Source organism: Nocardia sp. NPDC003183, assembly GCF_053590715.1.
Genome location: NZ_JBSFTG010000002.1, coordinates 57,672 through 515,101, shown reverse-complemented (window position 1 = coordinate 515,101; position 457,430 = coordinate 57,672). Strand labels below are relative to the sequence as shown.

Sequence of the window (457,430 nt, the reverse complement as noted above, 5' to 3'; positions counted from 1 at the left end):
GTGATGCGCGTGAAGTCGGCGGGTTCCCAGTCGACGAAATCGAGGTCGGCGCCCGCTCCCGAGATCCGCAGCGTCGCGACCTGTCCGGGCGCGGTGAGCACTTCGGCGCCGGTGAGGACCGAGACCGGAAATTCGTAGACCGCCCACGCGGACACGAACAGCAGGCGCAGCGTGGTGATCGCGACCAGGCCGGGAGCGCCCTGGTGGCCCGCCTGGGCCAGTTCGAGAACGTACTCGTCGGGCCGGGCGCAGCCGTGCAGGATGTCGATCTCGCGTAAGGAGTTGCCCGCGTGCCGCATTCGGCGCGCGGCCGCCGTGACATCGGGGCGCTGCGGGCCGTTCGAACCCGGCACCGAGTGCGGTGGAACAAGATTCGGGCGGGGCGGGAACACCCTGCGTAGGCTGACCAAGTCGCGTTCGACCGCCCTGATCAGCGCCTGCGCCTGTTCGCGTAGGCCGGTTTCGAGGAACACCGGCACCGGATGACGATCCGTCGGCGCACCGTTCACCACGAACTGCGCCGACCGGAAGAACAGCAGCAACGCCATCTGCCCGTCGTCGGTGTTCGCGAGCGCGATCCTGCCCAGTTCGGCCACCCCGACGTCGAGCGCGATCTCGTTGTCGGCGCGCAGCGGCGTCGTCACCAACCGCCCGTCCGCGTACCGGACCGCGACTCGCGCACCCCATACTTCGATCAAAGCCACGTCCCTCCTGGCCTGCCCCGCATCGGTGGATCCTACCGAGGGGCCGTCGCGGGCGGGGCGATGGTCCTGCCGATGGTGTTCGAAGCCGCGCCGAGGTGGCAGGCTGTACGCATGCCCGATGAACAGGAAGTCTCCGCCGAACAGTCCGCGGACGCGATCGAAACCCCGGCGGAGGCGACGAAGCGGAGGTTCCGCGAGGCGCTCGAGCGGAAGAACGGCCACTCCTCCGCGGGTGGAGCCGCCCAGAATTCCGCCAAAGTGCGTGAGACGCACGCACAGGCGGGCGGGAAGCGCACCTTCCGCCGTCGCGCCGGCGGATAGTTTCGCGCCGGACGCGACTGTCCTTCCGTGATCAGCCCTGCTCCGCTGGCAATAATTCTGCGGCGCAGGGCTTTTCGGTGGAGTGGGAGCTACTGCAAGCGGGAGGTATCTGCGTCCGCTTCGGTTCGGACAGCGTTCTCGAAGATGGCGCCGCTGTCGGCTTCGCTGAAAACCAGCCAGCAGCCCCGGATGGCGCCCAGTAGGTCCTCGAGCAGATCGATGGCGGGGCGAGTGGGGTCGAGGCGGCAGATGCGGTAGCCGTCGGTCCAGTCGTCGAGATCGTCGTCCTCGTCGTCACGTTCCTCGATTTCCTGCGCGGCTTCGATGATGCCGTCCAGGTCGCGGACCTTGCCCTCGGAGACCGCGATGGCATCGGCGATCAGGTCGACCACCACCTGGGTGGGCGTCTCCCCCGCACCGAGCCGTTCCAGGACCACGGTCGGCGTTTCGACCTGGAGTGCTTCGATGTCGTCCGCCTCGGCGACCACGTCCACCGGCTCGAGGCCCGTGACCTCGCCTGCCACCGTCGCCGCGGCCCGCAGCCAGTGCGCGGCGGCGACCGAGGCGGCGGCGGGGTCCAGTTCGGTGAACAGGTCGATGGTGCCCAAGGGATTGGCCCGGAGCAGGGTGTCCGCCGCGTGCACCTGCACCGGGGAGATCTCCGGGCGGGTGAGTTCGACGGCCTGCCTGGCTCGACCTGCCAGATCGCCCAGTTCCGCGGCCGTGATCGCCGCCTGCTCGGTGAGCACCTCGTTCACCACCCGGTCGACCAGGCTCGCGTCACCGATCGCATGGAGCACACGGCCCACATGGTGCGCGGATTCCTCGATGGGGCTGTAGAAGACCAGCATGCATCCGTCGTCGTCGGGCAGATTGGGGGTGCGCAGCGCGGCTTCGACCTTCGCGAAGCGATTGCGCTCCTCCGCCCGCCGCCACGCTTCCCCGTTCACGACATCGGGATCACCGGCGGCGGTCGCCGGATGGGTGTAGGTCCGCCACTGGAACCGCGCCAGACTCGCCAACGCCGCGGCCAGCTCCACACCGTGCTCGGCGCCTGGCACCTCGGCGATCGTCTCGGCGACATCACCGCGACCGGTCCCCCAGGTGGCGACCAGCGTTCCCGCCCCCGAGTCGTATGCATACCGCGTCATTCGCTCAGTTCTACGTGGCCCACCCGCACCACCCGTCACCAGGGTCTACCGGATCAGAGTGGAGCCCGTCCGAGGCCGGGGACGAACCGTCCCGTCGCCGCGAGGTAGGCACGGTAGTTCGCGCCGTGGACCCGCGCCAGATAGGGCTCTTCGACCGCCCGTACCTGCAGCTCGATCGTCACCAGCAACAGTGCGAACGCGACGATCGCGACAGCGTTCGGGATGATCAGCGTGACGCCCCCCGCGAAGACGAGCATCGCGGTGAAGATCGGGTTGCGAACCAGACCGAACACCCCGGTGTCGACCAAGGTCGTCGTCTCGCTGGGATCAACTCCGATGCGCCACGATTCGCCCATCTCGATCTGCGCGTACAGCGTTGCCGCGATACCCACGACGGCGAGCACGAATCCGGCGGTCTGAATCGGCATCGCGGACAGCGCCCCGATCGGGGCTACGACACCGGCCAGCTGCAGCACCGGCGATGCCGTGCCGACCACGATCGCGGCGACGAAACCGACGCCGGCGAGCCATTCGATCGAGCCGGGCCGTCCGCTGATGCCGTGGAAACCGGTCGAACCCGTGGCCTGATACTGACGCCAACTGCGCCAGCCGAAGCCGAGCAGGCCGAAAACCAGGTACAGAACCAGTGCGCAGATCGCCATCATCATGGGTTTCCTCGATCGTCGTTGTCACAGCAGCCGCGGTGACCGACATCGGTGGACATCGTCGCGCAGCAGGTTTCGCCCTTCCAGGCGTTGATTCCTTCTTTGACCGCGATCACCGCGATCACCAGCGCCGCGAGCGGATCAGCCCACGACCAGCCGAACAGGCTGTTGAGCAGCAGGCCGACCAGCAACACGGCCGAGAGATAGGTGCACAGCAGGGTTTGCTTGGAATCGGCCACGGCGGAGGCGGACCCGAGCTCGCGCCCCGCCCTCCGTTGCGCGGCGGACAGCACCGGCATGATCACCAGACTCGCGGCCGCCAGCCCGATTCCGACCGTCGAATGCCGTGCCTCGCCGACCCCGAGCAGCGAACGGACGGCGTCGACAGCGACATAGCCGGCCAAGGCGAAGAACGAGAACGCGATGACCCGCAGCGCCACCTTCTCCCGCGCCTGCGGATCGCGCCCGGCGAACTGCCACGCCACCGCGGCCGCCGAGGACACCTCGATCACCGAGTCGAGACCGAACCCGATCAGCGCGGACGAGGACACCCGCGCGCCTTCGCTCAGCGCGACGACCGCCTCGACCACGTTGTAGCTGATCGTCGCCGCGACCAACCACCGAATCCGCGTCGTCAGCACCGCCTCGCGCACCGAACTCGGCGCGATCAGCGCGGGCATCCCGATCGACTCCATCAGCAGCAGCCCTCCGATTCCGCCGCCGGGCAGCAGGCCGGATCAACGGCGAGCACCAGGCCGACCAGATCGTCCAACGCCCGCCCGATCCGCGGATCCGCCAGCTCATACCGGCTGCGCCGCCCCTCTGGAACCGCGACGACCAAGCCACATCCACGCAGGCAGGCCAAGTGATTGGACAGAATCTGCCGCGAGACACCGATCGCTTCGGCCAGCTCCGACGGGTAGCCGGGTTCCTTCCGCAGACTCAGCAGGATCTTGGTTCTGGTCGAGTCCGAGAGGGCGTAGCCGAATCGGGACAGCCCGTCGGTCTGCACCGTGGATTCCATACCTCAGACGATACATCAGAATCTGTATTCAGAATAGGATGTACTGATGGTGCCGCTGAGCGGACACGAAAAGGACCCCCACCTGTTGTCAGGTGGGGGCCTCTAGTGGAGCTACCGGAAATCAAACCCGGGCCCCTCCGCCGCGTCACACATCCGCCAACTTTCTGACCTGCGGTTGCTTTCCGATCGGGGTGGCTTCACAGCCGTGCTTCCATCGCCCGGCGGATGAGCAACCGGGCATGGTCCCCCGTGGCGGCCTGGCGGGCGAGCGCGTCGAACGCGCGAAGGTAGATCAGGATCTCGCGGGGCTGGGTCACCCGCAGTTCCGCCGTGATCGCTTCGACCGTGGCGAGTCGCTGATCGAACAGGACGAAGTTCGTTGCCTGGATCGGCATCTCGGCTGTCGCGGGGATGATGCCCAGCAGAACCCTGGACAAGCCCGCGACAGCAAGCAGGCGGTCCAGTTGTCCGACCATGACCGCGTCGTCGCCGACCGTGGTGTGCAGCGCCTGTTCGGCGATGAGAATGTGGAACTTCCGCCGACCCGAGTACAAGAGCTGTTGGCGTTCGATGCGGGCGGCGACGCCCTGGTCTACGTCGTCGGGGGTCCGGTAGAACTCGACGTAGCGGCGCAGAACGGCGGTCGCGTAGTCCGCTGTTTGCAAAATGCCAGGCATGATCTGCGGTTGGTAGATCCGGATCATCTCGGCCGACTCGGCTAGGCGGATGTTCGCCTTCTGCTGCCGTTGGGTGCCAGTGCCCAGGACCTTGCGCCACTCGGTGTACGCGGTCTCGAGGTTGTGCAGAGACGCGAGGAGGTCGGCGAGTTGATCGGGGGTGCCAGTGTGGGCGCAATATGCGCGCAGGTCGTCGGATGACGGTGTCTGTCGGCCGTTCTCGATCTTCGAGACCTTCGCCTCGCCCCAACCGGCGAGGTCAGCCAGGGCGCGGCCAGTAATGCCTGCTGTACGGCGAAGCTCCCGGAGCCTGGCCCCGAGAGCTTCCCGCGCGTCTGCCGGATTGGTCACCCGGCGAACTCGCCGAACGGAACAGCCACGTTCCACAGCCGGTCACGAGTCGCGACGAAATGATCGACTACGGCCGAGTCGGTGGTGACCGCCAAGCCTGCCGGGGCTCCGCGTTCGTCGGACAGGTTGTAGACGACCCGCTCGTCATCGAACAGCCACGCATCATCCGGCGGGATCTCTCCGGCGTCGTGACGTGGCACGTACCGGATGTTTTCGCCCGCTTCGACGTTGTGGCCGGTGACCGACAGCAACCATCGCTGATAGTCCGACAGCGGTGTGGTGACCACCCGGACACGGCTCACGCTCACGCCGCGTTCGGTCGTTTCCCGCATAAGCGCCTGCCACGGTGTCGCGGTGTAGGGCGCTGGCTCACCAGCGAGGAACGCACGCAGACGTTCGTCCTCGTCGGCGACGAAATAGGTGTCTCGGCACTCGAAATGGAACGCTGACCGCTTGGTTTCCCGGAACAGTCCGGGCCACAGGTCAGGCTCGTCGTTGGGCCGATAGCGCACCGTAAAAGGTCCTTTCGAGCTTGGGGACCTCGATAGCCGACTCGTCGGCGGCGAGGTTCATCTGTGCGAGCGTTTCCGGGTCGGTAATCGGTCGGCCGGTCAGGGTGAACGTGCCCCTACCGCTGTCGGCCATCGGTACCCCGACGTAGGTATCTGGTTGGGCGAAACCTAGGAGCAAGTGCGGGATTTCGACGGTTTCCGGTGAGTCCGTCTGCCATCCCTGCACCGCGTAGGTGCCGCTGTCGGTGGCGAACAGTGTCGGGCAGCCGCCCGAGTCGCTGCCGCCGTTGCCGAGGAACGTTAGGCGCATATCGCTACCCCCTGGTGAGAACTTGCGTGAGCTTTCCCGTACTCCCACATCGTCCCACCGTGTCACACAGGTTGTCGCCTGTTCAGACCACTTGGAGCAAGTTCAAGAAAGTTCCTGTCCAGGCGGTTGTACAAACCCATACCGTCAGCTCCAACGCTCCCGGCGGGTTTGAACTAAGAGTCCCCGCCGGGAGTGAATCCCGAAGCGCACCAGGAGGCCGCGATGCTCCCGCAGTGGACACCCAGAACCGAACGCCCGCACCCGATCAACGTTGCGCCACCGAGCGTGATCGGGCGACTGCTCGCAGCGCTCGAGGCGTGGCCGACGAACAAGCAGCCCTCATGACCAGCCAGACGAAGGCCCAGCTTGCCGACCTGACCGAACGCGCCGCACGCCGGTCGATGACCATCACATCCACCCCGGAAGGCTGGCAACTCGCCTCGGCTTGGAGAGTGGTTGTTGTGGGTGACGTGGACGCCGTCGCCGCATGGTTGAGCGCCGCAGAAACCTACGACCGCCGCCCCCGGCAGTACTTCCCGGCCGGATGCCAGGCGGACACGTGATCGTGATCGGGTGGGCGATCGTGATCGGCCTACCAGCCATCGTGTTCGTCGCAGCCGTGTGGCCAAAGCGCGACCAGTGAACATAGGTCTTGTTCGGCCACCCGAAGCGTGTGTGCGCCGATACCCTGAGCACTCAGTATCAGGGGAGTGATCGTCACCGTGGATAACAGCCGTCGCCCTACCGATCCTTACGGTCTCTACTTCGATGAGCTGCGCCAGACAGCCGAGTGCGTGATTCTCGCCGTGGTGCTGGAGAGACTTACTGCCGCAGGATGTGGGCAAAGTGTGGACAGCAGGCCGAATCTGCCCGTAATCAGCGCATAAAAAAAAGTCCCTGACCTGCGTTAACAGGCCAGAGACTCTTTGGTGGAGCTGCCGGGAATCGAACCCGGGTCCTCCGCCGCGTCTTCAGGGCTTCTCCGTGTGCAGTTCGCTGTGTCTCTGCTCGGATCTCCAAGTCTCGCGAACAAGCCTGGATGACGATCCCAGTCGCTGTTAGATGTCCCATCCGACTCCGCGACCGAGCCGAACGGTAATTCCCTCTAGCTGATGCCAGTACCCGGGTCGAGGGACGAACCCGGACTGACAGAGACGACCTGGCTACTTAGGCAGCGAGGGCGTACTCGCGCTGATTGGAATCGGCGCTTAATTGGTTGCAGCGACGCTTACGGTGGTCTCTTGCCTGCACCGACACGCTTCCCCTGAATCAACGTACGCAGTCGAAACCGTTCAGCCCCGTACGTGCCCGCACCGTGCGGGCTAGTCATATTAACACCGGCGCGACGTGAGATCTTCCCATTATTTCTGCCAGCTCGCGGTGTCGCCGGAGTGATCTTGTAGCGAACCCCACCAGATGGCCTCGGCGAATCCGGGTGGGGCTGCCGGTGGTGACGGGTACTGTTCTCGTTCGGCCGCCCCGGAACGGTCAAATGTCCTGGGCGACTGGAGCAAGGAGTTATCTCATGGCATTCACCAGTCACCGTGGACTGCGCCGATTCGCGGCGATCCCGGCTGTTGCGAGTCTCGTGCTGGCCGCGGCCTGCTCGTCGGGCGAGTCCACCGCCGCGCCGGGCGTCACCAGCACGCCCTGTCCCGGTTCGCCGAACACCGATAACGGCTGCATCTATCTCGGGGTGCTCTCGGATCTGGCGAACGGGCCGTTCACCCCGCTCGGTGCCTCGATGAACGACGGTCAGATGGCGTTCTGGAAGCAGGTGAACGCGGCGGGCGGCATCGGCGGCTACGACATCGACATCAGCACCTACACCCGCAACACCTCCTACGATCCGCGCACCCATCGCAGCGCGTACGAGGAGATCGAGCCGAACGTGCTCGCGTTGTCGATGAGTTTCGGGACCGCGCAAACCGTCGCGATGCTGAACCAGATGGACGCCGACGACATGGTGAGCACCGCGGCCACCCAGTGGTCGGGCTGGAACTATCGCAGCGCCGACCGCAATCTGGTGCTCAGCGCGGGCTACTCCTACTGCACCGAAGCGGTGACCGGCCTCGACTGGTTCGCCGAAACCCATTACGCGCCGCGCAATATCGCCGTGGTCGCCTATCGCGGCAACTACGGCGGCGACTACGCCAGCGGCGCGCTGAAGTGGGCGCTGGCCAACGACGCCACCATCGCCGATCGCATCGACACCGGACCCAATGCCGAGGTCGGCAACCAGGACGGTCCCGTGGCGGAGATCCTGGCCGCCGCGCCGGACCTGGTGATGCTGGCCACCGGACCCGCCGAGACCGCGGAGATCGTGGGCAAGCTGGTGAAGTCGGGTTTCACCGGGCGATTCCTCGGCTCGCTACCCACCTGGAACGCGGCACTGCTGCAATCGGCGGCCGCGCCGGCGCTGACCGCGCTCTACAACTACACGACCCCGGTCGACAGCTGGGCCGGCGACAGCGTGGGCGCCAAGCACGCCCGCGACGCGATCACCGGCGAACCGGCCAACTTCGGCTATTCGCTGGGCTGGGCGATCACCTATCCACTCAAAGCCCTGCTCACCGCCGCGGCGGCGAACGGCGAACTCACCCGCGCCGGCCTGCGCCGCAGCGTCGGCGCGATGAAACCCGACGGTGAGGGCATGGTCGTGATCCATCCGGCGGGGGCGGCCGAACCGGATCTGGAGACGGAGTGGTCGGCGGTGTTCGAACCGGACCGGGAGGCGCCGATGGGCGCCAGAGCGGTGAGTGTCGGCTACCAGGGCAAGACGCTGGGTCGACTCAACCTGCACGAGCCCTGCACCCGGTTGTAGGGAATCAGCTCGCGGCGATCATGGCGACCGCCGTGAGCGCGAGCACCATACCGACCTTCTGGGTGGCGCTGATGCGCTCGCCGAGCAGGACCATCGCCAGCAACACGGTCGCCGCCGGATACAGCGAGCCGATCACGCTCACCACCGACAGCATCGCGCCGTGGAAGGCGTAGAGCAGCGCGGCATTGGCGATCACATCGAGCACGCCGACCGCCAGTGCCAGGCGCAGTGGTTCACCGTGCAGTCCGCGGAATTCGCCTGCCGCCAGCGCCGATGTCCACACGACCGCGGTTGCCGCCACCCGCTGGGCGAGCAGGGGCCACAGTCCCGCGCTCGCACTGGTTTCGTGCAGGAAGTAGAACGCGAAACCGAACGCGGCACCCGACCCGATCGTGAGGAGCGCGACCCGGCGGGTGAAACGCAGTTGCCTGCCGCCGGTGATCTCCTCGGTGGTTTCGTCGGGTGCCTCCCGGCTCACGAGCACCACCGCGACCAGGGCGACGGCGATGCCCGCGATCGCGATCGCGCCGGGCCGTTCGCCGAGAAAGAACCCGGCGATCACCGGGATGCCCGCGACCAGCACCGCGGTCAGCGGCGACACCACCGACATGGGACCGTCGGCGAGCGCGGCGTAGAACCACCACACCGCCAGGCCACTGGCCACACCGGCGGCCAGGCCCCACAGCACGGACGCGGTGTCGGCATGCCCGCCCACCAGTGGCGCGATCAGCAAGACCAGCAGCACGGAAAACGGATACGACACCACAACCACACGCAGCGCCGTGACCCTGCGCGCGGCGATCCCGCCGAAGAAGTCGCTGACTCCGTAGCCCGCCGCCGCGACGAGGGCGAGCACTACGGAGATCAACGCATGCCTTTGACCCGCCGACCTATTTCACGGGTGACCTCACGCTCGGCCTGCTTGCGGGCCAGATCCTGACGCTTGTCGTAGTCCTGCTTGCCCTTGGCGAGGGCGAGCTCCACCTTCACCTTGCCGTCGGAGAAGTACATCGACAGCGGCACCAGCGTCTGGTTGCCCTCGCGCGACTTGCCGACCAGGTGCTCGATCTCACGCTTGTGCAGCAGCAGCTTGCGGGTGCGGCGCGGGGAATGATTGGTCCAGGTGCCGTGGCTGAACTCCGGGATGTGCAGCCCGCGCAACCAGACCTCGCCGTGGTCGACGGTCGCGAAGGCGTCGACCAGCGAAGCCTTGCCCTCACGCAGGCTCTTCACCTCGGTGCCGACCAGCGCGATCCCCGCCTCATAGACGTCGAGGATCGTGTAGTTGTGCCGCGCCCGGCGGTTGGTCGCGATGACCTTGCGCCCCTTTTCCTTCATAACGGTCAACTGTAAGTGACGGCGCCAGCCCTTTATTCCATGGCCGACTCAGACCCTGGCGGCTGCCCTGGCCAGTGCGCGGTCGCGCTGCTCCTCGAAACGAGCCGCCTTGACCTCGAGGTCGAGCAGGTAGGTGTGCAGCTCGTCGCGGGCGATCTCGCCTTCGGGGCCGAAATCGGTGCGCTCGAAGATTCGCCAGATCCGCAGGGTCGGGCGCAGGACGACATCGAGGTGCTGGCGCAGGTCGTACACGCCGTGCTTGGCGAGCAGCACCGCGTTGCGGCGGAAGTTGGGCTGGTTGAGGCCGGGCATCTGGAAACGCAGGATCACGTCGGTGATGGCCCGCATGGCCTCGTCGGGGGTGAGGTCGAGAGCCGCCGCGCAGAGCTTGCGGTAGAAGATCATGTGCAGGTTCTCGTCGGCGGCGATCCGGGCCAGCATGCGATCGGCGACCGGGTCGTCGCACAGGGCGCCGGTGTTGCGATGGCTGATTCTGGTCGCGAGCTCCTGCAACGTGACGTAGGCGACGCCCTTGAGGAACTGCGAACCCTTCTCCGGCTTGGCGATGCCCGCGGTCATGTGCGACATCCTGGCCTCTTCGAGCGCGACCGGGTCGACCGCACGGGTCACGACGAGGTAGTCACGCAGGACGATGCCGTGGCGGTTCTCCTCGGCGGTCCACCGGCCGACCCAGGTGCCCCAGGCGTTGTCGAAGCCGAAGGTGTCGGCGAGTTCGCGGTGGTAGGAGGGCAGGTTGTCTTCGGTGAGCAGGTTGGTGATCATCGCCGCCTTGGCGACCTCGCTCAGCCGCGACTGCTCGGGATCCCAGTCGTCGCCGCCCATGGCCGCGAAGTTGCGGCCCTCGTCCCACGGCACGTAGTCGTGGGGGTGCCACATCTTGGCCTTGGACAGGTGGTCGTTGAGATTGGCTTCGGCCGTCGGCTCGAGCTCGGCGAGGATGTCGCTGTCGGACAGGTGGAGCGTCATGGGTCGACGCTACGAGGCGAGGGGCGGGTTCTCGGGGTTATTGCCGAGATTTCCGCGACTACTCATCACAACGGCCGACGTGCGGCGATGATCGGTCACAGCGGTGCGGGGCCGAAGCTGCCGACGTGCAGTGGCACCGAATCCCACTGAGCGCGGTCGGGCGTGAGGTCGCCGACAACCAGCACGCCCGCGTCGGCGAAAGCGCCTCTGGCCCGGGCGATGTGGTCCTCGGAGGTGACGAGAACGACCGAGCGCAAGCCCCTGTCGGCGAGCATGGCCGCGGTGTTGCGAGCGTTGGCCACCGTCGAGTCGGCCTCGGATTCGCGCAGGACCCGGCTCTCGTCGATGCCGGCGCCGACCAGCCACTCGGCCATGGCGTCGGCTTCGGACAGACCGGCTTGCGGGTTGCCGCCGGTGACGATGATCGGCGACCACGGCGCGAAGACGGCTTGGGCCAGGCCCGCGCGCAGTCGTCGCACGAGTTCCTCGCGCATCGTCCCCTCCGGCGTCAGGCCGTAACCGAGGACCACGACGGCGGTGTCGGGGCCGTAGATGCCGGGCAGGGTCGGTGTGCCCAGCGCCCGCGCGAAGTCGAGACCGGGCGGGGCCGGAAAGTCGGCACCGGCGGGTACCGGCACGCAGGCCAATCCCGTGACCGCTATCGCCGCGCACACCACACGCTTGCCCCAAGTCCACCGCACCATTGCCGTCGCCTCCTCGAGCTCGGGCCGATCTCCGTGATCGGTCCCGCTCGGCAACGGTGCGCCGGGTCGTCGACGTCAGGTATCCCTTTGACCTGCGCCTACGACAACTCACATGCGCATGTCGGCCACCGCTGGTGCGTGGCATCGCAAAATTTCCGGAATCGGACGTCGGGGCATACGAGGACTTGGCGAGCACGCGATCGATCGGCGGGCAGCGAGGGCGATCGCCGGAACACGACCGTCAGTGACACAGCACCGGATCCGACAGCGGCGTGTGGGAAATTGTCGAACGCGGCCGATCGGGCGGTGCGGACGGAACGTCAGCCTGGGCTCAGTACGAGGTAGAGGACCAAGGCGGCGGTGAAGATGGCGATCAGTGCGAGGGTCGACCAGCGTGGCCTGCCGCGGTGGATCACGCCGTGGTGAACGCCCAGCAGGGACGGCGCGACGACTGGATCGATGTGGCGGTGCGGCATCGGGGGTGTCGGGGTATCGGCTCCCGCACTCGGGCTGCTGCCCGACGTATCGTCGTCCGAGCCTTCACCGTTCGCCATGACTCGACAGTAACTCGGTGTCGTCCGATTCGGTGCGGTTCCTCGCCGCCGCGCGTGTACGCCCTGCTGGGCGGGGAGGCGCGGGTGCACCGCTACTCCCCGGCCAGCGTGGTCAGCACCCCCTCGCCATAGCGAGCCAGTTTGTTCTCGCCGACGCCGGCGACGGTGCCGAGGGCGGCGAGGTCGGCGGGTTTGCGCGCGGCGATCTCGCGCAGGGTGGCGTCGTGGAACACCACGTAGGCGGGCACGCCCTGTTCCTTCGCCGTCGCGGCACGCCAGGCCCGCAGGCGCTCGAACACTCCGACGTCGGCGGCGGGCAGGTCGGCGGTCGCCTTGGCCGATTTCGCGCTGCGCGCGGGGCGGGCGGCGCGTTCGGGCTCGCGCCGCATCGGCACCTTCCTGCCCTCGAACAGCACCTCGTTGCTCTCGTCGGTCAGTGCCAGGACACCGTATTCGCCCTGTACCGCCAGCAGGCCGCCCGCGAGCAGCTGCCGCACCACCCCGCGCCATTCGGTATCGCGCAGATCGGTGCCGATGCCGAACACCGAGAGCTCGTTGTGCCGATGCTGGGTGATCTTCTGGTTGGTCTTGCCGAGCAGGATGTCGACGAGGTGGCCCGCGCCGAACGATTGTCCGCGTTCGCGTTTGAGCCGCAGCACCGTGGACAGCAGCTTCTGCGCGGGCACCGTGCCGTCCCAGGTTTCGGGCGGATTCAGGCACACATCGCAGTTGCCGCAGGCGCCACCGGTCTGACCGAAATAGTTGAGCAGCCGCGCGCGACGGCAGCCGACGGTCTCGCACAGGGCGAGCATGGCGTCGAGGTGCAGTTGCAGCTGTCGGCGATGTGCCGCGTCGCCCTCGCTGGAGTCGATCATCTTGCGTTGCTGCACAACATCATTGAGGCCGTAGACCATCCAGGCCGTCGACGGCAGGCCGTCGCGGCCCGCGCGGCCGGTCTCCTGGTAGTAGCCCTCGACCGATTTCGGCAGGTCGAGGTGGGCCACGAATCGCACGTCGGGTTTGTCGATACCCATACCGAAAGCGATGGTGGCGACGACGATCAGGCCGTCCTCGCGCAGGAATCTGGACTGGTTCTCGGCACGGGTCCGGAAATCCAGGCCCGCGTGATAGGGCACCGCGCGAATGCCGTTCTCGTTGAGCATGGCCGCGGTCTTCTCCACCGAATTGCGCGAGAGGGTGTAGACGATGCCCGCGTCGCCGGGGTGTTCGGCGCGGATGAAGTCGAGCAGCTGACGGTCGGCGCGGTTCTTCGATTCGATCCGGTATTGGATGTTGGGCCGGTCGAAGCTGGAGATGAACTGTTTCGCGGCGCCGAGATCCAGGCGTTCGACGATCTCGGCGGCGGTCTTCTCGGTGGCGGTCGCGGTGAGCGCGATGCGCGGGACATCGGGCCAGCGTTCGTGCACCAGCGACAGCGCGAGGTAGTCGGGCCGGAAGTCGTGGCCCCACTGGGAGACGCAGTGCGCCTCGTCGATGGCGAACAGGGCGATCTTGCCGCGGTCGAGCAGCCGCAGCGTGGCTTCCAGCCGTAGGCGTTCCGGCGCCAGATAGAGCAGGTCCAGATCGCCCGAGACGAACTGTGCCTCCACCGTCCGCCGCTGATCCGGCGACTGGGTGGAGTTGAGGAATCCGGCCCGCACGCCGAGGGCGCTCAGCGCGTCGACCTGGTCCTGCATGAGGGCGATCAGCGGTGAGACCACCACGCCGACACCCTCGCGGACCAGCGAGGGAACCTGGTAGCAGAGGGATTTGCCGCCACCGGTCGGCATCAGTACCAGCGCGTCGCCACCGCCGACGACCTGTTCGACGATGGCCGCCTGGTCACCGCGGAAGCTGTCGTAGCCGAAGACGCGGCGTAATACCTCGTCGGCTGTCTCAGCGCGATCGGGAGCCGCGACCCGGCCCGGGGTGGCCGGGGCGAGATCGTCGAAGTGGAAGTCGCCGGTGTCGGCGAAATCGTGTTCGGAGACGTACCCGCCGTCGGACGGGTACGCGTCGTCGGGTGGGAAGTCCTCGGGCGGGAAGTCGTCGACATCGGGGGCTGTGGCGCCGGAATTGCTCACCGGGCCATCCTACGAGCGAGCGCCGGTCGCGCAGCCCGTCGACCGGAGCCGACGGCGGCGGATGCCGAAGTTGCGCACCTGTGGATAACTTCGATTCACCCGCGCAAACGGCCGAGGACCTCGTCGTGGAGCAGGCCGTTGGAAGCCACGGCGTCGCCGCCGTGCGGACCGGAGCGTCCGTCCAGGGAGGTGAACGCGCCACCCGCCTCGCGGACCAGGATGTCGAGAGCGGCCAGGTCCCACAGGGAGACCTCCGGCTCGGCGGCGATATCGACCGCACCCTCCGCGACCAGGCAATAGTTGAAGAAGTCGCCGTAACCGCGGACTCGCCAGACGGCGTCGGTGAGGTCGATGAACTTCTCGCGCAGACCGCGCTCGTGCCAGCCGGACAGACTGGAGAAGGCCAGGCTCGCGGCGTCGAGGTCGGCGACCGCGGATACCGAGATCGGCTTGGGCGCTCCGGGGTGGACCTGCACCCATGCGCCCGAACCGGCGGCGGCCCACCAGCGCCTGCCCAGCGCGGGCGCGCTCACCACGCCGACCACCGGGACACCGTCCTCCAGCAGGGAGATCAGGCTGGCCCACACCGGTACGCCTCGGACGAAGTTCTTGGTGCCGTCGATCGGGTCGACCACCCACTGCCTGCCGCTGAACTCGGCGTCGCCGCCGAACTCCTCGCCGAGCACGGCGTCGGCGGGGCGTTCGTCGGCGAGTACGCGGCGGATCAGCTGTTCTACCGCGAGATCGGCGTCCGAGACCGGAGTGAGGTCCGGTTTCGAGTCGACTTTGAGGTCGACAGCGCCGAAGCGCTCGAGGGAGATGGCGTCGGCCTGGTCGGCCAGTCGCAGGGCAAGGTCCAGGTCAGCGGAGTAGGCAGCCACGGTGGGAGTGTATTCGCCGAGCCGGCGCGCTCGAGTTCGCGGCGCGGTGAACATCGCTGCCGTTCCCCGCCCCGGCTCAGCGGCTCCGGCCGGGTGTGTGAGAACGCGCGAAAGCCGCCTGGTCAGGCCACGACCTGGGCTGTTTTCGCTGCGACCAGAGCACTTGTCCACCAGTGCAACTGGTCGAGGAGGGCCGTGGCGGCGGCTTCTGGTTCCTGCGGGTCGTGGAGTTGGCCGGTCTCGTCGAAGAGCATGTAGTAGCGCGGGAACGAGACGTAGTTGCGCACGGTGTGGGCGTTGAGTTCGTTGAACACCTGGCGCAGGTGTTCGATGGCCAGGAGTCCGCCGGAGCCGCCGCTGTAACCGACGAAGCCGATCGCCTTGGCGTCCCACTGGGTGAAGTGCCAGTCGATGGCGGCTTTGAGGGCGGCCGGGTAGCTGCGGTTGTAGTCGGGGGTGACGATGACGTAGGCGTCGGCCGCGGCCAAGCGGCCGGTGAGGTCGCGCATGCCGGCGGGGCGGACCGGGTCGGGGTCGAGGGCGGGCGGCACGGCGGGCAGGGCGGGCAGGGTGGTGTCGGCGAGGTCGATGATGTCGACCTCGAAACGGTCGTCGACCTGCTGGGCGAACCAGTTCGCGACAACGGGGCCGAATCGTCCGTCACGGACACTGCCGATGATGATCGCGAGCTTCAGCGTGGACACGATGTTCTCCTGTTCGTCGTACCGGCTCGATCAGCCGGTACGACCAAATCTCGCGGACCGCGAGCGTCGCAGGGAGACCACGCTGAGAGTGGTAGTGGCACGGCCACTCTCCGATGCGCCGAGCTGGGTACCGTCGACGAGGTGAGCGACAACGAACTCGGGCTGTTCCTGCGGACCCGCCGCGAAGCGGTCTCCCCCGCCGAGGTCGGGCTGCCCGCCGGACAACGCAGACGCACGCCGGGTCTGCGTCGCGCCGAGGTCGCGCTGCTGGCGGGCGTCAGTGTGGAATATCTGATCCGGCTCGAGCAGGGCCGCGACAGCCATCCCTCCGCTCAGGTGTTGTCCGCGCTGGCCGAGACGTTGCGGCTGAGTCCTCGCGAACGCGTCCACCTGCATCAACTCAGCAAAGGCGTGTCCGGGTTCAGTTGCGGCGCTGCCGAGAACGGTCCCAATCGCACGGTGCGTCCGACGATCCTGGCGATTCTCGCCCAGCTGGAACCGGCGCCCGCCGCGATCACCAACCGCTTCACCGAGATCCTGGCCTGCACCGAGGGCTACCGGAAGTTGATGGCGCCCGCGGGGCTGTTCGAGCAGGGCGAGCCCGCCAACGTCGCCCGTTTCGTGTTCACCCACCCCGGCGCCCGCGAGCTGTACCCGGAGTGGGACTCGGCCGCCGACAAGCTGGTCGCTTCGCTCAAGCAGGGCCCGTTCCGCGCCGATCCGATGGTCGCCGCCCTGGTCGACGAACTCACCGTGACGGCGGGCAGCGTCTTCACCGATCGCCTCGCGACGCTGCCCGGACTGCCGCCGTCGGGCGGGATCAACCGCCTCGATCATCCCGAGGCGGGCACGCTGCGGCTGGCCTACGAATCGCTGGATCTGTCCATCGACGACGACCAGTCGCTCTACGTCCTGCTCCCGGCCGACGAGGCCAGCGCGAACGCCCTCGACCAGCTGGTCGGACGCCGCCCAGGGGGCTTGCGGTCCATCGCAAGCTGACCGAATAGGCACTGTGTCGGACGGGACCGGTAGCCTAGGACATCGTGCATCCTGACGTTATCGCCGACCTCGCAGAACTCGACACCACGCTCAAGACGGTCGAGTCGGTCCTCGATGTCGAGGAACTACGCCGCCGCATCGATGAACTCGAGCACCAGGCCGCCGATCCCGAGCTGTGGAACAACCAGGAGCACGCCCAGCAGGTGACCAGTGAGCTCTCGCACGCGCAGAGCGAATTGCGCCGGGTCGAGGATCTGCGCCAGCGGCTCGAGGACCTGCCGGTGCTCTACGAACTGGCCGAGGCCGAAGAAGACGCGGCCGCCGCCGAGGCCACCGCCGACGCCGATGCCGAGCGCGCCGCACTGCGCGTGGACGTCGAGGCGATGGAAGTGCGCACCCTGCTCTCGGGCGAGTACGACAAGCGTGACGCGCTGGTCAACATCCGTTCCGGCGCCGGCGGCGTCGACGCCGCCGACTGGGCGATGATGCTGATGCGCATGTACATCCGCTGGGCCGAGCGGCACAAGTTCCCCGTCGAGGTCTACGACACCTCCTACGCCGAAGAGGCCGGCCTCAAGAGCGCCACCTTCGCGGTGAAGGCGCCCTACGCCTACGGCACGCTGTCGGTGGAGATGGGCACGCATCGCCTGGTCCGGATCAGCCCGTTCGACAACCAGGGCCGTCGCCAGACCTCCTTCGCCGAGGTCGAGGTCCTGCCCGTGGTGGAGACGACCGACCACATCGAGATTCCCGAGGGCGAGATCCGGGTCGACGTGTACCGCTCGTCGGGCCCCGGCGGCCAGTCGGTCAACACCACCGACTCCGCGGTGCGCCTGACCCACATTCCCACCGGCATCGTCGTGACCTGCCAGAACGAGAAGTCGCAGCTGCAGAACAAGATCTCGGCCATGCGCGTGCTGCAGGCCAAGCTGCTCGAGCGCAAGCGCCAGGAGGAGCGCGCCACGATGGACGCGCTCAAGACCAACGAGGGCGCGTCGTGGGGCAATCAGATGCGTTCCTACGTGCTGCACCCGTACCAGATGGTCAAGGACCTGCGCACCAACCACGAAGTCAACAATCCGACCGCGGTCCTCGACGGCGACATCGACGGTTTCATCGAGTCCGGAATCCGTTGGCGTATGCGCGATCAGGACGACGCGTAGCCAGCTGTTCGCTCACAAACCGTGCGCTTCAGCACGTTTGACCGCACGCCGTGACCGACCTGTAACCTTTCTGGTGTGCGTTCGACCGAACCGAAACTGTGCCTGTGCAGGTCCATGAAGGAGACGCGATGACCGACGTCCTCGCGGCCAACAGCGGACCCGAGATCAGCGACTGGATGCGTTCCAGTGGGCTGGAAATCGTCCTGCTGATCGTCGGCGCGATGCTGTTCGGCCGGTTCGCGGCGTTCCTGCGCGACCGGGTGACCACCAAGATCGACTCGGGTTTCCAGACCAGTGACGCCTTGGTCCGCACCGAGGCGGCCAAGCACCGTCACGCGCTGGCGCAGGTGGTCACGTGGGTGGTGCTGACCATCGTGTACGTGCTGGTCGGCATGGAGGTGTTGCGTCGGCTGGGCTTCGCGGTGACGGGACTGGTCGCGCCCGCGGCGGTGCTCGGTGCCGCGCTCGGTTTCGGCGCGCAACGCATCGTCCAGGACATTCTGGCCGGGTTCTTCCTGATCACCGAGCGCCAATACGGCTTCGGTGACGTGGTGCAGATCTCGGTCACCGGCTCCGCCGACCCGGCCGAGGGCACCGTCGAGGACGTGACGCTGCGCATCACCACGCTGCGCAACTCCGACGGCGAGGTGATCATCGTCCCCAACGGGCAGATCGTGAAAGTCACCAATCTGTCCAAGGATTGGGCGCGCGCCGCGATCGACGTCCCGGTCTCCGCGCAAGCAGATATCACCAAGATCAACGAGATCCTGCACGCGGTGTGCACCAAGGCCTACGAGGATCGCCGCCTCAAACCGCTGCTGCTCGACGAGCCGTCGGTGATGGGTGTCGAAGATCTCTCGCTCGACGTGATGAACATCCGGATGGTTGCCCGCACATTGCCAGGCAAACAATTCGAAGTGGGTCGCGAACTGCGCGTGCGCGTCGCCGCGGCCCTGCGTAAGGAGGGAATCAGTGAAACCACGTAAGTCCACAGCGATCCTGATGGCGGCGTGGCTGTCGACGTTTGTCGTGTACCTGTTCGTCAAACCCACCGATACCGCTGCCGAGGGCCCGACGACGTTCCTCAACGCCGTACCGACCTGGGTGAATGCCGACCCCCAACCCTGATCGACGCGCCGCGTCCCGCTGAGGCGGTTGGTTCGCTGGTTACACTGGCTCCCCGTGATCACCATGCGCAACGTGACCAAGTCGTACGAGACCTCGACGCGACCGGCGCTGGACAACGTTTCCGTCGATGTGGAAAAAGGCGAGTTCGTCTTCATCATCGGCCCGTCCGGTTCGGGCAAGTCGACCTTCATGCGACTCCTGCTCAAGGAAGAGGCGCCGACATCGGGCGAGATCCGGGTCGCGGATTTCCGCGTCGACCGCTTGCCCGGCCGGAAGGTGCCCAAGTTGCGGCAGCGGATCGGCTGCGTGTTCCAGGACTTCCGGCTGTTGCAGCAGAAGACCGTGGAACAGAACGTCGCGTTCGCGCTGGAGGTGATCGGTAAGCGGCGCCAGTTCATCGACCGGACGGTGCCCGAGGTCCTCGACATGGTCGGGCTCGGCGGTAAGGGGCAGCGGTTGCCGTCGGAGCTGTCCGGTGGTGAGCAGCAGCGGGTCGCGATCGCGCGCGCGTTCGTCAACCGGCCGCTGGTCCTGCTCGCCGACGAGCCGACCGGCAACCTCGACCCCGACACCAGCGCCGACATCATGGCGCTGCTGGAACGGATCAATCGCGTCGGCACCACGGTGCTGATGGCCACCCACGACAATCACATCGTCGACGCCATGCGAAGGCGGGTGGTGGAACTCGACCACGGCAGACTCGTGCGCGACGAAGCGACCGGCGTCTACGGGGTGGGTCGATAATGCGACTGAGTTTCCTGTTCACCGAGGTCGTCGACGGCCTGCGCCGCAATCTCACGATGACCATCGCGATGATCCTGACCACGGCCGTGTCACTGATGATGCTCGGCGGCGGCATGCTGTCGGTGCGGATGGCCGACAAGACCGAGAACTTCTTCATCGGCCGCCTCGAGGTGCGCTTCTATCTCGACGACGCGGTCTCCGACACCGATCCCGACTGCGCCGCCGACCCGTGCAAGTCGCTGCTGGCCGACCTCAAGCAGACCTCGGGTGTGGAGAGCGTGCAGTTCCTCAACCGCGCCGACGCGCTGGAGGAGGCGAAGAAGCTGTTCGCGGATCAGCCGGAAATGGTGCAGTACATCTCCGACTCGCCGCTGCCTGCCTCGTTGCGGGTGAAGATGACCGACGCCGACCAGTATCAGCACATCTACGACGGCTTCGCGACGCGGCCGGGTGTGCGGATCGTGGCCAACGACAAGGAGTTCGTCGACCGGCTGACCAGCCTGTTCGACGGACTACGCAATGCCGCGTTCGGTTTGGCGCTGGTGATGGCGCTGGCCGCGATGCTGCTGGTGCTGAACATGGTGCAGATCGCCGCGTTCACGCGGCGCACGGAAGTCGGCATCATGCGCCTGGTGGGAGCGACCCGCTGGTACACCCAGCTACCGTTCCTGCTCGAAGCGGTCGCGGCCGCCTTCGTCGGTTCGGTACTCGCGATCCTCGGCCTGGTGATCGCCCGGCCGCTGGTGATCGACCGGGCGCTGGGGCCGCTGTTCGACAGCAATGTGTTCCCGCGCATCACCGGCGACGACATCGCGGTGGTTGCCCTGACGATCGCGCCTGTCGGCATCGTCTTCGCCGCCGTCACCGCCTACCTGACCCTGCGCTACTACGTGCGCGAATAAGGTTTGTGCGCGGCGGGGCCGGCTCGATCGGTCCCGCCGCGTCGACGGCAGCCGACGCCGAGCGTGCTGGTTACTCCAGGCCCGTCGACGGCCGCTGCCCGGCGTGGGCGAGGCTGGCGCCGAGTTGAGCGACGAGTTGGGATCGCTGGCGGTCGAGGTCTGCGATGCGCCGGTCCAGTTCGGCGGTTCTGTCGGCCATGATTCGCACCGATATCTCGCAGGCTTGGACCGGTCCCGCGTCCTCGGCGCACGGCATCAGCAGGGCGATGTCATCGGTGTTCAGTCCTGCGGCCAGCAGTTCCCTGATCCGGGCGACCGTCGCTGCCGCCGATGCGGGATAACTGCGGTAACCGTTGCTGTCGCGGTGTGGATGCAGCAGACCCTGCTCCTCGTAGTAGCGCAGCAGCCGGGTGGCGACCCCGGTGCGTCGTGCCAATTCGCCGATCAGCATGTGACCACCGGCACCGTCGGCTTGACCTTCACACCCATGTCAATCCCTAACGTCGCCGCCATGACCACGATTCCCCTGCACACCACCGTCCATGGCTCCGGCCCCGGCATCGTCCTCGCGCACGGCGCGGGCGGCGGGATCGAGAGCAACTTCGGCACCGTGATTCCGGCGCTCGCCGACGGTCACACCGTGGTCGCCTCGGACTATCCGGGCGACGACACCCCCTTGAACCTCGACGACCTCGCCGACGCGCTCGTGTCGGCCGCCGTCGACGCGGGCGTCGAGACCTTCACCATCATCGGATTCTCCCTCGGCACCGCGGTGGCCGTGCGCGCCGCCACCCGCCACCCCGACCGCGTCACCGGCCTCCTGCTGACGGCCGGCCTGGCCGCCCCCGACAGTCGCGCCCAGCTCATCGTGCGGTTCTGGCAGGACCTCCTGGATCGAGGCGACCACGAATCCTTCGCCCGTCTCGTCGTGCTCACCGGTTTCTCCACCGGGTTCGTCAGCACGCTGCCCGTGGCCGCGATCGACGACATCGTTCGCCAGACGGCCGCCTCGATTCCCGGCGGCACCCGGCAACAGGCGGCGCTGGTCGAGTCGGTCGACACCACCCCCGACCTGGCCGCCGTCGCGGTGCCCACCCTGGTCGTGGCCACCACCGCCGACCTGCTGGTCGATCCCGCGAACTCGCGGGCGCTGGCCGCGGCGATTCCCGGCGCCGACTACACCGAGATCGAGGCAGGCCACGTGGTGATGGTCGAGCGCCCCGACGAGTGGCGCAAACTGCTGACCGAATTCCTCGACCGCCACGGGCTGTAGCACTCCCCTGCCATCACCCGGGCCCACCACGACGAAACGTAGCCGCGGCGATGGCGTGCAGTCTCATGACACATAACGAATCAGGATCGACCGCAGCCATGAGTCTGGCCAGAAACGGCGACAACGGCGGCTGATCGGGGTAAGACCAGTCCAGTCGCCGACCAGCGTGGCGAAGGTCGGCAATCCCACTTTGGGTCGGCACACATCTTACTCTGGAGTAAGATAGACTTACCGAAGAGTAAGATGGTGGGGTCGAAGGCACCCCGACAGCCGAGGAAATCAGGTGATGATGAGCACTCGAGACAGCGCGACGAAGCGACGTCCGAACGACACGTCCGCGGTCGGCCTCAGCCAGCCCAAACGGGACTGGATGGGCGCCGCGATGCGCGCTTTGACGACCATTACCGGGTCGGAGCTCGCGGGCAAGTACAACCTGCGCAAGCCGATCGAGCGCGTCACCTACGAGGGCACCAAGACCGGGTTCCGCACCCTGGGCGCGGCCACTCGTACGTTCGCCAAGGTCGCGGGCGGCGGTGAGCCCAAGCGTCTGGTCGACAACGAGTCCAAGACCAAGGACTACTTCGATCTCACCCCGTCCGACGAGCAGCAGATGATCGTCGAGACGGTGCGTGATTTCGCGGGCGAGATCCTGCGTCCCGCGGCCTACGACGCCGACAATGCCGCCAAGGCCCCGCGCGACCTGCTCGAGCGCGCCGCCGAACTCGGCATCACCCTGATCAACGTGCCCGAGGAGCTGGAAGGCGCGGCCTCCGAGCGCGGCGCCGTCACCAACTCCCTGGTCGCCGAGGCGCTGGCGCACGGCGACATGGGCCTGGCGCTGCCGATCCTGGCGCCGAGCGGTGTCACCGTCGCACTGTCGCAGTGGGGCACCGACGCCCAGCAGCAGACCTACCTGCCCGCCTTCACCGGCGAGAGTGTGCCGCAGGCGTCCGTGGTGATCAACGAGCCGCGCGCCCTGTTCGACCCGTTCGCGCTGCAGACCAAGGCCGTGCGCTCCCCCAGCGGCTACAAGCTCAACGGTGTGAAGAGCCTGGTCCCGGCCGCGGCCGACGCGGAACTGTTCATCGTGGCCGCCGAGCTCGACGGGCGCCCCGCGCTGTTCATCGTCGAGTCCGACACCGCCGGGCTGTCGGTGGAAGCCGACCCGAGCATGGGTCTGCGCGCCGCGGGCCTGGGCCGGCTGATCCTGGACAACGTGGCCGTCGGCGCCGACGCCGTCCTCGGCGACAGCGACGCCAAGACCCGTGCCGCCGAGTACGGCGACGCGGTGCAGCTCGCCCGCCTGGGTTGGGCCTCGCTGGCCATCGGCACCGGCCAGGCCGTGCTCGACTACGTGATCCCGTACGTGAACGAGCGTGAGGCGTTCGGCGAGCCGATCTCGCACCGCCAGGCGGTGGCCTTCATGGTCGCCAACATGGCGATCGAGCTCGACGGCCTGCGCCTGGTCACCCTGCGTGGTGCTTCGCGCGCCGAGCAGGGCCTGTCGTTCGCCCGTGAGGCGGCGCTGGCGCGCAAGCTGGCCACCGACAAGGGCATGCAGATCGGCCTGGACGGCGTGCAGCTGCTCGGCGGCCACGGCTTCACCAAGGAACACCCGGTCGAGCGGTGGTACCGCGACCTTCGTTCCGTCGGTGTCGCCGAAGGCATCGTGCTGGTCTAGGCCCGTTTCTCACCTTCCAGGAGCCCCCTCATGATCAATCTCGAACTCCCCAAGAAGCTGAAGGCGAGCGCCAACCAGGCCCACCAGGTCGCCTCGCAGATCTTCCGTCCCATTTCCCGCAAGTACGACCTCGCCGAGCACGAGTACCCGGTCGAGCTCGACACGATGGCCGCCATGATCGAAGGGCTCGCCGACTCCGGCACCCAGAAGATCGGTGGCGCCGCGGGCGGCCGTAACGACGAGGCCGCCGCGGACCTGACCGCGAATGCCAACGGCGGCAACATGTCCGCGCTGCTCAACGCCCTCGAGACCTCGTGGGGCGATGTCGGCCTGATGCTCACCATCCCCTACCAGGGACTGGGCAACGCCGCGATCGCCGCCGTCGCGACCGACGAGCAGCTCTCGCGTTTCGGCAAGGTGTGGGCCGCGATGGCGATCACCGAGCCGTCCTTCGGTTCCGACTCCGCCGCCGTCACCACCACCGCCACCCTCGACGGTGACGAGTGGGTCCTCAACGGCGAGAAGATCTTCGTCACCTGCGGTGAGCGCGCCACCCACATCGTGGTGTGGGCCTCGGTCGACAAGAGCCTGGGTCGCGCCGCGATCAAGTCCTTCGTCGTCCCGCGCGACGCTCCGGGTCTGTCGGTGGCGCGGCTCGAGCACAAGCTCGGCATCAAGGCCTCCGACACCGCGGTGCTGCTGCTGCAGGACTGCCGCATCCCCGCCGACAACATCCTCGGTTCGCCGGAAGTCAACGTGGAGAAGGGCTTTGCCGGGGTCATGCAGACCTTCGACAACACCCGCCCCCTCGTGGCGGCCATGGCCGTGGGCGTCACCCGCGCCGCGCTCGAGGAACTGCGTACCGTCCTCACCGAGGCGGGTGTCGAGATCTCCTACGACACCCCCGCGATGAACCAGTCCGCGGCGGCCGCCGAGTTCCTGCGCATGGAAGCCGACTACGAATCGGCCTACCTGCTCTCCCTGCGCGCCGCCTGGATGGCCGACAACAAGAAGCCGAACTCCCTCGAGGCCTCGATGTCCAAGGCCAAGGCGGGCCGCACCGGCACCGACGTCACCCTCAAGGCAGTGGAGCTGGCCGGCACCATCGGCTACTCCCAGCGCACCCTGCTCGAGAAGTGGGCCCGCGACTCGAAGATCTTGGACATCTTCGAAGGCACCCAGCAGATCCAGCAGCTGATCGTGGCTCGCCGCGTGCTCGGAAAGACCAGCTCCGAGCTGAAGTGAGCTGGTAGACAACGAAATCCGGTGCGAGTCGTCCGACTCGCACCGGATTTTCGTCTCCGGGAGGAGGCCGGCGTTTGCCGGATCGGCCCGGATGGGTTCTGCGCGGCGTTACGGTGATGGTCGAATTGTTCCGCGCTGTCACGAACATCGCTGGATTGCACACGACGGTGATGGGACGCGCGTCTTGAAGATCGACACCACGCTGACCGGCGGGCTCGCCACGATGGGCAAGGATGCCGCCGCCGCGGAGGCCGCGGGGTACGCGGGCATCTGGACGTTCGAAGGCGCGCACGACCCGTTTCTGCCGCTGTTGCTCGCCGCCGAGCACACCGAGCGGGTCGAGCTCGGTACCTCGATCGCGGTGGCGTTCGCCCGCAATCCGCTGTTGCTCGCCACCATCGCCTGGGATCTGCAGGCCTTCTCCCGTGGCCGGTTCGTACTCGGTCTCGGGAGCCAGATCCGCGCGCACATCACCCGGCGCTACTCGATGCCGTGGAGCCGACCGGCCGACCGGATGCGCGACATGGTGCTGGCGGTGCGTGCCATCTGGGCGAGTTGGGAGCAGGGCGGGCGGCTCGATTACCAGGGCGAGTTCTATCAGCACACCCTGATGCCGCCACTGTTTCGCCCCGCGGCCGACGAGGTGGCCGGGTTCGGACCGCCGCCGATCTATCTCGCGGGGGTGGGCCCGGGCATGACCGCGGTGGCGGGCGAGGTCGCCGACGGATTCATGTCGCACCCGTTCTGCACGCCGAGATTTCTGCGCGAGGTGACCCTGCCCGCCCTGGCGCACGGCGCGGCGCGCGCACGGAAACCCGTGGACGACATCGTGATCCACCATTCGGCGATGGTCGCGACAGGCAGATCCGCGAGCGAGCTCGCCGCGGCCAGGCAGGCCGTCCGAAAGCAGCTGGCGTTCTACGGATCGACACCGGCCTACTGGCCGATTCTCCAGTTGCACGATCGGGCCGAACTCGGACCCCGCCTGAAAGCGATGTCCAAGAACGGGGAATGGGATCGGATGGCCGACCTCGTCGACGACGATTTCCTCGATGCCGTCGCGATCACAGCCACCGACCCCGCCCGCGCGGCGGCGCAACTGCACGAGCGCTACGACGGAATCGTCGAACGGCTCGGGTTCAACACGCCCTATCGGGTCGACCCCGCGCTGCTGACAGAGCTGTTGCGGGAGATGTGATGTCGCGCAGGATGTCGACGGGTCAGAGCGCCGTCGTGTCGTCGACGTGGAGTCGGCGATCGAGGCGGTGGGGATCGACGTCGAGCAGCGGTCGATCCCAGTGGGCCAGGTCGGCCGCGGAAGCGTAGGTGGTGTCGAGGAAGTGCAGCAGGGTGGCGTCGGGGTCGGGGGAATTGCGGACCACGTCGTACGGGAGGACGAATTCGCCGAGGGTGGTGTCCCACTGGGCGCCGTCGGGGCCCGCGGGACGAGCGGAGTAACCGTCCGGAGCCGGGTAGGAATAGGCGTAGAAGGTGCCTTCGGCGCCACCGGGCCAGAAGCCCGCGCTCGCGCATTCGCGGGAGTAGGCCTCCTCCATCACCCAATCGGCGCAGTTGGGGGCACCGCCGGGGTGCAGGGGCGCGGGGCGGCCGGAGAAGCGGGTGCAGGCCAGGTCGAAGGAACCCCAGAAGAATTGCACCGGACTGGATTTCCCGGCGAAACCGGCGCGCCAGAGCTGGAATACTCGCTCGATCTGGACGAGCTGTTGCCAGAACAGGTGGACGGCGTCGGCGTCATAGGAGTGGTGGGTGGTGTCCTCGGCGAAGGGGATGGCCGGGTCGACCTCGTTGGGTGAGGCTTCGATATCGACCACGATGTCCAGCCGGCCGAGCACATGGCCGAGTTCGGCGTAGAAGTCGGCGACCGTGCGCGGTCGCAGGGCGATCGTGGCGCGGCGGGCGTCGCTGCTGCGCAGGACGAGTTCGTGGTCGACGAAGTCGAATTCGATGTCGAGCAGGCGGCCGTCGACGGAAATCGCACCGGTCGTCATCCCGCGCGCGCTGACCGCGAACGTGATATTCCACCAGTGGTTCACCAGCGGAGTGCCCGCCATTGTCAGCTTGCCGATGATCTGTGACCACATGTGCAGGGTGTCGCGCGTGTCGGACCAGGAGTCGACGCGTAGGGCCGGCCATACGGCCTTGGCGGGAGTCGAACGTGCCATCGGGATCCTCGCTCTCTCGGTGCGCGACCCCGTGGGCCCGCCCGTTCACAGCCAGGTGCGCTGGCTGATTGGTCAACCGTTCGGCGTGTCCTGCGACGTTTCATCGTACGTCGGCGCTGGTAGATCGCGCCGCAAGGACGAATCCGACCATCAGAGGGGTTGTGTGGGACTCTGAGTCTCATATAACGTAGGAGTCGCGCCACACCGAAGGAGACACCGCTGATGCTGTCGACAATCAAGAACACCGCCACCGATCCCGAGTACCACGAGATCCTGCGCAACCTGTCCGAAGGTTCGGTCAACCGGCACTTCGACCCCTACGTCGACATCGACTGGGAATCCCCCGAGTTCGCCGTGCACAGCGACGACCCGCGCTGGATCATGCCCGAAGAGGACCCGCTGGGCCGTCACCCCTGGTACAAGGCCCAGCCGATCGAGAAGCAGATCGCCATCGGCATGTGGCGCCAGGCCGGCATCGCCAAGGTGGGCCTGGATTTCGAGCAGCTGCTGATCCGCGGGCTGATGCAGTACCTGGTGTCGGTCCCCAACGGCGACCCGGAATTCCGGTACATCACCCACGAGGCTGCCGAAGAGTGCAACCACACGATGATGTTCCAGGAGATGATCAACCGCATCGGCTACCGCGATGTGATCGGCATGGGCACCATCGATCGCAAGCTGACGATGGCCATCTGGCCCGCGGTGAAGTACTTCCCCGAACTGTTCTTCACGATGATCCTCGGCGGCGAGGAGCCGATCGATCACCTGCAGAAGTCGCTGCTGCGCGCCGGCGTCGATCTGCACCCGATGGTGCAGCGGGTGATGCAGATCCACGTGGCCGAGGAAGCCCGGCACATCTCCTTCGCCCACGAATACCTGCGCCGCAACGTGCCCGGCATGAACCCGATCACGAAATCGGTGCTCTCCGTGGCCTTCCCGATCGCCATGCGGGTGATGCTCGACATGATCATGACCCCGCCCAAGGAATTCGTCGAGAAGTTCGACATTCCGGCGGAGGTCATGCGCGACGCCTACTGGGGCAGCGAGGAATCGCAGACCACGATGCGCAATATCTTCGGCGATGTGCGTGCCCTCGCCACCAACAGCGGTCTGATGAACCCGGTCGCCAAGCTGACCTGGCGCCTACTCGGCATCGACGGCCCGGTGACCCGCTACCGCAGCGAACCGGCCCGCAAGGTCGCCTGAGCGATCAGGTGAGCACGACGTCCCACCGGAACACCGTTCGGCCATAGTCAACTGTACACAGCGATGTACAGTTGACTATGGCCGATTACGACAGTGTGCCGCTGACCGAGTTACGTGGTCAGCTGGGTAGTGTTTTCGACGGGGTGTCCGCGAGCGGACGGCCCGTGATCGTGACGCGGGAGGGGAAAGAATTGGTCGCGGTGGTACCCGCTGAGGTGTTGCGGCACGGGGCACTGCCCCCCGCGTACTTCAACGATGACCTGCGGGAGCAGATCCTGGGCAAGCTCGACGCCAGGATCACCCAGCATTCGGCGGAAGACATCGCCGAGGCGGAAGCCAAACTGAGCAAGCTGATGGGCGCGCTGGACAGCCGCCAGTGAGCGTCGCCGACCACACCGCGCTCACCTCGCTGGCCCTGTCGCCGCTGTTCGGGCAGGTGATCATGCGCCAGTTCACCCAGCAGCGCCGAATCCTGGTGGTGCCCACCGTGAGTCTGATGGCCGCGATGCGCGCCGTGGACAACATCGATGAACTCGGGCGCCTGCTCGACAATCGCGTCGCCGTGCGCTGGGCCGAACTCGACGCCCCGACCGCGATCCGCATCGGCACCACGGTGCCGATCGTCGACGACCATCTCGACTGGCCACTGATCGCGCCCGTGGTGTTCACCGCGCAGAATCTGGACATGCCGGTCCTCACCGCCAAACCCGAGCTCTATCGCGGCTACAAAGTGGAGATCGCGAACATGCCGTAACCGACCTTCGAGGTCCTGAACTCGGCTTTCCCCGGGGTAGTGACAGATCCCACATCGGCTGTCGGTACCGTGCACAGGTGGTCGGCGGCTGATAGCCCAACCGACCCGCACAGCGGACGAATTACCAGGGAAAGCAGTACCAGGAACACTCGAGGAGAGCTGGTTATGCATCATCTGAGTTTCATACGTCGCTTCACCACCGCGGTAGCCGCCACCTCGGCCGCCGTCGCCATCGTCTTCGCGAGCCCCGCGGTCGCGGAACCGACGACACAGACTGTCGATGTGGCCGCGGCCGTTTCGCAGCTGCGCACGTCGGTGGCGAACAATCCGGGCGCACTCGCCGCCCTCGACAAGCTCGCCGCCGACGGCACGGTCGATGTCGCGCTGCCTGCACAGCCGTTCCAGATCCCGGCGACCTCCGATATCGGCCAGAACGGCGGCGGGTCCGGGGTGTACGGCTCCGGCATCGCCCTCGATATCGACGGCTTCCGCCTCGGCTTCTTCGGCGGGCCCGGCACCATCTCGCCCAACCAGGGCAACGCCAAGCTCGAGGTCATGTGGCTGAATCTGTCCAGCGGGCAGAGCGGCACCGCGGTCCTGAACGAACACCAGGACGTGCCGGTCGACACCACCATCCGCACCGCGGCGCTGAACACCGGCGCCGGGCTGGTCGTGGCGGCGGTGTACGGCAACCTGTGGCACCGCTGGCCGGTACCGGTCGACGAGGCGCACCCGGACGGGTTCGCTTACCAGCTCGGCACCATCCAGCAGCCCTCGTTCGGTGCTGTCACGCGCTGACGTTCGTCCACTGCGCACCCCGGGTCCACCGGATCCGGGGTGCGCTGTCGTTTCGATGAAGCAGCGCAACAGCTTCGGTGTGGCGTAGGTTGACCGGCGTGGAGGATCTGGTCGACCGACTCGAAGAACTGGAACGCCGTGTTGCCGCGCTGGAGAGCGCGCAGCCCGAGCACGCGCAACTGCCGTGGGCGGTGGCGCGCCTGCGGCAGGAATTCGCCGATGCCGGGAAACGCACCGGCGGGGTGCTGCTGGCGGGCGCGTTGCAACTGCCCACCGGTGAGCGCTTCGATTGGCAGGCCCAGTACCCCACCGATGCCATAGTCGGTGATGTCTGGACCATCGAAGCTGCCAATTGCCTTGCCGCGCTGGCTGATCCGGTCCGGCTGCGACTACTTCAGGAAATCGTCTACGGGCGCAGAACCGCCGCCGATCTCGCCGCCATCGCGGAACTGGGCACCTCACCCGAGATCTACCAGCACTTGCGCCAGCTGGCCGCCGTCGGCTGGTTGCAGACCGCGGGATTGGGCCGTTTCGAGGTGCCGGAAGGCAGGCTTGTCCCGCTCCTCGCGGTGCTGGCGGCGGCCCAGCGCTGATCTTGTGGAGATGTCCCAAATGCCCGGTTAGACTACTGTGATGCACAGCACATCGACTGCTACGGTGAGCGTCGAGTGATCCAAGCTGCGGAGGTAGTCGAGTGAACCTGTCACATCTGCTCGAAAGCGTGAAGGCGATCGGTGTACTGCGCGCGCGCGGAGTCTCCGATCCCAAAACACCGCTCGAGACCCTGCGGACGATGAAGGAATCCAAGATCTACGGCCCGCAGGCCACCCTCGTGCGCCATTCGGCCCGCGTCGCCCCCGCCCAGGTGGCCCTCGTGGATGAGCGCGGTGAGCTGACCTATCGCGAGCTCGACGAGCAGTCCACCGCCATCGCCCGCGGGTTACGCGAAGCGGGCATCGGCGAGGGCACGGTCATCGCCGTGCTGGCCCGCGATCACCGCGGCCTGATCATGTCGATGATCGCGGCGGGCAAGCTGGGCGCGCGCATCGCGCTGATGAACACCGGCTTCGCCAAACCACAGTTCGCGGAGGTCTGCGAACGCGAGAACGTGCGCGCGGTGCTGCACGACAGCGAGTTCCTCGGCCTGCTCGACGCACTGCCCGCCGACCTGCCGCGCTACCTCACCTGGGTCGACGAAGGCACCGAACTCCCGGCGGGCGCCACGACATTCGACGACCTCGTCGCGAACAACTCCACCGAGGATCTGCCCGCGCCGAGCAAGCCGGGCGGCTTCATCATCCTCACCAGTGGCACCACCGGCCTGCCCAAGGGCGCACCGCGCACCAAGGTCACGCCGATGGCGACCGCGCAGTTCGTCGACCGCGTACCGTTCCCGAAGCGCGGTACAGCGATGATCGTGTCGCCGATCTTCCACAGCACGGGCCTGGGCACCTGGCTGGTCAACACGATCCTGTCGAACAAGATCGTCATGCGCCGCCGATTCGATGCCGAGGCCACCCTCGCCGCGATCGCCGAGCACAAGGTCGAGATGCTGGTGTGCGTGCCGACGATGCTGCACCGGATGACCGAGCTGCCCGCCGACGTCCGCGCGAAATACGACCTGTCCTCACTGAAGGTCATCCTCTTCGCCGGCTCCGCGCTCACCCCGGAGCTGTGCATCAAGGCCACCGAGGCCTTCGGACCGGTGCTCTACAACCTCTACGGGTCGACCGAGGTCGCCATCGCGACCATCGCGAACCCGGCCGAGCTGGCGGAAGCGCCGGGCACGGTCGGCCGTTCGCCGATCACCTGCGAGGTCCGCCTCTACGACGACGAGGATCAGCAGGTCAAGACGCCGGGCGCGCGTGGCCGGATCTTCGTGCGCAGTGGCGCGCCGTTCGAGGGCTACACCGACGGCAGGCACAAGCAGATCATCGACGGCTTCATGTCCAGCGGCGACATGGGCCATTTCACCGACACCGGGCTGCTCATGGTCGACGGCCGCGATGACGACATGATCGTCTCCGGCGGCGAGAACGTGTACCCGCAGGAAGTCGAGAACCTGCTGGTCGAGCGGCCCGAGATCTTCGACGTGGCGGTGATCGGCGTCGACGATCCGGAGTTCGGAAAACGCCTGCGCGCCTTCGTCGTCCTGGAAGAAGGTCACACCCTCGACGCCGCCGAACTCCAGGCGCACGTCAAGGCGAATCTGGCCAGGTTCAAGGTGCCGCGCGAGGTGATCTTCCTCGACGAACTGCCCCGCAACGCCACCGGCAAGATCGTGCGCCGCACCCTCATCGACTATGAGGTCTCACAGGGATAGGCCCTGGCTACTACGGAGTAGACAGCGCGGCCGGATCGCTTGCTAGTGTTAGCGACAGCACTGGATCTCGAAGACGCGGTCCGGCCTGCGGTTCTGCGTGGGCTCGGTCTGCCGGAAGGCTGTTCGATGTCTCTGTCTCTGCCCGCGCTAGGTACTACCGCCCGACGTGCCGGTGACTTCGCGCTCGGCGTCAAGGTCATGGTCGATCGCAAGCTGTTCAATCCGCTGCGCCTCGACCACGCTGCTCGTTCGTTCCGCAATGTCTCGAAGTTCGGCCCGTTCGCCGGCGTCGTCATGCACGCCGCGCAGAGCAGGCCGCAGGCGGGCGCGATCGTCGACGAGCTGGGCGAGATCACCTTCGGCGAACTCGACGCACAGTCCAACGCCTTCGCCCGCGGCCTGCGCGCCAGTGGGATCAGCGAGGGCGACGTGATCGCGGTGCTGGCCCGTGACCATCGCGGCATGGTGTTGAGCCTGCTCGCGGCGGGCAAGCTCGGTGTGCGCGCGGTGCTGATGAACACCGGGTTCGCCAAGCCGCAGTTCGCTGATGTCGCCGCCCGCGAGAAGGTCAAGGCGGTGCTGCACGACAGCGAGTTCCTCGACCTGATGAGCGCCATCCCCACCGAGATCCCGCGGGTGCTCACCTGGGTCGACGAAGCGCACGGGGCCGACCCGTCGATCCCGACCGTGGCCTCGCTGTCGGCGGATCGTTCGACCGCCGCGATCACCGCGCCGAGCAAGCCCGGCGGCATGGTGATCCTGACCAGCGGCACCACCGGCACCCCCAAGGGCGCACCGCGCGACAAGGTGAGCCCGTTCGCGTCGGCGCAGTTCGTGGATCGGGTGCCGCTGCCCAACAACGGCACCATGATCATGGCGGCGCCGATCTTCCACGGCACCGGCCTGTCGCAGTTCACCCTCGGGCTCGCCCTGGGAAACCGGGTCATCTTCCAGCAGCGCCGGTTCGACCCGGAGCAGACGCTCGCCAATGTGGTGAAGTACCAGGCGGATTCGCTGGTCGTGGTGCCGACGATGCTGCAGCGCATCCTCGATCTGGACGAGCAGGTGCTGGCGAAGTACGACCCGTCGACGATGAAGGTCATCTTCGCCGCGGGCTCGGCGATCGCCCCCGACGTGGTGACCCGCACCCTCGACTACTTCGGCGACTCGCTCTACAACCTCTACGGCTCCACCGAATGCGCGGTGATGACCGTGGCCACCCCGGAAGATCTGCGCAAGGCGCCGACCACGGCGGGCAAGGCACCGGTCGGCATCCGGATCGTGCTGCTCGACGAGAACCGCAAGCCGATCACCGCGCCGAATGTCACCGGAACGATCTTCGTGGACAACGGGTTCGCGTTCACCGGTTACACCGACGGCCGGACCAAGGAAATGGTCGACGGCATGATGTCGAGCGGCGACGTCGGCCATTTCGATGCCGACGGTCTGCTCTACATCGACGGCCGCGACGACGACATGATCGTCTCCGGCGGCGAGAACGTCTTCCCGCTGGAGGTGGAGAACCTCATCGCGGGCCGCGCCGATGTGTTCGAGGCCGCGGTGGTCGGCGTCGACGACCACGACTACGGCAAACGGCTGCGCGCGATCGTGGTGCCCGGCCCGGAGTCCAAGCGCGACGCCAAGGAGATCAAGGAATACGTCCGCGAGAACCTGGCCCGCTACAAGGTGCCGCGCGAGGTGATCTTCGTCGACGAGCTGCCGCGCAACGCGACGGGCAAGCTGCTGCGCAAGCCGCTGATCGAGATGCCGGTCGAGTCCGACTGAGAACGGCTGGACGTAGCCCGCTCTATTGCCGCCGAGCGGGCCTCGTCCGTCGACTATCATCAGCGCGTGATCATCGGGTTCGAGCAGGCGTCCGCGCCGTCGCGTGCGGTCGGCGCGCGGCTGCGTGGCGCCTGCGCGGGCTCGATGTCGGGCGCGCTGTCGTTGGCCGCGCACGGGCTGGCCGCCGGTGGGGCGCTGCCGGGCAGCACCGCGATCGTGTTGCTGGCGGCGGCCTCGGCGGTTGTCGGCGCACTGGTCGCCGGGATCGGACCACTGCGTCACGGTGCGCTGGGTTTGGCGGCGGTGCTGCTGGGTGGTCAGCTGGTCGGCCACACCACGATGAGCTGGTCGGGGCACTCGCACTCGGCTGACGATTCGCTCGGACTCGGCATGCTCACCGCCCACACCGTCGCCGCGCTGCTCACGGCCGTCGTCATCGTCGGCGCCGAGGCCGCCTACCGGGTCGGCGGCGCTGTGCTGGCGCGCATCCTGCCGCTGCGCTACCGCACTCCCCGCATCCCCGACCCGGCGCCGTTGCGGCTGGCCCACCGCGACCGCGTCATCCTGCGAATCTTCGCCACGTCGTCGCTGCGAACCCGCGCTCCCCCGCTCGCTGTTCCTTTCTGACCTTTCCCTCACCCGGTGCACGGGCTCGTCGTGCGCTGTCCCCGTGTCGAACACGCGCCTCGTTGTCGCCTCCCGACGCTGACGTCACCCGTTCTCTCGACGTGAGCGTGGTGCTCGACGTCCGGCTCCGGTCGGCCGTGTTCGTCCGGCTCCGCTCGGACGAAGACCGCGCCCAGCGATCGGCAGGCTCCACGCCGCACCAGGTCGACGGCCTTCGCGCGCCGTCGTCGATGCGGGTGCCGAGCCGTGCCTTGTCCGCGCGCACCGGGTTCCAGTACTCCAGAAATGAATCAGCATGAGCATCACGGACACTCGTCCGGCCGAGGAGAACTCCCCCTCGGCACCACCGATCGCCGGTGACAGTCCACGTTCCGGCGCACGCCGGGGCTTACGCCTGTCTCCGCTGGCCCTGCGCCTGCACTTCTACGCGGGGTTCTTCGTCGCCCCGTTCATCCTGATCGCCGCGCTCACCGGCGCGCTGTACGCGATCGCGCCGACGATCGAAGGGTTCGTCTCGCGCGATCTGCTGCAGGTCGACACCACCGGGCCCGACCAGGCCCTGTCCGCCCAGGTCGGCGCGGCGGTCGCGGCGCGCCCCGACCTGGCTCTGGTCGCGGTCGCCCCCGCCCCGAACGAGGGTGACACCACGCGCGTGCTGTTCAACGATCCGGCGCTCGGCGACTCCGAGCGGCTGTCGGTGTTCGTCGACCCGCACACCGCCCAGCCGGTCGGCGAGTCCGTGGTCTATGGAAGTGGTGGCGCGCTGCCACTGCGCACCTGGCTCAGCGAGTTCCATCGCAGCCTGCACCTGGGCGAGCCCGGCAGGCTCTACAGCGAGCTGGCCGCGTCGTGGCTGTGGGTGATCGCGCTGTTCGGGCTGGTGCTGTGGGTGCACCGGGTGCGCAAGCGGCGCGACCGCAGGTCGGCGCAGTGGCTGCTCAAGCCGGATCTGTCCCAGACCAGGCGTCGAAAGATGAACTGGCACGGTGCGATCGGCGTCTGGATCCTGCCCGTGGTGCTGCTGCTCTCGGCCACCGGCATGACGTGGTCCACCTATGCCGGTGAGAACGTCACGACGCTGCGCGAAGAACTCAGCTGGACCACCCCCGCGGTGAGTGTGAAACTGCCGGGCACCGCCGGTCCCGCCCAGTCCTCGGGCGGCGACCACCACAGCGGGGGGCAGACCGGCCCGGCCCCGGTCGACGCCTCGGCGCGGATCGCGCAACTCGATCGCATCTACGAGGTCGCTCGTGCCGAGGGCATCACCCAGGGCGCCGAAATCGCCATCCCGGCGACACCGGAGAAGGCGTTCGGCATCAAGGAACTGCGCCTGCCCGGCACCTACACCGTCGACTCGCTCGCCGTCGACGGCGCGACCGGCACGGTCACCGACCGGCTGGCGTTCGCCGACTGGCCGCTGATGGCCAAGCTCACCAACTGGGGCATCGCCTTCCACATGGGTCTGCTGTTCGGCCTGGTCAACCAGCTGTTGCTGCTCGCGATCATGGTCGGCCTCGTCACCGTGATCGTGCTCGGTTACCGCATGTGGTGGCAGCGTCGACCCACCCGCAGGACTGCTCTGCCCGTCCCGCCACGGCGTGGGGTGCTGCGCCGCACGTCGCCGTGGATCACCGTTCCGCTGGTCGGCGCGGCGGTCGCCGTCGGCTGGTTCCTCCCGCTCATCGGCGTGAGCTTGATCGTTTTCCTGCTCATCGATGTCGCATTGGGCCTGGCCGCTCGCGCGGACACGGTGTAACGCATGGCTAACTATCGAGGAAACATCCCATGTAACCCATGACCCTCGATGATCGGAGCTTGCCCATGAGAACCTCAGCTCGCGCAGTAGCGATGTGCTTGGCCGCTCCGGCCATCGCGGTCGCCTTGACCGGTGTCGCCGCGGGGACGGCCGCCGCTGATCCCGGCTGCCAGGGGTCGATGAACGGCCCGTGGGCGTTCAATGGTGGGTGTTACGGCGGCGAGGGCACCTACCGGCTCGAGGTCGACTGCATCGGCTACAACATCGCGCCCTTCGCCGTCGGGCCGTACACGATCCGCCAGGACCTGCCGGTCGGCCAGGCGGGCACCGTGGCGTGCTTCGGTCCGAACTGGTCCAGCGCGGGGTGGGCCGTCGGCTCGCGGATCTTCCGGCTCTGACACCCGCATCGCGACGCCGAACCCGACACGATCGGTGGCTGGTTCGGATCCGCGGTGAAAGGATCAGCGGATGACGCTGTCTCGCCGACAACTCCTGCACGGCGGCATCGGCGGTTCGATCGCCGCTGTCGTGGGGGTATCCGCGGTGAGCAGTGCGCGGTTCGCCGCGCCACGGCGGCTCGGCGAACCGTTCTCGCTCGGGGTCGCGTCCGGCGAACCGACCCCGGACGGAGTGGTGCTGTGGACGCGACTCGCCCCCGATCCGCTCGCACCCGACGGGTACGGCGGGATGACGGTCGCCCCGGTGACCGTCGACTACGAGGTCGCCGAGGACGAACGATTCACGAAAGTCGTGGTCACCGGCTCAGCGGTGGCGACCCGCGAGCTCGGGCACAGTGTGCATCCCGAGGTCGCCGGGCTGGCGCCGGATCGGTGGTACTACTACCGGTTCCGGGCCGGTTCGGCGATCTCGCCGGTCGGGCGCACCCGCACCGCGCCCGCGCTCGACAGCCCGACCGCGCGGCTCCGGTTCGCCTTCGCGTCGTGCCAGTCGTGGAGTTCGGGGTACTACACCGCCTACGAACACCTCAGCGCCGAAGATCTCGACCTCGTCGTGCATCTCGGCGACTACATCTACGAATCCTCCTGGGTGCTGGCCCGCCACGGTGCGCACCTGCCGCCGCAACTCGCCGGCGAGGCAGTGGATCTGGCGGGCTACCGACTGCGCTATGCCCAGGCCAAAGGCGAAGCGCCGCTCCAGGCCGCGCACTCGGCGTTCCCCTGGCTGGTCACCCTCGACGATCACGAGCTCGACAACAACTGGGCCGGTGACAGTCCCGGCCTCGGCTTCGACGTGTACCGCCTCGCACCGCTGTTCCGCCGCCGCAAGGCCGCTGCGTTCCAGGCCATGTACGAGCATCAGCCGATGCGCTTGGCGCAGCTGCCCGCAGGCCCGTCGATGCACCTGCACCGCCGCTACCGGTTCGGCGATCTCGCCGAATTCACCATGATCGACACCAGGCAGTACCGCACCCAGCAGGCGTGCGGTGACGGCTCGGCGGTCGTCGGATGCGCCGACCGCTTCGCCACCGACCGCACGATTCTCGGTGCGGCCCAACGTGACTGGCTCGTCGACGGCTTCGCCACCTCGCCCGCCCGCTGGCAGGTGCTCGGCAATCAGGTCGCCATGGCCCAGTCCGATTACGACCCCGGCCCCGACCTGCTGCTCGGCACCGATGCCTGGGACGGCTATGTCGCAGACCGCAATACGGTGCTGGCCGCAGCCACCGACCACGCGGTCGACAACCTGGTCGTGATCACCGGCGACCGCCACGAGAACTACGTCGCCGACCTACGCCGCGACTACGCCGATCCCGAATCACCGGTCGTGGCAACGGAATTCACTGGCACATCGATCAGCACCGGCAGCGACGGCGCGGATCTCACCGACGCGGGTCGTACGCTGCTGGCCGCCAACCCGGACCTGAAGTTCTACAACCGGCAACGCGGCTATGTTCGCGTCGACCTCGACCATCGCCAGTGGCGCAACGACTTCCGCGTGATCCCCTACGTGAGCCGTCCGGGTGCCCCGATCAGCACGCGGGCGAGTTTCGTTGTCGAGGACGGGATCCCCGGCGCGGTCAGGTCAGCCTGAGGACAGTTTTCCCTTCGGCGGCACCGGTCAGCAACGCGCGCATCGTGGTCGCCATAGCCTCGACGCTACCCGCGCCCGCACACCGACCCGGGCGCGCACGCGTCACGGATCCGGGGTGAATTCCTCCATCGTCATCGCCGCACCCTCGGGGACCTGGACCGGGCGTAGCAGCGCCCAGCCGATGAACACGACGGCGAACCCGATCATGCCGAGCCCCGCCCAGAGATTCACATCGATCCCGCCGGTCTTGACCTCCTGGGCCGCGCTGTCCTGCACCAGCGAGGTGATCACCAGGACGACGCCGTAGCTGCCGAGCAGCGCACCGACAATGGTGCGGATATCGAAAAGCATGGTGCTGACTCCTTATCCGACGATGATGTTGAGGGCGATCACCAGTACGAGGGCGATCCCGGCGAGCAGGGTCGGCCGCTGGTACCAGGGCAGCGAGTCGGCATCGGCGTCGGTGCGCATCGCCTTCGGTGTCTCGGAATACACCAGGCCGACCAGTTCGGCGGGCGGCTTCGGCCTGGTCACCAGGGTGACCGCGACGCTGACGGCGATGTCGACCACGAACGCGGCGCCCGCGGCGACGAAGCTGGCGCCCTGCCCGGACAGGTTCGTCACCCCGGTCTCGTTGAGCAGGAACACGAACACGGCGGCGAGCGTGCCACTGACCAGGCCGACCCAGCCCGCGGTCGGCGACATCCGCTTCCACAGCATGCCGAGGATGAACGTCGCGAACAGCGGTGCGTTGAAGAAACTGAACAGGGTCTGCAGGTAGTCCATCATGTTGCTGAACCCGCCCGCGATGAACGCGGTGAAGATCGCCGCCACCGTCGCACCGACCGTGGCCAACCTGCCGACCTTCAGGTAGTACCCGTCGGGACGACCCTTACGGACGTACTGCTGCCACAGATCGAAGCTGAACACGGTGTTGAACGCCGAGACATTGGCCGCCATTCCGGCCATGAACGCCGCCAGCAGACCCGCGAGCCCGACACCGAGAAGGCCGTTCGGCAGCACCTCTTTCATCAAGAACAACAGCGCCTGGTTGTAGGTGACATCGCCCTCGAAATCGGGATTCGCGGTGACCTGCTGCTTGTACTCGATCATCTGTGGCACCAGGACCGCGCTGATCATGCCGGGGATCACCACGATCAGCGGGATGAACATCTTCGGATAGGCGCCGATGATGGGGGTGCGCTGCGCGGCCGAGATCGAGTGAGTGGCCAAGGCACGCTGCACTTCTACGAAGTTGGTTGTCCAATACCCGAAGGAGAGAACGAATCCCAGACCGAACACGATGCCGATGATCGAGGCGAAGTTGTCGGTGAATCCGCTCATCGCGTTGCCCGGCCAGGTCTGCAACTGGTCGGCGCCACCCGGTGAGCCGGACACCTTGTCCTGCAAGCCGTCCCAGCCGCCGACACGGTGCAGGCCGACCAGGGTCAGCGGCAGCAGTGCGGCCACGATCACGAAGAACTGCAGCACCTCGTTGTAGATCGCGGCCGAGAGCCCGCCGAGGGTGACGTAGGACAGCACGATCACCGCGGCCACGACCACCGAGATCCACAGCGGCCAGCCCAGCAGCACATTCACGATGGTGCCGAGCAGATAGAGGTTCACCCCCGCGATCAGCACCTGGGCCACCGCGAAGCTCAACGCGTTCACCAGGTGCGCGCCGGTACCGAAGCGCCTGCGCATGAATTCCGGCACCGACCGCACCTTGGAGCCGTAGTAGAACGGCATCATCACCACACCGAGGAACAGCATCGCGGGCACGGCGCCGATCCAGAAGTAGTTGAAGGTGGGGAAGCCGTATTGGGCACCGTTGGCCGACATGCCCATGATCTCCACCGCGCCGAGATTGGCGGAGATGAACGCGAGACCGGTGACCCACGCGGGCAGCGAGCGCCCCGACAGGAAGAAGTCGATACTCGACGACACCCGGCGCCGGGCGATGAGGCCGATGCCGAGGACGAAGACGAAGTACAGGGCGACCAGCGCGTAGTCGACGGGGGCGGCGTCGAGCCGCAGTGTCGACGAGGCTTCTAGGGTGGCGGGCGAAAAGGCAAGCGGCACAGCGTGTCCCTCCTGACCTGGAGCCGGACGGCACACGAGCGTCGTTCACACGGCGCGGGTCGCGTCGTCCGTCGAACTGTTTCGGGTGCTTCCCACTGTGCGCGCCCGTCCTGCGCCGCACAGCGAAATCGCACAGAACAAAATGGACAACTGTTCACTCCAGTCTGCGCGCACCCGCGGCAGGCTCGACGGCGAAGACGCGGGGCGGGGCGAACCCAGTGGTAGCGAACCGGTTCATGATGTTCTCGGCCACCCGGTCGGCGTGCTCGACCAGGGCGATGATGCTGCCGCCGAAGCCACCGCCGACCATGCGCGCACCGTGTGCGCCCGCGTCGAGTGCCGCGTCGACCGCGAGATCCAGCGCGGGTGCGGAAACCTCGAAGTCCTCGCGCAGCGAGTGGTGCGAGGCCGTGAGCAGCGCACCGATCGACCGCGGGTCCGCACCGGCGCGCAGCCGGTCGACGACCGCGAGCACCCGCGCGTTCTCGGTGACCACGTGCCGCGCGCGACGCCGCAGCACTCGATCCTGTAAGCGTGGCAGGTCTTCGGAGGTGGCATCGCGCAGGGCGGACAGCTTCAGCGCGGCGGCGGCGGCTTCGCACTGGGCTCTCCGCTCGGCATATCCGCCGTCTGCCAGATCGTGCGGGTGGCCGGTGTCGGCGACGATCAACGCCAGCCCGGCAGCGGCGAGATCGAACGGAATCTGCTCGGCGGCAGCCGATTCCGAGGCGGTGAAGGCGCGGATGTCGAGGAACAGGGCGTGGCCCTCGGTACACAGGATCGAGGCGGACTGGTCGAGCAGGCCCGTCGGCACTCCGGCGAAGCTGTTCTCCGCCGCCCTGGCGATCTCGACCATGCGCCGATCGGTGAGCGCGGGCGCGAACAGGTCGCGCAGCGCGATCGTCACCGCGCAGCACAGGGCCGCCGACGAGGACAGGCCCGCGCCGATCGGCACCGCACCGTCGAGTTCGAGGTCCACCCCGCTGACGCGATGACCACCGCGGATGAATTCGTTGACGACGCCGAGCGGATAGCGGGCCCAACCGGGCAGCCGATCCCGTTGTGCCGCAAGAGCATCTACGCCCACCTCGACGACCTCACCGGGCCGCTGCGCCGAGGTGAGCCGCACCAGCCCGTCACCGCGCGGTCCGGCCGCGCAGACGACGCCGAGCGGCAGGGCGATCGGCAAGACGAACCCGTCGTTGTAGTCGGTGTGCTCGCCGATGAGGTTCACCCGGCCCGGCGCGATCCACTTCTCCACCCGTACTTCCCTTCCGCTTCCTGCGACGATGTCATCACCGAACACCGCGGCGGGCAACTGTCGAGCACCGGGTGCCGAATCGGTATGCGGCAATGCTCTCAACGCATCGACAGCAGGGCCGTGGACGTGTCATGATCGACTGAGTTGTAAAGGTTTTGAGCGTCGGCACTGCCGGCTGGGGATCGTGCTCGGACAACAACACTCGGTGCTCTCGGCCGATACTTCGAGTGATTCACCGGCCTCACATTCGAATCGACGCTCGTCGCGTGCGCAGCAAGATCGAGGGGGGCTGATGACCATCAGCGAGACACGCTACGGGAGCCTGCGACGGTGCGCGGTATCGCTCGGCGCGGCGGGGGCCGTGCTGATCGCGCCGCTGGCGGGCGGCCGGGCGCTGCCGTTTCTGCTGCTCATCGTGATCGTCGCGGGATCGCTGGCGATGATCGGGTACGGCATGTACCGCCATCGGCCCGCGCACCGGCTGCCCTGGTACCTGCTGGCCGCGTCGGTGCCGCTGTTCGCCACGGGCACCGCGATACGCGCGCTCGGACTGCACCCGAGCTGGCACCCGGTCGACGATCTGTGTACGTTGGCGGCCTCGCTGTGCCTCGGCGTGGCCGCCGTCGGCTGGTTGCAGCCGCACCGACTGCGCAATGCCCGCGACCTCTGGCTGGACTCGACGCTCATCGGGCTCAGCGCGCTGCTGGCCTCGTGGACATTCCTGATCTCGCCGATCCTGCGGCACAGCACCGGGTTCGTCGATACCGCACTGGCCGCGAGCTATCCGCTGATCCACGCGCTGCTGGCTACCGTGCTCGCGCATTCGCTGGCGACGGTGGTCCGCTCGGAGACATCGCTGCGGTTGTTGCAGGCCGCATTGATCGCCGTACTCATCGGTGGGTTGATCGAAAGCCTCACTGCCGCAGGCACGATCGCGGTCGATCCCGAAGTCGCGCTGGTGCCGCAGCAGTGGGCGTACCTGCTGGCCGGGCTGGCCGCGGTGCAGCCGACGATGGGCGGGTTGCGCGACGCCGAGAGTGTGGGACCGCATCGATCGCGGCAGCGGGCCGGGATGATCGCGGTGGCACTGGTGGCGGCCTCGCTGGTGAGTGTGGTCGGCGCCGACCTCGGGGTGGTCGACCGCGTGGTGATCTGCGCGCTGCTCACGTTGCTGTTGGCCGGTGTCCTGGTGCGCAGCGAACGCGCCATCGCGCGCAGCACGCGCAGCGAACGCCGCGCCCAGTACCAGGCCGACCACGACCTGCTCACCGGGCTGTTCAACCGGGCCGCGCTGCTGCGCGCACCACACCGCTATCGCGAGCAGTGGGCCGGAAAACCACTGTGTCTGCTGTTCATCGACCTCGACGGCTTCAAAATGGTGAACGACAGCTACGGTCACGCCGTCGGCGACGAACTCATCGCCAACGCCGCGTCCCGCATCCGCCGCACCACCGCCAGCGCCGACCTCACGGCCCGCTACGGCGGCGACGAATTCGTGGTCCTGGCACCACGCAGCCGCACCGAAGCCGCCGTGCTGGCCGAACACATCCTCGGCGCCTTCATCCGCCCCTTCGAACTGAGCTGCGGTGAAATCCCCATCACCGCCAGCATCGGCGTCGCCTGCCTGACCACCCGCCCCACCGAAACAACCATCTACGACCTGATCCGCACCGCCGACGCCGCCATGTATCACGCCAAGGAATATCGCCTCGGTCTCAGCTTCCACGACGAACTGAGAAAGCCGTCGACACGGCGGCGCATCTCCGCCTCCCCGCGGATTCAGCGGGTGGCCCAGTAGGTCAGTCCCCCAACTCCTCCAACAGCTTCCGAGCCGCCTCCAGCTCGGCTTGCAACTGCGCGACCTTCGCCTGCTGAGCCCCCCGAGCAGCCTCCAGAATTCCGGCCACCACTTCCTCTACCTCGGGGTGCAGGATCTTCGCGGCCTGAGCGACGGCCGCACTGCTGACCGCCAACCCCTTCACACTGCGCTTCTTACCGTTGATCACATCGACAGTCCACTCACCGTCGGCGGTTCCGGTGAGGGTCACGGTCACCTCGGCCACCTTGGCCTTGCGCACCGCGGGAGCCTTCGCCGGCCGCGGCGCTGCCGGGGCGGGCTTGGGATCATCGGCTACCGGGGCGAGCGACCTCGGCGCGGGCGTAGCAGCGCTCGGCAGGGTCGACGGCTGGGTCACAGTGTTGTCCTTTCGGTTGCTCGGCGCGGGGGCACTGTCCGGGCGGGTCCGTGCGGATCCGCCCGGCGCTACGGTAGTCCCGCGGGCCGGCTTGGTCAGCGTCACCTCGCTCGGGCCGAACGAGAGCACATCTTTGGAACCGGTGGGCCGCACCTGCAGGAAGTCGCCCGCGGACGGATCGTCGAGCGCGACAACCTTGCCCGACTTCCCCTCGGCGACACCGACAGCGGCGGCGGTGAACCACACCATCGGCGGTTTGCCCTCGGCGAGCTCGCCTGCGATACGCGCGAGCTCGGCGTCGGATAGTACCGGCGGTGCTGATCGGCGGGATGCGGACTTGGTGCTCGGCGAGGACATCGTGGACTCCGGGGGTTGGTGCTACAGCGTGGTCTTCGCACCGATGATGCCGCACAGCACCGACAAGTTCTCCCCCGAGCCGCCCACACGGCCCGAAACACCCTCCTGCGCGAGGATTCCGGGCCGCGCCACTCTCAGCCGAGAGTGGCGTTGCCGCGCGTCGTCGGCCGGATGTTCTCGCGCATCGCGGCCACATCGCGATAGCCGTTGACCGCCATCAGCAGGTCCGCTTCAGCCGCGTAGCTGCGCAGCAGATGCACCAGGCCGCGCACTCCACCCAGTGCGAGCGCGTACACGTACGGCCTGCCGAGCCCGACCATCGTCGCGCCGAGTCCGAGCGCCTTCACTACATCGGCGCCCGAGCGCACCCCGGAGTCGAACAGCACCGGCACCCGATCGTCACAGGCGGCCACGACCGCGGGCAAGGTCTCCAGCGCACTCAGCCCGCCGTTGGCCTGGCGCCCACCGTGATTGGAGCAGTAGATGCCGTCGGCGCCGAAGTCGATCGCCTTGCGCGCGTCCTCGGGATGGGAGATGCCTTTGAGGATCAGCGGCAGATCGGTGATCGACCGCAGCCAGCCGAGGTCATCCCAGGTCAGCGAATTGCCGAAGGTCGCGATCCAGTGCAGGACAATCAGTTTGGGATCGTCGGAGCCGACCATCTGCTGGAAGACCGGGTCGCTGGTGTAGTTCTTCAGCACGTGCCCACGCAGCTGCGGGAAGTTCCCACTGGCCAGGTCGCGCGGACGCCAACCGGGCACCCAGGTGTCGAGGGTGACCGTGATCCCCGCGTACCCCGCGGCCTCGGCGCGGTGCACCAGGCTCTCGGCGAGCTCACGGTTCTTCGGTGTGTACAGCTGGAAGAACGAGGGCGTGTCGCCCGCGTGCGGGCGGACGTCCTCGAGCGGATCCTCCATCAGCGTCGAATACATCGCGGGCACACCGGTCTGCGCCGACGCCTCGGCCACCGCGATGTCACCGTGGCCCTTCTCGCCGACCAGACCGATCACCCCGACCGGCGCGAGGAACAGCGGGTTGGCGAAGGTGTGACCGAAGGCGGTGACGGCGAGGTCGCGCTCGGTGGCGCCGACCAGCATTCGCGGCACCAGACCCCAATCGGCGAACGCTTCGGCGTTGCGCCGCTGCGTGAGCTCGTCGCCCGCCCCGCCTGCGATATAGTTCAGCAACGAATCCGGCAGTGCCGCAGTGGCTTTGCGCTCGAGCGTCGCGTAATCCATGGGAAATTCGGGCTGGATCCCACCGAGCGCGGCCAGGTAGATCTCGTTCTGATAGTCGGCGAACTGACTCATTGCTGCACTTTCGCACGCCGACCGGGGTTCACGGACCGCAGGGTGGATGTAAGGTGCGTCATACTCGAAAATACGAGATTGTGAGTGCCCCTGCCGTGACCGTCGTCGAACACTCGGCCGCGCCCGCCGACCCGGACGCTCTACTCGCCGACCTCTTCCATTGCGATGCCATCCGTCACCTGACCCGCCTCGCGCTCGGGCTGTCCCAGGATTCGATGGATCTGCTGACCTCGGTCACCGATCGTCTGCGGGCCGCCGAGGGCGCCCTACGCGATCCGCTCACCAGCGACCTCGGCTTCGACTGAACGTCACTGTCGCCGCGCGGTGAGCACCGCCAGATCGGCGAGCCGATGCGCGCGGGCGATCTCCGCGGGGGTGAACGGTTCGTCGGGGCGTACGAAACCCCAGCGACGATCGTCACGGTCCAGTTCCAGCAGCGTGCCCTCGCCCGGTTCGCTCACCTGGGGCGTACCGGGCGCGAGATAGCGCGCGCCCAGCAGCTCGGCGACGGCCAAGGGTAATTCGTCCGGATCGCCGACGATGCGGGCGGCGATGGCCAGTGCCTTGGTCTGACCATCGATCAGCGACAGCACGGTCGCGGGCCAGACCCGCACTCCGGACCCTCCCGCGTGTTCCGCGGCGGAGGTGATCGCGTGCGCGGTGACCTCGGCGGGCGCGGCGACGACGAGTTCGTCGAGGACGGCGTCCTCCAGCTGGTGCACGTGCACGGTGAGAATGTTGGCGTCGCGGTGGGCCAGATGTTTGGCCAGCGTCTCGAGCGCGCCGGGACGGTCGGCCAGGCGCACCCGGATCCGCCAGAGCGCGGGCGCGGAGTCGATGCGGTCGCGGTGCCGTAGTTCCGGGCTGTGCAGCCAGCCGCCGAGCATGCGCATCGCCGACGGCTCCACCACCCAGATCACCAGGATCGTGGTGGTGACCGTGAGCAGGGCGACGGTCAGCAGGTACGGCGGGTGCGCATGGACGACCAACGCGTGCAGCGCCAGCTCCACCGGGAACACCGCCGCGAGTTTGGCCAGCGTGAGCCTGGTCCGGCCGGGATGCGGCAGTCTGCCGCATACCTCGCAGGCCAGGACCGTGACACGGGGTCGCACTGCGAATCGCCACATGGGGTCAGCGTCTCCGGCCTTCGTGTCGATCTTGGACGAGGTGCGTAACAGCGACGTGAAAGCGCGCGCCAAAGCTGTTGACCTGCACCGATTTCCGCAGTGATGTCGAGCACCCACGCTGTTCGGGTGTGACTGCCGGCACCATTGCGTCGATAGTCGGAGGGCAACGGTTGTGACTCGGCTCACCAAAATCCATTGACAAACCCACATAAATGGGCATAAAACAACATAAGTAAAGATTCACCGAGACCGGAGGAACTCCATGTACGCCGAGGAACGGCAGCAGGCGATCGCGACCCTGATCGGGCATCGCGGGCGCGTCTCCGTCGCCGAACTCGCCGACCAGTACGGGGTCACCACCGAAACCGTGCGTCGCGATCTGGCGGTGCTCGACCGACTCGGGGTGATCCGGCGGGTGCACGGGGGCGCGGTCGGTTCCGGCGCGCTCACGACCTTCGAACCGGGCACCGCCGAGCGCGACAGCACGCGCGCCGCGGAGAAGGACCGGATCGCCGAACTCGCGCAGCGGTACCTGCCGCGAGCGGGCGGCAGCGTGCTGTTCGACGCGGGCACGACGACCGTGCGGGTGGCCGCGGCCATGCCGGCCGACCTCGACCTGGTCACCGTCACCAACTCGCTGCCGGTCGCCGCGCGCCTCACCGGGTTCACGGGTGTGCGGTTGCACCTGCTCGGTGGGCGGGTTCGCGGCGTCACCCAGGCCGCCGTCGGCGCCGAGACCTTGCGACTGCTCGGCGAACTGCGGGTCGACGTCGCGTTTCTGGGCACCAACGCGCTGACCGTGCGACACGGGCTGTCCACCCCCGATCCGGAGGAAGCCGCCGTGAAACGCGCGATGATCGCCGCCGCCGACCGGGTCGTCGTGGTCGCCGACGCGAGCAAGATCGGGCGCGAGGACTTCGTGCGCTTCGGCAGTGCCGCCGAGGTCGACGTCCTGGTCACCGATACCGACATCCCGGCCACCGCACACGCGGAACTGGTCGCCGAAGGAATCGAGGTGGTGCTCGCATGATCGTCACGCTGACCGCGAACCCGAGTGTCGACCGCACGATCACCCTCACCGAGCCGTTGCGGCGCGGGCAGGTGCATCGCGCGGCGAGTGTCACGTCGCACCCCGGCGGCAAGGGAGTCAATGTCGCGCGGGTGGTGTCCGGGGGCGGGGCGGCGGTCACGGCGGTGCTGCCGGGGGCCGACGACGACCCCGTGCTGCACGGATTACGCACGGCGGGAATCGAATTCCGCGCGGTGCAGGTGACCGGTGGGCCGAGGGTGAATCTGACCATCGCCGAATCCGACGGCACCACGACCAAGATCAACGAGCCCGGCCGTCCCTTGACTGCGCGCGATCTGGCCGAGCTCACGGCGCTGCTCGTGGAGGTGGCCACGGGAGCCGAGTGGATCGTGCTGTCCGGATCACTACCGCCGGGCGTGCCCGTCGACTGGTACGCGCAGCTCGTCGCGACGTTGTCCACAGCGTGCCCGTCGCCGAACAGAACGCGTGGCCCCCGCGTCGCCGTCGATACCTCCGATGCTCCCCTGCTCGCCCTGTTCGCCGAATCAGTCGGCGCCACACCGGATCTCATCAAACCCAACTCGGAAGAGCTGGCTCAGCTCACCGGTCTCGACGCCGTCGACCTCGAAAACCCCACGGCCGCAGCCGAAGCCGCCGTGAAACTGATCGACCGTGGCGTCGGCGCGGTGCTGGCAACCCTGGGCGCGGCGGGCGCAGTCCTGGTCACCGCCGAGGACGCGTGGTTCGCCGCCGCCCCGCCGATCGTCGCGCGCAGCACTGTCGGCGCGGGCGACTCGGCCCTGGCCGGCTACCTGCTCGCCGACCTCGCGGGCGAATCCCCCGCCGACCGCCTGCGCACCGCCGTCGCCTACGGCAGTGCCGCCACCGCGCTCCCCGGCACCGGACTACCCGGCCCCGCTGACATCGTCCTCGAAGCCGTCACCGCGCACCCACTCACCGCCGACCGACCATCGGCCCCGGCATGAACGTCCCCACGATCGGCGCCCGGCGCCTTCGCCCATCGCCGCACTCGAACCGCTGCGACTTGCGCGTTCGTCCGCCGCTGATCCGAGATCCGGCCGCAGACGGCGAACACCACCGCCACACATCCATGACCGAGCGCTACCCCACCGGCCGACGCCGATAACCGCGCCGATCGACACCCCTGGACCCGACAAGCTCCTGCTCCACCCCCACTCCGGAAAGACACGACGATGGCCGATTCGATCATCACCCCAGACCTGATCGCGCTCGACGCCGATCTCGGCGCCGACAAGAGCACCGTGATCACCGCGCTCGCGGACAAGCTCGCCATCACGGGCCGCGCGACCGACGTCGCCGCGGTGGCCGAAGCCGCCCTCGCCAGGGAGTCGCAATCGGCCACCGGGCTACCCGGCGGCATCGCGATCCCGCACTGCCGATCGGCCGCCGTCACCACCGCCTCGCTGGTTTTCGCCCGACTCGCACCCGCCGTCGATTTCGGCGCTCCCGACGGGCCCGCCGATCTGGTCTTCCTGATCGCCGCTCCGGAAGGCGCGGGCGCGGAGCACATGAAATTGTTGTCGTCGCTGGCTCGCGCACTGGTCCGGCCTGCCTTCGTCGCCGACCTACGCGCCGCCGCGACACCGGCAGACGTGGTCGCCCTGGTCGACGGCGTCATCAATCCCCCACCGGCCGCGACCACGCCTTCCCCCGGTGGCACAGCGGCGACGGGATCGGCTGGTGCGGCCGGGTCCGGTTCGCCCGCCGACGGCGGAACGGGGACCTCCTCCGCTGCGGGCGAGAGGGACGCGACTCCCGTCTCCGAGTCATCGGCCGCCGGAGTCGGCGCGGCGGCAGCCGGTACCGCCGCAGTGGGCGTGGCTGGTTCCGGCGCGACAACCGATGGCGCGACGACGGCCCCCACCGGACACCCGGGCGACAACCCAGCGTCAACTGGCGGCGATGCACCGGCCGTCGGCACGGCGAAGTCCGGTGCGCCGAAGAGGATCGTCGCGGTCACCGCCTGCCCGACCGGCATCGCCCACACCTACATGGCCGCTGACGCCCTGGTCGCCGCGGGCGAACGCGCCGGCGTCGACGTGGCGGTGGAAACCCAGGGCTCGAGCGGGGGCGACACGCTCGACCCGGCCACGATCGCCGACGCCGACGCCGTCATCTTCGCCACCGATGTCGGGGTGAAGGACCGAAGCCGGTTCGCGGGCAAGCCGGTGGTCGAGTCCGGCGTCAAACGTGCCATCAACGAGCCCGACACGATGATCGCGGAGGCCGTCGCGGCGAGTACCACCGCGAGTGCCGCCACCGTCGGCGGTACCGCGCCCGCGCCCTCGCAGGCGGCGGCCAAGGGCATCGGCTGGGGCACCCGCCTGCGCCAGATCCTGCTCACCGGCGTCAGTTACATGATCCCGTTCGTCGCCGCGGGTGGTCTGCTGATCGCCCTGAGCTTCCTGCTCGGCGGCTACGAGATCTCCGACAGCGCGAAGACGATCGTGCTCGACAACTCGATCACCGACCTGCCCGACGGCGGTCTGGCCACCTATGTCGGCGCCGTGCTCTTCCAGATCGGCTCGCTCGCCTTCAGCTTCCTGGTCCCGGCGCTGGCCGGGTACATCGCCTTCGCGATCGCCGACCGTCCCGGCCTGGCGCCGGGTTTCACCGCGGGCGCGATCGCGGTCTTCGTCGGCGCGGGATTCCTCGGCGGTCTGGTCGGCGGTCTGGTGGCCGGATTCGCGGCGCTGTGGGTGAGCAAGCTGGCGGTGCCCACGTGGGCGCGCGGGCTCATGCCGGTGGTGGTCATCCCGCTGCTGGCGTCGGCGATCGTCGGCATCTTGATGTTCGTCCTGCTCGGCAAGCCCCTGGCCGCCGTGACCAACGGGCTCACCGACTGGCTCAACGGCCTGTCCGGTACCTCCGCCATCGCGCTCGGCGTCATCCTGGGCGTGATGATGTGCTTCGACCTGGGTGGTCCGGTCAACAAGGCCGCCTACTCGTTCGCCGCCGCCGGACTCTCGGTCACCGATACCGCGACCCTGCGGATCATGGCCGCGGTGATGGCCGCGGGCATGGTGCCGCCGCTGGCGATGGCCTTGTCGACCGTGTTGCGCCCGCGCCTCTACACCGAGGCCGAACGCGAGAACGGCAAGGCGGCCTGGCTGCTCGGCGCCTCGTTCATCTCCGAGGGCGCGATCCCGTTCGCCGCCGCCGACCCGCTGCGGGTGCTGCCGTCGATGATGGTCGGCGGCGCGGTGACCGGCGGACTGATCATGGCCACCGACGTCACCTCGAGCGCACCGCACGGCGGCATCTTCGTGTTCTTCGCGATCGGGCACCTCGGCTGGTTCCTGGTGTCGCTGGTCGCCGGCACGCTCGTTGCCGCGGCCTGCGTCACCCTCGCCAAGGAACTCACCGGTAAGCAGTCCGTCGCCCCCGTTCTCACCACCGCGTAATCCATTCGCACACAAGGAGATATCCCATGGCAAGCACCACCGTCACCGTCGGCTCCTCGGTCGGCCTGCACGCCCGCCCCGCGGCCCTCATCGCCGAAGCGGTCGGCGCGGCAGGCGTTCCCGTCACCATCGCGGTCACGGGCGGCGACCCGGTAGACGCGGGCTCCGCGCTGATGATCATGACCCTCGGCGCGGGCCAGGGCGCCGAGGTGGTGATCACCAGCGACGATCAGCCGACTCTGGACAAGATCGCCGAGCTCGTCGCCAGCGACCTCGACGCCTGAACCGACCCGGAGAAACGGAAAAGGCCCGGAACCACTGGTTCCGGGCCTTTTCTTTGTAGCGGGGACAGGATTTGAACCTGCGACCTCTGGGTTATGAGCCCAGCGAGCTACCGAGCTGCTCCACCCCGCGTCGGTGTGAACACAACATTACACACAGGTTCACGCAGGCGCCAAATCGCGAGGTCAACACGGGTTTTATCACCAAAAAGCCCAATCATCGACGGGCAACACCGCATATCGAACCCCGCGACTGTGGCAGCCATCACACGTTCCGGCAATCGCCCGCGGCGAGGCCGAGTTTCAGTGAGTGGCGTCACTATCACCTCGTGATCCCGAACACATAACGACCCAATAACAGACTGACCGGAATCTAGGTATTCCCACTGGTTATGCAGTGTAAACATCGAAAAGACGACTATTCCATTCATAGAATCCGCCCGTTATCAAGATGTGATCGGCGTCGATTCTTTGGTTAGCGTCTCCCCCATGACTGAGACCCGGAAATTCAGCACCCGCGCCCTTGGCGTCGCCGCCATCGCCGGCGCCCTTGTTGCCGTTCCGTTCGGCCTCGCCACCGGCACCGCCTCCGCCGCCGCCTACAACTGGGACGGCGTCGCCCAGTGCGAGAGCGGTGGCAACTGGGGCATCAACACCGGCAACGGTTACTACGGCGGCCTGCAGTTCTCGCAGAGCACCTGGGCGGCCAACGGCGGCCAGGGTTCGGCGCACAACGCCAGCAAGGAAGAGCAGATCCGCGTCGCGGAGAACGTGCTCGCCAGCCAGGGCGTCGGCGCCTGGCCGCACTGCGGCCAGTTCCTCCAGTCGGGCGCATCCGAGCCCGAGGTGGTCGAGGAGCCCGCCGTCGAACTGCCGGTCGAACTGCCCGCCGAGGCCAAGACCGACGTCCAGGCTGCCGTCGACCAGGCCAAGGCCACGGGCAAGGCGCTGGCCGACCAGTACGGTGTCGCGGGTCAGTACCAAGCCCTGCTCGACGCCAACGCTCCGCTGATCGCCTCGATCGGCGGCTGATCCACCGTTCCCCCTGCACAAGAAAGGCCCCGTCGACCAGACGGGGCCTTTCTTGCTGCTATGCGGCGGTCGGCTACCGGCCGCCTGCGTCCTGATACGCCTTCACCGCGGCGTCCAGCTCTTCCAGCGCCTTACCGAAATCGGTGAAGTTGCCCGTCCGCATCGCCGTGCGCACCGCCTCGATCTTGCGGCTCAGCTCGGCGGCCGCGGCCTCCTGCGTCGATCCAGCGGGCGGCGTAGTCCCCGGCTGCGGCGTGCTGCCGTTACCGGGCGGAGTGACCGTGCCCTGGTCGACCGGCGGGATCGCCCCCGGTTTCGGCTTCACCGACGGATCGCCACCGAACGGCGTCGCCAGCGAACCCGCACCCGGCATCACCTGGTTCAGCGCCTCGGCCAGCGTCGGCGCGTAGCCCACCTTCACGCTGCCCGCCGCGTCGCGATAGCTCACCAGCACGCGAAGCAGCTGCGGGAAGGTCGACGAACCGGTGTTGCGCTCGTTGTAGAACGGCTCCACGTAGAGGATGCCGCCGTCGGCCACCGGCAGCGTGAGCAAGTTGCCGTAGCGGATCTTGTTCGAGTTCGACAGCAGGGTTTTCTCTCGGGAGACCGCGTCGGCGGTGGTCATCGAGTTCTGTGTCTGCTGCGGGCCCTGCGTCTGCGTTTCCACCGGCAGCTGCAACACGGTGAACTTGCCGTACCCGTCGGGGTCCGACCGCACCGAGATGTAGGCCGAGAGGAACTGCCGGTTGTAGCCGACCATCGCCGAGGTCAGGTTGAACACCGGCTTGTTGGTCTTCGGGTCACCCAGCAACACGTAATACGGGGGCTGGTTGAACGTGCCGCCCTCGATGGTCGGATCACTGGGCACCGACCAGAACGCGTTGTTGGTGAAGAACTCACGCGGGTTGTCCACGTGGTACTTCGTGAGCATGTCGCGCTGGACCTTGAACAGGTCCTCCGGGTAGCGGAAGTGCGCGCGCAGCTCGGGCGAGATCTCGCTCTGCGGCTTCACCGCATCGGGGAACACGCCGCGCCAGGCCTTGAGCACCGGGTCGGTGGTGTCGGTCTCGTACAGGGTGACGGTGCCGTCGTACGCGTCGACGGTGGCCTTCACCGAGTTGCGGATGTAGCTGACCTCCTTGCGCGGGATGACCCGCCCGGTCTTCTTGTCGATGCTGTCCTCGACCGCGCCGTCGAGCGACGTCGGCTGGGCGTAGGGGTACTTGTCCAGCGTGGTGTAGGCGTCGACGATCCAGACCACGCGCTCGCCGACGACCGCGGGGTAGGCGTTGCCGTCGGTGGTCAACCACGGCGCGACCTTCTGCACCCGGTCGCGCGGACCGCGGTTGAACAGGATCTTGGAGTCCTCGCTGATCGCCGACGAGAACAAGATGTTGCGCTCGGCGTACTTGGCCGCGAAGGCCAACCGGTTGAACCAGTTCCCGATCGGCACGCCACCGCTGCCGTCATAGGTGAACTGCGCCTGATCGGAGTCGTACTCCCGCGGCGCCTGGCCCTCCGCGGTGCCGACGATGGCGTAGTCGGGATCGGTCTGCGCGATCAGCTCGCCGTAGTAGATCCGCGGCTGCTCGACCTTAATCTGCTGGTCTTCGACCTTGGTGAACAGGTCGCTCACCATGAACAGCGGATAGCCCGAATCACTGCCGCCCGTGGCACTCTGGGCCTCGGACTGCGGCTTGTTGACCCGGTTGGCGGGCGCGGCGACGAAGCCGTTGCCGTGGGTGTAGACGGTGTGCTGGTTGATCCAGTCCTTCTGGTTGCCCGACAGCGCGGCCGGATGCAGCTCGCGCGCGGCCACGATGTAGTCCTGGACGTCGCCGTTGAGGCTGTAGCGGTCGATGTCGAGCGACTCGGGGAAGCCGTAGAAGTTCTTGCGCTGCTGGAGCTGGGTGAAGGTCGGCGAGAGGATATTCGGGTCGAGCAGTCGGGCGTTGCCGATGGTGGCCGCGTCGGCAGGCACCTCGAGCGGGCTCTTCCTGCTCTCACCCTGGTAGTTCTGATACTCGACCTTGTCGTCGGTGATCCCGTACGCCTCGCGAGTCGCCTGGATATTGCGCTCGATATACGGACTTTCCTTCTCCGCGGCGTTGGGGCGCACCGAGAACTGCTCGACCACCATCGGCCACACCGCACCGACCAGGATCGACGACAGCACCAGCAGCGCGGCCGCCATCGCGGGAACCCGCAGATCGCGCAGCACGATCCCGGCGAAGAACGCCATCGCGCAGATCACCGCGATCGACAGCAGGATCAGCTTGGCGGGCAGCACCGCGTTGATATCGGTGAACGACGGACCGCCGAACGTCGGCTCCTTACGCGTACTCGACAACAGGTCGTACCGGTCGAACCAGTACGCCACCGCCTTGAGCAGCACGAAGATTCCCGCGATCACCGCGAGCTGCACGCGCGCGGCCCTGGTGAGAGTGCCTTCACGCCCGGCCAGCCGCAGGCCACCGAACACATAGTGGGTCACCAGATTCGCGAAGAACGCGATCACCACGGCGACGAACAGCCAGTTCAGCACCATCCGGTAGAACGGCAGATCGAAGGTGTAGAAGCCGATGTCGAGATGGAACTGCGGGTCCTGCTGACCGAACTCGCCACCGTGCAGGAACAGCTGCACCGTCGCCCAGTTCGACTGCGCGACCAAACCCGACAGTACGCCGAGCAGCACCGGGATACCGACGCCGAACAGCCGCAGCTTGCTCATCACGGTCGTGCGGTAGCGCGCGATCGGATCGTTGGGCCCCGCGACCGGCACGAAGACCGGACGTGACCGATAGGCCAGCAGCAGCGCCGCCCAGACCACCAGGCCGACGAGCAACGCGACGACCACGAACAGCATCAGCCTCGTGCGCAACACGCCGAGATACACACTGCGATAACCGACCTCACCGAACCACAACCAATTGGTATAGGCATCGGTGAAGCGGGGCCCGAGCAGCAGCAGCGCCGCGAGGACGACTGCTGTCACCAGCAGCACACGGCTGCGTCGGGACAACGAAGGTAAGCCGGTGGGGGGCCGCATGCCCACGGTGCCACTCTCCATGCTCCGGCGGTTCCACACCGTGATCGGCGCAGTCACCGCAGTCCGAATATTGCGGGTGATCCGTTGCCGGACCGTTTGCGCCCACTCTACGGAAATCGGACACCGTGCAAGCGTCTGGGCCGAAAATGATTGGATGTGCGGGTGACCGAAGACGAGCACGCCGAAGTTCTCCTCGCCCGCTGTGTGCGCGAGGTCGTCGAGTTCGCCGACGCCGAGGGCTGGGGAAACCCGCCGCAGATGTTCGCGTTGGTGCCGACCGCCGACCTGGCCGCGGCCGAACCGGACCTGCAAGACCAGCTCGACGACGGCAGCGAGCTGACCCCCGTGGCCCAGGAAGCCTTCCCCGACGACATCACCGGCGGGTCGATGGCGCTGGACGAGTTCCTGGCCACCACCACCTGGCCGCCCGCGGTCGAAGGCTGCGTGCTGGTGCAGGAGATCGTGGTGCTGCCGCCCGACGCCGAGAGCGATCTCGACGAAGCGCTGGTTCCGCTGCTCGCCGATGACGAGGCCGCCGACGCGGCCGGGCGCGCCGCCGCGCACGCGCACCCGGGTCGGCGCGACGCCCGGCTCATCGCGGGTGTGCTGCGCCAGGGCGCCACCCTGTGCCTGCTGCAGATCCGTCCCGAGGACGACGACGGCTTCGGCGACCTCGACCTGCGCACCTACCCCAACCTGGCACCGGGCCTGGTCGAGGCCCTGCATCACACGCTGGAGTGACTACTTGCAGCCGATCGGCTCGCGACCCGCGTTGATCTCGGCCAGTCCGGCGATCGCGCTGTCGAGGGTGTCGACCTTCACCAAGCGCAGGCCCTCCGGAGCACGCTGACCGGCCTCGTTGCAGTTGTCGGCGGGGACCAGGAAGGTTTCCGCGCCTGCCTCGCGCGCCGCGATCATCTTGTACTGGATGCCACCGATCGGACCGACCTTGCCGTCCTGGTCGATGGTGCCGGTGCCCGCGACGAACTTGCCGCCGTTGAGTTCGCCCGGCGAGAGCTTGTCGATCAGCGAGAGGCTGAACATCAGGCCGGCCGACGGTCCGCCGATATCGGCGAGGTTGAACTCGACCTGCAACGGCGGACGTCCGCCTTCGCCCGGGGTGATGCCGAGGTAGCCCTTCGCCTCGTCGCCGGGACGAGCCGCCAGGGTGATCGGACTGGTCAGCTCGAGATCGCCGCGACGGTGGACGACGGTGATGGTGGCGCCGGGCGCCTTGGTGCCGACGATGTCGATCACGTCCTTGGGCGCGGTGATCGGGGCGCCGTCGATGCTGATCAGCTCGTCACCGACCTCGAGCACGCCGTTGGCCGGGCCTTGCTCGCCGAGTCCGCGGACCAGCACGACCGTCGGCATCTTCAGGTAGTGCAGCGCGGCGACCTCGGCATCGCTCTCGGAATCCTTGAAGTCCTGCTGGTTGGACTTGTCGACCTCCTCGCGTGACACGCCGGGCGGGTACACCTCGGCGCGTGGGACAAGGCCGTGCTCACCGCTGGCCCAGAACCCGAACGCCTCGAACAGGTTCAGCCCGTCGCGCACCGACACGGTCGTCATGTTCAGGTGCCCGCTCGTGGGATCCAGTGGCGCGCCGGTGACATCGACCACCTGCTTGCCCTCGACCTGGCCGAGGGTGTCGAAGGTGGGGCCGGGGCCCAGCGCGACGAACGGCACGGTGACCACGCTGCCTGCCACACCGAGCACGAGGACAGGGACGAGGGCGACGATCAGGGTGAGGATCCGACGATTCACTCGGACCACAGTAGTGATCAACGCCCGTGACCGACGGCAGTGGCACGCTTTACGGCGTGGGCGTCGTCGCGCGATTTCGCGATGCGCGAACACCGTGGGCCCGGGGGTCCCGCGTAACGTAAGAGGTATGAGCGATCTCCCCTTCGGCTTCTCGACCGGCGACGACGACGATTCCGGCAAGCGTCGCGACGAGGGCAACGGACCCGGCGGAAACGATCCGTTCGGGTTCGGAACGGGCGGCGCCGGCGGTGCGGGCGGCTTCGATCCGTCGCAGCTGGGCCAGATGCTGAGCCAGCTCGGGCAGATGATCAGCGGCATGGGCCAGGGCATGGGTCCCGGCGGCGCGCAGTCCGGCCCGGTCAACTACGACGTCGCCAAGCGACTGGCCCGCCAGCAGCTCGGCTCCACCATCGCCCCGATCGCGTCGGGGACCACGACCGCGGTGACCGACGCGGCGCACCTGGCCGAACTGTGGCTCGACGGCGCCACGGTGCTGCCCGCGGGCGCCACCAAGACGGTCGCGTGGACCCCGAACGACTGGATCGAGGAGACGCTGCCCACCTGGAAGCGCCTGTGCGATCCGGTGGCCGAGCAGATCTCGGGCATGTGGACGGCGCAGTTGCCCGAGGAGGCCAAGCAGTTCGCCGGGCCGATGGTCGGCATGCTCGGCCAGATGGGCGGGCTGGCGTTCGGCTCCCAGCTCGGTCAGGCGCTCGGCCAGCTGGCCAAGGAGGTGCTGACCTCCACCGATATCGGTCTGCCGCTGGGCCCGGCCGGTACCGCCGCGCTACTGCCGACCGCGATCTCGGCGTTCAGCGAGGGGCTCGAGCAGCCCGAGAGCGAGATCATGGTCTTCCTGGCCGCCCGCGAGGCCGCCCACCAGCGGCTCTTCGCGCACGTGCCGTGGCTGCGTCAGCAGGTGCTCGGCGCCGTGGAGGACTACGCGCGCGGCATCAAGATGGACTTCTCCGCGATCGAGGAAGCCGCGCAGGGCATCGACCCGATGTCGCTGAGCGACCCCTCCAAGCTGGAGGAACTGCTCTCCCAGGGCACGTTCGAACCGCAGACCACGCCCGAGCAGAAGCAGGCGCTCGAGCGTCTGGAGACCCTGCTCGCGCTGATCGAGGGCTGGGTCGATGTCGTGGTCAGCGACGCGGTGGGTGAGCGTCTGCCGGGCGCGAACGCGCTGTCGGAGACACTGCGCCGCCGCCGGGCGACGGGCGGACCCGCCGAACAGACATTCGCCACGCTCGTCGGCTTGGAGTTGCGGCCGCGCAAGGTGCGTGAGGCCTCGGCGCTGTGGCGGCGGCTCACCACCGACGCGGGGATGGAGCGGCGCGACAAGGTGTGGGAACACCCCGATCTGCTGCCCGATTCCACTGATCTCGACTCGCCCGCCGGGTTCATCGACTCCATCATCGGTGGCAGCACCGGCGCATTCGACGACCCGCTGGCCCAGCTGGCCGCGACCGAGGCGCGGGAGCGCGACGCGGCCGGTCTCGGCAAAGCCGAGGCCGAAGAGTCCGATTCCGACGAAACCCCGCGCGACGAGGGTGATTCCGACTCGGATTCCGGCAAGGCCTGATCCACCTCGCCGCCGAGGTCGGTGAGAAACTTCCGATCTCGGTGGCGCAACACGGTTCCGAGGCTAACGTTCGTCGCGAAACGCGGCGACGACCCGCGGTACAGCGGTTGTTCACACTGCGGAATCCGTCGGCCGACACGCCGAAAGCCTGTGGATAACTGCACTTTCGGCGCACCTCGCGCCGCTGTCGGATGCCGATACTTCTGGCATGACGACCACTTCCCCACTGCGCGGGCCGATGCTCAACCCGCGAGTGACCACCCTGGTTCGCCCGTCCGGCACGGTCCAGCTCGGCTGGGACCCCGAACGCGCACTGCTGCTGGAAACCACCGATCACGACACCGGTACCGTTCTCGCCTTCCTCCGCCTGCTCGACGGCTTGCAATCGCGGCCCCAGATCATCTGGCGGGCAGGTGAATTCGGCATCAGCCCCGATCGCACCATGGGCATGCTCACCGCGATCGAGCGTGCGGGCCTGCTGCTCGAGCCCGAACCCGCGCTGGGCAAGATCCGCGGTATCACCGTGCACGGCCTCGGCCCGCTCTCGGACGCCGTAGCGATCGGATTGCGGCGCATGGGTTTTCGCCCCACCCGCTCGCGCGCGTACCGACCCGACAGTCCGCCAGGTACCGCCACGGGCGATCTGGTGGTACTCACCGACGCGTTGATGATCGACCCCGGACTGTCGGTGGATCTGGTGTTGCGACGGGTGCCGCACCTGCAGGTACGAGTTCGCGACGGGGTCGGCGTGGTCGGCCCGCTCGTGCTGCCCGGCGAGACCAGCTGCCTGCGCTGTGCCGACCTGACCCGGGCCGGATTCGATCACGACTGGCCGCATCTGGCCGCCCAGCTACTGGGCCGCACCGGGCACGCATCCCCGGCGGGCATCGCGGCGACGACCGCGCTGGCGCTCGGCGAACTGGAGGCGATCGTCGCCTGTTCACCGCGGCGTCCACCGCGCACTCTCGACGCCACCGTGGAATTGAACCTCGACACCCACGAGATCCAGCGCCGGCCGTGGCTGCCGCATCAGGAATGCGGGTGCCGGAACATGACCTCCCGCGCGCCGGAAACCGCTCGGTGACGGGCGTCGCATCAGCCGGTGTGAGCATTCTTATGGCACACACCCCGCGAGTTCGGCCATGATGGGTACCGTGTCCGAGATCGTGCGCCGCAGTTCCAGCCGCAATGCCAAGTTGGCCAAGATTCCGCTCGGCATCGCCGGACGAGCCGCTGTCGGGTTCGGCAAGAAGCTCGTCGGTGGTGACAAGAAGCAGATCAACGCGAACCTGAACCAGAAAGCAGCCGAGCAGCTGTTCACCGTGCTCGGTGAGCTCAAGGGCGGCGCGATGAAGTTCGGGCAGGCGCTGAGCGTGATGGAGGCCGCGGTCCCGGAGGAGTTCGGCGAGCACTATCGCGAGGCGCTGACCAAGCTCCAGGCCGCCGCACCGCCGATGCCCGCCGAGACGGTGCACCGCGTGCTCGACCAGCAGCTGGGCACCAAGTGGCGGGAACGCTTCGCGTCCTTCGACGACACCCCGGCCGCCTCGGCCAGCATCGGCCAGGTGCATCGCGCGGTCTGGTCCGACGGCCGCGCGGTGGCGGTGAAGGTGCAGTATCCGGGCGCCGACGACGCGCTGCGCGCCGACCTGAAGACGCTGTCGCGGATGACCGGGCTGCTCTCGTCGGTGATCCCCGGCGCCGATGTGAAGCCGCTGCTCGCCGAGATCACCGAACGCACCGAGGAAGAACTCGACTACCGCATCGAGGCCGCCAACCAGCGCCGCTTCGCCGCCGCGTTCGATGGCCACCCCACCATCGCGATCCCGAAGGTGGTGGCGGGCGCGCCGAAGGTGATCGTCACCGAATGGCTCGACGGCACTCCGGTGTCGGCGCTGATCAAGGCAGGCGCGGAGGATCCCGAGGGCACCCGGGCACAGCGCAACCGGATCGCCGAGCTGATGGGAACCTTCCACTTCAGCTCGCCCGAACTGGTCGGCCTGCTGCACGGCGACCCGCACCCCGGCAATTTCCTGGTGCGGGCCGACGGCACCTTGGCCGTGCTCGACTTCGGCGCGTGTGCGCCGATGCCGGACGGCTTCCCGGAGATCCTGGGCCGCATGCTGGCCCTCGCTGTCGCCGACGAGCACGCGGCCCTCACCGAGTTGCTCTACGAGCACGGCTGGGTCATTCCCGGCCGGGTGGTGACCCACGAGGAGATCGAGGCGTACCTGCGCCCGTTCAGCGACCCGATTCGCACCGACACGTTCCACTTCACCCGCTCGTGGATGCAGCGGGTGGCGGGCAAGGCCTCCGAGTTCTCCAGCCCGGAGATGAAAACCGCTCGCGCCCTGCAACTTCCGGCCGAGTACCTCACTGTCTTCCGGGTGCTCGGTGGCTCGGTCGGCATCCTGGCCCAGCTCGACGCGGAACTCGGCTTCATGAACCTGGTCCGCACCTGGGTGCCGGGCTTCCGCGCCGAACAGGCGTCGTAGGCGCACCCTCACCCGGGGCGTCTCAGTCGACGGAAGCCCTGGACGAGCGTCGGCCCACCGTGCACAGCACGTGCACCGCGATGCCGACCACGGCGGCCATGGTGACTCCGCTGCCGAGTAGCAGCTTCAGATCGGCGGGGAAGCCGCGATAGAGGGCGGGAACCAGAATCGGCAGCAGGCCCGCGGTGAGGGCCGCGGTGGTGGTGAGCAGGGCCGCGTCGTCGTTCAGGTCGACGTCGCGGAACAGGCCGATCGCGGAAGCGATGATCGTGGCGAACACGATGGCCGCCGTCGCGCCGACGACAGGGCCGGGTAGCGAATTCACGATCCGGCCGACCGGCGCGACGAACGCGGCCAGGATCAGCATCAGGCCGGTCAGCGCGGTGACGTAGCGACTGCGAACACCGGTGAGCCGGATCAGCCCGATGTTCTCACCGCTGGTCACCATGGTCGGTCCACCGAACAGCCCGGAGAACAGGGAGGTGACAGCGTCACCGCGGATCGTGCGCCCGACCGTCGGCGCGGTGTCGATCTGCTTGCCGACGACCTGCGCGTTGAGCACCGTTTGCCCGGTGGCCTCGGCCATCGAGCCGATGCTGAACACCAGCAGCGGCACGGCCGCCAGCAGGTCGAAATGCGGTGCACCGAACAGCAGCGGCTCCGGCAGTTGCACCAGCGCGTCACCCGGGGCGAGCGTGAATCGGCCGAGCGCGGCCGCCACCGCGGTCCCGACCCCCATCCCGATCAGCACCGACACGCGTCGCCAACCGGGAGGCAGGAAACGGTGTGCCAGCACTGTCGCCGCGATCGTCACCCCGGCGATGGTCACCGACCTGACCGGGGTGGGGTCGTCGGCGGAGGTGATCAGATTCGCGCCGACCTTCACCAGGTTCACCCCGATCACCAGGATCATGCTCGCGATCACGACCATCGGCAGGAACCGCACCAGCTTGCGCGCGATCGGCACCAGCGCGATGCCCGCGACCGCGGTGATCAGTACCGCGCCGGTGGCGGTGGCGGGGTCGTAGGTCTGCGCGGTCTGGATGAACAGCACCACCGCCGCGCCACCGGGCAGCATGACGAACGGCAGCCCGGCTCCGAGACCGTATCGGCCCCCGGACTGCAGGATGGTGCCGATACCGCTGAAAAGCAGTGCGCCACAGAGCAGGGCGCGGGCCGCCTCGTCGTCCAGGTGCAGGCTGCGGCTGATCAGCAGCACCGAGGTGAGCGGCATCGCGATCATCACCACCAGGTGCTGTAGCGCACCGGCGAAAGCCCGTCCCGCGGGCGGAATCTCGTCGACCGGCGCCACCATCGGTTCGGTCACCGTAGCCATGGGAGTTCCTCGGCGCGGTAACGGTAGGCACGGAAGATCGCGTTGGAGATGCCCGGAAACACCTGGGCGGTATCGGGATCGGGGTATTCGGTGAACGAGGGCACCACGTACTCCCAGCAGATCTCCCGTTCCGGGGTCACCTCGAAGATCCGGCCGAACGCCGCCTCGGTGATCAGCGTGTTGCCGTTGGGCAGCCGCTGCGCGCCACCCATGAAGGGAGTGAAGAACGCCTCACGCGGGGAGTCCTGATAGGTCCACCCGACTTCGCCGGTAGCAACGTCTATTTCGATGACGCGGCTGTAGGTGACCGACTCTCCGGTGCGGAAGGTGCCGTTGTCGAACACCAGGATCTGGCCGTCGCCGAGCGGGGTGGCGTGATGCTGTTGGGCGACGGTGCCGCGGTCGGCGAGCTCGGTGACCGCGCCGGTGCGCCGATCGATCAGGATCACCGCGGAGACACTGCGCAGACTGGCCACCACCGTGTGCTCGTCGAGCGGGTACACGCTGTTGATCAGCGGCCAGTGCTCACGCCAATAGTGCGGCTGCAGCGCGAATTGCGCGGGATCGAGATGCTCGACCGCGCGCCACTCCCAGATCGGCGCGCCGTCGGGGCCCACCTCGCGGATCACATCGGACCAGACGATCCCGTCGGCTTCGGTGCCGGGCACACCGCCCTGGATCCGTGCCGCGTCGGCGCCGGTGAGCGGCTGCACGGCGGCGTAGAGCATGCGCCCGTCGTCGTAGTGGTGGGCGTCGTGGTGGGCCAGATCGTCGCGGATCTCGGACAGTTGGGCACCGGTGTGGTCGTAGCGGGCCATCGAACCGCCGGAGTACTTGCGCCACATGGCGAACAGGGGTGCACGGGCCAGGGTCGCACCGTTGTAGGCGAGGGAGCCGTCGGCGAGGATGCGGGCGTGTCTGCCCGGGCGGTAGGGCAGGTGCCACTGGTGGACGATCGCGCCGTCGAGGCTGACCAGGTCGACTCGACCGTTGCCCGCCAGCGGCGCGTAGAGCGTGAAGCCGGGCGAGGCCAGCTCGGCATCGCTGCCGATCAGCCCGATGCCCCGGCGCTTGAGGGTGTTCTGTTCCATGCCGCCTCTTCCTGAATATTCGACCCCACTGAATATTCAGTAGAATCGCGCACACGGGAACCGTTCCGATCATGGTGCGCGAAACCGGCTCACCCCCTGGTCGGACACCGAAACAGCGGACCAGCACCGGTTGCGGGCACTGAAAATTCACTACAGTCACACGCACAGCCAGGACCGAGGACACGGAGGCGATCAGTGGCCAGTGAGCACATCCGGAATCGGCAACTCGGCACCGTGATCCGCGATCGGCGCCTCGCCGCCGAATACACCCTCGCCCGCCTTGCCACCGAAACCGGTCTGTCCCAGTCATTTCTGAGCCAACTCGAGAACGGCCGGACCAACACCAGCCTGCGCTCGCTCCAGCTGATCGCCGACGCCCTCTCGACCACCGCGACTGCCCTGCTGGCCGCGGCCGACGACACCGCGCCCGCGGCCGTGGTCCGCGCCGCCGACGACACCGCCCTGCCCCAAACCGAGCCCGGTGCGGGCACCGTCCGGTCCCTCGTCCACGGTGACCGCGACCTGCGCGCCCTGGAATTCACCGGCGGCACCGATCGCGGTGACCGCGATTTCGTCCACCGATCCGACGAGATCATCCACGTGATCCGCGGCCGGATCTCCCTGATCGCCGACGGCACCGAACACGACCTCGGCGCCGGTGACACCTATTACTGCCGCGCGGGTGAGAAGCACAGGTGGTGGGCGCACTCCCCGGACACCACCACATTGGTCCTCGCCGTCGCCGACGGTCGCACCGTCAAACGCGCATCCCGCATATAGCAAAACGAACCGCTCACCATGACGAGGTGAGCGGTTCGCTTGCGGTACAACCCTTTTCCCGGGTTCATGCCACGATCGCGACCTTGCGCGGGCGACCGCGGGGGCGCTTGCGGGCGATCACGACACCCTGGTCGAAGATCTCACCGCCCCACACGCCCCACGGCTCGGCACGATCGATGGCCGCGGTCAGGCAGCCCTTGCGGATCGGGCAGGCCGCGCACAGTTCCTTGGCCTGCTCGAGATCGGTGGGGCTCTCGGCGAACCACAGATCGGGGTTTCCGCCCCTACAGGGCAGAGTCTTGGTGACCTCACGGACGCGAGGGGTCTGCGCCACGGTTCGGCATGTCACGTCAGTAGTGGCCGTCGGCCAGTCCTGGGCGGTGAACACGTCGTTCTCCTTCAGCTCGTTTGCAGCGGTCGAATGTTCGGTGTGCGAACCCGGTGCCAACGGCTGAGGAGCCGAAATAAAGATGGCCACGGTTTTCGCTTCTCGCGATCCGTGGCCAGGAGGTCTGGGAGGTGTTCCCTACCTAGTTCGACATTTCTGTCGAGACCTGATCACGGTCGCTGGGTGGACGCGGAGGCGGATTGCGCCGGTGAACTCCGGTGCGTAACCGGCTTCCTCGGCGATTGCTGCCGGTGCCGCGACGGCGGTCGGCTGCCAACCCACGTTGGGCTTGTCCTGGAGACGAATCGGAGTGTGCTGATGAACGACAGTCATCGGCACAGCTTTGGCATCGACGCCGGACAGGCCGGTCCCCTGCAGAGCGAGGACCCCCCGGGAGGCGGACATGACAAATCCGTTCACCAGGACGCGATTGCTCATCGCATCGAACGTGGTGTTCGTGTTCGTGTTCATGTGTCTGCCTCCCTCCTGAACTCGTGTGTGAACAATTACCGCGCACCGGGATCACTCTCGGTGCGTGTTCTCCACCATAGGCAATGATCGAGAACCGAACAACTTATTTTCTACCTGGGGTTTTGTGCTGTTGCCCGCAAACGTGACGCAACGATGGCGAGCACATCGGCACCGTACTGTTCGATCTTCTTCGCGCCGATGCCGGCGATGGCCGCCAGCGCGGCGTCGTCGGCGGGCAGCTGTTCGGCGATGGCGGTGAGGGTGGTGTCGGTGAACACCACGAAGTCGCGCCGCTGCAACGCTTCGGCCTTCTCGGCTCGCCATTCCTTCAGTGCCTCGAGCAGCTGCGGGTCGACCTCGCCCGGGCAGCGCCTGCACCGGCCGAGCATAGTGGCATAGGTGCCGATCAGCGGCTTGAGGCACACCCGGCACAGTGGACGCGGGGTGTCGGCCTTGACCGGGACTTCCACGGCGATCCGCGAGGCCGCCGAACTGTCCGGAATCAACCCGTTGAGGAACCGCGACCGGGTCACCGGCCGATAGTCACCGCTCGCTTGCAGCCGCCTTTGGGTCCACGACAGGCTCAGATGTTCGCGTGCCCGCGTGACGCCGACGTAGAGCAGCCGGCGCTCCTCCTCCAGCCCCGCTTCGTCGACGGGCGCGTTCTTCCGGCCGAGCACATGGAAGATCGGCAGCGTGCCGTCGGTGAGCCCGGCCAGGAACACCGCGTCCCATTCCAGGCCCTTCGCCGCGTGCAGCGAAGCCAGAGTGACACCGTCGACGATCGGCGGATGCTTGGCCTCCGCGCGGGTCGCGAGCTCGCGCAGCAGCGCGGTGAGATCCATGTCGTCGTCGTGGCTGACCAGTTCCTCGGTGAGCTGCACCAGCGCCAGCAGCGCCGACCAGCGTTCCTTCGCCTGCGCACCGGCCGGTTCCTCCGCGGTCAGCCCGACCGGCGCCAGCGCGGCCCGCACCAGCGTGATCAGCGACGACCCACTGCGCGCCGCGTCGGGCAGATCGTCGCGGGCGTCGACCTGGCGCAGCGCCGACACCGCCTGCCGCACTTCCTGACGCTGGAAGAACCCCTCGCCGCCGCGCACCTGGAACGGGATCTCCCGCGCCCCGAGCACCTGTTCGAACGGTTCCGACAGCGCGTTGGTCCGGTACAGCACCGCGATCTCGGACGCCGGTGTTCCGGCGGCGATCAGCTTCTCGATCCGTCCGGCGACCGCGACGGCCTCGGCCTGCGCGTCGGCGTACTCGGCGAATTCCGGCTCGGGCCCGTCGGGCCGCTGACCGATCAGGGCAAGGCGGGTGCCCGCGATGCGTCCGCGCGCCGCACCGATGACCTGGTTGGCCAGCGACACCACCTGGGGTGTCGACCGGTAGTCGCGTTCGAGCCGCACCACGGTGGCGTCGGGGAAGCGCCGGGAGAAATCGAGCAGGTAGGACGGGGTGGCCCCGGTGAACGAGTAGATGGTCTGGTTCGCGTCGCCGACCACGGTCAGGTCGTCGCGCTCGCCCAGCCACGCGTCGAGCACTCGCTGCTGTAGCGGCGTCACGTCCTGGTATTCGTCGACGACGAAACTGCGATAGCGACCGCGGAATTCGTCGGCGACGGCCGGATAGTCCTCGAGTGCGGCCGCGGTGTGCAGGAGCAGGTCGTCGAAGTCGAGCAGCAGGCCGTCGGCGGAGGCTTTCGCGGATTCGTAGCCCTGGTACACCTCGGCGACCTTGGCGACGTCGACCGGCGCGTCACGATGATGTCTGGCGGCAGCGGCCGGATAGTCCTCCGGGGCGATCAGCGACGCCTTGGCCCATTCGATCTCGCTGAGCAGGTCGCGCACCATTTCGGTGGAGGCACGCAGCCCCGCCCGCTGCGCGGCCTGCGAGACGATGGGGAACTTGCTGTCGATCAACCGCCACGGCACATCCCCCACCACCTGCGGCCAGAAATACCGCAACTGCCGCAGCGCCGCGGCGTGGAAGGTGCGCGCCTGCACCTGCCCGGCATCGCCCCCGAGTCCCATCGTGCGCAGCCGATTGCGCATCTCCCCCGCCGCGCGTGCGGTGAACGTCACCGCCAGCACCTGGTCGGCCTTCACATGCCCGCCCGCGATCAGGTGCGCGATCCGATGCGTGATCGTCCTGGTCTTACCGGTCCCCGCCCCCGCGAGAACACAGACCGGCCCCCTCGGTGCCCGCACCGCGGCGGCCTGTTCCGGGTCGAGGGCGGTGAGATCGAGTGCTGGCACGCGCACCATCATGACAGCGCCCACCGACAACATGCCGCGACGCCCGCGGATGCAGGGGCAAGGAACACAGCGCCACCTCGCGACGTTGCACATCGCGTGACTGAAGCAAACCCAGATCTGACGATGTACTCGACCACCTGGTGCGGCTACTGCCGGCGCCTGCGGACCCAGCTCGACGAGGCGGGCATCACCTACTCGGTGATCGATATCGAGGACGATCCCGCTTCGGCCGAGTTCGTCGGCAGCGTCAACAACGGCAACCACGTCGTGCCGACGATCAAGTACCGCGACGGCTCCACCGCGACCAACCCGTCACTGGCCGCCGTCAAGCAGGCATTGGCCGCCCAGCAGGCCTGATTCGCCGCGTCAGTCCGCCCAGGACTCGATGATCGAGCGCGCGATCGAGATGGACCCGGGGACGAGCAGCCGGGCGCCGGGTTCGCGCGCCGACCAGTCGCCGAGCCGCAGTGCCGCGCGCACCTCCTCGCGGGTGAACCAGTGCGCCTCGGCGATCTCGCCATCGGAGAACACGAGTTCCTGGGCGGGGTCGCCGACCGCGGCGAAGCCGACCATCAGCGAGCGCGGGAACGGCCACGGCTGGCTGCCGAGATACTCGATCTCGCGCAGGTCGACACCGACCTCCTCGCGGACCTCGCGTTCCACGCAGTGCTCCAGCGATTCACCGGCTTCGACGAAGCCTGCCAGCAGTGAGAACATCGTCTCCGGCCAGCTCTGCTGACGGGCCAGCAGCACCCGATCGGCGCCGTCGTGGACCAGGCAGATCACGGCGGGGTCGATCCGTGGGAACTCTTCCTCGCCTGCCGCGGTCAGCCGCGACCAACCGCCGCGCGCCGTCGTGGTCGCCGTGCCGTCGCCGCCGTGATACCCGGCCCGATCGTGCCAGTTGAGCAGCGCGTACGCGGTGGACAGCAGTTCCGCGGTGAAATCGTCGACAGCGCCGAGGGTTCGCAGATCCTTCAGGGTGCCGTCCAGATCGTTCGCTCGCACCGCCCACAGGTGGCTGCCATCGGCGGCACCGAGGAACACCGCGCCCTCACCGGGCTCCTGCGCCACCGAGACGGCAGCGTCGAGGACGATCTTGCCGTCCTCGACCCGCACTTTCCCCCGCGCGTCGATACGCAGAATCTTCGCTTTCCCCCACCCTTCGCGCAGGGCGCCGGGATCGAGCCGGGCGTGCTCGGCCCGGTCGATGGTGGAACGTGACAGCAGCGGAACGTTTTTCAGCCGGAACGACACGATCCGAGCATAGAGCGAAGGCGCGGGTGCGGGTGCGCCCGGGCGGCCGACTACTTTCCGGCGCGACGGATGTAGAGCAGTTTGTCGCCGGTGTCGAGGGCATCGACCTCGGGTTCGCCGACCCTGATCAGCGCGCCGTTGCGCACCACACCGAGCACGATATCGCTGAGATGGCGCGGCGATCCGCCCACTTCGCTCGTCTCCACCTCGCGTTCGGCGACGGCGAAGCCCTGCTCGGGTGTGAGCAGGTCCTCCATCATCTCCACGACCGTCGGCGTGGTGGTGGCGATACCGAGCAGCCTGCCCGCGGTCTCCGAGGACACCACCACCGAGTCGGCGCCGGACTGGCGGACCAGGTGGGTGTTCTCCGCTTCGCGGATGGCCACCGAGATCTTGGCCGTCTTGTTCAGTTCGCGCGCGGTGAGCGTCACCAGCACGGCGGTGTCGTCGCGATTGGTGGCGACGACGACCGCGGCGGCACGCTGCACACCGGTCAGTCGCAGCACATCGGACTTGGTCGCCGAACCGTGCACGGTCACCAGGCCCGCCGCGGCAGCGGCCTCGAGCGCGATGGGATCGGTGTCGACCACCACGATGTCGGACACCTGGATCCCGTCACCGACCATCGCATCGATCGCGGTCCGGCCCTTGGTGCCGTAGCCGACGACGACGGTGTGATTACGCACGGTGTGCCTCCATCGCTGAATCTTGAATGCCTGCCGCGACCGTTCGGTCAGCACGCCGAGAGTGGTACCGACCAACACGATGAGGAACAGGACGCGCAGGGGGGTGATGACGATGATGTTCACCAACCGCGCCGACGGGGTCACCGGGGCGATATCGCCGTAGCCGGTGGTCGACAGCGACACCGTGGCGTAGTACATCGCGTCCAGGAACGACAGCTCGTCGCCGGTGTTGTCGCTGTAGCCGTGGCGGCCGACGTAGACCACTGTCGCGGCGGTGAACAGCAGTGCGATCGCGAACAACACGCGACGGGTGAGCGAAACCCACGGGCTGGACTGCGCCGCCGGGATCCGCAACAGACCGACCAGGGCGTAGTCGGGACTGCTGCTCAACCCGACCGGGTTGCGCGTGTCACCGAACATGCCTGCTCCTGTATTTCTGGCGGCTGGCGCCGCGGGTTTTCGGCCTGGGTACCTTGGTCTTCCCTCCCGCCGGGCACTCCTTCGTCGCACCCTCTGGTCAGTCCAGATCAAGGCGGCCGAAAACCCGGCGGCAACCGCAACACTATCGGCTCAGTGAACCTCGTGTGGATCGGTGTCGGCGTTTTCCGGTGCGGCGTCGCGGATGAGGCGCTCCAGCTCGGCGGGGCCCGCCAGTCGCGCGGGGGCGATGGTGCGGCCGGAGCGGATGTAATGGAATGCGGCGCCGACACGTTGGAGCATCCGGTCCTCGGTCTCGCCGGTGCGCGCGGCCATCAGGCGGGCCCAGGCGAGGCGGTAGACGGCCAGCTGCACGGCGACGGCGGGCTCGTCGGCGGGGCCGGGTTCGGCGCCGGTCTTCCAGTCGACCACGATCCAGCGGCCGCCGGGTTCGGCGAAGACGGCATCCATGCGACCGCGAATCACCGTGCCCGCGATGCTGGTTTCGAAGGGCACTTCCACGTCGACCGGATTGCGGTGCGCCCACGGTGAGCGGCGGAAGGCGGACTGCATGGCGGCGAGTTCCTGGTCGGCGCGTCCCATTTCGGTGGTGCTGTCGGCGGCGCCGGGCAGTTCGTCGAGGCCGAGCAGCTGTTCGGTGCCGAACCAGGATTGCACCCAGGCGTGAAAGGCGGTGCCGCGCCGGGCCATCGGGTTCGGGGGGTACGGGAGCGGGCGGCGCAGACGGGCGGCCAGCCGGGTCGGGTCGGCGCGGAGTTCGACGAGGGCGGTGGCGGGGAGTTGGCCGGGGAGTTCCACCTGCTGTTCGGCGAGCTCGGCGGCGGTGAATTCGGCGAGGAGGGCGTCGACATCGTTGACCCAGCCCTCGGGGTCGTCGATCTCGGCCTGATCGTCGGCGGTGCTGTGGGCCACCGATGTGCCGCTGCGCAATTCGTCGAGTGCTTCGCGGACGAGGGCGGCGCCCTGTTCGATGGGATCGCGACGGTTGCCCAGTGGGTCGCGTGGCCACGGGGCGGTCGGCGGGTTGTCGGCGAACGGGTTCACCGCGTCCGGTGGTGGCTTGTCGTCCCAGCGGGCGACGGTGGCGACGCCGTAGGCCTCGCTGCCCAGGTTCTCGTTCGCCTCCTTGAGCTCGAGCAGGAAATCCGACGGACCCTTCTGCGAGGTCCCCGTCTCGGGCCAGTAGTAGGCCGAAACCAGCAGCACCCGTTCGGTTCTGGTGAGCGCCACATAGAACAGGCGCCGTTCCTCGTCGAGCCGGCGGCTCTTGAGCGCGTCCTTGTGGTCGGCGATCGCGTGTTCGAGTTCGGAGCGGTCACCCACGGCGCTCAAGTCCAGGACGGGCACGCCCTCGGACGCGTCCGGCTGGGCGCGGTCGCCGCGCAGCGTGGTGGGGAGTTCGGTGAGCGCGCCGAGCCAGGTGCTCAGTGCGGTGGTCGACGGGAACACCGTGGCACTCACGTGCGGCACGGCGACGACTTCCCATTCCAGACCCTTGGCGGCGTGCACGGTGAGCACCTGCACCCGGTCGCGCGCGACCTCGACTTCGCCTGGCTCCAAACCGTTTTCGACCGATTCCGCCGCGGTGAAGAAGGCGAGCAGGCCGCTCAGCGATGCCCGGGAATCGGCCGCGTACCCGGCGACCACCTCGGCGAAGGCATCGAGGTGCTCGCGTCCGGCGCCGCCACCGGCGATCGCCCGCCTGGCCTGGGTCTCCACCCCGACGCCGATCGTCCGTTCGACATCGGCGACGAGTTCCACCAGCGGCTGCCCACTGCGTTCGCGCAGTGCGGCCAGTTCCTCGCTCAGGGCAGCGATCCGCGCGAACCCGGCCTCCGAATACTGGTCCGCCGCACCGGGGTCGGCGATGGCGTCGGCGAGACCGGCTTTCTCGGTCGGTTCGGGCGCGACCTCGCGCAACGCCGTCGCGAGTCCGGCCGCGTCGGTGATGGTGTCGGTGGCACCCGACCCGCTGCTGATGGACAGCATCTGCGCTCGCCGCGCCAGTGCGGCCAGGTCCGCCACCCCGATCCGCCACCGGGCCCCGGTGAGAATGCGGACCGCCGCGCTTCCGGTCCCCGGCTCGGCGATCAAGCGCAGAGTGGCGACGATATCGGCGACCTCCGGCGTCGCCAGCAACCCACCGAGCCCGACGATCTCCACCGGCAATCCCTGCTCGCGCAGTGCCTCTGCCAGCGGCGCCGCATCGGCATTGCGCCGGATGAGCACCGCCGAGGTGGGCGGCGGACCCTCGTTCTCCCGCGCCGTCGCCCACTCGCGCGCGATCCGCTCGGCGATCCAGTCCCGCTCCTGCGCGATGGTTTCGGTGAGCGCGAACTCGACGACCCCCGTCTGCGATTGCGGCTTGGCCCGCAACGCGTCCACGGTCGCCCCACCGGCCGCCCGCGCCACCGCCCGCAGCGGATCGGCCACCAGGTTCGCCAGCGCCAGCGCTTCGGGCGGGTTCCGCCAGCTGGTCAGCAGCGGCAACACCGGCGCGGGCACCCCTGGCGCAGCGGGGAAGTCCGTGGCGAATCGCGGCAGGTTGGCCGCCGAGGCGCCACGCCACCCGTAGATGGATTGCATCGGGTCACCCACCGCCGTCACCGCGAGCGCACGCGAGAGCGGGGCGGATTCCCCCGGCACGGTGCGACTGCTGCCATCGCGGGCCGGCCGTTCGCCGCCACGCGCACCGGCGCTCGATATCCGCGCGCCAGGGTGATCGGCCGGCGACCGGGTGCCCGCGATGGCATCTTCGCGCTCATCCATCGCGAACAACGTGTCGGCTTCGCGTGTTCGAGGCGGGTGCTCCTCACCCCGGATCCGCACCGGCTCTCGCTGCCGATCTCGTTGTACCGCTTCGGCATTGCCGAACAGCGCCGACAACAGCACCCGTTGCGCGTGTCCGGTGTCCTGGTATTCGTCGAGCAGGACCAGTTTGAACCGCGCGCGTTCGGCGGCGGCGACTTCCGGATGGTCGACAGCCAATTGCGCGGCCAGCGACATCTGGGAGCCGAAATCCAGTGCGCCACGGCGGTTCAGCGCGTCGGCGAGCTGGCGAACCAGCGGGAGCAGGGCCACGCGCTCACGTTGCGCGGTCACCACGCCGACCAGTGCCTGGCTCGGTCCGCCGCGTTGCCGGGGGCCCGCGGGCAGCGTGTAGACGAGTTTCTCCAGCTCCGCGTGTGCCTCGGCCAACTGCTCCGGTTCCACCAGATGTTCGGCGAGCTGCCCGGACAGGGCGAGCACCGCCTCGGTCACCGAGACCGGCGTGCGATCGGTGTCGAGATCGCCGTCCCAGGAACGCACCACCTCGTGCGCGAGCTGCCACAACTGGGTCTGGGTGAGCAGCGCCGCCGAGGGCTCCACCGGCAACAACAGTCCGTGCGCGGTGAGCAGCCTGCCCGCGTACGAGTGGTAGGTGCTGATCTCGGGCTCGGCACCGGCGACGATCGTGCGCAACGCGCCACTGGGATCGATCTCACGCAGCAGCGGCGCACCCGCCAACCGGGCGAGCCGGGTCCGGATCCGGGAGGTCAACTGCTGGGCGGCTTTTCGGGTGAAGGTCAACCCGAGTACTTCGTCCGGAGCGACCAGCTGGTTGGCCACCATCCACACCACGCGCGCGGCCATCGTCTCGGTCTTGCCCGCGCCCGCACCCGCGACGACCAGCGTCGGCTCCGGCGGCGCGGCGATGACCGCCGACTGCTCATCGGTCGGGGGCGGCAGGCCGAGCGCGTCGGCCAACCGTTGCGGGGTGACGCGCACACCGCTCACTCGTCGGTCACCTGCCGTCCGGTGTCCTGCACCGGGCAACTGCCCGCGACCGGGCAGTGCCTGCACCCGTCGTTGCGCACCGCCAGATAGCCGGGCCCGCGCGTCGCGTCGGCCGCGTCGTGAATGGTGGTGCGCCACTGCTCTAGGCCGTCGCCGTCGAGCGCGCTCTGTGTCCGTTCGGCCGCGCCGGTCTTGCGGTTCGGCTTGGCGACATAGACCAACCGCGCGCCACCGGGGTCGGCCACGGGGGCAGGTTCGTCGGACTCGTCCTCGTCCAGCGCCCCGTGCGCGGCGGCCACCTGGTAGGTCGCCAGCTGCGCGTGATCGGCCACCGCCTTCTCGCTGACCGGCGTCTTGCCCGTCTTCACGTCGACGATGACGAAGCGTCCCTGCGCATCTCGTTCGAGCCGATCGATGCGCCCCCGAATGCGCACGGCCCGTGCGCCTTCCGTGCGCGCGGGCAGCACACAGTCCACCGGCACCTCCACCCCGGCCTGGGTGAGCTCGCCGCGCGTGGTGCGCACCCAGGCGAGGAAGGTCTCCAGCATCGTCTCGGTGCGGCGTAGTTCCTGGCGCGAATGCCAGCCGTCGGCCGGGTCGACCGTTTTCCACGCCTGATCCAGCGCCGCCCGCACCTGCGCCTCGGGGACATCGCCCGCCAGCGCCTGCACGAGCGTGTGCACGAGATTGCCCTTCACGGCGTGCGGGTTGTCACCGTCGGTGCCACCGTGGCGTTCCAGCGCCCATCGCAGCGGGCAGGTGCGCAGCAGTTCGACCGTCGACGGTGACAACCCGATCGGGGAATCGTCGTCGTCCCAGAGTTCGCGCTGCGAGCTGAGTTCGGCGGTGCCGTACCAGTCGCCGGGGTCGGTACCTGGCACGCCCGCGTCGGCCAGCCGCGCCAGCTGCCGTGCGGCGCGGTCACGCCGTTCGGGGTCGGCACCGGGATCACACACCACCCCGCGCAGTTCGGCGACGAGCGCGTGCATCACCAGCGCCCGTCCGGGATCGGCGACCGGCAGCGCGCCGGGTTCGCCACTGTCGTCGTCGCCGACGAGTTCGGTGAGAAACCGCGAGGGCACCAGATCCTGGTCTCCCGCAGCGGATTCGACGGCGGTCACCAGCAACGACCGTCGCGCGCGGCTGCACGCCACCAGCAGCAGCCTGCGTTCCTCGGCCAGGATCGGCGCGGCGCGGCTCACGGTCGCGCTCGGATCGACCCCGGCGACCAGGTCGACGAGATCCTCGGTGTGCAGCAGCGTGCCCCGCGAGCGCGGGTTGGGCCAGATGCCCTCCTGCACGGCCGCGACCGCCACCACATCCCATTCCCGGCCCGCCGCGGCGTGCGCGCTGAGCAGGGTCACCGCCTCACCCTCGGCGGTCAGCGGCCTACCCTGTTGCGCGAGTTGCTGGTGCAGCAGATATTCGACGAAACCGTCGATACTCGCCTTGGGCAACCGGTCGACGTAAGCGGCAGCGGCATCGAACAATTCGACAGCCGCGTCGAGGTCGCGGTCGGCCTGCATGCCCGGCGCCCCGCCACGTCGCGACTGCCGGAACCAGCGTCGCTCCAGCCGCGAATTCGTCCACAACGTCCACAGCACGTCTTCGAGCCCCTGCCCCCTGGCCTGGGTCTGTTTCGCCTTCGCCACCGCGCGCAACACGCGGCGCAGTGGCGCCGCCTCGACCTCGGTGAGCCCGTCGAGCAGCCGTTCCTCGCCGATACCGACGATCAGGTCGCGCAGCACCTCGGCCGAGGACTGATCGACCAGCGGCACCGCGGGCGACTCCGGGCGCACGGTTTCCACGACAGTGTGCGCGGCGGGCGGGTTTTCGGCATCGAGGAGGTCGATATCGTCGGGCAGCCGTTCGGCGATGTCCCAGTCCGGTTCGGGTTCCGGGCGCAGCGGATCCTCGGGGTCCGGGGGCGGCAACCATTCGTCGTCGATCGGATCCGGTTCGGGTTCAGCGATTTCCGGCGCGGGCACGGCTTCGTCCCAGAGCAGGAACTGGTCGGCTCCATCGACCAAGGGCTCGGCGAGCGCACCCGTGCGTTCCAGGTCGAGCACGCTGCGCCGCACACCGCGCCGCAACCGACGCAGGGCGATCTGGTCGGCCCCGCCGAGCGGCCCGGACAGCAGATCCATCGCGTCGTCCGACGAGAACATCGCATCGATCGCCCGGCGCGAGCCCGGCCGCGACGCATCCCCCGCCAGCAACACCCGCAGCGCCAGCACCATCCACGCCGCCCCGCGCCGGCGTGCCAACGGCTCGGCCACCGCGGGCCTGCGCACCGGCACCCCGGCTGCCAGCAGGGCCCGCCGTAACGGCGCCAGCGACAACGGCACCGACCGCACGATCACTGCCATCGCCGACCACGGCACACCATCGGTGAGGTGCGCGCGGCGCAGATGGTCGGCGATCAGCGCCGCCTCCTTCGCCGGCGTCGACAACACCCGCACCCGCACACTCGACTCGTCGGCGGGAGGCAGATCGGCCGGGGGCGTCCACGCGTCCTCGGGCGGCGGTTCGTCCTCGGGCGGCAGGTCCTGCGGCACCGGCCACAGATCTGGTTCGGCGCTCGGACCGGCGTGGGCGAACAGATCGACGGCGCCCTCGAGTGCCGGGTCCTGGCCGACGACGGGCTGCCCCATGGGCTCGGGTGGTTCGTTCTCCTGTCCCGGCAGTACCCGGTGCCGCGCGCTCCCCGGCAACCTCGCCGCGATGCGCGCATTCGCCAAGCGGATCGGCGCGCCACTGCGATGGTTGTGACGCAGGATGATTCGCCGCTGCGCGACGGTGTCGAGGTCGGTGAGGAAGTGCGAATCCGCGCCGCGGAAGGTGAAGACGGCCTGGTCCGGGTCGCCGGTGACAACGGTGCTCGCGCTGCCGCTGCCGATGGCGCGCACGAGTGTCGCGGCCTGCGGGTCGAGGTGCTGGGCGTCGTCGACGAGCAGGTAGCGGATCCGATCCCGTTCGGCGGCGAGCAGATTCCGGTCGCCGGCCAGGGCATCGAGCGCCGCGCCGACCAGTTCCGCGGCGTCGAGCGCGGGCGCGGTGGCCTCCGGCGCGGCGACACCGACCGACCACCGCAGCATCGAGGCCTGTTCGTACCGCTGGAAGAAGCGCCCGGCCGCCACCCACGCGTCGTTGTCGTGCTCGCGACCGAGCGCCATCAGGTCTTCCGGGCCGAGCCCGCGCTCGGTCGCGCGCAGCATCAGGTCACGCAGTTGCTCGGCGAACCCGCCCAGTGCCAGTGCGGGCTGTAATCGCGGCGGCCACAAACCGCCCGCCCCGGCTTCGATGTCGGCGAGATCGCCGCGCAGCATCTCCCGCAGCACCGCGTCCTGTTCGGCGCCGGTGAGCAGCCGCGGCGGCGGATTGCCGTGCAGATCCGCGTGCCGGCGCAGCACCGAGAACGCGTAGGAGTGCAGCGTGCGCACCATCGGTTCCCGGCTCGCGCCCGGAATACCACCCGCGGCGGGCCCCAGCTGGTGGGTGATCGCATCCCGCAACGCCGCGGCCGCGTGCTTGGTGTGTGTGAGGACCAGCACCGACGCCGGGTCGGCACCGTCGGCGATCCGCGCGGTCACCAGGTCGACCAGCAGCGCGGTCTTGCCCGTCCCCGGCCCGCCCATCACCTGCCAGGGTCGCCACCCGGGGCGCGGCGGCGCGGGCTGGGCCTGCTCGGCGAACAGCGCGCGAACGGACGCGCCCCAGGCCCGCGGCCGGGGCGCCCGCGTTGTCCGGCGCACGAGTCGCACCGAGCTATCCGATCGCACCACATCGGCTATTGCAACAGACCAGTCCGACACACCGGCGCACCCCTACCGCGAGGGCCGTACTGCGAGACCGCGCGCGACCGGCCAGAATGGCAGTCGTGTCGTCGCTTCATGTGCACCGATTCGGCCCCGCCGACGGTCCCGCCGTCCTCGCCCTGCACGGTCTCACCGGCCATGGCAACCGGTGGGAGACCCTCGCCACCGAGCATCTGCCCCAGGCCAGGATCATCGCCCCGGACCTGCGCGGACACGGCCGCTCCACCTCGCTGCCGCCCTGGGATCTGGAAACGATCGTCGCCGATCTCGCGCAGCTGCTGCGCGCCGAGACCGACGGCCCGGTCGTCGTGGTCGGCCACTCCTTCGGCGGCGCCGCAGGTATCTATCTGGCCCGGCAGCACCCCGACCTCGTGCGGGCGCTCGTCCTGCTCGATCCCGCCATCGGCATCGACGCGAAGCTGATCGAGCAGGTCGCCCTCGCCAACCTGGCCTCCCCCGATTACACCGATCTCGCCGAAGCCCGCTCCGACAAGCAGGTCAGCGCGTGGGGACCCGACGAGGTCGATCCCGAGGTGCTGGAACGGGAGTTGGCCGAGCACCTCGTGCCGACCGAGGGCGGCCGGGTCGGCTGGCGCATCTTCCAACCGGCGATCACCTCGTACTGGGGTCAGCTGGCGCGACCGTTCGTGTTGCCGCCCGCCGACCTGCCGACGGTGCTGGTGCGCGCCGCCAAGGTGCAGCCGCCGTATGTCACCGCGGAGTTCCTCGACGCCCTCACCGCCCACCTCGACACGTTCACCGCCGAGGTCTGGGACTGCGACCACATGGTCGCCCAGGCCCGCCCCGCCGACACGGCCGCGCTGATCGCCGCGGTGCTGTAGCCCGATGGCCGTCACGACGGAGGAACAGGTGGAGAAGGTCCGCGAACTGGTCGCCGCGATTCCGCCCGGCCGGGTCGCCACCTACGGCGATATCGCCGCCGCGGCCGGGCTGTCCTCGGCCCGCACCGTCGGCTGGATCATGCGCACCGATTCCGCCGACCTCCCGTGGCACCGTGTCATCGGCGCGTCCGGACGTCCCGCCGCCCACCTGGCCGCTCGTCAGCTCCGGCTTCTCGGCGAGGAGGGCGTGCCGATCGTCGACGGCCGGGTCGTTCTGCGGACGGCGCGTCTCTGAGCACGCCGATCGTTGCTCCGCATCCGCCACGGACTTCCCGGCGGGAGCGGCCCGCGCAGCTGCGGGGTCTCGAGCATCGGGGCCGCGCCTACTAGCATGACTTTCGTGCCGATCACCCGATTCCGAGTCAGCCGATGACCGCCGATGCGATCGTGCTCGCCGGTGGGCGAGCCAGTCGGATGGGTGGGGTCGACAAACCGGCGATCATGATCGGTGGGCGGTCGATGCTCGATGCCGCGCTGGATGCCGTGCGCGACTGTGCCGAGGTCGTCGTGGTCGGTCCGCATCGCCCCGAACTCGATGCGCGGTTCGGGCAGGTTCGTGAGGTGCCACCGGGTTCCGGCCCGGTCGCGGCGATCGGCACCGGGCTCACCGCACTCGGCTCCACCGCGCCCTTGGTCGTCGTGCTCGCGGCCGACATGCCCTTCCTGACCGATGCGACCGTCCACGAACTGCTGCGCAGCGCAACCGAGTCCACCGCTGACGCCGTTTTCGCGATCGATGCTTCCGGTCGCCCGCAATACCTCGTCGGTGTCTGGCGACGCAGTGCGCTGGTGGCGGCACTGGCCGGACTGGATTCACTGGTGAACCAGCCCATGAAGGCCATCGTGCCCGCCGAGACCGTCCTGGTCGAGCTGCCCGACATCGCCGACTGCGATACCGAGGAAGAGGTCCGGCGCGCACGCGAATCCTTGGCCACCGACCGCGCGTCGGACCGCCTCGATCTCACCGAAGCGCGCGAGCGTATCGGTTCCGGCCTGACACCCCTGGTCACCTACGAGGCCGCGCTGGACGAGGTCTCCGGTGCCGCGCTGGCCGCCGCGATCACCGCCGCGGGACCACTTCCCCGCTTCGATGTCTCGGCGATGGACGGTTACGCCGTGTGTGGCGACGGCCCGTGGCAGTTGCGCCGCGACGTCGGATTCGCGGGTGGGGCGCGGCCGGCGGGCCTGCTCCCCGGCGAGGCGGTGCGCATCGCCACCGGCGCCCACGTTCCGGACGGCACCACGTCGGTGGTGCGCGACGAATTCGCCGCGATCACCGGCGACGAGCTGGCCCGCCTGCCCGACAGCCCGATCCGCGGCGATGTCCGAAAAAGCGGTGAGGACAGGAAGATCGGCGACCTCGTGGCACCGGCGGGCACCCGGGTCACCGCCGCCCTGCGTTCGGCAGCGGCCTCGGTGGAGGTCACCACGGGTACGGTTCGCGGACCGGTGCGTGCGCGAATTGTCATGACCGGCGACGAGATTCGCAGCACCGGCCCGCTCCAGACCGGCCAGACCCGCGACTCGATCGGGCCCGTCCTGCCGGATCTGCTCGCGGGCTGCGGCGTTCGCGTCACCGACCGAGTCCATCTGCGCGACACCGCCCATGGCTTCGACGACATGCTCACCGGCACCTCGGATTTCGACCTGCTGGTCGTGGTCGGCGCCACCGGCGGCGGCGCGGCCGATCAACTCCGTACCGCCATCGCCCGAGCCGAAGCCCGCGTCCTGGTTCCCCGACTCGCCCTGCGCCCAGGCGGTTCCACCGTCGTCGCCGAACTCCCCACCGGCCAGACCGTCCTCGGCCTTCCCGGCAACCCTTTCGCCGCCATCGCCGTCCTCCTCGCCCTCACCCCCGCGATCGTCGCCGCCCGCACCGGCTCCGCCCTCCCCCGAAGAATCCTCGGCTCGCTCCACAACGCCGCCGACATCACCGCCCCGGTCCAGCGCATCACCCCCGCCCGCTACGCCCCCGACGGCGGCTGGCTCGGCGACCCCACGGTCCGCACCGCCCACCTCGCCGGCCTGATCGACCGCGACGGCCTGGTCATCGTCCCCCCGAATGCCACCGACGGCTCGATCGTCGAATTCATCCCGCTCCCCTCCTGACCGCGACTCCTGACAATGGCCGAGGTCGAATCTCGCGCACTCGCCGCAATTCTCGCATTGTCACAGAACGGCGAAGTCCGGATTAATTGGCCGGAGCACGTCCGCACATGCTTGACACGCCGCATTCACACAGGTCAGAAACCTATTTTTGCCGCAGGTCTATCCTCGCGCCGTAATGGTGCTTATTGTTGGACGGGTCAGGCGTGGGACGCCCCGCACGCGAGGTGGATTGCGTCGGACAGTGCGTTGAAGGCTTAATCACTTATCCCTCGGAAAGGACCGTGTGGAGATGGCTGACAAGTCTAAAAAAGCACCGAAGAAAATGCCCAAGCAGATGCCGCGCCAGCAGCAGGAGCAGCGGCAGGAGCAGGGGCAGGACTCGCAAGGGATGACGCGAGCAGGCCAGGACGATCGGCGTGAACAGCGCCGCCCCGGCCATCACTGAAATACGTGAGTCGACGAGCCGCCGGTATCGCTACCGGCGGCTCGTCCACGTCATGCCCCGATGCTCAGTAGCGCGCCTGCCCCGGATCCGTCCCGCCCACGCCGAGCCGTCGACGGATCGGGAACGGGTACCGCGTCGACCAGGCGGCGGGTGTACTCCTGAGCCGGTGCGGCGAATACCGCGCGCGCCTCGCCGGTTTCGACGATCCGGCCCTGCCGCAGCACCACAACCCGGTCGGCGACCTGGTGCACCACGGCCAGATCGTGACTGATGAACAAGCTGGCGAAGCCGTACTCGGCACGGAGGTCGGCGAAGAGGTCGAGCACCTGCGCCTGCACCGACACATCGAGCGCGCTGGTCGGCTCATCGGCCACCAGCAGGCGCGGCGCCAAGGCCAGCGCGCGAGCCAGCGCCACCCGCTGACGCTGCCCGCCGGACAACTCCCCCGGCCTGCGCTGCGCGTAATCCCTCGGTAGTCGCACCGATTCGAGCAGGTTCTCGACCTTGGCCTGCAACAGAGTCCCCGATGCCGCCCGATGCACCTGCAACGGTTCGCCGATCGAGTCGGCGACAGTGCGTCGCGGATCGAGGGAGGCACTCACATCCTGATGCACCAGCGCGACATGCTTGCGCAGTCCACGCAGTTCGCGCCGCGACAATCCGGCCAACGGAACACCCTGCAGCTCAACCCGTCCCGAGGTCGCAGGGACGAGCCCGAGCGCAGTGCGGCCCAGCGTGCTCTTGCCCGACCCGGACTCACCGACCAGCCCGAGGACTTCACGGGGCCCGAGAGTGATCGAAATATCCTGTAGCGCGGGGAAAGACGCACCGCCGTGGCGGCCCGGGTACACCACCGACAGATCGTCGATCCGGAGCACGTCGCGGTATTCGGATTCCCCTCGCCCGCCACCCTTTTCCGCGACGACGGCAGGCCCACGCACGACGACCCGCCGCAGGATCCGGCGAACACCGCGTTCCGAAGGTTCTGCCGTGGCGTTGTCGTCCGGTTCGTCCGCGAGAGCCTCCGTCTCGGGGTCGACGCGATCGGACGCGTCGACCACATCGGCAACCTCACCAGCTTCGCCGTTGTCCGCGGCCGCACGCCGAACCGTCGACCGACCGTCACCCGTCGCACCGGCACCGGCACTTGCATCGGCATCGGCATCGACATCGACTGCAGCCTCGCTGACCTCAGCATTCCCTGCGGCAACCCGATTCTCACCATCCGCATCGGCTGCAGGTTCCGGATCTCCCTCCCGCGACGACACCGCGGGCAACCGCGGCACCGCCGCCAGCAGCGTCCGCGTGTAGTCCTCGCCCGGTTCGGCGAACAACCCGAACACCGTCTGCTCTTCGACCACCCGCCCCTCGCGCATCACCACGACCCGGTCGGCGATCTCCGCGACCACCCCGAGATTGTGGGTGATGAACAGGATCGCCGTCCCGCGCTGACGTTGCAGGGTGCGCAGCAGTGCGAGGATCTCGGCCTGCACGGTGACATCGAGTGCGGTGGTCGGTTCGTCGGCGATGAGCAGTGCGGGCTCCCCGGACAGGGCGAGCGCGATGACCACGCGCTGTTTCTGCCCGCCGGAGAGCTGATGCGGGTACCAGTCGAGGCGCTTGTCCGGCTCCGGAATGTCCACGGCCGTCAGCAGTTCGATCGCGCGGGTTCGCGCGGCGGCCTTGTCGGTCACGCCGTGCGCGCGCAGCGCCTGCGCGATCTGGGTGCCGATCTTCTGCACCGGGTTCAGCGCGGTCTGCGGTTCCTGAAAGACCATAACGGCCTTGGTTCCCCGCAGGTCCCGCAACGCCGATTCGGCGGCCCCGACGACCTGCGTGCCCGCGAGCCGGATCGACCCGCCTGCGCGCGCGGTCTCCGGCAGCAACCCGAGCACCGATCGCGCGGTGAGCGACTTGCCCGAGCCGGACTCCCCGACGAGGGCGACGACTTCACCCCGGCGAACCCGCAAGCTCACCCGGTCGACAACCGTCCGGTCGCCGAAACTCACCGTCAACTCGTCGATGTCGAGCACGGGGTCGAGCTGGTCGGATGGTGTGCTCATGCCAATCTCCTTGCCCGGCCCAATGCTTGGGCGATCAACAGGAATCCCAGGGTCAACGCGGCCACCACGATCAGCGGTCCGATCGCGATCCATGGGTTGGCGTCGAGGTTGGCGATCGAGCCTGCGATCAGCGAACCCAGCGATGGCTGCGGCGGCAGCACACCGATCCCGATGAAACTCATCGCGCCTTCGATGAACACCGCCACCGACAGCGACAGCGCGAACTGCACGCCGAGCGGTTCGATCACATTGGGCAGCACATGCTTTCGCAGGGTCCACCAGGTGTCGGCGCCGATCACCTCCGAGGCTTCCACGAACGGTTGTTCGCGTACGGCCAGTACCGCCGTGCGGATCTGCCTGCCGAAGATCGGGATCTCGGCGGCGATGATCACGATGACCACCGCGTGCCAGCCGGGCCCGGTGATCGCGGCGAGCGTGATCCCCAAGATCAGGGTGGGGAAGGCCAGGATCAGATCGAACACCCGCTGGACGGTCACGTCCGCGATCGGGTGGACGGTGGCGGCCAGCCCGACCAGCGCACCGACCAGGGCGCCGATCGGCACGGCGAGCAGCGCGATCAGCAGATCGATCCGGATACCGGCCAGCACCCTGGCGGCCACGTCACGGTTGAGGTGGTCGGTGCCGAGCCAGTGCTGCGCGCTGGGGCCGAGCAGGTTGGCGCCGGGGATCTGGGTGAGTGGATCGTAGGAGCTGAGCAGCCCGGCGAACACCCCGGCCAGTGCCACCACGGCGACCAGCAGTACCCCGGCCAGTCCCTGCCCACGGCGCAGCGCGCGCAAAGGTCCCTCGTGCCGTGGTGATTCATCCACAGCCACAGTGGTTTTGGTGACGGTCACGAGCGTCCTCCGATGCGAATCCGCGGGTCCAGCCACGCGTGCGCGACATCGGTGATCAGCTGGATCACCACGAACACCGCCACCGACAGCAGCAACAGCACCTGCACGAGCGGATAGTCGCGACGACTGATCCCCTGCTCGATGAGCTGCCCGATCCCCGGCCACACGAAGGCCGCCTCCACCAGCACCGCACCGCCGAGCAGCTGCCCGGTCTGGATGCCGAGCACGGTGAGCATGGTCGGCAGCGCGTTGCGCAGTGCGCCACGGGTGACGATCTCGCGATATCCGACCCCGAGTGAACGTGCCGTCAGCACATACTGTTTCGCGAGTTCGGTGCGCAGCGCTTCGGTGAGGAAGCGGGTGAGCGCCGCCGAGACCGGCAACGCCAGGCAGATCGCGGGTAGCAGCAGGTACTGCACGGCGATATCGGGCCGGGCGATGAAGCCGTCCGGTGGCACCCCGCCGGCGGGCAACACCGGAATCGCGACGGCGAACACCAGCACCAGCAGCGGCCCCACCACGAACGTCGGCAGCGCCACCGCGATCGTATTGGCCGCGGCGACAACAGTATTGAGCCAGCGGCTCGGCCACAGCACCGACGCCACCGACACGACCAGACTCACCAGCACGGCCAGCAGCAGTGCGGTCACCGTGAGCACCAGCGTGTTGGTGAGCCCGCGGCCGACCAGGTCGGTGATCTCGCCGCCGATGATGTAGGAGCGACCGAGATCGAGGGTGAACACGTCGCCGAGCCACTGCAGATACTGCACCGGGATGGATCGATCGAGGCCCAGCTGGTGGCGGATCACCTCGATGGTCTGCGGTGTCGCGTCGTTGCCCGCCAGGATGGTGGCGGGGTCGCCCGGAACCAGCCGCAGCAGCAGGAAGATCAGCACCGAGGCGCCGAACAGCACCAGCAGCGCCGAGGGGAGCCGGTGCAGCAGGTAGCGCGTCATGACAGGAAGGTGTCGGTGAGGACGGGCTCGCGCCGCTTGGTCCAGGCGAACCCGTGCACCTTGTTGACGGTGGAGTACTGCTGGAAACGCACGCCGATCTCGATCAGGAACAGCCCTTCGAGCAGCTGGTCGGTGACGGCCTGATAGGCGCGGACCGCTTCGGGCCCGGTGCCCTGTGCCAGCTGCCAGGCGGTGTCGGCGGCCGCGGTGTAGGCGGGCGATTCGTAGCGTGAGGCATTGCGGCGGGCGTTGAACGGGTAGGCGCTCACCGTGAGAGTCGACGGGACGAACTGGGCCCACGAATGGTCGGTGACCCACAGACCACGGAACTGCTGGCCGGTGAGCTGCTTGACGAAGGTGGCGGCGTCGACCGGGTCGAGGTCGACCTCGATGCCCACGTCGGCGAGGTTGGCCTGCACGATCTGGGCGACCTCGCCGTAACCGGGGGCGAAGGTCAGCGGCAGCTTCGGCGGCCTCGCCGACTGGTCGAGGAGCTGTTTGGCCTTGCCGATGTCACGGTTGTACTTGGTGTTGCGGGATTCGTCGAAGGCGGGCGAGTTCTTGGGCCACGGCACGTTCAGCGGATATCCCGCGCCCCGGAACACCTCGTTGATGATGCGTTCGCGGTCGAGGGAGTAGGCGATGGCCTGGCGCACCCGGACATCGGCCAGCGCGGGTTCGGTCACATTGACGCCGACATAGGCTTGCAGCTCGGCGCCTTCGAGATCGTGCACCGTGAATCCGCCGCTCTTGCCGAGGTTTTCGGCATCGCGGTAGCCGAGTTCGCGCGCCGCGGCGATCTGACCGGACTTCAACGCGTTCAGCAGCGCGTTCGGGTCGGGGATGATCGAGACCTCGACCCGGTCGAGGTACGGGCGCTCGGGCACCCAGTAGTTCGGGTTCTTCTCGAAGATCAACTGCGAGTTCGGCACGCGCTGGACATATTTGAAGGGACCGGTGCCGATATAGGTGTCGCCGGTGCCGAGCTTGTCGGCGGTTTCGCTGTCCAGGATCGGCACGGTGTCGAGCAGGTCGTAGATGTTGCTCAGTGGATGGGCGAGCTGCAACACGATCCGCGTCGGCGAGACGATGTCGAACCCGGTGACGGCGGCGGCCGAACTACGCAGCTGCGCCGACCATTTGGCGTCGGCGTAGGTGCGCAGCGAGAACTCCACGTCCTTGGCGGTGAAGGGACGCCCGGAATGGAACTTCACGTCGTCGCGCAGGTCCAGGCTCAGCGAACGGCCGTCGGCGGCGAGCTGCCACGACGTGGCCAGTAATGGTTGCGGTTCCAGCTTGTCGTTCGGGTAGCGGATCAGCGACTCGTAGACCAGGCCGATCACGACCGGGGTCGCGGCGGTGTTGGTGAGCAGGTTCGCCGGCACCAGGTCCTCACGGATGCCGACCTTCAGGGTGCCGCCACGCACCGGTGTCGCGCCGTCCCCGCCCGCTTTCTGTTCCGAGACCGCCGAGGTGCAGGCCGCCAGCGCGGCACCGCCGAAGATGGCCGCGGCGGCGATGCCGCTGGTGCGCAGAAAGTTTCGGCGGCCGAAGCCACTGGGCGTTGAACTCATCGTGAAGATCCTCGAAGACGCATCGACCCGCGCGGCGGGCCGAGGAGGGTGCACAGCGCACCGCGGGAAAGGGAACACATCGGATCGGCCGCGAACGTCGTGGGCGTTCGTCAGCCGCGCAGGACGCGACACGAACAGCAGCAGGGTGGCTGATTCGTGGGCACGGCAGTGACGCTAACAAGTTGCGGCGGACCGGTCACCGATTCCACGCACACTGCACATAACCATGGTGACCAGCGGATACGTCGCCTTTACTGCCAGAATGCCTGTTCCACCCCATGCTCGCGGTTACGCATCCTTCGGCGGCTCGGCCGGTCGCACGTCCGCGGAGTCGACCCCCGATTGGACGTATCCCCCCACCGCGCCCGCCGGCGCGCCGAACATCATCGTCGTGCTCGTGGACGACATGGGTTACAGCGATATCGGCCCGTTCGGTTCCGAGATCGAGACGCCGACCCTGGACCGGCTCGCGGCCCGGGGTGTTCGACTCTCGAACTACCACACCACGCCACTGTGCTCGCCCTCACGCGCGGCGCTGCTGACCGGAATCAACAGCCACCGAGCGGGTTTCGGCTTCGTGGCCAACGCCGACCCCGGCTACCCCGGCCTGCGCCTGGAACTGGCCGACGATGTGCTCACACTCCCGGAGATCCTGCGCGGCAACGGCTACGCCACCTACGCGGTGGGCAAATGGCATCTGGTGCGCGACGCCACGATGAACCCGTCGGCGCATCGGGACTCCTGGCCGACCCAGCGCGGATTCGACCGCTACTACGGGTCTTTGGAGGGTCTGAACTCCTTCTACTATCCCAACCAGCTGGTCTCGGACAGCTCGGTGGTCGACGTGGAGGAGTACCCGGAGGGTTATTACCTCACCGACGATCTCACCGACAAGGCGCTGTCCTACATCAAGGATCTGCGCGCGCACGATGCGGAGAAACCGTTCTTCCTGTACTTCGCGCACGTGGCGATGCACGGGCCGTTGCAGGCCAAGGCCGAGGATCAGGCCAAGTATCGGGGTCGCTACGACCAGGGCTGGGACGAACTGCGCAGGCGACGCTTCGCCGAACAGCTGGCCCAGGGCTTGTTCCCGCCGGGCACCGAGCAGAAGCCGCGCAACACCGAGCCGGGTTACGAAGCGGCGGAGTGGGATTCGCTGTCGGCCGACGAGCAGCGGCGCTACGCCAAGTACATGGAGGTGTACGCGGGCATGGTCGACAGCATCGACCAGAGCCTGGGTCGGATCGTCGACCTGCTCGACGATCTCGGCGAACTGGACAACACCATCATCGTGTTCACCTCCGACAACGGCGGCACCGCCGAGGGCGGACCGGAGGGCACGCGCTCCTATTTCGCCGAGTTCGCCCACGTCGACGATCCCGACTGGGTGGGCGATGTCCCGCACGACGAGGACCTGATCGGCACCGCGAAGCTGGGCGTGCACTACCCGCGCGGCTGGGGTCAGGCGTCCAACACGCCGTTCCGGTTCTACAAGGGCCAGACCTTCGCCGGTGGCGTGCGAGTGCCACTGGTGGTGTCGTGGCCGAAGGGGTTGCCGCGCACCGGCACCGATTCCGGTATCCGCCACGAATACGCCTACGTCACCGATCTCGCGCCGACCCTGCTCGACCTGGCGGGCCTGGACCGCCCTTCTGTGCGTAACGGGCTGCCCGCCAAGGACTTCGACGGAATCTCGGCGGCCGAGCTGCTGCGCGATCCGGCAGCCCCGACGCGCCACACCGAGCAGTACTCGGAGATGACCGGTCATCGTGGCTTCTACCGCGACGGCTGGAAGCTGCTGTCGCTGCACGAGGCCGACGCCGACATCGACGCGCCGAACTGGCAACTGTTCGATGTGCGCGCCGATCCCACAGAGCTGCACGATCTTTCGGCGCAGTACCCGGACAAGGCCGCCGAACTCGCCACCGCATGGGACGAGTCGGCCTGGGCCAACACAGTCTTTCCACTGCTGACGCGCGCCGACCTGCATCACCGCCGCCCCGAGGAAGCCCGGTTCGCCGCGCCGGTCCGCCTCCTCCCTGGCACCCCCACCCTCGAGCGCTACCGCTCCCAGCGCCTCATCGCCTACCGCGACTTCACCATCACCGCCGACCTGACGGGGGCCCGACCGCCCGCCGCCGCGACGGCGCCCACGACATCGCGAGCTTCGGACGCAGCGCCCGATGTCGCGGAGCGGGCCGAGGTGGCCGGATTCCGGCTCGGTGACGAGGGCGTACTCGTGGCGCACGGTGACCCGCTCGGCGGGTACCTGCTCTACATCGAGGACGGCGAAGTAGTGCTCGGCGTGAACAGCTATGGGCGGTACGCGTCGGTGGGCGTGCCGCTGCCCATCGGGACGCGCGAGATCACCGTACGAGCCACCATCGAGCCGCGTCTGCGCTGGGACTTCACCATCCAGGTCGACGGCACGCCGCTCGCGGAGCTCACCGATCAGGTGCAACTGGTCGGCATGGCACCGTGGACCGGGATCTCCGTCGGCGTCGACGCGCGCGGTCCGGTCTCGTGGGATCTGCGCGAGCGCCGCGGACCGTTCCGCTATACCGGGAGCCTGCGCGCGATCACCTACACGCCCGGCCCCGTGCAGGTCCCGCAGCGCACGATCGACGCGGTGGAGCGCGAGGCCGAGTACGCCGCGGAGTAACGGACCGCCGCCCATTCGCCGGGCGCCGCTGCGCGCGGGCCCCGAGGATCGAGTCGCGACCAGGTCGGATACCGTTTATCAGCCAGAATCGCCACGCAGACAGGACGCCGGAGATGGACGACAGTTCCCTGATCTGGGACGACGGTGCGCTCGTCACCATCGACCAGCGCGGACTGCCGCACGAGGTGCGGCAACTGCGCCTGCGCACCGTCGACGAGATCATCGAGGCGATCACCACCCTCGCCATTCGCGGCGCTCCGGCGATCGGGATCGCGGGCGCGTTCGGCGTGGTCATCGCCACCAGGGCGCACACTCACGGCGGCTCGGTGGACTCGCCGAGTCATTCGCCCGGCGAGGCAGGTGGTCGCGCCGGTGACGTGGTCGACGTGGCGGCTGTGCAGGCCGAGGCCGACCGGATCGCCGCGGCCCGGCCGACCGCTGTCAACCTGGCATGGGCGGTCGACCGGGTGCGAGCCCGGATCGCCGAGGGCGCCGACGCGGTGCTGGCCGAGACCCTCGACATGCTCGCCGAGGACGGGCGGGTCAACCTGGCCGCCGCCACCCACGCCGCCGATCTGGTGCAACGCCTGTGCGGTGGGCAGCCGCTGCGCTTGCTCACCCACTGCAATACCGGGCGCCTGGCCACCAGCGCGGTGGGGACCGCGATCGGCGCCTTGCGGGTGCTGCACGAGCGCGGCGCCGTCGCGGACGTGATCGTCGACGAGACCCGCCCGCTGCTGCAGGGCGCGCGGCTCACCGCGTGGGAACTGGCCGAGGCGGGCATTCCACATCGCCTGACCATCGACTCCGCCGCCGCCTGGGCGATGGCGACCGGTCAGGTCGACGCCGTGCTGGTCGGCGCGGACCGGATCACCGCCAACGGCGACGTCGCCAACAAGATCGGCACCTTCACTCTGGCGCTGGCCGCCCGCCACCACGGCATTCCGTTCATCGTGGTCGCGCCGGAGTCCACCCGCGACACCGCGATGGCGACCGGCGCGCAGATCGTGGTGGAACAGCGGGCCGCGGCCGAGGTCACCGGATTCGGTGGCGTCGCCACCGCACCGACGGACACCGCGGTATTCAACCCCGCCTTCGATGTGACACCCACCGACCTCGTCACCGCCGTGGTCACGGAAAACGGTGTGGTCTACCGCAATTCGGATTCCTTCGACGAGCAGGGCCGGGCGATCGCCACGGACGGACCCGGCAGCGGATCGCGGATCGCGGATCGCGACGATCCGTCGGACGCCGGGAGCACCGTGGCTTTCACCGAACAAGGCCTGGCGATCGCCGGCACCGCGCGTCAGCTCTATGGCCGGGGGTGGATGCCGGGGACGGCCGGCAACATCTCGGTGCGGATCGAGGCGCCCACGTCACCATCGGGGCCCGTGGCGGCCGGCGCTGCCCTCGACAGCCTCGGCACATGGCCCGCGTTGCTCATCACCGCCAGCGGATTGTCCAAAGGTGAACTGAGCGCCGACGATTGCGTGCTCGTCGGGATCTCGGACACCACCGCGCATTCGGGCCAGAGCCGGAAACCGTCCGCGGAGACCAGCATTCACACCGCCGTGTACCGCACCCGCCCCGCAGGCGCGGTCGTGCACGTGCATTCCCCTTTCGCCACCGCGCTGGCAACCACTGCCGCGCGACCCGGCGAGACGGTGACCCCGTTGCGGATCAGCGGTTTCGAGCTGCTCAAGGGGTTCGGCCTCGCGGACCCGTCGACTGTGGTGGTCCCGGTGTTCGCGAACTGGCCCGATGTAGCACGGATCGGCGCCGACATCGAGCTCCACCTCCGCGAAAACCCCTCTGCGCCACCGATTCTGTTCATCACCGGGCACGGGATCACCACCTGGGGTGACACTCTTGCCCAGGCGCGCGATCGCGCCGAATGCCTGGAAGCCCTGTGCGAGTTGATCGCCCGCACCGGACGAACCGACGCCACGCCCCTCGAGATCGGACCGACATGACCCTGCTGCAAGTGATGGCCGCCGACAACGCCGCCGACGTCCGGGTGCGCACCACCGACCCCACCGAGATCGGCGCCGAGCTCGCTCAGCACGGCATCGCGTACTCGCACTGGGAGGTGCTCGCCGACGCCGCCGCCACGGACTCCGATACCCTGCTCGCCCACTACGGCCCGCAGATCGCCGAACTCAACGCCTCGGGCCGCTACCAGCACATCGATGTCGCCCGCATCCACCCGGACGCCGACAACCCGGAGTGGCCTGCCACGGCCGCCGGTGCGCGCGCGAAGTTCCTCGACGAGCACCGCCACGCCGAGGACGAGGTGCGCTTCTTCGCCGCGGGCCGTGGCTGCTTCTACCTGCACGTGGGCGACGCGGTGCTCGCGACCGTCTGCGAAGCGGGCGACCTGCTCTCGGTCCCCGCGGGCACGCTGCACTGGTTCGACATGGGCACCACCCCCGACTTCATCGCCCTGCGCTTCTTCGAGGAGGCCGACGGCTGGGTGGGCGACTTCACCGGCGACAAGATCAGCGCGGGCTTCCCGACGCTCGACGAACTGCTCGCGTGACCCGCGCGATCGTCCTCGACATCGAGGGCACCACCAGCCCCACCGACGCGGTCCGCACCGACCTCTACGGCTACACCTCCGCTCACCTGCCCGCCTGGCTGTCCGAGAACACCGATGGCACAGCCGAATCGGTGCTCACCGCGACCCGCGAGCTCGCCGGTGAACCCGATGCGGGGCCCGACCGCGTCGCCGAGATCCTGCGCGGCTGGCTGGAATCCGACGTCAAAGCCGAGCCGCTCAAGACAGCACAGGGCGCGATCTGCGCCCAGGGCTTCCGCGCGGGCGCACTGCGCGGCCGCTTCTTCGGCGATGTGGCACCCGCCTTGAAAGCATGGCACGCCAACGGCTGCCAGCTCTTCGTCTACTCCTCGGGATCCGAACGCAACCAACGCGATTGGTTCACCTTCGCCGACGCGGGCGATCTGTCCGGCCTCATCACCGACCACTTCGACCTGGTGACCGCGGGCCCCAAACGCGCACCCGCCTCCTACGAATCCATCGCCGACCGCATCGGGGTCCCCCCACAGGACATTCTGTTCCTCTCCGACCACCCGGACGAACTCGACGCCGCCGTCGCCGCGGGCTGGCAAGTCGTCGGCGTACACCGCCCCGACGAGCCCAACCCCGCACGCCCACCCCACCGCTGGGTGAGTTCCTTCGCTGACATAGATCCACAGCTCCCGACCGACTAGTCGGCATACACGGTGCGCTGCCGGCATTTGTTCCCGCCGGAAATCTGGCACCGCCTACGCGAGCTCGGCGTCACCGTCGTCGAGCGCTGACTCAGCCGACCTGAGCTCGAAGCGCCCCTAACGACCCCCGCTGCACCGCCCCGAACACCCGTCGCGCGTGGACCGCGACCGGACTGGTCGACCATGGTGCCAGCGTGGTGGTGAACATCAGTTCGCACCAGGACAGGGCGGGGATCTCGCCGGCGGCGAGGGTGGCGATGAGGGAGAGTTCGGTGTCGTGGCCGAGCCAGGCCGCGACCAGCCAGGAGGCATCGAGGCGGCCGAGGAATTCCTCGGCGTCCTCGGGCGGGCCATGGGGGGTGTCGACGGCGAGGTGGACGACGGCGGCGATGGCGTGGCGCATCTTGGCATCCATGCCGATAGCGTCGTGCAGCAGCAGACTTTCCAGTGCCGAGCGCAGTTCCATCGAGGGATCGAGTGCTAGTTCGTGCATGACGAGCCTTTCCTGTGGTTCGGTCTGCTGGTCGAGGCCGCCGGTGATCGCCCGAAGTGCCGGAATCGTCTGTGGCGTTTCCGGATCGACCAGACCGGTCAACGGCTCCGACGACCAGTCGAGCCTGCCGAACGCCTGGCACCAGTCCAGTGCCGGATTGTCGTCGGTGACAACCAGATCCAGTGCGAGCCCGGCCATCGACGCGGTGCAGGCCAGGGTGATGGCGTCGAGCCCCTCTTCGCTGACCGCCAGGTGCAACGTCACCTTCTCGACCCCGGTGTCCTCGCGTGCTCGCCCCGCGAGCCAGATCGCGCGGCCCGCGGCCCCCATCGTGGCCGCTAGTTGGTCGCCGCGCGGATGGTCGGCGTCGGCGTCGATGAACGGGCCGTACCAGATCGCCCTGCCCTCCGCATCGCAGACCGCGAATGTCGCCGAGACACTGTCGCCCGCGGCGGCCAGACTTATATGAGCGTCCAGCCCCTGCTCCGTCACCCTCATCAAAATCCCCATTTTCCGATTCGAGCCGAATATCGGTACGCCCCCTATCCAATCGGCCATGAACACACATGTCCACAGGGCGCGCACAAATATTTGTCCCCGGTGAGGTACATACACTCGCCAGTGAATTCACAGGACCGGCGCTACCCCGGACGGGAGTACCGCATTCAGTCCGCAACCAGGCGAAAACGACCGGATGGCTTGTATGTTTCGACAATGCCCTTCGTACACTCCGATTCTGTGAACGTCCATTTCCGCACCGATGCCGTCCACGGGCCGACGCTGCTGCTGGCCCATGGATTCCTCATGGACGAATCGATGTTCGACGCGATCCGGAAAGTCTTGGCGCACACCGATATCAATGTCGTGGCCTGGGATGCCCGGGGTCACGGCCGCACCGGATACGGCGACGACCCGCGCTTCGACTACTGGGATCTGGCCACCGACGGCCTGCGTGTTCTCGACGCGCTGGGCATCGAGCACGCGATTGTCGGCGGCATGAGCCAGGGCGGATACACCGCATTGCGAATGGCTTTGCTGGCTCCCGAACGCGTGACCGGACTGGCACTGCTCGATACCGAGGCCGACGCGTGCACCAGGGACGAGGAAACCTATTACGAGAACTTCTTCGACGAATGGTGTGGGGCGGGTCCATTGCGGCCGCTGGCCGAAGACCTCGCACCACGATTGATCGGCGGCACCGACCCGCAGATCTGGCAGACCTGGATCACCCGCTGGCTGGCCGGCGATCGCAGCGCCATTCGCCCGGCGGCAGACTGCCTGATCGGCCGCGATTCGGTCCATGGGCGGCTCGGGGAGATCACCGTGCCCGCGCTCGTGCTGCGCGGCGAACACGACCACAACAGCACCGCGGACAAGTGCGCGCGGTTGGCGGCCGGGCTGTCGGGGGCGGGCGAGGTACGCACGGTGGCAGGCGCGGGACACGGCTGCGCGCTGACCCATCCCGAGCAGGTCGCCGCGGCGCTGGCCGGACTGGTCACGGCCTGCACCCCGTACGCCGTCGAGTCGGTGGCGGCCGCCGGGATCTAACGGTCGGGACCGCGAACACCCAGGTAGTACTGAATGCGGCCGGGGTAGGCGACGGAGTCGAGCCGGAACAGCTGGACGTCGACGGTGTAGTTCTCGCCGGTGTGCAGATCGCACAGCCGCATGGCGGTGTGCTCGCGGCCGTAGACGGTGTCGCCATCGTCCCAGATGCGGCGGAAGTCTCGATACTGCGCCAATTCGTCGAGCAGTTCGGTGGCCCAGTCGCCGCCGCCCTGCTGGCCGATCAGACCGCGCAGCCAGTGCACGGTGAGCGTGGACTCCGTCTCCCATTCGACCATTACTTTGCGCGACAACGGGTTGCCGAAGAACCAGCGCAGAATATTGACGTCCTCGACCAGTCCGGGAAACGCGCGATCATAGGATTCGTTGACCGCCAGCACGTTCCAGCGGGTGTCGACGTACGCCGCGAGATCGGGTTCCTGGAGCGCCAATGTTCGGCGCATCTCGGTGCTGATCTCGGCTCGCAGATCCTCGACGGTCGGGTTGTCGACCGGGGCGAGCCCGGCAAGATCGAAAAGATGCCTGCGCTCGATATCGGTCACCGGCGCGATCCGGTCGAGGTAGCGCACGAGCGCCTCGATCACCGCGTGCGTGGGCCGGTCCCGGTCCCCACTCTCCAAATGGGTGATGTAACTGGAGCTGACTCCCGCCGCGAAGGCGAGCTTTTCCCTCGAAATCCGCCGATCGTCGCGAAGTCGCCGCAGCAACCCGCCGAGCGTCGGCGGTTTCGGCGGCCCGTCAGGCCCGTCGAACGATGGCTTCGGTATCACCCCAACCCTCCCTGTCTGCACGGGCTCATCCTGGATGACTATTCAACCTCGAGCCAACCGCCGACCGGAAAAGATGCCGTTTCTTTATATTGGCGCCCCGTCATTTGGGTAGTTACCGGCGGGCAACTGTGCGCGTGGTCACGAAACGCGGTGTGCCGAACCGAATTAAAAGGATTCTGATTCGTTCCGTTCAGCAGTGCTATAAGATTCCGCACCGCTCGACCACGACCGTCACGATCCCCACCCCGCCTCCGACCGGACGGCCCCGGTCACCGCGGATCGCCCCGGAAACGCCTCCCGCCGAGCGCGGCGCCCGTAGGGCACCGGTGGATTCAGCCGCCACCGTCGACCGTCCCGAGCACCGCGTCGAGGTGGGCCCGACCCGGCCATAGTTGTGTGTGGCGTCACATCAGCGCTGTTCAGCGGGCACACCGGGTGTGTAAACAAATGTAAACCGCGGGAGAACCAGTCGTTTCCGAAGCATCACCGCCCGCCTGTCGACGCACCCCCCGATCACCGCGTTCGGCCAGCTCGCGGCCCGTTCACCCTGGTGAGCCCTCGATCGCGGGCGTCGTCGCGAACCTCCCCCGTGACCACGACATTGCGCCGACCTCACAGCTCACCGCGGCCCGAATCCGGATGTGAAAAGTTCGTTTTGCCGAAGGAGCCTGCCTCCTTACAGTTTTCCCCAACAGCCCGATTTCACAGCTCGAAGGGGGCGTCGTGGTTAATTCGCGCACGCAAGGTCCGTCGCCCGCCGATTTCGGCGACACATTGCTGAACCTCGGTAAGTATTTCCAGCGGGGCGAGGTATCGCCCGACAACCGGTCCGTCTACAAGGTCGGTGGTCGCGATGCCGACGAGTTCTACCGCGACCGCTGGTCGCACGACAAGGTGGTGCGCTCCACCCACGGCGTGAACTGCACCGGCTCGTGCTCCTGGAAGATCTACGTCAAGGACGGCGTGATCACCTGGGAGTCCCAGCAGACCGACTACCCGTCGGTGGGTTCGGACAAGCCCGAGTACGAGCCGCGCGGCTGCCCCCGTGGCGCCTCCTTCTCCTGGTACACCTACTCCCCGGCCCGCGTGCGCTACCCGTATGTGCGTGGCACACTGCTCGACCTGTACCGCAAGGCCAAGGCCGAGCTCAAGGACCCGGTGCTGGCGTGGGAGTCCATCGTCGAGGACCCGGCCAAGGCCAAGGCCTACAAGACCGCGCGCGGCAAGGGTGGTTTCGTCCGCGCCGAATGGTGGGAAGCCGCCGAAATCGCCGCCGCCGCGCATGTTTACACGATCAAGCAGTACGGCCCCGACCGGGTGGCCGGCTTCTCGCCGATCCCGGCGATGTCGATGGTCAGCCATGCCACGGGCGCGCGCTTCGTGTCGCTGATCGGCGGCTACATGCTGTCGTTCTACGACTGGTACGCCGACCTGCCGGTGGCCTCGCCGCAGGTCTTCGGTGACCAGACCGACGTGCCGGAGTCGGCCGACTGGTTCGACGCGGGCTACCTCATCATGTGGGGCTCCAACGTCCCGGTGACCCGAACCCCCGACGCGCACTACATGACCGAGGCGCGCTACCGCGGCCAGAAGGTCGTGGTGGTCTCCCCCGACTACGCCGACAACACCAAGTTCGCCGACGAATGGGTGGCCGCGCGGCCCGGTACCGATGCCGCGCTGGCGATGTCGATGGGCCACGTGGTGCTCAAGGAGTTCTTCATCGAGAAGCAGACTCCGATGTTCACCGACTACATCAAGTCCTTCACCGATCTGCCGTACCTGATCTGCCTCGACGAGGCGGCGGATCAGGACGGCGCCCTTCCCGGCAAGTTCCTCACCGCCGCCGATCTCGGGCATACCGGCGAAGGCGTCGAACACAAGCCGGTCCTGCTCGACCAGGCGGGCAACCCGGTGGTGCCCAACGGCTCGCTGGGGCACCGCTTCGGCGAGGGCGACGCGGGCAAGTGGAACCTCGACCTCGAGGGTGTCGACCCACTGCTCACGCTGCTCGGTCATTCCGACGACGCACCGGCCACGATCGCGCTGCCGCGTTTCGACACCGACGTCGCCGGGTCGATCATTCGTGGGGTTCCGACGAAGATCGTCGCGGGCAAGCGCGTCACCACGGTCTTCGACCTGCTGCTCGCCCAGTACGGTGTCGGCCGCGACGGTCTGCCGGGCGAGTGGGCGAAGGGTTATGACGACGCCGAGTCGCCGTACACCCCGGCCTGGCAGGAGGCCATCACCGGCGTTCCCGCCGTGCAGGCCGCTCGCATCGGCCGCGAATTCGCCGACAACGCCGAACGTTCCGGCGGTCGCTCGATGATCCTGATGGGCGCGGGCACCAACCACTGGTTCCACTCCGATCAGATCTACCGCGCCTTCTTCACCCTGACGCTGCTCACCGGCTGTCAGGGTAAGAACGGTGGTGGCTGGGCCCACTACGTCGGCCAGGAGAAGTGCCGTCCCGTCACCGGTTGGGCCACTTTGGCGTCGGCGAGTGACTGGCAGCGCCCGCCGCGTCAGATGCAGGGCACCGTGTTCTGGTACCTCACCAATGATCAGTGGCGCTACGACCCGTTCACCTCGGACTCGTTCGCCTCGCCGCTGGGCAAGGGCAAGTTCGCCGGTCGCACCGCGGCCGACAACATCGCCCTGGCGAGTCGTCTCGGCTGGATGCCCAGCTACCCGACGTTCAACCGCAACCCCCTCGACCTCGCCGACGAGGCTGCCGAAGCGGGCAAGACCCCCGCCGAGCACGTCGTCGACGGTTTGAAATCCGGCGACCTGCGCTTCGCCTGTGAGGACCCCGACGCACCGGAGAACTTCCCGCGCGTGCTCACCGTGTGGCGCGCGAACCTGCTCGGTTCCTCGGGCAAGGGCAACGAGTACTTCCAGAAGCATCTGCTCGGCTGCGGCTCCAACCTGCAGACCACCGACGCGACCGGGGTGCGCCCGCAGGAACTGGAATGGCGCGAGGAAGGCGCCGAGGGCAAGCTGGATCTGCTGCTCGCACTGGACTTCCGGATGACCAGCACCACGCTGTTCGCCGACATCGTGCTCCCCGCCGCCACCTGGTACGAGAAGCACGACCTGTCCTCGACCGACATGCACCCGTTCGTGCACGCGTTCTCCCCCGCCATCTCCCCGCCGTGGGAGGCCAAGACCGACTTCGAGGCGTTCCACCGGATCGCGCGTGGTTTCTCCTGGCTGGCCGAGAAGCACCTCGGCACCCGCAAGGACATCGTCGCGGTGCCGTTGCAGCACGACTCCCCCGATGCGCTCGCGCAGGCCGGCGGCAAGGTGCTGGACTGGAAAGCCGGTGAGTGCGAACCGATTCCGGGCAAGACCATGCCCAAGATCGTGGAGATCGAACGCGACTACACCAAGATCGCGGAGAAGCTGGCCGCGCTCGGGCCGCTGGTGGAGAAGCTCGGTCTGACGACCAAGGGCGTCACCACCTTCCCCGAGGAAGAAGTGGCGTACCTGGCCGGACAGAACGGCACCATCGTCTCCGGCATCGCCGCGGGCAGGCCGTCGCTGGCCAAGGACACCCACGCCGCCGAGGCCATCCTGTCGCTGTCGGGCACCACCAACGGCCGCCTGGCCGTCGAAGGATTCGAGGCGCTCGAGCGGCGTACCGGCACCGAACTGGTCGACCTCGCGAAAGAGGCCGAGGGCAAGCGGATCACCTTCGCCGACACCCAGGCTCGCCCGGTGCCGGTGATCACCTCGGCGGAATGGTCGGGCTCGGAATCCGGGGGACGCCGGTACTCGCCGTTCACCATCAACGTCGAGCGGCACAAGCCGTGGCACACCCTCACCGGTCGCCAGCACTTCTACCTCGACCACGACTGGATGATCGAACTCGGCGAGCAACTGCCGATCTTCCGTCCACCGCTCGACATGTCGGCGCTGTTCGCGGAGCCGAGCATCGGCAACGTGAGCGGCAACGGACTGACGGTGCGGTACCTGACCCCGCACTCCAAGTGGTCGATCCACTCCGCCTACCAGGACAACCTGCACATGCTGACGCTCTCGCGCGGCGGTCAGACGATCTGGATGTCGGACGTCGACGCCAAGAAGATCGGGGTGGCCGACAACGACTGGATCGAGGCGATCAACCGCAACGGCGTGGTCGTGGCCCGCGCGATCGTCTCGCACCGCATGCCCGAGGGCACGATCTTCATGTACCACGCCCAGGACCGCGCGGTCGACGTGCCGCGCATCGAAGGCGCCGAGGACACCACCAAGGAGGCCAAGGGCAAGCGCGGCGGTATCCACAACGCGCTCACCCGGGTGCTGATCAAGCCCTCGCACCTGATCGGCGGCTACGCCCAGCAGTCGTTCGCCCTGAACTACCACGGCCCCACCGGAAACCAGCGTGACGAAGTAACCACGATCCGTCGCCGCAACCAGAACGTGGAGTACTGACATGCGCGTAATGGCACAGCTCGCCATGGTCATGAACCTGGACAAGTGCATCGGCTGCCACACCTGTTCGGTCACCTGCAAGCAGGCGTGGACCAACCGTGGCGGTACCGAGTACGTCTGGTTCAACAATGTGGAAACCCGGCCGGGACAGGGTTATCCGCGCCAGTACGAGGACCAGGAGAAGTGGAAGGGCGGCTGGACGCTCAACAAGCGCGGCAAGCTGACCCTGAAGTCGGGCTCGCGGTTCAAGCGCCTGATGAACATCTTCGCCAACCCGGATCTGCCCACGGTCGCCGACTACTACGAGCCGTGGAGCTACGACTACGACAACCTGCTGTCGTCGCCGCCCATGGACACCACCCCGGTGGCGCGGCCCAAGTCGCTGATCACCGGTGAGGACACCAAGGTCACCTGGGGCGCGAACTGGGACGACGATCTGGGTTCGGGTCCGGAGCAGGTCGCCAAGGACCCCTTGCTCGGCAAGCTCGAGACCAAGGTGAAACTGGAGTTCGAAGAGACCTTCATGTTCTACCTGCCGCGCATCTGCGAGCACTGCCTGAACCCCTCGTGCGCCGCGTCGTGCCCCTCGGGCGCGATCTACAAGCGCGAGGAAGACGGCATCGTGCTCGTCGACCAGGACAAGTGCCGTGGTTGGCGCCAGTGCATCACCGGCTGCCCGTACAAGAAGATCTACTTCAACCACAAGACGGGCAAGGCGGAGAAGTGCACCTTCTGCTACCCGCGCGTGGAGGTCGGCATCCCGACCGTGTGCTCGGAGACCTGCGTCGGGCGGCTGCGCTACATCGGCGTGATGCTCTACGACGCCGACGCGGTGCTCGAAGCGGCCCAGGTCACCGATCCGCAGGACCTCTACACCTCGCAGCTGGGCGTGTTCCTCAACCCGCACGACCCGCGCGTGATCGCCGAAGCCGAGAAGGCCGGGATCTCCCCGGAATGGATTCAGGCCGCCCAGGATTCGCCGGTCTACAAGCTGATCGTGGACTACCAGCTGGCGCTGCCGCTGCATCCGGAATACCGCACCATGCCGATGGTCTGGTACGTGCCGCCGCTGTCGCCGGTGGTGGACGTGCTCAGCGAGACCGGCCACGACGGCGAGGACGCGGGCAACCTGTTCGGCGCCATCGACGCGCTGCGCATCCCGATCGAGTACCTGGCCGAGCTGTTCACCGCCGGTGAGATCGGCCCGGTGCGCTCGTCGCTGCAACGGCTGGCCGGGATGCGGGCGTTCATGCGGTCGGTCAACCTCGGCGAGGAACCCGAGGCCGGTATCGCGCCGTCGATCGGGCTCGAGCCCGAGGAGATCGAGGCCATGTACCGGCTGCTCGCCATCGCCAAGTACGAGCACCGGTACGTGATCCCGATGGGCGCGACATCCAAGGCGCACGAACTGGATTCGCTGGCCACCGGGTGCAGTCTCGACACCGACGGCGGACCGGGCATGACCGCGTTCGACCAGGTCGTCGAGAAGTTCTCGCTCTCCGACACCAATCAGGCCGCGCCAGAGGAGAAGTCGGGCCGGATCAACCTGCTCAACTGGGACGGGCGCAGCACCAGTGGACTCGTGCCGACCACGAACGGCAACGGGGGTACCGGCAACGGCGCCGGTAACGGCAACGGCAGCAACGGCGCTGCCGTCGCCGACTCGCCCGTGAGCGGTGTCGCGCCATGAGTCTGCTCTCCATCCGCAAACGGCCCGAACCGGTGACGGCGATGCCCGAGCACGACCGCAGGGTCGTGTGGCGGCTGGCCGCGCTGCTGCTGGACTACCCGGGCGAGCAGACCTTCGCGATGCTCGACCAATTGTCCGGCGCCGCAGCGCAATTGCCCGACGAGGTGCAGGCGCACTTCGCCGCGCTGCTGGCCTATCTGCGCGATACCCCGGCGATCGAGGTGGCGCAGAGCTACGTCGAGACCTTCGACATGCGCCGCCGCGCCAGCCTGCACCTGACGTTCTACGCCTTCGGCGACACCCGCAAACGCGGCATGGCACTGCTGCGGTTCAAGCACGCCTACCGCCAGGCCGGGGTGGAACTCGGCGACGAGGAACTGCCCGACCACCTGCCGGTGCTGCTGGAATTCGCCGCCACCATCGACCCGATCGGCGGCGAACGCCTGCTCGGCGAGCACGTCCCGGTCATGGAGCTGCTGCGACTGTCGCTGGGCGACAACAACTCTCCCTACAGCGGCGTCCTCGCCGCGGTGCTCACCACCTTGCCGCCGGTGACCACCGCCGACCGCAGGCGCATCGCCGAACTCGCCGCCCAGGGTCCGCCCGAGGAAGAGGTCGGCCTAGAACCCTTCGCCATGGACCCCGCCCTCTTCGAAGCAACAGAAGGCCGCCGATGAACGCAACCATCCCCCTGCCCGAAGGCCTGTGGCTGATCCTGCCCTATATCGCGGCGACGTCCTTTGTGCTGGGCCATGTCTGGCGCTACCGCTTCGACCAGTTCGGCTGGACCACCCGGTCCTCGCAGATCTATGAGTCCAAGCTGCTGCAACTGGGCAGCCCGCTGTTCCACTTCGGCATGCTCGGGGTGTTCGGCGGGCACGTGATGGGTCTGCTGATTCCCGAATCCTGGACCTCGGCGATCGGCATCTCCGAGCACGCCTACCACATCGTCGCGGTCGGCGCGGGGTCGATCGCGGGCCTGATGGTCGTGCTCGGCGTGGCCATCCTGTGCTACCGCCGCATCGCCATCCCCGCCGTGCGCAAGAACACCAGCCGCAACGACGTCATGATGTACACGCTGCTGACCTTGGCCCTGGTCACCGGGCTGCTCAATACCTGGGGTTCCAACCTGCTGTGGGGCACCTACAACTACCGCACCACGGTCTCCCCCTGGTTCCGCAGGCTGTTCTCGATCAACCCCGAACCGGGTCTGATGGTCGGCGTCCCCTGGACCTTCCAACTCCACGGCCTCGTCGTTCTCGCACTGATCGCGGCGTGGCCCTACACCCGGCTGGTCCACATGTTCAGCGCCCCCATCGGCTACCTCACCCGCCCCTACATCGTCTACCGCCGCAAGGAAGTGGACACCAAGGACAAGACCCGCTTCGCGAAGGCTTGGGACGCCCCGGTCACACCCGACCGCTGGTAGTTCACAGTGCCCGTGTCACCGGCCCGCCCGCTCTCCACGCAGGCGGGCCGTTTGCCGTTTCGGCCCATTCAGCGGGAGATCCCCCATTGCCCGCAGGACTGTAACGTGTTTCACTTTTGCACATGAGCGATGTCCTCGCACCCGCCACTCTCGGTCCGCTCACCCTGCGTAACCGGGTGATCAAAGCCGCCACCTTCGAGGGGCGGACACCCGACGCACTCGTCACCGACGACCTGGTGGAGTTCCACCGGGAGGTCGCCGAAGGCGGGGTGGGGATGACGACGGTCGCCTACTGCGCGGTCGCGCCGGGCGGGCGAACCGACCGGCATCAGATCTGGATGCGCGACGAGGCCGTTCCCGGCCTGCGCAGGCTCACCGACGCGGTGCACGCCGAGGGCGCGGCGGTGAGCGCGCAACTGGGGCACGCTGGACCGGTCGCGAACGCCAAATCGAATCAGGCGCCCGCGCTGGCGCCGAGCCGGATGTTCAATCCGCTCGGGATGCGGTTCACGAAGGTGCCGGACGCGCTCGGGATCGCCGAGGTCGTCGCGGCGCACGCGCGGGCGGCGCGATTCGCGCGCGAGTCCGGGTTCGACGCCGTCGAGGTGCATCTCGGACACAACTATCTGGCGAGCTCGTTCCTGAGTCCGATGCTCAATCGGCGCAAGGACGATTACGGTGGGTCGCTGGTCAACCGGGCGCGGGTGGCCAGGGAACTGGTCAAGGCCGTGCGTGACGCCGTCGGCGACACGATGGCCGTGACGGCCAAGCTCACCATGGAAGACGGTGTGCGCGGCGGGTTCTCGATCGAGGAGTCGCTACAGGTGGCGACCTGGTTGCAGGACGACGGCGCGATCGACGCCCTCGAACTCACCGCGGGCAGCTCCCTGCTCAATCCGATGGCGATCTTCCGCGGTGACGCGCCGCGCAAGAACTTCGCGAAGACGCTGCCGGTGCCGACCCGGTGGGGATTCCAGCTCGTCGGCAAGGGCTTCCTGCGCGAATACCCGTATCGCCCGGCCTATCTCGCCGACAAGGCGCGCCGGTTCCGCGAGGAGCTGACGCTGCCGATCATCCTGCTCGGCGGCATCACCGACCGCCCGACCGCACAGCAGGCCATCGACGACGGTTTCGATTTCGTCGCCATGGGCCGCGCGCTCCTGCGCGAACCGGACCTGATCCGCCGCTGGCACACCGACGCGACGACCCGGTCCCTGTGCACGCACTGCAACGAATGCGTGCCGACCATCTACTCGCGCACGGAATGCGTGCTCCGCACCTAGCCCACGACGCGAGCTAGGCGAGGGCTTTGCGCACCGCGTCGAACCAGGCCTGGGTGTCGACGAGGCCCTTCTCGTTGTCCTTGCGGCCACCGACGAAGCCGAACAGGTCGGCGGCGTAGCGGCTCAGGACGGTGCTCTCGTTCTCTTCGAGTTCGGCGAGAACGTCGGCGTCGCCCAGCACATAGGCGACCACAGCCACCTGACCGGCGGGCCATTCGGCGCGGTGGTCGGCCCAGCCGTCGCCGCGCACCGCGCGTGCTTTGGCGAGCAGGTCCTCGCGGAGGGCGTCGCGGTCGGCGTCGGTGGGATGACGCGGTTTACCCCAGGCGATCCGTTTCGCGTCCGACATATCGAGTCCTCTCGCTGATGTGAGGTAGTCCAGCGGCGACGACCGGGTTCGGGTCGACCGCCGCCCGGTCATCAGGTGAGGGTCGCAGATCGGGGCTGGGTCGTCGCGCACCGGGTCAGGATGCGCGACGACCCAGCGGCGAGTACCCGGACGCGCGGCGAGCGCCGGGCGGCGGTCCTACTCCGCGCGCAGGAAGGCTCCCACTCGTTCGGTGCCGAGTACGGGATCCGCTTCGCCCTCGCCGAAGACGTAGCGGCCGTTGACGAAGACCGCGGTGACCGTGTCGTCGTTGCGGTTGACCATGCGCGACAGGTTGCCGAAGATCGCGAGGGGACTCTCCGCGTAGGCGTCCAGGGTTTCGTCGAGGTGGGCGGGGTCGATGACGACCGCGTCGGCGCGATCACCCACGCGCAGGTGGCCGGTGTCCAGGCCGTACCAGTCGGCCAGTTCGCCGGTGAGGCGGTGCACCGCGTGCTCGACCGTCATGAACGGCTTGCCGCTGGTCGCGGCGTCGTTGACGCGACGGAGCAGGCGCAGACCGAAGTTGTAGAAGGCCATATTGCGCAGGTGCGCGCCCGCGTCGGAGAAGCCGAGCTGGACCGACGGGTCGGCGGCCAGGACGTCGGCCACCTCGGGTCGGTGGTTGGAGATGGTGGTGCGCCAGCGCAGCTTGTCGCCGTGTTCGACGACGAGGTCGAGGAACGCGTCGACCGGATGCAGACCCCCACGGTCGACACCGACCTCACCGAAGGTCTTGCCGATGACGGTCTCGTCGGGGCATTCGACGATGTCGGCGTCGAAGAAGTCGCGGTGCCACGCGCGCGGGCCGTACTTGTTGTCGTAGTCCTTGCGGAAGGTGCGGCGGTACTCCTCGTCCTGCATGAGGTGACGCTGCTCGTCGATGTGGTCGGACAGGTGCAGAGCCGCCGCGCCGGAACCGAACTCCTCGAACACCGGCAGCGAGATGCCGTCGGAGTACACCTCGAACGGCACCGGCAGATGCTGCCAGCGGAAATTGCCGTCGAGCCCGTTGATGATCTTGCCGACGGCCGGGAACATCTTGGACGCGCCCGGCACCGCCTTCACATCGGCCGCCGACAGCAGGCTCACCTTGAGCGCGTTGCGCCACAGACCGATGCTCGACACCGCCATCGACACCAGGCTCTTGGGGTTGGTGATGTCGGGTCCGCCCTGCAACGCGCGACCGCGCTTGCGCAGGATCGTGTTGAGCCGGTGGCGTTCCTTGCTCTTGGCGTAGGTGGACGGCAACGTCCGCGAACGGCAGGTCTCGCCGTCGAGCTTGTCGAAAAGCAGCTGCTGCGAGGACATTCCGACGAAGCCGACGTCGAGCGCGTCGGTGAGCATGCGCTCGATCTCGGCCAGCTCCGCCTCGGACGGTTTCACGTCCTTGCGGGTGGAGCGGTCCAGCCCCATCACCGCGGCCCGGATATCGGAGTGGCCGATGAAGCCGGCCAGGTTGGGCCCGAGCGGCAACTGTTCGAGCGCGTCGACGTATTCGCCTGCGGTACTCCAGGTCTGGACGTCGTTCATCGCGCCGACCACGTACTGGCGCGGGATGGCCTCGACCCTGCCGAACAGGTCGCCCGCGGTCTCGCCGTCGACGTGCACGGTCGAGAGCGAACACGAACCGAGCAGCACGGTGGTGACGCCGTGCCGCACCGACTCCGACAGCGACGGGTCGAGCAGGACTTCGACGTCGTAGTGGGTGTGGATGTCGATGATGCCGGGGATCACCCATTTGCCGGTCGCGTCGACGACGCGGGAGCAGCCGGTCTCGTCGAGCGGGGTCTCCGAGATCTCGGCGATCTTGCCGTCGGTGATGCCGAGGTGACGAACCGCGGACGGGGCGCCGGTGCCGTCGAACCAACGGGCACCCTTGATGATGCTGTCGAACATGGTGTGACCCCTCTTAGATCGCGAGCTCGCGCCTGGTGACTTTACCGGTCGCGTTGCGCGGCAGCGCGTCCGAAGTGATCCGCCACCGGGCGGGCACCTTGAAATAGGCGAGGCGATCGGCGACGAAGGCGCTCAGTTCCGCCGGGTCCACCGCCCCGGGTTCGGCGACGACGATCGCCGCCACTTCCTGGCCGAGATCGGGGTGGGCGACGCCGAAGACCGCGCAGTCGCTGACGGCCGGATGTTCGACGAGCACGTTCTCGATCTCGGTGGGATACACGTTCTCGCCGCCGCGCAGGATCAGGTCGGTGCGCCTGCCCGACACGGTGAGTCTGCCGTTGTCCATCGTGCCGAAATCACCGGAGCGCAACCAGCGTTGGTCGTCGATCGAGGCCGCTGTCGCCGCGTCGTCGTTCCAGTAGCCGAGCATGACGTAGGGACTGCGGATGCAGATCTCGCCCTCCGCACCCTCGCCTAGCGCGTTGCCCTCGGCGTCGCGGATCTCCACTGCCACCCCGATGATCGGCCTGCCGACCGAGGCGTCGTCCGCGGCCAGGTCCAGCGGGGTGGCGACCGTCGCCGCGGTGCCGCTCTCGGTGAGGCCGTAGCTGGTGGTCAGCGAGAACTGCAGGGCCGGGATCTTCTCGCGCAGGCTGGCGAGCAGCGCGGGCGAGGACGGCGCGGAGTTCAGCGAGAGCGCGCTCAGCGAGGACAGATCGTGCTGGGCCACATCGTGTTCCAGCAGGCGCGACGCCATGGTCGGCACCGCGGCCCAGTTGGTGACCTTCTCGCGCTCGACCAGGCTCAGGACGCGGCCGACCTCGAACGCCCCGTGGGGGAACACCGCCGCCGCACCGGTCAGCAGGCGCGGGATGACGAGGTTGTGCAGGCTGGCGATGTGGAACAGCGGCGCGGTGACCAGGTAGCGGCGATCGCTGGGAGCATCCCCGGGCTCCTGACCCATGAACGCGGCCATCATGGCGTCGGTGAAACGGTGGTAGTCACTGATCGCCACCATGTTTCGCTGCGAATGGACAACACCCTTGGGCCTGCCGCTGGTCCCGCTGGTGTAGAGGATCACGGCCGGATCGTCTTCGTCGACCGGTGTGCTGGGGATCTCGCCGCCGCCGAACTCGGCGATCAGGGCGGGCAGATCCTCGTCCATGGTCAGGACGGGCAGGTCGGTGCCGGTCTCGGCCAGCAGCGCAGCCCTTTTCGCGTCGGCGATGACGACGGTCGGAGTGGTGTGGCCGAGCCCGTAGGCGATCTCCGGCGGCGCCCACCAGGCGTTGTAGCCGACCGGGATCGCGCCGAGACACTGCGCGGCCCAGAACGCGATCACCCAGTCCGGGCCGTTGGCGGCCAGGATGCCCACGCGATCGCCCTTGCCGACGCCGTACCTGGCGGCCAGGGCGGTGGCCAGCGCGCCCGCGGCCGCGGCGTGCTCGGTGAAGGAGATCCGGCGGTCCTCGGTGACGAGGTAGTCGCGCTCGCCCCACTTGCGCGAGTGCTCCAAGAGTTCGCGCAGGTTGGCACGGCGATGGGCGAGGACCGGAATCGGCACGCCGAGAACGGGTTCGACGGTCATCTCGAACGGCGCGCCCGGCGCGGTCAGGCCCGCAGCCACCTTGGCCACGAATTCCTGTGGGTCTACAGCGTTGGTCATGTTCTTCTCCATCAAGGAATGAGGACGGCGCGGCCGCGGATCGCGCCGGAGTCGAGTCGGTCGAAGGCGGTGCGGGCATCGGCCAGGTCGAACCGCTCGACCTGGGCGCGGAGCTTGCCCGCGGCGGCCAAGGCCACAGAATCTATGAGGTCGGACCTGGTGCCGCCGTAGGACTTTCGTACCGTGGCACCCCAGGGCAGACCGGGTCCGCCCGCCGGGCCCGAGTCGATGCCGGTGGCGCCGCCGCCGAGACCCACCAGCCGGACAGCACCGTTGGGGGCTACGGATTCGACGGCGACCTTGACGGTGGGGTCGGCGCCGACGAAGTCGAACACCGCCTCCGCACCGCGTCCGCCGGTGAGCTCCAAGATCGTGGCCGCGGTGTTCTCGTCGGCCTTGAGCACGATGTCGGCGCCGCATTCGGTGGCCAGGGCGAGCTTGTCGGCGTCCACGTCGACGGCGATCACGGTGGTTTCGGTGAGTGCCTTCAACAACTGCACCGCCACGTGACCCAGTCCACCGATCCCGATGGCGACCGCGGTGGCGCCGGGCCACAGCTGGTCCATGGCGCCGCGAATGGCGTGCATCGGCGTCAGGGCCGCGTCAGCGAGCGGCGCGGCGTGGGCGAAGTCGAGTTCGTCGGCGATCGGCACGAACGAGCGCACCGGGATGCGGACGTACTCGGCCATGCCACCGTCGGGGCCGAGGCCGGGGCACGGCGGCATCGCGGTGCGACCGGCAGCCAGGCAGACATTCTCGTTGCCGCGCAGGCACTCCCGGCATTCACCGCACGACCAGCACAGGTACACGATCCCGCGGTCGCCGACGCTACGACCTTCCACCGCCGAGCCGACGGCCTCGATCGTGCCCGCGATCTCGTGGCCCAACGTCAGGGGTTTCTCACTCATCGGGAACAGCAGGCTCAGCACGAACGAATCCGAGTGGCAGATCCCCGCCGCGCCGACCCGCAGCAGCAGATCGTCGGGGCCGAGTTCGGGTACGGGCACCGTCCGTAGTTCGAGAGTGCCCGGCGCCGTCAACTGCATCGCGCGCATGGTCATCGGGCGTCTCCTACCGCGTCGAACGTGGCCTTCAGATAACTGTCGCACCGATCGGAACCGATCAGTCCGGTCGCCATGCGATTCATGGTGTAGGCGAAGGTGATTCGGCGATCCAGGTCGTTGACGACCATCGAGCCGCCGTACCCGGCCCACCAGCAGACCCGCCCGTCGGGGATGTGCGGGAACGTCTCCGGTCGTGGCAGCCCGTAGCCGATGCCGAAACGCAGCGGAGCCAGCAGCGCCAGGTCGATGCCGTCGGCCTGCTCGCGGAAGATCAGCTCGATCGTCGCGGGCGAGAGGAACTGCCTGCCGCTCAGCTCGCCGCCGTTGGCGATCAGCGACTGGATGCGGGCCACCGAGCGCGCGTTGCCGTGCCCGTTGGTGCCGCCGATCTCGGCCTCTCGCCAGGCCGGCGTGGCGGTTTCGGAAACCTCGAGCCAGGGACTGGTGAGCGTCTTGATCAGGACACTGTCCTGATCGAGGATCGACAGGTCGAAGTCCGGCAGCTCCGGCGGGACCAGGGTGGCGATCCGGTCGGCGTGCTCGGGACCGGTGCCGATGTGGAAATCGGCGCCCAAGGGCCCGGCCAGCTCGTCGGCGAAGAACGTGCCCAGTGAACGACCGGTGATGCGGCGCACGAGTTCGCCGACGAGATGGCCGTAGTTGATGGCGTGATAGCCCGAGGCGGTGCCCGGCTCCCACCAGGGCGCCTGCGTCGCCAGCCGGGCGGCGGCGGCATCGGTGTCGTAGATGTCGGACAGTTCGATCGGCTTGTCCCAGCCCGAGACGCCGGAGGTGTGCGAGAGCAGGTGGCGAACTTCGATGTCGGCCTTGCCGTTCGCCGCGAATTCGGGCCAGTAGTGGGCCACCCGCTGGTCGACATCGAGTTCACCACGGTCGACCAGCAGCAGGGCACACAGCGCCGTCATCGTCTTGGTGACCGAGAAGACGTTCACCAGGGTGTCGGCCGCCCACGCGGTGGTCTGCTCCGGGTCGGCGTAGCCACCCCACAGGTCGAGCACCGGATCACCGTCGACGGTGACGCACAGGGCGGCGCCCAGTTCGGCGCCGGAGGCGAGGTGTTCGTCGAAGGCCGCACGCACACCGGCGAATTCGTCACGGCAGAAGCCCGAAGAAGTGCTCATCGCGCCACCTCGGCGCTCACCCGAGCGGGCACCGGCAACGTATTGCCCGCGGCGGCGGCACGTTTCGCGCCGCGCTCGAGCTCCTTGGTCATCGAGCGCACGTACGGCTCGAATTCGGTCTGGATGGTGTGGCGGGGCGAATCGTAATAGCGTCCGGTGCGTTTGGCCTCCTGCGCGCCGAGCACCTCGTCGATCTGCTCGCGCGGGGGAAGGTGATAGCGGCCGGTCAGGTAAGCCGCCACCAGCTTGCTCTGTTGCTCGGCGAAGTTCACCAGCGTCGGCATCGGCTGGGCCAGACCGAGATAGAACAGGTTGTCCACGCCGGGCTTCATCATCATCTGGTACAGCGGGAACCGATTGGCCGCATCGGGCACCAACTCGGCGTCGGCGAAGAACGGAAAACTGATGTGGTAGCCGGTGGCACACACGATCACGTCGGCCTGCTCGCTGGTGCCGTCGGCGAAATACACGGTGTCGCCGTCCAATCGGGTGATCGCGGGCTTGCACTCCACGTCACCGCAGCCGGCCCGGTGCAGGAATTCCTCACTCGCCGACGGATGCGCCTCGAACGGCTCGTGATCCGGCGTCGGCAGTCCATAGGTCGACATCTCGCCGCGGTTCTTGCGCACGAAGCGCTGTTTGAGTTTGAGCGCGATCCTGTCGGGAATCCACGCGGGCATCGACGCACGGTCGCCCACTTGCCCGTTGACGTACTTGGGCAGCACCCACACGCCGCGACGGGCGGAGACGAACAGCTTCGAGGCGATGAATCGCTGGGACAGTTCCGAGGCGATATCGAGCCCGGAGTTGCCCATGCCCACCACGACGATCCGCTTGCCGCGCATGTCGATCGGGTCGAACGGGTCGTTGTAGGCGTGGCTGTGCATGAGCACGCCGTCGAATTCGCCGGGGTAGTCCGGGAATCGGGGGTTCCAGTGGTGGCCGTTGCACACGATCAGCGCGTCGTAGATTTCGGTGTCGCCCGCCGCTGTCGTGACCCGCCACAGGCCCGCGTCGTCACGCTCGGCCGAGGTGACCAGGCTGTTGAACCGAATACTGTCGCGCAGGCCGAAGTGGTCGACGTAGTCCTTGAAGTACTGCAGCAGCTGCGAGTGATGCGGGAAGTGTGGCCAATCCGCCGGGGCCGGGAAGTCCTCGAACTGCAGGCGGTACTTCGAGGTATCGATGTGCAGGCTCTGATAGCACGCCGACATGCCGTTGGGATTCTTGAAGTACCAGTTGCCACCGACCTCGTCGGACGCCTCGTAGCAGTCGAACGGAATTCCTTTCTCGGCAAGCCGTTTGGCGGCGGTGATACCCGAAGGTCCGGCGCCGATGACGCAGACCTTGGGTAATTCGCGTGTATCCATGCACAACTCCTCCAGCGGCCTCGGTCATCGATGACCATGCCGTGACGTGGACCACAGGATAACGTCTCACTAGACATGATGTCCAGTGAATGGGCTGATCGTCTAAGATGACCTCATGACGACCGAACCCGCCCGCCGTGGCTCGCTCCGCGAGGAACAGAAGCGCCTGACGAAGGCCCGGATCGTCGAGACCGCACGCACCCTGTTCGAGACGCAGGGCTACTCCGATGTCCGCGTCGACGACATCGCCGCCGCCGTCGGCTGCAGCCGGGCGACCTTCTACCTGCACTTCACGAGCAAAGGCGAGGTGCTGCGCGCCATCGCCCAGGAAGGCACCCTCGCCAGCGTCCGGGATTTCTACGCCGACCTGGACCGAGTACTCACCATCGGCTCCCGAGAGTCGTTCGCGGACTGGATGACTCGCGCGATCGACTGGTTCTTCACTAACAAGGACATGCTCCCGGCCTGGGACGAAGCCACCGCGCTCGAACCGGAATTCCGCGCGGTGGCGCGCGAGGGCATCATGACCCTGGCCGACACCATGCCCGCCTATCTCGCCCGCTGGCCCGAGCACCGCCGCGACGAGGCCCGGCTGCGGATCGAACTGCTCGTCGCCCAGCTCGAGCGGTTCTTCACCCGCTGGGCGATGCAGGGCACCATCGACGTCTCGGCCACGCAGGCCGCGGCGGTGCTCACCGATGTCTGGTTTCCGGCCCTCCAGGCGCCGGACTGAGATCAGAGCAGGCCGAGCACGCGAGCCTGGGCGATCGCTTCGGCGCGCGCGTTCACCGCGAGCTTCTGGTAGATGCCGCGCAGGTGCGTTTTGACGGTGTTCACCGAGACGCCGAGGTCGGTGGCGATATTGCCCGCGGTCATGCCAGAGGGAAGTTGGCGCAGCACCACCAGTTCGGTGTCGGTGAGCTGCGGTGCGCCCGCGGTGGCGCCGCGGTGGGCACGGATCCGGTCCACGAGCGCCGCGTACTGGCCGAAGCGCGCGCCGATCCGGGCGAGCAGTTCGGCCGCCTCCGGCACGTCGAGGAACGGGCGCGTCAGTTGTTCGGCCGCCGCCTGCGCGAGAGCCTGTTCGCAGGCATCGTCGACCTTGCGGGGACGATCGAGGCGGTCGGCGGCGACCGCGACCAGCAGCCACGCCGCGACCAGCGAGCGCGAGGAACAGCGCGGGGTGGCGAGCAGGGGTTCCAGCACCGTCAGCACGACGGCCGGGCGATGGGCGTAGAGCGCCAGTCCCGCTTCGGCGACAGCCATCTCGGGAGTCCGGCCGAGCACGCGCGTTGCGTGGTCGACCAACTGCTGCGCGTCGGCCCTGGCCTGCACGCGCAGCAGCAGCCACAGCACGTCGGTGACCAGTTCACCGGTGCCGTACAGCGTCGGCGATTCGTCGAGCAGGCGGTGCAGTTGCTTGGCGAGTGCGACCCCGGCGGCCGACCGATCCGCGGCGTCGGCGAACATCAGCACCCCGGTCATGATCGCTACCTGACGCACCGGCGCGGGCACCACGGTCTCGTCGGCCGCGACCCAGGGCAGACCCGGCAGCGGCCGCTCGAAATCCGCGCCCTGCTGGTATGCGCCGTAGGCCGCGAGCACCCTGGCCGGAGCGGCATCGGCCGAGCCTGCCAGTTCGTAGCGTTCGGCGCAGTCGATCGCCTGGACCGCCAGCGCGCGTAATTCACCGAGCCGGCCCGCCATCCCGGCCGCCCCGGCCGTCGCGGTTCTGGCACGGACCGCGACGCGACCCAGTCCGGCCTGCTCGGAGTGCACGATCGCGTGGCGCACAGACGCCGCGCCGCTGTCGATCTCGCCCCCGTAGATCTCGGCGATGCCGCAGTGCAGCGCGGCATAGCAGTCGAGGTCGGGCTGACCGGTCACCGGCGGCAGCGGCCAGCGCATCGAGGACGAATCACCCACCAGGACAGCCACTCCCGCGCTCACAGCGCGGTCGAGAGCGGCCACCCACTCGGCGGGCACCACCGGCGCGGCCGATTCGGGGCCCACATGGGCGGCTTCGAGATAGACCTCCGCGGCGGCGATATCGCCCGACTCCACCGCGACGGCCGCGCGCAGCAGGCGAACGAAAGTGTCGTGTTCGGGGAGGTTTTCAAGGGCGGCGAGCAGGGCGTGACCCGTGCCGTCCAAGACCATGCGCAACCCCCAGTCGCGCAGGAAGGGCACCAGCCCGGGGGTGCCGGGCTCGGCCAGGACATGGCCGAGCGCGGGCCCCGGCATCGCGGCCGCGGTGAACCAAGCCGCCACCCGGCGATGACAGTCGGGCAGGCGCTCCGGCCTGGTGTACGCGGCCTCGGCGAGCAGGTAGGCGCGCAGGAGCGGATGGTAGGTGTGCCAGAGTTCGCCCGCGTGGGCGACGGTGTGCAGCGGGAAGTTCGCGCGCAGCAGTTCGTCGAGGATGCGGGCGGCGTCGTCACCGACCAGATCCTCGGCCATCGGCAGGCAGAATTGCTCGGGAACCGCGGTGGCGAGCAGGAATTCGAGCGTGGGCGCGGGCAGGGCGGCGAGCAGTTCGGCGACCAGGAAGTCGGCGACGGCGTGTGAGGGGCGGGCCAGCGCGGCGAGGGCGGTGTCGCGGTCGGTGCCGCCGGCCGACAGGCAGATCGCCGCGATGCGGACCAGCGCGGCCCAGCCACGGGTCAGGTTCTGGACCACGGCGAGTTCGGCGTCGTCGAGCCGGCACCCGTGCTGGGCGAGCAGTTGAGCGACCCGATCCGGGGACAACGCGAGTTCGGGCACTCCGATCCGGGTGAGCCTGCCCGCCAGGTCGAGGGCGTGCCACCGCAGCGGCGGGTCGAATCGGCTCGCGATCACCGCGGTGACCTGGCCGGGCAGGTGTGTGAGCAGGTATTCGAGGCCGGCGAGTTGCAGCGGGTCGGTGAGCAGGTGGGCGTTGTCGATCACCAGCACGGTCGGCTCGACGCCGGCCAGCGCGGCGACGAGGTCCACGGCGCGGTCCATCGGCGTGTGCAGCATCCCGGTCGGGACGAAATCCGCGATCGGCTCGAGTGTTCGGGCGATGTCGGCAAGCAGATCGGATCCGTGCTGTTCGGCGACGGTGGACCACGCGACGCGTGCCGAACACCGCCGGCGCACCCAGTCGACCAGCACGACGGTTTTCCCACTGCCCGCGGGCCCGCACAGCAGCACCGTCTGCCCGGCGGCGGCCTGCGCCCGATCCAGGCGCGCGAACGCCTCGTTGCATCGAACCGGGGCGAAGGACAGCTCGGGGAGACCGGCAGGCCGACCCGACACAGCTATCACCGAGCCGCCACCGTGAAAGTCCAGAGAACCCGACGACGAAGCCATCTTCACCCTCCTGAACACGCTGTTCACCGCGCGGCGGCCGACCTCCGCCGAGATCGACGGTAGGCGAATCAGCGGCTGCGCGGTTGCTGGCGAGGGGAAGTGAGGGCGCTCGTTATCAGATCGACGTCGACTCGTCGGCGGATGCTCAGTCGGGCAACTGGGACATACTCAGCAGCGTGAGGCCGAGGGTGTCGATGCGGGCCATCACGCCACGCATGGCCGTACTGTCGGCGACCAGACCGAAGAGGGTGGTGGTTCCGGTGGGCGAATGCGAGCTGGGGCGCAGCTCGGGGAAGGCCGCGAGGACACGCTCGGACAGCTCGCCCTCGATGACGAACTGATAGCGCAGCGGGCCCGACGTCGACATGGTTCCAGCGTCGCGGCCGGTCGCCGAGGGCGCCTCATCCGCTCCGGGTGAATTCGGTCGCCACCTGCGACGTCACCGGCCGAAACATTTTTAAACATGGTTATTTCAGTTTCTGGGACGCGGTGCCGCTCCGGTGGCTAATGTCGCGCTCAACATCAGCGCGAACAGGAGAACATCATGAAGATCTACCAGGCGCGGCGTGCCGGTTTCGGACTCACGGCATTCACCGCGGTGGCCGCGGCCGCCGTGCTGGCAGCACCCCAGGCATCCGCGCTCGTGCAGGGGATCGCGGTGAGCGGCAGCACGCACTACGTGGATACCGCCTACACCGTGACCGCCGATGTCACGGCCACCTCGTTCCTGTTCAAGGTGACCTTCACCGACAACGGCACCCAGATCGGCGAGCCGGTCTCGGTGGCCGACGGCAAGGCCACCATCACCTGGACGCCGAAGACCACCGGCGCGCACGAGATCAAGGCGGTGCAGGAGCTCATCAGCTCGAAGACCGTCACGATCACCGTCGCCCCGAAGCCGACCAACCCCGGCGGCGGCACGAGTACCGGGTCCGCTGATCTGGGTGGGCTGCTGTCGGGCTCGGCCGGCTAGCCCACCCGCGACGACGGCCGCCGCGAACCTCTCCCCGCGGCGGCCGTTCGCGCGTTCAGGCCTGGTCGTAGGCCTGTTGCAGAGCGGCGATGTCGAGCTTGGACATCGAGCGCAGCGCCGTGCCGACGGCGATGACGCGATCGGTCTCGCCACCCATCAACTTGGGCAGCACCGCCGGGACGACCTGCCAGGACACCCCGAAGCGGTCGGTGAGCCACCCGCACGGGCCGGGCGCGCCGCCGCCACTCGTCAACGCCTCCCAGAGCCGATCGATCTCGTCCTGGGTATCCACGATCACCTGCAGCGAGGCGGCATCACTGTGCGGGTGGCCCGGGCCGCCGTTCATCAGCGTGACGGCCTGGCCGTCGAGGTCAAGGGTCACGATGAAGGCCGAACCGTCGCCCTGGCGGGTGACCTCGACGACGCGCGAGTTCGGGACGGTCGCGGCATAGAGTTCGCCCGCCGCTTCGGCGTCGGCATCGAACCAGAGGAATGTGTTGACGGACATGATGTGCTCCTTGGGGTGAGTGGCTTGCTTCACCCACTGGTCGGAGCCGCACACCACCCTTCGACACATCCACCGAACTTATTTTCGCGGCAAGGTCTGCGCGAACCCCACTCCGCGTTCGACCCATTCCCGCAGTGCGGTGTCGTCGTCGACCGTCTCGGGGGCCACGCGCAGCCAGCCGTGCAGTTCGCGCCCGCCCATCACCATCGGCGTGATCGTCGATCCGTCGAGCAGGGCATCGCCTTCGGCCGGGGCGACCCGCACCAGCAGCCCGCCCTTGCCGCTGGCGGCCACGGCCATGTTGCCGCCGATCAGAAAGGCGAGACCGCCGAACATCTTCCGCTCGTCGAGATCGGGCCGTGGGTAGACGATCTCCCGGATCCGCTCGGCGAGCTCCTCGTCGTATGCCATCGACTCAGTGTGCGCCGAGCCACCGACAAGAAGGCTCAGATGCCGAGGGCGGCGGCGAACATCGGCCAGGAATCGTGAACGTCGTCCTGCCAGTACGGCCAGGCATGGGTGCCCCCGGCGCGGAAGCGGACGTCCGCAGGGATGCCGAGCTGGGCCAGGCGTCCCGCGAGTGGGCTCGAGCAGCTGCCGACCACGGCTTCCATGGTGCCGCCGACCAGCAGCCGGTCGAGCAGGACGCCGACGTTGCCCGCGATGCTCGGATCGTTGAACGCCTCGTGCGGGCCGGGGGCGCCGTTGCCCGAGGACAGGTAGATGGCGGTGCCGCGCAGGCGGTCGGCGTGCAGGGTCGGGTCGTTGGCCGCCCACGCCGGGTCGCCGGGGGCGCCCCACATGTTGGTCGCGTCGGCGCCGAACGTGGCCAGCTGGGACCGGACCAGCGTCTCGGCGAGCGGATTGCTGGTCTGCGTGCACCCGCTGAAGGCGCCGACCGCGCGATACAGGCCGGGCGCCGCGATCGCCAGGTTCAAGGCCGAGGTGGCCGACATCGACAGGCCCGCGACGCCGTTGGCGCCGGTCATGCCGAAGCGATCGTTGAGCAGCGGGGGAAGTTCGTCGGTCAGGAAGGTGGACCACTTGTTGCGACCCAGCGCACCGTCGTCGCGCTGCCAGTCGGTGTACATGCTGGCGCGGCCACCGATCGGGACGATCACGTTCACCGGCTTGTCGGCGAAGAAGTCGACCACATCGGTGCGCCGCATCCACGGCCCGCCGCCCTCGCCACCGTCGACCGCGTTCAGCAGATACAGCGCGGGCGCACCGGACCCGGGATGCGACATCCAGAGGGTGATCGGGCGGTTCATCGCCGCGGAGTACACGACCACCTCGAATTGCCGGCCGCCGAGCGGGCGAACATCGAGGATCCCCGATTCCGCCGACGCCGCGGGCGAGACGACGATTCCACAGCCGAGCAGGACGAGCAGACAGCACACAAGCCGACGCATGCGACGTAGTGTGCCGCATGACCCCGCTAATGTCCGGCATTGGGCGGTTCGTGTCCCTATTGTGCGTGTTCATCCGGAAAATGCGCCCGCAGCCCGGTGATCGAGGCGGGTCCCGCGTCGGGGACGTGCATCCGGTCCGCAATCGCGGCACGGAGCTTGCGCGGGAGTCCGGGCGCGTGCCGGGCGAGGTAGGCCGAGAGCCATTGCGGTTCGCCGACGAGGAACGGGAAATCGGTGTTCATCATCGGGCGGATCACCAGCATCGGCAGCGGGGCGTGCAGCGGGCGGTAGTCGCGATTCCACAGGCCCGCCACCGGGCAGCCGGGATAGAACTGGCCGAGCATGGCGCCCGCGCGCACGATGTCGCTCTTTCGCGTGGCGTGGGCGGCGTCGATGCGGGTGGTGTCGTCGAGGTCGGGGAAGACGGTCAGGACGGCTGGGGTGTGGTCGAGGGTGCGGTAGAGGTCGAAGGCGTCGTCGACGGCCTCGGCGATCGAGCCGGTGTCGGCCAGTTCGGCGATCCACAGGGTGTGTTGTGCGGCAGCGGGTTTGACGAACGGGCAGACGGGGCCCGGCCTGCCCTGCACGGGATCCGGTCGCATCAGGGTGTCGGCGAACCACTCCAGCAACGGCGCCGTTCGAGGATGTTCGGCGGACCAGCGGACGGGGTCGTCGTAAACGCACCACCAGGTGGCGGTGGTACGCCTGCCGGTCGTCGAGCGCAGGGTGGTCATGGTGTGGCCGTCGCGGTTTCGGCCGCACGCAGGTGGCGGTCGAGGATCGGGCCGATGTGGGCGACGACGTCGGCGTTGGTGAGCTGGGCGTGGGTGGTGTCGACCGGATGTTCGATGAGACGACCCGTGACGAAAGGACGCCACATCTGGGCGTCGAGGAAGGCGGTCATGCCCTGGGTGGCGCAGAAGTAGAGGAGGTCGCCGTCGAACCGGTCGGGGCGGTAGCCGTGTGAGAGACGAACACCGTCGGCGTAGGCCTCGTGCAGTCGGGTCAGCTGGGCAGCGGCGAGTCCGGACCCGAGAGATGCTCCGGCGGCGGCCAATTCGGCGGCGGCTTGCTCCGCCGAGAGGTCGGGAAGGGCGTCTGCGTCGTCGGGTTCGTCGCCGAGCAGGTGGGTGAGGAGGTCGCGCATGCGGGGGCGCGGGGGTGGGTCGGCGTGATCGGGGATGACGACACTGTCGAGCATGGCGAGGGTGGCCACGTCACGACCTCCGGCGCGCAGCCGGACGGCGGTGGCGTGGGCGAGTTGGCCGCCGAGGGACCAGCCGAGGAGGTGGAGGGGGCCGTCGGGTTGCAGGCGGGTGATCTCGGTGGCGTAGGTCCTCGCGAGGAAGTCGACGGTCAGGGCGTCGGGTCGCGCGGTCACGTGCGCACCTGACGCGGCCTGGCCCGACCGTGTTCCGGACAAGGTCGGTGCCTGCAATCCGTACACAGGACGGTCCGTGATGTGGCGTGCCAGGCCGGTGTAGCACCAGGCGAGCGGGACGGCGGAGTGGACACAGAACAGCGGTGGACGGGTTCCGCCGGTGCGCAAGGGCAGCACGGTGGCGAGGGCGTCGGCGCCCGGGTCGGCGTCGGCGCGGTAGGTCTCGATGCGGTGGGCCAGGGCGGCGACGGTCGGTGCGGTGTAGAGCCAGCGGACCGTGATCGGGGTGTCCGTCGACTGGGCCAGCTGCGCCGAAACACTCACGCCGGTCAGCGAATTGCCGCCGATCGCGAAGAAGTCGTCGTCGGCGCCGACCGTGTCGAGATGGCAGGCGGTGGCGAAAGTGGTGGCGATCAGGTGTTGGAGCGAGGTTTGTGGCGATCGGTAAGGAGTGGAGGACGGCGTGGGAAGTGCCGCGCGGTCGAGTTTGCCGTTGGCTGTCAGTGGGAGGCGGTCGAGGGTGACCAACGCGGCGGGGACCATGGCCGCGGGCAGGACCGTGCGTAAACGAGCGAGGGTTGCGGTGGCATCGAATGTGATACCCGAGGAGAACACATGTTCCGGCCCACGGCGGGCCAGGGCCGGGGCACTGTCGAAGGTGGCGTCCGGCGCCGACGGATCGGCCGAGCCCCAGACCGGGACCGAGGCACCGTCGGCTGCGGTGCCCGACGCGGAGAGATCGGCCGAGCCACGGACCGGGACGGAGGCACTGTCGGCCGCGGTGTTCGGCGCGAAGGGGTGCTGCGGACCGGCGCGGACGGACGCTCGGGTCGGGACGACGTAGCCGATGAGACGGGCGGCTGGGGTGCCCGCGTCGGCGATGTCGACTGCGGCGTGGGCGATGGCAGGGTCGGTGAGCAGGGCTGCTTCGACTTCGGCCGGTTCGATGCGGCGGCCGCGGACGGCCAGCTGGGAATCGATGCGGCCGAGGAACTCGTAGCCGCCGCCGGGGCGTGGTCCGACGAGATCGCCGGTGCGGTAGACACGTTCGCCGCTACCTCTGGGATCTGCCACGAAACGGGCCGCGGTGGTCGCGGGATCGCCGAGGTAGCCCTGCGCTACGCACGGTCCACCGAGGTACAGCTCGGCCCGCGCACCGGCGGGGACAGCTCGCAGGCGTGGATCCAGGAGCAGCGCGACCACTGTCGGTAGCGGTGCGCCGATCGTCACGGGCTCCCCCGCTACCAGGGGCGCCGATTGGGTGGCCATCACCGTGGCCTCGGTGGGGCCGTAGCCGTTGTGCAAGCGGACTCGGGATGCCCAGGTGGCGACCAGTTCCGGCGGGCAGGCCTCGCCGCCGACGACCACCACCGTCAGACTCGGCACATCGGCGGGGCGCAGTGTCGCCAGCACGGCGGGCGTGGTGAGCAGATGTGTGACGCGATGCTGGGCGATCAGCCCGGTCAGCTCCGCGCCCGCCACCACCGTGGGCGGTTCGATCACCAGACGCGCGCCCGCGGCGAACGCGGCGAGGAGTTCGAGCAGGTGCGCGTCGAAGGCGGGTGAATGCGCGTGCAGCACTACCGAATCCGGCGTGGTGCGGTAGCGGTCGAGCAGGTGGCCGGTCAAGGGAGCGAGGCCGCGATGCGTCACCGCGACGCCTTTGGGTGCCCCGGTTGTCCCCGAAGTATGGATCAGGTAGGCGAGGTGCGCGCAGGTCAGCCGGTCGCGACGATCCGCGTCGGTGACCGGGTCCGATCGCTGATCGGCCACGTGGGCCAGGGTTTCCGCGTCATCGAGCAGCAGCCAGGTGACCCCGGCGGAATCGCCGGATCGCCCGGGGCGAGCAGCCCGTGTCGTCAACCCCAGCACCGCACCGGATCCGGCGATGATCCGGGCGACCCGCTCACCCGGATCACCCACATCGATCGGTGTCAGGCAGGCACCGGCCGCCGCGATCGCGCGCACTGCCAGCACCGACTCGAGCGACCTCGGAATCGCGGTCAGTACCGGACTCCCCGGCGTGGCCCCGTACGCGATGAGTACCCTGGCCCAACGCGCCACCGACTCGCCGAGCTCCCGGTAGGTCATCGACCGGCCACCGTCCACCACCGCGACGGCGCCTGCCTCATCGAATCCGCCGAACAGTTCCGGCAACGTCGAAGTCGTTGCCGCGCAGACGACTCGGTGCGAGAGGGTCGGGACCGATTCCGCGACAGGCCGGAGCAGCGGTCGCTGCGCGAGGTCACCCACGTCCTCGCTGTCGCCTGGTTTCACGGCTGCGTCCTCGGCGGGGGATCGCGCAGGGCGCGGGGTGGTGAATTCAGTAGTCAGGTCGTGGATCTGCCGGGCGGGTTCGGCGGCCAGGAAGCTGGCGAACCAGTCGAGGAACAGGCGGTGGTACCAGGACAGGGTGGCGGCGTCGTAGCGGGCCGGGTTGGCTTGGAAGTCGATCGTCGCGGTGGTGTCGTCGGGACCGAGTTGATAGCCGTTGACGAGGAGGTCTTCGACGGGGCCGAGGCTCAGCAGGTGGGCCCGGCCGTCAGCCGCACCGAGGGTCAGCGGAGCGGTGAAACCGAGGAGATTGATCACGGGGCCGAATCCGCCTCGGGCCAAGTGGGTTTCGCCACGGTCGCGTTGAATGTCCTCATAGCGGTAGCACTGGTGACGCAGGGCCCCGATCACCCGCAGGCGCACCTGATCGATCAGTTCTTCGACTGTCGCCGTACCGAGGTCGCGCAGCCGCAAGGGCACGACATTGGAGACCGACCCGGCCGAGCGTCGCAGGGCAGCGGTGGGCCGAGCGGCCACGGGCAGTGAGAGGACGATCTGATCGGAGCCCGACATTCTGGCGAGGAACGCGGCGAAGGCAGCGGCGGTCAGCTCCGGAAAGCTGGCCGCGTAACGCCGGCGCGCGACGGCCAGCAGATTCGCGGTGCGCTCGTCGAGGCAGGCCGACACCCGGTGCGGACAGGCCGACGCGGGCGCGGCGACACCGGCCATCCCGATCGGATCCGGCAGCCCCGCAGTCTCTTTCGCCCAGAACGCCCGATCCGCCACCGCGCGAGAGGAATGCCGATAGACCCGGTCCGCCTCGACCAGGTCCTCGATCGACAACACCTCGGTCCGGTCGAGATCTCTTTCCCGCGAATAGTTTTCGGCAGCCAGCCGGAGCAGCGCCGCCGCACCGACACCATCGAGCACCAGATGATGACTGCGCAGGTAGAGAAAACACCGCTCGGGTCCCACCCGGTACAACGTCGCGACAGTGATCGCGTCCGTGCACAGATCCAGCCGAGCCCGCCGATCCGCCTCCATCCGCGACAGCGCTTCGACCACCGCCGCACCATGATCCACACCGCCACCCGGCGGCCCCTTCGCAGCAGCGGTGAGATCGACCTCGGCGAGTTCGCCGAAGACGGCCGGGTCGAGGAGTTGGTGCGGTGTGCCGTCGACGAGGCGTATGCGCACATGCGGTGACTCCAGCCGCACCGCCGCCGAGCGGATCGCGGTGCGCAGGCGCGCGATGTCCAGTGGCCCACGCAGATCCAGATACAGGGCGATCGTGGCGGGCACACCGGGTGCGAGCTGATGAGCTACCCACCAGCGTAATTGCCCGGGAGACAGGGGAATCGGCACAGCTTCTGCCGCCATCACGGCATCTACCGCGCCGATACCATCCTCGCCTTGCCGCACCGGGCCTCCCGGGATTCGGAGCAACCGTTGACTGGTTCCCCGGCAAACCTACGGCATCTACCCCGCGTCGGGCACGGATAGCCGTGCGGCCGCGTCGGCGGCGACCACCTCGGCGAGCACCTCGTCCAGCTTCGACGCGGTGGTGCCGAAGGTGGTCCGCAGCGCCGAATCGTCGACGACGAACTCGCGATGGGACATGTGTTTCGTCTCGAACAGTTCGGTCCAGAACGGGTCCTGCTGAGCGAATTCGGTGATCTCCGCGTCGGTGAGCACCGCGAGTTCGGGTGTCGCGACGCCGGCCAGCTCGGCGAGCCGGTTCGCGATCTCGCGCACGGTCGTGGTGATCACCGGGGCGTGCCAGGCCCTCCCCCACGATCGGTCGTCACGCGCGACCGCCACCAGCGCGGCCGCGGCATCACCGATCGCGGTGTAGGAGTGCGGGAGGTCGAGTTCCTGCGGGACCTTGGCCGGGGTTTTCGCCAGAACCGCGGCCTGGACGAACAGGGTGAAGACCGAGACAGCGGCCGCGCCGAGGAATTGGCCCGCGCGCACTTCGGTGACGCGCAGCCGGCCTGCCTCGTGCGCGGCGAGCGCATCGGCCCACATCCTGGCCCTGACCGCGCCCTTACTGCCGGTCGCGGCGAGCGGGGTGTGCTCGGACACCACACCGTCGACCGGACCGTAGCCGTACAGGTTCCCCAGCATGACCAGGTCGGCGCCGACGGTTTCGGTGGCCGACAGGATCGAGCCGAACAGGGGCGGAACCGTTTCCGGCCAGGTGTGATACGCGGGCATCGCCATGTTGAAGACGGTGCTCGCACCGGTCGCGATCTCGATCAGAGCGGTGGTATCGAGCGCGTCGAGGGCGATCAGTTCCACGTCGGGATGGGTGGGGCCGAGCCCGGTCCGGCTCACCATCCGTACGCGATCCCCGGCGTCGACCAGCGACAGCGCGGTGGCGGTGGCGGTGCCGCCATGGCCGATCACAACATGAGTGGACATGTGAATTCCCTTTCACAACAACATATTTCGATGCGAGCGACGTGGTCGCGCCCGCGCCTTCCACGATGCCGCTCGCGAGACGGCTAAACTAGTGGCCGCACTGCCAGCTATCCCAAGGATCAGGCCATGAAGACCATTGCCGTGGTTGCTGTCCCACCGGTGAAGTCCTTCGATCTGTCGATGCCGGAAACGCTGATGGGCTCGATCACGGTCGACGGCGAGCCCGGTTATCGCGTGGTGGTCTGCACCGCCGCGCCGGGGGCGCTGCCCTCGATGTCGCCCGGTGGGTTCGACGTCGTGATCCGGCACGGGCTCGAGGTACTCGACACCGCCGACGCGGTGATCGTGCCGAGCACCGGCAGTCGCGCCGACGCGGATCCGGTGACGCTGAAGGCGCTGCGCGCGGCCGTCGACCGCGGCATCCTGGTCACCTCGATCTGCAGCGGCGCGTTCGTGCTCGCCCAAGCCGGACTGCTCGACGGGCGCACCGCGACCACGCACTGGGCACTGGCCGAGGAACTGGCCCGCGACCATCCGCTCGTCCAGGTGCGCAGCGACGCACTGTTCATCGAGGACGGACCGGTGACCACCGCGGCAGGCGCGGCAGCCGGAATCGACCTGTGCCTGCACCTGATTCGCGCCGACTACGGCGCCACCGCGGCGAACGCCGCCGCGCGGGCCGCGGTGGTGACGCCCGTGCGGCCCGGCGGACAGGCCCAGTTCGTCGACACGCCACTACCCGCCGACGACGACCTGTCCCTCTCCGCTACCCGGACGTGGGCGCTACAACGCCTCGACACCCCTGTGTCCCTGCGCGAGCTGGCCGAACACGCGCGAATCAGCGTGCGCACCCTGAGCCGCCGATTCCACGAGGAGACCGGCCTCAGCCCGCAGAAATGGCTGCTGAGTCAGCGCATCCACCGCGCCAGGGAACTACTGGAATCGACTACCTTGCCGATCGAACAGGTCGCGCGGCACAGCGGCATCGGCTCGGCGGAGTCGTTGCGCCAGCACATGGTTCGCCAGGTCGGCGTCTCCCCCAGTACCTACCGCGCGAATTTCAGTACGGCGCGATAGGCGGATAGCCGGGGTAGGGCTGGTAGCCCTGCGGCGCCGGAGCCGCGAAGAAGGGCGAGGACGTCCGGTTCCACAGCAGGATCACCGCGGCGAGCCCGATCGCCAGGGTGACCGTGCTGAACACCAGCGCGATCCCCGCCGTCGAGGTGACGAACGCCGTCACCGTGCCTGCGGCATAGAGCAGCGCGTTGATCCCGAACAAGACCGTCCCCGTGATCCGGCCCCAGTTCTTTCCGGCCCGGCAGACGAACGCCATCCACACCCACAGCCCCACCGTCACCAGCGAGCTCAGGAGGGCCCCGCCGACGCTCGCGTACACCAGAAGATCGAGGTCGTCGCCCCGCAACACCCCACCCGAAGCGTCGAGCGCGGCACTGCGTGTCTCGTCGAGCATGGTGAGCGAGTAGGCCATGCCGAGCAGCGTGACCACCGCCCCCGCCAGCATCACGTAGAACGCGATCTGCACACTCTGCGGAACGACCCGAGGCCCGGCGTCCACCGGCGCACTACCCGGCCCGGGATACGGAGCACCCGGCCCATAGGGCGGCGGCGGCGCGTAGGGCGGTGGCGATCCCACCGCACCCGGCACCGGGCCGTGCGTCGGCGGGTGCGGAACGGCCGAGCTCGGCGGTGGCGGATAGGTGCCGGGAACCAGTGGATTCACGGGCCCACGTGCCGCCGACTCGTCCGGATACGCCGTCAGCCCGTCATCCTGCGATGAATAGCCCTGACCTGCGGACGAATCTGACATCGAGCGGTGCCCCCTTGTTGTGAAGTCGGCCCAACTCTAGTCGCAGCCGCCCGCACCGGCTGCCTGTGCGATCGGCGTCAGCGAACGCCGACCAGCTCCCTGGCCGCGCTCCGGTACCGATCGACGATCAACCGGACAACCCCCGGGTGCACACCGATCGGCTCGGCCACCCCATCGGCACCGGCCTCGTGCAACCGCTGATGAAACAGCCCGTGCGCCAGCAGATACGACGCGATGAACACCCGGTGCGCACCCGATTCGCGCAGCGCGGCAACGACTTCGGGCACACGCGGAGTCCCGGTCGCCACGTACGCGATCTTCACCGGCGCGTCCAGCTGCTCGGCCATCATGCCCGCAGCCCGCCGAACATCCTGGCGCGCACGCGAATCCGAAGAACCCGCGGCCGCGAACACCACCGCGTCACCGGGCTTCCACCCGGCCGCGCGCAACCGCACCGCCATGATCCGGGTCAGCGCCGGATCCGGTCCCATCGCCTCGGTCACGGCCACCGCGCAGTGCCCACTCTCGGCAACCTCACGCGGAACGTCCTGGTACACGTGATAGCCGGAAGCGAGGAACGCCGGAACAACGACAGCGGGCCCATCGAGATCCCGCAGCACCTCCGACGGCGACGGACCGAGCACGTCGACGAACGCTGTCCGCAGCGCGGTATTCGGCGCCGAGACGCCGAGTTCGGCGGCCACCGCGTCGGCCAGCGCCGCGATCATCTCCACCCCGCGCGCACTGCGAGTGCCGTGCGCGACCAGCACCAGAGCCGGATCACCCGGCTGCCCGGCGCTCACCACACTCCGATCGCTTGAGCCGGCCGGGGCGAGCGGGCGGGCGTTCCGATCCCCGCGGCGTGCGGTGCCTGAACAGCCGCGCGCACGGGCGGCGTATCGGAGCAGTCGGCCGCGTCCAGCGCCAGCCGGTACCCGCGCTTCACCACGGTCTGAATCGCCTTGGGAGTGCCCAAACCGGCCCGCAATCGCGCGATCGCGGTCTCCACCGCATGGGTGTCGTCACCGCCACCCGGCAACGCGGCCAGCAGGTCTTCGCGCGACACGACCCGACCGGGCTGACGAGCCAGCGATCGCATCAACGCCATCGGGGCGGGCGCCAGCTGGCGCACCTCACCGTCGACGACAACACATCCACCACGCACGCTGATCAGATGACCGGCCGCGTAGATGCGGCTGGCGCGACGCGGAAGTTCCTCTGCCACATGGCGAGCCAGCGCGCCCAGCCGGGCGCGACCGGGCATCGTCGTCGGCACGCCGAGTTCTTCCAGCGGGGCCGCGGTGATCGGCCCGACACAGGCGGCGAGCACCCGGCCGCGGAACGCGTGCAGCACCGACTCCAGGAGTCCGGTTTCCTTGGCGCGCATCAGCAGTGACGCCACGGCGGGCGCACTGGTGAAGGTGACGCAGTCCAGGCTGCCGGAGATGATCGATTCGATCATGTTGTCCATCGGCCCACGATCGGCCGGCGGCTCCCAGCGGTACACCGGGACCGGGACCACGTCGGCGCCCGCGCAGCGCAGCACCTCACAGAAGTCGGGAACCGGCTCCCATTCGGTGGTCGCGCCGTGCAGCTGCACCGCGATGCGGACGCCTTCGACGCCCTCGGCGAGCAGATGGTCGAGCACCTCGGCCGAGGACTCCGAGGCAGGCGACCATTCCTCACGCAGTTCGGCGGCGCGGATCGCGCCCTTGGCCTTGGGGCCGCGGGCCAGCATCCGGGTGGACGCGAGGGTGTCGCGCAGGACCTCGGCCAGGCCCCAGCCCTCCGCCGCTTCCATCCAGCCGCGGAAACCGATGCCGGTGGTGGCGACGGTGATCTGCGGGGGATCGGCGATCAGCAGTTCGGTGACCCGTTCGAGCTCGGTGTCATCGGCCAGCGGGATGATGCGAATGGCGGGGGCGGACACCACGCTCGCGCCCTTGCGGGTGAGCAGGGTGCTGAATTCCTCGGCGCGGCGGGCCGCGGTGACGCCGATGGTGAAGCCGGCAAGGCACGGGCCACTGTCGGTGGGAGAGGTCATGGGGTCTGCACCGGCTCGTTGGAGACCGCGACGACGCCGCCGTCGAGTTGGACGGCGTACACCGGCAGGGACTGGGACTCGTCGTCGAGACAACGGCCGTCGATCAGCGAGAAGGCCTGCTTGAGCAGCGGCGACGCGACGACAGGAACACCGCCGCGATCACCGATGATGCCGCGAGACATCACCGCGGCCCGGCCGAACGGATCGATGTTGCCGACGGCGGCGAGCGTGCCGTCGGTGAGTAGGAACAGAGCCGCCTGACGGCCGCCCTTCAACAGGACAGCCACGCCGCGCCCCGGGATCAGGAAATCGAGCCGGCAAGCCTGGGTCCAGGTCACGGTCTCAGTGGTGATGGTGGGTGTGTCGATAACGGTCATCGGTTCCTCCTCCGAACGCCTTACCTATTGGTACAGGCGCCCTGTTTCCGCAGCGTTAAGGGCTTATTTCCCGGCCGGTGCTGTGTCCGAAGCAACACCGACGGGCATGCCGGGAAGACCGAGGAGCACTGGTACCTTGCGTTCGCCGCTGTCGTCGAACGAAATCGTCGGATCGGCTTCGTCAGGGGCATTGACGAAGGAGACGAAGCGCGAAAGCTTGTTCTCGTCCTCGAGCACGGCCGCCCACTCGTCCTTGTAGCCCTCGACGTGCTTGGCCATGGCGGCCTCGAGGTCACCGGCGATGCCGAGGCTGTCGTCACAAACGACGGCCTTGAGGTAGTCGAAGCCACCCTCGAGGGCCTCCTGCCACGGCGCGGTGCGCTGCAGGCGGTCGGCGGTGCGGATGTAGAACATCAGGTAGCGGTCGATGTAGCTGATCAGGGTCTCGTCGTCGAGGTCACCGGCCAGCAGCACCGCGTGCTTGGGGGTCAGACCGCCGTTGCCGCCGACGTAGAGGTTCCAGCCGTGCTCGGTGGCGATCACTCCGACGTCCTTGCCACGGGCCTCGGCGCACTCACGCGCGCAACCCGACACGGCCAGCTTGATCTTGTGCGGCGAACGAAGGCCGCGGTAGCGCTTCTCCAGCAGCACGGCCATGCCGACCGAGTCCTGCTGGCCGTAGCGGCACCAGGTGGAACCGACGCAGCTCTTCACGGTGCGCAGCGACTTGCCGTAGGCGTGGCCGGACTCCATGCCGACGTCGACCAGGCGCTTCCAGATCAGCGGCAGCTGCTCCACGCGGGCGCCGAACAGGTCGATGCGCTGACCACCGGTGACCTTGACGTAGAGGCCGAACTCCTTGGCCACCTCGCCGATCACGATCAGCTGGTCGGCGGTGACCTCGCCACCGGGCATCCGCGGGACGACCGAGTAGGTGCCGTTCTTCTGCAGGTTGGCCAGGAAGTGGTCGTTGGTGTCCTGCAGCGCGGCCTGCTCGCCCTCGAGGATGTGCTCGCTCGAGGTCGAGGCCAGGATCGAGGCGACGGTCGGCTTGCAGATATCGCAGCCCGAGCCCTTGCCGTGCTTGGCGATCAGCTCGGAGAAGGTGCGGATGCCGGTGACGGCGACCACGTCGTAGAGCTCGGCCCGCGACTGGGTGAAGTGCTCACACAGCGACTTCGACAGCGCCACGCCGGACTGCTCGAGCAGCTTCTTGATCATCGGCACACAGCCACCGCAGGAGGTACCCGCGTTGGTGCAGCTCTTGACGGCCGGGATGTCGCAGGCGCCCTCGGCGATCGCGCCGCAGATGGCGCCCTTGCTGACGTTGTTGCAGGAGCAGATCTGGGCGTCGTCGGGCAGTGCGTCGGCACCGAGTTCGGCGCCGGCCGGGGAGATCAGCGCGGCGGCGTCGGCGGGCAGCGGGCGCCCGACCAGCGGGCGCAGGGCCGCGTACTGGCTGGCGTCACCGACCAGGATGCCGCCGAGCAGGGTCTGCGCGTCGTCGGAGACGACCAGCTTGGCGTAGGTGCCCTTGGCCGCGTCGTGCAGCACGACCTCGAGGGCGCCCTCGGTGGTGCCGTGCGCGTCACCGAAGGACGCCACGTCGACGCCCATCAGCTTCAGCTTGGTGGACATGTCGGCACCGGGGAACTCGCCCGCCCCGCCCAGCAGCCGGTCGGCGACGATCTCGGCGGTGGTGTAACCGGGGGCGACGAGGCCGTAGCAGACGCCCTCGATCGCGGCGCACTCACCGATCGCGTAGACGCTCGGGTCGGAGGTCTGCAGGGTGAGGTCGGTGAGGATGCCGCCGCGGGCGCCGATCTCGAGGCCGGAGGCCTTGGCGAGGGCGTCCTGCGGGCGGACACCGGCGGAGAACACCACCAGCGAGGCCTTGATCTCGGCATCGTCGGACAGGTGCACGGTGACCTTGTCGGCGCCCTCTTCCTCGATCGAGACGATCTTGGCGGTGCCGACACCGGTGTGCACGTTGAGGCCGATATCGGTGACAAGCTTCTCCAGGATCGCGCCACCACCGGCGTCGACCTGGGCGGGCATCAGGCGACCGTTGTATTCGATGACGTGCGGGGTCATGCCGAGCAGGCGCAGCGCGTTGGCCGCTTCCAGGCCGAGCAGACCGCCGCCGACGACCACACCGTGCGCGCCGGGACCGGCCGCTTCGGCGGCGGCGCGGATGCCGTCGAGGTCGTCGATGGTGCGGTAGACGAAGCACTCGGGCAGGTCGTGGCCGGGGACCGGCGGCACGAACGGGTAGGAACCGGTCGCCATGACCAGGGCGTCGTAGGAAATGACGTCGCCGCTGGTGCTGGTGACGGTCTTGGCTTCGAGGTCGATAGCCTCGCCGCGCTGGCCCAGTCGCAGGTCGACCAGGTCGTCGCCGTCGTACATGTTGCCGGGCAGGGCCAGGTCGTCGGCGTTCCAGTTGCCGACGTAGTAGGACAGGCCGACGCGGTCGTACGCGGGCAGCTTCTCCTCCGACAGGATGATGACCTGCCACTGGCCTGCCTCGTCGCGCGAACGAAGGGCTTCGACGAAACGGTGTCCGACCATGCCGTGGCCGACCACGACCGCTGTTTTACGAGTGCTGTTCATGAGAGTGACCTCCTTGGTAGTGGTCGGTTGTCAGCGAGCCGACGAATTGGCCGACGAAGCGTTGGTTTCGGCCTCGAGGACCATGTGCTCGGCCTCGACCACCACTGCGGAGTCGGAGGTGAGACGGGGACGGCGCAGGAAGACCGTCCAGGTAACGGCGGCGCAGACCACGTAGAAGGCGAGGAACACCCAGAACGCGGTGGTGGCCGAAGCGGTGCTGGCGTAGGAGCTGCGCAGCACCATGTTGATGCCGACGCCGCCGAGGGCGCCGATGGCGCCGACGAAGCCGATCAGGGCGCCGGAGGTGTTCTGCGACCAGGCCGCCTGCTCGACCCGCGAGACCGGCAGGCTCTTGGACTTGGCCTCGAACACCGACGGGATGATCTTGGTGACGGCTCCGTTGCCGAAACCGGACAGGACGAACAGGGCGATGAAGCCCGCGACCAGCAGGGTCATGGTGGCACCGGTGGCAACGCCCTTGTTGCCGTCGGCCATCGTCGAGGCGGTGATCACGAGCAGCGCCGCGAGCATCATGGCGCTGAAGGTGGCGATGGTGACCTTGCTGCCACCGATCCGGTCGGCCATCTTGCCGCCGTAGGGGCGGGCCAGCGAACCGAGCAGCGGGCCGATGAAGGCGATCGACGCGGCGTGGATGGCGGCCTGAGCGGCGGTGTCGCCACCGGCCTTGAAGCTGATCTGCAGGATCTGGGCGAAGGCGAAGCTGTAACCGATGAACGAACCGAACGTGCCGATGTAGAGGAAGGCGATCGCCCAGGACTGCGGCACCCGCAGGGCCTTGACCATGTAGGACAGGTCGGCCTTCTGGTTGGTCAGGTTGTCCATGTAGAACGCGGCGCCCACGGCGGTGACACCGACCAGGACGAGGTAGACGGCACAGATCACCGTGGCGTAGTCGCCGCCGAGGGTGACCAGCACCAGCAGGCCGAGCAGCTGGATCACCGGGACGCCGATGTTGCCGCCACCGGCGTTCATGCCCAGTGCCCAGCCCTTGAGGCGCTGCGGGTAGAAGGCGTTGATGTTGGTCATCGACGACGCGAAGTTGCCGCCACCGAAGCCGGCGAACGCGGCCACGATCAGGAACGTGGTGTACGACGTGCCGGGCTGGTTGACGAAGTACGCGGTCAGCGCCAGCGGGACGAGCAGCATGAACGCGGAGAAGATTGTCCAGTTGCGGCCGCCGAAGCGGGCGGTGGCGACGGTGTAGGGGATGCGAAGGAACGCGCCGACCAGGGTGGGCATGGCGACGAGGAAGAACTTGCCCGCCGCGTCGATGCCGTACTTGTCGGTGGGCATGAACAGCACCATCACCGACCAGATCGACCACACCGAGAATCCGATGTGCTCGGCGATCACAGACCAGATCAGGTTGCGCTTGGCGACATCCTTGCCACCGGCTTCCCAGGCCGCGACGTCCTCGGCATCCCAGTCATCGATGTCGTGGTTCCGCTTCAGCGTGCTCAAGATTGGGCCTCCCAAAAGTGCGATGGCCCAACGGTAGGAAATGGGTATTGCCGAAATGCTGCGGGAAATGTCGCTTGAATCAACGGTTTCTCACCTTCCCCCGATCAGGGAGGTGAGATCAGCCCTTTTGTTTCCGGCATGTGTCGCAACGATTTCCGCGCGTAAGGAAGCAGCAAGAAATCATCGGAAACGCCCGTGAGGGTGTGATCTACACAGCATTACTCCGAACGCACCGGTTCGCAACTCGAACGGTGAGATCAATTCCAGCTGTCTTCGAGCATGCGCGGCTTGCAGGCTTGCCAGGCGCCCGCGAGGAGCACACCGAGGGCGACGAAGAGCATGGCGAACGGGACGAGCCAGCCGCCGGTCCAGGTGTGCAGCATGCCGAACAGCAGCGGGCCGGTGCAGGCGATCGCGTACCCGACGCCCTGAGTGAAGCCGGACAGGGCCGCCGAGCCATGGGGGGTGCGGGTGCGCAGGTTGATCAGCGTCAGCGCCATCGGGAAGGTGGACGGGCCGAGACCCAGCAGCACAACCCACAGCAGGGGCGCCTGCATCGGCGCCACCAGCAGGCCGATGAAAGCGGTCGCGAACAGCACCATGCAGCCGACGACGACGGGGAACGGATTGCGCATCCGCGAGACCACGGTGGGCGCGCCCAGCGCCGGGATCAGCCCGATCAGCGCGAACAAGCCGACCATGCTGCCGCCGAAACCGGCGCTCGCGCCCGCGTCGGACAGGATCTTGGGCAGCCAGGCGAACATGGCGTAGGTGGTCAGCGAGGTCATGCCGAACATGCCCGCCATCCCCCACGCCACCGGCGAACGCCAGACTCTGCCGGTCTCGGGCGCCTCGGCGGGCAGCGCGGTGGTGTCGACCGTGTCGCGACCACGCCGATCACGCAGCACGACGAACCACGGGATCGCGGCGGCGAAACCGACCAGCGCCCACACCCCCATCGAGATCCGCCAGCCGTGCGCCTGCGCCACCGGCACGGCGATGAACGCCGGAATGACGGTGCTGAGCTGCACCATCACGATGTAGAGCGAGCTGATCGCGGCCAGATGATCGCCGAAATACCGCTTCACCAGCGGCGGAATCACCACATTGCCGATGCCCATACCGAGCAGCGCCACCCCGGAGAACGCCAGCAGTCCACCGGTCCCGGTGGCGAACACCCGCACCAGCGACCCGGCGCCGGCCAGCAGCATCGCCACGAACACGGTCCGCTCGAGCCCGAACCGGCGCACGAACAGCGGCGCGATGAGCCCGGCGAGACCGAACATCGCGGTCGGCAACATGCCGAACACCCCGACGATCCCCGTCCCGTACCCGACCTCGGCGCCGATCGTCTCGGCGAGCGGACTGAACGCGGTGACAGCGGCGCGCAAGGTGAGCGCCGACATGATGATGGCCGCCAGAACGAGCAGCCGACCTTCGATCAGCGACCGCTCGGTGATCTCGGGGGACGGGTCGACGCGACCACGCCGGTCGTCCTCGAGGGTCGACCCGGCGCCGGAAGCTGGCTGGAAATCACGGAGCGGCGGCACCCGGAAATCATAGGATGACCCGATGACTACTGCCAAGCGACTGTGAGCGATCTCCCGCGAGAACACGGGAACTCGCCGGAACGGGCTGACGCACCGCCGGCCGCCCGCGCTGGTCGAGTCCGGCCTGAAGTCCCGGCGAGGCGGAACAGCCCAGTACCCTTGCTGACGTGCAACCCGTCCGGCGTACCAGCCTCATCGCCCAGGTCACCGAACAGCTTCGGGCCGAGATCCGTTCCGGCCGTTGGCCAGTGGGCCAACGGATCCCCACCGAACCAGAGCTCACCGAGCTCACCGGGACCGGCCGCAATACCGTCCGCGAAGCCGTCCAGGCGCTCGTGCACGCGGGCATGCTCGAACGCCGCCAGGGCTCGGGCACCTATGTGATCGCCACCTCCGAGGTCGGCGGCACGCTGGGCAAGTACTTCGCCGACGCGCACGAACGCGACATCCTCGAACTGCGCCAAGCTCTCGACACCACCGCGGCGGGCCTGGCCGCGCGCCGCCGCGACGACGCCGATATCGCCACTCTCCAGCGCTTGCTCGCCGAACGCAGCAACCGGAATTGGGCCGAGGCCGACCCGGTGGCCATCGCCGCCGACGTCGAATTGCACCGCGCGATCGTCGTCGCCAGCCACAACGCGGTATATCTGGAGTTCTACGATTCGCTGCTGCCGATCATCGAGCAGGTGATCCACGCGCGGACCGCGAAATCCGACGACGCGTACGACACCGAGCACGCCGAACTTGTCCAGGCCGTCATCGACGGTGACGCCGAGCGGGCCGTGCAGGCGGCCAACTGCTTCCTCGGCTCGCTCATCGCCGAATATCCGGACCGCTGAGCAGCGCAGAGAGACGCTTCCTAAATCCAGGTAACCGGGCTGTCACCACCAGCGAATTCGCACGGTGAGCCCTAGTTGCCTGGAACGTCACCTGAGGCCATTGTCACGCAACAACCGGCTCCTACCTTTATCTCGACACCGCAGGGAGCATCGTCGAACACCAGGCGAGCTGCTCCTATCGAGCCCGATCGAGAGGAAGCCGATGACCGCGATAGCCGCCACCGGCCATGAGACGGAAGCCCCGTCCTTCGAATACCAGAAGAAGGGCCGCTGGATCTCCCATTGGGATCCCGACAACAAGGGGTTCTGGGAATCCGGCGGCGCGAAGACCGCCAAGAAGAATCTGTACTTCTCCGTATTCGCCGAAAATCTCGGCTTCAGCATGTGGGTCATCTGGGGCTCCATCGTCACCGCGATGGGCCCGGCCGGCTTCGAGTTCCTGCAGGGTCTCGGCAAGGGCAACGCGGTCGCCGTGAGCAACGCGCTGCTGCTCACCTCGATCCCGACCTTGGTCGGCGCGGCCCTGCGAGTTCCGTACACCTTCGCGGTTCCGCGGTTCGGTGGGCGCGCGTTCACCGCGTTCAGCGCCGCGTTGCTGTTCCTGCCCGCGCTCGGCATCATCTACTTCGTCAACCAGCCGAGCACACCCATGTGGGTGTTCCTGGTGCTGGCCTCCCTCGCCGGTGTCGGTGGCGGCAACTTCTCCTCGTCGATGTCGAACATCTCGTTCTTCTTCCCCGAGGGCAAGAAGGGCGCCGCGCTCGGCCTCAACGCCGCGGGCGGCAACCTCGGTGTCGCGCAGACCCAGCTGATCGTGCCGCTGCTGATCACCTTCGGCACCCACATCATGGCCAAGGACGCGGGCGGCTATCGCTTCGGCATCACCCTCGCCGTGCTGTTCTGGCTGCCGTTCATCGCGGTCGCGACCCTCGGCGCGCTGTACTTCATGGACTCGCTGGCCGAGGCCAAGTCCGACGGCAAGTCCTACAAGCTGGCGCTGACCAACCGGCACACGTGGATCATGTCGTTCCTCTACATCGGCACGTTCGGCTCGTTCATCGGCTTCTCGTTCGCCTTCCCGACACTGATCAAGGCCACCTTCCCCGACCTCGCCAAGATCGGCTGGATCACCACCCTGGGTAACCTGGCCTTCCTCGGCGCCCTGGTCGGTTCGTTCAGCCGCCCGTTCGGTGGTTGGGTCTCCGACAAGATCGGCGGCGGCGCCAAGATCACGGTGTTCGTCTTCGGCGGAATGTCGATCGCGGTGGCCTGCATCGTGGCCGCCGTCGACATGAAGAGCTTCCCGCTCTACCTGACCGCATTCCTGGCCCTGTTCATCCTGGCCGGTATCGGCAACGGCTCCACCTACCGGATGATCCCGTCGATCTTCAACGCCACCGCCAAGAAGTACGCCTCCGAGCACGGCATGGACCTGACCGAGGCGGCCACCTCCGCCAAGCGCCAGGCCGGCGCCGCGATCGGCGTCATCGGCGCGGTCGGCGCCGCGGGTGGATTCGTCGTCCAGCAGGCCCTTCGCCTGTCCAACGTCCACCTGAAGACCATGGCCCCCGCCTTCTGGGCCTACGCCGCCGTCTTCCTCGTGATGGCCGCCGTCACCTGGTGGTGCTACCTGCGCACCTCCTTCGCCACCGACAAGGTTCCCTCCCTGGCCTACGCCAGCGTCTGATCCATCCCCACCCACCCGAAAGCCACGTTCGGTCCCCTCCCGAACGTGGCTTTCGGCTGCAGCGGGTCGTCTTGCCGACGAACCGAAAGATGCTGCGCCAGTTCGCAATACACATCGTCGAGCGTTGCTCGAAACATATTACGGCTCAACCGAGGACAAGGACGCGGTCCACCGTTCACACTGAGGTGCAGTTGTACGGAGGGGCAACGATGAGAATCCGACCGCGGCAACAACTTCTGGATCTCTGGCGCGCACACCTGCGCACCTCGTTCCGCGATGACCGGTGGGTCTGGGGCGGACGTGACGGACGCAATTCGATCAGCGACGCCGAACAGCTGATGTGCCTGCTGTATCCGTCGACCGAGCTGGCGAGTTTCGCCCTCGACCCGGACAGCATCGCGACCGCCGATGATATCGCCGCGGTGATGGCAGTGCTCGGCGAAGACATTTGGGTCGGCGGCACCCTGGTGACGAAGATCGAGGAGTTCTTCGACGCCTATACCGATGCCGACGGGGAGCCGATGTTTGCGGGCGGCAGCTACTTTCGCGACGTAGGCTTCGGGGAACCGTCGGCGGCGCAACGTGAGCTCGAGGTGGTCGACTCATATTCGATGTCGTCGAGGCGTATACGAATCTGGCTCGGCGGCTGACCGATTCGGCGACGTGGGACACGAGCAGATGAGTTCACCGATCTATCGGGAAGCTTCCGAGGATGCCTCTATCACGCCGCTGCCCATGGCCCACCTGTCGATCGAGGTCTGTCACTTCCGGCACGAGGAGATCATCGACGACACCGACATGGTCCGAGCGCAATTCCGGCGCGCAGTCCCGCTGGTCGCCGCGTTCATCGAGTCGGCGAAGGTCGAGTTCGGCCCGGACACGCGAGTGAGTACCTGCTATCTCACCGACGACTACTTCCAACCCCGTTTCGAACCCACAAAGGTGCTCGACCGGCTGTTGGGTGCCGCCGACGATGCAGGCCTGACCATCGACTACCTGGCCAGGCAGTCGGGCTGCCACCAAGCACCGGTGTTTTCGGGCGGGATCGCCCTCGGAGCGCCGATACCGATCGCTGAGATGGTGGTGGCCCGGCTCATCAACCAGCCGGAGGACGAGGAGGTCGCCACCGGTGGCCGACCGCCGACGACCGAACTCGGTTGGCTGTGCAACGGACGTCGGCAACAGAACGGCTCGTCGCGTGCGACCATGCATCCGCAACCTTGTCGGCCACCTCAGGAGTACGGCCGCGGCGAGCACTCGATCTTCCTCGACGTAGAACTGTGGCACGACCGCGATGCGGCGCGACGCTGGTCCTGTCCATTCCTGGCTGCGGTGTGGCAGTTGTTGCGGCTGGGCATGTTGCGCTATAAGGGTGCGCCCGTGGTTGTTCCACAGCTGTGGTCCGCCGACCGAGATCGGCCCGATCAATGGCACGACCTTCCACCTGTCCTGCAGCTCAATGCGGATGCGGCTCCGTTCACTGCGTACCGGACGCTGTCGATGCTGCCCAAGCGGTATCTGCTGATCGAGTCGGCTGTACGGGTAATTCTCGACCATCTCGCACCGGATGACGATGTCGCCGCCCAGGTGGCAGCCCAAGGCGCTGCCGAGCAGTTGCTGGTGCCACCCAAAATTGCTGAACGCGTAGGACATCTGCTGCTCGACGGGACATGACCATGACGAACCCTGAGTCGGGCACCCCGGTCGCGGCATCATCCCGAAGGCCGCCGCGCAGTGTGTCACGACCACCGACGCCAATTGTGGCGCTCGGCGAGATCCGCACCTGCCTGCTACCGCATTCAGTGACGCTGCACGGCCAGGCCACCGAGGAACTACTGGCCACAGTCATCGGCGCGACCGTACTGCGCCGTGAACGTCCTGGGCCACTAGCCTTTTCACCGCGTCGCGCGACTGGCGTCGACTGTCACCTCGGTTGGGGTACGACCGCGACTGTACGCGCGGTGGGGACGGTCGAGTCGACCGCGGTTCTGGGACGACCTGAACAGAGCCCTACAGGTCACCGTGCGGGAAGCTACGAATCTGCCTGATGCCCTGCGCTTCTGCCAGGACGTAGCCGTACACGACTGGTTGCTGACCGTCATCGATGCGAAAGTGCGGGCGGCCGAAGGATTCGATAACGGACGGCAGGTCGCAGTGCTCGCGCCCGTGTTCGAACATCTCGCGCACCTATGGATGCCGGGCGCCCAGGTTCCCGCCGCGATGCGAGCACCGTGGCGGGATCTGCAGGCAGCGGCCGGCTTCTCCAAACAGTGGGCCGCCCGCGTCGAGCAAGTGAAGCGCCGGATCGATGTGGCAACGTACTACGCCGCGCGGGCCGAAAACCTGCCTCGTCACTGGTGACAACCCGGGACCAGCAGCGCATAGAACACCGACATCGGCATTGCGCCCAACCACGCCTCGGCTGCGAAAGGGCCCGTCCCCGCGGCGCCGTGCCGATCCGCCCGTGGACCGTCGTCCACACCAGATCACTGATCTCCCGCGAGTCTCGGTGCGCAACACACTATTTCGTATGCCGTCTGCGCCGCAGTCGGGTGCGGACTCCATATGTCTTCCGCTGCAAGGGAGTTGCTCTACTCTGGATGGTGGGCGCATCAGGCAACGGGGGTCGCGTTTTGGACAGTTCGAGCGAGAACGGCGCCGCCGAGCCCGATTTCCGCCCCGCCGACGTCGATGATCTGACGGCGATCGCAGCGCTGGAATCCCAGGAGTTCTCCTCGCTGTCCTACCCGTACTTCGTGTTACGGCAATTGTTCGAGGTGCACGGATCACACTGGGTAGTAGCGGAAATCGAACGCGAGATCTGCGGATACGCGCTCGTCGCGGTCGATCAGGAAGGGTCCGCCTGGGTGATCGGCCTCGCGGTCGCGGGTAGCCATCAGGGTCTCGGACTGGGTAGAGAGTTGCTGGTGCGCGCGGTCGAGCGCTGCCGTGGTGCGCGGATCGACACGGTCTTCATCACGGTGCGCCCCTCGAACACCCCTGCGGTCAACCTGTACAAGAAGTCTGGATTCGTCTGGGTCGACCACGACGAACACTACTTCGGCCCAGAAGAACCGCGAGACCTCCTCGTGCATCGACTGGACGATTCCGCGGGGTATTGGTGGGATGCCGGACCGCAGGACCGTCGATGGTCCAAGGGTGACGGGCCGCGGGGATAGCTTGTGTTCAGGGAGGATGACCCTACTGACCAGCTGTCACCGTTCGTCGCCTCGAAGATCACTCTCATCGAACGCCACGCCGATGCCTATCTGGAGACCCTGGCAGCGCCGGAGAGCGGCAGCGAGCAGGACAATCTGGATCAGCTCGATCGCCGGGTCGAACGTGTCCTGGCCGAATACGATCCCCCTTCGACTCGGCGTGCGGGCGACAGTCTGGTTTTCGCTCGTGTATACGCACCGATCGACGATATTCTCGAGCACCCGACCCCCTCGGACCACACGCTGCGGGTGCTGGCGATGGCGATGCTGGCCGCGGAAATCGAGGCAAGAGGACCGCTTCGGCTGAGCCGAAGGCAGAACCGCATGCTGGCATTGATCTACGAGGATCTCGGAGCGCGATTACTCGACGTCGACCTGCCCGCCCATGCCTGCGTAGCCTTTCGGCAGGCACGTGATCTTCATGCGATCAATGCCGACCTCGACGATCAGGACCGGTGCGGGCTCGCATTGGCCCGAGCCCGCACTCGAGCGCAACGTCGGGGAATGCGTCGCACGCCGGGCTTCGTCGCAAACATTCTGTGCGGCTATGGGTATCGACCATTCAGGCTGCTGGGCTGGATCGCCTGCGAACTGGCGCTGTTCGCGGGCGCCCTGATGCTGGTGACCGATGTTGCGGCTACCACAGCGGCACATCTGTCCCTGATCGAATTCCTCAACCCACTCGGACTCGGTGACCTCGACGCCATGGACCTCGAACCAACGGCGCGGGTGCTGTTGATCGTCGAGTCCTACCTCGGCAGCGTGACAACCTCGGTCTTCTTCGCTCTGCTCGTGCGACGATGGTTCCGGCTCTAGTCGCTACCACTGACGCACTTGCGCGGAGGTTCGGTGCAGCGCGGCCAAGGTCGCGACGGCGACGCGGTCGCGCAATTGTCCGATCCTGGCATTCCATTGACGGGAGAAGCCGGGATCATTCTCCAGTTGCTCCCACAGACAGCGGAGCAACGGTGGGGTGTGAGCACTGGGCATCCACAGATGGGCGAGATGCTGCAGTGCCGGCGCCAGCACCGATTCCGGTGTGCTGCCTGAGGTTTGGGCGAATTCAGCATCCTCGATGACATCGATGACAGCGGTGAGCAACCAATCGTGCACTGCCAGATCCTGGCAGTATCGACGAACCTCGGGCAGGTCGTCGGCGGAACCGACCGTCACCAACGCGGTGCGGGTTCGATCCTGATGCAAGCCGAAGAGCACCGATGCCTGCGCACCGGGGACGACGCGGGCGGCCCACCGCAGCCGTGTGGGTTCGACCAACAGCGGTGGCTGCCGGTCGAGCCGAACATCGCTATGCACCTTCGTCAGCAGTCGAGTGCTGATGGCAGTGATATCCAGGACCGGGTCGGCGGCGCGGGCAGTGCTGAGAAAGCCGACCACCAGACGATCGGCAATCGTGGCCGATGCCCCCGTCAACAGTTCGACGGTGCCCACACGACCTAGATAGTGCGCCCACGTCTGCCGCCGCCCCGACGACGTCGCGGCAGGCGCGACAATGGCGTGCGCCGAGCTCTGCAGCACCCGGCCGCCGATGACCAGCGCGTTCGTGGCGACCGTACCGACACCGCGGGATCGGACATGCGGTACCAACTGACAGTCGATGCCGACCGCGAGACGCGGAGATTCGGCCCAATCCAAGGGACGTTCGCGAGACAGACCCGGTCGACCCAACACCACGTCGAGAAGGTCGACCGCCGCATCGCGGCTCAGCGCGGCGGAGTTCGGCAGCAGGCAGGTGCGCACTTCACCCAACGCCACCAAGGGGCGCCCGTCTATCGGCATGGGAAAAGTGTAGGCAACCGGAGGACATTATACGCCATTGACACCTGAATGTCTTGTGTCAGTTACCCATCAGGACCCGTCGAACAGCACGTGCCCGATCCGTTCGCTCACCCGCCCGGGCAGGGCGAGGCCTTCGCCGCGCGCCCGATCGACAACCGAACTCACCACTCGCTCATCGAGATCGAGGTGATCGAGAATCACCCGAACCGCGTGTTCGATGCCGATATACCGCTGCGGCATCAGCGACAAGGAGCGATACGCGGTGAACGGCTGCGCGTTCGGATTCAGTTGCATCACCGCGGGCAAGTCCCGCCAGTCGCTCGGCCACACGAATCCTTCGACGTCGGGATGCACGGCGACCGGCGTCACCGCTACCTCGTCCTGATACCGAAGCATGCCGAGACGAAGCAGATGCCACACAGAGGCCAGGAACGGACAGGACCAGAGTCGCCCATCCGCCGAATCCGAATCCGCACGCCACATCTCGATATCGGCGAAAATAGACAGACTTCGCTGCCGCCCGAATTCCCGCGGTGGCATGTAAGGGCGGATATCCATCGCAGGACCCGCTTCACTCTCACTGGAACGGCGACCATTGGCCAGCCAGCCGAGATCTTGCGCAGGGGGACGCTGACCGGTGGTGTGCTCGATCGGCTCCTCCACCAACATGTCGGCAACAGCCTTCGCCAGCGGGATCACTTCACCCACCCGCGGTGCCTCATGGCAGCCGGCCTCGCGCGCGAGGTAGTCGATCGGCACACCACATCCGGCGGCCGCGCTTCGCAGCTTGGGGATAATCTCCCGTGGGTCGGTATCGGCGCGAAAGTAGTCATCCAGCAGGAAACATGTGCTCACCCGAAACGGAACCTCCCCTCCCTTGCGCGACCATGCCACGGATTCGAGAGCCACCAAGGCATCGAGCATCGCCCTGACCCGTTCGAATTGGGCTTCGATCCGCTCGACTCCGTTGAGCAGATCCTCCATATAGAAGTGCCCGACTTCGATCGACAGGTGAGACATATCGGTGCCTGGCACCGTGGCCATCTCCCCGGCCTCGACGTAGCCTGTGAATTCCTCGCTCGTGTGCATCAGACCTCCTGCCATTCGTCTCTACTCACCAGCTTTCGCGCCAGTTCCTGGAACGCGGTCACCGTGGCGGCATTGGCGATCCCGGCGCTGACGTCGACGTCGAGAATCAGCTGCTCGCGCCACTGCAGCACGGGTTCGACCGGGGTGGCGCCGATCAGCACCGTCTCACCGATCCGCTCCGTCGACGCCAGCGCACGCAGCGCGGATTCCTGCTTGTTCTGCCACGCTGCCTGCGGTGCGGTAGCAGCCGAGGTCGGGGTGTTCAACTGTGGTACCGCCGTGCGAACGAAGCGCATATTGCGGCGCAATTCCTCCGCGTCGTGACCGGCGGCCGCACCGCCGCGCAGCAACCCGTTCGGACCGAGCATCAAGCCGCCCGCAGCGAGAATGTGCTGGCGTGTCCACCGATGAAAGACCAACCACCGCACCGTTGTCGCCCGCATCTGCGGCGTAGCGGCGGCTCGCAGCGCCAGCTCGAGCGCCACCGATCTGCCTGCGCTCAGATCCACGATCACTACCTTGTTGGCGGCGGCGAGCCCGAGCAACAATTCGACGCACCGGGTGACGATCCCGGGGTAGTCCGCCAACTTGGTCAGCTCACCGCCACCCTCGTCGCCGGGCAGCAATGTCAGCTTCGCCAACCTGGTCCGGTGTTTGCGGAGGTCCTGACGATCGGTCTGCTTGTGCACATCGACGCTGTGCACAACGCTGTTACGCCCGGTCAAAAAGGAATGGGTCCCGGTACCCGGCGCTGTTCCCCGCTCGATGGTGCCGATCTCGAACACCGCGCCCGCAGTCGGCGATCCGAAGTCGAAATCGACATACACGGTGCTCCGTCCACTGGCACACAGGCGATGGGCGATATTGCAACTGGTGACGGACCGCCCTGTTCCGCCTTTGTCTGAAGTCGCGAACACGATCATCGGTCAGCTGCTCCTGGTCGCGTCTTGGGTCGCGAACGCCAACCGGTTCAGCGCTACCAGCGCCGCCGAGGCGAGTGTGAACGCGGTACCGGGCTGCACGTTCACCAGTTTCCTGGCGCGTTCGAGCTTGTCCTCGACGTCATCGAGTTCGATCCGGTTGGGTGATTTGTCCTCGATGCTGACGTTGAGCATTCCCTGGTTGAGCAGATGTTCGGCCTCGTTGAGCAACTCGACAGCGCGAGTCACCATCGCGGGTGAACGCAGTGGCGCTTCCCGATAGGTCCTGTCGGCCGCGACCAGACATTCCACGATGCGCTCAGTCATGTACCAGGAGGGTGCGGTCACCGGTTTCGTTGTGTCCGTACCGAATACGGCACCGGGGTCGTCCCACAGCCCTGTCGCCGGACCTTCCTGGATCATCCTCCGGTCGAGGTGGTCCATGATCGCCTTGGCCAATTCCATCAGCTGATCACGTGCGGTGATGTTGCCGGACAACCGAGCCGCCTGGAGACTTCTTTTCAGCAACACCGCGGCGAAATCCGAGACCGCCCACGCCAATCTCGGACCGTTGTCGACCTTTTCACTGCCGCGCAGCACCATCCGAACGCCGGGATCGTGCAGTTCGACAGCGGGATCGCCACTGGTCGCGCGCCGAAGGATCCGTCCACGTCTGGCCAGCTCGTCGAAGATGTCTACAGCCCGGGTGAGATCGTCGTCGGATGCTGTGCGGGCGACGAGTTCCTGGATCAGCACCGCCGAGACGATGAGACTGAAGTAGTCCGATTCCTCACCGTCGGAGGTCCGCCACGGAATGTCTTCCAATGGCCAACGGCCGGAACCGAATCGAGCGACCGTTGCCCAATAGCGCTGGGTCAGATCCCAGCGGATCCGCAACGCCTCGGCCAGTCGATACTGGTCGTCGTTGAAGAGGTCGAGTTCACGGGTGCGCTGTGAGAGGACGTCGTTGATGCCGTCCAACGCGATCACGGTGAAATACAGGTACGGGCGGGCCTCGGCGACACCATCACCTGTGCCGTTCGCCGCGTCGATGAATTCGACGTCGTCGGCGCCGGCCACGATTCCCCAGCTCCAGCCGCATTCGAACAACATTCCCTCGTCGTCCAGCGCGGCGCCCGGGGCTTTGCCGAGCTTGACATCGGTGCGCAGCCTGGTCCGAACCCGCTCCAGGCTCGTCGCGAACTCCTCGACTACGGCCCGATCCGGCAGGTCCTGCTGGTTGAGCATTCTGAGCATGGCCTTGCCCTCGTCTGAGGTCGGTGCCACGGCATTGACGACGAAGCTGCGCACCAGTCCGGTCATCGCGGCCGTCAAGCGAGCGCTCAACTTCTCGGTAGTCGCCGTGACGCGGTCGATCTCGCCACGCCGCTCCGCGCGGATCCAATTCTCGAAGACCCGAAGAAAGCCCAGGCCCGCGATGCACAGCGTCACCGACATGGAGTATCCGTCCACCACTTCGATCTTCTGCTGATCGTCGGTGGGCGGTCGATCGGGTTCGGTGGACTGCAGATAACTCCCTGCGTCGAAGAGCGGTTCACCGGTCGTCACGTCGGTGTTGCGAATCAGGTAGTCCTCCATCACCTCGAGGACTTTCAGCCCGATCACCTTCGGTCCACCCAGCGGCGAGAGCACCCCCTTGACATCGTCGGACATGTCGTCGGGGCGATCGAGCGTGAATCCGACGATCTCAGTGGCCGGATACAGCAGGCAGAGCAACTGTTCGGAGTCGCTGATCGAATTGGCGCCACGAATACCGCCCCACTGCCAGGCACCGTCGTCGTAGCACGACCCGACAAGCGCACGCCAGATCTCCAGAATCTGTTTCCTGGGCTGAATCCTCATCTGCCGCCGACCTCATTCAGTCATCGAAGCCCCCTGGCCCATGGGAGATCCCCACAGGTAGCGGCTTGAATTTACCTCGACCGGAAGCGAGAAGCTACCGAATCCGATTGTCCGGCACTACATCTCAACCGGATGGTCGGTGGGATAAATCCGACATCACAATGCGAGTCGCACCATATCCGCTGTTCTCGCCAACCCAGGGAACGCTTCGGGGGTCGAACGCGGGTGCAGGGCGTGGACTGCCAGCCGGAACATCAACGCCCGTAACAACATCTGGGGCCATTCGGGCAGGGTGGCCCAGCGGTCGAGTAAACCGTCATCGCCCCCACCCCACGCCAGCGCGTCGACCACGACGACCCCCGCGGCCCAGGTGGCGGGGCGCCAGTAGGGGGTGATGTCGGTGAGGCCGGGGGTGTGGGCGCCGGTGAACAGAACCGTGCCGAAGAGGTCGCCGTGGACGAGTTGGTCGGGGCTGCGGACGGGTTTGCGCAGCGTGGCGAGCTGGCCGATCAGTTCGAGGGAACGCTGGCCGTCGGGGGTGGCGGCGATGGGGACGCCGCCCGCGCGCAGGGTGCGCAGCGGGACCGATTCCCAGGCGGCCCGGTCGGCGGCGACGAACACGTCCACGTCGACCCACGGGGCGACGGGCGGCTGGACCAGGAAGCGGGGGCGTTCCAATTCCGCTGTCGCCTTGTGCAACCGCAGGGAGACCGAGACGACCTCGTCGTGGCGGGGCTCGGGGGCACCGTCCACGAAGGTGTCGGCACGCCAACCGGAGACTACATAGCGTCCGTCGGTGGCGCGGACGGGGCGGGCCACCCGCAGCCCGTCGACCGCCAGGTGTTCACGTACTTTCGCCGACCACGCGGCCCTGGCGTGATCGGCGACGGGGCTGAGCACCACGTCGCCCATGCGCCAGCCACCGTCCCAGTCTCCGAGGGAAACCGGCGTCACTTCGCGAAGCCCGAATGTGGCTCGCACATGCTCGGGAGGTTCGACTGAGGTCACGGCCGTACCGTAACCCCGCGATCACCGCAGGCGACCCAAGGCACGCTGTGATAGTCCACTTTGCGACCTCACCGCAATATGCGATGAGGTCGCAAACCGGCAGCTATCGGGTCAGTAGACCGGAAGCGACGGATCCACCTGCTTGGCCCAGGCCACCACGCCGCCCTGCAGATGCGTCGCGTCGGCGAAACCGGCGCGCTTCAACGCGGCCAGCGCCTCCGCCGACCGGATGCCGGTCTTGCAGTGCAGCACGATCGGCTTGTTCTGCGGCAGTTCGGACAGGGCCTCGCCGGACAGGATGCGGTCCTTGGGGATCAGGGTCGCGCCCGCGATGTGGACGATGTCCCACTCCACCGGCTCGCGCACGTCGATCAGCTCGACCTTGTCGGCATCGAGGAGATCCTTGAGCTCGGCGGCGGTGATGGTCGACCCGGCCGCGGCCGCGGTGCCTTCCTCCGACACCACACCGCAGAACGCGTCGTAGTCGATCAGTTCGGTGATCGGCTCACGCTGCGGATCGCGGCGCAGCTTGATGGTGCGGTAGTTCATGTCCAGTGCGTCGTAGACCATCAGGCGACCGAGCAGCGTCTCACCGATGCCGGTGATCAGCTTGATCGCCTCGGTCACCATCACCGATCCGATCGACGCGCACAGCACGCCCAGCACGCCACCCTCGGCGCAGGAGGGGACCATTCCCGGCGGCGGGGCCTCCGGGTACAGGTCGCGGTAGTTGATGCCGCGCCCGTCGGGGGCGTCTTCCCAGAACACCGAGACCTGGCCCTCGAAGCGGTAGATCGAGCCCCACACGTAGGGCTTGCCCGCGAGGACGGCGGCGTCGTTGACGAGGTAGCGGGTGGCGAAGTTGTCGGTGCCGTCGACGATCAGGTCGTACTCGGCGAACAGCTCCACGGCGTTCTCGGGCTCCAGGCGGATCTTGTGCAGCCGCACGTCGATCCCGGAGTTGATCTCCAGGATGGAATCGCGGGCGCTGTCGGCCTTGGGACGGCCGATGTCGGATTCACCGTGGATGATCTGGCGCTGCAGGTTGGAGGCGTCGACCTCGTCGAACTCGACGATGCCGAGCGTGCCGACACCGGCCGCGGCCAGATAGAGCAGGGCAGGCGAGCCGAGGCCGCCCGCGCCGATCACGAGGACCTTGGCGTTCTTCAACCGCTTCTGACCGTCGACACCGAGATCGGGGATGATCAGGTGCCTGCTGTAGCGAGCGATTTCGTCCTTGGTCAGTTCCGCGGCCGGTTCAACCAGCGGCGGCAACGTCCCTGTGAGAGACACGTGAGAACTCCTGTATCTGAAGGCGGCTGGGCCTGGTGGCCGTTCTGCTGTCTACAACAAGACCCGCCGCGCTGTTCTTCCCGTCCATGGTCCCGCATGGGCGAGGCCACTAGCCGCGCGGGTACGGCCAGGGGTTGAAGCGGCAGGTCTTGCCGTCGGCGGGGACCACGCCGTGGGGGTCGAGCAGGGCGATGTCGTTGTTCTTGGTGCCGAAGGTCTGCTGCATCATGATCGGCGCGAGGCCGCCGTCGGTCTCGCACGGCTGATGGCCGTGATAGCCGATGGCGTGGCCGACCTCGTGGTTGATCTGGTATTGCCGGTAGGAACCGATGTCGCCGTCGAAGGCCAGCGCGCCGCGGACCCAGCGGACCTCCGAGAGCACGACCCGGTCGAGGTCGGCGTTGTAGCACGACGAGTCGATCGGAATCTCGAAGCCGCACGCGGCGCGGGTGCTTTCGCGAGAGGTGAGCGAGAGCCGGAAGTCGGCCGGGCCCGCGTCGATGCGCTGGAAGCCGAACTTGGGGTCGTTGGTCCAGCTCTTCGGGTTGGCCAGGGTGGTCTCCACCATCTTCGCCACGGCGGCGTCGCCACCGAACGGTGCGGTGTCGATGCCGTCCTCGACTTCGACGGTGTAGCGGAACACGCGCTCGGTGCCGGCGCCGACCTGGGCGCTGGTGCCCGGCACCACATGCCAGGTGCCCGCCGCGCGCTCGACGTAGTCGCCGCCCTCCGGCAGCGCGCCCAGCGGCAGATCGGCGGGGAACTTGCCGTCGCCGGGAGGTGCCCCGATGATGCCGGACTGCGCCACCTTGGGACTCAGCGCGCCGAAGCCGGGATCGCTCGGCGGCGGGATCGGCCCGGTGCGCACCGCGTCGACGACGACCAGCACGGTGATGGCGAGCAGCACCGGCAGCGCGTAGGCACGCCACCCGTAGGCGGACACGAATCGACCGAGCGCGCTCTGCTTCTTCGCCTCCCGCTGCGGGCTGCGCGGGCGGCCGTTGTCGTGGTCGGTGGGATCCCAGCGGGCACGCAGCGGCTGGCGGGATCGGTCGGCGGGCTGATAGAGCCCGAGCGGGTCGTAGACCTGCAACTCCCGCCCCTCCTGCGCCGACGTGACAGCACCGGACTCGGAGGGTTGCGTGGAGCGAGCGACATCGCGCCCGCCGTCGGCATGGTCATCCGTCCGGTCGGTCACCCCATCAGATTCTCACAGTGCGCAAATCCGCCGTACGGGCGGCCGGAGGAGATCGCGCGGTTACGGCCCGGCGAACTCCGTGGACTGGTACTACATTTCCAGGGCGAGACGCAGGGCGAACACCGTGCGAGTATCGTTCGTGGGATACCCGACCGCACACCCGGCGGCCCGGGGAATCGACTATAGAGAGCCGAGATGACTGACCTCGTGGACCGCATGCCCTCGCGCCGATCGGTGCCGGAGACGGTCCCGGCCAAACGCGGCACCCGCCTGCCTCGCGACGAGCGCCGCCAGCAGCTGCTGCTCGCCGCCAGCGAGGTCTTCGTCCAGCGCGGCTACCACGCGGCGGGCATGGACGAGATCTCCCAGGTAGCCGGGGTCAGCAAGCCGGTGCTGTACCAGCACTTCGCCAGCAAGCTGGAGCTGTACCTGGCGGTGCTGCAGAACTACGTCGACATCCTGGTGTCGAGCGTGCGCCAGGCGCTGCGCTCCACCACCGACAACAAGCAGCGCGTGCGGGCCGCGGTCGCCGCGTACTTCGATTTCGTCGACAACGAGATGCAGGGCTTCCGCCTCGTCTTCGAATCCGACCTCACCAGCGAACCGCAGGTGCAGCGCCGGGTCGAGCAGGCCACCGAAGCCTGTGTCGACGCGGTGTTCGATCTGGTCGCCCACGACTCGGGTCTCGACCCGTACCGCGCGCGCATCCTTGCCGTCGGCCTCGTCGGCGCCAGCCAGTTCTCGGCGCGCTACTGGCTCGAAGCCGACCGCCCGGTCCCCAAGGACGAAGCCGTCGACACCACGGTGTCGCTGGCCTGGGGTGGCCTCAAGCACGTGCCGCTGACCGCCGCCCAGCGTGCCTACTCCCAGGACCTCTGAGTCCGCAACGACGAAAAATGCCCCGCCATCGGAAATGGCGGGGCATTTTTGTGTTCGCAGCTCAGATCGTGGCGAAGCCGACTCGGCCGACGGCCGGGGAACCGATTTCCACGTAGGCGACCTTCGCGGCCTGGATCAGGAACTTGCGGCCCTTCTCGTCGGTGAGTGACACGACACCGGCGGAGCCGCTCAGCGCATCGGACACCAGCGCCTCGATCTCATCAGGGCTCTGCGCACTGTTGATCACGAGCTCGCGCGGGCTATCCGAAATACCGATCTTGACCTCCACGGCCAACCTCCGAACGTAAGAGTCCTGTGTTGTCAGGTCCCAGGCTAGTGCAGCCCGAACACCACCGCTCCCACACCTGGTGCGCTGTCAGCGAACGGGATCAGGCGGGCTCGATCAGTTCGATCTCGAGTTCGATCTTCACGGTGTCCGACAGCATGCCCGGCATAGCGACGCCGACGCCGAAGTCGGTGCGCTTGATGGCGCCGGTGGCGGAGAAACCCGCGTGCCGGGTGCCGTCGGGGAAGTCGGCGATGCCGCCCCATTCGACGTCGAGGGTCAGCGGCTGGGTGATCGCGCCCAGGGTGGCCTCGCCGGTGACGGTGAAGGTTTCGGCGACCCGGACCGGCTGGGTGGCACGGAAGCTCAGGGTCGGGCGGTTGGCGACGTCGAGGAAGTCGGCCTGGCGGATGTGAGCGTCGCGGTCGGCGTTGCTGGTGTCGAAGGAATCGAGTTCGATGGTGGCGCCGAGGGTGGCCGCGCCCGTTTCATCCACGACGAACTCGGTCTGGAAGCGGGTGAATCCGCCGCGCACCTTGGCGATCCCGAGGTGGCGAATGGTGAACGCGACCGAGGAGTGGGCGGTGTCGAGGGCCCAGGACCCGGTCTTCAGCTGCTGGGTCTGTGTCGAGGAAGTCATACCTCCACCCTGACCGGACTGCGGTCCGTTAACCAGACCGCGGTTATCCTGGTCCTGGCAGGGCGTGGCTGACAGCGCCATGACCGGGCACCATCGAGACATGGTAGGCGCAGATATGGCAGATCATCCCGGCGCTCGTTCGGCATTCGCGGAACTTCTCGTCGCCCGTCGAGCCGAGCTGAATCCGGCCGACGTGGGCCTGCCCGGCGGCGGCAGGCGTCGCACCCCTGGTCTTCGCCGTGAAGAGGTCGCGGTACTGGCCGGTGTCAGTGCCGACTATCTGGCCCGGCTCGAGCAGGGCCGCGACACCAATCCGTCGATGGCGGTCGTCGACGCACTCGCCACCGCCCTGCGGTTCAACGACACCGAGCGTGGCCATTTCGCCTGGCTGGCCCTGACCACCAGCAGCGACGCCCGGTGCCCGAGTACCGCTTTCGATCCCGCCCTCGATCAGGTGCCCCCCGCCCTGCGCGGCGTGCTCGACTCGCTCGACCCCACCCCGGCGTTCGCTCTCGGCCCCCGGGCCACCGTGCTCGCCTGGAACAACGCGTGGTCGGACCTGGCCGCCCCGCTCGGCCTGCTCGACAATCCCGACCTGGTCAACCTGGCCCTGTGGACGTTCCGCCATCCGCTCGCCCGCACCACGGTCACCGACTGGGCCCAGTTCGCCGACCAACTCGCCGACCAGCTCGCCAGAACGCGCCTGCGTCGCCCCGATGACGAACGCGTCGCCGAACTCATCGCCGACCTGTGCGAGGAACCCGAGTTCGCCCGCCGCTGGCAACCCCACCGTCTCGCGGAGGATCTGCCCACCCTGCTCGGCTTCGAACATCCCACCCGAGGCACCATCACCTACACGGTGCAGACGCTGGCGGCCGACAACGATCAACAGGTCGTGATCTGGCTGCCCCGCGAAACCGTCTCCCGCACACCGGAATTGCGCCTCGTCCAGCACCACGCGATCGGCGGCTGATCACCCCCGATCGGCCGGGTACCCGAGTGCCGAACAGCTACAGCCCGAGTTCTGCCATGCGGGCCGCGTGCCGCTGCTGCATGCGGTCGAACAGGGTCGCGATGCCGTTGAGATCGCCGGTGGCGGCGAGGACCAGTTCGGCCAGCTCGTCGCGCTGGGCCATCACGAACTGCGCCTGGGTGATCGCCTCGCCGAGCAGCCTGCGCCCCCACAGCGTGAGGCGGTCGCGCTCGGAGCGGCTGGCCGCCACCGCGCTGCGGACCTCGTCGACCACGAACTGCGAGTGACCGGTCTCGGCGAGGACATCGCGCACCACATCGGAGACCTCGGTGGGTAGCGCGCCCGCGATCTCGGTGTAGAAGTCGGCGGCCAGGCCGTCGGCGACGTAGAACTTCACCATCGACTCGAGCCAGGTCGACGGGTCGGTGGAGGCGTGGTACGAGTCCAGCGCGCCCTGGTACTGCGCCATCGCGGCCTCGGCGTCGGCGCCGCGCTCGGTGAGCGCCGCTTCCAGGGTCTCGAAGTGCGCGAGCTCGGCGGCGGCCATCTTGGCGACGCCGATCCGGCCGCGCAGCGACGGCGCCTGCTTCGCCTCTTCGGCGAGCCGGTAGAACGCGGACAGCTCGCCGTAGGCGAGGACCGCGAACAGCTCCGTCACCCCCGCGTGGTCCGCGGCGAGCGGCTCGGTCGAGAAGAATTCCGGCGCGCTAGAGGTCTGGGCTCCCATGACCGTCAACAATACAGCGTGTCCGAATGCTCTGACCGCCTCCAGACACCGCCCTTCTCGGGCGTCCTCAGCTCATGCCACTAACGTGGTTCGGGCTTCGGTTTCCGCGTCAACCAGACCGGTTTCACCAACACTCACAGAGTGTCGGTCAGATCCGGTCTGTCGGCGGACTTTGGTGACCCGGCCTCCTGCTCGGGGGTCCGGGGATCGTGAGAAGTCTTGGTGAATCATCGGCCATTGCGCGAGGTTGACCGCCGCGTTGTGATCACGATCGCCGCGAAACCCGCACTCGCAGAAGAACACCCGATCCGCCAACGTCAGCGTCGAGTTGATCGCCGTGCAGGCCGAGCATCGTTTACTCGATGGGAACCAACGGTCGGCGACCGTGATCACGCCATCCCGCCATGCTTGCTTGTAGGTCAGCATCCGGGCGAAATCCGCCCATCCAGCATCACTGATCGCCCGCGCCAGCCGACGGTTTCGCACCATCCCCGCCACATGCAGGTCTTCGATTACGAGCCGGTCGTGGGTCTTGACCAGCGTGTTGGCGACCTGATGGGCGAAGTGACGACGAATATTGGCAACCCCGTGATGGTGACGGGCCAGTCTGGTGGTGGCTTGCCGGTGATTATGTGAACCTTTCTGTTTGCGTGATACCGACTTCGCCAGGTGGCGTTGCCTGTCCAGGGCGGCGGCCAAGGGTTTGGGCGCGATGATGCGGGTGACTTCGGCCCCGCCAGCGGTCGCGGCAACAGCGAACACACTCAACCCACGATCTATCCCGACCCAACCATCGTGATCGCCCAGTTCTCGCGGCTGATGACGGTGAGCCGGGTGCAGATCGGAAGCTTCGCAGGTCAGGCTGATCCACCACCGCGCCGCCCGATACGAAACGGTGGCATACAGGATTCTCGCGCGGTCTTTCGTAAGCAGACGCCGCAACCGGCGAGTGTCTGCACGCACCCGGATCGCACCGATCCCGGACAATGTCACCGACCGGGGACTGTCGTTGTCACCGACTCGGATCTTCGTTCGCCCGGTCTTGGAGTGCTTGTTCCGGATCCGGAACGACGGGATGGTCTTGTCCTTCTTCTTGAAACGAGGAAACCCGACCCGCGCACCCGCACGTTTCCCGGCCCTGGAGTCCGAGAACGCTTTCAGGGCATGTCCGCAGTCGACAGCTGCTTCTTCGAACACCTGCTGACAGACCTCAGTCCGCCACGCCAGCCCGGTCACCACCACCTCGGCTGTTCCGCCCGCGTCGACCGCGATCACTCGTCCGGCGGCTTCGGTCCTCTTCCAGGTGTTGAACGCGTTGATCAGATCGAACCCGGTCCACGGCACCCGATGATCCGGTGAGCTCTTACGGAGGCGGAGGGCCGTTGTGACAACATCGAGGCTGCGGTTGAACGCAAACCGAGCAGCTCCTGCATGACGAGCGAGCACCGCGGTTTGCTCGACCGTGGGGTCGAGTTGATACCGGAAGCTCGTATGGCGGCTCATCATCGGCGAGTGTGACACAGAACACCGACATCGAATTGCTCGAGGCCAACCCGACCTAGCTCAGATTCCCCTTGAACTTGGTCCGATCAGTGCTCAGTCGCGTTCGGCCAGGAATTTGTCCAGGTGCGCCCACGTGGTTTCGCGGGCCTCCGGTCCCGTGAGAATGCCGAGGTGACTGCCTGGAACGACCTCGTAGGTGACCGATGACGAGCCCGACAGCGTGCGCAAACCGGCCTCGACAGCGGCCTTGGGGGTGATCACGTCGGACTTGCCGCCGATCAGCAGCACGGGCACGCGCACGTCGGCGAGTTCGATGGTCCGGTCGCGCAGTTCGAGCCTGCCGTTGCCGATGTCGTTGGCCAGCATCATCCGGCCCCACAGCTGGTTGTAGAAGCGGCCGGGGTAGCCGGGCATGGCGGCCTGGAAACGGTCGATGGATTCCATCTTGGCCAGGGTCCCGGTATTCGCGATATTGCTGGCGATGAACCTCGGACGCGCCAGTTCACGGTCGTAGGCGGCGAGCCGGTAGGCCAGTTTGGTCAGCGGTGCCGGAATGCCGCCCGCGGCACGGACAACCGTGGTGGAGCCCCAGCCGCCGGTGAGGCCGGCGACCGCGCGCAGCTGCGGAATTCCGAGCATCTTGTCGTAGTCGAGCGGCGGGCCGACACCGGTGACCGAGCGGATCGGCAGTTCCGGGTTCGCGGCTGCGGTGAGCAGCGAGAACATGCCGCCGACGGACCAGCCGATCAGGTCGACCGGGGCGCCGCCGCGATCGGCGCTCACGCGCAGGATCGCCTCGGGCAGGATGTCGAGGACCCAGTCCTCGAAGCCCATCCGGCGATCGGCGAAAGAGATGTCGCCGTAGTCGATCAGGTAGGGCGCACGGCCGGTCTCCACCAGGTACCGGGCCAGGCTCTGGTCGCGACGCAGGTCGAAGCAGGTGGCGGGCGCGGCCAGCGGCGGCACCAGCAACACCGCGGAATCGCTTGCCGCAGACTGGAATTCGGTATCGTAGCGACGCAGCAGACGATGCGGCTCGTCCCACAGCACGGTCGAGGGCGCCGGGTCGACGGGCTCGATGCCTGCGCCGAAGCTCAGCGCCCACGCGTTGCGCGCGGCAGTGGTGACGGTGTCGGTGATACTCACGACTAGAAATGTCTCACACACAGTACCGCCGGTACCAGTGAGCTCGATTACACCGGTGGACACGCGCGAAATCCGGCACCGATGAATTGCGCTGCGACACACCACCGGTGCTGAGGTAATCCCGTGGCGAGCCCGTTTTCGCGCGGCATTCAACCACGTCGAAATTCGGATTCCGCAGAATATCACGCTACAATCTCCGTGGACAACGCTAGTTTCGACGCCCGGACATACTCCGCGGCGTGGCACTCCACCGGCGCACAGCGCGGGCGGACAGCGGCGTTGCCCAGACAGCAATGTCGAAGAAAATGTGCGCGCAACGAATCCGCATCACCGCAGCGCCGCGCCGATGACACCGTCTCGACGACCACGCATAACGCCTGGTCGGCGATGGTTATCCGGCGCCGGCCCGGTGAATATCACAGGCGGGTATGTGGTCGTCGCGGGCCGACCGGCCCGCCCCACCTCGTGCGTGCGAGATGCAATGACGAGGAAGGCACGAACACTGAGCAAGATCACTGTCGAACAGGAACCCGGTTTGGCCGACACACTCCTGACGGCCGAACTGGACAACACCCACATCCCGCCGAGTTTCGCCGAATTGGGCGTGCGCGAAGAAATCGTGCGCGCACTCGGTGAGATCGGGATCGAACGCACCTTCGCGATTCAGGAACTGACCCTGCCGCTGGCACTGGCCGGCGAGGATCTCATCGGCCAGGCCCGCACCGGCATGGGCAAGACCTTCGGTTTCGGCGTGCCGCTGCTGCACCGCATCGCCACCGCCGACACCGGCACCACCCCGCTCGACGGCACCCCGCGCGCGCTGGTGATCGTGCCGACGCGCGAGCTGTGCATCCAGGTCACCAAGGACCTGGAGAACGCGAGCAAGTACCTGACCAACCACCAGGGTTCGCTGAAGGTCGCCGCCATCTACGGTGGCCGCCCGTACGACACCCAGATCGCCGCACTGCGCGACGGCGTCGACGTGGTCGTCGGCACCCCCGGTCGCCTGCTGGATCTGGCGAACCAGAACCACCTGATCCTGGGCAAGATCGGCGTGCTCGTCCTCGACGAGGCCGACGAGATGCTCGACCTGGGCTTCCTGCCCGATATCGAGCGCATCCTGTCGATGGTGCCGGACAAGCGTCAGACGATGCTGTTCTCGGCCACCATGCCCGGCCCGATCATCACCCTCGCCCGCACCTTCCTGACCAGGCCGACCCACATCCGCGCCGAGCTCGCCAACGACTCCGCCGTGCACGATCGCACCGCGCAGTTCGTCTACCGGGCCCACGCGATGGACAAGGCCGAACTGGTCGCGCGCGTGCTGCAGGCGGAGTCCCGCGGCGCGACGATGATCTTCACCCGCACCAAGCGCACCGCGCAGAAGGTGGCCGACGATCTCGCCGAGCGTGGTTTCAATGTCGGCGCCGTGCACGGCGACCTCGGTCAGATCGCCCGCGAGAAGGCGCTGACCAAGTTCCGCAAGGGCGCCATCGACGTGCTCGTCGCCACCGATGTCGCCGCGCGCGGTATCGACATCGACGACGTCACCCACGTCATCAACTACCAGTGCCCCGAGGACGAGAAGACCTACGTGCACCGGATCGGCCGCACCGGCCGCGCCGGCCGCACCGGTGTCGCGATCACCCTCATCGATTGGGACGAACTGCACCGCTGGGAGTCGATCAACAAGGCGCTCGGCCTGAACATGGCCGACCCCGCCGAGACCTACTCGCGCTCCCCCCACCTCTACAGCGACCTCGGCATCCCCGAGGGCATCACCGGTGTGATCCGCAAGCCCGCGGCCCCCACCCGTGACGACGACGCCGTAGTCGAGGAGCGCACCGAGCGCCCCAAGTCCTCCCGCAGCCGCCGCCGCACCCGCGGTGGCAAAGCCGACACCGAGGGCACCGAGTCGACCACGACCACCGAGCCGGCCGACAACGCCGACGAAGCGTCCGACGGCGACAAGCCCGCCCGCCGCAGGCGCCGCCGCCGCAAGCCCGCCGAGGCCGGCGAAGCAGCGACCACCGAGTCGAGCGAGCCCGCCACCGACGCCCCCGAATCGGCCCCGGCCGACAACGACGGCGACGACACGGCCAAGCCGGCCCGCCGCAGGCGCCGCCGCAAGCCCGCGGAACCCACCGTCTCCGACGCGGCCGCCACCGTAGACGCCTGACCCGACCCCGGGGAGGGCGCTTCACCCCGCCCTCCCACGGCCACAGCCATGGCACCCCGAATCCGCCATGACAGCACTCCCAGCCCCGCCCCCGCGACCCCTAGGGAGCGGCGGCCACCCCTCAGGGCCGCGGACACGCGCGCGCCAGCGCGCCGACAAACACAGTCGAACCGACCTGGGACTACCGAAGCCCGATTCCCCACCCCAGAACCCGTCACCCCCGCACACGACGGCGAACTCGGCCCAGTGATGCCGATCGGCTAGTGTCGCCTTCGTGCTCGCACCCGAACGGCGGACGCGCGCCGATATCTTCGTAGCAGTCGCGATCGCCGTCACCCTCGTGGTGGCGGCGTTCGTCGTATGGGCGCGCGCCGATGCCACCGGAACGGATTCGGTGACGGCGGCCTCCCCCGCCCCCACCGTCACCGCGGCCACCCAGCTGCCCACCACCTTGCGCGAGCAGTGGCACGCCGCCGACGAGTCGAGCAGGCGCGCGCTCACGTCGGGCAATGTGGTGGTGACCGGCGATCACGGCACCGTGAGTGGGCGCGATCCGCTCACCGGCAATCAGCTGTGGTGGTATCGCCGGGATATGCCGCTGTGCGGGGTCGAGTCGCAGTTCGGGACCGTGATCGCGACCTATCGCGATCAGCGTGGGTGCAGCCAGTCCGTGATGCTCGAGGCCGATACCGGTGCGCGCCGGGTCGCGCGCAGCAGCTACATGGACGACGAGATCCGTGTCAGCGGTGACGGCACCTACCTGCTGGCGCTCGGCGCGAACCGGCTGGAGATGTGGCGTTCAGATCTGGTACGCACGCTCGAGTACGGCTACGTGGATGCCCCGGTGAATCCGAACACCCAGCCGCGCAACGGATGTGCCCTGCGGTCGGCCGCGTCGAGTTCTTCGCGACTGGCCGTGCTCGAGCGCTGCCCGGGTGACGCGACCGACCGGCTGACCGTGCTCAACCCGGCGCCGAAGGAATCGACCGCCCCCGAGGAATACGGCTCGCGGGTGCTCACCGCACCGGGTGCCGACGCGCCGCAGATGCGGGTGATCGCGGTGTCGGACAACAAGATCGCGGTCTACTACCCGCCGACGCCCGCGACCGCCACCGGCCTCGGGCTGCCGGCCAGGATCGCCGTGCACGACGGCACCGGCAACGAGATCGCGACCTACCAGCTCGCCGCCCCGTGGGACGAGCGCACCACGGTGACCCGCCTCGGCTCGGCCATCTACGTCTTCACCGGCAACAGCCTGATCGCCTTGAGCTCCAGCTCATTACAGCCGGTCTGGACGGTGCGCGACGCTCTCGGCACCCCCGCCCTGATGGCGGGCAGGCTGCTGGTCCCGGTCCCCGACGGGCAGCTCGCGGTGGACAGCGGCAACGGCGCGACCGTCGCCCAGATCCCGCTCGCGCGCACCGACTACCGCGGCGACACCATCTCCACCGCCGTCCTGGGCAACACGGTCTTCGAACGCCGCGGCGGACAGCTCTACGCGCTCGGCTGAACCCGCACTGCCATGATGGAACCATGTCCACACCCGATGCCCGCCTGGTCCTGCTGCGCCACGGCGAAACCGAGTGGTCGAGTCAGCGCAAGCACACCAGCTTCACCGACTTGCCGCTGACCGAGCTGGGCGAAACCCAGGCCGTCGCGGCCGGGCTGGTGCTGAAATCCCTCGACCTGCGCGATCCGCTGTGCTTCACCAGTCCGCGGCTGAGGGCGAGACACACCGCCGAACTGGCAGGTCTGTCGCCGATCGAGGTCGACGACGATCTGGTCGAGTGGAACTACGGCGAGTACGAGGGCATCACGACCGCGCAGATCCGCGAGACCGTCCCCGGCTGGACGGTGTGGACCGCGCCCGTGCCCGGCGGGGAGACGGCCGAACAGGTGGGCGCCAGGGCCGATCGGGTACTCGCCCGGGCGGAGCCGGAGCTGGCGCGGCGCGACGTGGTCCTGGTCGGTCACGGGCACTTCTCGCGGGTGCTGATCGCGCGCTGGGCGGAGTTCGCGGTGCGTGAGGGACGCCGCTTCGCGATGTCGACCGGTGCGGTGAGTGTGCTCGGCTTCGACCACGACGCCCGCTCCATCTGGGGCCACAACCTGACGACCCGCACCGAGCCGATCGAAGGAGTCCACCGATGAGCGCATTCGTCCGCCGCGCCACCCCCGCCGACGTGCCGGCGATGGTCGGGCTCGTCCACGATCTGGCCGAGTACGAGAAGGCTCCCGCCGAGTGCACGCTCACCCCGGAGCAGTTGCGGTCCGCGCTGTTCGGGCCTGCCCCCGCGCTCTTCGCGCATGTCGCCGAGAACGATGGTGACGTGGTCGGCTGTGCCATCTGGTTCCTGAACTACTCCACCTGGGACGGCGTGCACGGCATCTACCTGGAGGACCTGTACGTGCGACCCGAGACCCGCGGTACGGGGCTCGGCCGCGCCTTGATCGCGGCGCTGGCCGCCGAAGCGGTCGAACACGGCTACAGCCGGGTGTCGTGGTCGGTGCTCACCTGGAACACACCGTCGATCGAGTTCTACCGATCTCTCGGCGCCGCACCGCAAGACGAGTGGATCGGCTATCGACTCGCCGGTGCCGAACTGTCGGCGCTGGCCGCCACCGCGAGCTGAACCGTGCGCATCGCGTTGCCCCACGATTGGCCACGGACACCCGACGAGGCGATCGCCCTCCAGGACGAACTCCGCCCTTCGGTATCCACCGAAAACCCCGCGCCGCCGCAATTTTCGACGGCGGCCGGAATTGATTCGGCGTATGCCGACGACGGCACCGTCGCGACGGCCGCGGTAATTATCGACATCGCCACCATGGAAACGGTGGAATCAGCAGTAGCACACGGCATTTCGGAATTCCCTTATGTGCCTGGGCTACTCGCGTTCCGGGAGCTGCCCGCAACGGTTGCCGCATTGGAAAAGCTCACTGTCACACCGGATCTACTCGTGTGTGACGCACAGGGTGTGGCGCATCCCCGGCGTTTCGGATTGGCGTGTCACGTCGGATTGCTCACCGGAATTCCGACCATCGGTGTCGCCAAATCGGTGTGGGGCGAATACCGCGCGCCGGGGCCGCGCCGCGGTGACGCCAGCGACGTGACGATCGACGGCGAGGTCGTCGGTCGCGCGCTGCGCACGCGCGACGAGGTGAAGCCACTGTTCGTCTCGGTCGGCCACCGCATCGACCTCGACACCGCCTGCGACCGGGTACTTGCCCTCACGCGGGGTTTCCGGCAACCCGAGACCACCCGCCGAGCCGACCACCTGTGCCGCCAGGCACTGCGCGCGGCCACGGCCTGACCTACGGACGCTCGTCGTCCTCGGGGATCTCGCCGTAGTCCTGGGCCATGAATCGACTCGTGGCGGGGGCGAACAGCGCGGCCAATCCGGCGACCGCCACGAGCCCGAGCAAGCTTCCCCACAGCGGCTGATGTGAGTCGGTCAGCAACGACCAGGCCACCGGCAACAGCAACACGTTCGCGATGACCGCGATGGCCCGCCCCCAGCGTTTGCCGCGCAGCAGCCCGATGCCCGCGGCGAGCACCCCGCCGAACAGCACCCCGAACCAGATCGCGGTGCCGACCCCGCTGGCCGCGGACTGATCGTGTCCGGTCAGCGCCCGCACGATCAGCACGATCGCGGTCACCACCCCGGCCAGCCCCTCCAGCGAAACCAGCCCACCGGCCACCCGCACTGTCGTCGGGATACCGGTCGGCACCTGGTCGCCGCCCTCGCGCTGGTCACCGTCTGTCACGTCCTGCTCTGCCACGTGCCCAGCCTACGACGACGTGTCGTGGCGCCCGGCGCGCGCCGGGTGTTCGCCCGCGCGCACTACCCTCGGCACTGTGCGGACGTTGCTCATTGTCAATCCCAATGCCACCTCGACGACCCCGGCCACCCGGGATCTGCTCGCTCACGCCTTGGAGAGCCGAACGCAGCTGACCGTTGCGCACACCCAGCATCGCGGCCACGCGGCCGAACTGGCCCAGTGGGCATCGACGCAGGAGATGGACCTGATCGTCGTGCACGGTGGCGATGGGACGGTCAACGAGACCATCAACGGCTTCCTGCCGGTGCCCCAGGTCGGCGACGACCAGGTGTGGCTCCCACGTCTCGGGATCATCCCGGGCGGCTCGGCGAACGTCTTCGCCCGCGCGCTCGGCATCTCCCCCGATCCGGTGACAGCAACCAACCAGCTCATCGATCTGCTGGCGCGCGATGCCGACCGCCGGATCGGGCTCGGTCTCGCCGACGACCGATGGTTCACCTTCAGCGCGGGCGTCGGCCTCGACGCCGATGTGTGCGAGTCGATCGACACCGCGCGCGCCAAGGGCCGCAAGGCGACGCCCGCGCGCTATCTGCGTACCACGGTCCGGCAGTTCTTCCGGGCTCGGCGGCAGGATCCGAGCGTCACCCTCGAGGTAACAGGACGGGATCCGGTCGAGGAGGTCTATTACGCCTTCGTCACGAATTCGAGTCCGTGGACCTATCTCGAGGACCGCCCGATTCGCACGAATCCCACCACCACCTTCGAATCGGGCCTCGGCGTGTTCGCGGTGCGGTCGATGAGTGTGACCCGCACACTGCTGCTTGCGCGGCAGTTGCTGGCCGAGAATGGAAACCCCAAGTCGCCCATACTTTTCCGCGCCGACGACGTGCCGTCCGTGCGAATCGAGACGGGCCAGGAGATCGGCCTGCAAATCGATGGCGACTTCATCGGAAAACGCAAGATGGTGCATTTCACATCCGTCCCCAGCGTGCTCGACGTGGTGGCACCCAAGCCGTCCTGACCACCGGACGGCAAGAAAAATCTCCTGGTTGCGCTGCGAAAACCCGGAGACGCGAGTACAAAGGACCGGGCAGGTTCCCCTTGTGGGGGCCTAGAGCGTGATCTCCCCCACGGTGCGCCGGAGACCTATTGACATCTACGGTGATCGTGAAAGCATTCACAAGCAACCGTGCGGAAACATTCGAGTCGCACAAGTGAACGATCCACTAACTACAGGCGCCCTTTGTGGCGCCCTCGCAAAGGAGCAGAGGAATGGACTGGCGCCACAAGGCCATCTGTCGCGATGAGGACCCCGAACTGTTCTTCCCGGTGGGTAACAGTGGTCCTGCGCTCGCGCAGATTGCCGATGCCAAGCTGGTCTGCGCCCGCTGCCCCGTCACGGCCGATTGCCTGTCATGGGCCCTCAAGTCCGGACAGGATGCCGGCGTGTGGGGTGGAATGAGCGAAGACGAGCGTCGCGCGCTCAAGCGGCGCAACGCGCGCACCCGTACGCGTACCTCCGTCTGAATCGACGGACCTGGCGTTGCCGGGCCATCAGCCCCGGTCCGGTAACGCATGTGTGAGAACCCGGCACCTTCACGGTGCCGGGTTTATTGTTGCCCACCTGAGGTTTCCGTAGCCTCAGCGCCCGGAACGGCGGCCGAGCGGAACCCGCAACACCGCGTCGGTGCCCACATCGGCACCCGGATGCAAGCCGATCGAGCCACCCAGTTCCGAGGTCACCAGGGTGCGCACGATCTGCAAACCCAACCGGTCGGAACCTTCCAGACTGAACCCTGACGGCAGGCCACGGCCGTCGTCGGAGATGATCACGTCGAGCCAGCGAGCCGACCGTTCCGAGCGAATCGTCACGGTACCGTTCTCCCCCGCGTCGAAGGCGTGCTCGATCGCGTTCTGCACCAGTTCCGTCAAGACCATCACCAGCGGCGTCGCCCGTTCGGCGGAGAACACCCCGAGCGAACCCGCGCGGCGCACCTTGATCCGCGCGGTGTGCACCGTCGCCACATCGGCCATGATCGGCAGCAGCCGGTCGATGACCTCGTCGAGGTCGACTTCCTCGTCCACCGACATCGACAGCATCTCGTGCACCGAGGCGATGGAGGTGACCCGTCGCACCGATTCCGTCAGTGCCACTTGAGCTTCCGGGTTCTCGGTGCGGCGCGCCTGTAATCGCAGCAGCGCCGCCACGGTCTGCAGATTGTTCTTCACCCGGTGGTGGATCTCACGGATCGTGGCGTCCTTGCTCAACAGCGCGCGATCGCGCCGCTTCACCTCGGTGACATCGCGCACCAGCACCGCGGGCCCGGCCAGTTCCCCGCCCGGACGCAGCACCAGGGTGCGCAACAGCACCGTCGCCCCGCGCGCCTCGACCTCCATCCGGCGCCCGGTTCGCCCGGCGAGCGCGGCCTGGATATCGGCCACCACTTCCTGGGCGTCGAACGGATCGGTGATCAGCGAGCGGGTGGTCACCGCGAGATCCTGGCCGACGAGATCGGCCTGCATCCCCATCCGGTGATAGGCCGAGAGCGCGTTCGGGCTCGCGTAGACGACGATGCCGTCGGTATCGAGGCGGATGAATCCGTCGCCCGCGCGCGGGCTGGAATGCGTGGCCGCCCGATCCTCGGGCGTCGGGAAACTGCCGTCGGCGATCATCTGGCACAGATCGTCGGCGCACGACACATACGCCGTTTCGAGGGTGCTGCGGACCCGCGAGCGCGCCAGGTCGGAATCGCGGCTGAGCACGGCGATCACATCGTCGCCGCAGCGCACCGGAATCGCTTCGCGCACCGCGTGCACCGGGCTCGGGTGATAGACCCCGCTCACCTCGACCTCGGTGTCGGTGCGCACCGTGTGTCCGCTGAGCAGGGCATCGAAGACCTGCGGGAAGTCGGTGCGCGAGGCGGTGGTGTCGACCTTGTCGTCGAGATGCACGGTCGGCGCGGTCGTGGGCCGGATCTGGGCCACACACACCACATCGGAACCGTCGACGACCGGGCCCGCGCCCACCCACAGCAGCAGATCGGAGAACGAGAGGTCGGCGAGCAACTGCCAATCGCCCACCACCCGTTGCAGATGGTCCACGGCGATGCCGGGAAGGTCGGTGTGTTCGGCCAGGAGCTCGCTCAGTGTTGCCACGCTGGATCTACCGCTTCGTTGCTCGGGTGAGTTACGCGATGGTGGCGATGAGGTCGCCCGCCTGGAGAACCTGGCCCGGGCTGACGTCGACCGACGTGATGTCGCCCTCGACCTCGGTGAGCACCGGGATCTCCATCTTCATCGATTCCAGCAGCACCAGTGTCTGGTCGACCCGGACGTGTTCGCCCACGGTGACCTCGACAGCGAGCACGGTCGAGACCATCTCCGCGCGCACTTCTTCAGGCATGGCACCCCTTCGTTAGTATCCGCCGAAGCTACAGCCAACCACACGTGAAACAATGGCTCTCGACCAGACAGAGAAGGGAGCTCCCATGGGTAAGCGTGGACGTAAGAAGCGCAGCCGCAAGGGCAACGCCGCAAACCACGGCAAGCGTCCTAACGCTTGAGTCGTGCCGCTGCGCACAGACGACAACAGCACGCTCTCAGAAGCTACTGAGAGCGTGCTGTTTCCGTATCCGGGCTGATCAGCCTTCGGTGGTCTCGATCCTGGTCACCGAGATCGTCCGGTGGATCTCCAGCTTCAGCCGGTCGCGCAGGCCTTCGGGAGCGTGCTCGCCACCGCATTTGCGGCTGAGCAGACCCTTGATCTTCTCCTCGATGCCATAGGCCTCGATGCACGGGCTGCAGTGGTCCATGTGCTCCTGCAAGCGCTGCCGAGTGGCCTGATCGCACTCGTTGTCGAGCATGAGCCACACATCCGCGAGGACCGCGGTGCAGTCCATGTCGAGATCGGGATCGTCACTCACTTGACTACCTCCTGGCGTTCCCCACGGTCGAATCCACGTTCGCGCGCCACATCGGCGAGCAGGCCCTTGAGCTGCTTGCGTCCACGGTGCAGCCGAGACATCACGGTACCGATGGGGGTGCCCATGATGTCGGCGATTTCCTTGTACGGGAAGCCTTCGACATCGGCGTAGTACACCGCCATCCGGAATTCCTCCGGCAGCTGCTGTAGCGCGGACTTGATCTGGTCGTCGGGCAGGGCGTCCAGCGCCTCCACCTCGGCCGAGCGCAGACCCACCGAGGAGTGCTCGGCGGTGGCCGCCAGCTGCCAGTCGGTGATCTCGTCGGTCGGGTACTGCGCGGGCTGGCGCTGCTTCTTGCGGTAGGAGTTGATGTAGGTGTTGGTCAGGATCCGGTACAGCCAGGCACGCAGATTGGTGCCTTCCCGGAACGACTTGAACCCCTGGAACGCCTTCACGAACGTCTCCTGCACCAGGTCCTCGGCATCGGCCGGGTTCCTGGTCATCCGCAGGGCGGCGCCGTAGAGCTGGTCGATCATCGGGAGCGCATCGCGCTCGAACCGGGCCGCCAGCTCGGCTTCGTCGACTTCCGTGCCGGACGCACCGTCGGACACCACGTCGTCGTCGCTCGTCACACCAATCCCTTCGATCGCCGTAGTAGCCGAATCTACCGGCACGACGGAATCGACTGGCAATCGCGCACCCCGTGGCAGGACAGGACGCTCCTCGAGCAGCAGTGTCACTATCTCTCCTTCACGTCGTCTCTGGCCGCGTTGGCTTGTCACTTGTGTGCAACATGCACCCCCGCATTCGTGTTCCCACACCGGCGGAAATCTGGTTGCCGGACCGGGCGTGGCCGCGATTAAGGTGACCGCTTATGTCGACTCCCGCGATCAAGGCCCTCAGCGGTATCGCGCACACGGTGCATTCCTATTCCCACGATCCACGCGCCGACTCCTATGGCGACGAGGCCGTCGACGCACTCGGCGACGAACTGGGAGTGCGAGCCGAGCAGATCTTCAAGACACTGGTGATCGAACTCTCATCCGGCACGCTCGCGGTGGCCGTTCTGCCGGTGCCCGCGCGGCTGTCGTTGAAGGCGGCGGCCGCCGCGCTCGGCGCGCCGAAGGCGAGCATGGCCGACAAGACCAAGGCCGAGCGCACCACCGGCTATGTGCTGGGCGGGGTTTCGCCGCTGGGTCAGCGCAAGAAGTTGCCCACTGTTGTCGACGCCTCCGCGCTCGACTGGGATCGGGTGCTGTGCAGCGCGGGCAAACGCGGGCTCGAAATCGAGTTGGCGCCCGCGGATCTGGTGCGTGCCTGCGCGGCCGTCACCGCCCCGATCACCAGCTGAGGCAATCCGGTCGGCGCCTCGTTCCGAATCACTTCGACGCATTCTGCGCCCGGTACGACCGATTCGACCCGAGGATGTGATGCGAAAATGTCCGCTCGTTCGACGATCGCCGCCCTGTCCGGTGCCCTGGTAATCACTTTCGGCGCTGCCGCTATAGCTCCGGCCACCGCGGTTCCGCAGGTGGTTCCGCCGTCGCAGGCCGAGCCCGGCGACTATCCGCTCAACGGCCAGGGCACCACGCCGAAGAGTTCGCCGAAGACCGCACCCGAGACCGACGAGAAGGCCGAGAAGGCCGAAAAGCTCGGCGGTGGGGTCGCCACCGAGGTGATCGATCTGATCACGGGAGTCATCAAGTGCGGGTTGAACATCGCCACCGACTCGGTGCCCTGCTCGCTCTGAGGAACTGCTACCCGAGGCCGGGCACGATCACAACACTGTGGTCTGCCCGGCCTTGTCGTCTCATGACCCGTCGGGCACCAGGAGTTCGGGCCCGTTGTTGCGCACATTGTTGACCAGGGTGGAGACCGGGCGCGCCACGATCGTCGCCAGCTCCGCCTGCGAGGGCGGTCGCAGCAGATCGGCGGGCGCCGGGTGATCCGGGTCGAGCCAGGCGTCCCAGTGTTCGCGCGGCATCGGCAACGGCATCCGGTCGTGGATGCCGGCCAGCTCGCCGCTCGCGTCGGTGGTCAGGATCGTGCACGACATGAGCGGCTCGGCATCGGGCAGGCTGCGGTCCCGCCAGACCGACCAGAGCCCGGCCATATAGAGCAGGGAACCGTCACTGTGCGACATATAGAAGGGCCGCTTCACCGCCTTGCCCTTGCCGGTCGGTGACGGCTCGACCAGCCACTCGTACCAGCCGTCCATCGGCACGAGGCAGCGCTTGTGCTTGGCCGAATCGCGGAACGAGGGCGCGGTGGTCGCCTTGTCGGCGCGCGCGTTGAACAGCGGTTTCCCCTTGGCGGGCACGCCGGGTTCGGCCGCCTTGGTCCAGTGCGGGATCAGGCCCCAGCGCATCCGCCGGATCCGCAGCCGCGGATCGTCGTCGGGTTCGCCGTGCGCGTGCCGCTCCACGACCGTGAGCACCTGCGTGGTCGGCGCGACGTTGTAGCTGACGGCGGCGTCCGGCTCGTCGAGCCCCGTCTCGTCGACAGCGTCCAGTTCGGCCGCCAACCGGCCCGGATTCGTGGTCGTCGCATATCGTCCACACATAAAGGTCAAGATACGCGCGGGCACCGACATCAGGCGCCGCCGACGACGCCACCCCACGCCGAAAAAGCGCACCACCGGTGCGTCCGAACCGCACATAAGCGAAGATGGGGACGTGAGTTTCTGGCCTGCGCCCCATATCGAGGTCCCCGTCCACGCGACCGTGACCCTGCCCGGATCGAAGTCCATCACCAACCGCGCGCTCATCCTGGCCGCACTGGCCGATGGGCCGTCCACGCTCACCGGCGCCCTGCGCAGCCGCGACACCGATCTGATGATCGGGGCCCTGCGCGCCCTCGGCACCGAGATCACCGGCGACGCCGAGATCCTCGAGATCACCCCGGCGCCCCTGCGCAGTGCCGCTGTCGACTGCGGGCTGGCGGGCACCATCATGCGATTCCTGCCGCCCGCCGCCGCACTCGCCACGGGCGATGTCGCGTTCTTCGGCGACGAGCAGGCGAAGTTGCGCCCGCTGTCCACCATTCTCGACGCCCTGCGCAAGCTCGGTCTCGATGTCGACGGTGACGCGCTGCCCTTCGTCGTACACGGCACCGGCGCGCTGCGCGGCGGCACCGTCACCATCGACGCGTCGGGTTCCTCGCAGTTCGTGTCGGGGCTGCTGCTCTCGGCCGCCCGCTTCGACGAGGGCATCACCGTCCACCACGACGGCAAGGCACTGCCGTCGATGCCGCACATCGAGATGACGGTCGAGATGCTGCGCCGCGCCGATGTGGCCGTGCAGACCCCGGCCGATTCCGGCAACGCCCAGACCTGGACCGTGGCGCCCGGCCCGATCCGCGCGGTCGACTGGGACATCGAGCCCGACCTGTCCAACGCCACCCCGTTCCTGGCGGCGGCCGCGGTGACCGGCGGCGAGGTGAGCATCCCGATGTGGCCGCGCGGCACCACCCAGCCCGGTGACGTGATCCGCGAGATCCTCGTCCGGATGGGCGCCGAGGCCCGCATCTTCGACGGCATCCTCACCGTGCACGGTCCGGAACGCCTGGCGGGCATCGACATCGACCTGCACGATGTCGGCGAACTCACCCCCACCGTCGCCGCGCTGGCCGCACTGGCCGATTCTCCCTCGCGGCTGCGTGGCATCGCCCACCTGCGCGGACACGAAACAGACCGGCTCGCAGCACTTTCCGCCGAGATCAATCGTCTCGGCGGCAATGTCACCGAGACCGAGGACGGCCTCGAGATCGTGCCCACCCCGCTGCACGGCGGACAGTGGCACTCCTACGCCGATCACCGGATGGCCACCGCCGGCGCGATTCTGGGCCTGCGCGTGCCGGGGGTGGAGATCGAGGACATCGGCACCACCGCCAAGACCCTGCCGACCTTCGTCGCACTGTGGGAGCAGATGCTGGCTCCCGCGTTATCCAGTGACGGAGTGGCGCGCTGAGCCGCCAGGGGCGATCCTCAGCCAGCTACGACGAATCCGACGTCCGGGTACGCCCGGGTAAGGCGTCGTCGCGTCCCCGCACCAAGACCCGTCCCCAGCACGCCGACGCCGAGCCCGCCATGGTGGTGGCCGTCGACCGCGGCCGCTGGGGTTGCGTGCTCGACGGGGACGCCGACCGGCGCATCGTCGCCATGCGCGCCCGTGAACTGGGCCGCACCCCGATCGTCGTGGGCGATCAGGTCGACGTGGTCGGCGACCTCACCGGCAGGCCCGACAGCCTGGCCAGGATCGTGCGGGTGAGCGAGCGCAGCACCGTGCTGCGCCGCACCGCCGACGACACCGATCCGTTCGAACGCATCGTCGTCGCCAATGCCCAGCAGTTGTTCATCGTGGTGGCGCTGGCCGATCCGCCGCCGCGCACCGGTTTCGTCGAGCGGGCGATGGTGGCCGCCTACGCCGGTGGGCTGGAACCGATTCTGGTGCTCACCAAACGCGACCTGGTCTCGGAATCCGAATTCGCTTCCGCCTTCGACGGTCTCGATCTGAAGATCCTCTACGCGGGCATCGACGATCCGATGGAGCCGGTGCTGGAGATCTTGAACGACCGGCTCACCGCGCTGATCGGGCACTCCGGTGTCGGTAAGTCGACGATGGTGAATCGTCTGGTGCCCGATGCCTATCGGGCGGTGGGCGAGGTGTCCGGCGTCGGCAAGGGCAAGCACACCTCCACCCAGTCGGTGGCGCTACCGCTACCCGAAGGCGGCTGGGTGATCGACACCCCGGGCGTGCGTTCGTTCGGCCTCGCCCACATCACGCCCGACGATGTGATCGCCTCGTTCACCGACCTCGCCGGTGCCATCGAGGACTGTCCGCGCGGCTGTACCCATCTCGGGCCGCCTGCCGATCCGGAATGCGCGCTCGATCAGCTGCCCGGCACGGAACGGCGGGTCGCCGCGATTCGCACGCTGCTGACCGCCCTGATCGCCAACGATGCTTGGTAGCAACCGATTCCGTGCCGGGTGACGCTCAGAAGCTGAACGACCCCGTGTCGACCCCGCCGCCACCGCCGCCACCGTCGGTCGGCACCTCGGCCACGGTCACCGTCGCGGTGCTCGACGAACCCGCCACTCCGCTGCGCCCGGAGAAGGCCGCGCCGATGCTGTAGGCACCCGGGGCGCCCGGCGTCCAGACGATGCTCGCCTTGCCGTTCGCGCCGACCGGGATGTCGCCGAGCACGTTGTCGCCCGCCTTGAACTGGATCGTGCCGCCCGCCGCGGCCGGGGTCACGCTCGCTTCCAGCGTGACGGCTTTGCCGACCTGCGCACCCGACACCGCGGTGATGGCGGTGCTGGACACGGCGTCGCCCGACACTGTGATGGCCGGTCCCTTGGCCTGGTAGATGCCGTCGCCGAGAGACCCGCCGTAGTGCATCGAGGTCGGCAGCGGGGTGTCGCGGGCGCAGTTCACGCCGACCTTGTACTGGATCTCGAAGGTCTGCGACTTCGGCGAGATATTCGGGTACACCGGGTATTTGGTGATGCCGAACTCGGCGCGGATCCAGTCCGACGACGACGTGTCGATCGAGACCGCGTCACCCGACATCTTCGCCGAGCCCGCGACCGGCGTCAGGCACGCCGGGTGCAGGTCCTTGATCGAGTAGATGTATTCCACCGGGATGCCGGTACGTTCGAACTTCGTGGTCACGGTGACCGTGTCGCCGACCACCGGGTTGGTGTTCGATACCGTTCGGGTGAAATGGCTGTTGCCGTCATCCCAGGTGATCGATCCCGGAGCGGCTACGGCCGAGCCGGGAAACGCCGTCATCGCCAGCCCCGCCGCGGCGGCGAAAACGGCCGCGCGCTGCACTCTTCTGTCCACCATCATCTGTCTCCAACTACGTGCCGGACGCCCTCGACGTCGTCGAGGCGCTGATACGCCCGAGTGGCGAGCAGTAGATCACGCCATGGTCCCCGGCGGATCCAAATCCGAAATAGATCTCGTTCAGATTTCGAATTCGACTCGCGTTCGCTCGCGTTCACAACCACGACACTGTCCGCCGGTACCGTCATCCCCATGAAGCCACCGGCGATCGGTTACCTGCGCCGCGACATCTCGGGTGTCGCCCAGTCCTGGGACGAAACGCAGATCCGTTCCCTAGCCGAACGCCTGGGCTACCGCTTCACCAAGACCGTCGTCTTCAGTGACCGCACCGCCGACCCGATCGGCCGCCTGCTCGACGTGGTCACCACCACCGAAGCCGCCGCGATCGTCACCCCCAGCCTCACCCACCTCGGCTCCGACCTCCCCCACCGCATCGTCGCCGCCTGCGACATCATCACCGTCACCCCCGAGATCACCCACACGAGAACCCTCCCCGCCCTCCCTGCCTGAGCCGGCGAGGCGCCCAGCGAACTCGCTGGGCGCCGAGGCTATTTCGCGGACGCGGAGTGAATACGGCTCCCGGAACACGACTATCGGGGTGTCGTGCGGGAAAATGAGGGGGTGACCACCGAGAACGAGCGTCCTGGACCGCCGGCTATGAGCCCGAGCATTTCGGTGATCACGATGTCGCGGCGAGTGGAGGCGGCGTTGGGGGTCGAGTTGGGGGCGCTGGATTTGACGGTGGCTCGGCTGGGGTTGCTCGGGCATATCAATGGGGTGCCCGGGGCCTCGTTCAGCGAGTTGGCGCGGATGTCGGGGACGAGCGTGCAGAGTGTGCACGCCGCGGTAAAGGGGCTGGTGGGGGCGGGATTGGTGCAGGATCGGACGGCGCGGGCGGGGTCGGCGTCGGCGATCGAGCTGACGGAGGCGGGCGCGGAGCTGCTCGCGCAGGCGCGTCAAGCGGTGGCGCGGGTGGACACCCAGCTGTTCGGGGCGGAATCGGATCCGATTCTGCGGCGGGTCGGAGCGGCGATCGTCGACGCGTTCGCCGGGACGATTCCCCCTCGACCCGAGGCGTGACGAATCCGACCTTCAATGTGGCTGAAACTCGAGCTAGGCTTCAAGCGCATTGAAGGTCGGAGGGAGTCGGTAGTTGGAACACGTCTTGTTGTCCGTGCATGTGCTCGCGGGCATCGTCTTCGTCGGCGGCTCAGCGGTCGCCACCAGTCTTTTTCCCCGGTACGCGCCGGTCGCGGGCGCGCCCGATCCGGAATCGGTGCGCAGCAGGCCGGTCGCGGCCGCCATGCACCGGATCACCGGGAACTACGCGAAACTCGCCATCATCGTGCCGGTGATCGGCATCGTGCTGGCCACGATCCAGGGCCGGATGAACGAAATCTGGATCACCACCGCGATGGTGACGACCGCGGTGGCAGGCGGGCTGCTCGCCGTGCAGATCGTTCCGATGCAGCGCGAAGCCCTCGACCAGCCCGACGACGGCAAGCGCCTGCGGGTGCTGTCGATGCTCGCGGGTATCTACAACCTGCTGTGGACGGCCGTGGTCGTTCTCATGATCGTCCGTCCCGGATCCGCCGCGTGACCGAACAGGAGCTCCCCATGACCGACCAGGGTGTCACTTTCATCAATGTGATCGAGGTTTCCGCCGACGACATCGAGGGATTCGTCGCGCAGTGGCGCGAACGAGCAGCGCACATGCGCACCGCCCCCGGTTTCCGCGATGTCCGCCTGCACCGTGCCTTGCTGCCCGATTCGCGATTCCAGCTGGTGAACATCGCGCACTGGGACAGTGCCGAGGCCTGCGAGGCCGCCGGACTCAACCCGACGGTCGTCGCCTCGGTCGACCAGGCGCGTCAGGTCGCTCGCGCCAACCCCGCCCTGTACGAGGTGGTCGCCGAGTTCTCCTGAGCGACAAGCATTCACCATGCGCCGGAACCCCGCGACGGCCCTGCCGAGGCGGGTTCCGGCGCGGCCGAATCCTGCGAGCAGTGGATTCTCGACGTCAGTGCTTCGCGCCGATGGTGTGGAGAATTTCGTGGATGATCGGGTCGGTGAGCCGGTTGGTGACCGATCGGCCTTCGCGACTCGAGGTGACGCACCCCTCGTGCCGCAGCACGCGTAGCGCCTGGGAGATCGCATTCTCGTTGCGGCCGACCGCGGCGGCCAGTTCGCCGACGCTGATGCCCGGCGAGCGGTGCAGACACAGCAGGATTTCCAGGCGGCCGGGGTCCGACAGCAGGTCGAAGCGCTGCGCCCATTCCCTGATCTCGACGTCGCCGATCGCGCGACGGCCGAGTTCGACCGGCGACCCGTGCAGTGTGCGTGGCTCTCCCATGGCGGTGCCCAGCTTAATCGCCGAGTGGACAGGACGGCGCCGCCCGCGACTATTATCTGTTCATCTGTTCAGATAAACATGTAGGGATGATGGATGCGCACTCGGCCGCTGTTCGCTGTAGGAGCCGCGCTGGCGGTCGTGCTGACATCGTGCGGAGCGCCCGACAGCGGGTCCACCGACTCGCTCGTGCTCGCCGACGCGTATGAGCTGGGCGGGTACAACCCCGTCGCCGGGTACGGCGCGGCCGGCGAGGCCAAGGTCTACGACGGATTGCTGCGCCTCACCGGCGGCACCGGCCTGCCCGGTTTCGAGCCCGCCCTGGCAACGGCATTGCCGACGCCCGACGCCGACGCGACTGTCTGGACGGCGCCGCTGCGCCCCGGCGTGCGGTTCAGTGACGGGTCGGCGTTCGACGCCGCCGACGTGGTGGCGACCTACCGGGCGATTCTGGATCCGGCGTCGGCCTCGGAGGTACGGTCGTCGTTTTCGATGATCGACCGGGTCGACGCCGTCGATCCGCTGTCGGTGCGGTTCACCCTGCGTCATCCCTATGCCGCGTTCCCGACCAAGCTGCTGATCGGGATCGTGCCGTCGGAGTCCGTCTCGACACCGGGACCCGCGACCGAATCACCGCTCAATACCGCCCCTATCGGCACCGGCCCCTATCGGCTCACAACACTGGAGCCGACGAGAGCGGTATTCGAAGCGAACGAAAGCTATTGGGGTGGTGCGCCTTCGGTCAAGCGGCTGACTGTGCTCTACGTGCCCGACGACAACACCCGCGCGCAGCGGATGGCCGGCGGTGAACTCGACGGAACGTCACTGCCGCCCCTGCTGGCCGCCACCTTCGAACAACGGATGTCGGTGCAGGCCAACACTTCCGCGGATTGGCGCGGTGTGTCGATGCCCGAGCGCGATCCGGTCGCCGGCGACCCGGCCGTCCGGCTGGCACTGAACTACGCGGTGGACCGGCAAGCGATGATCGACAACATCCTCGGCGGCTACGGTCGCCCGGCCTACACGCCTTTCGCCGAGGTCTACGGCGAATCCCACAACCCGGCGGTCGCTTTCGCCTTCGATCGCGCGCATGCCGAGCAGATCCTCGACGGTGCGCGATGGCGGGCCGGCGCCGACGGCGTGCGCGCGAAAGACGGCGTGCGCGCGCGATTCACCGTGATGTACAACTCCACCGACACGTTGCGCCGTGACCTCGCACTGGCTTTCGCCTCCGATGCGCGGCGGGTGGGTATCGAGGTCGATCTCGAGGCGCTGTCCTGGGATCGGATCGAGCCGCGCATCGCACAGGCCGGGATCCTGCTCGGCGGCGGGAGCGAGCCCTACGATCCCGACACCCAGGCCTACAACACCCTGCACTCGCCGCTGCTCGACCCGAGTGCGGGTAGCCCGTACGACAATGCGAGCAGGCACGCGGATCCCGCGATCGACGCGCGACTCGACACCGCGAGGCGCAGTGTCGATCCCGCGGTGCGCGCCGCCGCGTACCGGGAGGTACAGAGCCGGTATGCCCAGGATCCGAGCCACGTCTTCCTGGTCCATCTCGATCACACCTATGTGGTGAAGGATTCTTCCTGGACGATGTCGGGGCCGATTCTCGAGCCGCACGCGCACGGCGTCACCTGGGGACCGTGGTGGTCGCTGCAGACCTGGACCCGCTGATGGGGCGCAGTCGCGTTCGCGGACGCGGCCTCCGAGCCATGGTCGGGTGGCGACTGGCGGCGTTGATTCCGGTGCTCGCCGCGGTGTCGGCCGCGCTCTTCGCCGCGGCGGCGGTGTCGCCGTTCGACCCGCTGGTCGGCTATCTCGGCGCCCGCTACGAGACGACGAGTGCGTCGGATCGGGCGATGCTCACGGATCAGCTCGGGCTGGACGCGTCGTGGTACCAGCTGTACGGACGCTGGATCGGCGACCTGTTCAGCGGCGACCTCGGCGTTTCCCGCGGGTTCGCCCAGCCGGTGAGTACCCTGCTCGCCCAACGGATTCCGTGGACAGTCCTGCTGGTCGTGATCGCGATGAGCGTGGCGATCGCCGTCGCGCTCGGCGCGGGCGTCTGGGCGGGCATGCATCGCGGTGGGGTGATCGATCGGCTGGTCACCACGTCGTGTGTGGTGATGCAGGGGCTACCGCCGTTCGTGGTGTCGCTGGCCTCGATCGGCGTGTTCGCGGTCGGACTCGGCTGGTTGCCGCCTGCCGGGCTCACCGACGCCGGGGCCGAGGCCGGAGTCGGCCAGGTGGCACGACATCTCGTGCTGCCCGCTGCCGCGTTGGCCGTCTCACAGGTGCCGTGGCTCCTGCTGGCCGTGCGGGAATCGGTGTCGGGCAATCGCGGTGAGGATTTCGTGGTCGGTGCCGCCACGCGCGGCATCGACCCCGCGACGATCACCCGCAAGCACATCCTGCCTGCCTCGCTGGCCCCGTTCGTGACGATCCTCGGCGCGCGACTGCCGGAGGTCGTGGTCGGGGCGGTGCTGGTGGAGGAGATCTTCTCGTGGCCGGGGATCGCCGGTGCGTTCGTGCAATCCGCGAAGGATCTGGACATGGCGCTGCTTGCCGTGCTGACTGTCGGCACGACCTGCGCGGTGATGCTCGGCTCGCTGCTCGCCGATGTCGCGGTGGTGCTGCTCGATCCGAGGGTGCGCGCCGATGGGTGAGCGGTATCGCCTGCGCGTTCGTGCACGCGACGTCCCGCGCGAAGCTGCCGAGGGGCGGCGCGGTGCCTGCTGGGCGTCAGCGGGCGGTGAGCGGCGGCTTTGTGTCGCGCTGGCGGTGCTGGCCGCGGTGGTGCTGTACGCGGTGACGGTGCCGTGGATCGGTGGGGTCGACGATCGGCTGACCGACTTCGCGAGCGCACGGCAGGCACCGTCCGGACAGTGGTGGTTCGGGACCGACTCTGCCGGGCGGTCGCTGTTCGTGCGAATCGCGGCGGCATTGCGGACCTCGCTGGTGGTCGCGGCGTGTGCGGCTGCGGTGTCGACGGTGATCGGGGTGCTGGTCGGTGCTGTCTCCGCGCTGGCCGGTGGGTGGGTGGATCGGGTGATCATGCGCTTCGCCGATACCGCGAACGCGCTGCCGCATCTGCTGCTCGGAATCGTGATCGTGGCGCTGTTCCGGGGAAACGCGCTGGCGGTGGTGTTGTCGATCGGACTCACGCACTGGGTGCAGGTGGCGCGGATCGTGCGGGCGGAGAGCTTGAGTCTGCGCGAGCGCGAGTACGTGTCCGCGGCGGTGCTCGCAGGTGCGAGTCGCGCTCACCTGCTGGTCAGACATCTGCTGCCCGCCGTCGCCCCGCAGGCGTTGATCGCGGTGGTTCTGCTTCTCCCGCACGCGATTTGGCACGAGTCGACCTTGTCGTTCCTCGGGTTCGGACTGCCGCCGCACGAGCCGAGCCTGGGCACACTGCTGGAGGAAGCGCGCACGTCGCTGCTGCTGGGCGGGTGGTGGACGCTGGTCTTCCCCGCTGGATTCCTGGTGCTGACGACGGTGGCGGTCGCTGTCTCGGGATCGTCACTCCGCGGGTTGCTGGCCCCACCGAAACCTGCACGGATGCCGCGATGAACCGAGCACGGCAAGACCCGCCGATGCCGGGATGCCATGGCCGACGTCGCGCTGCGGCGACCGCCGAGGAGGCCACATGAACAGCGCGAGATCGCCCGAGTCAGGTACCTGCCTGTCCATCGACGCGCTGACCGTCCGCATTCCGGTGAGCCGCGGTGGCGTGGTGCACGCGGTGACCGAACTGTCTCTCGACATCGCGGCAGGCGCGATCACCGCGCTCGTCGGCGAATCCGGTTGCGGGAAGTCGATTGTCGCGAGTGCCGTGATGGGTGTGCTACCACGCGAAGCCATCACCACCGGGTCCGTTCGCCTGCAACTCGGTGGCGCGGACCCGGCCCCCGAACCGATCGACATCCTCGCCGCCCACCTGCCGTATCGCGGCCGTCACATCGCCCTGGTCCCCCAGTCGCCGAGCACTTACTTCTCCCCCGTACGGACCGTCGGATCTCAGCTCGCGGAAGCGATCACCGCGCTCGGCACCGCACACACCCCCGCCGACCTCGTCGAGCGCGCCGAGCTCTCCGTCGCCGCGCTCGACCTGTATCCGCACGAGCTCTCGGGCGGCATGGCCCAGCGGGCAGCCGTAGCGGCCGCCTTGGCGGGTGACCCCGAGGTGATCATCGCCGACGAACCCACTTCCGGACTCGATCGCACACGCACCGACCAGATCGGAAAACTGTTGCGTGAGTGCGCCGATGACGGTGCGGCGGTCCTGCTGATCACGCACGATCTCGGGCATCTGATCCGCGCGGGCATCGCCGACACTGTCGCGGTGATGTACGCGTCACGCCTGATGGAGGTCGGCCCCGGGGCGCACGTGCTCGGCGATCCGTGGCACGACTACACGCGCGACCTGCTCGCCGCCCTGCCCGAACACGGCCTGCACCCGCTCCCCCATCCCCCGCGAGCGCTGACGAACCTGTCCGAGATCTGCCCTTACGCGGGTGGCCCGACGCACTTGGTTCCCCAACTGCCGCGCATGATTCGCCGACCGAGGTCCTGATGCTGATCGCCGACTCCATCACCGCGGGCTACAGCTCGGAATCCGTCATCCGCGGGGTCGACCTGCGGATCACTCCGGGCGAGATCGTCGGAATCACCGGCGACTCGGGATCGGGGAAAACCACGCTGGCGCGAACCATGGCCGGGCTACTGACGCCCACCTCCGGCACTGTCACCGTCGACGGGCAGGCACCCCGCCGGGCTCGCGGCGCCATCGCCATGGTCTTTCAATCCCCCCGTGCCGCGACCAATCCCCACTTCACTCTCGCCCGGATCATCGCCGAGCCCGCCCGCATCCGCGGCGCCACGGTCCCCGATCTCACCGCGCTGGCCACCGCTGTCGGTCTCACCCCCGACCTGCTCGACCGCCGCCCCCACGCCCTCAGCGACGGCCAGCTCCAACGCGCCTGCCTGGCCCGCGCCCTCGCCCAGAACCCCCGCTACCTCATCCTCGACGAAGCCACCGCCATGCTCGACGCGGCCACCACCGCCACCATCATCCGGCTGGTCATGACGCGCGCCGACGACAACCTCGGCGTCCTGCTGATCAGCCACGACGAGCCCCTCCTCGCGGCCGCCTGCACCCGCATCACCACGATGCACGACGGCACCCTCGGCCCGCGGCAGGCATCTCCGCAATAACCGCACGATTACCTCAGGCTGCGCACAGGAACCCGTTTTAGCGTGAGCCCCTGTGACATTCACGCAACCGAATCCAGTCAGCGCGTGCCGCAGCCTCAGCGGATGGGCCCGCACCGCACCGACCGTCGCCGAAGTGCTGCGCACTCCCGACATCGCGGTGATCGCCGAACGGGTGCGGACCGCGGGACCGCGCGGGGTGATCGCGCGCGGGCTCGGGCGTAGTTACGGGGATCCGGCGCAGAACGCGGGCGGACTGGTGGTCGACATGACCGCGCTGGACCGCATCCACAGCATCGATCCCGACAGCGGGATCGTCGAGGTCGACGCGGGCATCAGCCTGGACACGCTCATGCGGGCGGCGCTACCGTTCGGGCTGTGGGTCCCGGTGCTGCCGGGTACCCGGCAGGTGACGGTCGGTGGGGCGATCGGCGCGGATATCCATGGTAAGAACCATCATTCGCAGGGCAGCTTCGGCAATCACGTGGTGTCGATGGATCTGCTGACCGCCGACGGAACGGTACGTACCTTGGCCCCGGAGGGGCCCGACTCGGCACTGTTCTGGGCGACGGTCGGCGGGATGGGGCTCACCGGCATCATCATCGGCGCGCGAGTTCGGTTGAAGCACACCGAGACCGCGTATTTCCTCGTCGACAACGACCGCACACGCGATCTCGACGAGACGATGGAATTGCTGACCGGCGGTTCCGATGACGGGTACGACTACTCGATGGCGGTGCCGGACACCATTTCCACCGGGGCGAAACTCGGGCGGGCCGGATTCAGCCGGGGCTCGCTGGCCACGGTCGATCAGTTGCCGTCGAGACTGCGTAGCAAACCCTTGAATTTCGATGCCCCACAATTGTTCACAGTGCCCGATATCTTTCCGAACGGGATGGTCAATTCGGTGACCACCCGGATTGCCGCCGAGGCCGCTCATCGCCTGTTTCCCCGGCGATCGCGAGGGCGCATCCAGAATCTGACGCAGTTCTATCACCCGCTCGACCTGCTCGGCGAATGGAATCGGGCGTACGGCAAGCGCGGGTTCTTGCAGTATCAGTTCTCGATGCCGTTCGGGGCCGAGCAGCAGCTGGCCGACGCGGTGCGCACCATCGCCGAATCAGGGCACCACTCGTTCCTCAACGTCTTCAAGCGCATGGGGGCGAGCAATCCGGCGCCGCTGTCGTGGCCGCATCCCGGATACATGCTGAGCTTGGATTTCGCGCTCTCCAGCGGACTCGACCGATTCTGCGCCGACCTCGACGAGCGGGTGCGGACGGCGGGTGGACGGCTGTACCTCGCGAAGGAATCACGGACCACCCCCGAGATGATCGCGACGATGTATCCACGGCTCGACGAATGGCGCCGGGTCAGGGACCGAGTCGACCCCGAACGGGTATTCGCCTCCGACCTCGCACGACGGTTGCGGCTGGTGACAGGACTTCGACATTGATGTGCTTCAGATCACGGCCGGTGAATTGCGAGCGAAAGCTGTTCACAGTTAATCGAATTCACCGGCAATGACGCACGTCACTGTCCGTTTTGAACTCTTAAGACTTTTTAAGTTACATTTCAGCAACAAACAGTTGGACACTTGATCATGGGTGCTCGATCGAGGGCCTGCGCTCCCCAGGGAGCATCGCCATTGAGGGAAAGACTGCATTCATGAACATCAGCAAGGTTGCCGCAACCTCCGCACTCGTCATCGCCGCGCTCGGCGTTGCCACCGGCACGTCGCACGCCGCTCCGGCGCCTGCTCCCGCGCCCGTCGCGGCCTTCCTCGACGGCGTGAACCAGGGTGTGAACCAGGTGCTGCCCGGCATCAATTGGAAGACCGGCATCGAGGGCGACGCGGTCGTCGTCGAGACCGACGCGGGCTCGCTCACCACCGAGAACAACCAGTTCCAGGTGCGCGACAACCAGGGCAACATCGTCGCCGCCCTGCCGCTGGCCTACACGCTCGACGACCTCGAGTACCCGATCGACGCCGCCGTCGACGGCACCCGCGCCACCCTGACCCCGCGCACCGACGTGGCCTCGGCCCGCCCGTCGACCCTGCTGAAGGACGTCGTCCGGCAGGACGCCTTCGACGACGCCGTCAGCGCCGCGGCCACCCAGTTCGGCATCATCACCGCCATCGGCACTCTCGTCGGCACCCTCACCGGTGGCCTCGCGGGCTGCGCCATCGGCGGCGTCGGCGGCCTGGTTCTCGGCGTCCCGGTGCTCGCCCTCGGCGGCGCCACCGGCCTCGCGGGTTGCCTCGCCGGTGCGGCCGTCGGCATCCCGCTGGGTGCGGCCGCGGGCCTGGTGCTGACCGGCGTCCCCGCCGCGATCGCCATCGGCATCGGCTTCAGCAACCGGATCAACGCGCCGGAAAACCAGTAGTCGTCGCCGGAAAGGCCCCGTCCACCCGGACGGGGCCTTTCGTGCTGTTCAGCGCGCGAGGCGGATGCGCAGCGCCTCGTAGGTGGGGATGAAAACCTTTCTGCGGTAGCGGCGTTCGACGATCTCCCACGGGCGTCCGGCCGCGGTCAACGCTTCGAGGAGCGCGGTGAGTTCGGAGTGGACGAGCTGGGCGCCGAGGCAGAGGTGGCGGCCGCCGCCGAACCAGAGCTGGCGGGTTTCGGGGTTGTAGTCCCGGTCGACGCGGAACTCGCCCGCGGCGTTGTTGATGGTCCAGGTGAGGATCTTGACGTGTTCGCCGGCGCGCAGGTCGCGGTCGGCGATGCGGACGTCCGCGGTGACCGAACGGCCGACGAGGTAGGCCGGGCTCGTGACGCGCAGGGTCTCGCGGACCGCGTCGGGAAGGCGATCAGGAGCGGCGAGCAGGGCGCGGTGCTGGTCGGTGTCGTGCATGATCGCGACCATTCTGGTCATGGCGCTGGCGAGCGTGTCGGTGCCCGCGACGGCCATCAGGATCGCCAGGCCGCCCGCGTGCTCGACGTCGAGGCCCAGTTCGCGGCAGCGGCCGAGGGTGGTGTCGGGATCGGCGCGGGCGTACGCGTCGGGAACGTTGACGGCGAGCTGGGTGGCCAGCTCCCGCGCGCGGGCCAGCGCCACCGGGTCGAGCGTGGTCGAGGCCATCGTGCCGAAACCCAGGTTGACCAGTTCTTCGACGTGATGGAACAGGCGCAGGAACAGCGCGTCCTGATCGTCGGTGTAGTCGCCGCCGATGGCCGCGGCGATGTCTTCGGGGCGCATGCCGACCAGGTCGGAGACGCTGCGCCCGACCAGGATCTGCGCGCGGGCGGCGATATCGACGGTCTCCCCCGCCGCCAGGCGTTCGCGCAGGTCACGCAGGTCGGGGCCGATCACGCGCTCGACCAGGGCATCGGTGTGGCTGAGGGTGAACAGGTCGCGCACCTTGGTCCGCAGGTCGGTATGGCCGGGACCCTCGAACAGATCCTCGACCCAGTCGCCGATGACCTGCGCCCACCAGTGCCCGGCCGCGCCCTCGGACACGATGCTGAAATGGGTGCTGTCGTTGTAGATCTGGCGGGCCACCAGCGGATCGGCGACGAACCAGCCGAGTTCGGGCACCTTGCGGATGGGCCGCGCGAACCGTCCCAGCAGCAATAATCCAGGCAACCAGGGTTGACCAGCGGCGAGTAGGGTTAGTTCATGGCGTCGGGCGGAGCTCCACACCCCGGCAGAATCTAATCGAGCACGCCCGATTAGTGAAGGTCTGTGGCTAGGATCGACGAGATGCGCTGGTGGTGATCTGTGCATCACGCGATATCTGGAAGTGAACAAGCATGGTGAGTTCGACAATCGAAGCCGTCGGCGCGTATCTGCCGGCCAGAGAAGGACCACGGCGGAGTTGCTGGCGCAGCTGGCCGTCGACGCGCCGCTGGATCTGGAGAAGGTCAGCGGAGTCAGGGCGCGCAGGGTACGCGGCGAATCCGAGGACTCCTTCACCATCGCCTCGGCCGCCGCCCGCAGCGCACTGGGCAATTCGCGCTACGAGGCCGCCGATCTGGATGTGATCATCTCCTGCTCGATCACCCGGACCCGGGGCGAGGACTTCTGTCTGGAACCGTCGTTCGCTCTGATGCTGCGCACCGCACTCGGGGCGAACAGGGCGATCCATTTCGACGTGTCCAACGCGTGCGCCGGGATGATGACCGGAGTTCTCCTGCTGGACAGGATGATTCGATCCGGTGCGGTGCGTCGCGGCATGGTGGTGTCCGGGGAGTGCATCACGCCGATCGCCGACACCGCGGTGCGGGAGATCTCGCAGAAGTACGACCCGCAGTTCGCCTCGCTCACCGTCGGCGACGCCGGGGCGGCCGTGCTGCTCGACGGTACCGACGGGCCAGGGCTCGACTACGTGGAGCTCAACACCAGCGCCGCGTTCGCGAAGCTGTGCTTGGGGATGCCCAGTGACCAGGGGCCGGGAGTCGCGCTCTACACCGACAACCGGGCGATGCACAACGAGTCCCGGTACCTGCTGTGGACCTCGCGGCAGCTGGAGTTCCTGGCCGCCCGCGGTTCCAGCTTCGCCGAGGAGGGTTACGACTACCTGATCCATCACCAGTTCAGTGGCCCCGCTGTGGAATTGATCAACAAGATCGCCGAGCGCGAATTCGACGCGGCGATGCCGCCGGGACTCGCGGTGCTGGACCGATACGGCAATACCGCGTCGACCTCGCATTTCGTGGTGTTGCACGACGCGTTGCGGCGGGGACTGATCGAGCCGGGGTCGAAAGTACTGCTGGTACCGGCAGCTTCCGGGGTGGTCGCCGGATTCTTGTCGGTGACAATCGGCGATCTGCGGGTATAGGACAGTATGGGAATCATCATTTCTTCGGCAGTGACGCGCAGCGGCGGAGTCAGCTCGGTAGGACAGGCGGCAAGCGCCGCGCGCGACGCCTTAGCGGGAGCCGGTTGTCCGCCGGAGCAGGTCGACGCACTGATCAATGTGGGGGTCTATCGCGATGCGAACCTGGTGGAACCGGCGGTCGCGGCGCTGATCCAGCAGGCCGCGGGGATCGGGCTGGACTATCGGCGCGGTGACGTGCCGTGCTTGTCGTTCGATCTGATGAACGGTGCCTGCGGGGTGGTGAACGCGGTCGGGGTGGCCGCATCGCTGCTGGCAGATCTGCCCACGGGACATGTCGTCGTCGTGTCGGGCGACGCGCATCCGTCGGGCCGGGCCGATGTGGAGTTCGCGTTCGAGCCGGTCGGGGCGGCTCTCGTGCTCGAGAATTCCGCCGAAGCGGCGGGTTTCGGCGGAGTCCATGTGAGTGCCGGCGACGTACTGCCCGACCCGCAGGGCTACGTGAAGCTGTCCGCGATGGGAGCCGAGGGGCGTTCCTCGCTGACGGTGGAATTGCTCACCGGGACAGCGGAACTCGTCGAGCACGCCGCGATCGCGGCGCGAGAGGCGTTGGCGGCGGACGGTATCGACGCCGGACAGGTGGTGCTGCTGTGCGGTAAGCCGACGGCGGACTTCGCCGGCGAACTGGCGGCCCAGCTCGGCGTGGGCGCGGTGGTGACCGACGACTTCGCCGCCGACGCACACACTTCCGCGTTGACCGCCGCGTTCGTGGCGGCCCGTGACGCGGGACTGGCCGAACGACCGTTGCTGTTCGTCGCCGCCGACGGTGGACCCACCGCGGCGGCAGTGACCTATCGAGGGGTTGGTGTGCGGTGACACGGTCTCTGCATGTTGTTCCGGATCCGGTGAGTGCGCCGCGACATGGTCGCCATCGCGCGGCGGCCGATACTTCGGTCGCGGTGCCCAGCCCGAGAGCGGTGCTGGCGCTGCGGTCGATTCCGGTGATCGGCTGGATATTCCTGATCGCCGGTGTGGTGCGGCCGTTCCGGGCCCGGTGGCTGCGGGTGGCCTTCTGGATCGATGTGGTGCTGAGCGTCGGGGTGCACGCCGCGCAGATTCCAGCAGCCCGGAAAGTGGCCGCTGAACGGGGGATCTCGGGTCGTCGTGCGGCCGTGATGACCATGCTGCTCGGGGCTACCTGGTGGAAGACGCTGGGCGAGGGCGAACAGTGACCGAGGCGGCACCGTCCGGCCGCGGCTTCGCGAGATCGTCGACGGGATAGCGTGGCGCGATGACAGTGCTGGTGACTGGCGCGAGCGGGTTCGTCGGCGGCGCGATCGTGCGCGGGCTGGTGGCGCGCGGGGTGCCGGTTCGGGCGATGGTTCGCGATCCGGCCTCGGCACCGGAGGGTGTCGAGGTGGCGGTGGCCGATCTCGCCGACGCGGGTGCGCTGGCCGCGGCGGTGGCCGGAGTGCGCGCAGTGGTGCACGCGGCGGCCCTGCTCGGTGAATTCGGCAGGCCCGCCGAGTTTTTCGCGGTGAACGTGGCCGGGACCGATCGGCTGATGCAGGAAGCCGCGGCAGCCGGAGTACGGCGGTTCGTGTTCATCGGGAGTCCGAGTGCGTTGATGGCGCCCGACGGCGGGGATCAGGTGGGGATCGATGAGACCGTGCCCTACCCGGCGCGATTTCTGAACAGCTATTGCGAGACCAAGGCCGTGGCCGAGCAATTGGTGCTGGCCTCCGATACACCGGAGTTCACGACGTGTTCGTTGCGACCGCGCGCGGTGTGGGGGCCCGGCGACCGGCACGGGCCGATCGTGCAGATTCTGGCGAAGTTGCGGGCGGGGCGGTTGCCGGATCTGTCCGGCGGGCGCGATGTTCGGGCTTCGCTGTGCTACATCGACCACCTCGTCGACGCCGCCACTCTCGCGCTGACGGCCGAGAAAATCGGTGGGCGTGCGTATTTCATCGCCGACGCGGAGCCGGTGCCGGTATGGGCGACCTTGGACGCGGTGGCCGCACGGTTCTCGTTGGCCGGACCGAGCGTGACAGTACCCGCGACGGTGCTCGGCGGGGCCTTGGCGGCGATCGAAACTCTGTGGCGGATACCGGCGGTCGCGCAGCGGTGGACTCCCCCGCTGTCGCGGTACGCGGTCGCGCTCGTCACCCGGTCGGCGACCTATGACATCTCGCGCGCCGCCCGTGAACTGGGCTATCGACCGGAGGTGCCGTTCACGACCGGCCTGGACGACTTCCACCGCTGGGTCGACCAGGTCGGCGGGCTGGACCGGCTGCTGGAGGACGCGTGAGTGATCTGTGGGTGGTGATTCCCGCCTTCGACGAGGAACGCGGCATCGACAGCACCCTGAATGCCATCGCGGCGCAGCAGGACACGGATTTCACGGTGGTCGTGGTCGACAACAACTCCACCGACCGCACCGTCGAGGTGGTGCGGGCCTTCGCCGCCGCCCATCCACTGCCGCGCATCGTGGTGATCGACGAGCAGCAGAAGGGCACCGGCGCCGCCGCCGATACCGGGATGCGCTACGCGATTTCCCGAGGCGCCACCTACCTCGCGCGCACCGACGCCGACTGCCTGCCCGCCCCCGACTGGACCCGGCGGATCAAGGCCGGGTTCGGCTCCGGGCTGCGATTGGTCAGCGGTCAGCTGATTCCGCGCACCGATGAAGGCGTTTCCTGGATCGACCGCACGATCATTCGGGTGGCACTGGAAGTGGCCTCGACGTTCGGCAAGGTGCGCTCGGGCAACCGGGATCCGAAGTATCTCGGACCATATGTGATGACACCGGGGTGCAACATGGCCATCACCGCCGAATTGTATGTTGCCGCAGGCGGATTCCCGCGCACCGCGATCGAGGATCTCCACGAGGACCGGGCGCTGGTCAACGCGGTGCGCACGATCACCACCGACTATGGTTTGCGCCGGGACGTGCGGGTGCACGGCTCGAATCGGCGAGTGCGCGCCTGGGGTATTCGCAAGACGCTGGCTTGGTACGCCGATCATCGGTATCGGCCCGACGTGGTCGATATTCGGTGACCGCGGCCGGGCCGATCGGCAGTGGAGGGGAACATCGGTGACCGACTTTCTCGCACGGCTTGCCGCGCAAGCCGCACGGATTCCGGACGCGTCGGCGCTCGGCACGGTCGGCAAGCGCGCGCTCACCTACCGGGAGTTGGTGGAGTCCGTCGGCCGGGTGGCACACAACCTCGGCGAGGCGGGGTTCGCGCCGGGCGATCGAATGCTGTTCTCGATCCGGCCGAGTGTCTCGTCGGTGCTGGTGATCTTCGGGGTGATCGCAGCGGGCGGGACGATCGTGTTCGTCGACCCCGGCGTCGGGCCGGAGCTCTTCGCCAAGCGAGTCGGCCTGGTTGAACCAGCTTGGGCCGCAACAGAATCGCTGCTGTACGCGGTGAGTGGCCCACTCGCCGGGTTCGGGCGCAAGAAGGGGCTGGAACTGCCGCGGTTCGGCGCGCTCGATGTTCGCCATATCCACAGCGGAGTGTGGTTGCCCGGTACGCCGTTCGGGTCGATTCCGTTGCGGCGGTTCACCGGTGACGCACGCGAGACCGCCCTGCCCGCCGCGGATCCCGACGCGGCGGCGTTGATCGTCTTCACCTCCGGAACGACGGACGACCCGAAAGCCGTGGTGCACACGCGTGCTTCGCTGAGCGCGGGACTCGCCGCGATGGGCGGAAAGACCAGCCTCGCGCCGGGCGCCTTCCTGCACACCGAGCAGCTCATGATGGGACTGCCCGCGTTGATGGCGGGGGCGCGGTGGGCGATGCCGCGGTATCCACGGTTCGGGACGCACATCGATCCTGTCCGATTCACGCGAAATCTGCGGAGCGCTACGCATACGTTCTACACCCCGGCCGATCTCGCTGTCGCGCTCGACGCGATCGAAGCCGGCGACCTCGAGCCGCCGCCGAATCTGCGTCAAGTAGCCCTCGGCGGCGCGCCGGTCACCTCCGCACTCCTGTGCCGGGCACGGAAATCGTTGCCCGACACCGAGTTTCTCGCGATCTATGGGATGACGGAGATCCTGCCGGTGGCGATCGCGACCGGCACCGCCAAGCTCGCGCACGACGGGGATCTGCTCGGCGCTCCGGTGCGTGGTGTGCAGGCGCGGATCGCCGACGACGGGGAACTCGTGCTGTCGGGCCCGAACCTGTGCCGCGGGTATCTCGGCGCGGAGCCGCTGACCGAGATCGCGACCGGGGACCTCGCACGGTGGGACGGAACGGAACTCGTCCTCACCGGACGCAAGAAAGACATGATGATCCGGGGGAAGACCAATATCTACCCGGGGTTGTACGAGCCGGTGATCACCGCGATCGACGGGGTGCGCGAGGCGATCATGGTCGGCCTGCCGGACGAGATCGGCGATGAGCGGATCGTGCTCGCCATTGTCGCCGAACCGGGAGCAGACGACATCGCGGCCCTGCTTCGCGAACGACTGCCGCAGGTCATCGACACCACCGCCGTCCCCGACGACATCGTGGTGGTGGATCGGATTCCGGTCAGCGGGCGGACGAACAAACCGGATCGCGCGGTGCTACGGGAGCTTGTGTGCAAGCTGCTCGCCTGAGTGCGGGCCGCCCGCTGGACTCGGTGCTGCCGGTCGGCTCAGCGGGTCACCGAGCGGAGCGTGCGGTCGGCGAGGGATTCGATGGTGGCCCGAGGGAGCATGGTGTCGACGTAGCAGAAGGTGATCGACATCGTGGTGCCGAGAGTGGCCACCGCGACCGTCAGCGCACTGGCGCAGGAGTTCGTCCCGGCGACCGTCAGCGCCGTGATATCCAGCGGCTCAGGGGTTTCGGGCGGTGAGAGTCTGCCCAGATTGCTGAGAGTGACGTTCCACGGAGCCCGGCGGTCGATGAGTTCGATGGTGCGCCTGCCGGATTCGAGCGAGCGAGGGCAGCCGTAGCGGATGGCGGCCAGGGCGGTGAGGTCGGTGTTCTTCGCCAGCCGCTGGTGCAGTTGGGTTTTCGCCGCGCGAGCCGCGTCCCACAGGGAATGGCCAGGGCCGTAGGGGACGAAAGTGGGGACGACCGCGGTGAACATGCCGGGCTCGTCGTCGGCCGGGGGCGGGTTCAAGCGGGAGCGGACGTCGACCGGAATGCCGATGCCCGCGACGCCGGAGGGCCGGGGGGCGAGTTCACCGAGGGCGTTGGCCAAGGCGGCGGTCAGCGCGGCGTTGACGGTGACGTCGTGCTGGTGGCAGCGGGTCCGGAGCTCGGTGAGGGTGTCGCCCTCGACGGTGCGGATCACGGTGCGGGTGCGGCGGATCGGAAGTGGTGGCGCGATGCCGGGCAGGCTGGTCGGGCGGCGCGCCATCGCGGTGAGCTGACCGGTGAGGTTGGTGCGCAGGCAGCGCAGCAGGCGCGTGTGTGCGGGAGGGATGAGGTCGTCGGGAGCCGGAATCGGCGGACGCGCGGCGCCGGGGAGGGGAGATCCGAAGGCGTAAGCGAGGATTCGCCACCCCAGCGACGTCATCGAGCGGCCGTCGAGCAGCACATGCGACAGCACCAGGATCAGGTCGTGGTGTTCCTCGGAAGTGCCAGGGCGCCACACCAGATCGATGAGGCGCCCAGGTGCGGTCGCGAGGTCGACGGGCTCGGCCAGCTGTTCGTCGAAGACCGTGCGCCACTCGTCGGGGTCGTCGACCATGCGGTGCAGGACCGGTAGATGCGGGTCGGCGGACGGGGCGAAACGCGGGCCGTCGACAACGGTTGTCCGCAGTAGCGGAAATTCCGCGACCAGCGCGTCAGCGGCCTCTTCCAAGCGGTAAGCGCCGATCGGGCCGCGCACCCGCAATCGGACCACGCAATTCGCCGGCGACAACTGATCGACGAGCCAGAACCACCGCTCCGATGCCGACAGCGGGCGCATCACCTCGCCCAACACGGCCTCCGCTGTATCGACACACCGCGAGCGTACCGATGCCCGCCCGAAACTCAGCACTTTCACATGGCGTTACTACATGCGTATTATGGACTTATGGGTTTCGAGTGGCCTGATTGGGCGATCGCTCACCTGATCGGCATCGAACCCAGCGAGGTTCGGCAGGTCCTCGCAGCGTCACGACGGTGGCCACGCCCGGCCTTCGACGGCCAGGTGACCGTCCTGACGGTGTGGGGGCGCACCACAGCCGGCCGCCCGTTGATCGTGGTGATGCGGCAACGGGAGGACTGGACGTGGGTGATCATCGGCGCACGCACGATGCGCGCCGAGGAACTGGCGCAATTCGAGCAGTGGGAAAGTGAGACCCGATCATGAGCGAGCCAGGACTTCCGTCCAGCAAAGAAGAACTCGCCGACTTCATGGATCGGCTGAGTTTCTCCGACGAGCCCACCGATGCCCCACCACGTCTTCCCGTCAACGAAGACATCATGGTGACCACGTCGATCCGGCTCCCCCTCGGTCTGCACAGCCGGCTGAAATCCCTCGCCGACGAACGTCGGGTAGGAGTCTCCACCCTCCTGCGCGAATGGGCTGAGGCAGCCGTCGCCGATATCGACGACGAAGACCAGATGATCTCCCTGGCCGAAGCCAAACGCGCCCTCTCCCGAGTCCACCCCATCCACCGAGCGAGCTGACGCGAGGACCGACCGGTAGACGGAAATACGACTGAAGCCCCCGCCGAAAGCGGGGGCTTCAGTCGTCTCGATCAGCTGGCTCGGCTCAGCGGCGGCGCTTGCCCTTGGAGTCGGTGCGGGCGGCTTCGCGGCGTTCGCGGCGGGTGCCGCCCTGCTGATGACCGCCGTATTCCTGTGCGTCGGAATGGGATTCGGCGTGGCCGTCCTCGGCGGGGCCCGAGTAGTTCATGGCTCGGGGAGCCTGGTCGCTGATTCCCTTGGCACGCAGAGCAGGCGGGGCCTGGGTCTCCGCGGGGGTGTCCTGCGGGCGGGCACCGACCGGGGAGCGCAGACCCTTGTCGACCGAGACGCCTTCGGGCTGGGGCTGCTGGACCTCCACCTGGAGGTTGAAGAGGAAGCCGACGGACTCCTCCTTCAGGCCTTCCAGCATGGCGGCGAACATGTCGAAGCCCTCGCGCTGGTACTCGACCAGCGGATCGCGCTGGGCCATGGCGCGCAGGCCGATGCCCTCCTTGAGGTAATCCATCTCGTAGAGGTGTTCGCGCCACTTGCGGTCGAGGACCGAGAGCAGAACCTGACGTTCCAGGTTGCGCATCGCGCCTTCGCCCGCGAGGCCGTCGATCTCCTGCTCGCGCTTCTCGTAGGCGGTGTGAGCGTCGTCGAGGAGCGTTTCGCGAAGCTCGTCGCGGGTGAGTTCGCCCGCGTCGCCGGTGGCAGTCTCGCCGGTGAGTTCCTTGTGATCCAGGCTCACCGGGTAGAGCGTCTTGAGGGCGGTCCAGAGCTTGTCCAGATCCCAGTCCTCGACGTAACCCTCGGCGGTGGCGCCGTCGACATAGGCGGTGGTCACGTCGGTGATCATGTTCTGAACCTGACCCTCCATGTCCTCGCCGCGCAGGATCTGGTTGCGCTCGCCGTAGATGACGGTGCGCTGCTGGTTCATGACCTCGTCGTACTTCAGCACGTTCTTGCGGATCTCGAAGTTCTGCTGCTCGACCTGGGTCTGGGCGCTCTTGATGGCCTTGGAGACCATCTTCGCCTCGATCGGGACATCGTCGGGCAGGTTCAGGCGGGTCATGATCGACTCGAGCGCGGCGCCGTTGAATCGGCGCATCAGCTCGTCACCCAGCGAGAGGTAGAAGCGGGACTCGCCCGGGTCGCCCTGACGGCCCGAACGTCCACGCAGCTGGTTGTCGATACGACGCGACTCGTGGCGCTCGGTGCCGAGCACGTAGAGACCGCCGGCCTCGCGAACCGTCTCGGCGTCGTCCTCGGTCTGCTTCTTGACCTGGTCGAGTGCGGAGTGCCAGGCGGCCTCGTACTCGTCAGGGGTGTTCACCGGGTCGAGGCCCTGCTTGCGCAGCAGGATGTCGGCGATGATGTCGGCGTTGCCGCCGAGCACGATGTCGGTACCACGACCGGCCATGTTGGTGGCCACGGTGACCGCGCCGGGGCGACCGGCCTCGGCGATGATCTGGGCTTCCTGCTCGTGGAACTTCGCGTTCAGCACCGAGTGCGCCACACCACGCTTGGTGAACTGCTTGGACAGGTACTCCGAGCGCTCCACGCTGGTGGTACCGATCAGGACCGGCTGGCCCTTCTCGTGCCGCTCGGTCACATCGTCGACGACGGCGGCGAACTTGGCCTCTTCCGACTTGTAGATCAGGTCGGCCTGGTCCTTGCGGACCATCGGCTTGTTCGTCGGGATCGGGACCACGCCGAGGTTGTAGATCGAGTGCAGCTCGGCGGCCTCGGTCTCGGCGGTACCGGTCATGCCCGACAACCTGCTGTAGAGGCGGAAGTAGTTCTGCAGGGTGATCGTGGCCAGGGTCTGGTTCTCCGGCTGGATCTCGACCTTCTCCTTGGCCTCGATCGCCTGGTGCATGCCCTCGTTGTAGCGGCGGCCGACCAGGATACGGCCGGTGAACTCGTCGACGATGATCACTTCGCCGTCGCGGACGATGTAGTCCTTGTCGCGCTGGTAGAGCTCCTTGGCCTTGATGGCGTTGTTCAGGTAGCTCACCAGCGGCGAGTTCGCGGCCTCGTAGAGGTTGTCGATGCCGAGCTGATCCTCGACGAACTCCACGCCCTGCTCGTGCACGCCGATGGTGCGCTTCTTGATGTCCACTTCGTAGTGGACATCCTTCTTCAGCAGCGGCGCGATGCGCGCGAATTCGGCGTACCACTTCGACGACGCGTCGGCCGGGCCCGAGATGATCAGCGGGGTGCGGGCCTCGTCGATGAGGATCGAGTCGACCTCGTCGACCACGGCGAAGTTGTGACCACGCTGGACGAGATCGTCCAGGGAGTGGGTCATGTTGTCGCGCAGGTAATCGAAGCCGAACTCGTTGTTCGTGCCGTAGGTGATGTCGGCGGCGTAGGCCACCCGACGCTCGGCGGGAGTCATACCGCCCAGGATCACGCCGACCTCGAAGCCGAGGAAGCGGTGCACACGGCCCATCCACTCGGAGTCGCGCTTGGCGAGGTAGTCGTTGACCGTGACCACGTGCACGCCGTCGCCGGAGATGGCGTTCAGGTACGCGGGGAGCACACAGGTGAGCGTCTTGCCCTCACCGGTCTTCATCTCCGAGATATTGCCGAGGTGCAGCGAGGCGCCGCCCATGATCTGGACCTTGTAGTGCTTCTGGTTCAGCACTCGCCACGACGCCTCACGTGCCACGGCGAAGGCCTCGAGCAGCAGGTCGTCGAGGGTTTCCCCGTCGGCGTAGCGCTGGCGGAACTCGTCGGTCTTGGCACGCAGCTCGTCGTCGGTCAACGCTTCGATCTCGTCGCCGTACGCGATGACCTCATCGGCGAGGTTCGAGAGCCGCTTGACCATGCGACCTTCACCAATCCGTAGCAACCTCGTCAGTGTCAGCGCAGGCACGGGTCTCGTCAGTCCTCTGGTCGGAGTTGTGTTCAACGGCGATGGTAGTCCGCAGACCACCGTACCCGGCGGCGCGGACCCGTGCCCGGCGTACCGGCGCAGTCATTACCCCAGGTCACGACGCTCGGCGAGCCTCCTTGCCCGGCACCGCGATTCACCTGCCGTGACGTAGGATGTAGCGCGTGCCCGATCAGCGCCATGCGGCACCGGAAGGAGCTTCGGAGCGCGTGATCACGAGATTGACGCCGCAAGACGCGTCGTTCTATCGGCTCGAGTCGAGCAGTAACCCGATCCACATCGGCTCTCTCGCGATCCTGAACAACTCCTCCCCCGACAGCACAGGCCAGGTACTGGACTACGAACGCCTCGTCGACCTGGTCGAATCCCGGCTGCCGATGGTGCCGCGCTACCGCCGCAAGGTGCGCGAGATCCCGCTCGCCATGGGCAGGCCGGTCTGGGTCGAGGACAGCCGTTTCGACATCAGCTATCACATCCGGCGTTCCGCGCTGCCGAGTCCCGGCAGCGACGGCCAGCTCTACGATCTCGTCGCCCGGCTCGCGTCGCGACCCCTGGACCAGGGACGACCACTGTGGGAGATGTATCTGATCGAGGGCCTCGCCGACGGGCGCGCCGCGGTGTTCACCAAGTCGCACTCGGCACTCGTCGACGGTGACACCGCCCTGGAGATCGGGCACGTGATCCTCGACAACTCCCCGCTGCCGCGCGAACTGGCCGACGACTCGTGGCGTGCGCCGCGCGAACCCACCGATGTGGAACTGCTCGCCGGAGCGCTCTCGCAACTGGCCGCGCAACCGCGCGAGGCCTACAGCGTGATGCGCGACGCCGGATCGAACGCGTTCGGGGTGGTGCGCGGCACGCGGATGGCGGTGAAGGCCGCGGCCAGCGTGGTGCGCGCGGCGACCTCGAGCGCGGCGCCGGACAGCCCGCTCAACGCCCGCACCTCACGCAGCCGCCGCTTCGACGTGGTGCGCACCGATCTGGACGACTACCGCACGATCCGCAGGCATTTCGACTGCTCGATCAACGACGCGGTGCTCGCGGTGGTCACCGGGGCGCTGCGCAACTGGCTGCTCTCGCGCAACGAGGCACTGGTCGAGTCGACCAATCTGCGCGCGGTGGTGCCGATGTCGGTCTACGTCGACGGCGACAATCAGCTGACCCCGGCCAGCGAGGTGTCCTCGTTCCTGATCGATCTGCCCGTGGGCGAACCGAATCCGACGATGCGGCTCTCCCACATCTCGCACGCCACCGAAGCGGCGGGCAGGCAGCGCCGCGGGGTGCGGGCGCGCACACTCGTGCACCTGGCCGGGTTCGCGCCCGCGAGCCTGCACGCGATGAGTGTGCGCGCGGCGAGTACCTTCGCCGACAACAGTTTCAATCTGGTGATCACCAACGCGCCGGGACCACAGACCGCGATGTACATCGGCGGCGCGCGCATGCTGGAGATGTATCCGGTATCACCGCTGCTGCGCAATCAGACGTTGAGTTTCGGGCTCACCTCGTACGACGGTCAGGTCTTCTACGGACTCAACGCCGACCGCGACGCCATGGCCGATATCGATGTCCTCGCGGCATCGGTGCACGAATCGATGGAGGAGTTGCTCGGTGCCTGTCTCTGAGAACGACACGATGCGCGTCTACATCCCGGCGACGATTCCGCTGCTGCGCCAACTCGTCGACGAGCAGCAACTGCTCCCGCTCGGCGCGACCGCGTTCGCCGTGACGCCCGCGCTGCGCGAGGCCTACGCCGCGGGCGACGACGAGGAGCTCGCCGAAGTGGCGATGCAGGAAGCCGCCCGGGCCTCCATGCGGTTGATCGGCGCCGAGCGCGACGGACTCGACGATCTCGACGACGACGCCGAGGGCTCGGCCACCACCCCGGGCGGCCCGGTATATCGGCGCGCGGTGATCGCGGCGGATGTAGCGGGGGCGAAACTGCGGCCCGATCTCGACGATGCTGTGGTGAAGGTGTCGGGGCCGGTCACCTTCAAACAGGTCGCGGCCGTGCATGTGGACCTGGCCGAGGCCGAGCCGCAGGTGGCCAAGGCGGTGGACGTCATCGACGCCGCTGACCTCGGCGATACCGACGCGGAATTCGTGCTCGGTGACGCGGAGGACCACCAGCTTGCCTGGTACGCACCACAAGAACTGCCGTTCCTGCTCGAGCTGTTGTAATTTGCGGCGGGCGGCGGCGGGGTTGCCCAATGTTCACAACTGGCGCTGAACCTACGATGCCGTAACCTGGCTGCGAGAGGGCTACCCCACGGTGGACCGGATGCACGACAGGGAGAAATCGCACAGCATGGTCATCGACAAGTTCCGGGAATGGCTCGAAGCACCGGCGGCGCAGGTCGCCGACCGCGGCGGCAAGCTGAACATCTTGCGCGGCGCGGTAGCCCGGGTCACCACTCCCCTGCTGCCCGACGACTATCTGCATCTGGCCAACCCCCTGTGGTCGGCGCGCGAACTGCGCGGGCGCATCGTCGAGGTTCAGAAGGAGACCGCCGACTCGGCGACCCTGGTGATCAAGCCGGGCTGGGGCTTCGATTTCAAGTACCGCCCCGGGCAGTACATCGGCATCGGCATCCTGATCGACGGCCGCTGGAACTGGCGTTCCTACTCGCTGACCTGCCCGCCGGACTGGACCGGCGAGGGCGGCAAGCGGCTCATCTCCATCGCGGTGAAGGCGATGCCGGAAGGCAAGTTGTCCAGCCACCTTGTCAACGGGGTGGCCGCGGGCACCATCGTGCGGCTGGCCGCGCCGCAGGGCGGGTTCGTGCTGCCGGAGCCGCCGCCGGCGAAGGTGCTGTTCCTCACCGCGGGCAGCGGGATCACCCCGGTCATGTCGATGTTGCGCACGATGGACCGGCGCGACGGCGTCAACGATGTGGTGCACGTCCACTCCGCACCCACCGACGCCGACGTGATGTTCGGCGCCGAACTGCGCGCCCTGCACGACAAGCACCCCAGCTTCGTCTCCCACCTGCAGCTCACCGATGCCCACGGCCTGTTCTCCCTGGCCAGCCTCGACGAGCTCTACCCCGACTGGCGCGAACGCGAGACCTGGGCCTGCGGGCCTGCCCCGATGCTCGACGCGATCGAAAGCCACTGGAAGAACGCGGGTGTGGGCGACCAGCTGCACATCGAGCGCTTCGAGGTGGAACGCTCCGCGATCGGCGAGGGCGGCACGGTGACCTTCGGCACCACCGGACGCACCCTCACCGTCGACGGCGCCACCAGCCTGCTCGAAGCCGGTGAGTCCGTCGGCGTGCAGTTGCCCTTCGGCTGCCGGATGGGCATCTGCCAGACCTGCGTGGTGACGCTGTCCGCGGGACACGCCCGCGACCTCCGCAACGGCGACGAACGTCAGCCCGGCGACAAGGTGCAAACCTGCATCTCCGCCGCCGCCGGCGACTGCACGCTGGACATCTAACCGGTTGCCGAACCGCCGAGCGGGTACCCTTGACCTATGCGTCGGCCACAACCCGTGACCGGCGGCTATCGCTTAGGCCCCTCACTTCGATCAATGCCTGAGGGCGCGACTTAGGATCACTCACAGGCCGAACAGCATCGAGGCGACAGCCCTAGGCGCGCAGCGCCGGGTTTTTCGGCGTCTCGATTCCGGACTCGCCGAAGAGTGCGACCGAGCAGCGCCCTCGACCAGGCAAGATCGAGGTTCCCAGGCCGAGAACCCGCGGCATCAGCTGCTGATAATCAACAGGAGGACCCCCGGTGGCCATCACCGATATTCAGGCCTTCGCCCATCTGACGGCGGCCGACATCGAGACACTGGGGAAAGAACTCGATTCGATCCGCCGTTCGGTGGAGACCTCCCGTGGCGAGCGCGACGCCCGCTACATCCGCCGCACCATCGCCGCCCAGCGAGCTCTCGAGGTCGCCGGGCGCGCGGTGCTGTTCGGCAGCCGCAATCGCTGGGCGTGGCTGGGCGGCACCGCGATGCTCTCGGTCGCCAAGATCATCGAGAACATGGAGCTGGGCCACAATGTGAGCCACGGCCAATGGGATTGGATGAACGATCCCGAGATCCACTCCACCACCTGGGAGTGGGACATGACCGGCACCTCGGCGCAGTGGCGCCGGGCGCACAACTATTCGCACCACACCTACACCAACGTGCTCGGCAAGGACGAGGACCTCGGCTTCGGCATTCTGCGGATGACCCGCGACGAGGCGTGGCGTCCGGTGCATCTGGTCCAGCCCGCCGCCAATCTGCTGTTGGCCGCGACCTTCGAGTGGGGTATCGCGCTGCACGATCTCGGCATCGAGAAGGAGCTGGCCGGCGTCGAGGGCGTCACGATGACCTCGCCGCCCGACATCGAGTTCTACCGCAAGGCGGGCCGTCAGGTCGCCAAGGATTTCGTGATCTACCCGGCGCTGACCGGCCCGGCCTGGAAGTCGACGCTCAAGGCCAACGCCACCGCCAACCTCGTCCGCAATCTCTGGTCGTACGCCGTGATCTTCTGCGGCCACTTCCCCGACGGCGCGCAGAAGTTCACCGCCGAGCAGCTCGATGGGGAAACCCAGGGCGAGTGGTACCTGCGTCAGATGCTGGGCAGCGCCAACTTCAAGGCCGGCCCCGTGATGGCGTTCATGAGCGGCAACCTCTGCTACCAGATCGAGCACCACCTGTTCCCCGACCTGCCGAGCAATCGGTACTCGGAGGTGGCGGTCCGGGTGCGCGAACTGTGCGACAAGTACGACCTGCCCTACACCACCGGATCGCTGGGCAAGCAGTACCTGCTGGCCTTCCGCACCATCCACAAGCTGGCGCTCCCGGATCGCTTCCTCAAGCGCACCGCCGACGATGCGCCCGAGACGTCGTCGGAGCGCAAGTTCGCCGGCATCTCGCTGCCCGACAGCCTGCGGGTCGACCCGGAGACCGGAAAGCGTTTCGGTCTGCGCTCGGCGCTGCACGATGCCAAGGTCTCGCTCGAGATCAAGGCGCGGCACGAGAAGGAAGTGCTGCGCGAGGCGAAGACGGCGCTCAAGGCTCGAGCCCGGCAGGAGAAGATGGCGCTGCGCGAGGCCAAGCGGGCATTGGGTGAACGCGCCGTGCGCGAACGGGGCGTGTTGCGGGACAAGGCAGCTCGTCGCATGGCTCGCCATGCTCGATAACATTTCCATCTCGATCGCGCAATAGGACTTATCACACATTTCGTCCCGAAAATCGCCAACCTACGCTCTCGTAACTTACGGTACTGTAGCCGCCATGGCGATCTCGGATGTCAAGGAATACGCGCACCTCACCGCAGCGGATGTCGAAGCTCTAGGCGCGGAGTTCGATGCGATCCGCCGGGAGATCGAATCCTCTCGCGGCGCGGCCGACGCGCGCTATATCCGCAACGTCATCCGGCTACAGCGCGCGCTCGAGATCAGCGGCCGCACGGTCCTGTTCGCCAGCTTCCTGCCCCCGGCCTGGCTGGCCGGCGTCGCCCTGCTCGGCTCCGCCAAGATCATCGAGAACATGGAGATCGGGCACAACGTCATGCACGGGCAGTGGGACTGGATGAACGATCCGGAAGTCCACTCCACCTCCTGGGAATGGGACAACGCGGGCCCGTCGGCGCACTGGAAGATCACCCACAACTTCCTGCACCACAAGTACACCAACGTGCTCGGCATGGACGACGACATCGGCTACGGCCTGCTTCGCGTCACCCGTGACCAGCGCTGGATGCCGTTCTACCTGGGCAACCCCATCTACAACTTCCTGCTGCAGGCGCTGTTCGAGTACGGCGTCGCGATCCAGCACCTCGAGCTGGGCAAGGTCGCCAAGAAGAAGTGGGCCAAGGACTCGCCCGAGTGGAAGCAGTTCGAGGCCGACCGCACCCTGGTCCTGAAGAAGATCGGCAAGCAGGCCGCCAAGGACTACCTGGTCTTCCCGCTGCTCACCGGCCCGTCGTTCGTCACCACGCTCACCGCCAACATCGCCGCCAACGTGATGCGCAATGTGTGGACCAACGCGATCATCTTCTGCGGTCACTTCCCCGACGGCGCCGAGAAGTTCACCAAGGCCGACATCGAGAACGAGACCAAGGGCGAGTGGTACCTGCGCCAGATGCTGGGCAGCGCCAACATCAGCGGCGGACCGCTGCTGCACTTCATGAGCGGCAACCTCAGCCACCAGATCGAGCACCACCTGTTCCCCGACCTGCCGAGCAACCGCTACGCCGCCATCGCGGTGCGGGTGCGCGAGCTGGCCGAGAAGTACGACCTGCCCTACACCACCGGTTCGCTGCCGGTGCAGTACTTCAAGTCGTGGCGAACCATTCTCAAGCTGTCGCTGCCGAACAAGTACCTGCGCCACACCACCGACGATGCGCCGGAGACGAAGTCCGAACGCCTGTTCGCCGGCAACACCACCCCCTCGATCGACCCGGTGACCGGGCGTCGCCAGGGACTGCGCACCGCACTGGCCGCCGGCCGCAAGCTGGCCCGCCGGACCATGGCCTGACCGGCTGCGGTTGTATGGTCGGCGTGAGTGCCGATCAGCTGAGCGTCTACGACGCGATCCGTTTGCGTCGTGACGTGCGCGCCGAATACACCGGCGAGCTCGTCGACGACGACACCCTCCTGCGGATCCTCGACGCCGCGCATCGCGCGCCCAGCGTCGGGAACTCACAACCGTGGGACTTCGTGGTGGTTCGCCAGGCCGAGACACTGCGCCGTTTCGCCGACCATGTGGCGGACAAGCGGGTCGAGTTCGGTGCGGCGCTGCCCGCCGAGCGCGCGATGACCTTCGCGCCGATCAAGATCGACGGAATCGTCGAGAGCGGTACGGGTGTGGTTGTCACGCACGATGATTCGCGTGGCGGCCCACAGGTGCTCGGGCGGGCGAGTGTGCCGGAGACCGGCGTGTACTCCACCGTGCTGGCGATCCAGAATCTGTGGCTCGCGGCGACCGCCGAGCAGGTGGGGGTGGGCTGGGTGTCGTTCTACGATCCGGAATTCCTGCGCGAACTCGTCGGCCTGCCCTCTGGGATCAAGCCGGTGGCCTGGCTGTGCGTGGGCCCGGTCGACGCGTTCCAGCAGGTGCCGGACCTGGAACGTTTCGGCTGGCGGTCCGGCCGATCGTTGACCGAGGCCGTACATCACGAGACCTTCGGCGGCTGAACTAACAAGATCCGGACACCCGCACAGCGGATGCCCGGATCGGTCAGGGTTCTAGGCCAGCTTGATCAGGCCGTAGTCGAAGGCGTGTCTGCGGTAGACCACCGACGGGCGGTCGGTCTCTTTGTCATGGAAGAGGAAGAAGTCGTGGCCGACCAATTCCATCTGATAGAGGGCGTCGTCCACCGACATCGGCGTCGCGGTGTGCACCTTGGTGCGCACGATGTGGCCGGGGCCCGTCTCGTCGATTGCCTCGTCGTGGTCGTGGGCAGCGGAACCGTCCGGCGGGGTGAACAGCGACTCGTCGACCAGTGTGGCAGTGGCCTGCGCGACCGAGACCGGCGTCTTGTCGCCGTAGTGCACGACGCGCCGCTTGTCCTTGGCCCGGCGCAGTCTGCTCTCGATCTTCTGGGTGGCCGATTCGAGCGCGGCGTAGAAACTGTCGGCGCACGCCTCGGCGCGCACGATCGGTCCACGGCCGCGCGCGGTGATCTCCACACGCTGACAGGCCTTGCGTTGACGACGGTTGCGTTCGTGGAACAGTTCCACATCGAAGAGGAAGATCGACGGGTCGAAGCGCTCTAACCGAGACAGCTTCTCCGCGACGTAGATTCGATAGTGGTCAGGGATTTCGACGTTGCGACCGGAGACCACCACTTCGGCGTTCGGGGTCTCGAAGTCGATCGTCTCGGTGGCACCGTTCTGGAGTGCCGTGGTGGGTTCAGCATCTTGCACTGATGCCCGTGAAGAAGTCGTCACGCGTACCTCCCGGATATGGCCGCACAACTACCAACGTAGGGCGGCGGGATTGAGCTGTGCCGATCGGGAATCGCCCGGCACCTGTATCCGCGGCACCACCTCCCAAACTTGTGGTTCGGTGTGTGCTCGCGACGCTAGTCCGCCATCGGCAAGTCCGCCACTGTTCACGCGAACTTTCATCAGTCAAGCCGCGCAGGTCACCAAAACCGCGCGCGGAACTATGCCGATCCGGCTGAGAACACGTGTCGATTCGCAGGCGGTGGCACCGGTGGTGAGCACGTCGTCTACCAGCACTACCTGGGCTTTCGCACTGACGGCGACCCATTCGTCCGGTTCGGCGACAGTCATGATCTTGCCGCGCACATTGTGGGAACGCTCATGCGTCGTCAAGCCCACCGAATCCCGGACACCGCGTGCCATCCGCAGCAGCGGCACGCTCCGGCAATCGATCAGCCACCGTGCCGCGACCTCGGCCGAGCGGGCCACCGGGTCACCACCGCGCCGGCGCGCCGCCGCGGTTCTGGTCGGCGCGGGCACGAGCAACAGCGGGCGATCGGGGGCACGCAAGCGGGCAAGCGCGTGGGCGAGCGCCAGCCCGAGTGGGGCGGCGAGGTCGCGCCTGTTCTGTTCCTTGGCTGCCAGCACCGCCCGCTTGCCCACACCGGCGTAAGGACCGAGCGCCCAGCACGGAACACCGGGATCAGCGCGCGGCCGCACCCGGACGGGATCGCGGGCGAGTTCGGCCGCGCACTCGGCGCACCAACTCTCGCCGACCGCACCGCAGCCACCGCACCGATCGGGCAGGATCAGGTCGAGCAGGGTTCTCATAGCGCACGAGCATGACAGCGGGCACCGACATGATCAGCTCGGCAAGACCGGCACAACCCGCTCTCCGGTCAATCCGGGTACCTCACGCCAGAAACGGTCGTTGCGGGTCGGATCGGCGGTCTGTAGCTGCAGGACGGCCCGGGAATCGGCCACGTACTGCGTGGCCGGGGCCGCCGTCACCACCCGCACCGGCGGAGTGAGGTTCTGCGAGGTCACCGCACTGAACTGCGAACCGTCGATGGAGACGGTGAAGACCGGGTCGACATTGCCCTCGCGGGCCACCATGATCGTGTCGCCGGTGACCCAGCTCAACGACACCGCGCGCGAGCTCAGGCCGAGCGCGAGCGGCAGCGGTGAGGTGAGCGCGTACTTGCCGTCGGGGCGACGTTGGACCACCGCCACATACACCTTGCCGTCGGCGATCAGCGCCGCGCGCACGCCGGTGCGCGAGACCACCACCTCGCTGATCGGCGGACGTGGAGCGCCCGCGCCTTCGAACAGGGCCGTGATGTCGACGTCCTCGGTGGAGACATTGCCGGTGGCCCGATCGGTGACCGCCCGGATGACCCGGTCACCGTCGATCACGGTCCAGGCGGCGCCGCCGTCGCTGGTCCAGGACGGACGGGCGATGCTGGCACCCTCGGCGACCGCGAACGCCTTGGCCCCGTAGTTGCCGATGAGCAGGGTGCGGGCGGCTTCTGGCAGCGGTTTGCCGGAGTCGGCGACCGCGGCGACGAACTGTCCGTCGGCCGAGATGCCGACGGACTGCAGGTTGGTCGCCTCGCCGAAGGAACCACTCGGGGTGACGATCCCGTCCGGGGTGACCTGCACCAGGGCGCCGTTGCGCAGGGCGTGCAGGCCGATCCGGTTCTGGCCGGGCGCCGAGGCGCTGTACTGGTCGACATCGGCGACCGACCAGCCGCTGGCCGCGTACCGGTCGTCGAGCGGTTTACCGTCGGCGAGCAGCACGTACGGTCCGAGGATGTCGGCGCCGGCCAGGGTGAGCACCACCTGCGCGGCGAGCAGTTCGCGATCGCGCTGGCCGAGTCCGCCGATCCCGGCGAAGTCGATGCGCACTCCCCCGATGCCGACACCGACGTCACCCGGTTCGTTGTTGGCCTTGGTGATCGGACCGCGCAGCGAGACCGGCTGCGCCAACTGGTTGCGCACCACCGGGGCGATCGTGGACTGCGGGCCTTCGGCGAGCATGCCGATCAATCGCTCGGTGAGCTGGGCGCGCGGCACCGAGATCCAGCGCGGATCCGGGACCAGGAGCGAGTTACCCGGGTCGATGTAGTGCAGGACGTAGCGGTGGTAGGACTTGACGAACGCGTCGTTGCCCATCACGACGCCCGGCGGCAGCTCGGTGATCCGCCACTCGCCATCGATCTTGCTCATCTCGATCTTGTTCTCGAGCGTGCCCTCGGTGGCGCGGTAACCGCCGTCGCGGGCGAGCTCGCCGACCTTGCGGGCGCGCAGCACATAGCTGGCCTTGTCGCCCGACCGCGACTCGCGCAGGGTGTCGGGGCGATCGTCGACGATGGTGGTGCTCGCCTCGTCGTTCCAGCTGCCCGCCGTCTCGGGCGCCATGTACTGGCGGGCCGCGGCGTGCTGGTTGGTGGGGTCGGCGCTGGCGGTGAGGAAGTCGCCCAGCAGCAGGTCGGGGTCGCGGCCGGAGGTCGGCGGGGTCGGGCCCTCGGAGGTGGGCGCGCGGTTGATCGTGCCGAGTGCCTGCGGTGCGGAGGACTCCGGCAGGCTGGCGCACCCGGTGAGCACCATCAGCCCGGCCAGAACCGCCGCGACCAGTGCGGCGCCGTGCCGATCCCGACGATCACCACGCGCACTAGTCATGACTTCCTGTCTCTGGTCTCGGTGGGCGTCGACTCGTCGCGGTCGGCGTCGGCGGGGGCCGCGTCGCGGCCGTTGGTCGCCGGGTGCGCGCCTGCCGCAGGCGGTTCGATACCGGAATCGTCGGCCGAGGGGTCGTCTCGCGGTTCGTCTCCCGGCTCGACGACCGTCAGTTCGACAACAGTCGAGTCGGGTCCGGCCGAGTCGGGTCCGGTCTGCTCCACGTCGGCCGTCTCCGATCCCGTCGCCTCGTCCGCGGTCGGTCCGGCCGGTTCGGCTTCGACGGTCGTCGGCTCGGGTTCGGCTTCCGGCAGCGCGGGGACCTTGCGCAGCATCGGTTCCAGGGCGAGCGGGCTCTGCCCGAGTTTGCGGCCGCGCACCATCGGGAGCAGCAGCCGGAAGCTCGCGCCGACGCCGGGATCGCCCCAGGCCTCGAGCCTGCCCTCGTGCAGATTCGCGTCCTCGACGCTGATCGACAAGCCGAGCCCGGTGCCACCCGAGCGACGCACCCGCGAGGGGTCGGAGCGCCAGAACCGGTTGAACACCAGCTTTTCCTCGCCCGGCCGCAGCCCGACGCCCTGATCGCGCACCACAGTCGCGACAGCGTTGGACTCGGCGTCGCCGCGCATGCGGATCAGCACCGGCTTGCCCTCGGAGTGGTCGATCGCGTTGGCCAGCAGGTTGCGCAGCACGCGCTCGACGCGGCGCGGGTCGACCTCGGCGACCACCGGCTCCTCCGGCAGGTCGATCACCACCTCGACCTGGGCGTCGCGAGCCAGATGGCGGACCGTGGAGATCGCGGCACGCGCGCACATCCGCACATCCAGCGATTCGATCTGCAGTTCGGCCACACCCGCGTCGTGGCGGGAGATCTCGAGCAGGTCGTTGAGCAGGCCCTCGAACCGGTCCAGTTCGTTGACGAGCAGTTCCGAGCTGCGCGCGAGGGCGGGATCGAGATCGTCGCTGGAGCCGTGGATGAGGTCGGCCGCCATGCGCACCGTGGTGAGTGGGGTGCGCAGTTCGTGGCTGACATCGGAGGTGAAGCGGCGCTGCAGATTGCCGAATTCCTCGAGCTGGGTGATCTGGTTCGACAGGCTCTCGGCCATCTCGTTGAACGCTTGCGCGAGCCGGGCCATGTCGTCCTCGCCGCGCACCAGCATGCGTTCTTTGAGTCGGCCGTCGGCGAATCGGCCCGCGATCCGCGCCGCCGACCGGATCGGCAGCACCACCTGCCTGGTCACCAGCGCGGTGATCGCGGCGAGCAACACCAGCAGCACCACGCCACCGATGAGCATCGTGCCGCGCATCAGCGACAGGCTCGATTCCTCGCTGGCCAGCGGGAAGATCAGGTAGATCTCCAGGGTCGCGACCTCGGCGCTCGGGCTGCCGATGACCAGCGCGCGCCCGCGGTAGCCGTCGGGGTCGGCGACGGTGGTGAACTGGTAGGAGACCTGATTGCGCTGGACGAATCGGCGCAGCTCCTGCGGCACCTCGGCGAGCGGTCCGGCCGCGATCTCGTGTGGCGGAGTGCCGCCGACCATCGCCAGCGCCGAGTCGAAACTGCCCGCGGCGCCGCTGGACTGCCCGGTGCCACCACGGCTGGACAGCGCGGCTCGCGCGTCGGCGAGTTGCTGATCCTGGCTGTTACCGGACGGAACGCCGGACATCTTGTTCTCGATCGTGCTGCGGGCACGATCCATCTCCTCGACAGCCGCGTTGATCTTGGCTTCGAGGAGCCGGTCGGTGATCTGACCGGTGAGCACGACCCCGAGGATCGTGATCACGATGAGCGACAGGGTCAACGTCGAGACGATGACCCGCAGCTGCAGCGATCGGCGCCACAGGTGGCCGAGTGCGGTCCCGACGGCCTGGAACCAGGCCATGATCGGGCTCGCCCATCGCCGCAGCTGCGCCACTGGACCAGTGGTCACAGCGGCGCCCCGCAGTGACCGATCACGGCGGTCCGGCCTTGTAACCGACGCCGCGCACGGTGAGCACGATCTCCGGGTTCTCCGGATCCTTCTCGACCTTGGCGCGCAGTCGCTGCACGTGCACGTTCACCAGACGGGTGTCGGCGGCGTGCCGGTAGCCCCACACCTGTTCGAGCAGTACCTCGCGGGTGAACACCTGACGCGGCTTGCGCGCGAGCGCGACCAGCAGGTCGAACTCCAGTGGGGTGAGCGAGATCTGCCCGGGGCCGCGGGTCACCTTGTGCGCGGGCACGTCGATGACGATGTCGGCGATCGAGAGCAGCTCGGCGGGCTCGTCCTCGGTGCGGCGCAGACGCGCCCGCACGCGGGCGACGAGCTCTTTGGGCTTGAAGGGTTTGACGATGTAGTCGTCGGCACCGGACTCCAGGCCGAGGACCACATCGACCGTATCGGTCTTGGCGGTGAGCATGACGATCGGAACGCCGGAATCGGCCCGCAGCACCCGGCATACGTCGATACCGTTCATGCCGGGCAGCATCAGGTCGAGCAGTACCAGGTCGGGGCGGATCTCCCGCACCGCTGACAGGGCCTGTGTGCCGTCGCCCACCACATGCGGGTCGAACCCTTCCCCGCGCAAGACGATGGTCAGCATCTCAGCGAGTGCCATATCGTCGTCGACGACCAGAATCTTGGGCTTCATAGTCCTATGTTGTCATCTCCATGGCCAGGATCGGGCCGCCACGCCATTAATGGTGTGAACCCGTCGCGTATCCAACCTTATCCGGAAAAGATTTCCGAGCAGAGGGTGAGTAACGCAGGCCTATCGTCATCGGATCGGTATGTCCACCACCGGCCGAACCAGTCGCGGTCGGCCAGTTCACGATAGACCTCGCCGGTGCGCCGCTGCAGACCGCCGTCCCGTTCGTAGGCATCGAGGGCGCGGGTGTCGTCGAGTTCGCCTCGGAGCCGGGCGCGTTCGGCCGCCACCTCGGTGGGCACGTCGAGCAGAACGGTGAGATCCGGCGTCGGCAGTTCGAGTCTGCCGAACTCCAGATCACCCACCCACGACACGATTTGGCCGTCGGCGTCCTGGTGCGCCCGCGCGGCCGAGTAGGCCGCGTTGGACGCCACCCATCGGTCCAGGATCACGATGTCGTTGCCGCCCAACAGGTCCGACAGCTCCGCGCGCGCCGCCGCCCGGTCGAGCGCGAACATGATCGCCATGCCGTTGATCGAGCCGGCCAGGTCGCCGTTGCCCCCGCGCAGCGCCTCCGCCGCCAGATCGGCGTGGATCGAATGCCCGTATTGCGGAAAGGCCAGACTGTCCGCCCGCAGCCCCTTGGCCGACAATTCGGCGATCAGTCCATCGATCAGCGTGCGTTTGCCTGCCCCGTCGAGCCCTTCCACCGCGATCAATACACCCATGCGGTGAGATTACCGCGCTCGCGCGCAAGCCCTCGCACCTCACCGTCACCCCAGAATTGCGGTCTGGTCGCCTACCGGCCCGGCGAACGAGGATCCCCCCATGACAACGATCGTCCGCACCACCGCCGCCGCGCTCGCCATCACCGCCGCCGTTGCCTGCGGCACCGCCTCCGCGCAGACAGCGGCCCCGACCGCCGCCCCCGACGCGGGGTCGTCGGCAGCCTTCAATTCGGTGATGTGCGCGCTGCTCGGGATCAGCAGCGAGCACAACATCTTCTGCACGGGTCTGATCATCGGCTAGTCGAGGCCGAACATGCCGGTGGCCCGTCGACCAGCTGGTTCGACGGGCCACCGTTGTCAGTGATCAGTAGCGGTAGTGCTCCGGCTTGTACGGGCCTTCCACGTCCACGTTGATGTACTCCGCCTGATCCTTGGTGAGCTTGGTCAGGGTGCCGCCGAGGGCCTCGACGTGGATCTTGGCGACCTTCTCGTCGAGGTGCTTGGGCAGGCGGTAGACCTCGTTGTCGTACTCTTCCGGCTTGGTCCACAGCTCGATCTGGGCGATGACCTGGTTGGAGAAGCTGTTGGACATGACGAACGAGGGGTGGCCGGTGGCGTTGCCCAGGTTCAGCAGGCGACCTTCGGACAGCAGGATGATCGCCTTGCCGGTCTCCTTGAAGGTCCACTCGTCGACCTGCGGCTTGATGTTGATCCGGGTCGCGCCCGAACGCTCCAGCGCCGCGATGTCGATCTCGTTGTCGAAGTGGCCGATGTTGCCCAGGATCGAGTGATCCTTCATCGCCTTCATGTGGTCGAGGGTGATGATGTCCTTGTTGCCGGTCGAGGTGATGACGATGTCGGCGTCGCCGATCGCCTGCTCGACGGTGACCACGTCGTAGCCGTCCATCAGCGCCTGCAGCGCGTTGATCGGGTCGATCTCGGTGACCTGCACGCGCGCGCCCTGGCCGGCCAGCGACTCGGCGCAGCCCTTACCGACATCGCCGTAACCGCAGATCAGCACCTTCTTGCCGCCGATGAGCACATCGGTGCCGCGGTTGATGCCGTCGATCAGCGAGTGGCGGGTGCCGTACTTGTTGTCGAACTTGGACTTGGTGACCGAGTCGTTGACGTTGATCGCCGGGAACACCAGCTCACCCGCGGCGGCGAACTGGTACAGCCGCAGCACGCCGGTGGTGGTCTCCTCGGTGACGCCCTTGACCGAGTCGGCGATGACGCTCCACTTGGTCTTGTCGGCCTCGAGGCTCTCGCGCAGCAGGTCGAGGAACACCGTGTACTCGGCCGAGTGATCGGCGTCGGCGGGCGGAACCAGACCGGCCTTCTCGAACTGCGCGCCGCGCAGCACGAGCATGGTCGCGTCGCCACCGTCGTCGAGGATCATGTTGGCCGGGGCGTTCGGCCAGGTGAGCATCTGCTCGGCGGCCCACCAGTACTCCTCCAGCGTCTCGCCCTTCCAGGCGAAGACGGGGATGCCCTTGGGCTCGTCGACGGTGCCGTTCGGGCCGACCACGATGGCGGCGGCGGCGTGATCCTGGGTGGAGAAGATGTTGCAGGAGGCCCAGCGCACGTCGGCGCCGAGAGCAACGAGGGTTTCGATCAGGACGGCGGTCTGGACCGTCATGTGCAGCGATCCGGAGATTCGCGCGCCCTTCAGCGGCTGGACGTCGTGGTATTCACGGCGCAGCGCCATCAGGCCCGGCATCTCGTGCTCGGCGAGGCGGATCTCCTTGCGGCCGAATTCGGCCAGCGAGAGGTCTGCCACCTTGTAGTCGATGCCGTTGCGGACGTCGGGGGTGAGCTCGGTGCGCGCGGGGAGTTCTGAGGTCGTCACGTTGGCTAGGTTACCGTCTGGGGCCGCGCGAGTTCCCCTCCTCCGCCGAGGTGGAGTCTCAGGCCGCCGCGCGGTATCGGGCCAGCAACCGTCGCGGCTTCGCGGGCGAGACATTGGCCAGGCTCAGGTCGCCGCCGTAGTGCGCCGCGACCTTGGGGTCCATCACCGCACGCCACAGCGGCGGAACGGCCGCGAGCACGATCATGGTGGCGTACCCGGCGGGCAGCTGCGGAGCTTCTTCGCTGCTGCGCAGGGTCTGGTAGCGGCGGCCCGGGTTGGCGTGGTGGTCGCTGTGGCGCTGCAGATGGAACAGGAAGATGTTGGTGACCAGGCGATCGGAGTTCCAGCTGTCGCGCGGGGAGCACCGTTCGTAGCGGCCGTTGGGCTTGCGCGCGCGCAGCAGCCCGTAGTGCTCGACGTAGTTGACGGTCTCGAGCAGCGCGATGCCGATCGCGGCCTGGACGGCCAGCCACGGGAGGATGGACGGGCCGAACACGAGCGTCAGCGAACCGAACAGCGCCGCCGTCATCGCCCAGGCCTGCAGGATGTTGTTGTCGGCGCTCCACCAGCCGCGACCCTGCCGGAGCAGGCGGGCGCGCTCGAGGTGCACGGCCGACCGGAACCCGCCGATCACGCTGCGCGGCAGGAACTCCCACAGCGATTCGCCCAGCCGGGCGCTGGCCGGATCCTCAGGGGTTGCCACGCGGGCGTGGTGTCCGCGATTGTGCTCGACGAAGAAGTGCCCGTAGCCCGACTGGGCCAGCGCGATCTTCGACAGCAATTTTTCGGCACTCTCCACCCGGTGGCCCAATTCGTGGGCGGCGTTGATGCCGATGCCGCTGACGAAGCCGACCGTGGCGGCCAATCCGAGCTTGTCGACCAGGGCCAGCTCGGGGCTCGTCCACATGAAGCAGGCCACACCGAGGCTGATCAACTGGATCGGCAGGAACAGGTAGGTGCACCACCGGTAGTACCGGTCGGCGGAGAGCGCCGCGTAGTCCTCGTCGCGGGGATTGTTGCCGTCTTCGCCGACGATCCAATCCAGCACGGGAATGGCGATCAGGACGATGACAGGTCCGATCCACCAGAAAACTTCAGCCTTGGTATGGAACACCAGCTGGGAGGGCAACAGCGCGCTCGCCGGGGCGATCAGCCCTAAAGCCCAGAGATACCGTTTGGGATCACGAAGACCCCCCGGTTTGCCAACCGTTTGCACACCCGCTCCGCTACAAAAAGACCAATCGCCGACCGATGTGAATACTGACAGACCGTAGGCGCGTTACACAGCGGCAGATCCTCAAACGTGGTGATGGTTACACAGGGGCGAATCAGAGCTTGTGACTTCTCTCAGTGATCCACTTCACCGGATGGGACACGGATGCCCCGTACCTGCACAATTGCCTCGACGTACGGGCTGAGCAGTGCGCTCATCTCGGCCGGGGCGTCGCGTTCGGGCACGGGCGGATTCGGAATGTAGCTCAGCGCGATCCGCACCAGCGCGTGCGCGAGCACATCGGCCTCGGCATCGGTCGCGTTCACCCAGCTGTGCACGAAAACCTGAGTCAGACGGGTGGTGGCGTGCTCGAGCAGCGGGGCCGCGTCCAGCGTGATCAACCGCAACAGGTCCGGCTTCATCTCCCCGCTCAGCAGCGAACGGACCAGTGGGTCGCCCGCGGCGGAGAGGAAGAAGCCGGTCATCCCGACCCGGATCGAGGCGCGAGCATCGCCCACATTGGCATCGAGCGCCTCGCGCACATGGTCGACGAGGTCGTCGGCCAGGCGCAGCGCGTAGGCCTGCGAGAGCCCCGCGCGCGAACCGAACTCGTTGTAGAGCGTCTGCCTGCTCACCCCGGCCCTGGCCGCGACGTCACCGAGCGTGACCTTGGACCAGTCACGCTCGGTGAGCAGTTCGCGCATCCCGTCCAGGACCGAGTTGCGCAGCAGTTCGCGCGCGGCCTCCTGGTACGGGATGCGCGAACCGGTGCGCGGGGTACCCGCGACGCTCACGAACGTTCGATCTCGACCATGAAGAAGTCGGACTTGCGGGCACCGCAATCCGGGCAGGTCCAGTCGTCGGCGATGTCTTCCCAGAGGGTGCCGGGGGCGATGCCGTCGTCGGGCCAGCCCTGGGCCTCGTCGTACTCGAAACCGCACTGTGCGCACTGGTACAGCTTGTAGTCGGTCACTGCGAAACTCCTACCGCCTCGAAGTCGATCTTTTCCCGCACCCCACAGTCCGGACAGCACCAGTCGTCGGGAACGGCCGTCCACAGTGTGCCAGGCGGAAATCCTTCGCGTGGCGCGCCTTTGGCTTCATCGAAGACGAAATCACACACCGGACATTTGTAGGCGCTCACGACCCGACCTCGGTTCCGTACTTTTCCAGCACCTGCTCCCGGCGCTTGGGTTCGATATTGGCGAGGGTGACGTCCCCGCCGTAGTGCGCGAGCACGCGCTTGTCCATCACCTTGCGCCAGATCGGCGGGAAGTAGCCGAGCAGGATCATGCTGGCGTAGCCACTGGGCAGGTTCGGCGCACCGTCCCAGCTGCGCAGCGTCTGGTAGCGCCGGGTCGGATACGCGTGATGGTCGCTGTGGCGCTGCAGGTGGTAGAGGAAGATGTTGGTGACGATATGGTCGCTGTTCCAGCTGTGCGCGGGCGCGGGTCGTTCGTAGCGTCCGCCGGCCGTCTTCTGCCGGACCAGGCCGTAGTGCTCGAGGTAGTTCACCGACTCGAGCAGGCTGAACCCGATCACGGCCTGCAGGATCAGATACGGCAGCACCTCGATGCCGAATACGGCGATCAATCCGAGCCACAACACCACCGACATCGCCCAGGCGTTGAGCACGTCGTTGCGCAGCGTCCAGGGGCTCTTGTCGAGCCGACCCAGACGTTGCTTCTCGAGATGCCAGGCCGAGCGCAGGCTGCCCCAGACCGTGCGCGGCCAGAATGCCCAGAAGGACTCACCGATGCGCGAACTCGCGGGGTCTTCCGGAGTGGCGACCCGCACGTGGTGACCACGGTTGTGCTCGATGTAGAAGTGCCCGTAGAACGATTGGGCCAGCGCGATGCGCGCGAGCCAGCGTTCCAGTTCGACCTTCTTGTGACCGAGTTCGTGCGCGGTGTTGATGCCGATGCCGCCGATCATGCCCACGCTGATCGCGATACCGATCTTGTCGACCACATTGGCGCCGCCGGGGAAGCCCAGCCAGTGCAGGTTCGGCGCGGTGATGATGTAGCAGGCGAAGATGAGCGAGGCGTACTGGAACGGCAGGTACAGGTAGGTGAGGTAGCGGTAGTACTTGTCGTTCTCCAGGTACTCCATCACCTCGTCGGGCGGGTTGTTGCCGTCGGGACCGAAGAACAGGTCCGCCAGCGGGATCACGAGGTAGACCAGCACCGGCCCGAGCCAGAACGGGATCTCGGCGATGCGATGCCAGCCGAGCTGGTTGAGGCCCCAGATCAGGGGGATCGCGATCGTGAACAGGCCGGTCGGGGCGAACAGCCCCCACAGCCACAAATATCGCTTGGAATCTCGCCACTGCGGCGGTGCGACCCGCTGCTCGGACGCGTTGGCATCAGTCGACATCATCGTCTCCAGTCCCGAGGCACATCTCACACGTGTGATGTGCGTAACTCTCTGTCACAGACGATATGTCCGGATGCGTCCGCTGTCTAGACAAATTGGCCAATTTGTAAAGCGGTGACGACTCGATAACGCGGACGGCGACCGTGCCCGAACTGGACACGGTCGCCGTCGTTACAGGTCAGTGACCTTTTCAGGGGCCTTTACATTCGGCCTCTGACCGGAAGTAGCACGTCCGCGCCCGGTGGTAGCCCGTCGACCGGCCACCACCGCAGATCGGTCGATTCGGCACTGCGGACCGGCACCGCACCGGGGGGCGCCACGATCTCGAAGAGCAGGTCCAGATGCCGCGTCGGCACGCCGAGCGAGCAGGTGATCGGGTGCGCCTGCGCGCCGTAGAGACCCGGCGTGAGAATCAGGTCGGGGATGCCGGATTCCTCCACCGCCTCCCGCAGCGCCGCGTCCTGCACGGTCTTGTCATCGGGTTCGCAATGACCACCCAGCTGGATCCAGCGACCGACGCGCGGGTGCAGGGTGAGCAGGATGTCGCGACGGTCGTGCGACAACACGATCGCCGACGCGGTGATGTGGCCGGGCGCGTGTTCGCGCAGACACCCGCGGGGAGCCGAGCCGAGGAAGGCCAGAATCGCTTCGCGCAGTGAGTGATCCGCGCGGGCCTCCGGTTCCCAGTGCGTGAGCAACTCGGTCGCCGACGCGTGCAGCGACTCCGCGCTCACAGTTCCACCAGGCCCGCTCCTGGCGAGCCGACGGTGCGCACCACCGGCTCCTCCAGGGGATGACCGATCGCGATGGCGCCCAGCGGCATCCAGTCCTCGTCGAGCCCGAGGACCTCGCGAACGATCTCGGGCGCGAAGATGGTCGAGCCGATCCAGCAGCTGCCGAGGCCGTCGGCGGCCAGCGCCACCAGCAGCCCCTGCACCGCCGCGCCGACGGCCACCGTGAACATCGTCTGCTCGGCCGCCTGACGACGAGCGTCGGGATAGTCGTGGGCGCCATCGGGCACGCAGAACGGGATGATCACTTCCGGCGCGTCGAAAAGGATTCGGCCACGCGCGATCCGACGCCGCACGCGTTCGGGGTCGAGCCCGTCGGCGGTGAGGTCCTCGCTCCACTTCTCGGTCATGGCATCGAGCAGCTGGGTCCGCAGCGTCGCCTTGCGCAGCCAGACGAAGCGCACCGGGCGGGTGTGGTGCGGCGCGGGCGCGGTGAGGCCAACCGCCACGGCGGCGCGGATCCGTTCCGGGTCCACCGCCTCGGTGGTGAACGCGCGCACCGAACGACGCAGCGGCACAGCCTCTTTGCGGCCCTGCTCGAGCGCTTCGGCGGTGCCGAGCCAGAACAGGTCGTCGATGCCACCGCGCAGCAGTGCCGCCGCGGTCGACCCGTCGTCGTCGGTCCGCAGCCCGCGCACCACCGCCACCGGGACTCCGCCGAGCTTGCCCTTGACCAGATCGGCGGCGGCGGCGAGCTCATCGGCGACGGCCACCTGCGTGACGTGCAGTTCGTTGCCCTGCCCGTCCACCGAGCCGGCGTAATCATGGAGCACCCGCAGCCCGGCCGACCCGATGGCCGCGTCGATCTGCCCGTTGCGCCAGGCCCGGCCCATGGTGTCGGTGATGACCACGGCCACGTCGACGCCGAGCCGCTGGGCGAGCGCGGTGCGCAGCGACTTCGCGCTGCCGTCGGGATCGACAGGCAGCAGCACCAATTCGCCCTCGGCCACGTTGGAGCCGTCCACCCCGGAGGCCGCCTGCACGATGCCGAGCCGGTTCTCGGTGATGAGGGTGCGGCCCTTGCGCGCGAGCACCCGCACGGCTTCGTCCTCGACCAGCTTGCGACGAGCGGTGTCGCGCTCCTCGGGGTCGACCGGCGCGACGACGATGCGCCCCTCGACCTTCGACACGATCTTGCTGGTGACCACGATGATGTCGCCGTCGGCGAGCCAGGGTGCCTGTGCCGCAAGATGTTCGGCGATGTCGTCGCCGGGCCGGAACTCCGGCAACCCGGTCACCGGGAGGATCCGCAACTCGTCGGCGGCGTGGTCGGGCAACGCGCCGCCGGTGTCGTTCGTCTGCGAACTCATACCTTCACTCCCGCCAATTCCAATGCGGCGCGCGCCATTTCAGCGGTGGCCTCGGGGTCGGTCATCAACAGCGGAACGCTGCGCACCTCCACGCCGGGAACATCGGCGGAGTCGGTGGAGTGCACCAGCCACCCGTCGAGAATGCCGGTGGCCGAGCGGGCGCCGTAGTGGCGGCCGATCGCCTCCGCGGTGGACTCCACGCCGATCGCGGTCAGACACTCATCGGCCATGCCTCGCAACGGCTTTCCATCGATCACCGGCGAGAGCCCGATCACCTTGGCTTCGCTGGTGCGTAGCGCGCCTCTGATTCCGGGCACGGCGAGGATCGCGCCGATGCTCACGACAGGGTTGGACGGGGCCAGTAACACGGCGTCAGCGGAGCCTATGATTTCGGTCACATTCGGCGCCGGCGAGGCTTGCTCGGCGCCGATCGAGGCAAATCCGTGAGTCGGGAGCGCCGCGCGGTACCGCACCCACCATTCCTGAAAGTGGATCGCGCGACGTTCGCCAGCATTGTCGGGATCGCTGACCACCACGTGGGTTTCGCAGCGATCGTCGGTAGCCGGAATCAGCTTCACCCCCGGCTGCCAGCGATTGCACAGCGCTTCGGTGACCGCGGACAGCGGATATCCGGCACGCAGCATTTCGGTGCGAATGAGGTGGGTGGCGATATCGCGATCGCCCAGGCCGAACCAATCGGGCTGGGCGTTGTATTTCGCCAGCTCCTCTTTCGCGTGCCAGGTTTCGTCGGCATGGCCCCAGCCACGCTCGGTGTCGATGCCACCGCCGAGGGTGTACATGCAGGTGTCGAGGTCGGGACAGATGCGAAGGCCATGCATCCAGACGTCGTCGCCGACGTTGACGATGGCCGAGATGTCGGCTTCGGGCAGCAGCTGCCGGACGCCTTGGAGGAACCGGGCACCGCCGACACCGCCGACGAGAACGGCGATCTTGGGCTCGCGCACCGCGTGTTGTGCAGTCACAGGGTCACAGCCTAGTGAGTGACGGTTGCCCGTCGCTTCCGCGCCGAATTACAGCGAAGTTGCTGGTCATTTGCCACGGCACATAACAAGATCAACACGAAAGGCGGGTGCGGAGTGTAACGGAAGGGTGACGGCGGGTTGACCACCGGCAAGTGCGGCGTGTCTAATCACAGACATGTCATTCCGGTCACCGCGAGAGGGCATAGCGCGGGGGCGTTTGCGAGAGGGTTCCACGTCGCCGGAAACGGCCACGGCGCGAGGACACAGCGCAGGGGACGTTTGCGAGAAGGTTCCCACTCGCCGGAAGGCAGGCTCGGGGAAGCCCGCGAGACTACGTCGCGGTGTTGGGCCGTCGGAGATCTCATTCGGACCGACGGAAAGAATCATTCTGCGCTAACACATAGTGAGGAGGCGGAACGATGACCGAAGATCTGGTCTCGCCGACCGATTCCACAGCAGGCGCAGCTCACGCTGTCTGCGCTGACATGAGCTGGCAGGAACCGGACGTGGTAAGCGAAGTCGCGGCTCCCCGGCTGAGTCTGGTCGTTACGGGCTTCGACGAAATGTTCGAGTCGATCGAAGAGCAGTGGCAGGAACGTGCCCTCTGCGCTCAGACCGACCCCGAGGCGTTCTTCCCCGAGAAGGGCGGCTCGACGCGTGAGGCCAAGCGAATCTGCTTGGGCTGTGAAGTACGTGACCAGTGCCTGGAATACGCACTGGCACATGATGAACGCTTCGGCATCTGGGGCGGTCTCTCGGAACGAGAGCGTCGCAGGCTGAAGCGCGGAATCGGTTAAGTGACTGTTCGAAAGTAGACTCTCTCCAGGCCTGGCCCGGAGCCACGCAGGCGCAGTACGTCGGTGTCTCCGGGCGAACGCCCTTGTTGATCTTCACGGTGCAGGCGAGAGAGGTGAAAGACCCATGGCACGTTCCCGGCGTCATTCTCCGGCACCCACCGCTCGTTCGGTGACCCGCCGCGGCCGCGGAGTCCGAGGCCCCATGCTTCCGCCGACAGTGCCCGCGTGGCGCACCAGGGGCCAGAAATTCGATCGGCTCGTGCTCGAGGCGTTCGCCCCACTGGACACCCGCTGGCACGATCGCCTCACCAAGCTCGATATCGCCGTCGACGATGTGCCGAAAATCCGTCCACTGCATCCTGATTCGGTCACCTGGCCGGACGAGGTGGTCGCCGACGGTCCGGTGCCGCTGTCGCGGCTGATCCCCGCGGGCGTCGACCGGCACGGTGCGGCCACTCGCGCCAGAGTGGTGTTGTTCCGCAAGCCGCTGGAATTGCGGGCCGCCGATCCCGACGATCTGGTCGAGTTGCTGCGCGAGGTCCTCGTCCAGCAGATCGCGACCTACCTCGGTGTAGACCCCGATCTGATCGATCCCGAACCGGAATAGGCGTACCTCCGCCTTCGCTCCGGCCGTGCGCTCGAGACCGACGAACGCTGCGCGGCCGTGCCGATCATGCGTACCTCCGCCTTCGCCCATTAGGGCGTGTCCGTATCCACTTTCGGGCCGCGGAGGGCTAATCTCGACGTCGTGATCCCTATGCGTCGTTGCTGCCGACCCGGCTGCAAGAACCCGGCTGTAGCGACGCTGACTTATGTGTACTCCGACTCGACCGCTGTCGTCGGACCCTTGGCCACCGTCGCCGAACCACATTCCTGGGATCTCTGCGAAACGCACGCCTGCCGCATCACCGCGCCCAAGGGCTGGGAACTGGTCCGCCACGAAGGCGGCTTCTCCTCGAGCACCCCGGACGACGACGACCTCACCGCGCTGGCCGAAGCCGTCCGCGAAGCGGGCCTGCGCCGCCGCCCCGCCGCCGAAGCCGACCAGCCGGGCTACCGCGACAACGCCGCCGCGGCCCCCCGCACCGCGCGCACGGGCCGCCGCGGCCACCTACGGGTTCTGCCGGATCCGTAGCTAGTCCGGCCAGGATCCCGAAGAGTCGGCGCAGCCCGCTAGGGTTAGCCCCATGACGACCCTCGCGCGCTCTGGCGAACTCGTGAATGCCGTGATCAAGGCTTATGACGTCCGCGGGGTGGTGGGCGAACAGATCGACGAGGCGTTCGTCGGCGATGTCGGCGCTTCCTTCGCGCGTCTGATGCGCGAAGAAGGCGCCACCCGGGTCGTGATCGGCCACGACATGCGCGAATCCTCCCCCGCGCTGTCCGAGGCGTTCGCGCAGGGCGTGCGGGCCCAGGGCCTCGATGTGGTGCACATCGGTCTGGCCTCCACCGACCAGCTCTACTTCGCCTCGGGCAAGCTCGGTTGTCCCGGCGCCATGTTCACCGCCAGTCACAACCCGGCCGAGTACAACGGCATCAAGCTGTGCCGCGCGAACGCGCTGCCCGTCGGGCAGGACACCGGGCTGGCGACCATCGCGGCCGAGGTGATCGAGGGTGTGCCCGCCTACGACGGCGCGCCCGGCACCGCCACCAGCACCGATCTGCTCGCCGACTACGCGGACTACCTGCGCGAACTGGTGAACCTCGACGAGATCCGCCCGCTCACCATCGCGGTCGACGCCGGTAACGGTATGGGCGGCCACACCGTGCCCGCCGTCCTCGGCACCCTGGGCCCGATCACGATCGTGCCGCTGTACTTCGAACTCGACGGCTCGTTCCCCAACCACGAGGCCAACCCTCTCGACCCGAAGAACCTCGTCGACCTGCAGGCACTGGTGCGCTCCAGCGGCGCCGACATCGGCCTGGCCTTCGACGGCGACGCCGATCGTTGCTTCGTCGTCGACGAGCGCGGCGAGCCCGTGTCGCCGTCGGCGATCACGGCGATCGTGGCGCAGCGTGAGCTGGCCAAGGAGCCGGGCGCGACCGTGATCCACAACCTGATCACCTCGCGCGCGGTGCCCGAGCTGGTCGAGGAGCTGGGCGGCAAGCCGGTGCGCACGCGAGTGGGCCACTCGTTCATCAAGCAGGAGATGGCCTCGACCGGCGCGGTGTTCGGTGGCGAGCACTCCGCGCACTACTACTTCCGCGAATTCTGGGGCGCCGACTCGGGCATGCTGGCCGCGCTCCACGTGCTGGCCGCGCTCGGCGAGGGCGAGCGGACGGTCTCGGACCTGATGGCCGCCTACGACGTGTACGCCGCCTCGGGCGAGATCAACTCGACCGTCGCCGACGCCGCCGACCGCACCGCCGCCGTGCTCGCCGCGTTCGCCGACCGCACCGAGTCGGTGGACCGGATGGACGGCGTCACGGTCGACCTGGGCAACCACGCCTGGTTCAACCTGCGCGCATCGAATACCGAACCGCTGCTTCGACTCAATGTCGAGGCCGGATCGCGCGACGATGTAAACGCACTCGTGACCGAGATCCTGAGCATCGTCCGCGCCTGACTGGGAAGATGAAACCAGTACCCGTGGAATCACATGCCCGGTATTCGGCGACGGCAGATCACGAGCATTGCCGGTGCCCGGCTGGAATAGTGGAGTCACAGACGACACAGCGCGATGAGGGGAGGTGGATTCGGCGATGATCGCTGGAACACCGGTATTCGACCTCGACGATGCCGAGTCACTGGCGGCGGCCGACACCGGCGGCGCCCTGCGCTCGGCGGCCTCCGGCGGCGCCCAGGTGCGGGCCACCGCGGCGGCGGTCGCCGAAACCTCGCTCATCGAACGGCTCTCCGACCTGCGCCCACGCAGCCTGGTGCTGGTCTCGGGATCGGGTCGCGCCGCGCGCGCGGCCGGACTGCTCGTCGCCACGCTCGGCGATCGGGCCGGGCTGCCGATCGTGCCCGTCACCGCGCTGCCGCCGTGGGTCGGTCCGCTGGACGTGGTCCTGGTGGCCGGCGACGACGCGGGTGACCCGCGGCTGATCGATGCCGTCGACCGTGCGCTGCGCCGCAGTGCCGAGGTGGTGATCGCCGCGCCCAACGAGGGTCCGTTGCGCGCGGTCGCCGCCGGTCGCGCGATCGTGCTCGAACCGCGGGTGCCCGTTCTCGACCAGAATCGGCTGCTGCGTTTCCTCGCCGTCGGCATCGCCGTCCTGCGTGGGGTCGACGCCCAGCGCAGCGGCCCGGCCACGCCCGATCTCACCGCGCTGGCCGACATGCTCGACGCCGAAGCACTGCGCGACGGCCCGACCAACGAGGTCTTCCACAACCCGGCCAAGACCCTCGCCGCGCGGATGCACGGGGTGGGTGTCGTCCTCGCGGGCGACTCGCCCGCCGCGGTGGAACTGGCCGGTCACGGCGCCGAAGTGCTGCTGCAATCCGCGGGCCGGTTGGCTTCGGCCGCCGATCTCGCCGACGCCGTCGCCGCGGTCGGGCGCCTGGCCGCTGCCACCGGCGGCACCGCGCCCGGCTTCGATCCGCTGTTCCATGACGAGGAACTCGACGGTCCCGCGCCGGTCGACCGGGTCCGGGTGCTGGCCTTGAGCGTGCATCCCGATCAGGCCGCCGCCCGGCGCAAGCTCGCGGTCTTCGAAGGCGCGGGCGCGGGCCTGGTCGACGCCGATCTCGTCCACGCCGATGTCGACGTGCTGCAATCCCAGCTCGCCGACCCCGGCGCCGCACCCGCGATCGAACGCACCGCTGCCGATTCCGCCGCAGGGGGCGGACACGGCAGTGAACTCGAGCAACTCGCTGTGCTCGCGCTGCGGCTCGACATGGCCGCGGCCTATCTTCGACTCACCGGTGCGCGCGGTGCCGCCGCGCCCGAACCGGATCGATACGACGGGGGACGCTACTAGTGCAGGAACTCGTTGGTGCGCTGCGTTCTTACGCATGGGGGTCGCGCACCGCGCTCGCTCAGCTGTGCGGACGGCCGGTGCCATCGGCCCATCCCGAAGCCGAACTGTGGTTCGGCGCGCACCCCGCCGATCCCGCGCACGTGCAGACCGGCTCGGGCACACGTTCACTGCTCGAGGTCCTCATGGCCGACCCGGCGGGTGAATTGGGAGCAGCGGCCGACACTTTCGGCGCCCGGCTGCCGTTCCTGCTGAAGATCCTCGCCGCCGAGGAACCGCTCTCGCTCCAGGCGCACCCGAGTTCGGCGCAGGCGCGTACCGGTTTCGAACGCGAGAACCGCACCGGCGTGGCACTGGATTCGCCGCTGCGCAACTACCGCGACGACAGCCACAAGCCCGAACTCGTTGTCGCACTCGAACGTTTCGAAGCGCTGGCCGGGTTCCGCGATCCGCACCGCACCGTCGACCTGTTGCGCGCGCTGGATGTTCCCGGCCTCAACATCTACGCCGAACTGCTTGCCGCCCAGCCCGATTCGGCCGGTCTGCGCACCCTGTTCACCACCTGGATCACACTGCCGCCCGCCGTGCTGTCGAAGCTGCTGCCCACGGTGCTCGAGGGCTGTGTGAACTACCTGTCGGCCAAGGGCGCGCGCGAGTTCACCGCCGAGGTGCGCACCGCGCTCGAACTGGCCGAGGTCTACCCCGGCGACGCGGGTGTCCTCGCCGCGCTGCTGCTCAACCGGCTGACCCTGGAACCCGGCCAGGCGCTGTTCCTCGCGGCCGGCAATCTGCACGCGTACCTGCGCGGGGTCGGCGTGGAGATCATGGCCAATTCCGACAACGTGTTGCGTGGTGGGCTCACCCCCAAGCACGTCGACGTGCCAGAACTGCTGCGGGTGCTGGACTTCGAGCCGATCGACCTGCCGGTGATCGAACCCGAACCCAGTAGCGACGGCGGTATCCGATACCGCACGCCCGCACCGGAATTCGCCCTGTGCCGTTTCGACCTCAGCGCCGACGACGAGCCGGTCGTGCTCGCCGACGCGGGCCCCGGCATCGTGCTGTGCACGGCGGGCACGCTCGAACTCTCCGAGAACGGGCACACGCTCATCGTCGAACGTGGCAGCGCGGCCTGGATCTCCGCTACCGACACCGACATCAAGGCGCGCGCGCTGCGCGGCCCCGCCCAGCTGTTCAGCGCCTGCGTCGGCGACAACTGAACCGCCTTCGCCGCGGCCGTGCCGCACGGGACTGATGACCGGTTCGCCGCTGTGTCCGATTAGGCTGTGGCGAGTCGTGTTCAGTGAACAGAAGGGCGGGCCGGCATGTCGGCTGGTGGTGGCAAGAAGGCGATCGTCGCGGCGTTGACGGCCAACGCGGGGATCGCGGTGGCGAAGTTCGTCGGCGCGTTCATCACGGGTTCGGCCTCGATGATGGCGGAGGGCGTGCACTCGGTCGCCGACACCGCGAATCAGGGCCTGCTGCTGTTCGGCCAGCGTGCCGCCGCCAAGGATGCCGACGAGCTGCACCAGTTCGGGTACGGCCGCAATCGCTACTTCTACTCGTTCGTCGTGGCGCTGGTGCTGTTCACCCTCGGCTCGGTGTACGCGATCTACGAAGGCATCCACAAGATCCAGCACCCCGAGGAGCTGAGTCAGCCGATCGTCGCGATCGTCATCCTGGTGATCGCGATCGGCCTCGAGACCTTCAGCTTCCTCACCGCGGTGCGCGAATCCAAGCCACTCAAGGGCAACGCGAGCTGGTGGCGGTTCATCCGCAACTCGCGCAGCCCCGAACTGCCGGTGGTGCTGCTCGAGGACACCGGCGCGCTGATCGGTCTGGTGCTCGCCCTCGGTGGCGTCGGGCTCACCATGGCCACCGACGACCCGATCTTCGACGGCATCGGCACCCTGTCGATCGGTGTCCTGCTCGGCATCATCGCGATCGTGCTGATCGTGGAGATGAAGAGCCTGCTCATCGGTGAGGGCGCCACCCCCGAACAGGGTCGGGCGATCCGCGAGAACCTGGTCGACGGCACCAGGATCACCTCGCTGATCCACCTCAAGACCGAGTACCTCGGCCCGGACGAGATGCTGGTCGCCGCGAAGGTCGCCCTCGCCCCGAACCTGGACATCGCCGATGTCGCCGAAGCGATCGACGCCGCCGAGACGCGCGTGCGCGCAGCAGTCCCCACCGCCCGCCTCATCTACCTGGAACCCGACCTGTACAGGGTTAAATAGCGGCTGGAGCCGCGGTTCTCGGCGCTTGACTCCGCCTCTTCCCTCCCTCCGGGCACTCCTTCGTCGCACCCTCCGCTCAGTCCAGAGGCGGAGGCGCGCCGAGAACGCCGGGCCGACGACACGGTGCCGGGGTCGGTGCGTGGCTCGGTGTCGGCGGTAGCGTTCCGATATGGCCGAGCAAGGTGGAGACAGCAAGATCGCGATCCTCGCCGCACTCGGGGCGAACGCGGGGATCATGGTCGCGAAGTTCATCGGCGCGTTCATCACCGGCTCGTCGGCGATGCTGGCCGAGGCGGTGCACTCGGTGGCCGATACCGGGAACGAGGCGCTGCTGCTGGTCGGCCGCAATCGGGCCGACCAGCCCGCGGATACGCTGCACCCCTTCGGGTATTCGCGCAATCGGTATTTCTATTCGTTCGTCGTCGCGCTCGTCCTGTTCGTGATGGGGTCGCTGTTCGCGATCAACGAGGCGATCCACAAGATCCGGTTCCCGGAGCAGATCGTGTCGGCCTGGGTGGCGATCGGGATCCTCGGGGTGTCGCTGGTGCTGGAGAGCGCCAGTTTCCGTACCGCGCGCAAGCAGTCGGCGCCGCTGAAGGGCAAGAATTCGTGGTGGTATTTCATCCGCCACACCCGCAATCCCGAACTGCCCGTGGTGCTGCTCGAGGACGCGGGCGCGATCATCGGCCTGCTGTTCGCCCTGACCGGGGTGAGTCTGTCGGTGTTCACCGGCAACCCGGTGTGGGACGGTGTCGGCACGCTGTTCATCGGCATCCTGCTCGGCGTGAACGCGGTGATCCTGATCGTGGAGACCAAGAGTCTGCTGATCGGTGAGGGCGCGACGGCCAAGGACGACACCGCGATTCGGTCGGCGCTGCTGGCCGATCCGCGGATCGAGCGCGTGATCCGGATGCAGACGCAGTACCTCGGGCCCCAGGATCTGCTGATCAACGCCAAGATCGCGCTGCACGCGGGCCTCGACATCACCCAGGTCGCCGAGGTGATCGATGCCGCGGACGACCGCATTCACGCCGCAGTGCCGAATACGTGCACGATCTACCTCGAGCCCGATGTGTTCGAGCCCGACAAGATCCACGACGCACCGATGAAGCCCTACCGGTAGGCGGGCGCCTCGCCGCGCAACAGGTCGAGCGGGTCGGTGACGATGCCGAATCGGTTGCGCAGCATGTGATGCGCCGCGTGCAGGCCCGGCATCCCATGGACACCGGGACCCGGTGGAGTCGATGACGAGCACAGGTAGGTGCCCGGAATCGGGGTGGAGTAAGGATTCCAGCGAGCGAGCGGCCGGAACAGGGTCTGACGCGTGGTCATCGCGCCTGCCGAGATGTCGCCGCCGATGTAGTTGGCGTTGTGCGCGGGCATGAAGGCCGCCGGTGTCACGTGTTTCGCCAGGATCAGGTCGCGGAAACCGGGCGCGAAACGTTCGACCTGGTCGATCACCTGATCGCTGATATCGCGATCGGTGCCGTTGGGGACATGGGCGTAGGTATAGAGGGTGTGCTGCCCCTCCGGCGCCCGGGTGGAGTCGACCACGCCGGGCTGAATGGCCAGTACGAAGGGCTGATCGGCGAAAGTGCCGGTGGCGACCTGGTGTTCGGCGTGCATCGCCTGCGCCCTGGTGCCGACCAGGTGCAGGGTGCCCGCCAGGTCGGCGCCGGGGGCGGCCCACGGCACCGGTCCCGACAGGGCGAAGTCGACCTTGCACGCGGCATTGCCGTACTGGAAACGCCCGAGGCTGTTGCGGTATCGCGAGGGCAGACGGTCACCGGCGATGCGAAGGAGTTCGGCGGGCGAGGTATCGAACAGCACCGTGCGCGCGGTGGCGAGTTCGGCGAAATCGTCGACCCGGTGCCCGGTGCGCACCTCGCCACCGAGACGTTCGATCTCGGCGATCATCGCGTTCGGGATGGCTTGGCTGCCACCGCGCGGGATCACCCAGCCACCCGCGTGCGCGAGAGTGCCGAGCAGCAGGGCCGCGCCCACGGCGGGGAAGGCGCGCGGTGAGGTGATGGCGTGGGCGGCCACCCCGCTGAACATCGCGGGCGCGACGTCACCGCTGAAACGGCTGTCCGACAGCGGGGACGCCTGTTCGAGCAGACGGGTCGCGAACTTGATGCCGGTGCCGACGCGCAGGGGCGGGTGCCGCAGATCCGACATGGCCAGGTCGACGACATCGGGCCAGTGCTCGACCAGCGGCGCGAACAGGTCGCGCCATGGCCGACCGTCACGGCCGAGGTCGGCGACGGTGGATTCGATGTTGCGCCACGCCAATCCGGCGATCCCGCCGTCGAGGGGGTGCGCGTAGGAGACGGTCGGGGTGAGCAGGTCGACGCCGTGCGCCTCGAGGTCGAAAGCCCGAAAGAACGGTGATGCCAATGCCATCGGATGCGCGCCCGCACAGATGTCGTGATGGAATCCGGGCAGGGTCAGCTCGGCCGTGCGCGAACCGCCGCCCGCCTGCTCCTGCGCTTCGAGGACTCGCACCGACAACCCGGCGCGAGCGGCGATCACGGCCGCGGCAAGACCGTTCGGCCCCGACCCCACTACTACGACTTCCGCCATCCGCCGTCCCTTCGCCCTCGCCCCGCTCTGCCGACCTGCATCGTTGCCTCCAACCTACGCGGAGCGACGAGCCCGTCCAGGTGCGCTGGGTCACCCAGCCGGTTCGACGCGCCGTCGCCTCGCTCAGGCCGGATCGGCTGTCGCCTCGCTGGTCCCGTCGACCAGCAGGGTGAGGCGTCGTTCCCGCAGTTCGGGGCGTAGCCGTCCACCTCGGTCGAGGGTGGCCAGGCCGTGCAGTGAGGCCCAGGCCACTTCGGTGCGGGCACCGAGATCGTCGCCCTCCGCATACGGGGAGAACATCGCTTCCAGGCCCGCGAAGGCGTCGCGCAGGGGCTGCGGGGCGTCGAGGCCGAAGTTGAGGTCGGTCTTCTGCTGGAAGATGGCGTCGTAGCGGGCCGGGTTGGCGGTGGCGAAGTCGAGGTAGGCGCGCGCGACGTTGGCGATCACCTCGGAATGGGTGGTCGCCGCCTCGCGGGCCTGCTTCAGTTGCTCGGCGAGCTCGACGCAGCCCTGCAGGGCGACGGCGCCGACGATGGCCGCCTTGTTCGCGAAATGGCTGTAGAGCACGGGCTGGCTGTATTCGATGCGGTCGGCCAGTTTGCGGATGGTGACCGCGTCCCAGCCTTCCGCTTCGGCCATCTCGCGCGCGGTGTCGATGATCCGCTGATGCCGTTCGGCGCGTTCGCGTTCCTTGCGCTGCTGAGTGCTCATGCTCGATATTCTAGCAACGCTAGACAAGATAGCGAGGATCAGGTTATTGTTCTCTCAACACCTAGCGCCGCTAGATTTCAGAGCAAGCAACAAGATTCAGGAGCACCTCATGACCACCTCGCGCATCGCCACCGCTCTCTCCCTGCTCGGCGGCCTGTTCATCATCTACGTCGGCATCAACTACCTCATCGCCCCGGAGATGACGGCCGCGGGCTTCGGCCTCCCCGCCGTACCCGAGGGCGACGCGGTGGCCTTCCTGAACCTCAAGGGCGTCCGCGACGTAGTGAGCGGCCTGGTGATCCTCGGCTTGCTGGCCACCAAACAGCGCTTCGCGCTCGGCGTCGCCATGCTGGCCACCTCGCTCACCCCGTTCGGGGACATGGCCACCGTCCTGAGCTGGCACGGCTCCACCGCCATCGCGTTCGGCGTCCACGGCTTCACCGCCGTACTCGTCGCGCTCGCCGGCGTACTGCTGATCCGCGAACGGCGCTCGACCACCACCGATCACGCACTCGTCGCGGCATGACCCCGGCAGCGATGAATTCCGCACCGCCGCACCGTCTCCACCGATAACGATCACCTGTCGAGGAGGAACCACCATGGCGAACGCGCCGCACGGCCCCGCGTCCTACTTTCCCACCATCGAGACCAAGTACGGGCGCACCGTCGACGAGTGGTTCGCCCTGCTCGACGCGGCCGAGCCGACCGGGCACACCGCCCTGGTCACCTGGCTGAAGTCCGAGCACGGCCTCGGCCACGGTCATGCCACCGCCCTGGTGCAGTTCCACCTCAACCCCGGCAAGTGGTCCCGAATCTAGCCGGCCCAGGAACTGAACGATCCGACACCGCCGAAAGGCCCCGCGATCTCGTCGCGGGGCCTTTCGGCTGTCTCACTGCGCGTCGACCACCTGGGCCGGAACAGGTTTCGTGATGTCGACGCGATGGTCGTCGACGTGGTTGTCGAGGTGGTCGTCGACCATCGTCTCCTCGTCGAACGGCAGCTCACGATCGAGCACGCGCCGGGTCCGGTCGGCGTCGACGGTCTTGGTCCAGGTGCCGATGAGCAGGGTGGCCACCGCGTTACCCGAGAAGTTGGTCAGCGCACGGGCTTCCGACATGAAGCGGTCGATGCCGACGATCAGGCCGACGCCGTCGAGCAGGTCGGGACGATGGCTCTGCAGTCCACCGGCGAGGGTGGCCAGGCCGGCGCCGGTCACGCCCGCGGCGCCCTTGGACGCGATGATCATGAACAGCAGCAGGCCGAATTGCTCACTGAGCTCGAGCGGCTTGCCCATGGCGTCGGCGATGAAGATCGAGGCCATGGTCAGGTAGATGGCGGTGCCGTCGAGGTTGAACGAATACCCGGTCGGGACCACAACACCCACGGTGGTGCGCTCGACCCCCGCGTGTTCCATCTTCGCGATCAGGCGCGGCAGCGCCGACTCCGACGACGAGGTCGCCACGATCAGCAGGTACTCACGCGACAGGTAGCGGCACAGCTTCAGGATCGAGACGCCCGAGACCATCCGCAGGATCACGCCGAGCACACCGAACACGAACACCAGGCACGTCAGATAGAACGCGATCATCAGCGTCGCCAGCTGCACCACCGCCGACCAGCCGGTGCGGCCGACCACGTTCGCGATCGCGCCGAACGCGCCGATCGGCGCCAGCCACAGGATCATCGACAGGATCCGGAACACCAGCTTCTGGCCCAGCGAAACCGCGCGCAGGATCGGCGCGCCCGCCGCGCCCATCGCCTGCACGGCGAACCCGACCAGCAGCGCGACGAACAGCGCCTGCAGCACGCTGCCCGCGGTGAGCGAGGACACGAGCGTGGTCGGCACGATGTTCTGGATGAAGTCCCAGGTACCGCCCGCGCTGTGCGCCTGATCGGCGTATTTCGCGCCCACTCCGGTGGCGCCGACGTTCAGGCCCTCGCCCGGGTCGATGAGGTTGCCGACCACGAGCCCGATGCCGAGCGCGACCGTCGACATCGCGAGGAAATAGCCGATGGCCAGCCCACCCACCTTGCCGACGGTGGCCGCCGCGCGCACCGAACCGATGCCCAGGACGATCGTGCAGAAGATGACAGGTGCGATCATCATCTTGATCAGGTTCACGAACACGGTGCCCAGCGGCGCGAGTGACTGACCGAATTCCGGGGCCACCCGGCCGACAACGACGCCGGCCACGACGGCGATGATCACCGCGATGTACAGCCAGTGGGTATGGTCGCGTTTCCGCGCTGCGGTGGTATCACTCATGCCGACGAGCATGAGCAACTATTGTGACGGCCGTCACTTTGGTCCATAAGTTTCATATCTGCGCATAACGTTCGAGAAATCCAGGTCGGAGGCAAGAGGTGCGACGAGGACGACTGTCGCTCGCGGGACAGGCCTTCGTATGGCAGCTGGTGGTGCTGGCGCTGCTGATCGCCATCGGCACGATCCTGGCCGTGCTCGATGCCCGGCGCGACCATGACCTGGCCGCGGAGATGCAGGTCAGAGATGTCTCGGTCACGGTGGCGCGGTCGCCGTCGACCTTGGCCGCGGTGAACTCGCCCTACCCGAGCGGACTGCTGCAACCGACCACCGAGCGGATCAGAGCGGCCACCGGCATGGACTTCATCGTCGTGATGGCCCCCGACCGCACCCGCTACACCCACACCAACCCCGACCTGATCGGCAAGCCGTTCGTCGGCAGCATCGACGGCGCCCTGGCGGGCCAGACCCTCACCGAGACCTTCACCGGCACCCTCGGCCCCTCGATCCGCGCGGTCACCCCGGTCTACGACAACGGCCGGGTGGTCGCGCTGGTCTCGGCCGGTGTCACCCGAGCCAAGATCAGCACCCAGGTCGCCTCCCAGCTGCCACTGATCCTCGGCGTCGCCGCGATGGGTCTCGCGCTGGCCGCGCTGTCGTCGTTCCTGATCAGCCGCAGGCTGCGCCGCCAGACCCACGGTCTGGCCCCCGACGAACTACGCGCGCTCTACGAGCACCACGACGCGGTACTGCACTCCGTCCACGAGGGACTGGTGGTGTTCGGTGACCAATCCGAGGCCGCGGAGGTAGTCAACGATCAGGCGCGCACGCTGCTCGACCTGCCCGACGGTCCGGTCCTGCGCAGCGACCTGCCGGTCTCGCTGCAGCAGATGAGCGGGGGCGTGGTGCGCGACGAGACCCACGTGACCACCGACCGCATCCTGCTGGTGAACCAGGACCTGGTGAGCTGGGAGGGCCGCGATATCGGCACCGTGCTCACCATCCGCGATCAGACCGAGCTGCGCACGGTGCTCGGCGAACTCGACTCGGTGCGCGGCTTCGCCGAATCGCTGCGCGCGCAGGCGCACGAGGCGGCCAACCGGCTGCACACCGTGGTGACGATGGTCGAGCTGGGCCGCCCCGAGGAAGCGGTGGCCTTCGCGACCGCGGAACTCCAGCTCTCGCAGGTGCTGATCGACCGGCTGCTGGCCGCCGTCGGCGACGCGGCGCTGGCCGCGCTGCTGCTCGGCAAGGTCGACCAGGCCGCCGAACGTGGCGTGAGCCTGGCGATCAGCGAGGACACCGCGCTGGACTCCACCGATCCACTGTCCGCGCACGAGACCGTCACCCTGGCGGGCAACCTGATCGACAACGCGATCGACGCGGCGGCGGGCACCGTCGACAAGCGCGTCGAGGTGTCGGTGTGCCATCGTGACGGCGCGCTGTGGGTCCAGGTGTCCGACAGCGGACCCGGCATGTCGGCCCAGATGTTCTCGCGGGCGGCCGAACGCGGCTACACCACGAAATCCGACCACGCGGGCCTCGGCCTCGCGCTGGTGCACCGCCTCGTCGATCGACATCGCGGCACCATCACCACCACGGCCGCACCACACAGCGCGGTCATCGTTCGCATTCCGCTGAGGGAGACACCATGATCCGCGTCCTGATCGTCGAGGACGAGCCGTTGATCGCCCAGGCACATCGGGCCTATCTCGAACGGCTCGACGGTTTCGTCACCGGTGGGGTCGTCCACACCGGACGCGACGCGCTGCGGGTGGCGGCCGAGGCGATCGCCGACGGCAATCCGTTCCATCTGGTGCTGATGGACATCGGCCTACCCGACATCAGCGGCCTCGATGTGGCCGCCGCGCTCAACGGACTCCAGCCGCGCCCCGATGTCATCGCGATCACCTCGGCGCGCGAGCTGAACATGGTGCGCAGCGCGGTGGCGCACGGCGTGGTGCTGTACCTGCTCAAGCCGTTCACCTTCGCCGCGTTCCGGGAAAAGCTGGAACGCTACCGCGGTTTCGACACCGCGCTGCCCGCGGGTGAGGCGGCCCTGTCGCAGTACGACATCGACCGCGCGCTCGGTGCGCTGCGCACCGCCGACCAGAAGGCCGGTGCGCCGAAAGGCGTTGTCCAGCACACCCTCGAAGAGGTGTCGCGCGCGGTACGCGCGGCCGAATCCGGCATCACGGCCACCGATGCCGCGGCGGCCGTTGGTGTTTCGCGGATCACGGCATGGCGGTATCTCGAGAAGCTCGCCGACGACGGATTGGCCGAGCGTCGCGCCGATTACGGCCGGGCCGGCCGGCCGAAGACCCGCTACCGCTGGCGTACGAGCTCATAGCCGCGCACCCGGGCTCGGCCCGGTGCGGGCAGGCGCGAAAGTCCGGCCGACGACCGGTGAGCACCGGACTCAGGCCGGACGGGACGCCCCCGCCAGGTCATCGGGGGCCGAGATACGCGCGACCGGACCCAGGTCGACCGGCATGTGCTCGAAACCGTGCAGCGTGAACAGGTTTCGACGGACCGGCTCGCCGCGCAATCGCAGATTCGGATAGCGGGTGTAGAGCGCGCGCAGGGCGTGGACCGCCTCCATCCTGGCCAGGCTCGCACCCAGGCAGGAGTGCACGCCGCTACTGAACGCCAAGTGCTCCTTGGCATTACGGCGGTCGATGTCGAAGCGGTGCGGGTCAGGGAAGACCGCCGGGTCGCGGTTGGCCCCGGCCAGCGACAGGATCACCGTACTGTTCGCCCGCACTCGCACACCATCGATCTCGACATCCTCGAGCGTCTGGCGCGCGGTGGTCTGGACGGGAGGATCGAACCGCAGCGTTTCCTCCACCACGTCGGGCCAGCGTTCGGGATCGTCCTGGGCGAGGGCGAGCTGATCGGGATGGGCCGACAGCGCGGCGACCGCGTTGCCGATCAGGTTCACTGTCGTCTCGAAACCGGCGCCCATCAGCAGACTCGCGCCCGCCTGCAGTTCCCGCAGACTCAGATCACCCGAGCGGACCAGGGTGGACAGGATGTCCTCGCCCGGTGCGCGACGCAACGTGGCGATGTGGTCGGCCAGGTAGTCGTCCATGGTCTCGATCGCGGTCATCGCGGCCCGATAGGTTCGCCATGAGGTGCCGAGATCGAGCAACGGGGTCACTTTGTCGCCCCAGCGCAGAAACATCTCGCGGTCCGCGGGCGGGAAGCCGAGCATGTCGGCGATGATCGCGATCGGCACCCTGGCCGCGAAATCGGTGATCAGGTCGACCGAGCCGTTCGCGGGCATCGCCTCGAGCAGTTCGGCGGTGACCACCTCCACGCGCTCGCGCAGCCGAGCGATAGCGCGCGGGGTGAACGCCGACGCCACCGGCTTGCGCATCCGGGTGTGCTCCGGCGGGTCGAGGACCAGCATCGACGGCGGCTCGACCGGGTTGGGCGGCACCGTGACCACCCCGGCGAGCTTGCGCCACGCGGCGGGCAGATCCGCGTTGAGGGCAGGGCGCACACCGAATTCAGGGGCACGCAGAATCGCTCGGACCTGCGCGTGATCGAACGTGGCATAGGACACCGACGTCTTGATCAATCCGCCGCGACCACGCAGTTCATCGATCAGTGGATACGGATCGTGCAGGCCCCGCTGACCGCTGAGCAACGTCGAGAACGGATCGCCGCGACGCGCCTGCCAGCGAAGAATCGCGCGCGGCGCCCCGTGTTCGGCCGACCATCGAACCCAGTATTTCGCAATCATCGCCACCCCTGCCACTCTGCCGAAGTCTTACTTCCACAGTACGGACGGGGTGTGACACGCGACACGTCCCCCAGGTGGACCCGAACCTATACCTGGGTAGGAGTCAGCGCCGGACGGTCACCTTCTCGGTGACGACCCGATGTTCGACACCGGCGGGATCGGGATTGACGACCTGCACCAGCGAGGCCCCGGCGAACAACACCGCGACGAAGCCGTCGATCAGCTCCTCCACCGTCTCCCACGGCGTACTCGACAGCACTCGGTCGCCAGCGGAAAAATCTTGCAGCGCAGCAGATTTCCGGGCCATCGTCAGCACTTCCGGCACCGAGAGGCCGTCGAGCGCGGCCCGAAATCCACCGGGCAGGAACTGATCGCCGTGCACGCGCACCGCGGTCGCGAAGTCGGTGACTCCGACCGGCAGGTCGCGCACCGGCGTCCCCATGGCGTCCAGCGACAGCACCGCCACCTCGTCGACACCGTCGGCGTCGTCGAGCCGGTCGGGCGTGACCAGCGCGAGGTCGGCGTCGGGATCGGGCGTGAGCACCACCTCGGTGCCGGCCCACCAGCAACCGAGCAGCACCGCGGCGGTCTGCCAGTGCGCGGGCAACAGCACCGCGACCCTGGCGCCCGGGGTGAGCGCGAATTCGTCGCGGATCAGGTTCGCGGTCTTGGCGGCCCAGTTGGCCAGGGTCAGCCCGGACAATTCGATCCGCGCACCGGTGGCGTCGTCGTACCAGGTGACGCGTGGTCCGGCGGGATCACGTTCGAGAATGGGGTCGAGGAGGGCGTCGGTCAGGGTCGAATTCGGCTCACGCATGGGTCAATTCACACATTTCGGTCCGTTCTGGCCTGCGTCGATCGGCGGGGCGGGCGGTATCGGTGTCGCGGTCGCCGAGGATGTCGCGTCGAGATCGAACATGCCTGCCGCGGCCGAGCCGGGACCAGAATAGTCGCTCGCCAACACCACGCTCACTGTATCCGCCGACACCGTCTTGTCGGCGACCACCGTCAAGCCACCCAGCGCCTGCGCGACCGCCGCCGCCTTCGGGTCGTCGGCGTCGGCGGCCAGCACGCGGCTCGAGCTCACGCTGCCGCCGGTGTAGTTGCCGACCGTGCCTTCCCGGAATCCCTTTCCCGTCAGGGCAGTGGACACCTTGCCCGCGAGTCCGGTGGCGCCGCCCGCGTTGAGCACGTTCACCGTCACGGTCGAGGTATCGATCTTCGGAGCGGTGTCTTCCTCTTCCTTCTTCTCCTCCCCCACCAGACCGGCGACGAACCTCTGCACCGTCTTCGGGTCGACCTTCACCACCGACTCTCCGGCCGAGGTCATGCTGTTGAGGTCGGAGACGGGAATGGTCTCGAACTCCACCTTGCCACCGGACAGATCCTTGAGCTGCTGTAGGAAGGCCAGCACGTCCCAGTCGTCGTCGAGCACGACGGTGCGCCCGACCGCCTCGCTGATCTCGCTGAGCTTGCCCGGATTGGCCAGGGTCTTGGCGTTGAGCAGCTGGCCGACCAATTGCGCCATGAACACCTGCTGACGCACGATCCGGTCGATGTCACCGCGTTCGAGATCGTGGCGCTGGCGCACGAAACTCAATGCCTCCTGACCGTCCAGCCGCTGACGCCCGGCCGGGAAGTCCGCGCCCGACATCGGTTCGTCCACCGCCTGGTTCAGGCACACCTCGACACCGCCCACCGAGTCGGTGAGCAGCACGAAGCCGAGCAGGCTCACCTCGGCGTAGTGATCGACGGTGATGCCGGTCAGGGTCGCGACCGATTTGATCAGCGCCTGCCTGCCCGCCTTGGTCGACTCACGCTCGGCCTCGGCCTCGGACTTGCCGTCGGCGAGCAGTTCGGCGCGTTCGGTCTCCTTGGTCGAGCCGTACGCGGAGTTGATCTTGGCCTTGCCCTGGCCGCCGACATCGACGTAGGAGTCGCGCGGGATGGAGATCGCGGTGGCCGAGCGGCCGTCGTTGGGCACGCGGATCAGCACGATGGTGTCGGTGTTGGTGCCCACCTCGTCGCCCGCGTGCAGCATCGCGCGTTCGGCGTTGGTGAGCGGGTTGCCGTGTGCGTCGGTGCGGCTGTCGACGCCGACGAGCAGGATGTCGACAGCGCCGTCGCGCTCACCGCCGAGGCCGAGGCCGCCGATCCGGTCGATGTTGGCGATCAGGTTATCGACACTGCGCCAAGCGAATCCGGTGAGTGCCAGCACCAGCACCGCCGAAATCGCCACCATCAGTTTGGCCGGACCGAAGGTGCCCGCAGGCGCGCTGACCGGTCTTGTCGACTCTCGCACTCGTGCATCCTCTCGACGAACTCCGCGCCCGGCCCGCTCTTCCCCCGGCAAACTCCGCCTTTGTCGTTAACCCGGGCTCGTCCGAGGACACCGGCCATCACAGGCTAACCAACAGTTACCACACTCGGGCCCAACCGCACGTGCCCCGGCGTGCCAGACTGGCCGCGTGAACGTCGATTTCCCCGCCCCCGCTCACCTGATCGTAACCGGCGCACATGGTCTGCTGGGGCGACAGATCCTGCGCCTGGCACCCGAGGCGCGCGGCTTCGGGCGGGCCGAACTCGACATCACCGACCGCGCCGCCGTCGACGCCGTCCTCACCCCGGGGGCCGTACTGATCAACTGCGCGGCCTACACCGCGGTCGACGCCGCCGAAACCGACGTCGACGCCGCCTTCGCCGCCAACGCGACCGGACCGGGCGTCCTGGCCGCCGCCTGCGCCGCGGCGGGCGCGCGGCTGATCCACGTGTCCACCGACTACGTCTTCCCCGGGACCGCGCGCACCCCGTACGAACCCGACGACCCCACCGGACCGGGCACCGTCTACGGCCGATCCAAGCTCGCCGGTGAGCAGGCGGTGCTCGCGCTGGGCGCCCAGGTCGTGCGCACCGCCTGGGTCTATTCCGGTGTCGAGGGGGATTTCGTCGCGACGATGCGCAGGCTGGAGGCCGAACGCGACACCGTCACCGTGGTGAACGACCAGCTCGGCTCTCCCACCAGCGCCGCCGATCTCGCCGCGGGCCTGCTCGAATTGAGCACCCGCCCCGACGCCCCCCGTGTGCTGCACGCCACCAATTCCGGCACCGCCACCTGGTTCGACCTCGCCGCGGCGGTCTTCACCGACCTGGGCGCCGACCCGAACCGGGTACTGCCGTGCGCGTCCAGCGAATTCCCCAGACCCGCACCGCGCCCGGCGTATTCGGTGCTGTCCCCCGCCGCCTGGAACGCGGCGGGCCTCACCCCGCTGCGCCCCTGGCGTATCGCACTCACCGACACACTGCGCCGGTTGTCCGACTAGGCTCCGCAGTCGTGAACGCAGCAGACGCAGCCGATTCTCCAGCCACCGCCGGCCTTGCCGTGGTCACGGTGACCTATTCACCGGGTGAGCACCTCGAGCACTTCATCACCACTCTCGCCGACGCGACCAGCGAGAAGCCGCAGGTGATCCTGGCCGACAACGGCTCGACCGACGGCGTCCCCGAACTCGTCGCCGAGGCCAACTCGCACGTGACGCTGCTGCACACCGGCGGCAATATCGGCTACGGCGGCGCAATCAACCGGGCCGTCGCCGAGATCGATCCGTCCATCGAATTCGTCATCCTGGCCAACCCGGACATCCGCTGGGGCGTCGACTCCATCGACAAGATGCTCGAAGCCGCCGCACGCTGGCCGCGGGCGGGCGCGATCGGGCCGATGGTTCGTGAGCCCGACGGCAGCATCTACCCGTCCGCACGCCGGGTCCCCGGCCTGGCCGATGGCGCCGGGCACGCGATCCTGGGCTCGGTCTGGCCGAAGAACCCCTGGTCGGTGCGCTACCGCCAGGAGAACGAGCAGATCTCCGAGCGGGTGGTCGGCTGGCTGTCCGGCTCCTGCCTGCTGGTGCGCCGCGCCGCCTTCGACACCATCGACGGTTTCGACTCGCGCTACTTCATGTACATGGAGGACGTGGACTTCGGTGACCGCATGGGCAAGGCCGGCTGGCACAATGTATTCGTCCCGGACGCCGAGGTGACCCACGCCAAGGGTCATGCCGCGGGCAAGCATCCCGAATTGATGCTGCCCGCCCACCACGCCAGCGCCTACCGCTTCCAGGCGGACCGGCATCCGCACTGGTGGCAGGCACCGTTGCGGGGCGCGTTGCGGGCCGGACTTGCGGTTCGCTCCAAGATTGCGGTTCGATCGGCGCTGCGTGAGCAAGCGCGAACCGGAGCCTGAGTAGGTACCGGTCCACTGTGAACAGGGGAAACTCGATGGCAGGCAATGCAGGCACCGACGCGGTCATCCTCGTCGGCGGACAGGGCACGCGGCTGCGTCCGCTCACCCTCTCGGCGCCCAAGCCCATGCTGCCGACGGCCGGGCTGCCGTTCTTGACCCACCTGCTGGCCAGGATCGCCGAAGCCGGGATCACCCACGTGGTGCTCGGTACGTCCTTCAAGGCCGAGGTCTTCGAAGAGCACTTCGGTGACGGCTCGGAGCTGGGCCTGGACCTGGAGTACGTGACCGAGACCGAACCGCTCGGCACCGGCGGCGGTATCCGCAATGTGCTGCCCAAGCTGCGCGCGGACAACGTGATGGTGTTCAACGGCGACGTTCTCGGCGGCACCGATCTCGGTGCGATCCTCGACACCCACGAGTCGACCAACGCCGACGTCACCCTGCACCTGGTCCGCGTCAGCGACCCGCGCGCCTTCGGTTGCGTGCCGACCGACGACGACGGCCGGGTCACCGCGTTCCTGGAGAAGACCCAGGATCCGCCGACCGACCAGATCAACGCGGGTTGCTACGTGTTCCGCCGCGAGTACATCGAGAAGATCCCCACGGGTCGCCCGGTCTCGGTGGAACGCGAGGTCTTCCCCGCGCTCCTGGCCGAGGGCGCCCGCGTCCAGGGCCACGTCGACGCCTCCTACTGGCGCGATATGGGCACCCCGGAGGACTTCGTGCGCGGCTCCGCGGACCTGGTCCGCGGCATCGCTCCCTCCCCCGCTCTGCCCGGCCAGCGTGGCGAGTCTCTTGTCCACCCCGGCGCGGGTGTGGCACCGGGCGCGCTGCTGATCGGCGGGACCGTGGTCGGGCGCGGCGCGGAAATCGGCGCGGGTGCGCGACTGGACGGCGCGGTGATCTTCGACGGCGCGGTGGTCGAGGCGGGCGCTACCGTCGAACGCTCGATCATCGGCTTCGGTGCCCGCATCGGCCCCCGCGCACTGGTTCGCGACGGTGTGATCGGTGACGGCGCCCATGTCGGCGCCCGCTGCGAGCTCCTGCGTGGCGCCCGGGTGTGGCCCGGCGTGGTCATCCCCGACGGCGGCATCCGCTTCTCCACCGACGTCTGATCCTCGCGACGCCGGGTCACCGCCGATCCCCTCGGCCGGCGACCCGGCGTCGTGCTGTTCACGCGAGCCCATACGCCTCACGGAAGACATTGCGCTCCCTGGCTCGGCGACCCGGATGCTCGCGTCGCTCGGCCGGATGACCGACCGCCAGCAGCAGCGCGATCGCGAGATCATCACGGTCGCCGATCCCGATCGTCTTCTTCACCTTGGCTTCGTCCCAGCCGTTCATCGGTGCGGTGGCCAGCCCCAGCTCGGTCGCCGCCAGCATCACGTAGGTCGCCGCGATCATGGCGTCCTTGACCGCGTATTCACGCAGTAGCCCGCGCCGCGCGAGATCGGTCTGGAACTCGTGTGACGCCGAGGCGAACATCTCGATGAACTCCTCGGTCCACGCGCCGTTGCCGCGAGCCTGGTCGTAGACGTCGCGGTGGTCCGCGCGCCAGGACTCCGGTTCGGCGACGAACACCAGCATCAGTGGCGCCTCCCGCGATTGGGGCTGGTCACCGGTCGCCCAGGCCAGACCGGCCCGACCTGCCTCGCTCGTGATGGCGACGATGGCGCGATCCTGCAAGTTCCAGCTGGTGGGCGCCTCGATGGCGAGATCGAGCAGCACCTCGAGATCGGTCGTCGAGACCGGATCCGGGCGGTAGTGGCGGACGGTGCGGCGGGTGCGGATCGCTTCGGCGACCGACAGAGTTTTCGATGTCATGCACCCACTATCAGAGAGTCACTCTCCATTGGGAAGTAGGCACTAAATAGTGCGTTACTATCCCCCGATGACAACCTTCGTGGAGTCCTCGGGCCTGCCCGCCGACGCCTACTCGGCGAAGTGCCCGACCCGGCAGGTGCTCGATCACATCGCGGGCAAATGGACGATCCTGGTGATCGACGCGCTCCTCGACGGCACGCAGCGCTACACCGACCTCAGCCGGCGCATCGAGGGCGTCTCCCAGAAGATGCTCACCCAGACGTTGCGCAGTCTCGAGGCCGACGGATTCGTCACCCGCACGGTGTATCCCACGATTCCGCCCAGGGTCGACTACGCACTCACCGCGCTGGGTCGCAGCCTCGCCGAGCCGATCACCGCCCTGCGGCAGTGGACCGAGGCCCACATCAACGAGATCGAACGCGCTCGCGCCGGGTCTAGCTGAAGCCGACGGCGTGGTCGCCCCAGGCGGTGTGGAGGTCGGCGTCGGGGTTGTCGACGATGCGGTCGATGGTGTCGATCAGCAGGGTGGTGCGGGCGGTGGGGCGGTAGCGGGGCCAGTGTTTGGAGCCGTCGATGGCGGCGGGGACACTGTGTTCGGCGAAGGCCAGCCAGCGACGCTGCATGCGGCCCGAGACCGCGACCGAGGCCTTGCGTCCACCGAGCCAGAAGGTGGGGTCGTGGTTCAAGGTGCCGAAATTGCCGAAGACATACGGTAATTCGGTGGCGTGACCGGCTCCCACCCTGGCCGCCTTCAACATCGGGGTGGCGTAGTCGAAGCGGTACATCCAGGTCGGCGAATGCTGGGCATGCCCCTCGGCAACCCAGGCCGCGGGCATCCGGAAGGCCGCGTCGGTCGACATCGCCAGTGCGCCACGGGTTTTGGTGAGGTCAGGGTAGGCGGAGGTGATCTCGGCGATCCGCTCGGGCGACATCTCCGGATGCGAGGCGGCGACGTCGCGCAGCATCGCGTTCACCGCGTCGGGCGTCACCGGCATGATCGGTGAGCGCAACACCCGAAACAGCGACGCCTCATCGCGATTGGTGCCGATCAGCAACGGCACCCGATGCGAATGTCCCTGCTGGAATCGGTCGATCGGGTAGCCGGGCAACAGGTCCGCGTCGACGACCGGTGCCGCGGCGAGCCTGCCCGGTTCCTTGATGGGCACCTCGTCCAGCAGCACGGAACCGATCTCGACGAGCTGTTCGATCGGCAATTCCAGCAACCGATTCGCCTCGCCGGGCCCGAGTTCGAGCAGCTCGAGATAGCGCTGTCCGACGACCGCCGCCCGTTCCTGCCCGAAAACCGTGGTAGCGGGCGGACTCTGGGCGATCGCCTGGTGGAACAGCCCGGCCGCGGCGGGCGAGGTGAGCAGCGCGGTGACACATCCCGCGCCCGAGGACTCACCGAAGAGGGTCACGTTGCCCGGATCACCACCGAAGGCGGCGATATTGTCTCGCACCCACGCGAGGGCGGCGAGCTGATCGTGCAGGCCGAGGTTCGCGGTGAACTGCTCACCGAACGAGGACAGGTCGAGGAAGCCGAACACCCCGATGCGGTAGTTCACCGAGACGACCACCACGTCGCCCGCCTCGGCCAGCTTGCGTCCGTCGTAGATGGTCTGGGCGGCGGTGCCGAGGCAGTAGGCGCCGCCGTGCACCCAGACCATGACCGGACGCGGTGCGTCGTCGCTGGGCTCGGGCCGCGGTGACCAGACGTTGACCCACAGACAGTCCTCGCCCATCTGCAGGTCGGAATCCACCGGCACCATCGCGCCCATGGCCTGCGGTGCGATATCGCCGAACACCACACAGTCGCGCACGCCGTCCCAGGGCTTCGGGGGTTCGGGTTTCGCGAAACGAGCGGGCCCGGCGGGAGCGGCGGCGTAGGGAATGCTGCGCCATACGGCGACCGGTCCATCCCAGGTTCCACCGACCGTGCCGTACTCGGTCTCCGCCAGTGGGTCGGCATCACGGGTCCGCGTGTCCGGGTCGAAATCGGGCTGAATGCTCATCGCACACCTCCTAGCCGGCACGACCGCACGGGTGCCTGTGTATTTGCTCCCGCTGGTCGCAGCACCTGGTGACTTCCTACGAGCGTACGTGGATACCGCCCGAACGCGTGCCCTACGCGCCATTTCCGCAGGTAACAGTTACTCCGCGGTACACGCGAAAGTCCCGTTCCGCGCCGGCACCCGGCGGTCGTGACGCGGGTTCGGCGGCGGATGCCGCCCCTGCCCACCACCCCCGGGTGGACCGAGGTCGGCCGCCATCCGGATCTCCCCCACCGGACAGCGGCCGACCTCTCGCCGATTAGCTGGAAATGTGCTGGGCTTCGTCACCGACATAGGCGGCCCACAGGCGCCGATACGGTCCATCGACGGCCACCAGCTCGGCATGAGCGCCGATCTGCACGAGCTTGCCCCCGCCGACCACCGCGATCAGATCGGCATCAGCGGCGGTGGCGAGCCGATGCGCGACGACGATCGTGGTGCGGCCCGCGGTCAGCACGTCGACCGCGGCACGCACCCGTGCCTCGGTGGCCAGATCCAGCGAGGCGGTGGCCTCGTCCAGGATGAGGATGTCCGGGTCGATGAGCTGCGCCCTGGCCAATGCCAGCAGCTGCCGCTGCCCGGCCGACAGACTGCGCCCGTGCGCGCCGATCGGCTGGTAGTAGCCGTGTTCGAGCGCCGCGATCATCTCGTGCGCCCCGACCGCGCGGGCGGCCCACTCGATCTCGGCGGGCTCGGCATCGGGGTTGCCGTAGGCGATGGCCTCGCGCACGGTGTCGCCGAACAGGAACGGCTCCTGCGGGACGACACCGAGACGTTTGCGGAAGTCGCGCAGCCGGAACCGGCGGATGTCGACACCGTCGACGAGAACCGCTCCCTCGGTCGGGTCGTAGTACCTGGCGAGCAGCTTGACCAGCGTCGATTTGCCCGCCCCGGTCTCTCCCACCAGGGCCACCTTCTGGCCCGGCTCGATCCGCAGGTCCAGTCCGTCGAGCACCGTGCGAGCCCGCGACGAGTACCCGAAACTCACCGCGCGCAGTTCGATCGCGCCGTCCAGGCCGGTCACCGGGAGCGGATCGGCGGCCTCGGGGGTGTCGACGGGGGTGCGCAGCAGGTCACCGATGCGGTCGACGCCGACCACCGCCTGCTGATAGCTGTCGAACACCTGCGAGAGCTGCTGGATCGGGGCGAACAGCAACTCGATGTAGAGCAGGAACGCGATGAGCGTGCCCGCGGTGAGCACGTCGTCGCGCACCTGGTGTACGCCCACCGCGAGCACCGCGGCCGTGGCGATCACCGACATCAGCTCGATGCACGGGAAGAACACCGCCATCAGCACCTGCGAACGCAGCCGCGCGTCGCGATAGGCCCACGACCGGCGCTCGAACTCGTTCTGGTTCACCGACTCCCGGCGGAACGCCTGGGTGACGGTGATGTTGTCGACGTTCTCCTGCAGATACGCGTTGACGGCGCTGACCCGCTCCCTGGCCAGGTTGTACGCGGGAATCGACGCGCGCCGGAAGGCCACGGTCGCCACGCCGAGCACCGGCAGCAACACGAGGACCACCACGGCCAGCTCGGCGTCGATCACCAGGAGTGCGGCGACCACGCCCGCGATGGTGACCGTGCTGGTGAGCGCGGTGGCCAGGCCGGTCTGCAGAAACGCCGACAGCCCGTCCACGTCGGTGGTCATCCTGGTCATGATCCGGCCACCGAGCTCGCGCTCGTAATACTGCAGGCCGAGCCGTTGCAGGTGGGCGAAGGTCTTGAGGCGCAGACCGTAGAGCAGCCGCTCCCCGACCCGCCCGGTGACGCGCACCTGGGCGACGCTGATCGCCCAGTCCACCACCACGACCACGATCGCCAGCGCGGCCGCGCCGATCACCACGTCGCGCGCACCGGCCAGGACGCCGTGATCGATGCCGTAGCGCACCAGGAACGGGATCAGCACCTGGGCGATGGCATCGAGTCCGACCAGACCGAGTCCGGCGAGCAGCGGCCAGGTGAACGGGCGAAGCAGTCGCGGCAGGGAGAACGCGGTGTCCGGGGTGTGGGAGAACGACGGGTCGACCTCGGGTTCGCCGGACACCGGCGGCAGCCGGTCGAGCAGGGCGACGATATCGCCGCTGGGTGGCGCGCTCGCCATCATGCCCCCGCCCGCGCCACCGCCGGGACCCGCGGGCGCGCCGGCCGAGCGCCGCGCGAACGCCTTGGCCAGGTGTTCCATCGTGCGGTCGTCGTCGGAGTCGACTTCCGGTGCCACCCAGAGCTCTTCGGTGGCGACCCGCGTGCTGTCGCGGTGCGGATCGACGCCGATGCCGACGACTTCCGGCGGCGTGAACAGGGCCCGGAACAGCTCGCCGGACTGCTGTAGTTCGCGCAGTGTGCCCAGTTCGGCGACGCGACCGCCGTCGAGAACCGCGACCCGATCGGCGAGCGCCAGGGTCGAGATCCGGTGCGCGACGACGATGGTCGTACGCCGGCGCAGTTCGGCGCCGATCCGCCGGTAGATCTGTTCCTCCACCTGGGCGTCGATGGCGGAGGTGGCGTCGTCGAGCACCAGGACCGGCGCCTCGGTGAGCAGGGCCCGGGCGAGCGCGATGCGCTGGCGCTGACCACCCGAGAGCCGTTGTCCGCGTTCACCGATGGTGGTGTCGATGCCCTGCGGCAGGGCGGTGACGAATTCGTCGGCCGCGGCCAGATACAGCGCGTGCCAGACCTGTTCGTCGCTCGCGTCGGGTCTGCCGTAGGCGACGTTGGCCCGGATCGAATCGGCCATCAGGTGCGTGTCCTCGAAGACCATCGCCACCTGCGCGCGTGGGTCGGGCAGCATTCGCAGGTCGATCCCGTCGAAACGCACCGCGCCGGAATCGGGCTCGAGCAGGGCGGGCAGCAACGACACCAGGATCGACTTGCCACTGCCCGCACCACCCGCGACGGCGACGGTCTCGCCCGAACCGATCCGCAGGTCGACGCCGTCCAGGATCATCGTGTCGTCGAAACCGAAAGTGACCGCGTCGAATTCGATCGACGGCGGCTCGGTGGCGCCGAGTCCGCTCGAGACGGCGACCGGTGTCGCCGCCGCGCCGGGCGCCGCGCCCGCGTCGTCCGGCGCTTCGATCACCTCGCGCACCCGGTCGAGGGACGCCTTGCCCTGCTGGCTCACGGTCAGCAGCATCGAGAACTGCCGCACCGGCCCCACGAAAGCGCCCAGATAGGTCATGAACGCGAGAAACGTGCCGAGCGTGATGGATTGGCGCAGCGCGAGCAACCCGCCGACGATCAGGATCAGCGCCTGCCCCGCCGCGGGCACCGCCTGCACGACGGGGGTGAACCGGCTGGTGATCCGGGCGACCCGCAATCGCGACCGGTACAGCACCCGCGCACGCGCGCCCAGCTGATCCAGCTCGTATTGCTCCTGCCCGAAACCCTTCACCACCCGCACACCGGCCACGGCGGCCTCGACCTGCATCGCCACTTCGGCGGCTCGCGCCTGCGCGTCCCAGTTCGCGGGGAACAGTTGACGCTGGCTGCGCCGGGTGACGATCCACAGCCCCGGCAGCACGACCAGCGCGATCACGGTGAGCGCAGGCGACATCACGGCCATCAGCACCAGCACCGCCAGCAGCAGCGCCACATTGCCCGCGATCATCGGGATGAGCTGCAGGAACATCTGGATCAACGTGACATCGGTGATCGCCCTGCTCACCACCTGCCCGGTGCGCAACTGTGCCTGCTCGCGCCCGTTGAGCCGCAGCAACGCGGCGAACAGGTCACGGCGCAGGTCGTGTTGCACCCCCAGCGACAGCTCGGAGGAGGCCACCCGGCGCGCGTACGACGACGCGAACCTGGCCACCCCGATCACCAGCAACAGCACCACCCACGGCGTCACCGACGCCGCGGTGGCACTGAGCGTGTCGACCACATGCCGCACCACCAGCGGCAGCGCCGCGGTGAGCAGTGCCGCCGCCAGCGCACCGGTGTAGCTGACGATCACCAGCCGCCGGTGCTCGAGACAGCGGCGGGTCAGGTACCGGATCCAGTCCGATCTCATCGGGCGGCCACGAGCGCGTCCGCGTCGTCGAACTGGTTCGCCGGTCGCGCGAGACCGTAGTGGCCGCGCAACGTGGTCTCGGTGTACTCGGTGCGGAACAGGCCGCGCTCCTGCAGGATCGGGACCACCTCGTCGACGAAGCGCTCGAGCCCCGAGGGCAGTACCGCGGGCATGATGTTGAAGCCGTCGGCGGCGCCCTGGCGGAACCAGTCCTCGATGGCGTCGGCCACCTGGACCGCGGTGCCCGCGAAGGTGCGGTGCCCGCGTCCGCCACCGAGCCGGGCGATCAGCTCGCGCACCGTGAGCCGTTCGCGCCGAGCCAGATTCACGATCAGGGTGAAGCGGCTCTTGGCGCCCTCGATGTCGTCCTCGGTGGGCAGCTCCTCGGGGAGCTCACTGTCGAGGTCGAGCTCGTCGACGGGCAGCTTGAACCGCTCGGCGAGTTGCTTGCGCGCGTATTCGGGCGAGATCAGCCGCGCCAGTTCCTCGTCGAGTGCGCGGGCCTGCTCCTCGGTGTCGCCGATGATCGGGACGATGCCGGGCAGGATCTTGATGCTCTCCGGGTCGCGGCCCGCGGCGACGGTGCGGGCCTTGAGGTCGGTGTAGAAGGCCTTGGCATCGTCGAGCGTCTGCTGCGCGGTGAACACGGCTTCGGCGTAGCGGGCGGCGAACTCCTTGCCGTCCTCCGATGATCCGGCCTGCACCAGCAGCGGATATCCCTGCGGGGAGCGCGGCAGGTTCAGGGGGCCGTCCACTCGGAAGTGCTCGCCGTGGTGCAGGATCTTGCGCACCTTCGAGGCATCGGTGTGGATGCCGAGTTCCTTGTCGGCCAGGATGGCGTCGTCGTCCCAGCTGTCCCACAGTTTCGTTGCCACGTCGACGAATTCGGCGGCCTTCTCGTAGCGCAGCCGATGGTCGGGGGTGTCGTCGAGACCGAAGTTGCGGGCCGCGTCGGCACCGGCGGTGGTGACGATGTTCCAGCCTGCCCTGCCGTTGCTCGCCCAGTCCACCGAGGCGAACCGGCGCGCGAGGTTGTAGGGGTCGTTGTAGCTGGTGGAGGCCGTGGCGATGAGGCCGATCCGGCTGGTCTGCACGGCGACCGCGGTCAGGATGACGGTCGGCTCCAGTTTGCCGCTCGGCCGACGACCGGGGTCGCCCATCAGTACCGGGCTGTCGGCGAAGAAGATCGAGTCGAGCTTGCCGCGCTCGGCGGTCTGGGCGAGCCGGACGTAGTAGTTGATGTCGGTGTGCGCGTGGGGGTCGCTCTCCGGCAGCCGCCAGGCCGCCTCGTGGTGACCGACCGACATCAGGAAAGCGTTGAGGTGCAGTTTCTTCGACATGATGGGTGCCTTTCAGGCCGCGGTCTCGGCAAGCCCGAGTGCGGTGAGCAGAGTGCGGCGGATGCGCTGGAACGCGGGCTGGCTCGGATCACGCTCGCCGGGCAGGTCGACCGGAATGTCCACCGCGAGCTTTCCGTCGTCGAGCACGATCACCCGGTCGGCCAGTGCGACAGCCTCGTCGACATCGTGGGTGACCAGCAGCACGGTCGGACGATGACGGCTGATCAGGTCGCGCAGCAGAGCGTGCATCTTGATCCGGGTGAGCGCGTCGAGCGCGCCGAAGGGTTCGTCGGCCAGCAGCAGATCCGGTTCGCCGACCAAGGAGCGGGCCAGCGACACTCGTTGCTGCTCACCGCCGGAGAGCTCTCTGGGCCAGGCGCGTTTCCGACCGGCCAGGCCGACCTCGGCCAGGACCTGCTCGCCGGCGGCGCGGCGCGTGCGCGGCTGCCCGTAGAGCACGTTCGGCAGCACCCGCTGCCAGGGCAGCAGCCGTGAATCCTGGAACACCACCGAGGTCTTCGCCGGGATGCGCAGTGTGCCGCCGCCGTCGACGTCGTAGTCCAGCCCGGCGAGCGCCCGCAGCAACGTGCTCTTGCCGGAGCCGCTGCGTCCGAGCAAGGCGACGAACTGGCCGGGCGCGATGGTCAGGTCGATCGAGTCGAGCACCGTGCGATCGCCGAATCTTCGCGTCAGCGAGCGCACTTCGACACCCGCGACCTTCGGCTCGCTCACCCCGCGATAGTGCGTCGCCACGACAGCACCCTCCGTTCCACCAGGCGGATCGCCGAATCCGAGGCCAGGCCGAAGACGGCGTAGACGACCAAGCCGACCAGGATCACATCGGCCTGCCCGTAGTTCTGCGCGTTCGACATCATCTTGCCGAGACCGTCGATGGCGTTGACCGTCTCGACCACGATCAGCACCAGCCAAGCACTGGTGACCGACATCCGCAGACCGAGGAAGAAGCCGGGCAGCGATCCGGGCAGTACCACGCTGCGAATGAACTCCGCGCGTGAAACGCCTTGCACCTCCGACAGTTCCACCAGCTTCTGGTCGATCGTGGTGAGTGAGGCGTGGGTCTGGATGTACATGTGCACGACCACGCCCAGGGTGATGAGCACGAGCTTGAATTCCTCGCCGATACCGAGCCACAGGATCATCAGCGGAATCAGGCCGAGGGTAGGAATGGCCCGCTTGATCTGGACCGGGCCGTCGATGAGCGATTCACCCCACCGGGAAAGTCCCGCGATCACGGCGAGCGTGGTGCCGATGAGCACGCCGAGGACCATGCCGATCAGCACCCGTTGCAGCGACACCCCCAGGTTGGCCAGCAGTGGCCCGTCGACCAGCAACTCCCAGCCGGTCGCCAGGACAGTCCACGGCGCTGACAGTTTGCGCGGGTCGATCAGTTCGAGCAGTGAACCCGCGGCCCAGGCCGCGACCACCAGGACCACACCGAGCAGGCGGGCGGCGGGGAAGGCCTTGCGCAGTCCGAGCCGGCGCAGCGTGCGCCGCTCGACGAATCCGTCACCGGACGGTGCGGAAACCGGAATCGCGGTGCGAGACAGGGCGATGGTCATTGCTGCCCCTTGGTGCGATACGGCGCCGGCACCGCGTCGAACGCGATCTTCTCGAATCGGCGGTCGAACAGTTCGCCGGCGGGGAAGGAATTACCGAAGAAGCCGGCTTTGGTCACCAGATCGATCGTCTCCTGTTCCCAGGTGATCGCCTCGTTCCAATTCTCCGGGAAATACGGCTTTTCCGTCGTGGCGACAATGCGTTTGCCGTCCTCGGCCGAGACCGACTGATCTTTGACGTAGTACGCGTCGATCCATTCCGTGGGATGCTCCCAGGCCCAGACTTCGCCGCGTGCCCAGAATTTCACGAATTCGGCGACGGCAGCGGCTTTGCTGTCGTCACGCAGCACCGAGGTCGGCGCCCACAGCACGGTCAGCGCGTCGACGGCGGGAGTGTCGATCGCGGTGGCGCCGTCGACGCGGTACTTGTCGAGGTACTTGGTCAGGGTCGGTTCGCCGAACGGGGCGACATCGATTTCCTTGGCCTGCAGGGCGGTGAGGAACTTCGTGCTCGGCAGCTCCACGAGTTGCACCTCGTCGGTGCGGATGCCCGCCGCCTTCAGCGTGCGCAACACCACCAACCCCTGCGCCTGGCCCGGCGAGAAGCCGATCTTCTTCCCGCGCAGCCCGTCGAGGTTGGTAAAGGTCGATCCGGGGGCGGTGGCCAGCTTGTACAGCGGGGTCGTGCGCACCTTGACACCGACGATCTTCGCGTCGAGCCCGCTGGCGTGCGCGTGGATCGGCGGAATGCCCGCGTTGGTGGCCAGGTCGACCGAGCCGCCGCGGAAAGCCTGGATGACATCGGGACCGGCCTGCACGGCGGGCCACGACGACACCGTGAACCCGAGCTTGTTCAGTTCTCCCGACGCGGTCAGCGCCACTTTGGCGGTATTGGCCGCGACCGCGAGCGAGACCCCGGCGGGGACCTGGGTGGGCAGCGGATTCGTCAGCGCGGCGCCGCCCTCGTCACCGGTGGCGCAGGAGACCGCGAGCAGCGAAGCCGCCGCGGCGAGAAGTGCTATTCGTCGAATATTTTTACGCAAGGTGATTTCCCGGATTTGATGGAAGAATTGTCGGCGACGGAATTCGAACCGCGACAACACAGCACATCCGACGTAACCCGGGCGACGCCGGACTGCATTTTGTTCATAGTGTCAACTGTCGCGGGTGACGCCGCTTCCGGTCAATATTCGACTGTCTTAAAATAACCACGAATCAAACTGCCTGCGCGACAACCGTGCTCAGGGGATCACTGAACAACTCCTGCAACACCACTCCGGCCGCCGCCATCACCAGCACCTGACCGGGGAACGTCGACGCGAAGATCACCTCGGACGGGTCGGCGCCGATGGTCGAGTGGGCGCGCACCGCGTCGTCGTAGGCTTCGCGAACGCCGGGAACCGTGATCAGGCCACGGTCTATCAGCACCAGCGCTTCCGGATCGATCAGATCGATCAGTGCCGCGGCGACCTCGCCCATCACCGTGGCGCGCTCGATGAAGTACTCGCGTTCCGGGCCACCCGCCGCGGCCGCCGCCACCAATGCGGGGAAGCCGTCGTACCGGCCGGCCGCTTCGGCACGCGCCAGCAACGCGTGGTCACCGAGAGCCTCGAGCGCGAATCTGTCGGTCGTGCCGAGCAATCGGGCGATGGAGCCCGCCCCGAAATGTGGCCCGCAGTGGACGCGGCCGTGCACGGCGATGGCGGCGTCGATGACATTGCCGACGAACAGCACGATCGAGCTCGCCGAGCCACGCAGGCGTCCGTAGAGCTGCTCGGCGTGCACCGTCGCGCGGGTATGGCTGTCCACACTGACCGGTAAACCCGTTCGGGCACTCAGGTATTCGCGCACCGGCACATCACGCCAGCGCAGGTAGGAGTGTTCGACGACCGAACCGGTGGCGGTGTCGACACGGCCGCCGATCGCCACCCCGAGCCCGCGGATCCGCACCTGGTCGGCAAGGGCGGCCCCGACCGCGCGCACTCGCTCCAGGACAGCGTCGAGGATGTCGTACGGGGCATGGGTGCGATGGGGCACCTGCTCGCTGTGCAGCACCGCACCGGCGATGTCGACCACCGCGACGGTGATCTGCACCGCCGCGATGTGCACCGCGATCACCACATTGCCGCCCGCGTCCAGCGCGATCGGACTGTGTGGCCTGCCCACGCCACCCGGCCCGGGTGACTCCGGCAGTTCGACGAGCAGTCCCGCCTCGACCAGCGCCCGGCTCTGCCAGGTGACCGTGGCCGGGGAAACCCCGGCGTGTCTGGCCACCACGCTGCGCGGTGCCGACCCGAGGTCGAGCACCGCCCGCAATACCGCCCCCGCGCTACTGTTCGCCATGCGCCACCTCGCCATCACCGCTGTTCGCTCACGGTACGGAGCGCAGCGGCCACGACGAAGCGTTCGGCGCAGCGTGATCGCAAGCATCGGCCTTACACTGGGCCGATGCCGAACTACAGCTTCCGGTGTCGCTCCTGTGGCGACACGTTCGACGTCAACCGGCCGATGGCGCAGTCCTCGGATCCGGCCACGTGCCCGGCCGGCCACGACGACACCGTCAAACTGCTCACCACCTTCGCGGCGGTGGGACGCGGCTCGGCGCCCGCCCCCGCGCCCGCGCCACGTCCGGCGGGTGGGGGCTGCTGCGGTGGCGGCGGCTGCTGCTGACCCCGCCGGTTGCCCGGCCGTCAGTCGCGGCGGTCGACGTGGCCGAGGTCGCGATCGGGTGCGATCCGGTCGCGCACGCGCTGCTTGAGGACGGCGATATCGGGAAAACCGCCGTCCGCCTTGCGTTCCCAGAGTTGTTCGCCGTCGAGGGTGATGCGGAAGATGCCGCCCTGACCGGGCACGAGCGCCACCTCACCGAGTTCGGTGGCGAACGTGGTGAGCAGTTCCTGCGCCACCCAGCTCGCGCGCAGCAGCCAGCGGCATTGGGTGCAGTATTCGATCGCGATACGGGGCACCCGAGCAGTATCCCCTGATCAGGCCTGGAATGTCCCGTCGAGGTAGACCCAGGCCCTGTCGACCCGCACGAAGGTACTCAGCTCGTGCATCGTGTCCCGCGCGCCGTCGAGTGTGTAGTGGGCGATGAACTCCACGGTGCCGTTGTCGTCGAACGGCCCGCCACGCTGCGTGCCCACGATTTCGAGGAACAGCCATCGCTGGTCCGGATCGAGCTCGAGCTCGGCGGGGCGGGTACTGGGGTGCCACGAGCGCAGCAGGTAGTCCACATCGCCGACGACGTAGGCGGTGTAGCGCGAACGCATCAGCGTCTCCGCGGTCGGCGCGGCCTTCTCCCCGGCCAGAATCGGTCCACAGCAGGCATCGAACGACTCACCTCGACGACACGGACACGCTCTCACTTCACCCATACCGTCATCCTGCCGGACCCAACCCCCACGCCACGCACAGGTCCGCTCGGTCCGCTGGGCGCTGGTCACCCGAACGGCTGGTGCGCGAGGGGCGCGAGCTCCAACGCCCGCGCCAGCTCCGCGGTCTGATCCCGCCAACGCCGCAGATCGGTGACACTGGGCGCCATCTCGTAGTCGAGATGATGCGCCGCCCGCGACAGCGCCGCCCACAACGCACCGACCTGACCGGCGGTCTCCGGCCCCGCGTACACCCGCAACGCGAGCAGCTGCGCCCGCATCGGACACCGCATCAGCTCCGGCGCCACCTGCGCCCACAGCTGGTCCACCGCCTGCTCGAGCGCCAACCGCAGGATCCAGGCCACCGCCCGCGACCACACCCCGCCGGCGTCCGATACCGACCCGTCCAACAAGTTCTCGGCGGCTTCCAGCCGCTGCGCCACCGAGGGCCGTGGGCTGAACTTCGCGCGAGCCGGCCTGCCGCGACGATTCACGACCCCACCGTACCGGCACGGGTGCGCGCGGCCATCGCCTCCCGTCGGCCGCGAAGACGCCTGCCGCAGTCCCCGGCGAGCCCACTCATGGGCGCACCGCCGCCGGCTCGTGCGCCCGCAGCCAGGTGATGAATCGTTCCGTGTCACTGATCAACTCGCGCATCGGACGATCGATCGGCACGTGCGCTCCCGCGGTGGCATCGCGAAGGACGCCGACGAGCCAGCGTCCGCCGACCGCGCTCAGGTGCTTGTTCAGGTCGTCCACGCGGGCGCCGACACCCATGATGGCGAGGGTGATCATGGCACGGGTGGTGTGCGCGTTGCGCACGCGCCGCTCCACTTCCCCGTGCTCGAGGCCCACCGCCAGGAGTTCCTGGCGGGCTTTCGCCAGCCCGGCCGCTTCGATCGCCGAACGGCAGCAGGTAGCGACGAGCTCATCGGCGATCGCCGGGGGGAGTTGCGGTGTGCGCAGCAGGGATCGGGCATCGTCGAGATAGCGGCGGACCGGGTCGCCGGTCACCCTGACCTCGACGATCGAACGCTCGCGACGCTGCACCTCGAGCACTGTCGCGTCGAGCTGCATGCGGCGCACCGCCTCGGCGAGGCGCTCGTCATGGGTGAACACCACCACCTGCCGCGAGGCCGCCACCTCGGCGAGCACCCTGGCCAGCCCGTCCACCTTCGCGGGATCCATCGCCTGCACCGGGTCGTCGATCATCACGAACCGGAAAGGGCTGTGCGCCACCGTGGCTCGCGGCAGGAACAGCGACAGTCCGAGCGCGTGCAGCTCCCCCTGGCTCATCACGCCGAGCGCCGCGCCGTCCACCTCGTCGACGGTCACATCGAGCAGCACCCGCCGCGCTGTGCCCGCGCTGCCCTGCAACCGAATCGCCCCGAGCTCGACATTGCTCTGCTGCCGCAGGGTGCTCCACACCCACCGTGCCGTGGTCTCCAGCGGCCGCATCCGCTCCTCGCGGATCGTCGCCGTCGCCGCCTTGAGCCAATCGGCCGCCTTCTTCACCACCCGCAGCTCGCTCGCGTGGTCGGCGACGGCGCGGGCGGGGTCGAGCCACGCGAGAACGCGCGGGACCAACGGCGACCACACCGCATCCAGACGGTCCAGTTCGGTGCGCGTATCCCGTTGCAGTGCGGCGAGTTCCGCGGTGAGGTCGGCGTGAATCGTGCGCAGCCGGTCCGGGAGCCGACCTTCGTAGTCGGCCGTCGCGAGCGCGGCCCACTCCGACCAGAGCTGTCCGACGATGTCGCGCTGTTTACGCAACGAGTCCGACGTGGCGTACGGCGCGGGCGCATCCGCCCGGCGCCCCGCCGGATCGAACACCGGCCCCGAGAGACTCACTGCGCCGGCACCGACCGCGATTGCCGAACCGAACTCGATCGGCAGGTCTGCGGGGAGGTTGCGGGCCGCTGTCAGAGCCGTGTCGAATTCCGCCGTGGCCGACTGTAGGGCCGCGAGTTCCCTAGTGCGGTAGGTGATTTCGGTATCGGCGGCGGCGAGCCAGTCGGCGTCGAGTTCGTCGCGTCCACAGACCGGGCAGGGGCACGAACCTGCCGTCGAGACGTGTGCGCGCGCCCGCGTGAGCAATTCGAGCACTCGCAGATCGGCTTCGGTATCGACGGTCTCGTGGCGCGCCACATTCCGGGCTGCTTCGGCGAGTCGATCGGTCGTGGCGGCAACCCGCGCGACATCGGGCAACGACAGACGCAGGATCGCGCGCAAACCCTCCGGCCCGTCGATGCCGAGGACCGAACCGGCCACCGCGCCCGCCACCGCGTCGAGATCGGGGTCCGGCGTGCGCAACAGGTCGGCCACGGCACGGGCGCGTTCGTCATCGGCCTCGGCCAGCTCGACCAGCAGGTCGGCGCGGGACTGGCGCGAATCCTTCACGGCGCGTTCGAGTTCGAGCTTGCGCAATCGGATCTGTTCGGCCGCGGCCGCCAGCTCGTCCAGGCCGAGCAGGCGATGCAGCGCGTCGAACAGGTCGCTCGGCTTCCCGTCGACGAGCGCGCCGAGCTCGCTGTAGGACAGGAACGGCCGGTACAGATCGAGTCGCCTGCGCCGTCCGTGCGGGTCGACCGAGGCCGCCGGTTCGGATCCACGCCGCTCGGTCCACCGCGCGTCGGCCAGGTCCGCACTCGGGTCCCAGCTGGTCGCGACCGAGAGTGCGGGGTCGTCGCCCGCCGTGAGCAGCTCGACGTCGATCCGGGCGGTCTCGGGTTCGTGCAGGTTGCGCCATCCCTCGCGCCAGGTGGTCGAGCGACCGTCCCAGCGGCGATTCCCACCGGTCAACGCGAATTCCGCGGCCTCGGCGAAACTCGATTTCCCGCTGCCGTTGCGACCGACCACCAGGGTCAGGCCGGGCCCCGGATTCAATCGCAGCGTCGCCGCGGGACCGATTCCCCGGAAACCCTGCACGGTGATCGACCGCAGAAAGACCCCGGTATCACCGGAATCCGTTGCGGCCGAGTCACCGTCGACAGCTGTGAGCGCGGCGAGCACGCAATCGGCGACCCGTTCCTCCACTGCCGGGTCGGCGGCGAGCTCGCGCGCGACCACCTCGGCGATCCGATCCGAGCACACTTGCGACATCCCCCTTCGCGTCGGCGCGCAACGCGGCGATCCTGGTTGAAACGCTACCCGATCGCCGGATGTTCGCCCAGGGGATGCGCAGGGCCCTCAGCGAATCTGCCCGCGGGAGTGGAATGGCCATCGCGGCGCCACGGCGGGCCCTCGATGTCCACCCCTCGCCCACCCCGGCGGGCAGCTCGATGAGGTGTTCACACCCGCGTTACGCTGCGTCGAGCAGCGCGGGCGGTCCGGGCGGTGCCGAACAGGTCAGAATGCCAGAGATCGCCACCCAGGGCAAGAGATGGAGCACGAATTTGCCGCGGCACCAGTGTTTTCCGAGCGTTACGCCGCCGGGTCCGCCAGTTGTCGGTGGGTTGCGGTAGATATTCGGCGAACACGAGAACGGGGGAACCGATGACCGAGCAACGCACGCCGTGGACCGAGGACCAGGTCCGCGCGCTCGCGCCCGATGCGAGCTCACTGGCTGCCGCACGCAAGCTGGCCGGTCGCTGGCGCGAGACCGGCACCGCGGGCAATGCGGTGTGGGGGCTGTGTCAGGGCAGCGGCGCCAAGCCGTATCAGGCGATCGTCGACCTGGACGGGCCCGCGTACAAGTGCTCGTGCCCCAGCCGCAAGTTCCCGTGTAAGCACACGCTGTCGCTGTTGCTCACGTGGTCGAGTGGCCAGACCCCCGTCCAGCAGGCACCCGCCGACTTCGCGGCCGAGTGGCTGGCCGGGCGGGCCGCGCAGGCCGCCGCGCCGGCGAAGGCCAAGGCCGCGAGCACGCCGTCGCAGGCCACCGTCGAGCAGCGACGGGCGCGGGTATCCGCCGGGCTCACCGAACTGGAGGTCTGGCTCACCGACCAGATCCGAACCGGGCTGGCCCAGACCGACCGTTCGTACGCCGCGTACGAGGCGATCGCGGCCCGGATGGTCGATGCCCAGGCGCCCCGCATCGCCGAGGCCCTGCGCAGGCTGCCCACCGCGGTCGTCACCACCGAACACTGGCCCGAACTGCTGTTGCGCGAGTACGCCCGCCTGCACCTGCTGGTGCTGGCCCATCGCAGGCTCGACGCCCTCCCCGAACCGCTGCGGGCGGGGATCCGCACCCATATCGGCTACCCGACGTCGGCCGAGTCGGTGCTGAACGAGCCCGCGGTGCGGGATCGCTGGCTGGTGCTCGGCATGCGGGCGAGCGAGGAGGAGCGACTGCACACGCGCCGCACCTGGCTGCGCGGTCGCGGTAGCGGACGGTGGGCCCTGCTCATCGAACATTCCTTCGCCACCCCGAATTTCACCGGCGAGGTGCCCGCACCCGGCAACGAGGTGGACGCCGAACTGCACTATTACCCCGGCGCGGTGTCCCTGCGCGCGCAGTGGGGCACCCGCCACGGCGCACCCGAACCCTTCACCACCGTCCCCTCGGTCGGCGGCGCCACGATCGACGACGCGCTCGACGCCTACGCGGGTGCGTTGAGTGCGGATCCGTGGCTGCGTTCCTGGCCCGCGCTGCTCACCGATGTCGTGCCGGTGCTCGACGAGACCGGATGGCAGCTCGTCGCATCCGACGGCACCGCGCTACCGCTGGCCGCGGGCGCGCGCCCGTGGCGGCTGGTCGCGGTCGCGGGCGGTCACCCGGTGACGGTGTGCGGCGAGTGGCGAGCCGACGGCTTCGACCCGATCTCGGTGTTGTGCGCAGGCGAGGTGAGCGACCTGGAAAACGAATTCCCCACCGAAACCACCCCGACCCCCGCGCTGGCCGAACTCGTCTCGGTGGCGCTGCTCGGTACCGCCCGGCGCAGCGCCGACGGTGTCCACCTCGACTCCGCGGTCGCCGCCGCCGTTCCGCAGCACGCGGGCGAACCGGCCACCCGGCTGCTCCACACCGCCGCGCTACAAGATCTGTATCTGCGCGGCGGACAACTCCCCCGTACCGCGGCGAAACCCGAACCCGCCGTCGATGATCCGCGCCCGCTTCTGCCGCGCCCCGCCGCCGACCGCCTCAGCCGCCTCCTCGCGGACAAGTCCCCGTTCTTGACCGAATGGTTCACTACGGCAACACCATTCGACTTCCGCCTGCCCGATGTGCTGTGTGTCCAGGCGCTCTCGGCGGCCTCCGACACCACGCTGCGTCCGCCACTGCTGCGACTGGCAGGCCGCCGCGGACGCTGGCTCGCCGCGCGCAACCCGGCATGGGCGAAACTGGTCGACGAGTTCCCTGCCGACGTTGCCACATCGTCGGCGGAGGGGAAAACCCGCAACAGCCGGCCGGAGCTGACGGCGAGCGTCGCCGACATCCAGGTCGACACGGACGCGAGCACGACCCGGAGCGCCGGGCCGACAACGTCCCCAGATCACGATGCCGATTCCGGCACCACTGCCGACTCGGGCTCCGGTACGGAGCCGGGCGCGCCCGCTGTCCACGATGTCTGGTTGTTCGGCACATCCGGCGAGCGAAAGGACTGGTTCGCGCGTACCCGCCGGGCCGATCCGGCCGCGGCGCTGACCGTGTTGACCGCTGCGTGGCCGAAGGAGTCGGGGCCGGTGAAGGCGGAGCTGCTGGGGCTGCTCGCCGAGGGGCTGAGTCCGGCCGACGAAGCCCTGCTCGAGCGGGCCCTCGACGACCGGCGCGGTGATGTCCGGCGCACCGCCACGACGCTGTTGAACAAGCTGCCGGATGCCGCTTTCGGGCGGCGGATGGCGGCGCTGGTGGCGTCGTGGATCCGGGTGGCGGACGACGGGACGGTAGACGTACGGGTACCCGCGGAGCTCGACACGCAGGCCCGGCGCGACGGCATCACCGATGCGACCGATCAAGCGAAATTGCGCTGGGACACCCCTGATTCGACGATCACGACGCTGCACCAGGCGATCGCCGCCACTCCGCTCACCGCATGGTCCTCGATCGTGCGGGCCCCCGGCGAGCAGACCCCGACCACCGCGTTGACCCTGTCGCTGCCGCCCCGCTACGCCAAGGCGATCGTGGACGGCTGGGTCGATGCCACGCTCGCCCAGCACGACACCGCGTGGGCCCGTGCGCTGTTCGCCCACGCGACCCCGACCGAGCAGGCGGTGCTGCGGCGTCGCGAACTGTTCACGCTGCTCGATGCCGCCGACCGGATCGAGCACGTGCTCGACCTGGACGCGCACCAGCTCAACGAACTCCACGCGATCCTGCCCGGCCTCGATCATCCGTGGCCGCAACCCGTCGCCGACCATGTGCTGCGGTTGCTCGGCGAGCGCGCCCGCACCACCGCGCGGCAGCCGCACGCCAGTGCGGGCGTGTACACCGACCGGGCGCTGCTCACGGCCGCGAGCGTCCACCTGCCTGTCGAACTCGCGACGCGCGTCAGCGCGCTCGCCGACACCACCGACGATCCCGCCTGGCACCAGGCATTCCACCGACTCGCCCACGATCTCACCGATCGTGCCACCATGCTCGAGGAGCTGCGTTGACCACCATCGAACCCTCCACCACCCTGCTGCGTCCCCACGCCGAACAGGCCTTCGCCGACGAATTGGCCGCCCTGGACCGCGTCGACGATCGCGTGCGCCCGCCGTCCTGGAAACTGTCGCCGTGGGCCGTGGTCACCTACATTCTCGGCGGCACCCTCGACGACGGCACCGTGATCACACCCAAATATGTCGGCCCGCGCCGGCTGATGGAGGTCGCGGTCGCCACCCTCGCCACCGACCGCGCCCTGCTGCTCCTCGGGGTGCCCGGCACCGCGAAAACGTGGGTTTCCGAACATCTTTCGGCCGCCATCAGCGGCGAGTCGACCCTGCTCGTGCAGGGCACCTCCGGTACGGCGGAAGAAGCGATCCGCTACGGCTGGAACTACGCCCGTCTGCTCGCCGAGGGGCCGAGCGACGCCGCCCTGGTCGCGTCACCGGTGATGACCGCTATGCGCACCGGCGCCATCGCACGCATCGAGGAGCTCACCCGCATCCCCTCCGATGTGCAGGACGCGCTGATCACCATCCTGTCCGAGAAGACCCTGCCGGTGCCTGAACTCGGTGGGGAAGTACAGGCGGCCAAGGGTTTCAACGTCATCGCCACCGCCAACGATCGCGACCGCGGCGTCAACGATCTCTCCTCTGCCCTGCGGCGCCGCTTCAACACCGTGGTGCTGCCGCTGCCCGCCGACGAGGATTCCGAGGTCGCCATCGTCAGCCGTCGCGTCGAACAGCTCGGCGCCGCACTGGAATTGCCGACCGTTCCCGCCGCCGCCGAGGAAGTCCGCCGCGTGGTGCGGGTCTTCCGCGAACTGCGCTCCGGCATCACCGCCGACGGCCGCACCAAGCTCAAATCCCCCTCGGGCACCCTGTCCACCGCCGAGGCGATCTCGGTGATCACCAACGGCCTCGCCCTGTCCGCCCACTTCGGCGACGGCGTGCTGCGCGCCTCCGACATCGCGGGCGCCGTGCTCGGCTCGGTGATCAAGGACCCGGTGGCCGACACCGTGATCTGGACCGAATACCTCGAGGCCGTGGTCCGGGAACGCCCCGACTGGGCCGACTTCTACCGGGCCTGCCGCGAAATCGCCGGCTGAGAACCGCCCGAAGGGGAGGACGGAACACACACCACACATGGGGTTTTCGATGAGTCAACGCAACAAGGCGACCCACCCGGCCACCGGTGACACCACACCGGGCGAGCCGGCGAGCCGTGCCGAAATCCGCGAGAGCTCCGCCTCGGATACGGGCGCGGGCGAGACGCGCGCGGTCACCACCGAGGCCGAAGCCGGTGCGGGTTCGGTGACCGACACGAATTCGAGTGCGGGCGCGGCGGCGGTGACGCGGGTGTTCGGCATCCGTCACCACGGGCCCGGATCAGCACGCTCGCTGCGCCACGCGCTCGAGGAGTTCCGGCCCGACGCCATTCTCATCGAAGGCCCCGCCGACGCTGATCCGCTCGTCGGGTTCGTCGCCGCCGACACGATGGCCCCACCGGTCGCGTTGCTCGCCTACGTCCCGGATTCGCCTGCCCGCGCCGCATTCTGGCCGTTCGCCGTGTTCTCCCCCGAGTGGCAGGCGATGCGCTACGGCGTCGAGCACGCCGTCCCGGTCCGCTTCTGCGACCTCCCCGCCACGAACGTCCTCGCCGCCGACGACGATGCCCGTGGCGGCGGCTCCGACCCGCTGGCCGCTCTGGCCTCGGCCGCGGGCTACGACGACGCCGAACGCTGGTGGGACGCGGTCGTCGAATCCGTGCCCGACAGCGCGGCTTTCGACGCCATCACCGAGGCGATGACCGCCCTGCGTGAGGATGCCCGACACGCCGCGATCACGCCACCCACAGCGGACGCGCCACCGCAGCTCGGCGCGACGGCGCCGACCGACACCGAAGTCCCCGACCCGGTGGCACTTTCGCCACTCGACGCTCCCGAGCTGCTGGAGAAGCCTTCGGCAGCGAACGGATTCGAGTTCCCGGCCGCCGCGAATCGACCGGACCCCGCGATGGCGCCGCTGATCGTCGACCAGCACACTCTGGTCCGCGAGGCGCATATGCGGCAGGTGATGCGGCAGGTGCTCAAGGGTGGTGCGAAGCGGTTGGCGGTGGTGTGTGGTGCCTGGCACGCGCCCGCGTTGGTCGAACCGCTCGGTCCCGCCGCACCGGATATGCGACTGCTCAAGGGTTTGCCGAAGACGAAGGCCGCGTTGACCTGGGTGCCGTGGACGCATTCGCGGTTGGCGGCCGGGTCCGGCTACGGGGCGGGCGTCACCTCGCCCGGCTGGTATCACCACCTGTTCACCGAGACCGAGCGGCCGGTGGCGCGCTGGCTGACCAAGGTCGCCGGAGTGTTGCGCTCGCACGATCTGCCGGTGTCGAGTGCGCACATCATCGAGGCGGTGCGGCTGGCGGACACCCTCGCCGCGTTGCGCGGCAGGCCGCTGCCGGGATTGTCCGAGGTCACCGAGGCTGTGCGGTCGGTGATGTGCGGTGGCGACGAGACCATGCTGCGACTGGTGGTCGACGAACTGGTCGTCGGCGAGACGCTCGGCGGTGTTCCCGAGGACACTCCGACGGTCCCCTTGGCGGCCGACCTGCGGGCACGCTGTAAAACCCTGCGGCTCAAGCAGGAGGCGCTCGCTCGAAATGTCGACCTCGACCTGCGCAAAGAACGCGACGTCGAGCGGTCGCATCTGCTGCACCGCCTGCGCCTGCTCGGTGTCGGTTGGGGCACTCCGACCACCGGCGAGGTCCGCAGCACCGGCACCTTCCGTGAGACGTGGACCCTGCGCTGGGAACCCGAATTCGAGGTCCGCATCGTCGAGGCCGCGGTCTGGGGCACGACCCTGCGCACCGCCGCGGAGACCAAGATCCTCGACACCGCGAGCCGCGACGACGTCACCGTCACCGCGCTCGCCGACGCACTGGAAATGGCCCTGCTCGCCGACCTGGGCGGCGCCACCGAAGGATTGATCACCAGGCTCGAAGCCGCCGCCGCCCTCGACCACGATGTCACCCATCTGCTCGGCGCCCTCCCCGGCCTGACCCGCACCCTGCGCTACGGCGATGTCCGCGGCACCGACACCAAGGCCCTGGCCCACGTCGCCGACGGCCTGCTGGTGCGGATCTGCGCGGGCCTGCCCGGCGCCGTCACCGGCCTCGACACCGATGCCGCCCAGGCCCTGCGCACCCAGATCGACGCCGCGCACACCGCGATCAGCACCCGCGACGACGAGCACGCCACCACCGAATGGCTGGCCACCCTGCACCGCATCGCCGATCGCGACGACGTACACGGCGCGATCGGCGGCCGCGCGGTGCGCCTGCTGTGCGACGCCGAACGCATCGACGACGCCGAATCCGCCCGCCGGCTGGCCGCCGCACTGTCCGTCGGCAACACCCCCGCCGCCAAGGCCGCCTGGATCGACGGCTTCCTCGGCGGCCGCGGTCTGCTCCTGGTCCACGACCGAGAGCTGTTGCGCCGCATCGACGAATGGCTCCGCGACCTCAACGAAGACCAGTTCGTCGCCACCCTGCCGCTGCTGCGCCGCACCTTCGGCTCCTTCGAATCCGGCGAACGCCGGGCCATCAGCCAGGCCCTGCGAGACACCGGCTCAGCACCGACCACCGCCGACGGCCCCACCGCGGTCGACCCGATCCGCGGGCAACTGGCGTTGCGCGCGGCGACCGCGATCCTGGGGGCCGCTGGGTGACCCACCTCCGCAGACGTCCGACACCCACTCGCCACCGCATCCCGCTCGACCACCAGGAGCACCGATGACCGAACCCGACGAAACCCATTCGCGCCGTTGGCGTCTCGTGCTGGGAACCGCCGCCGAAGAACAGCTCGGTGGGTTGAGCTCCGGTGCCGATCAGGCGATGGACCAGGCACTGTCCGCCCTCTACAACACCGGCGAAGCCGGCGGTTCGACGAAAAGGTCTGGTGGACTGGGTGGTTCAGCGCCCCGAGTCGCGCGCTGGCTCGGCGATATCCGCACCTACTTTCCCGCGACCGTGGTCGAGGTGATGCAGCGCGATGCCGTGGACCGGCTCAACCTCACCCAACTGTTGCTGGAGCCCGAGCTGCTGGAATCGGTCGAGCCCGATGTACATCTGGTGGGCACACTGCTCGGCCTCAACCGGGTGATGCCCGAAACCACCAAGGCCACCGCGCGCATGGTGGTCGAGAAGGTGGTGCGCGAGATCGAGCAGCGCATCGCCGCCAAGACCGTGGCCGCGGTCTCGGGCGCCATCAACCGTGCCGCCCGCACTCATCGCCCGAAACTGCGCGATATCGATTTCAACCGGACCATCCGCAAGAATCTCGCCAACTACCTGCCCGAACACCGCACCATCGTGCCCGAGCGGCTCGTCGGCTACGGCCGCAAGTCGCAGTCGATCCAGCGCGATGTGGTGCTGGCCATCGACCAATCCGGCTCGATGGCGGCCAGCGTCGTCTACGCCTCGGTGTTCGGTGCCGTCCTCGCGTCCATGCGGTCGCTGAAGACCTCGCTGGTCGTGTTCGACACCGAGATCGTCGATCTCACCGATCAGCTCAGCGACCCGGTCGACGTCCTGTTCGGCACCCAGCTCGGCGGTGGCACCGACATCAATCGCGCCATCGCCTACTCGCAGACGCTGATCACCCGGCCCACCGACAGCCTCTTCGTGCTCATCTCCGACCTCTACGAAGGCGGCGTACGCAACGAGATGCTGCGCCGCTGCCATGCGATGAAAGAGGCGGGTGTCCAGGTGGTGGTGCTGCTCGCGCTCTCCGACGAGGGCGCGCCCGCCTACGACCACGACAACGCCGCGGCACTGGCAGCGCTCGGCATCCCCGCCTTCGCCTGCACCCCCGACAAGTTCCCGGACCTGCTCGACACCGCGCTGGACCGCGGCGACATCACGCGCTGGGCCGACACCAACGCCCCGGCGGTGTGATCGCGCCCCGGGGAACGTGGCGGGACTCGGCAGCGTTGCGAGCCCGCGCCAACTAGGCTGCGAACGATCGGGTTCGTTGGACGGGGTGAGGCGATGTTGCGGCGCGGGGCGGTGTTCGCCGGTTTCGTCATCGAGCGTGAGCTGGGGCGTGGCGGCATGGGCGCGGTGTACGCGGCCAGAGACCGCAGGCTGCCGCGGCTGACCGCGTTGAAGCTGATGCACCGTGACCTGTTCGCCGACTTCGAGATCCGCGCCAGATTCGAACGCGAAGCCGACCTGGTGGCCCAGCTCGACCACCCGAACATCATCACCGTCTACGACCGCGGCGTCGACGAAGAGCGTCTCTGGATAGCCATGCAGTTCGTGGACGGTGTCGACGCCTCGGCGGTGCCGGTGCAGCAGTTCGGGAGCGAGCGGATCGCCCAGATCGTCACCCAGACCGCGAGTGCGCTCGACTACGCCCACCGCCAGGGCGTTCTCCACCGCGACGTGAAGCCCGCCAACATCCTGTTGTCGCACACCGCGGGTGTCGGCGCGGGCTTCGACGAACGAGTCGTGCTGACCGACTTCGGCATCGCGAAACTCCTCGACGACACCGGCGGCCTCACCCGCACCGGCCAGTTCACCGCCACCATCGCCTACGCCTCGCCCGAACAACTCAGCAGCGCACCACTCGACGGCCGCGGCGATCAATACTCCCTGGCCTGTACGGTTTTCCGCCTCCTCACCGGCACCGGCCCCTTCGACGCCCCCAACCCGGCCACCGTCATGCTCGGCCACCTCAACGCCCCGCCTCCCGCGGCCAGCACCCGCCGCACCACCCTGTCCACCGCGGTCGACACCGTCCTGTCGAAGGCGATGGCCAAAGACCCCACCCACCGCTTCCGCACCTGCACCGCGTTCGCCACCGCGCTCACCGAGGCACTGCGCCATCGCCCACCCACACCGCCGGCGTCCGGCCGCATCCCGACCGCCGGGCCGCGGCGAACCGCCTCAGCTCCCGAGGTGCGCCCGACCGGAACACCGCTGCCGCCGAGCGCCGGTTCCAGGCCTGAGTCGCGCACATCCTCGAGTCACCCGAATGCCGGTCGGCGACATGACCCGACCGTTGTCCGCAACACCATGTCCGAGCCGGAAAGCAGCGTCTCGGTCGACGTTCGTGGCTTCGACACCGCCATGTCCGCCCGGCCGGGAACGCCACCCGACCTCACCTCGAACCCGGCCGCGAATCCCCGTTCTCCCCACGGCCGGATCGATACACGCGCTTCCTCGACCTACGGCAGGGACGCGCGAGACACCAGCACCGCACCGGTATGGCTCGACGCCGTACACGGCTGTCTGCTCGGTGGAGCGATCGGCGACGCCCTCGGCGCTCCGGTGGAAACCCGTTCGCTGCAACAGATCCGGAGCGAGTACGGCCACGCCGGGCTGACCGACGTCGACCCGCTTCGCATCTCCGAGGAGACCCAGCTGACGGCTTTCACCGTAGAAGCGCTGATCCGCGGTTCGGTGCGGGCCAGGGCCAAGGGCATCGGCGGAGCGACGATGGGCCTGCTGCAGCAGGGCATGCTCGTGTGGTTGCGCGGGCAGGTCACCGAAATGCCGGAGCAGCCCTTCGCGCTGTACAGCGCCCTCAGCGACTACCCCGAGCTGATCGAGCAACGTGGCGTGGCGAATTCGGTCTACACCGCGCTGCGTCACGCGGCCGCCCGGAAAGCGCCGATGAATCCGCTCGGCACCCGCGACCAGCCCATCAATCATTCCAAGGGCAGCGGCGCGGTGATGCGCGCGGCCCCCTGCGGATTCGGTTACGCCGCAGACCGTTCCGGAGCCGCGACCGATACCATCTTCGAATTGGGTTGCGATGCGGCCGCGCTCACCCATGGTCATCCCAGCGGTTGGCTGCCCGCGGGCACCCTGTCCGCCCTGATCTATCAGCTCTCGCGCGGCGCCGACACCGCCACCGCCCTCTCGCGCGCCCGCACCGAGCTGACGGGCTACGCCGACCACGGGGAGACCTCGGCCGCCTTGAACGCGGCCAACCGGCTGGCCGCCCGGATCGAACGCGAAAGGCGCTATCCCACACCGGAAGATGTCGAGACGCTCGGCCAGGGATGGATCGGTCCAGAGGCCCTGTCGATCGCCGTCTTCGCCACCCTCGCCGCCGAGGGACTCGGCGGCTCGCCCCACGACATCGTCCGCACCGGACTCCTGCTGTCGGTCAACCACTCCGGCGACAGCGACGCCACCGGTTCGATCGCGGGCAGTCTTCTCGGCGCCCGGTACGGCCGTTCCGCACTCCCGCGAGGTTGGGCGAATGCGGTCGATGCGCGCCCGATTCTCGATCTCCTGGCCACTGGCTACTGCACGGAATTCGGCCTCACACCACCGAGTGACTCCCACGGGATACCACCAGACCACTGGTGGAACCGCTACCCGGGCTGGCCCCCGTCCGGCTAGTTCCGCACTGACCCCAGTGGCCGTCAGATATTGCCCAGTCGATCGACCACGAGCGGCGTACCGCGCCCCATGACACCGTTCGACCCCCCACCGAGAACTCCGGTGGGGGGTCGAACGTGCCTGTGCCGCCTACAGATCCGCGATAGCCGCCAACGGCGGCGTCCGCGCGGCCCGCACACCCGGCCACACCGCGGCCAGCACACCCACCACACCGGACGCGATCAGCACGATCACCAGCTGCGACCACGGAATGGTGATCTGGTCGATGCCCATATCGCGCAGGGTGCGCAGGAATCCGACCCCGAGCGCGATGCCGAGCACCAGGCCGACGATCGCGCCGAAGATGGCGATCAGCATGGACTCCAGGTAGATCGTGCGACGCACCTGCGCACGCTGGGTGCCGACCGCGCGCAGCATGCCGATCTCGCGCCTGCGCTCCACCACCGACAGCGCCAGGGTGTTGATGATGCCGAGCACCGCGATCACCACCGCCAGCGCGAGCAGCCCGTAGAGGATGGCGAGCAGGGTGTTGATCTGCTGACCCTGCGCGCCCTTGAACTGTTCGTGGTCCTGGACCTGCACCACCACGAACGGTTCGGTGGCTTTCTCCAGGTTCGCCCGCATCGCGGTGAGATCGGCCCCCGGCGCGGCCTTGACCAGCACGAAGACATTGGTGCGCAGACTCTGCGGCATCAACTGCTCGTAGATACCGGGATCGACCACCATGGGCCCGAGCAGCGGCGAGTCGGCGAAGATGCCGCCGATCGTGAGCTCGATCTGCTTCTTGTCGAGACTGGTGATGGTGACCTTGTCGCCGAGCTTCCACCCGCGCTCGGTTGCCTCGGTCTCGTCGATGAGCGCGCCACCGGCGGGGATCGTGGTGGAGCCGCTGATCATGTCGATGTCCATCACCGGGTCGATCGGACCATCCGGTGAGGTGGCGCCGATCTGCTCGTCGCCGACCTTGAACGCGACGATTCGGATCCCGGTGACATCGCTGACGCCGGGAACATCGGTGCGCACCGCGTCGACCGCACCGATCGGCGCACCGATCATCTGCGGACCGGCGAGCACGTACTCGGCCTTCACACCCTTGTCGATGAGCACCCCGACACTCGTCTTCGCCGAAGCACCGAGAATGCCGATCGCCGAAACCAGCATCAGGCCGAGGGTGAGCGCGAACGCGGTGGCGGCGGTACGCCGCGGGTTACGCGTGGCGTTGTTGCGCGCCATCTGCCCGATCGCGCCGAACGGCCTGGTGAGCACGCCGAGCACGAGCACCATCGGCCGCGACAACGCCGGCGCCGCCAACAGCACCGCCAGAATGAGCCCGAGCGCGCCGACACCGACGGTCACCGCGGAGCCCTTGCCGGTGCCCTGCGCACCCACGTACACGAGCACGCCACCGGCGACGGCCATCACCGCGCCGATGATCGTGCGCAGCCGCAACGAATCACCCGCGCTGGCGAACTCGGACCGCATGGCCTCCACCGGCGGCACCTTCGCGGCCCGGCGAGCGGGAGCATAGGCGCTGGCCACGGTGACGATCAGGCCGACGAGCAGCGCGACGATCGCGGTACGCGGCAACACGGTCAGCGACCCCGTCGGCAGTCCGAGATCGAACGCGTTGAGCAACGCCGACAACCCGTACGCCAGCCCGATGCCCGCGGCCAGCCCGAGCGCGCTACCGATCAGCCCGATCACGATCGCCTCGGCGACGACCGATCGCCCGACCTGCTGACGACTCGCTCCGATCGCGCGCAGCAGCGCGAGTTCGCGCAGCCGCTGGGCCACGATCATCGAGAAGGTGTTGTAGATGATGAACGTGCCGACGATCAGCGCGATCGCGCCGAAGGCGAGCAGGAAGTAGTTGATGAAGGTGAGCGCCTCGGAGATCTCCTTCTTCATGTCCTCGCGGACCTCGTCGGAGTTCTGCACCTTGTAGTTGGGCAGGCCGGCGGCGAGCTGATCGCGCAGGTCATCGGCCGAAACACCGGGCGCCGCGGCGATGTCGGCGTAGGCCACGTGCGACCCGTCGGTGAACAGCTTGCGGCCCTGCGGCTCGGTGAACATCACCGCGACCACACCGCCGCCCTCGGCGCCCGGCATCTCGTAGATGCCCGACAGCGTCACCTCGAACGGGTCACCCTTGGACGGAATCAGCACCTTGGTCTTGTCGCCGACCTTCAGCCCGGCCTTCTCGGCGCCACCGGCATTGAGCGCGATCTCGTTCGGCTGGGTGGGCGCGGCGCCCGACAGGAACTTCTCGGGTTCCTCGACGGACTTGTCGGGCGGCAGGTAGGACAGGCCGAAACTCGGTGCGCCACCGGTCTGCACGGCCTTCTTGCCGTCGGGCTCGAGCAGCACGACCGGGCCGTTCACGGCGGGCGCGACCCTGGCCACACCGGGAGTCTTGGCCAGCGCGTCGACGATGTTCGTCGGTACGCCCAGTGATTGGCGGTCCGCCGGGCCGACGCGCACGTCCACGCCCTGAGCCTGGCCTTCGAAGATCCCGTCGAAGGTGCGCTGCAAAGTGTCGGTGAAAACGAACGATCCGGAGATGAAGGCGGTACCGAGCACCACCGACAGCAGAGTCAATGCCAAACGCACCTTGTGCGCGGCGAGGTTACGCAAGGCGACCTTGCGCATGGGATTGCTCATCGGGTTTCCAGCGCCTTCATCCGGTCGAGGATCGAATCCTGAGTCGGGTCGCGCAGCTCGTCGACGATGCGGCCGTCGGCGAGGAACACGACGCGGTCGGCGTAGGCGGCCGCGCGCGGGTCGTGGGTGACGATCACGACGGTCTGGCCGAACTCGTCGACCGAGGCGCGCAGGATCGAGAGCACCTCGCCCGAGGAATGCGAGTCCAGGTTGCCGGTCGGCTCGTCACCGAAGATGATCTCCGGCTTGCCCACCAGCGCACGCGCACACGCCACCCGCTGCTGCTGGCCGCCGGACAGTTCGGACGGCCGGTGCTCGAGGCGGTCGCCGAGACCGAGGCGCTTGACCACGGTGTCGAGCCATTCCTGGTCGGCCTTGCGACCCGCGATATCGAGCGGGAGGGTGATGTTCTCCAGCGCGGTGAGCGTCGGGACCAGGTTGAACGCCTGGAAGACGAAACCGATCCGGTCGCGCCGCAGCGCCGTCATCTGTTTGTCGGACAGGCCGGTGAGCGCGGTGTCGCCGATGCGGACCTGACCCGCGCTGGCGCTGTCGAGCCCGGCCAAGCAGTGCATCAGCGTCGACTTGCCCGAACCCGATGGGCCCATGATCGCGGTGAATTCGCCCTTCGCGAAGTCAGCCGACACCCCGTCCAGGGCCTTGACCTGTGTATCTCCCGATCCGTACAGCTTGACCAGATCGAGCGCGGCGGCCGCGATATCGGTAGCGGCCGCCGCATCGGCGGCCTCGGTGCCCAAGGCGTGCGAAGTCATGCTGTCCAGTCTGGCTGCCCACCGAGAACCGCGCCATCCGGGATCCCCCCGATACCGCAGGTCTTACCGACCTCTCAGCGAACGACCCATTCGAAGGCGTCGGCCTCCGAGCGCGCGCCTTCCAGCGCGCGGGAGCGGTTGGGCTCGCCGAGCTCGGCGAGGAGTTCTTCGGTGAGCCCGACGAGGTCGGCCAGCGAGGCCGGGGTGAACCAGTCGGGCCTGGTCGCGAAGAGGATGTCCTCGGACGCGGTATTGCCGCTGGCACCCGGAGCGAAGGGGCAGCCGCCGAGGCCGCCCAGCGCACCGTCGACCATGGTCGCGCCCGCGGCGACGGCTGCGAGCGTGTTGGCCACGCCCATGCCCCAGGTGTCGTGACCGTGGAAGACGATGCGGCGCGGCGGGGTGGTGTCGCGGACGGCGGCGACCAGGGCGCCCACCTGACCAGGGTGGGCCTGGCCGAGGGTATCGGCGAGGACGATGTCGGCGGCGCCGTCGGTGCGCGGATCGTTCGCGATGGCGAGCACCCGGCCGGGATCGACGGGACCGTCGAACGGGCAGGTGAACGTGGTGGCCAGGCACAGCTGGATCGCACCGCCCGCCTCGTGGGCGAGGCGGATCGCCGCGGGCATCGCCGCCACCGAGGTCTCGGTATCGCGGCCGATATTGGCCCTGTTGTGCGCGTCGGACACCGAGAAGCAGTACTGGAAATTGCGCGCGCCCGCCTCGGCGGCCTTCTCGACATGGCGCGGGGTCGCCACCCACACCCAGCATTTCGCCAGTTCGTCCGGGGTGAGCGCCGCGATCAACTCGAGCGAGTTGGCCATCGGCGCGACCAGATCCGGCCGCGCCATCGAACCGATCTCCAGCGCGGGCACGCCCGCGGCGAGCAGTCTGCGCACCACATCGATCTTCTGCTCCACCGGCAGCACCTTGCCGGTGAGCTGCAAACCGTCGCGCAGCGTCACATCACGCAGCAGCGGTGCGGTCACCGCCGCTGCTCCGGTTCCCGCGCGGGCACGCACATCACGCCGCCGCACGGTTTGTCGCCCACGCTGGCCGGGGTGGGGTGGACCGTCGGACGCACATGACCCGGGCCGCGCGGCTCCCACTTGTTGCGCACCGGCGGGCGGCGCCTGCCGTGTACTCGCCTCGTCACAGTGCCTCCAGCGCGTCGATCTGATCTTCACTCATCCCGAGCAGCCCGCCGAGCACCTCTCTGGTGTGCTCGCCGAGGTCGGGGCCGACATTGCGGATCGGCAGGGATGCGTCCCCGATCACCGGGACGATGCCACCGAAACCCACCTGTTTGGGTTCGGCCTCGCCCACGTCGACGGGGAACATCTGGATCATATTGCGTGCGCGGTACTGCTCGTCGGCCACGATGTCGGCGGCGGTGTAGATCGGGCCGCACGGGATGGCCGCGTCATCGAGCAGTTTCAGCGCCTGCGCGCGCGTGTGTTTGCTCGACCATTCCGCGATCGAGGCGTCGAGGCGCTCGCGGTTGCGCCAGCGGCCGTTGTTGTCGGCGAGCTCGGGGTCGACGGCCAGGTCGGGCCGGCCGATCACCTGCATGTACCGCTGGAAGATGGCATCGCCGTTGCCACCGATGATGATGGAGTAACCATCGCTGGTCGGGTAGGCGTTCGACGGCGCGATGCCTTCCATCCGGCCGCCGACCCGCTCCCGGTTGATGCCGTAGGCGAGATGGTCGGGGATCAACGATTCCATCACCGACAGGATCGACTCGTTGAGCGCGACATCGATGATCCGCTCCGCCTGCGGCACCGGACCCGCGACCCGTTCGCGCTGGAACAGTGCCATCACGGTCCCGAACGCCGCGTAGATGCCCGCGATCGAATCACCGATCGACACCCCGGTGCGCACCGGCGGCCGATCGGGATCCCCCACCAGCTCACGCAGGCCACCGACCGCCTCCGCGACCGCGGCGAATCCCGGTCGCGCGGCCATCGGCCCGGTCTGGCCGTATGCCGAGATCCGCGTGATCACCAGCTTCGGGTTCGCTTCCTCGAGCGCCTCGGGCCCCAGCCCCCACTTCTCGAGCATTCCGGGCCGGAAGTTCTCCAGCAGCACATCGCACTGTTTCACCAGATCGAGCACGATCGCGCGCCCCGCCTCGGTCCGCAGATCCAGCACGATCGATTTCTTGTTGCGGTTGACGGTGCGATACAGCATCGAGGTATCGCCACCGTACAACCGCCAGTTGCGTAATTCGTCGCCCGTGCCGGGGCGTTCCACCTTGATCACCTCGGCGCCGAAATCGCCGAGGATACGTCCGGCAGTGGGAGCGGCAACATAGTTACCGAGTTCCAGGACGCGAACACCGTCCAACGGCCGAATACTCATACAGGCAGTATCGCAGTGCGACCCCCGGTGACGCCGGGCACGTGCGGGCCCGGCGGCGAACCGATAGTTCAGCTGGCGAGGAGCTCCACTTCCTCGATGATCGAGTAGTCCTCGGCATTGCCCTTCAACACGGTGCTGGCCTGTCCGTCGACGCCGACCGGGATGTCACCGGCGAGGGTGATCCGGGTGAGGCGACGCGGCTGGTCGTTGTAGTCGTCGATGGCGTAGTGCTGAGTGGCACGGTTGTCCCAGATCGCGACGTCGCCGTCGGACCAGTTCCAGCGGGTGGTGTTCTCCAGGCGGATGACCCGATCCTGGAGCAGACGGAACAGCTGGTCGGACTCACGGGACGGAATCCCGACGAACTGCTTCACGAAATGGCCGAGCAGCAGCGCACGCTCGCCGGTCTCGGGGTGCACCCGCACGACGGGGTGTTCGGTCTCGTACACATCGGACTGGAATTCCGTCGAGTACTCGACCTGCGACGGGCGCACCTTGTCGACCGCTCCGGCGTAGTCGTAGAGATTGGTGTGCACCGCGCGCAGGTTCTCGGCCAGCGCCTTGAGCGGAGCGGGCAGTGAGTTGTAGGCCGCGACCGTGGACGCCCAGGTGGTCGAGCCGCCGTAGGTGGGTAGGTGCTCGGCGCGCAGGATCGACGCCTTCGGCACGCGGTCCACGAACGTCACATCGGTGTGCCAGGAGTTGGCGCGGCTGCGCTCGGAGTCGATGGCCAGGCTCTTCACACCGGCCGACTTCACCGTGGGATGCGGGGTGGTCGGGCTGCCGAGCAGCTCCGCGAATTCGTACTGGCCGTCCTCGGTGAGGTGGTTCTGACCGCGGAAGAAGATGACCTTGTGCTCGTTGAGCGCGCGCCGGATCTTGGCTACGGTCGCCGCGTCCAGGTCACCGCCGAGCCGGACACCATCGATCTGCGCGCCGATGTGGGCGCCGAGCTTGGTCACCGTCAGGGTGGCGGGGAGGGCGTGGTCGACCGTCATGGGGATCACCTTCACTGTCGTTCTCGATCGGTTGGTATGCATCAAGCACACCGTGAATCCCGTTCGACAGACAGGGTTTGCCTCGGAGTGATCCCAACGGCGTCAGCCGATGTGCTCCCGCAGGTAGGCCAGGTCCTCGGCGACCCCGTCGGCCGGGGTTTCCAGGATGACCGGCGCACCGGCCGTGCGGCAGACCTCGGCCAGCAGTTGCGGGTCGATGGTGCCGTCGGCGAAGTTGGCGTGCCGGTCGGCGCCGGAGTCGAATTCGTCGCGCGAGGAGTTCAGGTGCACGAGATCGATGCGCCCGGTGATGGCCTTGATCCGCTCGACCACCCCGACCAGTTCCTCACCACCCGCCCACGCGTGACACGTGTCGAGGCAGAAGCCCGCGCCGTAGTCGCCGACCGCGTCCCACAATCGCGCGATCGAATCGAAATGCCGGGCCATCGCGTGATTGCCGCCCGCGGTGTTCTCGATCAGGATCGGCACGGCGAACCCGCCCTTGTCCTGCTGACGCTCGAACAGCTTGCGCCAGTTGTCGATTCCGGTATCGAGCTCGGCGTCGGAGCGTACGTGTCCCCCGTGCACCACGAGGCCGAACGCACCGAGGTCGGCCGCGGCCTTCGCCTGCTGGGCCACCGCGTTGCGCGAGGGCATCCGCAACCGGTTGTTCAGACTCGCCACATTGATCTGATAGGACGAGTGCACAACGACATCGATCGGACTGGCCAGAATCTCGGCGGCCCTGGGATGCGGCTGGGGTTTGTCCCAGCTCTGCGGATCGACCACGAACAGCTGCACGACCTCGGCACCGAGCTTCTCGCCGAAGCCGATCGGATCGCTCTCGTCGCGAACATGTGCTCCAATGCGCATAGCTGCCACCCTAATATCAGGCACCGACAACTTCGCTCGCGATGTTGCGCGGCGGTGGGTTCGGGAGATACATCGGTAGAATTTCAAACGGGTGCTCTGCCCTGGAGGGGGTGACTTCGCGTGTTGCGCAAAGGCGACGTGTTCGCCGGATACACGATCCGGCGCGTGCTGGGCCAGGGTGGAATGGGCGTGGTCTACCTGGCCAGGCACCCCCGGCTGCCCCGGCTCACCGCGCTGAAACTGCTCAGCCGTGAACTGTCCGCCGACGAGGAGATCCGCCGCCGCTTCGAGCGCGAAGCCGATCTGGTCGCCCAGCTCGAGCACCCCAATATCGTCAATGTCTACGACCGCGGCACCGACGACGACCAGCTGTGGATCTCCATGCAGTTCGTGGCGGGCACCGATGTCGCGACCGCCGACGTGAACGTGCTGACACCCGGCCGGGCCGTGCAGATCGTCGCCGAGACCGCCACCGCGCTGGACTTCGCGCACGCGGGCGGCGTGCTGCACCGCGACGTGAAACCGGCGAACATCCTGCTCGCCAAGCCACCGATCGGGCGCCCGGAACGCGTGGTGCTCACCGACTTCGGCATCGCCGCGGTGCGCGACAGCGAGACCACGCTGTCCTCGGCGGGCACGATCACCGCCACCCTGGCCTATGCCGCGCCCGAGCATCTGGCGGGCGCGCCCCTGGATCATCGCGCCGATCAGTACTCGCTGGCCTGCACGCTGTTCTGGATGCTCACGGGCTCGGTGCCGTTCCCCGGACCCAGCCCGGGCGCGGTGATCCAGGCGCACCTGAGCAAGCCCCTTCCCCCGCTGCGCAGTCTGCGCCCCGACCTGCCCGCGACCCTGGACGCGGTGCTGGCCAGAGCCACCGCCAAGCGCGTCGAGTCCCGTTTCGCCAGCTGCGCCGAGTTCGCGCAGGCGGCCAAAGCGGCGCTGTTCGCGGTGCCGGGGCCGTGGCATCAACAGCAGCAGCAGTACACCGCGGCCGGTGTGGTGCTGCGCGCCCGCGAGTCCTATCCGCAGGCGCCGGGATATTCCCGGCCGCCCACCCCGGCGCAGCCGTACCGCAACGCGCCCCCGCCGACCACCCCCGCGCAACCGCACCCGCACGTGCAGCCGACCACTCCCGCACAGCCGCATCCTCACGCGCCGCGGCCGTCGACGGGCGGTCCGGCCATCCCGCCGCGACGCGGAAGCGCACGCCCGGGCACCATCGATTTCCCTGGTGGCCGTAACCATCCCGGCTATATCGTGCCGCCGCAGCAGCGGCGTCCGCCGTGATCGTGGCAACCGTCGGCGTCGTCGCCGACTGATAAGGTTTCGTTGATTTTCCCGTGGCGGGCAACGTCGGCCGCGGCTTTTATGCTGTACGCGCGTGCGCTGGTGGGTCCCGGCGCGCGGCGGGAAGTGGAGCAGACATGCTGGCCAACGGAGATGTTTTTGCCGGCTACGTCATCGAACGGCAGCTCGGCCGCGGTGGCATGGGTTCGGTCTATCTGGCCAAGCACCCCCGCCTACCGCGGATGACGGCGCTGAAGCTGCTCAATCGCGAGATGTTCTTCGACGCCGAGGTGCGGGCACGGTTCGAGCGGGAGGCCGATCTCGTTTCGCGCCTCGATCATCCGAACATCGTCACCGTCTACGACCGCGGGCACGACGACGAACAGCTGTGGATCTCCATGCAGTTCATCGACGGCGTCGACGCGGCATCGGTGGATCCGCAGACGCTGCCGCCCGCCCGCGCGCTGCAGATCGTGAAGGAAACCGCCGACGCGCTGGACTACGCGCACGGCATGGGCGTGCTGCACCGCGACGTGAAGCCGGCCAACATCCTGCTCGCCCGCTCGGGCGCGGGCCGGGGCGAACGCGTCTACCTCACCGACTTCGGCATCGCCCGATTGCGCGACGACACCGGCCATCTCACCCAGACCGGTACCTTCACCGCGACGCTGGCCTATGCCTCCCCCGAACAGCTCACCGGCGCCTCGCTGGACCACCGGTCCGACCAGTATTCGCTGGCCTGCGCACTGTTCTGGCTGTTCACCGGTTCGGGACCGTTCGCGGCGACCAACCCGGCCGCGGTGATCCAGGGTCATCTCCAGCAGCCGCCGCCCACGCTGAGCAGCGTCCGGCCCGGCCTGTCCTACGCACTCGACGGCGTGCTCGCCAAGGCGATGGCCAAGCGGCCCGATGACCGGTTCGACTCCTGTTCGGACTTCGCCGAAGCCGCGATCGAGGCGTTGAACAGTCCGAGCGCACCCGCGTTGCCGATCGTCGGTCCACGACCGGGCACCGGTGGGTCGCTGCCGATCGCCGGGCGGCCCACGACAGGTGGCGCGATTCCGCAGACCGGTCTGCCGTATCCCGTTGCCACACAGGGCCCGATGACCGGCGGTCCGATGGGCACCGCGCAAGGCCCGATGACCGGCGGCCCGATGGGCACCGCGCAAGGCCCGATGACCGGCGGCCCGATGGGCACCGCGCAAGGCCCGATGACGGGTGGCCCGATGGGCACCCAGCGTCCGATGAACCAGTCGCCCACCGGCGCTTCGCAGCCCTACACCCAGCAGTCGCGGCCGCAGTACCAGTCGGCGCCGCGGCCACAGGCGAGTGGTTTCGCCCAGTATCCGCACGGGCAGCGGCCGCCGTCGAAGTCCAACACCGGGCTGATCATCGGCATCGTCGTCGCGGTGATCCTGGTGATCGTGCTGCTGATCGGCATCGGTATCGCGGCCAGCGGCGATGACGCGGGCGGCGGCGACCGCACGACCACCACGTCGGCGGGCGCCTACATCACCCCGAGCGCCGACGCCATCAGCGCGGAGTTCGGCCGGATCGTGCCCGCCACGGTCGACGACTCCACCGGATACAACGGCGCCACCTGCTGGGAGACCGACAACAGCGATCCGCCGTCGCCCGCGGAAGGCGAACCCGACTTCGGCGCCTGGGTGCACCTGTGGAGCTGCTTCGGCGGCGGCGACAGCGACGATCCGTTCTACCGGATCTATGCCTTCAACTCGGCCGCCGACGCCAAGTCGGTGCTCGACGGACTGCCGGCCAACACCAAGTCCACCGACAGCAACGGCGGCAAGCAGTACACCAACTACAAGTACACCGACAACGGGAACAAGATCATCACCCAGTTCACCGGCGATCCCGGCCGCGCCCAGTTCCTGATGTACACCGACGGTTACGGCACGGCCGACGAGGTGCTGCGTTGGTGGCGCTCGGCCCCGCTGAACTGACCGCGATGTATGACGAGGGCGGCGTTTTCGCCGGATACACCATCGAACGACTGCTGGGCCGCGGCGGCATGGGCTCGGTGTATCTGGCACGCCATCCGCGGCTGCCACGGCGCACCGCGATGAAACTGCTGAACCGGGACTTGTTCTTCGACACCGAGATCAAGGCCAGGTTCGAACGCGAGGCCGATCTCGTGGCGCAGCTCGAGCACCCGAATATCGTCACCGTGTACGACCGGGGCGTCGAGAACGACCAGCTGTGGATCTCCATGCGCTACATCGACGGCGCCGACGCGTCGTCGCTGCCCTCGCCGGTCGACCCGGCGCGGGCGGTCCGCATCGTCGCCGAAACCGCCGCGGCACTGGACTTCGCGCACAGCCGCGGCGTGCTGCACCGCGACGTGAAACCCGCCAACATCCTGATCGAATCGGTCGACGGCACCGAACGCGTCTACCTCACCGACTTCGGCATCGCCCGCCTGCACGACGACAACGCCGCCAAGCTGACCCAGACCGGAACCTTCACCGCCACCCTGGCTTTCGCGTCTCCCGAGCAGCTCTCCGGCATCGCCCTCGACGGCCGCGCCGACCAGTATTCCCTGGCCTGCACGCTTTTCCGGCTCCTCACCGGAACCACCCCCTTCGACGCCACCAACCCCGTCGCGGTGATCCAGGGCCACCTCCAGCAACCCCCGCCCCGCGCGAGCACCCTCCGATCGGGCATCACCCCCGCACTCGACGCGGTCATCGCCCGTGGCATGGCCAAGCGCCCCGAAGAGCGCTTCGCCACCTGCGCCGAGTTCGCCGCCGCCGCGCTGCGGGCCCTCGCCGGTCACGCTCCCCCGCAGCAACTCCACGGCTCGGCGGCCACCAGAACCTACCCGCCGAACTCGCCGTATACCCCCGGTGCCGGATACCCGATCGCAGGTCGTACCGACCCGAATTCGTCTGGCGGACAGCCGCCATGGCCGGGCACGACCGGTCCCGATCAGCCGTGGGCCGTGAGCGGCCGACCCGCCGGTTCACAGTGGGCCGGCAACGCCGCCCCCGGCCTCGGTCAGCAGTGGCCGGCGGTGGGCGGTTCCTCCTGGGCCGCGCAGCCGAACCCGTCGTGGCCCAACGAATTCGCGAACCACGCGAGTGCGCCGAACGCGGGCGCGCAACGTCGTCGCGACGCCGGGAATTCCAGGGCGACGGGCAGGGGCGCGCGCCCTTCGGTCGCCGAGGAGTATCTCGGCAAGAAGCGGAAATCCCGCTGGGAGGGATCGCCGATCGGCTGGCTGGCGATGATCGCCGTCGTGATCTTCCTCGGCTGGATTCTGGTGACCACCTTCGGCGATGACGGCAACGCCGGTGCGTCGGGCGGGCAGGGTTCCGAAACCTCCGCGGTCGCTACACCGTCCGTCGACGCGACGACCTCCGCTCCCCAGCGGCTGACGTCGACCACCCCGCCGACGAGCGACCGACGGGTCATCGGCGCCAACGCGGCGAAGCTCAGCGACGAGTTCCCCCGCATGCTGCCCGCCACCTCGGCGAGCAACCTGGTCCATGCCGGTTCGGGGCTGGGCAACGCGGGCTGCTTCGCCTACGACCGCGCGACCGCAAGCCGCGATTCCGACGACGCCGATATGGGCGACTGGTCGGTGATGTGGCATTGCTTCGGCGGCGGCAACAAGGCCACCTACGAGTTCTTCCTCTACCCCTCCGCAGATCTTGCCGCGCAGGCGATCGCGGGTCTGCCCGCCAACGACGTGCGCCCCACGTCGCACACCGGCCACACCTGTACGAACTTCGTCCTGCACGACAGCCAGCCCAGGTCACCGCGCATGGTCACCCGCTTCGACGGCGACCCGGCCCGCGGCGCCATGCTCATGTACAGCCGCGGCTTCATCGCCGACGAGGCCCAGGTGCTGGATTGGTGGCGCTCCGCCCCGTTGGTCTAGGCGCGCGTTCGCGCCGGCTGCGCACGGTTCGAGGACCGCTGCGCGTCCGCGCCCATCAGGCGGTCAGTGTGTAGTGCACGAAGTCGCGCACCGGCTCGAAGCCGATTCGCTGATAGATCTTGTTCGAGGTCGGATTGGCCAGGTCGGTGAACAGGCAGACATCGGCGCCTTCCGCGCGAATCCGACCGGCGACCGTCGCTGTCAGCGCGCTCGCAAAGCCGTTGCCCCGGAACCGCGGCGGTGTGTAGACCGGGCCGATCCTGGCCCAGCAGAGGACGGCGGGCTGCCGCGCGACCAGGGTGACCGGCGTGCCGTCGTGCTCCCACAACCACGAGCTTCCGGCCTCGATTCGCCGGCGCACCGCCGTCTCGTCCAGGCGATGGGGTGCGCCGGTCTCCACGCCGAAGTCCTCGACCATCGCGATACAGGTGGCCACGTCGTCGACGGTGGCCTGTCTGGGGGCTCCGGGGGCGTCGGGCACCTGCAGGGCGTCGAGGCGGAACAGCCTGGCCGAGTGCCGGATGCGGTAGCTGCCACCGGTGGTCTTCGACCACCGCGTCGCGAAGGTGACGGCGTCGGCCTCGTGGCCCTCGACGCTGCGCAGCGCGATCGCATGCGCGGCGAAGGCGTCTACGACCGCCGAAATACTGTGCGCGGGTAGCTCGCCGAGGTAGGCGGCGCCATTGGTGCATTGCGCAATGCCGACGATCTGACCGGCGTTGTCGCGAATGCTCAGGAACCGAGTGGACAAACCGCCGGACCTACCGTTGGCCAGGTTGACCAGGACGGTGGCGATGACCGTGTGCCGCAGCGGATCACGGCGAAGGAACGGTTCCACGTCGTCCATGAACCGGGCAGCGTCGCTGGTGATGTCGATGCGCACCACACCGACGGTAAGCCGTCACACCCGCGACCGCATTCGAATTATGAGGTGTCTCAGGTTGTTTCGGGGATGTCCCGATCGGTGCGCAGCTTCAATAAGATGAGTCCAGCCGTACAGGCCAGGATCAGCCCGGCGACGGTGATCTCCACGTGCAGGCCCGCGATCCCGAGGCCGGCGCCGACGAGTCCGCCGACGAAGAACAACCAGCCCATGATCCGCGCGACCACCGCGAGGGTGCGGTTGCCGGGCGGTGTCGACGAAAGATGCCCGACGGTGGCCGAATCGGTGTTCGCCGCCGCGGTTTCCAGCCGGGGTGTCGAGAGTGCTCCCATGAGATTCTCCTCGATGACGCCGATCAGATACTTGCGCCGCGCGACCTCGCGCGTCAGGGGTAACGTTGCCGGACGTCTCATGCGTAACTTTGCTCACACACGCTACGACTCGGCGACGTCGAACGCGCGCGACACGTCCCCACGACACGCTGAATTGATCAATCCGATATCTGGACCACTAACGTTTAAAATGCGCTCTTTTGCCCGACCTGCACTACTGTGAGGCGATCTCGAAGCCGACGAGGAGTAACAGGCGATGGATAACAGCAGGGCCAAGTTCGTGGGTCCGGCAGTCGCTGTTGGCGCGGTGTCGCTCGGACTGATCATCATCGGTGCGTGCGGTGTCGGGCAGCAGGACGTCTACGTGCCGGCGCCGCCGTTGAGCGCGGACCTGGCCGCCGCCCCCGCGCGGTCGGCGGACGAGCCCACCTCGACCACGGTGCACATCCCGATCCCGCCGTCGCCCAGCTGGCGGATCGCGCCGTACATGTCGCCGCGGAAGCCGTTCAGCCTCAGTTCCACCGAGACCTCGCCGTCGGAGACGCCACCGCCCGAGGGCGAACCGGCGCCCGAATCCCGCCCGGCCGAGGCGACGACCGAATCCCGGCCCGCCGAGACGACGACGCGCCCGCCGGAGACCACCGAAGACGAGCCGACGACCACCCGGCCACAGATCCCCACCCGGCAGAACCCCACCCGCACCGTCACCCCGCCCCGCGTGGGCGATGACGAAGCGTCCGAGGACTATCCGCCGACCCACGCCTTCGACCGCGCGACCCCGACCACTGTCGTCCCGGCCGACACCGGCGCCACCCCGACCACGGTGACGACCACCGAGGCGGCGACGACCACCGCAACCCCGGCCCCCACTACCGCCGAGGGCTGACACAACGATGGTGCGCACCCGAACCACGGGCACGCACCATCATCGACGAAGCTACAGCTCGACCAGGTCGTACTCGCCGATCCGGTCGGCCAGTTCCCGCCGATGTTCCAGCGCCCCACCGAGTGTCTGCCCGATCGCGGTCAACCGGGCGACATAGTGGCTCACCGGGTACTCCGCGGTGACGCCGATGCCACCGTGCATCTGGATCGCCTCCTGGCCGATGTGCTCGGCCGACTTCCCCACCTGCAACCGCGCCCGTGACGCGACCACCGGATCGTTGCCGCCGTCGGCCAGCGCCGCCGTCGCGTACAGGCTCATGCTGCGGGCCAGTTCCAGCGAGACGTAGCAGTCCGCCGCGCGCTGGGTGAGCACCTGGAACTTCGACAGCGTGACCCCGAACTGCTTGCGGGTCTTGAGGTATTCGGTGGTGAGCGTGAGCGCGACCTCCATCGCCCCGACCGACTCCGCGCACAGCGCCGCCTGCGCGTAGCCCTGGGTCAAGGCGATCTGCTCGGCGGCGTCGACGGCGTCACCGAGCAGCTGGCCCGCCGCGTTGTCGAAGTCGAACTGGGCGGCGCGACGACCGTCGAAGGTGCGGTACGACCGTCGTTGCACGCCATCCTGATTCGGGTCGACCAGGAACAGCCCGGTCCCGCCGCCGGGCAGCAGTGCGCTGACGATCACCTCGTCGGCCACATCACCGCGCAGCACCGGATTCTTCACACCGGTCAGCGCGTAGTTGTCGCCCTGGGCCACCGCGGTGGTGGTGAGCTCCGTGGACGGCCACCGCAGGCCGGGCTCGGCGTGCGCGAAGGCGAGCAGGATGGTTCCCTCCGCCAGCGCGGGCAAGAGCCGTTGACGCTGCTCGGCACTGCCTGCCAGCCGCAGCAGTTCGGCCGGGATCACCACCGAGTCGAGCACCGGTTCCGGGGCCAGCGCGCGACCGAGCTCCTCCTGCACCAGCATCGCCTCGACCGGGCCCGCCCCGACGCCACCGTCCTCCTCGGGAATGGTCAGCCCGAGCACCCCGAGGTCGGCGAGTTGCTTCCAGACCGTGCGATTCCAGCCGGGGTCGGTGTCGCCGCTCTTGGTGAGGGCTTCGCCGTCGTAGAACCGGTGCAGCAGTTCGCGCACGGTGTCGCGCAGCATCGTCTGTTCTTCGGTCAGTGCGAGTTCCATGTCAGCGCCTCACAATCCGAGGATCGTGGAGGAAATGATCGAGCGCTGGACCTCGCTCGAGCCTCCGTAGATGGTCACCTTGCGGTAGTTCAGGTAGCCGGGGCCGGTGTGCTGGGCCCACGCGGGCGAGGCGATGTTGTCGGCGTCGACCGGCAGCGCGTCGGCGCCCGCGACGTCGAGCAGCAGTTCGGTGGCGGCCTGCTGCAAATCGGTGCCCTTGAGCTTCAGTACCGACGACGCCGGATTCGGCTTGCCTTCAACAGAATTGGAGACCACCCGCAACTGGGTCAGTTCCAGGGCGAGCAGTTCGTTCTCCAGCTCGGCCAGCCGCGCCGCGAACACCGGGTCGTCGAGCAGCGTGCCGCGCCCGGTCCTGGTCGCGCGGGCGTAATCCTTCGCGAGGCCGAGCTTGACCTTGGTCTTGCCGACGCCGGTGATGGAAGTGCGTTCGTTGCCGAGCAGATACTTGGCGTAGGTCCAACCCTGGTTCTCCTCGCCGACGAGCTGATCGGCGGGCACCCGGACGTTCTCGAAGAACACCTCGTTGACTTCGTAGCTGCCGTCGATCAGCTTGATCGGGCGCATGGTGACACCGGGCGACTTCACGTCGAAGAGCAGGAAGGAGATGCCCGCCTGCTTCTTCGGCGCGTTCGGGTCGGTGCGCACGAGGCAGAAGATCCAGTCGGCGTACTGGCCGAGCGTGGTCCAGATCTTCTGGCCGTTCACGATGTAGGAGTCGCCGTCGCGCACCGCCGTGGTCCGCAGTGACGCGAGGTCCGAGCCCGCGTCGGGTTCGGAAAAGCCCTGGCACCACCAGATGTCGAGCGCGGCGGTGGGCGGCAGGAAGCGCTGCTTGAGTTCCTCGGAACCGAACTGGGCGATCACCGGGCCGACCATCGAGGCGTTGAACGTGAGCGGCTCCGGTACCGAGGCCAGCTGCATCTCGTCGAGCCAGAGGTGGCGCTGCATCGGCGTCCAGTCCTTGCCGCCCCAGGCCACCGGCCAGTTCGGCACGCACAGGCCGTTGTCGTTGAGGATCTTGTTCGCGGTGACGATGTCCTCGCGGGACAGATCCTGGCCGTGCTTCACCCGATCGCGGATGTCGGCGGGGATCTCGGTCGCGTAGAAATGCCGGAGCTCGTCGCGGAAAGCGACCTCTTCCGGGGACAGGGCTAACTTCATACGGGTCTCCCAGTCACTCGTAGCCGTCGAAGAGAAACCTACCCTTCGGTAATCCTCGGTGTCGACTACATCACACACGATGGCTGTCCCAGCGGCCCCCGCCGCGCTGTCGGCGGCTCGGCGACCCGCGCGACGACCTGGTACGTTGCCAGACGAACCGGACTATCCGGCGACGAGCATCCATCGAGGAGTCACGGGTGAACGGCAGATCCATCGCAGGTAGAGCAGCGGTCGTCACCGCCGCGAGCATCGGCGCGCTGGCCCTGCTGGCCCCGAGCGCGATCGCGTCGCCCACCGACGACGCGATCGGCCACCTCACCCACCTCGCCGGCGAGGACACCACGGCGAAGGCCGGTGTCGGCGCGATCGCGAGCTTCACCGGCATCGTCGGCGTCGACGCCCTGCGTGACATCTCGACGCAGTTCACCCCCTTCACCTACGCGGCCCCCACCTTCGGCTGCGGCAGCAACGGCCCGATCACCACGATCATCGCCGCGGCGTCGTTCGAAGGGCCGGGCCCGCGCACCGCGACGAGCCTGACGCCGGGCGATATCCGTTTCAGCGCGAGCCCGCGCCACTCCGGCGTTCCGCTGGCCTCCGGCCTCAGCGTCGCGTGGGTCAACGTCAACAACGGTCAGAGCGGCATCGTCGGCCTCGACGACCAGACCGAGTTCAATCTGCCGTCACTGTCGAAGACGGTGCACAGCGGTGCGGGCACCGTGGTCGCCTCCATGTGGGGAACCATCGACTACGCGGGCGCCCGCTGCGTGATGACCCCGACCGTCGGCACGTTCGTCGTGCCCGATCTGCCGGTGGTGGTCCCCGAAGCCCCCGCGGCACCGCCGGCCCCCGAACCGCAGGCCGTGAGCCCGGGCTCGGGTGAATCCTCCTCGAGCGCACCGACATCGAAGGCCCCGGCGCCCGCTCCGGTCGAAACGCCCCAGCCCGCCCCGGCGCCCGCTCCCCCGGCCCCGCCCGCGGCGACCAACGTCGGCGGCTGAGCCGGGGTTCAGTAGGTCCCCTGGCCGGCGGACGAATTCGCCGACCGGACAACGGCGGCCCGGTTCCGCGCGCCGGTCACCTCGGCGGTCGCGTCAGCCGATCGGGCGGATGCGCAGGACCGTGCCCTCCTCGGAGCCCGCGAGCAGCGCCGACGGGTCGGACGGGTCGGCGACGACGGCGGTGAGCGGCTGGGTGGCGACGACGGTGCACGCGGTGCCGGTGTTCGGGTTGACGCGGACCAGGTGCCCGGCCAGCGTGGTGACGTACAGGGCACCGTCGCGCACGACCAGGTCATCGACGAAATCGGGCAGTGTGCCGAACGAGGTCAGGTCGGCGACAGTGGTCGCCGCGCCCGGGTGGGTACGGGACAGTCGCAGTACGCGACCGACGGGTCCACCCGCACCGACGAAGTTCGCGGTGACGTAGACCGAGTCACCCGACACCACAACACCGTTGGGTCCCTCGATGCTGACGGCCGACCACCAGTCCATGTCCTCGGTGCCGTCGCGGCGCAGGCGGTGGAGTCCGTTGCCGGTGGTCACGTACAGATTGCCGTCGGCGTCGAAGGCGGCACCGTTGGGCTGCGGGAAGCCGGTGGCGAAGGCGACGGGGTTCGGGCGCGCGGCCGCCGGGTCGAAGCGGACGATGCCGCCCGAGCCTGCCAGCGGCGAGTTACCGGTGACCACGTACAGCAGTCCGTCGGGACCGAGCCGGACGGCACCGGGCGAGGGCACGGCCACCGTGGCGGTCAGGCGCCCGTCGCGGTCGTAGCGCTGGACCTCGCCGCGCATGACCCGCGAAACCCACAGGTCACCCTGGGCGTCGATACCGAAGTTCTCCGACCAGTCCAGCAGCGGCACACTCGACCTGATCGCGACATCTTGGCGCGCCTGTCCGCACAGGGACAGCGGGGCGGCGCCCGCGACGGCGCCGGAACCGAGCGAGGCGCTGGTCACGACAGCCGCACCGACCACAACACGGACGACGCAACGACGGAACGACAACATCTGTAACCCTCGACTCTGTTGACCCGGTTCGACGCGCGAAGTCTAACGGCTGCGGGCCCACCGTGTGCAGCCCACGTCACCTGCGGTTCCCATCACGGGGTACCACGTACTAGTGCTGTCTCCCAGAACAATTCGATCGGCCGAACAGCGATAATCGACAGGTGCCCTATTTCGACAGCGAGCGTGGACGATTGCACTGCCGGTGCTGGTCCGTCGACCGACCGGCGGCGCGGCTGGCGCTGCTGCCGGGTACCGGTCAGCACAGCGGGCACTATCACCGCTTCGCCGCGGCGTTGCGTCCCGCCGGGATCGAGCTGTGGGCCCTCGACACCTCGGGGCAGGGACTGAGCGAGGGCGATCCCGACGCGCCGGGCACCATCGACGAGCTGACCGCCGACGCGCGGGGATTTCTCGAACTCGTCCGCGCCGATCACCCGGACCCGCCGGTGTTGATGGGGCACTCCCTCGGCGCCGTGACCGCCGTGCACCTCGCCCACGAAAACTCCGCTGACCTGGCCGGACTCATCCTGTGTGGTACTCCGCGCCGCGTCGCCGACATCGCGCCGGAGCCCGGTCTCGCGCTACTCGCGGTGCACGGCGTGGACGACCGGCGCGCACCCGTCGATGTAATCCGGCTATGGACAGCACGGCACCGATCGGTAGATTTGCGCGAGTACGCCGACGCCGGACACGACCTGTTGCACGAACCGGTGCAGCACCGCGTGGCGGCCGATATCGCGGAGTGGGTACTCACCGCGGTGCGATGAACGACGAAGGGGGAACCGGTGCAACCGAATCGAACGGGGCTGCCGAATACGGCGGCTCTCGGCCAAGCCGTCGACGAGGGCGGGTTGTGGATCGACGGGGTGCTCGTCGCCGACGGCGCGCCCGAGCGCTGCGCGCTGCGCTACGAACGGCTGGCCGATGAGGTCGAGGCCCAGGTGCGGGTGCTCAGCGCGACCGCTGTCATCCCCGGTTTCGGCGGTCTTCCCTCGGGCGGTGCCCTGCGCACCGGTTTCGAGTCCAAGGCCACCGAGGCACTCGACGAACTGCGCGCCTACGCGAGCACCGCGCGCGACCTGGCCGCCGTGTTCCGCGCCGCCGGGGCGAACTTCCGCGAGGCCGATCAGGCACTGGCGGGCGCGGTCGCCGCGATCGAGGTTCCCGGTGATGGCGATGCGTAGCATTTCCGGCCGTACCGATGTGGACTACGTTTCCGTCGTCGAAGTCTTCGACAACCTGTCCCATGCCGACATTCACAGTGCGGTAAGGCAACTCGATCCAGCCGCACTGGCAGGCGCGGGCGAGACGTTCCTCACCACCGCCTCGGGCCTCGGCGACGGCGTCGAGATCGCACACGGTGAGATCCGTGCCGCCATCGCCGACGGCTGGCGCGGCGCGGCGGCCCAGCAGGCCGCCGACGCGGTACGCGACTTCGAGCAGGCCGGTCGGCGCATCGCCGATGTCTTGACCGCGGTCGGCGTCCGGCTCAGCCAGGCCGGTGACGCCGCCGAGTCCCTGCGCTCCGCGGTGGCGGAACCCGAGGGGGCACAGCCCGATCCGGCGGCCGCGCTCCTGGACTCCGAGCAGGCCGCGAACAACGCCACCATCACCCGCGAGGCCGAGAACGCCCGCCTCGACGCGGTGCAGGCGATGGAGACGATCTACGCCGGAGCCTTCCTGCCGACCGGGTCCGGGGTACCCGCCTTCACCGGAATCGCCACGGAGACAGGAACTGTCACCGCCGGTGCGACGCCGTCGGGTGCCGCTCTCCCGGCTGGAATTCCGCAGGCGAGCGCCGTTGTCTCGTCGGCGACGACACCGGCCACCGTCACCGCCGCCACGATGCCCGCCGCATCCGCGCCGGTCGCCGGAACTGCGGGCACCCTCTCCACCGGCAACGGCGCGCTCCCGACCAACGGGACCGCCGCGACCCCGGGCGTGGTCGCGAACGGGACGACTCCGGCGACTACCGCCCCTGCCGCGACAACAGCCCCGAACCAGCCGCCTGCCAACGCCGGCAGGGTGAGCACCACCACCCCGGCCTCGACCACGGCCTTCCCCGGCACGATGTCCGTCAGTGCCCGAACCCGTCGCGCGGGAACCTCGACTACGTCCGTACCCGCCGGCGCGACACCGCCCCCCGGCGAATCGAACGACGAGACCCACTCGGCGAACACCGCGGCCGCCGGCAACGCGACGGGAAGCGATACGGCCACGGAGGCAGCGAGCGAGGGCAGGCAGGAGCGCGATCCCTCGGTGTCCGGTGGCGAAGCCGCCACCGGGATGGGCGCGGGCGCGATCGGCGGAATGATGGGTGGGGCGATCGCCGCCGCGGATCAGACGCGGCCCTCCGGTGGTCCGCGTCCCGCCCAGGTGGCCGAGGAGCTCGAGGACGAGGAAGACGAGTTCCTGCGGTTCCTCGAGGAGGAGCCGACCTACCTCGAGCCCGCCGACGAAGTGAACGCGCTGATCGGGAAGATGGAGCCGACCAGTCCCGCGGTGCTCGGTGAGTGGACCGAACGGGAGTGAACTGGCACTTCACCCCGGACCAGTTCGCGCTGGGCTGGGCGCGCACCGACGGCGACCGGATCCCCTATCCGCTCGCCGTCCGTGCGTCCGCACGCGACACCGTCGAGCGGGCAGCCCAGCAACCCGCGCTCGACGCCTGGTGTGCTCGCACCCTCGACGCCGACCTCGCGGCCGCCCTGCGGGTGCTGGCGAAACCGGAGATCCGGGTCGAGGTCTGTGGCCACGCGCCCGCGCCGGTGCGGATGCTCGGCGCGGTCACCGCGGATGTCGCGGTTCTCGCGGTGCAGGATCCCGGTAGCGCTGCCGACCGTGGCGGTTCGGTACACGTGCAGGTCGGTAGTACGAAACGTCTTGCCGCCCAGGTGTTCTCCCGGCTCCCCGCCCAACGCCCAGGACTCACCCCGCGCATCACGGCACCGGCGACCCGGGTCGAGGAGGACAGCCGCGACCTGGTGACCGCCCCCGTCGCCGGCCCCTCCGACGCGGCGCGCATACGCCGACTCCTCCAGCGCCCCCGCACTGGCATCGGCCAGATCCTCGTCGCGGCAGGCACCGACCCCAAGCCCTCGGGCGTGCTGTCGTGGATCGACCTCACCGGCGACGGCCGCTACCTGGTCCACGCCAGCCGCCACATCGACATCACCCCCGCCACCCCCGACACTGCCGTCGAATGGCTACGCCGCCTTCTCCGCAGCGTCTGAATCAGCCGAGCTGGAGAAAACCGGCGAGGTCCGCGAGTTCTTCGGCGGTATCCGGGAGGTACTCGGTGAGCAGGGGTGAGCGGATGACGATCGCCTTCCACATAGCCCGGCACAGCGTGGCATGGATGACGGTGCGCGACAACAGCGGCCGCATCCCGAAGGGCGCGTCGGCGGGGGTCGAGGTGGTCATCGACAACAGGACCACCGCGGCTTCCCGGCCACGGAAGCGATCCGGAGTACCCACCAGCACGTCTTCGATCTTGGCGCGGGCCAGCAGCGTCCGGATCCGCGCCACCTGGGCGGCGTACGGCGCGACCACGAAGATGTCGTGTGGGTGGAGTTTGCGGGTTCCGCCGTCGGAGGTCCACGTCTCGCCGAGCAGGATCCGGACCTGGCGCACCACTTCGCGTGCCTCGGCATCGGATTCGGTGGCACTGCCGCGGTGCTCGACGAGCACCGTGCTCACCCCGGGCGCGATCCCGGCCAGATCCCTGGTCAGCGTGATGGCCTCGTCCGCGCGCAGCCGGCCGTCGTAGCAGCAGGCCGACACGGGCTCGCAGATCGCGGGGTGCATGCGCCAGGTCCGGTCGAGGAAGTAGCCGCGTTCGACGGGCAGGGTCCCCGCGCCTGCACACAGCCATTCCAGGGCCGAGACCTGCACGGGCTCCGGATGTTTCGCCTGCGCCCTGGCCGGGACCGGATCGCCGATCAGCAGCAGGTTGCGCGCGCTCACCGCGACCGCGACGGTGTCGGCCAGTGAGCATTCGCCCGCGTCGGCGATCACCAGCAGGTCGAGCGCGCCGGGCGCGATCAGTCGTTCGTCGACGAAATCCGCCGTGGTACCACCGATCACGCACCCGTTGACAGCGTTGTCCAGAAAGCGCGGGTACCGGGCGGCATCGATCGCCGACCAATCCGGACCGACCGAGGCGACGTCCTTCTTCGCCACGAGTTCGGGCAGCAGGCCCGCTTCCACGACCGCGTCGAAGATCCGCTCGATCACCGCGTGCGACTGCGCCACCACCCCGATCCGCCATTTGTGGCGGGTGACGAGCCGCTCGAGCGCACGCCCGGTGATGCCGGTCTTGCCGGTACCGGGCGGCCCGTGCACGGCCAGGTACGAGGCGTCCAGTGCGCCGACCGCGTGGGCGAGGACGGCGCCGAGATCGTCGTGGGGCTGCGGCAGCGCCATCCCGTCGCGCAGCCGGGGCGCGCGACGCAGCAGCACATCGTAGACCGCGTTCTCCGGCACCCACGGCAGGCTCATCAGCAGATCCTGAGCGGTGTGCTCCAGTGCGGCCTCGATCTCGGCCTCCCCGTCGGGCGGGCCGGGAGCGATGGCGGCGGGCAGGTCGTCGTAGGGCGGGCAGCCTGCCGGGAGCAGCTCTTCCAGCCGGACGGTGTCGTCGAAATTCGGGTCGACGGCGCACCCGAGCACGGTGGCGGTGGCGGTGGCGCGGCGGCCGAGCGTCTGGGTCATGCCCGCCGCGGCGGCACCGTCGTAGATGGTGACCATCTGGGTGCCCGGGGTGAGCGTCGCGCCCGTGCCCAACCTGCCGGTGAGCGTCAGGTAGCGGCGCATCGTCGGAAGCTGTGGCGTGCGATGCCATTTGGTGTCAACGGTTCCCCATTCGACGACGAGCACACCCGGTGCGTCGGCCCAGTCGCCGACCGGATGGCCGAGCCGATCGATGTGGGCCCACCAGCGCGGCTGCCGTTCACGCCGGTGATAGCCCAGGACCGCGGCCGTCAGGGCGGCGGCGCGCGCCGAATCCCCCTGCGCGTCCGCGGCGAACTCGCTCAGCGCCGCTTCCAGCGAGCCGGGGTGCAGCGAGGGCGGCACGTCGGATTCCGCCACGGCGAACCGGGTGCCCGGCACCGCGATTCCCGCGTCGGCCGCGCGGTCGAGCAGCCAGTCGCGGATGCCCAGAACCGTCGCCGCCCGACCCGGCGTATCCGGCAGCAGCGCGGCGAGTCCCGTTGCGTCATAGGACTGTTCGCCGATCAGCAGCGCCGTGCGCACGATCGGCGCCAGGTCGACCAGCGCGCCCTCGGCCAACAGCTCGTCCAGCAGATCGGCACCGGTGCCGAGCCTGCCCGCCCCATCGAGCAGTGCCGTGCGAATATCCGAACCGTAGTGGTACACGCGCACATCCGGATCCGCCGCCCGATGCTCGGCGATGATCTCCAGCAGCTCCTCGAGCACTCCCCCGTCCTGCGTCGACGGGCCCGCGTGTTCGAGGCCGAGAGGGCTGCGCGGCACCGCGTCGACACCGGTCTGGCGCGGCTCGGCGGCAAGCGGATCCGCCGGGTCGTCGCCGATGGCCGAGTCGTCACCGATGACTATGCGCCCGAACGAGATGGTGTCCGCTTCGGCCGGATCGGCGCTGGGGTAGCCCGCCGCGTTCGCGGGTTCGACGCCGCCGGGCCCGAAGACCACGGCGTTGGTGTCCATCGGACCGACGGGCATACGCGGCCGGTAACCGACGCTGTTCGGCTGTTCCACACCGGCAACGACCGGCCGGAAGACGATGGTGGTGGCGTCGGCGAGTTCGAGGCCGGTCATGGCGCCGTGCCGGTCCAGGTCGATGACCAGGGCGAGGTCGCCGGGGCGCGGTGCGGGCAGGGCCCCGAGCGCGGTGGCGTCGCGCAGGGTGAAGGCCGGGCGGCCGGTGCGTTCGCGGACGAGCTGGATATCGGCTTGTTTACGCAGGGCCGCCAGCGTGCGCGGAGCCAGTCCTGGGACAGGAGTGGCGGTGGTGGCGAGACGATCGATCGTGAGCACGCCGGCCTCACGCAGCCTGGCCCGCTGGGTGGGTCGGATCCCCGCGACCAGCAGCAGGTCTCGCGCATTCGCCGCCGCGGCACGGCAGCTCGGGCACCGCCCGCAGGCCAGATAGCGCGGGTCACCCCACTGGACCGGCAGCAATTCCGCCAGCTTGTCCTCGATGATGTGCTCCACACGAGCCCGCCGCGCCGAATACACCGGCGCCAGTTCCGCGCTCACTTCGCGCCGCACACCCTCGGCGGTCCACAGATACGCGCAGGGATCGACTCCGATCCCCGCGTCGGCGAGTGCCTGCGCGCACGCCGCGAATTCCAGGCGCGCACTCAGCAATTCACGAGCCGGATCGACCTTGACCGCCTGCACCGACGCCGCGACGCGCTCGAAAGGCGTCCGGCCCGCGGCCAATTCGCGTCGCAGCACCCGGCTGTCGGCAGGAGATACCGCGCCGGATCCGGCGAAACTACTGAATTCCTCGTCCGCCGATGCCGAATCGCGTGCCGGCAGAGGCGTTCCCGCCGGACCTGGCGACACCGCAGCGTCCTCGACGTGCGACCACGCCGACGGCGCGTTCCCGCGACCGTCGCCACGATGCGGCGCGCCGGGAACGCCGACCGAATACTCACCGAGCGCGCTGTGCACGGTGTAACCAGCGCGACCACGGACCAGAAGGTCGGCACCACAGGCGAATCGACCGTCGAAGAACACCGCGCCGTAGATCGCCTCGGCGCCGGAACTCTGCGCTCGCGCGGTGTGCTCCGCGGCGGCGGTCAGCGCCGCGATCCGGGCCGTCGCGTCGCCACCGAGCACCTCGGGCGACGGGATCCGGACCAGCCTGTCACCGAAGTGGGCGACCAGTTCGGCGGACGGTTCGGCCGTGCGCACCAGCGGGGCTGTCATGTCGGGAACCCCGGGCAGATTGCCGAGAGCGGCGTCGATTCCGCGCAACACCGCGAACTCACAGTTCGCCGCGCGCGCGAGATCGCCGACGGCACCGACCACCCGATCACCGGACACGAACAAGCGCGGCCCTCCTGTGTTCACGCACACCCGACGCCCATCACCTTAACCAGCGCTGCGAGCGACCAGGGCACTACCCACGGACAGGACGAACGCGCCTGACCTCGGCCCTGGTGCGCACGAGCGGACTAGGTGCGCGGCTTACGCCGTTCGGTGCGCGGACGTGCCTCGCGGTCGCGGCGCGGGCCGCGAGCGTTCAAACGTTGCGCCGGTGCGCCCTGGTCGGGCGTCAGCTGGATCAGCACACCGCTGATCCTGGTGCGCCGCAAGGCTTCCAGCGTTTCATTGGGCAGGTTGGCAGGCAGCTCGACGAGGCTGTAGTCGGGCCGGATGCTGATGTGACCGAAGTCGCTGCGACGCAGGCCACCCTCGTTGGCGATGGCGCCGACGATCGCGCCGGGCACCACGCGGTGCCGCTTGCCGACGCTGATCCGGTAGGTGGCGAGTTCTTCGCCGTTCTCCCGGTTGAACGACGGCGGACGCGGGGCGCGGTCCTCGTCGTCGTAGCGGCGCGGAGCGCGCTCACGGTCGCGGTCGTAGTCACGCTCGCGGCGCGGGGCGGGCTCCGGCTCGGGCGACATGAAGAAGTTGTCGCCGCCGTAGCCGCCCACGGCCAGTGCCGCGGCGATGTCGGCGAGCGGGGTGTTGTGCTCGGCCTCGTAGTCCTCGATCAGCTTGCGGAACAGCGCGATGTTGTCCGAGGCCAGGTTCTCGGTGATCGAGTCACCGAACTTGGAGGCACGCGTGGCGTTCACGTCGTCGACGCTCGGCAACTGCATCTCGGTGAGCGCGCTCTTGGTGGCCCGCTCGATCGACTTGAGCAGGTGACGCTCGCGCGGGGCCACGAACAGCAGCGCCTCGCCCGAACGGCCGGCCCGGCCGGTGCGGCCGATGCGGTGCACGTAGGACTCGGTGTCGTGCGGGATGTCGTAGTTGACGACATGGGAGATGCGGTCCACGTCGAGACCACGCGCGGCGACATCGGTGGCGACCAGGATATCGATGCCACCCGCCTTCAGCTGGCCGATGGTGCGTTCGCGCTGGTTCTGCGCGATGTCACCGTTGATCGCGGCGGCGGAGAAACCACGCGAGCGCAGCTTCTCGGCCAGCTCTTCGGTGGCCTGCTTGGTGCGCACGAAGATGATCATCGCCTCGAAGGTTTCGACCTCGAGCACGCGAGTGAGGGCATCGAGCTTGCGCTGATGCGACACCTGCACATAACGCTGGGTGATGTTGGAGCTGGTCTGCGTCGTGGACTTGACCGTGATCTCGACCGGATCGTTGAGGTACTGCTTGGAGATCTTGCGGATCACACCCGGCATGGTGGCCGAGAACAGCGCGACCTGCTTGTCCTTGGGGGTGTCACGCAGGATGCGCTCGACGTCTTCCTGGAAGCCCATCTTGAGCATCTCGTCGGCCTCGTCGAGCACCAGGTAGCGCAGCTGCGACAGGTCCAGCGTGCCCTTTTCCAGGTGATCGATCACGCGGCCGGGCGTACCGACCACGACGTGCGCGCCACGGCGCAGACCCGACAGCTGCACGCCGTAGCTCTGCCCGCCGTAGATCGGCAGCACGTGCAGACCCGGGATGTGCGAGGAGTATTTGCCGAACGCCTCGGCGACCTGGATCGCGAGCTCACGAGTCGGCGCGAGCACCAGGGCGCTCGGCTTGCGCTGCGCGGTGTCCAGGTTCATCAGGATCGGGATCGCGAATGCCGCGGTTTTGCCGGTGCCCGTCTGCGCGAGGCCCACCACGTCGGCGCCGGAGAGCAGCGGGGGAATCGTCGCCGCCTGAATCGGGGACGGCGACTCGTAGCCCACATCGGCGATGGCCCGCAGCACGCGGTCATCGATCCCGAGATCGGCGAAAGTCGGGCCGGTGTCGTTCCTGTCGTTGTCGGCAGGAACGCTGTCGACCTCATTTGTACTCATTGACCACGAGTTTACTGCCTGGCGGTAGCTGCCCCAACCACCAGGTGAATACGGTGAGACCTATGCAACTGCGCGACGGGTCAGCACATCAGGAACTTCAGCCGGTGACAGTAGGGATCGCGGTGGTCCAATTCGCCCCCGGAACCGATCCCGAAACCAATCTGTCGACCCTGCGAGAACACGTGCGGACGGCGGCCGCAGCGGGTGCGCGCGTGGTGCTCGCGCCCGAATACTCGATGTTCGCTGTGACTCGGCTCGATGAGCGGGTGGTGGCGATCGCGCAACCGCTCGACGGTCCGTTCACCAGTGGACTCGCGGCGCTCGCCGCCGAATTCGGCGTATTCCTGGTCGCCGGTGTGGTGGAGTTGCCGTCACCGGGGGCGACCCGGATCAGTAATACCCTCGTCGCGCACGGGCCCGACGGCGCGCGCGTCGCGGTGTATCGCAAGGTGCATCTCTATGACGCGTTCGGTCATCTGGAATCGGATGTGGTGGCAGCGGGGCCGCTCGTCGCGCCTGCGACTTTCGCTGTCGACGGTGTGGTATTCGGCATGCAGACCTGTTTCGATCTGCGATTTCCGGAAGGGTGTCGGCGTGTCGCGGCGGCGGGCGCACACGTGTTGCTGCTGCCCGCGCAGTGGATTCCGGGACCGGCCAAGGTCGACCAGTGGACGACGCTGCTGCGGGCACGCGCCATCGAGAACACGGTGTACGTGGCCGCGGCCGATCAGTGCGCGCCACGCGGCGCGGGTTCGTCGATGATCATCGACCCGGCGGGCACGGTGCTGGCCGAACTGGGCGATGAACCGGGCGTGGCCTCGGCAACGGTCGACACGGCGCATCTGGCCAGGGTGCGCACCGCCAATCCCAGCCTGTCGCTGCGACGGTTCACCATTTCCGAGGCGTCCGGAGCGGAGTAGCGTTCGAGGCGATGGTGTACCCGGATCGGGCAGCGGCGGGCCGCGCTCTCGGCACGGCCCTCGAACACCTGCGGACCACCCGTCCACTGGTGCTCGGGTTGCCACGTGGGGGTGTGCCGGTGGCGGCGGCGGTGAGCGCGGCGATCGGCGGGGAACTCGATGTCCTGCTGGTCCGCAAGCTGGGGCTGCCGTCGCAGCCGGAGCTGGCGATGGGGGCGCTCGGGGAGAGCGGACTGCTGGTCCTCAATCGTGACGTCGTCGACCACAGCCGGGTGAGCGCAGAGGCGTTCGACGAGGTGGAACTGGCCGAGCGGGCCGAACTACGCCGTCGGCAGGCGATCCTGCGGGTCGGCGACTCGATCCCCCTGGCGCGGCGCACGGTGGTGATCGTCGATGACGGGATCGCGACCGGGGCCACGATGGTGGCCGCGTGCCGGGTGGCGCGGGCGCAGCGGCCGGATCTGCTGGTGGTGGCCGTGCCGGTGTCCGCGCCCGAGGCGGCGCGGCGGGTCGAGCGCGAATGTGACGAGCTCGTCTGCCTGTGGACGCCCACCGACCTGGGCGGAGTCGGCATGGCGTACAGCGACTTTCACCAGCTCGACGATGACGAGGTCATCGCGCTCCTGCGCTGAGACGCCTGTCGACCTCAGCCGAAGCACTGACCTTCGCCGCGGTAGGTGGGAACCGTCGTGCGGGTGCCCGCCTCGTCGACCAGATGGAGCTCGGCGAAGCGTTCGCACAGTTCGCCCGCCTTGGCATGGCGGAACCAGACGCGATCACCGATCTCGAGTTCGGCGCCACCGGCCAGCGGCGTCTGGACCTCGCCCGCGCCTTCGGAGCCGAGCAGCTTCAGCCCCGCGGGCCACACGGGGACCGGGACGCGGCTCGGACCCGCGGGGCCCGACGCGATGTAGCCGCCCGCGAAGACGGTCGCGATGGTCGGTGCGGGTTTGCGCAGGACCGGGGTGGCGAAGAACAGCGCGGGGCGGGGCGTGAACGAGCGGTAGTGGTCGAACAGGGTCGGCACGTAGAGGCCGGAACCGGCGGTCACCTCGGTGACATCGGGATCGGTGATCGAGACTTCGATCGAACCGGTGCCACCGCTGTTGACGATCTCCAGCGGGCCCGTCACCGCCCGGACAGCATCGACCACCCGGGTACGGCGGCGCCCGATTTCGAGTGCGGACAGGCGTTTCACCACGCGCACCGCGGGGTTGCTGTCGGGCAGTCCGGCGATCTGCGACTCGTAGGTCATCACACCGACCACAGCGAACCCGCGCCGCAGCGCCTCGGCGGCCAGCGCGGCGGCGTCCTCGGGGCTGCGCACGGGCGAGCGCCGGGCACCCAGGTGCAGGGGGCCGATCCGCAAAGCCGCGTCGACGTCGAGGCAGACGCGGGGGTGGACCAGCTCGGTGCCGAGCGCGGCCCGGGTGAGTTCGAGCTGGGCGACATCGTCGATCATCAGCGTGATCGCCTCGAGCAGGGCCGGGGCGGCGGCCAGTTCGGCCAGCGCGGCACGGTCGAGAACCGGGTACCCGAGCAGCACGTCGCGGGCACCGAGGCGGACCAGCCAGATGGCCTCACGCAGCGAGTACGCCATGATCCCGGCGAAGCCGTCGCGGGCGGTCAGTCCGTCGCCGAGTACACGCTCGAGCACCGCCCGGCAGCGCACGGATTTACTCGCCACCCGCACCGCGATGCCGTTCGCGCGCCGGACCAGGTCGGCGGCGTTGCGGTCGAGCGCGGTCAGGTCGACGGCGGCCAGCGGCGGGTCGAGCTCCGCGGTCGCCGCGTGCAGATGATGCAGCGATGTCGTCGGTGTCACACGACTACTGAACCACCTATTTGGTCAGTCGTCCAGCATTGCGCGTCAGCTTTCGACCGCCTTCAGCGTCAGGCAGCCGACCAGGTCGTCGATCACCACGAGGATCGTCTCGTCGTTGCCGTCGGCCAGCCAGCGCAGCACCGCGCCGTGGAACACCGACACGAGGTAGCCCGCCACCGAGTCGACCGGCTCCAGCCACTGCGTGCCGGACAGGCGCGCGCACATCCCGAGGAAGTCCGCGGCCTCGTCGTCCATCTCGCGGAACATCGCGACGGCGGTCGGGTCGCCGATGGTGTCACCGGTGGGCGCCCACCGCAGACGCAAGGTCTGCAACGCGGCTTCATAGGCGGCGATTCGCCGGGCTGGCGCGGCCTTCACCAACGGCCAGTAGGTGCTGAGCCCGGCATGTAAGAACACCCGCAGCGCCCGAACGCCGGTAGCGTCCGAACTGGCGGCGGCTTGTTCGACGGCATCACATACGGCGGGCCGTAGCGAAATTTCAGTTAGTTCACGGCTGGCGCTCAACGACGACTCCTCGGCAACAAATATCGCTGCCCGCGGCGATGCGAGCTTGGTGGTCACCGAGCTCGATCTTAGAAGGTTTTCAGGATTCACGAACTGGTTCAGCCATCCTTTTCAGACTGAAAGATTGTTTTGTTATCCGAATGCGACCTTTTGTAAAACCGACCATACGGCCTCAATTTGTCGCATTCCTGGATATCCGACACCCCCGCGCCGGAATCCGCGCACCTGGTCGATTGTACAAGTAGGCCCTGGTCAGCTCCGTGGGTGTGAGCGACGACGCTCCGGAGGTGTGTGCGACGGCACAGTGGCACCCACCGGAACGGACGCAACACATCCGGTGACCGATCCGCGAACTCGGCGCGGCGGCGACGGAGTCGCCGATAACCTGGTCAGGTGACTCTTTCGCCTCCTGCCGACCAGTTCGCCCTCAGCGGCACCTTCAATTTCCGCGATGTGGGCGGCCTTCGCACCGCCGACGGCACCACCGTTCGCCCCGGCGTCCTGCTGCGGTCGGCCCAGCTGAGCGGTCTCGACGACAAGGGGCACGACACCCTGCGTGAATTGCGGGTCACCGATGTGCACGATCTGCGCGGCATCGTGGAGATCGACCACATCGGCCACGACACCCTGCCCGGCGACGTACGGCTGCACGTGACGCCGTTCGATTCGCGGATGGAAGAGGCGCCGCCGCACGAGGCGAAGACCGTCTCGGCGTTCGCGCACATGATCGAGGTCTACCGCGCCTTCCCGACACTGCCCGAGGCGCACACCGCGATCGCCGAGCTGGCCGGCTCGGTCGTGCGCGGCGACGGCGCGGTGCTGGTGCACTGCGCGGCGGGCAAAGACCGCACCGGCTGGGCCGTGGCCACGCTGCTACGCGCGGTCGGCGTCACCGAGGAGGACGTGTACACCGACTTCCTGGCCAGCAACGCGGCGGTCGAACCGCTGCGCAGGCTGCTGGAGCCGAAGATCGGCAACGGCGACGCGCTCTCCGACGACCTGCTCGGCGTCCGCGAGGAATACCTGCGCACCGCCGACGCCAGCGTCCGCGAGACCCACGGCGACATCGAGACCTACCTCACCACGGTCGGCCTCACCGGCGACCTCCGCGATGCCCTGCGGGCGCGCCTGCTCTGACCCGCCCGGATCAGAGCCCGCTGACGCGACGGCTCGGGTCCACCCGAACCAGTCCGTCGGCATCGATGCTCACGAAATCGCCCGTGTGGAACCAGCTTCCGCTGAACCGGGCGGCCGAGGCGTCGGGGTTGTTCCAGTAGCGGCGGCTGACATTCGGTCCGCGACACAGCAATTCGCCGTGGCCGGCGCCTGCCTGCGGGCCGGCCAGGGCCAATTCGGTTCCACCGAAGGCGAATCCGAGGGCCGATCCGGCGTCGACACGCTCGGTGTCGTCGACCACGAGGCCGATTCCGCTGGTCTCGGTGGCCCCCCAGACCGACCACTGCTTGGCCGCGGGGAACAGCCCGCGCAACGCGGCGGTGAGGGTGGCGGGGGCCGCCGCGGCGGCGCGTTCGGAGCGGTGACAGGCCTTGCTGATCCGGCGTACACCGGCGCCGGCACGGCGGGCGACGAGTTCGGGTACCAGCCCGGCGAGGATCCGCGGCGTCCCCGAGACGGTGTCGATCCGCTCCCGCACCAGCACGTCGGCGAGACTGCGCGCACCCGGCGCGAGCACGACTGTGCCACCCACCGCGAAGGTGGGCAGCAGCTGATCCACGCACCCGCTGGCATGGGCGAGCGGCAGCAACACCAGATTGCGCAACCCGTCGGCGGGCAGCCCGAGCGCGCCGACCACCGACGACACCGCCGACAGCAGGTTCTCGTTGGACAACTCCACACCCGCGGGCATGGACCGACGGGTGCCGGTGTAGCAGAGCAGCGCCGGATCATCCAGGGCCGCACCGTCATCGATGTAGGCGGTGCTGTCGGGCAGCGGGCCGTCGGGGCCGAGGACGAAATCGGCTCTGCTGTCGGCGATCACGCGGTCGGCGATCGCGGCGGGCAGGGCGTCGGGCACCAGCACCGGTACCGCACCCGAGAGCAACGCGCCGAGAAACGCCTGCACCCAGCGCGCGCTGGTCGGCATGTGCACCGCGACCCGATCGCCGTAGCCGATGCCGTGGCCCTGCAGGCCGCCCGCGATCCGCGAAGCGCTGTGCCAGAGTTCGCGGTAGGTCAGCCGCGGCCCGCCGACCTCGACGACCGCCTCCCGATTCGTGAACGAGTGCACGCGCAGGTCCAGCAGTTCGGTGAGGGCCGGGCTGAGGTCGCCGTAGCGCAGCACGCCGTCGGAGCCCCGCCGCAGCTGCGTTGCCGCACTGGTGGCGGGGAACTCGAAGACGGCCGCGCCCGGTTCGTGCTCGCCATGACCCATCCGGACCTCCGTACGTCGATACAGCCGCACCTGTGACTATATGACGTGGATCACATCGCTGTCAGGCAGTCGGCGCGCTCATTCGCCGCGATAGGTCGCCTTACCCGGTCCGATATCGAGAAAGCTGCGGACCGCGCCGCGCAGGTCCGCGGTGGCGAACAGCTCGCCCGAGACCTCCGGCGTCACCGAATCAGCGTGTGCCACACCGCCGGAACGCCACGCCTCGATGATCTGCTTGGTCGCCGCGTGCGCGCGTGTCGGGCCGTCGGCGAGACGGGTGACCAGCGCGCGAGCCTCGGTCTCCAGGTCCTCGTGGACCGCGTTGACCACGCCCCACTCGGCCATCGTCGCGGCAGGGTAGAGGTCGCCGGTCATCACGAACTCGCGGGCGCGGCCCGAACCCGCCCGCTCGGCGAGCCGCTGCGGCCCGCCCATCGACGGCGTGAGCCCCACCACGGTCTCCACCAGCCCGAACTTCGCCTTCGGCGCGGCCAGGATGATGTCGCAGGCCAGCGAGATCTCGAAGGCGGCGGTCAGGGTCAGCCCGTGCGCGGCGAACACCACCGGACACGGCAGCGCTTCCAGGGGGTGGATGATCTGCTCGAACAGCTCACGCCACAGCTGCGCGCCCTCCTCGACGGTTCGGCCGTCGAAGATGTTCACGTCGACTCCGCCCGAGACGACCTTTCCCTCGGCCCTGATCAGCAGTGCCCGCGGCGGCAGCCGGCGCACCGCGGCGATATCGGCGATCAGCGACGCGATGAGTGTGCGATCGAACAGGTTCAGCGGCGGGTGGTCGAGGGTGATCGTCGCGAACTCGGCGCCGGCTTCGGTGAAATCGCGGATGAGTCGGGTTGGCTGGTTTTCACTCATCGGGTCAGCGTAGAACCCGGGCCCGCGGCCGACAGCGTCAGTCGGACCGGCCGACCGGAATCGGTCGCGCACGTCACGGAACCGCGGGCTGTCGGTGGTCGTTGGCATGATGAGCTCTGGGGCGCGCAAGTGCCCTACAGTTCGACTCGTTGGGGCGAAGAGGAGGACGACGCCGTGTTCAAGAACGCGATCGAAAAAGCCGTGGTCGATGTGCTCGACACCGGATCGAAGCTGCAGGCGCCGGCCGTACGCCGCTATGTCGAGTTCCTGCGTGAGCGTCATCCCGGGGAGAGTCCGGCCCAGATCGTGACACGGCTCGAAAAGCAGTATCTGCTCGCCGTCACCGGCAGTGGCGCCGCGGTCGGCGCCACCGCGGCGGTGCCCGGGGTCGGCACGATCGCCGCGCTCGGGGCCGTGAGCGCCGAGACCGTGTTCTTCATGGAGGCGTCGGCGCTGTTCACCCTGGCCCAGGCCGCGGTGCACGGCATCGAGCCCGAGAACAAGGAAGCCCGGCGCGCGCTGGTGCTCGCGGTCGTGCTCGGTGACGCCGGAATGGCGATCGTGCAGAAGGGGCTGAGCACCCAGTCGAAGAACTGGGCGGGCGCGCTGGCAGGCAAGGTTCCCGGCCTCGGCGGGATCAACAGCAAACTGCTGCAACAGTTCATGAAGCGCTTCATCACCAAGCGCGCCGCGCTGATGGCGGGCAAAGTGCTGCCCGCCGGCATCGGCGCCGCCATCGGTGGCGCGGGCAACCGGGCGCTGGGCAAGGTCACCATCGAGAACGCGCACAAGGCTTTCGGCCCCGCGCCGGCGATGTGGCCCACTCCGCTGCACAACGTGATCGACGCCGATCCGCTGCCCGCGATCGGCACCGGCAAGGTGAACAAGAAGTGAGCAGGAGCCGCGGCGGTGACGCTGTGCTGGTGCGTGGCGTCGGCAAACAGTTCGGTCCGGTGAGCGCGGTCCACGAGATCGACTTCACCGTCCCGGCGGGGTCGGTCACCGCGCTCGTCGGTCCCGCGGGAGCAGGCAAGTCGACGGTGCTGCGGATGGTGCTGGGACTCCAGCAGCCGACCACCGGCGATATCGAGGGCCCCGGCCACGGTCCCGCCGCGGTCGGGGCGGTACTGAGCCCCCGTGGGCTGCATCCGGCACGCACCGTGCGCGAGCAGCTGCGGTGCTACGCGCCGGTCGCGGGCGCGTCCCGTCGCCGGGTCGCGGCGGTGCTCGACGAGACCGGGCTCACCGCCGTCGCCGAAACCGTGGTGGCGCAGCTGCATCCGGGTCAGCAGACGCGTCTGGCCCTGGCCATGGCGTTGCTGGCCGATCCCCCGCTGCTGGTGCTCGACGATCTGTTCGCGGGTGCGAACGGCATCGAACGCGGCTGGCTGCACGAGCTGCTGCGCCGCCAGGTGAACCGCGGCGGCACCGTGCTGGTGAGTTCGGACGCACTGGCCGATGTGGTGGCGAGCGCCGATCAACTCGTGGTGCTCAGCGAAGGCACTGTCGTCTGGCAGGGCGCACCGGCCAAGCTGCGCCGCGGCCATCCCGACCGGCTCGTCGTCGCCGCGTCCCCGTCCATCGCACTGGCGACCGCGCTGGCGGGACGGGGCTTCACCGACGCGGTGATGCGCCCCGACGGCCGGCTGGCCGTCGCCGAGGCGGACGAGGCCACCATCCGTGCCGTCGCGGAGCTCGCGCAGGTCCGGATCGGCAGCATCGTGGCCGACCCCATCCACCCCGACCGGGTGCTCGCCTCGCTCACCAAGCCACGCCGTCACCGGCACACCGTGCCCACACCGAATCCCGCCGCGTACGCCCCGGCGCCGACCTCGTATGGGATGCCCCGATGACCACCTCCGTGCTGCCCGCCGATCTCGTTCCCGGTATCGATACCGAGGCGCGCAAGATCGTCGCGCTGCGGCAGACCCGGCTACTGCTGGCCGCGCCGATCGCGCTGGCACTGGTCGGGACGCTGATCACCGCGATCATGTCCGGGCCTGCCGATCCGAAGGGTCAGCCCGCGACCGGCGCCGCCACGGTCGGGCTCTACCTCGGGATGATCGCGGTCTTCGTGGTCGCCGCACTGCTCGGCATCGCCGCCACCGGAGGTGAGTACCGGCACAAGACCATGGCGCTGAGCGTGCTGTTCGCGCCCGATCGCGACCGGTTGGTCATCGTGAAATACCTCGCCACCGCCGCGTTCGCCTTCGCTGTCGCGCTGGCCGCCGAGCTGGTGAGCTTCCTGGTGCTGTTCGTCGCGGCGCGCGGAAAATTCGCACTCGGCTGGCAGCTGATCGAGGTGCTCGCCGCCGGTCTGCTGGTCGCCATGTGCTGGGCGGTGCTCGGTGCCGGAATCGGGCTGCTGCTGCGCACCTTCAGCGGCGCGGTGTGGCTGGTGCTCGGCTGGGCGTTCGCGCTCGAACCGCTGATCTGGGTGGTGGCCAAGGGTTTCGGCGCGGGCGGATTCGCCGCGCTGCTGCCCGTCTCGGCCACGGTGGCCGGAGTGAGCGCGGGCTCGTTCGACGAGGCCGAGGTCTTCGCACCGACACCGGCGGCCCTGGTGGTACTGCTGCTGTGGACCGCAGCGGTCGGCGCCGCGGGGTGGTGGGACCTGCGCAACCGAGACCTGTAGTGCCCGCGACCGCGGGTTCGTCGGGCTGGATCCGCAGGCTCTGGCGGCTGTGCCTGGAACATCCGCGGCTGCTGGCGGGCATCGTGGTCTCGGTGCTGGCGGGTGCGGCCGTCGCGATCGCCGCACCGCTGGCCACCAAACGCGCGGTCGACGCCGCGCAGGTGGGCGACACCGCGGTGATCGGCAGCGCCGCCGCTGTGCTCGCCGGGCTGGCCGTGACCCGGTTCGTCGTCACGTTCGCGCGCAGGCTCTGGGCGGGCAAACTGTCGCTGGAAGCGCAACACAGCCTGCGGATTTCGCTGCTCGCCGCCCTCCAGCGGCTCGACGGCGCGGGTCAGGACGCGATCCGCACCGGACAGGTGGTGTCGCGCTCCATCACCGATCTGCAACTGGTGCAGGGACTGCTGGCGATGGTGCCGTGGTCGGGACTGGCCGTATTGCAGTTCGTGCTGTCGGCGGTGGTGATGGTGTGGCTGAGTCCGCCGCTGGCGCTGGCCGCGCTGCTGGTCGCGCCCGCGATGGCATTGATCGTGTTGCGGATGCGGCCCCGGCTCTACGCGGCGACCTGGTCGGCCCAGCAGCGCGCGGCCGACCTCGCCGAACACGTCGAACAGACAGTGACCGGAGTCCGGGTGGTGAAGGGATTCGGGCAGGAATCCCGAATGGTCGACATCCTCGAAGACCACGGCCGGCTGCTGTTCGCCGAACGGATGCGCGCCGCGCGGATCAATGCCAGGTTCGCGCCGGTGGTGTCGGCGCTGCCCCAGGCCGGGCTGGTCGCGGTGATCATCGTGGGCGGGGTGCTCGCCGCGCACGGCGCGATCGGCATCGGCACCTTCCTCGCGTTCACCGCCTACCTCGCCACCATGACGTCCTCGGCCCGCACGATCACCTCGGTGGTGATCATGGCTCAGCTCACCAAGGCCGCCGTCGATCGGGTCTTCGGGGTGATCGACGCGGCGCCGATACTCGTCGATCCAGCGGACCCCACCGAGCTGCCGCCGGGACCACTCGGGATCGAATTCGATGCTGTCGGTTTCGGTTTCGAACCGGATCAACCGGTGTTGCAGGAACTCGATCTCACCGTGCGCCCGGGCGAGACGGTGGCGGTGATCGGTCCGGCGGGCTCGGGCAAGTCCACGCTCTCTCTGCTGCTCCCCCGCTTCTACGCACCCGATACGGGCCGGATCAACCTCGTCGGCGCCGACGGTACCCGCGTCGACCTGGCCGACCTGCGCGCCGACGAGCTGCGCGGCGCGGTCGGTGTCGTCTTCGACGATCCGTTCCTGTTCTCCGACACCATCGCCGCCAACATCGCGCTCGGCAGGCCCGACGCCACCGACGCGGAGATCGCGGCGGCCGCGAGGGCCGCCGCCGCGGACGAGTTCATCGCCGCACTGCCGGAGGGCTACGACACCGTCATCGGCGAACGCGGGCTGACGCTCTCGGGCGGTCAACGCCAGCGCATCGCCCTGGCCAGGGTGCTGCTCACCCGTCCCCGCGTGCTGGTGCTCGACGACGCCACCTCCGCGGTGGACGCCGTCACCGAAGCCGAGATCTTCCGTCGCCTGCCCGATCCGGGCGGGCGTACCACGTTGATCCTGGCGCACCGCGAATCGACGCTGGCCCAGGCCGACCGTGTCATCCGGTTGCCCGCACCCACCGGTTCGGTGGTGCCGACGGCCGCCGACCCGACCACCCCGCGCGACGACGCGGGCAGGCCCCGATCCATGGCGTCGACGTCGACCGACCTCAGCGAAACGCCGGAGCTGCGCGCCGCGGTCGACGCACTGCCACCGGCCACCGAAGACCCCACCCTGCCCGGCGACCTGCGCGCACCCCAACCCGACTTCGGCCTGCGCGCACTACTGCGCCCGGTCCGCGGCCTGGTGTGTGTGGTCGTCCTGTTGCTCGTCGTCGACGCGCTGGTCGGGATCGCCTTCCCGCCGCTGGTCCGCTATGCCATCGACACCGGTGTCACCGCCGGCGACGACACCGCGCTGCTCGTCTCGGCGGTGATCGGGATCGGTCTGGTACTGGTCGGTCTGGTGGTCGGCGCCGTGGTCACCGTTCTCACCGCGCGCACGGGCGAGCGCGTGCTGTTCGGTCTGCGGGTGCGCAGTTACGCCCAGTTGCAGCGGCTCGGCCTGGACTTCTACGAGCGTGAACTGTCCGGCCGCATCATGACCAGGATGACCACCGACGTCGACGCGCTGTCGACGTTCCTGCAGACCGGGGTCGCCACCGGGCTGGTCGCGCTGATCACCCTGATCGGCGTCGCCCTCGGGCTGTTCCTCATCGATGCGGGGCTGGCCGTGGTGGTGCTGATCGCCGTCGCGCCGATGCTGCTGGCCACCCTTGCCTTCCGGCGGGTGTCCTCGGTCGCCTACACCGTCTCGCGCGAACGGGTCTCGGTGGTCAACGCCGGATTCCAGGAGAACATCGCGGGCCTGCGCGCCGTGCAGGCCGCCCGCTACGAGCCTGCCGCCGCGCGGCGTTTCGCCGAATACTCCCACCGCTATCGCGATGCCAGGATCCGCGCCCAGCGCGCGATCGCGGCCTACTTCTCCTTCGGCCTCGCCTGGGCCGACGTGGCCTTGGCCGTGGTGGTCTACCTGGGCGCCAACGCCGTCGCCGACGGGCGCACGTCCACCGGAACGCTGGTCGCGTTCGTGCTCTACCTCGGTCTGCTGTTCAGTCCCATCCAGGATCTGTCCCAGGTCTTCGACGGCTACCAGCAGGCCAGGGTCGGACTCCGGCGCATCGGCGACCTGCTGCGCACCACGTCGTCGATCGCCGCCGACCCACCCGACGCGATATCTGTCGATCGCCTGCGCGGTGAGATCAGCTTCGACGACGTTCACTTCCGCTACCCCGGTGCGAGCGCCCCCGCCCTCGACGGCGTCACCTTCACCGTTGCGCCCGGCGCGACGCTGGCACTGGTGGGCCCGACCGGCGCGGGCAAGTCGACGATCGTGAAGCTGCTGGCCCGTCTCTACGACCTCCCGCCCGATCCGGCGGCGGGCGCGATCCGGGTCGACGGTGTGGATCTGCGTAAATATGTCCTCACCGAGTACCGGACGCGGCTGGGAATTGTGCCCCAGGAAGTTCACTTGTTCACCGGCGACGTGGCGAGCAACATTGCATTCGGGCAAACATTTGCCACATCGGTGGACATCGCGATCGCGGCCGACACCGTCGGTGCGTCGGAAATGATCAATGGTTTACCTCGAAAAATGCATCATCCGGTCGGTGAACGCGGCCGCGGGCTGTCTGCCGGACAGCGCCAGCTGATCGCCTTGGCCAGGGCCGAACTGGTCGATCCCGACCTGCTGCTCCTCGATGAGGCCACCTCCACCCTCGATCCGGAAACCGAGGCATCGGTGCTGGTAGCGAGCCGATCGCTGACACGGGGGCGGACCACCGTGGTGGTCGCGCATCGACTCGCGACCGCGGCGCGCGCCGATCTGGTCGCGGTGGTCGAACACGGCCGTATCGTGGAATTCGGCGCACCGTCAGACCTACTCGCCAGTAACGGCCGGTACTCCCGACTCTGGGCGGCGGGGCTGGAGGCAGAGGGCATAGTGTCGACCCAAGACCGGTAGCGACGCCTGTCAACCGCTGGGCATATGCTCGGTGAGGGCGCATCGGCAGCCATCCGCTGATTCCCCTGCCGGGCACGTCACAAACGTCGCAGCGCGAAGAACGAAATGAGGCGAACACCAGCTGTGAGCAGCTCAACTTCCCAGTTCGGACAGAACCAGTGGCTAGTCGACGAGATGTATCAGAAGTTCAAACAGGACCCGTCCTCGGTCGACGCGAGTTGGCACGAGTTTCTCGCGGACTACACGCCGGAAGCCACCGAATCCGCTAACAGCCAGGCACCGGTCGCCTCCTCCGCTCCCTCAGCAGCCGCAGCCCCCAAGGCGGCTGCTGCGCAGACCCCGGCTCCCAAAGCCGTGGTAGCGACGGCACCGCCCAAGCCCGCCGCGGCTCCAGCCGCCGCTCCGGCTCCGGCCGCCGCTCCGGCTCCGGCCGCCAAGACGGTGCGCGCACCGCAGACCACACCTGCACCGGTGTCGAACGCACCGGCCACCACCGCGCCCAAGGCTGCCGCCGCCGGTCCGGAGAACAAGGTGCTGCGCGGCCCCGCCGCCGCGATCGCCAAGAACATGTCGGCCTCGCTGACGATCCCCACCGCGACGTCGGTGCGCGCGATCCCGGCCAAGCTGATGATCGACAACCGCCTGGTGATCAACAACCACCTCGCCCGCACCCGCGGCGGCAAGATCTCGTTCACCCACCTGCTGGGTTACGCGATCGTGCAGGCGATCAAGACGTTCCCGAACCTGAACCGCCACTTCGCCGAGATCGACGGCAAGCCGAACTCGGTCACCCCGGCCCACACCAACCTGGGCCTGGCGATCGACCTCCAGGGCAAGGACGGCAACCGATCGCTGGCCGTGGCCGCGATCAAGGAAACCGAAGACATGAGCTTCGGTCAGTTCCACGCGGCCTACGAGGACGTCGTGCGCCGGGCCCGCGAGGGCAAGCTCGGTAACGACGACTTCTCCGGCGTCACCATCTCGCTGACCAACCCCGGCACCATCGGCACCGTGCACTCGGTGCCGCGCCTCATGCCGGGCCAGGGCGCGATCATCGGCGCCGGTGCGATGGAGTACCCCGCCGAGTTCCAGGGCATGAGCGACGAGCGGATCGCCGATATCGGCGTCGGCAAGCTGATGACGCTGACCTCGACCTACGACCACCGCATCATCCAGGGCGCCGAGTCGGGCGATTTCCTGCGCACCATCCACAACCTGCTGATCTCCGACGAGTTCTACGACGAGATCTTCCACGGCCTGGGCGTGCCGTACGAGCCGATCCGCTGGCGCAAGGACATCAGCGCGCGCGGTGTCGACAAGAGCGCCCGGGTGCTCGAGATGATCGCGGCCTACCGCAACCGCGGTCACCTGATGGCCGACACCGATCCGCTGCGCCTGGTCAAGGACAAGTTCCGCAGCCACCCCGACCTCGACGTCACCGAGCACGGCCTCACCCTGTGGGACCTGGACCGCACCTTCGACGTGGGCGGTTTCCACGGCCAGGAGCGGATGAAGCTGCGCGATGTGCTGTCGATCCTGCGTGACGCGTACTGCCGCCACGTCGGTGTGGAGTACACCCACATCCTCGAGACCGATCAGCTCAAGTGGATGCAGGAGCGGGTCGAGCAGAAGCACGTCAAACCGACTGTCGCGCAGCAGAAGTACATCCTGAACCGGCTCAACGCCGCGGAGGCGTTCGAGACCTTCCTGCAGACCAAGTACGTGGGCCAGAAGCGTTTCTCGCTCGAAGGCGCCGAGGCTGTCATCCCGATGATGGACGCCACCATCGACCAGTGCGCCGAGTACGGCATGGACGAGGTCATCATCGGCATGCCGCACCGCGGTCGCCTCAACGTGCTCGCCAACATCGTCGGCAAGCCGTACTCGAAGATCTTCACCGAGTTCGAGGGCAACATGAACCCGGCGGCCACCCACGGCTCCGGCGACGTGAAGTACCACCTCGGTGCGCACGGCCAGTACCTGCAGATGTTCGGCGACAACGAGATCGAGGTCTCGCTCACCGCCAACCCCTCGCACCTCGAGGCGGTCGACCCCGTGCTCGAGGGTTTGGTCCGCGCCAAGCAGGACCTGCTCGACAAGGGCGACGGCCCCGACGGCTTCTCGGTGATGCCGCTGATGCTGCACGGTGACGCCGCGTTCGCCGGTCAGGGCGTGGTGGCCGAGACGCTGAACCTGTCGGGTCTGCGTGGTTACCGCGTGGGCGGCACCATCCACATCGTGGTGAACAACCAGATCGGCTTCACCACGGCGCCGGAGAACAGCCGCTCCACCGAGTACTCCACCGACATCGCGAAGTTCATCGGCGCGCCGATCTTCCACGTCAACGGTGACGACCCGGAGGCCTGCGACTGGGTCGCGCGCCTCGCGGTCGACTTCCGGCAGAAGTTCCGCAAGGACGTCGTCATCGACCTCGTCTGCTACCGCCGTCGCGGGCACAACGAGGGTGACGATCCCTCGATGACCCAGCCGGAGATGTACGACATCATCGACACCAAGCGTTCGGTGCGTAAGGCGTACACCGAATCGCTGATCGGCCGTGGCGACATCTCCATGAAAGAGGCCGAGGACGCGCTGCGCGACTACCAGGGTCAGCTGGAGCGTGTGTTCAACGAGGTCCGCGAGCTGGAGAAGTACGTTCCGGAGCCGTCGGAGTCCGTCGAGGACGACCAGAAGGTGCCCGCCACCGTGGTCACCGCGGTCGACAAGTCGGTGCTGCAGCGCATCGGTGACGCGTTCCTGAACACTCCCGACGGTTTCAACGTGCACCCGCGCGTGAAGCCGGTGCTGGAGAAGCGTCGCGAGATGGCCTACGAGGGCAAGGTCGACTGGGCCTTCGCCGAGCTGCTCGCTTTCGGTTCGCTGATCGACCAGGGCCACGATGTGCGCCTGACCGGTCAGGATTCGCGGCGCGGCACGTTCACCCAGCGTCACTCGGTGATCATCGACCGGATCAATGCCGTCGAGTACACCCCGCTGCACAACATCGGCTCGGAGAAGCCGGGTTGGTTCGCGGTGCACGACTCGGCGCTGAGCGAGTACGCCGCCGTCGGTTTCGAATACGGCTACTCCCTGGGCAACCCCAACGCACTCGTGTTGTGGGAGGCGCAGTTCGGTGACTTCGTCAACGGCGCGCAGTCGATCATCGACGAGTTCATCTCCTCCGGTGAGGCCAAGTGGGGCCAGCTCTCCGACGTGGTGCTGCTGCTGCCGCACGGCCACGAGGGTCAGGGTCCCGACCACACCTCCGGTCGTATCGAGCGGTTCCTGCAGCTGTGCGCTGAAGGCTCGATGACCGTGGCGGTGCCGTCCACCCCGGCGAACTACTTCCACCTGCTGCGCAGGCACGCGCTCGACGGGATCCGTCGTCCGCTGATCGTCTTCACGCCGAAGTCGATGCTGCGCAACAAGGCCGTGGTGTCCGACGTCAAGGACTTCACCGAGTCGAAGTTCCGTTCGGTGTTCGACGAGCCCACCTACGAACAGGGCATCGGCGACACCGCCAAGGTCAAGCGCATCCTGCTGACCTCGGGCAAGCTCTACTACGAGCTGGCCGCGGAGAAGGCCAAGCACAAGCGCGAAGACGTGGCGATCGTCCGGATCGAACAGCTCTACCCGATCCCGACGTACCGCCTCAACGAGGCGCTGGCCAAGTACCCGAACGCGACCGACATCGCCTGGGTCCAGGAAGAGCCGGCCAACCAGGGCGCATGGCCCTTCTTCGGCCTCAACCTCCCCGAGGTGCTGCCCGAGCGCCTGGGCCGTCTGCGCCGCATCTCGCGTCGCGCCATGTCGGCCCCGTCCTCGGGTTCGTCGAAGGTGCACGCCGTGGAGCAGGCCGAGATCATCGGCGAGGCTTTCGAGCCGACCACGTAAGTTCTTCTCGCACAACGGCCTGCGCCGGGTGGATCATCGCGATCCGCCCGGCGTTCGCCGTTTCCGGACACTGTGGCGAGACATCGGTCACAGAGTTCTCTTATCCGGGTGGCAACGGTGCCACAGTGTGCCCCGGTAATGTCCGGCGCGAACTACCCCAAGGGGCCCGCCCTGATCTGGACTGAGTGGAGGGTGCGACGAAGGAGTGCCCGGAGGGAGGGAAGATCAGGGGCCCGAAGGGCCCCGCTCGAGCGCGCCAGCGCTCAGAAAACACAGGAGCGTGGCATGGCGAACGGACGTAACGGATACCTGCTGTTGGGCGGGATCGCGTCGGTGGGGGCGGGCGCCGTGCATTTCATGGCGGCGGGCATGCACACCGAGCACGCCACGCTGGCGCGGCTGATGGTGGTGCTCGCCGCGATCCAGTGCGCGACCGGGCTGGCGGTCTTGCTGAGCGAGCGGAAGGTGGTCGTGAGCTCGATGCTCGCGGCGAATGCCTTCGCCGCCGCGGTGTGGGCGTTCACCCGGTTCGCCGATGTGGGGTGGATCGCCGGGTTGACCGCGGAGTCACCGCAGGTGGCCGACACCGTGTGCGCGGTGCTGGGTGCGCTGGCCGCCGTTGCCGCGGGTATCGGTCTGCTCCGGCCCACCGCGACCCTGCCGCCGATGCGCTCCGGAATCGCGGCCGCCGCGGTGGGTGTGCTGGCGCTGGCGGCGATGCTCAACGGTGTCGGGCACGTCCACAGTCACGGCGACACCGGCGATCACGCGCATGCCGGGGGCGATGACCACGCGCACGGTGCGGGCGACGATCACGGCACCGAGGCGAACTGGCCGCGCCCGTGGGATCCCACGAAGCCGATCGACCTGTCGGGTGTCGCCGGTGTGACGTCGGACCAGCAGTCGCGCGCGACCAACCTGGTGCGCAGCACGCTCGACGGCCTGCCCGCCTTCTCGGATGTGAACACCGTTGGCGCCCTGGGCTTCCGCTCGATCGGCGACTCGGCCACCGGGTACGAGCACTACATCAACATGAGCTACATCCGCGACAACAACTTCCTCGACCCCGCCCACCCGGAGTCGCTGGTCTATCGGGTCGACGGAACCGGCCGCACCCTCGTGTCGGCGATGTACATCGCCAACGGCAAGAAGATCGACGACCCGAGCCTGGTGGACTTCGGCGGTTCCCTGATGCAGTGGCACGTCCACGACAATCTCTGCTGGAAGGCGGGCGACAACGGCCCCGTGGTCGCCGGTGTCCTCGACGCCCAGGGCAATTGCCCGCCCAACTCCATCAACCCCGGTGCGGGCAATCCGATGGTGCACGTCTGGATCGCCCCGCATCAGTGCGGCCCGTTCGCGGCGCTCGAAGGTCATGGCGCGGGCCAGGCGAGCGCCGACGGCCGGCGCACCGACACGTGCAGTCACGACCACGGCGGCGGCCACAAGTAGGCGGTCACCTCTCAGCCGGGCTGAACCCAGCGGCGCAGGGCGTCGATGGTGGATTCCGGAGACGTGTTGAAACAGAATCGAATTCCGGGCGCGAGGTCGGAGGCGACATTGATCAGCCGCTCGAACAGCAGGGTGTGTTCGGGCGCCATCCGCACACCCGCGCCGATCATCGCGACCCGGAACTCCCCACCCGCCGCGCATTCGCGCAGGACCGCTTCGGCCGCGTCGGGGTCGGCTGAGACCTGGCAGGAGACGATGTCGAAACCTGCTTCGCGCAAGGCGGTTTCGCCTGCGGTGATGCGCGCGGTCAGGGTGGCTTCGTCGATCTGCGGGTAGCGCGTGTAGTCGACGGCGCTGGGATGCAGACCGATCGACAGCACCGTGCTCGTCTTCGGTTGTGCCACTGGGCTCTCCGTTCTCATCAGATAGGTGGTGATGCCGAGGCCGGCGAGCACCGCCACGAGCAGGGCGCCCGCCTTCACCACGAGGTGGGGCCCGTTCGATCGAAGAATCCGCCGGTCGGGCCGTCCCGGTCGGCCGTCGCCACGGCGACGACGGCGTCGGTGCCCTCGGTGACGGTCTGGAAACCACTGTGCCCGTTGAGGTCGGTGGCGGTGTAGCCGGGATCGATCGCGTTGACCTTCATCTCGCCGAGTTCGCTCGCGTACATGACGGTGAGCATGTTCAGCGCCGCCTTGGTGCTCGGGTAGCCGAGGGCGGGCGGCAGCAGGCCCTGCCACTTCGGGTCGGTGACCGTCGCGATGGAGCCGACACCGCTGGACACCATCACGATGCGGGGATGGTCGGACAACCGCAGCAGACCCACGAACGCGTTCGTCACCCGGACCGGGCCGAAGACGTTGGTCTCGAACACTTCTCGCAGATCATCGGGGCCGGTCTCGGAGGGTGCGCTACGGGGACCACCGATGCCCGCGTTGTTGATGAGCACGTCGAGGCGGCCCGCGGTGGCCTTCACGATGTCGGCGGCCGCGGTGACGGAGTCGTCGGAGGTCACATCGAGCGGGACGAATCGAACGTCGACACCGGCCGCGGTGAATTCGGCGGCGGCGGCCTCGCCGAGCGCGGTGTCGCGGGCGGCGAGGAACACCAGCCAGCCGGCTTCGGCCAGTCTGCGCACCGTTTCCCGGCCGAGTCCCTTGTTGGCCCCGGTGACCAAGGCAATCGTTGTCATGGCTCCAGAGTCACCCCGACCCGGCCCGGTCTCCAGTGCTGCCTCGGCATAGGACCCGCGGTACCACCCCTGACCCGCTGTCCTGCGGCACCATGGGAGGGGTGGACAGAGCGGAATTGGCGACGGTATTGCGCACCGCGCGTTCCCGGCTGACCCCCGCCGACGCGGGCCTGCCGGGCGGATCACGCAGGCAGGTCCCCGGATTGCGGCGCGAGGAGGTGGCCAACCTGGCCGGGGTGAGCGTCGACTACATCGTGCGGTTGGAGCAGGGTCGCGGACCGAAACCGTCGGAGCAGGTGCTCGGCGCGCTGACCAGGGCGCTGCGGCTCACCGATGTCGACCGCGATCTCGTCTTCCGGCTCGCCGGGTCGGAACCGCCGCAGGCCGGGCGGATTCCGATGGTGATCCGTCCCAGCGTGCTGCGGCTGCTGGATCGCCTGGCCGATCTGCCGGTGCTCGTGCTCTCGGCCAAATCCGACGTTCTTGCCTGGAATCCCTTGTCGGCGGCCCTGCTCGGTGATTTCTCCGCGATCCCGGTGGGCCGGCGCAACATCATGTGGCAGCGCTTCCTCGGCACCGGCATGGGCCGCGTCGTGATGACACCCGAGGAGGCCGACAGCAACGCGGCCGCCTGCGTGGGCTGCCTGCGCGCGGTGAAAGCGACCTACCCCGACGACCCCGGCCTGACCCGCCTGCTCACCGAACTACGCACCGGCAGCCCAGAATTCGAGTCACTCTGGCAGGCAGGCCGCTCCAGCGCCATGCACAGCCTCACCAAAACCATCGCCCACCCCGACCTCGGCGCCCTCACCCTCGACTGCGACGCCATGCACGTCCCCGACACCGACCAAACCATCATCATCTACTCCGCCGCCCCCCACACCCACACCGCCACCGCCCTCGACCTCCTCCGAGTAACCGGCCTCGAATCTTTCCACTGAAGCGCCTCGACCACGCGCCTCACTCGACTGGGCGTGAACCGTCAGACGGCCCGGTCCACTATCGCGGCGCGGATCGACGCGACCGCGGCCTTCGGATCGTCGGCCCAGAAGGCGACGGTGCTCACGGTGAAGTCGTCCTGCGGGGTGTGGAAGGTCCGAGGCTCGGTCAGGATGACGCGGATGTTCGTCGAGCTGCCAATGATCACGGCGAGCGCCTCGTCACCCGGTCCGGTGCGTTGCAGCGATTTCGCGCCGTCGTAGGCGCGCAGGTCGTGGCGGACCGCTCGGATGCCGGACAGAGGGATGTCGAGGCCGACGCGGCGCAGGTACCGGACTCGTAGCAGATCATCGGTGAGTACATGGGGGTGCATGTGGTGCGCGGCCAGCATCCCGACCATCCACACCAGTCCCCAGGCGCCAAGTCCCAAGGCGACGATCCGCGCCGCGGGCCATGGAATGAGCAGGTGAACCGCGGGGATCTCCACGGCACTGACCACGATGAAGGCCCAGATGGTGGCCGATACCGCGCCTGCGTACCGCATCGGCGTGCCGCCCCCGAGGTCCGGCCTGCGGGTGACGGCGCGCGCGAGGCTCACCCAGATGTCGACTTCGAGTCGAACGAAAGACCGTGCGAGCTGGGTGATCGGACGCATGGGACCCTCCTTTTCAATACATTCGCATTGTAAAGATGCCGAGCGTGGCAATACAAGTGCATTGTGAAAAGATGGACCGATGCCGAAGCGGGTGGATCACAGTTCTCGACGCGCGACGATCAGCGACGCGGTGATGCGCTTGCTCGCCCGCGACGGCCTGGAGTCGATCAGCCTGCGCCATGTCGCCACCGAGGCGGGCGTGTCCACCGGCCAGGTGCAGCACTACTTCCCCAGCAAGGAAGCGATGATGGAGTTCGCCACCTCCACGATCGCCGACCGGATCGCCACCCGGATCTCTGCGGCGGGCCCCGACCCCGACCTGCACCAGCTCCTCACCGCCCTGCTCCCCACCGACCCCGAATCGGCCGCCGACGCCCGCGTCCTTATCGGCTATCTGGCCTTCGCCTCGGTCCGTCCCCGGATCGCCGAAACCCTGGCAACGAACGGACGTGGCTTTCGCGACCATGTCGCCACCATGATCACCCATCACCCCGACCCGACAGCCGCCGCCGATTCCCTCCTCGCGTTGCTCGACGGCCTGGCCCTCCACGTCACCATCGGCCAACTCTCGCCGGACAAGGCGCGCGCCCTGCTGAGCGCGGCCATCGATGACGCGCAGGGCACTTGCCCGCGCGGGGCACTCGACTGAAGCAGCGCAACCCTGGTTTTCAGGGCTACCGGTCGGTCGGTTCAGAAGGCAGCATCCATGTCGTCAACTGTGACAACACTTGTCGAAATTGGGAGTTAGCGTGTCGATCGGGAAATTCGTGATGGCGGGCATGGCGATGGTGGCACTCGGTGCGGTGGTGCCCGCTACCGCGGCGGCCGCGCCGACGGTATCGGTCGCCGAGGCGGGGACCGGCAGTGCCGACGCGACCAGCGGGAGCGCCACGTTGGTGATGCTCATCGAGGAGCTGTTCAAGCCGTGCCCGTTCAGCAGCACCGTGTGCCCGGCCACCGATAACTGAGCCGACAGCGAAGGACCCCGTCATCACCTCAGACGGGGTCCTTCGCTGTCGTACCGAGGATCGATCGGGCCTACACGGACGCAGATTCGACGCTATCGGCTCGGTGTGCCGCCACCGCGGCAGCGGTTTCGGCCATCACGAGTTCCGCGTTGATCTGCGCACCGGCCATGGCCCCGGCAGCCGCGGCAGCGCCGACCTGGGCGGACGGGTCGGTGGCATTACCCGCGATCCAGACACCGGGCACCGAGGTACGGCCGACGGGATCGGCGGGGATGTGGTCGCCCATGCCGGAGGGGTGCGGTTCGGGAACCAGGCCGAGTTCGGTGAGGAAGGTGGCGCGGGTGTTCATCCGGGGTGCCACGACCAGCGCATCCCGTGCGATGACGGTGCCGTCGGCGAGCTGGACGCCCGTCAGCCGGTCGGCGCCGAGCACCTCGACCACCTTGCCGTCGACGATCCGAATACCGCGTGCCACCAGCTTTTCCACGTCTTCGTCACTCAATGGATCGGCCGTGTGCGACAGGAAGACGATGTCGTCGCTGAGCTGACTGAACAGCAGCGCCTGGTGCACCGACATCGGGCCGCTCGCCAAGACGGCGATGCGCTGATCGCGCACTTCCCAACCGTGACAGTAGGGGCAGTGCAGGACGTCGTGTCCCCAGTGTTCACGCAGCCCGGGAACGTCGGGGAGCTCGTCGGCGAGTCCGGTGGCGACGAGAACGCGCCGGGCCCGCACGGTCCGGCCGTCGTCGAGGGTCACGAAGAATTCTTCGACATCCGACTGCCGACCCGCCCCCGCCGCAGCGCCGTCACCCGGACCGGCCTGCCCTGAATCACGCTCGTCCGCAACGATTCCGGGCTCGGGTGCGCGATTCACACGCGCGACGTTCACCACCCGTCCCGCCACCACATCGCCGCCGTACCCGCGCACCTCGGCTCGCCCGAGCTCGAGCAGCTCCAGCGGCGACATCCCCTCCCGCCCGAGCAGTCCGTGCACCCCCTGGGCAGGCGCGTTGCGCGGCGCCCCCGCGTCGATCACGGCCACCGAGCGCCGTGAACGCGCCAGCATCAGCGCCGCGTTCAGCCCGGCGGCTCCACCGCCGAGCACCACCACGTCGTACGAATCATCCAGCTGTGTCATCTCGACCTCCTTCGAGCGTCCACAGTGCATTCCAACGCCGAATACTGGCAACCTTCTTTGCCGATATGGCAAAGTGGGGAGCATGGAGGACCTCGATCAAACCCTCGACTCGGTCGGACCTCGGCTGCGTAACCTGCGCAAACAGCGCCAGACCACCCTCGCCGACCTGGCCCAGGAGACCGGCATCTCGGTGAGCACCCTGTCACGTCTGGAATCCGGCGACCGCAAACCCACCCTGGAGCTGCTGCTCCCCCTGGCCAAGGCATACGGCGTCACCCTCGACGAGCTCGTCGACGCCCCGCCCACCGGCGACCCGCGCATCCACCTGCGCCCGGTCACCCGCCACGGCATGACCATGCTCCCGCTCACCAAGCGCGCGGGCGGCATCCAGGCGTTCAAGATGATCATCGCCCCCGGCGCCCGCGATCGACCCCAGACTCCGCAGGTGCACGAGGGCTACGAGTGGCTGTACGTGCTCAACGGTCGCCTGCGGCTGATTCTCGGCGACAACGATCTGATCCTCACCCCCGGCGAAGCCGCGGAGTTCGACACCCATATCCCGCACTGGTTCGGCGCGGCCGACGAACAATCCGTCGAATTCATCAGCCTGTTCGGCAAGCAGGGCGAGCGCGCGCACCTGCGCGCCCGCCCCAAATCCGACTAGGGCAAGCCCGTCGGGGGCGAGCGCACTCACCTGTGCACTCGCCCCGACGGAAGACAGCGAGAATCAGCCGAGCGTGAAGCTCGCGCGTCCCGCGATGTGCTCCAATTCCTGATGCTGGGGCAGGGATTCGTCGGTGGTCACGATCCAGGCCTCCACCCGGCCCTTGCCGGGCGCGGTCCCGAACCCGACGATCACATTGCCCGGCGCGTGCAGGATCTGACCGTTCTCCACGGGGTGCGACTGGCCGTCGCTGTAGCCGGTATCGAGATTGCGGAAGCGTACGGCCACCTGGTAGCGCTGGCAGAAGTCTCCGGTCTGGGTGATCGCCACCCGCACACCGAAGGTGCCCGATTGCGGCTGCGGCACGGTCTGGGCGTTGATGATCGCCGCGCAGTTGGCGCCGGGAGTCCGGCTCAGCGTCGGCGTGAACACCGCGATCGGATCCGACGGCAGCGCGCCGGCGGGCGCACCGAGCCCGACGAGGACGGCGCCGGCGGAAACAACCACGGCCGAGAATTTGCGAATTGTGCTGTTCGTGAGAGTCATACCCACTTCGTCGTGCCGAACAGCCGCACCGTTAGCCACCGCAATGGTCTCGATTCAGCATCCGAATATGTTGTGCCACAACAGATTCAGGGCCACCGGAACTGTGGGCACGCAGCGGCGGAGGGCAGTGCAAGCCCCTCAGTTGTTCGCGACACTCCCGTCGGCGCGTTAACAGCGATCCGGAGGGATTCAGCCCTGGAGCGCGGCGATCAACGCCGGACTCAGCGCCAGCGCGGGCAGCGACTCCACCAGCAGATCGACCAGCGACTCGCGGCTGATCGGCTTGTCGATCATCCAGGTGAGGATGGTCTCCTCGACGAAGGCGATCCAGCCGCGAATGGCCAAGGTGAGCCGGGCCAGATCGGGATCCTCGGGCGGCAGCGGCAGTTCGCTCACGATGAGATCGGCGATGGCGCCGCGGGTTTCGTTGACGTAGTCGGCCATGTCGGGAGTGACACTGGCGGGCCCACGCAGCACCGAGCGATACGACGCGGAATGCTCGGTGGCGTAGTCGACGAATCGTTCGATCGAGTCGCGCAACATGTCGAACAGTGACAACTCGCGGTTGGGCATGATCGCGACGAAGAACTCGGTACTCACGTGCCGGGCGATCGCCTCGTGGAATTCCTGCTTCGAGGCGAAGTAGTGGAACAGCAAGCCCCGAGAGATGCCCGCCTGCTTGGCGATGTCGTCGACCGAGACGTCCTCGAGCGACCGGTCGACCAGCATTTCGGCGCCGAGGGTGATCAGCTGCAGCCGGCGCTCTTCGGGGCTGAGCCGCACACGCTTCGTCTCTCCCGCACTCCTGGTAGTCACACCCGCCATCCTAGCCACTACTGAACCCGGCTCAATAGCTGTTGACTCCGGCTCAATAAGACCGTATTCTGCAATACATGAGTCGTAAGGTTACAGACAACGTTGTCGAGCCCCGGGTCGCTGAAACCCGCCACGTGAAGACGATCATCGTCGGCAGCGGGTTCGCCGGCCTCGGCCTGGCCATCCGCCTGCGCCAAGAGGGTCGCGACGATTTCCTCGTGCTCGAGCGCGGCAGCGAAGTCGGCGGCACCTGGCGCGACAACACCTACCCGGGTGCCGCCTGCGACGTGCCTTCGCACCTGTACTCGTACTCGTTCGCCCCGAACCCGAACTGGACCCGCTCGTTCTCCAAGCAGGGTGAGATCCAGGCGTACATCAAGAGCGTCGCCGAGCGTTACAACGTGCTCGACCGCCATGTCTTCGACTGCGATGTGCAGAGCATCCGCTGGAACGAAGCGGCCGCGCAGTGGGAGATCAGCTCCAGCCAGGGCGAGTTCACCGCCGACACCGTGGTCTCCGCGGTCGGCGCGCTGTGTGAGCCCTCGCTACCCGACATCAAGGGCATCAACGACTTCGAGGGCGAGATCTTCCACTCCGCCCGCTGGAACCACGACGCCGACCTCACCGGCAAGCGCGTCGCGGTGATCGGCACCGGCGCCTCCTCGATCCAGATCGTGCCCGCCATCGCGAGCGAGGTCGCCACCCTCGATGTCTACCAGCGCACCGCCCCCTGGCTGCTGCCGCGCATGGACCGCCCGTATCTGCTGCCCGAGCGGCTGGCGTTCAAGCACATCCCCGCCGTCCAGCGCCTCTCGCGCGCGGCGATCTACGCGGCCCGCGAGACCCAGGTCGTCGGCCTGACCCGCTTCCCCGTGCTGATGAAGGCCTTCGAGGCCCTCTCGCGCGCCAAGCTACAGATCGAGATCCGCGATCCCGAACTGCGCAAGAAGGTCACCCCGAACTACCGGATCGGCTGCAAGCGCATGCTGATCTCCAACGAGTACTACCCGGCGCTGGATCGCGACAATGTCGACGTGATCACCGACGGCATCGCCGAGGTGAGGGCGGGCTCGATCGTCACCAAGGACGGCACCGAGCGCGAGATCGATGCGCTCATCGTGGCCACCGGTTTCCACGTCACCGACTCCCCGACCTACAACGCGATGGTCGGACGCGACGGGCGCACGCTGGCCGAGGTGTTCGACGACATCGGCCAGCAGGCCTACAAGGGCTCGGCCATCGCGAACTTCCCCAACATGTTCTTCCTGGTCGGCCCGAATGTCGGCCTCGGCCACACCTCGATGGTGTTCATGATCGAATCGCAGATCAACTACGTCAGCGACGCGCTGGCGACGATCGACTCCCAGGGTCTACGTACGGTCGAGGTTCGCGAAGACGTGCAGCAGGCCTACAACGCCGACCTGCAGGAAAAGTTGGGTAAGACTGTCTGGAACACTGGCGGGTGCGCCAGCTGGTACCTGGACAAGCACGGCAACAACACCACGTTGTGGCCGGACTTCACGTTCGAATTCCGTAGGCTCACACGGCATTTCGATGCCGCCGCCTACACTACGACAACCGCAGACGCCGACAGGGAAGTGGTGGCAGCACAGTGAGCAAAGATGCTTACTTCACGAACAAGGTATGCGTGATCACCGGAGCCGGCTCCGGCATCGGTCGCGCACTGGCCGAGAATCTGGCCGCGCGTGGCGCCAAACTCGCGCTGTCCGACATCGACGCCGAGGGCCTGGCCCAGACCGTCGCGTCCTGCGAGAAGCTGGGCGCGCAGGTGAAGTCAGACCGGCTCAACGTGGCCGAGCGCGAGGCGTTCCTGCTCTACGCCGATCAGGTGAAGGCGCACTTCGGCGTCGTGCACCAGATCTACAACAACGCGGGCATCGCCTACCACGGCGACGTGATCAAGACCGAGTTCAAAGACATCGAACGCATCATGGATGTGGACTTCTGGGGCGTCGTCAACGGCACCAAGGCGTTCCTGCCGATGCTGATCGAGTCCGGCGACGGCCACGTGATCAACGTGTCCAGCCTCTTCGGCCTGGTCGCCGTGCCCGGCCAGGCGGCCTACAACTCGGCCAAGTTCGCGGTGCGCGGCTTCACCGAGGCGCTGTTCCAGGAGATGAAGGTCGCCAAGGCGCCGGTCAAGGTCACCTGCGTGCACCCCGGTGGCATCAAGACCGCGGTCGCCCGCAACGCCACCTACGCCGAGGGCATGGACGGCGCCAACGCCGCCACCCTGTTCGACAAGTACCTGGCGATTCACACCCCGGAGATGGCCGCGCAGACCATCACCGAGGGCGTGCGCAAGGGGCAGGCCCGCGTGCTGATCGGCTGGGAGGCCAAGGTGCTCGACGTGAGCGTGCGCTTCCTCGCCTCCGGCTACAGCCGGATCTCGGCCGTGGTCAACGGCCGCTTCATGCCACACTGACGCTCCTCTGGACCCGAGGAAACTCCATGCGCGAGTTCAAGATTCCGCTGCCGATCGCCCGTGCGTTGCTCGACCCGGTGTTCCGGGTGACACTCAACGCACGGCTACCTGTCGCGGTACAGCGCGTTCTGCTCGACGCGGTCTCCCGGCTGCAGTTGGTGCCCGACGGTTCCGTCGTGCAGCACCTGCAGCTGGGTGGGCGCCCCGCCGAACGCGTGATCGCCGAAACCGCCATTCCGGGTTCGCGTACCCGGGCGGTCCCGCCCGAACGTGCCGCGGGCGCGATCTTGTACCTGCACGGCGGCGGCTACGTGGTCGGCTCGATCGCCACACACCGTTCGCTGGTGGCCGGTCTCGCGCGTGAGACCTCCTGCGCGGTGTATTCGCTGGACTACCGGCTGGCGCCGGAACACCCGTTCCCGGCCGGGCTCGACGACGCCGAGGCCGCGTTCCTCGACCTGGTCGGCAACGTCGGCTACCGGCCCGAGCAGATCTGTCTGGCGGGCGACTCGGCGGGCGGCGGCCTGGCGATGGCACTGGCCCAGCGGCTGATCGAGAAGCATCAGATGACCCCCGCCGCGCTCGGCCTCATCGCGCCCTGGGTGGACCCCACCGAGGTGCCGAGCAGGGATCGCGACCTGGTGATCAACCGAACGTGGTCACGAGCCTGTGCCGCCCACTACCTCGGCGACTCCGCCGCGACCGAAGCGGGTTACGCCCCGCTGTCGGGCAACCTGATCGGCCTGCCGCCCACCTACGTGCAGGTCGATGTGAGCGAACTCCTGCACGACCAGTGTCGCAAGCTCGTCTCAGCCCTGCGTGGAGCGGGCGTGCACGTCCGCTTCACCGAAACCCGCGGCCTCTGGCATGTCGCGCAACTGCAAGCCGCGCTGGTCACCGAGGCAGCGCTGGCTCTCAGCGAACTCGCGGAATTCCTGCGAGAAGCAATTCAGCCGGTATCGATAGACGATTTACGATAAAGCCTGGTGACGGGCAATTCGGGCGGCGATATCGCGACCCGCCCGAACGTGTCGTAGATTACTGGCGAGTAGAACCCACTGGAAGGGCACAGATGCGAGAGTTCGAAGTTCCGGCTTCCTACACCATCCCGGACGATGCGAACAATGCCGACAACGTCTTCCGCTTCGCGCAGGAGACGCCGAACACGGTCTTGTTCAACGTCCCGAACGGCAGCGGCGGCTGGAATGACGTCACGGCAGCACAGTTCGAGAAGGCCGTCCTCGGCGTGGCCAAGGGCCTGATCGCCGCCGGCATCGAGCTGGGCGACCGCGTCGCGATCATGGCAGCCACCCGCTACGAGTGGACGCTGCTGGACTTCGCGATCTGGGCCGCCGGCGGCGTGACCGTCGCGATCTACGACAGCTCGGCCGCCGAGCAGGCCAAGTGGATCCTGCAGGATTCCGAGACCAAGCTGCTGGTCGTCGAGAACGACAAGCACCGCGCCACGATCGACGAGATCGAAGCCGGTTCGCTGCCCGCGCTGGCCGAGACCCTGCAGATCGACAAGGGCGCGATCGATACCCTCGTCGAGCGTGGTGCCGGGCTCGACGACGCCGCCGTGCACGAGCGTCGCAAGCAGGTCGGCGCGGCCTCGCCCGCGACCCTGATCTACACCTCGGGCACCACCGGCCGCCCCAAGGGCGTTCAGCTGACCCACGCGAACCTGTGGGCGGAATCGCGTTCGGGTGGCATCGAGCTCAGCGCGTTCGTCTCCGAGGGCCAGAAGACCCTGCTGTTCCTGCCGCTGGCGCACGTGTTCGCCCGCGCTGTCGCGCTGATCGCCTTCGATTCCAAGGTGACCATCCGCCACAGCTCGGACTGGACCACTCTGGTCGAGCAGTTCGGCGACTTCAAGCCCGACTTCATCCTCTCGGTGCCGCGCGTGTTCGAGAAGGTGTTCAACTCCGCCAAGCAGAAGGCGCACGACGGCGGCAAGGGCAAGATCTTCGACGCCGCCGCGGAGACCGCCATCGCCTACAGCACGGCGCTCGAGACCAAGGGCGGCCCCGACCTGCTGCTCAAGGTCAAGCACTTCGTGTTCGACAAGCTGGTCTACAGCAAGCTGCGCGCGGCCCTCGGTGGCCAGTGCCTGGCCGCTGTCTCCGGTGGCGGCCCGCTGGGCGCGCGTCTGGGCCACTTCTTCCGCGGTGCAGGCGTGACGATCTACGAGGGCTACGGCCTGACCGAGACCACCGCCGCGTTCACCGTGAACACGCCCGCGTTCATCCGGGTCGGCTCGGTGGGTCGCCCGATCCAGGGCCACGCGGCCAAGATCGCCGAGGACGGCGAGCTGCTGCTCAAGGGCTCGGTCGTGTTCGACGGTTACTGGGGCAACGCCGAGGCCACCGAGGAGGCGTTCGAGGACGGCTGGTTCAAGACCGGCGACCTGGGCGCCATCGACGCCGACGGCTTCGTCACCATCACCGGCCGCAAGAAGGAAATCCTGGTCACCGCGGGCGGCAAGAACGTCTCCCCCGCGATCCTCGAGGACTCCCTGCGCGCGCACCCGCTGATCAGCCAGGTCATGGTCGTCGGTGACGGCCAGCCCTTCATCGGCGCGCTGATCACCCTCGACCCGGAAGCCCTGCCGGGCTGGAAGGATCGCAACGGCGTTGCCGCCGACACCGCGATCGAGACCCTGATCGAGAACCCGGCGCTGGTCGCCGAGGTGCAGGCCGCGATCGACGAGACCAACAAGAAGGTCTCCAAGGCCGAGGCGATCAAGAAGATCCGCATCCTCCCGGTCGACTGGACCCAGGAGGGTGGCGAGCTCACCCCGAAGATGTCGCTCAAGCGCGCCGTCGTCATGAAGCAGTACGCGGGCGAAGTAGACAAGATCTACTCCTGATCCCACACAGCCGAAAGGCCGGTTGCGTTCGCGCAACCGGCCTTTCGGCTGTTCAGAACCGTTGCGCCGCGAATTGTGCCGCGGTGATGGTCATTCCGTTGATGCTGTACAGGGTGTGCGAGACGTTGGGCTGGGCGAGTGGGGAACCGTCGCAGATGTTGTCCGAGGGGACACACAGCTCGATGGTCTTGTCCTTGTAGAGCGCGCCGACCGAGACCGCCGGTGCGTCCGCGTCGGCCATGAACCGATCCGACGGTTTGCCGAACAGTGCGACCGCCGCGACGTGCTCTGCCACCTCGGGCGCCATCGGCTGCGGCAGATACATCTCGTACTCCGGCAGCACACCCTCGGGCACACCGACACCGGTCGCGAAACCGGCCAGCGCCGCGCCTTGGGAATATCCGCCGAGGACGATGCGGGCGCCCGGGCAGTTCGCCGCGAGGTATTCGACCCGTCGCTGAGCATCACTGATCCCCTGCACGACGGTGCGCGCGAAGGCCAGCCGGTCGGTGAAGTCGCTGCTGGCCGGGTAGTCGACGCCGTACGAGCCGACCGAGCGTCCGCCCGCGTTCGCGCGCAGCGCTTCGACGAAGGAAATACCGGTCAGACCGAGTTCACCACCCTGCTCGGCGGTCCCGCGAGCGAACACCACCTCGACATCGGAACAGGGCTCGGCGGTAGCGGGATGGGTGGGCGATACCAGGGGAATCGCGGCTGCCAAGAAGACTGCAGACACGAATCGCGAGAAGGAACGTGCTGTCATGCCGCGCAGACTACCGACCGCGACCGTTCACCATCGCCTCGACTCGGCCGGATCGGCCGCCGGGTGAGCGACGGCCCCGACGTTCAGGCCACACTCAACGCCCTGGACCGCAGCACCCGCAGACCCGCGATGCCGATCGCCAGATCGGCCGCGATCTCGAACAGTGCGGCGAACCAGGAGAATCCGGTGACGCCGGAGGCGGCAGGCGCGTTGATGAAGCTGTCGCTGAGCGGACCGAACCAGTCCGGAAGCAGGTGCACGATCGTGAAACCGATCGCGCTCGCGAAGCCGATGAACACCGCGGCGCGGGGGGCCGCCGGGTGCCTGCGGAACACGAGGAACACCGTGAACAGGGCGAAGAGGATTTGCAGGGTGCCGAGGGCGTTCACCAGCGATGAGGTGGCGCCCATGCCCCGGCGTAAGTGGTCGGCGCCGTGGACCAGGAGGGCGACGGCGAAGACCGCCGTCGTGGCGCGCAGTATCGAGTCCGGTGCTGTCTCGGTCATCATGTCTCCTGCCGAGCGGGATCGTTTCTACTACGCAGTGTAGTTTTGATGGCCGATCCGCGGGAGGTGTTCGGCCGTCACAAATCGGTCACCGGGGCGATCCGGGCGCGACGTACGCTCTGTGCATGGCGTTCTTGCGGGCGATAGCCGGGATCGTGGCCGCTGCACTGGTACTCGGTGTGGCGGAGTTGGTCGCGGTGTTCACCGGGTCCGGGAGCGCACCCGCCTACGCACTCGGCGCGACGGTGGTCGACCACACCCCCGACGGGGTCAGGGAATGGGCGATCTCGACGTTCGGAACCAGCGACAAGGCCGTGCTGTTCGTGTGCATGGGCATTGTCGCGGTGGTGGTCGCGGGGATCGCGGGATATTTCGAGCGAGCGGCTCGCCCGATCGGATCGGTACTGTTCGCGATTTTCGGCGTGGTCGCCGCTGTCGTCGGCGCCGGGAGAGTCGGCGGGTTCGCCGGTGCGCTGCCCGCGCTGATCGGTACCGCCGCTGGAATTCTCGCGTTGCGAGGACTGACCCGGCGGATCGATGACGCATCCGATTCGCGGCGACCGGCGACGGAACCCGCTGCGCCACAACTCGGTGAGGCCACCACGGCGCCGGAGGTAGGCGGCGAGGACAGCCCGGTCCGCACCGGCGCGTCGATCGCAGGAGCCGGGCGGCGGCGCGTGCTCGGTGGCATCGCGGCGACCGGGGTGCTCGCCCTCGGAGCCGGCCTGGCGGGCCGGCTGCTCGGCGGCGCGCGCCATGATGTGACGGCCGAGCGCGAGACCGTCGAATTGCCCAGGGCGACAGCACCGTTGCCGGATCTCCCGCCGGATGCCGATCTCCGGGTACCCGGACTCACCTCGTACATCACCCCGAACAGCGACTTCTACCGGATCGACACCGCGCTGATCGTTCCCCAGGTGTCCACAGACTCCTGGTCCCTGCGCATCCACGGGATGGTCGACCAGGAAATCACTCTCACCTGGGACGACCTGCTTCGCCGCACTCCGGTGGAGCGCCTGGTCACCCTGGCATGTGTCTCCAACCCGATCAACGGCGACCTGATCGGCAACGCCCGCTGGCTCGGCTATCGCCTCGACGAACTCCTCGCCGAGGCACGACCGCACCCCGACGCCGACATGGTGCTGTCGCACAGCGAAGACGGCTGGACCGCGGGTTCACCCCTCTCGGTCCTCACGGACGGCCGCGACGCCCTCCTCGCCATCGGCATGAACGGCGAACCCCTCCCGGTCCGGCACGGCTACCCCGCTCGCCTGGTCGTCCCCGGCCTCTACGGGTACGTCTCCGCCACCAAATGGGTCACCGAACTCGAGGTCACCCGCTTCGACAGGGCCACCGCCTACTGGACCCGGCGCGGCTGGTCGGCGCAGGGCCCGATCAAAACCGGCACCCGCATCGACACCCCACGCGGGCGCGGGCGAATCCCGCAGGGCCGCACCGTGATCGCCGGTGTGGCCTGGGCCCAGCATCGCGGCGCCACCGGCGTCGAGGTGCAGGTCGACAACGGCGACTGGCGCCCCGCCCGCCTGTCCACCGAGGTCACCGTCGACACCTGGCGTCAGTGGACCTACGACTGGGAAGCCACCCCCGGCCAGCACACCCTGCGCGCCCGCACCACCGACGCCACAGGTCAGCCACAGACCGCCGTCGAACAAGACGTCGTCCCCGACGGCGCCACCGGCTACCCCACCCTCACCATCCAGGTGAACTGAAACCTGCCCGCCACGTTCACACGTGACGGGCAGGCGACTCGGCACTCGCGATCAGGCCGAAGCGTCGGCCTTCTCCCGCGTGGGAGCGTTTCCGGCGGACTTGCCGTGGCCGACGAACAAGGCCGAGGCGACGATGCCGATCACCAGGATGGCGGCGGGCAGGATCATCGACTGGGCCAGCGCGGTGCTGAATTCGTCGATGATCTGCGGCGGGAGTGGGCCGGTGGCCGCGCCCTCGCCGACCGGGCCGCCACCGCCGAGGCCGTTGGCGGTCAGACGGGCGGCGATCAGGGCGCTGATCGCGGCACTACCGAGAACCGAGCCGACCTGACGGGTGGTGTTGTACACACCGGCGCCCGCACCGGCCTGGGCGACCGGCAGATTGTGGGTGGCGGTCGAGGCGAGCGGTGCCCAGATGCAGGCGTTGGCCAGGCCCGCGACGGCGGCGGCGACGAGGAACCAGATGATCGACGAGTCCGGGCTCATGAGCGCGCCGAAGGACGCCACCGAACCGGCGAACAGCACGAATCCGATCGTCGGCAGCAGCCGCGGCGGCAGCTTGTCCGACACCTTGCCGATGAACGGCGCGGTGAAACCGGTGAGGATCGCCATCGGCGCGAAGACCAGCGCCGACATGGTCGGCGTCATCTCGCGCACCGCCTGCAGGTAGAAGTACGAGGGCACCATCATCGAGGTGATCGCGGCGCCCATCGCGGCGATCGCCAGGTTCGACAGCGCGAAATTGCGGTCCCGGAACAGGCTCAGCGGAACCAGCGGTTCGCCCTTGTTGCGGGCCTGGTTGATCACGAACACCACCAGCATCACCACGCCGAAGCCGATCAGCAGCCAGATCCGCAACGACCAGTCCTGCGCATTGCCCTCCTGGATACCGAAAACCAGGGCGAGCATGCCGACGCCGCTGAGAATCACACCGACGATGTCGAACTTGTGGTCGCTGGTCGGCAGCGCGGGCACCAGCCACACAGCCAGGCCGAACGCGATGATGCCGACCGGCACGTTGACGAAGAAGATCCATTCCCAGCCGAGGTTGTCGACCAGCACGCCGCCGAGGATGGGTCCGATCAGCGTCGCCAGCCCGGCGACGCCACCCCACAGGCCCATCGCGGCGCCGCGCTTGTCCGGGGCGAAGGTGCGGGTGATCACGGCCATCGTCTGCGGGGTCATCAGCGCGGCGCCGATACCCTGGGCGGCGCGGGCGGCGATCAGCATGCCGATGCTGCCGGACAGGCCGCACCAGAGCGAGGCGGCGGTGAAGATCGCGAGGCCGATCAGGTAGATGTTCTTCGGCCCGAACTTGTCACCGAGCCTGCCGGTGACCAGCAGCGGCACCGCGTAGGTGAGCAGGTAGGCGCTGGTGACCCAGATGACGTTGGAAATGTCGGTGCTGAGGTCGGTCATGATGGCCGGATTGGCGACCGCGACGATCGTCATGTCCAGCAGGATCATGAAGAACCCGACCACCAGCGCGAAGAGCGCTAGCCACGGATTACGTTGGGTGGTCATCGAATTCGTTCCAATCGAGGAGAAGGATTCAGCTTCGGGCGGCCCAGCGGGGCCGGGGCGCGGCGTCGGGGTGATCCCCGGTCGGCCATTCGTGGACGTGATCGTCGGTGATCCGTTCGCCGGTGTCGGGGTCGTACTGCTCCCACGGCACGGCACCGCTGCCGAGTTCGGCGGCGAAGCGTTCGATCCACGTGAGTTCGGCGTGGATGGTGGCGCGAATGTATTCCAGGACAAAGAAATACCGGCGCGGGATGGCTCGGCTGCGCGCCCAGTCGAGCAGCACGTCCGTGTCGGCCCGCGACTGAGTCAGGTACTCCACGCGCTCGTCGAGCAATGCGATGACCTGTTCTTGCGGAAGGGTGTGTGCTTCGGCCAACGCCACCCGGAAGATCGGATATTCCTGCACGGGTGTCCGCAGCAGCTCGGCGATCCGTCCCCGCAGGGCGGTCCGCCCGGAATCGGTGATCCGATAGGTGGTTCGCTCGGGCCTGTTCCCGGCCCGGCCGATCCCCTCCGCCGCCACCATCTCGTCGTCGGCCAGCCGGGCCACCACGTGATACAGCGACCCGGGCCGCACCTTGACCAGCAGGTCCTCCCGCCGAGCGATCAGCAGTTGATACATCTCGTACGGATGCATGGGGCGCTCGTCGAGCAACGCGAGCACCGCGATCGCCAACGGCGTCATCACATTCCGCCCGGGCTGCCCCACCCCGCCACCTCCACTCAGCTCTATGTTCCACCACCAAATATTCCAGTAGGAATATACGGAGCGGAACAAAGCTTGGCAAGGGCGCGACCCCCCGACGACGTCACACCGAACACCGCTGCCGGCCGCCATCCGGGTTCGCGGCCGCGAGTCCGTGCGCGGCGATACCACGGCGAGTACCGTGCGAGGCGAATCATGGAGGGGAGCAAGACAATGCAGCATCATCCTGGGAATTTCCGCGCCGTACGGGGGGTGGGTTCGGCCTTTGCGGTGATCGCGGTGATCGCGGTCGTCATCCAGTGGGCTGCCGTGGTTCTGCGGTGGATCGGCTACCGAACAGTCGCGGCACGCTATGAGGGCGAGATCAGTAGCTCCGACTACAAGTGGGCGCGCGACACCCTGTTCCCGATCGAGGTCGGCCTGTGGCTGATGTCGTTTCTGGCGATGCTGGTCGCCTGGATCATCGTGACCGTGTGGTTGTCACGGGCGCGTGCCAACGCCGACACGTTCACCGACGCCACGCACCGCCTCTCGCCGCCGTGGGCGTTCTGGGGTTGGGTGGTTCCGGTCGTTTCGCTGTGGTTCCCCGCCGTGTTCGTCGACGATCTCGACAAGGTTTTTGCACCGCGACGCCGCAGCAGGGGATTGATCGCGAGTTGGTGGATCACCTGGGTTCTCGCCTGGATCACCTTTTGGGCAGGCATCGTCTCGCTGCGTATGCCCGATGACCACGACACCATCCAGACCATGCGCGACCACGAAGTCGACGGCCTGTTGATCTTCAGCGCGAGCCGGTCGGCTTCGGCGCTGTTGTTCACAGCCGCCGCGGGGTGCCTGATCGTGGCCATCGTGCGAATCGGCCGGGCCCAAGCCGCGTGGTCCGACGCTGCTTCCTGACCGCCCGTTCTGTGCGACCGTGCGCTACAGGCCGTGGGCGTCCAGCCAGGATCTGGCCGCGTCGGCGGGGCTGGTGCCGGATTCGATCTGGTTGATCGACTCGGTCAGACCCTCGGTGGTCAGCTCGCCCGCAACGTAGTTGAGCTTCTTCAGCTGTTGGCGGTCGAAGATGCCGCTGCGGTAGAGGGCGACGATGCTCTGGGAGCGGGCGGCGCCCTCGGGCGCTGCGCCCGGCGCGCGCAGGCGCAGGTCTGTGCCGTCCGCGGCGTCGGAGACCGAAATGCCCTGGGGCAGAGCCGAGTTGACCGCGGCGACCACCTCGTCGGGCGTGCGGGCGGGCGAGGCGGGGTTCCAGCGGTCCACGAGGGCGCCGTTGCGGGCGGGGAGGACCGCGATGCGGCCCGCGTCGAGATCGGCGAGGGGGGTGGCCGATCCGGTCGAGACGGTCGAGTCGGCGCCCGCACGGTCCAGTGCTTGGGAATAGATCTCGGCGAGCAGAACCGATTCCGTCGTCGAATTCCCACCCACGACGACCACCGGGGCGGCGTCGTCGGAGGCGCAGGAAATGGTGGTGAAAGCGCAGGCCGCGGCCAGGATCGCGGCGGCGGTTCGACGCACGGCGACCGAGTACATGCGGCGACACCAACTTTCCGTATTTGCCGTCAACCCGCGCAATTCGGCCCGACGGCGGGCAGTATGAACTACCAGAATGTACCTGTGGCCCCCGGGTCGCACGCACAGCGCACTGCCCGCCTTTGCCGGAAGGACACCAGTGAAAACCGACTTCGCCTCCTCATCGCCAGGACAACGTCGACCGGCACGCCGCCTCGTGATGCGGGCGGGCCGGGTACTGGTTGCCGCGGTGGCGCTGGCCGCCGCCATGATCGCCTCCGCCTGCGGCAACAACGATCCCCTTGCCGCCAAGGGTGATTGCACCAGCGACGCGCTGATCATCGGGTCGGCCAACTTCCCCGAGTCCGAGACCGTCGCCAACATCTACACCGAGGTGCTGCGGATCAACGGCTTCAAGGTCGACACCAAGTTCGACATCGGCTCGCGCGAGGCCTACATCCCCGCACTGCGCCAGTGCGCGATCTCGCTCATCCCCGAGTACACCGGCAACCTGCTGCAATACCTCGACAAAGACGCCACGGCCACCGCCGCGCCCGAGGTGAACGCCGCGCTCACCACAGCACTCGGCGACGACCTCGCCATCGCGACCCCCGCCCCCGGCGAGGACTCGGACGCGGTGGTCGTCACCCGCGCCACGGCCGACAAGTGGAACTTGAAGTCCATCGCCGACCTCGCGCCGCACTCGGCCGAGGTGAAGTTCGGCGGGATGGCCGAATTCGCCCAGCGCCCGGGCGGACTGCCGGGCTTGAAGAAGAACTACGGCCTCGATATCACCGACGCCAATTTCGTGCCGATCGCCGACGGCGGCGGCCCCGCGACCGTGCGCGCACTGGTGGACGGCCAGGTCACCGCGGCCGACATCTTCACCACGTCGCCGGCGATCGCGCAGAACGACCTGGTCGTGCTGGCCGATCCGAAGCACAATTTCGCCGCGCAGAACGTGGTCCCGCTGTTCAACGCCGCGAAGAAGTCCGACAAGGCCGTCGCCGTGCTCGACGCGGTCTCGGCCAAGCTCACCACCACCGAACTGATCTCGCTGAACACGGCCGTCTCCGGCGACAGCAAGATCGAACCGAAGGCCGCCGCGCTCGCCTGGATCACCGCCCAGGGGCTGAACTCCCCCATCGGCTAGGCGAACCCGCGCCTCGAGGAGAATCGCATTGTCCGACATCGAATTCCGCGGTATCGACAAGACCTATCCGAACGGCACACACGCGGTCCGCGATCTGAACCTGCACATCGACTCGGGATCGTTCACCGTGTTCGTCGGTCCGTCCGGCTGCGGCAAGACCACCTCGATGCGCATGATCAATCGAATGGTCGACCCCAGCGCGGGCACCGTCACCGTCGACGGACGCGACATCGCGACGATCGATCCGGTGAAACTGCGCCTCGGTGTCGGCTATGTGATCCAGAGCGGCGGGCTGCTGCCCAACCGCCGGGTGATCGACAACGTGGCGACCGTGCCGATGCTGCTCGGACAGTCACGCAAGGCCGCCCGCGCGGCCGCACTGGAGGTGATGGACCGGGTCGGGCTGGATCGTGATCTGGCGCAGCGGTATCCGGCGCAACTGTCCGGCGGCCAGCAGCAGCGGGTCGGGGTGGCGCGAGCGCTGGCCGCCGACCCGCCGGTGCTGTTGATGGACGAGCCGTTCAGCGCGGTCGACCCGGTGGTGCGCGCGGAACTGCAATCGGAGATGCGGCGGCTGCAGTCCGAATTGCACAAGACGATCGTGTTCGTCACCCACGACATCGACGAGGCGATCACGCTCGGCGACAAGATCGCGGTGTTCGGGCTCGGCGGGGTTCTCCAGCAGTACGACACGCCGGAACATGTCCTGGCCCAGCCCGCCACGGATTTCGTCGCCGGGTTCGTCGGCAGGGACCGCGGGTATCGCGGACTGTCGTTCCGTAGCGCCGAAGCTGTTGCGCTGGCGCCGATTCGGATGATCGAGCCGGACGGCATCGCCGGATTACGGCTCACCCAGGGCGAATGGGCACTCGTCGTCGACGAGCTCGGCAAGCCGGGCGGCTGGATCGACGTCACCGGCGTCGAGCGGGTGCGGGCCGGAAAACCGCTGGACTCCAGTGTTTCCGCGGGCGGCTCGCTGTTCACCCCGACCGGCGACCTCCGGCAAGCCCTGGACGCGGCGATCTCCTCGCCCTCGGGAATCGGCGTCGCCGTCGACGAGGCGGGCGCCGTGCGCGGCGGGCTGCTCGCCACCGATGTGCTGACCCAACTCGCCGAACAGCGAGTAGCCGAAGACTCCCGACGCAATCAGGAGTTCTTCACCCAGGGCACCTCGTGAGATACCTGATCGACAACTTCGCCGACATCATGGCGATCACCCGCACCCACCTGGTGCTGGCACTTGTCCCCTTACTGCTCGGCCTGGTGATCGCGGTCCCGGTCGGCGCACTGGTGCACGGAAACCGCTGGGCCCGGCGGATCACCACCACGACGTCGAGCCTGGCCTACACCATCCCGTCGCTCGCGCTGTTCGTGATCATTCCGCCACTGGTCGGCATCTCGATGATCGACCCGCTCAATGTGATCATCGCGCTCACCGTGTATTCGACCGCGCTGCTGCTGATCGCGGTGCCGATGGCACTGGATACGGTACCCGACAGCGTGATCGATGCCGCCGACGCGATCGGGTTCGGCCGGATGCGGCGCACCGTCACCGTCGACATGCCGTTGGCGCTACCGGTTTTCACCGCTTCTCTGCGCGTCGTGGTGGTCACCAATATCGCCATGGTGTCGGTCGGCGCGCTGATCGGAGTCGGCGGGCTCGGGAAGCTGTTCACCCAGGGCTACCAGCGCGATTACCCCGACCAGATCGTCGCGGGCATCATCGTGACCCTGGTGCTCGCGCTGATCTTCGATCGGCTGGTGTTCCTGCTCGGCACCCTCGCAACCCCGTGGACCAGGGCAGACGCGCGCGTGAGCGGGGCCCGCTCGTGAACCTCTTCGTCGAAGCCTGGAACTATCTGAGCGACAGCGCGAACTGGGGCGGACCCACCGGCATCGAACATCGCCTGCTGCAACACCTGTGGTACAGCTTCCTCGCGGTGGCGCTGTCGGCGGTGATCGCGGTGCCGCTCGGGTCGATGATCGGGCACACGCGTCGCGGCAGTGCCGTGATGGTCGGCTTCGCCAATGCCATGCGGGCGCTGCCGACACTGGGTCTGCTCACCTTCCTGGTGCTCGGACTCGGGCTCGGGCTGATCCCGCCGCTGCTGGCGCTGATCACCGTCGGCATCCCACCGCTGCTGGCGGGGGCCTACGCGGGAATCGCGAATGTGCCCGCCGATGTGGTCGACGCCTCGCGGGCGATGGGGATGACCGAACGCCAGATCCTGTTCCGGGTCGAGGTGCCCAACGCGATGCCGGTACTGCTCGGCGGGTTGCGCAGCGCCACGCTGCAAGTCGTCGCCACGGCGACCATCGCGGCCTATGTCAACCTGGGCGGGCTCGGCCGCTACATCTTCGACGGCATCGGGCTCTACCGATACGACCTCGTCTTGGTCGGCGCGCTGCTGGTCGCGGTGCTGGCGCTGGTGCTCGACGGGCTGCTCGCGGTGGCGGTATGGGTGAGCACCCCGGGCACCGGCAGGCTCACCCGCGCGGGGACCGACCCCCGGATCTCAGTCGTCGCCGAGTAGCGCCCGCAGGTGCGGGTCGTCGGCCAGCACCTGCTGCATCCTGGCACGTTCCCGGGCACGCTGAGCGTTGGCGTGAATCCACTCCTGCGCCGCCTGCACCAGCGCCACATTCACCGAAACGCCCGCGGCCGCCGCGGCCTCCGCGAGCTGTTCGGCGACGTCATCGGGAAGCTGCACGGTGATGGTGGTCATCGTTCGATGATCCCAGATGACGCGACAGCGCCCCCGTTCCGTGGGAACGGGGGCGCTGTCCGGGAGAAACTAGGCGACGCCCTCGGCGCGCGCTGCTTCGGCGACGGCCTCGGCCACTGCCGGAGCCACGCGCGGATCGAGCGGGCTCGGGATGATCTTGTCCACAGCCAGCTCGTCGGCGACGACGCCGAAGATGGCGTTCGCGGCGGCGACCTTCATGCCCTCGGTGATCCGGCGGGCACCGGCGTCGAGCGCACCCTTGAACACGCCGGGGAAGGCGAGCACATTGTTGATCTGGTTCGGGAAGTCGCTGCGGCCCGTCGCCACGATCGCCACGTACTTGGCGGCCACGTCGGGGTGGATCTCCGGGTCCGGGTTGGACATGGCGAACACGATCGCCTCGGGCGCCATCGAGGCGATGAGCTCCTCGGGGATCGTGCCCGCGGACAAACCGAGGAACACATCGGCGCCGGCGAGCGCCTCGGCCGGACCACCGGTCAGGCCACGCGGGTTGGAGCGGGCGGCCAGGTCGGCCTTCACACCGTTGAGGCCGTCGCGACCGGCGCTGACGATGCCCTTCGAGTCGAGCACGACCACATCGGGGACGCCGGCGGCGATCAGGATGTTCGCGCACGCCACACCGGCCGCGCCGGCGCCGGAGACGACAACCTTCAGCCCGGACATGTCACGGCCCTGCACCGCGGCCGCGCCCTTGAGGGCGGCCAGCACCACGATGGCGGTGCCGTGCTGGTCGTCGTGCATGACCGGGCAGTCCAGCGCCTCGATCACGCGGCGCTCGATCTCGAAGCAGCGCGGGGCGGAGATGTCTTCCAGGTTCACCGCGCCGAAGCTCGGACGCAGGTGGATCAGCGTCTGGACGATCTCGTCGGGATCGGTGGTGTCGAGCACCAGCGGGATCGAGTTCAGGCCGGCGAACTTCTTGAACAGCGCCGCCTTGCCCTCCATCACGGGCAGCGAGGCCCGCGGGCCGATGTCGCCGAGGCCGAGCACGGCGGTGCCGTCGCTGACCACGACCACGAGCCGGTCGGTCCAGGTGTAGGTCTTGGTGAGCGCGGCGTCCTCGGCGATCGCCCGGCTGACCTGGGCGACACCGGGGGTGTAGGCGATGGACAGGTCGCGCTGGGTCTCGAGGGGGGCGCTGAGCTCGACAGACAGCTTTCCACCGAGGTGACCCGCGAAGATCTCCTCCTGGGTGATCGCAGCGAGGCTCGCTGCGTCATCGGCCTTGGGCGCCGCGGTGGCATTCGGTGCGTCAGTCACAGGTGACACGATTTCACTCCTGCTCGAGTCGGGCTCAACCGGGGGACGGTTACCGCCGGGTATATCGGAACTACGATTTTCTGGGACGCCGGATCGCTACGACACTGATGCGCTACGACGCTCATCGGGTGCGCGTCCGCACGCGTTTCACGGTGGCAACCGGTACACGTGGCGCGGCACTGATCCGCCGAGCGGAACCGGACGGGTGTGTCCGGGCGAGCAAAACGGGTCGACCAACGCTGCGACGGTGCGTCGCACGGCGGAAGGTCACCGATGTTTCCCCGAACCCGGCGGTGGCAAGGGAAGGGAATCCGCAACATTCTGCCAGCACGATGCGTCGATTGCCAAACCGCGTCATGTGTCGAGCGTAGCCGTGTCGAATTGCCGTGGCGTAAGCGAAAACTCGCAGCGCAGCGGGAACATCCGGTGAACTTTCACACCGTGGCGGGGGTGGCCGCGGTGAGCTCGCCACCGAGTGGCTCCGGCCATTCCTCCCGGCGCACCCACACGTCGTCGAGCCCGCCGCAGCGCAGCCGGACCAGCCAGTCCGAGTGCGCGGCGGGATGGTCGATGCGGCGGTGGATACCGCGGCTCTCGGTGCGCACGAGCGCGCTGTAGCCCGCCCACCGGGCGACGGCGAGCAGCGCAGCCGCCTGGCGAGCCCGCAGCTGCCCCACCCCGAGGCCACCCAGGTCGAACTGGGCGCCGGGCCACATCGCGTCCAGTTCGGCGATGCTGTCGCCGAGGCTGCCCGCGCTGCGCCGGTAGCTGCGGCGCAGCGGCAGCGTGTGCTCCTGCACCAGGCCGATCACCGACCGCGGGTCGATGTGGGCGTGCGGCCCGAGGCCCGCGCCCGGCACCGGACTCGCACTGCTCGCCCTTTCGTTGGCGACCGCGAACGCGGCGGCGCCCTGCCCCGCCCAGGTGCCCGAGGCCAGCGCCCAGGCCCCGTTGAGGCCGCCGCGGGCGCCGGCCGCTCCGGTGACGATCTGCCGGCCGGTCACATCGCCGGCACCGAACAGGCCGCGGATCGTCGTCGAGCAATCGGTATCGGCGAGGGCCAGCCCGCCGGCGCCACGGATCGTTCCCGCCAGTACCGCCCGCACGGGCACCCGGCCCGCGGCGTCGACCGCGCCGTGCCTGCTCAGCCAGTGCCGGACGGTGTCGGGCACCTCGCTCAACGCCGCGAAGACCCGCCGGCCGTCCGCGATGGCGGTGAGCGCCGCCGGGTACCGGTCGGGCAGTTCGGCGCCCGCTTCGTCGTAGAGGGCAGCGAAATGCACCGACAGCCCGGGCGCGACCGCCGGATGCGGATGGACTCGCGACAGCACCGGCGCCAGTCCGTAGGCACTGGAGAATTCCATCCCGCACAGTTCGGCGCCTGCCTCGGCCGCCATCAGCAGGCCCTCGCCGGTACTCACCTCGGTGCCCGCACCGCCGGACAGGAACGCGCAACCACCGGTGGCGACCACGACCGCGCCTGCCCGGATGACCCACGGCCGAAACTTGTTGTGGCGCTGGACCCCCGCCGCACCGACCACGGTGCCCGCCGGGTCGACCAGCAATTGCAGCGCCGGATGATGATCGAGGATGCGCACGCCCGCCTCCAGCGCGCCGCGCCGGAGCCGGCGCAGGTAGCTCGCGCCGTCGAAGTGCGCGTGGGCCGGGTCGCCGCTCGGATCGGGCACGCGATGGCGGGTGCCCGACCAGGTCTGCAATCGCCGGTGGGTCTCGTCGACCACGCGGTGCAGCCAGGCCCGATCCCCGAGCCCGCCGCCGGAGACGAACATCTCCTCGACCGCCTCCGCGCGGCCCGGACCGGGCGGAATATCCCAGAGCACGGTCGTGCCGTACACGGTGGGACCGCTGGAACCGCAGCGACTCTTGTCGACCAGCACCACCCGCGCGCCCGTCGCCGCGGCCGAGACAGCAGCCCAGAGCCCGGCGGGTCCACCGCCGAGGATCAAGACATCCGTTTCGATGCTGGTCACAAAGAGAAATATTCGGGCACAGTTCACCCGTCCGCAACCATTACGCGGCCGTCAACCCCACCATTGTGTCCAAAGCAATACACCGGCCGTGACCAAGACCGCCGCGGACCCGAACAGCGTGGCCACGCCGCGGCGCCGATCGGCGAAGACCTGCGCGACGACCACCACGACCGCGGCCACGAAATGCCACGCCAGCGATTCCGCGCCCGGCCCGGGAAAATCGCGGCGCGAGCCGATCACCGCCGCGCCGACGACCACGCACAAGAGCACGAGTACCCCACCCGCGACAACGCCGCTGACCGCACGCAACAGCGTCACGGGGCGATCACCGGCGTCCCGCTCGCCTTGTCGATGAGTGCTTCGTACTGATCGGGATCGGTGCCACACGCGCCGATCTCGATGGTCTTGTTGCTGCCGTGATAGTCCGACGAGCCGGTGCGCACCAGGCCCAGTTCTCGCGAAAGCCCGGTCAGTACAAGACGATCGGCTTCGCTGTGATCCGGGTGGTCGATCTCGAGCCCACCGAGGCCGAGCCCGGCCAGCTCCCTGATGTCGTCGAGCGCCAGCAGCCTGCCCCGCTTGCGTGCGCGAGCATGGGCGATCACGCTGACTCCGCCCGCGGCCGCGATCAGCCGCACGGCCCTCGGCAGCGGGGTGTCGGCCTTCTCGGCGTAGTACGGCCCGTGCGGCGCGAGCAGATCGACGAACGCGGCATTCACGCTCTCGACCACGCCCGCCGCGACCAGTGCCTGCGCCAGATGCGGCCTGCCCACCGCCGGACCCGCGGTCGCCATCACATCGACGGGATCGATCGGTAGTCCGTCGGCTGCCATCTTCTCGGCCATCGCCCGCACTCTGGCCACCCGCTCGCCGCGCAACCGCTCGCGCTCTTCGGCGAAACCGCGGTCGGTGGGGTCGAACAGATACGCCAGCAGGTGCACCGGCACGGGGTAGCCGTCCTCCCCCATGCCCGTGCACGACATCTCCATGCCACGCACCAGGGTGAGTCCCGAGGGGCGGGCAGCCTCGGCCTCCGCCCAGCCACCGGTGGTGTCGTGGTCGGTGATCGCGACGACGTCGAGGCCGGCCGCCGCGGCATGCCGCACCAGTTCGGCGGGGGTGTCGGTGCCGTCGGAGGCGGTGGAATGGGTATGCAGGTCGATGCGCACACCTCAGTCTTACAGTGCGGTGTCGGGTCCCGCGCGTTCCCGGGTGCGCGAGGACGGTGCCCGTAGGATCCACTCGGTGCCCTCATTTCCGCCGATGCCGTCGTTCCACGGGCCCCATCGCGCGACGAAAACTCCGCGACCGCAGGTCCCCGTACCGACGGCACGAGCGATCGTCGACTGCGGGGTCTACGTCGACGGCGAGCGGCAGCCGGGACATTTCACACCGCAACAGGCGCTGACCGCGGCGGAGAAGACCGATGCGGGATTCGTCTGGATCGGCCTGCACGACCCGGACGAGCGGCAGATGAACGACATCGCCTCGATCTTCGACCTGCACCCACTGGCGGTGGAGGACGCGGTGCAGGGCAGGCAACGCCCCAAGCTCGAGCGCTACGGCGACACCCTGTTCCTGGTGATGAGCACGGTCTGTTACGTCGAACACGACATCGACTCGACCAGCGAGATCGTGGAGACCGGCGACATCATGGTCTTCACCGGGCCGCGCTTCGCCGTCACGGTGCGCCACGGCGAGCACACCCACCTGTCCACTGTGCGCCACGAGCTCGAAAAGCAGCCCGAGCAGCTGAAATACGGGCCGACCGCAGTGTTGCACGCCGTCGCCGACCACATCGTCGACACCTACGTCGATGTCACCGAGTCCGTCGGCGTCGACATCGACGAAATGGAAGAGGCGGTGTTCACGCCCGCCTCGAAGATCGGCATCGGCTCGATCTACCAGCTCAAACGCGAAGTGGTGGAATTGCGAAGGGCGGTCGCGCCGCTGGCGGTTCCGCTGGAGCGGCTGGTGAACAACACCGACTTACCGGTGCCGACCGAGATCCGGCGCTATCTGCGCGACGTGGCCGATCACCAGGCCAGCGTCTCCGATCACATCAGCTACTTCGACGAGGCGCTCAGCGGGTTGGTCAATGCCGCGCTGGCCAAGATCAGCGTTCAGCAGAACACCGACATGCGCAAGATCTCGGCCTATGCCGCGATGGCGGCGGTACCGACAATGATCGCGGGCGTTTACGGCATGAACTTCGACCACATGTGGGAGCTGCACCAGGTGTGGGGCTATCCCGTGGTGCTGATCGTGATGGCGGTGCTGTGCGCGGTGCTGTTCCGCAGCTTCCGCCGCAACGGCTGGCTCTAGAGGTTCACCGCACCGCGCTCGGGATCACGCACGTCGATCCCGGCTTCGGCCCAGGCGTCGCGCAATGCCTGGGCGCCACGCACGCGCACCCAGGCGGCCTCGGTCGCGGTCACCGGGGTGACGCTGAGGTAGCGCACCGGGTCGGCCGGGTCCGGCAGCGCGATCGCGGGAATATCGCTCTCGCCGAGCACGACCGCGGTGAACTTCGCGTTGCGCCACAGCGGTTCTCCGAGATCGAGTAGCGCGTCGGCCTGCAGCACAACGCCTTCCACCGCGGGCGAGGCGACCAGCACACCGAGGGATTTGGCCACCCCGACCTGCGGGTCGGCGCTCATCAGCAGCGTCAGGACCAGTTCCGCGCGCGGTCCGCGCACCGGGTCGGCCAGCAGATCGGTCGGATCACCCATCGGATGACGGGAACCGCCCAGCGTCGCGTAGTGGACCGCGCCGTCGCCCGGAATACGCAGGATCTCGACGGGTTCCAGCCCGAGGAAGGTCAGCGACGCCGAATCGACCTGTGCGCGTTCGACATCGAAGTGGTCCAGCACCGCGGCGCGGACCGTGTTCTCCACATCCATCGCGCTACAGGGCCAATCGGGCGAGCATGTCGCGGGCTTGTTCGGCGGACTTCGGATCGCACAGCACGTCGTAACGGCCCGCGACCAGCTGCATGGTCGAGGCGAAGTCGCGCTGACCCTTGGTGGCCGCGTACGGGATCGACGTGGTGATGACGCCGAAGACGATGCCGCCGAGCAGACCGACGACGAGCGGGCCGAGCGCACCGCCGGTGGTGGTGAACAGGCTCAGCAACAGACCGAGGAACAGGCCGAGCCAGGCACCCGACACCACGCCGCCGCCGATGACCTTGCCCCACGTGAGCCGGTACAGCACCCGTTCCACCTGCATCAGATCGACACCGACGATGGTCACGTCCTGCACCGGGAACTGCCCGTCGGCCAGGTAGTCGACCGCACGCTGCGCCTCGGCGTAGGTCGGATACGAGCCGACCGGCCAGCCCGACGGCGGCGTCGGCAACGCCTGCCGCCCGCGATTCGAGTTGCCCAAGGGATTCGTCATAGTCCTATTCTGCTATTCGTCGACCGACTGTGCCGCAGTGAAACGCGCCATTCCACCCCCGCGGGATCAAGCGCCGGTTCTCGCCATCCCCGCGGCGCGCCCCTTGTCGGCGACAACCTGTGCCATCTTGGCGCTCGCTTCGTCGATCATCTCATCCCCCAACATGACAGCGCCACGCGCGCCACCGGCCTCGGAGGTGTGGAAGGCGTAGGTCTCCAAGATCAACTCGGCGCGGTCGTAGTCGGCCTGACGTGGACTGAAGATCTCGTTGGCCGCGTCCACCTGGCCGGGATGCAGTACCCACTTGCCGTCGAAACCCAGCGCGGCCGTGCGAGCAGCGGCCCGGCGGAAGCCGTCGACATCGCGAATCTGCAGGTAGGGACCGTCGATCGCCTGCAGCCCGTGCGCGCGGGCGGCGAGCAGGATCGTCATCAGGATGTGGTGGTAGGCGTCGCCGACGTCGTAGCCTTCCGGCTGCTCGCCCACCACCAACGTGCGCATATTGATACTGGCCATGAAATCGGCGGGCCCGAACACCAGCGTCTGCACGCGCGGGCTCGCGGTGGCGATGGCATCGATATTGCGCAGTCCGAGCGCGTTCTCGATCTGCGGTTCGATGCCGATCCGGCCGACCTCGAGGCCGCTGGCCTTCTCCACCTGGGTGAGCAGCAGATCGAGCGCCTGCACCTGACCCGCGTCGGTGACCTTGGGCAACAGGATCGCGTCGAGCCAGCTGCCCGCGCCCTCGACCACGCTGATCACATCGGCGAAGGTCCATTCGGTGGACCAGTCGTTGACCCGCACCACCCGCAACTGCGAACCCCAGCCCGGTTCGTTCAGGGCCGCGACGATATTCGCCCGCGCGGCCGCCTTGGCGCCGGGGGCGACCGCGTCCTCCAGATCGAGGAACACCTCGTCGACCGGCAGCGTCTTCGCCTTCGCGATCATTTTCGGGTTGCTACCCGGCACTGCGAGCACCGAACGACGTGGCTTCATGAGGAGTGCCTCCTGACTGGTGCGGCCGTCCCCGACCGATAGCCTGATGGTCATGGCAACCACCAGGGTGTATGTCGCCCGGCTCGCCGGCCTGACGGTGCTGGGTCCGGACGGGGAGTCTATCGGCCGGGTCCGCGATGTGGTCGTCGCCGTCCGGCACGGACGCCAGCCGCCGCGTGTGCACGGACTCGTCGTCGAATTGCTCACCCGGCGACGCATTTTCGTGCCGATGCTGCGGGTCACCGCGATCGAACCCGGCATGGTCACCCTCAATACCGGGACCGTCAGCCTGCGCCGCTTCGCCCAGCGCCCCGGCGAACGCCTGGCCATGGCCCAGATCCTCGATTCGCCGGTACGCGTGAACGACCCGGATCTGCCGGACCTGGCCGATATCGACGTGCTCGTCGCCGACCTCGGGATCGAGCAGACCAGGACAAGGGATTGGATCGTCAGCCGGGTCGCGGTACGCGGGCATCGGCGGATCGGGCGCAGGCGCTCGGTGCACGTGGTCGAGTGGTCGCAGGTCGACGGGCTCACCCCGGCCGAGGTGGACCGGCCCGGCCAGGACGTGACCACCCTGCTCACCCAGTTCGAGGGGCTGCGCGCGGCCGACGTCGCGCACCGGTTGCGTGAGCTGCCGGAGAAACGTCGCATCGAGGTGGCGATCGCTCTCGACGACGAACGCCTCGCCGACGTGGTCCAGGAACTGCCCGACGACGACCAGGTCGACCTGCTCGGCCATCTCGAGGTGCGCCGCGCCGCCGACGTGCTCGAGGCGATGGACCCCGACGACGCCGCCGACCTGCTCGGCGAACTGCCCGAAAGCGAAGCCGAATCGCTGCTGGCCCTGATGGATCCCGAGGAATCCGAACCGGTGCGCCGGCTGCTCGCGCACTCCCCCGACACGGCGGGCGGTCTGATGACGCCGAAACCGGTCGTCCTCGGGCCCGCGACGACCGTCGCCGAAGCGCTGGCCCGGGTCCGCGACCCCGACCTCACGCCCGCGCTGGCCTCGATGGCCTTCGTCGTGCGACCACCCACGGCTACGCCGACCGGCCGCTACCTGGGCTGTGTGCACATTCAGCAGCTGCTGCGGGAACCGCCCGCGCACCTGGTGGGCGGGATCGTCGACAGTGACCTGGCGCCGCTGTCACCCGACCTGCCGCTCTCGGCGGTGACCCGCTATTTCGCCACCTACAACCTGGTATGCGGGCCGGTGGTCGACGCGGAGAACCATCTGCTCGGCGCGGTGACCGTCGACGACGTCCTCGATCATCTGCTGCCCGAGGATTGGCGCGAAGAAGAGCCTCCGGCGCTGCAGCAGGTCGAGGCGAGCGGGAGCACGGCATGAGTGAGAAGAATCCGGCGCGGCAACGCTTGGAGACGCCGGTCGGGTCGCGCTTCCGCTTCGACTGGGATTCGGACGCGTTCGCGCAGGCCAGTGAGCGCGTCGCCCGGTTCCTCGGCACCGGGCGCTATCTCGCGATCCAGACGGTGATCGTGATCGTGTGGATCCTGCTCAATGTGTTCGCGGTGGCGCTGCGCTGGGATCCGTACCCGTTCATCCTGCTCAACCTGGCCTTCTCCACCCAGGCCGCCTATGCGGCGCCGCTGATCCTGCTGGCGCAGAACCGGCAGGACAACAGGGACAAGGTCTCGCTCGAAGAGGACCGGACCCGGGCCGCGCAGACCAAGGCCGATACCGAGTTCCTCGCCCGCGAACTCGCCTCGCTGCGGCTGGCGGTGGGCGAGGTCGCCACCCGCGACTACCTGCGGCGTGAACTGGAGGAGATCAAGGACGTGCTCGACCGCATCGATGCGGTCACCACGCCCGACGGCGCGCCGAAGCCGGACAAAAAGCGAAAAGCGGTCCGCAAGAAAACCTCCGGTCAAACGGCCTCTTCCGCCCCGATTTCGCCTGGTGCTCCAGATGTATGACCGGAAATGCTCAACAACTTCCTGACCGGTAGGTAACCTGGATCACGTTGTTCCGGGTGGGCCGGAGGGGGACTCTGCGGCCTGCCGCTTTTCGACGAAAAGGGTGTGGCCGTGCGAATTTCTGCTCCGATAACGATGTCGGCCCTTGTAGTCGCAGGTCTGGTCGCCTCCGGGTCCGGGGTGCACACCAGCGACCCGAGCACCGCGCCGACCGCACCGGAGGCCCTGCTGGCGGCCACGGCGAGCACCGCCGAGGACACACCCGAAACCGATCCGTCCGAGATCGTCGGCCTGCTGCCGGTCGCGCAAGAGGCGCCGCGCCGGTTGCGCGCGCTCAACGCCAACACCGCCGCACCCTTCGCGGGAACCGTTCCACTGCAAAGCATTTCGCTGCCAACGGGCAGCGGCGCGCTCGGCATCCCGGAGATCGTGCTCGCCGCCTACCGCAACGCCGAGCTGGCCATGGAATCCGCGCAGCCGGGCTGCGGGCTCACCTGGAACCTGCTCGCGGGCATCGGCCGGATCGAATCCGGACACGCCAGCAGTGGCCGCACCGACGCCGCCGGTACGACGACGACGCCGATCTTCGGCCCCGCGCTCGACGGCACCCTGCCCGGCAACGAGGTGATCAAGGAAGCCGACGGCGGTTTCGTGCGAGCCCTCGGGCCGATGCAGTTCCTGCCGAGCACCTGGGCGCACTACGCCGCCGACGGCAACGGCGACGGCGCCTCGGACCCGCACAATGTCTTCGACGCGGCGCTGGCCGCGGGCAAGTACCTCTGCTCGGGCGGCATGAACCTGCGCGAGGCGGCCCAGGAGTTGCGGGCGGTGCTGCGCTACAACAACTCGATGTCCTACGCGGCCAACGTGCTGAGCTGGTCGGCGGCATACCGGACCGGCGGCGCGCCGAGTCAGGTGGCCATCTCGCCGGAGATCATCCCGCCGGGCAGCGGTCCGCTGGTGGCGCCCAATGTGCTGGCGGCCTCGACCAACACGCCCACGCCCACCACCACGCCCACCCCGACGACGCCCAAGGTCACCACGCCCACACAGGTGATGATCACGCTCCCCGGTCTGCCACCGATCCCCTGCGGGATCTTCTGCCCGGCGCCGGTCGCACCGCCCGAGACGTGCGTGAGCGAGCCGCTGCCCGCGCAGATGCCGAACCCGCTCGCACCCGAGCCGCAGCCCGCCGACAAGCCCGCCGAGCAGACCTACGGCGCTGCGGCGCCGAAGGATCCGGCCGCACCCGAGCAGCCGGTGGTCGAGCCCGCCGCGTGTACCCCGGCGACGGTCGCACCCCCGGAGACCCCGGCACCCACCACACCGGAGAAGACACCGGAACCGGGTGTCGCCCCGGCCGAGGAGCCCGCACCCGCCGAGCCCGCGCCGGTGGCGCCCACCCAGCAGCCCGGCATCACGCTGCCGTTCGGCATCGTCATCCCGCTGCCGCCCGCCCCCGCACCAGCCCCGTAGAAATCAAACCGAAATACAGATCACGGAGGGGTAACAAAAAGGTCTCGGGTGCGGTAATCTCTTCTCATCCAACACGGTTGAGGAGGGCACCACACAGTGGGTCGTCATCGGAAACAGCCTGCTACGACAGTTCGCCGTAGCTCGCTCATCGCACTGACCGGATTGGTCCCCGCTGGACTGGTAGCCGTGACAGCGGCCGCCACCGAGGCGACCACGGCAACCAACGCAGCTGTCGAGCACGACCTGCTGCCCGGCGCCGAGCCGGAGGCTACGGCCGATCTGGTCTCGTCGCCCCAGGCCGACATCGCCGAGATCGTCCACGCGGAAGCGCGCCAGTCCCCCTCGGCCGCACCGGTCGTGAAAACCGTTGCACTGCCGGATGATCGCGCGTCCGCCGATCTGCCCGCGGGTCCGCTCGGTATTCCGGGCATCGCCGTTGCCGCCTACCAGACCGCCGAACAGCAACTGGCCGTGGAGAACCCGCACTGCGGGATGTCCTGGTCGCTGCTGGCCGGCATCGGCCGCGTCGAATCCACCCACGCCTACGGCAAGGCCGACGCGCAGGGTAACCCGATCAAGGCGGTCTACGGGCCCGTCCTCGACGGCAGCCTCTCCGGCAACAATGTCATCCACGACACCGACGGCGGCGACCTCGACGGCCTCGGCGGCTACGACCGCGCCATCGGCCCGATGCAGTTCCTGCCCGAGACCTGGCACCGCTACGCCGCCGACGGCAACGCCGACGGCATCGCCGACCCCCAGAACCTCTTCGACGCGGCCCTCACCGCGGGTCGCTACCTGTGCGACGGCGGCCTGAACATGCGCGACCTCTCCCAGCAGTCGAAGGCGATCCTGCGCTACAACAACTCGATGGCCTACGTCGCCAACGTGATGGCCTGGTCGGGTTCCTACTCCAGCGGCCTCGCCCCCAAGCCCCAGGACCTCCCCCGAATCCACTAGGAAGCGGGCCTACCGGCCAGCGACTGTCGTCCCCGGATCGTCGACCGATCCGGGGACGCATAACATCGGGGGTATGTCAGTGATTACGGAAGCGGATGTGCGGGCGGCGCTCGCGAAGGTCGACGACCCGGAGATCCGCAAACCGATCACCGAGTTGGGGATGGTCAAGTCCATCGCCATCGCCGACAGCGGTGACGTGCACATCGAGATCTACCTGACCACCTCCGGGTGCCCGTTGCGGACCGAGATCGTTCAGCGGGTCACCAAGGCCGTCGCGGATGTCAACGGCGCGGGGGCGGTGACCGTCGATCTCGATGTGATGAGCGATGAGCAGCGCACCGAGCTGCGCAAGTCCCTGCGTGGCGATTCGGCCGAGCCGATCATCCCGTTCGCCCAGCCCGGCTCGCTGACCCGCGTCTACGCGGTGGCTTCCGGTAAGGGCGGCGTCGGCAAGTCCAGCGTCACCGCCAACCTCGCCGTGGCGCTGGCCCAGCGCGGACTGTCGGTCGGTGTGCTCGACGCCGATATCTACGGCCACTCCATCCCGCGCATGCTCGGCTCCGACGCCAAGCCCACCCAGGTCGAGCGGATGATCATGCCGCCGGTGGCGCACGACGTGAAGATGATCTCGATCGCGCAGTTCACCCAGGGCAACACCCCCGTGGTGTGGCGTGGTCCGATGCTGCACCGCGCGTTGCAGCAGTTCCTCGCCGACGTGTTCTGGGGCGACCTGGACGTGCTGCTGCTCGACCTGCCGCCCGGCACCGGCGACGTCGCGATCTCCCTCGCCCAGCTCATCCCGAGCGCCGAGATCCTGGTCGTCACCACCCCGCAGATCGCCGCCGCCGAGGTGGCCGAGCGTGCGGGTGCGATCGCCCTGCAGACCCGCCAGCGCATCGCCGGGGTCGTGGAGAACATGTCCTGGCTCGACCTGCCGGATGGTTCACGCATGGAGCTGTACGGCTCCGGCGGCGGCCAGGTCGTCGCCGACCGCCTCACCCGCGCCGTCGGCTCGAATGTGCCGCTGCTCGGCCAGGTCCCGATCGAGCAGGCCCTGCGCGAAGGCGGCGACGACGGCAACCCGATCGTGCTCTCCGACCCGGCGAACCCCGCCGCCGTCGCCCTGCTCGGTATCGCCGACAAACTCGCCGTCCGCAAGCGCGGCCTGGCAGGCATGTCACTGGGAATCGATACCACCCGTCATCTCTGATTCGGGACTTGTCAGTGGCGTTGCCTAGGCTGGCTTCATGCTGACGCTGCTTCTATACGTGCTCATCGTCGGGTTGGTCGCGGCGATGCTGTTCCTTGTCGCCAGTGCGGTATTCGGGCGGTCCGAGGAGCTCGGGCCCTTACCCGAGGGGACCACCGCTACCGTGCTGCCCGCCGACGGCGTCACGGGGGCCGATGTGCGTGCGTTGCGATTCCAGCAGGTGGTGCGCGGGTACAAGGCCGGCGAGGTCGACTGGGCGCTGGGCAGGCTGGCCGAGCGGATCGACGAACTCGAGTTCGAGCTGACGCAGGCTCGGCAGTGGCAGGCGCAGGTGGCGGCGGGCCAGGAACGCGGGTGAGCGAGCTCGCCGACGACGGCCTCGTGCGCTGCGACTGGTCGACCGGCTCGCAGCTGTACCGCGATTACCACGACACCGAATGGGGTCAGCCCCTGCACGGTGACGACGCCATGTTCGAACGGCTCTGCCTCGAGGCCTTCCAGTCCGGGCTGGCCTGGATCACCGTCCTGCGTAAGCGGCCCGCCTTCCGCAGCGCGTTCGCCGGTTTCGAGATCGCGAAGGTCGCCGAGTTCGACGATCACGACCGCGCGCGGCTGCTGGCCGACGCGGGCATCGTGCGAAACCGCGCCAAGATCGACGCGGTGATCAACAACGCCCGGGTTGCTCGCGACCTGCCGGTGAGCCTGGACGAGCTGCTGTGGTCGTTCGCACCCGCGCCACGCCCACGGCCGGCCTCGATCGAGAATGTGCCCGCCACCACACCCGAATCCATTGCTCTGGCAAAGGAATTGAAGCGCCGAGGGTTCGCTTTCGTCGGTCCGACGACGGCGTATGCCCTCATGCAGGCAACCGGCATGGTGGACGATCACCTGGATGTTTGCTGGGTGACAGCGGTACCGAACGGAACCGACTCCGCAGTCACATTTCGCACTCAGGTGTCCGCCCGCGACGGCAATAGGGAAGAATAGGACCGGTGTGGCCCGCCGAACACCCGGCGAGCCCGCTGGTTGGCGACAACCGGCAGACGAGAAAACAGTGCGCAGAACCACCGCGCAGATCTGGAGGGAGCAGAGGATGGCGGCCATGAAGCCCCGTACCGGGGACGGTCCCCTCGAAGCAACCAAGGAAGGTCGTGGAATCGTCATGCGGGTTCCACTCGAGGGTGGCGGGCGTCTGGTCGTCGAACTCACACCGGACGAGGCTGCGGCGCTCGGTGACGAACTGAAGAGCGTCACCAGCTGAATGCGCTGACCGAGGTCGCCGCACTTCTGGCCTGCCCGGAGTGCGGCGACGAGCTGCAACCGCACGATCGTGCGCTGCGATGCGGTACCGGTCACAGCTTCGACATCGCCCGCCAGGGCTATGTGGGACTGCTGACCGGCGCATCGACGAAAATGACCGGCGACACCGCCGACATGCTCGACGCCCGCGCCGCTTTCCAGGGTGCGGGCCATTTCGCCCCGATCGCCGCGGCGATCGCTCGTGCCTTCGACACCGCCGCGACGGTGCTCGAAATCGGGGCGGGCACGGGCTACTACCTCGCCGACGTGCTCGACGCGCATCCCGATGCCCTCGGCATCGCCTTGGACGTGGCCAAGCCCGCCGCCCGCCGCGCCGCCCGGGCGCACCCGCGCGCGGCCTCCGTGCTGGCCGACGCCTGGCGTGGCCTGCCACTGCGCGAGGACGCCGTCACCGGCGTGCTCTCGGTGTTCGCCCCGCGCAACCCCGCCGAGGTCGCCCGCGTCCTCGCGCCCGGCGGACGCTTCGTCGTCGTCACTCCCACGGCGCGTCATCTGAGCGAACTGATCGGCCCCCTCGGCATGGTGGGCGTCGATCCGGACAAGGACCGGCGCCTGGCCGACTCGCTCGCCGGCGCGTTCGCCCGTGCTGAGCACACCCTCGTCGAGTTTCCGATGAAGCTGTCGCGCACCGATGTCACCCGTGTCGTCGCGATGGGCCCGTCGGCGTTCCACCGCACCCCCGCCGACGATCCACGCATCGCGGCACTCTCGGACACCACCGAAGTGACGGCGTCGGTCACCGTGTCGACCTATCTGCCGAACCGCTGACCTAGCGCAACACACTCCGATACACGTCGAGCGTGTGCTCGGCGATCCGCGCCCAGTCGAACTCCGCGATCGCCCTCGCCCGCCCGGCCTCGCCGTAGCGCACCGCCAAGGCCGGATCCCCCGCGACCTCGTTCACCGCGGCGGCGAGCGCGCGCTCGTACTCCCCGGTCGCCTCGGGGTCGTAGTGCACCAGACGCCCGGTGACCCCGTCGTCGACCACCTCCGGAATCCCGCCGACATCCGAGGCCACGACGGCGGTCGCGCACGCCATCGCCTCCAGATTCACGATGCCCAGCGGTTCGTACACCGACGGGCACACGAAGACCGACGAGGCGGACAGGATCTGGCGGACCTGCTCGGCGGGAAGCATCTCCTTCACCCAGAAGACGTTGCCGCGCTGCCGCTGCAATCCGTCGACGGCGGCGGCGACCTCCACCTCGAGTTCCTTGGTATCGGCCGCACCCGCGCACAACACCACCTGGATGTCGGGGGTGAACGAGGCGGCCGCGGCGAGCAGGTGCCCGACGCCCTTCTGCCGGGTGATCCGCCCGACGAAGGACACGATCGGCAGGTCGGCGCGCACGCCGAGCCGCTCGAGCACCGGCGCCTCGTCGGCGGCGGGCGGGCCGGGGTGCCACACGCTCGCGTCGATACCGTTGTGCACCACATGAACTCGATCGGGGTCGATCGCGGGATAGGCGTCGAGCACATCGTGGCGCATGCCTTCGCTGACCGCGATCACCGCGTCGGCGTTCTCCATCGCGTTGCGTTCCGACCACGACGACAGCCGATACCCGCCACCGAGCTGCTCGGCCTTCCACGGCCTGCGCGGTTCCAGCGAATGCGCGGTGAGCACATGGGGGATCCCGTACAGCATGGCGGCGAGATGACCGGCCAGGCCCGCGTACCAGGTGTGCGAATGCACCACGTCCACGCCGCCGGCCGCGTCGGCCATCCGCAGCTGCGCCGACATCATCTGCAACGCGGCGTTGGCTGCGTACAGCTCGGGGTCGGGGCGATGCACCACAGCACCGGCGCGCGGCGCGCCCATACAGTGCACGGTGACGTCACAGAGCTCACGCAATCGGGAAGTGAGTTCGGTGACATGTACTCCCGCACCGCCGTACACCTCGGGGGGATACTCCCGGGTCAGCATCGCCACCCGCAGCGCTTGCGCTGGAGTCTGCTCGCTGTCGGTGCCATCACTCACCGGTCCAAATTAGACCCTCGGGTCGACATGGGCCACCGTAACCTCGCTGGCCCTGTACTTTGAGCAGGGTGAGGAGCCAGCCGCACGTACTCGGGATCGTGCTCGCCGGTGGCGAGGGCAAACGACTGTTTCCACTCACGGCCGACCGCGCCAAGCCGGCGGTTCCGTTCGGTGGCGCCTACCGGCTCATCGACTTCGTGTTGAGCAACCTCGTGAACGCGGGATACCTGCGCCTGTGCGTGCTCACCCAGTACAAGTCGCACTCACTCGATCGCCACATCTCCCAGACCTGGCGGCTGTCCGGCTTCACCGGTGAGTACATCACCCCGGTGCCCGCCCAGCAGCGTCTCGGGCCGCGCTGGTACACCGGCAGCGCCGACGCGATCATGCAGTCGCTCAACCTGATCTACGACGAGGATCCCGACTACATCGTGGTGTTCGGCGCCGACCACGTGTACCGGATGGATCCGGAGCAGATGGTGGCCAGCCACATCGCCTCGGGTGCCGGCGTCACCGTCGCGGGGATCCGGGTGCCGAGGGCCGAGGCCAGCGCGTTCGGCTGCATCGACTCCGACGAGTCCGGCAAGATCACCCAGTTCCTGGAGAAGCCCGCGCACCCGCCGGGTACCCCCGACGACCCGAACGTGACGTTCGCGTCGATGGGCAACTACGTGTTCACCACCCGCGTGCTGGTCGACGCCATCCGCGCCGACGCCGAGAACTCCGATTCCGACCACGACATGGGCGGCGACATCATCCCGAAGCTGGTCGCCGACGGCAAGGCCGCCGTCTACGACTTCGCCGACAACGACGTCCCCGGCGCCACCGAACGCGACCGCGGCTACTGGCGCGACGTCGGCACCATCGACGCCTTCTACGAGGCGCACATGGACCTGGTCTCGGTGCACCCCGTCTTCAACCTCTACAACAAGCACTGGCCGATTCGCGGCGCGGCGGAGAACCTGCCGCCGGCGAAGTTCGCGCAGGGCGGGCTCGCCCAGGAATCGATCGTCGGGGCAGGCTCGATCCTGTCGGCGGCCACGGTCCGCAATTCGGTGCTGAGCTCGAACGTGGTGATCGAGGACGGCGCGACAGTCGAGGGCAGTGTGTTGATGCCCGGTGTGCGGATCGGGCGTGGCGCGGTGGTGCGCCACGCGATCCTGGACAAGAACGTGGTGGTCGGCGAGGGCGAGATCATCGGCCTCGATCTCGACCGTGACCGCGAGCGTTTCGCCGTCAGCAACGGCGGTGTGGTCACCGTCGGCAAGGGGATCTGGGTCGGTTAGCCCCGCGAGGCGCAGAGCAGACCGTCACCGATCGGGATCAGCACGCTGGTGAGCTCGGGGTTCTCGGCGATCGCCCTGGTCGCCGCGCGCACGGCCTGCGTCGCCGGGTCACGCTGTTCCTGGTCGGGCACCCGCCCGCCGAGTAGCGCGTTGTTGAGGATGAAGGCGCCACCCGCACGCAGCAGCCGCACGCCCTGTTCGACGTAGTGGGGGTGTTCCATCGGCGCCGCGTCGATGAAGACCAGGTCGTAGGAGCCATCGGCCAGCCGGGGCAGCACGTCCAGCGCGCGCCCGTTGATCAGGCGCGTGCGCGACGGGGTGATCTCGGCGGTCCGGAACGCCTCCTTGGCCGCGCGCTGATGCTCGGGCTCGGAGTCGATCGTCGTCAGGGTTCCGTCCTCCCGCATCCCGTCGAGCAGCCACAGCCCGCTGACGCCCGCTCCGGTACCGACCTCTACCACCGACCGCGCGCCCAGCATCTGCGCGTACATGCTCAGCAGCGCGCCGACCGCCGCGGGCACCGGCGCGGCACCCAATTCGGTGGCCCGCTCACGCGCTTCGAGAAGGACCTCGTCCTCGACGACGGACTCCTCCACATAGGCCAGGTTCCGCTCCACGTTCGATGCCACAGCTATGAGGCTAAGCCACCGGAGGGGTATGTGTATTCAGCAAAGGGACGGATCCGGCACTGTGTCGCACAGATCCCGAACAATTGCCGAAGGTTTGCGGATCGGTCACAACAGTCCCCGAACTGCTGGTTCTCCGTTGCCGGCGGGACTAGGCTCGAGTCCGACCAGAATTCTCAGGTCACACTCAGGATCTCCACACCTGACCCATATCAGCGCAGGAAATAGTTGCCCTACGCAAGGCCAGCCGATCGCGGCGGGCACGAGGCTCGGGAACAACCACACACAGTTGCTGGTTGATTGTCGGTAAGCAAGGTTCGCTGACCCGGACCAGCAAGGTTTCGTGCCAGCGGTCCCGAGTAGGAGGTGTCCCATCCCGATGGTAGACACGGCGCGTCAAGACGCCACCGACCAGACTCTGCCCGCTGATCTCATCGCGGCAGAAGCCGAAGAACTCGACGCCGAACTCACCGGCACCGCCGCTTTCGACGCGACCGGCGATCGCGCCGCCATGCCGTCCTGGGACGAACTCGTCCGCGAACACGCCGACCGGGTCTATCGCCTGGCCTACCGCCTCTCCGGCGATGCCCAGGACGCCGAGGACCTCACGCAGGACACCTTCATCCGGGTGTTCCGCTCGCTGCAGAACTACCAGCCCGGCACCTTCGAGGGCTGGCTGCACCGCATCACCACCAACCTGTTCCTCGACATGGTCCGCCGCCGCAACCGCATCCGGATGGAAGCGCTGCCCGAGGACTACGACCGGGTGCCCGCCGAAGGGCCGACCCCCGAGGACGCCTACCACGACTCCCGTCTCGACCCGGACCTGCAGAAAGCACTGGATTCGCTGGCGCCGGAGTTCCGTGCCGCCGTGGTTCTGTGTGACATCGAGGGTCTGTCCTATGAGGAGATCGGCGCCACGCTCGGTGTGAAACTGGGGACCGTGCGCAGCCGGATCCATCGCGGGCGTCAGGCACTGCGCGAGTACCTTGCGCATAATGGAAGTGAGCAGCGGTACTCCGCTGAAGCCCCATCGGTGTGACGGGTGTTCCGACGTCACCCGGTGGCTCAGGTGATGTCGGTCGGAAGGAAGAAATCCGCATGAGTGTGGACCCCAGTGCCGCAGGTCGCCCGCCGCGCTTTCAGCCCACCGAGCACTTGGCCAGTGAGGCAGTCGCGGCCTTCGTCGACGGCGAACTGCGGATGAACGCGTATCTGCGCGCCGCCCAGCATCTTTCGGTCTGCCCCGAGTGCGCGGCCGAGGTCGATGCCCAGCAGCAGGCGCGGATCGCGCTGCGCCGCGCCGCCGAGGTGGCGATTCCGCGCAGCCTGCACGACAGTCTCTCCCGCATTCCGCTGGCCGACCTCCCCGGCAACGCACCCCAACCGCAACGCCGTAACGAGGCATTTCTCGGATTCATCACAGATTCCTTCACCGCGACCCGGTGGACAACGTGGCGGCGCAAGTAGAGTCTGCGACGTGACAGGCGAATCGACGAATTCCGGATCGGCCGACCACTCGGATTCGGGGGCTGAATCACCCAGCGCGGATGCACGCACGGACGCGCGGGGCACCCTGCGCCCTTCCGACGCGCCGAACCTCGGCCCGCGCCCGGTCTACCGGCCGCACATCGACAGCCACACCGCGCGCGCGTTCCGCCGCCCGAACGGCCAAGCCGGTTCGTTCGCACCGCACGACCCCCAGCGCGTGGCCGGTAAGGGCGCCGACGACGGAATCGTCCAGCGCCCGCCCGACGGCGTGCTCGCCGAGGCGTTCGCCCGGCCCGAGGGCTCCTCGGAGCTGCTGCAGCGCGAGCCCGGCGCCGACGAGCCGAAGACCGTCGTCGCGGGTCCGGTGGATCCGTGGCGTGACCCCGACGCGGCGGCCAGGCTCGGTTCGCCCGCCGTCGACACTCCCCCGCCCGCCCGGCTGCCTGTCGCGGACAAGCTGAGCGCGCGCGAGGTGCTGTTCGGTTCGCGGGTGGCGCCCAAGGCGCTCGCGATCTTGGCCGCGCTGGCGCTCGGCATCGCCGTGATCGGCGGCCTCGTCGGCCGCGTCACCGCGGAGACCGCGTCCACGCTCACCTCACGCAAGGTGACCCTCGATCAGAGCGCGGGTGTCGAGACTCCGCACAGTCAGATCGCCGCCGTCGCCAATGCCGTGCTGCCCTCGGTGGTGTCGATCCGGGTCACCGTCGGCGACAACGGCGCGACCGGTTCCGGCGTGGTGATCGACGGCGGCGGGTATGTCGTCACGAACAATCACGTGATCTCGATGGCCGCGACCGACAAGTCCAACCGGGCCGCCATCCAGGTGCAGTTCTCCGACGGCACCCGGGTGCCCGCGCAGATCGTCGGCCGTGATCCCAAGACCGACCTCGCGGTGCTCAAGGTCGAGGCGAAGAACCTGACCGTGGCCAATCTCGGCAAGTCCGCCGACGTCCAGGTCGGCGACGACGTGCTGGCGGTCGGTTCGCCGCTGGGCCTGAGCAAGACCGTCACGTCCGGCATCGTCAGCGCCCTGCACCGTCCCGTGAAGCTCGCGGGCGAGGGCAGCGACACCAACGCGGTGATCGACGCCGTCCAGACCGACGCCGCGATCAACCCGGGTAACTCCGGTGGCGCGCTGGTCGACATGCAGGGCCGCGTGGTGGGCATCAACACCGCCATCCGCAGCGAGACCGGCGGTTCGGTGGGCCTCGGCTTCGCCATCCCGGTCGACGTGATGACCACCGTCACCCAGACGCTGATCCGCGACGGCCAGATGCACCACCCGGTGATCGGCCTGAGCGCGCGCACCAAGACCGTCGCCAACGAGGTGATGAGCGGTGCCGCCGTCGCCGATGTGACGCCGGGCAGCCCCGCCGACAAGGCGGGCATCGTCGAGGGCGACGTGGTGGTGCGGATCGGCGACCGCGAGGTCACCGGGCCCGACGAGCTGGTGGTCGCCGTGCAGCAGCACAAGATCGGCGACAGGGTGAACGTGCAGTTGATCCGTGATGGCAGGCAGGTGGACGTGCCGGTCACCCTCGAATCCGACTGAGCTCCGACGCCGCGCGACGGGTAGCCTGGATCCGTGTTCAGCAACATCGGGTGGAGCGAGATGATGATTCTGCTCGTCGCCGCCCTAGTGATCCTCGGCCCGGAGCGACTGCCCGGTGCCGTCCGCTGGACCACGGGGGCGCTGCGCCAGGCGCGCGACTACGCCAGCGGCGCCACGTCCCAGCTGAAGCAGGAACTCGGGCCGGAGTTCGACGACCTGCGCAAACCGCTCGCGGAGCTGAACGAGTTGCGCGGGATGAGTCCGCGGGCCGTGGTCACCAAGCACCTGCTGGGCGGTGACGACTCGGTGCTGCGCGATCTGGAGAGCGCGGTGCCCGACAAGCAGCAACTGTTCGGCACCAGTAGCGGCATGCCCGGCACCCCGGCCAAGCCCGAGCCGCAGAAGTCGCTGGAGCGCAACGAGCGCCCCCCGGTCGACTACGACGCGACCTAGCACGCCCCGGACCAGGGAACACACCGCACGGTCGGCATTTGCTACGAGGTCGCGCCGGCCGAACACTGCGGCGGCGACCTCGCCCGTCTGTGATTTGCCGACAGTCCGCGTCCGAGACCGTTGTCTCGCAAGACAGTTCGATGTCAACCGATATAGACACACAACGCTGTCGAGCTGTCTAGACTTCGCACATGTCGGCCGATGACGTGGCACGAGTTTTCGCGATCGAAGACAAGGTCGAGAGACTCAAAGCAGCCACCGACGGGGTGGCGGCTGCCCAGCAGACCATCAACGAACTAACGAGGATCCGGCGAGCCGTGATCCGGGAACTCCATGCCGACGGCTGGACGTTCGCGCGGATCGGCGCCGCCGCCGGATTGTCGCGTGCGCGCATCCACCAGGTGAGCACCCAGGGCCCCGTGCCCGAGGGACTGTTCTTCGGGCACGGCACGCTGACCGTACTCGCCCCCGAGGTCCGCTCCGGCAGGCTGCTCGGCGCACCCGACCCACAAGCCGCCCAACGCCTGGCCGAGCTCCTGCGACAGCTCGGCTTCGCCGCGAACGTCGAGACGTTCATGCCGGGCAGGCCGATCGACCTCAATCGCGACGGGCTGGTGATTCTCGGCGGGCCCGAGCTCTCGCCGAGCCTGCGTCAGCTGGTGGTGGCCGATCCCCGCCTGCGCCGCACCGTCACCCGCGCGGGCGATACCCGGCGTGGCATCGAGGACAGGGCCGCGCGCCGCGTGTACCGGCCGGGCGGCACCGAACCCCACGACATCGCCTACCTCGCCCGGCTGCCCCGGCCCGACCGCCGCGGCAGCATCATGCTGATCGACGGGCTGCACCCGCCCGGCTCGCTGGGTGCGATCCGATTGCTGGCGACCCGGTTGGCGACCCTGCACGAGCGCGCGAGCAGTCATCTTTTCTCGGTTCTCATCGCGGTCCGATACGACCGCGCAACCGGCGAACCAGTTGATGCGGATCTACTCACCCCGGTATACCGGCATGAAACAGACCCCAAGTTGGCTACGACCCGGGTTCGTCCATAGTCTGAATTAAACTTGCCATACTTGGTGATCTGCATCACTGTACTGTTATGGATCACAAGTCGCCCGCGATGGTTAGATTGCTAGCGAGTAACCGAGTGTGAGTAGGTGAGCATCAGATGTTCTCGTCTCCTGAGGCCGGCGCATGCCGGGTTCTGCCCGTGCACGCGAGTGGTCACCCAAGGCCCGTTCCGCCCTTCGACGCGGGGCCGGCCAGCGGCGACGTCATCGTCACCACCCATCGCATCACCTACAGCGACCGGCTGAAGGTCTTCATCGGCCCGCACGAGGACGTGGACAGCTTCTTGCGCCCCCTGCGCCGGATGGACGGTCATCAGCGTTACGCGCTCGATCTGACCGTGCTGCCCGAACCGGTGCCCGCCACCGAGGTCACCACCTCGGCGAGTTCGGCGCGTGGCGATCTCGCGCTCGGTTGCGCCGGCTCGGCGGACGCGATGACGCTGCAGCTGCGCAGGACGGTCGATCACGTCACCCGGCGCTTCACCCTCGGCCTACCCGGCGGACGGCTCGGCCTGCCGACCGTTTACCTCCCGCACGGCGACGAGGACACCTACGTCTACCCGGAAGAGGTGTTCACCGCCGACAACGCGGTGGAGATCTTCCGCGACTTCTTCCACACCGGTGCCGTGCCGCCCGGCCTCCAGCAGCGCGAGATCCTCGACTGACGACTCCCGGCCGCTCGCCGCGCGAGCATGCCCGGAGATAGCTAGGCTGGTCAGCACGGTCACAACGCCCGGACGGTGATCGTGGAGAGGCCGGTGCGCGATGCGTGATCTGCTCGGGCAGGTGCTCGAAGCGCTCCCCGATCAGGCCCTCGCGCTGGCCAGGATCGTCGACCGGACCGGTGCCGGGCCGCGCGAAACCGGGGCCACGATGGCGGTCACCGCAGACGGACGGGTCCTCGGCTCGCTGTCCGGCGGCTGCGTCGAATCGGCGGTGCTCACCGCCGCCCACCAGGTTCTCCTCGACGGCCACGCCACCCTCGAGCGTTTCGCCGCCGCCGATGAACTCACCGTCGGCCTGCCGTGCGGTGGCGAGATCGAAGTCTTCGTCGAACGCCTCGATCGCACCGACCTGCCCACACTGCGCGCACTCCACACCGCGCTCGACGCGCGCCGCCCGGTCGCCTACGCCACGACCCTCGAGTCGGCCCCCGACCGAAAACTTCTGTACCCCGGCACTTCCTCGCCATGGCGCGGCCTCGATCACGACGCCGCCGCCCTCCTCACCGCAGGCCACAACGGCCTCGTCGGCGCCCAGGACTGCACCCCGGCCCAAGCCGACCGCCCCCGCACCTTCGTGCAGGTCTTCCGCGCGCCCGCCCGGATGATCCTGGCCGGCGCCAACGACTACACCCGAGCGCTGACCGTCGCCGCGACGAACCTCGGTTACCGCGTCACCGTCGTCGATGCCCGCGAGACGTTCACCACCCCGACCCGTTTCCCGGCAGCCGACGAGGTGGTCGTCGACTGGCCGCATCGCTACCTCGACGCGGAACAGGAGGCCGGCCGCGTCGACGATCGCACGGTCGTCTGCGTTCTCACCCATGACCCGAAATTCGATGTCCCCCTGCTGGCTTCGGCCCTGCGCCTGCCCGACGTCGGATTCATCGGCGCACTCGGCTCCCGCCGGGCGCACGCCGAACGCACTGTCCGCCTGCGCGATGCCGGCCTCACCGCCGCCGAAACTGCCCGCGTCCGCAGCCCGCTCGGCCTCGACCTGGCCGCCGACACGCCCGAAGAAACCGCCGTCTCCATCCTCGCCCAAATCCTCGCCGACCGAGGAAACACCACGGCACAACCCCTGGCGAACCTCGACGGCCCCATCCACCGTCGGCCGAATTAGCGCCGCCTCGAAAATACGAACAACCCGGCACCTGTTCATCCGCGAATAATTTCGATACAGTTTGTTTCAAAGTTCTGAAACAGATTGTCCGGAAGGAGTTCGGTGCGACCACCCGATCCACGAACGGTGCGCAGTCGTGACACCGCGCTCACCTCGGCTCGCGAACTATTGATCGAGCAGGGATTGGCCGGGCTCACGCACGGCGCCGTCGCGGCGCGCAGCGGGATCAGCCGGGCCACCCTGTACCGGCTCTGGCCGGAGCCGACCGATCTGGTTCGCGCCACCCTGACCCAGCACATCACCCTCGCGCAGCCGGAGCCGACCGGGGATCTGCGCGCCGATCTACTGACCGAACTGACGGCCACTCACGCGATGCTGCACGAACCGGCCACCGAGCAGGGCATGCGGGTGATGATCGAAAGGGCCGCTGTCGACCCGAGATTCGCGCAGGTCAAGGAGGCGCTGTACCGGTCGGGAACCCGGGCCGCGCGCACGACCTTGACCGAAGCCGTCGCCCGCGGGGATCTGCCTGCCGAACTCGATGTCGACCTCGCGCTCGATCAGCTGCACGGTCCGCTGTTCTTCCGTCGTCTGGTCGCCAACCGGACTTTCGACCTCGACTATGTGCGTGATGTCCTCGACGACTTCCTCCGCACCCACTCCCCGAAACACCTACGTCAGCAAGGAACTTCGTGACATGACGACCGTCGTCTCCAGAAACCTCTCCGCCCCGCGTGTTCTCGTCGCGCTCGTCGCGGTCATCACCGTATTCGGCGCTTTGCTGGCGGATTTCATCATTCCGGCGGGAGCGGCACAGCATCTGCGCAACGACGCGTGGCCGCCGCACGCGAAATTCCACGACGCCCAGTACATCGCCATGTCGATCCTGCTCGGCGGGCTCGCGTTGGCGCTGCTGCTCCGGCGCGATGCCACCCGGACGATCTTGTGGACAGCCTGCGCGATCCTGGCCACGCCGTGGCTCGGCCTGCTGGCGGCAATGCTGTTTCCCGGCACCGCCGTTCACGATCCGGAGTTCGCCGCCACCACGATCATCGGCCTGCATCCGCAGGTGTTGCTGGCGGTGATCCTGTTGGCGCTGCTGACCGTCGCCGTCACGCTCAGCGCACGTCATCGGGACTGACACACCGCGGGCGCCGCACCCGGTCCACCGACCGAGGCGACGCCCGAGATGGACGACTACGCCGCGACTTGTTCGGGGCGAAGGGTTTTCATCGGAGGGCGGTCTTCGAGGGAGACCGTGGTGGTGTGAGCGATGAATTCACCCTCGATCAACGGGAACTGGGTGAGGGGGGCGCCGGAGTCGGGGACGCCGCTGCGGCGCAGGGCGGTGCCGAGGATCTGGCGGCTCATGACGCCCAGATCGGCGAGGGGGCGGTTGCGGTGGGTGCGGACGCCGAGGTTCACCTGGGTGATGGCGTCGAGGCCCATCGTGTCGTAGGTATCGAGGAGCAGACCGATTTCGACGCCGTACCCGGGGGCGAAGGGAACCGAGGTGAGGAGCTCCCGGGTGCCCGCGTATTCGCCGCCCAGCGGCTGGAGGACCTGCGCCAGTTCCGGACGAAGAGCGGCCAGCAGTGGTCGGGCGACGAGTTCGGTGACGCGGCCGCCGCCGTTGGCGTCGACCGACTCACCCTGACGTAACGGGCGGCGGTAGTACGCCTTGGACAGGTGGGTGCCCTGCATCATCAGCAGCGGGCCGAGGAGCTTGGGCACGAAGGCTGGGTCGGGATCGATCAGGTCGGAGTCGACGAAGGCGATCAGGTCGCCGGTGGTGGCCGCCAGCGACCGCCACAGCACCTCCCCCTTACCGGGGACCGGGTCGAGTTCGGGAACGGCCTCCTCGCGTGAGATCACCTCGGCGCCCGCCGCGCGTGCGCGTTCGGCGGTCGCGTCGGTGGACCCGGAGTCCAGCACGATCAGTTCGTCGACCAGCGTGCCGAGCAGCGGCCGGATGCTGGCCACGACATCGGCGACGGTGTCCTGTTCGTTCAGCGCGGGCAGCACCACCGAAACGGTGCGGCCCTCCTTGGCGGCGACGAGTTCGCCGACCGTCCAATCAGGGGTGTCCCATGTGTGGGTAGTGGCCCAGGCGGGCTCGCGGTGTTGGATTTTCATGCCAGACCTCGCAGAGTTCGTGCGGGGGGCCGGATGCCCTGGATCGCGGCGATCATGTCCACGACCCGCCGGGTTTCGGCGACTTCGTGAACCCGGAAGATCCGAGCGCCCGCGGCGGCCGACCATGCGGTTGCCGCCAGTGTGCCCTCGACCCTTTCGGTAAGACCTACCCCTAGAGTCTCCCCGATAAAATCCTTGTTGCTCAGTGCCATCAGGACTGGCCATCCGGTTTTTACAAGACCGTCGATTCCGCGCAACAACTCGAGCCCGTGATAGGTGTTTTTCCCGAAATCATGAGTGGGATCGATCACGATGCCATCGGCTCGCACCCCCGCGGCCGCGGCGTTCTCGGCCGCGGCGACCACCGTCGCGGTCACCTCGGCCACCACATCGGCATACCGGACACGGTGCGGCCGGGTGCGCGGCACGGCGCCACCGGTGTGACTACAGACGATGCCCGCGCCGGTCTCGGCGGCGACGTGCACGAGATCGGGGTCGGCGCCGGCCCAGGTGTCGTTGATCAGGTCGGCGCCCACGGCGACCGCCGCCCGCGCGACGTCACCACGCCAGGTATCCACACTGATCAACAGGTCCGGATACTTCGCCCGGATCGCCGCGACGAACGGCACCACTCGCTGCGTTTCCTCGGCCGCGTCGACGGTGACACCCGGCCCGGCCTTCACCCCGCCGATGTCGACCAGATCGGCGCCCTCGTCGACCGCGCGCGAGACCCGTTCCATCGCGGCCTCGTCACTGAACGTGGCCCCACGGTCGTAGAACGAGTCCGGCGTGCGATTCACGATCGCCATCACCAACGCGAGATCCGTCGCCACCTCGCGCCCGCAAAAAGTCTGCTCGGTCCGCTTCCCCGGGACTTCTGCCGACAACTCGGGACCGCGACTGCTGGTGCTCCGGGCAGGCGGTTCGTTCTCTGGTCGGGGTCCGGGCGTACCCGACGAGTTACCGATGTTCATGCGAAATCAGACGTTACCTTGCTACCTCGGGGCCTTGCCGACGGCAACGTCAGCCGCGTATTCGTCGTAAGCCGGGATGTAGCCGTCCGCTGGGCCGGACAGCACGTACAGCTGACTGTGCGGGTCGGGTGCGTAACCCTGCTTGCGCAGTTCCACCTTCCGGCTCTTGAACGTCGAGGTCTGTTCCAGCTCCTGCACCACTCGCACGTACAGCGGGACCGCGTACAGCGGCAGGCGCCCGTAGGCGGTGGCGGCCAGTGCCTTCCCGTCGAACGCGGCGTCGGTGGCGAGGGTGATCGCGGCCATGCCCGCTTTGCCGTCGGTGCCGGGGATGTCGACACCGTAGACGACGGCCTGTTCGATGCTCTCGTGGTGCCCGAGCGCGCCCTCGACCTCCGTGGTCGCCACGTTCTCACCCTTCCAGCGGAAGGTGTCGCCCAGCCGGTCGACGAACGCGATGTGCCAGAAGTGCTGATCGCGGACGAGATCGCCGGTGTCGAACCAGCAGTCGCCCTTCTTGAAGCCGTCGCGCACCAGCTTGGACTCCGACGCCTTCTTGTCGGTGTACCCGTCGAACGGCTGACGATTGTTCACCTTCGCGAGCAGCAGCCCCACCCCGCCGGACCGCACCCGGCGCAGCTTCCCGTCCTTACCCCGCCGGGCGTGGCCGGTCTCGTCGTCGTACTCCACCACCGCGTACGGCAGCGGGCACAGCCCGGCGGTCCGGTCGACGCCGAACGCGTTGACGAACGCCAGCGGCGCCTCGCTGGACCCGTAGAACTCGACCACCCGGCTGATACCGAACCGGCGACGGAACTCGTCCCACAGTTCGGGCCGCAGCCCGTTGCCGACGGCCAGCCGGACCCGGTTGCCCCGCTCGGCGGGCCGCACCGGCTGGTTGATCAGGTACCGGCACAGCTCACCGATGTAGATGAACGCGGTGGCCCGTTCCCGCGCGATCTCGTCCCAGAACCCCGACGCCGAGAACTTGCGGCTGAGCACATAGGCCGATTCGCCCGCGAGCACCGCCGACAGCGCGACCGTGAGTGCGTTGTTGTGATAGAGCGGCAGGCAGCAGTACAGCGCGTCGTCGGCACGCAACCGGACGCCGAGCCCGCCGAGCCCGGACATGCTCTTGGTCCAGCGCTGATGGGTCATCACACTGGCCTTGGGCAGGCCGGTGGTGCCGGAGGTGAAGATCAGGAACGCCCGCTCCCCCGCCCGCACCCGCTCGCACACGGCAGGATCGGAATCGGCCGCGGTGCGGGCGGATTCGGCCAGTTCCTCGGCGGGGAGCACGTTCGCCGCGGGCTCGGGCAGCGATTCCAGCGCCTCGGCGCACTCCTCGCCGACGATGTTGAGCACGCTGCCGAGCAGTCCGATGCTGTGGGCGAGGACCTGATCGCGCTGGTTGTAGTTGAGCAGACCGACCGTGGCGCCGAGTTTGAGCACCGCCAGTACCGTGAACAAGGTCTCGGGCCGGTTGGTCATCAGCACACCGACCACATCGCCGCGCGAAACCCCGCGCGCGGACAGCACCGCGGCGTAACGGTTCACCTCACCGTTGGCGGCGCGATAGGTGTAGGAACGGCCCTCGAAACGCAGGAACACTCGATCGGGTCTGCGGTGCGCGACCCGCTGGAAGTACAGGCCGATGGAGGCTTTGTCCTTGGGCCCCACCAGCATTCCGCGCGCGTTGCGCAGCATGCCGGGGGCATCGAGTGCCATTGCGGGCAGGGCTTTGGCCAAGTCGAACACGCTTACCGTGTCGCGGGCGTCTGTGCTCACGTCGATCTCTCCTACTGGGCTGCCGGTTCGAGCGCGGCGAACGCGGTGGGCAGGTCGGTGGCCACGACGAGGCGCTCACGCGCCTGCCTGGGCACAATGGTGCGTTCGGACAGTTCATCGATCCAGCGGAACAGGCCGTCGTAGAAGCCGTTCGCGTTCAGCAGGACCACGGGTTTGGCGTGCTCGCCGAGGTAGCCGCCGGTCCAGGTCTCGAACAGCTCCTCGAGTGTCCCGATGCCGCCCGGCAGGGTGAGGAACGCGTCGGCGCGCGCTTCCATCAGCTGTTTGCGCTGGCGCATGGTGTCGGTGACGAGCAGTTCGTCGGCGTCGACATCGGCGACTTCCTTGTGCACCAGGTGTTTCGGGATCACGCCGATGGTGTGCGCGCCACCGGCCCTCGCCGCGGTCGCGACCGCGCCCATCATCGACACATGACCACCGCCGGAGACCAATTGCCACCCGCGCCGGGCGATTTCGGTGCCGACTCGCGCGGCGAGGCTGATCAGATCGGGATCAGTGGTGCTGGCGGAGCAGTAGACACAGACGGAATAGCTCACCATTGATCCTCGGTGCCGAGACGTTCGATGTTCGCGTGGTCGCCGGTCTCGCCCTGGATGATCCGCACGACCTCGTCGACGCTGTCGGTGAGCTGGATCAGATCGAGATCCTCGGGCGAGATCTTGCCCGAGCCCGCCAGCGAACTACGCAGCCAGTCGACCAGGCCCGACCAGTAGTCGACCCCGAACAGGATGATCGGGAACCGGGTGATCTTGCGGGTCTGCACCAGGGTGAGCGCCTCGAACAATTCGTCGAGGGTGCCGAAGCCACCGGGCAGGCAGACGAAGGCCTGGGAGTACTTCACGAACATCGTCTTGCGGACGAAGAAGTACCGGAAGTTGATCCCCAGATCCACCCAGTTGTTGAGCCCCTGCTCGAACGGCAGCTCGATGCCGAGTCCGATCGAGTAGCCGCCCGCCTCCGAGCAGCCACGGTTGGCCGCTTCCATCGCGCCGGGCCCGCCACCGGTGATCACCGCGAAACCGGCTTCGCTGAGCGCGGTGCCGATCGCCTTGCCCGCCACGTACTCGGGATGATCGGAACCCGTACGCGCCGAGCCGAACACCGTCACCGCGCGCGGAATCTCCGCGAGCGCACCGAAACCCTCGACGAACTCGGCCTGGATCCGCAGCACCCGCCACGGATCGGTGTGCACCCACTCGCTGTCCTGCCGCGTATCGAGCAGGTTCCGGTCGGCGGTCCGCACGCCGGGCTTGCGCTCCCGGCGGAACATCACCGGCCCACGGAACTTCGGCTTGGCCTTCCCAACCTGTTCATCAGCGGAATCGGTAGACATGAACCCAACCTACTGTGTTGGATTCCGGGCACGGGCGCGCAGTTGGCGGATCGGCCGGGCCACGGCCACCCCGCGCACTCGATCGAGCCGAAGGATTCTCTGTGTCGCTTGCAGTTCCGGCGCGTTCCGGTCGCGTTCTCGCGGTGCTGGTCGCCCTGGCCGGTGCGTTGATCGCCGCGTTCGTCGTCGCGCCGCGCCTGCTGGCGAACGGTACGGGCGCCGGCTTCGGTGACGAGAGCGATCTGCGGCGAGCATTGCGCACGGCCTTCGCCGAGTACTGGCAGGCCGGAACCCGGGACTTCCCCGCCGAGCTGACGACGGTGGTCGACTACTGGTTCCGCTATCACCTCGCCAAAGCGGTGCTCGCGGCGATGCTGCTGGCCGTGCTCGTCGCACTGGCGGTGCTGCTCTGGCGGGCGTTCCTCGCGGCGGGTGCGGCCGGACGCGGTCAGCGGGTGACGCTCGCGGCATCGGGTGGCGCCGCCGCGGTGCTGGCGCTGTGCTCGCTGGTGCTGGTGCTCGCGAACGCGCAGGGCGCGCTGACGCCCTTCGCCTCGCTGTTTCCCTTACTGCCGGGCGACGAGCCCGCCACGGTCCTCGCCCAGGTCGACCAGCGGTTGGCCGACGGCACCCGGACACCCCCGCTGGATGTGATGATCGAGGAGTTCGCTCGCTATCACGTCGCGATGGCCGCGCTCGCCGCCGTCACCGCCGTTTCGCTCGTCGGGGTGTGCGCCTTCCTGTGGCGTGCCGCCGTCTGGTCCGCCGACCGGCGCTCTCGCCGCGTCCTCGCCGTGTTCGGCACCTTCTCGGCCGTGCTCGCGCTGAGCATGGTCGTCGTCGCCGTCGCGAACACCACCAACGCGTCGGACCCGGTCCCCGGTCTGGCGGCCCTGTTCACCGGCGGTTGGTGAGCGGCTAGGGCTTCGACAGGTAGGTCCGCAGCATCGCGGTGACGGCGGTGATCTGGCTGAGCGGGACGTGCTCGTCGCGTTTGTGGGCCAGGTTGGGATCGCCGGGGCCGAAGTTGACGGCGGGGATACCGCGGGCGGCGAAGCGGGACACGTCGGTCCAGCCGTACTTGGCGCGCACGCCGCCCCCGCCGTGAGCGTTGACGGAGTCGATGAGGGTGCGAGCGGCCGGTGCGGTCAGGCCGGGGAGGGCGCCGGGCGAGGAATCGGTGACCTCGAAAGCGACATCGAGTCCGTCGAAGACCTCGCGGACATGCGCGACGGCCTGCTCGACGCTGCGATCGGGGGCGAAACGGAAGTTCACATCCACCTCGGCGACATCGGGCACCACATTGCCCGCGACCCCACCCGAGACCCGCACGGCCGACAGCCCCTCGCGGTACACGCAACCGTCGATATCGACTTCGCGCGCCTCGTAGGCCGACAACCGCGCCAGCACGGGCGCGAGACCATGAATCGCGTTCTCCCCCAGCCACGCTCGCGCCGAATGCGCGCGCACACCCGCGGTGGTCAAGCGCACCCGCAACGTGCCCTGGCAGCCTGCCTCGATCCAACCCGCCGAGGGCTCACCGAGAATCGCCAGATCGCCTTCGAGCCATTCCGGCAATTCCCGCTCGATGTGCCCGAGGCCGTTGAACTCCGCGGCGATCTCCTCGCCGTCGTAGAAGATCAGCGTCAAATCATGGGCCGGATCGGCGATCGTGGCGGCCAGATGCAGGAATACCGCATCGCCGGACTTCATATCGACTGTGCCACAACCGAACAGCACCGCTTCACCGTCGACTTCGTCGGGTCGGCTCGGCACATTGTCCGCGATCGGCACGGTATCCAGATGACCCGCCAGGATCACCCGCGTCGGCAGCCCGCGCCGCGTGCGCGCCAGCACCACGTTTCCGTGCCGCAGAATCTCGAACCCGGCGGTCTGCTCCCGTAACGCCTGCTCGACCAGATCCGCGATCTTGGCCTCGTCACGCGACACACTCGGCACGTCGACGAGGGCGGCGGTCAACTTGATCGGGTCGGCACGCAAATCGAGAGTCACATCTTCGACAGTAGTACGGGTGCGCCCCGATCCCGGAGATCCGGGCGAAGCAGACCGCGTGGTCGAACGCACAGGGCCCGCGGCACACCGCACCGGCCGCAACGGGCAAAATGGCGTCCGTGAGTATTCAGGGAGCAACTGCAGTCGGTATCGCCAATGTGACCTCGGACGGAACCGTCCTCGATACCTGGTACCCCAGCCCCGCGCTGGGCGAGTTCACCGAGACCGGCTCCCAGCGCCTCGACGCCGCCGACGTGCCCGAGTTCGCCGAACTCCTCGGCGTGGACGCGGCGCGTGGGGTCGAGGTGATCGCGGTGCGCACCACGATCGCGGACCTGTCGGCCGCCCCGGTCGACGCGCATGAGGTCTACCTGCGTCTGCATCTGCTCTCGCACCGCCTCGTGCGACCGCACGGCCTGAACCTCGACGGCCAGTTCGGCCTGCTCAGCAATGTCGTGTGGACCAACCACGGCCCGTGCGCGGTCGACGGCTTCGAGCAGACGCGCCTGAAGCTGCGCGCCCGCGGCCCGGTGACGGTACTCAGCGTCGACAAGTTCCCCCGCTTGGTCGACTACGTGGTCCCCGCCGGTGTACGCATCGGCGACGCCGACCGGGTTCGGCTCGGCGCGCACCTGGCCGCGGGCACCACCGTCATGCACGAGGGCTTCGTCAACTTCAACGCGGGCACCCTCGGCAACTCGATGGTCGAGGGCCGTATCTCGGCGGGCGTCGTGGTCGGCGACGGCTCCGATGTGGGCGGCGGCGCCTCCATCATGGGCACCCTGTCCGGCGGCGGCACCCAGGTCATCTCGGTCGGCGAGCGTTCGCTGCTCGGCGCCAACGCGGGTGTCGGCATCTCCCTCGGCAACGATTGCGTGATCGAGGCCGGCCTCTACGTCACCGCGGGCACCAAGGTCACCGGACCCGACGGCACCGTCGTCAAGGCCGCGAGCCTGTCGGGTCAGGACAATCTGCTGTTCCGTCGCAATTCCACCACCGGCGCCGTCGAGGTCGTGCCGCGTAAGGGCACCGGCGTCGAACTGAACGCCGCATTGCACGCCAACGATTGATCTCCTCGAATTGCCGGGCCGAGCGGCCCGGCAATTCGCGGCACCAGAAACAATTCAGCAAATATTGCGGTTTCATGACGATGAACCCGAATGTGCGACAAGCAATTTCGCACGCTAACCTTCGTTTCGCTGGTCCGATCAGGACGGCGAAAAAGCGGAGGGATTACAAGAATGAAGTTCGGAAAGATCACTACTGCTGTTTTCATGGCAGTCGCTGCGGTGGGGATTACCGCGGCCACTGCTCACGGTGCGCCCGCGGTGGCCACCGAGCAGCCCGCTGTAGTGGCTTCGGGGGGCGTGACTTCTGGCGTGACGCACGGAATCAACTACCAGACCACGGTCTCGCCCGCTGACAAGACCGTCACCTGGGCGGTCGACAGCGGCAAGTTCGAGCTCGCCGCCGACGGCGCCTCGGTGCTGCTGAAGGCCACCGACGGCGCGATCGTCGACCAGGCGCCGCTGCGCTCCGAGGTCGCGGGCCTGCCGATCGCCGTGAACCAGCAGATCAGCGAGGACGGCCGCACCGTCAAGCTGACCTCGACCATGGCGCCCGAGGATTCCGCGAAACTGAGCAACATCGCGGAACTGAAGGACATCAGCTCCTACGACCGGCTCATGGAGCAGGTCAACAAGAACCTGCCCGGCGTCGTCATCGGCGGCGTCATCGGCGCGTTCTTCCCGTTCCTGTGGCTGTTCACCATCCCGGCGGGCATGGTCATCGGCGGCTACGTGATGGGTGGCCAGGAATTCCTGGATGCCGTGATCGCGTTCGCGACCGGTCAGCCCTGATCTGACCTCGCGATAGGGAAAGGCCTCGTACTTCTGCGGAGTACGGGGCCTTTTCGCCGTGATGCGGATCACTGTCACAAACGAGGGCCTGGCCGCATCCCATGGTTGAGCACACAGTTCCCATGGCAGGAGGCACAGATGAACATCGTGGTTATCGGCGCAGGATACGCGGGTACTGTCGCGGCGAACCGGCTGCAGCGCAAGGCCCCCGATGCCCGCATCACCGTGATCAATCCGCGCGGCGTCTTCATCGAGCGGGTGCGATTGCACGAACAGCTCGCGGGCAGCGGGACCGCGGCCCGGCCGCTCACCGAGATGCTCAGGGACCCGATCGCGATCGAGACCGCGAGCGTGGACAAGATCGGCGACGGTGTCGTCACCCTCGACGACAGCCGGAGCCTGGACTTCGATCACGCCGTCCTCGCGGCGGGCAGCATCGCGAACCCGCTACCCGGCGCGATCCCGGTCGGCACATGGGAAGGCGCCGAGCAGGCACGAATCGCGCTCGAGGCGCTGCCGTCCGGCGGGATCGTCACGGTGATCGGGGGTGGGCTGACCGGGATCGAGACCACGGCCGAGGTCGCCGAAGCCCGGCCCGACCTGCGCGTCCGATTGGTGAGCGGGACCGTCGCCGCCGCGCTGTCGGCCGGTGCGCAGCGGCACATCCGCACCACACTGGCCCGGTTGAACGTGGAGATCGTGGCCGACCAGATCGCCGAGATCGACGGGACGACCCTGCGACTCGACTCGGGCGCCGAACTGCGTTCCGACCTCACCCTCTGGGCGATCATCTCCGCGGTGCCCGAACTGGCCGCCCGCAGCGGACTCGCGGTGGACGTCGACGGCCGAGCCCTGGTCGACGCTTCCTTGCGCAGCGTCACCGACCCGCGTGTCTTCGTCGTCGGCGACTGCGCCGCCGTCCCCGGTATGCGCATGGCCTGCGCCACCGCGGCTCCCCAGGGCGCACACGCGGCCGATACGCTGGCCAGGATGATCAAAGGACGGGAACCGCAGCCATTTTCGATGGGCTACGGCGGGCAGGGCATGAGCCTGGGCAGGCGCGACGGAGTGCTGCAGACGACCGACCGCCGAGACACCGCCCAGCGGCTCTACGTCAGCGGACCCGTCGCGGCGTTCACCAAGGAACGCATCAGCCGCTATGCCGCCTACGCCTCCCGCACCGGCAACAGCGTGTGGATCAACGGCCCGAAACGGTGATCCGGGCACACGTCGACACCTTCACCGAGAACCGGCGGCTGCTGTTCTCGATCGCCTACGAGATCCTGGGCTCGGTGGTCGACACCGAGGACGTCCTGCACGACAGCTACCTGCGCTGGTGCGAGGTCGACCGCACCCTGGTCGACAATCCGCGCGCCTACCTCGCACAGATCGTCACCCGGCAGGCGCTGGGGGTGCTGCGCTCCACCGCCCGCAGACGCGAGGAGTACATCGGGCCGTGGCTGCCCGAACCCCTGGCCACCGAGGCGGACGGCGGGGTCGAGCACGTGCTGACCGGCGAGGCTGTGACCACCGCGATGCTGCTCGTGCTGGAAACGCTCACGCCGGTGCAGCGGGCGGTGTTCGTGCTGCGCGAGGTGTTCGCGTTCGATTATCCGGAGATCGCGGCGGCGGTGGACAAATCCGAAGCCGCTGTGCGACAGCTGAATCAGCGCGCCCGCAACCGGGTGCACGCCGCACGCCACACCGCCGTCGCCACTCCCGCGCAGGCCCAGTCGGTGGTCGAGAAGTTCTCGATCGCGGCCGCCACCGGCAATGTGCAAGCGCTGATGGACGTACTCGCTCCCGAGGTGGTGTTCCTCGGCGACGGCGGTGGTGTGGTGAACGCGGTGCGCAGGCCGGTACACGGCCAGGACAAGGTGGCCAGGCTGGTCATCGGCTTGCTCGCCAAGGGACAGCGGCTCGGTGTCCTGGGCGCGCACCTCGGCATCTACAACGCGATGCCCACGATCCTGGCGACCGTCGACGGCGTGCTCGACCAGGTGACTTCCATCGAGGTCACCAACGGCCGGGTCACCGCGATCTACTCCATGCGCAACCCCGAAAAGCTCAGTGCTGTGCGGGTTCCGGACTGAGGCCGAAGGCGATCACCCGGTCGGGGTGGATCCGGATGAGCGCGTCGGACTGATCACCGAGGTAGGACTCGACCCCGGTCAGCGCCTCGGCGGTGCCGCGGATCTCGAGGCAGCGCACCCGCCACGGGCGCACCGAGGCGATGTCGTCGACGACGAAGGCCACCTGTGCGTTGTCGGCGAGATTGCGGAACTTCTTGGAGGCGGCCAGGTTCCAGCCCGCGATGTCGATGGTGCCGAGTTCGGCGTTGTAGCGGAAGCCGACCGGATTGTTCTGCGGGGTGCCGTCGCGGCGGACCGTCGCCAGACGCCCGAGCTGCTGGGTCGACAGGTAAGCGAGGTGTTCCGATGTCAGCGTTGCGCTCATGCACCGACGCTAAAACCTCGAGTGCGGTCTAGGTCAAGGGTCGCCGGGGGGAGGGGGCGAGCACACAGCCGCGAGCGGGCCTCACCCCTCGACCTCACAGGGTCCGCGCGCTAGGCTGTCAAATATACGGCACCGTATAACTGGAGGTTCGACATGACACTTCCCCCTGGTCAACGCGCGATCGACGGCTTCCCCCGTTTCGGCACACATCTCCATCACCCACCGCCGCCGATTCCCGCGAACCCGGTGATCGAGATCGGCGGGCCGCTGACGGAACCGCTCACGCTCACCCCGGCGGACCTCGCCGAGCTACCGCGCGTGCAGGTGCGGGCCGACTTCCACTGCGTGGCCGGCTGGTCCGCCACCGACCTGCGCTGGGCGGGCGTCCCGTTCGCCACGCTCTATCGCACGCGCGTCGAACCGCTGCTCGCGCCGGGTAGCTCGATCAGCCATGTCGTCTTCGAAGGGCTCGACGGTTATCGATCGGTCGCGCTACTCGCCGACGCCATGGCCGATGACGTGCTCATCGCCGACCGACTCGACGGACAGCCACTCACCAGCGACCACGGCGCGCCGATCCGGCTGGTGAGTCCTGGCCAGTACGGGTTCGTCAACACGAAACACCTGTGCCGCATCGAATTCCACACCGCGCAGCCCGTCGACCCGGACAAGTGGTCACCGCTCGCGGGGCACCGCAGGGCGCGCGTCTGGGCGGAAGAGCGCCATCGATACCTGCCGGGCAGGGTGGTCCGGCCGATCTATCACGCGTTGATCGGGCCGATCCGCCGGATGAGCGCTCGCGGAAGTGCCGAACGAACTGCGTGAATCCCGGTGCCGGACAGCCTCAGTCGAGCAGCTTCTTCTGCACCTTGCCCATCGCGTTGCGCGGGAGCGCGTCGACGAAGCGAACCTCCCGTGGGCGCTTGTGGGCCGAAAGCTGTTCGCCCACATAGGCGGTGAGCTCGACGCCGAGCGCGTCGGAACTCCCGTCGCGCGCGACGACGAAGGCCACGATCCGCTGCCCGAGGTCGTCGTCGGGCAGCCCGACCACGGCAACCTCGACGACCGCCGGATGCCCGAGCAGCGCGGTCTCGATCTCCCCCGCGCCGATGCGGTAACCACCGGATTTGATGAGGTCGATCGACTCGCGCCCGACGATGCGATGGAACCCGTCGCCATCGATGACGGCCACATCGCCGGTGCGGAACCACCCGTCCTCGGTCCAGTCCCGCGCGGTGGCCTCCGGCCGGTTCAGATACCCGCCGAACAGCATCGGTCCGCGCACCTGCAGGCCGCCGATGCTCGCGCCGTCGTGCGGAACGGGCTCGCCCGCTTCGTCGCGCAGCCTGGTCTGCACCCCGCGCACCGGCGTGCCGACCCAGCCGGGCCTGCGCTCGCCGTCGGCCCGGGTGGACAGCGTGATCATGGTTTCGCTCATCCCGTACCGCTCCACCGGCGCCTGCCCGGTGAGCTCGGCGAGCTTCTCGAACACCGGCACCGGCAGCGGCGCGCTGCCCGAGACGAGCAGCCGCGCCCTACTCAGCTCCTTGGCCAGTTCGGGCCGCTCGACCACGCGTGACCACACCGTCGGCACCCCGAAATACAGACTGCCGCCCGCGGCCGCGTAGGCCTCCGGCGTCGGCTTGCCGGTGTGGATCACCGGACTGCCGACCCGCAGCGGCCCGAGCAGCCCGAGGATCAGCCCGTGCACGTGGAACAGCGGAAGCCCGTGCACCAGTGTGTCTTTCCATGTCCACGCCCACGCCTCGGCCAGCGCGTCGAGCCCGGCGGCGATCGCGCCGCGGCTGAGCATCACGCCCTTGGGCGCACCGGTGGTTCCCGAGGTGTAGAGGATGAAGGCGATCGCGGCCGGATCCGGTTCGGGATAGGTGTGCCAGGACCGTGCGTGCAGCCGCACCGGTACCACCGGCAGGTCCGTGCCCTCCGGCGCCGGGCCGAGCCAGGCCTGCGCACCCGAATCGCGCAGGATGTGCTCGCGTTCGGCGGCGCCCGAGTCCGGCGGTACCGGAACCACGGTCACCCCCGCGATCAGGCAGCCGACCACGGCGATCACGGTTCGCAGAGTGGGTTCGGCCAGCACCGCGACCCGGTCGGCGCGAGCGATGCGTTCCGCCACCGATGTTGCCGAACCCAGCAGATCGCTGCGCGAGACGGTGGCATCATCGATGGTGACGGCGTCGGGAATGTCATCCCCGGCGGCGACGGCGGCCGGATTCAGCGAGGCGAGCAGCAGCGGCGGACCATAGGGCATCCGTCAACGCTAACGTGACGCGATTCGGTGGGTGCCGCCGCCGTCGTTGACACTCCGACACCGTGGTGAGACATTAAATGCATAAGTCTCTCACGCTCTCTTCGACGAAAACGGGGTCAATGATGACCATCCTGTCGCGCTCGCGTTCGCAGCGGTCCGAACCGGCGCCCTTCGACATCCGCGACTACGTCAACGGTTCCGCGGCCTTCTACGGCGCGACCGCCAATGTGATCATGCAGCTCAGCCTGGCCCCCGTCGGCTACGGCGTCGCCGAATCGACGGTGCACAGCGGCAGCATCATGAAGCACCCGGTGAAGCGCACCCGAACCACGCTCACCTACCTGTCGGTGGCGCTGATGGGCACCGACGCGGACCGCGAGGCCTTCCGCACCGCCATCAACGGCGCGCACCGCCACGTCCACTCCACCGCCGACAGCCCCGTGAAGTACAACGCCTTCGACAAGAACTTGCAGCTGTGGGTGGCCGCGTGCCTGTACTGGGGCTCGGTCGACGTGATGCGTCGCCTCTACGGCCCCGTCGACGACGCCGTCGCCGACACCTTCTACGACTACGCCCACTACCTCGGCACCACCCTCCAGGTGCCCCGCGAGATGTGGCCCGCCGATCGCGCCGCGTTCGATGCCTACTGGTCCGAGCATCTGAAGCTCACCAGCATCGACACCACGATCAAGGCCTACTTCGACGACCTGCTCGACCTGAAGATGGTGAGCCCGCCCCTGCGCCTGCCCTTCGCCCGCTTCCACCGCTGGTTCACCACCGGCCTACTCCCCCAACACCTCCGAGACGAACTCGGCCTGTCGTGGAGCCCCGCCGACGAGCGCAAACTCAACCGCCTGATGCGCACCACCGGCACGGTGACGGGCCGCCTGCCACGTCCCCTGCGCAACTTCCCCTTCAACGTCGCCCTCGTCGACATGCGCCGCCGCAACCGGCGCGGCAAGCCGCTGATCTGATCGGCATTGCCGCGCGCCTCCCACGCCGACCTGCGGCGTTCGGGTTTCATTCCCCACGATCGCAACGCGTCGCGCGGAATCGGAGGACGTTCGTGAGCATTCGGACAGTGACATGGTGTGCGGCGGCGGTCGCCGTCGGCCTCATGGCGGCCGCGCCCGCCGCCCACGCCGACGAGGACCCGGCGACGGTGCCGCCGCGAACCGCCATGTCGTTGCGGATGCCGGGCGGATTCGCCTGGGGCACCGCCAACGAGCACGAATCGCGGGCGGCGCTGTCGATGTCGAAGCTCTACATCGCCGATTACGCGCTGCGCCACGGCGACGGTTCGCCGCAGGACCGCGCGCTGTCGGAACGGATGATCCGTGACTCCGACGACGGCGCCGCCACCCAACTCGCCGGCAAATATCCGCAAGCGATCGAAGCGACCGCGGGCGAATACGGATTGCGCGGGACGCACGGCACCGCCGACTGGGGCCGGTCGAGCACCAGCACCGCCGACATCACCGACTTCCTGGCCGCCAAGCAGCGCACCGACCCGGGTTCGCCGATCTTCGAGTGGATGGCGGGCGCGAGCAACACCGCCGCCGACGGCACTCCCCAGAACTGGGGCACCGCCCAGCTGCCCGGCGTACACGGCAGCAAGTGGGGATGGTCGGATGTGGGCGCCCCCGAGGTGGCTTCCGCATCCTTCGGGCCCAGCTTCTCGGTCGCCGCGCACACCTACGGCACCCCGGCCGACCAGTCCGCCGATGTGCTCGACGCCCTGCCCGCGCTGATCCTTCGCCTGGCCGGGGCGTACTGACAGCAGTTCATGGTGCGACAGCACCGCCGGCATCAGAACGGGGCTTGCTGCCACCAGTCGTCGCGGGTCTCCTCGAAGGTGTGGCCCGGCCACGACACCTCCACCACCGAGTTCGCGCTGAAGACGTTGCCGCGCTCCCTCGCCGCGAGAGTGAACGGTGCGGCGGAGTCGCGTGGCCGGTAGGCGGCGAGGCTGGTGTGATGCAGTTCGCGCGTGAGGTCCTCGGTGGTGTGCCGCAGCAGGTAGGCATCGGCGTCGGCGGCGGAGGGGTACTCGGTGTACCACGCGATGAGACCGTCGGCGTCCGTGCAGGTGATCTGCTGGAGCGGCGCCGGGTCGCCCGGCAGCACAACCAGCGACGGAGTCGCCGAACAGTTCGCCTCCCGCCAGCCGCGCCCGGCGGGTCCCGACGGGATCAAGTCGGTGAATCCCGAGGCCACCGACGCGTGCGCACCCCAGGTGGGCGGCGGCGGAACTCGATTCGGGCGCACGAACTTCCAATAGATCGCACCGACGCCGATCACCCCGACCCCGGCGACCATCGCCAGCACGAGCAGACTCACCGCGAGTACGCGCCACCGCGAGGAAACCGCCCGCTGTGGCCGCGCACGGTCGACCTGCGCCCCGCCGCGATCTACGGCCTGCTGCGGCACGGAGGCAAACGGTGAACTCACCAGAGTCGGGTTCAGCGAATTCGCCGCAGGATCCGCAGACCACACTTCCCGACCGGAAGGGCGAGGCGCTTGCGACGGCCCGAAACTGCCGACACCCGGCGACACGAGATCGGTGCGGACCAGCGCCGCCGTCGCCGCCTGCGCGAATTCCACACAGCTGCCGAATCTTTCGGCAGGTTCCTTCGCCATGACCCGCGCGATGACCGCGTCGATTCCGGGCGGCAGGTCGTCGATCATCGCGGACGCGCGCGGCACCGGCTTGGTGAGGTGGGCGGCGACCACCGCCCCGGGATTGTCCGCGGGAAAGGGGCTTTGGCCGGTGAGCAGGGTGAACAGAGTGCAGCCGAGCGAGTACTGGTCGCAGCGGTGGTCCACCGGGGCGCCCGAGAGTTGTTCGGGCGACGCGTAGGCGAGGGTGGCGAGAAAGGCTCCGGTGCGGGTGAGCTGGCGGGCGTCGCCGCGCAGCCGGGCGATACCGAAATCGGTGAGCAGGACACGGTCGCCGGAGCGGCTGGGGGCCAGCAAGATGTTGGCGGGCTTCACATCTCGGTGCAGCACACCGCGATCATGGGCGTAGTCCAGTGCCTCGGCGGTCTGCGCGATGATCCCGATCGCCCGCGCCGGATCAAGCGGCTCGCCGCGGAACACCGAGGCGTCGCGGCCGTCGACGTACTGCATGGAGATCCACATCAGGCCGTCTTCGACGCCACGGTCGAGCACCGAGACGATGCCGGGATGATCGAGATGGGCGGACACGTCCGCCTCCCGCTCGAACCGCCCACGGACCTCGTCGTCGGAATACAGTTCGCGATCGAGCAGTTTCAGCGCCACCTGCCGAGGCAGGCGCGGATGCGCCGCGAGGTACACGGTGCCCATTCCGCCCCGGCCCAGCAGCCGGTCGATCCGGTACCCCGCGAAGACCGTGCCCGCACTGAACTCCACCCCGCGCATTCCGCTGTGCCTCTCGATCTTGTGCAGGACAGCTACCGCCCCTGTGCTCCACACGATATCGGCCGCCGGGGACAGCGCGAACCGCTGGGCGCGATCTACCCAGCGGTTCGTGCGGAGACGGTGTTCAGGACAGGCGTGCGGCCGCTTCGGCGATGCGTTCGTCGGTGGCGGTGAGGGCGATACGCACGTGCTCGGGCGAACGGGGACCGTAGAAATCGCCGGGAGCGGCGAGGATTCCGCGTTCGGCGAGCCAGTCCAGGGTGACGCGGCAGGGCTCGCCGCGGGTAACCCACAGGTACAGACCAGCTTCGGAGAAGTCGATGCGGAAACCCGCCTGCGTCAAAGCTTTTCGCAGGATCTCGCGACGGGCGCGGTAACGCTCACGCTGCTCGGCCTCGTGCACGTCGTCGCTGAGCGCGGCGGTCATCGCGGCCTGGATCGGGAACGGCATGATCATGCCGGAGTGCTTGCGCACCTCGAGCAGTTCGGCCACCAGTTCCGGGTCGCCGGCGAGGAAACCGGCACGGTAGCTGGCCAGATTCGAGGTCTTCGACAGGGAATGGATGGCCAGCAGACCGGTGTGGTCACCATCGCACACGCGCGGGTCGAGGATCGAGACGGCCTCGCCCTCCCAGGTCAGGCCCAGGTAGCACTCGTCGGACGCGACGATCGCGCCGCGCTCGCGCGCGAACGCCACCACCTTGCGCAGGTGCTCGACGGGCAGCACCTTGCCAGTGGGGTTCGAGGGCGAGTTCACGAAGATCAGCGCCGGATTCTGCGGGCCGACCTGAGTGAGACCGTCTGCGCGCCAAGGCTTCGCGCCCGCCAGCAGCGCGCCGACCTCATAGGTCGGATAGGCGATCTCGGGGATCACCACCAGATCGTCGGCGCCGATACCGAGCAGTCGCGGCAGCCCGGCGATGAGCTCTTTCGTGCCGAGCACCGGCAGCACCGCCGCCGGGTCGACGCCGGTGACGCCGAACCGGCGCGCCAACGCGGCGACAGCGGCGGAGCGCAGCTCAGGGGTGCCGTGCGTGGTCGGATAGCCGGGAACGGCCGCCACCGAGCCCAGGGCCGCGCGGATCAGCGGATCGACCGGGTCCACCGGTGTACCCACGGACAGATCGACGAGGCCACCGGGGTGGGTGGCCGCCTTCTGCTTGACCGCCGCGATGGTGTCCCAGGGAAAATCGGGCAGCAGGCCGCTCACCCGGCCCTTCCGGCTCTGGGTGGGCACCCCTGCGCTCACTCTTCGGCCATCGGGGGCAGCGCCTTGATGAAGGCGGGGTCGAAATCGACCACACCGACCTTGGTCGCGCCACCGGGGGATCCCAGCTCGTTGAAGAAGTCGACGTTGGCGTTGATGTAACCGCTCCACTGATCCGGAGTGTCGTCCTCGTAGAAGATCGCCTCCACGGGGCAGACCGGCTCACACGCACCACAGTCCACGCACTCGTCGGGTTGGATGTAGAGCATGCGACCACCCTCGTAGATGCAATCCACGGGGCATTCCTCGATGCACGCCTTGTCCTTCACGTCAACGCACGGTTCAGCGATGATGTACGGCACTGCCGTTCTCCTAGTCTGTCCTCACCTGCGGGGTTACTCCGCCCACGAAACACTATCCCGACCGCCCACATTACTCCCAGGTCAGCCTGCCCTAACTCACACTGACAATCATCCGATAGCCAATGGCAACGGTGCCGGTTTGGCCTCGACCACTCCGTAGGTGGTGGTGCGTTCGCGGACCGGACGGTCGATGCCCGCCGCGATCTCGGTGAGCTCGGCGACGGTTTTCGCCGAACCGTGCTGGGAACCGGCCATCCGGGAGATGGTCTCCTCCATCAGCGTGCCACCCAGATCGTTGGCGCCACCGGTGAGCATGGCCTGGGTACCGAGGGTACCCAGTTTCACCCAGCTGGTCTGGATGTTGTGGATGCGGCCGTGCAGCATGATCCGGGCCAGCGCGTGGACCGCGCGGTTGTCGCGGTTGGTGGGGCCGGGCCGGGCCGCGCCTGCGAGGTAGAGCGGTGCGCTCTGGTGGACGAACGGGAGCGGGACGAACTCGGTGAAGCCGCCCGTCTCGTCCTGGATGCCGCGCAGCACCCGCAGGTGGCCCACCCAGTGCTTCGGGTTGTCCACATGTCCGTACATCATCGTCGAACTCGACGGGATGCCCAGCTTGTGCGCGGTGGTGATGACCTCGATCCAGGCCGAGGTGGGGAGTTTGCCCTTGGTGAGCACCCAGCGGACCTCGTCGTCGAGGATTTCGGCGGCCGTTCCGGGGATCGAGCCCAATCCGGCTTCCTTCAGCGCCGACAGCCAGTCGTGGATGCTCTGGCCACCACGCGAGGCGCCGTTGACGATCTCCATCGGGCTGAACGCGTGGACGTGCATCGACGGCACCCGCGCCTTGATCGCGCGGACCAGGTCGGCGTAGCCCGTGACCGGGAGTTCGGGGTCGATACCGCCCTGCATGCAGATCTCGGTGGCGCCGTCGACGTGGGCCTCCCACGCGCGGTCGGCGACCTCGTCGGTGCTGAGGGTGAAGGCGTCCGCGTCGCCCTTGCGCTGGGCGAAGGCGCAGAAGCGGCAGCCGGTGTAGCAGATATTGGTGAAGTTGATATTGCGGTTCACCACGTAGGTGACCTCGTTGCCGGAGACCTCGCGTCGCAACGAGTCGGCCAGTGCGGCAACAGCTTCCATGTTCGCGCCGTCGGCGGTGGCCAAGGCCAGGTACTGATCGTCGGTGAGACCCGCCGGGTCCTTCTCGGCGGCGCGCAGGGCGTCGAGCACCTCGGAATCGAGCCGCTCGGGCGCGACGACGGCCAGGTCGCGGGCGTGTTCGCGAATCGTCTCCCAGTCGCCGAACGCGCCGACGACTTCCTGACCGAGCCCGGAATCGCTGCGGCTGTCGGTATTGCGTCCCTCGGTGTCGATGGCGGTGTTCAGGTCGACGCGGCCGACCGAATCCCATGACTCGTCGGGTTCCTGCCACGGCAGGCCGACCGGCACGGCCTCGGGCCTGGCCAGGCCCGTCGCGGGGTCGGTGAGCGCGTCGACGTGCGCGCCGATCCGGGGATCGATCCACGGATGGCCCGCGCGAACGTATTTCGGGTGCGCGGAGGTGCGCTCGACGAGGGTGAACCCGGCCGCCTCGGTGATCTCGCGCAGGGTGTCCAGATTCGGCCACGGGCGTTCGGGGTTGACGTGGTCGACCGTCACCGGCGACACCCCACCCCAATCGTCGATGCCGGCGTCGATCAGCGCCCGGCAATCACTGTGCGACACCAGGTTCGGCGGGGCTTGCACCGGGACATCGGGGCCCAGCAGCAATCTCGTCACCGCGACGGTCGCCAGGAACTCCGCCACGCCGGCATCGGGAACATCGCGCATGGCGGTGTCGTCCTTGGCGCGGAAGTTCTGCACGATCACTTCCTGGATGTGCCCGAACTCCCTGTGCTGCTTGCGGATCGCCATGATCGACTCGGCGCGTTCGGTGAGATTCTCGCCGATGCCCACCAGGATGCCGGTGGTGTAGGGCACCGAGAGCCTGCCCGCGTCGGTGATCGAGCGCAGCCGGACCGCCGGATCCTTGTCGGGGCTGCCGTAGTGGCATTCGCCCTTGTCGGTGAACAGCCTGGTGGCGGTGGTTTCGAGCATCATGCCCATGGACTGGGCGACAGGCTTGAGGCGGGAGATCTCGTTCCAGCTCATCACGCCGGGGTTCAGATGCGGCAGCAGGCCGGTCTCCTCCAGCACGAGGATGGAGACGGCGCGCAGATAGTCGAGGGTGGAGTCGTAGCCGCGCTCGTCGAGCCACTGCGCGGCCTCCGGCCAGCGGTCCTCCGGCCGGTCGCCCAGGGTGAACAGCGCTTCCTTGCACCCCAGGGCGGCACCCTGACGGGCGATCTCGAGCACCTCGTCGGGTTCGAGGAACATGCCCTTGCCCTCGGCGCGCAGCTTGCCGGGCACGGTGACGAACGTGCAGTAATGGCACTTGTCCCGGCACAGCTTGGTGAGCGGGATGAACACATTGCGCGAATAGCTGATCGTGCGTGGGCGGCCCGCCGATTCCAGGCCCGCGTCGCGGACTCTGGCGGCGCTGGCGCACAGATCGGCGCGGTCGTCGCCGGTGGCATGCAGCAGGACGGTGGCCTCGTCGACGTTCAACGTGACGCCGTCGCGGGCTCGGCGCAGGGCCCGTCGCATCGCGGCGGGACTCGGCGGCGACATCGGAACGCTCGGCTTCGGAAGATCGGTCACCCCGTCGATCATGCGCTACTTCTTCCCCGGACGTGTGGTCGGTGAGGTCACGGGCCCACGGCGGGCGCGGCGTGGTCGTCCTTGTCCGACGACAACCTCCACCGTGACCACGCGTATTCCCGACGGGGTGAAACCGTCGCACGCGCATGGAACCATGGGCAGCATGTCACTGCCGCGTTCCACCATCCTGGCCGAACCGGCCTGGCGTCCGAGTGCCAAGGCCAAGCTGCTGTGGGCATTGGAGAACACGATCGGCGTGGTGGTGTTGTTCATCGCGCTCGGGGTGTGGGCGGTGCTCGACGGGGACCGTCGCGGCTGGCAGGTGCTCGCCGGGCTGGCGCTCGTGATGCTGGCGGTGCTCGCCGTCGTGGTGATCCCGGTGTGGCGCTACGCGGTGCATCGGTGGGAGGTGACCGATGAGGCCGTGTACACGCGGGTGGGGTGGCTGGATCAGGAGTCACGGGTCGCGCCGATCTCGCGGGTGCAGACCGTGGACACCGAGCGTGGTCCGCTGGAACGGATCCTGGGGCTGGCGACGGTCACCGTGACCACCGCGTCGTCGGCCGGAGCGGTGAAGATCAGTGCGCTCGACCTGCCGGTGGCCGAGGAGACGGTGCTGCGGCTGACCGCGATCGCCGCGCAGCACCGCGGGGACGCGACGTGATCCAGCCTATCGAATGGCAGCGCCTCGACCCGCGCATGCTGCTGGTGTATCCGGTCAACGAGATCATGAAATACATTCCGGTGCTGCTCGGTTCGATCATCGTCGGCACGACCAGCGGCAATCCGCTGTGGAGTCTCATCCCGGTGGTGCTGGTCGCGGCGTTCGGTATCGCGCGCTGGTTCACCACGTCGTATCGGATCGACGCCGATCACGTGCAGCTGCGCAGTGGAATCGTGGCGCGCCGGACCTTGTCGGTGCCGAGGCCGCGCATCCGGTCGGTGGATGTGGAAGCCGATCTGCTGCACCGGGTGCTGGGGCTGGCGGTGCTGGCGATCGGCACCGGGAAGCAGACCGACAAGGGCGAGGAGTTCAAGCTCGACGCGCTCGATACGAGTCAGATCCCGGCGCTGCGGGCCGAATTGCTCTCCCACACCGGCCAACACGCGCCCGATCACGTCGACGCGGCCGGAGCGCCCCATGTTTCGCGCCCTGACGCGCTTGCCGAGTCCGGGGTGGAGATCGGGCACTGGAGGGCGGCGTGGGTGCGCTACGCGCCGCTGTCGCTGACCGGACTGGCTGTCGTCGCGCCGATCGCGGGGCTCGGCGCGCAGTACGGGGTGATCGACGTGCTGTCGGAAAGCGCTGTCGTGCAGCACCTCGACGACGACACCGCGGCGATCGTCACGATCACCATCGCGGGGTTGACCGTGCTGACGTTGGCGCTGGTGAGCCTCGCCGCGTGCGGCCAGTACCTCGCCACCTGGTTCGGCCTGCGCGTGCTCGACAACGGCACCACCCTGCACCTGCGCCACGGACTGTTCACCACCCGCCAGATCACCCTCGACCTCGCCCGCTTCCGTGGCGCCACCCTCAACGAACCGCTCCTGCTGCGCGCCGCCCGCGCCGCCCAGCTGGAAATGATCATGACCGGCGAGAACCCTCGCCAGAAGATCCTTCCCCAGGCGCCCCGCGTCGCCGTCGAACGCACCCTCGACGAACTACTCCGCAGCCGTCGCGGCCCGCAGGCGAAAGCATCGGCCGATTCGGCCGCGCCACAACCGATCACCGGTTCCGCCCTGGGCACCGTCGACCTGCGCAGACACGGACCCGCCGCCCGCCGTCGCCGCTACACCCGCGCCGCGTGGCCCGTCGGGATCGTTGTCGTCGCCATGCTCGCCGTCGTGCTCACGGGTGGTCATCTGGCACCGTGGGCCTGGACCTTCCCGGTGGTCTTCGCCGTCGTCATGGCCCTGCTCGCCGAGGACCGCTATCGCGGCCTCGGCCACCGCGTGCTCCCCGGCACCACCGGCCCGACCTGGCTGATCACCCGCCGCGGCAGCCTCGACCGCAATCGGGACTGCCTCGAAGCTCCCGGCATCATCGGGTGGACTGTGCGGCAGACCTTCTGGCAGCGCCGCGCCGGACTCGCCACCGTCGTCGCGGCCACCGCCGCGGGCAAGAAGGCCTATCTGGTGGTCGACATCCCGATCGCTGCGGCCGCGGCGCTGATCGAAGAAGTGACCCCGGGCGGACTCGGCACACGCTGAAAGGTCCGGCAAGACCCGCCGAGCCCGATAGCGACGCGGGCGACAGCGACGCGGCGTAGCGTTCGATTCGATCGCCGTGCCGCTGACGCTAGGGGTGATTCGTGCATTTCACCGAGGTTATCGAGAACGCGGGCAAAGTGCTGGACGCCGCGGGCGTCGCGGCTATCGTCATCGGCGCGCTCGTCGGCACGGTCCGCTTCCTGCGACAGCTGGCCGGGCACGAGGAGTTCGAGCTCGCCTACGGCACCTATCGGCGCGGGCTGGGCCGGGCGATCCTGCTCGGCCTGGAATTCCTGGTGGCGGCCGACATCATCCGCACGGTGGCCATCGCGCCGACGTTCACCAGTGTGGGCGTGCTGGCCTTGATCGTGCTGGTGCGGACGTTCCTGAGCTACTCGCTCGAACTCGAGCTGACCGGGCGGTGGCCGTGGCAGAAGACGAAAGCTACCGGCTGACGTTCGACCGGTAGTACAGGTACCCCGCGGGCGCGAGCACACCGCAGGCGAACAGCAACAGGGTGCGGCCGTCGCTGCCGAGCATGATGTCACCGCCGGGGCCACGCGAGGCGCAGACCAGGAACCCGAACACCCACACCACGATCGGGGCGAAAGTGAAGCCGATTCGGTCGGTCACCGATTCCATGCCGTAGACCAGCGCGATGTTGATGGGTGCGGCGAACAGCGCCACCACCGGAAACGCCAGCGAGCCGATGTACAGCGGCAGGAACAGCACTTCGACGGCCAGGGTGATCAGCGCGTCGACCAGCAGCAGCACGACGATGAGCCCCGAGATCAGCGGATCCGCCACGCCGGAGATGCGTGCGGACCGCAGCACGGCGGTGGGCTGATCGCGATCGGTCACCATGCGCGTGAGTCTATTCGGCCGAAGCGGTCTGCTGTGCCGCCCGCGCCCGGGAGAACCGCCAGCCGATCAGCAGCGCGGGCCCGATCACCAGCAGGCTCGCCACCGTCCAGGTCCCGACCGGGCGGTCGATCGCCATCAGGACCAGCACCGTGCACAGGAAGGCCAGCGTGGCCCAGCCGGTGTACGGCGCGCCCATCATCCGGAACGCGGGCCGCTCGAGCTGCCCCCGCTTCCACAGGTGCCACATCCGCAACTGACAGAGCACGATGGTGGCCCACGACGCCAGGATGCCCAGCGAGGCCACATTCAAGACGATCTCGAAGGCCTGATCCGGAACGAACCCGTTGAGCACCACCCCGAGCAGCGCGATGCCGAAGGTGAGCAGGATCCCGCCGTAGGGCACGCCGTGACTGCTCATCACCGAGGTGAACCGAGGGGCGCTACCGCGCATCGACATCGAACGCAGAATGCGCCCGGTCGAATACAGGCCGGCGTTGAGACTGGAGAACGCCGCGGTGAGCACGACGATATTCATCAGCGAGCCGATGCCGGGCACGCCGAGCGCGGCGAAGAACGTGACGAACGGGCTCTCCCCCGCGTGATAGGACGTGTACGGCAGCAAGAGTCCGAGCAGCAGCAGCGATCCGACGTAGAACACCGCGATCCGCAGGATCACCGAGTTGATCGCCCGCGGCATCAGCTTCTCGGGATCCTTGGTCTCCCCCGCCGCCGTACCGACCAATTCGACGGCGGCATAGGCGAAGATCACGCCCGAGGTGACCAGCACCAGCGGCAGGATGCCGGTCGGGAACATGCCACCGTGCTCGGAGATCATCGACGGGCCGGTCTGTTCGCCACGAATGGTGAAGCGCCCCAGCAGGAACACCGTGCCGATCACCAGGAAGGCACACAGCGCGGTCACCTTCACCAGCGCGGCCCAGAACTCCAGCTCACCGAATGCCTTGACGCTCACCAGGTTCACGATCAGCACGATCACCAAGGCGATCAGCGCCAGCACCCACTGCGGTACCGAGGTCATCGGCTGCCAGTAGTGGAAGTACAGCGCGATGGCCGTGGAGTCGGCGATGCCGGTCATCGACCAGTTCAGGAAATACATCCAGCCCGCGACGAAAGCGGCTTTCTCCCCGAGGAATTCGCGTGCGTAGGAGACGAACGAACCGGAGGTGGGGCGGTGCAGCACCAGCTCGCCCAGAGCGCGCAGGATGAAGAACACGAACACGCCGCAGACCGCGTAGACGACCCACAGCATGGGCCCCGCACTGGCCAGCCTGCCACCGGAACTCAGGAACAGGCCGGTGCCGATCGCGCCGCCGATCGCGATCATCATCAGCTGACGTCTGCCGAGGGACTTGTGATATCCGGCGTCCTCGGCGTCGAGATCCGGTCGATCACCCACAGCGGTCATGACACCCCACCCATCGTGTGAGAACACCCGAGAACGCGGACACCGGAACGGTACCGGCCCGCGCGCCGAGGCACGATGGCAACCCTGTGGCTAGCTACTCAATCGAGACCGGCGAACAGGTCGTGCTCGAACCCATCGTTGCCGAGCCGGCCGCGAGTACCGCGCACCAGCCTGAAATGCTCCTCCGGCAGCACCGGCAGCGCGATGTTGTTCGACAGAGCGAATTCCCGGCCACTCGGCGCGACAGTGACCTGGGTGGCGTGCGCGCGCATGGCGGCACGCTTGGCCGAGACCGCGTCGGAGACGTCGACCACGGTGGTCACCCCGCTCGTCGACATGGCGGCCAGTTCCGCCTCGACGGGCAGACGCCAGCCCGGGGGCAGTGCGCCGGGCAGTTCGTCGACGGTGCGGCGAGCCAGCGCGGCGGTGTGCTGGCGCAGCAGGTCGCCGTCGGTGACGGTCCAGTAGAACTTCGGGACGTCCCAGCCCTGTTCGGCAGCGGCCACGACCGCCGCGGTGGTGATCTCGTGCGCGCGAATGTGGTCGGGATGGCCGTAGCCGCCGCGCGGGTCGTAGGTGACGACGACCCGGGGTCGCAGTTCGAGAATCACCGCGACGAGCGCGTCGACGGCGGCGTCACCGGAATTCACGAAGGCCCGCGGGTTCGCCGCCGACGGCGTGCCCGCCATGCCGGAATCGCGCCACCGGCCGGGGCCGCCGAGGAACCACGGCTCGCCCGCGTCGAGGGCCGACAGCGCGGCGGTGAGTTCGCCGATGCGGTAGCCGCCGAGCTGGTCGGCTTCGGCGGCGATCAGGCGCGACCACCGTTCGCCGATGACCTCACCCTCCTCACCGAGCGTGCAGGTGACCACCGTCACCGGGACACCACGGCGGCGGTAGTGCGCGATAGTGCCGCCCGTGGTGAGGGTTTCGTCATCGGGGTGGGCGTGGACCAGGAGCAGGCCGCCGGTCTCGGTCATGGGATCCTCCGCCACTGTGCTGTATCACCGAAGATGCCGACCTGGATGGCACCCGACAGCGACACACCGTCGACGCGCGGACCGGCCGCCGCGACGACGTTGTCCTGCACGATCGGCAACACGGTCGCCAGTTCCCACAATCGTGGCTCGGATTCGGCCAGGATCCGCGGCACCTCGAACCCGCGAAGCGCTTCGTCGATCGAGGGTTGCAGAGTCGGATCGCACACACCGCCGATATTGCTGGGCGCCTTGCGGTACGCCTCGGCCGCGGCCAAGGCGGGACCTTCGGCGCCGGCCGGTTCGACGGGCGGACAGCCGTAGCGGGAGGCGAGCGCGGTGGCGGGGTCGCCGCCCGCGAGCTCCCAGCCGACGATGGCGTCGATCGAGGATTCGGTGAGGTCCTTGCCGTACAGCTCATCGGCGGCCAGGCCGCGAACGGTGGCATCGATACCGGCACTGCGCAATTGGTCGGCGGCGGTATTGGCGACGGCCAGCGCCGACGCGTCCTCGGTGACGGCGCCGATCCGCACCGACAGCCCCTTACCGTTGCGCGCCACCGAGCGCGGGCGCGGCGCGGGCGAGGTGGGCGAACCGGTCTGCTGTGCCTCCGGTGCGCGACCGAAGCCCGCCTCGGCCAGCAGTGCGAACGCTTCATCGGCGGTCATCCGCGGCGGCGCGGTGGGCACATAACCGGGACTCGACGGCGAAAGCACTTGTGCGCGTGCGGGTTCTACCCAACCACCGGTCTGCGCACCGACGGTCGCCAGCAGGGCGGGGTCGAGCAGCGCGAGCACGGCCTTGCGGACCCGGACATCGGCGAGATCGCCGGAACGGCCGTTGAGCGCGAGTTGCAGTTCGCGGGCCTGCGGCATGATCGTGGTCCGCACCGAGGGGATCGCGGCCAGTTGCGCCTGGGTCGCCACACCGCCGTGCACGAGCGCCATCTGCGCGTCGCCGGTGCGCAGCGATTCGGCCAGCTGCGAGGGTGTGCCGCCGCGACGGAACTGGATCTGATCCGGGGAGGCCGGGGTGCCCCAGAAGCGGTCGTTGCGTTCGAGCAGGATCTCGTCGCGTCCGCGATCGACCGATTTGATGGTGAAATTGCCGCCCGAGACCGGGATCTTGTCGACCAGCCCGCTGGTGAACCCACCCGGCGAGTCCTTCACCAGGTGCGAGGGCAGCAGATTCGAGAACAGTTCACGCCAGGCCGGGTAGGGCTGGGTCATGGTGACCGTCACCGTCTTGCCGCCACCCGAGGACGCCACATCGGAGATGAGCCGGTAGCCGGCCGGGTCCACCACACCGGGCTGGCTGATCATCTGCTGCCAGAGGAACCGGAAGTCCTCGGCGGCGATCGGGGCGCCATCGGACCAATTGGCCTGATTACGCAGGGTGTAGGTGATGGTGAACGGCTCCTGGGCCGTCACATCGGCCGACACGATCAGCGAGGTATCGGGCACCCAGTCGACCAGACCGGGATGCACGGGACTCGGCGCGGCGCGGAACGGGCTGGGCAGCACCATCGAACTCACCGCACTGGTCACCGGCGACTGATCCGAGCGCAGGTGCGGGTTGAACCCGATCCCGATGTCGTCGATCGCGACGACGACGGTGTTCTTGCCCGGCTTGGCCTGGGTGGTCTTGGGAGAGTCGGAGGACTCGATCGGCGGTGGCGGATTCGCCGTGCAACCGGCCACGACCGCCGTCGAGGCAATCATCGCCAGCACCATCGCGCGCCACCTTGCGCGCCGCCCCAGACTCACTCTGCGCACTCTACCCAACCCCGCTATCCACTGCCGGTCGCCCATTACAGGCCCACAAAACGGCGTCGGCCGGGTCCGTTTCCGGTACCCGGCCGACGCCGTTCGAAACTACTGCCGACTAGTTCGCGGCGGCCTTGTCGCGAGCCTTGCGACGCGACAGGTCGCGGGCCCGCTCGTTGGCGCCGAGGACGACCTTGCGCACGCGAACCACCTCGGGGGTGACCTCCACGCATTCGTCCTCGGTGCAGAACTCCATCGCCAGCTCGAGGTCGAGCTGCAGCGGCTTGGCCATGGTCTCGAAGGTGTCCGCGGTGGCGCTGCGCATGTTGGTCAGCTTCTTCTCGCGGGTCACGTTGATATCGAGATCCTCGGCACGCGGGTTGATGCCCACGACCATGCCCTCGTAGGTGTCGGCGCCCGGCTCGACGAAGAACTGACCACGGTCGGCCAGCTGGATCATCGCGAACGGGGTGACGGTGCCCGCGCGGTCCGACACCAGCGAACCGGTGTGGCGGGCGCGGATCTCACCGGCCCACGGGGCGTAACCGTGGGCGACGGCGTTGGCGATACCGGTGCCGCGGGTCTCGGTGAGGAACACGGTGCGGAAGCCGATCAGGCCACGCGAGGGGACGATGAACTCCATGCGCACCCAACCGGCGGCGTGGTTGCTCATCTGCACCATCTTGCCCTTGCGGGCGGCCAGCAGCTGGGTGATCGCGCCCAGGTACTCGTCGGGGCAATCGATGGTCAGCTCTTCGAACGGCTCGTGGGTCTTGCCGTCGACCTGCTTGGTGACCACCTGCGGCTTACCGACGGTGAGCTCGAAGCCCTCACGGCGCATCTGCTCGACGAGGATGGCCAGCGCCAGCTCACCACGACCCTGCACCTCCCAGGCGTCGGGACGGCCGATGTCGAGCACGCGCAGCGAGACGTTACCGATGAGCTCGGAATCCAGGCGCGACTTGAGCATGCGGGCGGTGAGCTTGTGGCCCTGCACCCGGCCGACCAGCGGCGAGGTGTTGGTGCCGATGACCACCGAGATGGCGGGCTCGTCGACGGTGATACGCGGCAGTGCGACCGGGTTCTCCGGATCGGCGAGGGTGTCGCCGATCATGATGTCGGGGATACCGGCGATGGCGACGATGTCGCCGGCCTCGGCGACCTCGCCGGGCTGACGCTCGACACCGATCGTCTGGAGCAGCTCGGTGATCTTGACGGTCTTGGCGCCGTCGGCGTTGATCCAGGTGACGTTCTGACCCTTGCGCAGCTCGCCCGCGTAGATGCGGACCAGGGCCAGACGGCCGAGGAACGCCGACGCGTCGAGGTTGGTGACGTGGGCCTGCAGCGGCGCGTCCTTGTTGCTCTTCGGCGCCGGGATGTAGTCCATCAGCACCTCGAACAGGGCATCGAGGTTCTCGGCGTCGGGTGCGGAACCGTTTTCCGGCTCGACCTTCGACGCCTTGCCCTCACGGCCCGAGGCGTAGAGAACCGGCAGATCCAGCGCCAGCTCGGCGGCTTCGGCGGCCTCGTCGTCGAGGTCGGAGGCCAGGTCGAGCAGCAAGTCGTGCGACTCGGAGACGACCTCGGCGATGCGGGCGTCCGGGCGGTCGGTCTTGTTGACGACCAGGATCACCGGCAGCTTCGCCGCCAGCGCCTTGCGCAGCACGAAACGGGTCTGGGGCAGCGGGCCCTCGGACGCGTCGACGAGCAGCACGACACCGTCGACCATGGACAGGCCGCGCTCGACCTCGCCACCGAAGTCGGCGTGGCCGGGGGTGTCGATCACATTGATGACGGTGACGGAACCGTCGGGGTTGTGGCGATGAACCGCGGTGTTCTTCGCGAGAATGGTGATGCCCTTCTCGCGCTCCAGATCACCGGAGTCCATGACGCGGTCGACCAGTTCGGCTCGCTCAGCGAACGCGCCCGACTGACGAAGCATGGCGTCCACCAGCGTCGTCTTGCCGTGGTCGACGTGGGCCACGATGGCGACGTTGCGAAAATCGCGTGAAGACGACACGCCTCAATCCTCCTGCTGTTGATGTATTTGGCGCGCATTCATCTGGCATCGCGGCCTGTTACACCCTACCGGTACCTTCGCCGCGACCTCGTGTCAGGCTTTGTACTTAGGTTACGCTAACTCCCATGGGCAAGGTGAAGGCGAAGAAGGTCTCGAGCCTGAAGCCGAAGAAAAAGTGCTGCAGGAAGAAGACGCGCTGCTTCAAATGCCCCGTCGTCATCATGCGAATGAAGAAGGCCGAGGCCGCCGGAACATGCGGTAAAGATCTCAAAAAGGCGTTGAAGCTGGCGCGTGCCAAGTAGGCGGAGGGGTACAACCGAAGTATGAGTACTCCGCTGCTCTCCGCCCCCGAACTCACCATCGCGCTGGCCACCCTGCCGGAGTGGTCACGCGAGGGTGACGCGATCACCCGCACGGTGCAGGCACCGAGTTTCCTCGCCGGCATCGAGACGGTACGCAAGGTCGCCACCGCGGCCGAGGCTGCCGATCATCATCCCGATATCGATATCCGTTGGCGCACACTGCGTTTCACGCTGAGTACGCACTCGGCGGGTGGGCTCACCGCGCTCGATACGGCGATGGCGCACACCATCGACGACCTCGTCGGCTGAGCGTCAGCTCGCGGGTACCTCGGCCGTGCGACGGCCGGGGAGTTGAGCGCGCAAGGTCTCGCGACCGCGCCAGATCAGCCAGCCGAGCAGCACGAACACGCCGATCACGTCGACCGCGCCGAGCCAGGCCAGCGGCCACGGGCGCGGGATGGTCCAGATCGTCGGCTGCGCGAACGAGAGCACCCACGGCACACCCACCAACATCGTCAGCACCCAGAACCCGGCGATGATCCGCGCGACCCGCTCGTCGCGCAGCGGCCCGTAGAGCAGCCACAGCGCGGTCGGGATCAGCCAGACCCAGTGGTGCGACCAGGAGATGGGCGAGATCATCAGCCCGAACAGCTGCACCAGCACCAGGGTGCCGAGCCGGTCGTCGGGGCCGAGGGTGCGCCACGCGCAGAACGCCAGCACCGCCGTGACCCCGACCGCGGCCAGCCACCACGGCCCGGACTGCACGTCGTAACCCAGGATGCGGCTCAGCGCGCCGCGCAGCGACTGGTTCCACACCGAGCCCACGGGGCCGATCCGGTCCGCGTCGCCCAGGAGAGTGCCGAAATAGCGCTTCGCCTCGTGGGCATTGATGAGAAAGCTCACAGCGACGGTCAGCCCGAAGGCCCCCGCCGACCACAGCACCGTCGCCCAGCGCCGCCGCGCCACGAAATACAGACCGGTGATGGCCGGGGTCAGCTTGATGCCGGCGATCACGCCGACGAGGGTGCCCGAGATCCACCACCGCGCACTGCGGACGGCCAGCATCGCGCCGAGCACCAGGAACACATTGACCTGGCCGTAGTCGATCGTTGTTCGCACCGGCTCCAGCCAGACGCCGAGCGCGGTCCAGCCGACGGCCGCGGTGATCCACGGCGTCTGCTTCGCCTTCGCCGCGCCGAGGAGCAGTTCGAAGCTGATCCGGATCACGCCGTAGAGCGCGGCCACCGTGGCCAGCATCCAGCCGACCGCCACCAGGGTGAACGGCAGATAGTGCAGCGGGAAGAACACCAGCGCCGCGAACGGTGGATAGGTGAACGGCAGCGGGAAGTCCGGCGTCACCTCGGAGTAGGTGAAGTCGTAGAGCCGATCGGTGAGCAGCGAGGCCGAGCCGTCGACGTACACGTGCAGATCGACGACATTGAGCCCGTTCGGGGCGAAGAGCATCCAGGCCAGCCTGGCGAGCACGGACAGTCCGAGCAGCGCGAGAGCCCATCGGAGGTGTCGGTTCAAGGCCAGGCTTTCGGTCGGATGGGTGGCGTCGCGCGCCATTTCGCGGTGCTCCGCTACTTTAACCAGGCGCCCGCGCGCCACCGGCGGCCACCGGCCACCCCGACACCATGGGTAACATTTGCATCAACATCCCCAGGTGTAACACCGGTCAGGGCTAGCGTCGATGAACATGGTTCGGGCCGGTGATCCGCTCAGGGCCCGGCGGCTGTACAACACGGCAGCGTTGTCCTTAGAGTGACCCCCGACATGTTGGGGTCGACAACCCTCGCCCATCGCAAAACCGAGGTAAGGACGGCTAGACAAGTGCTTCGTAGCCGAGGATCGCGGATCGCAACGACCGCTCTCGCCATCGCGGCAGGCGCCATGCTCGCCGCGCCTGCTTCTATCGCCGCGCCCGCGCCAGCCCCACAGGCGGCGCCGATCAGCGTCCCGATGGTGCCGGAAGGCGTCCCTGTCGACGCGCTAGCCGCCTTCGCCCCCGCCGTGGCGGGCCTGGTCGCAGGCCCCGCCGACGTCGCCAGCCCGCAGACCGCCCTGCTCGATCAGGCACGCGTACTGCTGGCCACGCTGAATCTGCCACCCGCCATCAAGGCCACCCTCGAGCGGATCATCACCTTCCTCGACGGCAGCGGCGGCGGCGGTCCCGAGCTCCCGCAGGACGGCCCGGCCATCGCGCAGTTCCTGTACCCGACGATCGGCAAGGGCTGCATCGGCGACGGCGCCGATTCGGTCGGCACCGCGCTCGCGGTCGCCGGTCCGGCGCAGCTGCCCCCGCCCGGACCCGCCGCCGGACAGGCCGGTTTCGTGTTCACCGCGCTCGGTACCAAGGCCCCGACCGGCGAGCAGAACCCGCCGATGACGGTGCAGTGGCTCAACCTCGATACCCGTCAGTCCGCGATCCAGACGCTGACCGACGAGGCCAAGATCAACCCCGGCGGTCCGGCCACCCTGTCGGCCATCGCCAACACCGGCCACGGCCGCGTGGTCGCGGTGATCTCGGGTTCGCTCACCACCGCCGCCGAGGGTGCCGCACCGCGCACCTGCACGTTCATGCCGACCCTCGGCTTCTTCACCGTCTGAGATGCTCTCCCGCCTCCCCGCGACTTCAGGCCGGACCTGAGTCGCGGGGAGGTTTGCGTTCGGCGGCCAGACCATGGTTGTCCTGCTCGCGTTGCTGTGCGCTCGCGCAGGGTTCCCGCCGGCTGAGCGGTGTGGTAAACCGGGATCCATGGCGACCACGCACGGTTCTTCCCGGAATGTTCGGTCGATTCGGAGCAGCCGCTCGATTCTGTCCTATCGATCCGAGGGGTCGATCCTGTCGATCGGATCGGCCTATTCGGTGTTGTCGATCGGCAGTGTCGGATCGGTGCTGTCCATCGGCTCGATCGGGTCGTTCGGGTCCGCGATCTCCTCGCTGTCGTTCGCCAGCGTCGGGTCGGCGCTGTCGGGTCTGTCGCGGTGGTCACTGATGTCGTGGCGCGGGGTGCTCGCCGAGCCCGAGGTGCGATCAGCGTTGCGCGTGATGCCCGACGACGAGCCCGATATCCGGTGCGGAGCGACCTGCCACTGCCAGACCTAACTCACCACTGGCCGTAGTCCTCGGCCAGCACCCGGTTCAGGTCGACGCCGATGCCGTCGATCGAGCGTTTGTCGATCTCGAATTGGTGCAGATGCGCGGAGTCGTGCACGAATCCGCGCTCGGTGCCCCAGTTGTGTTGCCAGAACCAGGAACCCAGGCCCGCGTCGAGTGCGCGGTCGATGGTCGGCGCGTTGGCGTAGATGCCGACGAGGTCGGGTCCGAGCACCGACTGCCAGCCCTCGATATAGGGCGCGATCATCTCCTCGAAGTCCTCGTCCGAGGGGTTGTCGTCGATGGAGGCGTAGATCGGCGCGGTGTCGGGTCCGCCCGCGGCGGTGTGGATGGCCCAACCGCGTTCGGCGTGTTCCTTGCCCTCTTCGAGGCCACCGCGCCAGTCGGCCGTCGGGCCCTTGCCGAACTGGTAGTTCGACACGATCGACAGGCCGTGCGTCCACAGGTCCTCGACCTCGGCGGCGAGCAGCGGTTTACCTTCCATCCACTCCGCGCCGGGCCTGCGCTCGGAGACGTAGCGGATGACGCCGATATGTCCTTCGGCCGCGATCGACGCGGCGGAGGGGACCCCCGCGGCGTAGTCGACCATGGTGCCGAAGGATTGGGCCCGGGCGGGTGCGGCGGCGAGGCCGGCACCGATCGTGGCCGCGGCGGCGGCCAAGCCGAAGAACTTCCGCCGGGTCACCGGAACAGAACGCATCGCAGGACTCCTTCGCGCAACCCGACCTTCAACCGGTAAGCGAACCCGGCGCGCCTTCCCCGAATCTCGCGCGCCGGGAGTCTAGAACGTGCGACTCATTGCACCACAACCCCAGGGGAACCGCCAGAACCAATGGCAACATTCGCCCCACGAGTCACAGGAGTCAGGCCGCGCCGTCGATCGCCGCGCCCACATCGATGGTGCGTCCGGTCGGATCGGCCAGTTCGGTGCTGACCACCGCGACGACCTGTGCCATCACCTGCTTCTTGATCCCGGCCAATCGGCCGAGGGTGGCCGCCCGCAGGCCCTTCGCGGTGAACTCCATCGAGATGTCCTCGAGCGCGGGCGGCGGCACCTCGATCACGATCTGGAGCGGCTCGGCGGCCCGTGCCGTGAGAACGAGCGGGATCTCCAGGTCGGCACGGTAGTGGTTGGCCTTGAGCACGTCGACGGTGATATCGAGCCCCACCGGCAGCGTCATATCGAAGATCCGCAGGTCACCCGGCTCACCGAGGCCACGATCGATCACCCGTGGCTGCTCGATCGCCCCGCGCACGGTCACCGTGGCCGCGCCGCGCGGGCCCTCGGACAACGGTCCCACCTCGATCGCGCTGCCCGCCAGCTGACCGACCACGCCGTGCACACGATCCCTGGTGACGATGGTGGTGAAGAAGCGCAGCCCGAACTCGCGGTAGTCGATCCAGTCGAAAACGGTGTCGTTGCGATGCGGTGAGCGGTAGCCGTCCAGGATCGCCTCGATGTCGAAGACGCGCTCCGAACGGACCTTCGGATCGCCCACGATGGCGTTGACCCGGTTGGCGACCTCGCGCTGCACCAGGCCCGCGATCGGGTCGAGCAGCATTTCCCACGCACCGTCGATGGCCTCGGCGCGCAAGGTGAAGCTGACATCCTTGGCCGTCACCGGGGCGACATCGATCACGACCAGCAGCGGAGCGGCGGTGCGGGCGTGCAGCGTGAGCCCGATCTCCACCACGGCTGCCAGGCGCAGTTTGCGTCCGCCCAGAACCAGGTTCACGGCCAGGGTCAGCGGGATCCGCACACCGAAGCTCAGCGCGTCACCGGGCGTGCGGGTGACCACGGGGGTGCCCAGCGTGCCCTCGGCGACGAAACCGGCCAATCCCGCGGGCCCGAGCGAGAACGGCCCGATCTTCACGCCACGCCCGGTCATCCCCGACACGGCGGCGGCGATGCGCTCCTCGGTCACCGCGTAGGTGACGAACCGTTCGCCGAAATCGGCGTACTCGATCCACATCGGGTCACGACGTGGCTCTTCGTCCACCTTCACACGCACATCGAACACGGTACGTGACGTCGGCGAACCCGCTGCTGGTGGCACAACTCCCCCGTCCTGCCGATGAGGGGGAAGCAGGACGGAGGAGCCGGCGACGGCGCTGCCGGGCGCCGCGAGTTCCATGGTACGGGTATCAGCGTGGTACCGCCGTCCAGGATCCTCGCAGTTGTCTTGAGCGCCAATCGATTTCAGAATCGCCCGTAACCGACCAGATCTGCGGTTTCGGCCGGGGTGATGGTGCGCACCCGAACCCCGCCCAGCTCGTTGCCGCCGATGGTGGTGATCGTGTCCCCCTCCGCCTTCAGCACGATGTTGGTGTGCTGACCGAGCGGACTGTCGGGACCGTAGAGCACGACGTCGCCGGTGCGTGGCCGGTAGCCGACGTCGGGGCGGGTGAATCGGCCGACCCGCTGGTAGTACTCCTGCAGCGTGTACACGCCGGGGATGCGCCAGGAACCGGAGTTCGGGTTCGCCAGCGGCCTGCCCGCCTCGCGCATCGTCCAGCTCACGAAGTCGGCGCACCAGGCCTCCTGGACGCCCTCGGCGTACTTCGGGCCGTCGCCGGGCTGCTCGTATTCGCGGCGCAACACATCCACGAGCACGATCTGCTGCTCGTCGAGACGTTCGCTGTCGAGCGCGGGGAACTGATCACCCCAATCGTGCTGCCACCACACCAGTCCGACAGCGACGACCGTCGCCGCCGCCAGCATCCCGGAGATGCCGGCGATCCAGGACGTGCGCCGTCCAGGTCGTTCGGCTCGAATCTGCGTCATCGCCCCCCGCTCTCGTTCATCCTTCTGACCTATTGGACGAATCACGAGCGCTTTCGGTTCCCGCTCACGCGTGTTTTCCGAAGCGGACGGGCGACCACCGGATGGACCCCTGCGCCACCCGGGTATCAGCCCGGCAATCGCTCTCGGCGCGCACGAGGCGAGCGCGCGCGCCGTCCCCTCCGGCGACAATCGTCCGCGCAGGGGTGGTGTCGAACACTTCCGCTCCGGAACACACTGGCCCGACCAGCACAAAGGCCGAAAATCGTCCTGGGCGCGGCGACCGGGCAGCCAGGCGGTCTCCCGCTCGGCTGACATGAGTGTCAGCGAAACCTTTACCCTCGGTCAAGCTAGACGACTGTCCCAATTTGTACCGGCGACCGAAACAGGAGTGCATTGTGGAAGACCCGAACGCGTCGATATCGCGGTACCTGCGCGAACGCCGCGAATCGTCGGGCCTGACCAGGTCGGCGCTCGGCGAGGCGGCAGGCATCTCGCCCGCTCTCATCCAGAAGATCGAACAGGGTACTCGCACACCGACATTGGAGGCGCTCACCGCGCTGTTCGACGCGCTCGACGTACCCGAAGTGTTCCGCGACCATCTGGTCTCGCTGTCGGTGGCGCCTCGCTACGACTCGCCACCGTCGCTGGTCCGCCCGGCCGACCAGGTGCTGATCGACGGGATCACCCATCCGGCCAGCCTGCAACTACATCCGGTCTTCGAGGTCCTGGCCACCAATGCCGCGTGGCGGCTCGTCTTCCCCGGCCTGGAAACGGGCGAGTCGATGCTCGAGTGGATGCTCCTCGATCCGCGCGCCAAGGCGGCCCTGGTCGACTGGGAGCAGCAAGTGCACATGTGCGTCTACGGGTTTCGCGTGATGGGGCCGGGATTGGCGGCGCGGGCACGGATCGCCGAGATCGTCGGCACATGCGCGCAGGCTCCCGAGTGGGAGAAGTTCTGGACCACCGAGCCCCCGGCCGCGCACGGACCCGACGGCCCGGTGGTGCAGCTGCGCGATCCGCACACCGGCGCGGCGGTGCCGATGGCGGTGCACTCCCTCGGCGCCGCCCTGGTGCCGCGCCGGGACTGGTCGCTGGTGGTGTACTCGCCGATCGCGGACTGACTCAGCCGGCTTTCTTCTTGCCCATCGGGATGCACATGGTCAAAGCGATCGCCGCGACCGCACCCGCCATCGCGATGAAGAACGCGGTGTGGAACGCCGACCGGGTCGGCACCAGGTGCGGGCCCAGCTGCATGGTCATATGGGCGAGCACGACACCCATCACCGCCGCCGAGGTCGAGGTGCCGATGGAACGCATCAGCGAGTTGAGGCCGTTGGCGGCGCCGGTCTCGCTCAGCGGCACCGCACCCATGATCAGCGCGGGCATGGCCGCGTACGCCAGGCCGACGCCGCCCGCGACGATGACCGCCGACAGGATGATCTGCCACACGGTGTCCATCATCACGACCGCGCACAGGTAGCCGACAGCGATCACGGCCGAGCCGAGCGCCAGCGTGAACTTCGGGCCCTTCTTCGCCGTCAGGCGCGCCGACACCGGCGAGAGCAGCATCATCACCAGACCGGTCGGCGCCATCACCAGGCCCGCGACCACCATCGACAGCCCGAAACCGTAGCCGGTCTGCTCGGGCGCCATGAGCAGCTGCGGGAACGTCAGTGACATGCCGTAGAGCGAGAAGCCCACCGCGATCGAGGCCATATTGGTGAACAGCACCCGTGGGCGGGCCGAGACCCGCAGGTCGACGAGCGGCGCGGTGCGGCGCAGTTCATAGGCGCCCCAGCCGAGGAAACTCACCAGCGACAGAGCGAACAGCGCGAGGATCGAGCCGCTGGCCCAGCCCCAGTCGGCGCCCTTGGTGATGCCGATCAGCAACGTGAGCAGGGCGATCGAGAGGCCGATCGCACCAGCGAAGTCGAAGCGTGAGGGCGTGCGCACCGGCGATTCCGGTACGAACACCACAACCAGCACCGCGCACACCACACCGAGTCCGGCCGCGGTCCAGAACAGCATGTGCCAGTTCGCGTTCTGCGCGATCAGCGCCGAGAACGGCAGGCCGACGGCACCGCCGACACCGAGGGTCGCGCTCATCACGGCCATCGCGCCGCCGACCTTCTCGGGCGGGAGTTCGTCGCGCATGATGCTGATCCCCAGCGGGATCGCGCCCACCGCGATGCCCTGCAGCGACCGGCCGATCACCTCGGGCAGCAGCGAGCTCGCGGTCGCGCAGACCACCGAGCCGACGATCATGAACCCGAGATTGGTGACGAGAATGCGGCGCTTACCGAACATGTCGCCGAGTCGTCCGGCGATCGGCGTCGACACCGCGCCGGCCAGCAGGGTGGCGGTGACCACCCAGGAGGCATTGGACGCCGACGTGTTCAGCAGGGTCGGCAGCGACGGGATGATCGGAATGACCAGCGTCTGCATGAGCGAGACGACGATGCCGACCGTACTGAGCACCGCGATCAGCACGGCCGGGGCCGGACGTCGGGTTTCGGGGATGGCCGGTGCGGCCTCGGCAGTTACAGACACGAAATTGCACAGTACACAGCATGTGCATAGTACACAATTTGGTGCCGGGGTGACCCACACGACATAGTTGGCACATGCCCGATTCCGGCCCCGCCGACGACACCCCCTTCACCCGCCTGGTGTTCGAGCTGAACCTGATCTCGCGGCACTTCCCCACCACCACCCGCAGACGCCCCGGTTTCCTGCTCGACCGATCGGCGTTCCTCATCCTGACCCGGCTCGATCTCGGCGAACCGCTGAGCCTGCGCGAGTTGTCGGAGTCCTTCCAGCTCGACATCTCCACCATCAACCGCCAGGTCGGCGCGATGTTGAAGCAGGAACTGGTGCAACGAGTTCCCGATCCCGACGGCGGTGTCGCCCGCAAGATCAAGATGACCGCCGACGGCAAGGCCGCGCTCGAAGCCGATCGACGGCACCGCAGCAGCGATATCGGCAAGGTCGTCGCCGACTGGGACGCCGACGATGTCACCGAGCTCAGCAGGCTGATGCGCAAGTTCAACCGATCGGTCGAACAGCTGGAGGAAAACCCGTGGCCCAGACCGCCGCACAGCGACAGCTGAGCGCGCTAGGCTGCCCGGCGTGGTCACTCACCGGTCTACCCGCCCGAGCTGGCTTTCCTGGGACAACTACTTCGTCGGCGTCGGCGGACTGGTCCTCGGCCTGTGCTTCGGCGTCTGCGCCGCGCTGATCGCCGGGCCAGGACACAATCTCGCGGCGATCGTCCTCGTCGCGCTCGCCGTGCTCTGCGTCCTGCCCGCGCTGCTGCGCGCCCTCGGCGAACTCAGTGTGTGGGTACGCCTGGCGATCCTGCTGATCGGCTTCGCGCTGCTGCTACCCGCGATTCTGCTCAGCGGCGAGGTGCGCGACTGGGCAGCGGAGCGCTGGGAAAAAGCCTGGAACTAACTGTTGCGCAGCGGGACCGAGAGCAGCATGCGCAGGGTGTTGTGGATGAACTGCGTCGACTGCCAGGTGAGGTAGGAGGCGACCGCCGGATCGACCGCACCCGACCCGGATGCCGAACCCGAGGCCAGGTTCGCGGAACCACTGGCCGAACCGGATGCCGAGCCCGAACCCGGAAGTGCCGCAGCGGTTCCCGCCGAACCGAGCAGTCCGATCAGCACCGTCGCTCCCACCACTGCGACTCGAACGGCATACGGCTTGGACGTTTCACGACCGGACAACATCAGATGAATCCCACTCTGTCGAAAAGCATTGCGAATGCCCAGTATTCACACCAGAACTCACCGCCAAACCTAATTCGCCGGATTGCCCCGATGTCAGGTTCGCGCGGTGAGTTCGTCGGTATGCCCGACCCCGGATTTATGGTGCGCCACAGCAGGTGGGAACGCCAGACCACGATTATCGGGGCATAACGAACAGACCGGCCGGGTTCACCTCGTCATCGTGGCCCGGCCCGGCCTCTAGGATTCGAGTGCTATCGCCTCGGCCACCGGCGTGCGGGAGCTGCGATCTCCTCACGCTCCCGTGCGGCGGTGGCCAATTCCGAACCGCGTTCGCGAGCCGTATCCACCAGATACGTGCCTCGTTCGCGCGCGGCTTCGGCCAGCTCGGGACCCTTCTCCTTGGCGACGTCGGCGATCTGGGCACCGCGGGTGCGCGCCGCCTCGGCCACCTCGGGACCTCGATCCTTGGCCACCTCGACCAGGTGCGCGCCACGGCTGCGCACGGCTTCGGCCACCTCGGGGCCACGATCCTTGGCCACCTCGACCAGATGGGCGCTGCGGCTGCGCACCGCGTCCGCCAGCTGCGGCCCACGTTCCCGGGCGATCTCGGCCAGCGCGGCGCCTCGCTCGTTCGCGACCTCCGCCAGATGCGCGCCCTGCTCGTGGGCGACATCGGCGAGGTGCGCGCCCCGAACCTTGGCCGCGGCGGCGATGGCAGCGCCCTCGGCCGCGATGCGGGGCTCCTCACGCGAGAACGCTCGCCGGGCCCGCCAGCCCAGCGACGGCTTGCCCTCGGTGTCGGCCGCCGCGATCATCAGCCCGCCGAGCAACCCGAGGTCCTTCAAGAACCCCACCCGCTTGGCTGCCCTGCGGTCGGGGTCGTTCTCGGCCCAGAAGTCCTGCTCGGTGACGGTTCCCGGCACCACGGTCGCGGCGAGCACCAGGGCCGCGGGCCGCGGCGCGCGTCCGCTGGCCAGCAACAACCCACCGACCACCTGCGCCGCGGAGTTCACGCGGACGAATTGACTCGGATCGTCGGGCACCCGTGCCGCCAGTGCGTCGGGCAGGCCGGTCCTGCCCTTGTCGGCCAGCGCGTTGGCGGCGGCGGCGCGGGGCTTCTGATTCATCAACCCGTTCACTCCGGCGGCCACGAATGTGGTCCCCAGCAGTGCGCGAGCAATGCGTCGAACAGGCTTGATCGGCATCGTCGATCCCTTCGTGTCTACGACTGGGAAAACGGCTCCCTACATTCGACTACCCGGGTCTTCCCATCACAAACGATGGACGAAACCGGGCATGCCCTGTTCAGTGACTAGCGTCGACCGGGTGCCCGACAACACCGTCCAAGCCGCCTACACCGCCATCCACACCCTCTACATCGATCTGTTCGGCTCCCCTTCCGACCTCCCCCCCGACGACGCGGCCTTCGCCCTCACCCACCTGGCCCCGGGCCCCGTCCTCGACCTCGGCTGCGGCCCCGGCCACTTCACGAAGTTCCTCACCGACGCCGGCGTCCCCGCCACCGGCATAGACCTGGTCCCCGAATTCATCGCCTACGCGCGGGCGGCCTACCCGGACATCGCGTTCGAACTCGGCTCGATCCGTTCCCTCGATGCGCCCACCGCGTCCGTCCCCGGCATCCTCGCCTGGTTCTCGCTCATCCACATGCCCCCTGCGGAACTCCCCACCGTGCTGGCGGAATTCCACCGGGTGCTCACCCCGAACGGCCGCCTGGTGATCGGCTTCTTCGAGTCCACCGACACCGTCGAACCCTTCCCCCACAAAGTCACCACCGCCTACCGTTACCCCACCGACCAGCTCGCCGAAGTCCTGCGCGCGGCCGGATTCACCGAGGTCGACCGCCTCCACCACCCCGCAGTGGGAGACGTCCGGCCCCACTCCGCGCTGGCGGTCGTCAAGTCGTGAAACCACGACGCCGTCGCCTGGCTGACACGGATCGCCATTCTTGACTAAATTTTCAGTCAGGATGTACGGTTCTCGACAGCGGAAAGGAGAACCTGATGCGACGACGTACGTTCGTCCAGGCCACGATGGCCGCGTTCAGCGTGCTGGTGGCGGGCTGCGACGACAGTGCAGACAGCGACGACAGGACCTGGCTCATGCCCGAGGAGGGGCAGCCGCACCAGCGCACCTGGATGGCGTTCGTGGCCGACGAGCAGATCTGGGGCGCGAAGCTGGTGCCGGAGGTCCAGCGCAACCTGGCCACCATCGCCACCACGATCGCCCGCTTCGAACCGGTCTCGATGCTGGTGCGCCCCGGCGATCTGGCACGGGCGCAGAGCCTGATCGGTAACGCGAACGTGGAGCTGATCACCACCGACCTCGACGACCTGTGGATGCGCGACACCGGCCCGGTGTTCGTACGAAGCGGCAATGCCAGGGCCGGTGTGGATTTCAACTTCAACGGCTGGGGTGAGAAGCAGGATTACCGCGCCGATAGCAAGGTGGCGCAGTTCGTCACCGGCCGCGCGGGCGTCGAGACTCTGCACACCGATCTGGTACTCGAAGGCGGCGCGCTCGAGGTCGACGGAGAGGGCACGGCGATCATCACCGAGAGCTGCGTACTCAACAACAATCGCAACCCCGGCTGGAAGAAGGCCGATGTCGAAGAGGAACTCGACTACCTGCTCGGTATCGAGAAGGTGATCTGGCTGCCCGGCATCGCGGGCGCGGACATCACCGACGGGCACACAGATTTCTACGCCCGCTTCGCCGGTCCCGGCGTGGTCGTCGCCGGGCTCGACAACGACCCGGATTCCTTCGACTACGACGTCACCCGTCGCCACCTCGACATCCTGCGCTCGGCGACCGACGCGCACGGTCGCGCGCTGCGAGTCGAGGTGCTCGAGGGTCCGGCCACGGTGCGCGAGCAGTTCGCGGACGACGATTTCGCCGCGGGCTACATCAACTTCTACGTCTGCAACGGTGCCGTCGTCGGCCCCGAATTCGGTGATCCGGCGACCGATGCCGCCACCAAATCCACCCTGGAGCGGCTGTTTCCCGGCCGGGAGGTGGTGCAGATCAACATCGATGGCATCGCCGCTGGTGGCGGCGGTATCCACTGCACCACCCAGCAGGAACCCGCCGGCTGAGCGCGGCAGCGGCACCACCGCCGCGATCACGTGCGCCTACTGTGAGGAATCGTGTCGGACCGTCGTACCCAGATCATGGAAGCCGCCGTCCGCGTCATCGCCGAGGACGGCGTACGCGGCCTGCGCGTCGAGAAGCTCGCCGCGGCGGCCGAAGTGTCCACCGCGTTGATCTACTACCACTTCAAGGATCGCGCGGGCATCCTGCGCGCCGCGCTCGAACACATCAACCACCGCGCCCAGACCTACACGGACGCCGCCGATGCGACCGATCCGCGCGCGCAGGTCGAGCACATGCTGCTGCTCGAACTCCAAGACACCGACCGAGTCCGCGAAACCAGCGTCGCCTGGGGCGAACTGCGCGCCAGCGCGGTCTTCCACCCCGACCTGCGCGCGCCCCTGTGCGCCACCACCGAAACCTGGAACGCCGACGTGGAAACCCTCATCCGCCGGGCCCAGCAATCCGGCACAGTCGCGGCCACCGTCGACGCCGGCATCACCGCGGAACGCCTCACCACACTGGTGGAAGGCCTCAGCGAACGCTGGCACAGCGGCTCGCTGCCCCTCCCCCGAGCTCGCCAGATCCTCACCAGCGCAATAGAACTCGAACTCGACAGGGCTTAGCCGACTGCTCGAGCAGTCTTCGCTCGACCGGCCCGTCACTTGTTCACGGCGTCCGCGATCCGCTGGGCAGCCTCACCAGGGGTGAGAAGCGTGGTGTCCACGACCTCGGCCTCACTGTGCAGCCACGTACGGGCAGCCTCCGCGTAGGGCTCGAGATACGCGAGACGGAATGCCGACGGACCGAGAACGGTGTCGCCCTCGATACGCCCGCGCAGGGTCTGCTGGTCCGCGTGCAGGACGAAGTGCCGTACCGGGATCGCGTGCCGCGCGAGCCCGGTACTGATCTCGCGCCAGTACTGCTCGACCAGCACGGTCATCGGCATCACCAGCGTGCCGCCGGTGTAGTCGAGAATGTGCCGGGCGGTCTCGACCACCAGGGGGCGCCACGGTGGCCAATGCTGGAAGTTGTTCGTCGCGGGCAGCCCCGGCGTGACGTCCATGAGCGTCTCACCGACCTTCTCGGCATCGAACACCCGCGAATCCGGAATCAGCTGTTGCACGAGCCCACTGGTCGTCGTCTTGCCTGCGCCATGGGTCCCGTTGAGCCAAACGATCACAGAATCGGACCGTAGCAGCTAGTTCGCCGGCCTCACCGGCCGATCCGTCCGGCGTCCCCAGCTCGACGAGAGCTGATCCCGCGGTGGTGGCTGACTCAGGCTGCCAGGGCCAGCTGGGCGCGTGCGGGCCGACCGGCACGGTCCGCGCGAGCGACCAGCCGGGCGATGGCCTGGGCGACCTGGGCGGGCTGTTCCAGGATGACCGAATGACCCGCGCCGTCGATCTGAACGAAGTCGGCGTAGTCGACGGCGGCGGCCATGGCGACCGAATGCGACGGCGGCGTCATCAGGTCGGCGGAACCGCACAGGATCATGGTGGGAACGGTCGAGAGAGTGCCCAGGGCGGCGGTGCGGTCGAAGGTCTTGAAGGCGCTCAGGAAGGTGGCCATGGTCACGATCGACGTCGCGTTGTGCATCGCCTCGGCCAGTGCCAGCACGCGCCGGCTGACCTTGCGATCACCGAACTCGGCAGCGCGCACGACCGGGGCGAAGACCTTGCAGGCCAGCACTTTCGCGTGCTGCATCAGCCGCGGCGCGCACCGCACCGCGGCCTGGAAGACAGGGACGATCGGGTTGTGCAGCAGCCGGCCGAAACCCGCGTCGGCGAGCCCGCTCGCGGCGGTGGCGACGAGCCCGACACCGACGATGCGCGTCCCGACCTCGTGCCGGTACTGGTCGACGTAGGTCAGCACGGTCATGCCACCCATCGAATGCCCGACCAGCACGACCGGGCCGGTCGGCGCGACAACGTCGAGCACGTCGTGCAGATCATGACCGAGCTGTTCGATGTTGTAGGTCTTCCTCGACGCGATAGCGGAGTCGCCGTGCCCGCGATGGTCGTAGCAGACGACCTTGGCACCGGAGTGCTCGCGCAGCAGCGCGTCCCGCACATCCGTCCACGATTCGGTCCGCAGGCAATGCCCGTGAATGAGAACAACCGTCATGTCCGCGTTCCGCGCCCCGTACTCACGAACCGCGAGCTCCACCCCGTCACCGGTCGACACCGAGACACGACGCTCCGCCGAGTGGGCGATTGTGCTGATGATCGACATCGGAGCCTCCGGTTTCGCGTGTGGTGACAGGTTCAACTCTCCACCGAAACGGGTTTCACCAGCAGGTCCCCGAGTGCTTGGACCGCTCCTCCGAGGGTGCGCAGAACACCACCTAGGTGTCGCTCGTCGAGCTCACCCGGTGGCGGGGCGTGCTGAGCGGGTCAGCCGATGGGGACCTGGCTGCGGACGCGTGGACCGGTGTGCGCGGGTAGGTGCTGATAACCGTGCAGGGTGAACAGCGGCCGGCGGGTGGGCGGATGGGTCAATCGCAGATCCGGATACGTCTCGAACAGCGCGCGCAGGGCATGCGCGGCTTCCATCCGGGCCAGACCGGCGCCGAGGCACACATGACTACCGCTGCTGAAGGACAGATGATTCTTGGCGTTGCTCCTGGTTACGTCGAAGCGGGCCGGGTCGGTGAACACGGCGGGGTCGCGGTTCGCGCCGGCCAGCGACAGCACCACCGTCGACCCCTCGCGCAACCGGACACCACCGATCTCCAGCGCTGTCCTGGTGGTGCGCGCGGTGGACTGCACCGGCGGATCGATCCGGAGGATCTCCTCCACCGCGTTGGTCCAGAGTTCCGGCTCGGCACGCAACCGGTCCAGCTGTTCGGGGTGCTGGAGCAGCCAGACGATGCCCTTGCCGATCAGGTTGACCGTGGTTTCGAAGCCCGCGGCCATCAGCAGGGTCGCCGACGCGCACAGTTCGTAGGTGGACAGGTCCCCCGAGGTGACCAGGCTGCTGAGGATGTCGTCGCCGGGCTCGGCGCGCAGTCGCTCGAGGTGCTCGACGAGATACTGGTGCAGTCGCTCCGAGGATTCCATCGCCCGCTGGTGCGTCTGCCACGAGATCCCGAGGTCGAGCAACGGACTGATGTCGTCACCCCAGTGCAGGAACATCTCGCGGTCGGCGTCCGGGAAGCCGAGCATCTCGGAGATGATGGCGATGGGGACCTGCGCCGCGTACCGCGCGACCAGGTCGGTGGGCCCGTCGTCGGGGAGCGCCCAGAGCAGTTCCCCGGTGACCGTCTCGATCCGGTCGCGCAGCCGGGCGATGGCACGCGGGGTGAACGCCGCGGAGACCGGTTTGCGCATCCGGTTGTGCTCGGGATCGTCGACCACCAGCATCGACGGCGGATCCATCAGATTCGGCGGGAGGGGCCGCCGCTCCAGCGCGCGCATCACCGGCCCCGGAATCCCGAACACCGTCGGTATACCGACACCGAAACGGTTGTCGCGCAGGATTTCCCGGACCATATCGTGATCGAAGGTGATCCATACCGGAAGGGCACGGATCAACCCGCCCTCCCCGCGCATCTCCTCGATCAGCGCGTACGGATTCTCGATACCCTCCGCGCCGCCGATCAACCGAGCGAACGGATTGCCACGCCGGATCAGCATCTTCTTGAACAGCAGAACCAACCCGTGATTGTTGACCCACCGATACATGTAATGCGGTTTCATCCAGCCCTCCGTCGTTCGAACCGGCGCATCCTGTGGTTGCAACGAATAGCACACGGCTATAACGAACATCACAGGGCGCGCGGGACCCGCCGGAAGGGGATCTCGAGAGCATGGGCAGGCAGCGCGGCGGTCCGTCGAGCGCCCGAGGTCAGCAGCACAGGACAGAACTGGTCAAGACCTCCCGAAGGGAGATCGTGCGCCTGAGGCTTCGCCGATCGCCCCAGGCGCAAGGGTTTACACGTTGAAGCGGAAGTCGCAGACGTCGCCGTCGTGCATGACGTATTCCTTGCCCTCCATGCGGACCTTGCCCGCGGCCTTGGCGGCGGCCATCGATCCCGCTTCTACCAGGTCGTCGAAGGCGACGAGTTCGACCTTGATGAAGCCGCGTTCGAAGTCGGTGTGGATGACGCCGGCGGCCTTGGGGGCGGTGTCGCCCTGATGGATGGTCCAGGCTCGGGATTCCTTCGGGCCTGCGGTGAGGTAGGTCTGCAGACCGAGGGTGTGGAAACCGGCGCGGGCGAGGGCGTGCAGGCCGGGTTCGGACTGGCCGATGGATTCCAGGAGTTCGAGGGCGGATTCGTCGTCGAGTTCGAGAAGTTCGGCTTCGACCTTGGCGTCGAGGAAGACAGCGTCGGCGGGGGCGACGGAAGCCTTCAACTCGGCGACCTTGGCCTCGTCGGTGAGGACGGACTCGTCGGCGTTGAAGACGTAGAGGAACGGCTTGATGGTGAGCAGGGAGAGCTCACGCAGCAGGTCGGCGTCGATCTTCTTGCCCGCGGCGAACAGCGTGGTGCCCTCGTTGAGGAAACCTTCGGCGACCTTGGCGGCGTCGAGCAGGGGCTTGCGGTCCTTCTTGACCCTGGCTTCCTTCTCGAGGCGCGGGATGGCCTTCTCTAGGGTTTGCAGGTCGGCGAGGATGAGCTCGGTTTCGATGACCTCGATGTCGGCGGCGGCGTCGACCCGGCCGTCGACGTGGATCACGTCGTCGTCGGCGAACACGCGCACGACCTGGCAGATCGCGTCGGCCTCACGGATGTTGGCGAGGAACTTGTTGCCGAGGCCGGCGCCTTCGGAGGCGCCCTTCACGATGCCGGCGATGTCGACGAACGACACCACGGCGGGAACGATCTTCTCGGAACCGAAGATCTCGGCGAGCTTGTTCAGGCGCGGGTCGGGCAGCGGGACCACGCCGACGTTGGGCTCGATGGTCGCGAACGGGTAGTTCGCGGCCAGCACGTCGTTCTTGGTCAGCGCGTTGAACAGCGTCGACTTTCCGACATTGGGCAGGCCGACGATTCCGAGGGTGAGGCTCACTGTGATTATCTTGCCGCACCTGCGGCGCGGCGGGTTCGCGGCCCCCTTGTGGCCCGCTGGTCAGGCACCTGACCAGCGAGCCGGACCGCGAACGGCCCCTCCCGACGGATCGGTCAGGGAACGAGGACGACCTTGCCCAGGTTGGCGCGCTGCTCGATGACCGCGTGGGCGGCAGCGGCGTCGTCGAGGGCGAACTCGGCGTGCACCACCGGATGCAGCAGGCCGGAGGCGTAGTACTGCCACACCTCCTGTCGCAGGTCCTCGTAGCGAGCCGGGTCGCGCTGGGCGAGACGGCCGATCCGGAAACCGGTGAGGGATTTGCCGCCCGCGAGGAGGTCTTCGGTGTCGACGAGGCCGCCGCCGGTGCCGTAGGTGACCGCGCGACCGCCTTCGGCGAGACCGGCAAGGGTGCCGCCGAGACCGGTGCCACCGACACCGTCGAGGGCGTAGTCGGCCTGCTTGCCGCAGTGCAGCTGGTCGTAGGTGAACACCTCGTCGGCGCCGAGTTCACGCACGAAGTCGACCTTCGACTCGTCGGAGACCGCGCCGACCACCCAGCTCGCGCCACGCACGCGGGCCAGCTGCACCGCGAGGTGGCCGACACCACCCGCGGCGGCGGTGACCAGCGCCGTTTCGCCGTCGCGCGGTACGGCGGTGTCGAGAGCGCCGAGGGCGACGAGACCGCTGCGCATCAGGGCGACGGCGTCGACAGCAGAAGCGCCGTCCGGGATCGCCGAGGCCTGGTCGATCGCGAGCACGACGTACTCGGCGTAGGCGTCAGCGGTGCACAGGCCGACGACGCGGTAGCCGGCGCTGTAGCCGTCGACCCCGTCACCGACCGCGACGACCTCACCGGCCACCTCGGCACGCACCTGCTCCGCGTCGCCACTGATCCGCCGAATCGCCGACAGGGTGACCCCGATCGCCTCGACCCGCACGAGCAGCTCACCGGCACCGGGCACCGGCACCTCGGCCGCGACGACTTCGAGCGCCTCCGAACCACTGCCGCGCTCGTATTGAACCCGCCGCATGACACCTCCTGCGTAAATTGAGCGAAGGCGCAAGATTAACCGGCTGACCTCGCGTTTCCACAGGCCATGAGCCCGTGAGTGCGAAATCTCACCGCCTCCGCCGCGCCGCGGAGAGCACCCTCACGGTTCGGTTACCCCGCGGCGATGCTCGAGACGCGTGGGCAATCCCACACACCCGGCGTAGCGTGGCCCGTATGGAGGCGACCACGGAGGTGGTGACCGCGGCCCCCGCTCCGGTGCTGGCAGCGTTCATCGACCGGTACGTGGGCTATCGACTCGCGGGTTTCGAGCCGGGCCTGCATCGCGGCCTTCCCTCACGGCACATGACGTTCATCGTCGCCGTCGGCCCGACCATCGATGTCGTCGAGCAGACCGACCCGCACCAGGCCCCCGGCAGCTACCGCTGTGTCTTGAGCGGCCTACAGGCGAGCCCGGCGTTGATCGCGCACACCGGTTTTCAGGAAGGCGTCGCGATCGAGCTGACCCCGCTGGGTTGCCGAGTGCTGTTCGGCATGCCCGCGAGCGAACTGTGGGACATGTCGATCGAATGCTCCCAAGCGCAGAGAACTCTGGGCGATCAACTCGCCGATGCGGTGCAGTCGCACCAGGATTGGCCGAGCCGGTTCGCCGCGTGCGATCGAGCCTTGACCGCCGCGGCACGCACAGACACGCTGGCCGGGCCCGAATTGACGTGGGCCTGGCACGCTCTCGTGAAAACCGGCGGCACCTGCTCGATCAATCCGCTCGCGGATCGGATCGGCTGGACCCGTCAGCACCTGACCCGCAAGTTCACCGCCGAATTCGGCGCGAGCCCCAAGCTGGCCGCACGGATCATCCGATTCGAGCGAGCCAAGCGCATGCTGGCGGGCACCCCGTCCTATGTCTCCATCGCCCAGATCGCGACCACCTGCGGCTACTACGACCAGGCGCACCTGAACCGCGACTTCGCCGAGCTGGCAGGCGTGGCCCCCACCGCCTGGCTCGCCGAGGAGATTCCATCCGTCCAAGACCCGAACGCGGCGGAAGCGCGAGGCTGAACGCATGGACACTTCAACAAACACCACCACCATCTGGCCCTGCCTCGCCTTCGACGACGCCCGCGCCATGATCGAGTTCCTCACCACCGCCTTCGGTTTCGAAGCGACCGCGGTCTACGCCAGGGAAAACGACGACTCGGTCGTCGAACACGGTGAACTGCGCCTGCCGGGCGGCGGCGGCATCATGTTCGGCTCCACGGGCCGCGACGACACCCCTTTCGGCACCCGGCCACCGGGCGTCGCCAACCTCTACCTGGTCATCGACAACCCCGACGCGCTCTACGACAGGGCGAAGGCCGCGGGCGCGACGATCATTCGCGACCTGCGCGACGAGGACTACGGCTCCCGCGGCTTCAGCGCCGCCGACCCGGAAGGCAACCTCTGGAGCTTCGGCACGTACCGAGGCGAATGACCTGCTGAACAAAATTTCATTCTGCGCACGATCGTGTGCGAACCTCTCCGTCGCAGTTCGGCGATCGGCTACGTTGTCGATTGCTTCACCCGAGGCTCTGCGCGTTATACAGGAGAGTTGAGTCAATGGCGACCATCGAACATCTGCGGACCGACCCGGACTTGCCTCCGGTCGGTGTCGTCGATCGCACGCCGATCACGCCCACCAAGAAGGCCGTGTTCGCGGGGATCGCCGTTCTCGGCGCTATCGCGTGGGCGATCATCGCGTTCGTGCGCGGCGAGTCCGTGAACGCGGTGTGGATCGTGATCGCGGCGGTCTGTACCTACATCATCGCCTACCGCTTCTACGCGCGGTTCATCGAGTGGAAGATCACCAAGCCGCGCGACGACGTGGCCACGCCCGCCGAAATCTACGACAACGGCAAAGATTTCATGCCGATGGACCGGCGGGTGCTCTACGGGCACCACTTCGCCGCCATCGCGGGCGCCGGTCCGCTGGTCGGTCCGGTGCTGGCCGCGCAGATGGGGTATTTGCCCGGCACCATCTGGATCATCGTCGGCGTGGTCTTCGCCGGCGCGGTGCAGGACTACCTGGTGCTGTGGGCCTCCACCCGACGGCGCGGCCGCAGCCTCGGTCAGATGGCGCGCGACGAGCTCGGCCTCGTCGGTGGCGTCGCGGCGATCGTGGCGATTCTGGTGATCATGACGATCCTGCTCGCGGTGCTGGCACTGGTCGTGGTGAACGCGCTCGGCGAGAGCCCGTGGGGCGTGTTCTCCATCGCGATGACCGTCCCGATCGCGCTGTTCATGGGCGTGTACCTGCGGTATCTGCGGCCGGGTGCGGTCGGCGAGGTGTCCGCGATCGGCATCGTGTTGCTGCTGGCCGCGATCATCGGCGGCGGCTGGGTATCCGAAACCGAGTGGGGCGCGGACTGGTTCACCCTCTCGCGCACCACCATCGCGTGGTGCCTGATCGCCTACGGCTTCATCGCCTCGGTCTTGCCGGTGTGGCTGCTGCTCGCCCCGCGTGACTACCTGTCGACGTTCATGAAGGTCGGCACGATCGTGCTGCTCGCGGTCGGCATCCTGATCACGATGCCGGTGCTGAAGGCGCCCGCCGTCTCCGAATTCGCGCATACCGGTGCGGGTCCCGCGTTCGCGGGCAGTCTGTTCCCGTTCCTGTTCATCACCATCGCCTGCGGTGCGCTCTCGGGTTTCCACGCGCTGGTCTCCTCCGGCACGACGCCGAAACTGCTGGCCAAGGAATCCAATGCCAAGATGATCGGCTACGGCGGCATGCTGATGGAGTCGTTCGTCGCGGTCATGGCGATCATCACCGCCTCGATCATCGACCAGCACCTGTACTTCGGCATGAACGCCTCGGCCGGACTCACCGGTGGCACGGCCGAAGGTGCTGCCAAGTTCACGAATTCGCTCGGCCTGTCCGGGCCGCCCGCGACACCGGAGCTGTTCACCGACGCGGCCGCCGATGTGGGCGAGAAGTCGATCGTCTCGCGCACCGGCGGCGCCCCGACCCTGGCGGTCGGCATCTCCGAGGTCTTCTCCCAATTCCTCGGCGGCTCGACGATGAAGGCCTTCTGGTACCACTTCGCGATCATGTTCGAGGCGCTGTTCATCCTCACCACCATCGACGCGGGCACTCGTGTGGCGCGCTTCCTGGTCTCGGACGCGCTGGGCAACTTCGGCGGCGGGTTCAAGAAGTTCCGCGATCCGTCGTGGCGGATCGGCGCCTGGCTGTGCTCGCTGATCGTGGTCGCGGGCTGGGGCGGGGTGCTGCTGATGGGCGTGAACGATCCGTTCGGCGGCATCAACGCGCTGTATCCGCTGTTCGGCATCGCCAACCAGTTGCTCGCGGCGATCGCGCTGATCGTGGTGCTCACGATCATCGTCAAGCGCGGGCAATGGAAGTGGGCGTGGATTCCCGGTGTTCCGCTGGCGTGGGATCTGCTGGTCACGATGACCGCGTCGTGGCAGAAGATCTTCTCCGACGATCCCAAGCTCGGTTACTGGAAACAGCACAGCCTGTGCCAGGCCGCCAAGGACGCGGGCAAGGCCTGCCTGACCGCCAAGACACCCGAGCAGGTCGACATCGCGATCCGCAACACCTTCATCCAGGGCACGCTGTCGATCGTGTTCGCGGTGCTGGTACTGATCGTCACCGCCGTCGGAGTGCTGGTGTGCGCGAAGGCGATTCGCACGGGCACGGTGACCAGCACCGAGTCCGAGGAACAGCCGTCGAAGATCTTCGCCCCGAGCGGTTTCGTCGCCACCTCCGCCGAGAAGGACGTGCAGAAGGAGTGGGACGTGCTGATCGCCGAGGGCAAGGTGAGCGCGCCCGGATCGGCGCACGTCTCTTGAGTGGGACCAGGGATGCGGACGGCCGGTTCAGTGGATCGGCCGTCCGCGCCCCGGCCGTGACGACCGACCGCACCGGGCTGGTCGACAGGACAGCGTCGATCGCTACCGCGAGCTCGGATGCGACCGTGGGGGCACGCCTGCGGGCGGTTCTCGGCCGAGCGTGGGCGGCGATGCGCGCAGTCGCCCGCTGGTACAGCGCGATCAACGGCGGCCAGGATTACCAGCGGTATGTCGACCACTTGCGTCGCACGCATCCGGGGGCCCCGGTGCCGTCCGTGCGCGACTACTGGCGCGAACGCTATGCCGAAGCCGAGCGCAATCCCACCAATCGCTGCTGCTGATCGCGGTCCCAGACCCGCGGGATCGGTGGCCGATTTCCGCTAGCACCCCGCTCGCGCGGGTGCCATTGTGGAACTCGTGACCATCACTGCTTTGGACTTCGAGGGCTGCTACCGGGCGGTCTCCACCCGCGACTCCCGCTTCGACGGGCAGTTCTTCACCGCGGTACGCACGACCGGCATCTACTGCAGGCCCTCGTGCCCGGCGATCACACCCAAGCGGGCCAATGTGTCGTTCCTGCCCACCGCGGCGGCGGCGCAGCAGGCCGGTTATCGCGCGTGCCGCCGGTGCCTGCCCGACGCCGCGCCCGGGTCACCCCTGTGGAACGTGCGAGCCGACCTGGCCGCTCGCGCCATGCGGCTGATCGGCGACGGGGTGATCGAGCGTGGTGGGGTACCCGGACTGGCCGCCACCCTCGGCTATTCGCAGCGCCAGCTCACCCGCGTGCTCACCACCGAACTCGGGGCAGGCCCGCTCGCGCTGGCCAGGGCGCACCGCGCGCATACCGCGCGGCTGCTCATCCAGACCACCGAGATGCCGATGTCGGATATCGCGTTCGCGGCGGGGTTCGCCAGCATTCGGCAGTTCAACGACACCGTGCGCGAGGTCTTCGCGGTGAGTCCGACAACGATGCGGACCGAATTACGCCGGTCGCCGCGCGCCGATGTCGTCGCACCCGGCACCCCCGGATTGCTGACCTTGCGGCTGCCGTACCGCGAGCCGCTCGATACCGGGTGGCTGACCTGGTTCCTCTCGGCGCACGCGGTGGCCGGGACGGAACAGTGGGAGGACGGGGTCTACACGCGCAGCCTGCGTACTCCGCACGGGCACGCGACTGTTCGGCTGTCTTTCCAGCCCGGTCATGTGCGGGCGGAGTTGGCATTGCGGGATATGCGTGATCTCGCTCCGACTGTCGCCCGGGTGCGGCGTCTGCTCGATCTGGACGCGGATCCGCTGGGGATCGACGCGGCACTCAGCATCGACGCAACGGCCGGAGCCGGCGGCCGTGGTGGTCACGGCGGCGGCCGCGTGTTCGGCAGTGACGACCGATCCGGTGATGGCGCAATCGATTCGGGTACCGCAGGGGTTGCGCACGGAATCGCGGGACACGGATTCATGCCGGGGATTCGCGTGCCCGGGTGCCTCGATGGATCAGAGTTGTTGCTGTGCACGATGATCGGGCAACAGATTTCGGTGCGGGCAGCGGGGACGCATGTCGCGCGGCTGGTAGACGCACTCGGCGAGCCGATCGAAGGACCGGTGCCGCGACTGTTCCCGACGGCCGAAGCGGTCGCCGAACACGGTGCCGAGGTGTTGACCGGGCCCGCGCGCAGGGTGGCCGCGATCGTGGCCGCGGCGCGGGCGCTCGCCGACGGCGAACTGGTCCTGCATTCCGGCCGTACCGCCGATGATCTGCGGAGCGACCTGCTCGCACTCGATGGAGTCGGGCCGTGGACGGCCGACTACGTCACCATGCGATCGCTGGCCGATCCCGACATCCTGCTCGACACCGACCTCGTCGTGCGCCAAGGAGCCGCGCTGGCCGGGATCGACCTCGGCGACACCACCCGCTGGGCGCCGTGGCGCTCGTATCTGTCCATGCACTTGTGGAAGACCGCGCTCGAACATCGTGGCGCGCTTGTCCGTGAACCCTCTCCTCAGGAAGCGAAAACCCATGACTGACACTGCTCTTCGCCTCGCCGACGTCGCGACCGTCAGCACGCCGATCGGCCCGTTCACCACCATCGCCGATTCCGACGGCGCCGTGCTCGCCTCGGGCTGGACCGGCGACCCGACCACGCTGACCGGCCTGATCCACGCGACCTTGCGCCCGGCCGAACTGCGGCAACGGGATTCGCTCGGCGCGGTGACCAAGGCCGTCATCGACTATCACGCAGGTGATCTCACCGCGATCGACACGATCGCGGTGCGTCAACAGTCCGGTGAGTTCCTCGTCCATGCCTGGGAAGTCCTGCGCAAGGTACCGGCCGGTGAACCGGTCACCTACACGGAGTTCGCCGGACTCTCCGGGCGTCCGGCAGCCACGCGGGCCGCGGCCAACGCCTGCGCGCGCAACTCCGCCGCGCTGTTCGTGCCGTGCCATCGTGTGCTGCGGATCGGCGGAGCGCTCGGCGGGTTCCGGTGGGGGCTGCAAGCCAAGGCCTGGTTGCTCGCGCACGAAAGCTGAGCAGCGGCACACGATCAGGCCAGTGATCGCCGATTGGCTCTTTTTTTCAGGTCCAGTAGGCCGGATTCTGTTACCTATGCTCACTCGTCGGTTGGTCGCGCTGTACGTCGGTTTGTGGTTGTACGGCACCTCGATGGCAGTGATGATCCGAGCAGGACTCGGGCTCGACCCGTGGGACGTGTTCCACCAAGGGGTCGCCTCGCATGTGCCGCTGAGTTTCGGTGTGGTGACCGCGCTGACCGGGATCGCTGTGCTGCTCGCCTGGATTCCGTTGCGGCAGCGGCCGGGGCTGGGGACCGTCAGCAACGTGGTGGTGATCGCGATCGCGGTCGACGCCGGGTTGTGGGCGATCCCCGCCGTGGACGGCGTGTGGCTGCGGGTACTGGCCATGGTCGCCGCGGTGGTGGTGAACGCGGCGGCGACAGTGCTCTACATCGGTGCGGGAATGGGGCCAGGTCCGCGCGATGGACTGATGACTGGACTGGTCGCGCGGACCGGTTGGCCGGTGTGGTCGGTTCGCACCGGGATCGAGGTCTCGGTGCTGACCACCGGGTGGTTCCTCGGCGGCAGCGTGGGAATCGGCACGCTGGTCTACGCCTTCGGAATCGGCCCGCTGGTCCAGCTGATGATCCCGTTCGTCGACGGCAAGCTCCCCGGATTCACGCCGCTCGCCCGCCAGGAAGCGGCGCCATCCGTGGAGCGTCCGCAGGCTCCCGCCGCGCCGTGCTGACATGGTGACGGCCTCACCGGGCGAACTCAGGCGACGGTGGCTTCCAGCCGCGATCCTGCCCGGCCGCGCACCACGTGGAGGCGGCTGGGGATGCGCTGGCGCATTTCGTCTACGTGGCTGACGACGCCGACCACGCGCCCGTTCGCCCGCAGTTCGTCGAGGACACCCATCACGGCGTCGAGAGTGTCGGCGTCGAGGCTGCCGAAGCCTTCGTCGATGAACAGGGTGTCCAGGACCAGCCCGCCGGTTTCGGCGGCGACCACATCGGCCAGACCGAGTGCCAATGCCAGCGAGGCCATGAAGGTTTCGCCGCCGGAGAGCGTTTTCGCCGAGCGGATCGCGCCGGTGTAGTCGTCGCGGACGTCGAGCCCGAGGCCGCCGCGTCTGCCCCGTGGGCCCGCCTTGTCCGAGTGGACGAATTCGTAACGGCCACCGGACATCCGGCGCAGACGCAGTGATCCCGCGACCGCGACCTCTTCGAGCCGTGCCGCGAGAACATAGGAGCGCAGCGACATTCGCCGGTTGTTCTCGCCCCTGCCCGCGACCACTTCCGCCAGGGCCGCCAGTTCGTCGAAGACACGCTGCTCGGGCGCGATCCGCTCGACCTCACCCCACAGCTGCGTCCCCAGCTGCTCGAGCTGGGCGACCCGCTCGGTGGCCGCCGACCGGGCCGCCACCGCCGCGGTGAGCGCACTCTGCGCTTCGGTGAAGCGCTGCTCGAGCGCGTTCAGGTCGCCCGGCGTCTGCTCGGCGACCGCCTGGATCCGGGGCTCGGCGAGCACCGTCTCGGCATGTGCGCGGGCCCGGTCCGCGGCGGTGAGTTCGGCTTCGATCGCGGCCTGCTGCTGCGCGGTCCGCGCGGCAGCGGTGACGACCTGGGCGTAGGCGGTCAGCAGGGCGATGTCGTCGCGAGGCGGTGCTGGTTCGCCCGGCTCTTCGCCGACCGGCTCGTCATCGAGCGGCTCGTCATCGAAAAGATCGAACAGGCTGGGAACGCCCGTATCGGCATCGGCGACCGCAGTTCGCCCGGCGGTACGAGTCGTCGATTCGTGTGCCTCGAGCTGCGCACTCGCCTCGTATCCCGCCGGAACGAGACCTGCTGTACGGGCGAGGTTTTCCACACGGGTGGCGACGGTGCGAACGGCGTCGCGGGCGGTGGCCTCCTCGGTACGGGCGGTACGGAGGGTGGTGGCGGCGGTGATGAGGGATTCGAGGCGGGTCGTGCGGGCGTCGACGGTGGCGTCGGCGCCCGCGGCGGCACGCAGGCGGGTGGTGAGTTCTTCGAGGCGGGTGCGGGTGGCCGCGATGTTGGCCGTGCTGGTGCCGAGGCGGGCGTCCAAGTCGCGGGACTGCTCGTGCAGGGCGGCTTCCTCGGTGCGCAGGGCCTCCAGGCGGCTGGTCAGGGCGGGGGCGCGTTCAGCGGCTTCGGCCGTATCGTCGAACCGGTGGGTGGCGGTGCGGACCGCGGCGGCGAGGGCGACGGGGTCGGCGTCGCCGCCACGCGCGGTCAGCGCCTCGATCTCGCGTTCGATGGCGCTGATGCGTTCGGCGAGGCGATCCCGCGCGGCCTCGGCGACCTGTTCGGCCGCCTGCGCGGCGTCCTCGGCGTCCTTGGACACCGCGTCGCCGGTGGGCTGCGCGGGCTCCGGGTGATCGGCGGACCCGCAGACCGTGCACGGCGCACCCTCGGTGAGCGCGCCCGCGAGTTCGGCGGCCATGCCGGCAAGGCGGCGGGTGCGCAGGTCGAGGACACGCTCCCTGGCGTCGAGATGGGCGCGCCAGGCCGTGTCGTGTTCACCGCGCGCCGCGTCCAAAGCCGGTCGGCGACGGGCGATCTCAACAGCGGCCGCCGCCGCGTCCTGCCACTTGGCCAGCTCGTTGCGAACCCCGGGCAGCGCGGCGGCCGCGTCGGTGGCCTCGCGGAGCTGTTCCTGAGCAGAACCGATCAGTGCCGGCAGTTCGACCCGCCGCTGCGCCAACTCCGCCGCACGCCGCGTGAGCTGGGCGGATTCGCTCTCGTGAGCGGCGAGATCGTCGGCGAGCCTGCATGCGATCACCGCGTCCGCGCGCACCTCACCGAGCACACCGAGCAGCGCGTTCCACTGGCTGATCGCCGCATCGAGATCACCCCGGACGTCCACGCCGCCATCGCCGTTCGGCTCGGCCGGCACGACGGTCAGCAGACCCACACCCGCGATATCGGCCGCCGCCGGCGCACTCAGACGATCGGCCAGATCAGCTGCGGCGCTGCGGGTGCAGGCTTCCGAGCGACGCAGGCCACGGACCGCGGAGCGAGCCTCGTCGATGGCATGGACGACGGGCTCAGCCAGGCGAGCTCGGTCGAGTTCGCGTTCGAGTTCGGCGCGGCGAGCAGCGGTGGCGGTGTAGGCGTCCAGTTCGGAGCGGGCCGCGGCCATGCGGGTGCGCAGCTCGGTGACGCGGCGTTGCTCTTCGGCTTCGGCGCGGGCGTCGACCGATTCTTTGTGGCGCAGTTCGGCATTCGTGGTCGCCTCGGCGAGGGCGGTACGCGCGGTGGCCAGCAGTTCCTGAGACCACGTCACCGAGTCCTTGATGCCGATCGATTCCGCGCCGCCGTATCCCGCCGCCATGCCGACCTTGGTGATCAGGCGGTCGATGCCCTGCTGGCGCGTGGTGAGTTCGCTTTCGGCCGCGCGTCGCCGATCCGACAACCATTTCTCGGCGGTACCGAAACGTTGGGTATCGAAGAGCTTTTCGAGCAGTTTCTCGCGGTCCTCGTTCTCGGCTCGCAGGAATTTGGCGAAGTCGCCCTGCGGGAGCAGCACCACCTGGAAGAACTGGTCGGCGCTCATGCCGAGCAGACGCAGCACCTCGTCGCCGATATCGGTGATGCGCGAGAGGTTCTCACCGCTGCCGTCGAGCCAGGTGAGCGTGGCCTGGGGTTGCAGCAGCCGGGTTCCGGTGCCGTTCTTCTTCGGGCGCTCGAATTCGGGCGAGCGGGTCAGGCGCAGCAGGCGGCCGCCGAGCGTGGCCTCGAGCACGACACTCGGTGGTGTCTGCGAATCGGCGTGGTCGGAGTGCAGGCGCTTGCTCTCGCCGCGCGCCCCGGGCACCTTGCCGTAGAGGGCGAAGGCGATGGCGTCGAGGATGGTCGTCTTGCCCGCGCCCGTATGCCCGTGGAGCAGGAACAGCCCGTCGGCACCGAGTGCGTCGAAATCGACGACGGTGGTCTCGGCGAACGGTCCGAACGCGGTGAGTTCGAGCCGGTGCAGCCTCACGCGATGACCCCGGCGACGAGCGCCGCCGTGAACCCGGCGCGCGAGCTCACGCAGTCAGCTCCGATGCCACCGGCTCCTGGGCGGATTCGCCTCGGCCCGAGTCGGTTTCGCGAACCGCCGCGGCCAGCGCCCGCTCCACCCATGCCATCTCCCCCTTGCTCGGTGTGCCACGCACGTCGGTCAGGAAGCTCGCCGCGACCTCCGTGTCGCGACGACCGTGCACCCGCTCGCGGTAGTGCAACTCCGGATTGCCTTCCGGCCGTGCCCATTCCACGTGCACCGCGTGCGGAAACCGCTCGCGCAGCTTACGCATCGGATCCACCGGACGGGTGATGTCGGTGATCGTGGCGGACACGTAGTGCTCTTCGGCCGCGGCGAATTCGGCGCCGGTGAGCAGGGAATCGATGGTGCCGGTGAGTCTGCTGAGCCCGCGCACCTGCGGCAGCTCGCGGCGGTGCACCGCCGCCAGACCCTTCGCGTCGAGGTCGACGATCCAGACCGCCTTGCGATGGGAGCTCTCCCCGAACGAATACGGCAGCGGGGATCCGCTGTAGCGCACCGACTCCGAGAGCGTCTGCGGCGAATGCAGGTGCCCCAGCGCCACATAGTCGATGCCGTCGAAGGCCGACATCGACACCGTCTCCACACCACCCACCGAGATGGACCGTTCCGAACCCGTCGCCTCGCCGCCGATCACGAACGCGTGCGCCAGCACCACCGTGCGGGTGCCGGACCTGGCGGCGATGTCGGCACGAATCCGGCTCATCGCGGCATCGAGGATCTCCGCGTGCGAGTGCGCCTGTGGCACACCGAGTTCGGTCCGGGTGATCTCCGGTTCCAGATACGGGATGCCGTAGAAGGCCACGTCGCCGTCGTCATCGGACAGCACGATGGGCCGGTGCGCGTCGGCGACCCGCGTACACAGGTGCAGGCCACCGGCCGCGGCGAAGCTCGCGCCCGCACCGAGCCTGGCGGGCGAGTCGTGATTGCCCGAGGTGGCGACGATCGTCGCGCCCGCCGCCCGGATCGCCTCGAATCCACGATTGCAGACCCCGATGGCATCGGCATTGGGGATGGAGCGGTCGTAGATGTCGCCGGGCACCACCACCACGTCGACCGATTCGGCCGCGACCAGCTCCGCGACGGCCGACAGCACCCGCGCCTGATCGGCCAGCAGGTCGACACCGTGAAAGGTGCGCCCGATGTGCCAGTCGGAGGTGTGCAGGATCCGCATGTCGCGAACCGTAGGGCACACCCCCGACAGAATTCAATCGACGCACCACACGCGTGTAATTCACCGGCGTGGCGCGCGAGGCCGCGCGCACACCACCAAGATGTCCGGCGGGAATGCCGCCGCCATGCCCGGTTTGCCCGGGAATTGCGAACTTGTCGGTGGCCTCGGGCAGTATCGCCTCCCATGACCGCTTCGATGCTCGTCGCGCTCGTCTTCGTCTTCGCCGCAGGCTTCGGTCTCGGCTGGCTGGGGCATTCCGCCCGGGGTGGCCAACGCGCCGCCACCGCGGAAGCCCGGCTCGCCGCGGCCGGCGACAACCAACGGTTGCTGCAGCAGTCGCTGCACTCGGCCAACGAGGATGCGGCGCGCAGGCATTCGGCCGCGATCGGCGCGATGGTCGATCCGCTGCGCGACGCGGTCGGCGCGTTGGAACAGCAGATCCGGCAGGTCGAACACCATCGGATCGACGCGTACTCGGGATTGCGCGAGCAGGTCGCGGGCATGCAACGCACCTCGCATCGGCTCTCCGATCAGACCGGCCAGCTGGTCGCCGCGCTGCGGGCGCCGCAGGTGCGCGGCCGGTGGGGTGAGATCCAGCTGGAACGCGTGGTCGAACTCGCCGGCATGACCCGGCACTGCGACTTCGATACCCAGGTATCCCGGCCCGGCGGCGACGATCGGGGTGCGGTCCGGCCCGACATGGTGGTGCGGCTGGCCGGCGGCAGGCACATCGTCGTCGACGCGAAGGTGCCGTTCTCGGCGTATCTGGACGCGGCGACCACCGACGACCCCGGCGCACGCACCCCATTGCTGGCCCGCCACGCCAAACACCTGCGCGCCCACGTCGACCAATTGGCCGACAAGGCGTACTGGGCGGCCTTCGATCCGGCACCGGAGTTCGTCGTGCTGTTCGTGCCCGGCGACCCGTTCCTCGACGCCGCGCTCACCACCGATGCCGACCTCTTGGAGTACGCGTTCGGCCGGAACGTGATCCTGGCAACCCCCACTACATTGATCGCGCTGCTGCGGACGGTGGCGTTCAGCTGGCGGCAGGAAGCGCTCTCGCGCGATATGGCAACGGTGCAGCAACTGGGCAAGGAGCTCTACACCCGGTTGGGCAAGGTCGCCGAGCATCTGGACAATCTGGGCGTGAATCTCGGTAAGGCCGTAGCGGCTTTCAACGCGACCGTGGGTTCGGTGGAGTCGCGGGTCATGGTCACCGCGCGCCGGATGCACGATCTCGGCATCGCCGATCAGGAGCTCCCGGCAATCCGGCTCACCGAGACCCGACCACGCGTCGTCGCGTTCGCCGACGTCGAGGATCGCGTCTGAGATCCCCGTGCCGTGGCGCCCACAGGGCCGATGTGCAGTTAGTGTCATAGTGTGGCTGCTTCCCAACGTGCGCGACCCCGGGTGCCCGCGCCGCAACGTTCGATCGTGCCCTCGGTACCCGGCATCCCCGCCTGGGCCGCGATTCTGCTCGCCGCGGGTGCGACAGGTCTCGGGTTCCTGATCGACGGATTCGGCGGCGAGACCTATCCGACCGGCACGTTCTCGGCGCTGTATGTGCTCGGCTGCGTGCTCGCTGTCTGCGCGGTGCGCTTCCGCGGCCTGTTCTCCACCATGGTGATGCCGCCGCTGCTGCTGTTCGTCGCGGTGCCCCTGGCCTGCCAGATGCTGGGTGGCCGCGCCACCACGTCGATCAAAGACGTGCTGATGAACCTGATCATCCCGCTGGTGGAGCGCTTCCCGACGATGGCGCTGGCCACCGTGCTGGTGCTGGCGATCGGCGGAGCCAGGATCGCGATCGCCAAGCGCGCACCCCAGACCGCTCGCCCCGCCCCGGAGCGCCGGACCGAACGCAAGCCGGTCAAGCGCCGTCGCCCCGAGCCGGCCCCCGACCTCGCCACCGCCGCCCGCAAGCGGCCGCGCCGCGGCACCGCGGTACTGGACGAAGCCGATACCGAGGTCGACATGGCGAGCCCGGCTCGCCGACCCGCCCGGCCCGCCGAACCGAAACGGGCGCCCGCCGCGGCCCGGCCCCGCGAGCCTCGCGCCGCCCGCGGTGAACCCCGCGCCGCCCGCGCGGCCGCCGCACCGCGCGAACCCGAACCGGCCAGGGTCCCCCGCCGCCGTGGCGACGCACCCCCGCATCCGCAGCCGAACGTGCGCTATCGAGACCGCGCCGACTCCGCCCGCACGGAACGACGTCGCCCCGACAACGTCTGAGAACGAAAAATCCCCGCCGAGATCGATCGGCGGGGATTTTCTGTGTTCAGCTCAGTCGGGTCAGCTCTGCGAAGGCGCGTCCCGGCGGGCGGGGCGGAGCTCACGAGGCAGGGAGAACACCAGTGTCTCGTTGGCCGTGGTCACCGGCTGGACCTCACCGAAGCCGTGTTCGGCCAGCAGGTCGAGGACCCCGGTCACCAGGATCTCCGGCACCGACGCGCCGGAGGTGATGCCGATGGTCCGCACCCCGTCGAGCCAGGCCAGATCGACCTCGCGCGCGTAGTCGACCAGGTACGCCGCCTTCGCGCCCGCGCCGAGCGCCACCTCGACCAGTCGCACCGAGTTCGACGAGTTGCGCGAACCGACCACGATCACCAGATCGCATTCGGGCGCCATCGCCTTGACCGCGGTCTGCCGGTTGGACGTGGCGTAGCAGATGTCGTCGCTGGGCGGGTCCTGCAGCGTCGGGAAACGTTCGCGCAGCCGCTCGACGGTCTCCATGGTCTCGTCGACCGAGAGCGTGGTCTGCGACAGCCAGATCACCTTCGACGGGTCGCGCACGGTCACCTTGTCCACCGAGTCGGGCCCGTCGACCAGCTGCACGTGCTCGGGCGCCTCACCGGCGGTGCCCTCGACTTCCTCGTGGCCTTCGTGGCCGATCAGCAGGATGTCGAAGTCGTCGCGGGCGAACCGCTTGGCTTCCTGGTGCACCTTGGTGACCAGCGGACAGGTGGCGTCGATGGTGCGCAGGTTCCGTTCGGCGGCGGTCTCGTGCACGATCGGCGCGACACCGTGCGCGGAGAACACGACCAGCGCGCCCTCGGGCACCTCGTCGGTCTCGTCGACGAAGATCACACCCTGCTCACGTAGTGTTTCCACCACGTGGCGGTTGTGCACGATCTCCTTGCGCACATAGATCGGGGCGCCGTGTTTCTCGAGAGCCTTCTCCACGGTCTCGACGGCGCGGTCGACGCCTGCGCAGTAGCCGCGCGGCTCGGCCAGCAGCACGCGCTTGCCACCGGCAGCATTCGCGCCCGCGGAGCGCGTGATACCGACGTTCAAGGGGATTGCCGAGGTCATATCCCACAGCTTACGTGCGCGCGAGAGGCCCGATCAGGTCGGATCAAGGGGCGAAAGTCACACAACAGGGGTGTGGACCTTTGCATCACACCCGGTTTGCGGCAGGCTGGAGTCATGTTTCGACCTCCGTTCCTGGCCAGGGTGGCCGCCGGCGCCGCCGTATACGCCTTAGAAGAGACCCGGCGACTGCCCGTCGCCGCGGTCAATTTCCCGATCACCGCGCTCAGTCGCGTGCTGCAGACCACGATGCATCTGCAGCAGTTCGTCACCAGCCTCGCGCTCAAGGGTGACGGTGTGTTCGAGCGGCTGGGTTCGGCTCCGGCCGAGCAGCCCGCCTGGGCCACCTTCGACGAGGACCTGGAGCCCGCGCCCGCCACCAACGGCCACACCAGCCGCTTCGACCTGTTCGAAGCGCCGGAGGCCCCGCAGACCAACGGCAAGGCCGTGCCCGCGTCGCTGCTGCTGCTCGAGACCGAAGAAGAGGTCATCGAGCCCGCCGACGAGCCCACCGAGGAGGAGGTCGTAGCCCCCGAGGTCGCTATCCGCTACGACTACCCCGCGATGACGCTGGCCCAGCTGCGCGCCCGGCTGCGGATGCTGACCGTCGAGGAGCTGGCCCAGCTGCTGGCCTTCGAACAGCAGACCCGCGCCCGCGCCCCCTTCGTCACGATGCTCACCAACCGCATCGCCACCGTCCAGGCGCAGTGACAGACTGTCCGTCGAAGCGGCCGCCATCCGACACCTCGGATGGCGGCCGCTTTTTGGTTGTGTCGGTGGCCGCGCGTAGAACTGACCTATGACTCAGGACGGCGTCGCGCAGGCCGGCGCTCCGGCGAATTCGGCGGAGCAGCCGTATCCGGTGCGCTCGGTCGCGGTGAAGGTCGCCCAGTGGATCGAACGGCTCGGCAGCATCTGGGTGGAGGGGCAGGTCACCCAGATCAATCTGCGCCCCGGCACCCGCACCGCGTTCCTGGTGCTGCGCGATGCCTCGGTGGACATGTCGCTGTCGCTGACCTGCGACCCCGACCTGTTGCGCAGGCTGCCGGTGCCGCTCACCGAGGGCAGCCGCGTGGTCGTGTACGGCAAGCTGCACTTCTTCACCGGCCGGGGCACGGTGTCGTTGCGGGTCACCGAGATTCGCGCGGTCGGCATCGGTGAGCTACTGGCGCGGATCGAGCGGTTGAAAGCCCTCTTGACGGCTGAGGGCCTGTTCGATGCCAGGCTCAAGCGGCCGCTACCTTTCCTGCCCGCGACGATCGGGCTGATCACCGGACGGGCGAGCGCGGCCGAACGCGATGTCCTGTCCGTGGCCCAGAACCGTTGGCCCGCAGTCCGATTCGTCATCCGCAATACCGCGGTGCAGGGTCCGGCCGCGGTACCGCAGATGCTCGAAGCGCTGACCGAACTCGATCGCGACCCCGAGGTCGAGGTGATCGTGCTGGCGCGCGGCGGTGGCAGCGTCGAAGATCTGCTGGCCTTCTCCGACGAAGCACTGTGCCGGGCGGTCGCCGCCGCGCGCACCCCGATCGTCAGCGCCATCGGCCACGAACCCGACAATCCCCTGCTCGACCTGGTCGCCGACCTGCGCGCGGCCACCCCCACCGACGCCGCCAAACGCATCGTCCCCGATGCCGCCGCCGAACTGGCCGGGGTGCGTGAGATGCGGGCGCGCTCGGCGGCCGCGTTGCGCGGCTGGGTCCAGCGCGAGGAACACACCATCACGCAGTTGCGATCGCGCCCGGTCCTCGCCGATCCCCTGCGCGAGCTGAACCACCGTCACGACGAGCTGGAACGGTTGCGCACGGCCGCGAGACGCACTGTCGACCAGCTGCTGCGCAGCGAGTCGACGACCACCCTGCACCTGCGCGAGAAGCTGACCGCGGTGGGTCCGGCCGCCACCCTGGCCCGTGGTTACGCTGTCGTGCAGCGCGTCGCCGGTCCCGAACGGCATGTCGTGCGTTCGATCGATGATTCCCCCGCGGGCAGCCAGCTCCGCATCAGGGTCGCCGACGGAGCCGTCACCGCCGCGGCACTGGGCACCCAGCGACTGACGCCAGAGACCACCGACGAGAAGAGGACGTGACCGTGGCCGACGCCGGTTCCGAGAACACCGCTGCCGACACCCTGGCCGAGATCGCGGCCTTCGGCTACGAACGCGCCCGCGACGAGCTCATCAACGTGGTGAAGATGCTCGAACAGGGCGGCCTCGACCTGGACGACTCGCTGGTGCTGTGGGAGCGCGGCGAAGCCCTGGCCACCCGCTGCGAACAGCATCTCGCCGGTGCGCGCCGCCGCGTGGAAGACGCCCTGTCCCGCGCCGACCTCGACACCGCCGACTGAGCACGCGCACCGACATCGCACCTTTACCGCCGCGAAACACCGGCCGGGCACGCTGATGCCGGGTCGGTCCGCCGAGGGATCGCCCTCCGGGCGACGCGCGGAGAGTTCGAACGACGGAGTACGGCCGATGGCACCCACCGATTCGCTGACGAGCCTGCGCGACGACCTGGGTCCCATCACCTTCTCCACCGACACACGCAAGCTGCGCACCAAGAGCCGCGACCGGTTCGCGCAGAGTCCGGTCCTGCGAGACCTGTTGCGCGGGCGCAATGCCGAGATCTTCATCGCGCCGCGCGGCAAGGACGAGTTGCGCACCGCGGTGGCCGCCTGCGCGCGTCATCGCATCCCGATCACCGTGCGCGGGGCCGGTTCCGGCCAGTTCGGTCAGGGTGTGCCGCTGCGCGGTGGCGCGGTGATCGATGTCACCGCGCTCGCCGGCGTCATCGGCTGGCACGGCGGACCCGGCAGACGCCCGCCGACCACGGTGCGCGCGCTCGCGGGCACCGTCGTGGCCGATATCGACGCCGCGATCCGCCCGTCCGGTTGGGAGCTGCGGATGCATCCGTCGACGGCGCACCAGGCCACCATCGGCGGCTACATCGCGGGCGGACACGCGGGAATCGGCAGCTGTCGCTGGGGCATCCTGCGCGACACCGGCAACATCACCGCGCTGGAAGTGATGACGGTGGAGGAACACCCCCGGCTGATCGAGTTGCGCGGGCGCGATGTGAACACCGTGCACCACGCGTACGGCGCCAACGGCATCATCACCGAGGTCGAACTGCCGCTCGCCCCGGCTTGGGAGTGGCACGAACTGGTCGTCTCGTTCCCTGATTTCGCGCAGGCAGCCCGCTTCTCGGTCGACATCTGCCGCAGCGACGGTGTGCTCACGAAAGTGGTTTCGCCCCATGCGCATCCGCTCCCGCAGTACTTTCCCGAACTCGCCGGATTGATTCCCGACGGCGAGTCGATGGTGCTGCTGATGGCCGCCGTCCAGTCGGTGCCGAATGTGGAGGATCTGGTGCAGGACAACGGCGGCCGGATCCGGTACCGGTGCCTCGAGGGCAAGGGCAGCTACGGTTCGCCCCTCTACGAGTTCACCTGGGGCCATTCGATGTTGCGCTACCAGCGGCACAACGACGAACTCACCGGGCTGATGGCCCTGTTCCCGCAGCGGGATCTGTACGAGTCGATCGTCGGCATCCACCGTGAATTCGCGGAGTTGGGGCCACTGCACGTGGAGATGAAGCGAATCGACGGCGGTCTGTCGTGTCAGGGCTCACCGGTCTTCGCCTTCGAGAGCCAGGAGCACTTGGCGGCGACCACCGAGCGGTTGCAGCGGGCGGGGTTGTTCATCGCGAACTCGCACACGCCCGTCCTCGGCGCGGGCGGCATGAAGCCGTGGGGCCCGAAAGAGGATGCCGCCAAACGCGAATTCGATCCCTACGGCCTCCTGGCCCAGGGCAAGTCCGACGACGCGGAAGACACCATCGCCACCTCGACCGCGCTACCCAACAGCGGGTGGTCCTACCGGCTCAGCTGAGGCTACTTCTTCGCCAGCGGTTGAGCTGTCGTGATCGCCGTCGCGAGGGTGGTGAAGGCGGCCTCGTTGCCCGCGCCGGTGATCAGGATCCGTACGCCGCCGAGGTCGGCGATCCAGCCGGTTTCCTCGGTCGGTTCGGTGTAGACGACCCATTTCTGCCCGGCCACGTCCTGCGTCCCGGTGGGATAGCGAGAACCGAGTTGCTGCCGCGACAGCGCCTCCTCGGAGGCATCGGTCTGCGAATACCGCATGTAGGTGCCCTGCGGGGTGATGTAGCCGACCGTGCTCACGGCACCGCCATCCGCGGTGGCGATGGTGTCGCGGCTGCCCGAGTTCGACACCCAGCCCTGCGGCAACACCGGCTTGCGGATCGGGAACGACAGGGTCTTCGCGTCGGAGGTCAGCGCGGCATCGGCATCGAAATGCGGGATCTGACCCTGCGTCGGGCCGTTCGTCGCCACCGTGCACTGGCTCGCGACCCCGGCCAATACCACCGCGGCCAGCACCAACGGGATCAACGACCAGAACAGATCGCGGTAGTCGTTGAAGATGCGGTGCTTGGTCTGTGCCACGGCTACCAGTATCCACTCGAGTCCTGACCAGGCCGCCAAGGGGTCATCGCAGGAGGTCGTGCACGAGCGTGCCGTTTCGAAATGCGACAATGCCCCCGTAACACCAACGCCAAGGAGGCACTCCGCAATGACGGCATCATCGCCCGCCCCCAGCCGCCGCGAGGCACCCGATCGCAACCTCGCGCTGGAGCTGGTCCGCGTCACCGAGGCAGGCGCGATGGCGAGTGGCCGTTGGGTCGGCCGTGGCGACAAGGAAGGTGGCGACGGCGCGGCCGTCGACGCCATGCGTCAGCTCGTCAGCTCGGTGTCCATGAAGGGCATCGTCGTCATCGGCGAGGGCGAGAAGGACGAAGCGCCGATGCTCTACAACGGTGAGCTCGTCGGCGACGGCACCGGCCCCGAGGTCGACTTCGCCGTCGACCCGGTCGACGGCACCACCCTGATGTCGAAGGGCTCCCCCGGCGCCATCTCGGTGCTCGCGGTCGCCGAGCGCGGCGCCATGTTCGACCCGTCCGCGGTGTTCTACATGCACAAGATCGCCGTCGGCCCCGATGCCGCAGGCTCGATCGACATCACCGCCCCGATCGGCGAGAACATCCGCCGCGTGGCCAAGGCCAAGCGGCTGTCGGTGTCCGATCTGACCGTCTGCATCCTGGACCGTCCCCGCCACGAGGACACCATCCAGCAGGCACGCGACGCGGGCGCCCGCATCCGCCTCATCTCCGACGGTGACGTCGCCGGCGCCATCGCCGCCGCGCGTCCCGAGTCCGGCGTCGACATCCTGGTCGGTATCGGTGGCACCCCCGAGGGCATCATCGCCGCCGCCGCGCTGCGCTGTCTCGGCGGCGAGCTGCAGGGCATGCTCGCGCCGAAGGACGACGAAGAGCGGCAGAAGGCGATCGACGCGGGCCACGATCTGGATCGGGTGCTCTCGACCACCGACCTGGTCTCCGGCGACAACGTGTTCTTCTGCGCCACCGGCGTCACCGACGGCGACCTGCTGCGCGGCGTGCGCTACTACGGCGGCGGCGCGTCGACCCAGTCGATCGTGATGCGGTCCAAGTCGGGCACCGTCCGCATGATCGACGCCTACCACCGCCTGACGAAGCTGCGCGAGTACTCCTCGGTCGACTTCGACGGCGACGACAGCGCGAACCCGCCGCTACCGTGATCCGGGGCTGGGCGTCCCTATAGTCGAACTATGGCAGCGCCCAGCACCGCCCTGGTCCTCGGCAACGGCGGAATCGCCGGTATCGGCTGGCAGATCGGCATGATCGCCGGACTGGCCGAGGCCGGGGTGGACCTGCGGTCGGCCGATCTGGTGATCGGCACGTCCGCGGGCGCGGTCGTCGGGGCGCAAATTCGCAGCACGCTGTTGACCGACGAGCTCTACAAGCGGCAGCTGGGGCGGCTCAACGCCGAGATCCCGAACCGGCTCTCGGTCAAGCAGCTGGCCACGTGGGCGTTCATCGCGGGCACCGCGCCCAGCGAGACCAGCGCGGCACGCCGGGTCGCGAACGCTTCGCGCGGCAGGTCGACGATCGACCCCGTGTTGCGGCTGGCGGCGGTGTCCTCACGCCTGCCCGAGAAGTCGTGGCCGGCACAGCCGTTGTGGATCACCGCGGTCGACGCCGACACCGGCGTGTTGAAGGTCTTCGACCGCGACAGCGACGTCTCACTCGCCGAGGCGGTCAACGCCAGTTGCGCGATCCCGTTCGCCTGGCCGGAGGCGTCGTGTCACGGGCACCACTACCTCGACGGCGGTGTCCGCTCCCCCCTGAATCTGGATCTGGCGAAGGGCTACGACCGGATCGTCGGCCTCGCGTCCAACATTCTCACCCCGCGCCGCAGCGGGAAGATCTCCGCCCAGCTCGCCCACCTCGGCTCGGCCAGGGTCACGGTGATCCATCCGGACCAAGCCGCGCGCAAGGCCATCGGCCCCAACGAGCTCGACCCGCAGCGCGTACACGGCGCCGCGCTGGCCGGCCACACCCAAGCCAGGGACTTCGCCGACGAGGTGTGCGCGGTCTGGCCCACCGACTGAGTCCGGCGAGTATTCCTGCCGCGGATGTGGGATTTCGCGCTGGTGTGTGGCCACCATTCGCGGTGTTCTCGTCCTAGGGTCGAACTATGGCTGACGACGACGCGCAGTACCGGATCGAGCACGACACCATGGGAGAGGTTCGCGTCCCTGTCGACGCCCTGTGGCGGGCGCAGACGCAGCGGGCCGTCGAGAACTTCCCGATCAGCGGGCGGGGACTCGAGCGCGCCCAGATCCGGGCGCTGGGCCTGCTGAAAGCCGCGTGCGCTCAGGTCAACAAGGATCTGGGCCTGCTCGATCCGGTGAAGGCCGATGCGATCATCGCCGCGGCGGGCGAGATCGCGAACGGGGAGCACGACGACCAGTTCCCGATCGACGTGTTCCAGACCGGTTCGGGCACCAGCTCGAACATGAACGCCAACGAGGTGATCGCCTCGATCGCCGCCCGTAACGGGGTGAGCGTGCACCCCAACGACGACGTGAACATGTCGCAGTCCTCCAACGACACCTTCCCCACCGCGACACACCTGGCCGCCACCGAGGCCGTGATCACCGAACTCGTTCCCGCGCTGGACCATCTGCGCCTGGCGCTGCTCGACAAGTCGCAGCAGTGGCGCACCGTGGTGAAGTCGGGCCGCACCCACCTGATGGACGCGGTGCCGGTGACGCTCGGCCAGGAATTCGGCGGCTACACCCGCCAGATCGCCGCCGGTATCGAACGCGCGATGTCCGTGCTTCCCCGCCTCGGCGAGTTGCCGATCGGCGGCACCGCGGTGGGCACCGGTCTCAACGCGCCCGCCGGATTCGGTGCGAAGGTCGTCGCGCAACTGGTACGTACCACGGGAATCGACGCGCTGCGCGAAGCGCAGGATCATTTCGAGGCCCAGGCCGCGCGTGACGGACTCGTCGAGGCCTCCGGCGCGCTGCGCACCATCGCGGTCAGCCTGACCAAGATCGCCAACGACATCCGCTGGATGGGTTCGGGCCCGCTGACCGGGCTCGGCGAATTGCAGCTGCCGGACCTGCAGCCGGGTAGCTCGATCATGCCCGGCAAGGTGAATCCCGTACTGCCCGAGGCGGTGACGCAGGTGGCGGTGCAGGTGGTCGGCAACGACGCGGCGATCGCGTTCGGCGGGGCGAGCGGGGCGTTCGAGCTCAATGTCTACATTCCCGTGATGGCGCGCAATCTGCTCGAGTCGATTCGCCTGCTGGCCAACGTTTCTCGCTTGTTCGCCGACAAGTGTGTGAGCGGGCTCGTCGCCGACGAGGAGCACCTGCGGACCCTGGCCGAATCGTCACCGTCGATCGTCACCCCGCTCAACTCGGCCATCGGCTACGAGGAAGCGGCCGCGGTCGCCAAACAGGCGCTGCGCGAGAAGAAGACGATCCGGCAGACCGTCATCGACCGCGGGCTCGTCCCGGACAAGCTCTCGCTCGAAGAGCTCGATCGCAAACTCGACGTGCTGGCGATGGCCGACGTCGACCGCTGAAACGCCGAACGGCCGTCACCTCGCAGGAGGTGACGGCCGTTCGCTGTGCAAGGTCAGGCCAGGTGCGCGAGTTCGGCGCGAGTCTTTTCGCCCTCTTCGCTGAAGTCGGTGCGGGAGAAGATGTTCCAGCGCTGCAGCAGCGGCTTGAACACCAGCTCACCCTCCTTCGCGGGGTCGTAGATGCCCGCCTCGGCCAGCGCCTCGTCGCTGGATCCGCCACCGGGCAGATCCACGTGCGGTACCCGGAAGTCGGCGACCCGATCGGCGATCGCGCGCACTGCCTGATCGGGAACCAGGTCGAGGGCGGCGGCGACGAGCACGGCGAAGAACTCGGCCTGCAGTTCGTCGTCGGCGGCCAGCTTCTCGGCCATCGCGGTGACGATCGGGTTCTCGCCGATCGCGGCGGTGTTGCGATGACGGATCGCGGCAGCGGCCTCTTCGAACGCGCAGGTGGCCAGCACGTCGATGAGGTGCATCGGGGGGCGGTTGAAACCGTCGGTCATGTGCTGCATGCGGGCCCGCTCGAGCGCGACCGGGTCCACCGCACGCGTGAGCATGAGGTAGTTGCGGATCATGATCTCGTGGCGGTTCTCCTCCGCCGTCCACCGGCCGACCCAGCGCCACCAGGGGCCGGTGCGCAGGTGCTTGCCGAGCTCACGGTGGTAGGAGGGCAGATTGTCGGCGACCAGGACACTCACGGTCAGCGCGAGCCGGGCGGTATCACTGAGCTCGGACTGTTCCGGGGTCCAGTCCTCGCCGCCGAGGAAGGCGAAGTTGCGCCCGTCCGACCACGGCACCTGCTCGTGCGGCTGCCAGCCGTCGGCCACCTCGATATGGCGACGCAGGTTGATTTCCACCTCGTCCGCGAGCGAATCCAGCAGCTCGCGGTCGGTCAAAGTTTTCTGCACCCCGACAACTTAGTACCTCGTGCGCAAGCGCGGGGACCTACGGGGTGAACCGGGTCCCCGCGCTGGGCGGAGCGCGACGCTGACGTGGGGCCCGACTACTTCGGGGTCACCGTGGTCTCGCCGTTGACCCAGGTGATGGTGCCACCGGTGAAGTCGCTCTGCTTGCCTCCGGCGATGGTCTTCTCGTCGCTCGTCGGGTAGCCCAGCGTGCCGTTGGCGCCGCCGTTCTCCTCCCAGGCCTCGCGGATGTCACCCCACACGATGTGGGCGCCGGTATCCTTGCTCCAGTAGATGGTGCCGCCGGTGAAGTCCTGGTACTCGCCGCCGTCGGGGCCGGATTCCTGGGCTTCCTCCGGTGCGCCGAGCGGGCTGCTGGCGCCGCCGGCCGCCACGTACTTCTTGTACACCTCGCCGGCGATCACGATGTCACCGTTCGGGGTGGAGACGGTGGTCGATTCGCCCGCCGCCCCACTGGTGGTGGCCGCGCCGGACGTTGTCTCGGAACCGGAGGTGGTTTCCGAACCGGGGGTGGTGGTCATCCCGCCCATCCCGGGCTCGGTGGTGGCGCTGCCACCCGGGGCGCCGATCGCGGAGGTCACCGAGGCGACGGCGTCGTTTGCCTTGTCCTTGTCGTCATCGCTGCAGCCGGCAGCGAGCAGCAGACCCGCCGCGGCCAGGACCGCGGCGCTCCCGGCAGCAGTACGTCGAGCGAAGTGGTTCATATCCATCCTCTCGCGAGTGGCCCCTGGGGGTGCCCCCGGAATGGAGCCTGGCCGACATCCGCAACGGCCCGGCGGAACAGTGTTCGCCGAGCCGTTGCTGGATTGGTGTCGGAGCGGATATTACCCACTGTTTGCGGTAATCAAACGGATTCCGGCCGCGACGCGGCCCGATTGCCGACGATTACGCGTTCGGTCCGTACTCCTCGAGCATCTCGGTGACCAGCGCCGCGATCGGCGAGCGCTCACTGCGGGTGAGGGTGATGTGCGCGAAAAGCGGGTGTCCCTTGAGCTTTTCGATCACCGCGGCCACACCGTCGTGCCTGCCGACCCGCAGATTGTCGCGCTGGGCGACATCGTGGGTGAGCACCACCCGAGAACCCGTGCCGAGGCGGCTCAGCACCGTCAGCAGCACATTGCGCTCGAGCGACTGGGCCTCGTCGACGATCACGAACGAATCGTGCAGCGACCGCCCTCGAATGTGGGTCAGCGGCAGCACTTCGAGCATGTCGCGACTGAGCACCTCCTCGAGCACCTCGCGGCTGGCCAGCCCGTCGAGCGTGTCGAAGACGGCCTGCGCCCACGGGCCCATCTTCTCGCTCTCCGAACCCGGCAGATAGCCCAGTTCCTGCCCGCCCACCGCGTACAGCGGCCGGAACACGACCACCTTGCGCTGGGTGCGCCGCTCGAGCACCGCCTCGAGTCCGGCGGTCAACGCCAAAGCCGACTTGCCGGTACCGGCGCGCCCACCCATCGACACGATCCCGATGCTCTCGTCGAGCAGCAGATCGAGGGCGATGCGCTGTTCGGCCGAACGCCCGTGCAGCCCGAAGGCCTCCCGCTCCCTGACCAGCTGGATCCGCTTGTCCGCGGTAACCCGGCCCAGCGCGCTCGAGCTGCTGCCCAGCAACCGAACACCGGTGTGGCACGGCAACTCTCGCGCATCGTCGAGGTCGATCACCGAATCGGTGTAGAGCTGGTCGATCTGCGCGCCCGCGACGTCGAGTTCCACCATCCCGCTCCAGCCGGAGGTCACCACGTCCTGCGCGTGGTACTCGTCGGCGGACAAGCCGACCGCGCTCGCCTTGACGCGCAGCGGGATGTCCTTCGACACCAGCACCACGTCCTCGCCCTCGGCCGAGAAGTTCAGCGCGCAGGCCAGGATGCGGGAATCGTTGGTGTCGGAACGGAATCCGGCGGGTAGCACCGACGAATCGGTGTGGTTGAGCTCTACCTGCAGGGTGCCGCCGTCGGTGCCGATGGGCAGCGCCTGGTCGAGCCTGCCGTGCTGCACACGCAGGTCGTCGAGCATGCGCAGAGCTTCGCGGGCGAACCAGCCGAGCTCGTGGTGGTGCCGTTTCGCCTCCAACTCACTGATCACGACCAGGGGCAGGACCACACTGTGTTCCCCGAACCGGGTGACGGCCCAGGGATCCGACAGGAGTACAGAGGTATCTACGACGAAAGTCTTGCGACCGGAACGTGAGGGGCGAGCCCCTTTCTTCGAGGCCGAATTGCTCGAGGCCGAGGCCGAGGCCGTGTGCTTCGCGGAAGCGGAAACGGAGCGTGCAGCAGTCACGGTGGGCTCCTTATGTGTTCGCACGGCACCCGTGCGAACGATCTCGCTGGACCGGTCCGTCCTTGTGGGCGTTTGACGCTGAGTCAACCGCCACGAGGGCCAGGTGCCGGCCCTCTCGCACTGAATAGCTCAGTCACGGTCAGGACCTCCCGTACGAATCACACCGACGCGACTCGCATCACCGACGCTACCGCCGAATTCGTAGCCGCGCTGCTGGACCGGCACACGTGTCCGTGAATTTGTCGTTAACCGGCACTGTCGCGACGGATCCGGCGCGTGTGCGCCACCGAGGGCTAGAGTCGATGACATGGCCGAAGACCAGGATCTGGAGAAGCTGTCGTCGAAGGAACTGCACGATCGCGCGGTGAAGACGGCCGTGCGCCACGGCGACGTGAAGTTCCTGTGGGAACTGCTGAAGTCGATTCCGGCGGCCCAGGCCGAGGCGGGCGACCTCGGCGAGAGCTCGGCCGACATCAAGTACGTGCTGCCGATGCTCGACGACTACTTCCACGCGGGCGACGGCAAACTAGCCGATGTGCTGCGCCCGACCTACCTGGAGTATCTGCGCAAGCACGGATAGTTCAGCGGCCGGTGATCGCCTTCACCACGCCGACAACGGCGCCGCGCAGGACGTTGCCCTTACTGAAGTGGTCGTCCCACAGCACGATTCGGCCGTCGCGCAGTTCGAAGGTGCCGCTCACCCAGAAGCCGATGCGCACCGGGCCCACGTGCAGGTAGTCGGTGCGGTCGGTGAGCACGATGTCGCCGTCGGCGGCGATGTGGTGGATCTCCGCGGAGAACCCGAGCTTCGGTCGATCCAGGCCGCGCAACAACGCCGCGACCCGATTCTTGCCGCGCACGGTCGGCAGCGAGGCGTTCTTCCAGACGATCGCGGGATCGAGCAGATCCAGCGCCTCGTCGACCGCGCTGAGTTCGAGTGCGTTGAAGAACTCGCGAACGATGGTGACAGCGGGCTCCGGCAGTTCCGGCTGGTCGGTCATGAGATGAGCCTAGGGTGCCGATCGCGGCCGGGCCAGGGGTCAGCTCAGTTTCGCTGATCGATCAGGACGGCGAGACCGTCGAGGATGCGTTCGACACCGAAACGCAGGGCGTCGTTGGGTCCGCCCTTGCCCGCCGGCGCGGCGGCTTCCTCGGCGAAGGCGGCCTGCACCTCGGGGTAGCGACCCGCGGCCGCGGTCATCATCGCGGCGAACTGCTCGGTGAACTGCACTTCCCCGTCCCCGCTCATCGACGCGACCTGCTGAGCCAGGCTGCGGGCGTGACCGTTGAGCAGGACGATCGTGTCCAGCCTCTCCGAGCCGGAGAGTCCGGTGTCTGCCAGTGCGGTGAGGGCGGCCTCGGTCCAGCCCATCTCGTTCGGGCCGAGAGGCCGCATGCCGACGGTGAGCTCGATCGACCACGGGTGCGCACGGTAGCGAGCGAAGAGCGCTTCGACCCAGGTGCGCAGGCCGGTTCGCCAGTTCTGCTGCGCGCCCGCGGCCTTCGGCGGTTCGCCCATCGCCGCGTCGAGCATCAGCGCGGTCAACTGCTCCTTGCCCGGCACATATCGGTACAGCGACATCTTGGTGAAGCCGAGGCGTTCGGCCAGCCGCTGCATCGACAGCGCGGACAGCCCTTCGGCGTCGACCAGCACGATGGCCTCGGCGACGATCCCGTCGAGAGTGAGCGCGGGTTTGGGCCCGCGCTTGGGGCGCTGCGCGGTCCCCCACAACAGCTCGACCGTGGTCGGCGGTGGCATCTGCCCATCCTCTCGAAAATCGTCTTGACGTGAAACTGTGTCTACCATACTCTTATCTGCATCCACCGGATACAGATTCCATCGGACACAGATCTTCGGGAGTTGCATCATGCGTACTGTTCTCATCTCCGGCGCCAGCGTCGCCGGCCCCGCCCTCGCCTACTGGCTGCACCGCTACGGCTTCTCCGTCACTGTCGTCGAACGTGCCCCCGCGCTGCGGGCAGGCGGTCAGGCGGTGGACTTCAAGGGCAAGACCCACCTGACCGTGCTCGAGCGGATGGGCATCCTCGACGAGGTCCGGGCCCGGCGTACCGGTACCACCGACCTGGTCTTCGTCGACGACAACGGGCGTGAGCTCGGCGTGATGTCGGGCGAGTTCACCGGCGGCGACCTGGAGATCCTGCGCGGCGACCTGGCCGAGGTCATGTACGACAAGACCGCCGACACCGTCGAGTACCTCTTCGGCGACACCATCACCGACCTGCGCGACACCGGCGACGGCGTGGCCGTACGGTTCGAGCACAACCCGCCCCGCACCTTCGACCTCGTCCTGGGCGCCGACGGCATCCATTCGCGAGTCCGGAAATTGGCGTTCGGCCCCGAGGCCGACTACGTGGCGCACCTCGGCTACTACTACTGCGTCGCCGGCGCGAGCCGCTGGAGCGACGCGGCCACGCCCCGCGACAAAGCGGCAGGCGCCGCCCACAACACCCCGGGCAAACTCGCCATCGACGGCGGCCCGAAGGCCCAGCAGATGTACATGTTCGCCGCCCCCGAACTCGACTACCCCCGCAACGACGTCGACGCCCAGCGCCGCATCATCACCGAAACCTTCGCCGACATGGCATGGCATGCCCCCCGCATGCTCACCGACCTGGCCGAATTCGACGACATCTACCTCGACTCGATCAGCCAGGTCCGGATGAACGGCGCCTACACCCGCGGCCGCGTCGCCCTCATCGGCGACGCCGCCTACGGAAACACCCTGGCGGGCTTCGGCACCGGCCTCGCCGTTGTCGGCGCCTACGTCCTCGCGGGCGAACTGGCCGCCGCCGCGGGTGATCACATCACCGCCTTCGCCAACTACGACCGGATCATGAAGCGCTACGCCAAAATCGCGGGCAACAGCAACGCGGGCCCCTTCCTCGCGCCCAAGACCACCCTGGGCATCAAGGCGCGCAACTGGTTCCTCGGCTCCCGCTTCTTCACCCTCATGCTGAAATACGGCGACAAGGCCGCCAACGACATCGACCTGATCGACTATCCGCAGCTGGTCGGGTGTAGCGCTTGACTTGGAGTGCACTCCAAGTCATAAAGTCGGCGACATGAGCATTCGACTCGGCTATCAGATGCCCAACTTCAGCAACACGTCCTCGGTGCGTGAGCTGTTTCCCGCGGTGATCGCGCAGGCGAGGGAGGCGGAGGGGGCGGGGTTCGACGCCGCCTTCGTGATGGATCACTTCTATCAGCTGCCATTGATCGGCGAGCCCGAGGAGCCGATGCTGGAGGCCTACTCGGCGCTGTCGGGTCTGGCTACCGCGACCGAGCGAATCCAGTTGTCGGCCTTGGTCACCGGCAATACCTATCGCAATCCCGCCCTGCTGGCCAAGACCGTCACCACGCTCGACGTGGTGAGCGGTGGCCGGGCGGTGCTCGGCATCGGGGCGGGGTGGTTCGAGCTGGAGCATCAGCAGTACGGGTTCGAATTCGGCACCTTCACCGAGCGGTTCGAGCGGCTCGACGAGGCATTGCGGATCATCACGCCGATGCTGCGCGGGCAGCGATCCACCTTCGACGGAAAGTGGTACCACACCGAGAACGCGATGAACGAGCCACGCATCCGCGACGACCTGCCGATTCTGCTCGGCGGTGGCGGCGAGAAGAAGACCTTCGGCATGGCCGCCCGCTTCGCCGATCACCTCAACATCATCTGCAACGCCTCCGAACTGCCCCGCAAACTCGACGCTCTGCACCAGCGGTGCGAGGAGGCGGGCCGCGACCCCGCCACCCTGGAGACCAGCTTTCTCGCGCTGACCATCGTCGACGAAGACGGTGACCGCGCCCGAAAGACCCAGGCCGACATGCTGTCGCGACTCGGCGTCGACCTGTCCACCCTGACCGAAGCCGAACGCCGGGCCACCGTCGCCGACCGCCAATTCGCCGGCACCCCGGACGAAGTCGCCGAACAGATCCAGGCCCGCGTCCTCGACCACGGCATCGACGGCGTCATCATCAACCTGATCGCCAACGGCCACGAGCCCGGTGTCATCGACCGGGTCGGCCGCACCCTGAGCCCGCTGGTGCACTGAGCGAGCTCACCACGACGCGAAGTGGTCTTCTCCTCGCTGGCGGTTCTGCTGGCGGCGACGGAAGAAGACTTCTTCCGGGGTGACGGTGGTGAGGGCGTTGGTGATGCGGCTCAGGCGGGTGTCGTAGCGGTTTTCGTGGATGTGGCGTTCGATGCCCGCTTGCCATTCGGGGGAAAGGCGCGACCAGATCGCGGCGACTCGGGACTGGGCGGCGGGTTCGGATTCGGCGAGTAGTTGCAGGAGAGCGGGCCAGTAGGTGGCGTCGGTGGCGTGCGCGGGCAGGGCGGCTACCGAGGTTTCGTCGAGTTCGGCGAGGGTGGCGGCGATGTGGCGGCGGGCCGGTTCGCTCAGGCGGGCGGACAGGGCGAACAGCCCGCGCCACGGGTCGGCTTCGTCCTTGCCGTCCAGCGAGCGGACCAGCGCGCCGAGCACGTCGGTGTTCGCGAATTGCGGGTTCGTCGACAAGGCCCACAGGGCAACGGGTTCGAGTCTGCCGATCACGGTGAGCAGTGCGGGCGAGGCATTCCGGTTGACCGCGGTGAGCAGGAATCGGCCGACCTCGTGTGTGGTGCCGCGGCCGAAGAAGATGTCGCCGAGAATGCCGGTGATTTCGGGGTCGACCTTGCAGAACAGGGCGAGCATCGCGTGATGCAGGGTGGGTGGGCCCGCCAGGACGGTGTGGAGCATGGCCGGCACCCGCTGGCGTGGGCCCGCCAGCAACTGCCGCACGATCCGGCTCAACGTGTGCGCCGGGTAGGCGTAGGCGGCGGTGAAGACCAAGCCCGCGTCATCGAGGACGGTCTGCTCCAATGCCGCGATCAGCGGCTCGTTCACCACCGAGAGGAACCGCGCGGCCGTCACGTAGTCGCGACGCCGCAACAGCTCGTTGATGATGAGGGTGATCGGCTCCGGCCTGCCGTATCGCATCAGCTGTTCGAAGACATTCGGGTCCAGGTACGGCGCTCCGTCGGCCGCGTAGACGGCATCGACCGCGCACAGCGCCTGCGCGCACTTGCGCGGATGTTTGACGCCGACCGCGCCGAGGAATCGGGCGGCGAGCACCGGCGGCACCACCCGCTCGAAGAGCGCGACGCCCACACCCACCGGAAAGATCGGCACGAGCGGGCTGACCCGGCGGAAGGTGTCCGCGTGCTCGGCATGCAGTGCGCGCAGGATCTGCTGCTGTATCGCCGACAGATGCACCGCGCCCAGACGGGCCAGCGGTGCGAGGCGCTGCGGCGGCACTTTCAGCGTGCGCGCGAGCACAACGAGCTGTGTCTGAGCTTCGAGTTCGGTTTCGATCATCAGCTGCCGAAGAGGATCTTGCGCGAGACCTTACGCAGCGGAGCGGGCATCGCGGTGAGCGCGGCATCGATGGCCCGGCGCAGCGCCCGCACCTCGTTGGCCCGCGCGGCGCGGAACAGTTCGATCAGCTCCCTGGCCTCGGCCTCGGAGAGCAATTCGAACGCGTGCACCTCCCCGCCGACCTCACGCGCCAGCGCGCGTCGATATTCCATACGGACTGACCATGCCCTATTCCATTAGGCCCGTACGCGATTCACCGGAACTTTGTGTGTTCCGACAACACGATGGCCCCTGTCTGCATGGAGCTGACAGGGGCCATCGGGCAGAGGTTCTCCGGCTCAGCCGAGCAGGCGCCAGTCCTCGAGACCCTGGTAGAGCGGGACGCTCTGGGCCAGGCGCGACACCCGGCCGCGCAGGGTGTCGACGTCGGAGGTGCCCGCCAGGGCGGCGGCGATGATGTCGGCTACCTCGGTGAACTCGGTGTCGCCGAAACCACGGGTGGCCAGGGCCGCCGTGCCGATGCGCAGGCCCGAGGTGACCATCGGGGGGCGAGGGTCGAACGGGACGGCGTTGCGGTTGACGGTGATGCCGACCTCGTGGAGGACATCCTCGGCCTGCTGACCGTCGAGCTCGGAGTTACGCAGATCGACCAGGACCAGGTGCACGTCGGTGCCGCCGGTCAGGACCGAAACACCCTTGTCCTTCACGTCGGCGCCGGTCAGACGCTCGGCGAGGATACGCGCGCCGGACAGGGTGCGGACCTGACGGTCGGCGAACTCCTCGGTGGCGGCGATCTTGAACGCGGCGGCCTTGGCGGCGATCACGTGCATGAGCGGGCCGCCCTGCTGACCGGGGAACACCGCGGAGTTGAGCTTCTTGGCGAATTCCTGCTTGGCCAGGATCAGACCGGAGCGGGGACCGCCGAGGGTCTTGTGCACGGTGGAGGACACCACGTCGGCGTACGGCACGGGCGAGGGGTGCAGACCGGCGGCGACCAGGCCGGCGAAGTGCGCCATGTCGACCCACAGGTAGGCGCCGACCTCGTCGGCGATCTCACGGAAGCGGGCGAAGTCCTGGTGGCGCGGGTAAGCCGACCAGCCGGCGACGATCACCTTCGGCTTGGCCTTGCGCGCGATGTCACGCACCTCGTCCATGTCGATCCGGTGGTCTTCCTTCGACACACCGTAGGAGTGGACGTCGTAGAGCTTGCCCGAGAAGTTCAGGCGCATGCCGTGGGTGAGGTGACCGCCGTGCGCGAGGTCCAGCCCCAGCAGGGTCTCGCCCGGGTTCATCAGCGCCATCAGCACCGCGGCGTTGGCCTGCGCGCCCGAGTGGGGCTGCACGTTGGCGAATTCGGCGCCGAAGAGCTCCTTGGCACGGTCGCGAGCCAGGGTCTCCACCACGTCGACGGCCTCGCAGCCGCCGTAGTAGCGGCGGCCCGGGTACCCCTCGGCGTACTTGTTCGTGAGGACGGAGCCCTGCGCCTGCAGGACCGCGCGCGGCACGAAGTTCTCCGAAGCGATCATCTCGAGGGTGTCGCGTTCGCGGGCGAGCTCGCCCGCCATCGCGGCGGCCAACTCGGGATCGAGCTCACCGAGAGACTGGGTATTCACCGAAGCGGTCGTCTGCGTCACGCCGTCGAGTCTATTGCCGACCGTGTGCGAGCCGAGCACGGGGATACCGCAACACCGTCCGAGCCGCCACCGGAGAGACCAGGGTCACAGCCCGGCTGACCAGGTTCGATAGCCGTCGAACACAACAGACTCGGCGTAACGACCCGTCCGACGGTGACCGATGACACAGATATGACCGCACTGCCCGTGACCCCGGCCATCGCACCGTCCGACCCGATCGAGGCACTCCTGCTGCAGATCAACTACCTGGTCTGCTCGCTGTTGACCCCCGGCGGCTGCGCCGTCATCCAGTAGCGACACTCATCCGCCGGATCGCCCCCGGCGTCAGCGGCTCGTCGAGTAGACGCCCGAACCGCTCGACCCGATCCTGGGCGCCGACCGCACCGTCGAGCCACCCACCGAGCAGGCGGTAACCCTCGACATAGGTGCTGATGTAGGCCCGCCACAGCGGCGAGGACAGGAACCGCAGCGACTGCCGCGCCCGTTCCGGCGTCGCCAGAATCCACCGCTGCAGGAACAGCGCCACCTCGTCCTCACTGCGATGCTGATCGTGCAGCAGCAGCGCGGCGTCCTGACGCACGTTCAGCAGTTTCGCCGACGCGGTCGAGAAGCGTTCGGCCCGTTCACCGTCGAAACGAAGGCCGAGGTCGGCGTAGATCTCCTGCGCCCAGACTCCCCAGCCGGGCCCGACGATCGACCGAAGGGCCAGGTCGGCGAGGCCCTCGGCCATCAGGCACTGCGGGGTGTTGACCAGGAACAGTGTCTGCTCGTCCTCGCCCGCCGCGACCAGTCCGGCCTCCTTGCGGCAGTGCTCGGTGTGATGACCGGGGTAGGCCTCGTGCGCGATGAGCGCGGGGAGGTTGCCCATGTGCTGTTTGAGGTCGGAGTTGATCGCGACCGTCGAGGCGAAATTGCCCAGGTAGTAGTTGAAGCCGGACCACGGCTTGTCGCCGACCACCTCGTAGGTGACGTGCTCGTTGTCGGGCAGCGGGTAGCGCTCGCGTACCCGCTCCCGCAGCGCACTCGAGAACGCTTCGACACAGGTAGCGAGCTTTTCCGGGGGGATCTCGTCACCGCGGCGGTAGGCGGCGGCGCGTTCGGCCAGCGGTCCGTCGCCGCCGAGCACCTCGTCCATCTGCCGGTGCGCTTCGCGATAGTCGTCGGGGTCGCCCGGTGCGATGTCGACGTCGAAGTAGGCGCGGACCTCGTCGACGAAGCCGATCTGCTCGCCGGCGAACTTGCGGGCCGAGCATTCCATCGCCACCAGGTGGGCATCGAGGAATTCGGTGCGCTGCGCCGAGAGCCCGGCATCGGGCAGGGCGGCGCGCAGATCGACGGCGCGCCGGGCCAGCTCCGAGGGCACCGGGACGGCCGCGTTCTCGATATCGCGGCGCAATTGCGGATCGCCGGTGTAGGCGTCGACGAACCCCTCTTCGAGGCGATCGAAAGCCAAACCCAGGCGCAGGTATTCGGTGACAAGTGGATGTGACCCCATCCGCCCGACATTACGTGGTCGATCGGAAAATGGGGTCTTACCTCGGCGTTGTCGCTGGTTACCGACCGGTAGCCAAACCCCCTGTTGCGCGCGGGCAGCGAGCACGGAGCACAATCTCGCTATGCGGTCAGAGTTATCCCGGATCTCACCAGACGGGCAGCCAAGCTGTGCGGATGCGCCCGGACGGAGGGTCGGGTAGGTGGCACGGATGAGCGAACCGAGCCCCTATGTGGAGTTCGATCGAAGCCAGTGGCGCACACTGCGCAAGTCGACTCCCCTGGTACTGACCGAGGACGAGCTGACCGGCCTGCGCGGTCTCGGCGAGCAGATCGACCTCGACGAAGTCGCCGAGGTGTACCTGCCGCTGGCGCGGTTGATCCATCTCCAGGTCGCGGCCCGGCAGCGGCTGTTCGCCGCCACCGCCACCTTCCTCGGCGAGAAACATCCCGACAAGCAGGTGCCGTTCGTGATCGGTGTCGCGGGCAGTGTCGCGGTCGGCAAGTCGACCACCGCGCGCGTGCTCCAGGCGCTGCTGGCGCGCTGGGATCACCACCCCCGGGTCGACCTGGTGACCACCGATGGATTCCTTTATCCCACAGCCGAACTCATCCGTCGCGGCATCATGCACCGCAAGGGTTTCCCGGAAAGCTACGACCGGCGCAAGCTGCTGCGATTCGTCACCGAGGTGAAGTCGGGCGCCGAAGAGGTGTGCGCGCCGGTGTATTCGCACAAGTCCTACGACATCGTGCCCGACGAGAAGCACTGTGTCCGCCAGCCCGACATTCTCATCGTCGAGGGCCTGAACGTGCTGCAGACCGGTCCGCGACTGATGGTGTCGGACCTGTTCGACTTCTCCATCTACGTCGACGCCCGCATCGAGGACATCGAGAACTGGTATGTGCAGCGCTTTCTCGCGTTGCGCAAGACCGGCTTCGCCGACCCCGACGCGCACTTCCACCACTACGCGGCCTTCGACGACGAACAGGCCACCGCGGCCGCGCGCGATATCTGGCACTCCACCAACCGGCCCAACCTGGTGGAGAACATCCTGCCGACGCGCCCCCGCGCAACCCTGGTGTTGCGCAAGGACTCCGACCACACGATCAACAGGCTGCGGCTGCGCAAACTCTGATCGGCTCGCGCGCCGACACCGCTCAGCCGGTGGCCGTCGGCGAGCCCAACGAGACGACCTGCGTCGCCACTTCCGCGCTGTCCTCGCCCTGGTGGACGACCAGGACTCCATGCGGCGTGCCGCGCGCGTCGGTGGGCTCACCGGCGACCACCTCGAGCATCGGCTCCTGCGCCTGTTTCCGCGGGAGCATGTCGACCACCGGGTACTCCCCGACCGGCGCCCACCCCTGCGCCGCCAACTGCATCCGGTCGACGGTGCTCGGCGCGCCCGCGAGGTCGGACCACTTGCGGGTGGCGATCGTGATCGAACCATCGGCGCTCCAGCGCGGGTTGTAGGCCGCCGAGCACTCACCCGGCAGGGTGGGCATCGCCAGGACACCGTTGTTGGCGGCGTCGATGGTCGCCACGTTGCCGCTGCCGCAGGTCGCGCTGCGCGCGGTGGCCCCGGCCAGCACGAAGGTGTGCCCATCGGGACCGGCGGCGGCCGACAGTCCGGCGTCGATGCCGGGCACACGACCCAGCGGCAGGATGACATCGGAGCCGATGGCGTAGAGGTGACTCTTCTCCCACCACAGGCCGCGCGATTCCACCCGGGCCAGCAGCACGAACTCATCGGTGGCCGCCACAAGTTCGGCCCCGCCCCACCCACCACCGGTGAGCGGACTCGGCGAATCCGGCAGGACGATCTCGCGTTCGGGCGCGGCGGGCTCGGAACCGGCCAGGTCCATGCTCATGATCTCGCCCGGCTCCCGCCACCAGCCGACCACCGAACCGCGCAACGCCACGGCGTTGGCGCAGTCACACGGTATGCGGGTCACCGACCGGTCGCGCACACCCACCGCGACCAGCGTCTTGCTACCGCTCTCCACCGCGAAGGCGTAGTGCCCGTCCCTGGTGAACGCCACCGCGGCCGACGAATAGCCGAAACTGCCCGGCGCCCGCACGGTTTCGCCGCCGCGCACCACCGCCAGCTCGGCGTCGGTGCGATAGGCGAACACCGCGCCCTTCGCGGCTTGCTCCTCGGCGGGCGTCAGTCGTGGCGGCGCGGGCTGGTCGACCCCACCGCAGCCCGCGACGACCGCCACGGCACCGCACACGACGCCGAGCACCACGATCCGCGCCCGCCACCCGCTCGCCTTCGTCGCAATTCCCACAGCTCACACCCCTGCAATGTGTCGTCGGGCCCGGTCTCGCGCAGCAGCCTAGCGGGGGGTGGCGCCGGATCGGGCCTACTCCGCTACAACTTCCAGGCCGCGTCGAGCCTGGTCGCCACGTCGATATTGCGGACCGCCGCGATCTCGGGTTTGCGGATCTCCTGTGCGACGTACCGGGCGACGAACCGGCGGATCTCGTGGTCGACGCTGGCCAGCACCCGCAGCAACTCGCCGCGCTTGGAGCTGCTGGCGACATTGACCCGCACATCGCCGGGACGCGGCTCGGCGATGTCGATGACCACCCGCAGTGGGTCGGCGGTGCGCGCGGTGAGATGCAGATGCACGGTGCCGTCGACCCGGAAACGCGACCTGTCGACCGCCAGATCGAGAACCAGATCCACGCGCAAGGGAATGGTCAGTTCGAAGGAGATGAACGCGTCGACGAAACGCAGGATTCGTGGCTGCCCGAGCTCCACCTGCGCGGTGACCTTCGCCAAGCGACCCGGCCCCACCCCGATCGGCCCGAAATCGAAAGCGGCACCGGTGAGTTGGCCGAACGCGTCGGCGATGCGCTGCTCGGAGACGGCGTATTCCAGGAAACGCCTGCCGAATTCCTCATAGCTGATGTAAGAAGGCTGTCCGGGTTCCACTGACCGCAGAGTACGCGACGGCTACGGCCTCACACGCCGAAACGGCGGTGGCGCGCGGCGTAATCCCTTAGTGCGCGCAGGAAGTCGACGCGCCGGAATTCCGGCCAATACGCCTCGGTGAACCAGATCTCCGAATAGGCGCTCTGCCACAACAGGAACCCCGAAAGCCGCTGCTCACCAGAGGTTCTGATCACCAGGTCCGGGTCGGGCTGACCGGAGGTGTAGAGATGCTGGCCGATCGCGTCGACCGTAATCGACTGCACCAGATCCTCGCCCGACTCGCCCGAGGCGATCTCCTGGCGCACCAGCGAGCGCACCGCGTCGGTGATCTCCTGGCGGCCGCCGTAACCCACCGCGACATTCACGTGCACGCCGTCGCGCCCGCTCGTTCGCTCGGCGGCCACCCGCAGCCGCTTGGCGATCAACTCGGGGAAACCCTCGAGCGACCCGACGATCCGCACGCTCCAGTTCTGCTCCGGGGCGGACAGTTCCTCGACGACATCGGTGATGACCTCGAACAGGGTCTCGAGCTCTTCGGGGTCGCGGCGCAGATTCTCGGTGGAGAGCAGGTAGACGGTGACCATCTCGATGCCCTGGTCGGAACACCAGCCGACGAGCTCGGCGATCTTCAGCGCGCCGACGCGATGGCCGTGGCTCACATCGGTGAACCCGTTCTCACGCGCCCAGCGTCGATTGCCGTCGCACATGACGGCGACGTGGCGAGGGTGCTGCTTGTCTGCCAGCTGCTGCGACAGCCTGGCTTCGTAGATGCGGTACGGCAATCCACGCACCCGACCAAGAAACTCCACGCCCGCACCCTACGCTTGCCCGCCTCCCCGAGTATTTTGCCGGTCGCGAGTAGGGGGTGAGATCCGTGCCGGGCCGGCGGCACGGGCAAGGCCGGGTTTCGGGGTGGTCGGGAAGTTACCCATGTCCTCCCGAGATCAGCCGGTCGGGTTTTGTGTGGCCAGGGGCACGTTTGTGGTGTCGAGATGGGCGGTTGACGTACGGTTGGGCACAACCTACGGTACCGTAGGTTCCGGCTCGGGAGGTTACGTGGACGATGTCCTGACTGAGATCGCCACGGTGATCAAGCCCCGTTTTCGTGGCTGGATCCATACGTGGGCGGTCGGCGTCGCCGCTGTCGCGGTGACGGTGCTCGTGGTGTTCGGGTTCCTCACGTCGTTGACCGCGGGTTGGTCGACGCTGCTCTACGGGATCTCGGTGTGCGCGCTGTTCGGGGTGAGCGCGGTGTATCACCGGGTCACCTGGGCGAGCGTGCGGACACGGGTGCGGATGAAGCGGGCCGACCATTCGATGATCTTCCTGTTCATCGCGGGCAGTTACACGCCGTTCGCGCTGCTCGGATTGCCCGGGCGGACCGGGCAGATCCTGCTGGCCGTGGTGTGGGCGGGGGCCGTCGCCGGGATCGCGTTGAAGTTGCTGTGGCCTACCGCGCCCGCGTGGGTGGGGGTGCCGCTGTACCTGTTGCTCGGGTGGGCGATCGTGCCGGTGGCCCCCGAGCTGCTGCACAACGTCGGAGTAGCGCCGCTGGTGCTGCTCGCGGTCGGTGGCGTGATCTACAGCGTGGGGGCTGTTCTCTACGCGACCAAGTGGCCCAACCCCTGGCCCGACTTCGGGCACCACGAGTTCTTCCACGCCGCGACGGTGGTCGCGGCGCTGTGTCACTACATCGCGATCTGGCTGGTCGTGCTCGGCTGAACGGCGCGTGCGCGCGGCCGCGGCCTGCGCGCCTTCTATGCTCGGTAGTTGTGTCACCCGTCAGCGCAGCTCGTGATGCCCGGGCGTCCTCGGGCGCCGGGCTCGGGCGTGCGCGGTGAACCGGCTGGTCCGGTGGGCGCTGCGGTCCTACTGGGGACTCGCGCTGGTGGTCATCACCGCCAATATGGTCGGGGTGGCGGCCATCTTCCTGGTCAGCTGGGCGGGTGGCGTGTTCACCCGGATCGGCGACGACTGGAGTGACGCGGCCGTCCTGATCCTGATCTACCCGGTGCTCGCCTTCACCCTCGGGATCGGGATCGCGCTCTACGACCGGCGCCGATATATGCGCTGGCTCGACGACAACCGCAAACCGACGCCGGAGGAAGCGCGGGTCCTGATCCGGCTGCCCGCCGCGATCACCCTGCGCGCGATCATCCTGTGGACACCGGGCGTCGCGTTGACCGTGTGGCTCGTCGACCGGTACACCGACTATCACAACATCACCGTGCTGCTGGCCGGATTCGCCCTCGGCGGGCTGGAGGCCGCGGGCGCGATCTACCTGATCCTCGACCGCCTGATCCGCCCGGCCGTGCCGATCATCGCCGCGGTGCTCGGGCCGACCGTCCATCCCAGCTCGACCGTACTGGTGCGGGTGCTCGTCACCTGGGCGGTGTCCAGCGCGCTGCCGGCGCTGATCATCATCGTCGTCCTCAGCGACACGACCACCCCGGCATCGGACCGGGTGCGCGCGGCGTGGCTGTTCTCGATCGTCGCGCTCGGCGTGGGCGCCCTCGCCACCGCGCTGCTCGCGCGCTCGGTGGCCACGCCGATGCGCACGATGTACCGGGCGCTGGACCGGATCACCCGCGGCGAACTCGATGTGCGGGTGCCCGTCGGCAGCGCGAGCGAGATCGGCCGCCTCGAACACTCCGTCAACGAACTCGCCGCCACCCTGCGCGACCAGATGCACACCGAGGACGTCTTCGGTAGGCACGTCGGCTCCACGGTGGCCGAACGCGCCCTGTCGGGCAGCTCCGACCTCACCGGCGATGTGCGCATCGTCTCGGCGTTGTTCGTCGACGTCACCGGCTCGGTGCAGCTCTCCGCCGAAATGGCCCCCGAGGATTTCGTCCACAAACTCAACCGGCTGCTCGCCACCGTCGTAGCGGCCACCGAGGACAACGGCGGCCTGGTGAACAAGTTCGCCGGCGACGCCGCGCTGTGCATCTTCGGCGCGCCTTCCGCACTCCAGGACAACGCCACCCCCGCCCTGCGCGCCGCCCGCCGCATCCGCGACGAAGTAGTCGACACCGGCGAGCTCGACGTCGGCATCGGCGTCGCTCGCGGTCAGGTCTTCGCCGGCGACGTCGGCGCCGACACCCGCCTCGAATTCACCGTCATCGGCGACGCGGTCAACGAAGCGGCCCGCCTCACGACGGTGGCGAAGGAAGCACCGCGGCGGGTGTTGGTCAGCGATGCGATCTGGCAGGCCGCGACCCCGGCCGAACGAGCCAAGTGGAAGCGCTACAAGGACTTACGGCTGCGCGGAATCCCCGGCCGAACCCGGACCTGGACAGACATCTCACCGAGAAAGTGAGAACCAGGTCCGTTACCGCCGAAGCGAAGCCGTCAGGGCGGCGGGATCGGTGACCGGGAGGTCACAGACCGAGCCACGGCAGACATAGGCGGCGGGGGCGCCGTTGACGAGGGGGCGGTCGGTGAGGAGCGGGGCGGTGTTCGGCGGGGCCGCGAGGATGATCGAGCCGCCAGGGGCGCAGGCACGGGCGGCGGCCAGGAGTTCCATTGCCGTGGCGGACTTCTCGGTGGCCGCGATGGCTACCTGGTACGGGCCGCGGACCGCCGCTTCGGCGACGGAGAGCCAGTTGCCCGCGGTGCGGGGTGCGCGAGCCAGCAGGATCGCGCCGAGGGCGAGGGTCTGGTCGGCGAGTTCGCGATAGCGGATAGCTCGGTCGGTATCGGCGACCGCCGAGGCGGTGAGGAGGGCCTCGGCCAACGCGGAGGCGCCGGACGGGGTGGCGCCGTCGACGGGGTCGCGGGGACGGGCGACCAGGGTTTCGGCGTCGTCGGCGGTGTCGAACCAGCTGCCGGGGCGTTCGGGATCGGCGAAGTGGTCGATCGTGTTGTCCAGCAACAGCTGTGCGGCGGCGAGCCAGTCGGATTCGCCGGTGGCCTGGTAGAGGGCGAGCAGGCCGGTGACGAACCAGGCGTAGTCCTCGAGGACGCCGGGCGGGGTGCCCGCGACACCGTCGAGGGAGGCGCGGCGCAGTCGGCCGTCGACGAGGTGGACGTCGAGCAGGTAGCGGGCGCAGCGCACGGCGGCGGCGATCCACGACGGTTCTTCCAGTGCCGCACCGGCTTCCGCGAGCGCGGTGATGGTCATGCCGTTCCAGGCGGTGACCACTTTGTCGTCGCGGGCGGGCTGGGGGCGCCGGGTGCGGGCCTCGAACAACTGAGCGCGCAGTCGGTCGAAACGGGACGACTGCTCGGCGTCGACGGGATCGCTGTGGCGGGTGAGCACCGAGGTGCCCTGTTCGAAATTACCGGCGGTGCCGACGCCGAAAGCGTCGGCGGCCCACATACCGTCGAGCGGGCCGAGTTCGCCGATCAGCTCGGCCGGCGTCCACACATAGGTCGCGCCTTCGACGCCGGGCCCCTCCGGTTCGAGGTGGGTGTCGGCGTCGAGAGCGGAGGCGAAACCGCCCTGCGCCGTCCCGAGATCACCGAGCAGGAATTCGACCGTCTCCCGGGTCACCCTGTGCGGCAACGATTCCAGCGGGGTCACGGGCGCGCGACGCGCGAGATGGGCGTAGGCGCGCAGCAGCAGGGCGTTGTCGTAGAGCATCTTCTCGAAGTGCGGCACGAGCCACCCGGCGTCGACGGAGTAGCGCGCGAACCCGCCGCGCAACTGGTCGTAGATTCCGCCCCGCGCCATCGCCTCGGCCGTGCGCTCGACCACGTCGAACACCGACTGGTCGCCGGTCCGCTCCCAGTGCCGCAGCAGCCCTTCCAGCAACGCCGACGGTGGAAACTTCGGCGCCCCACCGAATCCGCCGTGCGTCGAGTCCTCGTCGGCGACGATCGCGGGCACGGCCTTGTCGAGAAGATCAGGGGTAATCGCGAATTCGGCGTCGGGCAGACCCGATGCCTGCGCCTGGAGCGCATCGGTCACCTGCCGCGCGGCCTTGTCCACATCGTCGCGCCGGTTGCGCCAGGTCTCGGTCACCGCGCTGAGCAACTGCGTGAACGACGGCATGCCGCCGCGCGGCTGCTTCGGGTAGTAGGTACCGCAGTAGAACGGCGCGCCGTCGGGCGTGAGGAAGCACGTCATGGGCCAGCCGCCCTGCCCGGTCATGGCCACGGTGGCGTTCATGTACACCGCGTCCAGATCGGGACGCTCCTCCCGATCCACCTTCACGCAGACGAAGTCGGCGTTCATCTGTTCGGCCGTGGCGAGGTCGGCGAAGGACTCGTGGGCCATCACATGGCACCAGTGGCAGCTCGCGTATCCGATCGACAGCAGGATCGGCACATTGCGCACGGCGGCCTCGGCTAGCGCGTCGGCATCCCACTCCCGCCAGTGGACGGGGTTGTCGGCGTGTTGACGCAGATAGGGCGAGGTCGCACCGGCCAATCGGTTCACGAGTTCCACCCTGCCATACGCGACGAACGCCGGCTGCGCCCCATGTGGTGGACACCGACTTCGCCCGGCCGGCGGTGGTCAGGCAATTTCTTCGCATCCCCCGTGCGGCCCACCGCGTGGTCACGAATCCGCCATCGATTATTTACCTTTCCTACTGAAATCAACGCGATCGCAACGGTGTTCGGCCGCTTCGCCTGGCCGTATACCTATAACTCGGATCCAGCATCCTGCGTGATTCGCTCGGCCATAGGGGAGTGCATTGTCTGTGCAAGCGGAAACCGGCGAAATTCCGGCTTCCGCGGCAACACGCCGAGCAGTTGTCACAACGGCATGTGTCGCGGTCGCGGTCGCCCAAATGGCGACCACCATCTACCTGCCGAGCATGCCTGCGCTGGGCGCCGACATCGGCGCCGGCGACAGCGTCCTGCAGCTGTCGGTGGCCGTGTTCGTGGTGTTCGCCGCGCTCCCGGTCGTCGCGTGGGGAAGGGCGGCGGAACGGTTCGGCCGGGTTCCCGCCTTCGTCGCGGCCGGGCTGTGCTTCGTCCTCGCCAGCGCAGGCCTCGCGCTGATCACCAACGCCCCGGAGTTGCTCGGGCTGCGCGTGGTCCAGGCGATCGGGGCGGGCGGGATCGCGGTCGTCGGCCGGATGATGATCAAGGATCTGTTCACCGGCGCGGAGCTCGCGCGCCAACTCGCGCTGCTGTCGATGGCCTTCGTCGTCGCGCTCGGCGGCGGGCAGGTGATCGGCGGCATCGTCACCTCGACGGTCGGGTGGCGGTACGGATTCGCCGTGCTGGCCGTGCTCGCGGCGGTGCCGGTCGCCTTCGCCCTGCGCATCTCACTGCCCCGACGCGAAACCGGGCCGAAAGACAAAGGCACAGCCAGACGCCTTTTCACCGACCGGATCTTCGTCGTCAGCGCGGTGGCGGGCGGCATCGGATTCGCCGTCATCGTGATGATCCAGCAGAAGTCCGCGTTCATCTTCACCGACCGTTTCGCGCTCGCACCGTGGGTGTTCGGCCTGTTCGGCGTCTTCTACGGTGCCGCCTACCTCGGCGGCGCGACCTACGTCCGCCGGCGTGTGCGACAGGTGGGAGCGCACGCCATGATGCGCCAGGGCGCGGCGATCATGCTCGCGGGCTGCGTGCTCGTCACCGTCGTGTGGGCCGCCGATCTGCCCCGGGCGATCGCGCTGCCGGTCTTCCTCGCCGGGTACGTCACCACGACCTTCGGCCAGGCGACGCTGTTCCCCAACAGCGCCGCGCACGCTGTCAGCCACCTCGCCACCGGAGCCGCCATCGCCGTCTCGTGGTGCGCGCTGGTGCAGCAGGGCCTCGCGGGCATCGCCTCGCTGGCAGGCCCCACCCTGTCCGGGCTCCTCGCCTGGTCCATCGCCATCACCCTGCTCGCCGCGGTGAACGTACTCGTCGTCGCGACGCCCGAGAAAACTGACGCACCCTCGCCAACAAAGGAATGAACGGAATGGCCAGAAACCAATTCGCAAATATCCGCAGGCAGTTGCAACTGAGCAACACATTCTGGGACGACAGCACCACGCACGGACTGGTCGACATCATCGCCGATGATATGCGCGAGGGAATTATCCATTCCCGCGACGGTCGAACGATCGTCAACTTCTCGTCCTATTCCTATCTCGGTTTGGACAGCGATCCACGAATCATCGAGGGCGCCCATCGCGGGCTCGACGAAACCGCGACGATCAATTCTTCTATTTCCCGGATGCGCATCCGGCTCGGTCTGCTGGAGGAGGCCGAACAGCGGCTCTCCCGGACCTTCGGCGCGCAGGCGGTCACCGTGTCGTCGTGTGCGGCCGCCGCGTGGGCGACCTTGCCGCTGCTCGCCTCCGGTGAGCTCACCGACGGGCACCCGCCGCTGGTGGTCTTCGACAAGAACGCGCACTTCTGCTTGAACGCGATGAAGCCACTGGTCGCGGACGAGACCGAGTTGGTCACGATCGAGCACAACGACATCGCCGCCCTGGAAGAGTTGTGCCGCACGCATTCGCACGTGGCCTATGTCGCCGACGGGGTCTACAGCACCGGCGGCGGCGCACCGCTCGCCGAGTTGCACCGGCTCCAGGATCGATACGGCCTGTTCTTGTATTTCGATGAGGCGCACGGCATTTCGACGCTGGGTAGCCACGGCCGCGGATACGTTCTCGGAGCCTACGAGGGCTGGCGGGAACGAACCCTCGTGATCGCCTCGCTCAACAAAGGCTTCGGTGCCAGCGGCGGCGTGATCTTCTTCGGCGCGGCGGGCGACGCGTCCCGCACGCCCACCCTGTTGCGCACGAGCGGCCCGCTGATGTGGTCGCAGCGTGTCAACACCGCCGGACTCGGCGCGATCATCGCCGCCTGCGACCTCCACGACGACGGCACCGTCGACCGGCTCCAGGTCGCGCTCCAGGAACGGGTCCGCCTGTTCGACTCGCTGGTCGACACCGACCTCGCCGGTGACGGCCTGCCGATCCGGTTCGTGAGCATCGGGCAGGAGGACATCACCGTCGCCGTGGCCCGGGACATGCTCGACGCCGGTTTCTACACCTCGCCGGTGTTCTTCCCGATCATCCGCCGCGGCAGCGCGGGCCTGCGCCTGATGCTGCGGGCCGACCTCGACCCCGACACGATCCGCCGCTTCGCCGACACCCTGAGCTCGAGTCTCGCCGCGCATCAGGACCGGGAGGAACTACCAGCATGACCGCCGTCATCGAGAACACCCTCGGATTCGAAGCCCAACGCGCCCTGCTGCGTGACCACACCGCCGAGATCGTGGCGCCGCGCCGGCGCCACGGTGACGCGAAACTGCCGGTGCGCGAACGGGTCAACCGCATCCTGGACCCGGGGACACCGTTCCTGGAGATCGGTCGCCTCGCCGCGCACGAGGTCTACGACACCGATCTGCCCGCCGCCGCGCTGATCGTCGGCATCGGCACCATCCACGGCAGACCGTGCATGGTGTTCGCCAACGACCCGCACGTGAAGGGCGGAACCTTCTATCCGCTCACGATCAAGAAGCACCTGCGGGGGCAGAAGCTGGCCAGGGAGTACCGCCTGCCGTGTGTGTATCTGGCCGACTCGGGCGGGATCTACCTGCCGTTGCAGGAGGAGATCTTCCCCGACGAGGAGCACCTCGGAAAGATGTTCCGCAATATCGCGGAGATGTCGGCCCTCGGCTTGCCGCAGATCTCGGCCGTGCTCGGCATCTGCACGGCGGGTGGCGCCTACATCCCGGCGATGAGCGATGAGACCGTGATGGTCAAGGATCTGAGCACCGTCTTCCTCGGCGGGCCGCAGCTGGTGGAGGCCGCCACGGGCGTGGTGGTCGACGCGCAGACTCTCGGCGGCGCCGATCTGCACGTCCGCGACACCGCGGTGGCCGATCATCTTGCGGCGAACGAACTGGAAGCGCTGGCCATGGTGCGCGACATCGTGTCCCGTACCCCCGGTGACCGTGTGCATCCGCCGGCCTTCGAGGCGCTCGAGCCCGCCGACGATCCGGCGCGGCTGCCGGATCTGATTCCGGCGACCACCAAGAAGGAGATGGACGTCCGCGCGATTCTGCGCTGCGTGGTCGATGCCACCTCGTGGGTCGAGTACCGCAAGGACTACGGCATCACGATCGTGTGCGCGACCGCCCGGATCGCGGGTTACGAGGTCGGGATCATCGCCAATCAGGGCGTGATCTTCCCCGACAGCGCGCTCAAGGCCACCAACTTCATCCAGATCTGCGAACAGCGCCGCATCCCACTGTTGTTCGTGCACAACGTGAGTGGGTTCATGGTCGGCGAGGAGTACGAGCGGGCCGGAATCGCCAAACACGGCGCGAAGATGGTGAACGCGGTCTCGTGCGCCACGGTGCCGAAGATCTCGCTGGTGATCGGCGGCAGTTTCGGCGCCGCCAATTTCGCGATGTCGGGGCGGTCGATGGGCGGCCAGTTCATGGCGATGTGGCCCAATGCCCGCTCCACCGGGGTCGGTGGCGAACAGGCAGCGGCGGTGATGGCGATCCTCAAGCGTGACCGGCTGCGCCGCGAGGGCAAGGAGCTCAGCGCCGCCGAGGAAGCCGCCATCAAGCAGCCGATCATCGACAGCTTCGAGCGCCAATCGCTGCCGACCTACATCGCGGCCCGCATGTGGATCGACGCCGTGGTCGAACCGGAGGACACCCGCTCGTGGTTGGCACGGTGCCTGTCGCTGGCGCACGAGCGCTGGGATCGGCCGCAGCCCGCGGGTTCGAACTTCGGGGTGTTCCGGCTGTGATCTCCCGACTACTCATCGCGAACCGGGGCGAGATCGCCGCCCGGATCGCCCGCACCTGCGATCGCCTCGGCATCGAGTACGTGACCGTGAGCGTGGCGGCGGACCGGTCGCTCACCTATCACGCGGCGGCGGTGTCGACCGTCGCGCTGCCCGAGGGGTATCTCGATATCGAGGCGCTGGTGCACGCCGCGACCGAAACCGGTTGTGACGCGGTACATCCGGGATACGGGTTCCTGTCCGAGAACGCCGATTTCGCGCGCGCGGTCCGGGCTGCCGGATTGGTGTTCGCCGGCCCGAGTTCCCGCGTGATCGAGACGATGGCCGACAAGTCCTCCGCGCGCCAGGTCATGGCCGAGGCGGGTGTGCCGGTACTGCCCGGCACCGTGCGGGCGAGCGAAGACCTCGACGCCCTGGTGGGCGGGGCAGCCGACATCGGGTACCCGCTGATCGTCAAGCCCGCGGGCGGCGGTGGCGGCAAGGGCATGTCGGTGGTGCGCTCGGCCGCCGGACTGCGCGAGGCACTGGCGTCTGCTTCCCGCACCGCGACAGCGGCTTTCGCCGACGGCCGCCTGCATCTGGAGCGGTACGTCGAGCGCGCACGTCACATCGAGGTGCAGGTCTTCGGCGACGAATTCGGCCACGCTGTTCACCTTTTCGATCGCGACTGCTCGCTGCAACGGCGGCATCAGAAGGTGATCGAGGAGGCCCCGGCCCCACGGATTCCCGATGCGGTGCGCACAGCGATGTTCGCCGCCGCGGTGCAGGGGACGAAGGCTCTGCAGTACGTGGGCGCGGGAACTTTCGAGTTCCTGCTGGTCGGTGACGAGTTCTTCTTCATCGAGATGAACACGCGCTTGCAGGTGGAGCACACCGTCACCGAGGAGATCACCGGCCTCGATCTGGTGGAGTGGCAATTGCGGGTCGCCGCGGGCGAACCGCTGCCCGCCGAGCAGGCGGACATCGCGTACTCGGGCGCTTCGGTGCAGGTGCGGATGTACGCCGAGGACCCGTTCCGGTCGTTCCTGCCGTGCCCTGGCGGGCTGGAGGTCACCCACTGGCCGGATGTTCGCGTCGAACGCGCCTTCACCCGCCGGCTCGATGTCAGCGGCGGGTTCGATCCGATGATCGCCAAACTCGTCGCCACCGGCACCACCCGCGACGACGCGCTCGCCGCCGCACGGCGAGCATGCGAAGACATTCGCTGGCAGGGTATTTCGACCAACCTCGGTTTCGTCGCACGTGTGCTCGCCGCACCGATCGTCGCGGCCGCCGAGCACGACACCGCCTATCTGGACCGGATCGATCCGGTCGCCGAGTTCGCCGATCCCGACGAACTGAGCGCCCTCGCGGTGGCCGCCGCGCTGACCGCGCCCGACCGTGCGACACCATGGTCGACCGGGGCGCCTGGAGGTGATCGGGCCTGGCTCGATCCCACCGATCGCGACCTCGGCAGCCTCGATCTGTCGGTCGACGGGCGCGCCTTCACGGTGCGAGTCGGCGGCTACGAGGGCGACGCGGTGCTCGTGCGCGAGGGAACCGTCGACTCGAGCGGCACCGCCGCGCAAGCCACCACCGGCCCTGATGCCACCACCCGGCCGA

Annotated in this window: 426 protein-coding genes, 1 tRNA gene and 1 other RNA gene (2 of these 428 cut by a window edge); 223 read left to right on the top strand and 205 right to left on the bottom strand. The window is 68.3% G+C overall.

Annotated features, from left to right (window positions below; genetic code table 11):
- Positions 1-704: the 5' portion of a hypothetical protein gene (locus ACWDXS_RS10210; RefSeq protein WP_449964198.1), read on the bottom strand. The gene continues 184 nt to the left of window position 1, outside the view; 704 of the gene's 888 nt are visible here — the first part of the coding sequence; the start codon lies at positions 702-704; the stop codon falls past the left edge of the window.
- 111 nt (positions 705-815) lie between these two features.
- Between ACWDXS_RS10210 and ACWDXS_RS10205 the strand changes: the two genes are divergently transcribed.
- Complete coding sequence (locus ACWDXS_RS10205; RefSeq protein WP_449964195.1) at positions 816-1,025, top strand: DUF5302 domain-containing protein; 210 nt, start codon at positions 816-818, stop codon at positions 1,023-1,025.
- Positions 1,026-1,114: 89 nt separating this feature from the next.
- On the opposite strand, the gene ACWDXS_RS10200 is transcribed toward ACWDXS_RS10205, so the two are convergent.
- The 7 genes from ACWDXS_RS10200 to ACWDXS_RS10170 all read right to left on the bottom strand — a co-directional run bounded on the left by ACWDXS_RS10200 (position 1,115) and on the right by ACWDXS_RS10170 (position 5,715).
- The gene (locus ACWDXS_RS10200) at positions 1,115-2,176 is read right to left on the bottom strand and encodes a hypothetical protein (protein ID WP_378991394.1); all 1,062 of its coding nucleotides are present in this window, start codon (positions 2,174-2,176) and stop codon (positions 1,115-1,117) included.
- Positions 2,177-2,229: 53 nt separating this feature from the next.
- Complete coding sequence (locus ACWDXS_RS10195; RefSeq protein WP_449964753.1) at positions 2,230-2,838, bottom strand: methyltransferase family protein; 609 nt, start codon at positions 2,836-2,838, stop codon at positions 2,230-2,232.
- 2 nt (positions 2,839-2,840) lie between these two features.
- Positions 2,841-3,536: a cation transporter gene (locus tag ACWDXS_RS10190; RefSeq protein ID WP_449964191.1), complete on the bottom strand. Its 696-nt coding sequence runs from the start codon at positions 3,534-3,536 to the stop codon at positions 2,841-2,843.
- The gene (locus tag ACWDXS_RS10185; RefSeq protein ID WP_449964188.1) at positions 3,536-3,865 is read right to left on the bottom strand and encodes an ArsR/SmtB family transcription factor; all 330 of its coding nucleotides are present in this window, start codon (positions 3,863-3,865) and stop codon (positions 3,536-3,538) included. The genes ACWDXS_RS10190 and ACWDXS_RS10185 overlap by 1 nt, the downstream gene beginning before the upstream one ends.
- 197 nt (positions 3,866-4,062) lie before the next feature.
- On the bottom strand, positions 4,063-4,893 hold the full coding sequence (locus ACWDXS_RS10180) for a helix-turn-helix domain-containing protein (protein WP_449964185.1): 831 nt from the start codon (positions 4,891-4,893) through the stop codon (positions 4,063-4,065).
- Positions 4,890-5,405: a DUF6879 family protein gene (locus tag ACWDXS_RS10175; RefSeq protein WP_449964182.1), complete on the bottom strand. Its 516-nt coding sequence runs from the start codon at positions 5,403-5,405 to the stop codon at positions 4,890-4,892. Before ACWDXS_RS10175 ends, ACWDXS_RS10180 begins: the two co-directional genes overlap by 4 nt.
- A complete protein-coding gene (locus ACWDXS_RS10170; RefSeq protein ID WP_378632983.1) occupies positions 5,377-5,715 on the bottom strand; it encodes a hypothetical protein in 339 nt (112 codons plus the stop codon). Before ACWDXS_RS10170 ends, ACWDXS_RS10175 begins: the two co-directional genes overlap by 29 nt.
- Before the next feature lie 341 nt (positions 5,716-6,056).
- Here ACWDXS_RS10170 and ACWDXS_RS10165 point away from each other — a divergent pair, with 341 nt between their 5' ends.
- Positions 6,057-6,278: a hypothetical protein gene (locus ACWDXS_RS10165; RefSeq protein WP_387447114.1), complete on the top strand. Its 222-nt coding sequence runs from the start codon at positions 6,057-6,059 to the stop codon at positions 6,276-6,278.
- Between the two features lie 364 nt (positions 6,279-6,642).
- Here the strand turns inward: ACWDXS_RS10165 and ssrA are convergent.
- Positions 6,643-7,015: a transfer-messenger RNA gene (ssrA, locus tag ACWDXS_RS10160) on the bottom strand.
- A 225-nt stretch (positions 7,016-7,240) separates the two neighbouring features.
- Between ssrA and ACWDXS_RS10155 the strand changes: the two genes are divergently transcribed.
- Complete coding sequence (locus ACWDXS_RS10155) at positions 7,241-8,539, top strand: ABC transporter substrate-binding protein (RefSeq protein ID WP_378991390.1); 1,299 nt, start codon at positions 7,241-7,243, stop codon at positions 8,537-8,539.
- Positions 8,540-8,543: 4 nt separating this feature from the next.
- Here ACWDXS_RS10155 and ACWDXS_RS10150 read toward each other — a convergent pair whose 3' ends face one another.
- From ACWDXS_RS10150 to ACWDXS_RS10115, 8 genes are all read right to left on the bottom strand, one after another.
- Positions 8,544-9,407, bottom strand: a complete 864-nt coding sequence (locus tag ACWDXS_RS10150) for an EamA family transporter (protein ID WP_378991389.1) — start codon at positions 9,405-9,407, stop codon at positions 8,544-8,546.
- Positions 9,404-9,877: an SsrA-binding protein SmpB gene (smpB, locus tag ACWDXS_RS10145; RefSeq protein ID WP_378920812.1), complete on the bottom strand. Its 474-nt coding sequence runs from the start codon at positions 9,875-9,877 to the stop codon at positions 9,404-9,406. Before smpB ends, ACWDXS_RS10150 begins: the two co-directional genes overlap by 4 nt.
- A 48-nt stretch (positions 9,878-9,925) precedes the next feature.
- On the bottom strand, positions 9,926-10,864 hold the full coding sequence (locus ACWDXS_RS10140; RefSeq protein ID WP_378651804.1) for an acyl-ACP desaturase: 939 nt from the start codon (positions 10,862-10,864) through the stop codon (positions 9,926-9,928).
- A 95-nt stretch (positions 10,865-10,959) separates the two neighbouring features.
- Positions 10,960-11,568 (bottom strand): YdcF family protein, encoded by a 609-nt coding sequence (locus ACWDXS_RS10135; RefSeq protein WP_378991387.1) that lies wholly within the window; start codon positions 11,566-11,568, stop codon positions 10,960-10,962.
- 320 nt (positions 11,569-11,888) lie between these two features.
- Complete coding sequence (locus ACWDXS_RS10130) at positions 11,889-12,122, bottom strand: hypothetical protein (protein WP_378991385.1); 234 nt, start codon at positions 12,120-12,122, stop codon at positions 11,889-11,891.
- A 92-nt stretch (positions 12,123-12,214) separates the two neighbouring features.
- Positions 12,215-14,206, bottom strand: a complete 1,992-nt coding sequence (gene recQ, locus ACWDXS_RS10125) for a DNA helicase RecQ (protein WP_378991383.1) — start codon at positions 14,204-14,206, stop codon at positions 12,215-12,217.
- A gap of 95 nt (positions 14,207-14,301) precedes the next feature.
- Positions 14,302-15,087 carry a histidinol-phosphatase gene (hisN, locus tag ACWDXS_RS10120; protein ID WP_449964173.1) on the bottom strand — a complete coding sequence of 262 codons (786 nt, stop codon included), beginning with the start codon at positions 15,085-15,087 and terminating at the stop codon, positions 14,302-14,304.
- Between the two features lie 122 nt (positions 15,088-15,209).
- Positions 15,210-15,791: an NADPH-dependent FMN reductase gene (locus ACWDXS_RS10115; RefSeq protein WP_387447111.1), complete on the bottom strand. Its 582-nt coding sequence runs from the start codon at positions 15,789-15,791 to the stop codon at positions 15,210-15,212.
- A 141-nt stretch (positions 15,792-15,932) separates the two neighbouring features.
- Here ACWDXS_RS10115 and ACWDXS_RS10110 point away from each other — a divergent pair, with 141 nt between their 5' ends.
- From ACWDXS_RS10110 to ftsX, 6 genes are all read left to right on the top strand, one after another.
- Positions 15,933-16,790, top strand: coding sequence for a helix-turn-helix transcriptional regulator (locus ACWDXS_RS10110; RefSeq protein WP_378991379.1), 858 nt, complete (start codon positions 15,933-15,935; stop codon positions 16,788-16,790).
- 44 nt (positions 16,791-16,834) lie between these two features.
- On the top strand, positions 16,835-17,953 hold the full coding sequence (gene prfB / locus ACWDXS_RS10105; RefSeq protein ID WP_056812604.1) for a peptide chain release factor 2: 1,119 nt from the start codon (positions 16,835-16,837) through the stop codon (positions 17,951-17,953).
- 128 nt (positions 17,954-18,081) lie between these two features.
- Complete coding sequence (locus ACWDXS_RS10100) at positions 18,082-18,939, top strand: mechanosensitive ion channel family protein (RefSeq protein WP_378991378.1); 858 nt, start codon at positions 18,082-18,084, stop codon at positions 18,937-18,939.
- The gene (locus ACWDXS_RS10095) at positions 18,926-19,081 is read left to right on the top strand and encodes a hypothetical protein (protein WP_378632946.1); all 156 of its coding nucleotides are present in this window, start codon (positions 18,926-18,928) and stop codon (positions 19,079-19,081) included. Before ACWDXS_RS10100 ends, ACWDXS_RS10095 begins: the two co-directional genes overlap by 14 nt.
- Positions 19,082-19,135: 54 nt before the next feature.
- Positions 19,136-19,825: a cell division ATP-binding protein FtsE gene (gene ftsE, locus ACWDXS_RS10090; RefSeq protein ID WP_378632943.1), complete on the top strand. Its 690-nt coding sequence runs from the start codon at positions 19,136-19,138 to the stop codon at positions 19,823-19,825.
- Positions 19,825-20,727 carry a permease-like cell division protein FtsX gene (gene ftsX, locus ACWDXS_RS10085; protein WP_378991377.1) on the top strand — a complete coding sequence of 301 codons (903 nt, stop codon included), beginning with the start codon at positions 19,825-19,827 and terminating at the stop codon, positions 20,725-20,727. Before ftsE ends, ftsX begins: the two co-directional genes overlap by 1 nt.
- Positions 20,728-20,797: 70 nt before the next feature.
- Here ftsX and ACWDXS_RS10080 read toward each other — a convergent pair whose 3' ends face one another.
- Positions 20,798-21,178, bottom strand: a complete 381-nt coding sequence (locus ACWDXS_RS10080) for a MerR family transcriptional regulator (RefSeq protein ID WP_449964165.1) — start codon at positions 21,176-21,178, stop codon at positions 20,798-20,800.
- A gap of 60 nt (positions 21,179-21,238) precedes the next feature.
- Here ACWDXS_RS10080 and ACWDXS_RS10075 point away from each other — a divergent pair, with 60 nt between their 5' ends.
- From ACWDXS_RS10075 to ACWDXS_RS10060, 4 genes are all read left to right on the top strand, one after another.
- The gene (locus tag ACWDXS_RS10075) at positions 21,239-22,000 is read left to right on the top strand and encodes an alpha/beta fold hydrolase (RefSeq protein WP_449964162.1); all 762 of its coding nucleotides are present in this window, start codon (positions 21,239-21,241) and stop codon (positions 21,998-22,000) included.
- A 283-nt stretch (positions 22,001-22,283) separates the two neighbouring features.
- Positions 22,284-23,681, top strand: a complete 1,398-nt coding sequence (locus ACWDXS_RS10070) for an acyl-CoA dehydrogenase family protein (protein WP_378651822.1) — start codon at positions 22,284-22,286, stop codon at positions 23,679-23,681.
- 30 nt (positions 23,682-23,711) lie between these two features.
- Positions 23,712-24,926, top strand: a complete 1,215-nt coding sequence (locus ACWDXS_RS10065) for an acyl-CoA dehydrogenase family protein (protein ID WP_378651825.1) — start codon at positions 23,712-23,714, stop codon at positions 24,924-24,926.
- 184 nt (positions 24,927-25,110) lie between these two features.
- Entirely contained in the window at positions 25,111-26,124 is a 1,014-nt protein-coding gene (locus tag ACWDXS_RS10060; protein WP_378991373.1) for a TIGR03617 family F420-dependent LLM class oxidoreductase, read from the top strand.
- A gap of 22 nt (positions 26,125-26,146) precedes the next feature.
- On the opposite strand, the gene ACWDXS_RS10055 is transcribed toward ACWDXS_RS10060, so the two are convergent.
- On the bottom strand, positions 26,147-27,109 hold the full coding sequence (locus tag ACWDXS_RS10055; protein WP_379317904.1) for a DUF5996 family protein: 963 nt from the start codon (positions 27,107-27,109) through the stop codon (positions 26,147-26,149).
- Between the two features lie 222 nt (positions 27,110-27,331).
- Between ACWDXS_RS10055 and ACWDXS_RS10050 the strand changes: the two genes are divergently transcribed.
- The 11 genes from ACWDXS_RS10050 (at position 27,332) to ACWDXS_RS10000 (ending at position 38,410) form a co-directional block, all read left to right on the top strand.
- Positions 27,332-28,315 (top strand): AurF N-oxygenase family protein, encoded by a 984-nt coding sequence (locus tag ACWDXS_RS10050; protein ID WP_378991371.1) that lies wholly within the window; start codon positions 27,332-27,334, stop codon positions 28,313-28,315.
- A 77-nt stretch (positions 28,316-28,392) separates the two neighbouring features.
- On the top strand, positions 28,393-28,695 hold the full coding sequence (locus ACWDXS_RS10045; RefSeq protein WP_266292300.1) for a type II toxin-antitoxin system Phd/YefM family antitoxin: 303 nt from the start codon (positions 28,393-28,395) through the stop codon (positions 28,693-28,695).
- Positions 28,692-29,069 (top strand): PIN domain-containing protein, encoded by a 378-nt coding sequence (locus ACWDXS_RS10040; RefSeq protein ID WP_378632914.1) that lies wholly within the window; start codon positions 28,692-28,694, stop codon positions 29,067-29,069. Before ACWDXS_RS10045 ends, ACWDXS_RS10040 begins: the two co-directional genes overlap by 4 nt.
- A gap of 165 nt (positions 29,070-29,234) precedes the next feature.
- Positions 29,235-29,867 carry a hypothetical protein gene (locus ACWDXS_RS10035; RefSeq protein ID WP_449964153.1) on the top strand — a complete coding sequence of 211 codons (633 nt, stop codon included), beginning with the start codon at positions 29,235-29,237 and terminating at the stop codon, positions 29,865-29,867.
- A 98-nt stretch (positions 29,868-29,965) separates the two neighbouring features.
- A complete protein-coding gene (locus tag ACWDXS_RS10030; protein ID WP_101468527.1) occupies positions 29,966-30,460 on the top strand; it encodes an ArsR/SmtB family transcription factor in 495 nt (164 codons plus the stop codon).
- Between the two features lie 101 nt (positions 30,461-30,561).
- Positions 30,562-32,190, top strand: a complete 1,629-nt coding sequence (locus ACWDXS_RS10025) for an acyl-CoA synthetase (protein ID WP_378991369.1) — start codon at positions 30,562-30,564, stop codon at positions 32,188-32,190.
- A gap of 126 nt (positions 32,191-32,316) precedes the next feature.
- The gene (locus ACWDXS_RS10020) at positions 32,317-33,975 is read left to right on the top strand and encodes an acyl-CoA synthetase (RefSeq protein WP_378991368.1); all 1,659 of its coding nucleotides are present in this window, start codon (positions 32,317-32,319) and stop codon (positions 33,973-33,975) included.
- 66 nt (positions 33,976-34,041) lie between these two features.
- Positions 34,042-34,602, top strand: coding sequence for a hypothetical protein (locus ACWDXS_RS10015; protein ID WP_449964147.1), 561 nt, complete (start codon positions 34,042-34,044; stop codon positions 34,600-34,602).
- Between the two features lie 295 nt (positions 34,603-34,897).
- Positions 34,898-36,358 carry a PepSY-associated TM helix domain-containing protein gene (locus tag ACWDXS_RS10010; RefSeq protein ID WP_449964144.1) on the top strand — a complete coding sequence of 487 codons (1,461 nt, stop codon included), beginning with the start codon at positions 34,898-34,900 and terminating at the stop codon, positions 36,356-36,358.
- 65 nt (positions 36,359-36,423) lie between these two features.
- Positions 36,424-36,756, top strand: a complete 333-nt coding sequence (locus tag ACWDXS_RS10005) for a hypothetical protein (protein ID WP_378632903.1) — start codon at positions 36,424-36,426, stop codon at positions 36,754-36,756.
- A 70-nt stretch (positions 36,757-36,826) separates the two neighbouring features.
- Positions 36,827-38,410 (top strand): alkaline phosphatase D family protein, encoded by a 1,584-nt coding sequence (locus ACWDXS_RS10000; RefSeq protein WP_449964141.1) that lies wholly within the window; start codon positions 36,827-36,829, stop codon positions 38,408-38,410.
- A 102-nt stretch (positions 38,411-38,512) separates the two neighbouring features.
- Here ACWDXS_RS10000 and ACWDXS_RS09995 read toward each other — a convergent pair whose 3' ends face one another.
- From ACWDXS_RS09995 to galK, 3 genes are all read right to left on the bottom strand, one after another.
- The gene (locus ACWDXS_RS09995) at positions 38,513-38,761 is read right to left on the bottom strand and encodes a hypothetical protein (protein WP_378991363.1); all 249 of its coding nucleotides are present in this window, start codon (positions 38,759-38,761) and stop codon (positions 38,513-38,515) included.
- Positions 38,762-38,773: 12 nt separating this feature from the next.
- Complete coding sequence (locus ACWDXS_RS09990) at positions 38,774-40,492, bottom strand: sodium:solute symporter family protein (RefSeq protein WP_449964137.1); 1,719 nt, start codon at positions 40,490-40,492, stop codon at positions 38,774-38,776.
- Between the two features lie 154 nt (positions 40,493-40,646).
- Entirely contained in the window at positions 40,647-41,753 is a 1,107-nt protein-coding gene (gene galK, locus ACWDXS_RS09985) for a galactokinase (protein ID WP_449964134.1), read from the bottom strand.
- A 292-nt stretch (positions 41,754-42,045) separates the two neighbouring features.
- On the opposite strand from galK, the gene ACWDXS_RS09980 reads away from it, so the two are divergent.
- Positions 42,046-43,551, top strand: a complete 1,506-nt coding sequence (locus ACWDXS_RS09980) for a diguanylate cyclase (RefSeq protein WP_449964132.1) — start codon at positions 42,046-42,048, stop codon at positions 43,549-43,551.
- A 1-nt stretch (position 43,552) separates the two neighbouring features.
- Here the strand turns inward: ACWDXS_RS09980 and ACWDXS_RS09975 are convergent, their stop codons facing one another.
- Together ACWDXS_RS09975 and ACWDXS_RS09970 are read right to left on the bottom strand one after the other, a co-directional pair.
- Positions 43,553-44,305 (bottom strand): DUF6319 family protein, encoded by a 753-nt coding sequence (locus tag ACWDXS_RS09975; RefSeq protein WP_378991358.1) that lies wholly within the window; start codon positions 44,303-44,305, stop codon positions 43,553-43,555.
- 134 nt (positions 44,306-44,439) lie between these two features.
- The gene (locus tag ACWDXS_RS09970; RefSeq protein WP_449964128.1) at positions 44,440-45,615 is read right to left on the bottom strand and encodes an alpha-hydroxy-acid oxidizing protein; all 1,176 of its coding nucleotides are present in this window, start codon (positions 45,613-45,615) and stop codon (positions 44,440-44,442) included.
- An 80-nt stretch (positions 45,616-45,695) separates the two neighbouring features.
- Here ACWDXS_RS09970 and ACWDXS_RS09965 point away from each other — a divergent pair, with 80 nt between their 5' ends.
- Complete coding sequence (locus tag ACWDXS_RS09965) at positions 45,696-45,920, top strand: hypothetical protein (protein ID WP_378632882.1); 225 nt, start codon at positions 45,696-45,698, stop codon at positions 45,918-45,920.
- A gap of 3 nt (positions 45,921-45,923) precedes the next feature.
- On the opposite strand, the gene ACWDXS_RS09960 is transcribed toward ACWDXS_RS09965, so the two are convergent.
- Positions 45,924-46,742 carry an amino acid-binding protein gene (locus ACWDXS_RS09960; RefSeq protein ID WP_449964124.1) on the bottom strand — a complete coding sequence of 273 codons (819 nt, stop codon included), beginning with the start codon at positions 46,740-46,742 and terminating at the stop codon, positions 45,924-45,926.
- A gap of 262 nt (positions 46,743-47,004) precedes the next feature.
- On the opposite strand from ACWDXS_RS09960, the gene ACWDXS_RS09955 reads away from it, so the two are divergent.
- From ACWDXS_RS09955 to ACWDXS_RS09940, 4 genes are all read left to right on the top strand, one after another.
- Positions 47,005-47,772, top strand: a complete 768-nt coding sequence (locus tag ACWDXS_RS09955; protein ID WP_387447094.1) for a DeoR/GlpR family DNA-binding transcription regulator — start codon at positions 47,005-47,007, stop codon at positions 47,770-47,772.
- The gene (locus ACWDXS_RS09950; RefSeq protein ID WP_449964120.1) at positions 47,769-48,758 is read left to right on the top strand and encodes a 1-phosphofructokinase family hexose kinase; all 990 of its coding nucleotides are present in this window, start codon (positions 47,769-47,771) and stop codon (positions 48,756-48,758) included. The genes ACWDXS_RS09955 and ACWDXS_RS09950 overlap by 4 nt, the downstream gene beginning before the upstream one ends.
- A 228-nt stretch (positions 48,759-48,986) precedes the next feature.
- Positions 48,987-51,218, top strand: coding sequence for a PTS fructose transporter subunit IIABC (locus tag ACWDXS_RS09945; protein WP_449964117.1), 2,232 nt, complete (start codon positions 48,987-48,989; stop codon positions 51,216-51,218).
- A gap of 26 nt (positions 51,219-51,244) precedes the next feature.
- On the top strand, positions 51,245-51,502 hold the full coding sequence (locus tag ACWDXS_RS09940; RefSeq protein ID WP_101466146.1) for an HPr family phosphocarrier protein: 258 nt from the start codon (positions 51,245-51,247) through the stop codon (positions 51,500-51,502).
- Positions 51,503-51,558: 56 nt separating this feature from the next.
- Here ACWDXS_RS09940 and ACWDXS_RS09935 read toward each other — a convergent pair.
- Positions 51,559-51,632, bottom strand: a tRNA-Met gene (locus ACWDXS_RS09935).
- A gap of 356 nt (positions 51,633-51,988) precedes the next feature.
- Between ACWDXS_RS09935 and ACWDXS_RS09930 the strand changes: the two genes are divergently transcribed.
- On the top strand, positions 51,989-52,531 hold the full coding sequence (locus ACWDXS_RS09930) for a transglycosylase family protein (protein WP_387447089.1): 543 nt from the start codon (positions 51,989-51,991) through the stop codon (positions 52,529-52,531).
- A 73-nt stretch (positions 52,532-52,604) separates the two neighbouring features.
- Here the strand turns inward: ACWDXS_RS09930 and ACWDXS_RS09925 are convergent, their stop codons facing one another.
- Positions 52,605-55,586 (bottom strand): UPF0182 family protein, encoded by a 2,982-nt coding sequence (locus tag ACWDXS_RS09925; RefSeq protein ID WP_449964112.1) that lies wholly within the window; start codon positions 55,584-55,586, stop codon positions 52,605-52,607.
- Positions 55,587-55,742: 156 nt separating this feature from the next.
- Here ACWDXS_RS09925 and ACWDXS_RS09920 point away from each other — a divergent pair, with 156 nt between their 5' ends.
- The gene (locus ACWDXS_RS09920; protein ID WP_266292347.1) at positions 55,743-56,321 is read left to right on the top strand and encodes a PPA1309 family protein; all 579 of its coding nucleotides are present in this window, start codon (positions 55,743-55,745) and stop codon (positions 56,319-56,321) included.
- On the opposite strand, the gene ACWDXS_RS09915 is transcribed toward ACWDXS_RS09920, so the two are convergent.
- A complete protein-coding gene (locus tag ACWDXS_RS09915; protein WP_379315126.1) occupies positions 56,322-57,347 on the bottom strand; it encodes a YlbL family protein in 1,026 nt (341 codons plus the stop codon).
- A gap of 127 nt (positions 57,348-57,474) precedes the next feature.
- On the opposite strand from ACWDXS_RS09915, the gene ACWDXS_RS09910 reads away from it, so the two are divergent.
- From ACWDXS_RS09910 to ACWDXS_RS09900, 3 genes are all read left to right on the top strand, one after another.
- The gene (locus ACWDXS_RS09910) at positions 57,475-58,932 is read left to right on the top strand and encodes a zinc-dependent metalloprotease (protein WP_449964107.1); all 1,458 of its coding nucleotides are present in this window, start codon (positions 57,475-57,477) and stop codon (positions 58,930-58,932) included.
- Positions 58,933-59,140: 208 nt separating this feature from the next.
- Entirely contained in the window at positions 59,141-60,016 is an 876-nt protein-coding gene (locus ACWDXS_RS09905) for a TOMM precursor leader peptide-binding protein (RefSeq protein ID WP_378991339.1), read from the top strand.
- Between the two features lie 61 nt (positions 60,017-60,077).
- Positions 60,078-61,427 (top strand): ABC1 kinase family protein, encoded by a 1,350-nt coding sequence (locus tag ACWDXS_RS09900; protein ID WP_378991626.1) that lies wholly within the window; start codon positions 60,078-60,080, stop codon positions 61,425-61,427.
- A gap of 22 nt (positions 61,428-61,449) precedes the next feature.
- On the opposite strand, the gene ACWDXS_RS09895 is transcribed toward ACWDXS_RS09900, so the two are convergent.
- Positions 61,450-62,763, bottom strand: a complete 1,314-nt coding sequence (locus ACWDXS_RS09895) for a uracil-xanthine permease family protein (protein WP_449964104.1) — start codon at positions 62,761-62,763, stop codon at positions 61,450-61,452.
- Positions 62,751-63,854 carry an aryl-sulfate sulfotransferase gene (locus ACWDXS_RS09890; RefSeq protein WP_449964101.1) on the bottom strand — a complete coding sequence of 368 codons (1,104 nt, stop codon included), beginning with the start codon at positions 63,852-63,854 and terminating at the stop codon, positions 62,751-62,753. The genes ACWDXS_RS09895 and ACWDXS_RS09890 overlap by 13 nt, the downstream gene beginning before the upstream one ends.
- Positions 63,855-64,049: 195 nt before the next feature.
- Here ACWDXS_RS09890 and ACWDXS_RS09885 point away from each other — a divergent pair, with 195 nt between their 5' ends.
- Complete coding sequence (locus ACWDXS_RS09885) at positions 64,050-64,634, top strand: helix-turn-helix domain-containing protein (RefSeq protein ID WP_379314618.1); 585 nt, start codon at positions 64,050-64,052, stop codon at positions 64,632-64,634.
- A gap of 64 nt (positions 64,635-64,698) precedes the next feature.
- Here the strand turns inward: ACWDXS_RS09885 and ACWDXS_RS09880 are convergent, their stop codons facing one another.
- The 3 genes from ACWDXS_RS09880 to ACWDXS_RS09870 all read right to left on the bottom strand — a co-directional run bounded on the left by ACWDXS_RS09880 (position 64,699) and on the right by ACWDXS_RS09870 (position 67,760).
- A complete protein-coding gene (locus ACWDXS_RS09880) occupies positions 64,699-65,022 on the bottom strand; it encodes a WhiB family transcriptional regulator (protein ID WP_378632852.1) in 324 nt (107 codons plus the stop codon).
- 138 nt (positions 65,023-65,160) lie between these two features.
- A complete protein-coding gene (locus tag ACWDXS_RS09875; protein ID WP_449964097.1) occupies positions 65,161-65,493 on the bottom strand; it encodes a hypothetical protein in 333 nt (110 codons plus the stop codon).
- Between the two features lie 110 nt (positions 65,494-65,603).
- Positions 65,604-67,760 (bottom strand): ATP-dependent DNA helicase UvrD2, encoded by a 2,157-nt coding sequence (locus ACWDXS_RS09870; protein WP_449964094.1) that lies wholly within the window; start codon positions 67,758-67,760, stop codon positions 65,604-65,606.
- Positions 67,761-67,871: 111 nt separating this feature from the next.
- On the opposite strand from ACWDXS_RS09870, the gene ACWDXS_RS09865 reads away from it, so the two are divergent.
- Positions 67,872-68,105 carry a mycoredoxin gene (locus ACWDXS_RS09865; RefSeq protein ID WP_143876199.1) on the top strand — a complete coding sequence of 78 codons (234 nt, stop codon included), beginning with the start codon at positions 67,872-67,874 and terminating at the stop codon, positions 68,103-68,105.
- Between the two features lie 9 nt (positions 68,106-68,114).
- On the opposite strand, the gene nudC is transcribed toward ACWDXS_RS09865, so the two are convergent.
- The 4 genes from nudC to ACWDXS_RS09845 all read right to left on the bottom strand — a co-directional run bounded on the left by nudC (position 68,115) and on the right by ACWDXS_RS09845 (position 77,661).
- The gene (gene nudC / locus ACWDXS_RS09860; RefSeq protein WP_378991624.1) at positions 68,115-69,008 is read right to left on the bottom strand and encodes an NAD(+) diphosphatase; all 894 of its coding nucleotides are present in this window, start codon (positions 69,006-69,008) and stop codon (positions 68,115-68,117) included.
- A gap of 47 nt (positions 69,009-69,055) precedes the next feature.
- Positions 69,056-70,111, bottom strand: a complete 1,056-nt coding sequence (locus tag ACWDXS_RS09855; RefSeq protein WP_379313152.1) for a potassium channel family protein — start codon at positions 70,109-70,111, stop codon at positions 69,056-69,058.
- 150 nt (positions 70,112-70,261) lie between these two features.
- Entirely contained in the window at positions 70,262-73,906 is a 3,645-nt protein-coding gene (locus tag ACWDXS_RS09850) for an ATP-dependent helicase (protein WP_449964090.1), read from the bottom strand.
- Positions 73,903-77,661, bottom strand: a complete 3,759-nt coding sequence (locus ACWDXS_RS09845; RefSeq protein ID WP_449964087.1) for an ATP-dependent helicase — start codon at positions 77,659-77,661, stop codon at positions 73,903-73,905. Before ACWDXS_RS09845 ends, ACWDXS_RS09850 begins: the two co-directional genes overlap by 4 nt.
- 116 nt (positions 77,662-77,777) lie before the next feature.
- On the opposite strand from ACWDXS_RS09845, the gene ACWDXS_RS09840 reads away from it, so the two are divergent.
- The 4 genes from ACWDXS_RS09840 (at position 77,778) to ACWDXS_RS09825 (ending at position 81,180) form a co-directional block, all read left to right on the top strand.
- Positions 77,778-78,566 carry an alpha/beta fold hydrolase gene (locus tag ACWDXS_RS09840; RefSeq protein WP_449964084.1) on the top strand — a complete coding sequence of 263 codons (789 nt, stop codon included), beginning with the start codon at positions 77,778-77,780 and terminating at the stop codon, positions 78,564-78,566.
- Between the two features lie 4 nt (positions 78,567-78,570).
- The gene (locus tag ACWDXS_RS09835) at positions 78,571-78,861 is read left to right on the top strand and encodes an MGMT family protein (protein ID WP_378632834.1); all 291 of its coding nucleotides are present in this window, start codon (positions 78,571-78,573) and stop codon (positions 78,859-78,861) included.
- Between the two features lie 134 nt (positions 78,862-78,995).
- Positions 78,996-80,735, top strand: a complete 1,740-nt coding sequence (locus ACWDXS_RS09830; RefSeq protein ID WP_449964081.1) for an NTP transferase domain-containing protein — start codon at positions 78,996-78,998, stop codon at positions 80,733-80,735.
- Between the two features lie 289 nt (positions 80,736-81,024).
- Complete coding sequence (locus tag ACWDXS_RS09825) at positions 81,025-81,180, top strand: hypothetical protein (protein WP_156677410.1); 156 nt, start codon at positions 81,025-81,027, stop codon at positions 81,178-81,180.
- 50 nt (positions 81,181-81,230) lie between these two features.
- Here ACWDXS_RS09825 and ACWDXS_RS09820 read toward each other — a convergent pair whose 3' ends face one another.
- From ACWDXS_RS09820 to ACWDXS_RS09805, 4 genes are read right to left on the bottom strand one after another with little or no spacing between them, the layout of a single operon-like run.
- The gene (locus tag ACWDXS_RS09820) at positions 81,231-83,243 is read right to left on the bottom strand and encodes a dipeptide ABC transporter ATP-binding protein (protein WP_449964076.1); all 2,013 of its coding nucleotides are present in this window, start codon (positions 83,241-83,243) and stop codon (positions 81,231-81,233) included.
- Positions 83,240-84,100 carry an ABC transporter permease gene (locus tag ACWDXS_RS09815; RefSeq protein ID WP_378991320.1) on the bottom strand — a complete coding sequence of 287 codons (861 nt, stop codon included), beginning with the start codon at positions 84,098-84,100 and terminating at the stop codon, positions 83,240-83,242. The genes ACWDXS_RS09820 and ACWDXS_RS09815 overlap by 4 nt, the downstream gene beginning before the upstream one ends.
- Complete coding sequence (locus ACWDXS_RS09810) at positions 84,097-85,056, bottom strand: ABC transporter permease (RefSeq protein ID WP_378991318.1); 960 nt, start codon at positions 85,054-85,056, stop codon at positions 84,097-84,099. The genes ACWDXS_RS09815 and ACWDXS_RS09810 overlap by 4 nt, the downstream gene beginning before the upstream one ends.
- Positions 85,053-86,630, bottom strand: coding sequence for an ABC transporter substrate-binding protein (locus ACWDXS_RS09805; RefSeq protein WP_387447077.1), 1,578 nt, complete (start codon positions 86,628-86,630; stop codon positions 85,053-85,055). Before ACWDXS_RS09805 ends, ACWDXS_RS09810 begins: the two co-directional genes overlap by 4 nt.
- A gap of 262 nt (positions 86,631-86,892) precedes the next feature.
- On the opposite strand from ACWDXS_RS09805, the gene ACWDXS_RS09800 reads away from it, so the two are divergent.
- The 4 genes from ACWDXS_RS09800 (at position 86,893) to mtnC (ending at position 92,523) form a co-directional block, all read left to right on the top strand.
- Entirely contained in the window at positions 86,893-89,292 is a 2,400-nt protein-coding gene (locus tag ACWDXS_RS09800; protein ID WP_449964071.1) for an arylsulfatase, read from the top strand.
- A 113-nt stretch (positions 89,293-89,405) separates the two neighbouring features.
- The gene (mtnA, locus tag ACWDXS_RS09795; RefSeq protein WP_449964068.1) at positions 89,406-91,265 is read left to right on the top strand and encodes an S-methyl-5-thioribose-1-phosphate isomerase; all 1,860 of its coding nucleotides are present in this window, start codon (positions 89,406-89,408) and stop codon (positions 91,263-91,265) included.
- Positions 91,262-91,831 carry a 1,2-dihydroxy-3-keto-5-methylthiopentene dioxygenase gene (locus ACWDXS_RS09790; protein WP_387447073.1) on the top strand — a complete coding sequence of 190 codons (570 nt, stop codon included), beginning with the start codon at positions 91,262-91,264 and terminating at the stop codon, positions 91,829-91,831. The genes mtnA and ACWDXS_RS09790 overlap by 4 nt, the downstream gene beginning before the upstream one ends.
- Complete coding sequence (mtnC, locus tag ACWDXS_RS09785) at positions 91,828-92,523, top strand: acireductone synthase (RefSeq protein ID WP_449964065.1); 696 nt, start codon at positions 91,828-91,830, stop codon at positions 92,521-92,523. The genes ACWDXS_RS09790 and mtnC overlap by 4 nt, the downstream gene beginning before the upstream one ends.
- 91 nt (positions 92,524-92,614) lie before the next feature.
- Here the strand turns inward: mtnC and ACWDXS_RS09780 are convergent, their stop codons facing one another.
- Positions 92,615-93,514, bottom strand: a complete 900-nt coding sequence (locus ACWDXS_RS09780; RefSeq protein ID WP_378991309.1) for a hypothetical protein — start codon at positions 93,512-93,514, stop codon at positions 92,615-92,617.
- Between the two features lie 240 nt (positions 93,515-93,754).
- On the opposite strand from ACWDXS_RS09780, the gene ACWDXS_RS09775 reads away from it, so the two are divergent.
- Positions 93,755-94,564, top strand: a complete 810-nt coding sequence (locus ACWDXS_RS09775; RefSeq protein ID WP_378991308.1) for an alpha/beta fold hydrolase — start codon at positions 93,755-93,757, stop codon at positions 94,562-94,564.
- On the opposite strand, the gene ACWDXS_RS09770 is transcribed toward ACWDXS_RS09775, so the two are convergent.
- A complete protein-coding gene (locus ACWDXS_RS09770) occupies positions 94,561-95,352 on the bottom strand; it encodes a helix-turn-helix transcriptional regulator (RefSeq protein WP_378991307.1) in 792 nt (263 codons plus the stop codon). The genes ACWDXS_RS09775 and ACWDXS_RS09770 overlap by 4 nt on opposite strands.
- A gap of 723 nt (positions 95,353-96,075) precedes the next feature.
- Between ACWDXS_RS09770 and ACWDXS_RS09765 the strand changes: the two genes are divergently transcribed.
- From ACWDXS_RS09765 to ACWDXS_RS09745, 5 genes are all read left to right on the top strand, one after another.
- Entirely contained in the window at positions 96,076-99,786 is a 3,711-nt protein-coding gene (locus ACWDXS_RS09765; RefSeq protein WP_449964061.1) for a nitrate reductase subunit alpha, read from the top strand.
- Between the two features lie 10 nt (positions 99,787-99,796).
- Positions 99,797-101,476: a nitrate reductase subunit beta gene (gene narH, locus ACWDXS_RS09760; RefSeq protein ID WP_378991622.1), complete on the top strand. Its 1,680-nt coding sequence runs from the start codon at positions 99,797-99,799 to the stop codon at positions 101,474-101,476.
- Positions 101,473-102,153: a nitrate reductase molybdenum cofactor assembly chaperone gene (narJ, locus tag ACWDXS_RS09755; protein ID WP_378991305.1), complete on the top strand. Its 681-nt coding sequence runs from the start codon at positions 101,473-101,475 to the stop codon at positions 102,151-102,153. Before narH ends, narJ begins: the two co-directional genes overlap by 4 nt.
- Positions 102,150-102,905, top strand: coding sequence for a respiratory nitrate reductase subunit gamma (gene narI / locus ACWDXS_RS09750; protein WP_449964057.1), 756 nt, complete (start codon positions 102,150-102,152; stop codon positions 102,903-102,905). The genes narJ and narI overlap by 4 nt, the downstream gene beginning before the upstream one ends.
- Before the next feature lie 122 nt (positions 102,906-103,027).
- Positions 103,028-104,188, top strand: coding sequence for an NADH:flavin oxidoreductase (locus tag ACWDXS_RS09745; protein WP_378632789.1), 1,161 nt, complete (start codon positions 103,028-103,030; stop codon positions 104,186-104,188).
- Between the two features lie 13 nt (positions 104,189-104,201).
- Here the strand turns inward: ACWDXS_RS09745 and ACWDXS_RS09740 are convergent, their stop codons facing one another.
- The 6 genes from ACWDXS_RS09740 to ACWDXS_RS09715 form a co-directional block, all read right to left on the bottom strand.
- On the bottom strand, positions 104,202-104,537 hold the full coding sequence (locus ACWDXS_RS09740) for a hypothetical protein (RefSeq protein WP_378991303.1): 336 nt from the start codon (positions 104,535-104,537) through the stop codon (positions 104,202-104,204).
- 177 nt (positions 104,538-104,714) lie between these two features.
- A complete protein-coding gene (locus ACWDXS_RS09735; protein ID WP_387447065.1) occupies positions 104,715-106,454 on the bottom strand; it encodes an N-acyl-D-amino-acid deacylase family protein in 1,740 nt (579 codons plus the stop codon).
- Between the two features lie 13 nt (positions 106,455-106,467).
- The gene (locus ACWDXS_RS09730) at positions 106,468-108,120 is read right to left on the bottom strand and encodes a class I adenylate-forming enzyme family protein (protein ID WP_449964052.1); all 1,653 of its coding nucleotides are present in this window, start codon (positions 108,118-108,120) and stop codon (positions 106,468-106,470) included.
- 11 nt (positions 108,121-108,131) lie between these two features.
- Positions 108,132-109,175 carry an NAD(P)-dependent alcohol dehydrogenase gene (locus ACWDXS_RS09725; protein WP_449964747.1) on the bottom strand — a complete coding sequence of 348 codons (1,044 nt, stop codon included), beginning with the start codon at positions 109,173-109,175 and terminating at the stop codon, positions 108,132-108,134.
- Between the two features lie 2 nt (positions 109,176-109,177).
- Positions 109,178-110,326, bottom strand: a complete 1,149-nt coding sequence (locus ACWDXS_RS09720) for a serine hydrolase domain-containing protein (protein WP_449964049.1) — start codon at positions 110,324-110,326, stop codon at positions 109,178-109,180.
- The gene (locus ACWDXS_RS09715; RefSeq protein WP_449964046.1) at positions 110,323-111,696 is read right to left on the bottom strand and encodes a flavin-containing monooxygenase; all 1,374 of its coding nucleotides are present in this window, start codon (positions 111,694-111,696) and stop codon (positions 110,323-110,325) included. The genes ACWDXS_RS09720 and ACWDXS_RS09715 overlap by 4 nt, the downstream gene beginning before the upstream one ends.
- A 115-nt stretch (positions 111,697-111,811) precedes the next feature.
- Here ACWDXS_RS09715 and ACWDXS_RS09710 point away from each other — a divergent pair, with 115 nt between their 5' ends.
- The gene (locus ACWDXS_RS09710; protein ID WP_378704287.1) at positions 111,812-112,429 is read left to right on the top strand and encodes a TetR/AcrR family transcriptional regulator; all 618 of its coding nucleotides are present in this window, start codon (positions 111,812-111,814) and stop codon (positions 112,427-112,429) included.
- A 2-nt stretch (positions 112,430-112,431) separates the two neighbouring features.
- Here ACWDXS_RS09710 and ACWDXS_RS09705 read toward each other — a convergent pair whose 3' ends face one another.
- Complete coding sequence (locus ACWDXS_RS09705) at positions 112,432-115,029, bottom strand: LuxR C-terminal-related transcriptional regulator (protein ID WP_449964041.1); 2,598 nt, start codon at positions 115,027-115,029, stop codon at positions 112,432-112,434.
- 145 nt (positions 115,030-115,174) lie between these two features.
- Positions 115,175-115,396, bottom strand: coding sequence for a hypothetical protein (locus ACWDXS_RS09700; RefSeq protein ID WP_378632772.1), 222 nt, complete (start codon positions 115,394-115,396; stop codon positions 115,175-115,177).
- Positions 115,397-115,573: 177 nt separating this feature from the next.
- On the opposite strand from ACWDXS_RS09700, the gene ACWDXS_RS09695 reads away from it, so the two are divergent.
- On the top strand, positions 115,574-116,002 hold the full coding sequence (locus ACWDXS_RS09695; protein WP_378632770.1) for a hypothetical protein: 429 nt from the start codon (positions 115,574-115,576) through the stop codon (positions 116,000-116,002).
- A 55-nt stretch (positions 116,003-116,057) separates the two neighbouring features.
- On the opposite strand, the gene ACWDXS_RS09690 is transcribed toward ACWDXS_RS09695, so the two are convergent.
- The 6 genes from ACWDXS_RS09690 to ACWDXS_RS09665 form a co-directional block, all read right to left on the bottom strand.
- Positions 116,058-116,510, bottom strand: a complete 453-nt coding sequence (locus ACWDXS_RS09690) for a VOC family protein (RefSeq protein WP_378632767.1) — start codon at positions 116,508-116,510, stop codon at positions 116,058-116,060.
- Between the two features lie 78 nt (positions 116,511-116,588).
- Entirely contained in the window at positions 116,589-116,921 is a 333-nt protein-coding gene (locus ACWDXS_RS09685; protein ID WP_378632765.1) for a TfoX/Sxy family protein, read from the bottom strand.
- Positions 116,922-116,956: 35 nt separating this feature from the next.
- Complete coding sequence (locus ACWDXS_RS09680; protein ID WP_378632762.1) at positions 116,957-117,922, bottom strand: alpha/beta hydrolase; 966 nt, start codon at positions 117,920-117,922, stop codon at positions 116,957-116,959.
- Between the two features lie 56 nt (positions 117,923-117,978).
- The gene (locus ACWDXS_RS09675) at positions 117,979-118,656 is read right to left on the bottom strand and encodes a DUF6875 domain-containing protein (protein WP_449964034.1); all 678 of its coding nucleotides are present in this window, start codon (positions 118,654-118,656) and stop codon (positions 117,979-117,981) included.
- Entirely contained in the window at positions 118,653-122,957 is a 4,305-nt protein-coding gene (locus tag ACWDXS_RS09670; RefSeq protein WP_449964032.1) for an amino acid adenylation domain-containing protein, read from the bottom strand. Before ACWDXS_RS09670 ends, ACWDXS_RS09675 begins: the two co-directional genes overlap by 4 nt.
- A 99-nt stretch (positions 122,958-123,056) precedes the next feature.
- The gene (locus ACWDXS_RS09665) at positions 123,057-124,001 is read right to left on the bottom strand and encodes a Rossmann-fold NAD(P)-binding domain-containing protein (RefSeq protein WP_378991288.1); all 945 of its coding nucleotides are present in this window, start codon (positions 123,999-124,001) and stop codon (positions 123,057-123,059) included.
- A gap of 126 nt (positions 124,002-124,127) precedes the next feature.
- On the opposite strand from ACWDXS_RS09665, the gene ACWDXS_RS09660 reads away from it, so the two are divergent.
- Positions 124,128-125,078: a GlxA family transcriptional regulator gene (locus ACWDXS_RS09660; protein WP_449964028.1), complete on the top strand. Its 951-nt coding sequence runs from the start codon at positions 124,128-124,130 to the stop codon at positions 125,076-125,078.
- On the opposite strand, the gene ACWDXS_RS09655 is transcribed toward ACWDXS_RS09660, so the two are convergent.
- From ACWDXS_RS09655 to ACWDXS_RS09625, 7 genes are all read right to left on the bottom strand, one after another.
- Positions 125,062-125,829 (bottom strand): hypothetical protein, encoded by a 768-nt coding sequence (locus ACWDXS_RS09655; protein ID WP_449964025.1) that lies wholly within the window; start codon positions 125,827-125,829, stop codon positions 125,062-125,064. The two genes, ACWDXS_RS09660 and ACWDXS_RS09655, sit on opposite strands and share 17 nt — an antisense overlap.
- 77 nt (positions 125,830-125,906) lie before the next feature.
- Entirely contained in the window at positions 125,907-126,635 is a 729-nt protein-coding gene (locus ACWDXS_RS09650) for a sirohydrochlorin chelatase (RefSeq protein WP_449964022.1), read from the bottom strand.
- Entirely contained in the window at positions 126,629-127,873 is a 1,245-nt protein-coding gene (locus ACWDXS_RS09645) for a uroporphyrinogen-III synthase (protein ID WP_378991282.1), read from the bottom strand. Before ACWDXS_RS09645 ends, ACWDXS_RS09650 begins: the two co-directional genes overlap by 7 nt.
- Positions 127,870-128,250 (bottom strand): nitrite reductase small subunit NirD, encoded by a 381-nt coding sequence (nirD, locus tag ACWDXS_RS09640; protein WP_101466100.1) that lies wholly within the window; start codon positions 128,248-128,250, stop codon positions 127,870-127,872. Before nirD ends, ACWDXS_RS09645 begins: the two co-directional genes overlap by 4 nt.
- Before the next feature lie 63 nt (positions 128,251-128,313).
- On the bottom strand, positions 128,314-130,863 hold the full coding sequence (gene nirB / locus ACWDXS_RS09635; RefSeq protein WP_449964017.1) for a nitrite reductase large subunit NirB: 2,550 nt from the start codon (positions 130,861-130,863) through the stop codon (positions 128,314-128,316).
- A 30-nt stretch (positions 130,864-130,893) separates the two neighbouring features.
- On the bottom strand, positions 130,894-132,348 hold the full coding sequence (locus ACWDXS_RS09630; protein WP_378991619.1) for a nitrate/nitrite transporter: 1,455 nt from the start codon (positions 132,346-132,348) through the stop codon (positions 130,894-130,896).
- 254 nt (positions 132,349-132,602) lie between these two features.
- Positions 132,603-133,751 (bottom strand): MFS transporter, encoded by a 1,149-nt coding sequence (locus ACWDXS_RS09625; protein ID WP_378991618.1) that lies wholly within the window; start codon positions 133,749-133,751, stop codon positions 132,603-132,605.
- A 311-nt stretch (positions 133,752-134,062) separates the two neighbouring features.
- On the opposite strand from ACWDXS_RS09625, the gene ACWDXS_RS09620 reads away from it, so the two are divergent.
- The 7 genes from ACWDXS_RS09620 (at position 134,063) to ACWDXS_RS09590 (ending at position 140,455) form a co-directional block, all read left to right on the top strand.
- Positions 134,063-134,734, top strand: a complete 672-nt coding sequence (locus ACWDXS_RS09620) for a FadR/GntR family transcriptional regulator (RefSeq protein WP_101466098.1) — start codon at positions 134,063-134,065, stop codon at positions 134,732-134,734.
- 202 nt (positions 134,735-134,936) lie between these two features.
- A complete protein-coding gene (locus ACWDXS_RS09615) occupies positions 134,937-136,421 on the top strand; it encodes an MFS transporter (protein ID WP_378991278.1) in 1,485 nt (494 codons plus the stop codon).
- 209 nt (positions 136,422-136,630) lie between these two features.
- The gene (locus ACWDXS_RS09610; RefSeq protein WP_449964013.1) at positions 136,631-137,071 is read left to right on the top strand and encodes a hypothetical protein; all 441 of its coding nucleotides are present in this window, start codon (positions 136,631-136,633) and stop codon (positions 137,069-137,071) included.
- A 28-nt stretch (positions 137,072-137,099) separates the two neighbouring features.
- The gene (locus tag ACWDXS_RS09605) at positions 137,100-138,095 is read left to right on the top strand and encodes an SCO2522 family protein (RefSeq protein WP_449964010.1); all 996 of its coding nucleotides are present in this window, start codon (positions 137,100-137,102) and stop codon (positions 138,093-138,095) included.
- Positions 138,096-138,509: 414 nt separating this feature from the next.
- The gene (locus ACWDXS_RS09600; RefSeq protein WP_449964007.1) at positions 138,510-138,782 is read left to right on the top strand and encodes a hypothetical protein; all 273 of its coding nucleotides are present in this window, start codon (positions 138,510-138,512) and stop codon (positions 138,780-138,782) included.
- A gap of 272 nt (positions 138,783-139,054) precedes the next feature.
- Entirely contained in the window at positions 139,055-139,600 is a 546-nt protein-coding gene (locus ACWDXS_RS09595) for a GNAT family N-acetyltransferase (RefSeq protein ID WP_449964004.1), read from the top strand.
- A 3-nt stretch (positions 139,601-139,603) separates the two neighbouring features.
- Complete coding sequence (locus tag ACWDXS_RS09590; protein WP_379313348.1) at positions 139,604-140,455, top strand: hypothetical protein; 852 nt, start codon at positions 139,604-139,606, stop codon at positions 140,453-140,455.
- A 3-nt stretch (positions 140,456-140,458) separates the two neighbouring features.
- Here the strand turns inward: ACWDXS_RS09590 and ACWDXS_RS09585 are convergent, their stop codons facing one another.
- From ACWDXS_RS09585 to ACWDXS_RS09555, 7 genes are all read right to left on the bottom strand, one after another.
- Positions 140,459-141,436 (bottom strand): SCO2521 family protein, encoded by a 978-nt coding sequence (locus ACWDXS_RS09585; protein WP_379313349.1) that lies wholly within the window; start codon positions 141,434-141,436, stop codon positions 140,459-140,461.
- A gap of 69 nt (positions 141,437-141,505) precedes the next feature.
- Positions 141,506-142,525, bottom strand: a complete 1,020-nt coding sequence (locus ACWDXS_RS09580) for an SCO2522 family protein (protein WP_379313350.1) — start codon at positions 142,523-142,525, stop codon at positions 141,506-141,508.
- Entirely contained in the window at positions 142,525-143,448 is a 924-nt protein-coding gene (locus tag ACWDXS_RS09575; RefSeq protein WP_379313351.1) for an SCO2523 family variant P-loop protein, read from the bottom strand. Before ACWDXS_RS09575 ends, ACWDXS_RS09580 begins: the two co-directional genes overlap by 1 nt.
- A gap of 3 nt (positions 143,449-143,451) precedes the next feature.
- The gene (locus tag ACWDXS_RS09570) at positions 143,452-145,308 is read right to left on the bottom strand and encodes an SCO2524 family protein (protein WP_379313352.1); all 1,857 of its coding nucleotides are present in this window, start codon (positions 145,306-145,308) and stop codon (positions 143,452-143,454) included.
- Between the two features lie 156 nt (positions 145,309-145,464).
- On the bottom strand, positions 145,465-146,316 hold the full coding sequence (locus ACWDXS_RS09565) for a TIGR02569 family protein (protein ID WP_378632716.1): 852 nt from the start codon (positions 146,314-146,316) through the stop codon (positions 145,465-145,467).
- A 111-nt stretch (positions 146,317-146,427) separates the two neighbouring features.
- A complete protein-coding gene (gene moeZ / locus ACWDXS_RS09560; protein WP_449963996.1) occupies positions 146,428-147,609 on the bottom strand; it encodes an adenylyltransferase/sulfurtransferase MoeZ in 1,182 nt (393 codons plus the stop codon).
- Positions 147,610-147,718: 109 nt separating this feature from the next.
- A complete protein-coding gene (locus ACWDXS_RS09555; RefSeq protein WP_378991265.1) occupies positions 147,719-148,807 on the bottom strand; it encodes a DUF3152 domain-containing protein in 1,089 nt (362 codons plus the stop codon).
- A gap of 195 nt (positions 148,808-149,002) precedes the next feature.
- Between ACWDXS_RS09555 and ACWDXS_RS09550 the strand changes: the two genes are divergently transcribed.
- Positions 149,003-149,686, top strand: a complete 684-nt coding sequence (locus ACWDXS_RS09550; RefSeq protein WP_056812916.1) for a TetR/AcrR family transcriptional regulator — start codon at positions 149,003-149,005, stop codon at positions 149,684-149,686.
- Between the two features lie 61 nt (positions 149,687-149,747).
- Here ACWDXS_RS09550 and ACWDXS_RS09545 read toward each other — a convergent pair whose 3' ends face one another.
- Positions 149,748-149,975 carry a DUF3107 domain-containing protein gene (locus tag ACWDXS_RS09545; protein ID WP_067450585.1) on the bottom strand — a complete coding sequence of 76 codons (228 nt, stop codon included), beginning with the start codon at positions 149,973-149,975 and terminating at the stop codon, positions 149,748-149,750.
- 100 nt (positions 149,976-150,075) lie between these two features.
- On the bottom strand, positions 150,076-150,612 hold the full coding sequence (locus ACWDXS_RS09540; RefSeq protein WP_387447036.1) for a YceI family protein: 537 nt from the start codon (positions 150,610-150,612) through the stop codon (positions 150,076-150,078).
- A 100-nt stretch (positions 150,613-150,712) separates the two neighbouring features.
- Between ACWDXS_RS09540 and ACWDXS_RS09535 the strand changes: the two genes are divergently transcribed.
- Positions 150,713-151,585 carry a helix-turn-helix transcriptional regulator gene (locus ACWDXS_RS09535; RefSeq protein WP_378991262.1) on the top strand — a complete coding sequence of 291 codons (873 nt, stop codon included), beginning with the start codon at positions 150,713-150,715 and terminating at the stop codon, positions 151,583-151,585.
- Positions 151,586-151,622: 37 nt separating this feature from the next.
- On the opposite strand, the gene ACWDXS_RS09530 is transcribed toward ACWDXS_RS09535, so the two are convergent.
- The 3 genes from ACWDXS_RS09530 to ACWDXS_RS09520 all read right to left on the bottom strand — a co-directional run bounded on the left by ACWDXS_RS09530 (position 151,623) and on the right by ACWDXS_RS09520 (position 154,961).
- Complete coding sequence (locus ACWDXS_RS09530) at positions 151,623-152,312, bottom strand: ferritin-like fold-containing protein (RefSeq protein ID WP_378991260.1); 690 nt, start codon at positions 152,310-152,312, stop codon at positions 151,623-151,625.
- A gap of 72 nt (positions 152,313-152,384) precedes the next feature.
- On the bottom strand, positions 152,385-153,815 hold the full coding sequence (locus tag ACWDXS_RS09525; protein WP_378991258.1) for an RNA-guided endonuclease TnpB family protein: 1,431 nt from the start codon (positions 153,813-153,815) through the stop codon (positions 152,385-152,387).
- A 93-nt stretch (positions 153,816-153,908) separates the two neighbouring features.
- The gene (locus tag ACWDXS_RS09520; protein ID WP_378991256.1) at positions 153,909-154,961 is read right to left on the bottom strand and encodes an alpha/beta fold hydrolase; all 1,053 of its coding nucleotides are present in this window, start codon (positions 154,959-154,961) and stop codon (positions 153,909-153,911) included.
- A gap of 481 nt (positions 154,962-155,442) precedes the next feature.
- On the opposite strand from ACWDXS_RS09520, the gene ACWDXS_RS09515 reads away from it, so the two are divergent.
- From ACWDXS_RS09515 to ACWDXS_RS09495, 5 genes are all read left to right on the top strand, one after another.
- Positions 155,443-157,140: a DEAD/DEAH box helicase gene (locus ACWDXS_RS09515; protein WP_449963987.1), complete on the top strand. Its 1,698-nt coding sequence runs from the start codon at positions 155,443-155,445 to the stop codon at positions 157,138-157,140.
- 274 nt (positions 157,141-157,414) lie between these two features.
- On the top strand, positions 157,415-158,650 hold the full coding sequence (locus ACWDXS_RS09510) for an Rv3212 family protein (protein ID WP_378993561.1): 1,236 nt from the start codon (positions 157,415-157,417) through the stop codon (positions 158,648-158,650).
- 23 nt (positions 158,651-158,673) lie between these two features.
- Positions 158,674-159,291 carry an acid phosphatase gene (locus ACWDXS_RS09505; RefSeq protein WP_378993560.1) on the top strand — a complete coding sequence of 206 codons (618 nt, stop codon included), beginning with the start codon at positions 158,674-158,676 and terminating at the stop codon, positions 159,289-159,291.
- Positions 159,288-159,773 carry a GNAT family N-acetyltransferase gene (locus tag ACWDXS_RS09500; RefSeq protein WP_378993559.1) on the top strand — a complete coding sequence of 162 codons (486 nt, stop codon included), beginning with the start codon at positions 159,288-159,290 and terminating at the stop codon, positions 159,771-159,773. The genes ACWDXS_RS09505 and ACWDXS_RS09500 overlap by 4 nt, the downstream gene beginning before the upstream one ends.
- Positions 159,774-159,776: 3 nt before the next feature.
- A complete protein-coding gene (locus ACWDXS_RS09495; RefSeq protein ID WP_378993558.1) occupies positions 159,777-160,454 on the top strand; it encodes an endonuclease V in 678 nt (225 codons plus the stop codon).
- A 1-nt stretch (position 160,455) separates the two neighbouring features.
- Here ACWDXS_RS09495 and ACWDXS_RS09490 read toward each other — a convergent pair whose 3' ends face one another.
- Complete coding sequence (locus ACWDXS_RS09490) at positions 160,456-160,860, bottom strand: hypothetical protein (protein ID WP_378652422.1); 405 nt, start codon at positions 160,858-160,860, stop codon at positions 160,456-160,458.
- 139 nt (positions 160,861-160,999) lie between these two features.
- Here ACWDXS_RS09490 and ACWDXS_RS09485 point away from each other — a divergent pair, with 139 nt between their 5' ends.
- Both ACWDXS_RS09485 and ACWDXS_RS09480 read left to right on the top strand, forming a co-directional pair.
- Positions 161,000-161,944, top strand: coding sequence for a diacylglycerol/lipid kinase family protein (locus ACWDXS_RS09485; RefSeq protein WP_449963981.1), 945 nt, complete (start codon positions 161,000-161,002; stop codon positions 161,942-161,944).
- A 251-nt stretch (positions 161,945-162,195) separates the two neighbouring features.
- On the top strand, positions 162,196-162,450 hold the full coding sequence (locus ACWDXS_RS09480; RefSeq protein ID WP_022567051.1) for a WhiB family transcriptional regulator: 255 nt from the start codon (positions 162,196-162,198) through the stop codon (positions 162,448-162,450).
- Positions 162,451-162,564: 114 nt separating this feature from the next.
- On the opposite strand, the gene ACWDXS_RS09475 is transcribed toward ACWDXS_RS09480, so the two are convergent.
- Together ACWDXS_RS09475 and ACWDXS_RS09470 are read right to left on the bottom strand one after the other, a co-directional pair.
- On the bottom strand, positions 162,565-164,079 hold the full coding sequence (locus ACWDXS_RS09475; RefSeq protein WP_379312578.1) for a sensor histidine kinase: 1,515 nt from the start codon (positions 164,077-164,079) through the stop codon (positions 162,565-162,567).
- A 31-nt stretch (positions 164,080-164,110) separates the two neighbouring features.
- Positions 164,111-164,326, bottom strand: coding sequence for a biotin/lipoyl-binding carrier protein (locus ACWDXS_RS09470; RefSeq protein ID WP_378632681.1), 216 nt, complete (start codon positions 164,324-164,326; stop codon positions 164,111-164,113).
- An 85-nt stretch (positions 164,327-164,411) separates the two neighbouring features.
- Between ACWDXS_RS09470 and ACWDXS_RS09465 the strand changes: the two genes are divergently transcribed.
- Positions 164,412-164,486 carry a 50S ribosomal protein bL37 gene (locus tag ACWDXS_RS09465; RefSeq protein WP_022597109.1) on the top strand — a complete coding sequence of 25 codons (75 nt, stop codon included), beginning with the start codon at positions 164,412-164,414 and terminating at the stop codon, positions 164,484-164,486.
- A gap of 78 nt (positions 164,487-164,564) precedes the next feature.
- Here ACWDXS_RS09465 and rsrA read toward each other — a convergent pair whose 3' ends face one another.
- Positions 164,565-164,822 carry a mycothiol system anti-sigma-R factor gene (gene rsrA / locus ACWDXS_RS09460; protein WP_378993575.1) on the bottom strand — a complete coding sequence of 86 codons (258 nt, stop codon included), beginning with the start codon at positions 164,820-164,822 and terminating at the stop codon, positions 164,565-164,567.
- Positions 164,823-164,842: 20 nt separating this feature from the next.
- Positions 164,843-165,556 (bottom strand): sigma-70 family RNA polymerase sigma factor, encoded by a 714-nt coding sequence (locus ACWDXS_RS09455; RefSeq protein WP_378993574.1) that lies wholly within the window; start codon positions 165,554-165,556, stop codon positions 164,843-164,845.
- A gap of 164 nt (positions 165,557-165,720) precedes the next feature.
- Here ACWDXS_RS09455 and ybaK point away from each other — a divergent pair, with 164 nt between their 5' ends.
- Together ybaK and ACWDXS_RS09445 are read left to right on the top strand one after the other, a co-directional pair.
- The gene (gene ybaK / locus ACWDXS_RS09450) at positions 165,721-166,197 is read left to right on the top strand and encodes a Cys-tRNA(Pro) deacylase (RefSeq protein WP_449963976.1); all 477 of its coding nucleotides are present in this window, start codon (positions 165,721-165,723) and stop codon (positions 166,195-166,197) included.
- A gap of 87 nt (positions 166,198-166,284) precedes the next feature.
- Entirely contained in the window at positions 166,285-166,596 is a 312-nt protein-coding gene (locus ACWDXS_RS09445; RefSeq protein WP_378993555.1) for a hypothetical protein, read from the top strand.
- Between the two features lie 60 nt (positions 166,597-166,656).
- Here the strand turns inward: ACWDXS_RS09445 and ACWDXS_RS09440 are convergent, their stop codons facing one another.
- Complete coding sequence (locus ACWDXS_RS09440) at positions 166,657-167,409, bottom strand: SOS response-associated peptidase (RefSeq protein ID WP_449963972.1); 753 nt, start codon at positions 167,407-167,409, stop codon at positions 166,657-166,659.
- 112 nt (positions 167,410-167,521) lie between these two features.
- Between ACWDXS_RS09440 and aroA the strand changes: the two genes are divergently transcribed.
- Both aroA and rsgA read left to right on the top strand, forming a co-directional pair.
- On the top strand, positions 167,522-168,814 hold the full coding sequence (aroA, locus tag ACWDXS_RS09435) for a 3-phosphoshikimate 1-carboxyvinyltransferase (RefSeq protein WP_379312575.1): 1,293 nt from the start codon (positions 167,522-167,524) through the stop codon (positions 168,812-168,814).
- Positions 168,815-168,933: 119 nt separating this feature from the next.
- Positions 168,934-169,815, top strand: coding sequence for a ribosome small subunit-dependent GTPase A (rsgA, locus tag ACWDXS_RS09430; RefSeq protein ID WP_378993552.1), 882 nt, complete (start codon positions 168,934-168,936; stop codon positions 169,813-169,815).
- A 25-nt stretch (positions 169,816-169,840) separates the two neighbouring features.
- Here the strand turns inward: rsgA and ACWDXS_RS09425 are convergent, their stop codons facing one another.
- Positions 169,841-170,695 (bottom strand): Ig-like domain-containing protein, encoded by an 855-nt coding sequence (locus tag ACWDXS_RS09425; protein WP_378993551.1) that lies wholly within the window; start codon positions 170,693-170,695, stop codon positions 169,841-169,843.
- A gap of 192 nt (positions 170,696-170,887) precedes the next feature.
- Between ACWDXS_RS09425 and ACWDXS_RS09420 the strand changes: the two genes are divergently transcribed.
- The 4 genes from ACWDXS_RS09420 (at position 170,888) to ACWDXS_RS09405 (ending at position 172,621) form a co-directional block, all read left to right on the top strand.
- Entirely contained in the window at positions 170,888-171,205 is a 318-nt protein-coding gene (locus tag ACWDXS_RS09420) for a hypothetical protein (protein WP_101466068.1), read from the top strand.
- Between the two features lie 147 nt (positions 171,206-171,352).
- The gene (locus ACWDXS_RS09415; RefSeq protein ID WP_449963967.1) at positions 171,353-171,775 is read left to right on the top strand and encodes a MarR family winged helix-turn-helix transcriptional regulator; all 423 of its coding nucleotides are present in this window, start codon (positions 171,353-171,355) and stop codon (positions 171,773-171,775) included.
- A gap of 73 nt (positions 171,776-171,848) precedes the next feature.
- Positions 171,849-172,295: a hypothetical protein gene (locus ACWDXS_RS09410; protein ID WP_378993549.1), complete on the top strand. Its 447-nt coding sequence runs from the start codon at positions 171,849-171,851 to the stop codon at positions 172,293-172,295.
- Between the two features lie 17 nt (positions 172,296-172,312).
- Positions 172,313-172,621 (top strand): antibiotic biosynthesis monooxygenase family protein, encoded by a 309-nt coding sequence (locus ACWDXS_RS09405; RefSeq protein ID WP_378993548.1) that lies wholly within the window; start codon positions 172,313-172,315, stop codon positions 172,619-172,621.
- Between the two features lie 94 nt (positions 172,622-172,715).
- Here ACWDXS_RS09405 and ACWDXS_RS09400 read toward each other — a convergent pair whose 3' ends face one another.
- On the bottom strand, positions 172,716-173,048 hold the full coding sequence (locus ACWDXS_RS09400) for an ArsR/SmtB family transcription factor (RefSeq protein ID WP_378632642.1): 333 nt from the start codon (positions 173,046-173,048) through the stop codon (positions 172,716-172,718).
- A 93-nt stretch (positions 173,049-173,141) separates the two neighbouring features.
- Between ACWDXS_RS09400 and ACWDXS_RS09395 the strand changes: the two genes are divergently transcribed.
- The 7 genes from ACWDXS_RS09395 (at position 173,142) to ACWDXS_RS09365 (ending at position 180,647) form a co-directional block, all read left to right on the top strand.
- The gene (locus ACWDXS_RS09395) at positions 173,142-174,725 is read left to right on the top strand and encodes an ABC transporter substrate-binding protein (RefSeq protein WP_449963962.1); all 1,584 of its coding nucleotides are present in this window, start codon (positions 173,142-173,144) and stop codon (positions 174,723-174,725) included.
- Complete coding sequence (locus ACWDXS_RS09390; protein WP_449964743.1) at positions 174,686-175,717, top strand: ABC transporter permease; 1,032 nt, start codon at positions 174,686-174,688, stop codon at positions 175,715-175,717. The genes ACWDXS_RS09395 and ACWDXS_RS09390 overlap by 40 nt, the downstream gene beginning before the upstream one ends.
- Complete coding sequence (locus ACWDXS_RS09385; RefSeq protein WP_378993545.1) at positions 175,710-176,621, top strand: ABC transporter permease; 912 nt, start codon at positions 175,710-175,712, stop codon at positions 176,619-176,621. Before ACWDXS_RS09390 ends, ACWDXS_RS09385 begins: the two co-directional genes overlap by 8 nt.
- 76 nt (positions 176,622-176,697) lie before the next feature.
- Positions 176,698-177,624 carry an ATP-binding cassette domain-containing protein gene (locus ACWDXS_RS09380; protein WP_449963958.1) on the top strand — a complete coding sequence of 309 codons (927 nt, stop codon included), beginning with the start codon at positions 176,698-176,700 and terminating at the stop codon, positions 177,622-177,624.
- Positions 177,624-178,265, top strand: a complete 642-nt coding sequence (locus ACWDXS_RS09375) for an ABC transporter ATP-binding protein (protein ID WP_449963955.1) — start codon at positions 177,624-177,626, stop codon at positions 178,263-178,265. The genes ACWDXS_RS09380 and ACWDXS_RS09375 overlap by 1 nt, the downstream gene beginning before the upstream one ends.
- Before the next feature lie 52 nt (positions 178,266-178,317).
- Positions 178,318-179,715: an FAD-binding protein gene (locus tag ACWDXS_RS09370; RefSeq protein ID WP_449963952.1), complete on the top strand. Its 1,398-nt coding sequence runs from the start codon at positions 178,318-178,320 to the stop codon at positions 179,713-179,715.
- A gap of 212 nt (positions 179,716-179,927) precedes the next feature.
- Positions 179,928-180,647, top strand: coding sequence for a hypothetical protein (locus ACWDXS_RS09365; RefSeq protein ID WP_378993541.1), 720 nt, complete (start codon positions 179,928-179,930; stop codon positions 180,645-180,647).
- 48 nt (positions 180,648-180,695) lie between these two features.
- On the opposite strand, the gene ACWDXS_RS09360 is transcribed toward ACWDXS_RS09365, so the two are convergent.
- Entirely contained in the window at positions 180,696-181,838 is a 1,143-nt protein-coding gene (locus tag ACWDXS_RS09360; protein WP_378993540.1) for a cytochrome P450, read from the bottom strand.
- A 244-nt stretch (positions 181,839-182,082) separates the two neighbouring features.
- Between ACWDXS_RS09360 and ACWDXS_RS09355 the strand changes: the two genes are divergently transcribed.
- The 6 genes from ACWDXS_RS09355 (at position 182,083) to ACWDXS_RS09330 (ending at position 187,654) form a co-directional block, all read left to right on the top strand.
- Positions 182,083-183,045 carry a 3-oxoacyl-ACP synthase III family protein gene (locus ACWDXS_RS09355; RefSeq protein ID WP_449963947.1) on the top strand — a complete coding sequence of 321 codons (963 nt, stop codon included), beginning with the start codon at positions 182,083-182,085 and terminating at the stop codon, positions 183,043-183,045.
- 6 nt (positions 183,046-183,051) lie between these two features.
- Positions 183,052-183,918: a hypothetical protein gene (locus tag ACWDXS_RS09350; protein WP_387447559.1), complete on the top strand. Its 867-nt coding sequence runs from the start codon at positions 183,052-183,054 to the stop codon at positions 183,916-183,918.
- Positions 183,919-184,001: 83 nt separating this feature from the next.
- Positions 184,002-184,274: a hypothetical protein gene (locus ACWDXS_RS09345; RefSeq protein WP_378993537.1), complete on the top strand. Its 273-nt coding sequence runs from the start codon at positions 184,002-184,004 to the stop codon at positions 184,272-184,274.
- 59 nt (positions 184,275-184,333) lie between these two features.
- Complete coding sequence (locus ACWDXS_RS09340; RefSeq protein ID WP_449963942.1) at positions 184,334-185,353, top strand: NAD-dependent epimerase/dehydratase family protein; 1,020 nt, start codon at positions 184,334-184,336, stop codon at positions 185,351-185,353.
- Entirely contained in the window at positions 185,350-186,102 is a 753-nt protein-coding gene (locus tag ACWDXS_RS09335) for a glycosyltransferase family 2 protein (protein WP_379312729.1), read from the top strand. Before ACWDXS_RS09340 ends, ACWDXS_RS09335 begins: the two co-directional genes overlap by 4 nt.
- A 37-nt stretch (positions 186,103-186,139) precedes the next feature.
- A complete protein-coding gene (locus tag ACWDXS_RS09330) occupies positions 186,140-187,654 on the top strand; it encodes a class I adenylate-forming enzyme family protein (protein WP_449963937.1) in 1,515 nt (504 codons plus the stop codon).
- Between the two features lie 38 nt (positions 187,655-187,692).
- On the opposite strand, the gene ACWDXS_RS09325 is transcribed toward ACWDXS_RS09330, so the two are convergent.
- Complete coding sequence (locus tag ACWDXS_RS09325) at positions 187,693-188,973, bottom strand: phthiocerol/phthiodiolone dimycocerosyl transferase family protein (RefSeq protein WP_449963934.1); 1,281 nt, start codon at positions 188,971-188,973, stop codon at positions 187,693-187,695.
- Positions 188,974-189,066: 93 nt separating this feature from the next.
- Between ACWDXS_RS09325 and ACWDXS_RS09320 the strand changes: the two genes are divergently transcribed.
- Together ACWDXS_RS09320 and ACWDXS_RS09315 are read left to right on the top strand one after the other, a co-directional pair.
- Positions 189,067-189,345, top strand: a complete 279-nt coding sequence (locus ACWDXS_RS09320; RefSeq protein WP_056813016.1) for a hypothetical protein — start codon at positions 189,067-189,069, stop codon at positions 189,343-189,345.
- Positions 189,342-189,665 (top strand): hypothetical protein, encoded by a 324-nt coding sequence (locus tag ACWDXS_RS09315; RefSeq protein WP_378632602.1) that lies wholly within the window; start codon positions 189,342-189,344, stop codon positions 189,663-189,665. The genes ACWDXS_RS09320 and ACWDXS_RS09315 overlap by 4 nt, the downstream gene beginning before the upstream one ends.
- An 85-nt stretch (positions 189,666-189,750) precedes the next feature.
- Here ACWDXS_RS09315 and secA read toward each other — a convergent pair whose 3' ends face one another.
- Positions 189,751-192,549: a preprotein translocase subunit SecA gene (secA, locus tag ACWDXS_RS09310; RefSeq protein ID WP_378993532.1), complete on the bottom strand. Its 2,799-nt coding sequence runs from the start codon at positions 192,547-192,549 to the stop codon at positions 189,751-189,753.
- Between the two features lie 227 nt (positions 192,550-192,776).
- Between secA and ACWDXS_RS09305 the strand changes: the two genes are divergently transcribed.
- The 6 genes from ACWDXS_RS09305 (at position 192,777) to bluB (ending at position 199,704) form a co-directional block, all read left to right on the top strand.
- Positions 192,777-194,189 (top strand): WS/DGAT/MGAT family O-acyltransferase, encoded by a 1,413-nt coding sequence (locus tag ACWDXS_RS09305; RefSeq protein ID WP_378993531.1) that lies wholly within the window; start codon positions 192,777-192,779, stop codon positions 194,187-194,189.
- Between the two features lie 10 nt (positions 194,190-194,199).
- On the top strand, positions 194,200-194,745 hold the full coding sequence (locus ACWDXS_RS09300; RefSeq protein ID WP_449964741.1) for a DUF6912 family protein: 546 nt from the start codon (positions 194,200-194,202) through the stop codon (positions 194,743-194,745).
- A 100-nt stretch (positions 194,746-194,845) separates the two neighbouring features.
- Positions 194,846-196,003: a ferredoxin reductase gene (locus ACWDXS_RS09295; RefSeq protein WP_378993530.1), complete on the top strand. Its 1,158-nt coding sequence runs from the start codon at positions 194,846-194,848 to the stop codon at positions 196,001-196,003.
- Positions 196,004-196,302: 299 nt separating this feature from the next.
- Positions 196,303-197,706 (top strand): fatty acid desaturase family protein, encoded by a 1,404-nt coding sequence (locus ACWDXS_RS09290; protein WP_449963927.1) that lies wholly within the window; start codon positions 196,303-196,305, stop codon positions 197,704-197,706.
- Positions 197,707-197,800: 94 nt separating this feature from the next.
- The gene (locus ACWDXS_RS09285; protein ID WP_378632593.1) at positions 197,801-199,045 is read left to right on the top strand and encodes a fatty acid desaturase family protein; all 1,245 of its coding nucleotides are present in this window, start codon (positions 197,801-197,803) and stop codon (positions 199,043-199,045) included.
- A gap of 23 nt (positions 199,046-199,068) precedes the next feature.
- Positions 199,069-199,704 carry a 5,6-dimethylbenzimidazole synthase gene (bluB, locus tag ACWDXS_RS09280; RefSeq protein ID WP_378993528.1) on the top strand — a complete coding sequence of 212 codons (636 nt, stop codon included), beginning with the start codon at positions 199,069-199,071 and terminating at the stop codon, positions 199,702-199,704.
- A gap of 51 nt (positions 199,705-199,755) precedes the next feature.
- Here bluB and hpf read toward each other — a convergent pair whose 3' ends face one another.
- The 6 genes from hpf to ACWDXS_RS09250 form a co-directional block, all read right to left on the bottom strand.
- Positions 199,756-200,385: a ribosome hibernation-promoting factor, HPF/YfiA family gene (gene hpf / locus ACWDXS_RS09275; protein ID WP_378993572.1), complete on the bottom strand. Its 630-nt coding sequence runs from the start codon at positions 200,383-200,385 to the stop codon at positions 199,756-199,758.
- Between the two features lie 258 nt (positions 200,386-200,643).
- Positions 200,644-201,288, bottom strand: coding sequence for a ComF family protein (locus ACWDXS_RS09270; RefSeq protein WP_449963923.1), 645 nt, complete (start codon positions 201,286-201,288; stop codon positions 200,644-200,646).
- 33 nt (positions 201,289-201,321) lie between these two features.
- A complete protein-coding gene (gene lpqB / locus ACWDXS_RS09265; protein ID WP_449963920.1) occupies positions 201,322-203,139 on the bottom strand; it encodes an MtrAB system accessory lipoprotein LpqB in 1,818 nt (605 codons plus the stop codon).
- Positions 203,136-205,019, bottom strand: coding sequence for an MtrAB system histidine kinase MtrB (gene mtrB / locus ACWDXS_RS09260; RefSeq protein ID WP_449964738.1), 1,884 nt, complete (start codon positions 205,017-205,019; stop codon positions 203,136-203,138). Before mtrB ends, lpqB begins: the two co-directional genes overlap by 4 nt.
- A gap of 70 nt (positions 205,020-205,089) precedes the next feature.
- Complete coding sequence (gene mtrA / locus ACWDXS_RS09255; protein WP_056813049.1) at positions 205,090-205,767, bottom strand: MtrAB system response regulator MtrA; 678 nt, start codon at positions 205,765-205,767, stop codon at positions 205,090-205,092.
- A 77-nt stretch (positions 205,768-205,844) separates the two neighbouring features.
- The gene (locus tag ACWDXS_RS09250) at positions 205,845-206,492 is read right to left on the bottom strand and encodes a dTMP kinase (RefSeq protein ID WP_378993525.1); all 648 of its coding nucleotides are present in this window, start codon (positions 206,490-206,492) and stop codon (positions 205,845-205,847) included.
- 100 nt (positions 206,493-206,592) lie between these two features.
- On the opposite strand from ACWDXS_RS09250, the gene ACWDXS_RS09245 reads away from it, so the two are divergent.
- Entirely contained in the window at positions 206,593-206,793 is a 201-nt protein-coding gene (locus ACWDXS_RS09245; RefSeq protein ID WP_449963915.1) for a hypothetical protein, read from the top strand.
- A 63-nt stretch (positions 206,794-206,856) separates the two neighbouring features.
- On the opposite strand, the gene ahcY is transcribed toward ACWDXS_RS09245, so the two are convergent.
- The 9 genes from ahcY to cofD all read right to left on the bottom strand — a co-directional run bounded on the left by ahcY (position 206,857) and on the right by cofD (position 215,013).
- Positions 206,857-208,341, bottom strand: a complete 1,485-nt coding sequence (gene ahcY, locus ACWDXS_RS09240) for an adenosylhomocysteinase (protein WP_379311855.1) — start codon at positions 208,339-208,341, stop codon at positions 206,857-206,859.
- 58 nt (positions 208,342-208,399) lie between these two features.
- Positions 208,400-209,557, bottom strand: a complete 1,158-nt coding sequence (locus ACWDXS_RS09235) for an alkane 1-monooxygenase (RefSeq protein ID WP_449963910.1) — start codon at positions 209,555-209,557, stop codon at positions 208,400-208,402.
- 131 nt (positions 209,558-209,688) lie between these two features.
- The gene (locus ACWDXS_RS09230; RefSeq protein WP_378993523.1) at positions 209,689-210,348 is read right to left on the bottom strand and encodes a TetR family transcriptional regulator; all 660 of its coding nucleotides are present in this window, start codon (positions 210,346-210,348) and stop codon (positions 209,689-209,691) included.
- Positions 210,345-210,527 carry a rubredoxin gene (locus ACWDXS_RS09225; RefSeq protein ID WP_378632574.1) on the bottom strand — a complete coding sequence of 61 codons (183 nt, stop codon included), beginning with the start codon at positions 210,525-210,527 and terminating at the stop codon, positions 210,345-210,347. The genes ACWDXS_RS09230 and ACWDXS_RS09225 overlap by 4 nt, the downstream gene beginning before the upstream one ends.
- Positions 210,524-210,697 (bottom strand): rubredoxin, encoded by a 174-nt coding sequence (locus ACWDXS_RS09220; protein ID WP_082844102.1) that lies wholly within the window; start codon positions 210,695-210,697, stop codon positions 210,524-210,526. Before ACWDXS_RS09220 ends, ACWDXS_RS09225 begins: the two co-directional genes overlap by 4 nt.
- The gene (locus ACWDXS_RS09215) at positions 210,694-211,932 is read right to left on the bottom strand and encodes an alkane 1-monooxygenase (RefSeq protein ID WP_449963905.1); all 1,239 of its coding nucleotides are present in this window, start codon (positions 211,930-211,932) and stop codon (positions 210,694-210,696) included. Before ACWDXS_RS09215 ends, ACWDXS_RS09220 begins: the two co-directional genes overlap by 4 nt.
- A gap of 197 nt (positions 211,933-212,129) precedes the next feature.
- Positions 212,130-212,663: an NUDIX hydrolase gene (locus ACWDXS_RS09210; RefSeq protein ID WP_378993521.1), complete on the bottom strand. Its 534-nt coding sequence runs from the start codon at positions 212,661-212,663 to the stop codon at positions 212,130-212,132.
- Positions 212,660-214,030, bottom strand: coding sequence for a coenzyme F420-0:L-glutamate ligase (locus ACWDXS_RS09205; RefSeq protein ID WP_449963902.1), 1,371 nt, complete (start codon positions 214,028-214,030; stop codon positions 212,660-212,662). The genes ACWDXS_RS09210 and ACWDXS_RS09205 overlap by 4 nt, the downstream gene beginning before the upstream one ends.
- Entirely contained in the window at positions 214,027-215,013 is a 987-nt protein-coding gene (gene cofD / locus ACWDXS_RS09200; RefSeq protein ID WP_378993519.1) for a 2-phospho-L-lactate transferase, read from the bottom strand. Before cofD ends, ACWDXS_RS09205 begins: the two co-directional genes overlap by 4 nt.
- A gap of 563 nt (positions 215,014-215,576) precedes the next feature.
- On the opposite strand from cofD, the gene ACWDXS_RS09195 reads away from it, so the two are divergent.
- The 8 genes from ACWDXS_RS09195 to ACWDXS_RS09160 all read left to right on the top strand — a co-directional run bounded on the left by ACWDXS_RS09195 (position 215,577) and on the right by ACWDXS_RS09160 (position 223,094).
- Positions 215,577-215,810, top strand: coding sequence for a WhiB family transcriptional regulator (locus ACWDXS_RS09195; RefSeq protein WP_133733920.1), 234 nt, complete (start codon positions 215,577-215,579; stop codon positions 215,808-215,810).
- Positions 215,811-215,934: 124 nt separating this feature from the next.
- On the top strand, positions 215,935-216,417 hold the full coding sequence (locus ACWDXS_RS09190) for a metallopeptidase family protein (RefSeq protein ID WP_194826429.1): 483 nt from the start codon (positions 215,935-215,937) through the stop codon (positions 216,415-216,417).
- 150 nt (positions 216,418-216,567) lie between these two features.
- Positions 216,568-216,945, top strand: coding sequence for a DUF3499 domain-containing protein (locus ACWDXS_RS09185; protein WP_378652435.1), 378 nt, complete (start codon positions 216,568-216,570; stop codon positions 216,943-216,945).
- Between the two features lie 52 nt (positions 216,946-216,997).
- Positions 216,998-218,377 carry a phosphomannomutase/phosphoglucomutase gene (locus tag ACWDXS_RS09180; protein WP_378993518.1) on the top strand — a complete coding sequence of 460 codons (1,380 nt, stop codon included), beginning with the start codon at positions 216,998-217,000 and terminating at the stop codon, positions 218,375-218,377.
- A 136-nt stretch (positions 218,378-218,513) separates the two neighbouring features.
- Positions 218,514-219,734, top strand: a complete 1,221-nt coding sequence (locus tag ACWDXS_RS09175) for a tobH protein (RefSeq protein WP_449963896.1) — start codon at positions 218,514-218,516, stop codon at positions 219,732-219,734.
- On the top strand, positions 219,734-220,951 hold the full coding sequence (gene manA, locus ACWDXS_RS09170; protein ID WP_378993516.1) for a mannose-6-phosphate isomerase, class I: 1,218 nt from the start codon (positions 219,734-219,736) through the stop codon (positions 220,949-220,951). The genes ACWDXS_RS09175 and manA overlap by 1 nt, the downstream gene beginning before the upstream one ends.
- A 105-nt stretch (positions 220,952-221,056) precedes the next feature.
- Entirely contained in the window at positions 221,057-221,971 is a 915-nt protein-coding gene (locus ACWDXS_RS09165) for a cation diffusion facilitator family transporter (RefSeq protein WP_378993515.1), read from the top strand.
- Between the two features lie 169 nt (positions 221,972-222,140).
- Complete coding sequence (locus ACWDXS_RS09160; protein WP_449963891.1) at positions 222,141-223,094, top strand: cation diffusion facilitator family transporter; 954 nt, start codon at positions 222,141-222,143, stop codon at positions 223,092-223,094.
- Here the strand turns inward: ACWDXS_RS09160 and ACWDXS_RS09155 are convergent.
- On the bottom strand, positions 223,085-224,554 hold the full coding sequence (locus ACWDXS_RS09155) for a phytoene desaturase family protein (RefSeq protein WP_449963888.1): 1,470 nt from the start codon (positions 224,552-224,554) through the stop codon (positions 223,085-223,087). The two genes, ACWDXS_RS09160 and ACWDXS_RS09155, sit on opposite strands and share 10 nt — an antisense overlap.
- 123 nt (positions 224,555-224,677) lie before the next feature.
- Positions 224,678-225,265: a TetR/AcrR family transcriptional regulator gene (locus ACWDXS_RS09150; protein ID WP_378632549.1), complete on the bottom strand. Its 588-nt coding sequence runs from the start codon at positions 225,263-225,265 to the stop codon at positions 224,678-224,680.
- 109 nt (positions 225,266-225,374) lie between these two features.
- Here ACWDXS_RS09150 and ACWDXS_RS09145 point away from each other — a divergent pair, with 109 nt between their 5' ends.
- Complete coding sequence (locus ACWDXS_RS09145; protein ID WP_449963884.1) at positions 225,375-225,791, top strand: DUF4267 domain-containing protein; 417 nt, start codon at positions 225,375-225,377, stop codon at positions 225,789-225,791.
- Positions 225,792-225,864: 73 nt separating this feature from the next.
- Positions 225,865-226,083 (top strand): DUF4287 domain-containing protein, encoded by a 219-nt coding sequence (locus ACWDXS_RS09140; protein WP_378993511.1) that lies wholly within the window; start codon positions 225,865-225,867, stop codon positions 226,081-226,083.
- Between the two features lie 72 nt (positions 226,084-226,155).
- Here ACWDXS_RS09140 and ACWDXS_RS09135 read toward each other — a convergent pair whose 3' ends face one another.
- On the bottom strand, positions 226,156-227,532 hold the full coding sequence (locus ACWDXS_RS09135) for a cation:dicarboxylate symporter family transporter (protein ID WP_449963879.1): 1,377 nt from the start codon (positions 227,530-227,532) through the stop codon (positions 226,156-226,158).
- Positions 227,533-227,630: 98 nt separating this feature from the next.
- Between ACWDXS_RS09135 and ACWDXS_RS09130 the strand changes: the two genes are divergently transcribed.
- Both ACWDXS_RS09130 and ACWDXS_RS09125 read left to right on the top strand, forming a co-directional pair.
- Entirely contained in the window at positions 227,631-229,184 is a 1,554-nt protein-coding gene (locus ACWDXS_RS09130; protein ID WP_378993509.1) for an ATP-binding protein, read from the top strand.
- Entirely contained in the window at positions 229,181-229,879 is a 699-nt protein-coding gene (locus ACWDXS_RS09125; RefSeq protein WP_378993508.1) for a response regulator, read from the top strand. The genes ACWDXS_RS09130 and ACWDXS_RS09125 overlap by 4 nt, the downstream gene beginning before the upstream one ends.
- A 69-nt stretch (positions 229,880-229,948) precedes the next feature.
- Here ACWDXS_RS09125 and ACWDXS_RS09120 read toward each other — a convergent pair whose 3' ends face one another.
- The 3 genes from ACWDXS_RS09120 to ACWDXS_RS09110 all read right to left on the bottom strand — a co-directional run bounded on the left by ACWDXS_RS09120 (position 229,949) and on the right by ACWDXS_RS09110 (position 233,519).
- Entirely contained in the window at positions 229,949-231,277 is a 1,329-nt protein-coding gene (locus ACWDXS_RS09120; protein ID WP_378993569.1) for a cytochrome P450, read from the bottom strand.
- Positions 231,278-231,380: 103 nt separating this feature from the next.
- Positions 231,381-232,094, bottom strand: a complete 714-nt coding sequence (locus ACWDXS_RS09115) for a TIGR03089 family protein (protein WP_379317333.1) — start codon at positions 232,092-232,094, stop codon at positions 231,381-231,383.
- A 3-nt stretch (positions 232,095-232,097) separates the two neighbouring features.
- Complete coding sequence (locus ACWDXS_RS09110; RefSeq protein WP_378993568.1) at positions 232,098-233,519, bottom strand: LCP family protein; 1,422 nt, start codon at positions 233,517-233,519, stop codon at positions 232,098-232,100.
- A gap of 226 nt (positions 233,520-233,745) precedes the next feature.
- On the opposite strand from ACWDXS_RS09110, the gene rfbD reads away from it, so the two are divergent.
- The 3 genes from rfbD to ACWDXS_RS09095 are packed head-to-tail and all read left to right on the top strand — an operon-like array spanning position 233,746 to position 236,629.
- A complete protein-coding gene (rfbD, locus tag ACWDXS_RS09105) occupies positions 233,746-234,597 on the top strand; it encodes a dTDP-4-dehydrorhamnose reductase (RefSeq protein WP_387447540.1) in 852 nt (283 codons plus the stop codon).
- An 11-nt stretch (positions 234,598-234,608) separates the two neighbouring features.
- Positions 234,609-235,514 carry a glycosyltransferase family 2 protein gene (locus ACWDXS_RS09100; protein WP_379317961.1) on the top strand — a complete coding sequence of 302 codons (906 nt, stop codon included), beginning with the start codon at positions 234,609-234,611 and terminating at the stop codon, positions 235,512-235,514.
- Positions 235,515-235,549: 35 nt separating this feature from the next.
- On the top strand, positions 235,550-236,629 hold the full coding sequence (locus ACWDXS_RS09095; RefSeq protein ID WP_378993504.1) for a mannose-1-phosphate guanylyltransferase: 1,080 nt from the start codon (positions 235,550-235,552) through the stop codon (positions 236,627-236,629).
- 58 nt (positions 236,630-236,687) lie between these two features.
- On the opposite strand, the gene ACWDXS_RS09090 is transcribed toward ACWDXS_RS09095, so the two are convergent.
- Positions 236,688-237,338, bottom strand: a complete 651-nt coding sequence (locus ACWDXS_RS09090) for a nitroreductase family protein (protein WP_379317119.1) — start codon at positions 237,336-237,338, stop codon at positions 236,688-236,690.
- Positions 237,339-237,405: 67 nt separating this feature from the next.
- On the opposite strand from ACWDXS_RS09090, the gene ACWDXS_RS09085 reads away from it, so the two are divergent.
- Positions 237,406-237,780 (top strand): winged helix-turn-helix transcriptional regulator, encoded by a 375-nt coding sequence (locus tag ACWDXS_RS09085; RefSeq protein WP_449963868.1) that lies wholly within the window; start codon positions 237,406-237,408, stop codon positions 237,778-237,780.
- Here ACWDXS_RS09085 and ACWDXS_RS09080 read toward each other — a convergent pair.
- The 7 genes from ACWDXS_RS09080 to ACWDXS_RS09050 all read right to left on the bottom strand — a co-directional run bounded on the left by ACWDXS_RS09080 (position 237,773) and on the right by ACWDXS_RS09050 (position 248,661).
- Entirely contained in the window at positions 237,773-239,350 is a 1,578-nt protein-coding gene (locus tag ACWDXS_RS09080) for a carboxylesterase/lipase family protein (RefSeq protein WP_378993501.1), read from the bottom strand. The genes ACWDXS_RS09085 and ACWDXS_RS09080 overlap by 8 nt on opposite strands.
- Positions 239,351-239,648: 298 nt before the next feature.
- Positions 239,649-243,401, bottom strand: coding sequence for an ABC transporter ATP-binding protein (locus ACWDXS_RS09075; RefSeq protein ID WP_449963864.1), 3,753 nt, complete (start codon positions 243,399-243,401; stop codon positions 239,649-239,651).
- Entirely contained in the window at positions 243,398-244,741 is a 1,344-nt protein-coding gene (locus tag ACWDXS_RS09070; protein WP_378993498.1) for an LLM class flavin-dependent oxidoreductase, read from the bottom strand. The genes ACWDXS_RS09075 and ACWDXS_RS09070 overlap by 4 nt, the downstream gene beginning before the upstream one ends.
- Positions 244,742-244,753: 12 nt before the next feature.
- Positions 244,754-245,473 carry an ABC transporter ATP-binding protein gene (locus ACWDXS_RS09065; RefSeq protein ID WP_449963860.1) on the bottom strand — a complete coding sequence of 240 codons (720 nt, stop codon included), beginning with the start codon at positions 245,471-245,473 and terminating at the stop codon, positions 244,754-244,756.
- Positions 245,470-246,321: an ABC transporter permease gene (locus ACWDXS_RS09060; RefSeq protein ID WP_379311950.1), complete on the bottom strand. Its 852-nt coding sequence runs from the start codon at positions 246,319-246,321 to the stop codon at positions 245,470-245,472. The genes ACWDXS_RS09065 and ACWDXS_RS09060 overlap by 4 nt, the downstream gene beginning before the upstream one ends.
- Positions 246,318-247,361 carry an ABC transporter substrate-binding protein gene (locus ACWDXS_RS09055; RefSeq protein WP_378993493.1) on the bottom strand — a complete coding sequence of 348 codons (1,044 nt, stop codon included), beginning with the start codon at positions 247,359-247,361 and terminating at the stop codon, positions 246,318-246,320. The genes ACWDXS_RS09060 and ACWDXS_RS09055 overlap by 4 nt, the downstream gene beginning before the upstream one ends.
- Before the next feature lie 172 nt (positions 247,362-247,533).
- On the bottom strand, positions 247,534-248,661 hold the full coding sequence (locus ACWDXS_RS09050) for an ROK family protein (protein ID WP_449963855.1): 1,128 nt from the start codon (positions 248,659-248,661) through the stop codon (positions 247,534-247,536).
- Positions 248,662-248,766: 105 nt separating this feature from the next.
- On the opposite strand from ACWDXS_RS09050, the gene ACWDXS_RS09045 reads away from it, so the two are divergent.
- Positions 248,767-248,988: an FmdB family zinc ribbon protein gene (locus ACWDXS_RS09045; protein ID WP_379223472.1), complete on the top strand. Its 222-nt coding sequence runs from the start codon at positions 248,767-248,769 to the stop codon at positions 248,986-248,988.
- 20 nt (positions 248,989-249,008) lie between these two features.
- Here the strand turns inward: ACWDXS_RS09045 and ACWDXS_RS09040 are convergent, their stop codons facing one another.
- The 4 genes from ACWDXS_RS09040 to ACWDXS_RS09025 all read right to left on the bottom strand — a co-directional run bounded on the left by ACWDXS_RS09040 (position 249,009) and on the right by ACWDXS_RS09025 (position 252,791).
- On the bottom strand, positions 249,009-249,284 hold the full coding sequence (locus ACWDXS_RS09040; RefSeq protein WP_449963850.1) for a SelT/SelW/SelH family protein: 276 nt from the start codon (positions 249,282-249,284) through the stop codon (positions 249,009-249,011).
- A gap of 18 nt (positions 249,285-249,302) precedes the next feature.
- Positions 249,303-249,692, bottom strand: coding sequence for a YchJ family protein (locus ACWDXS_RS09035; protein WP_379311947.1), 390 nt, complete (start codon positions 249,690-249,692; stop codon positions 249,303-249,305).
- Between the two features lie 65 nt (positions 249,693-249,757).
- Positions 249,758-250,183: a hypothetical protein gene (locus ACWDXS_RS09030; protein WP_170112314.1), complete on the bottom strand. Its 426-nt coding sequence runs from the start codon at positions 250,181-250,183 to the stop codon at positions 249,758-249,760.
- Between the two features lie 85 nt (positions 250,184-250,268).
- Positions 250,269-252,791 carry an AAA family ATPase gene (locus ACWDXS_RS09025; protein ID WP_449963845.1) on the bottom strand — a complete coding sequence of 841 codons (2,523 nt, stop codon included), beginning with the start codon at positions 252,789-252,791 and terminating at the stop codon, positions 250,269-250,271.
- Between the two features lie 393 nt (positions 252,792-253,184).
- Between ACWDXS_RS09025 and ACWDXS_RS09020 the strand changes: the two genes are divergently transcribed.
- From ACWDXS_RS09020 to ACWDXS_RS09000, 5 genes are all read left to right on the top strand, one after another.
- Entirely contained in the window at positions 253,185-256,226 is a 3,042-nt protein-coding gene (locus ACWDXS_RS09020; protein WP_449963842.1) for a DUF5691 domain-containing protein, read from the top strand.
- Positions 256,223-257,323: an ATP-binding protein gene (locus tag ACWDXS_RS09015; protein WP_378632496.1), complete on the top strand. Its 1,101-nt coding sequence runs from the start codon at positions 256,223-256,225 to the stop codon at positions 257,321-257,323. The genes ACWDXS_RS09020 and ACWDXS_RS09015 overlap by 4 nt, the downstream gene beginning before the upstream one ends.
- 49 nt (positions 257,324-257,372) lie before the next feature.
- Positions 257,373-259,937 (top strand): DUF5682 family protein, encoded by a 2,565-nt coding sequence (locus ACWDXS_RS09010; protein WP_449963837.1) that lies wholly within the window; start codon positions 257,373-257,375, stop codon positions 259,935-259,937.
- A gap of 64 nt (positions 259,938-260,001) precedes the next feature.
- Entirely contained in the window at positions 260,002-261,165 is a 1,164-nt protein-coding gene (locus tag ACWDXS_RS09005) for a VWA domain-containing protein (protein WP_449963834.1), read from the top strand.
- Positions 261,166-261,258: 93 nt separating this feature from the next.
- Entirely contained in the window at positions 261,259-263,625 is a 2,367-nt protein-coding gene (locus ACWDXS_RS09000; protein WP_449963831.1) for an ADP-ribosylglycohydrolase family protein, read from the top strand.
- Between the two features lie 129 nt (positions 263,626-263,754).
- On the opposite strand, the gene ACWDXS_RS08995 is transcribed toward ACWDXS_RS09000, so the two are convergent.
- The 7 genes from ACWDXS_RS08995 to ACWDXS_RS08965 all read right to left on the bottom strand — a co-directional run bounded on the left by ACWDXS_RS08995 (position 263,755) and on the right by ACWDXS_RS08965 (position 271,294).
- Positions 263,755-266,286 carry an ABC transporter permease gene (locus tag ACWDXS_RS08995; protein WP_449963828.1) on the bottom strand — a complete coding sequence of 844 codons (2,532 nt, stop codon included), beginning with the start codon at positions 266,284-266,286 and terminating at the stop codon, positions 263,755-263,757.
- Positions 266,283-267,059, bottom strand: a complete 777-nt coding sequence (locus ACWDXS_RS08990; protein ID WP_378993477.1) for an ABC transporter ATP-binding protein — start codon at positions 267,057-267,059, stop codon at positions 266,283-266,285. Before ACWDXS_RS08990 ends, ACWDXS_RS08995 begins: the two co-directional genes overlap by 4 nt.
- A gap of 74 nt (positions 267,060-267,133) precedes the next feature.
- A complete protein-coding gene (locus tag ACWDXS_RS08985; protein ID WP_449963825.1) occupies positions 267,134-268,048 on the bottom strand; it encodes a hydroxymethylglutaryl-CoA lyase in 915 nt (304 codons plus the stop codon).
- Positions 268,045-268,215: a hypothetical protein gene (locus tag ACWDXS_RS08980; protein ID WP_378609018.1), complete on the bottom strand. Its 171-nt coding sequence runs from the start codon at positions 268,213-268,215 to the stop codon at positions 268,045-268,047. Before ACWDXS_RS08980 ends, ACWDXS_RS08985 begins: the two co-directional genes overlap by 4 nt.
- Positions 268,212-269,423, bottom strand: a complete 1,212-nt coding sequence (locus tag ACWDXS_RS08975) for a CaiB/BaiF CoA transferase family protein (protein WP_449963821.1) — start codon at positions 269,421-269,423, stop codon at positions 268,212-268,214. The genes ACWDXS_RS08980 and ACWDXS_RS08975 overlap by 4 nt, the downstream gene beginning before the upstream one ends.
- Before the next feature lie 68 nt (positions 269,424-269,491).
- Entirely contained in the window at positions 269,492-270,421 is a 930-nt protein-coding gene (locus ACWDXS_RS08970; protein ID WP_387447527.1) for a TauD/TfdA dioxygenase family protein, read from the bottom strand.
- A 102-nt stretch (positions 270,422-270,523) separates the two neighbouring features.
- Positions 270,524-271,294, bottom strand: a complete 771-nt coding sequence (locus ACWDXS_RS08965) for a deoxyribonuclease IV (protein WP_387447526.1) — start codon at positions 271,292-271,294, stop codon at positions 270,524-270,526.
- 120 nt (positions 271,295-271,414) lie between these two features.
- Between ACWDXS_RS08965 and ACWDXS_RS08960 the strand changes: the two genes are divergently transcribed.
- From ACWDXS_RS08960 to ACWDXS_RS08950, 3 genes are all read left to right on the top strand, one after another.
- Positions 271,415-272,584 carry a serine/threonine-protein kinase gene (locus ACWDXS_RS08960; protein WP_449963816.1) on the top strand — a complete coding sequence of 390 codons (1,170 nt, stop codon included), beginning with the start codon at positions 271,415-271,417 and terminating at the stop codon, positions 272,582-272,584.
- Between the two features lie 137 nt (positions 272,585-272,721).
- Complete coding sequence (locus ACWDXS_RS08955) at positions 272,722-274,548, top strand: serine/threonine protein kinase (RefSeq protein ID WP_378993468.1); 1,827 nt, start codon at positions 272,722-272,724, stop codon at positions 274,546-274,548.
- Positions 274,524-276,488: a protein kinase domain-containing protein gene (locus ACWDXS_RS08950; protein WP_449964734.1), complete on the top strand. Its 1,965-nt coding sequence runs from the start codon at positions 274,524-274,526 to the stop codon at positions 276,486-276,488. Before ACWDXS_RS08955 ends, ACWDXS_RS08950 begins: the two co-directional genes overlap by 25 nt.
- 55 nt (positions 276,489-276,543) lie before the next feature.
- Here ACWDXS_RS08950 and ACWDXS_RS08945 read toward each other — a convergent pair whose 3' ends face one another.
- Together ACWDXS_RS08945 and ACWDXS_RS08940 are read right to left on the bottom strand one after the other, a co-directional pair.
- Positions 276,544-277,371: a GNAT family N-acetyltransferase gene (locus ACWDXS_RS08945; RefSeq protein WP_449963812.1), complete on the bottom strand. Its 828-nt coding sequence runs from the start codon at positions 277,369-277,371 to the stop codon at positions 276,544-276,546.
- A gap of 53 nt (positions 277,372-277,424) precedes the next feature.
- Positions 277,425-277,784 carry a hypothetical protein gene (locus ACWDXS_RS08940; RefSeq protein WP_378993464.1) on the bottom strand — a complete coding sequence of 120 codons (360 nt, stop codon included), beginning with the start codon at positions 277,782-277,784 and terminating at the stop codon, positions 277,425-277,427.
- A gap of 175 nt (positions 277,785-277,959) precedes the next feature.
- Here ACWDXS_RS08940 and ACWDXS_RS08935 point away from each other — a divergent pair, with 175 nt between their 5' ends.
- Entirely contained in the window at positions 277,960-278,589 is a 630-nt protein-coding gene (locus ACWDXS_RS08935) for a hypothetical protein (protein ID WP_387447522.1), read from the top strand.
- 51 nt (positions 278,590-278,640) lie between these two features.
- Here ACWDXS_RS08935 and ACWDXS_RS08930 read toward each other — a convergent pair whose 3' ends face one another.
- Entirely contained in the window at positions 278,641-279,768 is a 1,128-nt protein-coding gene (locus ACWDXS_RS08930) for an acyl-CoA dehydrogenase family protein (RefSeq protein WP_378993460.1), read from the bottom strand.
- Between the two features lie 9 nt (positions 279,769-279,777).
- The gene (locus ACWDXS_RS08925) at positions 279,778-280,950 is read right to left on the bottom strand and encodes an acyl-CoA dehydrogenase family protein (protein ID WP_378993458.1); all 1,173 of its coding nucleotides are present in this window, start codon (positions 280,948-280,950) and stop codon (positions 279,778-279,780) included.
- Between the two features lie 197 nt (positions 280,951-281,147).
- Here ACWDXS_RS08925 and ACWDXS_RS08920 point away from each other — a divergent pair, with 197 nt between their 5' ends.
- A complete protein-coding gene (locus tag ACWDXS_RS08920; RefSeq protein ID WP_449963806.1) occupies positions 281,148-281,951 on the top strand; it encodes a hypothetical protein in 804 nt (267 codons plus the stop codon).
- 93 nt (positions 281,952-282,044) lie between these two features.
- On the opposite strand, the gene ACWDXS_RS08915 is transcribed toward ACWDXS_RS08920, so the two are convergent.
- A complete protein-coding gene (locus tag ACWDXS_RS08915; RefSeq protein ID WP_449963803.1) occupies positions 282,045-282,908 on the bottom strand; it encodes an SMP-30/gluconolactonase/LRE family protein in 864 nt (287 codons plus the stop codon).
- A gap of 212 nt (positions 282,909-283,120) precedes the next feature.
- On the opposite strand from ACWDXS_RS08915, the gene ACWDXS_RS08910 reads away from it, so the two are divergent.
- The 4 genes from ACWDXS_RS08910 to ACWDXS_RS08895 are packed head-to-tail and all read left to right on the top strand — an operon-like array spanning position 283,121 to position 286,192.
- Positions 283,121-283,726 (top strand): alpha/beta hydrolase, encoded by a 606-nt coding sequence (locus tag ACWDXS_RS08910; RefSeq protein ID WP_378993454.1) that lies wholly within the window; start codon positions 283,121-283,123, stop codon positions 283,724-283,726.
- Positions 283,727-283,744: 18 nt separating this feature from the next.
- Positions 283,745-284,143, top strand: a complete 399-nt coding sequence (locus ACWDXS_RS08905; RefSeq protein WP_379313685.1) for a hypothetical protein — start codon at positions 283,745-283,747, stop codon at positions 284,141-284,143.
- Positions 284,136-285,491: a hypothetical protein gene (locus ACWDXS_RS08900; RefSeq protein WP_449963799.1), complete on the top strand. Its 1,356-nt coding sequence runs from the start codon at positions 284,136-284,138 to the stop codon at positions 285,489-285,491. Before ACWDXS_RS08905 ends, ACWDXS_RS08900 begins: the two co-directional genes overlap by 8 nt.
- The gene (locus ACWDXS_RS08895) at positions 285,488-286,192 is read left to right on the top strand and encodes an ESX secretion-associated protein EspG (RefSeq protein WP_379313689.1); all 705 of its coding nucleotides are present in this window, start codon (positions 285,488-285,490) and stop codon (positions 286,190-286,192) included. The genes ACWDXS_RS08900 and ACWDXS_RS08895 overlap by 4 nt, the downstream gene beginning before the upstream one ends.
- A gap of 1 nt (position 286,193) precedes the next feature.
- Here the strand turns inward: ACWDXS_RS08895 and ACWDXS_RS08890 are convergent, their stop codons facing one another.
- Both ACWDXS_RS08890 and ACWDXS_RS08885 read right to left on the bottom strand, forming a co-directional pair.
- Positions 286,194-289,994 carry an AAA domain-containing protein gene (locus ACWDXS_RS08890; protein ID WP_449964731.1) on the bottom strand — a complete coding sequence of 1,267 codons (3,801 nt, stop codon included), beginning with the start codon at positions 289,992-289,994 and terminating at the stop codon, positions 286,194-286,196.
- A 131-nt stretch (positions 289,995-290,125) separates the two neighbouring features.
- Complete coding sequence (locus tag ACWDXS_RS08885; RefSeq protein WP_449963796.1) at positions 290,126-291,928, bottom strand: DEAD/DEAH box helicase; 1,803 nt, start codon at positions 291,926-291,928, stop codon at positions 290,126-290,128.
- A gap of 62 nt (positions 291,929-291,990) precedes the next feature.
- On the opposite strand from ACWDXS_RS08885, the gene ACWDXS_RS08880 reads away from it, so the two are divergent.
- A complete protein-coding gene (locus tag ACWDXS_RS08880) occupies positions 291,991-292,848 on the top strand; it encodes a carbon-nitrogen hydrolase family protein (RefSeq protein ID WP_378993448.1) in 858 nt (285 codons plus the stop codon).
- Between the two features lie 11 nt (positions 292,849-292,859).
- Positions 292,860-293,480: a phosphoribosyltransferase gene (locus tag ACWDXS_RS08875; protein ID WP_449963791.1), complete on the top strand. Its 621-nt coding sequence runs from the start codon at positions 292,860-292,862 to the stop codon at positions 293,478-293,480.
- Positions 293,481-293,494: 14 nt separating this feature from the next.
- Here ACWDXS_RS08875 and ACWDXS_RS08870 read toward each other — a convergent pair whose 3' ends face one another.
- Together ACWDXS_RS08870 and ACWDXS_RS08865 are read right to left on the bottom strand one after the other, a co-directional pair.
- Positions 293,495-294,673, bottom strand: coding sequence for an amino acid deaminase/aldolase (locus ACWDXS_RS08870; RefSeq protein ID WP_387447517.1), 1,179 nt, complete (start codon positions 294,671-294,673; stop codon positions 293,495-293,497).
- A 45-nt stretch (positions 294,674-294,718) separates the two neighbouring features.
- On the bottom strand, positions 294,719-295,255 hold the full coding sequence (locus ACWDXS_RS08865) for a TetR family transcriptional regulator (RefSeq protein ID WP_378652196.1): 537 nt from the start codon (positions 295,253-295,255) through the stop codon (positions 294,719-294,721).
- Between the two features lie 336 nt (positions 295,256-295,591).
- Here ACWDXS_RS08865 and ACWDXS_RS08860 point away from each other — a divergent pair, with 336 nt between their 5' ends.
- The gene (locus tag ACWDXS_RS08860; protein ID WP_378993445.1) at positions 295,592-296,335 is read left to right on the top strand and encodes a tyrosine-protein phosphatase; all 744 of its coding nucleotides are present in this window, start codon (positions 295,592-295,594) and stop codon (positions 296,333-296,335) included.
- Between the two features lie 10 nt (positions 296,336-296,345).
- Here ACWDXS_RS08860 and ACWDXS_RS08855 read toward each other — a convergent pair whose 3' ends face one another.
- Both ACWDXS_RS08855 and ACWDXS_RS08850 read right to left on the bottom strand, forming a co-directional pair.
- Positions 296,346-297,590 (bottom strand): class I adenylate-forming enzyme family protein, encoded by a 1,245-nt coding sequence (locus tag ACWDXS_RS08855; protein WP_449963786.1) that lies wholly within the window; start codon positions 297,588-297,590, stop codon positions 296,346-296,348.
- Between the two features lie 78 nt (positions 297,591-297,668).
- Positions 297,669-298,463: an enoyl-CoA hydratase/isomerase family protein gene (locus tag ACWDXS_RS08850; protein ID WP_378993443.1), complete on the bottom strand. Its 795-nt coding sequence runs from the start codon at positions 298,461-298,463 to the stop codon at positions 297,669-297,671.
- A 174-nt stretch (positions 298,464-298,637) separates the two neighbouring features.
- Between ACWDXS_RS08850 and ACWDXS_RS08845 the strand changes: the two genes are divergently transcribed.
- From ACWDXS_RS08845 to ACWDXS_RS08820, 6 genes are all read left to right on the top strand, one after another.
- Positions 298,638-299,357, top strand: coding sequence for a hypothetical protein (locus ACWDXS_RS08845; RefSeq protein ID WP_378993442.1), 720 nt, complete (start codon positions 298,638-298,640; stop codon positions 299,355-299,357).
- Positions 299,354-300,316 (top strand): ATP-binding cassette domain-containing protein, encoded by a 963-nt coding sequence (locus tag ACWDXS_RS08840; RefSeq protein WP_378993441.1) that lies wholly within the window; start codon positions 299,354-299,356, stop codon positions 300,314-300,316. Before ACWDXS_RS08845 ends, ACWDXS_RS08840 begins: the two co-directional genes overlap by 4 nt.
- The gene (locus tag ACWDXS_RS08835) at positions 300,313-301,098 is read left to right on the top strand and encodes an ABC transporter permease (RefSeq protein WP_449963782.1); all 786 of its coding nucleotides are present in this window, start codon (positions 300,313-300,315) and stop codon (positions 301,096-301,098) included. The genes ACWDXS_RS08840 and ACWDXS_RS08835 overlap by 4 nt, the downstream gene beginning before the upstream one ends.
- On the top strand, positions 301,098-304,703 hold the full coding sequence (locus tag ACWDXS_RS08830; RefSeq protein WP_449963779.1) for an ABC transporter ATP-binding protein: 3,606 nt from the start codon (positions 301,098-301,100) through the stop codon (positions 304,701-304,703). Before ACWDXS_RS08835 ends, ACWDXS_RS08830 begins: the two co-directional genes overlap by 1 nt.
- Positions 304,704-304,877: 174 nt before the next feature.
- Positions 304,878-308,597: a multifunctional oxoglutarate decarboxylase/oxoglutarate dehydrogenase thiamine pyrophosphate-binding subunit/dihydrolipoyllysine-residue succinyltransferase subunit gene (locus tag ACWDXS_RS08825; protein ID WP_449964728.1), complete on the top strand. Its 3,720-nt coding sequence runs from the start codon at positions 304,878-304,880 to the stop codon at positions 308,595-308,597.
- 285 nt (positions 308,598-308,882) lie between these two features.
- Positions 308,883-310,049, top strand: coding sequence for a hypothetical protein (locus ACWDXS_RS08820; RefSeq protein ID WP_379314648.1), 1,167 nt, complete (start codon positions 308,883-308,885; stop codon positions 310,047-310,049).
- An 11-nt stretch (positions 310,050-310,060) separates the two neighbouring features.
- Here the strand turns inward: ACWDXS_RS08820 and ACWDXS_RS08815 are convergent, their stop codons facing one another.
- Both ACWDXS_RS08815 and ACWDXS_RS08810 read right to left on the bottom strand, forming a co-directional pair.
- Positions 310,061-310,534, bottom strand: a complete 474-nt coding sequence (locus tag ACWDXS_RS08815) for a hypothetical protein (RefSeq protein ID WP_449963776.1) — start codon at positions 310,532-310,534, stop codon at positions 310,061-310,063.
- On the bottom strand, positions 310,528-311,241 hold the full coding sequence (locus ACWDXS_RS08810; protein ID WP_449963773.1) for an SDR family NAD(P)-dependent oxidoreductase: 714 nt from the start codon (positions 311,239-311,241) through the stop codon (positions 310,528-310,530). The genes ACWDXS_RS08815 and ACWDXS_RS08810 overlap by 7 nt, the downstream gene beginning before the upstream one ends.
- 101 nt (positions 311,242-311,342) lie before the next feature.
- On the opposite strand from ACWDXS_RS08810, the gene ACWDXS_RS08805 reads away from it, so the two are divergent.
- A complete protein-coding gene (locus tag ACWDXS_RS08805) occupies positions 311,343-312,182 on the top strand; it encodes a helix-turn-helix transcriptional regulator (protein WP_449963770.1) in 840 nt (279 codons plus the stop codon).
- A gap of 41 nt (positions 312,183-312,223) precedes the next feature.
- On the opposite strand, the gene ACWDXS_RS08800 is transcribed toward ACWDXS_RS08805, so the two are convergent.
- Positions 312,224-312,835, bottom strand: a complete 612-nt coding sequence (locus tag ACWDXS_RS08800) for a hypothetical protein (protein WP_449963767.1) — start codon at positions 312,833-312,835, stop codon at positions 312,224-312,226.
- A gap of 79 nt (positions 312,836-312,914) precedes the next feature.
- On the opposite strand from ACWDXS_RS08800, the gene ACWDXS_RS08795 reads away from it, so the two are divergent.
- Positions 312,915-313,484 carry a TetR/AcrR family transcriptional regulator gene (locus ACWDXS_RS08795; RefSeq protein ID WP_449963764.1) on the top strand — a complete coding sequence of 190 codons (570 nt, stop codon included), beginning with the start codon at positions 312,915-312,917 and terminating at the stop codon, positions 313,482-313,484.
- A 100-nt stretch (positions 313,485-313,584) separates the two neighbouring features.
- Positions 313,585-313,803, top strand: coding sequence for a hypothetical protein (locus ACWDXS_RS08790; RefSeq protein ID WP_378993431.1), 219 nt, complete (start codon positions 313,585-313,587; stop codon positions 313,801-313,803).
- A 70-nt stretch (positions 313,804-313,873) separates the two neighbouring features.
- On the opposite strand, the gene ACWDXS_RS08785 is transcribed toward ACWDXS_RS08790, so the two are convergent.
- Entirely contained in the window at positions 313,874-314,944 is a 1,071-nt protein-coding gene (locus ACWDXS_RS08785) for an NAD(P)/FAD-dependent oxidoreductase (RefSeq protein ID WP_449963761.1), read from the bottom strand.
- 82 nt (positions 314,945-315,026) lie between these two features.
- Here ACWDXS_RS08785 and ACWDXS_RS08780 point away from each other — a divergent pair, with 82 nt between their 5' ends.
- A complete protein-coding gene (locus ACWDXS_RS08780) occupies positions 315,027-315,608 on the top strand; it encodes a helix-turn-helix domain-containing protein (protein ID WP_379315163.1) in 582 nt (193 codons plus the stop codon).
- Positions 315,609-315,671: 63 nt separating this feature from the next.
- Here the strand turns inward: ACWDXS_RS08780 and ACWDXS_RS08775 are convergent, their stop codons facing one another.
- Both ACWDXS_RS08775 and ACWDXS_RS08770 read right to left on the bottom strand, forming a co-directional pair.
- Positions 315,672-316,115, bottom strand: coding sequence for a hypothetical protein (locus ACWDXS_RS08775; protein ID WP_378638330.1), 444 nt, complete (start codon positions 316,113-316,115; stop codon positions 315,672-315,674).
- A gap of 228 nt (positions 316,116-316,343) precedes the next feature.
- A complete protein-coding gene (locus tag ACWDXS_RS08770) occupies positions 316,344-316,979 on the bottom strand; it encodes a TetR/AcrR family transcriptional regulator (protein WP_378993426.1) in 636 nt (211 codons plus the stop codon).
- A 68-nt stretch (positions 316,980-317,047) separates the two neighbouring features.
- Between ACWDXS_RS08770 and ACWDXS_RS08765 the strand changes: the two genes are divergently transcribed.
- The 4 genes from ACWDXS_RS08765 to ACWDXS_RS08750 all read left to right on the top strand — a co-directional run bounded on the left by ACWDXS_RS08765 (position 317,048) and on the right by ACWDXS_RS08750 (position 322,285).
- Positions 317,048-318,586: a flavin-containing monooxygenase gene (locus ACWDXS_RS08765; protein ID WP_387447507.1), complete on the top strand. Its 1,539-nt coding sequence runs from the start codon at positions 317,048-317,050 to the stop codon at positions 318,584-318,586.
- The gene (locus ACWDXS_RS08760; protein WP_378993422.1) at positions 318,583-319,416 is read left to right on the top strand and encodes an SDR family NAD(P)-dependent oxidoreductase; all 834 of its coding nucleotides are present in this window, start codon (positions 318,583-318,585) and stop codon (positions 319,414-319,416) included. The genes ACWDXS_RS08765 and ACWDXS_RS08760 overlap by 4 nt, the downstream gene beginning before the upstream one ends.
- A gap of 26 nt (positions 319,417-319,442) precedes the next feature.
- Positions 319,443-320,396: an alpha/beta hydrolase gene (locus ACWDXS_RS08755; RefSeq protein ID WP_378993420.1), complete on the top strand. Its 954-nt coding sequence runs from the start codon at positions 319,443-319,445 to the stop codon at positions 320,394-320,396.
- A 92-nt stretch (positions 320,397-320,488) separates the two neighbouring features.
- Entirely contained in the window at positions 320,489-322,285 is a 1,797-nt protein-coding gene (locus ACWDXS_RS08750; protein WP_378993418.1) for an AMP-dependent synthetase/ligase, read from the top strand.
- Between the two features lie 52 nt (positions 322,286-322,337).
- Here ACWDXS_RS08750 and ACWDXS_RS08745 read toward each other — a convergent pair whose 3' ends face one another.
- Positions 322,338-323,048 carry a cutinase family protein gene (locus tag ACWDXS_RS08745; protein ID WP_449963753.1) on the bottom strand — a complete coding sequence of 237 codons (711 nt, stop codon included), beginning with the start codon at positions 323,046-323,048 and terminating at the stop codon, positions 322,338-322,340.
- 83 nt (positions 323,049-323,131) lie between these two features.
- Positions 323,132-323,554: a hypothetical protein gene (locus tag ACWDXS_RS08740; protein ID WP_449963750.1), complete on the bottom strand. Its 423-nt coding sequence runs from the start codon at positions 323,552-323,554 to the stop codon at positions 323,132-323,134.
- A gap of 125 nt (positions 323,555-323,679) precedes the next feature.
- On the opposite strand from ACWDXS_RS08740, the gene ACWDXS_RS08735 reads away from it, so the two are divergent.
- Positions 323,680-325,284, top strand: a complete 1,605-nt coding sequence (locus tag ACWDXS_RS08735) for a molybdopterin-dependent oxidoreductase (RefSeq protein ID WP_449963747.1) — start codon at positions 323,680-323,682, stop codon at positions 325,282-325,284.
- A gap of 51 nt (positions 325,285-325,335) precedes the next feature.
- Here ACWDXS_RS08735 and ACWDXS_RS08730 read toward each other — a convergent pair whose 3' ends face one another.
- Positions 325,336-326,808 carry a DHA2 family efflux MFS transporter permease subunit gene (locus tag ACWDXS_RS08730; protein WP_378993410.1) on the bottom strand — a complete coding sequence of 491 codons (1,473 nt, stop codon included), beginning with the start codon at positions 326,806-326,808 and terminating at the stop codon, positions 325,336-325,338.
- 28 nt (positions 326,809-326,836) lie between these two features.
- On the bottom strand, positions 326,837-327,517 hold the full coding sequence (locus ACWDXS_RS08725; protein WP_449963743.1) for a PadR family transcriptional regulator: 681 nt from the start codon (positions 327,515-327,517) through the stop codon (positions 326,837-326,839).
- Positions 327,518-327,727: 210 nt separating this feature from the next.
- On the opposite strand from ACWDXS_RS08725, the gene ACWDXS_RS08720 reads away from it, so the two are divergent.
- Complete coding sequence (locus tag ACWDXS_RS08720) at positions 327,728-328,411, top strand: DUF4328 domain-containing protein (protein WP_449963740.1); 684 nt, start codon at positions 327,728-327,730, stop codon at positions 328,409-328,411.
- A gap of 24 nt (positions 328,412-328,435) precedes the next feature.
- Here ACWDXS_RS08720 and ACWDXS_RS08715 read toward each other — a convergent pair whose 3' ends face one another.
- Complete coding sequence (locus ACWDXS_RS08715; RefSeq protein WP_449963737.1) at positions 328,436-329,044, bottom strand: hypothetical protein; 609 nt, start codon at positions 329,042-329,044, stop codon at positions 328,436-328,438.
- 199 nt (positions 329,045-329,243) lie between these two features.
- Between ACWDXS_RS08715 and ACWDXS_RS08710 the strand changes: the two genes are divergently transcribed.
- The 4 genes from ACWDXS_RS08710 to ACWDXS_RS08695 are packed head-to-tail and all read left to right on the top strand — an operon-like array spanning position 329,244 to position 332,710.
- Positions 329,244-330,176, top strand: coding sequence for an ABC transporter substrate-binding protein (locus ACWDXS_RS08710; RefSeq protein ID WP_378638448.1), 933 nt, complete (start codon positions 329,244-329,246; stop codon positions 330,174-330,176).
- Positions 330,177-330,204: 28 nt separating this feature from the next.
- Positions 330,205-331,353, top strand: coding sequence for an ABC transporter ATP-binding protein (locus ACWDXS_RS08705; protein ID WP_449963734.1), 1,149 nt, complete (start codon positions 330,205-330,207; stop codon positions 331,351-331,353).
- Positions 331,350-332,009 carry an ABC transporter permease gene (locus tag ACWDXS_RS08700; RefSeq protein ID WP_378993400.1) on the top strand — a complete coding sequence of 220 codons (660 nt, stop codon included), beginning with the start codon at positions 331,350-331,352 and terminating at the stop codon, positions 332,007-332,009. Before ACWDXS_RS08705 ends, ACWDXS_RS08700 begins: the two co-directional genes overlap by 4 nt.
- On the top strand, positions 332,006-332,710 hold the full coding sequence (locus tag ACWDXS_RS08695) for an ABC transporter permease (RefSeq protein WP_449963730.1): 705 nt from the start codon (positions 332,006-332,008) through the stop codon (positions 332,708-332,710). Before ACWDXS_RS08700 ends, ACWDXS_RS08695 begins: the two co-directional genes overlap by 4 nt.
- Here ACWDXS_RS08695 and ACWDXS_RS08690 read toward each other — a convergent pair.
- From ACWDXS_RS08690 to ACWDXS_RS08670, 5 genes are all read right to left on the bottom strand, one after another.
- Positions 332,693-332,902 (bottom strand): ribbon-helix-helix protein, CopG family, encoded by a 210-nt coding sequence (locus ACWDXS_RS08690; RefSeq protein WP_449963727.1) that lies wholly within the window; start codon positions 332,900-332,902, stop codon positions 332,693-332,695. The genes ACWDXS_RS08695 and ACWDXS_RS08690 overlap by 18 nt on opposite strands.
- A gap of 69 nt (positions 332,903-332,971) precedes the next feature.
- On the bottom strand, positions 332,972-334,192 hold the full coding sequence (locus ACWDXS_RS08685) for an NAD(P)-dependent malic enzyme (RefSeq protein WP_378993394.1): 1,221 nt from the start codon (positions 334,190-334,192) through the stop codon (positions 332,972-332,974).
- Positions 334,193-334,617: 425 nt separating this feature from the next.
- Positions 334,618-336,174 carry an FAD-binding protein gene (locus tag ACWDXS_RS08680; RefSeq protein WP_378993392.1) on the bottom strand — a complete coding sequence of 519 codons (1,557 nt, stop codon included), beginning with the start codon at positions 336,172-336,174 and terminating at the stop codon, positions 334,618-334,620.
- 51 nt (positions 336,175-336,225) lie between these two features.
- A complete protein-coding gene (locus ACWDXS_RS08675; protein WP_378993391.1) occupies positions 336,226-336,492 on the bottom strand; it encodes a hypothetical protein in 267 nt (88 codons plus the stop codon).
- Positions 336,489-337,343, bottom strand: a complete 855-nt coding sequence (locus tag ACWDXS_RS08670) for a PHP domain-containing protein (RefSeq protein WP_378638284.1) — start codon at positions 337,341-337,343, stop codon at positions 336,489-336,491. Before ACWDXS_RS08670 ends, ACWDXS_RS08675 begins: the two co-directional genes overlap by 4 nt.
- A 67-nt stretch (positions 337,344-337,410) precedes the next feature.
- Between ACWDXS_RS08670 and ACWDXS_RS08665 the strand changes: the two genes are divergently transcribed.
- The gene (locus ACWDXS_RS08665) at positions 337,411-338,499 is read left to right on the top strand and encodes a magnesium and cobalt transport protein CorA (RefSeq protein ID WP_449964725.1); all 1,089 of its coding nucleotides are present in this window, start codon (positions 337,411-337,413) and stop codon (positions 338,497-338,499) included.
- Here the strand turns inward: ACWDXS_RS08665 and ACWDXS_RS08660 are convergent.
- The 3 genes from ACWDXS_RS08660 to ACWDXS_RS08650 all read right to left on the bottom strand — a co-directional run bounded on the left by ACWDXS_RS08660 (position 338,496) and on the right by ACWDXS_RS08650 (position 340,572).
- Positions 338,496-339,077: a suppressor of fused domain protein gene (locus ACWDXS_RS08660; protein WP_378993390.1), complete on the bottom strand. Its 582-nt coding sequence runs from the start codon at positions 339,075-339,077 to the stop codon at positions 338,496-338,498. The genes ACWDXS_RS08665 and ACWDXS_RS08660 overlap by 4 nt on opposite strands.
- A 4-nt stretch (positions 339,078-339,081) precedes the next feature.
- Positions 339,082-339,576: a general stress protein gene (locus ACWDXS_RS08655; RefSeq protein WP_056813349.1), complete on the bottom strand. Its 495-nt coding sequence runs from the start codon at positions 339,574-339,576 to the stop codon at positions 339,082-339,084.
- A gap of 66 nt (positions 339,577-339,642) precedes the next feature.
- Positions 339,643-340,572 carry an HpcH/HpaI aldolase/citrate lyase family protein gene (locus ACWDXS_RS08650; RefSeq protein ID WP_449963718.1) on the bottom strand — a complete coding sequence of 310 codons (930 nt, stop codon included), beginning with the start codon at positions 340,570-340,572 and terminating at the stop codon, positions 339,643-339,645.
- 52 nt (positions 340,573-340,624) lie between these two features.
- On the opposite strand from ACWDXS_RS08650, the gene ACWDXS_RS08645 reads away from it, so the two are divergent.
- The 9 genes from ACWDXS_RS08645 (at position 340,625) to ACWDXS_RS08605 (ending at position 348,244) form a co-directional block, all read left to right on the top strand.
- Positions 340,625-341,923 (top strand): magnesium transporter MgtE N-terminal domain-containing protein, encoded by a 1,299-nt coding sequence (locus ACWDXS_RS08645; protein ID WP_378993386.1) that lies wholly within the window; start codon positions 340,625-340,627, stop codon positions 341,921-341,923.
- Positions 341,920-342,510, top strand: coding sequence for a DUF1003 domain-containing protein (locus tag ACWDXS_RS08640; RefSeq protein WP_378993385.1), 591 nt, complete (start codon positions 341,920-341,922; stop codon positions 342,508-342,510). The genes ACWDXS_RS08645 and ACWDXS_RS08640 overlap by 4 nt, the downstream gene beginning before the upstream one ends.
- A gap of 111 nt (positions 342,511-342,621) precedes the next feature.
- On the top strand, positions 342,622-343,986 hold the full coding sequence (locus ACWDXS_RS08635; RefSeq protein ID WP_449963713.1) for a lytic transglycosylase domain-containing protein: 1,365 nt from the start codon (positions 342,622-342,624) through the stop codon (positions 343,984-343,986).
- A gap of 96 nt (positions 343,987-344,082) precedes the next feature.
- The gene (locus tag ACWDXS_RS08630; protein ID WP_378993381.1) at positions 344,083-344,946 is read left to right on the top strand and encodes a lytic transglycosylase domain-containing protein; all 864 of its coding nucleotides are present in this window, start codon (positions 344,083-344,085) and stop codon (positions 344,944-344,946) included.
- Positions 344,947-345,019: 73 nt separating this feature from the next.
- Positions 345,020-346,156 carry an Mrp/NBP35 family ATP-binding protein gene (locus tag ACWDXS_RS08625; RefSeq protein WP_378993380.1) on the top strand — a complete coding sequence of 379 codons (1,137 nt, stop codon included), beginning with the start codon at positions 345,020-345,022 and terminating at the stop codon, positions 346,154-346,156.
- Between the two features lie 37 nt (positions 346,157-346,193).
- Complete coding sequence (locus ACWDXS_RS08620) at positions 346,194-346,514, top strand: DivIVA domain-containing protein (RefSeq protein ID WP_449963709.1); 321 nt, start codon at positions 346,194-346,196, stop codon at positions 346,512-346,514.
- The gene (locus ACWDXS_RS08615) at positions 346,511-347,143 is read left to right on the top strand and encodes a DNA-3-methyladenine glycosylase I (RefSeq protein ID WP_449963706.1); all 633 of its coding nucleotides are present in this window, start codon (positions 346,511-346,513) and stop codon (positions 347,141-347,143) included. Before ACWDXS_RS08620 ends, ACWDXS_RS08615 begins: the two co-directional genes overlap by 4 nt.
- 106 nt (positions 347,144-347,249) lie before the next feature.
- Positions 347,250-347,417: a DUF3117 domain-containing protein gene (locus tag ACWDXS_RS08610; RefSeq protein WP_011211259.1), complete on the top strand. Its 168-nt coding sequence runs from the start codon at positions 347,250-347,252 to the stop codon at positions 347,415-347,417.
- The gene (locus ACWDXS_RS08605) at positions 347,414-348,244 is read left to right on the top strand and encodes a putative RNA methyltransferase (protein WP_449964723.1); all 831 of its coding nucleotides are present in this window, start codon (positions 347,414-347,416) and stop codon (positions 348,242-348,244) included. The genes ACWDXS_RS08610 and ACWDXS_RS08605 overlap by 4 nt, the downstream gene beginning before the upstream one ends.
- 1 nt (position 348,245) lies before the next feature.
- Here ACWDXS_RS08605 and glgA read toward each other — a convergent pair whose 3' ends face one another.
- Positions 348,246-349,412 carry a glycogen synthase gene (glgA, locus tag ACWDXS_RS08600; RefSeq protein ID WP_449964720.1) on the bottom strand — a complete coding sequence of 389 codons (1,167 nt, stop codon included), beginning with the start codon at positions 349,410-349,412 and terminating at the stop codon, positions 348,246-348,248.
- 110 nt (positions 349,413-349,522) lie between these two features.
- On the opposite strand from glgA, the gene glgC reads away from it, so the two are divergent.
- The gene (glgC, locus tag ACWDXS_RS08595; protein WP_378993377.1) at positions 349,523-350,740 is read left to right on the top strand and encodes a glucose-1-phosphate adenylyltransferase; all 1,218 of its coding nucleotides are present in this window, start codon (positions 349,523-349,525) and stop codon (positions 350,738-350,740) included.
- Here glgC and ACWDXS_RS08590 read toward each other — a convergent pair.
- Positions 350,737-351,369, bottom strand: coding sequence for an O-methyltransferase (locus ACWDXS_RS08590; RefSeq protein ID WP_378638264.1), 633 nt, complete (start codon positions 351,367-351,369; stop codon positions 350,737-350,739). The genes glgC and ACWDXS_RS08590 overlap by 4 nt on opposite strands.
- Positions 351,370-351,745: 376 nt before the next feature.
- Here ACWDXS_RS08590 and sigE point away from each other — a divergent pair, with 376 nt between their 5' ends.
- The 9 genes from sigE (at position 351,746) to ACWDXS_RS08545 (ending at position 358,915) form a co-directional block, all read left to right on the top strand.
- On the top strand, positions 351,746-352,408 hold the full coding sequence (sigE, locus tag ACWDXS_RS08585) for an RNA polymerase sigma factor SigE (RefSeq protein WP_378638262.1): 663 nt from the start codon (positions 351,746-351,748) through the stop codon (positions 352,406-352,408).
- A gap of 59 nt (positions 352,409-352,467) precedes the next feature.
- Positions 352,468-352,836, top strand: a complete 369-nt coding sequence (locus ACWDXS_RS08580; protein ID WP_378993375.1) for a hypothetical protein — start codon at positions 352,468-352,470, stop codon at positions 352,834-352,836.
- 10 nt (positions 352,837-352,846) lie between these two features.
- Positions 352,847-354,409: a S1C family serine protease gene (locus ACWDXS_RS08575; protein ID WP_449963700.1), complete on the top strand. Its 1,563-nt coding sequence runs from the start codon at positions 352,847-352,849 to the stop codon at positions 354,407-354,409.
- 33 nt (positions 354,410-354,442) lie between these two features.
- Positions 354,443-354,862, top strand: a complete 420-nt coding sequence (gene tatB, locus ACWDXS_RS08570) for a Sec-independent protein translocase protein TatB (RefSeq protein ID WP_378993370.1) — start codon at positions 354,443-354,445, stop codon at positions 354,860-354,862.
- A 191-nt stretch (positions 354,863-355,053) separates the two neighbouring features.
- The gene (locus ACWDXS_RS08565; protein ID WP_056813397.1) at positions 355,054-355,911 is read left to right on the top strand and encodes a hypothetical protein; all 858 of its coding nucleotides are present in this window, start codon (positions 355,054-355,056) and stop codon (positions 355,909-355,911) included.
- A 116-nt stretch (positions 355,912-356,027) separates the two neighbouring features.
- A complete protein-coding gene (locus tag ACWDXS_RS08560) occupies positions 356,028-356,594 on the top strand; it encodes a hypothetical protein (RefSeq protein WP_449963695.1) in 567 nt (188 codons plus the stop codon).
- 100 nt (positions 356,595-356,694) lie between these two features.
- Positions 356,695-357,774, top strand: a complete 1,080-nt coding sequence (locus ACWDXS_RS08555) for an XdhC family protein (protein WP_449963692.1) — start codon at positions 356,695-356,697, stop codon at positions 357,772-357,774.
- 102 nt (positions 357,775-357,876) lie between these two features.
- Positions 357,877-358,470 carry a TetR/AcrR family transcriptional regulator gene (locus ACWDXS_RS08550; RefSeq protein WP_378993365.1) on the top strand — a complete coding sequence of 198 codons (594 nt, stop codon included), beginning with the start codon at positions 357,877-357,879 and terminating at the stop codon, positions 358,468-358,470.
- 1 nt (position 358,471) lies between these two features.
- Complete coding sequence (locus tag ACWDXS_RS08545; protein WP_449963688.1) at positions 358,472-358,915, top strand: DUF6640 family protein; 444 nt, start codon at positions 358,472-358,474, stop codon at positions 358,913-358,915.
- Positions 358,916-358,971: 56 nt separating this feature from the next.
- Here ACWDXS_RS08545 and ACWDXS_RS08540 read toward each other — a convergent pair whose 3' ends face one another.
- The 5 genes from ACWDXS_RS08540 to ACWDXS_RS08520 are packed head-to-tail and all read right to left on the bottom strand — an operon-like array spanning position 358,972 to position 364,026.
- Positions 358,972-359,910 (bottom strand): glucosyl-3-phosphoglycerate synthase, encoded by a 939-nt coding sequence (locus ACWDXS_RS08540; RefSeq protein ID WP_378993362.1) that lies wholly within the window; start codon positions 359,908-359,910, stop codon positions 358,972-358,974.
- Positions 359,907-360,884, bottom strand: a complete 978-nt coding sequence (gene folP, locus ACWDXS_RS08535) for a dihydropteroate synthase (RefSeq protein WP_449963685.1) — start codon at positions 360,882-360,884, stop codon at positions 359,907-359,909. The genes ACWDXS_RS08540 and folP overlap by 4 nt, the downstream gene beginning before the upstream one ends.
- A gap of 21 nt (positions 360,885-360,905) precedes the next feature.
- A complete protein-coding gene (locus ACWDXS_RS08530) occupies positions 360,906-362,672 on the bottom strand; it encodes a long-chain-acyl-CoA synthetase (RefSeq protein ID WP_387447496.1) in 1,767 nt (588 codons plus the stop codon).
- An 11-nt stretch (positions 362,673-362,683) separates the two neighbouring features.
- Positions 362,684-363,232, bottom strand: coding sequence for an LOG family protein (locus tag ACWDXS_RS08525; RefSeq protein WP_378638240.1), 549 nt, complete (start codon positions 363,230-363,232; stop codon positions 362,684-362,686).
- Positions 363,226-364,026, bottom strand: coding sequence for an LOG family protein (locus ACWDXS_RS08520; protein WP_387447495.1), 801 nt, complete (start codon positions 364,024-364,026; stop codon positions 363,226-363,228). Before ACWDXS_RS08520 ends, ACWDXS_RS08525 begins: the two co-directional genes overlap by 7 nt.
- A gap of 101 nt (positions 364,027-364,127) precedes the next feature.
- Here ACWDXS_RS08520 and ACWDXS_RS08515 point away from each other — a divergent pair, with 101 nt between their 5' ends.
- The gene (locus ACWDXS_RS08515) at positions 364,128-364,940 is read left to right on the top strand and encodes a hypothetical protein (protein ID WP_449963680.1); all 813 of its coding nucleotides are present in this window, start codon (positions 364,128-364,130) and stop codon (positions 364,938-364,940) included.
- Between the two features lie 4 nt (positions 364,941-364,944).
- On the opposite strand, the gene dapE is transcribed toward ACWDXS_RS08515, so the two are convergent.
- Positions 364,945-366,039 carry a succinyl-diaminopimelate desuccinylase gene (dapE, locus tag ACWDXS_RS08510; RefSeq protein WP_378993354.1) on the bottom strand — a complete coding sequence of 365 codons (1,095 nt, stop codon included), beginning with the start codon at positions 366,037-366,039 and terminating at the stop codon, positions 364,945-364,947.
- Positions 366,040-366,158: 119 nt separating this feature from the next.
- On the opposite strand from dapE, the gene dapD reads away from it, so the two are divergent.
- From dapD to sigJ, 4 genes are all read left to right on the top strand, one after another.
- Positions 366,159-367,109 (top strand): 2,3,4,5-tetrahydropyridine-2,6-dicarboxylate N-succinyltransferase, encoded by a 951-nt coding sequence (gene dapD / locus ACWDXS_RS08505; RefSeq protein ID WP_378993352.1) that lies wholly within the window; start codon positions 366,159-366,161, stop codon positions 367,107-367,109.
- 204 nt (positions 367,110-367,313) lie between these two features.
- Complete coding sequence (locus ACWDXS_RS08500) at positions 367,314-367,898, top strand: hypothetical protein (protein WP_378652295.1); 585 nt, start codon at positions 367,314-367,316, stop codon at positions 367,896-367,898.
- A gap of 138 nt (positions 367,899-368,036) precedes the next feature.
- Positions 368,037-369,116 (top strand): NAD(P)/FAD-dependent oxidoreductase, encoded by a 1,080-nt coding sequence (locus ACWDXS_RS08495; RefSeq protein WP_449963675.1) that lies wholly within the window; start codon positions 368,037-368,039, stop codon positions 369,114-369,116.
- Complete coding sequence (gene sigJ, locus ACWDXS_RS08490; RefSeq protein ID WP_378993349.1) at positions 369,113-369,991, top strand: RNA polymerase sigma factor SigJ; 879 nt, start codon at positions 369,113-369,115, stop codon at positions 369,989-369,991. Before ACWDXS_RS08495 ends, sigJ begins: the two co-directional genes overlap by 4 nt.
- Here the strand turns inward: sigJ and ACWDXS_RS08485 are convergent.
- Positions 369,966-370,355 (bottom strand): PPOX class F420-dependent oxidoreductase, encoded by a 390-nt coding sequence (locus ACWDXS_RS08485; RefSeq protein WP_387447492.1) that lies wholly within the window; start codon positions 370,353-370,355, stop codon positions 369,966-369,968. The two genes, sigJ and ACWDXS_RS08485, sit on opposite strands and share 26 nt — an antisense overlap.
- Positions 370,356-370,508: 153 nt before the next feature.
- Between ACWDXS_RS08485 and ACWDXS_RS08480 the strand changes: the two genes are divergently transcribed.
- Positions 370,509-371,180 carry a molybdopterin-dependent oxidoreductase gene (locus tag ACWDXS_RS08480; protein WP_387447491.1) on the top strand — a complete coding sequence of 224 codons (672 nt, stop codon included), beginning with the start codon at positions 370,509-370,511 and terminating at the stop codon, positions 371,178-371,180.
- Positions 371,181-371,199: 19 nt separating this feature from the next.
- Here ACWDXS_RS08480 and ACWDXS_RS08475 read toward each other — a convergent pair whose 3' ends face one another.
- Positions 371,200-372,627, bottom strand: coding sequence for an acyl-CoA synthetase (locus ACWDXS_RS08475; protein ID WP_449963671.1), 1,428 nt, complete (start codon positions 372,625-372,627; stop codon positions 371,200-371,202).
- Between the two features lie 122 nt (positions 372,628-372,749).
- Here ACWDXS_RS08475 and ACWDXS_RS08470 point away from each other — a divergent pair, with 122 nt between their 5' ends.
- Both ACWDXS_RS08470 and ACWDXS_RS08465 read left to right on the top strand, forming a co-directional pair.
- The gene (locus ACWDXS_RS08470; protein ID WP_378993344.1) at positions 372,750-373,601 is read left to right on the top strand and encodes an oxygenase MpaB family protein; all 852 of its coding nucleotides are present in this window, start codon (positions 372,750-372,752) and stop codon (positions 373,599-373,601) included.
- A gap of 92 nt (positions 373,602-373,693) precedes the next feature.
- On the top strand, positions 373,694-374,404 hold the full coding sequence (locus ACWDXS_RS08465) for a serine hydrolase (RefSeq protein WP_378993342.1): 711 nt from the start codon (positions 373,694-373,696) through the stop codon (positions 374,402-374,404).
- A gap of 32 nt (positions 374,405-374,436) precedes the next feature.
- Here ACWDXS_RS08465 and ACWDXS_RS08460 read toward each other — a convergent pair whose 3' ends face one another.
- From ACWDXS_RS08460 to ACWDXS_RS08445, 4 genes are all read right to left on the bottom strand, one after another.
- Positions 374,437-376,029, bottom strand: a complete 1,593-nt coding sequence (locus tag ACWDXS_RS08460) for a serine/threonine-protein kinase (protein WP_449963666.1) — start codon at positions 376,027-376,029, stop codon at positions 374,437-374,439.
- A gap of 124 nt (positions 376,030-376,153) precedes the next feature.
- Positions 376,154-377,239 carry a succinyldiaminopimelate transaminase gene (gene dapC / locus ACWDXS_RS08455; protein WP_378993563.1) on the bottom strand — a complete coding sequence of 362 codons (1,086 nt, stop codon included), beginning with the start codon at positions 377,237-377,239 and terminating at the stop codon, positions 376,154-376,156.
- A 35-nt stretch (positions 377,240-377,274) separates the two neighbouring features.
- Positions 377,275-377,598, bottom strand: coding sequence for a ferredoxin (gene fdxA, locus ACWDXS_RS08450; protein WP_056813450.1), 324 nt, complete (start codon positions 377,596-377,598; stop codon positions 377,275-377,277).
- A 108-nt stretch (positions 377,599-377,706) separates the two neighbouring features.
- The gene (locus tag ACWDXS_RS08445; protein WP_449963662.1) at positions 377,707-380,307 is read right to left on the bottom strand and encodes a bifunctional FO biosynthesis protein CofGH; all 2,601 of its coding nucleotides are present in this window, start codon (positions 380,305-380,307) and stop codon (positions 377,707-377,709) included.
- Positions 380,308-380,458: 151 nt separating this feature from the next.
- Here ACWDXS_RS08445 and ACWDXS_RS08440 point away from each other — a divergent pair, with 151 nt between their 5' ends.
- The 3 genes from ACWDXS_RS08440 to ACWDXS_RS08430 all read left to right on the top strand — a co-directional run bounded on the left by ACWDXS_RS08440 (position 380,459) and on the right by ACWDXS_RS08430 (position 382,961).
- On the top strand, positions 380,459-380,959 hold the full coding sequence (locus tag ACWDXS_RS08440; RefSeq protein WP_387447487.1) for a PH domain-containing protein: 501 nt from the start codon (positions 380,459-380,461) through the stop codon (positions 380,957-380,959).
- A gap of 35 nt (positions 380,960-380,994) precedes the next feature.
- The gene (locus ACWDXS_RS08435) at positions 380,995-382,506 is read left to right on the top strand and encodes a PH domain-containing protein (protein WP_449964716.1); all 1,512 of its coding nucleotides are present in this window, start codon (positions 380,995-380,997) and stop codon (positions 382,504-382,506) included.
- Between the two features lie 101 nt (positions 382,507-382,607).
- Entirely contained in the window at positions 382,608-382,961 is a 354-nt protein-coding gene (locus ACWDXS_RS08430) for a DUF1622 domain-containing protein (protein ID WP_378993335.1), read from the top strand.
- Here ACWDXS_RS08430 and ACWDXS_RS08425 read toward each other — a convergent pair.
- The 5 genes from ACWDXS_RS08425 to typA all read right to left on the bottom strand — a co-directional run bounded on the left by ACWDXS_RS08425 (position 382,951) and on the right by typA (position 389,559).
- The gene (locus ACWDXS_RS08425) at positions 382,951-383,370 is read right to left on the bottom strand and encodes a hypothetical protein (protein WP_378993334.1); all 420 of its coding nucleotides are present in this window, start codon (positions 383,368-383,370) and stop codon (positions 382,951-382,953) included. The genes ACWDXS_RS08430 and ACWDXS_RS08425 overlap by 11 nt on opposite strands.
- A gap of 10 nt (positions 383,371-383,380) precedes the next feature.
- Positions 383,381-384,796, bottom strand: coding sequence for an amino acid permease (locus tag ACWDXS_RS08420; RefSeq protein WP_378993333.1), 1,416 nt, complete (start codon positions 384,794-384,796; stop codon positions 383,381-383,383).
- Between the two features lie 98 nt (positions 384,797-384,894).
- Entirely contained in the window at positions 384,895-385,776 is an 882-nt protein-coding gene (gene mshB / locus ACWDXS_RS08415; RefSeq protein WP_449963655.1) for an N-acetyl-1-D-myo-inositol-2-amino-2-deoxy-alpha-D-glucopyranoside deacetylase, read from the bottom strand.
- Entirely contained in the window at positions 385,773-387,506 is a 1,734-nt protein-coding gene (locus ACWDXS_RS08410; RefSeq protein WP_378638427.1) for an ABC transporter family substrate-binding protein, read from the bottom strand. Before ACWDXS_RS08410 ends, mshB begins: the two co-directional genes overlap by 4 nt.
- A 151-nt stretch (positions 387,507-387,657) precedes the next feature.
- Positions 387,658-389,559 carry a translational GTPase TypA gene (gene typA / locus ACWDXS_RS08405; protein ID WP_379298002.1) on the bottom strand — a complete coding sequence of 634 codons (1,902 nt, stop codon included), beginning with the start codon at positions 389,557-389,559 and terminating at the stop codon, positions 387,658-387,660.
- A 125-nt stretch (positions 389,560-389,684) separates the two neighbouring features.
- Here typA and ACWDXS_RS08400 point away from each other — a divergent pair, with 125 nt between their 5' ends.
- Together ACWDXS_RS08400 and ACWDXS_RS08395 are read left to right on the top strand one after the other, a co-directional pair.
- Positions 389,685-389,861 carry a hypothetical protein gene (locus ACWDXS_RS08400; protein ID WP_194826542.1) on the top strand — a complete coding sequence of 59 codons (177 nt, stop codon included), beginning with the start codon at positions 389,685-389,687 and terminating at the stop codon, positions 389,859-389,861.
- Between the two features lie 21 nt (positions 389,862-389,882).
- Positions 389,883-390,170: a 4a-hydroxytetrahydrobiopterin dehydratase gene (locus tag ACWDXS_RS08395; RefSeq protein WP_301903181.1), complete on the top strand. Its 288-nt coding sequence runs from the start codon at positions 389,883-389,885 to the stop codon at positions 390,168-390,170.
- A 3-nt stretch (positions 390,171-390,173) separates the two neighbouring features.
- Here ACWDXS_RS08395 and ACWDXS_RS08390 read toward each other — a convergent pair whose 3' ends face one another.
- A complete protein-coding gene (locus ACWDXS_RS08390) occupies positions 390,174-391,430 on the bottom strand; it encodes a mannosyltransferase (RefSeq protein ID WP_449963648.1) in 1,257 nt (418 codons plus the stop codon).
- 264 nt (positions 391,431-391,694) lie between these two features.
- On the opposite strand from ACWDXS_RS08390, the gene ACWDXS_RS08385 reads away from it, so the two are divergent.
- Positions 391,695-392,471 carry an Rv1157c family protein gene (locus tag ACWDXS_RS08385; RefSeq protein ID WP_378638191.1) on the top strand — a complete coding sequence of 259 codons (777 nt, stop codon included), beginning with the start codon at positions 391,695-391,697 and terminating at the stop codon, positions 392,469-392,471.
- A 148-nt stretch (positions 392,472-392,619) separates the two neighbouring features.
- A complete protein-coding gene (locus tag ACWDXS_RS08380; protein WP_378996536.1) occupies positions 392,620-392,970 on the top strand; it encodes a hypothetical protein in 351 nt (116 codons plus the stop codon).
- Between the two features lies 1 nt (position 392,971).
- On the opposite strand, the gene ACWDXS_RS08375 is transcribed toward ACWDXS_RS08380, so the two are convergent.
- The 3 genes from ACWDXS_RS08375 to ACWDXS_RS08365 form a co-directional block, all read right to left on the bottom strand.
- Positions 392,972-393,682 (bottom strand): DUF1906 domain-containing protein, encoded by a 711-nt coding sequence (locus tag ACWDXS_RS08375; RefSeq protein ID WP_449963643.1) that lies wholly within the window; start codon positions 393,680-393,682, stop codon positions 392,972-392,974.
- Between the two features lie 163 nt (positions 393,683-393,845).
- The gene (locus ACWDXS_RS08370; RefSeq protein WP_379314414.1) at positions 393,846-394,994 is read right to left on the bottom strand and encodes a hypothetical protein; all 1,149 of its coding nucleotides are present in this window, start codon (positions 394,992-394,994) and stop codon (positions 393,846-393,848) included.
- Positions 394,995-395,182: 188 nt separating this feature from the next.
- Positions 395,183-395,767 carry a CHAP domain-containing protein gene (locus ACWDXS_RS08365; RefSeq protein ID WP_379314415.1) on the bottom strand — a complete coding sequence of 195 codons (585 nt, stop codon included), beginning with the start codon at positions 395,765-395,767 and terminating at the stop codon, positions 395,183-395,185.
- 395 nt (positions 395,768-396,162) lie between these two features.
- Between ACWDXS_RS08365 and ACWDXS_RS08360 the strand changes: the two genes are divergently transcribed.
- Positions 396,163-396,888 (top strand): helix-turn-helix domain-containing protein, encoded by a 726-nt coding sequence (locus ACWDXS_RS08360; protein ID WP_378996544.1) that lies wholly within the window; start codon positions 396,163-396,165, stop codon positions 396,886-396,888.
- 1 nt (position 396,889) lies between these two features.
- Here ACWDXS_RS08360 and ACWDXS_RS08355 read toward each other — a convergent pair whose 3' ends face one another.
- Complete coding sequence (locus ACWDXS_RS08355) at positions 396,890-398,317, bottom strand: MFS transporter (protein ID WP_387447479.1); 1,428 nt, start codon at positions 398,315-398,317, stop codon at positions 396,890-396,892.
- A 74-nt stretch (positions 398,318-398,391) separates the two neighbouring features.
- Here ACWDXS_RS08355 and ACWDXS_RS08350 point away from each other — a divergent pair, with 74 nt between their 5' ends.
- Together ACWDXS_RS08350 and ACWDXS_RS08345 are read left to right on the top strand one after the other, a co-directional pair.
- On the top strand, positions 398,392-398,877 hold the full coding sequence (locus ACWDXS_RS08350) for a MarR family winged helix-turn-helix transcriptional regulator (protein ID WP_378996549.1): 486 nt from the start codon (positions 398,392-398,394) through the stop codon (positions 398,875-398,877).
- 19 nt (positions 398,878-398,896) lie between these two features.
- Positions 398,897-399,220: a hypothetical protein gene (locus tag ACWDXS_RS08345; RefSeq protein ID WP_378996551.1), complete on the top strand. Its 324-nt coding sequence runs from the start codon at positions 398,897-398,899 to the stop codon at positions 399,218-399,220.
- Here ACWDXS_RS08345 and ACWDXS_RS08340 read toward each other — a convergent pair.
- Together ACWDXS_RS08340 and ACWDXS_RS08335 are read right to left on the bottom strand one after the other, a co-directional pair.
- Positions 399,217-399,501: a hypothetical protein gene (locus tag ACWDXS_RS08340; protein ID WP_378996553.1), complete on the bottom strand. Its 285-nt coding sequence runs from the start codon at positions 399,499-399,501 to the stop codon at positions 399,217-399,219. The two genes, ACWDXS_RS08345 and ACWDXS_RS08340, sit on opposite strands and share 4 nt — an antisense overlap.
- A gap of 251 nt (positions 399,502-399,752) precedes the next feature.
- Entirely contained in the window at positions 399,753-400,706 is a 954-nt protein-coding gene (locus ACWDXS_RS08335; RefSeq protein WP_449963636.1) for a DoxX family protein, read from the bottom strand.
- 121 nt (positions 400,707-400,827) lie between these two features.
- On the opposite strand from ACWDXS_RS08335, the gene ACWDXS_RS08330 reads away from it, so the two are divergent.
- The 3 genes from ACWDXS_RS08330 to ACWDXS_RS08320 all read left to right on the top strand — a co-directional run bounded on the left by ACWDXS_RS08330 (position 400,828) and on the right by ACWDXS_RS08320 (position 403,235).
- Positions 400,828-401,427: a class I SAM-dependent methyltransferase gene (locus ACWDXS_RS08330; protein ID WP_378996557.1), complete on the top strand. Its 600-nt coding sequence runs from the start codon at positions 400,828-400,830 to the stop codon at positions 401,425-401,427.
- 92 nt (positions 401,428-401,519) lie between these two features.
- A complete protein-coding gene (locus ACWDXS_RS08325; RefSeq protein WP_449964712.1) occupies positions 401,520-402,614 on the top strand; it encodes an agmatine deiminase family protein in 1,095 nt (364 codons plus the stop codon).
- Positions 402,615-402,665: 51 nt separating this feature from the next.
- Positions 402,666-403,235, top strand: coding sequence for a TetR/AcrR family transcriptional regulator (locus ACWDXS_RS08320; RefSeq protein WP_449963633.1), 570 nt, complete (start codon positions 402,666-402,668; stop codon positions 403,233-403,235).
- A 35-nt stretch (positions 403,236-403,270) separates the two neighbouring features.
- On the opposite strand, the gene ACWDXS_RS08315 is transcribed toward ACWDXS_RS08320, so the two are convergent.
- The 5 genes from ACWDXS_RS08315 to ACWDXS_RS08295 all read right to left on the bottom strand — a co-directional run bounded on the left by ACWDXS_RS08315 (position 403,271) and on the right by ACWDXS_RS08295 (position 408,655).
- Positions 403,271-403,792: an ATP-binding protein gene (locus ACWDXS_RS08315; protein WP_379314489.1), complete on the bottom strand. Its 522-nt coding sequence runs from the start codon at positions 403,790-403,792 to the stop codon at positions 403,271-403,273.
- Positions 403,793-403,887: 95 nt separating this feature from the next.
- Entirely contained in the window at positions 403,888-404,844 is a 957-nt protein-coding gene (locus ACWDXS_RS08310) for an alpha/beta fold hydrolase (protein ID WP_449963629.1), read from the bottom strand.
- 161 nt (positions 404,845-405,005) lie between these two features.
- Positions 405,006-406,310, bottom strand: coding sequence for a cytochrome P450 (locus ACWDXS_RS08305; RefSeq protein ID WP_449963626.1), 1,305 nt, complete (start codon positions 406,308-406,310; stop codon positions 405,006-405,008).
- 234 nt (positions 406,311-406,544) lie between these two features.
- Entirely contained in the window at positions 406,545-407,624 is a 1,080-nt protein-coding gene (ychF, locus tag ACWDXS_RS08300; protein ID WP_378996570.1) for a redox-regulated ATPase YchF, read from the bottom strand.
- A 113-nt stretch (positions 407,625-407,737) separates the two neighbouring features.
- Positions 407,738-408,655: a quinone oxidoreductase family protein gene (locus ACWDXS_RS08295; protein ID WP_449963622.1), complete on the bottom strand. Its 918-nt coding sequence runs from the start codon at positions 408,653-408,655 to the stop codon at positions 407,738-407,740.
- Between the two features lie 194 nt (positions 408,656-408,849).
- Between ACWDXS_RS08295 and ACWDXS_RS08290 the strand changes: the two genes are divergently transcribed.
- The 7 genes from ACWDXS_RS08290 (at position 408,850) to yczE (ending at position 415,739) form a co-directional block, all read left to right on the top strand.
- Positions 408,850-409,692: an AraC family transcriptional regulator gene (locus ACWDXS_RS08290; protein ID WP_378996575.1), complete on the top strand. Its 843-nt coding sequence runs from the start codon at positions 408,850-408,852 to the stop codon at positions 409,690-409,692.
- A 4-nt stretch (positions 409,693-409,696) separates the two neighbouring features.
- Positions 409,697-410,104: a VOC family protein gene (locus ACWDXS_RS08285; protein ID WP_379313938.1), complete on the top strand. Its 408-nt coding sequence runs from the start codon at positions 409,697-409,699 to the stop codon at positions 410,102-410,104.
- A gap of 125 nt (positions 410,105-410,229) precedes the next feature.
- Entirely contained in the window at positions 410,230-412,482 is a 2,253-nt protein-coding gene (locus ACWDXS_RS08280) for a carbon starvation CstA family protein (protein ID WP_449963619.1), read from the top strand.
- A gap of 170 nt (positions 412,483-412,652) precedes the next feature.
- Complete coding sequence (locus tag ACWDXS_RS08275; RefSeq protein ID WP_379297953.1) at positions 412,653-412,823, top strand: YbdD/YjiX family protein; 171 nt, start codon at positions 412,653-412,655, stop codon at positions 412,821-412,823.
- A 67-nt stretch (positions 412,824-412,890) separates the two neighbouring features.
- Positions 412,891-414,504, top strand: a complete 1,614-nt coding sequence (locus tag ACWDXS_RS08270) for a DNA-3-methyladenine glycosylase 2 family protein (RefSeq protein WP_449963616.1) — start codon at positions 412,891-412,893, stop codon at positions 414,502-414,504.
- A complete protein-coding gene (locus ACWDXS_RS08265; RefSeq protein WP_378996583.1) occupies positions 414,497-415,009 on the top strand; it encodes a methylated-DNA--[protein]-cysteine S-methyltransferase in 513 nt (170 codons plus the stop codon). The genes ACWDXS_RS08270 and ACWDXS_RS08265 overlap by 8 nt, the downstream gene beginning before the upstream one ends.
- Positions 415,010-415,085: 76 nt before the next feature.
- Positions 415,086-415,739, top strand: a complete 654-nt coding sequence (gene yczE / locus ACWDXS_RS08260; RefSeq protein WP_449963613.1) for a membrane protein YczE — start codon at positions 415,086-415,088, stop codon at positions 415,737-415,739.
- Between the two features lie 26 nt (positions 415,740-415,765).
- Here the strand turns inward: yczE and ACWDXS_RS08255 are convergent, their stop codons facing one another.
- Together ACWDXS_RS08255 and ACWDXS_RS08250 are read right to left on the bottom strand one after the other, a co-directional pair.
- Positions 415,766-418,996 carry an AAA family ATPase gene (locus ACWDXS_RS08255; protein ID WP_449963610.1) on the bottom strand — a complete coding sequence of 1,077 codons (3,231 nt, stop codon included), beginning with the start codon at positions 418,994-418,996 and terminating at the stop codon, positions 415,766-415,768.
- Positions 418,997-419,042: 46 nt separating this feature from the next.
- Entirely contained in the window at positions 419,043-420,230 is a 1,188-nt protein-coding gene (locus tag ACWDXS_RS08250; RefSeq protein ID WP_379316099.1) for an exonuclease SbcCD subunit D, read from the bottom strand.
- 183 nt (positions 420,231-420,413) lie between these two features.
- Here ACWDXS_RS08250 and ACWDXS_RS08245 point away from each other — a divergent pair, with 183 nt between their 5' ends.
- Both ACWDXS_RS08245 and ACWDXS_RS08240 read left to right on the top strand, forming a co-directional pair.
- Positions 420,414-421,562 (top strand): DNA recombination protein RmuC, encoded by a 1,149-nt coding sequence (locus ACWDXS_RS08245; protein WP_449963607.1) that lies wholly within the window; start codon positions 420,414-420,416, stop codon positions 421,560-421,562.
- Positions 421,563-421,613: 51 nt separating this feature from the next.
- Complete coding sequence (locus tag ACWDXS_RS08240; RefSeq protein ID WP_379316944.1) at positions 421,614-422,459, top strand: DUF6542 domain-containing protein; 846 nt, start codon at positions 421,614-421,616, stop codon at positions 422,457-422,459.
- A gap of 60 nt (positions 422,460-422,519) precedes the next feature.
- Here ACWDXS_RS08240 and ACWDXS_RS08235 read toward each other — a convergent pair whose 3' ends face one another.
- Entirely contained in the window at positions 422,520-423,539 is a 1,020-nt protein-coding gene (locus tag ACWDXS_RS08235; protein WP_378664336.1) for a 4-hydroxy-3-methylbut-2-enyl diphosphate reductase, read from the bottom strand.
- Positions 423,540-423,653: 114 nt separating this feature from the next.
- Here ACWDXS_RS08235 and ACWDXS_RS08230 point away from each other — a divergent pair, with 114 nt between their 5' ends.
- The 4 genes from ACWDXS_RS08230 to ACWDXS_RS08215 all read left to right on the top strand — a co-directional run bounded on the left by ACWDXS_RS08230 (position 423,654) and on the right by ACWDXS_RS08215 (position 427,422).
- A complete protein-coding gene (locus tag ACWDXS_RS08230; RefSeq protein ID WP_378996598.1) occupies positions 423,654-424,247 on the top strand; it encodes a lipid droplet-associated protein in 594 nt (197 codons plus the stop codon).
- An 88-nt stretch (positions 424,248-424,335) separates the two neighbouring features.
- A complete protein-coding gene (xseA, locus tag ACWDXS_RS08225; RefSeq protein WP_378996600.1) occupies positions 424,336-425,622 on the top strand; it encodes an exodeoxyribonuclease VII large subunit in 1,287 nt (428 codons plus the stop codon).
- Entirely contained in the window at positions 425,619-425,879 is a 261-nt protein-coding gene (locus ACWDXS_RS08220) for an exodeoxyribonuclease VII small subunit (RefSeq protein WP_378638114.1), read from the top strand. The genes xseA and ACWDXS_RS08220 overlap by 4 nt, the downstream gene beginning before the upstream one ends.
- A 127-nt stretch (positions 425,880-426,006) precedes the next feature.
- Positions 426,007-427,422, top strand: a complete 1,416-nt coding sequence (locus ACWDXS_RS08215; RefSeq protein WP_449963599.1) for an FAD-binding oxidoreductase — start codon at positions 426,007-426,009, stop codon at positions 427,420-427,422.
- 2 nt (positions 427,423-427,424) lie between these two features.
- On the opposite strand, the gene ACWDXS_RS08210 is transcribed toward ACWDXS_RS08215, so the two are convergent.
- Positions 427,425-427,994 (bottom strand): DUF4245 domain-containing protein, encoded by a 570-nt coding sequence (locus ACWDXS_RS08210; protein ID WP_387445873.1) that lies wholly within the window; start codon positions 427,992-427,994, stop codon positions 427,425-427,427.
- Positions 427,995-428,121: 127 nt separating this feature from the next.
- Here ACWDXS_RS08210 and glpX point away from each other — a divergent pair, with 127 nt between their 5' ends.
- From glpX to ACWDXS_RS08195, 3 genes are all read left to right on the top strand, one after another.
- Positions 428,122-429,165 carry a class II fructose-bisphosphatase gene (gene glpX / locus ACWDXS_RS08205; RefSeq protein WP_378993025.1) on the top strand — a complete coding sequence of 348 codons (1,044 nt, stop codon included), beginning with the start codon at positions 428,122-428,124 and terminating at the stop codon, positions 429,163-429,165.
- A gap of 30 nt (positions 429,166-429,195) precedes the next feature.
- Positions 429,196-430,038: a patatin-like phospholipase family protein gene (locus tag ACWDXS_RS08200; protein WP_449963594.1), complete on the top strand. Its 843-nt coding sequence runs from the start codon at positions 429,196-429,198 to the stop codon at positions 430,036-430,038.
- An 86-nt stretch (positions 430,039-430,124) separates the two neighbouring features.
- Positions 430,125-431,525 (top strand): class II fumarate hydratase, encoded by a 1,401-nt coding sequence (locus tag ACWDXS_RS08195; RefSeq protein ID WP_378993027.1) that lies wholly within the window; start codon positions 430,125-430,127, stop codon positions 431,523-431,525.
- Between the two features lie 53 nt (positions 431,526-431,578).
- Here the strand turns inward: ACWDXS_RS08195 and ACWDXS_RS08190 are convergent, their stop codons facing one another.
- The 3 genes from ACWDXS_RS08190 to ACWDXS_RS08180 all read right to left on the bottom strand — a co-directional run bounded on the left by ACWDXS_RS08190 (position 431,579) and on the right by ACWDXS_RS08180 (position 434,731).
- Positions 431,579-432,433 carry an acyl-ACP desaturase gene (locus ACWDXS_RS08190; protein ID WP_387445872.1) on the bottom strand — a complete coding sequence of 285 codons (855 nt, stop codon included), beginning with the start codon at positions 432,431-432,433 and terminating at the stop codon, positions 431,579-431,581.
- A 95-nt stretch (positions 432,434-432,528) separates the two neighbouring features.
- A complete protein-coding gene (locus ACWDXS_RS08185; protein WP_378993030.1) occupies positions 432,529-433,155 on the bottom strand; it encodes an LGFP repeat-containing protein in 627 nt (208 codons plus the stop codon).
- Positions 433,156-433,336: 181 nt separating this feature from the next.
- Positions 433,337-434,731: a PhoH family protein gene (locus ACWDXS_RS08180; RefSeq protein WP_378926338.1), complete on the bottom strand. Its 1,395-nt coding sequence runs from the start codon at positions 434,729-434,731 to the stop codon at positions 433,337-433,339.
- Positions 434,732-435,038: 307 nt separating this feature from the next.
- On the opposite strand from ACWDXS_RS08180, the gene ACWDXS_RS08175 reads away from it, so the two are divergent.
- Complete coding sequence (locus tag ACWDXS_RS08175) at positions 435,039-435,311, top strand: hypothetical protein (protein ID WP_378636318.1); 273 nt, start codon at positions 435,039-435,041, stop codon at positions 435,309-435,311.
- A 1-nt stretch (position 435,312) separates the two neighbouring features.
- On the opposite strand, the gene ACWDXS_RS08170 is transcribed toward ACWDXS_RS08175, so the two are convergent.
- Together ACWDXS_RS08170 and ACWDXS_RS08165 are read right to left on the bottom strand one after the other, a co-directional pair.
- Positions 435,313-435,732: a limonene-1,2-epoxide hydrolase family protein gene (locus tag ACWDXS_RS08170; RefSeq protein WP_378636316.1), complete on the bottom strand. Its 420-nt coding sequence runs from the start codon at positions 435,730-435,732 to the stop codon at positions 435,313-435,315.
- Between the two features lie 44 nt (positions 435,733-435,776).
- Positions 435,777-436,490 (bottom strand): TetR/AcrR family transcriptional regulator, encoded by a 714-nt coding sequence (locus tag ACWDXS_RS08165; RefSeq protein WP_449963586.1) that lies wholly within the window; start codon positions 436,488-436,490, stop codon positions 435,777-435,779.
- Between the two features lie 109 nt (positions 436,491-436,599).
- On the opposite strand from ACWDXS_RS08165, the gene ACWDXS_RS08160 reads away from it, so the two are divergent.
- Both ACWDXS_RS08160 and ACWDXS_RS08155 read left to right on the top strand, forming a co-directional pair.
- The gene (locus tag ACWDXS_RS08160; RefSeq protein WP_378993035.1) at positions 436,600-437,781 is read left to right on the top strand and encodes an FAD-dependent monooxygenase; all 1,182 of its coding nucleotides are present in this window, start codon (positions 436,600-436,602) and stop codon (positions 437,779-437,781) included.
- Positions 437,782-437,815: 34 nt separating this feature from the next.
- The gene (locus ACWDXS_RS08155; protein ID WP_379313529.1) at positions 437,816-438,799 is read left to right on the top strand and encodes an LLM class F420-dependent oxidoreductase; all 984 of its coding nucleotides are present in this window, start codon (positions 437,816-437,818) and stop codon (positions 438,797-438,799) included.
- Positions 438,800-438,805: 6 nt separating this feature from the next.
- Here ACWDXS_RS08155 and ACWDXS_RS08150 read toward each other — a convergent pair whose 3' ends face one another.
- From ACWDXS_RS08150 to glyA, 3 genes are all read right to left on the bottom strand, one after another.
- On the bottom strand, positions 438,806-440,104 hold the full coding sequence (locus ACWDXS_RS08150; RefSeq protein ID WP_378993038.1) for a hypothetical protein: 1,299 nt from the start codon (positions 440,102-440,104) through the stop codon (positions 438,806-438,808).
- Entirely contained in the window at positions 440,104-440,316 is a 213-nt protein-coding gene (locus tag ACWDXS_RS08145; protein ID WP_378636305.1) for a hypothetical protein, read from the bottom strand. The genes ACWDXS_RS08150 and ACWDXS_RS08145 overlap by 1 nt, the downstream gene beginning before the upstream one ends.
- A 126-nt stretch (positions 440,317-440,442) precedes the next feature.
- A complete protein-coding gene (gene glyA, locus ACWDXS_RS08140; RefSeq protein ID WP_378993039.1) occupies positions 440,443-441,738 on the bottom strand; it encodes a serine hydroxymethyltransferase in 1,296 nt (431 codons plus the stop codon).
- A 171-nt stretch (positions 441,739-441,909) separates the two neighbouring features.
- On the opposite strand from glyA, the gene ACWDXS_RS08135 reads away from it, so the two are divergent.
- Positions 441,910-442,032, top strand: coding sequence for a hypothetical protein (locus tag ACWDXS_RS08135; RefSeq protein ID WP_449963579.1), 123 nt, complete (start codon positions 441,910-441,912; stop codon positions 442,030-442,032).
- Here ACWDXS_RS08135 and ACWDXS_RS08130 read toward each other — a convergent pair.
- Entirely contained in the window at positions 442,022-443,233 is a 1,212-nt protein-coding gene (locus ACWDXS_RS08130) for a DUF885 domain-containing protein (protein ID WP_378993042.1), read from the bottom strand. The genes ACWDXS_RS08135 and ACWDXS_RS08130 overlap by 11 nt on opposite strands.
- 199 nt (positions 443,234-443,432) lie before the next feature.
- Here ACWDXS_RS08130 and coaA point away from each other — a divergent pair, with 199 nt between their 5' ends.
- Positions 443,433-444,365, top strand: a complete 933-nt coding sequence (gene coaA, locus ACWDXS_RS08125; RefSeq protein WP_101465876.1) for a type I pantothenate kinase — start codon at positions 443,433-443,435, stop codon at positions 444,363-444,365.
- 22 nt (positions 444,366-444,387) lie between these two features.
- Here coaA and ACWDXS_RS08120 read toward each other — a convergent pair whose 3' ends face one another.
- From ACWDXS_RS08120 to ACWDXS_RS08110, 3 genes are all read right to left on the bottom strand, one after another.
- Positions 444,388-445,518 carry a hypothetical protein gene (locus tag ACWDXS_RS08120; RefSeq protein ID WP_378993044.1) on the bottom strand — a complete coding sequence of 377 codons (1,131 nt, stop codon included), beginning with the start codon at positions 445,516-445,518 and terminating at the stop codon, positions 444,388-444,390.
- An 83-nt stretch (positions 445,519-445,601) separates the two neighbouring features.
- Positions 445,602-446,168, bottom strand: coding sequence for a hypothetical protein (locus ACWDXS_RS08115; RefSeq protein WP_378993045.1), 567 nt, complete (start codon positions 446,166-446,168; stop codon positions 445,602-445,604).
- Between the two features lie 29 nt (positions 446,169-446,197).
- Positions 446,198-446,977, bottom strand: a complete 780-nt coding sequence (locus ACWDXS_RS08110) for an isoprenyl transferase (protein ID WP_266293063.1) — start codon at positions 446,975-446,977, stop codon at positions 446,198-446,200.
- Positions 446,978-447,224: 247 nt separating this feature from the next.
- On the opposite strand from ACWDXS_RS08110, the gene trhA reads away from it, so the two are divergent.
- Both trhA and ACWDXS_RS08100 read left to right on the top strand, forming a co-directional pair.
- On the top strand, positions 447,225-447,890 hold the full coding sequence (gene trhA, locus ACWDXS_RS08105) for a PAQR family membrane homeostasis protein TrhA (RefSeq protein ID WP_378993047.1): 666 nt from the start codon (positions 447,225-447,227) through the stop codon (positions 447,888-447,890).
- Positions 447,891-448,005: 115 nt separating this feature from the next.
- The gene (locus tag ACWDXS_RS08100; protein ID WP_379314435.1) at positions 448,006-449,487 is read left to right on the top strand and encodes an adenylate/guanylate cyclase domain-containing protein; all 1,482 of its coding nucleotides are present in this window, start codon (positions 448,006-448,008) and stop codon (positions 449,485-449,487) included.
- Between the two features lie 12 nt (positions 449,488-449,499).
- Here the strand turns inward: ACWDXS_RS08100 and ACWDXS_RS08095 are convergent, their stop codons facing one another.
- Entirely contained in the window at positions 449,500-451,551 is a 2,052-nt protein-coding gene (locus ACWDXS_RS08095; RefSeq protein WP_449963572.1) for a thioredoxin domain-containing protein, read from the bottom strand.
- A 265-nt stretch (positions 451,552-451,816) separates the two neighbouring features.
- On the opposite strand from ACWDXS_RS08095, the gene ACWDXS_RS08090 reads away from it, so the two are divergent.
- The 4 genes in view from ACWDXS_RS08090 to ACWDXS_RS08075 are tightly spaced (at most 5 nt apart) and all read left to right on the top strand, a layout consistent with a single transcriptional unit that may run on beyond the window.
- Positions 451,817-453,028, top strand: a complete 1,212-nt coding sequence (locus tag ACWDXS_RS08090; RefSeq protein WP_449963569.1) for an MFS transporter — start codon at positions 451,817-451,819, stop codon at positions 453,026-453,028.
- A gap of 5 nt (positions 453,029-453,033) precedes the next feature.
- Complete coding sequence (locus ACWDXS_RS08085; protein WP_449963566.1) at positions 453,034-454,269, top strand: aminotransferase class I/II-fold pyridoxal phosphate-dependent enzyme; 1,236 nt, start codon at positions 453,034-453,036, stop codon at positions 454,267-454,269.
- A complete protein-coding gene (locus tag ACWDXS_RS08080; RefSeq protein WP_378993055.1) occupies positions 454,266-455,831 on the top strand; it encodes an acyl-CoA carboxylase subunit beta in 1,566 nt (521 codons plus the stop codon). Before ACWDXS_RS08085 ends, ACWDXS_RS08080 begins: the two co-directional genes overlap by 4 nt.
- Positions 455,828-457,430, top strand: the 5' portion of a protein-coding gene (locus ACWDXS_RS08075; protein ID WP_449963563.1) for an acetyl/propionyl/methylcrotonyl-CoA carboxylase subunit alpha. Its footprint extends 395 nt past the window's final position; only the first 1,603 of its 1,998 coding nucleotides appear in the window; the start codon lies at positions 455,828-455,830; its stop codon lies beyond the right edge, outside the window. Before ACWDXS_RS08080 ends, ACWDXS_RS08075 begins: the two co-directional genes overlap by 4 nt.

Excerpts from the sequence above, each read along its gene's own strand:
- ACWDXS_RS09930 (WP_387447089.1), top strand. The coding sequence starts at position 51,989 with ATGACTGAGACCCGGAAATTCAGCACCCGCGCCCTTGGCGTCGCCGCC.
- ACWDXS_RS08250 (WP_379316099.1), bottom strand. The coding sequence starts at position 420,230 with ATGCGGATCCTGCACACCTCCGACTGGCACATCGGGCGCACCTTTCAC.
- ACWDXS_RS08620 (WP_449963709.1), top strand. The coding sequence starts at position 346,194 with ATGCTGACGCTGCTTCTATACGTGCTCATCGTCGGGTTGGTCGCGGCG.
- ACWDXS_RS09380 (WP_449963958.1), top strand. The coding sequence starts at position 176,698 with ATGAACAGCGCGAGATCGCCCGAGTCAGGTACCTGCCTGTCCATCGAC.
- ACWDXS_RS10195 (WP_449964753.1), bottom strand. The coding sequence starts at position 2,838 with ATGGCGATCTGCGCACTGGTTCTGTACCTGGTTTTCGGCCTGCTCGGC.
- mtrB (WP_449964738.1), bottom strand. The coding sequence starts at position 205,019 with ATGGCCTGGTTCCAGGCCGTCGGGACCGCACTCGGCCACCTGTGGCGC.
- ACWDXS_RS08235 (WP_378664336.1), bottom strand. The coding sequence starts at position 423,539 with ATGACCTCGGCAATCCCCTTGAACGTCGGTATCACGCGCTCCGCGGGC.
- ACWDXS_RS08965 (WP_387447526.1), bottom strand. The coding sequence starts at position 271,294 with ATGCGCATTGGAGCACATGTTCGCGACGAGAGCGATCCGATCGGCTTC.
- ACWDXS_RS09870 (WP_449964094.1), bottom strand. The coding sequence starts at position 67,760 with ATGATGGTGCGCGTGCCAGCACTCGATCTCACCGCCCTCGACCCGGAA.
- ACWDXS_RS08935 (WP_387447522.1), top strand. The coding sequence starts at position 277,960 with ATGGATAACAGCAGGGCCAAGTTCGTGGGTCCGGCAGTCGCTGTTGGC.
- ACWDXS_RS09830 (WP_449964081.1), top strand. The coding sequence starts at position 78,996 with ATGACCGCCGATGCGATCGTGCTCGCCGGTGGGCGAGCCAGTCGGATG.
- narI (WP_449964057.1), top strand. The coding sequence starts at position 102,150 with ATGAACGCAACCATCCCCCTGCCCGAAGGCCTGTGGCTGATCCTGCCC.
- ACWDXS_RS08835 (WP_449963782.1), top strand. The coding sequence starts at position 300,313 with ATGACCACCTCCGTGCTGCCCGCCGATCTCGTTCCCGGTATCGATACC.
- yczE (WP_449963613.1), top strand. The coding sequence starts at position 415,086 with ATGCTCACTCGTCGGTTGGTCGCGCTGTACGTCGGTTTGTGGTTGTAC.
- ACWDXS_RS09440 (WP_449963972.1), bottom strand. The coding sequence starts at position 167,409 with ATGTGTGGACGATATGCGACGACCACGAATCCGGGCCGGTTGGCGGCC.
- ACWDXS_RS08930 (WP_378993460.1), bottom strand. The coding sequence starts at position 279,768 with ATGGAACTCGCACTGACCGAAGAACAGACGATGCTGCGCGACACCGTG.
- ACWDXS_RS10045 (WP_266292300.1), top strand. The coding sequence starts at position 28,393 with ATGGCCGATTACGACAGTGTGCCGCTGACCGAGTTACGTGGTCAGCTG.
- ACWDXS_RS09050 (WP_449963855.1), bottom strand. The coding sequence starts at position 248,661 with ATGGCGAACAGTAGCGCGGGGGCGGTATTGCGGGCGGTGCTCGACCTC.
- ACWDXS_RS09780 (WP_378991309.1), bottom strand. The coding sequence starts at position 93,514 with ATGAGGGTGACGGAGCAGGGGCTGGACGCTCATATAAGTCTGGCCGCC.
- ACWDXS_RS09605 (WP_449964010.1), top strand. The coding sequence starts at position 137,100 with ATGAGTTCACCGATCTATCGGGAAGCTTCCGAGGATGCCTCTATCACG.
- ACWDXS_RS08285 (WP_379313938.1), top strand. The coding sequence starts at position 409,697 with ATGGACACTTCAACAAACACCACCACCATCTGGCCCTGCCTCGCCTTC.
- ACWDXS_RS09735 (WP_387447065.1), bottom strand. The coding sequence starts at position 106,454 with ATGTTCGACAGCATCATCAAGGGTGCCCGTTGGTTCGACGGCACCGGC.
- ACWDXS_RS09695 (WP_378632770.1), top strand. The coding sequence starts at position 115,574 with ATGAAGATCTACCAGGCGCGGCGTGCCGGTTTCGGACTCACGGCATTC.
- ACWDXS_RS09500 (WP_378993559.1), top strand. The coding sequence starts at position 159,288 with ATGAGCGCATTCGTCCGCCGCGCCACCCCCGCCGACGTGCCGGCGATG.
- ACWDXS_RS09250 (WP_378993525.1), bottom strand. The coding sequence starts at position 206,492 with ATGGGTGTATTGATCGCGGTGGAAGGGCTCGACGGGGCAGGCAAACGC.
- ACWDXS_RS08155 (WP_379313529.1), top strand. The coding sequence starts at position 437,816 with ATGAGCATTCGACTCGGCTATCAGATGCCCAACTTCAGCAACACGTCC.
- ACWDXS_RS09890 (WP_449964101.1), bottom strand. The coding sequence starts at position 63,854 with ATGGAACAGAACACCCTCAAGCGCCGGGGCATCGGGCTGATCGGCAGC.
- ACWDXS_RS09085 (WP_449963868.1), top strand. The coding sequence starts at position 237,406 with ATGACAACCTTCGTGGAGTCCTCGGGCCTGCCCGCCGACGCCTACTCG.
- ACWDXS_RS09000 (WP_449963831.1), top strand. The coding sequence starts at position 261,259 with ATGTTGCGGCGCGGGGCGGTGTTCGCCGGTTTCGTCATCGAGCGTGAG.
- ACWDXS_RS09855 (WP_379313152.1), bottom strand. The coding sequence starts at position 70,111 with ATGTTCGGTGACACGCGCAACCCGGTCGGGTTGAGCAGCAGTCCCGAC.
- narH (WP_378991622.1), top strand. The coding sequence starts at position 99,797 with ATGGCACAGCTCGCCATGGTCATGAACCTGGACAAGTGCATCGGCTGC.
- ACWDXS_RS09350 (WP_387447559.1), top strand. The coding sequence starts at position 183,052 with ATGGGAATCATCATTTCTTCGGCAGTGACGCGCAGCGGCGGAGTCAGC.
- ACWDXS_RS08650 (WP_449963718.1), bottom strand. The coding sequence starts at position 340,572 with ATGAAGCCACGTCGTTCGGTGCTCGCAGTGCCGGGTAGCAACCCGAAA.
- ACWDXS_RS09570 (WP_379313352.1), bottom strand. The coding sequence starts at position 145,308 with ATGAGGATTCAGCCCAGGAAACAGATTCTGGAGATCTGGCGTGCGCTT.
- ACWDXS_RS08785 (WP_449963761.1), bottom strand. The coding sequence starts at position 314,944 with ATGACACAGCTGGATGATTCGTACGACGTGGTGGTGCTCGGCGGTGGA.
- ACWDXS_RS08525 (WP_378638240.1), bottom strand. The coding sequence starts at position 363,232 with ATGGTGAGCTATTCCGTCTGTGTCTACTGCTCCGCCAGCACCACTGAT.
- ACWDXS_RS09715 (WP_449964046.1), bottom strand. The coding sequence starts at position 111,696 with ATGGATACACGCGAATTACCCAAGGTCTGCGTCATCGGCGCCGGACCT.
- ACWDXS_RS09940 (WP_101466146.1), top strand. The coding sequence starts at position 51,245 with ATGGCAAGCACCACCGTCACCGTCGGCTCCTCGGTCGGCCTGCACGCC.
- ACWDXS_RS08825 (WP_449964728.1), top strand. The coding sequence starts at position 304,878 with ATGTATCAGAAGTTCAAACAGGACCCGTCCTCGGTCGACGCGAGTTGG.
- ACWDXS_RS09950 (WP_449964120.1), top strand. The coding sequence starts at position 47,769 with ATGATCGTCACGCTGACCGCGAACCCGAGTGTCGACCGCACGATCACC.
- smpB (WP_378920812.1), bottom strand. The coding sequence starts at position 9,877 with ATGAAGGAAAAGGGGCGCAAGGTCATCGCGACCAACCGCCGGGCGCGG.
- ACWDXS_RS09730 (WP_449964052.1), bottom strand. The coding sequence starts at position 108,120 with ATGACCAACGCTGTAGACCCACAGGAATTCGTGGCCAAGGTGGCTGCG.
- ACWDXS_RS08645 (WP_378993386.1), top strand. The coding sequence starts at position 340,625 with ATGGCAACCACCAGGGTGTATGTCGCCCGGCTCGCCGGCCTGACGGTG.
- ACWDXS_RS09125 (WP_378993508.1), top strand. The coding sequence starts at position 229,181 with ATGATCCGCGTCCTGATCGTCGAGGACGAGCCGTTGATCGCCCAGGCA.
- ACWDXS_RS09415 (WP_449963967.1), top strand. The coding sequence starts at position 171,353 with ATGAGCCCGAGCATTTCGGTGATCACGATGTCGCGGCGAGTGGAGGCG.
- ACWDXS_RS08545 (WP_449963688.1), top strand. The coding sequence starts at position 358,472 with ATGACGACCGTCGTCTCCAGAAACCTCTCCGCCCCGCGTGTTCTCGTC.
- ACWDXS_RS08940 (WP_378993464.1), bottom strand. The coding sequence starts at position 277,784 with ATGAGACGTCCGGCAACGTTACCCCTGACGCGCGAGGTCGCGCGGCGC.
- narJ (WP_378991305.1), top strand. The coding sequence starts at position 101,473 with ATGAGTCTGCTCTCCATCCGCAAACGGCCCGAACCGGTGACGGCGATG.
- ACWDXS_RS08380 (WP_378996536.1), top strand. The coding sequence starts at position 392,620 with ATGGCGACCACGCACGGTTCTTCCCGGAATGTTCGGTCGATTCGGAGC.
- ACWDXS_RS10165 (WP_387447114.1), top strand. The coding sequence starts at position 6,057 with ATGACCAGCCAGACGAAGGCCCAGCTTGCCGACCTGACCGAACGCGCC.
- nirD (WP_101466100.1), bottom strand. The coding sequence starts at position 128,250 with ATGACCGTTATCGACACACCCACCATCACCACTGAGACCGTGACCTGG.
- ACWDXS_RS09270 (WP_449963923.1), bottom strand. The coding sequence starts at position 201,288 with ATGAGAACCCTGCTCGACCTGATCCTGCCCGATCGGTGCGGTGGCTGC.
- ACWDXS_RS08130 (WP_378993042.1), bottom strand. The coding sequence starts at position 443,233 with ATGGGGTCACATCCACTTGTCACCGAATACCTGCGCCTGGGTTTGGCT.
- mshB (WP_449963655.1), bottom strand. The coding sequence starts at position 385,776 with ATGACCGAGACCGGCGGCCTGCTCCTGGTCCACGCCCACCCCGATGAC.
- ACWDXS_RS08730 (WP_378993410.1), bottom strand. The coding sequence starts at position 326,808 with ATGACCACCCAACGTAATCCGTGGCTAGCGCTCTTCGCGCTGGTGGTC.
- ACWDXS_RS08520 (WP_387447495.1), bottom strand. The coding sequence starts at position 364,026 with ATGTCTACCGATTCCGCTGATGAACAGGTTGGGAAGGCCAAGCCGAAG.
- ACWDXS_RS08445 (WP_449963662.1), bottom strand. The coding sequence starts at position 380,307 with ATGATCGACGGGGTGACCGATCTTCCGAAGCCGAGCGTTCCGATGTCG.
- ACWDXS_RS09825 (WP_156677410.1), top strand. The coding sequence starts at position 81,025 with ATGGCTGACAAGTCTAAAAAAGCACCGAAGAAAATGCCCAAGCAGATG.
- ACWDXS_RS09365 (WP_378993541.1), top strand. The coding sequence starts at position 179,928 with ATGAACATCAGCAAGGTTGCCGCAACCTCCGCACTCGTCATCGCCGCG.
- mtrA (WP_056813049.1), bottom strand. The coding sequence starts at position 205,767 with ATGAAGCCCAAGATTCTGGTCGTCGACGACGATATGGCACTCGCTGAG.
- ACWDXS_RS08500 (WP_378652295.1), top strand. The coding sequence starts at position 367,314 with ATGGCAGTCGCTGCGGTGGGGATTACCGCGGCCACTGCTCACGGTGCG.
- ACWDXS_RS10035 (WP_449964153.1), top strand. The coding sequence starts at position 29,235 with ATGCATCATCTGAGTTTCATACGTCGCTTCACCACCGCGGTAGCCGCC.
- ACWDXS_RS09075 (WP_449963864.1), bottom strand. The coding sequence starts at position 243,401 with ATGAGATCGGACTGGATCCGGTACCTGACCCGCCGCTGTCTCGAGCAC.
- ACWDXS_RS09180 (WP_378993518.1), top strand. The coding sequence starts at position 216,998 with ATGACGACCCTCGCGCGCTCTGGCGAACTCGTGAATGCCGTGATCAAG.
- ACWDXS_RS08660 (WP_378993390.1), bottom strand. The coding sequence starts at position 339,077 with ATGGATGTGGAGAACACGGTCCGCGCCGCGGTGCTGGACCACTTCGAT.
- rsrA (WP_378993575.1), bottom strand. The coding sequence starts at position 164,822 with ATGGACTGCACCGCGGTCCTCGCGGATGTGTGGCTCATGCTCGACAAC.
- ACWDXS_RS09425 (WP_378993551.1), bottom strand. The coding sequence starts at position 170,695 with ATGGTGGACAGAAGAGTGCAGCGCGCGGCCGTTTTCGCCGCCGCGGCG.
- ACWDXS_RS08970 (WP_387447527.1), bottom strand. The coding sequence starts at position 270,421 with ATGACGGTCGACCACGCCCTCCCCGCCACCCTGACGGTGACCAAGCTC.
- ACWDXS_RS09135 (WP_449963879.1), bottom strand. The coding sequence starts at position 227,532 with ATGAGTGATACCACCGCAGCGCGGAAACGCGACCATACCCACTGGCTG.
- ACWDXS_RS08995 (WP_449963828.1), bottom strand. The coding sequence starts at position 266,286 with ATGAGCAATCCCATGCGCAAGGTCGCCTTGCGTAACCTCGCCGCGCAC.
- ACWDXS_RS09995 (WP_378991363.1), bottom strand. The coding sequence starts at position 38,761 with ATGCTTTTCGATATCCGCACCATTGTCGGTGCGCTGCTCGGCAGCTAC.
- ACWDXS_RS08485 (WP_387447492.1), bottom strand. The coding sequence starts at position 370,355 with ATGAGCGCAACGCTGACATCGGAACACCTCGCTTACCTGTCGACCCAG.
- ACWDXS_RS09060 (WP_379311950.1), bottom strand. The coding sequence starts at position 246,321 with ATGACCATCGCCCTGTCTCGCACCGCGATTCCGGTTTCCGCACCGTCC.
- ACWDXS_RS09585 (WP_379313349.1), bottom strand. The coding sequence starts at position 141,436 with ATGCCGATAGACGGGCGCCCCTTGGTGGCGTTGGGTGAAGTGCGCACC.
- ACWDXS_RS09550 (WP_056812916.1), top strand. The coding sequence starts at position 149,003 with ATGACTGACCTCGTGGACCGCATGCCCTCGCGCCGATCGGTGCCGGAG.
- ACWDXS_RS09140 (WP_378993511.1), top strand. The coding sequence starts at position 225,865 with ATGGCGAACGCGCCGCACGGCCCCGCGTCCTACTTTCCCACCATCGAG.
- ACWDXS_RS08690 (WP_449963727.1), bottom strand. The coding sequence starts at position 332,902 with ATGACCACCATCACCGTGCAGCTTCCCGATGACGTCGCCGAACAGCTC.
- ACWDXS_RS09110 (WP_378993568.1), bottom strand. The coding sequence starts at position 233,519 with ATGGTGGCGATTTCGGCGGTGCTGGTGCTGGCACTCACCGGATTCGCT.
- ybaK (WP_449963976.1), top strand. The coding sequence starts at position 165,721 with ATGTCGACTCCCGCGATCAAGGCCCTCAGCGGTATCGCGCACACGGTG.
- ACWDXS_RS09530 (WP_378991260.1), bottom strand. The coding sequence starts at position 152,312 with ATGGGAGCCCAGACCTCTAGCGCGCCGGAATTCTTCTCGACCGAGCCG.
- ACWDXS_RS08625 (WP_378993380.1), top strand. The coding sequence starts at position 345,020 with ATGTCAGTGATTACGGAAGCGGATGTGCGGGCGGCGCTCGCGAAGGTC.
- ACWDXS_RS09160 (WP_449963891.1), top strand. The coding sequence starts at position 222,141 with ATGGCCGAGCAAGGTGGAGACAGCAAGATCGCGATCCTCGCCGCACTC.
- ACWDXS_RS08390 (WP_449963648.1), bottom strand. The coding sequence starts at position 391,430 with ATGGCGCGCGACGCCACCCATCCGACCGAAAGCCTGGCCTTGAACCGA.
- ACWDXS_RS09805 (WP_387447077.1), bottom strand. The coding sequence starts at position 86,630 with ATGAGTTCAACGCCCAGTGGCTTCGGCCGCCGAAACTTTCTGCGCACC.
- ACWDXS_RS09690 (WP_378632767.1), bottom strand. The coding sequence starts at position 116,510 with ATGTCCGTCAACACATTCCTCTGGTTCGATGCCGACGCCGAAGCGGCG.
- ACWDXS_RS08900 (WP_449963799.1), top strand. The coding sequence starts at position 284,136 with ATGCGTAGCATTTCCGGCCGTACCGATGTGGACTACGTTTCCGTCGTC.
- ACWDXS_RS09185 (WP_378652435.1), top strand. The coding sequence starts at position 216,568 with ATGCGTCGTTGCTGCCGACCCGGCTGCAAGAACCCGGCTGTAGCGACG.
- ACWDXS_RS08280 (WP_449963619.1), top strand. The coding sequence starts at position 410,230 with ATGGCGACCATCGAACATCTGCGGACCGACCCGGACTTGCCTCCGGTC.
- rsgA (WP_378993552.1), top strand. The coding sequence starts at position 168,934 with ATGGTGGTGGCCGTCGACCGCGGCCGCTGGGGTTGCGTGCTCGACGGG.
- ACWDXS_RS09720 (WP_449964049.1), bottom strand. The coding sequence starts at position 110,326 with ATGAGCACTTCTTCGGGCTTCTGCCGTGACGAATTCGCCGGTGTGCGT.
- ACWDXS_RS09975 (WP_378991358.1), bottom strand. The coding sequence starts at position 44,305 with ATGTCCTCGCCGAGCACCAAGTCCGCATCCCGCCGATCAGCACCGCCG.
- ACWDXS_RS09670 (WP_449964032.1), bottom strand. The coding sequence starts at position 122,957 with ATGGCGGCAGAAGCTGTGCCGATTCCCCTGTCTCCCGGGCAATTACGC.
- ACWDXS_RS08340 (WP_378996553.1), bottom strand. The coding sequence starts at position 399,501 with ATGTTGTCCGGTCGTGAAACGTCCAAGCCGTATGCCGTTCGAGTCGCA.
- ACWDXS_RS09215 (WP_449963905.1), bottom strand. The coding sequence starts at position 211,932 with ATGATGTCGACTGATGCCAACGCGTCCGAGCAGCGGGTCGCACCGCCG.
- ACWDXS_RS08175 (WP_378636318.1), top strand. The coding sequence starts at position 435,039 with ATGGCCGAAGACCAGGATCTGGAGAAGCTGTCGTCGAAGGAACTGCAC.
- ACWDXS_RS10205 (WP_449964195.1), top strand. The coding sequence starts at position 816 with ATGCCCGATGAACAGGAAGTCTCCGCCGAACAGTCCGCGGACGCGATC.
- ACWDXS_RS09575 (WP_379313351.1), bottom strand. The coding sequence starts at position 143,448 with ATGATCGTGTTCGCGACTTCAGACAAAGGCGGAACAGGGCGGTCCGTC.
- ACWDXS_RS08820 (WP_379314648.1), top strand. The coding sequence starts at position 308,883 with ATGGCGAACGGACGTAACGGATACCTGCTGTTGGGCGGGATCGCGTCG.
- ACWDXS_RS10080 (WP_449964165.1), bottom strand. The coding sequence starts at position 21,178 with ATGCTGATCGGCGAATTGGCACGACGCACCGGGGTCGCCACCCGGCTG.
- ACWDXS_RS08715 (WP_449963737.1), bottom strand. The coding sequence starts at position 329,044 with ATGTACTCGGTCGCCGTGCGTCGAACCGCCGCCGCGATCCTGGCCGCG.
- ACWDXS_RS09705 (WP_449964041.1), bottom strand. The coding sequence starts at position 115,029 with ATGGCTTCGTCGTCGGGTTCTCTGGACTTTCACGGTGGCGGCTCGGTG.
- ACWDXS_RS09665 (WP_378991288.1), bottom strand. The coding sequence starts at position 124,001 with ATGTCCACTCATGTTGTGATCGGCCATGGCGGCACCGCCACCGCCACC.
- ACWDXS_RS10050 (WP_378991371.1), top strand. The coding sequence starts at position 27,332 with ATGCTGTCGACAATCAAGAACACCGCCACCGATCCCGAGTACCACGAG.
- ACWDXS_RS10065 (WP_378651825.1), top strand. The coding sequence starts at position 23,712 with ATGATCAATCTCGAACTCCCCAAGAAGCTGAAGGCGAGCGCCAACCAG.
- ACWDXS_RS08290 (WP_378996575.1), top strand. The coding sequence starts at position 408,850 with ATGGAGGCGACCACGGAGGTGGTGACCGCGGCCCCCGCTCCGGTGCTG.
- ACWDXS_RS09400 (WP_378632642.1), bottom strand. The coding sequence starts at position 173,048 with ATGGGAGAGCCACGCACACTGCACGGGTCGCCGGTCGAACTCGGCCGT.
- ACWDXS_RS09790 (WP_387447073.1), top strand. The coding sequence starts at position 91,262 with ATGACCCTGCTGCAAGTGATGGCCGCCGACAACGCCGCCGACGTCCGG.
- ACWDXS_RS10020 (WP_378991368.1), top strand. The coding sequence starts at position 32,317 with ATGTCTCTGTCTCTGCCCGCGCTAGGTACTACCGCCCGACGTGCCGGT.
- ACWDXS_RS09150 (WP_378632549.1), bottom strand. The coding sequence starts at position 225,265 with ATGAGCACTCAGCAGCGCAAGGAACGCGAACGCGCCGAACGGCATCAG.
- ACWDXS_RS09865 (WP_143876199.1), top strand. The coding sequence starts at position 67,872 with ATGTACTCGACCACCTGGTGCGGCTACTGCCGGCGCCTGCGGACCCAG.
- ACWDXS_RS10130 (WP_378991385.1), bottom strand. The coding sequence starts at position 12,122 with ATGGCGAACGGTGAAGGCTCGGACGACGATACGTCGGGCAGCAGCCCG.
- ACWDXS_RS08925 (WP_378993458.1), bottom strand. The coding sequence starts at position 280,950 with ATGAAGTTAGCCCTGTCCCCGGAAGAGGTCGCTTTCCGCGACGAGCTC.
- ACWDXS_RS09515 (WP_449963987.1), top strand. The coding sequence starts at position 155,443 with ATGACGAGGAAGGCACGAACACTGAGCAAGATCACTGTCGAACAGGAA.
- ACWDXS_RS09315 (WP_378632602.1), top strand. The coding sequence starts at position 189,342 with ATGAGCGAGCCAGGACTTCCGTCCAGCAAAGAAGAACTCGCCGACTTC.
- ACWDXS_RS09395 (WP_449963962.1), top strand. The coding sequence starts at position 173,142 with ATGCGCACTCGGCCGCTGTTCGCTGTAGGAGCCGCGCTGGCGGTCGTG.
- ACWDXS_RS08410 (WP_378638427.1), bottom strand. The coding sequence starts at position 387,506 with ATGGTGCTGGCGATGATTGCCTCGACGGCGGTCGTGGCCGGTTGCACG.
- ACWDXS_RS08195 (WP_378993027.1), top strand. The coding sequence starts at position 430,125 with ATGGCTGACGACGACGCGCAGTACCGGATCGAGCACGACACCATGGGA.
- ACWDXS_RS10155 (WP_378991390.1), top strand. The coding sequence starts at position 7,241 with ATGGCATTCACCAGTCACCGTGGACTGCGCCGATTCGCGGCGATCCCG.
- ACWDXS_RS09095 (WP_378993504.1), top strand. The coding sequence starts at position 235,550 with ATGGCAGGCAATGCAGGCACCGACGCGGTCATCCTCGTCGGCGGACAG.
- ACWDXS_RS09205 (WP_449963902.1), bottom strand. The coding sequence starts at position 214,030 with ATGAGTTCGCAGACGAACGACACCGGCGGCGCGTTGCCCGACCACGCC.
- ACWDXS_RS09010 (WP_449963837.1), top strand. The coding sequence starts at position 257,373 with ATGAGTCAACGCAACAAGGCGACCCACCCGGCCACCGGTGACACCACA.
- ACWDXS_RS08765 (WP_387447507.1), top strand. The coding sequence starts at position 317,048 with ATGAGTCGTAAGGTTACAGACAACGTTGTCGAGCCCCGGGTCGCTGAA.
- ACWDXS_RS08135 (WP_449963579.1), top strand. The coding sequence starts at position 441,910 with ATGACCGCACTGCCCGTGACCCCGGCCATCGCACCGTCCGACCCGATC.
- ACWDXS_RS09070 (WP_378993498.1), bottom strand. The coding sequence starts at position 244,741 with ATGTCGAAGAAACTGCACCTCAACGCTTTCCTGATGTCGGTCGGTCAC.
- ACWDXS_RS08350 (WP_378996549.1), top strand. The coding sequence starts at position 398,392 with ATGCCCGATTCCGGCCCCGCCGACGACACCCCCTTCACCCGCCTGGTG.
- ACWDXS_RS09580 (WP_379313350.1), bottom strand. The coding sequence starts at position 142,525 with ATGCACACGAGCGAGGAATTCACAGGCTACGTCGAGGCCGGGGAGATG.
- ACWDXS_RS09320 (WP_056813016.1), top strand. The coding sequence starts at position 189,067 with ATGGGTTTCGAGTGGCCTGATTGGGCGATCGCTCACCTGATCGGCATC.
- ACWDXS_RS09155 (WP_449963888.1), bottom strand. The coding sequence starts at position 224,554 with ATGGCGGAAGTCGTAGTAGTGGGGTCGGGGCCGAACGGTCTTGCCGCG.
- ACWDXS_RS09740 (WP_378991303.1), bottom strand. The coding sequence starts at position 104,537 with ATGTCGGACGCGAAACGGATCGCCTGGGGTAAACCGCGTCATCCCACC.
- ACWDXS_RS09685 (WP_378632765.1), bottom strand. The coding sequence starts at position 116,921 with ATGGCATACGACGAGGAGCTCGCCGAGCGGATCCGGGAGATCGTCTAC.
- ACWDXS_RS09005 (WP_449963834.1), top strand. The coding sequence starts at position 260,002 with ATGACCGAACCCGACGAAACCCATTCGCGCCGTTGGCGTCTCGTGCTG.
- ACWDXS_RS08495 (WP_449963675.1), top strand. The coding sequence starts at position 368,037 with ATGAACATCGTGGTTATCGGCGCAGGATACGCGGGTACTGTCGCGGCG.
- ACWDXS_RS10000 (WP_449964141.1), top strand. The coding sequence starts at position 36,827 with ATGACGCTGTCTCGCCGACAACTCCTGCACGGCGGCATCGGCGGTTCG.
- ACWDXS_RS10010 (WP_449964144.1), top strand. The coding sequence starts at position 34,898 with ATGAGCATCACGGACACTCGTCCGGCCGAGGAGAACTCCCCCTCGGCA.
- ACWDXS_RS09300 (WP_449964741.1), top strand. The coding sequence starts at position 194,200 with ATGCGCGTCTACATCCCGGCGACGATTCCGCTGCTGCGCCAACTCGTC.
- ACWDXS_RS08440 (WP_387447487.1), top strand. The coding sequence starts at position 380,459 with ATGTCACTGCCGCGTTCCACCATCCTGGCCGAACCGGCCTGGCGTCCG.
- ACWDXS_RS10075 (WP_449964162.1), top strand. The coding sequence starts at position 21,239 with ATGACCACGATTCCCCTGCACACCACCGTCCATGGCTCCGGCCCCGGC.
- ACWDXS_RS09340 (WP_449963942.1), top strand. The coding sequence starts at position 184,334 with ATGACAGTGCTGGTGACTGGCGCGAGCGGGTTCGTCGGCGGCGCGATC.
- ACWDXS_RS08310 (WP_449963629.1), bottom strand. The coding sequence starts at position 404,844 with ATGTCGATCATCAGCACAATCGCCCACTCGGCGGAGCGTCGTGTCTCG.
- ACWDXS_RS08855 (WP_449963786.1), bottom strand. The coding sequence starts at position 297,590 with ATGGGTCATGGCGAGCACGAACCGGGCGCGGCCGTCTTCGAGTTCCCC.
- xseA (WP_378996600.1), top strand. The coding sequence starts at position 424,336 with ATGACTCAGGACGGCGTCGCGCAGGCCGGCGCTCCGGCGAATTCGGCG.
- ACWDXS_RS08185 (WP_378993030.1), bottom strand. The coding sequence starts at position 433,155 with ATGAACCACTTCGCTCGACGTACTGCTGCCGGGAGCGCCGCGGTCCTG.
- ACWDXS_RS08470 (WP_378993344.1), top strand. The coding sequence starts at position 372,750 with ATGACCATCCTGTCGCGCTCGCGTTCGCAGCGGTCCGAACCGGCGCCC.
- ACWDXS_RS09645 (WP_378991282.1), bottom strand. The coding sequence starts at position 127,873 with ATGACCTCTCCCACCGACAGTGGCCCGTGCCTTGCCGGCTTCACCATC.
- ACWDXS_RS08640 (WP_378993385.1), top strand. The coding sequence starts at position 341,920 with ATGAGTGAGAAGAATCCGGCGCGGCAACGCTTGGAGACGCCGGTCGGG.
- ACWDXS_RS08275 (WP_379297953.1), top strand. The coding sequence starts at position 412,653 with ATGCGCGCAGTCGCCCGCTGGTACAGCGCGATCAACGGCGGCCAGGAT.
- ACWDXS_RS08560 (WP_449963695.1), top strand. The coding sequence starts at position 356,028 with ATGTTCTCGTCTCCTGAGGCCGGCGCATGCCGGGTTCTGCCCGTGCAC.
- mtnA (WP_449964068.1), top strand. The coding sequence starts at position 89,406 with ATGGACGACAGTTCCCTGATCTGGGACGACGGTGCGCTCGTCACCATC.
- ACWDXS_RS09900 (WP_378991626.1), top strand. The coding sequence starts at position 60,078 with ATGGGTACCGTGTCCGAGATCGTGCGCCGCAGTTCCAGCCGCAATGCC.
- ACWDXS_RS09660 (WP_449964028.1), top strand. The coding sequence starts at position 124,128 with ATGAAGACCATTGCCGTGGTTGCTGTCCCACCGGTGAAGTCCTTCGAT.
- ACWDXS_RS09190 (WP_194826429.1), top strand. The coding sequence starts at position 215,935 with ATGGCACGTTCCCGGCGTCATTCTCCGGCACCCACCGCTCGTTCGGTG.
- folP (WP_449963685.1), bottom strand. The coding sequence starts at position 360,884 with ATGAACATCGGTAACTCGTCGGGTACGCCCGGACCCCGACCAGAGAAC.
- ACWDXS_RS09540 (WP_387447036.1), bottom strand. The coding sequence starts at position 150,612 with ATGACTTCCTCGACACAGACCCAGCAGCTGAAGACCGGGTCCTGGGCC.
- ACWDXS_RS08850 (WP_378993443.1), bottom strand. The coding sequence starts at position 298,463 with ATGAGTGAAAACCAGCCAACCCGACTCATCCGCGATTTCACCGAAGCC.
- ACWDXS_RS08230 (WP_378996598.1), top strand. The coding sequence starts at position 423,654 with ATGTTTCGACCTCCGTTCCTGGCCAGGGTGGCCGCCGGCGCCGCCGTA.
- ACWDXS_RS09810 (WP_378991318.1), bottom strand. The coding sequence starts at position 85,056 with ATGACGCGCTACCTGCTGCACCGGCTCCCCTCGGCGCTGCTGGTGCTG.
- ACWDXS_RS08420 (WP_378993333.1), bottom strand. The coding sequence starts at position 384,796 with ATGACCGCTGTGGGTGATCGACCGGATCTCGACGCCGAGGACGCCGGA.
- ACWDXS_RS09295 (WP_378993530.1), top strand. The coding sequence starts at position 194,846 with ATGCACGACAGGGAGAAATCGCACAGCATGGTCATCGACAAGTTCCGG.
- ACWDXS_RS08655 (WP_056813349.1), bottom strand. The coding sequence starts at position 339,576 with ATGACGAATCCCTTGGGCAACTCGAATCGCGGGCGGCAGGCGTTGCCG.
- ACWDXS_RS08990 (WP_378993477.1), bottom strand. The coding sequence starts at position 267,059 with ATGACTTCGCACGCCTTGGGCACCGAGGCCGCCGATGCGGCGGCCGCT.
- ACWDXS_RS09025 (WP_449963845.1), bottom strand. The coding sequence starts at position 252,791 with ATGTCGCAAGTGTGCTCGGATCGGATCGCCGAGGTGGTCGCGCGCGAG.
- ACWDXS_RS09445 (WP_378993555.1), top strand. The coding sequence starts at position 166,285 with ATGTCCGCTCGTTCGACGATCGCCGCCCTGTCCGGTGCCCTGGTAATC.
- ACWDXS_RS09505 (WP_378993560.1), top strand. The coding sequence starts at position 158,674 with ATGTCCACACCCGATGCCCGCCTGGTCCTGCTGCGCCACGGCGAAACC.
- nirB (WP_449964017.1), bottom strand. The coding sequence starts at position 130,863 with ATGAACAGCACTCGTAAAACAGCGGTCGTGGTCGGCCACGGCATGGTC.
- ACWDXS_RS08170 (WP_378636316.1), bottom strand. The coding sequence starts at position 435,732 with ATGACCGACCAGCCGGAACTGCCGGAGCCCGCTGTCACCATCGTTCGC.
- glpX (WP_378993025.1), top strand. The coding sequence starts at position 428,122 with ATGACGGCATCATCGCCCGCCCCCAGCCGCCGCGAGGCACCCGATCGC.
- ACWDXS_RS08610 (WP_011211259.1), top strand. The coding sequence starts at position 347,250 with ATGGCGGCCATGAAGCCCCGTACCGGGGACGGTCCCCTCGAAGCAACC.
- ACWDXS_RS08885 (WP_449963796.1), bottom strand. The coding sequence starts at position 291,928 with ATGAGTACAAATGAGGTCGACAGCGTTCCTGCCGACAACGACAGGAAC.
- ACWDXS_RS10185 (WP_449964188.1), bottom strand. The coding sequence starts at position 3,865 with ATGGAATCCACGGTGCAGACCGACGGGCTGTCCCGATTCGGCTACGCC.
- ACWDXS_RS09375 (WP_449963955.1), top strand. The coding sequence starts at position 177,624 with ATGCTGATCGCCGACTCCATCACCGCGGGCTACAGCTCGGAATCCGTC.
- ACWDXS_RS09525 (WP_378991258.1), bottom strand. The coding sequence starts at position 153,815 with ATGAGCCGCCATACGAGCTTCCGGTATCAACTCGACCCCACGGTCGAG.
- ACWDXS_RS08150 (WP_378993038.1), bottom strand. The coding sequence starts at position 440,104 with ATGATCGAAACCGAACTCGAAGCTCAGACACAGCTCGTTGTGCTCGCG.
- ACWDXS_RS09960 (WP_449964124.1), bottom strand. The coding sequence starts at position 46,742 with ATGTGGCGATTCGCAGTGCGACCCCGTGTCACGGTCCTGGCCTGCGAG.
- ACWDXS_RS08375 (WP_449963643.1), bottom strand. The coding sequence starts at position 393,682 with ATGCGTTCTGTTCCGGTGACCCGGCGGAAGTTCTTCGGCTTGGCCGCC.
- ACWDXS_RS09195 (WP_133733920.1), top strand. The coding sequence starts at position 215,577 with ATGTTCGAGTCGATCGAAGAGCAGTGGCAGGAACGTGCCCTCTGCGCT.
- sigE (WP_378638262.1), top strand. The coding sequence starts at position 351,746 with ATGGTAGACACGGCGCGTCAAGACGCCACCGACCAGACTCTGCCCGCT.
- ACWDXS_RS08200 (WP_449963594.1), top strand. The coding sequence starts at position 429,196 with ATGGCAGCGCCCAGCACCGCCCTGGTCCTCGGCAACGGCGGAATCGCC.
- ACWDXS_RS09725 (WP_449964747.1), bottom strand. The coding sequence starts at position 109,175 with ATGCGCGCGATGCAGTTGACGGCGCCGGGCACTCTCGAACTACGGACG.
- ACWDXS_RS09245 (WP_449963915.1), top strand. The coding sequence starts at position 206,593 with ATGACAACGATCGTCCGCACCACCGCCGCCGCGCTCGCCATCACCGCC.
- ACWDXS_RS09945 (WP_449964117.1), top strand. The coding sequence starts at position 48,987 with ATGGCCGATTCGATCATCACCCCAGACCTGATCGCGCTCGACGCCGAT.
- ACWDXS_RS09835 (WP_378632834.1), top strand. The coding sequence starts at position 78,571 with ATGGCCGTCACGACGGAGGAACAGGTGGAGAAGGTCCGCGAACTGGTC.
- ACWDXS_RS09655 (WP_449964025.1), bottom strand. The coding sequence starts at position 125,829 with ATGTCAGATTCGTCCGCAGGTCAGGGCTATTCATCGCAGGATGACGGG.
- ACWDXS_RS08400 (WP_194826542.1), top strand. The coding sequence starts at position 389,685 with ATGGGCAAGGTGAAGGCGAAGAAGGTCTCGAGCCTGAAGCCGAAGAAA.
- ACWDXS_RS08565 (WP_056813397.1), top strand. The coding sequence starts at position 355,054 with ATGTCGGCCGATGACGTGGCACGAGTTTTCGCGATCGAAGACAAGGTC.
- ACWDXS_RS09405 (WP_378993548.1), top strand. The coding sequence starts at position 172,313 with ATGACCGACCAGGGTGTCACTTTCATCAATGTGATCGAGGTTTCCGCC.
- ACWDXS_RS08335 (WP_449963636.1), bottom strand. The coding sequence starts at position 400,706 with ATGCCGATCAAGCCTGTTCGACGCATTGCTCGCGCACTGCTGGGGACC.
- ACWDXS_RS10005 (WP_378632903.1), top strand. The coding sequence starts at position 36,424 with ATGAGAACCTCAGCTCGCGCAGTAGCGATGTGCTTGGCCGCTCCGGCC.
- ACWDXS_RS08555 (WP_449963692.1), top strand. The coding sequence starts at position 356,695 with ATGCGTGATCTGCTCGGGCAGGTGCTCGAAGCGCTCCCCGATCAGGCC.
- ACWDXS_RS08475 (WP_449963671.1), bottom strand. The coding sequence starts at position 372,627 with ATGCCCTATGGTCCGCCGCTGCTGCTCGCCTCGCTGAATCCGGCCGCC.
- ACWDXS_RS09120 (WP_378993569.1), bottom strand. The coding sequence starts at position 231,277 with ATGATTGCGAAATACTGGGTTCGATGGTCGGCCGAACACGGGGCGCCG.
- ACWDXS_RS09840 (WP_449964084.1), top strand. The coding sequence starts at position 77,778 with ATGGCAGTCGTGTCGTCGCTTCATGTGCACCGATTCGGCCCCGCCGAC.
- ACWDXS_RS08395 (WP_301903181.1), top strand. The coding sequence starts at position 389,883 with ATGAGTACTCCGCTGCTCTCCGCCCCCGAACTCACCATCGCGCTGGCC.
- ACWDXS_RS09800 (WP_449964071.1), top strand. The coding sequence starts at position 86,893 with ATGCCTGTTCCACCCCATGCTCGCGGTTACGCATCCTTCGGCGGCTCG.
- ACWDXS_RS10200 (WP_378991394.1), bottom strand. The coding sequence starts at position 2,176 with ATGACGCGGTATGCATACGACTCGGGGGCGGGAACGCTGGTCGCCACC.
- ACWDXS_RS08710 (WP_378638448.1), top strand. The coding sequence starts at position 329,244 with ATGCGGGCGGGCCGGGTACTGGTTGCCGCGGTGGCGCTGGCCGCCGCC.
- ACWDXS_RS09090 (WP_379317119.1), bottom strand. The coding sequence starts at position 237,338 with ATGACATCGAAAACTCTGTCGGTCGCCGAAGCGATCCGCACCCGCCGC.
- ACWDXS_RS08305 (WP_449963626.1), bottom strand. The coding sequence starts at position 406,310 with ATGAAACCGCATTACATGTATCGGTGGGTCAACAATCACGGGTTGGTT.
- ACWDXS_RS09675 (WP_449964034.1), bottom strand. The coding sequence starts at position 118,656 with ATGACCACCCTGCGCTCGACGACCGGCAGGCGTACCACCGCCACCTGG.
- ACWDXS_RS09420 (WP_101466068.1), top strand. The coding sequence starts at position 170,888 with ATGAAGCCACCGGCGATCGGTTACCTGCGCCGCGACATCTCGGGTGTC.
- ACWDXS_RS08165 (WP_449963586.1), bottom strand. The coding sequence starts at position 436,490 with ATGCCACCGCCGACCACGGTCGAGCTGTTGTGGGGGACCGCGCAGCGC.
- ACWDXS_RS09045 (WP_379223472.1), top strand. The coding sequence starts at position 248,767 with ATGCCGAACTACAGCTTCCGGTGTCGCTCCTGTGGCGACACGTTCGAC.
- ACWDXS_RS08245 (WP_449963607.1), top strand. The coding sequence starts at position 420,414 with ATGACCGCTTCGATGCTCGTCGCGCTCGTCTTCGTCTTCGCCGCAGGC.
- ACWDXS_RS09895 (WP_449964104.1), bottom strand. The coding sequence starts at position 62,763 with ATGGCTACGGTGACCGAACCGATGGTGGCGCCGGTCGACGAGATTCCG.
- ACWDXS_RS10170 (WP_378632983.1), bottom strand. The coding sequence starts at position 5,715 with ATGCGCCTAACGTTCCTCGGCAACGGCGGCAGCGACTCGGGCGGCTGC.
- ACWDXS_RS09745 (WP_378632789.1), top strand. The coding sequence starts at position 103,028 with ATGAGCGATGTCCTCGCACCCGCCACTCTCGGTCCGCTCACCCTGCGT.
- ACWDXS_RS09080 (WP_378993501.1), bottom strand. The coding sequence starts at position 239,350 with ATGAGCATTCAGCCCGATTTCGACCCGGACACGCGGACCCGTGATGCC.
- ACWDXS_RS08295 (WP_449963622.1), bottom strand. The coding sequence starts at position 408,655 with ATGCGGCGGGTTCAATACGAGCGCGGCAGTGGTTCGGAGGCGCTCGAA.
- ACWDXS_RS08265 (WP_378996583.1), top strand. The coding sequence starts at position 414,497 with ATGACTGACACTGCTCTTCGCCTCGCCGACGTCGCGACCGTCAGCACG.
- ACWDXS_RS08580 (WP_378993375.1), top strand. The coding sequence starts at position 352,468 with ATGAGTGTGGACCCCAGTGCCGCAGGTCGCCCGCCGCGCTTTCAGCCC.
- ACWDXS_RS08735 (WP_449963747.1), top strand. The coding sequence starts at position 323,680 with ATGGCGTTCTTGCGGGCGATAGCCGGGATCGTGGCCGCTGCACTGGTA.
- ACWDXS_RS09035 (WP_379311947.1), bottom strand. The coding sequence starts at position 249,692 with ATGGGTGAAGTGAGAGCGTGTCCGTGTCGTCGAGGTGAGTCGTTCGAT.
- ACWDXS_RS08880 (WP_378993448.1), top strand. The coding sequence starts at position 291,991 with ATGCAACTGCGCGACGGGTCAGCACATCAGGAACTTCAGCCGGTGACA.
- ACWDXS_RS09680 (WP_378632762.1), bottom strand. The coding sequence starts at position 117,922 with ATGCGTCGGCTTGTGTGCTGTCTGCTCGTCCTGCTCGGCTGTGGAATC.
- ACWDXS_RS09145 (WP_449963884.1), top strand. The coding sequence starts at position 225,375 with ATGACCACCTCGCGCATCGCCACCGCTCTCTCCCTGCTCGGCGGCCTG.
- ACWDXS_RS08800 (WP_449963767.1), bottom strand. The coding sequence starts at position 312,835 with ATGCGTCCGATCACCCAGCTCGCACGGTCTTTCGTTCGACTCGAAGTC.
- ACWDXS_RS10055 (WP_379317904.1), bottom strand. The coding sequence starts at position 27,109 with ATGGCACGTTCGACTCCCGCCAAGGCCGTATGGCCGGCCCTACGCGTC.
- ACWDXS_RS08750 (WP_378993418.1), top strand. The coding sequence starts at position 320,489 with ATGCGAGAGTTCGAAGTTCCGGCTTCCTACACCATCCCGGACGATGCG.
- ACWDXS_RS09115 (WP_379317333.1), bottom strand. The coding sequence starts at position 232,094 with ATGCGTGAGCCGAATTCGACCCTGACCGACGCCCTCCTCGACCCCATT.
- ACWDXS_RS10140 (WP_378651804.1), bottom strand. The coding sequence starts at position 10,864 with ATGACGCTCCACCTGTCCGACAGCGACATCCTCGCCGAGCTCGAGCCG.
- ACWDXS_RS08745 (WP_449963753.1), bottom strand. The coding sequence starts at position 323,048 with ATGACAGCACGTTCCTTCTCGCGATTCGTGTCTGCAGTCTTCTTGGCA.
- ftsX (WP_378991377.1), top strand. The coding sequence starts at position 19,825 with ATGCGACTGAGTTTCCTGTTCACCGAGGTCGTCGACGGCCTGCGCCGC.
- ACWDXS_RS09905 (WP_378991339.1), top strand. The coding sequence starts at position 59,141 with ATGACGACCACTTCCCCACTGCGCGGGCCGATGCTCAACCCGCGAGTG.
- ACWDXS_RS09970 (WP_449964128.1), bottom strand. The coding sequence starts at position 45,615 with ATGAGTCAGTTCGCCGACTATCAGAACGAGATCTACCTGGCCGCGCTC.
- ACWDXS_RS08770 (WP_378993426.1), bottom strand. The coding sequence starts at position 316,979 with ATGGCGGGTGTGACTACCAGGAGTGCGGGAGAGACGAAGCGTGTGCGG.
- ACWDXS_RS09615 (WP_378991278.1), top strand. The coding sequence starts at position 134,937 with ATGACCGCGATAGCCGCCACCGGCCATGAGACGGAAGCCCCGTCCTTC.
- ACWDXS_RS08145 (WP_378636305.1), bottom strand. The coding sequence starts at position 440,316 with ATGGAATATCGACGCGCGCTGGCGCGTGAGGTCGGCGGGGAGGTGCAC.
- ACWDXS_RS08740 (WP_449963750.1), bottom strand. The coding sequence starts at position 323,554 with ATGACCGAGACAGCACCGGACTCGATACTGCGCGCCACGACGGCGGTC.
- ACWDXS_RS09980 (WP_449964132.1), top strand. The coding sequence starts at position 42,046 with ATGACCATCAGCGAGACACGCTACGGGAGCCTGCGACGGTGCGCGGTA.
- ACWDXS_RS09820 (WP_449964076.1), bottom strand. The coding sequence starts at position 83,243 with ATGAGCACACCATCCGACCAGCTCGACCCCGTGCTCGACATCGACGAG.
- ACWDXS_RS09480 (WP_022567051.1), top strand. The coding sequence starts at position 162,196 with ATGGACTGGCGCCACAAGGCCATCTGTCGCGATGAGGACCCCGAACTG.
- ACWDXS_RS09610 (WP_449964013.1), top strand. The coding sequence starts at position 136,631 with ATGAGAATCCGACCGCGGCAACAACTTCTGGATCTCTGGCGCGCACAC.
- lpqB (WP_449963920.1), bottom strand. The coding sequence starts at position 203,139 with ATGACTAGTGCGCGTGGTGATCGTCGGGATCGGCACGGCGCCGCACTG.
- ACWDXS_RS08780 (WP_379315163.1), top strand. The coding sequence starts at position 315,027 with ATGGAGGACCTCGATCAAACCCTCGACTCGGTCGGACCTCGGCTGCGT.
- ACWDXS_RS09700 (WP_378632772.1), bottom strand. The coding sequence starts at position 115,396 with ATGTCGACGTCGGGCCCGCTGCGCTATCAGTTCGTCATCGAGGGCGAG.
- ACWDXS_RS09875 (WP_449964097.1), bottom strand. The coding sequence starts at position 65,493 with ATGAACACGAACACGAACACCACGTTCGATGCGATGAGCAATCGCGTC.
- ACWDXS_RS08480 (WP_387447491.1), top strand. The coding sequence starts at position 370,509 with ATGACACTTCCCCCTGGTCAACGCGCGATCGACGGCTTCCCCCGTTTC.
- ACWDXS_RS10100 (WP_378991378.1), top strand. The coding sequence starts at position 18,082 with ATGACCGACGTCCTCGCGGCCAACAGCGGACCCGAGATCAGCGACTGG.
- ACWDXS_RS08810 (WP_449963773.1), bottom strand. The coding sequence starts at position 311,241 with ATGACAACGATTGCCTTGGTCACCGGGGCCAACAAGGGACTCGGCCGG.
- ACWDXS_RS08875 (WP_449963791.1), top strand. The coding sequence starts at position 292,860 with ATGGTGTACCCGGATCGGGCAGCGGCGGGCCGCGCTCTCGGCACGGCC.
- ACWDXS_RS10190 (WP_449964191.1), bottom strand. The coding sequence starts at position 3,536 with ATGGAGTCGATCGGGATGCCCGCGCTGATCGCGCCGAGTTCGGTGCGC.
- ACWDXS_RS08460 (WP_449963666.1), bottom strand. The coding sequence starts at position 376,029 with ATGCGCGGGGTGGAGTTCAGTGCGGGCACGGTCTTCGCGGGGTACCGG.
- ACWDXS_RS08080 (WP_378993055.1), top strand. The coding sequence starts at position 454,266 with ATGACCGCCGTCATCGAGAACACCCTCGGATTCGAAGCCCAACGCGCC.
- ACWDXS_RS09470 (WP_378632681.1), bottom strand. The coding sequence starts at position 164,326 with ATGCCTGAAGAAGTGCGCGCGGAGATGGTCTCGACCGTGCTCGCTGTC.
- ACWDXS_RS09955 (WP_387447094.1), top strand. The coding sequence starts at position 47,005 with ATGTACGCCGAGGAACGGCAGCAGGCGATCGCGACCCTGATCGGGCAT.
- ACWDXS_RS08755 (WP_378993420.1), top strand. The coding sequence starts at position 319,443 with ATGCGCGAGTTCAAGATTCCGCTGCCGATCGCCCGTGCGTTGCTCGAC.
- ACWDXS_RS08160 (WP_378993035.1), top strand. The coding sequence starts at position 436,600 with ATGCGTACTGTTCTCATCTCCGGCGCCAGCGTCGCCGGCCCCGCCCTC.
- ACWDXS_RS09285 (WP_378632593.1), top strand. The coding sequence starts at position 197,801 with ATGGCGATCTCGGATGTCAAGGAATACGCGCACCTCACCGCAGCGGAT.
- ACWDXS_RS08975 (WP_449963821.1), bottom strand. The coding sequence starts at position 269,423 with ATGAGTATTCGGCCGTTGGACGGTGTTCGCGTCCTGGAACTCGGTAAC.
- ACWDXS_RS09165 (WP_378993515.1), top strand. The coding sequence starts at position 221,057 with ATGTCGGCTGGTGGTGGCAAGAAGGCGATCGTCGCGGCGTTGACGGCC.
- ACWDXS_RS08795 (WP_449963764.1), top strand. The coding sequence starts at position 312,915 with ATGCCGAAGCGGGTGGATCACAGTTCTCGACGCGCGACGATCAGCGAC.
- ACWDXS_RS08085 (WP_449963566.1), top strand. The coding sequence starts at position 453,034 with ATGGCCAGAAACCAATTCGCAAATATCCGCAGGCAGTTGCAACTGAGC.
- ACWDXS_RS10135 (WP_378991387.1), bottom strand. The coding sequence starts at position 11,568 with ATGGTGCGGTGGACTTGGGGCAAGCGTGTGGTGTGCGCGGCGATAGCG.
- ACWDXS_RS09385 (WP_378993545.1), top strand. The coding sequence starts at position 175,710 with ATGGGTGAGCGGTATCGCCTGCGCGTTCGTGCACGCGACGTCCCGCGC.
- ACWDXS_RS09535 (WP_378991262.1), top strand. The coding sequence starts at position 150,713 with ATGGTAGGCGCAGATATGGCAGATCATCCCGGCGCTCGTTCGGCATTC.
- ACWDXS_RS08215 (WP_449963599.1), top strand. The coding sequence starts at position 426,007 with ATGGCACCCACCGATTCGCTGACGAGCCTGCGCGACGACCTGGGTCCC.
- ACWDXS_RS08955 (WP_378993468.1), top strand. The coding sequence starts at position 272,722 with ATGCTGGCCAACGGAGATGTTTTTGCCGGCTACGTCATCGAACGGCAG.
- ACWDXS_RS09625 (WP_378991618.1), bottom strand. The coding sequence starts at position 133,751 with ATGTCGGCGCTCACCTTGCGCGCCGCTGTCACCGCGTTCAGTCCGCTC.
- ACWDXS_RS09175 (WP_449963896.1), top strand. The coding sequence starts at position 218,514 with ATGATCGCTGGAACACCGGTATTCGACCTCGACGATGCCGAGTCACTG.
- ACWDXS_RS09020 (WP_449963842.1), top strand. The coding sequence starts at position 253,185 with ATGACCGAGCAACGCACGCCGTGGACCGAGGACCAGGTCCGCGCGCTC.
- ACWDXS_RS09910 (WP_449964107.1), top strand. The coding sequence starts at position 57,475 with ATGAGCGATCTCCCCTTCGGCTTCTCGACCGGCGACGACGACGATTCC.
- ACWDXS_RS08540 (WP_378993362.1), bottom strand. The coding sequence starts at position 359,910 with ATGAAAATCCAACACCGCGAGCCCGCCTGGGCCACTACCCACACATGG.
- ACWDXS_RS08720 (WP_449963740.1), top strand. The coding sequence starts at position 327,728 with ATGCAGCATCATCCTGGGAATTTCCGCGCCGTACGGGGGGTGGGTTCG.
- ACWDXS_RS08365 (WP_379314415.1), bottom strand. The coding sequence starts at position 395,767 with ATGACGCAGATTCGAGCCGAACGACCTGGACGGCGCACGTCCTGGATC.
- ACWDXS_RS08435 (WP_449964716.1), top strand. The coding sequence starts at position 380,995 with ATGCTGCTGGTGTATCCGGTCAACGAGATCATGAAATACATTCCGGTG.
- ACWDXS_RS08425 (WP_378993334.1), bottom strand. The coding sequence starts at position 383,370 with ATGGTGACCGATCGCGATCAGCCCACCGCCGTGCTGCGGTCCGCACGC.
- ACWDXS_RS09710 (WP_378704287.1), top strand. The coding sequence starts at position 111,812 with ATGACGACCGAACCCGCCCGCCGTGGCTCGCTCCGCGAGGAACAGAAG.